This is a genomic window from Cognaticolwellia mytili (assembly GCF_002104475.1).
Taxonomy (GTDB): Bacteria; Pseudomonadota; Gammaproteobacteria; order Enterobacterales; family Alteromonadaceae; genus Cognaticolwellia; species Cognaticolwellia mytili.
On record NZ_NBOF01000003.1, the window covers coordinates 173,015 to 634,387 of the forward strand.

379 protein-coding genes, 20 tRNA genes, 1 other RNA gene, 2 pseudogenes and 4 riboswitches (1 of these 406 running past the window's edge) are annotated in these 461,373 nt (G+C 38.2%); of the genes and pseudogenes, 250 read left to right on the forward strand and 152 right to left on the reverse strand.

What is annotated here, in order from left to right; translation table 11 throughout:
- Positions 1-200 precede the first annotated feature (200 nt).
- Positions 201-5,807: an ABC transporter substrate-binding protein gene (locus B7C41_RS10385; protein WP_158089115.1), complete on the reverse strand. Its 5,607-nt coding sequence runs from the start codon at positions 5,805-5,807 to the stop codon at positions 201-203.
- A gap of 282 nt (positions 5,808-6,089) precedes the next feature.
- Between B7C41_RS10385 and cobC the strand changes: the two genes are divergently transcribed.
- The 6 genes from cobC to B7C41_RS10415 all read left to right on the forward strand — a co-directional run bounded on the left by cobC (position 6,090) and on the right by B7C41_RS10415 (position 13,388).
- Entirely contained in the window at positions 6,090-6,731 is a 642-nt protein-coding gene (gene cobC / locus B7C41_RS10390; protein ID WP_143764376.1) for an alpha-ribazole phosphatase family protein, read from the forward strand.
- Between the two features lie 175 nt (positions 6,732-6,906).
- A riboswitch (cobalamin riboswitch) is annotated at positions 6,907-7,111 on the forward strand.
- A 168-nt stretch (positions 7,112-7,279) separates the two neighbouring features.
- A complete protein-coding gene (gene cobT, locus B7C41_RS10395; protein WP_085298864.1) occupies positions 7,280-8,359 on the forward strand; it encodes a nicotinate-nucleotide--dimethylbenzimidazole phosphoribosyltransferase in 1,080 nt (359 codons plus the stop codon).
- Entirely contained in the window at positions 8,349-9,188 is an 840-nt protein-coding gene (locus B7C41_RS10400; protein ID WP_235839689.1) for an adenosylcobinamide-GDP ribazoletransferase, read from the forward strand. The genes cobT and B7C41_RS10400 overlap by 11 nt, the downstream gene beginning before the upstream one ends.
- Positions 9,185-9,808: a bifunctional adenosylcobinamide kinase/adenosylcobinamide-phosphate guanylyltransferase gene (cobU, locus tag B7C41_RS10405; RefSeq protein WP_235839690.1), complete on the forward strand. Its 624-nt coding sequence runs from the start codon at positions 9,185-9,187 to the stop codon at positions 9,806-9,808. The genes B7C41_RS10400 and cobU overlap by 4 nt, the downstream gene beginning before the upstream one ends.
- Positions 9,805-11,310 (forward strand): cobyric acid synthase, encoded by a 1,506-nt coding sequence (locus B7C41_RS10410; RefSeq protein ID WP_085298865.1) that lies wholly within the window; start codon positions 9,805-9,807, stop codon positions 11,308-11,310. Before cobU ends, B7C41_RS10410 begins: the two co-directional genes overlap by 4 nt.
- Positions 11,311-11,355: 45 nt before the next feature.
- Positions 11,356-11,508, forward strand: a riboswitch (cobalamin riboswitch).
- 47 nt (positions 11,509-11,555) lie between these two features.
- Complete coding sequence (locus tag B7C41_RS10415; protein WP_085298866.1) at positions 11,556-13,388, forward strand: TonB-dependent receptor domain-containing protein; 1,833 nt, start codon at positions 11,556-11,558, stop codon at positions 13,386-13,388.
- 167 nt (positions 13,389-13,555) lie between these two features.
- Here the strand turns inward: B7C41_RS10415 and cobD are convergent, their stop codons facing one another.
- Genes cobD through B7C41_RS10430 form a run of 3 tightly spaced genes read right to left on the reverse strand, consistent with a single transcriptional unit; the run spans position 13,556 to position 16,334 of the window.
- Entirely contained in the window at positions 13,556-14,590 is a 1,035-nt protein-coding gene (gene cobD / locus B7C41_RS10420; protein WP_085298867.1) for a threonine-phosphate decarboxylase CobD, read from the reverse strand.
- 57 nt (positions 14,591-14,647) lie between these two features.
- On the reverse strand, positions 14,648-15,676 hold the full coding sequence (locus B7C41_RS10425; RefSeq protein ID WP_235839691.1) for a cobalamin biosynthesis protein CobD/CbiB: 1,029 nt from the start codon (positions 15,674-15,676) through the stop codon (positions 14,648-14,650).
- A gap of 55 nt (positions 15,677-15,731) precedes the next feature.
- A complete protein-coding gene (locus B7C41_RS10430; RefSeq protein ID WP_085298868.1) occupies positions 15,732-16,334 on the reverse strand; it encodes a histidine phosphatase family protein in 603 nt (200 codons plus the stop codon).
- A 186-nt stretch (positions 16,335-16,520) separates the two neighbouring features.
- A riboswitch (cobalamin riboswitch) is annotated at positions 16,521-16,738 on the forward strand.
- Between the two features lie 223 nt (positions 16,739-16,961).
- Here B7C41_RS10430 and B7C41_RS10435 point away from each other — a divergent pair.
- The 12 genes from B7C41_RS10435 (at position 16,962) to B7C41_RS20520 (ending at position 30,095) form a co-directional block, all read left to right on the forward strand.
- Entirely contained in the window at positions 16,962-17,579 is a 618-nt protein-coding gene (locus B7C41_RS10435; RefSeq protein ID WP_085298869.1) for a hypothetical protein, read from the forward strand.
- An 89-nt stretch (positions 17,580-17,668) separates the two neighbouring features.
- Positions 17,669-19,087 carry a cobyrinate a,c-diamide synthase gene (locus B7C41_RS10440; RefSeq protein ID WP_235839692.1) on the forward strand — a complete coding sequence of 473 codons (1,419 nt, stop codon included), beginning with the start codon at positions 17,669-17,671 and terminating at the stop codon, positions 19,085-19,087.
- A 77-nt stretch (positions 19,088-19,164) separates the two neighbouring features.
- Positions 19,165-23,778: a cobaltochelatase subunit CobN gene (locus tag B7C41_RS10445; protein ID WP_158089116.1), complete on the forward strand. Its 4,614-nt coding sequence runs from the start codon at positions 19,165-19,167 to the stop codon at positions 23,776-23,778.
- A 1-nt stretch (position 23,779) separates the two neighbouring features.
- Positions 23,780-24,301 carry a MotA/TolQ/ExbB proton channel family protein gene (locus B7C41_RS10450; RefSeq protein WP_085298871.1) on the forward strand — a complete coding sequence of 174 codons (522 nt, stop codon included), beginning with the start codon at positions 23,780-23,782 and terminating at the stop codon, positions 24,299-24,301.
- 3 nt (positions 24,302-24,304) lie between these two features.
- Positions 24,305-24,634: a DUF2149 domain-containing protein gene (locus B7C41_RS10455; RefSeq protein WP_085298872.1), complete on the forward strand. Its 330-nt coding sequence runs from the start codon at positions 24,305-24,307 to the stop codon at positions 24,632-24,634.
- A 48-nt stretch (positions 24,635-24,682) separates the two neighbouring features.
- Positions 24,683-25,324 (forward strand): cob(I)yrinic acid a,c-diamide adenosyltransferase, encoded by a 642-nt coding sequence (cobO, locus tag B7C41_RS10460; RefSeq protein ID WP_085299449.1) that lies wholly within the window; start codon positions 24,683-24,685, stop codon positions 25,322-25,324.
- A gap of 155 nt (positions 25,325-25,479) precedes the next feature.
- The gene (locus B7C41_RS10465) at positions 25,480-26,277 is read left to right on the forward strand and encodes a type 2 periplasmic-binding domain-containing protein (protein ID WP_085298873.1); all 798 of its coding nucleotides are present in this window, start codon (positions 25,480-25,482) and stop codon (positions 26,275-26,277) included.
- A 193-nt stretch (positions 26,278-26,470) separates the two neighbouring features.
- On the forward strand, positions 26,471-27,445 hold the full coding sequence (locus B7C41_RS10470) for a transposase (protein ID WP_085298874.1): 975 nt from the start codon (positions 26,471-26,473) through the stop codon (positions 27,443-27,445).
- A gap of 500 nt (positions 27,446-27,945) precedes the next feature.
- Positions 27,946-28,359 (forward strand): hypothetical protein, encoded by a 414-nt coding sequence (locus B7C41_RS10475; protein ID WP_085298875.1) that lies wholly within the window; start codon positions 27,946-27,948, stop codon positions 28,357-28,359.
- Positions 28,360-29,161: 802 nt separating this feature from the next.
- Entirely contained in the window at positions 29,162-29,596 is a 435-nt protein-coding gene (locus tag B7C41_RS10480) for a hypothetical protein (protein WP_085298876.1), read from the forward strand.
- 26 nt (positions 29,597-29,622) lie between these two features.
- Complete coding sequence (locus B7C41_RS10485) at positions 29,623-29,943, forward strand: helix-turn-helix domain-containing protein (RefSeq protein WP_085298877.1); 321 nt, start codon at positions 29,623-29,625, stop codon at positions 29,941-29,943.
- A gap of 20 nt (positions 29,944-29,963) precedes the next feature.
- Positions 29,964-30,095: a hypothetical protein gene (locus B7C41_RS20520; RefSeq protein ID WP_268875400.1), complete on the forward strand. Its 132-nt coding sequence runs from the start codon at positions 29,964-29,966 to the stop codon at positions 30,093-30,095.
- A gap of 73 nt (positions 30,096-30,168) precedes the next feature.
- On the opposite strand, the gene B7C41_RS10490 is transcribed toward B7C41_RS20520, so the two are convergent.
- Together B7C41_RS10490 and ispB are read right to left on the reverse strand one after the other, a co-directional pair.
- Positions 30,169-31,257 (reverse strand): aldose epimerase family protein, encoded by a 1,089-nt coding sequence (locus B7C41_RS10490; protein WP_085298878.1) that lies wholly within the window; start codon positions 31,255-31,257, stop codon positions 30,169-30,171.
- Positions 31,258-31,400: 143 nt separating this feature from the next.
- Positions 31,401-32,372: an octaprenyl diphosphate synthase gene (ispB, locus tag B7C41_RS10495; protein ID WP_085299450.1), complete on the reverse strand. Its 972-nt coding sequence runs from the start codon at positions 32,370-32,372 to the stop codon at positions 31,401-31,403.
- A 233-nt stretch (positions 32,373-32,605) separates the two neighbouring features.
- Between ispB and rplU the strand changes: the two genes are divergently transcribed.
- From rplU to folA, 4 genes are all read left to right on the forward strand, one after another.
- On the forward strand, positions 32,606-32,917 hold the full coding sequence (gene rplU, locus B7C41_RS10500; RefSeq protein WP_085298879.1) for a 50S ribosomal protein L21: 312 nt from the start codon (positions 32,606-32,608) through the stop codon (positions 32,915-32,917).
- A gap of 16 nt (positions 32,918-32,933) precedes the next feature.
- On the forward strand, positions 32,934-33,191 hold the full coding sequence (rpmA, locus tag B7C41_RS10505; RefSeq protein WP_085298880.1) for a 50S ribosomal protein L27: 258 nt from the start codon (positions 32,934-32,936) through the stop codon (positions 33,189-33,191).
- A gap of 325 nt (positions 33,192-33,516) precedes the next feature.
- On the forward strand, positions 33,517-34,677 hold the full coding sequence (cgtA, locus tag B7C41_RS10510; protein WP_085298881.1) for an Obg family GTPase CgtA: 1,161 nt from the start codon (positions 33,517-33,519) through the stop codon (positions 34,675-34,677).
- A gap of 143 nt (positions 34,678-34,820) precedes the next feature.
- Positions 34,821-35,312, forward strand: a complete 492-nt coding sequence (gene folA, locus B7C41_RS10515) for a type 3 dihydrofolate reductase (protein WP_085298882.1) — start codon at positions 34,821-34,823, stop codon at positions 35,310-35,312.
- Positions 35,313-35,416: 104 nt separating this feature from the next.
- Here the strand turns inward: folA and B7C41_RS10520 are convergent, their stop codons facing one another.
- From B7C41_RS10520 to B7C41_RS10550, 7 genes are all read right to left on the reverse strand, one after another.
- Complete coding sequence (locus B7C41_RS10520; protein ID WP_085298883.1) at positions 35,417-37,435, reverse strand: methyl-accepting chemotaxis protein; 2,019 nt, start codon at positions 37,433-37,435, stop codon at positions 35,417-35,419.
- A 123-nt stretch (positions 37,436-37,558) separates the two neighbouring features.
- Complete coding sequence (locus B7C41_RS10525) at positions 37,559-38,377, reverse strand: symmetrical bis(5'-nucleosyl)-tetraphosphatase (RefSeq protein WP_085298884.1); 819 nt, start codon at positions 38,375-38,377, stop codon at positions 37,559-37,561.
- Positions 38,378-38,386: 9 nt separating this feature from the next.
- Entirely contained in the window at positions 38,387-38,779 is a 393-nt protein-coding gene (gene apaG / locus B7C41_RS10530) for a Co2+/Mg2+ efflux protein ApaG (RefSeq protein ID WP_085298885.1), read from the reverse strand.
- Entirely contained in the window at positions 38,772-39,593 is an 822-nt protein-coding gene (rsmA, locus tag B7C41_RS10535; RefSeq protein WP_085298886.1) for a 16S rRNA (adenine(1518)-N(6)/adenine(1519)-N(6))-dimethyltransferase RsmA, read from the reverse strand. Before rsmA ends, apaG begins: the two co-directional genes overlap by 8 nt.
- Before the next feature lie 24 nt (positions 39,594-39,617).
- Positions 39,618-40,604 (reverse strand): 4-hydroxythreonine-4-phosphate dehydrogenase PdxA, encoded by a 987-nt coding sequence (gene pdxA, locus B7C41_RS10540; RefSeq protein ID WP_158089134.1) that lies wholly within the window; start codon positions 40,602-40,604, stop codon positions 39,618-39,620.
- The gene (gene surA, locus B7C41_RS10545; RefSeq protein ID WP_328590803.1) at positions 40,601-41,923 is read right to left on the reverse strand and encodes a peptidylprolyl isomerase SurA; all 1,323 of its coding nucleotides are present in this window, start codon (positions 41,921-41,923) and stop codon (positions 40,601-40,603) included. The genes pdxA and surA overlap by 4 nt, the downstream gene beginning before the upstream one ends.
- Entirely contained in the window at positions 41,923-44,199 is a 2,277-nt protein-coding gene (locus B7C41_RS10550) for an LPS-assembly protein LptD (RefSeq protein WP_085298889.1), read from the reverse strand. The genes surA and B7C41_RS10550 overlap by 1 nt, the downstream gene beginning before the upstream one ends.
- Positions 44,200-44,344: 145 nt before the next feature.
- Here B7C41_RS10550 and B7C41_RS10555 point away from each other — a divergent pair, with 145 nt between their 5' ends.
- The 25 genes from B7C41_RS10555 to B7C41_RS10680 all read left to right on the forward strand — a co-directional run bounded on the left by B7C41_RS10555 (position 44,345) and on the right by B7C41_RS10680 (position 80,867).
- Complete coding sequence (locus B7C41_RS10555; RefSeq protein WP_158089117.1) at positions 44,345-45,358, forward strand: aminoglycoside phosphotransferase family protein; 1,014 nt, start codon at positions 44,345-44,347, stop codon at positions 45,356-45,358.
- Positions 45,355-46,056: an N-acetylmuramate alpha-1-phosphate uridylyltransferase MurU gene (gene murU, locus B7C41_RS10560; RefSeq protein WP_085298891.1), complete on the forward strand. Its 702-nt coding sequence runs from the start codon at positions 45,355-45,357 to the stop codon at positions 46,054-46,056. The genes B7C41_RS10555 and murU overlap by 4 nt, the downstream gene beginning before the upstream one ends.
- A gap of 35 nt (positions 46,057-46,091) precedes the next feature.
- The gene (gene djlA / locus B7C41_RS10565) at positions 46,092-46,895 is read left to right on the forward strand and encodes a co-chaperone DjlA (protein WP_085298892.1); all 804 of its coding nucleotides are present in this window, start codon (positions 46,092-46,094) and stop codon (positions 46,893-46,895) included.
- Positions 46,896-47,068: 173 nt separating this feature from the next.
- Positions 47,069-47,359 (forward strand): ABC-type zinc uptake system zinc chaperone, encoded by a 291-nt coding sequence (locus B7C41_RS10570; RefSeq protein WP_085298893.1) that lies wholly within the window; start codon positions 47,069-47,071, stop codon positions 47,357-47,359.
- A gap of 108 nt (positions 47,360-47,467) precedes the next feature.
- A complete protein-coding gene (locus B7C41_RS10575) occupies positions 47,468-48,703 on the forward strand; it encodes a hypothetical protein (protein ID WP_085299451.1) in 1,236 nt (411 codons plus the stop codon).
- Positions 48,687-49,610, forward strand: coding sequence for a metal ABC transporter solute-binding protein, Zn/Mn family (locus tag B7C41_RS10580; RefSeq protein ID WP_085298894.1), 924 nt, complete (start codon positions 48,687-48,689; stop codon positions 49,608-49,610). Before B7C41_RS10575 ends, B7C41_RS10580 begins: the two co-directional genes overlap by 17 nt.
- A gap of 13 nt (positions 49,611-49,623) precedes the next feature.
- Positions 49,624-50,415: a metal ABC transporter permease gene (locus B7C41_RS10585; RefSeq protein ID WP_085298895.1), complete on the forward strand. Its 792-nt coding sequence runs from the start codon at positions 49,624-49,626 to the stop codon at positions 50,413-50,415.
- A 325-nt stretch (positions 50,416-50,740) separates the two neighbouring features.
- Positions 50,741-53,362, forward strand: coding sequence for a TonB-dependent receptor plug domain-containing protein (locus B7C41_RS10590; protein ID WP_085298896.1), 2,622 nt, complete (start codon positions 50,741-50,743; stop codon positions 53,360-53,362).
- 1,049 nt (positions 53,363-54,411) lie between these two features.
- A complete protein-coding gene (locus tag B7C41_RS10595) occupies positions 54,412-54,873 on the forward strand; it encodes a hypothetical protein (RefSeq protein WP_085298897.1) in 462 nt (153 codons plus the stop codon).
- A gap of 3 nt (positions 54,874-54,876) precedes the next feature.
- On the forward strand, positions 54,877-57,021 hold the full coding sequence (locus B7C41_RS10600; protein ID WP_085298898.1) for a caspase family protein: 2,145 nt from the start codon (positions 54,877-54,879) through the stop codon (positions 57,019-57,021).
- Positions 57,022-57,282: 261 nt separating this feature from the next.
- Positions 57,283-58,062 (forward strand): hypothetical protein, encoded by a 780-nt coding sequence (locus tag B7C41_RS10605; protein WP_085298899.1) that lies wholly within the window; start codon positions 57,283-57,285, stop codon positions 58,060-58,062.
- Positions 58,063-58,152: 90 nt separating this feature from the next.
- On the forward strand, positions 58,153-58,422 hold the full coding sequence (locus B7C41_RS10610) for a helix-turn-helix transcriptional regulator (protein ID WP_085298900.1): 270 nt from the start codon (positions 58,153-58,155) through the stop codon (positions 58,420-58,422).
- An 11-nt stretch (positions 58,423-58,433) separates the two neighbouring features.
- Positions 58,434-59,606, forward strand: coding sequence for a replication initiation factor domain-containing protein (locus tag B7C41_RS10615; RefSeq protein ID WP_085298901.1), 1,173 nt, complete (start codon positions 58,434-58,436; stop codon positions 59,604-59,606).
- Position 59,607: 1 nt separating this feature from the next.
- Entirely contained in the window at positions 59,608-60,789 is a 1,182-nt protein-coding gene (locus tag B7C41_RS10620) for a tyrosine-type recombinase/integrase (RefSeq protein WP_085298902.1), read from the forward strand.
- A 407-nt stretch (positions 60,790-61,196) separates the two neighbouring features.
- Positions 61,197-61,502: a hypothetical protein gene (locus B7C41_RS10625; RefSeq protein WP_085298903.1), complete on the forward strand. Its 306-nt coding sequence runs from the start codon at positions 61,197-61,199 to the stop codon at positions 61,500-61,502.
- 323 nt (positions 61,503-61,825) lie between these two features.
- On the forward strand, positions 61,826-65,290 hold the full coding sequence (locus B7C41_RS10630; RefSeq protein ID WP_235839693.1) for a DEAD/DEAH box helicase family protein: 3,465 nt from the start codon (positions 61,826-61,828) through the stop codon (positions 65,288-65,290).
- 80 nt (positions 65,291-65,370) lie between these two features.
- Entirely contained in the window at positions 65,371-66,972 is a 1,602-nt protein-coding gene (locus B7C41_RS10635; protein WP_085298905.1) for a type I restriction-modification system subunit M, read from the forward strand.
- The gene (locus B7C41_RS10640; RefSeq protein WP_085298906.1) at positions 66,969-68,111 is read left to right on the forward strand and encodes a restriction endonuclease subunit S; all 1,143 of its coding nucleotides are present in this window, start codon (positions 66,969-66,971) and stop codon (positions 68,109-68,111) included. The genes B7C41_RS10635 and B7C41_RS10640 overlap by 4 nt, the downstream gene beginning before the upstream one ends.
- Positions 68,112-68,146: 35 nt before the next feature.
- Positions 68,147-71,200, forward strand: coding sequence for a DEAD/DEAH box helicase (locus B7C41_RS10645; RefSeq protein WP_085298907.1), 3,054 nt, complete (start codon positions 68,147-68,149; stop codon positions 71,198-71,200).
- A gap of 262 nt (positions 71,201-71,462) precedes the next feature.
- Entirely contained in the window at positions 71,463-73,688 is a 2,226-nt protein-coding gene (locus B7C41_RS10655) for a dynamin family protein (RefSeq protein WP_085298909.1), read from the forward strand.
- Position 73,689: 1 nt separating this feature from the next.
- The gene (locus B7C41_RS10660; RefSeq protein ID WP_085298910.1) at positions 73,690-74,523 is read left to right on the forward strand and encodes a hypothetical protein; all 834 of its coding nucleotides are present in this window, start codon (positions 73,690-73,692) and stop codon (positions 74,521-74,523) included.
- Positions 74,520-75,500, forward strand: coding sequence for a patatin-like phospholipase family protein (locus B7C41_RS10665; RefSeq protein WP_085298911.1), 981 nt, complete (start codon positions 74,520-74,522; stop codon positions 75,498-75,500). Before B7C41_RS10660 ends, B7C41_RS10665 begins: the two co-directional genes overlap by 4 nt.
- 146 nt (positions 75,501-75,646) lie before the next feature.
- On the forward strand, positions 75,647-77,050 hold the full coding sequence (locus B7C41_RS10670; RefSeq protein ID WP_085298912.1) for a zincin-like metallopeptidase domain-containing protein: 1,404 nt from the start codon (positions 75,647-75,649) through the stop codon (positions 77,048-77,050).
- A 14-nt stretch (positions 77,051-77,064) separates the two neighbouring features.
- Positions 77,065-80,046, forward strand: coding sequence for a UvrD-helicase domain-containing protein (locus tag B7C41_RS10675; protein WP_085298913.1), 2,982 nt, complete (start codon positions 77,065-77,067; stop codon positions 80,044-80,046).
- A 239-nt stretch (positions 80,047-80,285) separates the two neighbouring features.
- Positions 80,286-80,867 (forward strand): hypothetical protein, encoded by a 582-nt coding sequence (locus tag B7C41_RS10680; protein WP_085298914.1) that lies wholly within the window; start codon positions 80,286-80,288, stop codon positions 80,865-80,867.
- A gap of 225 nt (positions 80,868-81,092) precedes the next feature.
- Here the strand turns inward: B7C41_RS10680 and B7C41_RS10685 are convergent, their stop codons facing one another.
- The 3 genes from B7C41_RS10685 to B7C41_RS10695 form a co-directional block, all read right to left on the reverse strand.
- Entirely contained in the window at positions 81,093-82,313 is a 1,221-nt protein-coding gene (locus B7C41_RS10685; RefSeq protein ID WP_085298915.1) for an integrase domain-containing protein, read from the reverse strand.
- A 178-nt stretch (positions 82,314-82,491) separates the two neighbouring features.
- Positions 82,492-82,568: transfer RNA gene (locus tag B7C41_RS10690), tRNA-Ile, on the reverse strand.
- Between the two features lie 173 nt (positions 82,569-82,741).
- Complete coding sequence (locus B7C41_RS10695; RefSeq protein WP_085298916.1) at positions 82,742-85,498, reverse strand: choice-of-anchor B family protein; 2,757 nt, start codon at positions 85,496-85,498, stop codon at positions 82,742-82,744.
- 208 nt (positions 85,499-85,706) lie between these two features.
- On the opposite strand from B7C41_RS10695, the gene B7C41_RS10700 reads away from it, so the two are divergent.
- Positions 85,707-86,519: an MbnP family copper-binding protein gene (locus B7C41_RS10700; protein WP_158089118.1), complete on the forward strand. Its 813-nt coding sequence runs from the start codon at positions 85,707-85,709 to the stop codon at positions 86,517-86,519.
- Complete coding sequence (locus B7C41_RS10705) at positions 86,512-87,654, forward strand: MbnH family di-heme enzyme (RefSeq protein ID WP_085298918.1); 1,143 nt, start codon at positions 86,512-86,514, stop codon at positions 87,652-87,654. The genes B7C41_RS10700 and B7C41_RS10705 overlap by 8 nt, the downstream gene beginning before the upstream one ends.
- A 125-nt stretch (positions 87,655-87,779) precedes the next feature.
- Here B7C41_RS10705 and rpoD read toward each other — a convergent pair whose 3' ends face one another.
- The 4 genes from rpoD to rpsU all read right to left on the reverse strand — a co-directional run bounded on the left by rpoD (position 87,780) and on the right by rpsU (position 92,395).
- Positions 87,780-89,618, reverse strand: coding sequence for an RNA polymerase sigma factor RpoD (gene rpoD / locus B7C41_RS10710; protein ID WP_085298919.1), 1,839 nt, complete (start codon positions 89,616-89,618; stop codon positions 87,780-87,782).
- A gap of 131 nt (positions 89,619-89,749) precedes the next feature.
- The gene (gene dnaG, locus B7C41_RS10715; RefSeq protein ID WP_085298920.1) at positions 89,750-91,507 is read right to left on the reverse strand and encodes a DNA primase; all 1,758 of its coding nucleotides are present in this window, start codon (positions 91,505-91,507) and stop codon (positions 89,750-89,752) included.
- A 171-nt stretch (positions 91,508-91,678) separates the two neighbouring features.
- Positions 91,679-92,125 (reverse strand): GatB/YqeY domain-containing protein, encoded by a 447-nt coding sequence (locus tag B7C41_RS10720; RefSeq protein ID WP_085298921.1) that lies wholly within the window; start codon positions 92,123-92,125, stop codon positions 91,679-91,681.
- Between the two features lie 54 nt (positions 92,126-92,179).
- The gene (rpsU, locus tag B7C41_RS10725) at positions 92,180-92,395 is read right to left on the reverse strand and encodes a 30S ribosomal protein S21 (protein ID WP_011045067.1); all 216 of its coding nucleotides are present in this window, start codon (positions 92,393-92,395) and stop codon (positions 92,180-92,182) included.
- 387 nt (positions 92,396-92,782) lie between these two features.
- On the opposite strand from rpsU, the gene tsaD reads away from it, so the two are divergent.
- Positions 92,783-93,832 (forward strand): tRNA (adenosine(37)-N6)-threonylcarbamoyltransferase complex transferase subunit TsaD, encoded by a 1,050-nt coding sequence (tsaD, locus tag B7C41_RS10730; RefSeq protein WP_085298922.1) that lies wholly within the window; start codon positions 92,783-92,785, stop codon positions 93,830-93,832.
- A gap of 28 nt (positions 93,833-93,860) precedes the next feature.
- Here tsaD and plsY read toward each other — a convergent pair whose 3' ends face one another.
- Complete coding sequence (gene plsY, locus B7C41_RS10735) at positions 93,861-94,460, reverse strand: glycerol-3-phosphate 1-O-acyltransferase PlsY (protein ID WP_268875403.1); 600 nt, start codon at positions 94,458-94,460, stop codon at positions 93,861-93,863.
- Positions 94,461-94,710: 250 nt separating this feature from the next.
- On the opposite strand from plsY, the gene folB reads away from it, so the two are divergent.
- The 4 genes from folB (at position 94,711) to B7C41_RS10755 (ending at position 97,791) form a co-directional block, all read left to right on the forward strand.
- Positions 94,711-95,082, forward strand: coding sequence for a dihydroneopterin aldolase (gene folB / locus B7C41_RS10740; RefSeq protein ID WP_085298924.1), 372 nt, complete (start codon positions 94,711-94,713; stop codon positions 95,080-95,082).
- Positions 95,082-95,585, forward strand: a complete 504-nt coding sequence (folK, locus tag B7C41_RS10745; protein ID WP_085298925.1) for a 2-amino-4-hydroxy-6-hydroxymethyldihydropteridine diphosphokinase — start codon at positions 95,082-95,084, stop codon at positions 95,583-95,585. The genes folB and folK overlap by 1 nt, the downstream gene beginning before the upstream one ends.
- A gap of 5 nt (positions 95,586-95,590) precedes the next feature.
- A complete protein-coding gene (locus B7C41_RS10750; RefSeq protein ID WP_085298926.1) occupies positions 95,591-96,403 on the forward strand; it encodes an undecaprenyl-diphosphate phosphatase in 813 nt (270 codons plus the stop codon).
- 233 nt (positions 96,404-96,636) lie between these two features.
- Positions 96,637-97,791, forward strand: coding sequence for an acyl-CoA dehydrogenase family protein (locus tag B7C41_RS10755; protein WP_085298927.1), 1,155 nt, complete (start codon positions 96,637-96,639; stop codon positions 97,789-97,791).
- Positions 97,792-97,856: 65 nt separating this feature from the next.
- On the opposite strand, the gene B7C41_RS10760 is transcribed toward B7C41_RS10755, so the two are convergent.
- Positions 97,857-98,834, reverse strand: a complete 978-nt coding sequence (locus B7C41_RS10760) for an ABC transporter substrate-binding protein (protein WP_085298928.1) — start codon at positions 98,832-98,834, stop codon at positions 97,857-97,859.
- 404 nt (positions 98,835-99,238) lie between these two features.
- On the opposite strand from B7C41_RS10760, the gene B7C41_RS10765 reads away from it, so the two are divergent.
- Positions 99,239-100,084, forward strand: coding sequence for a tetratricopeptide repeat protein (locus B7C41_RS10765; RefSeq protein ID WP_085298929.1), 846 nt, complete (start codon positions 99,239-99,241; stop codon positions 100,082-100,084).
- A 124-nt stretch (positions 100,085-100,208) separates the two neighbouring features.
- On the opposite strand, the gene msrA is transcribed toward B7C41_RS10765, so the two are convergent.
- Positions 100,209-100,751: a peptide-methionine (S)-S-oxide reductase MsrA gene (msrA, locus tag B7C41_RS10770; protein ID WP_085298930.1), complete on the reverse strand. Its 543-nt coding sequence runs from the start codon at positions 100,749-100,751 to the stop codon at positions 100,209-100,211.
- Between the two features lie 273 nt (positions 100,752-101,024).
- Positions 101,025-102,140 carry a DUF3083 family protein gene (locus B7C41_RS10775; RefSeq protein WP_085298931.1) on the reverse strand — a complete coding sequence of 372 codons (1,116 nt, stop codon included), beginning with the start codon at positions 102,138-102,140 and terminating at the stop codon, positions 101,025-101,027.
- A 164-nt stretch (positions 102,141-102,304) separates the two neighbouring features.
- Between B7C41_RS10775 and B7C41_RS10780 the strand changes: the two genes are divergently transcribed.
- Together B7C41_RS10780 and rmf are read left to right on the forward strand one after the other, a co-directional pair.
- The gene (locus tag B7C41_RS10780) at positions 102,305-102,526 is read left to right on the forward strand and encodes a DUF3820 family protein (RefSeq protein WP_085299452.1); all 222 of its coding nucleotides are present in this window, start codon (positions 102,305-102,307) and stop codon (positions 102,524-102,526) included.
- 282 nt (positions 102,527-102,808) lie between these two features.
- A complete protein-coding gene (rmf, locus tag B7C41_RS10785; protein ID WP_085298932.1) occupies positions 102,809-102,982 on the forward strand; it encodes a ribosome modulation factor in 174 nt (57 codons plus the stop codon).
- 119 nt (positions 102,983-103,101) lie between these two features.
- Here the strand turns inward: rmf and B7C41_RS10790 are convergent, their stop codons facing one another.
- From B7C41_RS10790 to moaA, 7 genes are all read right to left on the reverse strand, one after another.
- Positions 103,102-103,851 (reverse strand): HesA/MoeB/ThiF family protein, encoded by a 750-nt coding sequence (locus tag B7C41_RS10790; RefSeq protein ID WP_085298933.1) that lies wholly within the window; start codon positions 103,849-103,851, stop codon positions 103,102-103,104.
- Positions 103,844-104,992 (reverse strand): molybdenum ABC transporter ATP-binding protein, encoded by a 1,149-nt coding sequence (gene modC / locus B7C41_RS10795; protein ID WP_085298934.1) that lies wholly within the window; start codon positions 104,990-104,992, stop codon positions 103,844-103,846. Before modC ends, B7C41_RS10790 begins: the two co-directional genes overlap by 8 nt.
- Positions 104,989-105,645 (reverse strand): molybdate ABC transporter permease subunit, encoded by a 657-nt coding sequence (modB, locus tag B7C41_RS10800; RefSeq protein WP_085299453.1) that lies wholly within the window; start codon positions 105,643-105,645, stop codon positions 104,989-104,991. Before modB ends, modC begins: the two co-directional genes overlap by 4 nt.
- Before the next feature lie 49 nt (positions 105,646-105,694).
- Positions 105,695-106,516: a molybdate ABC transporter substrate-binding protein gene (gene modA, locus B7C41_RS10805; protein ID WP_085298935.1), complete on the reverse strand. Its 822-nt coding sequence runs from the start codon at positions 106,514-106,516 to the stop codon at positions 105,695-105,697.
- Between the two features lie 23 nt (positions 106,517-106,539).
- The gene (gene moaB / locus B7C41_RS10810; protein ID WP_085298936.1) at positions 106,540-107,061 is read right to left on the reverse strand and encodes a molybdenum cofactor biosynthesis protein B; all 522 of its coding nucleotides are present in this window, start codon (positions 107,059-107,061) and stop codon (positions 106,540-106,542) included.
- Positions 107,054-107,686: a molybdenum cofactor guanylyltransferase gene (locus tag B7C41_RS10815; RefSeq protein ID WP_085298937.1), complete on the reverse strand. Its 633-nt coding sequence runs from the start codon at positions 107,684-107,686 to the stop codon at positions 107,054-107,056. The genes moaB and B7C41_RS10815 overlap by 8 nt, the downstream gene beginning before the upstream one ends.
- Positions 107,686-108,657: a GTP 3',8-cyclase MoaA gene (moaA, locus tag B7C41_RS10820; RefSeq protein ID WP_085298938.1), complete on the reverse strand. Its 972-nt coding sequence runs from the start codon at positions 108,655-108,657 to the stop codon at positions 107,686-107,688. The genes B7C41_RS10815 and moaA overlap by 1 nt, the downstream gene beginning before the upstream one ends.
- Positions 108,644-108,799: riboswitch (molybdenum cofactor riboswitch) on the reverse strand. Its footprint overlaps the gene before it by 14 nt.
- 158 nt (positions 108,800-108,957) lie before the next feature.
- On the opposite strand from moaA, the gene moeA reads away from it, so the two are divergent.
- The 3 genes from moeA (at position 108,958) to dbpA (ending at position 112,482) form a co-directional block, all read left to right on the forward strand.
- Positions 108,958-110,193 (forward strand): molybdopterin molybdotransferase MoeA, encoded by a 1,236-nt coding sequence (gene moeA / locus B7C41_RS10825; protein ID WP_085298939.1) that lies wholly within the window; start codon positions 108,958-108,960, stop codon positions 110,191-110,193.
- A 32-nt stretch (positions 110,194-110,225) separates the two neighbouring features.
- Positions 110,226-110,954: an alpha/beta fold hydrolase gene (locus B7C41_RS10830; RefSeq protein ID WP_085298940.1), complete on the forward strand. Its 729-nt coding sequence runs from the start codon at positions 110,226-110,228 to the stop codon at positions 110,952-110,954.
- A gap of 142 nt (positions 110,955-111,096) precedes the next feature.
- Complete coding sequence (gene dbpA / locus B7C41_RS10835; protein WP_085298941.1) at positions 111,097-112,482, forward strand: ATP-dependent RNA helicase DbpA; 1,386 nt, start codon at positions 111,097-111,099, stop codon at positions 112,480-112,482.
- 106 nt (positions 112,483-112,588) lie between these two features.
- On the opposite strand, the gene B7C41_RS10840 is transcribed toward dbpA, so the two are convergent.
- Positions 112,589-112,936 carry a DUF3718 domain-containing protein gene (locus B7C41_RS10840; RefSeq protein ID WP_085298942.1) on the reverse strand — a complete coding sequence of 116 codons (348 nt, stop codon included), beginning with the start codon at positions 112,934-112,936 and terminating at the stop codon, positions 112,589-112,591.
- Positions 112,937-113,392: 456 nt separating this feature from the next.
- Between B7C41_RS10840 and B7C41_RS10845 the strand changes: the two genes are divergently transcribed.
- From B7C41_RS10845 to B7C41_RS10895, 10 genes are all read left to right on the forward strand, one after another.
- The gene (locus tag B7C41_RS10845) at positions 113,393-113,788 is read left to right on the forward strand and encodes a YebG family protein (protein WP_085298943.1); all 396 of its coding nucleotides are present in this window, start codon (positions 113,393-113,395) and stop codon (positions 113,786-113,788) included.
- Between the two features lie 64 nt (positions 113,789-113,852).
- Entirely contained in the window at positions 113,853-114,569 is a 717-nt protein-coding gene (locus B7C41_RS10850) for a M48 family metallopeptidase (RefSeq protein WP_085298944.1), read from the forward strand.
- Positions 114,570-115,154: 585 nt separating this feature from the next.
- Positions 115,155-115,520 carry a response regulator gene (locus B7C41_RS10855; RefSeq protein WP_085298945.1) on the forward strand — a complete coding sequence of 122 codons (366 nt, stop codon included), beginning with the start codon at positions 115,155-115,157 and terminating at the stop codon, positions 115,518-115,520.
- Positions 115,517-116,125 carry a chemotaxis protein gene (locus tag B7C41_RS10860; protein ID WP_085298946.1) on the forward strand — a complete coding sequence of 203 codons (609 nt, stop codon included), beginning with the start codon at positions 115,517-115,519 and terminating at the stop codon, positions 116,123-116,125. The genes B7C41_RS10855 and B7C41_RS10860 overlap by 4 nt, the downstream gene beginning before the upstream one ends.
- A gap of 2 nt (positions 116,126-116,127) precedes the next feature.
- Entirely contained in the window at positions 116,128-117,072 is a 945-nt protein-coding gene (locus B7C41_RS10865; protein WP_085298947.1) for a GGDEF domain-containing protein, read from the forward strand.
- A 254-nt stretch (positions 117,073-117,326) separates the two neighbouring features.
- Positions 117,327-119,783 carry a bifunctional aspartate kinase/homoserine dehydrogenase I gene (thrA, locus tag B7C41_RS10870; protein WP_085298948.1) on the forward strand — a complete coding sequence of 819 codons (2,457 nt, stop codon included), beginning with the start codon at positions 117,327-117,329 and terminating at the stop codon, positions 119,781-119,783.
- Complete coding sequence (thrB, locus tag B7C41_RS10875; protein ID WP_085298949.1) at positions 119,783-120,757, forward strand: homoserine kinase; 975 nt, start codon at positions 119,783-119,785, stop codon at positions 120,755-120,757. The genes thrA and thrB overlap by 1 nt, the downstream gene beginning before the upstream one ends.
- Positions 120,758-120,841: 84 nt before the next feature.
- Positions 120,842-122,128 (forward strand): threonine synthase, encoded by a 1,287-nt coding sequence (thrC, locus tag B7C41_RS10880; protein WP_085298950.1) that lies wholly within the window; start codon positions 120,842-120,844, stop codon positions 122,126-122,128.
- 802 nt (positions 122,129-122,930) lie between these two features.
- On the forward strand, positions 122,931-123,623 hold the full coding sequence (gene ung / locus B7C41_RS10890; RefSeq protein WP_085298952.1) for a uracil-DNA glycosylase: 693 nt from the start codon (positions 122,931-122,933) through the stop codon (positions 123,621-123,623).
- Positions 123,624-123,826: 203 nt separating this feature from the next.
- A complete protein-coding gene (locus B7C41_RS10895; RefSeq protein ID WP_211279515.1) occupies positions 123,827-125,374 on the forward strand; it encodes an aminotransferase class V-fold PLP-dependent enzyme in 1,548 nt (515 codons plus the stop codon).
- 197 nt (positions 125,375-125,571) lie between these two features.
- On the opposite strand, the gene B7C41_RS10900 is transcribed toward B7C41_RS10895, so the two are convergent.
- Entirely contained in the window at positions 125,572-126,138 is a 567-nt protein-coding gene (locus B7C41_RS10900; RefSeq protein WP_085299454.1) for a GNAT family N-acetyltransferase, read from the reverse strand.
- Positions 126,139-126,260: 122 nt separating this feature from the next.
- Here B7C41_RS10900 and B7C41_RS10905 point away from each other — a divergent pair, with 122 nt between their 5' ends.
- Positions 126,261-127,598, forward strand: a complete 1,338-nt coding sequence (locus B7C41_RS10905) for an NAD(P)/FAD-dependent oxidoreductase (RefSeq protein WP_085298954.1) — start codon at positions 126,261-126,263, stop codon at positions 127,596-127,598.
- Between the two features lie 32 nt (positions 127,599-127,630).
- On the opposite strand, the gene B7C41_RS10910 is transcribed toward B7C41_RS10905, so the two are convergent.
- From B7C41_RS10910 to B7C41_RS10920, 3 genes are all read right to left on the reverse strand, one after another.
- Positions 127,631-128,584 (reverse strand): D-2-hydroxyacid dehydrogenase, encoded by a 954-nt coding sequence (locus B7C41_RS10910; RefSeq protein ID WP_085298955.1) that lies wholly within the window; start codon positions 128,582-128,584, stop codon positions 127,631-127,633.
- A 149-nt stretch (positions 128,585-128,733) separates the two neighbouring features.
- Positions 128,734-129,939: an NnrS family protein gene (locus tag B7C41_RS10915; RefSeq protein WP_085298956.1), complete on the reverse strand. Its 1,206-nt coding sequence runs from the start codon at positions 129,937-129,939 to the stop codon at positions 128,734-128,736.
- 114 nt (positions 129,940-130,053) lie between these two features.
- Entirely contained in the window at positions 130,054-130,299 is a 246-nt protein-coding gene (locus tag B7C41_RS10920) for a DUF2164 domain-containing protein (protein WP_085298957.1), read from the reverse strand.
- A gap of 249 nt (positions 130,300-130,548) precedes the next feature.
- On the opposite strand from B7C41_RS10920, the gene iscX reads away from it, so the two are divergent.
- Entirely contained in the window at positions 130,549-130,749 is a 201-nt protein-coding gene (gene iscX, locus B7C41_RS10925; protein ID WP_085298958.1) for a Fe-S cluster assembly protein IscX, read from the forward strand.
- Between the two features lie 141 nt (positions 130,750-130,890).
- Entirely contained in the window at positions 130,891-132,600 is a 1,710-nt protein-coding gene (locus B7C41_RS10930) for an NAD-dependent malic enzyme (protein WP_085298959.1), read from the forward strand.
- Positions 132,601-132,673: 73 nt separating this feature from the next.
- Here B7C41_RS10930 and B7C41_RS10935 read toward each other — a convergent pair whose 3' ends face one another.
- On the reverse strand, positions 132,674-133,657 hold the full coding sequence (locus tag B7C41_RS10935; RefSeq protein WP_085298960.1) for an ion channel: 984 nt from the start codon (positions 133,655-133,657) through the stop codon (positions 132,674-132,676).
- Between the two features lie 296 nt (positions 133,658-133,953).
- On the opposite strand from B7C41_RS10935, the gene ndk reads away from it, so the two are divergent.
- The 10 genes from ndk to B7C41_RS10985 all read left to right on the forward strand — a co-directional run bounded on the left by ndk (position 133,954) and on the right by B7C41_RS10985 (position 145,193).
- Complete coding sequence (gene ndk / locus B7C41_RS10940) at positions 133,954-134,385, forward strand: nucleoside-diphosphate kinase (RefSeq protein WP_085298961.1); 432 nt, start codon at positions 133,954-133,956, stop codon at positions 134,383-134,385.
- A 257-nt stretch (positions 134,386-134,642) separates the two neighbouring features.
- Entirely contained in the window at positions 134,643-135,788 is a 1,146-nt protein-coding gene (locus B7C41_RS10945; RefSeq protein ID WP_085298962.1) for a bifunctional tRNA (adenosine(37)-C2)-methyltransferase TrmG/ribosomal RNA large subunit methyltransferase RlmN, read from the forward strand.
- A 43-nt stretch (positions 135,789-135,831) separates the two neighbouring features.
- The gene (gene pilW / locus B7C41_RS10950; RefSeq protein ID WP_085298963.1) at positions 135,832-137,217 is read left to right on the forward strand and encodes a type IV pilus biogenesis/stability protein PilW; all 1,386 of its coding nucleotides are present in this window, start codon (positions 135,832-135,834) and stop codon (positions 137,215-137,217) included.
- 4 nt (positions 137,218-137,221) lie between these two features.
- Positions 137,222-138,244 carry a RodZ domain-containing protein gene (locus B7C41_RS10955; RefSeq protein ID WP_158089119.1) on the forward strand — a complete coding sequence of 341 codons (1,023 nt, stop codon included), beginning with the start codon at positions 137,222-137,224 and terminating at the stop codon, positions 138,242-138,244.
- A 57-nt stretch (positions 138,245-138,301) separates the two neighbouring features.
- Entirely contained in the window at positions 138,302-139,420 is a 1,119-nt protein-coding gene (ispG, locus tag B7C41_RS10960; protein WP_085298965.1) for a flavodoxin-dependent (E)-4-hydroxy-3-methylbut-2-enyl-diphosphate synthase, read from the forward strand.
- 148 nt (positions 139,421-139,568) lie between these two features.
- The gene (gene hisS, locus B7C41_RS10965; protein WP_085298966.1) at positions 139,569-140,843 is read left to right on the forward strand and encodes a histidine--tRNA ligase; all 1,275 of its coding nucleotides are present in this window, start codon (positions 139,569-139,571) and stop codon (positions 140,841-140,843) included.
- Positions 140,844-140,852: 9 nt separating this feature from the next.
- The gene (locus B7C41_RS10970) at positions 140,853-141,491 is read left to right on the forward strand and encodes a YfgM family protein (protein ID WP_085298967.1); all 639 of its coding nucleotides are present in this window, start codon (positions 140,853-140,855) and stop codon (positions 141,489-141,491) included.
- Positions 141,492-141,502: 11 nt separating this feature from the next.
- A complete protein-coding gene (gene bamB / locus B7C41_RS10975; protein WP_235839694.1) occupies positions 141,503-142,711 on the forward strand; it encodes an outer membrane protein assembly factor BamB in 1,209 nt (402 codons plus the stop codon).
- Positions 142,712-142,855: 144 nt separating this feature from the next.
- A complete protein-coding gene (gene der, locus B7C41_RS10980; RefSeq protein WP_085298969.1) occupies positions 142,856-144,325 on the forward strand; it encodes a ribosome biogenesis GTPase Der in 1,470 nt (489 codons plus the stop codon).
- Between the two features lie 184 nt (positions 144,326-144,509).
- Complete coding sequence (locus tag B7C41_RS10985; RefSeq protein ID WP_085298970.1) at positions 144,510-145,193, forward strand: PilZ domain-containing protein; 684 nt, start codon at positions 144,510-144,512, stop codon at positions 145,191-145,193.
- A 23-nt stretch (positions 145,194-145,216) separates the two neighbouring features.
- Here the strand turns inward: B7C41_RS10985 and xseA are convergent, their stop codons facing one another.
- Positions 145,217-146,554 (reverse strand): exodeoxyribonuclease VII large subunit, encoded by a 1,338-nt coding sequence (gene xseA / locus B7C41_RS10990; protein WP_085298971.1) that lies wholly within the window; start codon positions 146,552-146,554, stop codon positions 145,217-145,219.
- A gap of 188 nt (positions 146,555-146,742) precedes the next feature.
- On the opposite strand from xseA, the gene guaB reads away from it, so the two are divergent.
- Both guaB and guaA read left to right on the forward strand, forming a co-directional pair.
- On the forward strand, positions 146,743-148,215 hold the full coding sequence (gene guaB / locus B7C41_RS10995) for an IMP dehydrogenase (protein WP_085298972.1): 1,473 nt from the start codon (positions 146,743-146,745) through the stop codon (positions 148,213-148,215).
- 184 nt (positions 148,216-148,399) lie between these two features.
- Complete coding sequence (gene guaA / locus B7C41_RS11000) at positions 148,400-149,977, forward strand: glutamine-hydrolyzing GMP synthase (protein WP_085298973.1); 1,578 nt, start codon at positions 148,400-148,402, stop codon at positions 149,975-149,977.
- Between the two features lie 245 nt (positions 149,978-150,222).
- On the opposite strand, the gene B7C41_RS11005 is transcribed toward guaA, so the two are convergent.
- On the reverse strand, positions 150,223-150,468 hold the full coding sequence (locus tag B7C41_RS11005; RefSeq protein WP_085298974.1) for a hypothetical protein: 246 nt from the start codon (positions 150,466-150,468) through the stop codon (positions 150,223-150,225).
- 136 nt (positions 150,469-150,604) lie between these two features.
- On the opposite strand from B7C41_RS11005, the gene B7C41_RS11010 reads away from it, so the two are divergent.
- From B7C41_RS11010 to B7C41_RS11020, 3 genes are all read left to right on the forward strand, one after another.
- A complete protein-coding gene (locus B7C41_RS11010; RefSeq protein WP_085298975.1) occupies positions 150,605-150,955 on the forward strand; it encodes a RidA family protein in 351 nt (116 codons plus the stop codon).
- 63 nt (positions 150,956-151,018) lie between these two features.
- Complete coding sequence (locus tag B7C41_RS11015) at positions 151,019-152,521, forward strand: protein adenylyltransferase SelO (RefSeq protein ID WP_169712438.1); 1,503 nt, start codon at positions 151,019-151,021, stop codon at positions 152,519-152,521.
- 108 nt (positions 152,522-152,629) lie between these two features.
- Entirely contained in the window at positions 152,630-154,612 is a 1,983-nt protein-coding gene (locus B7C41_RS11020; RefSeq protein ID WP_085298977.1) for a RecQ family ATP-dependent DNA helicase, read from the forward strand.
- A 309-nt stretch (positions 154,613-154,921) separates the two neighbouring features.
- On the opposite strand, the gene B7C41_RS11025 is transcribed toward B7C41_RS11020, so the two are convergent.
- Positions 154,922-155,410, reverse strand: a complete 489-nt coding sequence (locus tag B7C41_RS11025; RefSeq protein ID WP_085298978.1) for an FKBP-type peptidyl-prolyl cis-trans isomerase — start codon at positions 155,408-155,410, stop codon at positions 154,922-154,924.
- Between the two features lie 8 nt (positions 155,411-155,418).
- Complete coding sequence (gene ygfZ, locus B7C41_RS11030) at positions 155,419-156,384, reverse strand: tRNA-modifying protein YgfZ (RefSeq protein WP_085298979.1); 966 nt, start codon at positions 156,382-156,384, stop codon at positions 155,419-155,421.
- A gap of 198 nt (positions 156,385-156,582) precedes the next feature.
- On the opposite strand from ygfZ, the gene B7C41_RS11035 reads away from it, so the two are divergent.
- Positions 156,583-156,834, forward strand: a complete 252-nt coding sequence (locus tag B7C41_RS11035) for an FAD assembly factor SdhE (RefSeq protein ID WP_085298980.1) — start codon at positions 156,583-156,585, stop codon at positions 156,832-156,834.
- A 477-nt stretch (positions 156,835-157,311) separates the two neighbouring features.
- Here the strand turns inward: B7C41_RS11035 and nadB are convergent, their stop codons facing one another.
- Positions 157,312-158,907 carry an L-aspartate oxidase gene (gene nadB / locus B7C41_RS11045; protein ID WP_085298982.1) on the reverse strand — a complete coding sequence of 532 codons (1,596 nt, stop codon included), beginning with the start codon at positions 158,905-158,907 and terminating at the stop codon, positions 157,312-157,314.
- A gap of 207 nt (positions 158,908-159,114) precedes the next feature.
- Between nadB and rpoE the strand changes: the two genes are divergently transcribed.
- From rpoE to B7C41_RS11105, 12 genes are all read left to right on the forward strand, one after another.
- On the forward strand, positions 159,115-159,696 hold the full coding sequence (rpoE, locus tag B7C41_RS11050) for an RNA polymerase sigma factor RpoE (protein ID WP_085298983.1): 582 nt from the start codon (positions 159,115-159,117) through the stop codon (positions 159,694-159,696).
- A gap of 80 nt (positions 159,697-159,776) precedes the next feature.
- Positions 159,777-160,370, forward strand: coding sequence for a sigma-E factor negative regulatory protein (locus tag B7C41_RS11055; protein ID WP_085298984.1), 594 nt, complete (start codon positions 159,777-159,779; stop codon positions 160,368-160,370).
- Positions 160,367-161,329 carry a MucB/RseB C-terminal domain-containing protein gene (locus B7C41_RS11060; protein ID WP_085298985.1) on the forward strand — a complete coding sequence of 321 codons (963 nt, stop codon included), beginning with the start codon at positions 160,367-160,369 and terminating at the stop codon, positions 161,327-161,329. Before B7C41_RS11055 ends, B7C41_RS11060 begins: the two co-directional genes overlap by 4 nt.
- Positions 161,326-161,802, forward strand: coding sequence for a SoxR reducing system RseC family protein (locus B7C41_RS11065; protein ID WP_085298986.1), 477 nt, complete (start codon positions 161,326-161,328; stop codon positions 161,800-161,802). The genes B7C41_RS11060 and B7C41_RS11065 overlap by 4 nt, the downstream gene beginning before the upstream one ends.
- Positions 161,803-161,890: 88 nt before the next feature.
- A complete protein-coding gene (gene lepA, locus B7C41_RS11070) occupies positions 161,891-163,681 on the forward strand; it encodes a translation elongation factor 4 (protein WP_085298987.1) in 1,791 nt (596 codons plus the stop codon).
- Positions 163,682-163,724: 43 nt separating this feature from the next.
- On the forward strand, positions 163,725-164,645 hold the full coding sequence (gene lepB / locus B7C41_RS11075) for a signal peptidase I (RefSeq protein ID WP_085298988.1): 921 nt from the start codon (positions 163,725-163,727) through the stop codon (positions 164,643-164,645).
- A gap of 23 nt (positions 164,646-164,668) precedes the next feature.
- Positions 164,669-165,337: a ribonuclease III gene (gene rnc / locus B7C41_RS11080; RefSeq protein ID WP_085299455.1), complete on the forward strand. Its 669-nt coding sequence runs from the start codon at positions 164,669-164,671 to the stop codon at positions 165,335-165,337.
- Between the two features lie 33 nt (positions 165,338-165,370).
- Complete coding sequence (era, locus tag B7C41_RS11085) at positions 165,371-166,282, forward strand: GTPase Era (protein ID WP_085298989.1); 912 nt, start codon at positions 165,371-165,373, stop codon at positions 166,280-166,282.
- Between the two features lie 53 nt (positions 166,283-166,335).
- Positions 166,336-167,022: a DNA repair protein RecO gene (recO, locus tag B7C41_RS11090; RefSeq protein ID WP_085298990.1), complete on the forward strand. Its 687-nt coding sequence runs from the start codon at positions 166,336-166,338 to the stop codon at positions 167,020-167,022.
- A 52-nt stretch (positions 167,023-167,074) separates the two neighbouring features.
- The gene (gene pdxJ / locus B7C41_RS11095; protein WP_085298991.1) at positions 167,075-167,812 is read left to right on the forward strand and encodes a pyridoxine 5'-phosphate synthase; all 738 of its coding nucleotides are present in this window, start codon (positions 167,075-167,077) and stop codon (positions 167,810-167,812) included.
- Positions 167,813-167,852: 40 nt separating this feature from the next.
- The gene (gene acpS, locus B7C41_RS11100) at positions 167,853-168,233 is read left to right on the forward strand and encodes a holo-ACP synthase (protein ID WP_085298992.1); all 381 of its coding nucleotides are present in this window, start codon (positions 167,853-167,855) and stop codon (positions 168,231-168,233) included.
- Between the two features lie 238 nt (positions 168,234-168,471).
- Positions 168,472-168,717, forward strand: a complete 246-nt coding sequence (locus B7C41_RS11105; protein ID WP_085299456.1) for a hypothetical protein — start codon at positions 168,472-168,474, stop codon at positions 168,715-168,717.
- A 71-nt stretch (positions 168,718-168,788) separates the two neighbouring features.
- Here B7C41_RS11105 and barA read toward each other — a convergent pair whose 3' ends face one another.
- Entirely contained in the window at positions 168,789-171,575 is a 2,787-nt protein-coding gene (gene barA, locus B7C41_RS11110; RefSeq protein WP_085298993.1) for a two-component sensor histidine kinase BarA, read from the reverse strand.
- Positions 171,576-171,716: 141 nt separating this feature from the next.
- Between barA and rlmD the strand changes: the two genes are divergently transcribed.
- The 4 genes from rlmD (at position 171,717) to B7C41_RS11130 (ending at position 177,005) form a co-directional block, all read left to right on the forward strand.
- Entirely contained in the window at positions 171,717-173,033 is a 1,317-nt protein-coding gene (rlmD, locus tag B7C41_RS11115; protein ID WP_085298994.1) for a 23S rRNA (uracil(1939)-C(5))-methyltransferase RlmD, read from the forward strand.
- 81 nt (positions 173,034-173,114) lie between these two features.
- Entirely contained in the window at positions 173,115-175,316 is a 2,202-nt protein-coding gene (gene relA / locus B7C41_RS11120; protein WP_085298995.1) for a GTP diphosphokinase, read from the forward strand.
- 33 nt (positions 175,317-175,349) lie between these two features.
- Positions 175,350-176,144, forward strand: coding sequence for a nucleoside triphosphate pyrophosphohydrolase (gene mazG / locus B7C41_RS11125; RefSeq protein WP_328590792.1), 795 nt, complete (start codon positions 175,350-175,352; stop codon positions 176,142-176,144).
- A 60-nt stretch (positions 176,145-176,204) separates the two neighbouring features.
- Positions 176,205-177,005 carry an enoyl-CoA hydratase-related protein gene (locus tag B7C41_RS11130; RefSeq protein ID WP_085298997.1) on the forward strand — a complete coding sequence of 267 codons (801 nt, stop codon included), beginning with the start codon at positions 176,205-176,207 and terminating at the stop codon, positions 177,003-177,005.
- Positions 177,006-177,420: 415 nt separating this feature from the next.
- On the opposite strand, the gene ltaE is transcribed toward B7C41_RS11130, so the two are convergent.
- Entirely contained in the window at positions 177,421-178,434 is a 1,014-nt protein-coding gene (ltaE, locus tag B7C41_RS11135) for a low-specificity L-threonine aldolase (protein WP_085298998.1), read from the reverse strand.
- A 114-nt stretch (positions 178,435-178,548) separates the two neighbouring features.
- Positions 178,549-179,274 (reverse strand): YebC/PmpR family DNA-binding transcriptional regulator, encoded by a 726-nt coding sequence (locus B7C41_RS11140; protein WP_085298999.1) that lies wholly within the window; start codon positions 179,272-179,274, stop codon positions 178,549-178,551.
- 175 nt (positions 179,275-179,449) lie between these two features.
- On the opposite strand from B7C41_RS11140, the gene B7C41_RS11145 reads away from it, so the two are divergent.
- The 5 genes from B7C41_RS11145 (at position 179,450) to B7C41_RS11165 (ending at position 186,723) form a co-directional block, all read left to right on the forward strand.
- A complete protein-coding gene (locus B7C41_RS11145) occupies positions 179,450-180,058 on the forward strand; it encodes a hypothetical protein (protein WP_085299000.1) in 609 nt (202 codons plus the stop codon).
- 93 nt (positions 180,059-180,151) lie between these two features.
- Positions 180,152-181,774 carry a M28 family metallopeptidase gene (locus B7C41_RS11150; protein ID WP_085299001.1) on the forward strand — a complete coding sequence of 541 codons (1,623 nt, stop codon included), beginning with the start codon at positions 180,152-180,154 and terminating at the stop codon, positions 181,772-181,774.
- 214 nt (positions 181,775-181,988) lie between these two features.
- A complete protein-coding gene (locus tag B7C41_RS11155; RefSeq protein ID WP_085299002.1) occupies positions 181,989-182,921 on the forward strand; it encodes a type 1 periplasmic-binding domain-containing protein in 933 nt (310 codons plus the stop codon).
- 5 nt (positions 182,922-182,926) lie between these two features.
- Entirely contained in the window at positions 182,927-184,480 is a 1,554-nt protein-coding gene (locus B7C41_RS11160; protein WP_085299003.1) for an ATP-binding protein, read from the forward strand.
- 116 nt (positions 184,481-184,596) lie between these two features.
- Positions 184,597-186,723, forward strand: coding sequence for a TonB-dependent receptor plug domain-containing protein (locus B7C41_RS11165; RefSeq protein WP_085299004.1), 2,127 nt, complete (start codon positions 184,597-184,599; stop codon positions 186,721-186,723).
- 142 nt (positions 186,724-186,865) lie between these two features.
- On the opposite strand, the gene B7C41_RS11170 is transcribed toward B7C41_RS11165, so the two are convergent.
- The 14 genes from B7C41_RS11170 to B7C41_RS11235 all read right to left on the reverse strand — a co-directional run bounded on the left by B7C41_RS11170 (position 186,866) and on the right by B7C41_RS11235 (position 202,282).
- Positions 186,866-187,660 carry a citrate/2-methylcitrate synthase gene (locus tag B7C41_RS11170; RefSeq protein ID WP_085299005.1) on the reverse strand — a complete coding sequence of 265 codons (795 nt, stop codon included), beginning with the start codon at positions 187,658-187,660 and terminating at the stop codon, positions 186,866-186,868.
- On the reverse strand, positions 187,657-188,505 hold the full coding sequence (locus B7C41_RS11175; protein ID WP_085299006.1) for a citrate synthase family protein: 849 nt from the start codon (positions 188,503-188,505) through the stop codon (positions 187,657-187,659). The genes B7C41_RS11170 and B7C41_RS11175 overlap by 4 nt, the downstream gene beginning before the upstream one ends.
- Before the next feature lie 2 nt (positions 188,506-188,507).
- Positions 188,508-190,304: a thiamine pyrophosphate-binding protein gene (locus B7C41_RS11180; RefSeq protein ID WP_211279516.1), complete on the reverse strand. Its 1,797-nt coding sequence runs from the start codon at positions 190,302-190,304 to the stop codon at positions 188,508-188,510.
- 80 nt (positions 190,305-190,384) lie between these two features.
- Positions 190,385-192,907 carry a GGDEF domain-containing response regulator gene (locus B7C41_RS11185; protein WP_085299007.1) on the reverse strand — a complete coding sequence of 841 codons (2,523 nt, stop codon included), beginning with the start codon at positions 192,905-192,907 and terminating at the stop codon, positions 190,385-190,387.
- 808 nt (positions 192,908-193,715) lie between these two features.
- Complete coding sequence (gene glsB / locus B7C41_RS11190; RefSeq protein ID WP_085299008.1) at positions 193,716-194,648, reverse strand: glutaminase B; 933 nt, start codon at positions 194,646-194,648, stop codon at positions 193,716-193,718.
- Between the two features lie 249 nt (positions 194,649-194,897).
- Positions 194,898-196,025, reverse strand: coding sequence for an HD domain-containing phosphohydrolase (locus tag B7C41_RS11195; protein ID WP_085299009.1), 1,128 nt, complete (start codon positions 196,023-196,025; stop codon positions 194,898-194,900).
- Positions 196,026-196,383: 358 nt separating this feature from the next.
- Complete coding sequence (locus B7C41_RS11200) at positions 196,384-197,202, reverse strand: hypothetical protein (protein ID WP_085299010.1); 819 nt, start codon at positions 197,200-197,202, stop codon at positions 196,384-196,386.
- A 478-nt stretch (positions 197,203-197,680) separates the two neighbouring features.
- Positions 197,681-197,756: transfer RNA gene (locus B7C41_RS11205), tRNA-Thr, on the reverse strand.
- 72 nt (positions 197,757-197,828) lie between these two features.
- A tRNA-Thr gene (locus B7C41_RS11210) sits at positions 197,829-197,904 on the reverse strand.
- Positions 197,905-197,991: 87 nt separating this feature from the next.
- Positions 197,992-198,067, reverse strand: a tRNA-Phe gene (locus B7C41_RS11215).
- Positions 198,068-198,419: 352 nt separating this feature from the next.
- Entirely contained in the window at positions 198,420-198,692 is a 273-nt protein-coding gene (locus B7C41_RS11220) for an oxidative damage protection protein (protein ID WP_085299011.1), read from the reverse strand.
- A 680-nt stretch (positions 198,693-199,372) separates the two neighbouring features.
- On the reverse strand, positions 199,373-199,543 hold the full coding sequence (locus B7C41_RS11225; RefSeq protein ID WP_085299458.1) for a family 1 glycosylhydrolase: 171 nt from the start codon (positions 199,541-199,543) through the stop codon (positions 199,373-199,375).
- A 7-nt stretch (positions 199,544-199,550) separates the two neighbouring features.
- Positions 199,551-200,822 (reverse strand): alanine racemase, encoded by a 1,272-nt coding sequence (locus B7C41_RS11230; RefSeq protein WP_085299012.1) that lies wholly within the window; start codon positions 200,820-200,822, stop codon positions 199,551-199,553.
- Positions 200,823-200,851: 29 nt separating this feature from the next.
- Positions 200,852-202,282 (reverse strand): D-arabinono-1,4-lactone oxidase, encoded by a 1,431-nt coding sequence (locus tag B7C41_RS11235; RefSeq protein WP_085299013.1) that lies wholly within the window; start codon positions 202,280-202,282, stop codon positions 200,852-200,854.
- 168 nt (positions 202,283-202,450) lie between these two features.
- Between B7C41_RS11235 and B7C41_RS11240 the strand changes: the two genes are divergently transcribed.
- On the forward strand, positions 202,451-203,083 hold the full coding sequence (locus B7C41_RS11240; RefSeq protein WP_085299014.1) for a TetR/AcrR family transcriptional regulator: 633 nt from the start codon (positions 202,451-202,453) through the stop codon (positions 203,081-203,083).
- A gap of 43 nt (positions 203,084-203,126) precedes the next feature.
- On the opposite strand, the gene mutY is transcribed toward B7C41_RS11240, so the two are convergent.
- Complete coding sequence (gene mutY, locus B7C41_RS11245) at positions 203,127-204,209, reverse strand: A/G-specific adenine glycosylase (RefSeq protein WP_085299015.1); 1,083 nt, start codon at positions 204,207-204,209, stop codon at positions 203,127-203,129.
- Between the two features lie 130 nt (positions 204,210-204,339).
- Between mutY and B7C41_RS11250 the strand changes: the two genes are divergently transcribed.
- Positions 204,340-204,678, forward strand: coding sequence for a YggL family protein (locus B7C41_RS11250; protein WP_085299016.1), 339 nt, complete (start codon positions 204,340-204,342; stop codon positions 204,676-204,678).
- A gap of 137 nt (positions 204,679-204,815) precedes the next feature.
- Complete coding sequence (trmB, locus tag B7C41_RS11255; protein ID WP_085299017.1) at positions 204,816-205,541, forward strand: tRNA (guanosine(46)-N7)-methyltransferase TrmB; 726 nt, start codon at positions 204,816-204,818, stop codon at positions 205,539-205,541.
- Positions 205,542-205,645: 104 nt separating this feature from the next.
- Here the strand turns inward: trmB and B7C41_RS11260 are convergent, their stop codons facing one another.
- Positions 205,646-205,996, reverse strand: coding sequence for a hypothetical protein (locus B7C41_RS11260; RefSeq protein ID WP_235839695.1), 351 nt, complete (start codon positions 205,994-205,996; stop codon positions 205,646-205,648).
- 145 nt (positions 205,997-206,141) lie between these two features.
- On the opposite strand from B7C41_RS11260, the gene B7C41_RS11265 reads away from it, so the two are divergent.
- Together B7C41_RS11265 and B7C41_RS11270 are read left to right on the forward strand one after the other, a co-directional pair.
- Entirely contained in the window at positions 206,142-207,185 is a 1,044-nt protein-coding gene (locus B7C41_RS11265; protein WP_085299018.1) for a S1C family serine protease, read from the forward strand.
- Between the two features lie 336 nt (positions 207,186-207,521).
- Positions 207,522-209,069, forward strand: coding sequence for a methyl-accepting chemotaxis protein (locus B7C41_RS11270; RefSeq protein ID WP_085299019.1), 1,548 nt, complete (start codon positions 207,522-207,524; stop codon positions 209,067-209,069).
- Between the two features lie 80 nt (positions 209,070-209,149).
- On the opposite strand, the gene B7C41_RS11275 is transcribed toward B7C41_RS11270, so the two are convergent.
- From B7C41_RS11275 to B7C41_RS11285, 3 genes are all read right to left on the reverse strand, one after another.
- On the reverse strand, positions 209,150-212,431 hold the full coding sequence (locus B7C41_RS11275) for a WD40/YVTN/BNR-like repeat-containing protein (RefSeq protein ID WP_085299020.1): 3,282 nt from the start codon (positions 212,429-212,431) through the stop codon (positions 209,150-209,152).
- 359 nt (positions 212,432-212,790) lie between these two features.
- Positions 212,791-213,270, reverse strand: coding sequence for a methylated-DNA--[protein]-cysteine S-methyltransferase (locus B7C41_RS11280; RefSeq protein WP_085299021.1), 480 nt, complete (start codon positions 213,268-213,270; stop codon positions 212,791-212,793).
- Between the two features lie 5 nt (positions 213,271-213,275).
- A complete protein-coding gene (locus tag B7C41_RS11285) occupies positions 213,276-214,742 on the reverse strand; it encodes a DNA-3-methyladenine glycosylase 2 family protein (protein WP_085299022.1) in 1,467 nt (488 codons plus the stop codon).
- Between the two features lie 485 nt (positions 214,743-215,227).
- On the opposite strand from B7C41_RS11285, the gene B7C41_RS11290 reads away from it, so the two are divergent.
- The 7 genes from B7C41_RS11290 to B7C41_RS11320 all read left to right on the forward strand — a co-directional run bounded on the left by B7C41_RS11290 (position 215,228) and on the right by B7C41_RS11320 (position 226,080).
- Positions 215,228-217,825 carry a TonB-dependent receptor gene (locus B7C41_RS11290; RefSeq protein WP_085299023.1) on the forward strand — a complete coding sequence of 866 codons (2,598 nt, stop codon included), beginning with the start codon at positions 215,228-215,230 and terminating at the stop codon, positions 217,823-217,825.
- A gap of 429 nt (positions 217,826-218,254) precedes the next feature.
- On the forward strand, positions 218,255-219,298 hold the full coding sequence (locus B7C41_RS11295; protein WP_085299024.1) for a helix-turn-helix domain-containing protein: 1,044 nt from the start codon (positions 218,255-218,257) through the stop codon (positions 219,296-219,298).
- Positions 219,299-219,584: 286 nt separating this feature from the next.
- On the forward strand, positions 219,585-220,172 hold the full coding sequence (locus tag B7C41_RS11300) for a c-type cytochrome (protein WP_158089120.1): 588 nt from the start codon (positions 219,585-219,587) through the stop codon (positions 220,170-220,172).
- Positions 220,165-221,472 carry a cytochrome-c peroxidase gene (locus B7C41_RS11305; protein ID WP_085299026.1) on the forward strand — a complete coding sequence of 436 codons (1,308 nt, stop codon included), beginning with the start codon at positions 220,165-220,167 and terminating at the stop codon, positions 221,470-221,472. The genes B7C41_RS11300 and B7C41_RS11305 overlap by 8 nt, the downstream gene beginning before the upstream one ends.
- Positions 221,473-221,592: 120 nt before the next feature.
- Positions 221,593-223,107: a parallel beta-helix domain-containing protein gene (locus B7C41_RS11310; RefSeq protein WP_085299027.1), complete on the forward strand. Its 1,515-nt coding sequence runs from the start codon at positions 221,593-221,595 to the stop codon at positions 223,105-223,107.
- Positions 223,108-223,283: 176 nt separating this feature from the next.
- Entirely contained in the window at positions 223,284-224,270 is a 987-nt protein-coding gene (gene lhpI / locus B7C41_RS11315) for a bifunctional Delta(1)-pyrroline-2-carboxylate/Delta(1)-piperideine-2-carboxylate reductase (protein WP_085299028.1), read from the forward strand.
- A 205-nt stretch (positions 224,271-224,475) separates the two neighbouring features.
- Positions 224,476-226,080, forward strand: coding sequence for an ATP-binding protein (locus tag B7C41_RS11320; protein ID WP_158089121.1), 1,605 nt, complete (start codon positions 224,476-224,478; stop codon positions 226,078-226,080).
- Between the two features lie 27 nt (positions 226,081-226,107).
- Here the strand turns inward: B7C41_RS11320 and B7C41_RS11325 are convergent, their stop codons facing one another.
- The 7 genes from B7C41_RS11325 to B7C41_RS11355 form a co-directional block, all read right to left on the reverse strand.
- Positions 226,108-226,509 carry a CBS domain-containing protein gene (locus B7C41_RS11325; protein ID WP_085299030.1) on the reverse strand — a complete coding sequence of 134 codons (402 nt, stop codon included), beginning with the start codon at positions 226,507-226,509 and terminating at the stop codon, positions 226,108-226,110.
- A complete protein-coding gene (locus B7C41_RS11330; protein ID WP_085299031.1) occupies positions 226,506-226,856 on the reverse strand; it encodes a P-II family nitrogen regulator in 351 nt (116 codons plus the stop codon). The genes B7C41_RS11325 and B7C41_RS11330 overlap by 4 nt, the downstream gene beginning before the upstream one ends.
- 15 nt (positions 226,857-226,871) lie before the next feature.
- Positions 226,872-227,636, reverse strand: a complete 765-nt coding sequence (locus B7C41_RS11335) for a DUF1538 domain-containing protein (protein ID WP_085299032.1) — start codon at positions 227,634-227,636, stop codon at positions 226,872-226,874.
- Positions 227,637-227,678: 42 nt separating this feature from the next.
- Positions 227,679-228,416 (reverse strand): DUF1538 domain-containing protein, encoded by a 738-nt coding sequence (locus B7C41_RS11340; RefSeq protein ID WP_085299033.1) that lies wholly within the window; start codon positions 228,414-228,416, stop codon positions 227,679-227,681.
- Between the two features lie 178 nt (positions 228,417-228,594).
- Positions 228,595-230,319, reverse strand: coding sequence for a Na+/H+ antiporter NhaC family protein (locus B7C41_RS11345; protein ID WP_085299034.1), 1,725 nt, complete (start codon positions 230,317-230,319; stop codon positions 228,595-228,597).
- Between the two features lie 241 nt (positions 230,320-230,560).
- On the reverse strand, positions 230,561-231,862 hold the full coding sequence (locus B7C41_RS11350) for an NAD(P)/FAD-dependent oxidoreductase (protein ID WP_085299035.1): 1,302 nt from the start codon (positions 231,860-231,862) through the stop codon (positions 230,561-230,563).
- A gap of 49 nt (positions 231,863-231,911) precedes the next feature.
- A complete protein-coding gene (locus B7C41_RS11355; protein WP_085299036.1) occupies positions 231,912-232,943 on the reverse strand; it encodes a proline racemase family protein in 1,032 nt (343 codons plus the stop codon).
- A gap of 369 nt (positions 232,944-233,312) precedes the next feature.
- Here B7C41_RS11355 and B7C41_RS11360 point away from each other — a divergent pair, with 369 nt between their 5' ends.
- The 8 genes from B7C41_RS11360 (at position 233,313) to B7C41_RS11395 (ending at position 242,981) form a co-directional block, all read left to right on the forward strand.
- Positions 233,313-234,326 carry a 4-hydroxyproline epimerase gene (locus B7C41_RS11360; RefSeq protein ID WP_085299037.1) on the forward strand — a complete coding sequence of 338 codons (1,014 nt, stop codon included), beginning with the start codon at positions 233,313-233,315 and terminating at the stop codon, positions 234,324-234,326.
- A 54-nt stretch (positions 234,327-234,380) separates the two neighbouring features.
- A complete protein-coding gene (locus tag B7C41_RS11365; RefSeq protein ID WP_085299038.1) occupies positions 234,381-235,907 on the forward strand; it encodes an aldehyde dehydrogenase (NADP(+)) in 1,527 nt (508 codons plus the stop codon).
- A 120-nt stretch (positions 235,908-236,027) separates the two neighbouring features.
- Positions 236,028-236,699 (forward strand): GntR family transcriptional regulator, encoded by a 672-nt coding sequence (locus B7C41_RS11370; RefSeq protein WP_085299039.1) that lies wholly within the window; start codon positions 236,028-236,030, stop codon positions 236,697-236,699.
- Positions 236,700-236,969: 270 nt separating this feature from the next.
- Positions 236,970-238,526, forward strand: a complete 1,557-nt coding sequence (locus B7C41_RS11375) for a SulP family inorganic anion transporter (protein ID WP_085299040.1) — start codon at positions 236,970-236,972, stop codon at positions 238,524-238,526.
- Between the two features lie 117 nt (positions 238,527-238,643).
- Positions 238,644-238,949, forward strand: a complete 306-nt coding sequence (locus B7C41_RS11380; protein ID WP_085299041.1) for a DUF1289 domain-containing protein — start codon at positions 238,644-238,646, stop codon at positions 238,947-238,949.
- A gap of 237 nt (positions 238,950-239,186) precedes the next feature.
- Complete coding sequence (locus B7C41_RS11385; RefSeq protein WP_085299042.1) at positions 239,187-240,569, forward strand: amidohydrolase; 1,383 nt, start codon at positions 239,187-239,189, stop codon at positions 240,567-240,569.
- Between the two features lie 10 nt (positions 240,570-240,579).
- Positions 240,580-241,839 (forward strand): amidohydrolase family protein, encoded by a 1,260-nt coding sequence (locus tag B7C41_RS11390; protein WP_085299043.1) that lies wholly within the window; start codon positions 240,580-240,582, stop codon positions 241,837-241,839.
- Between the two features lie 251 nt (positions 241,840-242,090).
- Positions 242,091-242,981 (forward strand): D-hexose-6-phosphate mutarotase, encoded by an 891-nt coding sequence (locus B7C41_RS11395; protein ID WP_085299044.1) that lies wholly within the window; start codon positions 242,091-242,093, stop codon positions 242,979-242,981.
- A gap of 65 nt (positions 242,982-243,046) precedes the next feature.
- Here B7C41_RS11395 and B7C41_RS11400 read toward each other — a convergent pair whose 3' ends face one another.
- Together B7C41_RS11400 and mutH are read right to left on the reverse strand one after the other, a co-directional pair.
- Complete coding sequence (locus tag B7C41_RS11400; RefSeq protein WP_158089122.1) at positions 243,047-244,288, reverse strand: sensor domain-containing diguanylate cyclase; 1,242 nt, start codon at positions 244,286-244,288, stop codon at positions 243,047-243,049.
- 311 nt (positions 244,289-244,599) lie between these two features.
- A complete protein-coding gene (gene mutH / locus B7C41_RS11405) occupies positions 244,600-245,277 on the reverse strand; it encodes a DNA mismatch repair endonuclease MutH (RefSeq protein ID WP_268875401.1) in 678 nt (225 codons plus the stop codon).
- A gap of 215 nt (positions 245,278-245,492) precedes the next feature.
- Here mutH and rppH point away from each other — a divergent pair, with 215 nt between their 5' ends.
- From rppH to B7C41_RS11425, 4 genes are all read left to right on the forward strand, one after another.
- Positions 245,493-245,999 carry an RNA pyrophosphohydrolase gene (gene rppH / locus B7C41_RS11410; protein WP_085299461.1) on the forward strand — a complete coding sequence of 169 codons (507 nt, stop codon included), beginning with the start codon at positions 245,493-245,495 and terminating at the stop codon, positions 245,997-245,999.
- Between the two features lie 229 nt (positions 246,000-246,228).
- Positions 246,229-248,505 carry a phosphoenolpyruvate--protein phosphotransferase gene (gene ptsP / locus B7C41_RS11415; protein WP_085299046.1) on the forward strand — a complete coding sequence of 759 codons (2,277 nt, stop codon included), beginning with the start codon at positions 246,229-246,231 and terminating at the stop codon, positions 248,503-248,505.
- A gap of 75 nt (positions 248,506-248,580) precedes the next feature.
- Positions 248,581-249,372 (forward strand): sulfite exporter TauE/SafE family protein, encoded by a 792-nt coding sequence (locus tag B7C41_RS11420; RefSeq protein WP_085299047.1) that lies wholly within the window; start codon positions 248,581-248,583, stop codon positions 249,370-249,372.
- Between the two features lie 209 nt (positions 249,373-249,581).
- Entirely contained in the window at positions 249,582-250,415 is an 834-nt protein-coding gene (locus tag B7C41_RS11425; protein ID WP_085299048.1) for a thymidylate synthase, read from the forward strand.
- 138 nt (positions 250,416-250,553) lie between these two features.
- On the opposite strand, the gene B7C41_RS11430 is transcribed toward B7C41_RS11425, so the two are convergent.
- Together B7C41_RS11430 and trhP are read right to left on the reverse strand one after the other, a co-directional pair.
- Complete coding sequence (locus tag B7C41_RS11430; protein WP_085299049.1) at positions 250,554-250,799, reverse strand: YfhL family 4Fe-4S dicluster ferredoxin; 246 nt, start codon at positions 250,797-250,799, stop codon at positions 250,554-250,556.
- Between the two features lie 3 nt (positions 250,800-250,802).
- Positions 250,803-252,164, reverse strand: coding sequence for a prephenate-dependent tRNA uridine(34) hydroxylase TrhP (gene trhP / locus B7C41_RS11435; protein WP_085299050.1), 1,362 nt, complete (start codon positions 252,162-252,164; stop codon positions 250,803-250,805).
- A 250-nt stretch (positions 252,165-252,414) separates the two neighbouring features.
- On the opposite strand from trhP, the gene B7C41_RS11440 reads away from it, so the two are divergent.
- Positions 252,415-253,257: an HDOD domain-containing protein gene (locus tag B7C41_RS11440; protein WP_085299051.1), complete on the forward strand. Its 843-nt coding sequence runs from the start codon at positions 252,415-252,417 to the stop codon at positions 253,255-253,257.
- A 61-nt stretch (positions 253,258-253,318) separates the two neighbouring features.
- Here B7C41_RS11440 and rdgC read toward each other — a convergent pair whose 3' ends face one another.
- The gene (gene rdgC / locus B7C41_RS11445) at positions 253,319-254,239 is read right to left on the reverse strand and encodes a recombination-associated protein RdgC (RefSeq protein ID WP_085299052.1); all 921 of its coding nucleotides are present in this window, start codon (positions 254,237-254,239) and stop codon (positions 253,319-253,321) included.
- A gap of 127 nt (positions 254,240-254,366) precedes the next feature.
- Positions 254,367-256,118 (reverse strand): sensor histidine kinase, encoded by a 1,752-nt coding sequence (locus B7C41_RS11450; protein ID WP_085299053.1) that lies wholly within the window; start codon positions 256,116-256,118, stop codon positions 254,367-254,369.
- A 352-nt stretch (positions 256,119-256,470) separates the two neighbouring features.
- On the opposite strand from B7C41_RS11450, the gene B7C41_RS11455 reads away from it, so the two are divergent.
- The 4 genes from B7C41_RS11455 to B7C41_RS11470 all read left to right on the forward strand — a co-directional run bounded on the left by B7C41_RS11455 (position 256,471) and on the right by B7C41_RS11470 (position 260,824).
- Positions 256,471-257,421 carry a porin gene (locus B7C41_RS11455; protein WP_085299054.1) on the forward strand — a complete coding sequence of 317 codons (951 nt, stop codon included), beginning with the start codon at positions 256,471-256,473 and terminating at the stop codon, positions 257,419-257,421.
- 203 nt (positions 257,422-257,624) lie between these two features.
- On the forward strand, positions 257,625-258,326 hold the full coding sequence (phoB, locus tag B7C41_RS11460; RefSeq protein WP_085299055.1) for a phosphate regulon transcriptional regulator PhoB: 702 nt from the start codon (positions 257,625-257,627) through the stop codon (positions 258,324-258,326).
- A gap of 10 nt (positions 258,327-258,336) precedes the next feature.
- A complete protein-coding gene (gene phoR, locus B7C41_RS11465; protein WP_085299056.1) occupies positions 258,337-259,638 on the forward strand; it encodes a phosphate regulon sensor histidine kinase PhoR in 1,302 nt (433 codons plus the stop codon).
- Positions 259,639-259,858: 220 nt separating this feature from the next.
- Entirely contained in the window at positions 259,859-260,824 is a 966-nt protein-coding gene (locus B7C41_RS11470) for a PstS family phosphate ABC transporter substrate-binding protein (protein ID WP_085299057.1), read from the forward strand.
- Positions 260,825-260,954: 130 nt separating this feature from the next.
- On the opposite strand, the gene B7C41_RS11475 is transcribed toward B7C41_RS11470, so the two are convergent.
- From B7C41_RS11475 to B7C41_RS11500, 6 genes are all read right to left on the reverse strand, one after another.
- On the reverse strand, positions 260,955-261,452 hold the full coding sequence (locus B7C41_RS11475; protein ID WP_085299058.1) for a glycine cleavage system protein R: 498 nt from the start codon (positions 261,450-261,452) through the stop codon (positions 260,955-260,957).
- Between the two features lie 57 nt (positions 261,453-261,509).
- Entirely contained in the window at positions 261,510-261,875 is a 366-nt protein-coding gene (locus tag B7C41_RS11480; protein ID WP_085299059.1) for a PilZ domain-containing protein, read from the reverse strand.
- 129 nt (positions 261,876-262,004) lie between these two features.
- Positions 262,005-263,678, reverse strand: a complete 1,674-nt coding sequence (ettA, locus tag B7C41_RS11485; RefSeq protein WP_085299060.1) for an energy-dependent translational throttle protein EttA — start codon at positions 263,676-263,678, stop codon at positions 262,005-262,007.
- A gap of 400 nt (positions 263,679-264,078) precedes the next feature.
- A complete protein-coding gene (locus B7C41_RS11490; RefSeq protein WP_085299061.1) occupies positions 264,079-264,918 on the reverse strand; it encodes a substrate-binding periplasmic protein in 840 nt (279 codons plus the stop codon).
- A 265-nt stretch (positions 264,919-265,183) separates the two neighbouring features.
- Positions 265,184-266,479 (reverse strand): sensor domain-containing diguanylate cyclase, encoded by a 1,296-nt coding sequence (locus B7C41_RS11495; protein ID WP_085299062.1) that lies wholly within the window; start codon positions 266,477-266,479, stop codon positions 265,184-265,186.
- A gap of 443 nt (positions 266,480-266,922) precedes the next feature.
- Positions 266,923-267,375, reverse strand: a complete 453-nt coding sequence (locus tag B7C41_RS11500; RefSeq protein WP_085299063.1) for a CBS domain-containing protein — start codon at positions 267,373-267,375, stop codon at positions 266,923-266,925.
- A gap of 297 nt (positions 267,376-267,672) precedes the next feature.
- Here B7C41_RS11500 and B7C41_RS11505 point away from each other — a divergent pair, with 297 nt between their 5' ends.
- The 7 genes from B7C41_RS11505 (at position 267,673) to B7C41_RS11535 (ending at position 275,578) form a co-directional block, all read left to right on the forward strand.
- Positions 267,673-269,799, forward strand: coding sequence for an ABC transporter permease subunit (locus B7C41_RS11505; RefSeq protein ID WP_085299462.1), 2,127 nt, complete (start codon positions 267,673-267,675; stop codon positions 269,797-269,799).
- A 14-nt stretch (positions 269,800-269,813) separates the two neighbouring features.
- Positions 269,814-271,451, forward strand: coding sequence for a phosphate ABC transporter permease PstA (gene pstA, locus B7C41_RS11510; protein ID WP_085299064.1), 1,638 nt, complete (start codon positions 269,814-269,816; stop codon positions 271,449-271,451).
- A gap of 137 nt (positions 271,452-271,588) precedes the next feature.
- A complete protein-coding gene (gene pstB / locus B7C41_RS11515; protein WP_085299065.1) occupies positions 271,589-272,413 on the forward strand; it encodes a phosphate ABC transporter ATP-binding protein PstB in 825 nt (274 codons plus the stop codon).
- 37 nt (positions 272,414-272,450) lie between these two features.
- Positions 272,451-273,158, forward strand: coding sequence for a phosphate signaling complex protein PhoU (phoU, locus tag B7C41_RS11520; RefSeq protein ID WP_085299066.1), 708 nt, complete (start codon positions 272,451-272,453; stop codon positions 273,156-273,158).
- Positions 273,159-273,357: 199 nt separating this feature from the next.
- On the forward strand, positions 273,358-274,038 hold the full coding sequence (locus B7C41_RS11525; protein WP_085299067.1) for a TIGR00153 family protein: 681 nt from the start codon (positions 273,358-273,360) through the stop codon (positions 274,036-274,038).
- A 9-nt stretch (positions 274,039-274,047) separates the two neighbouring features.
- Positions 274,048-275,313: an inorganic phosphate transporter gene (locus B7C41_RS11530; protein WP_085299068.1), complete on the forward strand. Its 1,266-nt coding sequence runs from the start codon at positions 274,048-274,050 to the stop codon at positions 275,311-275,313.
- A gap of 189 nt (positions 275,314-275,502) precedes the next feature.
- A tRNA-Phe gene (locus B7C41_RS11535) sits at positions 275,503-275,578 on the forward strand.
- Positions 275,579-275,601: 23 nt separating this feature from the next.
- Here B7C41_RS11535 and B7C41_RS20235 read toward each other — a convergent pair.
- From B7C41_RS20235 to B7C41_RS11550, 4 genes are all read right to left on the reverse strand, one after another.
- Positions 275,602-275,751 (reverse strand): hypothetical protein, encoded by a 150-nt coding sequence (locus tag B7C41_RS20235; RefSeq protein WP_169712439.1) that lies wholly within the window; start codon positions 275,749-275,751, stop codon positions 275,602-275,604.
- A 658-nt stretch (positions 275,752-276,409) separates the two neighbouring features.
- Positions 276,410-276,508, reverse strand: coding sequence for a PEP-CTERM sorting domain-containing protein (locus tag B7C41_RS20675; RefSeq protein ID WP_085299069.1), 99 nt, complete (start codon positions 276,506-276,508; stop codon positions 276,410-276,412).
- A 738-nt stretch (positions 276,509-277,246) separates the two neighbouring features.
- Complete coding sequence (locus B7C41_RS11545) at positions 277,247-277,846, reverse strand: Yip1 family protein (RefSeq protein WP_085299070.1); 600 nt, start codon at positions 277,844-277,846, stop codon at positions 277,247-277,249.
- Positions 277,847-278,059: 213 nt separating this feature from the next.
- A complete protein-coding gene (locus B7C41_RS11550; RefSeq protein WP_085299071.1) occupies positions 278,060-278,341 on the reverse strand; it encodes a hypothetical protein in 282 nt (93 codons plus the stop codon).
- A 117-nt stretch (positions 278,342-278,458) separates the two neighbouring features.
- On the opposite strand from B7C41_RS11550, the gene B7C41_RS11555 reads away from it, so the two are divergent.
- Both B7C41_RS11555 and B7C41_RS11560 read left to right on the forward strand, forming a co-directional pair.
- Complete coding sequence (locus tag B7C41_RS11555) at positions 278,459-279,214, forward strand: DUF1223 domain-containing protein (protein ID WP_085299072.1); 756 nt, start codon at positions 278,459-278,461, stop codon at positions 279,212-279,214.
- 271 nt (positions 279,215-279,485) lie between these two features.
- Positions 279,486-280,283 carry an alpha/beta fold hydrolase gene (locus tag B7C41_RS11560; protein ID WP_085299073.1) on the forward strand — a complete coding sequence of 266 codons (798 nt, stop codon included), beginning with the start codon at positions 279,486-279,488 and terminating at the stop codon, positions 280,281-280,283.
- A 193-nt stretch (positions 280,284-280,476) separates the two neighbouring features.
- Here B7C41_RS11560 and B7C41_RS11565 read toward each other — a convergent pair whose 3' ends face one another.
- The 4 genes from B7C41_RS11565 to B7C41_RS11580 all read right to left on the reverse strand — a co-directional run bounded on the left by B7C41_RS11565 (position 280,477) and on the right by B7C41_RS11580 (position 287,269).
- Positions 280,477-284,052: an ABC transporter permease/M1 family aminopeptidase gene (locus B7C41_RS11565; RefSeq protein ID WP_085299074.1), complete on the reverse strand. Its 3,576-nt coding sequence runs from the start codon at positions 284,050-284,052 to the stop codon at positions 280,477-280,479.
- Positions 284,053-284,062: 10 nt separating this feature from the next.
- A complete protein-coding gene (locus tag B7C41_RS11570; protein ID WP_085299075.1) occupies positions 284,063-284,938 on the reverse strand; it encodes an ABC transporter ATP-binding protein in 876 nt (291 codons plus the stop codon).
- An 805-nt stretch (positions 284,939-285,743) separates the two neighbouring features.
- A complete protein-coding gene (locus B7C41_RS11575) occupies positions 285,744-286,466 on the reverse strand; it encodes a LytR/AlgR family response regulator transcription factor (protein ID WP_211279517.1) in 723 nt (240 codons plus the stop codon).
- A 23-nt stretch (positions 286,467-286,489) separates the two neighbouring features.
- On the reverse strand, positions 286,490-287,269 hold the full coding sequence (locus B7C41_RS11580) for a sensor histidine kinase (RefSeq protein ID WP_085299076.1): 780 nt from the start codon (positions 287,267-287,269) through the stop codon (positions 286,490-286,492).
- A gap of 185 nt (positions 287,270-287,454) precedes the next feature.
- Here B7C41_RS11580 and B7C41_RS11585 point away from each other — a divergent pair, with 185 nt between their 5' ends.
- The 6 genes from B7C41_RS11585 to B7C41_RS11610 all read left to right on the forward strand — a co-directional run bounded on the left by B7C41_RS11585 (position 287,455) and on the right by B7C41_RS11610 (position 295,970).
- Positions 287,455-288,378 (forward strand): ABC transporter ATP-binding protein, encoded by a 924-nt coding sequence (locus B7C41_RS11585; protein WP_085299077.1) that lies wholly within the window; start codon positions 287,455-287,457, stop codon positions 288,376-288,378.
- Positions 288,371-291,940, forward strand: coding sequence for a M1 family aminopeptidase (locus tag B7C41_RS11590; RefSeq protein WP_085299078.1), 3,570 nt, complete (start codon positions 288,371-288,373; stop codon positions 291,938-291,940). The genes B7C41_RS11585 and B7C41_RS11590 overlap by 8 nt, the downstream gene beginning before the upstream one ends.
- A gap of 172 nt (positions 291,941-292,112) precedes the next feature.
- Positions 292,113-292,355, forward strand: coding sequence for a hypothetical protein (locus tag B7C41_RS11595; RefSeq protein ID WP_143764381.1), 243 nt, complete (start codon positions 292,113-292,115; stop codon positions 292,353-292,355).
- Positions 292,356-292,514: 159 nt separating this feature from the next.
- A complete protein-coding gene (locus B7C41_RS11600) occupies positions 292,515-292,787 on the forward strand; it encodes a hypothetical protein (protein WP_085299080.1) in 273 nt (90 codons plus the stop codon).
- Positions 292,788-293,143: 356 nt separating this feature from the next.
- A complete protein-coding gene (gene miaE, locus B7C41_RS11605) occupies positions 293,144-293,923 on the forward strand; it encodes a tRNA isopentenyl-2-thiomethyl-A-37 hydroxylase MiaE (protein WP_085299081.1) in 780 nt (259 codons plus the stop codon).
- 160 nt (positions 293,924-294,083) lie between these two features.
- A complete protein-coding gene (locus B7C41_RS11610) occupies positions 294,084-295,970 on the forward strand; it encodes a DUF885 domain-containing protein (protein WP_085299082.1) in 1,887 nt (628 codons plus the stop codon).
- Between the two features lie 333 nt (positions 295,971-296,303).
- Here B7C41_RS11610 and B7C41_RS11615 read toward each other — a convergent pair whose 3' ends face one another.
- Both B7C41_RS11615 and B7C41_RS11620 read right to left on the reverse strand, forming a co-directional pair.
- The gene (locus B7C41_RS11615; RefSeq protein WP_085299083.1) at positions 296,304-297,074 is read right to left on the reverse strand and encodes a UDP-2,3-diacylglucosamine diphosphatase; all 771 of its coding nucleotides are present in this window, start codon (positions 297,072-297,074) and stop codon (positions 296,304-296,306) included.
- Positions 297,075-297,098: 24 nt separating this feature from the next.
- On the reverse strand, positions 297,099-297,590 hold the full coding sequence (locus B7C41_RS11620) for a peptidylprolyl isomerase (protein ID WP_085299084.1): 492 nt from the start codon (positions 297,588-297,590) through the stop codon (positions 297,099-297,101).
- Between the two features lie 212 nt (positions 297,591-297,802).
- Between B7C41_RS11620 and cysS the strand changes: the two genes are divergently transcribed.
- Positions 297,803-299,185: a cysteine--tRNA ligase gene (gene cysS, locus B7C41_RS11625; protein ID WP_085299085.1), complete on the forward strand. Its 1,383-nt coding sequence runs from the start codon at positions 297,803-297,805 to the stop codon at positions 299,183-299,185.
- Between the two features lie 151 nt (positions 299,186-299,336).
- On the opposite strand, the gene B7C41_RS11630 is transcribed toward cysS, so the two are convergent.
- Positions 299,337-300,797, reverse strand: coding sequence for a sterol desaturase/SRPBCC family protein (locus tag B7C41_RS11630; RefSeq protein ID WP_235839696.1), 1,461 nt, complete (start codon positions 300,795-300,797; stop codon positions 299,337-299,339).
- A gap of 327 nt (positions 300,798-301,124) precedes the next feature.
- On the opposite strand from B7C41_RS11630, the gene B7C41_RS11635 reads away from it, so the two are divergent.
- Positions 301,125-302,111, forward strand: coding sequence for an AraC family transcriptional regulator (locus B7C41_RS11635; RefSeq protein WP_158089123.1), 987 nt, complete (start codon positions 301,125-301,127; stop codon positions 302,109-302,111).
- A 245-nt stretch (positions 302,112-302,356) separates the two neighbouring features.
- On the opposite strand, the gene folD is transcribed toward B7C41_RS11635, so the two are convergent.
- Positions 302,357-303,214, reverse strand: a complete 858-nt coding sequence (gene folD / locus B7C41_RS11640; protein WP_085299088.1) for a bifunctional methylenetetrahydrofolate dehydrogenase/methenyltetrahydrofolate cyclohydrolase FolD — start codon at positions 303,212-303,214, stop codon at positions 302,357-302,359.
- A 279-nt stretch (positions 303,215-303,493) separates the two neighbouring features.
- Here folD and B7C41_RS11645 point away from each other — a divergent pair.
- The 14 genes from B7C41_RS11645 to B7C41_RS11710 all read left to right on the forward strand — a co-directional run bounded on the left by B7C41_RS11645 (position 303,494) and on the right by B7C41_RS11710 (position 318,016).
- Positions 303,494-303,570 (forward strand) — tRNA-Pro (locus tag B7C41_RS11645).
- Positions 303,571-303,641: 71 nt separating this feature from the next.
- Positions 303,642-303,718 (forward strand) — tRNA-Arg (locus B7C41_RS11650).
- 7 nt (positions 303,719-303,725) lie between these two features.
- A tRNA-His gene (locus tag B7C41_RS11655) sits at positions 303,726-303,801 on the forward strand.
- Positions 303,802-303,832: 31 nt separating this feature from the next.
- Positions 303,833-303,909 (forward strand) — tRNA-Pro (locus tag B7C41_RS11660).
- Positions 303,910-304,209: 300 nt separating this feature from the next.
- Positions 304,210-305,517 (forward strand): trigger factor, encoded by a 1,308-nt coding sequence (gene tig / locus B7C41_RS11665; RefSeq protein ID WP_085299089.1) that lies wholly within the window; start codon positions 304,210-304,212, stop codon positions 305,515-305,517.
- Positions 305,518-305,644: 127 nt separating this feature from the next.
- Entirely contained in the window at positions 305,645-306,244 is a 600-nt protein-coding gene (gene clpP, locus B7C41_RS11670) for an ATP-dependent Clp endopeptidase proteolytic subunit ClpP (protein WP_268875404.1), read from the forward strand.
- 105 nt (positions 306,245-306,349) lie between these two features.
- On the forward strand, positions 306,350-307,627 hold the full coding sequence (gene clpX, locus B7C41_RS11675) for an ATP-dependent protease ATP-binding subunit ClpX (RefSeq protein ID WP_085299091.1): 1,278 nt from the start codon (positions 306,350-306,352) through the stop codon (positions 307,625-307,627).
- Between the two features lie 171 nt (positions 307,628-307,798).
- Positions 307,799-310,147, forward strand: coding sequence for an endopeptidase La (gene lon / locus B7C41_RS11680; protein ID WP_085299092.1), 2,349 nt, complete (start codon positions 307,799-307,801; stop codon positions 310,145-310,147).
- A 291-nt stretch (positions 310,148-310,438) separates the two neighbouring features.
- A complete protein-coding gene (gene hupB, locus B7C41_RS11685; protein WP_085299093.1) occupies positions 310,439-310,711 on the forward strand; it encodes a nucleoid-associated protein HU-beta in 273 nt (90 codons plus the stop codon).
- A 484-nt stretch (positions 310,712-311,195) separates the two neighbouring features.
- A complete protein-coding gene (gene ccmI, locus B7C41_RS11690) occupies positions 311,196-312,452 on the forward strand; it encodes a c-type cytochrome biogenesis protein CcmI (protein ID WP_085299094.1) in 1,257 nt (418 codons plus the stop codon).
- Positions 312,453-312,603: 151 nt separating this feature from the next.
- Positions 312,604-314,589 (forward strand): heme lyase CcmF/NrfE family subunit, encoded by a 1,986-nt coding sequence (locus B7C41_RS11695; RefSeq protein ID WP_085299095.1) that lies wholly within the window; start codon positions 312,604-312,606, stop codon positions 314,587-314,589.
- Positions 314,590-314,593: 4 nt separating this feature from the next.
- Positions 314,594-315,142: a DsbE family thiol:disulfide interchange protein gene (locus B7C41_RS11700; RefSeq protein ID WP_085299096.1), complete on the forward strand. Its 549-nt coding sequence runs from the start codon at positions 314,594-314,596 to the stop codon at positions 315,140-315,142.
- Between the two features lies 1 nt (position 315,143).
- Entirely contained in the window at positions 315,144-315,665 is a 522-nt protein-coding gene (locus B7C41_RS11705; protein WP_235839697.1) for a cytochrome c-type biogenesis protein, read from the forward strand.
- Between the two features lie 443 nt (positions 315,666-316,108).
- Entirely contained in the window at positions 316,109-318,016 is a 1,908-nt protein-coding gene (locus tag B7C41_RS11710) for a SurA N-terminal domain-containing protein (RefSeq protein WP_085299097.1), read from the forward strand.
- A 448-nt stretch (positions 318,017-318,464) separates the two neighbouring features.
- Here the strand turns inward: B7C41_RS11710 and B7C41_RS11715 are convergent, their stop codons facing one another.
- Genes B7C41_RS11715 through pspF form a run of 6 tightly spaced genes read right to left on the reverse strand, consistent with a single transcriptional unit; the run spans position 318,465 to position 324,875 of the window.
- Positions 318,465-319,250, reverse strand: coding sequence for an ATP-binding cassette domain-containing protein (locus B7C41_RS11715; RefSeq protein ID WP_085299098.1), 786 nt, complete (start codon positions 319,248-319,250; stop codon positions 318,465-318,467).
- Complete coding sequence (locus B7C41_RS11720; protein WP_085299099.1) at positions 319,247-320,239, reverse strand: peptide ABC transporter ATP-binding protein; 993 nt, start codon at positions 320,237-320,239, stop codon at positions 319,247-319,249. Before B7C41_RS11720 ends, B7C41_RS11715 begins: the two co-directional genes overlap by 4 nt.
- A complete protein-coding gene (locus B7C41_RS11725) occupies positions 320,239-321,132 on the reverse strand; it encodes an ABC transporter permease subunit (protein ID WP_085299100.1) in 894 nt (297 codons plus the stop codon). Before B7C41_RS11725 ends, B7C41_RS11720 begins: the two co-directional genes overlap by 1 nt.
- Positions 321,122-322,150 carry an ABC transporter permease gene (locus B7C41_RS11730; RefSeq protein WP_085299101.1) on the reverse strand — a complete coding sequence of 343 codons (1,029 nt, stop codon included), beginning with the start codon at positions 322,148-322,150 and terminating at the stop codon, positions 321,122-321,124. Before B7C41_RS11730 ends, B7C41_RS11725 begins: the two co-directional genes overlap by 11 nt.
- 1 nt (position 322,151) lies before the next feature.
- Entirely contained in the window at positions 322,152-323,765 is a 1,614-nt protein-coding gene (locus B7C41_RS11735; RefSeq protein WP_085299102.1) for an ABC transporter substrate-binding protein, read from the reverse strand.
- A gap of 6 nt (positions 323,766-323,771) precedes the next feature.
- The gene (pspF, locus tag B7C41_RS11740; RefSeq protein WP_085299103.1) at positions 323,772-324,875 is read right to left on the reverse strand and encodes a phage shock protein operon transcriptional activator; all 1,104 of its coding nucleotides are present in this window, start codon (positions 324,873-324,875) and stop codon (positions 323,772-323,774) included.
- A gap of 191 nt (positions 324,876-325,066) precedes the next feature.
- Between pspF and pspA the strand changes: the two genes are divergently transcribed.
- The 13 genes from pspA to B7C41_RS11805 all read left to right on the forward strand — a co-directional run bounded on the left by pspA (position 325,067) and on the right by B7C41_RS11805 (position 335,183).
- On the forward strand, positions 325,067-325,738 hold the full coding sequence (gene pspA, locus B7C41_RS11745) for a phage shock protein PspA (protein WP_085299104.1): 672 nt from the start codon (positions 325,067-325,069) through the stop codon (positions 325,736-325,738).
- 52 nt (positions 325,739-325,790) lie between these two features.
- Entirely contained in the window at positions 325,791-326,018 is a 228-nt protein-coding gene (gene pspB / locus B7C41_RS11750) for an envelope stress response membrane protein PspB (RefSeq protein ID WP_085299105.1), read from the forward strand.
- Positions 326,015-326,491, forward strand: a complete 477-nt coding sequence (gene pspC / locus B7C41_RS11755) for an envelope stress response membrane protein PspC (protein ID WP_085299106.1) — start codon at positions 326,015-326,017, stop codon at positions 326,489-326,491. Before pspB ends, pspC begins: the two co-directional genes overlap by 4 nt.
- Before the next feature lie 319 nt (positions 326,492-326,810).
- Positions 326,811-328,241, forward strand: a complete 1,431-nt coding sequence (locus tag B7C41_RS11760; RefSeq protein WP_085299107.1) for a YcjX family GTP-binding protein — start codon at positions 326,811-326,813, stop codon at positions 328,239-328,241.
- The gene (locus B7C41_RS11765) at positions 328,238-329,254 is read left to right on the forward strand and encodes a YcjF family protein (RefSeq protein ID WP_085299108.1); all 1,017 of its coding nucleotides are present in this window, start codon (positions 328,238-328,240) and stop codon (positions 329,252-329,254) included. The genes B7C41_RS11760 and B7C41_RS11765 overlap by 4 nt, the downstream gene beginning before the upstream one ends.
- A 203-nt stretch (positions 329,255-329,457) precedes the next feature.
- On the forward strand, positions 329,458-330,270 hold the full coding sequence (phhA, locus tag B7C41_RS11770; RefSeq protein WP_085299109.1) for a phenylalanine 4-monooxygenase: 813 nt from the start codon (positions 329,458-329,460) through the stop codon (positions 330,268-330,270).
- A gap of 9 nt (positions 330,271-330,279) precedes the next feature.
- Entirely contained in the window at positions 330,280-330,618 is a 339-nt protein-coding gene (locus tag B7C41_RS11775) for a 4a-hydroxytetrahydrobiopterin dehydratase (protein WP_085299110.1), read from the forward strand.
- A gap of 112 nt (positions 330,619-330,730) precedes the next feature.
- A complete protein-coding gene (tyrR, locus tag B7C41_RS11780; RefSeq protein WP_085299111.1) occupies positions 330,731-332,281 on the forward strand; it encodes a transcriptional regulator TyrR in 1,551 nt (516 codons plus the stop codon).
- Positions 332,282-332,328: 47 nt separating this feature from the next.
- Positions 332,329-332,970, forward strand: a complete 642-nt coding sequence (gene maiA / locus B7C41_RS11785) for a maleylacetoacetate isomerase (protein WP_085299112.1) — start codon at positions 332,329-332,331, stop codon at positions 332,968-332,970.
- 66 nt (positions 332,971-333,036) lie between these two features.
- Positions 333,037-333,894, forward strand: a complete 858-nt coding sequence (locus tag B7C41_RS11790) for a DUF3014 domain-containing protein (RefSeq protein ID WP_085299113.1) — start codon at positions 333,037-333,039, stop codon at positions 333,892-333,894.
- A gap of 15 nt (positions 333,895-333,909) precedes the next feature.
- Positions 333,910-334,494 carry a 1-acyl-sn-glycerol-3-phosphate acyltransferase gene (locus tag B7C41_RS11795; protein WP_235839698.1) on the forward strand — a complete coding sequence of 195 codons (585 nt, stop codon included), beginning with the start codon at positions 333,910-333,912 and terminating at the stop codon, positions 334,492-334,494.
- 89 nt (positions 334,495-334,583) lie between these two features.
- Positions 334,584-334,680: signal recognition particle sRNA small type (gene ffs, locus B7C41_RS11800), an RNA gene on the forward strand.
- Positions 334,681-334,763: 83 nt separating this feature from the next.
- A complete protein-coding gene (locus B7C41_RS11805; RefSeq protein ID WP_085299115.1) occupies positions 334,764-335,183 on the forward strand; it encodes an EAL domain-containing protein in 420 nt (139 codons plus the stop codon).
- A gap of 114 nt (positions 335,184-335,297) precedes the next feature.
- On the opposite strand, the gene B7C41_RS11810 is transcribed toward B7C41_RS11805, so the two are convergent.
- From B7C41_RS11810 to B7C41_RS11820, 3 genes are all read right to left on the reverse strand, one after another.
- Positions 335,298-335,558, reverse strand: coding sequence for a late competence development ComFB family protein (locus tag B7C41_RS11810; protein WP_085299116.1), 261 nt, complete (start codon positions 335,556-335,558; stop codon positions 335,298-335,300).
- A 121-nt stretch (positions 335,559-335,679) separates the two neighbouring features.
- The gene (gene priC, locus B7C41_RS11815; protein ID WP_158089125.1) at positions 335,680-336,255 is read right to left on the reverse strand and encodes a primosomal replication protein PriC; all 576 of its coding nucleotides are present in this window, start codon (positions 336,253-336,255) and stop codon (positions 335,680-335,682) included.
- Between the two features lie 38 nt (positions 336,256-336,293).
- Complete coding sequence (locus B7C41_RS11820; RefSeq protein ID WP_085299118.1) at positions 336,294-337,076, reverse strand: sulfite exporter TauE/SafE family protein; 783 nt, start codon at positions 337,074-337,076, stop codon at positions 336,294-336,296.
- A 700-nt stretch (positions 337,077-337,776) separates the two neighbouring features.
- Here B7C41_RS11820 and B7C41_RS11825 point away from each other — a divergent pair.
- Positions 337,777-340,671 carry a TonB-dependent receptor domain-containing protein gene (locus B7C41_RS11825; protein WP_085299119.1) on the forward strand — a complete coding sequence of 965 codons (2,895 nt, stop codon included), beginning with the start codon at positions 337,777-337,779 and terminating at the stop codon, positions 340,669-340,671.
- Between the two features lie 407 nt (positions 340,672-341,078).
- Here B7C41_RS11825 and B7C41_RS11830 read toward each other — a convergent pair whose 3' ends face one another.
- Positions 341,079-341,357 carry a hypothetical protein gene (locus B7C41_RS11830; RefSeq protein WP_085299120.1) on the reverse strand — a complete coding sequence of 93 codons (279 nt, stop codon included), beginning with the start codon at positions 341,355-341,357 and terminating at the stop codon, positions 341,079-341,081.
- Between the two features lie 1,124 nt (positions 341,358-342,481).
- Here B7C41_RS11830 and B7C41_RS11835 point away from each other — a divergent pair.
- From B7C41_RS11835 to B7C41_RS11890, 13 genes are all read left to right on the forward strand, one after another.
- Positions 342,482-343,261: a DUF3450 domain-containing protein gene (locus B7C41_RS11835; RefSeq protein ID WP_085299121.1), complete on the forward strand. Its 780-nt coding sequence runs from the start codon at positions 342,482-342,484 to the stop codon at positions 343,259-343,261.
- Positions 343,261-344,607 (forward strand): MotA/TolQ/ExbB proton channel family protein, encoded by a 1,347-nt coding sequence (locus B7C41_RS11840; protein WP_085299122.1) that lies wholly within the window; start codon positions 343,261-343,263, stop codon positions 344,605-344,607. Before B7C41_RS11835 ends, B7C41_RS11840 begins: the two co-directional genes overlap by 1 nt.
- Positions 344,607-345,131: a MotA/TolQ/ExbB proton channel family protein gene (locus B7C41_RS11845; RefSeq protein WP_085299123.1), complete on the forward strand. Its 525-nt coding sequence runs from the start codon at positions 344,607-344,609 to the stop codon at positions 345,129-345,131. Before B7C41_RS11840 ends, B7C41_RS11845 begins: the two co-directional genes overlap by 1 nt.
- A 12-nt stretch (positions 345,132-345,143) precedes the next feature.
- Entirely contained in the window at positions 345,144-345,545 is a 402-nt protein-coding gene (locus B7C41_RS11850; RefSeq protein ID WP_085299124.1) for an ExbD/TolR family protein, read from the forward strand.
- 3 nt (positions 345,546-345,548) lie between these two features.
- Entirely contained in the window at positions 345,549-346,166 is a 618-nt protein-coding gene (locus B7C41_RS11855) for an energy transducer TonB (RefSeq protein ID WP_085299125.1), read from the forward strand.
- Positions 346,167-346,168: 2 nt separating this feature from the next.
- Complete coding sequence (locus B7C41_RS11860; protein WP_085299126.1) at positions 346,169-347,428, forward strand: tetratricopeptide repeat protein; 1,260 nt, start codon at positions 346,169-346,171, stop codon at positions 347,426-347,428.
- Between the two features lie 738 nt (positions 347,429-348,166).
- Complete coding sequence (locus B7C41_RS20525; protein WP_268875402.1) at positions 348,167-348,289, forward strand: hypothetical protein; 123 nt, start codon at positions 348,167-348,169, stop codon at positions 348,287-348,289.
- 460 nt (positions 348,290-348,749) lie between these two features.
- Positions 348,750-349,295, forward strand: coding sequence for an adenine phosphoribosyltransferase (apt, locus tag B7C41_RS11865; RefSeq protein WP_085299127.1), 546 nt, complete (start codon positions 348,750-348,752; stop codon positions 349,293-349,295).
- Between the two features lie 9 nt (positions 349,296-349,304).
- Positions 349,305-351,527, forward strand: coding sequence for a DNA polymerase III subunit gamma/tau (gene dnaX / locus B7C41_RS11870; protein WP_085299128.1), 2,223 nt, complete (start codon positions 349,305-349,307; stop codon positions 351,525-351,527).
- 66 nt (positions 351,528-351,593) lie between these two features.
- Positions 351,594-351,920 carry a YbaB/EbfC family nucleoid-associated protein gene (locus B7C41_RS11875; protein ID WP_085299129.1) on the forward strand — a complete coding sequence of 109 codons (327 nt, stop codon included), beginning with the start codon at positions 351,594-351,596 and terminating at the stop codon, positions 351,918-351,920.
- Positions 351,921-352,057: 137 nt separating this feature from the next.
- Positions 352,058-352,666: a DsbA family protein gene (locus B7C41_RS11880; RefSeq protein WP_085299130.1), complete on the forward strand. Its 609-nt coding sequence runs from the start codon at positions 352,058-352,060 to the stop codon at positions 352,664-352,666.
- 429 nt (positions 352,667-353,095) lie between these two features.
- Positions 353,096-354,175, forward strand: coding sequence for a ketoacyl-ACP synthase III (locus B7C41_RS11885; protein WP_085299131.1), 1,080 nt, complete (start codon positions 353,096-353,098; stop codon positions 354,173-354,175).
- 80 nt (positions 354,176-354,255) lie between these two features.
- Entirely contained in the window at positions 354,256-354,645 is a 390-nt protein-coding gene (locus tag B7C41_RS11890) for an acyl-CoA thioesterase (RefSeq protein WP_085299132.1), read from the forward strand.
- Between the two features lie 101 nt (positions 354,646-354,746).
- On the opposite strand, the gene B7C41_RS11895 is transcribed toward B7C41_RS11890, so the two are convergent.
- The 4 genes from B7C41_RS11895 to B7C41_RS11910 form a co-directional block, all read right to left on the reverse strand.
- Positions 354,747-354,950 carry a hypothetical protein gene (locus B7C41_RS11895; RefSeq protein ID WP_085299133.1) on the reverse strand — a complete coding sequence of 68 codons (204 nt, stop codon included), beginning with the start codon at positions 354,948-354,950 and terminating at the stop codon, positions 354,747-354,749.
- A 39-nt stretch (positions 354,951-354,989) separates the two neighbouring features.
- The gene (locus B7C41_RS11900; RefSeq protein ID WP_085299134.1) at positions 354,990-355,232 is read right to left on the reverse strand and encodes a hypothetical protein; all 243 of its coding nucleotides are present in this window, start codon (positions 355,230-355,232) and stop codon (positions 354,990-354,992) included.
- Between the two features lie 93 nt (positions 355,233-355,325).
- Positions 355,326-356,303, reverse strand: a complete 978-nt coding sequence (locus B7C41_RS11905) for a methylenetetrahydrofolate reductase (protein ID WP_085299135.1) — start codon at positions 356,301-356,303, stop codon at positions 355,326-355,328.
- A gap of 161 nt (positions 356,304-356,464) precedes the next feature.
- A complete protein-coding gene (locus B7C41_RS11910) occupies positions 356,465-357,421 on the reverse strand; it encodes a tRNA-dihydrouridine synthase (RefSeq protein WP_085299136.1) in 957 nt (318 codons plus the stop codon).
- Positions 357,422-357,580: 159 nt separating this feature from the next.
- Between B7C41_RS11910 and B7C41_RS11915 the strand changes: the two genes are divergently transcribed.
- From B7C41_RS11915 to B7C41_RS11925, 3 genes are all read left to right on the forward strand, one after another.
- On the forward strand, positions 357,581-358,015 hold the full coding sequence (locus B7C41_RS11915) for an HvfA family oxazolone/thioamide-modified RiPP metallophore (RefSeq protein ID WP_085299137.1): 435 nt from the start codon (positions 357,581-357,583) through the stop codon (positions 358,013-358,015).
- Between the two features lie 109 nt (positions 358,016-358,124).
- Positions 358,125-358,790: an SDR family oxidoreductase gene (locus tag B7C41_RS11920; RefSeq protein WP_085299138.1), complete on the forward strand. Its 666-nt coding sequence runs from the start codon at positions 358,125-358,127 to the stop codon at positions 358,788-358,790.
- Positions 358,791-358,850: 60 nt separating this feature from the next.
- Positions 358,851-359,228 (forward strand): MGMT family protein, encoded by a 378-nt coding sequence (locus B7C41_RS11925; RefSeq protein WP_085299139.1) that lies wholly within the window; start codon positions 358,851-358,853, stop codon positions 359,226-359,228.
- Between the two features lie 185 nt (positions 359,229-359,413).
- Here B7C41_RS11925 and B7C41_RS11930 read toward each other — a convergent pair whose 3' ends face one another.
- Complete coding sequence (locus B7C41_RS11930; protein WP_085299140.1) at positions 359,414-360,202, reverse strand: SDR family oxidoreductase; 789 nt, start codon at positions 360,200-360,202, stop codon at positions 359,414-359,416.
- A gap of 574 nt (positions 360,203-360,776) precedes the next feature.
- On the opposite strand from B7C41_RS11930, the gene B7C41_RS11935 reads away from it, so the two are divergent.
- Complete coding sequence (locus B7C41_RS11935; RefSeq protein WP_085299141.1) at positions 360,777-362,114, forward strand: amidohydrolase; 1,338 nt, start codon at positions 360,777-360,779, stop codon at positions 362,112-362,114.
- Positions 362,115-362,179: 65 nt separating this feature from the next.
- Here the strand turns inward: B7C41_RS11935 and B7C41_RS11940 are convergent, their stop codons facing one another.
- The 3 genes from B7C41_RS11940 to tpx form a co-directional block, all read right to left on the reverse strand.
- A complete protein-coding gene (locus B7C41_RS11940) occupies positions 362,180-362,872 on the reverse strand; it encodes a substrate-binding periplasmic protein (RefSeq protein ID WP_158089126.1) in 693 nt (230 codons plus the stop codon).
- Positions 362,873-363,170: 298 nt separating this feature from the next.
- Positions 363,171-363,638 carry an Hsp20 family protein gene (locus tag B7C41_RS11945; protein WP_085299143.1) on the reverse strand — a complete coding sequence of 156 codons (468 nt, stop codon included), beginning with the start codon at positions 363,636-363,638 and terminating at the stop codon, positions 363,171-363,173.
- A 335-nt stretch (positions 363,639-363,973) separates the two neighbouring features.
- Positions 363,974-364,615, reverse strand: a complete 642-nt coding sequence (tpx, locus tag B7C41_RS11950; RefSeq protein WP_085299465.1) for a thiol peroxidase — start codon at positions 364,613-364,615, stop codon at positions 363,974-363,976.
- 206 nt (positions 364,616-364,821) lie between these two features.
- On the opposite strand from tpx, the gene B7C41_RS11955 reads away from it, so the two are divergent.
- On the forward strand, positions 364,822-365,925 hold the full coding sequence (locus B7C41_RS11955; protein ID WP_085299144.1) for a response regulator: 1,104 nt from the start codon (positions 364,822-364,824) through the stop codon (positions 365,923-365,925).
- 2 nt (positions 365,926-365,927) lie between these two features.
- A complete protein-coding gene (locus tag B7C41_RS11960; protein WP_085299145.1) occupies positions 365,928-366,887 on the forward strand; it encodes a GGDEF domain-containing protein in 960 nt (319 codons plus the stop codon).
- A gap of 129 nt (positions 366,888-367,016) precedes the next feature.
- Here the strand turns inward: B7C41_RS11960 and B7C41_RS11965 are convergent, their stop codons facing one another.
- From B7C41_RS11965 to B7C41_RS12025, 13 genes are all read right to left on the reverse strand, one after another.
- Complete coding sequence (locus B7C41_RS11965) at positions 367,017-367,379, reverse strand: VanZ family protein (RefSeq protein ID WP_085299146.1); 363 nt, start codon at positions 367,377-367,379, stop codon at positions 367,017-367,019.
- Complete coding sequence (locus B7C41_RS11970) at positions 367,380-369,044, reverse strand: amidohydrolase (protein WP_085299147.1); 1,665 nt, start codon at positions 369,042-369,044, stop codon at positions 367,380-367,382.
- A 145-nt stretch (positions 369,045-369,189) separates the two neighbouring features.
- Positions 369,190-370,404, reverse strand: a complete 1,215-nt coding sequence (locus B7C41_RS11975; protein ID WP_085299148.1) for an ABC transporter permease — start codon at positions 370,402-370,404, stop codon at positions 369,190-369,192.
- Between the two features lie 25 nt (positions 370,405-370,429).
- Complete coding sequence (locus B7C41_RS11980; protein ID WP_085299149.1) at positions 370,430-371,740, reverse strand: ABC transporter permease; 1,311 nt, start codon at positions 371,738-371,740, stop codon at positions 370,430-370,432.
- 21 nt (positions 371,741-371,761) lie between these two features.
- The gene (locus B7C41_RS11985; protein ID WP_085299150.1) at positions 371,762-372,463 is read right to left on the reverse strand and encodes an ABC transporter ATP-binding protein; all 702 of its coding nucleotides are present in this window, start codon (positions 372,461-372,463) and stop codon (positions 371,762-371,764) included.
- Positions 372,464-372,561: 98 nt separating this feature from the next.
- A complete protein-coding gene (locus B7C41_RS11990; protein ID WP_085299151.1) occupies positions 372,562-373,839 on the reverse strand; it encodes an efflux RND transporter periplasmic adaptor subunit in 1,278 nt (425 codons plus the stop codon).
- Between the two features lie 349 nt (positions 373,840-374,188).
- Complete coding sequence (gene lnt / locus B7C41_RS11995; RefSeq protein WP_085299152.1) at positions 374,189-375,742, reverse strand: apolipoprotein N-acyltransferase; 1,554 nt, start codon at positions 375,740-375,742, stop codon at positions 374,189-374,191.
- A 6-nt stretch (positions 375,743-375,748) separates the two neighbouring features.
- Positions 375,749-376,630, reverse strand: coding sequence for an HlyC/CorC family transporter (locus B7C41_RS12000; protein ID WP_085299153.1), 882 nt, complete (start codon positions 376,628-376,630; stop codon positions 375,749-375,751).
- A gap of 172 nt (positions 376,631-376,802) precedes the next feature.
- On the reverse strand, positions 376,803-377,288 hold the full coding sequence (gene ybeY, locus B7C41_RS12005) for an rRNA maturation RNase YbeY (RefSeq protein WP_085299466.1): 486 nt from the start codon (positions 377,286-377,288) through the stop codon (positions 376,803-376,805).
- Positions 377,278-378,378 carry a PhoH family protein gene (locus B7C41_RS12010; protein WP_085299154.1) on the reverse strand — a complete coding sequence of 367 codons (1,101 nt, stop codon included), beginning with the start codon at positions 378,376-378,378 and terminating at the stop codon, positions 377,278-377,280. Before B7C41_RS12010 ends, ybeY begins: the two co-directional genes overlap by 11 nt.
- A 72-nt stretch (positions 378,379-378,450) precedes the next feature.
- Positions 378,451-379,908, reverse strand: a complete 1,458-nt coding sequence (gene miaB / locus B7C41_RS12015) for a tRNA (N6-isopentenyl adenosine(37)-C2)-methylthiotransferase MiaB (RefSeq protein WP_085299155.1) — start codon at positions 379,906-379,908, stop codon at positions 378,451-378,453.
- Positions 379,909-380,041: 133 nt separating this feature from the next.
- Complete coding sequence (locus tag B7C41_RS12020; protein WP_158089127.1) at positions 380,042-382,852, reverse strand: ligand-binding sensor domain-containing protein; 2,811 nt, start codon at positions 382,850-382,852, stop codon at positions 380,042-380,044.
- Between the two features lie 16 nt (positions 382,853-382,868).
- Positions 382,869-383,318 carry a hypothetical protein gene (locus B7C41_RS12025; protein ID WP_085299157.1) on the reverse strand — a complete coding sequence of 150 codons (450 nt, stop codon included), beginning with the start codon at positions 383,316-383,318 and terminating at the stop codon, positions 382,869-382,871.
- 119 nt (positions 383,319-383,437) lie between these two features.
- Here B7C41_RS12025 and B7C41_RS12030 point away from each other — a divergent pair, with 119 nt between their 5' ends.
- Both B7C41_RS12030 and B7C41_RS12035 read left to right on the forward strand, forming a co-directional pair.
- A complete protein-coding gene (locus B7C41_RS12030; RefSeq protein ID WP_085299158.1) occupies positions 383,438-384,094 on the forward strand; it encodes a 2OG-Fe(II) oxygenase in 657 nt (218 codons plus the stop codon).
- A gap of 30 nt (positions 384,095-384,124) precedes the next feature.
- Complete coding sequence (locus B7C41_RS12035; RefSeq protein WP_085299159.1) at positions 384,125-385,291, forward strand: FAD-dependent oxidoreductase; 1,167 nt, start codon at positions 384,125-384,127, stop codon at positions 385,289-385,291.
- Positions 385,292-385,464: 173 nt separating this feature from the next.
- On the opposite strand, the gene B7C41_RS12040 is transcribed toward B7C41_RS12035, so the two are convergent.
- The 9 genes from B7C41_RS12040 to B7C41_RS12080 form a co-directional block, all read right to left on the reverse strand.
- Positions 385,465-385,549 (reverse strand) — tRNA-Leu (locus tag B7C41_RS12040).
- Positions 385,550-385,599: 50 nt separating this feature from the next.
- Positions 385,600-385,674 (reverse strand) — tRNA-Gln (locus B7C41_RS12045).
- 69 nt (positions 385,675-385,743) lie between these two features.
- Positions 385,744-385,818: transfer RNA gene (locus B7C41_RS12050), tRNA-Gln, on the reverse strand.
- A gap of 50 nt (positions 385,819-385,868) precedes the next feature.
- Positions 385,869-385,953 (reverse strand) — tRNA-Leu (locus B7C41_RS12055).
- A 25-nt stretch (positions 385,954-385,978) separates the two neighbouring features.
- A tRNA-Met gene (locus B7C41_RS12060) sits at positions 385,979-386,055 on the reverse strand.
- A 216-nt stretch (positions 386,056-386,271) separates the two neighbouring features.
- Entirely contained in the window at positions 386,272-386,625 is a 354-nt protein-coding gene (locus B7C41_RS12065; RefSeq protein WP_085299160.1) for a DUF3718 domain-containing protein, read from the reverse strand.
- A gap of 291 nt (positions 386,626-386,916) precedes the next feature.
- Positions 386,917-388,008 (reverse strand): redox-regulated ATPase YchF, encoded by a 1,092-nt coding sequence (gene ychF, locus B7C41_RS12070; RefSeq protein WP_085299161.1) that lies wholly within the window; start codon positions 388,006-388,008, stop codon positions 386,917-386,919.
- 32 nt (positions 388,009-388,040) lie between these two features.
- Entirely contained in the window at positions 388,041-388,625 is a 585-nt protein-coding gene (pth, locus tag B7C41_RS12075; RefSeq protein ID WP_085299162.1) for an aminoacyl-tRNA hydrolase, read from the reverse strand.
- A gap of 127 nt (positions 388,626-388,752) precedes the next feature.
- Positions 388,753-389,376, reverse strand: a complete 624-nt coding sequence (locus B7C41_RS12080) for a 50S ribosomal protein L25/general stress protein Ctc (protein WP_085299163.1) — start codon at positions 389,374-389,376, stop codon at positions 388,753-388,755.
- 431 nt (positions 389,377-389,807) lie between these two features.
- On the opposite strand from B7C41_RS12080, the gene B7C41_RS12085 reads away from it, so the two are divergent.
- The 5 genes from B7C41_RS12085 to B7C41_RS12105 all read left to right on the forward strand — a co-directional run bounded on the left by B7C41_RS12085 (position 389,808) and on the right by B7C41_RS12105 (position 399,316).
- Positions 389,808-391,277, forward strand: coding sequence for a NarK family nitrate/nitrite MFS transporter (locus B7C41_RS12085; RefSeq protein WP_085299164.1), 1,470 nt, complete (start codon positions 389,808-389,810; stop codon positions 391,275-391,277).
- 4 nt (positions 391,278-391,281) lie between these two features.
- Positions 391,282-393,165 (forward strand): bifunctional protein-serine/threonine kinase/phosphatase, encoded by a 1,884-nt coding sequence (locus B7C41_RS12090; protein ID WP_085299165.1) that lies wholly within the window; start codon positions 391,282-391,284, stop codon positions 393,163-393,165.
- A gap of 307 nt (positions 393,166-393,472) precedes the next feature.
- Entirely contained in the window at positions 393,473-396,091 is a 2,619-nt protein-coding gene (gene nirB, locus B7C41_RS12095; RefSeq protein ID WP_085299166.1) for a nitrite reductase large subunit NirB, read from the forward strand.
- A gap of 10 nt (positions 396,092-396,101) precedes the next feature.
- Entirely contained in the window at positions 396,102-396,473 is a 372-nt protein-coding gene (nirD, locus tag B7C41_RS12100) for a nitrite reductase small subunit NirD (RefSeq protein ID WP_085299167.1), read from the forward strand.
- A gap of 119 nt (positions 396,474-396,592) precedes the next feature.
- Positions 396,593-399,316 (forward strand): nitrate reductase, encoded by a 2,724-nt coding sequence (locus B7C41_RS12105; protein ID WP_169712440.1) that lies wholly within the window; start codon positions 396,593-396,595, stop codon positions 399,314-399,316.
- A gap of 85 nt (positions 399,317-399,401) precedes the next feature.
- Here the strand turns inward: B7C41_RS12105 and B7C41_RS12110 are convergent, their stop codons facing one another.
- The 3 genes from B7C41_RS12110 to lolB all read right to left on the reverse strand — a co-directional run bounded on the left by B7C41_RS12110 (position 399,402) and on the right by lolB (position 401,984).
- Positions 399,402-400,349: a ribose-phosphate pyrophosphokinase gene (locus B7C41_RS12110; RefSeq protein ID WP_085299168.1), complete on the reverse strand. Its 948-nt coding sequence runs from the start codon at positions 400,347-400,349 to the stop codon at positions 399,402-399,404.
- Between the two features lie 116 nt (positions 400,350-400,465).
- Entirely contained in the window at positions 400,466-401,359 is an 894-nt protein-coding gene (gene ispE / locus B7C41_RS12115) for a 4-(cytidine 5'-diphospho)-2-C-methyl-D-erythritol kinase (protein ID WP_235839699.1), read from the reverse strand.
- 10 nt (positions 401,360-401,369) lie between these two features.
- Positions 401,370-401,984, reverse strand: coding sequence for a lipoprotein insertase outer membrane protein LolB (gene lolB / locus B7C41_RS12120; protein ID WP_085299170.1), 615 nt, complete (start codon positions 401,982-401,984; stop codon positions 401,370-401,372).
- Positions 401,985-402,333: 349 nt separating this feature from the next.
- On the opposite strand from lolB, the gene hemA reads away from it, so the two are divergent.
- The 7 genes from hemA to kdsA all read left to right on the forward strand — a co-directional run bounded on the left by hemA (position 402,334) and on the right by kdsA (position 409,280).
- Positions 402,334-403,602 (forward strand): glutamyl-tRNA reductase, encoded by a 1,269-nt coding sequence (hemA, locus tag B7C41_RS12125; protein ID WP_085299171.1) that lies wholly within the window; start codon positions 402,334-402,336, stop codon positions 403,600-403,602.
- A 205-nt stretch (positions 403,603-403,807) separates the two neighbouring features.
- Positions 403,808-404,896 (forward strand): peptide chain release factor 1, encoded by a 1,089-nt coding sequence (gene prfA, locus B7C41_RS12130; protein ID WP_085299172.1) that lies wholly within the window; start codon positions 403,808-403,810, stop codon positions 404,894-404,896.
- Between the two features lie 50 nt (positions 404,897-404,946).
- Positions 404,947-405,789, forward strand: coding sequence for a peptide chain release factor N(5)-glutamine methyltransferase (gene prmC / locus B7C41_RS12135; protein WP_085299468.1), 843 nt, complete (start codon positions 404,947-404,949; stop codon positions 405,787-405,789).
- Positions 405,790-405,837: 48 nt separating this feature from the next.
- Complete coding sequence (locus B7C41_RS12140) at positions 405,838-406,212, forward strand: SirB2 family protein (RefSeq protein ID WP_235839700.1); 375 nt, start codon at positions 405,838-405,840, stop codon at positions 406,210-406,212.
- Positions 406,213-406,249: 37 nt separating this feature from the next.
- A complete protein-coding gene (locus B7C41_RS12145; RefSeq protein ID WP_085299174.1) occupies positions 406,250-407,050 on the forward strand; it encodes a tetratricopeptide repeat protein in 801 nt (266 codons plus the stop codon).
- 66 nt (positions 407,051-407,116) lie between these two features.
- Entirely contained in the window at positions 407,117-408,379 is a 1,263-nt protein-coding gene (locus tag B7C41_RS12150; RefSeq protein ID WP_085299175.1) for a DUF819 family protein, read from the forward strand.
- Positions 408,380-408,437: 58 nt separating this feature from the next.
- Positions 408,438-409,280, forward strand: coding sequence for a 3-deoxy-8-phosphooctulonate synthase (kdsA, locus tag B7C41_RS12155; protein WP_085299176.1), 843 nt, complete (start codon positions 408,438-408,440; stop codon positions 409,278-409,280).
- A gap of 105 nt (positions 409,281-409,385) precedes the next feature.
- On the opposite strand, the gene B7C41_RS12160 is transcribed toward kdsA, so the two are convergent.
- The gene (locus tag B7C41_RS12160) at positions 409,386-410,726 is read right to left on the reverse strand and encodes a dicarboxylate/amino acid:cation symporter (protein ID WP_085299177.1); all 1,341 of its coding nucleotides are present in this window, start codon (positions 410,724-410,726) and stop codon (positions 409,386-409,388) included.
- A 159-nt stretch (positions 410,727-410,885) separates the two neighbouring features.
- On the opposite strand from B7C41_RS12160, the gene B7C41_RS12165 reads away from it, so the two are divergent.
- Positions 410,886-413,111, forward strand: a complete 2,226-nt coding sequence (locus B7C41_RS12165) for an Ig-like domain-containing protein (protein ID WP_158089128.1) — start codon at positions 410,886-410,888, stop codon at positions 413,109-413,111.
- An 850-nt stretch (positions 413,112-413,961) separates the two neighbouring features.
- Here B7C41_RS12165 and B7C41_RS12170 read toward each other — a convergent pair.
- Complete coding sequence (locus B7C41_RS12170) at positions 413,962-417,459, reverse strand: hypothetical protein (protein ID WP_085299179.1); 3,498 nt, start codon at positions 417,457-417,459, stop codon at positions 413,962-413,964.
- A 456-nt stretch (positions 417,460-417,915) separates the two neighbouring features.
- Between B7C41_RS12170 and alaS the strand changes: the two genes are divergently transcribed.
- The 11 genes from alaS (at position 417,916) to B7C41_RS12230 (ending at position 427,506) form a co-directional block, all read left to right on the forward strand.
- Positions 417,916-420,540, forward strand: a complete 2,625-nt coding sequence (alaS, locus tag B7C41_RS12175) for an alanine--tRNA ligase (protein ID WP_085299180.1) — start codon at positions 417,916-417,918, stop codon at positions 420,538-420,540.
- 724 nt (positions 420,541-421,264) lie between these two features.
- Entirely contained in the window at positions 421,265-421,462 is a 198-nt protein-coding gene (gene csrA / locus B7C41_RS12185; RefSeq protein ID WP_085299182.1) for a carbon storage regulator CsrA, read from the forward strand.
- Positions 421,463-421,666: 204 nt separating this feature from the next.
- Positions 421,667-421,758, forward strand: a tRNA-Ser gene (locus B7C41_RS12190).
- A gap of 145 nt (positions 421,759-421,903) precedes the next feature.
- Positions 421,904-421,980, forward strand: a tRNA-Arg gene (locus B7C41_RS12195).
- A gap of 256 nt (positions 421,981-422,236) precedes the next feature.
- Positions 422,237-422,313: transfer RNA gene (locus B7C41_RS12200), tRNA-Arg, on the forward strand.
- 74 nt (positions 422,314-422,387) lie between these two features.
- A tRNA-Ser gene (locus B7C41_RS12205) sits at positions 422,388-422,479 on the forward strand.
- Positions 422,480-422,915: 436 nt separating this feature from the next.
- Positions 422,916-422,992: transfer RNA gene (locus tag B7C41_RS12210), tRNA-Arg, on the forward strand.
- 448 nt (positions 422,993-423,440) lie between these two features.
- Positions 423,441-423,517: transfer RNA gene (locus B7C41_RS12215), tRNA-Arg, on the forward strand.
- A gap of 789 nt (positions 423,518-424,306) precedes the next feature.
- Positions 424,307-424,579 carry an OadG family transporter subunit gene (locus B7C41_RS12220; protein WP_085299183.1) on the forward strand — a complete coding sequence of 91 codons (273 nt, stop codon included), beginning with the start codon at positions 424,307-424,309 and terminating at the stop codon, positions 424,577-424,579.
- 9 nt (positions 424,580-424,588) lie between these two features.
- A complete protein-coding gene (oadA, locus tag B7C41_RS12225) occupies positions 424,589-426,370 on the forward strand; it encodes a sodium-extruding oxaloacetate decarboxylase subunit alpha (protein ID WP_085299184.1) in 1,782 nt (593 codons plus the stop codon).
- Positions 426,371-426,378: 8 nt separating this feature from the next.
- Entirely contained in the window at positions 426,379-427,506 is a 1,128-nt protein-coding gene (locus B7C41_RS12230; RefSeq protein ID WP_085299185.1) for a sodium ion-translocating decarboxylase subunit beta, read from the forward strand.
- A gap of 93 nt (positions 427,507-427,599) precedes the next feature.
- Here the strand turns inward: B7C41_RS12230 and pdxH are convergent, their stop codons facing one another.
- On the reverse strand, positions 427,600-428,253 hold the full coding sequence (gene pdxH / locus B7C41_RS12235) for a pyridoxamine 5'-phosphate oxidase (protein WP_085299186.1): 654 nt from the start codon (positions 428,251-428,253) through the stop codon (positions 427,600-427,602).
- Between the two features lie 243 nt (positions 428,254-428,496).
- Here pdxH and B7C41_RS12240 point away from each other — a divergent pair, with 243 nt between their 5' ends.
- Positions 428,497-430,554 (forward strand): fused MFS/spermidine synthase, encoded by a 2,058-nt coding sequence (locus tag B7C41_RS12240; protein WP_085299187.1) that lies wholly within the window; start codon positions 428,497-428,499, stop codon positions 430,552-430,554.
- Positions 430,555-430,689: 135 nt separating this feature from the next.
- Here B7C41_RS12240 and B7C41_RS12245 read toward each other — a convergent pair whose 3' ends face one another.
- On the reverse strand, positions 430,690-430,869 hold the full coding sequence (locus B7C41_RS12245) for a PA3496 family putative envelope integrity protein (protein ID WP_085299188.1): 180 nt from the start codon (positions 430,867-430,869) through the stop codon (positions 430,690-430,692).
- Positions 430,870-431,190: 321 nt separating this feature from the next.
- Here B7C41_RS12245 and B7C41_RS12250 point away from each other — a divergent pair, with 321 nt between their 5' ends.
- The gene (locus tag B7C41_RS12250) at positions 431,191-433,452 is read left to right on the forward strand and encodes a GNAT family N-acetyltransferase (RefSeq protein ID WP_085299189.1); all 2,262 of its coding nucleotides are present in this window, start codon (positions 431,191-431,193) and stop codon (positions 433,450-433,452) included.
- Positions 433,453-433,476: 24 nt separating this feature from the next.
- On the opposite strand, the gene B7C41_RS12255 is transcribed toward B7C41_RS12250, so the two are convergent.
- Complete coding sequence (locus B7C41_RS12255) at positions 433,477-433,698, reverse strand: hypothetical protein (protein ID WP_085299190.1); 222 nt, start codon at positions 433,696-433,698, stop codon at positions 433,477-433,479.
- A gap of 4 nt (positions 433,699-433,702) precedes the next feature.
- Positions 433,703-433,882 carry a hypothetical protein gene (locus tag B7C41_RS12260; RefSeq protein WP_085299191.1) on the reverse strand — a complete coding sequence of 60 codons (180 nt, stop codon included), beginning with the start codon at positions 433,880-433,882 and terminating at the stop codon, positions 433,703-433,705.
- A 157-nt stretch (positions 433,883-434,039) separates the two neighbouring features.
- Between B7C41_RS12260 and B7C41_RS12265 the strand changes: the two genes are divergently transcribed.
- The 4 genes from B7C41_RS12265 to B7C41_RS12280 are packed head-to-tail and all read left to right on the forward strand — an operon-like array spanning position 434,040 to position 437,570.
- A complete protein-coding gene (locus B7C41_RS12265; protein ID WP_085299192.1) occupies positions 434,040-434,921 on the forward strand; it encodes an ABC transporter ATP-binding protein in 882 nt (293 codons plus the stop codon).
- Between the two features lie 4 nt (positions 434,922-434,925).
- Complete coding sequence (locus B7C41_RS12270; protein ID WP_085299193.1) at positions 434,926-435,930, forward strand: ABC transporter permease; 1,005 nt, start codon at positions 434,926-434,928, stop codon at positions 435,928-435,930.
- 45 nt (positions 435,931-435,975) lie between these two features.
- Complete coding sequence (locus B7C41_RS12275; RefSeq protein WP_085299194.1) at positions 435,976-437,070, forward strand: metallophosphoesterase; 1,095 nt, start codon at positions 435,976-435,978, stop codon at positions 437,068-437,070.
- 29 nt (positions 437,071-437,099) lie between these two features.
- Positions 437,100-437,570, forward strand: a complete 471-nt coding sequence (locus tag B7C41_RS12280; RefSeq protein ID WP_085299195.1) for a YbaN family protein — start codon at positions 437,100-437,102, stop codon at positions 437,568-437,570.
- A gap of 7 nt (positions 437,571-437,577) precedes the next feature.
- On the opposite strand, the gene B7C41_RS12285 is transcribed toward B7C41_RS12280, so the two are convergent.
- Positions 437,578-438,156 carry a DUF4202 domain-containing protein gene (locus B7C41_RS12285; RefSeq protein WP_085299196.1) on the reverse strand — a complete coding sequence of 193 codons (579 nt, stop codon included), beginning with the start codon at positions 438,154-438,156 and terminating at the stop codon, positions 437,578-437,580.
- A 247-nt stretch (positions 438,157-438,403) separates the two neighbouring features.
- On the opposite strand from B7C41_RS12285, the gene B7C41_RS12290 reads away from it, so the two are divergent.
- The 3 genes from B7C41_RS12290 to B7C41_RS12300 all read left to right on the forward strand — a co-directional run bounded on the left by B7C41_RS12290 (position 438,404) and on the right by B7C41_RS12300 (position 442,638).
- Positions 438,404-440,041, forward strand: a complete 1,638-nt coding sequence (locus B7C41_RS12290) for a CTP synthase (protein WP_085299197.1) — start codon at positions 438,404-438,406, stop codon at positions 440,039-440,041.
- 156 nt (positions 440,042-440,197) lie between these two features.
- Entirely contained in the window at positions 440,198-441,496 is a 1,299-nt protein-coding gene (gene eno, locus B7C41_RS12295; RefSeq protein WP_085299198.1) for a phosphopyruvate hydratase, read from the forward strand.
- A 308-nt stretch (positions 441,497-441,804) separates the two neighbouring features.
- A complete protein-coding gene (locus tag B7C41_RS12300) occupies positions 441,805-442,638 on the forward strand; it encodes an HDOD domain-containing protein (RefSeq protein ID WP_085299199.1) in 834 nt (277 codons plus the stop codon).
- A 394-nt stretch (positions 442,639-443,032) separates the two neighbouring features.
- On the opposite strand, the gene B7C41_RS12305 is transcribed toward B7C41_RS12300, so the two are convergent.
- From B7C41_RS12305 to B7C41_RS12320, 4 genes are all read right to left on the reverse strand, one after another.
- Positions 443,033-443,815 carry a PEP-CTERM sorting domain-containing protein gene (locus B7C41_RS12305; RefSeq protein ID WP_085299200.1) on the reverse strand — a complete coding sequence of 261 codons (783 nt, stop codon included), beginning with the start codon at positions 443,813-443,815 and terminating at the stop codon, positions 443,033-443,035.
- Positions 443,816-444,304: 489 nt separating this feature from the next.
- Positions 444,305-445,486, reverse strand: a complete 1,182-nt coding sequence (gene hmpA, locus B7C41_RS12310; RefSeq protein ID WP_085299201.1) for an NO-inducible flavohemoprotein — start codon at positions 445,484-445,486, stop codon at positions 444,305-444,307.
- Between the two features lie 101 nt (positions 445,487-445,587).
- The gene (locus B7C41_RS12315; RefSeq protein ID WP_085299202.1) at positions 445,588-446,859 is read right to left on the reverse strand and encodes an NnrS family protein; all 1,272 of its coding nucleotides are present in this window, start codon (positions 446,857-446,859) and stop codon (positions 445,588-445,590) included.
- A gap of 1 nt (position 446,860) precedes the next feature.
- Positions 446,861-447,133: a hypothetical protein gene (locus B7C41_RS12320; protein WP_085299203.1), complete on the reverse strand. Its 273-nt coding sequence runs from the start codon at positions 447,131-447,133 to the stop codon at positions 446,861-446,863.
- 216 nt (positions 447,134-447,349) lie between these two features.
- Between B7C41_RS12320 and norR the strand changes: the two genes are divergently transcribed.
- Positions 447,350-448,945 (forward strand): nitric oxide reductase transcriptional regulator NorR, encoded by a 1,596-nt coding sequence (norR, locus tag B7C41_RS12325; RefSeq protein ID WP_085299204.1) that lies wholly within the window; start codon positions 447,350-447,352, stop codon positions 448,943-448,945.
- A 124-nt stretch (positions 448,946-449,069) separates the two neighbouring features.
- Here norR and B7C41_RS12330 read toward each other — a convergent pair whose 3' ends face one another.
- Positions 449,070-450,311, reverse strand: coding sequence for a uracil-xanthine permease family protein (locus B7C41_RS12330; RefSeq protein WP_085299205.1), 1,242 nt, complete (start codon positions 450,309-450,311; stop codon positions 449,070-449,072).
- Between the two features lie 76 nt (positions 450,312-450,387).
- A complete protein-coding gene (gene upp / locus B7C41_RS12335; protein ID WP_085299206.1) occupies positions 450,388-451,014 on the reverse strand; it encodes a uracil phosphoribosyltransferase in 627 nt (208 codons plus the stop codon).
- A gap of 392 nt (positions 451,015-451,406) precedes the next feature.
- On the opposite strand from upp, the gene B7C41_RS12340 reads away from it, so the two are divergent.
- The 11 genes and pseudogenes from B7C41_RS12340 (at position 451,407) to rpoS (ending at position 458,821) form a co-directional block, all read left to right on the forward strand.
- Positions 451,407-452,057, forward strand: coding sequence for a hypothetical protein (locus tag B7C41_RS12340; protein WP_085299207.1), 651 nt, complete (start codon positions 451,407-451,409; stop codon positions 452,055-452,057).
- An 89-nt stretch (positions 452,058-452,146) separates the two neighbouring features.
- Entirely contained in the window at positions 452,147-452,446 is a 300-nt protein-coding gene (ftsB, locus tag B7C41_RS12345) for a cell division protein FtsB (protein WP_085299208.1), read from the forward strand.
- Entirely contained in the window at positions 452,446-453,168 is a 723-nt protein-coding gene (ispD, locus tag B7C41_RS12350; RefSeq protein ID WP_085299209.1) for a 2-C-methyl-D-erythritol 4-phosphate cytidylyltransferase, read from the forward strand. The genes ftsB and ispD overlap by 1 nt, the downstream gene beginning before the upstream one ends.
- Positions 453,165-453,638 (forward strand): annotated as a pseudogene (gene ispF / locus B7C41_RS20280) (2-C-methyl-D-erythritol 2,4-cyclodiphosphate synthase); the annotation flags it as partial. The gene ispD and the pseudogene ispF, both read left to right, overlap by 4 nt.
- Positions 453,639-453,854: 216 nt before the next feature.
- Positions 453,855-454,316, forward strand: a pseudogene (truD, locus tag B7C41_RS20680) (tRNA pseudouridine(13) synthase TruD); the annotation flags it as partial.
- Positions 454,317-454,397: 81 nt separating this feature from the next.
- Entirely contained in the window at positions 454,398-454,946 is a 549-nt protein-coding gene (gene truD, locus B7C41_RS20685) for a tRNA pseudouridine(13) synthase TruD (protein WP_407919560.1), read from the forward strand.
- Positions 454,943-455,695: a 5'/3'-nucleotidase SurE gene (gene surE, locus B7C41_RS12360; RefSeq protein WP_085299210.1), complete on the forward strand. Its 753-nt coding sequence runs from the start codon at positions 454,943-454,945 to the stop codon at positions 455,693-455,695. The genes truD (B7C41_RS20685) and surE overlap by 4 nt, the downstream gene beginning before the upstream one ends.
- The gene (locus tag B7C41_RS12365) at positions 455,692-456,369 is read left to right on the forward strand and encodes a protein-L-isoaspartate(D-aspartate) O-methyltransferase (protein ID WP_085299211.1); all 678 of its coding nucleotides are present in this window, start codon (positions 455,692-455,694) and stop codon (positions 456,367-456,369) included. The genes surE and B7C41_RS12365 overlap by 4 nt, the downstream gene beginning before the upstream one ends.
- 3 nt (positions 456,370-456,372) lie before the next feature.
- Positions 456,373-456,951, forward strand: coding sequence for a YqaA family protein (locus tag B7C41_RS12370; RefSeq protein WP_085299212.1), 579 nt, complete (start codon positions 456,373-456,375; stop codon positions 456,949-456,951).
- A gap of 17 nt (positions 456,952-456,968) precedes the next feature.
- A complete protein-coding gene (locus tag B7C41_RS12375; protein WP_328590799.1) occupies positions 456,969-457,817 on the forward strand; it encodes a peptidoglycan DD-metalloendopeptidase family protein in 849 nt (282 codons plus the stop codon).
- 86 nt (positions 457,818-457,903) lie between these two features.
- Entirely contained in the window at positions 457,904-458,821 is a 918-nt protein-coding gene (gene rpoS / locus B7C41_RS12380; RefSeq protein WP_085299214.1) for an RNA polymerase sigma factor RpoS, read from the forward strand.
- A 117-nt stretch (positions 458,822-458,938) separates the two neighbouring features.
- Here the strand turns inward: rpoS and mutS are convergent, their stop codons facing one another.
- Positions 458,939-461,373, reverse strand: the 3' portion of a protein-coding gene (mutS, locus tag B7C41_RS12385; protein ID WP_407919561.1) for a DNA mismatch repair protein MutS. 163 nt of this gene lie beyond the right edge of the window; the window shows 2,435 of its 2,598 coding nt (coding positions 164-2,598); the start codon falls outside the window, past its right edge — the gene reads right to left on this strand; it ends in the stop codon at positions 458,939-458,941.

The following is a 461,373-nucleotide window of genomic DNA, read 5'->3' on the forward strand; positions in this document are numbered from 1 at the left end:
TGGGTATTAGCCACTAAATTGGGCTAATTGCTCTTGAGACCAAGCACGTTTAAGTCTTAATTTTCGAACGATCATTTACTTTTCCTTGTTGCTGTTCGTTTTGAATTATTCACTGGGAGATAATTTTTTGCTACGACTTTTATCCGACATTCATATGACAGTTCTTTAATTTCAATGAGTTATGGCTTTTACGTTTCTTGTTAAATATTAATGTCTTTAAGTAATTCGGCTGCATCGTCAAACTCATAAACCTCAACTTTAGCCATAATGTCTTTAAGTTGCTGGTTGTAGGTTTGCTGCATCGTCATTGGCAATAATGCTTGAATGGTATCAACGGCGGCAACATCATAATTTTCTACATCGGTTTTTAATTGTGCAAGGAGTGTTTTGCACGCTGAAATATTAAAGCCCTCATTTGCTAGTGCTGGCGCTTGTAGTGATTTTAGCGCCACTTGTATGCGTGCCAATTCATCTTTGCTTTGCGATAGGGCTACTGAACTTATTTGTTGCTGATTTGCATTGTTCTCTATTGTTTGGCACAGGCTATAAAGCTGTTTTGCACCAATATTGCCTGCTACGCCTCTCAATGTATGCGCAAGGCGTTCAACCAATGCAAAGTTATTTTGGCTTTCAGCTTCAATCATTGGTGTAATTGCATCTGTGTAGTTGCGTTTAAATTTAAGCAATAAGCGCTGATAAAGCTGATGATTATTTTGTGCAATAGCTAAGCCCGCTTTGGTGTCTATACCATCGAGCGTTGGGAAGGTAGTCGACTCGTCTAATTTGATGTGTGACATAGCAACGCCTTTACCAATGCCACTAGGTTTCAGCCAATGTGCTAATTTAGTGAATAATTCATTGGTATTAATTGGTTTTCCTATGTGCTCATTCATACCCGATTGCAAAGCTTTTTCTCTGTCACCTGTCATAACATTGGCTGTCATAGCGATAATAGGTAATGTGGTAAACTTTGGATTTTGGCGTATTTCTCTGGTTGCCGTATAGCCATCTTTTACTGGCATTTGGCAATCCATAAGTACACCATCAAATGCTTGGCTATTTAAGCTGTCAATTGCTTCTTGGCCATTGTTCGCCACAATAACCTCAATGCCGTGGTGACTTAATAATTCTGTAGCAAGCTCTTGGTTAATTTCGTTATCTTCAACTAACAATATTTTTGCACCCTGCAAGGTGTCTATCGCAAGTTGTTCATCTTGCGGCAATAAATTAAATTTCATTCGTCGTAAGCTTTTATGCCCCAATGTGATTAATAAACTATCAAGTAAATTGGATGAAGTTATTGGCTTACAAGTAATATAATAGTTTTCATCGCCATCCAAAGCCTGCATCGTTACCTCACGTCTATGAGGTAAAATATGTAGTATTGGTAGTTTTTTGCAACTATCACGCAAGGTAGAAATATCTTGGTAACTTTGCTCATCGCTAACTTTAGATACGTCAAATATTAAGGCATCGAAAGAGCTTTCTTGTTGTGATAATTCAGGTAGCGCTTCTTCAACTGAAGAGTAAACTTCCAATACAAAACCAAAAGAATTAATGATTCTTTGCAAGATAGATTTATAAGTGTCGTTATCTTCTATCAGTGCCAACTTCAGGCCTTGAATGGATGATAAATAAGGCCTGTTTTCTTGAATTTGCTCTTGCGATTGGGTTTGGTAGCTCAAAGTGAAATGAAATTGGCTACCAACTTGCTCTTGGCTTTCTAACCATATTTCTCCGCTTAGCAACTCTACTAAGCGTTTACATATAGCTAAGCCTAAACCAGTACCGCCATATTTTCTTGTTGTTGATGCATCGGCTTGGCTAAATGATTGAAATAATTTTTTCTGCTGCTCTTTATTCATACCTATGCCGGTATCACAAATAGAAAACTTTAAGGTTATGGTGTCGTCATGCTTATTGACGCAAGATATATGAATTCTTATTTCCCCATGTTCGGTGAATTTAGCGGCATTAGTACCAAGGTTGGTCAGTATTTGTCCTAGGCGAAGAGGATCGCCAATTAAATCAATTGGAACATTTTGTTCAACATCGAAGATTAATTCAGTGTTTTTCTCACTAAGTTTATCTATTAGCAAATGACTAAGGTTATCGAGCGTATCGTCAAGGCAAAATGGAATTGACTCAATGTCGAGCTTATTGGCTTCAATTTTAGAAAAATCAAGAATATCATTTATTATGCCTAGTAGGGATTCAGCTGATTTGTTAACTTTAAAAATATAGTTTTCCTGCTTTACAGATAACTCGGTTTTGAGTGCTAACGCTGACATGCCAATAATAGCATTCATAGGTGTGCGAATTTCGTGGGACATATTAGCTAAAAAGTGTGACTTAGCTTTGACTGCATCTTCTGCTAAAGATTTGGCATGCGCGAGAGTTTTCTCTGCCATTTTCTGTTCACTAATGTCGACGAAAGTACCTAGTACACCGCCAACATTGCCGTCAGATTTTTCAAAGCCTTTGACCCAGTACATGGTGGAATGCTCTAAGCCGTCGGCATAAGATAAAGAAATTTCCTTTTTGATCATACCCTTTGAAGAAATTACTTCAATATCCTCCTGTTGGTAGCTTTGGCGATCGACTAGCGGCAGGTAATCTAGTTCAAGTACAGTTTTGCCAATGATGTCTTCTCTTTTTACATCAAAGGTTTGCTCATAAGCCGTATTGACATTAATAAACCTAGTATCAGGTCCCTTAACAAAAACAGGGTAGGGAATTGTATCTGCTAAAGCTTGCTGAAAGATAATTTGTTCCGCCAATGCTGCGTCATTTAACTTTCGGGCGGTTATGTCGCGAATAATGGCGACAATAAAACGGTCATTATGAATATCAACGGCACTTACCGTTACTTCAGCAGAGAACTCGCTGCCAGATTTTCGTCGACCGACTAACTCTAATAGCTGTTTCTCTTTACTTTTTTGATGAATTAATTTATCAAATAACTTTAGGCTTGATTCTCCCGGTAGTAACTGTTCTATTTTCTGCCCTATAAGCTCCGGCTTTTCGTAGCCGAACATAGTCAGAACTTGTGAGTTAACGATGCTTTGTTCTCGATACTTATCTATCATTAAAATGGCGTCTGGTGCTGACTCCATCAAGGCAAAAAATTGTGCTTTTGCCGCATTTCTTTGCGTAACATCAATTAATGTTAATCGTACTTCTGCCAAAGCATTATTTTCGTCGTAAACAGGTAGAGCAGACATCATAGTGTCTATTGTTTGGTTAATATTTATCTCTACTGGAATTTCACATTCTAAAAGCTGTGATTTAGATTGAAATATTTGATGGACGTAATGTTCGGTCGCAACAAAATCTTGCCAATTAAGTGAGGTAAATATCTCGCGAGGGCGCTTAAAAAGCTGTGCAAAGGCGCAGTTGTGTTTAATGAAATCACCTTTAGCGTTTAATGTTGCATAAGCAACGGGGGCATGTTCGTAAAGCTCCCATAGAGCTCGCTCTCGTAAATGTAGTTCAGCGGTACGTTGCTCTACGACTTTTTCTAATTCTTCTTTGGAGCGCCGCATATATTTAGTTGAACGTTGGCCAACTCTGACGGTGAATATATTAGAGGTTAAAGTTAGCAACAAGGTGACAAAAGATATTAGCATCAACTTATTACGGAGTGAGTTAACGCCAGACATTACTTCTTTTGTGTCTATTTCGGTGGCGATGCCAATACCGAAATCTTTAACCCATAGCCAAGCCCCAAATACTTTTACACCTCGGTAGTCGTTATAGCCCAAAACATTAGAACTGACCTTTTTATTACTGGTAATGGGAGAGTCCAGTGAGTGGGCGGTATTGAGTAACTCGTGCGCCATATGAGTAAAGGTAAGCTGATTAGAATTTATTTCGATATTAGGATTTTTACTTATATCAATTACAGGATCTTTAAGTAAGATAAGCTTGTTTTTTTCATTTTTATCACTGAAAAACTTCAGTGTTGATATCCTTTCATCAAAGCGGCTTTTTGATAACATTTCTCCTTGATTATTGATTAAGTAACTTTCACCGGAGGCGCCGATACGACCCTGTTGCATAATTTCGGAAATTTTCCCGCTTGTTCTAATTCTTAAGGTTAGTGCAGCGATCACCTGCTGATTTCTATCTCTGATTGGCGTGACGATAAACATACTGTATTGATCAATTGGATTTGAAGTTTTACCGAATGATAAATTAATACCCGACTTTATTGGGGAGACAAAGCGAGTTTCACCGTTTAAGACGGCATCTAATACTTCAGGTTGTTGCTGAGCAATTAAGCTAGTTTGACCTAAGTTTTCATTACGACTTGAGCCAATATTAATGTAATCGTGATTGATGATAAAAAAATCTTGTCCTTCAATGCTGCTTTGACGAAAGTATTGGCGAATTTCCTGTAACGGCTGAGAAGTTATCAGCTCATCTGATAGGGTTGATTGTTGTAATAACTTTTCAGTCAAATGGATCATTTTTTCGTCAGTGCTAATTTGCTTTAACAGGCTTTCTTGGTCTTTTATCCAATCATTGAGTCGAGTTCTTGTTGCTTCAACAACAAACTCAAGATTCTTTTTCATGTCAGCTTGCGTGCTTTTTTCATTCTCTTGTAAAGTGAGGTAAATAACACTGAAAATAATGGCAACATTTAGCACCGAAATTGAGTGAACAATGAATGGAAATTTCCGTGATGCCATAAAAATAGCTAAGCGCTTTGAGGTGATTAATTTAGGTAAAAATAGTGTGATGATTATCAATAGTAACGATATTGCGACCATGGTTATTATTAAGAATGCACTGTTGTTCGCGCTAGCATACTTAGGAGAGAAATTTTCTAATGCTTGAGCTAATAGCATGTTCTCTGGAAGGAAAGGTGAATCTATCATGTTAAGTTGATGATAGATTTCTGTTATTTTTTCCATTCGTGTTTGTGCAATTGAACCTATGGGAATGAATTTCGATAAAATAATTTTACTAACCTGATCAGCTTCATAGGCTAAATGTTCGTAGGAACGCCTTTGATTATCATATTTATCTATAATTAATTTTATGATTTCAGCTTGGTTATCTAATGCATATTGCCACCCTTTTAAGGTTGCTTGTCGGATGGCTTGTACTCGTTCAGGGTGATTTCTGACTTCATTTTCGGTAGTAAACAAATTATCACCATAAAAATCGATACCGTAATCTCTGGGATCAATACTGAAAATATCGGTGTTTGCTCTGGAGAATTGAAAAGGCTCATCAGTATTATATATTGGCATTGCATCGGTTTCTTTCGAAATTAAACTTTCTATTTCATGACCTTCTGCTTGCCAAGTAAAGGCAGATAGGTTCGACTCTGTTTGCAAAAGCATAGCGAGGATGGAGGCATAATTTATATTTGCAGGATCTAACATGATACGTTTACCGATTAAATCAAACGGTGTTGAAATATTAGATGAGCGAAGTGTGGCAAGTGTTGCCGGCGAATGCTGAAAAATTTGTGCAACAAGAACAACCGGAGCACCTTTATTTTTGGCAATAATTAATGCTGAATCACTGACGCCGTAATGAGCTTTATCTTTACCTACATGGCCTATCACATTGGAGTTATCGGTCAGTTCAAGTAACTCAACATCCAAGCCTAGTTCTTGGTAAAAGCCTTTTTCTTTAGCTGCATAGTAACCAGCAAAGGCAAATTGATGAAACCAGTTCAGTTGAATGGAAACTTTTTCAGCATTTTGCCCCCAACTTTGATGACTTGTTATCAAGCAAAGTAAAATGGGCAAGTAGACAATACTTTGTTTTAATTTAAAAAAAGATAACATAGTTTTTAACTGCTTAATGTTGATAGCTATACATCCCCATGCTACTTGAAGAAACATGAACATGCTATTTAAGGCAATGAGTTTTTCAGCGCTCGTTACTGTTTTTAAAGTGAACCGATCATGGTTGCTGCTGTGAATGTGTTTTTTCTTATTTCTAATAGAAGTACAATACTTAATTTTCGAGTTGTGATTTTTATATGTTTATCTGAGGTAAAACTACTAACTTTATCAGCTTATTTGATAGACTAAGGTGAAATTGTTTAGCAAAATTAGGTGGTTAGTTTGTCAGAGTTTAATGTTTATTTATTGCGCCACGGTGAGCTTATGCAAAAAGGTATTCTTTGCGGACGTACTGATATCGAGCTTTGCGATGTTGGCAAGCAGCAACTTACTAATGCTACGAATAAGTTAGCTAATATTTCACAATGCTTTAGTTCACCGCTTATTCGCTGTCGAGAATTTGCTGAGCAGTTCTGCCAAAAAAATGGACTCACGCTACAAGTATCCGAACAATTAAGAGAAATGAATTTTGGTGACTGGGATGGGAAAAGCTATCAAACATTGTGGAAAACGCAAATATCTCCAGATGAAAAAATACCAAGCTTAGGTGCCTTTTGGCAAAACCCTTGGCAATGTTCGCCACCCAATGGAGAGTCAATGGCAAGCTTTATTGGTCGTGTTGATGGCTTTTGGCTGCGTTTATTATCGCAACTTAGCCAAGCTCATATTGAAAAAAATGACGCACAAAATACTTTAGTGTTTAGTCACGGTGGTGTGATTAGATACCTATTGGCTAAAGTCTTAGAACTCCCTATTCCTGGTACTACTCATATGACTCATTTAGATGTTCCTTATGGGGGATTAATTCATATTCAAATTTTCATTGACGATGACGGTAAAGCTTGGCAAAAGTTAATGCTCTAATTTAGCGATAATAAACAGTGTTTATTTTAGTCCTTTAGTACGATATTTAATTGTTAGTTTATAGCAATATATTGATTCAAATAGTTTTTATGGTTTTACGTTATATGTGAGATAAAAATAAACCTTGCTATTTTGCCCAAGCTGTCGATAATCGCGCCAATAATTTAATAATGTACCTATCAATTTACTTATCTATGCTCTTCAAAATAGCAATGGATGGGTAAGGCTGGGAATGTGGTTAAAGTCCACAACTGTACCCGCAACTGTAAACAGAGCGATATGTTAACCACTAACCACTAATCATTGACAATAAAGTGGCTTGGGAGGGAACATATCTAGATGCTGTAAGTCAGGATACCAGGTGATTAGTGTACATTTATTGCTACGTCGAGCGGGTTACTCGAGCATTGATTACTGTTTTTAATGAGTGATTAAATCACTAATAAAGACCGTTTTACTTCCTCAGACCTCTTAATCCTATCGATGTTAATCATAATAGTTTGATCCGCTAATTTATTCATTTAGTGTGGTCTTGTTTAGGTGGTTTTATGTTTGATATTCAAGCGATTAGTTGCGAACATTCAGAAAATATTCAAGCCAAAATCGATGGTAAAACTAAACCATTGGGAGCATTGGGTGAGCTTGAATTACTGGCTAAACAAATTGCACAAATACAGCTAAAAAGCATTAGTGCTGACGCCCAAAATAACACTGAAAAAAACTCCGAATATCAATTAAAACTTACCTCACCTCATTTAACGGTATTTGCCGGCGATCACGGTGTTGCCAGTGAAGGTGTTTCTATCGCGCCAAGTGATGTTACTAGTCAAATGGTGGCTAATTTTGCTAATGGCGGCGCTGCTATTAATGTATTTTGCCGACAGTTCGGTTGGCAGCTCAGTGTTGTTGATACTGGTATATTGCATCCTTCAGCCGCTTCACCGTCTGTCATTAATCAGCGCTTAGGGTCAATTACCAATCCGATCAACCAGCAAGCAGCAATGACGCAAGCGCAAGTTGAACAAGGTTTCGAATTTGCTAAACAGCATATTGCTAACGTTAGCCGTACTGGTTGTAATATTGTTGCCTTTGGTGAAATGGGCATTGGTAATACTACGATTGCATCAGCCATTATGGCAGCAATTATGAAAGTGCCAGCTAGTGATGCTGTAGGGCGTGGTACTGGCGTTTCTGATGATGTCGTTAAGAAGAAGCAACACGTTATTGAACAAGCTTTAGCGCTGCATAGTGAAAATTTAATTGATGCGAAAGACATTTTACGTTGTTTAGGCGGCTTTGAACTGGTGCAGATTACTGCGGCTATGTTAGCGGCAGCAGAAAATAATATGATTATTATTGTTGACGGTTTTATTTGTACAGCAGCAGCGATGTTAGCGATAGAACTTAATGCCAATGTTAAAGGGTATATGGTATTTGCTCATTGCTCTGGCGAGCAAGGTCACCAGAAAATGTTGCAGTGGTTGAATGTTAAACCTTTATTAAACTTAGGTTTACGTTTAGGTGAGGGCACTGGCGCGGCCCTAGCACTGCCAATACTTCAAGCGGCGGTTGCGTTTTACAATGACATGGCAAGTTTTGCCGATGCTGAGGTAACTGATGTTACTTAAGCAAAGTATGTTGCGAGAGCAATGGCACTTAATGCTATTAGCAATAAGCTTTTTCACCCGTATACCGGTGAAACTAGAAGCTGATGTTACGACAAATATGCTCAATCAGGCCAGTCGATATTTCGCATTAGTTGGTGTGTTAATTGGCGGTTGCTCTGCTTTAGCTTTTTACCTTGCAGCAATAATATTACCTATTGAAATAGCATTGTTATTTGCCATGTTTTGCAGTGTTTTGTTAACCGGCGCTTTTCATGAAGATGGTTGGGCTGATGTCTGGGATGGTTTCGGCGGCGGTTGGACTGTCGAAAGTAAGCTTAACATTATGAAAGATAGTCGTTTGGGCACATACGGCGCTGCGGCATTATTTTTTATTTTGATGCTCAAGTATCAAGCATTGTTAGCGTTAGTAAATACTACAATAGTTGATGATGGCGTAATAAATGACACTTTACCACTTGAAGTGATGTCTATGTTGTCGATTCTATTGTTAGGGCATTGTTTAAGCCGTGTACTAGCGACAAGCCTTATTGCTGACATGCCTTATGTGAGTGAAGACGCCACATCGAAAGTTAAGCCTCTGGCACAAACGTTATCAAGTAACAGCTATTTAATTTTATTGGCAACAGGAGCCGTGATTATTGCGTTTACCTTGTCGTTTAGTATTGCTTGGAAACTAGTCGCGATTTTATTTATCACTCGTTGGTGTTTAAAGCGTTGGTTTACTCAACAGTTAGGTGGTTATACCGGCGATTGTTTAGGTGCAGCGCAGCAGTTGTCTGAAGTGATAATTTATCTCTCATTATTATCACTGACTGCGGCGGGCTTATGAGTCAGGAAATGTTAAATAAAGTTCAATTAATCATTGGTGGTGCCCGCTCTGGTAAAAGTGCTTTGGCTGAACGTTATGCGAAGCTATCCAATTTACCTGTTATTTATATTGCAACGGCACAAGCATTTGATAGTGAAATGCAGCAACGTATTGCTCAACATCAAGCTGATCGACCTGATCATTGGCTTTTAATAGAGTCGCCATTATTTCTCGCCAAAACGATAGCGTCAGCGATTGAAAATAATCAACAAGATATCTGCATATTGGTAGATTGCTTAACGCTGTGGCTAAGTAATAGCCTATGTAAGCCCAATGTTGAAGTGGGTCATACTTCGGAGTGTAATCTCGATTACTGGCAACAAGAAAAACAGCAATTTTTGATACAATTAGAGAGCATAAAACAACAAGCAGGTAACGGACAAAAACGAGTTGAAATTATCTTAGTCAGTAATGAGGTGGGTCATGGCATTGTACCTATGGGTGAACTTTCACGTCAGTTTGTTGATCAGGCCGGTTGGTTGCACCAAGCTATTGCTAGCATTGCCGACAATGTTGAGTTTGTTATGGCAGGTTTACCGTTAACATTAAAATCGCCTGAAGCTACTAAGGATAAATTGTGAAAACATTGATGGTGCAAGGTACCACTTCTGATGCAGGAAAAAGCACCTTAGTTGCTGGATTATGCCGAGTTTTGGTTAATGCTGGCGTTAACGTGGCACCATTTAAGCCACAAAATATGGCATTAAATAGCGCGGTAACGAAAGACGGCGGTGAAATTGGTCGTGCACAAGCATTACAAGCGATTGCCGCGAAAGTTGAAGCACGAGTCGACTTTAACCCAATATTGTTAAAGCCGAATAGCGACACTGGTGCACAAGTGATTGTTCACGGTAAAGCCTTATCGAATATGGAAGCTGGTAAATATCACGATTACAAGAAAGTAGCGATGCAGGCTGTGGTGGAATCTCACCAGCGCTTGGCTAATGATCATGATGTACTGATGGTAGAAGGAGCCGGAAGTCCTGCGGAAATTAATTTACGCGCTCATGATATTGCCAATATGGGTTATGCCGAGAAGGTTGATTGTCCAGTTTTGTTGGTGGCTGATATAGACCGAGGCGGTGTATTTGCTCACTTAGTAGGTACGTTAGCGTTATTGTCAGAGTCTGAGCAAGCAAGAGTCAAAGGTTTTATCATCAACCGTTTTCGCGGTGATATTAAGTTACTTGAATCAGGGTTAGATTGGCTTGAAGAGCGCACGGGAAAACCGGTATTAGGGGTGTTACCTTATTTACATGATTTAGCGTTAGATGCAGAAGATGCCGTTGCACTTGATAATAAAGTCACGCAAGCCAAAGTGAAAGTTTTTGTCCCTCTGCTACCACATATGAGCAACCACACTGATTTTGACCCATTACGCTTACAACCCAATATTGATTTGCAATACATTCGCATCGGGCAGTCGTTACAAGGGGCTGACTTAATTATTATTCCAGGCAGTAAGAATGTTACCTCTGATTTAACCTTTTTAAAGCAACAAGGTTGGCAGCAAGAAATTGAGCGGCATCTTCGTTATGGAGGTAAAGTCATGGGCATTTGTGGTGGCTATCAAATGTTAGGTAAGCAAATATTTGACCCTGAGCATATTGAATCTCATGTTGAGCAAGTAACTGGCTTAGGTTTATTGGATTTTACCACCACGTTAACGCGAGAAAAAACCTTAACGCAAGTTAACGCGGCCATGGATTTTAACGGTGAAACCTGTCAATTAACAGGTTATGAAATTCATTGTGGTGTTTCAACAGGTCCAGCATTGGTGCAGCCATTATTGCATATTAAAAGCGATGGTACGGGCACAAAGCAGAACACACCAGATGGTTGTATTTCTGAAGATAATCAAATTATCGCTACCTACTTACATGGCTTTTTTGATTGCCCAGAGCCAACACAGGCCGTGCTCAACTGGCTAGGCATAAAAGACATGGAACAACCCGTTATCGATATTAATCAGCACCGAGAGGTACAGCTAGAGCGCTTGGCAGATATCTGCGAGCAGCATTTAGATATGAAAAAAATTCAAAACATAATTGCTGAAGGTGTTGATACACCGAGCCGTAATTAGTTGTATAAATTCGTTATCTACACATGAAAGTAATCTAAATAAGCGACAGCCATTAACTCTTTTAGTGGTTGTTTTACATAGCAAGTTTGAGGGAAGAAGATGAAATTTCTTCACTGCCCCCGCAACGGTAATCATTATTATATTCGCTATAATAATGTTAGTCCGAGCACTTGGACTTGCTTAATTAATACTGTGTTTTTGTGCAGTAAAACATACGGTGCGGTGGGCATTGTTAATGAGGTCCTATGAATATTAAGCAAAATAACTTTTTCAAAAAATCATTATTATCACTCGCTGTAGCTGGTGCAATGTCGACATCTTTTATTGCTGCAGCAAGTAGTGAGAGTGGTGCGAAAGATATAGAAGTATTAACAGTAACGGCGACACGCTCAAGTTTGAATATTGATGATGCCCTGACTAGCCAAGTGGTAATTACTCGTGCAGATATTGACTTAGTCAATCCGATTTCTATTTTAGATTTATTATCATCAGTGCCAAGTATTGATATCGCATCAAATGGTGGTAGAGGTCAAAATTCTTCTATTTTTATGCGTGGTACAAACTCTGATCATACATTAGTACTTGTCGATGGTATTCGTGTTAGCTCTGCGACATCAGGTGGCACAAGCTTCAATACTATTTCACCAGAAATGATTGAACGTATTGAAATAGTTCAAGGTCCACGTGCGGCATTATGGGGTTCTGACGCAATTGGTGGTGTTATTCAGATATTTACTCGTCAATTATCTGATGGTGAAATATTTGCTGGTGCTAGTTTCGGTACTGACAATTATAAAAAATATAAAGCTGGCGTAGGCATTAGTCATGGTGACGGTCAAACCAGTATTTCAATTAGCAAAGAAGAAAGTGATGGCTTTGACGCGCGTGAAGGTAGTGAGACCGACGATGATGGTTATGACTTTACCTCAGTAGCGATACGCGGGCAGCAAAAAATCAGTGAAGAATTTTCAGTTGAATGGTTGTTATCAAGCGATAGTGGCGATAATGAATTTGATGGCTTTTATAATGGTTCAGATATTAAAAACCATGCTTGGTTAGTTCGTACTAATTACGAAACAGATACCAATGGTGTGAACAACAATACTGTTTTTTCTATCGGTCAAAATCGAGACAGTGCTGATAGCCTAAGAGATGGTGAGTCACAAGGTGTTTTTGAAACCCGTCGTAACCAATATTCGATTGTAAATAACAGCCAGTTTTCTGATAACCTACAACTCAATGTTGGTGTTGATTATTATCAAGATGATGTTACTAAAAGTACCAAAGTTTACGATGTAGAAAAAAGAGATACTATCGGTATTTTTGCTCATACACTTTATACTAATAAAGCATGGACATATGAAGCAACATTAAGACACGATGATGTTGAAGATGTTAATTCAGAAAACACCTATAATTTAGGTGTTGGCAATAAAATTGATGAAAATACTCGTGTTGTACTAAATTACGGTACAGGTTTTAAAGTGCCAACGTTTAATGATTTGTTTTATCCAGGTTTTGGTACACCAACATTGAATTCTGAATTATCTAAAACAGTTGAGCTATTTTTTGAAACTAAAATTATTGATATCAATACAAGTGTTAGTTTATATCGCTCGAACATTGATGATTTAATTGGACGCAGAAACGGTAAAGCAGATAATTTTGAGAAAGTAGAAATCAATGGCGCTGAACTATCACTCAATTATCAAGGGTTAGGTGGTACTCATGACTTTAATCTATCTTATACAGATGCTGAAGATAAGTCGACAAACAAGCAATTGATACGTCGAGCGAAAGAAAAATTTAATTACAAGTACACTACATCATTAAGTGGTGCAGATATCTATGCTGAGTACCAGTTTGTTGGCTCTAGAACTGATTCAGTTTTTGGTGTCCCAGGACCCGTAAATTTAGGTGCTTTCCAGCTAGTTAACCTTGGTGTGAACTACGACGTGTCTGATAATTTTAGTGTTTCATCACGTGTGACTAATTTATTGGATAAAGAATACCAAACAGTTAGCACTTACAATACACAGGAACGTGCATTTTATGTTGGCGTTACTTACACAAATTAAGATATAAAGCTTAGTTTGTAACTTTAAAAGGCACCTGACGAGGTGCCTTTTTTATGTACAGGATGTACAGTATGTTGCGATCACATGGATGTGAAAGAGCGTGTATGTGAAAGAGCGTGTATGTATTACTCGTCTTAAATCTTAAACAAGGTTTGCGCTAACTTATTTTAAGCTACTTCGCCACAAGCCTGAAGACAAGCATCCTCTAATCGCATAAGATTCTCTTCCACAGCAATGCCAAATCTTAACGTGTCTTGTTCATCTGAAAGTCGACAATAAACGCCTTGCTGGCACAGCAAATGATAAAGCTTTTTTGCATTACCCGTTTGATAAAAACTTAAGGTAAGAAATAAATCACAGCCTTGAATAGTGCTAACTAATTTATCCGTAAATACCTGCCACAATAAAGCTTCTTGTTGTACGCGTAGCGTATGTAATTTCTCGCATTGCTCATTGTGCCATGCATTATCGTTTAATGCTTTTTCTGCGATGATTTGCGCAGGACCATTGACTTGCCATGGGCCTAATAGTGCTTTAAATCTTTCACACCAATAGCCATTAGCCACTAAAAAACCAATACGAATACCTGCTAGGCCAAAAAATTTACCAAATGAACGTAGTACGATGACGTGATTATCTTCGACCTTGCCGCAATAGGATTGACCATCTGGCATAACATCAATAAAAGCTTCATCAAGTATGAGTAAGCCGTTTAATTGTTTTAATCTCTCATGGTATTGAACGATTACTTCTCGGTCGAAAAACTTTCCCGTTGGGTTATTCGGATTAATGATCACCACAACACAGTTTGTCGGTAGCTGGTTTATGTTAGGTAGCAACTCTTGATAAAAATGCAGTGTGTAGCCTGCTGATCTCCATGCCTTAGCATGTTCTTTATAACCGCGTTCAGGTAGATATACATCTTGGCTTGCCATGTTTTTTTGGCTATATAGCTCAGGTAAAGCCTTAATAATTGCCTGACTGCCATTAGTAACGAGAAGCTCTGAACATTGATAATACTGCTTGGCTACAGCAATAAGCGCTGGGCTTTGCTGTGGAAGTTGTTGCCAAGCCTTTAAGGGGATGTCAGGAATAGGGTAGCTAAGCGGTGCAATACCCGTGGATACGTCGAGCCAGTCAGATAAGGGTATTTTATATTGCTCAGCAACTTGTTGTAGCTGCCCACCATGAATTAACGCCATTTTGTTCCTGTTATCGAAATTAAATTATACATATTAACTCTTTAGAATTAATGAAAACTATTGCAAGTAAATGATTAACTGAAAAATAAATACTATTGCTAGTAACAACAAGCTGGCACGACTCACTAAAGTTAAACTTGCTGGAATATCTTCATTTGTAACTTCACTGCCAGACCCTAAAACTGGTGAATGAATAACTTTGCCATGATATTGAGCACTGCCGCCTAATTTTCTGGACATTACCGTTGCCCCCGCAGCCATTACCCAACCGCCGTTATGGCTCTTATATTGGTTGCCTTGGCTGTACGCGTTATGAATTGCTTGAGTGAACTTTCTTTGTTGTAAACCTTGTATGGCATAAAGTACTGTACAGCATTTTCCTGAAATGAAACCCAGTAAATCATCTAATCGCGCGCTAGCATAACCGAAATTAATAAAACGTGAATTCTTATAACCCCACATGGCATCTAAGGTATTGGCAAATCGGTGCACAATAACCAAAGGCGCTCCGCCAATAAGGTAATAAACTAATGATGCTATAACAGAGTCGTGACCATTTTCTAGCATAGATTCAACCGTGGCTCTTGACATTTCTTGTTCGGAAAGTGCTGTAGTTTCACGGCTAACAATATAACCGGTAAAGCGACGTGCCGTTATTAAATCACCAGATTTTAGTGGTCGATAAATTTGCAAGGCATGTTGATGCAAGCTATTTAGCCCTAGCGCTAAATACAGCACTGTGGCATCAGCGGCTATTTGCCAATACCAAGTTAAGTTTTCAATAAATAAAAAATAAAACACAGGCAATGGTATGACTAGAAAACACCACGCAATAGTGCCAAGCAGTTTAGTTTTTAGGGCTGATATTTTTGAGATGTTTTCTGAAGATAACGAGTTAAGCGTTACTGCTAGTTTATTTGCTAACCAACCAAAGCCAACCAAGTAATGAAAGCGCTTTGCTTCACCTAAGTTTTTATCTAACAAAAGTGCGATTAATAACGTTAATGCAGTGCTAAACTCAGAAAGTATCGCTACAACTTGTTGAAATATGTGGTGCTGAAAAATATGTTCAAACAATGTTGGCACTGCCTTAGCTTTCTTTGCTGATTGAAATGTCTTAATTTAAATGACTTAACGTAAGTTACTTTATTGTGTCAGCCATCTGATCAATTAATTGAAAACTGTGCTTTTGATGTTGATAAGTCAACGTTAATAAGCAACCATTATCGAATAGATCATAGGCGTTATCGGTAGAGCTTTCTCCAAGCTTTGCTAATAAGCAACGTAAAGCTTCGCCATGGAAAATAACCAGTATGTTTTTATTTTGATTATTTTCTGCCAGCGATTGCAGTGTTTGATAAATGCGTGTGCCGCATTGCACTGCGCTTTCACCATCAACAGGTTTAAGCTCGGTAAATTGATGTAATATTTCGTGATAGTTTTTATCGCTTTTAATGTCATCAACATGCTCTCCCTGCCAATGCCCTAAGTTTCGCTCAATCAAGTCATCTACATTGATAACCGGAACATTTAATTGCTGTTGGCATATTCTTGCGCTTGCAATTGCCCGGCCAAGCGATGATGAAACGATTAAATCAATGTTTTTATCGGCAAGCTGCTGAGCAATATTTTCTGATTGTTGTTTACCAACTGCCGTTAATTCACTGTCTAATTGACCTTGAAAACGTTGTACCTTATTCCACAGAGTTTGCCCATGACGCGCTAAATATAACTTTGTTTTCATTGCTTAACTCTATAGGTATTCAAGCATTAATTGGCTGTGGAGAATAACTAAATCGTTAACTCGATTCAATGCAAATATATTCTCATTTAGGAATTTCTTTATCTCGCAGATGAAACTAGTACTTTAGTTCTAAGTCGTGTTATTGGTTGAATAACCGTGGCGTATGGCGTAACATCAGCGCCGATTTAGGTGTCTTCAGTTGTAGCTTTAGCAGATAGAATTTTATCAGCAAAACACGGCTAATGAAGATGAAACGTGAAACTGGTGAAATACCAGTACTGCCCCCGCAACGGTAACTGTGAGCAGCAACAAAACCACTGTATTCGATACGACGTAGTTGAACGTTGATAAAAATATGGGAAGGTGTTGCAAGTGCGATGATCAGGAGTCCGGAGACCGGCCTATTCATATTTATTGATAGCGAACTATCGATAATATTACTCGACAACTGCGGTGGGCGGTGATTCAGAGAACGGTATACGGCCTGAGTTATAACTTAAACTATAACTAAAAAACCGCGTTGTTTTTTATCAGTGTATTTTTGCACCACAATGATTAACAGCACGGCGAGCAGCGTTTACCTACTTTGATTTCCTACACCGTTAATATTCTATAAACGGGATCGTTATGAAATCAGCCAGCCAAAAAACATCGATGAGTTTATTTGTTGCGGTATTAGCCGTATTAACTTTGCTTATGCTCGCCACACGCACGCACCATTTTTCCAGTTTGAATCATTTACCGAGCGCATCTATCGCTATTTTTTTCTTGGCGGGGATGTATTTACGTAATATCAAAGCATTTTGGTTTTTCTACATCATGACCTTAACCGTCGACCTTGCTTCTTCATATTTTCGTGGCCAATTTGGTGACTGTATCACTACCTCGTATCCGGCATTAGTGCTGAGCTACGCAGCAATGTTCACTGCTGGCTATTATACTCGCCCTAATTGGCAACAAAGCGCATGGCAAGTCAATATCATTAGAGTGGCCTTAGCGTTATTTATTGCCAGTTCAATTGCCTTCTTTATTTCAAATGGTAGCTACTACGCATTATCAGGAAAGTTTCCTGTATTGTCTTGGGCTGAATACGCCACGCGTGCTGATAAGTATTATTTCAAGTCTATTTCTAATCCTGTTTTCTATGTTATCTCAGCGATTATGATTGATTTTACTGTCAGTCATTTCTTCGCTGATAAAGCCATCAATACCGACACTGATAACAATGCTAATAATCAGCTTTAGTTCTTCGTTGATTCGAAATAGTTCAGTTAGCAACTCGTTCAGTTAACAAATATCCCAGTCAACATCGCTTAGTAAGAAAGGATAGTTCAATGGCTTCAGCAAAAAAGCAAACGCCTGCATTTCAAAATAAGCCAGTACACCAGCAAGGTACTGGTGTTATGTGTTCGGCATTAATTGTCGCTGCGCCGCATTCTGGCTCGGGGAAAACTACAGTAACGGCTGCTCTGGCACGTTATCATCGAAACCAAGGTCGCAAAGTCACAGTATTTAAAGTTGGACCTGATTTTATCGACCCGATGATCTTACGCCAAGCCAGTGGTGAATTAGTTTATCAATTAGATCTCTGGCTCGTTGGAGAGCAGGGCTGCCAAGAATTGCTTTATCGTGCAGCACAAGAGTCGGATCTTATTCTGATTGAAGGCGTAATGGGCTTGTTTGATGGTAACCCTAGTAGCGCGGATCTAGCTGAATATTTTAACATTCCAGTGCTTGGCGTTATTGATGCTAAAGCGATGGCACAAACCTTTGCCGCGGTTACGTTTGGCCTCGCAAAATTTAGAAAAAACTTACCTTTTTCTGGTGTGATTGCCAATCGTGTTAATAGCGCGCGTCATATCGAGTTGTTAAATGAAGGCTTTCCAGAAGAGTTTCGCTTTTATGGCCGTTTGCCAAAGGATGAAACCATTACCCTACCAGCACGTCATTTAGGGTTAGTGCTAGCGCAAGAGCTATCAAACATTGACGCCCAACTTGATCAAGCAGCAAGTCATATCGCTAATACAGGGTTAACCGACTTACCTGAAAAAGTAGAATTTTTTGCTAATAATATCGACAGTGACGAAGCTATGGTTGGGCAAGCATTGCTCGGTACGCGCATTATTATTGTGCGAGATAGTGCCTTTAGCTTTATTTATGCTGCCAATATCGCTTTTTTACAACAAGCTGGTGCCGAATTAGTATATTGCTCTGCACTGACTGATTCAAACCTTCCTGATGGCGATATTTTATATATTCCGGGCGGCTATCCTGAGCTGTATATTGAACAGTTAATGGCGAACGTTACTTTTCTTGATGATGTTAAAGGCTTTGCTGCTAGCAATAAACCCATTGTTGCTGAGTGTGGCGGTATGATGTATTTATTAGAGCAACTGACTGATATGTCAGGAAAAGAGTTTTCGATGATGGGCTTATTGCCTGGTAAAGCGGTCATGCAGAAAAAAGTCGCCGCTATTGGTTCACAGTGGGTTGAGTTAAAAGGTTTTGGCGATAACGCCAGTGGCTGCAATGGTACTTACGATACCGATAATATAATGCGAGGACATAGCTTTCATTATTCTTCTGCTGAAATTGACATAGCGCCTAGCGGGCAAACAACACATCATCCAAGTGAACGGGCAGGTGAATTTGTGTACCAACACAATAATATTCTTGCTTCTTATATGCATTGGTATTTACCAAGTAACCCTGATTTAACCTTACGTATTTTTAATAAGACTCGTTTTTTTTAAGCTGCCTGAATTATATTTTTCACTCTATTTTAATACGTCATTAGCACCATTTTATTAATGTTTTTATGAGAATATCCATGACAAGTTTTATTTGTAGCAAGTCTTCCATCAAGTTATCTAGAAGACAGATCATCAACAATGTTCACTGTGCTATGACGTTATTTTTAGTTACTTTCATTAGTAGTTTTACCTTAAGTGCAGCAGAGCTAAACATGTTAGCGTTGGTTTCTGACCGGTCCGCGGCAAGTATGGTTGCTGGCGCACATCAATTCTTAGCAACCCAGAATTCAGCAACGCAAAACTCAACAACAGCTTTGACAAGCCAAAGCAATATTACTATTCGCAGTGTTAGTCAATTGAATCAATTAAGTAATAATCAAATTCAGCAACTGATTAACCAACACCAAAGCTTGGTGATTGCTGGTGTTTTTGGTGAATCTGTTGAGCGATTATTGGCGCTAAAATATCAAGATCAACAAACGCGCTTGATACTCAATACTGACCGACGTTTAATGGTTTTACATCAAGACAGTCAAGGTGGCCGAATTGCTGACTTAGCTAAAAAGCAATTACAAACTTTGATGGCTTCATTTGATAAGAATAACTACTTATCTGCGTTAAATACCAAGCAGCAGCAATGGCCAAGGTTCGCTTATTGGTTGCAAGCTCGTGCTTATTGGCAAAACCGAGGAAAAGAAAACCTAGGACATTTATTTGATTGGTTAAAGCAAATTACCTTATCTAAACGTTCGAATGAAAACCGTACTTTATTGGCACAAGCGCCGAAAATTTTACCGCTTCAACCGATACGTTTTTATTGGCAAGAGCAGTTAATTAATACCGCTGATTTAGCGAGTCATATCGCTGACAGTGTAGATAAGCCTGTGGTGTTTATTGTTGATCATGATACAGGCGATCAACCGGGACAATGGCAGTTACATCAACAGCTATGTCAGAAACAGTGGCAATGTGTCTCTGTACTTGCCGGTTGGGGTAAAGCGAGTGAACAGAGCATTGAAATTATCCGTGCTCTAAAAGCTACACAGCCATTAGCCATTATAGCACTGCAAGACTTTGTTATTGGTGGTGGGGAAGGCCGCGAGGCGGTAACTGAAAAATTCACTGCACTAAATATTCCAGTATTTAAAGGTATTCGAGTCACTGAACTCAGTGCTTTAGCATATCAACTTTCGCCAACAGGTTTACCTAGTGATAGCGTGCATTACCGTGTTGCTATGCCTGAACTTCAAGGTGTTTCACAACCACATGTTCTCGCATTAGCTTCAAGTGCGAAGCTAGATTCATTAACCGGTGCAAGTTTATCTATCAGCCAAGTGTTAACAGCAGAAGTTGAGCGCTTACAAGCACGTGTAACTGCTTGGTTGGCGCTAAGAACAACAGCTAACGCAAAGAAGAAGGTTGCCATTGTTTATTATAATCACCCTCCAGGGCGACATAATATCGGTGCCGATAATTTGGATGTGCAGCAGTCGTTATGGCAAATACTACAACAATTGAAAGCGCAAGGTTATGACCTAGGACCTGAAGCTGACTTTCCTAACTCTGCCGATGAATTACTCGATATTTTACAACAAAAAGCGGTGAATTTACCGCAAGATGCTGGCGCACTTAATAAAATGTCGCCGTTGATAAATGCGATGTCAGCAAGTGAATATCAAGGTTATTTCGATACCTTGCCAGCAGTGGTTAAAGCTGAAATGATTGAAGGGCCACTTGGATATTTACATGCTCAAGTTAACGATTACCTTTTTGCCGAAGGGAAGGCTGAGCTAGAACAATTACCGGCAGTTGAACGTAGCGCAGTATTAAAAGCCTTACTTGAAAACGTGGAAAGTACCTCGATTGATTTACACCATGCACTTGATGGTATTCGACATAAAGGCCGTGTACGAGCTTTAGATTTGCTAGCACAGCTAACTGAAGAATATAGTGCGTTAATCACCTCTAGAGTTGCAAATAATGAGCTTGCCACTAAACAATGGCAAACGGCGGAAGCGCTTAAAAACGCACTCATTGCTATGCAAATTGAAGGTATTCGCGGTTGGGGTAAAGTGCCAGGGAAAACGATGGTATGGAAGAATAAAATTCTTTTACCGGGCGTGCAATTTGGCAATATATTTTTAGGTCCACAACCGCCACGAGGTTGGGAGCTCAACGAAGAGTTATTACACGCGAATATGACTTTTCCACCACCACACCAGTACTTGGCGTTTTACTATCATTTACGTGAAGTTTTCAAAGCTAATGCTATCGTGCATTTAGGTCGCCATTCAACTTACGAATTTTTGCCAAAACGTGCCGTTGGTTTATCAGCGAGTGATTATCCTTCGCTTATTATTGAAAGTATTCCCAGTATTTATCCATACATTGTTGATGGGGTAGGTGAGGGTATTCAAGCTAAGCGTCGTGGTATTGCTGTGATGTTAGACCATTTAACGCCGCCTTTAGCCACTACCGAACTATACGATGGTTTATTGCAATTGCGTCAGCTAATTGAAAGCGCTGAAGCGGCATCAAACCAAGACACTAAGAAAAAAGCCATCAAAGCGCTACGTCATAAAATTCAAGTGCTGAACTTAACCGATGAGCTTGTTGCCAGCATGGATGAAGAACTACAAGTTCGAGGCATTGGCTTTGGTGAAGTAGACGACGATTTTTTATTGCATGAAGTAGGGCATTATCTAACGAAGCTGCAAGAAGATTTTATGCCGTTAGGCTTGCATGTATATGGTAAAGATTGGCAAGAAGAGGCCATTGATACCATGATGACATCAATTGAGAAAGGCGAGTTAGACCTTAATCAGCAGCAACGTAAAACGATAAAACAGAACCTGATCAAATCACCAAAAAGTGAGATGACAGCCTTTTTGAATGCGCTAAATGGCGGTTATGTTGCTCCAGGTAAAGGTAACGACCCGATCAGAACACCGGACGCTTTACCAACCGGTCGTAACTTTTATGCCTTAGATAGCAGTTTGATCCCTTCGCAGTTAGGTTTTGCTACGGGTCAACAATTAGCGAATAAAGCCAGAGCCGAAAACCCTATGGTGGATAAAACTCACAAAGAAGCGGTTATTCTATGGGCTTCTGACGCGGTGCGTGATGAAGGCGCTATGATCGCCTTTGGTATGGATATGCTAGGGGTGAAACCCGTGTGGAATCGTCGGGGTATCTTAAAATCATTACAATTAATGCCGCTCGATGATAATCGCTTGAAACGACGCGATATTGTCTTTACCACCTCAGGACTATTTCGAGATTTATATGCTCAACAATTAGCCTGGCTTGACCGTTCGGTATTACTAGCACTTGCTGCTAGCAAGCAAGTGATTGAACGTGATCATCCGGCGTTAATAAGGGCGTTAAATGCTGCGTTGCAACCGGTAGAGCACATGTTAGCGCAACAAAAACATAGTTTTAATGAAAGCTTAGTTGACAATATGGTGGCCAGTAATTGGCTACTTGAAGCGCAGGCTTTATTGCGATCGAATGGCAAAATAAGCCCTGAACTTCTGGGCCGACAAGCCAGTTATCGTATTTTTGGTACCGCGCCTGGCGCATATGGCGCAGGTATTAACCGTTTAGCTGAGCGCTCGGGCGCATGGCAAGAACGAAAACAATTAGGTGAAGCGTATATTAAACGTATGAGCCATGCCTATGGCGTGCCTAATGAAAACGTTGCTATGGGCAGTAATGTACAAGCGCTTTTCCGTCAACAACTTGCGCACGTCAACAGCACGTATTTGGGGCGCGCTAGTAACTTGTATGGCTTAATTGATAATAACGATGCTTACGATTACCTTGGTGGTTTGAATTTAGCGATAGAAACCATTGCTGGTAAGCAACCTGATAGTTTTGTTATCTCTCATGCCAATAATAAGCAATTGTCGATTGACCCGCTACAAACCGCTTTGTTATCTGAGCTGCGAGGACGATTTTTAAATCGCCAGTGGATCCAACCATTAATGAAGCAAGGTTATGCTGGCGCAAGAACCATGGGGAGCGAGTTTATTGAAAACTTATGGGGATGGCAGGCCACTAGTCCTGAGATTATTCGTTCTTGGGTTTGGGAAGATTTAAAGGCTGTTTATATCGATGACAGCTTAGAGATTGGTTTAGATGAATTTTTACAAGAAAAGCACAATGTACAAGTGCAAAGTAATATCTTGGCCATTATGTTAGTGGCGATTGAAAAAGGCTTTTGGCAAGCATCGGAGCAAACCCAAACTGAGCTTGCAGAAAAATTTGCGAAAAACATTGTCGAAAATGGCATTCCTGGTAGCGGGCATACCCATGCAAATCATCCTATCTACGATTTTATTAAACCTATGTTATCTGCTGAACTTAACCGTCAATTGTCAGAGGTGTTAGCGGCAGCGAATCATACACCTGAGGGGGATGTTGGTAGTGGCGTGCAACATATTCAAGAAATTAGTACCGAAGTGAGTACTGAAAGTGAACGTCAGAACAACGAAGCGTCAGAACTGGCTACAAAGGAAGCATCAAGCGCAACAGATGCTGATTCAAAGACTGTCGATTCAAAAGAAAGTACGAATGAACAACTTGTCGAGCAAGAGTATTTATTGTTTGGCTTAGTTACCGTGATAATACTGCTAATTTTAGCGGGATACTTGCGTTCTCGTCGTCAACTACCAAAAGTGGAGCGTTAATATGTTATATGGTTTTTCTTTAGAGCTAATGCATTTGATCACCTCATGGCTATTACAACCTGTGGTATGGGGCTTATTGTTTTTTACGGCTTTAGCTATTTATGAATTTGGCTTGGCGATTGGCGAACGTTTTTCTGTTATCCCTGCATTAGTGGCCGCGAAGCAAAAACGTCAATTAATTGAGCAAGGTAAAAAACGTATTGAACGGGCAGATTTTATTACCCGCATTGCTCCTATGCTTGGCTTGATGGGAACATTAATCCCTTTGGGCCCTGGGTTATCAGCATTAGGTACTGGTGATATTAGTATTTTGACCACCGCGATGACAGTGGCATTTGATACCACTATTATTGGTTTGCTCGCCGGTGTTATGGGCTTTATTTTAGGACGTATGCGTAGGCGTTGGTATGATAATGCTATGCAACGTTTAGATGACGAAAGCATCAATGATCAAAGAAATGCGGATTTAGCTAAGGTAGCAACAATGACGAGTGATGAATCGACCTTAGCGAAAGGTGCTTAACCGATGAGTGATGCATGGCGCAGTAGCCAATTTGATGGCCAAGAACAAGAACCACTGGGACCACTAGCAAATTTGATTGATATTATGTTAGTTTTTGCTTGTGGTTTAATTGCTGCTTTAGTGGCATTAAGCCCTGAATTAGGGCAGCATTTCCAAATAAATAAATCAGCAACGTCTGCTCAAATGCAGCCGGTGAGCTCTGTAGGTAAAGAATTGACCTCAACACCAGAAACCTTAAAGAACAAGTTGCAAAGCCAAGCAGGTTATCAGTCGATGGGGCAAGTGTATCGTGACCCCGAAACTGGCAAGTTGATCCTTATCAGCAATGAGTGATCGGTAAAAAATAGTCAATACAAGAATCGTTAGAAAGTGAGAAATATGATGAGTAATATTGAAGAAGAAAGAGAAAAAGAAAAAGCGTTGGCAGCAGCGAAAGAGCAAAAACATATTGAACGACAAAAGAAAATTAAAGCCAATGTTGATGAACGCGTAGCGCAAGCGACTGAAGAACGCGGTGTATTAGTGGTTATTACCGGTAATGGTAAGGGTAAAAGCACCTCAGGTTTTGGCACGGTATTGCGCGCTATTGGTCATGGCCAAAAGGCCGGTATTGTGCAATTTATCAAAGGTTCAAAATGGGAATGTGGCGAAATGAATATTTTAAAGCAATTTCCTATTCAACATCATGTGATGGGCACAGGCTTTACGTGGGAAACCCAAAGTACTGAAACTGATATCGCGGCAGCGAAAGTGGCGTGGCAAAAAAGTAAAGAAATGTTGAGTGACGAATCCCTTGATATTGTTCTACTCGATGAAATGACTTACATGGTCAAATATGGCTATATTGAATTGGATGAAATCATCGAAGCGTTAAATAATCGTCCTAAAATGCAACATGTACTGATCACAGGGCGCGCATGTCATCGCCGATTGATTGAATTGGCTGATACGGTATCGGAAGTACAACCGATTAAGCATGCTTTTAAAGCCGGTATAAAAGCGCAAAAGGGACTTGATTGGTAAAGTTAAGCTCTAAGCAATTGTTAATTAATAAAATTGAGTTCAGCAGCTTAGAAAAGTTATAACCTAATTTTTGTAAACTAGTTCAGGCCAGAGAGAACGTAGTGATCGAATTAACTTTTTATCTACTGCTTGTTCAATAATGGGAAGGTGCATCTGTGATAACTAACGTGATTAAATACGCTATAGCAACCATTATTATTTGTTTATTGTCATCTTCTATGGCTGCTTCTCAGAGTTTAACTAAAGTAAAAATATCCACTGTTATAAAATCAAACGATAGAGTCAATACCAATAATATTACCACTAATGAAGGGAGGCCGGGATGGTTTATAGAGCTTTCCCGTCGTTCAGCACAGGAATGTAATGCTGAACTCCAATTTGAATTTATCCCTTGGGTAAGGGCTCTATTGTTACTTAAACAAGCTAAGCTAGATGCAGTTTTTAACAGTAGTTATATGGAAGAACGTGAAAATTATGGTGTTTATCCTCAAGTTGATGGCATATTAGATGAGCAACGTGCATCAATGAAATATAGCTATTACGCTTATGTTTTAAGAAATTCCAATGACGAGGAATTGCGGGAACAGGCTGCACTTAGTAATCGTAATATTGTCGTGGAACGAGCAGCATCAATAATCCCTGAACTTGAAAAACGCGGTGCGAAAATTAAAGAACATGTAAATTATAGCTCTATGTTAAAGATGGTTGCCCACCATCGTGCGGATGCAGCAATCGGAATAGACAAGTCCTTTGATACATTACTTGATAATACCCCAGCACTCGCAACCATCATTATGAAAGTTAAAACACCCGTTCGGCTAAAGTTCGGCTATGTAATGTTTTCAAAACTATTCTATGCCGACCATCCAGAATTGGTTGAATGCTTTTGGGATAAATCAGCAAAAAATCGTAAGACTGGCTGGTTCAAAAAACTGTACCAATCGTACCAATGAATACGTGTTCAATACCCTATATTAATTGGCTTACAGAAAATTAACAAAAATTAACAGGACACTCACTTTAAATTATTCTCTCTACATTGAGCAACTCTAGTCTTTAAAATTAACAAGACACTCACTCTAAATTGAACAATTCAAATCTGTGCTCTACGCTGAAGTAAGCAAGTTACTTTAGCAGGGATGAGTGATGGCAACGCCAAGGAAGCAACAAATCAGTTTAGCAGATACGCCTTATTATCATTGTGTGGCGCGTTGTGTCCGACGTGCTTTTTTATGTGGTGAAGATACGTTGTCAGGCCAAAGCTATGAGCATCGCAGGGGCTGGGTCGAAGATAAATTGCATTTTCTCACGCAAGTTTTCGCCATTGATGTTTGTGCCTATGCGGTGATGAGTAATCATTACCATGTGGTGCTATTTATCGATGAAACTAAAGCGAAACAATGGAGTACGCAAGAAGTACTTGAGCGTTGGCACCGTTTATACAAAGGCACCTTACTGACAAAGCAATATTGCAACGGTGACAAACTCGCAAAACCGTTACTTGATATCGTGAAAGCAACAGCGGAGGTTTATCGAAAACGTCTGATGAAAATCAGCTGGTTTATGGGCTATATCAATGAAAGTATTGCCAGAGCAGCTAATCAAGAAGATAACTGCACGGGTCGATTCTGGGAAGGGCGATTCAAATCCCAAGCGCTATTAGATGAAGCAGCACTTGCTGCTTGTATGGCGTATGTTGACTTAAACCCTATTAGAGCCAAGATAGCGAAAACACCAGAAGACTCAGCGCATACGAGTGTCAAACTTCGCTGCGAACAGGCAGAAAAAAGCCAACAGCCCAACACATTGCTACCCTTCATCGGCAACCCAAGAAAAAACATGCTTAAAGGCCTACCATTTGAACTTACCGACTACCTGCAATTAATTGAATTAACCGGTCGCTGTATCAGAGAAGATAAACGCGGCTACATTGAAGAAAACCAACCATCAATACTTAACCGCTTAAACATATCTGCTGAGAGCTGGTTAATCATCACGACTGAATTTAGAACACAATTTCACGGTGCCGTTGGTCATGAAGCAGCACTAAGTGATTACTGCGAACATCAGAAATTGAAACGACGACAAAACTTGAGTCATTGCAATAAACTTTTTGGTTGAAGTAACTATTTAACACCTTCAACAATTTATCAGGCGCTATCTGAGGATAGTTAGCGTCAACGTATTAGTATTATAGGGTTATACCGAGTAGAAAAAATTGCTTTAATGACTCTTAATATTATCAAAGACTAATATTGCTCGTGACAACTGATGGAGTATTTAACTGCCGGTGTTAGTAAATGGAATTGATTTAAAGTGAGTGTCATTTACAATTAATATCCGCTGATATTGAATAATAGAAATAAAATAAAATAAAAGTGAGGGCGACTCATTTTATATCCTGACGGACATAAATTGGGATTATATGTGGGTAACTTAGCTGATAGACTTGAATCTTTAAAAACAAACCCATAGGATAGTTTGCAGCTGCATTAAACGTAAAAATAACAAATGAATGTGGCGTCACAAAGTCCAGTTGGCTTGCGCTCCACGTAGTTTAGTCTAATTGTATTTTCCCGCTTAGTTTAGCGTTAACTATACTCCTACAATACGAGAGATTAATGAATATTGATAAATTCAATACTGAATGGTGTTTGCTTCAGAATCAGTTTGATAGTTATGAGAAACATTCGTTATATATAAAGTTAATAGGTATTCTAGTTTTTATTTCTACTGAAATATTAGATGTTGTAAATGTATCTGTAATATTTCTGTTGCTAGTTATCTGGTTTCAAGATGGGATTTGGAAGACTTTTCAATCGCGTATTGAATCGCGTCTACTGCATATTGAAAAATGCATTTCGATAGAAAAAAGTGAAGGTGCGTTTCAATTTAATACTCAGTATGCTGATATTCGCTTAACAGGTTTAGCCTTAATCAATGAGTATGTTAGGCAGGCAATTAGGCCTACCGTTGCTTTTCCGCATTTGGCTCTTATTTTGGTGTTTATTACTCAATATTTCTTCTATAGGTAATACATTAATATTGTGTAATGTGAATTTAACAAGTGACTATGGTATCAATGCCTAATTATTGATTTATTTTACAATTAGCAAGACACTCACTCTAAATTGAACAATACAAGCCTGTGCTTTACGCTAAAGTAAGTAAATTACTTTAACGTAAATGAGTTATTTCACCCCCAATGAAGCAGTAAGTCAGTTTAGCGGATACAATTTATTCTCATTGCGTAGCGCTGTATTCTATGAGCGTTTTTAAGTGGTGAAGATAAATTATCTGGCTAAAGCTATGAACATCGTCGAAGCTGGCTCGAGGATGAATTGCATTTTCTCACAAAATCTTTGCTATTGATGTTTGTACCTATGCCGTGATGAGTGATCATTACCATATGGTGTTACTTATTGATGAAGCTAAAATGCAATAACTATCTCAGCGTTGATATTGCTTCTATAAAGGCACACTACGAACTAAACAGTATTGTAACGGTGAAAAACTCGCAAAGCCATTACTTGATACCGCTAAAGAAATCAGTTTCTTGTTAGGTGTTTAAATACAAGAATAAGCGGTTATACCTAAGCTATTTTCAAGCGACTTGGGTATATATGGCCAATTTTATTACAAAAAAAAGGGAAACAGTTAATGTTCACTTTTTTGTGTTTTTTTGTAAATATCAACCTTAACAGTATGTTATGAGGTAGTGACACTAAGTGTCATATGACAATTAGGGGCACTGTCACTTATTTGGCGCAGTAATTTGATATTGAGCTTGTTTTAATAGCACCACTTTCAACAAGACAATAACAGATAGGAATATGTATGAATAACAATATAAAAAACGTACAAGAAGAGTCGGCGGAAAATGTTGATTTCAGTAATGGTTACATTTTTGATTTTAATGATAATGGTCGAATGATTAATGTTTATGGCTCAGCATGGACAGGTAAAGAAACGGTGTCATTTGAAGGTGAAGTCATTGTTAATAAACGTTCATTTTCTCGAAAATCAACACTCGAATTCAGTATTGCTAAAGATAAATATGAAGTTGAATTTAATATGGTTGATATGTTGCGTGGTGAGTTGCATTGCACATTAATAAAAAACGGCGTGCACTGTAAAACGTTAAAGAAAGCTTTGGCAAGTAAGTATCAAGTTACAAAGAAGTCTTCGTGGAAACTACTAATTCTATTTTTCTTGGGTGGCTTTTTCGGCTATACCGCAGTTGATTTAATTATTAAGTTCTTTGGCGAGTAGTCGCATGTTTTTAGGAGCTACACACCATGGAAATTAATGCCTTCAAAGTGAAAAATTTACGCTCAGAACAACACTGGACACAGCAGCACCTTGCCGATGCGTGCGGTATCAGTTTACGAACAGTACAGCGAGTCGAACGATACGGCAACGCTTCAAACGAAACATTGATGAGCTTAGCGTCTGTTTTTAATGTTGAGAAGAAAAGTTTAGTACTTGAAACCGAACCTGTTGAAGTTATTGAACAGGTAAGTGCTTTTAACCCAAAGCAGCAATTAATAGCGGCCACCGTTGCGGGAGCTGTTATCGGTGCATCACTAATGTATTTAATGATGTTGATTGAAATTTAAGCAACAAAAAAGGATTTAATATGACGTTTCAAAAATGGTGGAAAACATTAAATAGCCATGAAAAGTCAGCAATGATTGTTTTATTGTCATCAGCAGGTATAGCGAATCTAATTAGCATTGGGTATGTTCTTGGGCAATGGTTTTATAGTTAAATATTTGGCTCTGGTAAACTCTCTTAATATGAGTGTTAATTATTAAGGGAGTTTAGCTTAAAAATAACTTGGGTTATTTATTAGCAAAAATAAAACGAGTTTTACTATAGAAAGGTGACTCTGGGCTAAGGATTGTATTGCTCATGCTTGCTCCGGTGTTTTTATTTGCCATTCTTTGTGGTTCAAAACAAAATGCTGAATGCTTTTGATATTGGCACTGCTCCTTACCCACTTGACTGCCATCAATGTAATTCGCTGTATATAAAATTAAACAAGGCTGATCGGTATACATAGTTAAGCGTCTGCCTGAGCTAGGATCAAATGCCATAGCCGAATAGTTATCGCCATCAATAGCGTCTTGGTTATTTAACCAATAATTATCAAAGCCTTTAGCTATTTTAACTTGTTCATCGTCGCTACTAATGTTTTTTCCTAATAACTCCGGCTGAGTGAAGTCTTGTGCGCTGTTAGTTACCTTTCTAATTTCCCCTGTTGGGTAAATACGTTCATTCATCGGTAAAAAATAATCGGCATTAAGCTGCACTTTATGGTGATAAATGCAACCTGAGCTGTGTCCAGCCAAATTGAAGTAGCTATGTTGGGTAAGGTTGATAGGCGTGCTTTTATCTGTATTGGCAAAGTATTCAACGTTTAGTTCGTTTTGCTGATTCAGGCTATATATGACTTTAAACTCAACGTTACCAGGGAAGCCGTTGTCTCCATCAGGACTTGTATGGCGTAATATTAAACTAACCTTATTATTGCTACTTTTAGTTTCTGCTTGCCATAGTTGCTTGTTTAACGCTTTGAAGCCGCCATGTAGTTGGTTGTCATTGTTATTAACGCTGAGTTGATAAGTTTTATCTTCAATGGTTAATTCACCCTTGTCTATTCGTCCGGCAAAGCGGCCTATGACCGCTCCTAAATAATACGGGTCTTCTTCATAAGATCTTACATTATCGTAACCAAGAACAATATCGGCAGAAACTTGGTTTTTATCTAAAGTTTCTAATGCAACAATAATGCCGCCGTAATTGCTGATTTTAATGGAAAGTCCATTGGTGTTTGACAGTGTATAAAGTTGCGTAATTTCGCCAGAGCTTAGTGTGCCAAAATCGTTGTGAATAATGGATAGGTGCTTATTTGAAGTTTCGCTAGGCATGAACTTTTCATTTTAGTATTTTCAAGTAGAAAGACTATAACAAATGCATTTATAAAATTGCTAGTGTTTAAAAAGTGATTATCAGGGGAAGGAATGAGGCAAAACTAAGCAACAGTTAAGCAGCTAACTGTTGCTTAAATACGTTAATGGCTACGATTAGCTGCAATATGAGCAAGTGAGATAAGTGCTTCTTTATGCTCTGATTCTGGTAAGCTAGCCAAAGCATTAATCGCTTTGTCGGCTTCTTGTTCTGCTTTTTTCTGAGTATATACTAATGAGCCAGTTTGCTTCATTGCTGTGAGGATTTCTTCAAGGTGATCCATGCCATCACCATTTTTAATTGCGCTATGAATTAAAGCGCTTTGTTGCTCATTGCCATGCTTCATTGCGTAAAGTAGTGGTAATGTCGGTTTACCTTCAGCTAAATCATCACCAACATTTTTGCCCATTTCCTGCGAATCAGCAGTGTAGTCCATAATGTCGTCAACTAATTGAAACGCCGTACCTAAATGCTTACCATAATTCAGCATTGCCATTTCTGTTTCATTATCTTGATCAGCGATTACGGCAGCTAGGCGTGTTGCTGCTTCAAATAACTTAGCGGTTTTGCAGTAAATAACCTGCATGTAACTTTCTTCAGTGGTGTCGGGATCATTGCAGTTCATCAACTGCAATACTTCACCTTCGGCGATAATATTAGTCGCATCTGAAAGTATATTCATAATGTGCAAGTTATTAAGTTCGCTCATCATTTGAAATGAACGAGAATATAAAAAATCACCGACTAATACACTGGCACTATTGCCAAACATCGCATTTGCTGTTTCACGACCACGACGCATATTAGACTCATCTACGACATCATCATGCAGTAATGTTGAAGTATGAATAAACTCAATAATAGCAGCAAGTTGTAAATGCTCACTTCCTTCATAGCCCATAGCTCTTGATGCTAATACAGTTAAAAGAGGCCGCATACGTTTGCCACCGCCGTTAACAATATAGATGCCTAATTGGTTGATTAAGGCAACGTCTGAATGGAGCTTCGAAAAAATAAGGTCGTTGACCGCTGTCATATCTTGTTGAGTCAAAGATTGGATGTTTTTGATATTCATAAAGCGTAACGAGCTGCCTTTCATGTTATAGTGTAGAAAATATTTCTGAGCTAATTTTACACGAAATTCATAATGATAGAAGTTTTCTAAGTGATAAGTTTTCACTTAAGTAATTATTATAATAAATCATTACTTTTATGCTTGCCCTATTAGATATCTTCGCGTAGAATTCGCGCCCTATAATTTTAAATTTAAGCGTCATCTCATAGATAGTGACGCAGTACGGAGTAGCTATGTACGCGGTATTCCAAAGCGGTGGTAAACAGCATCGTGTAACTGAAGGCCAAACAGTTCGTTTAGAGAAAATTGAACTTGAAATTGGTGCAGCAGTAGAATTCGAAAACGTTTTAATGATCGCCGATGGCGAGAACATCAATGTAGGTGCACCTTACATTGCTGGTGGTAAAGTTGTGGCAGAGGTTGTAACTCAAGGTCGCGCTGATAAAGTTAAAATTGTTAAATTTAAACGTCGTAAGCATTCACGTAAATCAGCTGGCCATCGTCAATGGTTTACTGAAGTGAAAATTACTGGCATTAACGGCTAATTAGGAGCGATTTACAATGGCACATAAGAAAGCTGCAGGTAGTACACGTAACGGTCGCGATTCAGAAGCTAAACGCCTTGGTGTTAAGCGTTTTGGTGGCGAAGCTGTTTTAGCGGGTAACATTATTGTTCGTCAACGTGGTACTAAATTCCACGCTGGTAACAACATGGGTATCGGTAAAGACCACACTCTATTTGCTTTATCTGACGGTAAAGTACAATTTGAAGTTAAAGGTCCTAAAAACCGTAAGTTTGTAAGCATTATCGCTGAATAATAGCTTTTAAACTTAAAAAACCCTGCTGTTATGCAGGGTTTTTTTTTGCACTGAAATAATTTATACCAATCAGATTAACTAAGTGCTCTTTTTAAATGGCCTAAATCTCCAATAACATTGTTGCTTTCATTCCCAATAGCCAGCTATTGGTCGGTCTAGCGCCTTGTTTTTGAAAATTTATCCTCATTAAAATCTGACCCATTAATTAATCTGATTGGTATCAATTGTTAATTTTTGTATAAAAAATGACTTTGTTCAAACTTAATTAAGCAAAATCATTTATAATAGTTCGCAGAAATAAAGTTTTGGAGTGTTTTAAAACACCATGAAATTCGTAGATGAAGTAGAAATACGCGTAGAGGCCGGTGACGGCGGTAACGGTTGTGCTAGTTTTCGTAAAGAAAAATACATTGAGTTCGGTGGCCCAAACGGTGGCGACGGCGGTGATGGCGGTGACGTTTACTTAGTTGCTGATGAAAGTTGGAATACCCTAATTGACTATCGCTTCGAAAGATTTCATCGAGCAAAGCGTGGCGAAAACGGTAAAAGTCGCGACTGTACAGGTAAAGGCTCTGATGATTTATTGCTAAAAGTTCCAGTAGGAACTCGTGTAGCTGATGTTGATACCGGCGAACAACTAGGTGATTTAACTCAGCACGAGCAAAAATTACTTGTCGCTAAAGGCGGCTGGCATGGCTTAGGTAACTCACGCTTTAAAAGTAGTACTAACCGTGCCCCACGCCAAAAAACCGATGGTACACCAGGTGAAATTCGTAACTTAAAACTTGAGTTACTATTACTTGCTGACGTCGGTTTATTAGGTTTACCAAATGCAGGTAAATCGACACTTATACGTAGCGTTTCTGCGGCTAAACCTAAAGTGGCAGACTATCCGTTTACCACCTTAGTACCTAACTTAGGTGTAGTGCGTTTAGATTCTCAGCGTAGTTTTGTTATTGCTGATATACCTGGTTTGATTGAAGGTGCGGCTGACGGTGCTGGTTTAGGTACTCAGTTTCTTAAGCATTTAGAACGTTGTCGTATATTACTACACGTTGTTGATGTGATGCCTGCAGATGGCTCTGATCCACTTGAGAATGCTCAAACTATTATTAGTGAACTTGAAACTCATTCTGTCGAGCTAGCGGGTAAACCACGCTGGTTGGTATTTAATAAGTTAGATTTAATGCTGGAAGAAGAGGCTAAAGAAGTCACTGAACGCATTATTGAAGGCTTAGGTTGGGACGGTGAAGTGCGCAGCATTTCTGCTTTTAATCGAACTGGTACTGAAGATCTTTGTCAAGGTGTGATGAGTTTCATTGAAGCCTTGCCGCCAGAGGAAGAAGAAACTCCTATTGATGGTAAAACCGTTGAGTTTAAATGGGATACCTATCATGAAGATGCGATGGCTGATTTAACCGACGATCTTGATGATGAAGATTGGGATGAAGATGACTACGATGTTGAAGTAGAATATAAACGTTAGTAAGAGTTTTTTATTCACCGACTTTTAATAAAGTCTTCATTTTAAAAGGTGCATTTGTATAATTACATTTGCGCCTTTTTTGTTGCCTTTAATCACGTATAATATTTTTATATCGAGTTAATCTAAAAATAAAAAGAGTGATTATGACCATACTATCTATGATTGTGGCACATGCTGATAACAGAGTTATTGGCAAAGATAATGATATGCCGTGGCATTTACCAGCAGATCTCGCCTATTTTAAAAGAACGACATTAGGCAAACCGATTATTATGGGACGAAAAACCTATGAATCGATTGGTCGCCCGTTGCCTGGTCGCAAAAATATTGTTATTTCGCGTGATGAGGAGTATCGAGCAGAAGGTGTTGAAGTTGTTGGCTCTGTGGAAGCTGCATTAGCATTAGTAAGTGATGTTGAAGAGGCTATGGTGATTGGTGGAGGTGCAATATATAAACATTGCTTACCAGCTGCACAACGCCTTTATATTACCCATATTGATGCCAATATTGCTGGCGACACTTATTTTCCTGAGTATGATCTTAATGATTGGCTGTTAGCAGTAAGTGAAGTTAAGGCTGCAGATGAGAAAAATAATTATCAATTACGTTTTAACGTTTACGAACGAAATTTGTAGTCAGTTATTTAATCATTTTTCGACATAAAAAAGAGCGCTTATAGCGCTCTTTTTATTTTAGATAGAAATTAATATTCAAATGAGCAATTAAGCTCTTAGAATATTTACAGTTTGAACTCTTGTACAGATTGTTGTAACTCTTCTGCTAAGCGTGCAACTTCACTACTAGATTCAGCTGTTTGTTGTGAACCTGCTGTAGTTTGCTCTGCAATAGCGACAATTGATTCAAGGTTTTCACTAATTTCATGTGCAACTACACTTTGCTCTTCTGCAGATGTTGCTATCTGAGAACTACGGTCAAATGCTTCATGAACAGCATGCGTAATAGTATCAAGCGCTTTTTCTGCTTCAACGCTCTGATCAACACAGTTACTTGCCTGCTTTTTACCTGTATCCATTACGGTAACGGCTTTTTCAGCGCCGCCTTGCAATACTTCAATCATATTTTGAATCTCTTGTGTCGATTCTTGTGTTCGACTAGCAAGCGTTCTGACTTCATCTGCTACAACGGCAAAACCACGCCCTTGTTCTCCTGCACGAGCAGCTTCAATCGCGGCATTTAATGCAAGTAAATTGGTTTGCTCAGCTATCCCTCTAATTACATCAAGTATTCCGCCAATTGATGCACTATCTTGTTGAAGTTTATTGATGACTTGTGAGGCAGACTCTACTTCGCTGGCTAGTAACTCAATTGTTTCACGGTTGCGTCCAGAAATCACTTTAACACGCTCCGCTTCATCATCTGCCTGTTTTATCTCTCCTAGTGCATCGTTCGCACTCGATAATACGCTTTGCGCAGTACTGCTCATTTCTGTCGTTGCTGATGCGGCTTGTTCAACTTGAGTGCGTTGTTCCTCAATTGCTGTTGTACTTTGAGCAGTAACAGCAGATGTTTGCTCAGCGGCAGTAGCTAACTGAGTCGAACGACTAACAATGCTTTGAATCAAGTTACGTAAGCTATCAATTAGTAAATTACAATTGTGTGATAATTGAGCAAATTCATCATCACCACTTTCATCTAATTTGCGTGATAAGTCGCCTGAAGCAACGACATTAAGCATTTCATTAACACGACCTAATGGGCGAATGATACTAGTCAGTGTTACCCAAGCAATAACAATGGCTAAAACTATCGAAATTATTGTGATAAGTAGAGTATTTCGAGTTCCTTCTGAGACCGAGTCTTCAACTAGTATGCCAGTAGCTATTGTAGTCTTATTAGCAAGCGCAACTTGCGTTGCTAATATTGCATTTGCATTACTAATACCATTTTCTGCCGACTTTAAGCTAGCTGTAGCAATTGCGATAGCATTAAGTTGGTTATTTTTGTTGGTGAATATTTGTTCGCTTCCAGTGATGTAATTTTTAAACTCTTCAAAACTAGATGTAAGTTCGTCGGCAACATCTGGCAGGCCCTGTTGATTTAATTCATTAAGAACATCGCTAACAGACTTTTCAATATCGCTAAAAGAGTTAGTAATTTCACTCGCAACTAAGGTCGCCGACTGCTGATCTGTAACTTCACGGTATTCAAACGACGAGCTCACCATACTATTTAGTAAGGTTTCTAACTGCTCTGCTAGACTAACTGCATGTTGCAACTTTGTTTCGGCTAATTCATGATCGGCAAGATCTAATAGTACTGTTGCTGTGTCGTCGGCTTTTTCTTCAACAATATCAACTTTTTCAACTAAGATATCGTGTTGTTCGATTGCCAATCTTCTATTACTGATAACACGATCAATTTCACTCTCTAAGCTGTTATAAACTGAATCTACTTTACGCAAATTGGCAATTAAGCTAGCTTCGCCATCAACAACACTCTTTAAGCTTTTTAATTGCGCCTTAAAATCACTTTTATCACTATCAAATGCTGTACGATTTTTGGCAAGTTCTGATAAGTTTGTTTGATAATATGCACGTAACGTGAGATTGCCAATATTTGTTAGATCATTAGCGAGTTTATTACTGCCCTTTAATGTTGGTATCGCAAGCTCATTTTGCTGTTTTGTAGCATCACCAATAGTCGCCAAACTATTCCACGATATTACACTGGTTAAAATGAGTAAAAGTGAAATAATGGTGAAACCACCAATTATTTTCATTGCTACTGTTAATTTCATAGTTCCCACCAATATATAAATTTAATTATCTGTTGCTTAATTATTATTAGACTACAAAGGAATAAGTACAAGCCTTTGTACTAGTATAACAAGCTAAATGACTTTTGAAACAGACGAGACTCGCTATCTTTGTATTTTGTGTGCTCGTTCAGTAAATAAACGCTTATCACTCCACCTTAGTATTGTTAAATGATGCCCCCAAACACAGCCAGTATCGAGAGCATATATGTTGTTTGGCTGGCATTGGCCCATTAGTGCGGCCCAGTGGCCGAATAGCCATTGAGTATTATCATCGATGTGCTGAAAATCGAACCAAGGTGATAGTTGTTTAGGTGCATTAGTTAAATTTTCTTTACATTTAAAATCTAAACTACGGTCACTGTGGCAATAGCGCATACGTGTTAAAGCATTAATGGTAAAGCGAAACCGACTGACTTCATCAGTAGCATTTTTCCAGCTTGTTGGTTGTGCACCGTACATGTGCTTCAGCCAATACTTAAGCTCAGGCGAAATTAAGTTTTTATGAGCAATGTTTGCTTGCTCCAATGCTATTTTTGGAGTCCATTCTGGTGATAAGCCTGCGTGACTCATATAGGTTTCTTCACCGGGCAGCTTTTGGATAAGAGGTTGGCTAATCAGCCAACCTAGCAGCTCTTCGGCATCAGGGGCAGACAACAATGCAGATAATTTATCTTGTGCCTTTACTTTTTTTAACCCATGAAATACCGACAATAAATGTAAATCATGGTTGCCTAATACTATTTTTGCACTATTTTTAAGCGACTTTATAAGTCGTAAAGTCGCGAGGGAGTCAGGGCCTCGTGCTACGAGGTCTCCGGCAACATATAACTGATCATTATTTTCAGAAAAAGCAATCTTACCGAGCAAGGTCTCGAGTTCACTATAACAGCCTTGGATATCACCAACAAAATAAACCGTCATAGCTTCCTACTAATTTAAAATATTAGGTTTGGCCAAGCGAAACAATGGGATATTCACTTGTATTAATTCGCCATTAGTTCGCTGCATTTGATAATGGCCTTGCATATTACCCAATGGAGACTTTAGCAAACAGCCGCTAGTATAAGTAAAGCTTTGGCCAGCTTTAATATGAGGCTGTTGTCCAATAACACCTTCACCGGATACTGTATTGCTTTCGCCATTGGCATCGGTAATTAGCCAGTGACGATTAAGCAGTTGAACGGCTTCCTCACTTTGGTTGACAATCGTGATGGTATAGCTAAAAACAAACTGTTGTTCGGCTTCAATTGACTGCTGCGCTATGTAGTCACTTTGAACTTCAACACGAATAGCATGCGAAATTAAAAAGTTGCTGTTAGTCATTATCTGCAATTACAGGGTTGTCAGTGATAAAATTTGCTAGCTTTATGAAGTCATTTAACCCCAAATTCTCTGGACGCAAACCTGGATTAATATCTAGTGATTGTAATTGTTCGACTGAAATCAATTTTTTAAAACTGTTACGAATGGTTTTTCTACGTTGATTAAACGCGGCTAAACAAACTTGGTTAAGTGCTTTAATATCTTTAACTGGATTTTTTATGACTTTATGTGGCACAAGACGAACTATAGCAGAGTCAACTTTAGGTGCAGGTTTAAAAGCTTCAGGACCAATTTCCATTACAGGAATAACCTGACACTGATATTGTGTCATGATTGACAACCGACCAAATGATTTACAGTCAGGACCGGATGCCATACGTTGAACAACTTCTTTTTGCAGCATAAAATGCATGTCTTTCACTTTATCTTTAAACGTTAACAAGTGAAAAATAAGTGGTGTAGAAATGTTATACGGTAAATTACCAAAAATACGTAGAGGTCTATCTTCGCTTGCTAGTTTTGAGAAATCAAATTTTAGTGCGTCTTCTTCGTAAATGGTTAATTTAGGTGCTAAGAATGGGTGATGGCGTAGTCTGTGTGCTAAGTCACGATCTAATTCTACTACGCTGAGTTCGCCTGCACGTTCGACAACAGGCTCAGTTAACGCACCAAGGCCAGGACCAATTTCGACTAGATTTTCATTTGGCTCAGGGTTAATCGCATCAACAATGTCACTTATTACCGCGTCATTATGCAGAAAGTTCTGCCCGAAACGTTTTTTTGCTTGGTGGCCTAAATGGGAATTTTTACTCATAATTTTGTATTGCTCGAATTGAAGCTAAGTTTGGTTATTAGCCAAAGTGATTGCGGTGCGAATAGCTTCATTGAAGCTTCCTGCATCAGCGTGATTACTACCCGCTAAATCTAGTGCGGTACCGTGATCAACTGATGTTCTGATAAAAGGTAGACCTAAGGTAATATTCACTGATGAACCAAAACCTTTAAATTTCAGTACAGGTAAGCCTTGGTCATGAAACATGCTTAATATGGCATCGGCCTCAGCAAGATATTTCTCTTGAAAAATAGTGTCTGCGGGCAATGGTCCGATAAGGTTCATGCCTTCTTGTCGTAATTCATCTAAAGCGGGGATCATAACATCAATTTCTTCTCGTCCTAAATGTCCATCTTCGCCCGCGTGAGGGTTAATACCACAAACATAAATTTTAGGGCTTGGAATACCAAACTTAGTGATTAAATCTTGATGTAATATACGTGCTACTTTTTGTAAACGTTCGTGAGTAATCGCTTTGGCTACATAAGCCAGAGGAATGTGGGTTGTGACTAGTGCAACTCTTAAGCCTTCTGTTGCCAACATCATGACTACATCAGAGCAGTTCGCTTGATGGGCAAAGTATTCTGTATGACCACTAAAGGGGATACCCGCTTGGTTAATTAAGCCCTTATGAACAGGGCCTGTAACTACTGCGTCAAACTCTCCTGAAATATTTTTTTCACTAGCAATACGTAAAGTTTCGACAACATAGTGGCCGTTGTTTGCATTAAGCTTCCCTGGTACACAAACATCATCTAACTCAACAGAAAGTACTATTAAGGTACCAGCTTGATGAGCTGTTGGCTCATCATTAGCATTATACTCTTTAATAATCAGAGGTAACTGAAGTAACTTAGCACGATCGCGCAATAACTGTGCAGAGGCGACAACAATTATTTGTGTCGGCCACGCGTATTGGGCTATTTTTATTATTAAATCAGGCCCAACGCCTGCAGGTTCACCAGGTGTTATTGCTATGCGTTTTAACACTATTTTTTATCCGTTTCGATAATTTCGATGTAAGCTTCATCGCGTAACTCTTTTAACCAACGAGCACTTTCGATGCCTGCTTTTCGATTATAAAGTATTTGATGTGCACGGTTTGAGTTCATTTGATTAGTGGCATCTAATGTGCGACGACCTGTTAATTGTACAATGTGCCAACCAAAAGAAGAACGAAATGGTTTGTGTATTCCGTCTATGTCTAATCTAGCTAGTGCTTTAGAAAATGCAGGATCATATTTACCTGGATCAGACCAACCCAAGTCACCACCTCGTACTGCTGTCGGGCCATCTGAATGCTCTTTTGCTAATTCAGCAAAATCTGCTTCACCAGCATTTAATTGCTCAACAAAGCCTTGTAACATAGCTTCCGCTTTTGCCTCACTGAGGATAATTGATGGTTCAATTAGAATATGTCTTGATTTTACTTCTTCAATTTCGACTACTTGACGGCCTCGTATATCAACAAGTTTAACAATACTAAAACCTAAACCAGTACGAATTGGGCCAAAAACACTGCCTTTTTCTTTACCATCGACAATTTTTGAAAATAATGTTGGCATTTCATTGATACTTTTCCAACCTAAATCCCCACCTTCAAGTGCTTTACCACCGCCTGAAGATGTCATTGCTATGTTTGTAAAGTCGCTACCACTGTTTAATAATTCAATAACTTTTTCCGCACGGGCTTTGGCAGCGTTTACATCTTCTTGACTTGGGTCGCTTGGGAATTCTATTAATATATGGCCTAGACGATATTCGACATCGTTATTAGTTTGTTCTTGCATCACTGATAATAAATTAGTGATCTCTTGAGGAGAAATGTAAATTCTACGGTTAAGACTAGCGCGGCGAACTTCACCAGAAATGAGTTCTTTACGAACATTTTCTCTATATTTTTCGTAATTTTCACCTTCTGCTATGAGGGCTTTACGAAATGACTCTAGTGTTTGGTTATTATCTCTGGCCATGTTACTTAAGGTTTCGTCAAGTTGGGCATCACTAACTTTCATCCCCATACGTTCACCTAATTGAGAGATGATACTATCGTTAATTAGCTTATCTGTGATTTGCACACGTAGTGCTCTGCTTGATGGAAGTTTTTGGTTGTTTTTCTTGGCTTGTGTTGTAATGGAAGCTATTAAATCTTTAATTTCAGATTCCAATACTACACCATCATTAACGACAGCGGCTACTCGGTCAAGTTCAACTTCTTCGGCAAAACTCGTAGTTGTAAAGTTAAACGCTAGTACGGAGCCAAGGAGTAATAATTTTAATGAATTTTTCATGTAACGTAAATTTCTTCTAATTAATTATTAAGGAAGTAAGGGCGTTTATAGCCGAATATACTTGAATTTAACATATCACTAACGCTGTTAGATGATTGTTTGCTATTTATGCCATTATATACAAATTGAATATTAAAACTGCTATCAAATGCATCGCGAGTATCATTTATATTATTAGCATCTTCAATCTTTGAGTTAATATTTCGATGAAATGTAAACCGTATACCCCAACAGCAACTACTATACTCAAGACCTGCATAACTTTCGATACTACGTTTTCCTTGTAAATCTTGTGTAAAGCGACCAACAAATTGCCAGCGTTGTGAAACTTTAACGCTAGTCGCCAATGACATTTGTTCTAATGACTCTCCTGAGACATCACTTGCATAACGATGGTTCAATTGAATTGTTTGATTATCAGAAAATAAATAGTCAATCGAGGTTTGGCTCTTACTTGTACTACTAGAGTCGGTATTGTATTGAATGTCACTACTAAATTGCCAATTTTGATTTAGATGTATAAATATATCGGCTGCTAGTGCTGATTTATCGGCAACAACATCTTGCTGACTGTTATTAAAATTACTCTCATTAAAATAAACAATACGACCTAGACTAAAACGTAATAATTCACTGTTTTTTTTGTTTAATAGTCGACTGGTAAGCCCCCATGATACTTGATTGGCTTGAGCGATTCTGTCTATGCCACTAAAACGGCGATCTCTAAATAAACCACTGTAGTCATCTTGCAAATTGGTGGTGTCATAAATGCCAATATTACTTTGATCCTTGTCAGGGATATACAAATATTGTAATTGTGGCTCTAACGTTTGGTTATAATTTTTTCCAAACAGTGACAAGTTGCGATCAAAGTTCACACCGCCATGAATACGTATTTTTGGTAAAGTTCTGCTGATATTTTTTTCTAACCTACTCGCTTTATCAATGTTTTTTTGCTGGTAATTGGTTTGTAGTATTTTTATTTCCGAATTCAAAAACCAAGCAGGTGTTACTATAGGATAGAGTAAGCCAGCTTCTATGTGGTACCTTTCAGCGGTAGGTTTAGTGTTGTCAGGTGTGTCGAAAACAGAAAGCTCTGAGTAAATATCAACAATACCATCAAACCCCGCTAATGCTTGTTGGCTACTTATTTCTATTTGTGGCAACGTTTTATAACTTTGTTGATGATTACCCAACACTTCAAAATCTTGTAATTTGAAAGTCGACTGCCAAGTGTCGGCAAAGTAAGATAATTCACCTACTTGATATAAATATGAATCACTTGAATTGAATTGGCGACTACCTAGATCAACTAAATAATTATCATCACTAATAGTGGTGTAGTCTACATGAGCACGAAACCTATCAGAGTATGTGCCAATATGCTGCAAGCGAGCCAAGTAGCGTGAATCATCATTGATAAGCTTTTTATCTTTGTTAAGGTATTCAATATCGACTTGTCCAGATTGCAAACCTTGCAAATATCTAAACTCAGTTATTAACTGTGTGCCACGGTCAGACATATAACGTGGCGTAATGGTAGCGTCCATATTTTCAGCAATGTTGATATAATATGGTGTTTGAATTTCAATGCCCGAATTGTTTGAAGAGCTGATAGTTGGATATAAAAAACCAGATTGACGCTCATCACCAATTGGCATGGTTAAATAGGGGACATAGAGCACAGGAATATCAAAAAGACTAAAGCGTGCATTATATGCTTGTAATGACTTTTCATCTGCTGAAATAGTAATTTCACTAGCACGCATTTTCCAGTCAGGTACCGCACCGTAGCAAGTAGTAAAACTAGAATCTATAAAACTTAATGTTTTGCCATTGCCGTTAATATTAATTTCTTCTGCACTACCATGACCTGCTGTGCCATTTAATTGATAAGATGTATCAGTAAGCAATGTTGTTTGTCGCTGTTCATTGATATTCAAGGTATTTGCGAAAATATCTATGCCTTTGTTTTGAAAGTGAATGTCACCATTTGCAATAACTGTAGCATTTTCTCTATTGACCGATAATTCCTCTGCGACAATAGACTTATCCTTATTTAATAGAGTCACACCACCAGTGAACTGGGCATATTCACCTTTTTTTATGCTTGATGTTGATGATAAAATAGTAAAGCTATCATTAGCTACTTTACCTGTTTTATCGGCTATTTGAGCATAACTTGGAATAGGACATTGGCTAACATCAGCTTTATTCGTATTATTATTTTGTGCGTTGCTGCCATAAGAGCAAAAAAGTAGGCAGGCAAAAGAAACTTTGTTTAGGGGAAAACGCATTTATCGTCCGAATAATTAACTTATAAAAATAAAAAGCTTAGAATAACAACGGTATTTTACCGCTAAAAATTGTAATAATATAGCAATTTTCATTAGCCTGCTAATTAGTTATATTAGCGTCATCATTTTTGAGAGAATAATTCTATTGAACACCATAAGAACCCGAGATTTAATCCAGTGGTTAACTAAACAATTTCCTAATGAAAAAGTTACTTTAATACCATTAACGGGCGATGCTGGCTTTAGGCGCTATTTTCGCTTTCAACATAACAATCAATCATATATTGCCGTTGATGCTCCTCCTAAGTTATCGAATAACCAAGCCTTTATCCAAGTACAAGCATATTTGCAATTGGCGAATGTTAACGTTCCGAAAGTATTAGCAAAGGACCTCTCACAAGGCTTTTTATGCTTGAGCGATTTAGGTGATGCTTTGTTGGCTGAAAAATTATCGAAAGAAAATATGCAGCAGCATTATTCAAAAGCGATCATTGAGTTAGAAAAAATTAATTTTTGTCAGCAAGCTACAATGACCACTTTGCCTGAATATGATGAGCATTTTATTGCTATGGAGTTAATGATATTCCAAGAGTGGTTACTTGAAAAGCATCTAGACATCACATTATCAACTGAAGAAAAAACCAAGTTGGCCGCATGCTTTAACTACTTATCGACTGCGATTATTGAGCAGCCGAAAGTTTTTATGCACCGTGATTATCATAGTCGTAATATTATGCTGTTAGAAAATGAATCTTTGGGGATTATTGATTTCCAAGATGCAGTGCAAGGACCTGTTATTTATGACTTGGTCTCCTTATTGCGCGATTGTTATGTACGTTGGCCTGAAGAATTATTAGCACCACTCATTGAAGATTATCGCTTACGAGTAAAAAGCCACTTCCCTGATGAAGGTTTAACTAAAGAGAAATGGCAATATTGGTTCGATTTAACGGGTTTACAACGACACCTAAAAGCTAGCGGTATTTTTGCACGCTTACATCACAGAGATCAAAAATCTAATTATTTAACAGATATTCCACTTACTTTGACCTATATACGAGATATTAGTAAACGACATGATAAGCTCAGTTTTCTTTATGAACTTGTTTCTGAACGTATCATTCCAGCAATAAATGAATTAATGGAAAACAATAAATGAAAGCAATTATTTTGGCAGCAGGGCGTGGAGAGCGCATGCGGCCATTAACAGACAGTTGCCCTAAACCTTTACTGAAAGTAAAAGGTATTCCACTCATTGAATATCATATTAAAAATTTAGTGTCGGCGGGTATTAAACACATTGTCATCAATCACGCTTGGTTAGGGCAAAAGTTAGTTGATTATTTAGGCTGTGGTGAAAAGTATTCTGCCAAAATTAGTTATAGTGAAGAGCCTGTAGCGTTAGAAACTGCAGGTGGAGTTATCAAAGCTTTACCTTTGTTGGCCGAACAAGATGACGATGTGTTTGTTGTTATTAATGGTGATATATATTGTGATTATAACTTTCAAAAGTTGCCTAAGCTACTACCACACCATAATGCCCATTTAATGTTAGTTACTAACCCTGAACATAACCTACAAGGTGATTTCCAGCTTGAAGCTGGTATGTTGAGAAACCCTTACAATGCCAAGCAAGCGACCTATACTTTTAGTGGTATTGCGCTTTATCGTAAAAACTTTTTTAAACAATATATTAAAACCTTAAATGAAGAAAACTCCGAACAGCATAAGGTACAGCCATTGGCACCGATGTTAAGGGCAGGGGCAGATGCGAGAAAAATATCGGCTAGCGTGATTGTTTCAGCTTGGACTGATGTTGGTACACCTGAGCGTTTAGCTAAGTTAAACCGCGATTAAATTGTTTTTTAAATAAAGAATTATTGAGTTTTATTATGCGAATTTGGGGTAAGATTTTAGGTTTCTTGTTTGGCTTTATGCTGAGTAAGAATATATTTGGTGCTTTATTAGGTGCATGGCTAGGCCATCGATTTGATAAAGGAGTTGGGCTTGATTTTAATCATTTAGGAGGCTCAAAAAGCGATACTGATCGCCAAGCTGCATTTTTTTACAGCACATTTTCAGTCATGGGCTATATCGCTAAAGCGAATGGCCGTGTTTCTCAACATGAAATAGCCTTTGCTAAAGCCTACATGGACAAGCTGAGTCTTAAAGGTGAATTACGTCAGCAAGCTCAAGAAGCGTTTAGAGATGGAAAAACTACCGGTTTTCCGTTGACTGATCGTTTAGCTAAATTAAAATCGGCAGTAGGTAATCGTCAAGATTTATTGTTATTATTTTTAGAAATACAAATTCAAGTGGCATTTGCTGACGGACAACTAGATCCAGATGAACGTGAAGCTCTACATAAAATTGCCAGTGGTTTAGGTTATTCTCCGAAAGAACTCGATAAGCTGTTAGAAATGATTATTGCTGGAGCAAACTTTCATCAGCAAGGCTCAGGTAATAGTTTTGCAAACTCAGCTCAGCAGCTTGAAAATGCTTATAAAGTGCTAGGTGTTAGTGATAACAATTCTGCTAGTGAAGTTAAAAAAGCTTATCGTAAACTAATGTCACAGCATCACCCTGATAAATTAGTCGCTAAAGGCTTACCGCCGGAAATGATGGAGATAGCCAAACAAAAAGCGCAAGATATTCAAGCTGCTTATGAACTGATCTCTGCGCAAAACAAGTCATAACCTAACAAGTGCTATCTTTTGAATACGGTGCTGAACCTTGAAAGTATCAACTGTCTGGTTGCGTTAAAAGTGCATTTTAATGTGCCGAATGAGATTAGTGTAGCTTGCAAGGCCAGTTGTAAGTCGCGTACACTATTGGTGAACTTGATTCATTCACTCATTGGATAGCAGAAATGTACTTTTCAGTAACTAACAGGCGACTAATCGCAATATGGCTCAGTGCTATATTGTTAGTATTGTCTGTGGCTGCTTCTGCGCATAGTGTTGAACATATCGATGAAGGTGCGAAAACGCACTGTACGTTGTGCTTTCACCAGCATCAATTTGATCAAGTACTACCGCAGCAAGACGCCAATCTTGAATTTATAGGCCAGCATTACGAAGTAAAAAGTATTGCTCAACCGTTATTAGCACTTGTTCATAGTGTTACTTACCTTAGCCGCGCACCTCCCGTTATTCTCTAAAACTCATTAGTTAACAATTTGTATATCCACAATGTTCATTTACTCGAGTAGTAAATGGCCTGTGTTGTCGTATTTAATTTATTTTAGAGATTTAAAACAATGAAAAACATGAAATTTTCACCTACGCGCTTATCTGCAAAAGTAAGTGCTGCTTTGGCTATGTCTGCATTAATTCCGGTGCTTGCACAAGCGCAAACACCAACACTTTCTAACCCTACTGTTAGTGCAATTTTAGATGGCTATTATCAAAGCGAAAACCGCTTAATGGCTGAACGCACTGAAGGCTTTGGGCTAGGTGAAACCGAACTCGCCTTTAGTGCCAGTATTGATGATATGTTCTATGGCAAACTAACTACCGTGTTTGAATCGCATGACGGGACTAGTGAAGTTAATGTTGAAGAGGCGTTTATTCAAACTATGGCTTTACCTAACGGTTTTACCGTGCGCGCAGGGCGATTTTTATCAGATATTGGCTATTTAAATAATCAGCATCTTCATACCGATTCATTTACTAGCCGTCCTAGTGCCTATCGTGCTTTTTTAGGTGGACACTATTATGACGATGGTTTAAGACTTAGCTATATTGCACCAACTGATTTGTATTGGAGTATGGGAGTAGAAGCTTTTTCTGGTGATAGCCTGCGAGCGGCTGATGAACACGGTGAGCGTGAATTTGATAGCACGGGCGTTTATACCGCATTCACTAAATTTGGCGGTGATATTGGTATTGAAAGTTCTTGGCAGTTAGGTTTTAGTTATTTACGCAACGAAAATGGCCAATTAACGCCTGAAGAACATGACGAAGATGAACATGAAGAAGAGCATGTTGAAGATGAACATGCTCATAGTCACTCTGCAAGTTATACAGGTAAAAACACTTATGTTGCTGACTTCGTTTTCAAGTGGGCGCCCAATGGTAACTATAAATATCAACATTTAACGTTAAGTGCTGAATACTTTAGAGTGAGCGATTTTATGGTACCTGAACTTCATGATGAACATGAGGAAGAAGACCACCACGATGAAGAAGGGCATGCAGAAGGCAATAGCAAAGATTATCACCAAGCTTGGTATGTTAGTGGTGTTTATCAATTTTCACCAAACTGGTCTGCTGGATTACGTTACGGTGAATTAGACAGCCAGCTTCAGCATGAAGAACATTTTGATGCACAGGAATTAAAAGAAACTGAACTAAGCATTGCTTGGCATAACAGTCACTTTTCAACGGTACGATTAGAATTTAGTCACCAAAGTAATGTCGGTTTTGACAATGACTTAAGTGATAACGCCATTACTTTACAATATGTTATGGCTTTGGGGGCTCACGGTGCACATCAATTTTAAGCTATTAATTTCAGGTGTTTTATTATCATTGAGTCAGCAAGCTTTCGCACAAGTGAATATTTTTACCTGTGAGCCTGAATATGCTGCCCTAGCAGAAGAGCTTGCGCCTGATGCGAGAATATACTCTGCAACAACGGCAATGCAAGATCCCCATCTAGTACAAGCTCGCCCAAGTTTAATTGCTAAAATGCGCCAAGCTGATTTGGTGGTATGTGCGGGAGCTGAGCTAGAGATCGGTTGGTTACCTATGCTACAAATGAAGGCCGCCAATGCTCAAGTGCGTAGCACTGATAAAGGTTTGTTTTTTGCTGCAGAACATGTCGACACATTAGATAAAATGGCCAATGTTGATCGCAGTATGGGTGATGTGCATAGCTTAGGTAATCCGCACTTACATTTTTCACCTGAGCGCATGTTGCTAATTGCTAAAGCATTAACGAAAAAATTAGTGCAATTAGATGCTGAGCAAACTGAAGCATATCAACAACGCTTACAAAGCTTTAGTAAGCGTTGGCAAGCTGCAAGTTCAAAATGGCAGGAAGTGGCAAGTCAATTAAAAGGAATGAAAGTGATCGCCTATCATTCTAGTTTTCGCTATTTATTTGACTTTGTTAGTATTGAGCAAGTTGCTGATTTAGAACCTAAACCAGGCTTACCACCAACGAGTACTCATCTTGCCAGTCTGTTAAAGCGGGCTAAACAAGGTGATATTTCGGCTATCGTAGTGGCATCTTATCAGGACTTGCGCGGTGCGAATTGGTTAGCTGAAAAGTCTAGCTTGCCTGTTATTGTTCTACCTTTATCTGTTGGAGGTAATGAACAAAGCAGTGACCTATTTAGCCTGTACGACAATGTTCTTGATTTACTGATACAAGAATACAACGCACAAAAGTTGCTGGCATTGTGATAAGGCTCTAACGATGGATTATGAATTACTAACAATATTGTTACCCGCATTTGCCGCAGGTGTTTTGGTGCTTTCAACCCATGTTGTTTTGGGTAAACAAGTATTAAAACGTGGCATCATATTTATTGATTTGGCAATTGCACAAATTGCGGCGTTGGGCGCAATGGTTGTGCATATGGATCATGATATTGCTGAACTTGCTTATGCGCATGTTTGGATGCCTGCACTATTTGCTTTATCTGGGGCAGGCTTTATTGCCTGGTTAGCTAAACATATGGCGGAAGAGCTCGAGGCGATGATAGGTTGCTTTTACGTTCTATCGGCAGTTGCGGCTATGTTGTTACTATCGAATGATCCACATGGTGCGGAGTTACTCAAGCAGCTAATGTCAGGCCAAATTCTTTGGGTTAGCTGGCAACAGCTTTTGTTACCTGTAGCTGTTTATAGTGCTATTTTAGTGCTGATATATGTTAAGCCTAAAGTTTTAGATGGAGCTGCTTTTTATTTACTGTTTGCATTAATTATTACACTGTCAGTTGAGCTCGTTGGTGTCTACCTTGTTTTTAGTAGCTTAATTTTGCCTGCGTTAGCCATTAACAAGTTAAAAGGTAAGTATATTTTAGCTTGGGCTTATGGTGTTGGTTTCATTGGCTATGTTTTAGGCTTATTTTTATCAGCAAGCTTTGACTTACCAAGCGGTGCGGCAATTGTCGCAACATTAGCACTAACGGCTGTAATTTTTAGAATTATAAATAGTATGCTGATCAAGCGGAAAAATTTATTTTTAACAAGCACAGATGAGTAATGATTTAATTTAATTGATATTAATTAATGCTATTAACGAAAAGGAGCCCTGCGGCTCCTTTTTTATTACCTGTTTTCTGCCTAATTTTAAAGGGGGAAAGACTTGTTACTATGTTAAATAGAAGTGCGAATAAGTTCGTACTTTACTTTGTTTTAATTAACAAATGTTTACATTTTAGATGATTATATATTGAACTTATCTATCAAAGCTTAACTTTATTTGCTATAAAAACTTGCTGGCTTCTTTTAATTAAGTAGCCATTTAATGATGTAGATGGAATAAATATATAAAAAACATATAATTATAAAAGCAAAGGGAATAAAGTATGAAAGTATTAAACAGTCGTAAGCACGCTCTCGCCTTAAGTATTACTGCCGCACTATTTGTCACTCAAAGTCATTCTGTTGTCGCAGCTGAAGCGGACGATGTTGAGCGCATTGAAGTTACAGGTTCTCATATTAAGAGAACTGGCATGGAAGGACCATCTCCTTTAACCTCAATCAGTTCTGAGGATATCGCTAATAGTGGCGTTACCGATTTAATTGGTTTATTTACGAAACTACCAATGGCAGGACAAGGCACATTTTCTACTCAAGGTAATAGTAGCGATAATACCAGTAATGGTGGCTCTAGTGTTTCTTTACGTGGTCTAGGTGCAGATTCAACACTAATTTTAGTTAATGGCCGTAGGGTATCTGTATCACCATTTGCAAATAATATTGATACCGCATTTGTTGATATTAATAATATTCCATTAGCAGCAATTAAGCGTGTCGATATTTTGAAAGATGGCGCGTCGGCAACTTATGGCTCTGATGCTGTTGCTGGTGTAATCAATATTGTTTTACGTGATGATATTGAAGGTGCAGAAATATCTGCGAAATTTGGTGATACAGCTGATGGCGGTGGTGAAGAACAAAATATAAGTATTGTTTGGGGGAATTCTACTGAAAAAACTAGTCATACCTTTGCTTTAGACTACTTTGAGCGTGAAGAAATACTTTATGGTGATCGAGATTATTCAAAATCATCAAATCAAGCTGCGCTGAGACCTAATGACTCATTCGCTACAGATTTTAGAAGTTCTTCCGGTTTCCCCGGTACAATCGCATTGAAAAGTGATCCAACTAACCGCATGCCTGATACCTTTGGTAATGATGTTTGCGCGGCAGGAGATATTGTTGGAAGCCTTTGCCGATATGACTATGCGCCAGTAATGACTTCGGTTCCAGCAAGCGAACGCGCAAGTTTTATCTACATGGGGAAATATGAGATTAATGATAATTTACGTGGCTTTGCAGAGTTAAATGGTCAACATTCAAAAACCACTATTCGCGGGGCAGGTAGCCCAAGTTTTAATGAACTGTTTATGTCTGGGGATAATGTTAATCACCCATTTGCAAACTTGCCTGAACACGAATTTTATCAACAAGACTTAACTATGCGTCGACGTATGTTGGACATCGGTAATCGTGAAAAACGTGTCACCAAAGATTACTACCGTTCAATTCTTGGTTTACAAGGTGAAATTAAGGATTGGAGCTGGGAAGTTGCTTATAACTATATTAAAAGTACATCCACTGAGCGTGGTGTAAATGGTTTCCCTAATTCTCGCCGAGTACAAGAAGCGATAGATAGTGGTTTATGGAATCCTTTCGAGCCATCAAGTAACAGCCAAGAGTCATTAGACTTTATTGAAACGACTACCTCACGTATTGGTAAATCAACCAGTAAATCATTTGATGGTAAAATAAGTGGTTCAGTGATGGAAATGGAACACGGCGACCTCGGTTTAGCTGTGGGTTTTGAATACCGAGAAGAAAGTATTGCTGATAATCCAGATGACCAATTTTTACGCGGTGAAGTTTTTGGTACTGAAGCAACACAAGCTAATGGCTCTCGTGATAATACGTCCATCTTTGCTGAATTAGCTATTCCAGTACTTGATAATTTAGAAGTGCAAATAGCAGTACGCCACGAAGATTATAGTGATTTTGGTACAACAACAGATCCAAAAGTAGCCTTTATCTGGCAAGCATCAGATTCGCTTTCATTGCGTGGTTCTTATGGAACCGCTTTCAGAGCGCCATCATTACATCAAATAGGCTTAGGTAATACTGATGAGTCACCTAACTTGGTCGATTCTGTTAGGTGTGCCGCTGTAGGCAATATTAACAAAGCATGTGAACCTCAAGAATATACTGCCGTACTTTCAGGTAATGATGATTTAGGCCCGGAAGAGTCGAAAAGTTATAATTTAGGTATGATCTACCAGGCCACTGATAATTTGGACTTTTCAGTAGATTATTATGATTATGATATAGAAAACGTTATTACAAAAGATACTCAATTTAAGTTTAGTACTTTAGGTAATGATCCAAGCGTTGTTGAGCGTTTACCTTCTAATATTGCCGGCGATCCGGGCGAAGTTGTTCGTATTTTTGATCAATTCGAAAATATTGGCAACGTTACCACTTCGGGTTTAGATATCGAAGCTAATTATGGCTTAGAGACTGATATGGGTGACTTCAAGTTTTCATATGCCCTTAACTATGTATTATCGTATGAAGATGCACGCCCTAACGCAGATGGCAGTATGCGAATTGATACTCAAGAAGGTGATTTTGAGCAACCTGAAGTACGTTGGAGCTTTAATACTGCTTGGGTTAAAGGTGACTGGAATGCAAGTATGGCAATAAATTATATTGGCGAATTTAAGCAAGATGCTTCTGTTGCCGCTGATGGTATAAGTGATATTGATTCATGGACAACAGTAGATACTACAATTAACTACATTGGTTTTGAAAACACCACGCTGAGCTTAGGCGCTACAAACTTATTTAATGAAGAGCCTCCATTTAGCTATCATGACTTTATGGGCTACGTGAATAGTACACATAGTGCCCAAGGTCGTTTTATGTATGTTAAAGCAAGTTATAAGTTTTAAATAAAAATATACTAATTAAAAGGCTCTTACGTAAGTAAGAGCCTTTTTTTCAGCAAGTAGTTTTTAGCTATTCGTTAATATCTCTATGCCAATAGAGAATGAATTTTCAGAAACTATTATCTATAAATTTGTTCATCTATCTTAATCATAGTTGTGATAAGTAAAAATCAATATTTATTGAATAAATCATTAGTTCAATAATTTAAAAGTATCAGTTTATAATTTTTAGTAGAAAAAAAGATATGTATTAGTAGGTTACTACTAGAAAAGTTTGTAGAAATGGTGGCCCCTCCCTGAACTTAATTTAATCTTTAATTTATTGATATTTAACGTTAATTGTATTTTGTTTTTCTTCTAGTGTTACTTTGGGTGTTACTATAAAAAAGCGTAATAAATTGACTTGAACAGGGGACTAATTAGCTAAAAAATTAATATAAAATTATTTTTTAATTGCACGGTACTTTGTCTGATTACTCTCCATTTTTCAAAACTATCATTTATAGGTCTGCATTAATCATAGCTCGTAGTATGGAACAACGTTGATTATAAAGTAGTATAAATAGTGTTTAATTTAAAGATTAACTTTCTAAATGAGATAGCCATAAGTTCTTTTGAATGTGAAATTGAAGCTTATAGTTAATCGCAGATATTAGCTTCAAGCTTTGCTACATAAACTCAAAACTATTTCTAAGTTGTCATTTTAGGGCCTAGAGCAATAAAAAATGGTTATTTTATTGTGATAAAGAGTTTAGTTACCATAAAAACAATGTGGGACATATGACTATTTTGGTCGTCCTCATACCTAACTGATTCTAGGTTAAAGTAGTTTACCGACTATTAAGGGTAAAATAACGACAACTGTAACGCTTGAGTGGACTTAAAATGAACGTTGATGATCAAGCTAGTAGTATTTGATTGACTATTATTGATTATAACTGGGGGAGTTCAACAGTGATTTACAGGTAAATTAAAAGTTCGCGTGCCTGTATGGAAATTAGACAGTTAACTGGTATAGTAAATAAAAGGAACTAAGAATAAAAGGGTTATGGATGTCTCCTCTATTGAACAATTTACTCCTGTTTTCTCTAGTGCTATATATTATTTACGTTATATATGAATGGGGTAATAATAAGAAATGGAAAGTACTTATTATTAACTTAGTCGTTGTTTTTTTTGTATTTTTTATACTTTATACATTAACAGGCTTTCCATTTCCCAAGGTTTCTTTTGGTTCAGTTACCCCACTATCTACAATTTTAATGATGTACTTGGCCTTGGTGCTAGGTATCGCAGCAAACTATTTTTATTTTTCTACTTCATTCTCATTAGCCATATTTTTAAAACCAATTCTTGTTTCACCAATCATAATGGTTCCACTTGTTGGTTTAGTTCAAACTTCTAATTCCATTGACGACATGAAGCTGATTTCATTAATTTTCGTAGCGTTTCAGAACGGTTTTTTCTGGAAAAGTATTTTCGAGAAAATTAACAAGAAAGAATTAAAAGGCTAATCTATGAAAAAAAATTGCATAAGTATTTTAGTTTGGATTTTATTGCTGAACATTTCAAATTTAGCTAGCTCTACAGAGTTTTCTGCCGAGATCCCAAAAGAATATCAAAAATACTTTTCTAAATATGATAATTCTAAAAGTGTTTATAGTGAACAAATAGCTCCTAGGCTTGGGGGAGCGAAAGCTGGAAGAAGCTTTGCGTTAGTAGCAGGCGTATGGGAATATGAATTTGGTGACCTGCCGCCAGCAAAAAAAGACATAGAAGCTATTACTAAGTATTTAAAAGAAGAAGAGTTCTTTGATGAAGTAGTTGTATTAACGAACGATGATGTCAATTATGAAAACCTAAAATATTTTTTACAAACTTATTTTAAATCTAAAATTGAAAAATTCCCTCAATCAAGGTTTTTATTTGCTTATAGTGGACATGGTAACTTGGATGGAGAAGACGGCTACTTAGTTCAGTCGTCTGCAAGCAGTCTCAATGATTTGGAACACAGCATTGGTGTAGATATCCTTCGTCCTTTAATAAAAAGAGTTATGGATAAATCTCATCATACTCTTGTCTTACTTAATGCATGCCATGCAGGTTCTTTTTTGAGTTCTAGTTTTGGTAACAAAAAGTACCTGCCAAGAAAGCGTGGAGCACACGCGATTACAGCTGGAGGAACGCTCGAAGAAACATATTCTATACCTGAAGTCGGTGAAGGAAGCGTTTTTTTCGAATTTGTTTTAGATGGTATTAGAGGAGGTGCTGATTTAGTTCCAGAGGGAGGTGATGGAATTGTTACAACTGATGAGCTCTATAGCTATATAAATTATCAAACAATTAGTGTTACTTCAGTTCAAACACCGCGCAGAGGAGATCTTCGACCAAACAATGACTCTAGTGAGGGAAATTTCTTTTTTATTGATCAAGATCGGGCAGATAGTTTTGAAGAATCAACTTTCATAGATAAGGTTTTTCAGTCTGTAGGTAATGTATTATCTTTTGGAGGTAAAGTTTCAATTCCTGTTTTGAGATCAAAGGATGCCGCGCTTATCTCTGGAGAGGGAACAATTTTATATTGGGAATCTGTAAATGCAGAAAAATGTAGGTTTGTAGATCAAGCTGCTGGCTCTGAACTTAAAGGTGAGAGAGCTGTTAGCCCTGTGGCAACAACTGAATATGAAATAAATTGTAATAGTGGAGCTTCAACAGATTCGCGGAAAATAAAAATACTTGTATTACCAAGACCAATAATACAAAACTTTGAAGTGAAGGATAACCCAGTTAAATCTGGGGCATCCACAACTCTAAAGTGGGATTCCAAAAATGTGGATCAGTGTTTTATTGATAATGGCGTCGGTACAGTCCCATTGTCGGGAAGCACTATTGTCACTGTGAATGATGATACAATGTACTCATTATCATGCTCAATACAAAACAAAAAAGTTGTGGCGAAACAACTTGTTTTAGTAAAAAAAGAAGAGCCTAAAGTAGAAATCACTTCTTTTAAGATCCAAAGCAGAGAACAAAATAAATTAACTTTATCGTGGAGTTCTGTTCACTCTTCGCACTGCGAGATTAAAAGTAACGGTATATCGGAACAAAATGGCCTTCAATCTAGTGGAGTTTACAGTATAGAAATTGATAGAAGTTCAAATTTTACTCTTACTTGTGCGAGCAACAACTCTACATCAAACACAAACCTGTTTACTGATTTCATTGCGCCAATAGATCTTGACCCTTCTGGTGATATTCAAATAACAGGAATACAGCATAATGTTCCAGTAAACCATCCGCAGTTTAATGCAAGTTTTCCAGGCATGGCTATTTCTGTGTCTGGTAATATACTAAATGCCGAGGGAGAGAGTTTTATGTTGGGTGCGAAGTTTTTTAATTCTGTGCAGCCATTAATGGCTAACATAAATGAGAGGGTTTTCATTAGTAATATTACAGGTCAAGTGGTTACAGGTAGCCAAATAGAAATGGCAGATTCTATGGATCAAAACTTTACAAAAGTACTCTTTATTCCATATTCAGCATTAAATATGCGTAATACCGGCTTCAATTTTACATATAGTTTGCAAGTACAAGCGCATATTGTGATTGATTCAGATAGTATATCCGAATCTCAAAGAGCTAACTTTCAGTTTCGTTGGTAGAAAAATAGTTTTTAAAACATAACGTTAAGAAGGTGGGTGGAGCTAGCTAATGCATCGAATATTCTTTTATTCTATAAAATAGGCGTCACATTGTAAATTGTGGCATCGTATCAAGTCTTGGTTCTGAAGTCGTAACGTGTTTCATATTTTTTATTACGAAATTCTATTTTTGGGTTATTTTAGCTGCTTTATATAGCACTATTACGCTATTCCCTTTATTATCCTGTGCTTATCAGTTTCCTTATGGGATCTCCACGACATATGTCTCAGTTGACAAAAACACAGCGCTCGGAGAAGAGAAGAAAAGACCTTCAAGCATTAATTACATTTGGTACGCGGATTCATAAAACACTTAGCGAACCTTTAGATCCCAATTCACTTGCAGCCGTTGCTGAAAGCTCTATACGAAGTAAATTTGTTAATAAAGTTGAAGCCATGTCGAAAGAAAAAGGCTTAGTTACGGTGCAAGCATTGCTGTACGAACAGCTTTTAATGGGCGATATAAAATCAATTCAGGCTGATGAATCAGGTTTACAAAAAGATTCTGCCTTTTTTAATACGTTTGCTGAGGAGTTAAGGGGCGCCGGTTTATTTAACCGAGCGAATGCTGTTGATTTACTTCTGGCAAAAACAAAATTGGTTAGAAACATTAAAGATGTTTTTGTTTCTAAAATTGCTCAGTCAGCACGTAAGCCTAAAACTATAGGCGCAACTCAAGAAGAGCGTGACTTACTTAATGAATATAAATTTGAATTAAAAGAGTGGGCAAATAAGAAATATACCCAAGATTGTGCACTAAGAAAAGCATCTGGAAAAAGGATTCGTGCTAAAACAAAAGGTTCAGAAGCAGCAGACAAATGGTTATATCAAATGGCTTTTGAAGATTTAAAACTTAACGAAGAGTCTTTTTTAAGTTTAACTGATGATGAGCTTAATGCCTTACCTGATGATGGTACTTTACATAGCTCACCAGAAGCTCCAGACAATATTCTTGATTTTAAACTATCAGCACGCTTTTTTTATGAGCAAATAAAAAAATAAATTAATTTTCAAAATCGACGCAGCCACGGGTAGTGCGTCGATTTCCTTCTGCATAATTCGCCATGTTTTCAACTCCAATAAGGATCAAACATGACCGAAGTCTTCCAATTAAATTCACCATTAAAAATTCAGCGCCAACGTGAAGTTTTAGAGCAATACGGCTTTAAGAAATCAACACTTTATACTCGAATTAAGGAAGGCTTAGTTCCTCCACCTATTTCATTAGGTGGACTGCGAGCTGTTGGCTGGATTGAGCATGAAACCCAATTAGTTATTGCTGCAATGTGTGCAGGTAAATCACAAGATGAAATTAAACAACTTGTTGCTGAATTAGTTGCTCAACGCAGTCAACTTGGGTAAGGAGATGTTATATGAAATCAACTGAGTTAAATAAGCCGTTTATACCTACCCAGATAACAACAGGATCATATCTACAGACAGTTAATCACTATAACGTCAGTATTAATGAGGCATCAAGCTATGACTATATTGGGTATTTAGTCCAGACACATTGTCCGGAAAAATCACAGGAAAAAATGATTTCAAATATTGATTTAATTAAAGTGGTTTTTCATAAAAAATCAGCAGAAAAAATAAAGCAAATTAAAGCGTTACTCGTGGTGTACTTACGTCAAATAGGAATAGCCGTTTCAACAAAAAAGGCGACATTACGTCATCATCAAAATGGAAATAAACTGTTTTCACTTGATGAAGCTCATAGCGGTTGCGGTTCTATAAAGTGGGATATAGAAAAAGGTATTATTCAACTATGGCTATCGGGCAATGGTTGTCAGTATGTGAGTGCCTCACTGCAAAAGTGGCAACCAATCTATGCACTTTTAAAGCAATATGCAGGCAAAATTACAGAATTAGATATTGCTGTTGATGATTACAGCGGTAAGTTTAATTTGCGCTATCTACAAAAAGCTTATTCAGCTGGCGACTACAATCCAGTAAAAGGGGCAAGGCCTGTCAGGAACCCCAAAGAAAAGCACAAGGGCACTGAATATTTAGGGAGTAGTGATTCAGCTAAATCGTTATGTGCTTATGAAAAATGGCGAGAGTTGAAGCTTGCTAAAGCACACCCATTTTATGGCTTGTGGACACGTCATGAAGTCACATTGCGAAGAAAGAATAACCATGTCATTAGTGAAGATGTGCTGCTTAAACCTGATGATTACTTTGTTGGTGCTTACCCTAAAGTACATAAAAGAATAATCAAAACGGCAACACCCCGTTGCCCAAAGCGAGAAGTCGCTTTAGAGCGGACAAACTCATTTAGCCGCACGGTTGCCAGTGCGAGGCACCAATATGGCCCTACGTTTGGCAGCTGCTTAAAGCTCTTAGGAGATAATGAAGCAGCGAGTACGTTATTTTCTCGGGAGGGGAGTCCTAAAAGTCTTAAACTACCTAAGTTTCTTGATGAAGTAGCACTGAAAGAAAGCGTAAGTGAGTATTGTGGCACTACCTTTAACGAACACTTTGTCGAACTAGTTTTATCGCACGATAAGTCGAAATTCAGTTCAAGTGGAAGGAGGGCTTAGAATGACGACACAACGAATAGCTATCTCCAATCGTACCATTGCTTCAATGAAAAATAGCGTGACAGTCACGCAATTACGAGACCCTAAAAAATCGCTGTATTTTAGGTACAGCAAAGCGGATAGGGACAAAGGTGTGTTCTATGCCCGCATGTATGCAAAGGGTAAGGATAGTATGGTGCGTATTGGTAAATTTCCCGAAGTTAGTGCGCAACGTGCATTGCAGGCTATGAACAATATTCACCTCAAAGAAGCGCATTTTAATCAAAGTGAATTTACCTTGGTTGGAGATTTATGTGATTGGTATATCGTACGTACTAAAAGCAACAAACAAATTAGTGATAAAACAATTAAGCAAACCGTGTCGTTAATAACTAACCACATTAAGCCGTATTTGGTGAATATACCTATCAATACGATAACAGATGGCTTGCTTGATAAACTTTGGTTTACTCCTATTCAAAATCAGCTGGCGTTATCCACTATATCGCTTGCACTGGTTACGTTAAATGCAATGTTTACCTGGGCAACTAAGCTCAAGCATGTTCCACAAAACCCTGTGGAAAAACTATCGCTTGGCAGTTTTACACATCGGCGACCAGTCGTTAAAGCAGGGCGACTAAATGATAAATCACTAAAAATACTATTTAAAAATTTTGGTGGGCTTTCAATAGAAAATAGAATGTTGATTGTATTACTTGTACTTCACGGTACGCGTATCGGAGAAACAACCACGGCACGTTGGGATGATTTTGATTTTACGAATCTACTCTGGCGAATACCGGCAAGCAAAACCAAAACAAAAAAGGCCCATACATTACCGTTAACACCACTAGCGGTTAGTTGGTTAAAATCTTACCGGCGCTATCAATACACACATAGGCGCTCTCAATACTTATTTCCACAAAAGAGCAACCGACGAAAACCACAGAGTGCCAATGTCAGCTCTCGCATAGTTAGTCATATGGCAAAAGGAAACTGGACAGCACATGATATAAGAAAACATGCCCGTAGCTCTTGGTTAGAATTAGGTGTGGATTACATCATTGGTGAATTATTACTTAATCATAGTTTGAGTAAACTTGACCAAAGTTATATACAAACCACTGCTATGAACTTATGTCGTGATGCGTTACTTCAATGGGGTGATAAGTTACCAGATTTAGGGTTACATTATCCAGAATAACGTTCACAGTAATGCCATAAAAAGTGACCGACATATTGTCGGAATATCAAAACGCTTAATGTCATGTTAGGCCACAGCATATAAAGTCCAATGCAATATTGAATCATCCTCTAACTAAAAGTTCATCATAAACAGGTCAATACGGGACTAAATATAAATAACAGCGAACTTCGTATGCAGTTAGTTTAAGCCATAAATTGATTGATGCTGCGCAGTGATAGTGGCATTTTCATAAAATGAGAATGCCTTTGTAGCGCTTATCATATATGCTTTTGAAAGAACTGCGCAGTAAAAGCCACGGCGCATTCGCGAAAAAGCGCATATGCAACTTTTTGTCGAATTTATAACCGTGCTGACAATTAGAAAATGATGAACATGCTAGCAATAAAAAATAGGGAGAGAAAGCCATGGATAAACCCAAATTTACACAAGAGTGTCACCGACAGTTATTAGAGCACTTTGCCTTGGTGAAAATACAAAAAGTTGATGAAGCCATGAAACATCGCATTCAAGGTTTTATAAATGCCGGTGAGTTTCTAAACTTAGTTACCCGAGATGAGGCTATCAGTATTATTGATACTGCACATCATGAAATATTTGGTATAACCAAGGAACAACGTAAAGCGAGAAAAGAAGAAATAAAAAATAGCATCAAAGGTGATGATTTCAGTGTTTTTGATGAGCCAGCTATAGATAGGTTAGCAAATAGGTAACTGTATGTTACAAGTGTTATTTAAACTCAATTAACTAAATACAGAAGCCACATCTACGCCTCATAGTAATTCGTACAAATAAACAATAAATTTCAAGTGTTACTCTAACGCTTGGACAGCAAGTAAATACTAGTGATACTCTTGATATCCAAAAGAAAAAATATATTTTTTCTGCTTTGAAAGCCGCTGGTAACAATAAAACGAATGCTGAAAAAATGTTAAATTTAATAAATCATCAAGTTTTAACAAATTAGATCAAAGAACTCGGTTTATGAAGCATATAATATTTCCCGCTCTTCTATTAGGCATTATAGCTGCATTATATGGACACAAGGAATCAATCAGGAATGAAGCAATCAATGAATTTTGAACATATTCAAAAAAAGTGGCCACAGTTACATCAGCTTGCTGCATTTGCAGAAGAATATGCTATTGATGATCCCCAAAGCGCACTAGTTAAATTACGCTGTTTTGCTGAGCAAGTTGTTGGTTATCTCTATAAAGAGCTACGACTGCCTGTTTTTCCTAATTCTACTATCTACGATAAACTCACGTCTGACGATTTCACCAGTGTCGTGCCAAGTCTTATTACCGACAAACTGCATGCTATTCGTAAAAGCGGTAACCAAGCTGCTCACCAAGGTCAGGTTGATCAACAGCAAGCGATTTGGATATTAAAAGAAAGCTATTTCATTGCCAGTTATTTATTTATGGCATATGACAATGGTAAGCAAGCTGATTGCCCAATATTCAAAGCGTCAGAGCAAAAACAGCCACAAAACCAAGACAATGCAGAGTTTGTTAAAAAGAATAAACAACTTTCTCAAATGTTAGCGGATAACGAAGCTCGTCTAAAGTTAGCACTAGAAGAGTTAGAAGCTTCAGAAAAAGCGCAAAAACAAGCACAACTTGAAGCTGCCAAACTTAAACAAACTATCAACCAAGCGAAAGTGGCTGAAGTTAAAGGTCTTAATAAACAAATCACCTCAAGCTTTAACTTTAGCGAAAATGAAACCCGCGCTCGTATTATTGATATGGACTTACGTGCCGCTGGGTGGGATGTATCGCTTGATGAATCGAGCACTGATGAAGTTGGTAAAGAAGTTGATGTAACTAACCAGCCAACACCTACAGGTAATGGCCGAGTTGACTATGTGCTTTGGGATGACGATGGAAAGCCATTGGCAGTTATAGAAGCGAAAGCTGCTAAACACTCTGCTGAAAAAGGTCGTGAGCAAGCCAAAATTTATGCTGATGCTTTAGAAACTCAATATGGCCAACGCCCGGTAATCTTCTATTCTAATGGCTATGATATCCGTATTTTAGACGATGCTCAGGGTTACAATAGCCGTAAGCTGTATGGCTACTATTCAAAAGATTCTCTGCAATATTTAATAAAACAACGCAGTCTTAAAAAAGATTTAAACCAAACGCCAATTGATATTGATGTTGCAGGTTACGATTATCAAATTGAAACTATTACTCGTGTTAGCGAGCGCTTTACTGACAACCATCGTAAATCACTTGTTGTTATGGCAACAGGAACAGGCAAAACCCGTGTTTCTATAGCATTAGCTAAACGATTATTAGATGCAGGTTGGGCTAAGCGAGTATTGTTTTTATGTGACCGAAAAGAACTACGAAAACAAGCGGGCAATGCCTTTAATGAACATACCAATGAACCTTTGTATGTTGTTGGTAAAAGTAAAAAAGGATTGGCAGACAGTGCTCGTGTATTTGTTGCTACATACCCAGGCATGATGAGTATATTTCAAAAATATGATGTTGGGTATTTTGATCTCATAGTGGCGGATGAATCACATCGTTCTATTTATAATATCTATGGTGATATCTTTAAATACTTTGATGCGCTAGAGATCGGTTTAACCGCAACACCTGTCGAAATGGTATCGCGTTCAACTTGTCAGTTATTTGGATGTGACTTCAAACTGCCAACAGCTAACTATCCGTTAGAACAAGCGATTGAAGAAGAAAACTTAGTTCCTTATAAAATAGTCAGTTTTACCACTAAATTTCTACGTGAAGGCATTAAAAAAGATAACCTAACAGACGAACAAATTGCTCAGCTTGAAGAACAGGGTATCGATCCTAACGAGCTAAACTTTGACGCCAAGCAAGTTGATGAAGCTGTTAAAAATAAAGATACCAATCGTGTTATTTTACGTAACTTAATGGAAAAAGGTTTACGTGATGTTGATGGACAACTGCCAGGGAAAACCATTGTTTTTGCTCGTAACATACTTCACGCTGAACTATTGGTTGAATTATTTGGTGAAATGTATCCGCAACTTGGTAGTAATTTTTGTCGTTTCATTCACTCAAAATTCGAACGAGCAGAAGAACTCACTGATGACTTTAAATCAAGTGAAGAAAATAGCGTTCGTATTGCTGTGTCAGTCGATATGCTTGATACAGGCATCGATGTACCTGAATGTGTAAACCTTGTTTTTGCTAAACCAATCAAGTCAAAAGTTAAATTCTGGCAAATGATTGGCCGTGGCACACGTTTATGTAAAGACCTCTATGGCAAAGGCAAAGATAAATCACACTTCTTGATATTTGATCACTGGGAAAACTTCGATTACTTCGATATGGACCCAGAAGAAGAAGACGTGAAGCAAAGCAAATCGCTTACTCAAAAGCTATTTGAATCACGTTTAACTTTGGCTGAAACCACGCTTAAAAAAGCCGATGTGGCAACTTTTGATGAAGTGATTAAATTAATTCATCAAGATGTATGTTCTCTTGATATGAATACCATAGCTGTTCGAGATAACTGGCAGGTCGTTGAAGCATGTAAAGATGAAAAAGCACTCAACCAATTCGCCCCGCAAATGAAAACAAATTTGTTTGAGCATGTAGCATCACTGATGCAATGGCGCAATATCATGGGGCAAAGTGAAGCCTATAAATTCGATAATGAAATGGCAATTATTCAAACCTTGGTATATATCGATCCAAGTCAAATTGATTTGGCCAAGCAAAGTGTAATGAGCAAGATTGAAACGCTGCAAATGCACCTTAATGAAGTGCGAGCTAAAGCAAGTGATATTGCCAAAATACAAACTGAAGCCTATTGGCAAGATTTAACCTTTGCAGCATTAGAAGAAAGCCGCATAGCACTGCGTAGCATTATCCATTTGCGTGACAAAGGTACTTATGTACCTGAGCCAGAACTCATCTTAGATATTAAAGAAGATGCAGCAGATTATATAGTGACTGAAAGGCCAACCAAAATTGTGTCTATTGATTATCAAATATTCCGTCAAGAGGTAGAAAAAACACTGTCACCATTATTCGAAACTGATGTTGTTTTGCAAAAAATACGGGCGGGTATTGCGGTGAGTAAAGATGATTTAGCACAACTAAACTCATTAGTGCATACCCAAAACCCGAAAGTTGATTTAAATACTCTTAAAGAATTTTTCCCTGAATCATCAGCAAGCCTAGACAAAATCCTTCGAACCATAGTCGGTATGGATAAAGCTGCTATTGAGCAAAGTTTTATGGAGTTTGTACAAGAAATACATACTCATGTTAACGCTAAACAACTGCGCTTTATAAGCATGTTAAAGAACCACTTAATTCGTTATGGTTCTATTCAAATAGAACAACTGTATGATGCGCCATTTACTCAAATTCACGATATGGGGTTAGATGGTGTTTTTAACGAAAAACAAGCCGATGTTATTGAACAATTTATAAAACAATTTGATGTTGAACTGGGCGATAAGTCAGCAAGCATCGAAAAAGAAATCCGAATCTAAATTTAATACTAATTTTAAAATCAATATTAGGCTAACGAACACATTTATAGTCACAGCTTAATAAAAAAGAAGAGAACTACATGATCACTGGTCCACTAAAAAGCAAAATAGATAAACTTTGGGAAGAATTCTGGACGGGCGGTATAACCAATCCGTTAACGGTAATCGAGCAAATTACCTTTTTAATGTATGCCCGAATGTTAGATATGAACGAGCAAGCCGATGAGAAGCGTTCAGCCCGTACCAAAAAAGAGTTTAATCACCGCTTTAATGACCAGCAACAACATTTACGCTGGCAAAATATTCGTCATTTAGGTGCTGAAGAGCTTTATAAAGTGGTAAAAGATGAGTTATTTCCATTCTTCGCGTCAAGTTCATCAGCAGACAATGAAGGCTCACTCTTTGCTGAGTTTATGAAAGATGCGCAATTGATGATCCAAAAGCAAAGCCTGTTAGTAAAAGCGGTAGAAATGGTCAATGACTTACCATTAGATAATGCTGATACCAAAGGTGATTTATATGAATACCTGCTTAGCAAGTTAACTACCGCAGGTATTAACGGTCAGTTTAGAACACCACGCCATATTATTCGTGCCATGGTTGAAATCATGGACCCTGATAAAACCAGCCGTATCTGTGATCCATCCACTGGTACAGGTGGCTTCTTGTCTGTTTCTTATGAATACTTACTGGAAAAATACAGCTCTGCCGAAGGCATTGAGCGAGAACCACTATTTATCACTGAGGAAGACGGCTCTTCTGAAGATATTGGCAAACCGATGTTAGATATCCATGGCAAGCAAGTTGAAAATGTACTTTATTCTGGCGACTTAATTGAGCCAGAAGACAGAAAGCACATTGATACCGATATGTTCCATGGCTTTGACTTTGACGCAACCATGTTACGTGTTGCAGCAATGAACTTAGTAATGCATGGCATTAAACAACCAGACATTCATTATCAAGATACTTTAAGCCAACACTTTAGTGAAAACTTTCCTAATGAAGCGAAAGGCGGCATGCAAATAATTCTCGCTAATCCACCGTTCAAAGGCTCTCTAGACGAAGAAGACGTATGTCCAGAGTTATTACGTAAAGTAAAAACTAAGAAAACCGAGTTGCTTTTTGTTGCGCTAATTGAGCGGATGTTACAAGTCGGTGGCCGCTCAGCGACTATCGTGCCTGATGGCGTATTGTTTGGCTCATCCAACGCACACGTACAACTGCGCCAATTACTCGTTGATAACAACCAACTTGAAGCCGTTATTTCACTACCAAGTGGTGTATTCAAACCGTATGCGGGTGTTTCAACAGCGATACTTATTTTCACCAAAGGCGGCAGTACTGATCATGTTTGGTTTTATGATGTACAAGCGGATGGCTTTTCATTAGACGATAAACGTACACCAATCAAAGAGAACGACTTGCCAAGCTTAGTGGCAGAGTTTAAAGCGCGTGATAAAACCATCGCGACCAGTGATAAAAACGATAAAACCCAAAAAGCGTTCTGGGTAAGCAAAGACGATATTACATCGAATAAATATGACCTTTCTATCAATCGTTATAAAGAAGTAATTTATGAAGAAGAAGTCTTTGATGCACCTAAAGTGATCTTAAGTAAGTTAGTGAGTTTGGAAAATGAAATTTTAGCTGATTTAAAAGTGTTGGAGAAAATGCTGTGAATTTCTTCACAAACAATTCATCGTGGTCTTTAGTTGCATTGAAAGATATAGCGACCTTGAAAAGGGGGTATGATCTTCCAATCAACTCTAGGATTAAAGGAGATATACCTATTTATGCCGCAAATGGTCGAAATGGAACTCATAATGAAGCGAAACTAGCTGGACCAGGAGTTATTACTGGGCGATCAGGAACTATTGGAAAAGTTCACTTTACTGAAAGTGCTTATTGGCCTTTAAATACAGCATTGTATGTAACTAATTTTCATGGGAATGACCCTAAATGGGTTTTCTATATGCTCAAGGCATTTAAATTAGATAGGTTTGTTCAGGGGGCAGGCGTTCCCACACTTAATAGAAACCTAGTGCATGATGAATTAATCCCACTACCACCATTGGACGAGCAAAAGCGCATTTCCGCGATTTTAGATAAAGCCGATGCCATTCGCCGTAAACGCCAACAAGCCATCAACCTCGCCGACGACTTCCTCCGCAGCGCCTTCCTAGATATGTTTGGTGATCCTATTGCAAATAACAAAAAATGGGATGTGACTAATTTGGGGGAATTGGCACCCAATAAAGGTGATATGGTTGATGGACCTTTCGGTTCCAGTGTAAATACCAAAACTGATTACATCGAATATGGTGAAATACCTGTAATACGAACAAAAAATGTTTCGCTGGCAGGAGAGTTTATCTCAAAAGACTTGAAATTTATGACTAGAGATAAATACCTCACTATTTATAGAAGTCATGTAGTTCCTGGCGATATTGTTTTAACCAAAGTCGGAACAATTGGTAACGTTTGTATATTTCCTGAGCAATATAAAGAAGCTGTTTTATCAACCACAGGTAGTTGTCGTATTAGAGTTGATGAATCAAAGATCAATAAAACATACTTGTTTTATTTCTTAAAGTACTACCGCCCTAAAATGCATGAAATAGCATCAGCAGGGGTACAACCGTTTTTAAATATGAAGCATATTAAAGGCTTTCAAGTTCCAATGCCCGAAAGAGAACTGCAAAATAAATTTGATACTTTAGTTCAAAAAGTTGCCACTTCTCAAAAGCTATTTAATAAGGCATCTAAAGAAAAATTATTTGATTCTCTTAGCCAAAAAGCCTTCGCTGGCGATTTATAACCTTTTGGATATATAAAATAACAAGGAAGTAAGTTTTGAAAGTTAGTCGTTTTACTATAAATGATGTTTTATGGAATGGGTTAAGAGCCTGCCAGCAAGGCAGTGTTGAAACTGCACTGAGTTACCTTATTAAGCCGTTTAGTGAAGAGACTAAGTCTTGTTTAATTAGTCTCCCTACAGGGGCTGGTAAATCGGGCGTAATTACGGTTATTTGCCATAAAGCTACCCAGAGGAAAGTATTAGTTTTATGTCATAGAAGAGCGGTTTGCGACCAACTTTTTGATGACATAAATGGTAAGTTTTTTACTGAACGTGCTGAAGGTGAAGATATTCCATTAAAACGCGCATTTGACGATGTTGATGACACCTCGGCAAATGGCATTTATGTATCAACCTTTCAGAAACTACAGAGTTTCAATCAAGCACAATTAGATGAATTAAAACAAAATATTGACCTGGTGATAATTGATGAAGGTCATGCAGAGCCATCCCCTGTTTGGCGAAATTTGGTGCGCGGAATGGGCGCACATAAAATAGTTATTACCGCAACGCCATATCGCAATGACCTATTTCAATTTGATATTGATGCGGATGCAAGTTACATCTACACCTTTGAAAAAGCATTAGCAGACGGAGTACTTAAAGAGCCTGACTTTGAAACCATCGAAACTGAAAATTTAAGTACTTCTATTCGCCAATTTTTGGATGATAACCCTAATACTAAGTGCATCATAAAATGTAAAGAGTTTAGTGATATTGAGCACTATTATGATGAATTAAACGGAGCCTTTAATGTCTTGGCAATTCATGAGCAGTTTACAGGCGATGCACGAATCAATGTAAAGGCAACTGTACCCAAGAAGCTTAAAGATACAAACTATGAGGTTATTATTCATCAGCGTAAGTTAGATGAGGGGGTAGATATTCCTCAAGCTAAATTGTTGGTGTTAACCTATGCAGTAAATAGTGGCAGAGAACTTGTTCAAACAATTGGCCGTGTTGTTCGTTTATTTGGTGATGTAGAGCCTAAAGTTCTAGAGCTTGAACAAAATGCCAATGAACAAATGTGGTTAAACTATAGAACATTCGATACTTCACTTAATAGCCCGTCAGCGGTAACTAAATTTATTGCATCATTAGATATTAACAAGTTGATAGAGCTTTATTTAGAAGCTTTTCCTGATGCTAGTTATTATGGTAATCGATTTCTAAGTAAATTTGATCTTAATGCCTTTAACCCTGAACGATCTCTAAACATCCCCACTGCATCAATTTGTTTTTTAAATCAATCGTCAGGTTTTAATGCTCAGCTTATGTCTGATACTTTTTATTGGCGATGTAATAATGCTGGGGAGTTGGCAAAGCAGTTTGATACGCAATGGGGTATCAAAGTAATTGTTTCTATAGCTTTTAACAAATCTAAATTCTTAGTTGATCAGTTTTTCTTTGAACCATCATTAGAAGTTACGCTCTTTAAAGAATTAACACCCAACATTGTAGCTATTTACGATAGTAGAGGTCGCAGGTTTGGCAATGATAAAGATTTAAAAATAGGTAGTGCGGTTTCTCAAGATAAGCTGTTAAATGTAATGGCGTTAGGAGAGACAGCAACAACTAAAGAAGCAAGTAGTAAATCAGTTAGCACTGCGAGAAAGCGTCCTGAGAGTATTGCCGTGAAAGGGGCTGATTTAGAGCAAATAGCCGATTTACAAGGGAATGCTGCATATCGCTTATCTACTATGCGGTGTGACACATATGATCAAAATGAGCAAAAGTCTGGTAGTTACTATGTTGGTGTAGATTCCGGCAGAATATCAGATCAAAAAGAGAGTTCATTTAGCCTAGTTGAGTTAAATGATTGGCTAGACGAAATGGAAGCTACAATTTCATCCGACTCTGACATATCTAGTGCGCTTGTTCATTCATTTGCTAAGCCTGTAGCGGTAGACACTAATCTACAAATCAAAAGCTTAATTTTTGACTTGAGCGAATTTGAAAGCCCAATAGACATTGTTATAGGTGATGAAGAGTTCACGCTAGACAATGCTTTTATATATAGAGAATATGATGGTGGTTTTTTATTAAATCCTGACGTAGCTAGTAGTGGCGTGACAGTTCAATTACAAGCTGATGAGCCTTTCTTAGTCTTATCTTCAGCTTCACCAGTGTATTACTCCTCTCAAGCTGGAGATGAACCTGATAGCGATATTATTGACCTTTTGACTGAGCGCTTACATAAAGCATTATTAGAAAATGGTGTCGGTTATGCGAAAAACAAATTTTATGAACTTAAACTACCAGTAGAAAATCAATTTAATATTGCCAGTTCTCAATTAGCAAACGTGGTTATAGGGCTAGACTCACTAACAGGGGCAAACCTTGATGAAAAAGGTTATGACCATAGAGTTTATCAAGTCGTTAACCAGGGTTTCAGTACCAACTCAATTTTTTATCTTTTAGATCAAATTAAAGCCAATTCGTTGCCTAACCCAACCCGAAGTGATTTAGGACCGTTCAATCAATATATACCTGCGGCAGATCTTGTACTTAATACAGATATGGGAACTGAACCTGCCGATTTTATTCTTTCATCTCCCGATAAGTTAGTTTATGTACATATTAAATGTGGATCATCACAGAACCCACAATCATCAGCCGGAGCATTGGCTGAAGTTGGCTCTCAAGCAATAAAAAATATTGAAATGTTGATTAGCGGAAATAACAACCTAAGGGCTGGTAATTGGAATCGCTTGCTTGGCCCATGGCCGCAACGTGGAGCAGCCCAGTTAATGAATGAAAGAATTAGAATGTTTGAAGGGCAAGCTTTTACAGCCGCAGATGAAAACGAAAGGCGATCAAAAACTGAAGAAGTATGGGATGTTATTGCTCAACGGAGGCGATCTAACACTGTTAGTAAAGAAGTATGGATTGTTGCAGCTAATAGTTTTTCAGCTAGCCATTTTGAAACACAATTACGTAGTGGTCATAATGCCCGAAGTGAATCATTGCAAGCTTATCAGCTAATACAAAGCTGGATGTCTACAGCACATAGTAGTGATGTTGATTTGAAAATATTTGTTTCTCAATAGAAAAATAAAATTAAATTGTTGGAGTATTAGTGGTGGCAAAAGATAATTCTAAATACCTATTCAATAGTGAAAGGTATGGTAAAGGACGTTTGGTGCTTGCGGTAGTAAGTGCATATATTAATAAACATCAGCCAACAATAAAAGAATTGAGGGAAACATTCAGCAGGGATCTGCAAGGGAGCATACCTATTTGCAACCGAGAGAAGCTAACAAGTGGGATAGCCTCTAATATATCAACTATAACAAAAATAAAGGAACTCAAATGAGTGTTTTTAATAAAAATAAAATTGTAATTGCTTCGAGACAAGCAACGTTAAAGTTGCTTAGACAAACAAAGGAAATTGCTAAAGAAGTCAATTTATCGCCTGACATGAAAAAGTCATTCAATCTTGATATGGGCAATCTTAAACAAAGTACAGAAAAATTAGAGCTTGTACTCTCTGTTGTTGGCATTATGAAAGCAGGGAAGTCGACCTTAATTAATAGCATTGTTGGTAAAGAGCTCTTACCAAGTCGTAACACAGCGATGACTGTTATCCCAACTTATATCAAACATGATAAAAGTACTACAGGGGTTAACTACCAATTTAAACACGCAGAAAAGTTTAGTAATCTTTTAAAACAGTTAAAAAAAAATGGCTTTAATACTAGCAATGAAAACTCTTTCATTGCAAAACGAATAACCAATAATAACTTCACTTTTAATCAGACATTAAGCAATCTTGGGCAGGTACACGAAGAGCTTGAGGTGATTAATGATATATGCCGCTATTGCTTTGAACAAACAAAATATCGAGAAAAACTTAATAAGATGTTTCGAGATTCAGACGATTTTCCAACCTTATTCACAGAATTTAAGGTGCTGGAAAGTGTAGAGACCGGTTGTGATGTCAGTAATTTTGTGGTGGTGGATACCCCTGGTGCCAATGAAGCTAGATTACCTATTCTCAAAAATATTGTTGATCAACAAATAGCACGCTCATCAGCCTTGCTGTTAGTACTCAATTATACAGATTTAGCCTCTGAAGCAGATGAAGCTATGCGTCAACGGATAAAAGAAGAAGCTGGCGCTTATAAAGACAGGCTTATTGTGGCTGTTAATCGCTTTGATGCGAAAGATCACAGGTCAATGAAGCGGTCAGAAACAGTTCGCTTTGTAAAAGAAGAGTTACTTGACGATATACAACTAGATGATGACTATATTTTTCCTGTCTCCGCGCGCAATGCATTACTAAGTAGCCAAGCATTAGAGTTTCTAGCGAGCCATGAAAAGTTTGAGCTAGCAGGATTGCAAGGGTGGCAAAGTGATTTTCTTAATAACACCACCAGTGGCGAATGGGATGAAGAGGATGAGGATGACCTAGCAACAATTGAAGACTCAAAGGAGACACTTCGTTTAGCTAAAAAGATGTTTAAAAGCTCTCAAATAGGTGCGTTTATTGATACCGCTATTACCAGAGCGTATCAAAATGCAGGGCCTGATACTTTAATTGCATCTTTATCAAAGTTAAGAAAACTCATAGATACACGTTTAGTTACTTGTTTAGAGGCTGATATAGATTCTTCAAGAAGAACGATAGAAGAGTTAAAGCTAAGAGTCAGCCAAGTAGAAGAAGGTTTAAATTCTTTAAAGGAGTTAATGTCATCTACTGAAAAAAAGTTAATGAGTTGGCAGGATAATCAAACTACGGATACAGATGATATTATAAAAAAGTGTTTAGATTCGATTGATACATATACTCTTGAATTTAAAAAGAAGATACCAGGAAAACAACCCATTTGGTTTCAGGATGTGATGTCTCTTTTTAAAAGTAATTCAGTTAGTGTATCAACTGATAAAGATTGCGAGGAGTATTTTAAAGAAAAATTAATTAAATTTGTGTCCGTGATACAAGAGGCTATAGATAAAAAACTACAGGAAAGTTCTGCCCTATTAGCCGAAGACTTGCAAAGTGATGTGAGTAATTTTACTAGTTTCATGGAGAAGACGGTTTTAGATAGTATTAATTTAACACCTCGCTCATTAGATATAAACATACAGTTTGATCATGACGCTATAGAAAAGAACGATTACATTGAAGAAGAAACTAAAACTAAAAGACGTGCACGCAAAATATTTGGTTTTAGCCTTGCTTGGTTTCCTTTTGACTCAATAGCCTATGAAACATATAAGGAGACAACGACAAAATTTAACAAAGAGTCATATATTAAGGCGTTAACAGAGCAACTGAAGGCTATTCATAAAGATAATTTATCTCTTATAAAAGAGAAGTTACAAGGTGTTGCTGATGAATATCAATATGAAATTAGTCAGCTATGCGAAATTATTCAATATAGTTCAAACTCAGCAATTGAAGAGAAAAATAGAGTTACTGAAGAAGAAACATATCGGGAGCAGTACTTTCGTTCGCAAATATGTGGCCTTGATAATATATCGATCAATAGCGAAGAAATTGTTTGTGGCTTAGAAAAAGAGAAGGAAGCTTAAAATGAGTGAACATGAAAAGTCTGTAGATAAACTTGTCGGCCAATATAGTTTTTTAGCAGATGCAGCATTTATTGAACTTCAAAACTCTATTAACGTGTCAAAAGATCAAAATGATACGATGAAAAATAATAATGCATTTGTTACTCGTGCAGTTAATTTGGTTTTTGGTACACAAGATAAAAAGCAGCACCAAGTTAACGAAGAGTTCACCAATGCCATAGAAAAACTATCTGAGTTAGATGAAAGAAGAGTAAAACAGCTAATTCAAACGCAGCAAGGCTTAAAAAAAACCATTAGCGCCATACTTGAGTTGAAAAAAGACGTAAGAGTGTGGAAAGAGCGCTTTGAGTTAGCGCTAAGTTCGTTAGATGAACGCGTGAATGTATTAGAACAGAAAGTAGCTATCCGCGACCGAGTAAGAACGGTTATTAATAAATGGCAATGTCAAGATGACCAAATATCAGCCTATTTCAGTTTAGTGATGTTACTAACCCAGCTTAAGTGGGAATGTATTAGTAATGATGAAATTGAAGATAGTGTTTTTCTAGAATGGGTTAAAAGTGAAGTATTAGCAGCCTTTAAAAGTAAGTTTGGCTGTTCACCAGAACAACTTGTTCCTATATATCATGAAATTGAGTTGGCTAAATTGGATAAAGATAAATCACCAATAATGCTCGATGCAATTAAGCTAGCACTGGGAAGTATAGAAAATTCGATGTACCAATTTACTTCAAAAGTGCTTTTAGAAGGTATACAAGAAAACGAATTTGACGTTATGCCAGTGATGTCTGTGTCACGTTTAACTAGTTCACTTTTAGAGGGAAGACTTCGATGAAAATTGGTTTAGTTTTATCAGGTGGTGCTGCGAAAGGGGCTTACCATGTAGGTATATTGAAAGCACTCTATGTAAATAACATTGACGTTGATATCTATTCAGGCGCAAGTATAGGGGCACTAAACGCAGTAATTGCGGCCTCAGCGCCTAGTATGGCTGAGGCATATGAACGTTTAGAGTCAGTTTGGCAGGATCTAGCTGTTAATAATCCAGTTAAGGTAAATGAAAAGGCTGTTTTTATCAGTTTAGCTAAGGCACTTGCCACTTTAGCTGCTTCATACCCAAATCCACTAGCAAGAAAAGCCGGCACAGCTGCGGGAGTAGTCATTAAGCAATTTTCTAATGACGAAGGGCTGTTAGATGATCAACCTATTTTGGATAAGTTTAACCAGTATGTAGATTTGAATAACAAGTCGGCATGGTCAGATATTTGGGTTTCTACCTTTGAAGGTACAGGATATGAAGCTGTTACCGAGTTTATAAAAAGCGAGCTAGGTATTGACGGCAAAAGTGCCCATTATCATGAACTGAAAACCTTGAGTGATGATAAGCTTTTCGAAATAGTTATGGCTTCTGCGGCATTACCTCTACTTTATCAAACGAGAACTATTGATGGTAAAACACATTATGATGGCGGTATAAGAGATAATACACCAGTAAAAGAGTTAATAGGAAAGTGTGATATCTGCTTTGTAAGTCATCTTTCAAATGGCGCAAACTTCAATCGCCATGATTACGATTTATCTCACACGAAAATAGTTGAAATTCGTCCTAATGATAAATTTGTTACAGAAGAAGGTACATTGTCTGCTGTCCAATCAATGATGAACTTTTCAAAAGATAAAATTAATTACCTTACTGATATGGGCTATGAAAACGCCTCTAGTGTATTAAAAGAATTAAAACGGAAAGGTAATTTAGAACTAAAAGTTGAAAATGAGCTTAATGAAATAGATATGCTGTTGGCAAAACTCTAGTTCATAGGCTTACAAATTATATTATTAAAATAGTTTGTGGTAATTCGTTTTCAATACCTTTAACTAAGTAAACTTCTTAGTGGTAATTTTGATAATTCTATGATTTTTAAAGAGTAAGTTGATATGTTGTTAGATGGAGTTAATTGATGAGTAATCTTGCAGAATTCAGAAAAAATTATTTTCTACGACAGGAGTATGCTTTAGCAACAGGGCGGACTGTCGATAATCTATTAAACCGTAGTAAAGCTTTACATGGCAATACTCAGTTTATGTCATTTTTACAGCAAACTGAATCAAGCTCAAGCCCTATAAATTGGTTGGATGAAGGCCAGTGTTTAAATGCCAGTATTCATGGCTTGAAACAAACAGCAAAAGAAATTACTGAGCTAGAGGATTGGTTGGGTTTTTCTTATCCTGATATTTTATTTCACTTAGCACATAAACACAGCACAACTACCCTAGAAAAAATATTTGACTGTGAACCAAATGAAGACTGGGGAGATGTGACAAAAGGAGACATAAAACCGCTATTAGGAGAATTTCATTGGTGGTGTAGCTTCATTAATGAATTGGATTTACATGAACATGATTTTGAAGCGGCACAAGATCTTTTAGTCTTCCTTGAGCAGCCTTTATTTAAGCAGTTAAAACGTTTAGTTGATGTTGTTGAACTCGCAAATTGGGAATTAGATGTTGGTGTCTTTGAAAATATCATCACAGGTTTAAACAATAGCAATAAAAACTTTATTACAGAATGGCTTTCATCATTAAAAGCTTTTAGTCATTACAATGCAAAAAGTCACCGTGAGTACAAATCATTACATTCATGGCTTTTTCTCTCATTAATAGCTCAAACATATGGCTACAAAAGTAACTTATGGGCAACAAAGCAACAATGGCAAAAATTAGGTTGTGAGCTTAAAGAAGATGCAAAGCCTGCACCCGTGTTTCATTATTTTAAAATTGAACACGAAAATGAATTTGTATATGAAGAAGAGCAAAAATTAGAAAGTAGTTTTGGGCGTAAAATATCAATTGTATATAACGCTGATCAAGTCATTGGCTTTGAAGGTAAAAGCTTTGCTGAGACTAAAGTGAGTGAATTACCTATATTAGAACGACGCATTGCCGAACTTAACATACACATAGAACATTCTAATGATGGAGCTGCTTATTGTCTAAGTGATGATTATATTACTATGCCACATAAGGAGTTGTTCAAAGCAAAAGATAGTACTAAGGCTTACTATGCAACATTATTACATGAAATGGTGCATTGGACCGGGCATGAATCACGATGTAAACGCACTTTTGGTAAAAGTTTTGAGGACCCTGCTTACGCCTTTGAAGAGCTAGTCGCTGAAATTGGTTCATCTTTTTTATGCGCTCGTTTTGGTTTAACTAAAGAGGTTAGAGCTAATTCAATTGAATATATCGCAGGTTGGCTTGATGGATTTGATGATAACCAGTGGATTAAAACCTTAGAAAAGTCAGCAACTTTAGCTAACCGTGCAAGTAACGTGATTTATGTACCTAAAAGAGATGATTAATTCTTTTGGCTAAGATGATACTAACCCCTGCATCAGTAGTTCAAGTATGGTATAAAATACGCGGCGTACAACTAAGTGTTGACCTAGACAGCACTACTATTACCATTAACCGCAATGGTGAAGTTGCCAAAATTTCATTAAACGATATTAACCAGTTAAATGTTAATAAAGGCTGGTTTTTTGACTCCTTAACAATAGGGATAGAAGACAAACAACCAATAGCTCTTAAAGGTTATAACAGCGCTGTGTTAAATGCTTTTAGACAAAAAGTGATTGCGACTTTGTTAAGCCTTATTGCGTCAAGCGATAAATGGCAGCATTTTCAACAGTCATTAGCGCAATTTCAATCTCGTGAGTTATACCTTTCAAGTACCGAATGGCAGCCTATTGCTCAGTTACATCAGTTAGTTACAAAGTTTACTCATTTGGGTATCGATTTCTCACAGTTAACTAACCCTGTACATAGAGAAATTTTTGCTAAAGCCAAAAAACTTTCAAAAGACGATGTGAGTGAATTAGGTCGCGAATTACATAATCAATCGGTTGTGCCTATTTTGTTGACAAAATACGCTGATTTTTTTGATTCCGTAGAAAAGCTTCCACTAACCGAAAAGCAACGCATAGCCTGTGTAACAAACGATGATCATAACTTAGTTATTGCAGGGGCAGGCACGGGTAAAACAGCGACCTTAATTGGTAAAGCCGGTTTCTTGCTTGAAGCTGATATTGCTAAAGCAAAAAATGTGCTAATGCTGGCGTTTGGTAATAAAGCCGCAACCGAAATGAATGAACGCATTAAAGACCGCATTCCATCGGTTGCTCAAGATATTAAAGCCAGCACTTTTCATGCCCTTGGCAATGAGATTATTGCAAACTTTGGTGGTTATAAAAAAGCAGTAACCTCTTTTGCTGAACAACCTCTGCAATTTACTCAGTTTATTCATAGCACTATTGACACCTTAGCGGAGGCTGAAGATAGCTATAAAGCGTTATTAGTTAATTATTTTTCAAGTTTAAGTACACCAGCCAAAGCAGAGCTAGATTTTGAAACAATTGATGACTATCACGAGTTCTTATCAAGTTGTAGGTTAATTACCCTTAAAGGGGAGTGGGTTAAAAGTGTTGGTGAATTGCGTATTGCCAATTATTTAACACTTAACGGTATTCCTTATCAGTATGAAGAAAATTATAAATTTGATACTAAAAGTGTTGCACGACGCCAATACCAGCCTGATTTTTATTTACCCGATGCCGATCTTTATATTGAGTATTTAGGCTTAAATGAAAAATTCGAGACAGCACCTTTTGTTGACCAAGATAGTTACCTTGAAGACCTTGAGTGGAAACGTGAACTGCACAATTCAAAACAGACAAAAATGGCAGAGTTATATTCTTACCAGTTAACACAGGGCAAGTTATCACAATGTTTAAAGCAGGTATTAACAGACAATTTGCTGACCGTTACGCCTATTCCATTAACGGACATATTTGCCCAATTAAAAGCTGAAAATGAAACGCAATGGTTAGGTTTTATTGAATTAATTCAGCGTTTTTTAGGGCTATTTAAAGAAGGCGGTCATTCAATAGAAGAAATACTTGCAAACATTACCGCTGAACAATGTGACATTGAAAGAACCCGTGCATTTTTAGCTTTGTTTGAACCCATACTTATTAGCTATCAAGAACATTTGAGTGAAACAGATACCGTAGATTTTAGTGACATGATTGCACTTGCCGTAGATATAGTAGAGAACGGAAAGTTTTTTCACAGTTACAACCATATTTTGGTTGATGAGTTTCAAGATGTCTCGGGCGGCAGGGCAAAGCTATTAAAAGCACTGTTAGGATCTAAAGCAAATATGCGGTTATTTGCTGTTGGCGATGACTGGCAGTCAATATATCGTTTTAATGGTGCAGATATAACACTATTTACAGAGTTTAATCGAAGCTTCTCACCATCTACTGCTGTGCCTTTAGACAAAACATTTCGTTTTAATAATAAAATTCATAATGTTAGTAGTCAGTTTGTTATGGCAAACCCAGGTCAGATCATAAAAAGCATTACCACACATACTGAGATTGATGTGCCAGCATTACGGCTAGTTGATATAAAACAGGATCTCAAACCAAGTGTTTTGTCGATTAAAGAGCAGAAGCAACAAGCATACCAACAGGCACTTCAGCGAAGTTTAAATACCTTTAATAAAAGTGCACAACAAAAAGAGGAACGCTTATCTGTTTTGATTATTGGTAGGTTTCGCAAAGAAAATATGCAAATGCTATCAGGGTTTGATATTGATAAATTACGTTATGCTTTTTTGGATGTTAATTATGTGACAGCACACGCAAGTAAAGGGTTAGAAGCTGATTATGTAGTAGTGTTAGGAGTAGAGTCTGGGAGTTTTCCCTCATCACGTGAAAATGATGAGTTGATTGATCTCGTTCTACCTAAAAAAGAAAGTTATTTATATGCTGAAGAGCGGCGTTTGTTTTACGTTGCCTTAACTCGTGCTAAACACTTTATTTATGTGTTATTTGATTCAGACCAAGGGAGTCCGTTTTTAGCCGAAATTAATAGGTATGGTAATAAACTAGTTGATAATAAATTGGCCAAATCATTTACTAAATGGCACTGCCCAAGTTGTAAGTCAGGCACATTAAAATCTCTACAAACGCGTTATAACAAAACATTTTATAAATGTACCTTGGCTCCTGCTTGTGACACCACTATGAGTGCATGTAAACATTGCAATTCACCCATGCAAATCAATGCTAAAGGTTTTAGGTTTTGTCTTGGTTGTGCAGAGGTTGAGCTAGGCTGTTTACGCTGTGGTATGGGTACTATGGTTGCTCGATTAGAAAACGATCCTAATAGGGAAACCTTCTATGGTTGTAATCGTTTTCGTCGTGGCGCTGATGATTCATGTGGTGAGAATATTCGAGTTGAAGCTTTTGATAAACGTTATAGCGAAGCTAAAGTCGTTGTCAAGGCGTGAAGAGTTGATTTCATCGAGCCTTTGTATAATCAAAAACGACGATATTATAAATTAGAAAACATTTCACCAGTAGAGCATGTAATGAAATTAAGAAAAAATACCTAAAGAGGTCTCCAAGCTTATTTGACCATTACATAAATGCTTCTGTTAAAATAATCGACTATTGATTAATGTATAACGAAGCAGCATGTTATAATTTGACGCTTAATATATCAACAACAAGTGAGCCAAAGAATTATATGGATATCCCAGGGTTTTCTAGTTATAGCTATGAAAATAGCGTGGTAACTAAGACGCATACAGTAAAAAAAACTAATGAAATAACACGTAAGGAAATTACTAAACAAAAAGGAGATGTTTTCAAGCTTAAAGGAGATGACGGTAAATGGAGACGTGTGACGCTGTCCAATATACAGGTCCTATGTGGTGAAAAGTTAAAGCTTCCTAAGTATGCTAAAAAAATCCCATTTACTGACCATTACTATGCTGATATTGATGGCAATATTTATTCGTATAGCCAAAAGAACCCAGCTGGACTGATGCTGTCTCCAACAGTTAACACGAGTGGCTACCCTAGCGTTACAATTAACTATAAAGGCCAAACGAGACCTGTAGAGGTTCATCAGTTAATGGCTGTAACTTTCTTTTGTGAAAACTATGTTGAGTTAGGCTTTGATTGTATGCACAGAAATAATAATAAAATGGACCGCCGTTTAATGAACCTTAAACTTGGCACACGAGGATGCAATAATAAGCATGCATATGAGACAGGTGTAAATAAAGGCAACATAAGTGGCATAAATGGACATAGCAAAAAGTAATGAAACTGTTTTGCTCATAGGGGAACTTGCTAGCATAGTAAGTATGATGCTGCATGCATTAGCAAATTGGACCCTGTAACTTTTTATTAAATATAAAAAATCGGTATTTAGATGTTTACTTTACAATAACACCAACTCTGTTCAGCAAACATGGCTATTAAATGTTAGTAAACCCAATGATGAGTTTATCTACCATATAGGTGTTGAGTTGATTTACCATATCAGCTAGCCAACGATGCTCATATTTCCTGTTGAAGCTTTTTCAATATGCCCAGACCACCATTCCATTAAATTACGTCGTCGCTCTAAATATTCAGCACGATTATAGGCACGACGTACTTCATTTTTATCTACATGGGCAAGCGCAGCTTCAATAACATCGGAATCAAAAGTACCTTGTTCATTCAAAGTTGTACTAGCTAGCGCACGTAGGCCATGAGATACCAATTGACCATTAAAGCCCATACGTTTTAATGCCATATTGACACTTTGGCTATTAGCATGACTTTTCGGGTCTCTATGGCTAGGGAATATATATTCTCTGTGGCCAGATATAGGTTTGATTAACTCAAGTAACGATAATGCTTGATGGGATAATGGAATAGTATGAGGCTTTTTCATTTTCATACGGTCAGCTGGTATTACCCAAACCTTATCGATTACGCTTATATCTTCCCATTTAGCAGTCGCTGCTTCGATTGGACGCGTCATGGTGTGCAGCTGCCACTCAACTAGACAACGAGTTACTTTCATAATACTTGCTGACGATAGGGCCTTCATCAACTCAGGAAGACGCTCAGGAGATATGGTGGGCATGTTAGTTTTTTTAGGTGGCGCAAATAGTTTAGTAATATCTGCAAGATAATTAACCTCTATAAGGCCAGAAGCAACAGCCAATCGCATTACTTCGTTAATGTTACGGCATAGTCGCTTAACTGTTTCTAAGCTGCCTTTACTAGCAACAGGAGTCAGTATGTCGATAACAAGCTTAGGTTTAACCAAATGTATGGGGACAGAGCCTAATAAAGGTAATACGTGCAAATTCATGGTTTGCCAAGCTTTGTCGGCTGTTTCGGCTTTTACTTGTTGTTTTTTTAATGTGTACCATTTTTCAGCCAATTTCCCAAAGGTGTTTTCGATTGCTTCTTTCTGTTCTTGAGTTTGTTGTATTTTATCAGCTTGCGGATCGACATCTTTAGCTAATAAGTTTCTTGCTTGCTCTCTAAACTTTCTTGCATCAGCTAGCGTTACTTCTGGGTATTTTCCTAACCCCATATTTGCCCGTTTTTTAGTAAAAGGGCGGTAATAGTTAAATAACCAGAGTTTTGAGCCGTTAGGTTTTATCCTAAGCATTAGGCCAGCACCATCGGTAAGGTTGTATTCCTTATCTTTAGCTTTTGCCTGCTTTATTTGCGTATCAGATAGCGGTTTGGTCACTCTGGCCATGGTTTTTCCCTGTTTTAGTAACACTGAAATAGTAACATTATGCTGGTGTTACTAAGAGTGTTACTAAAAAGGCTGGATATTGCAAATTGTTAACGGATCGTTTTGGACACTAAATTTGACTTAAGTGTTGTTTTTATTGCTCTTGAAGGATGATTTCGGACTTGCTTGGAAGATGAGATGGTGGCCCCTCCCTGACTTGAACAGGGGACCTGCCGATTATGAGTCGGATGCTCTAACCAACTGAGCTAAGGGGCCATTTTTTTACTTTTGCTCGATAACCTGAGAAAGGTTAATCAAAGCGGCGAGAAGTATAAGCATTTTTTATTTTGTTGTCACCACTATAACGTTAAAAAACCTGATAAATGAGTCTAATAGTTTAATAGTTGAGCGATTTAGAGTTTTACTTAATCGCTCAACCTTAAAGTTGACTATTTAATACGCTTTCTTATCAGTATTGACGTTAAGAAAAGTAATAGGTATCCAAATGAACCACCGCCAGATGAAGATGAGCTAGTGCTTGTTGGCGCTGGTGTTGTTACTGGCGCTGCTACAATGGTAAATGTTACTTTGTTTGTACCTGATAGGCCTTTAGAATCTGTGGCGGTAAATGATAACTCTACCGTGCCTGCTGTTGTTGGCGCAACAAAGTTCGCTGACAATGCATCAGCATTGTTTAGCGCTATCGTTAAGCCTGCCGTTTGCTGCCATAAGTAAGTTAACGGATCATTTTCGTTGTCAGTTGCGGTTGCTGTAACAGTAACAGTAGCTCCGGTGTTAACTTCTCTATTTTCAGATAGAGTAACAGCAGGGGCGGTATTGCTATCATCATCTGAAATAGTGACTGTGTATTGGGTAATCGAACCTAAATTACTACCTGATACTGATGATAATTCAACGGTGAAGCTTTCATTTCCTTCGTCATCGGTGTCGTTAATAATATTAATACTTATAGTTTTTTCGCTGGCATCACCATCTGCCCACTCGACAGTACCTGAAGCAGACTCAACGTCATCACCAACAGTTGCTGTATCTGAACTTAATAAATACGAGGCTGATACCGCACCTACTGAACTTCCTTGGCGAGCAAGTGTTATATCTATACTACCTTGGTTTTCAGCTACTGTTGTTTCAGCACTAGTAAATGCCAGTGTGCCGGTGTTAACACGTCCAGCAACATCAATAGTTAAGTAACTATTGCTGCCCAAAGTAGCTGTATTGCTTGGTTGACTTAGGCGAACAAAAAACTTTTCTTTAAATTCTTCACCTGCTGCGTCAGCTGCTATATCAATTTCAATGGTTTTATCTGCAGTATCATTTGCTGGCCAATTTAGGGTGCCAGAAACAGGAGTATAGTCAGTGTTTTCTTTTGCACTACCGGGTAATAGTTGATAATTAACACTTACGGCTTCAGTTGGGTTACTGGCGCTGTCACGCTGTACGTTAATAGTTAACGTTTCGCCTTGATTAGCGTTTATAGCACGGTTACTAAAACCTAATTTCCCTTGGCTTGACTCATGAGTACGATCTTTTAGGATGTATAAACCACTACCAATGTCGCTGACTAAAATATTGCCAGAAGGTAGGTAAGGATAAGTACCCCACGCACCATTGAAGCCTGCATTGTTTGATGGTGTGTAAGTGTCGAAGAAGCCAACATCTAAAGGGTTTGCAGGATCAGTAATATCTAATACAGTTAAGCCGCGTTCATAATTTGACATGTAATAGCGATTACCACGAACAAAGCCATTGTGATCTATTGCGCGTGTAGGGCCTGTCCATTGTCCTACTTGAGTTGGGTTTGTAAGGTCTGCAATTGAAAATATGCGAACAGTTGAATTTAAACCGGCATCTTTCTCATCAAACTCATCATGTAAGAATATATGTTGTTTGTCTTCAGTGCCCCAGCCTGAGTGCACGTACTGGTTGCTTTTAGCAACGTCGTCATACTCTCCAGTGCCTAGTAACTTTGTGTCTGAAGTGTCGGTGATGTTCCAAAGCTTCATTTCTTTTTCATTGAAATCAATGAAAACAGTACAACTGTCGCCACTAGTATTACATTGACTGTCTTTACGGCTATCAGTGATATTCATTGATGCGCCATCGTGGGTATAACCGGAGCCAAAATAGTTGTTTGATATTGCGGTTAATGTTTCTGGTGATTTTAATGAGTAGCTATGGAATGCACCACTGAACCTATTACTACCAATAAGTTGTAAGCTTGGCGTTAAACCAGGTAGAGCAATATTTAAAGTGTGATCAATATTGGTGATGTAAACATTATGTGCTTTGGTTACTACTCTATTTTTTTCAACTAAGCTAACAGAGTTTGGCAGTTGGTTGAGGTTGATGATTGTTACGTAATCCGTTGAACTATCAATAGTGGCATAGGCATATGCCTGCCATGCGCCGATACCAGAATCAAAGTATTGATATACTTTGATATCACGCCAACTTGAGCTAAGGCCTGAAATTGTACCCACTTCGCTAGGGTTTTCAGGATCAGTAACATTAACTACAGCAACACCATTTCGTAAGCCAATAAGGGCATATTCATCACCAGTATTTAAGTCAACATGACCCCAAATATCATTTGCTGCACTAGGACGGCTAGAGAACTCGTTTAGGGGCATGTGCGCAAGTAGGTCAATGTTATTACAAGAAAAACTTCCAGCAGAGCCGTTAACACAATCAAGACCAGTTTGCTTTTCGCTTAGCATATGATAACTAGCAAGCTTATTTTTAAGAGCTTTACTTTCAGGACTATTCTCTGCAAATAGTGATTTGCCATCAGCCATAATAACAAAACCTTGCTTACGCAATGGCTCTGCCATATCAAGAGGAATATTTTTTAATTCAGTCGCGTTGGTATCAGGACTTTGGCTTTGAAAATGATCGAAGCGATTGTAACCACCATAAATTGGCACTAATGCGCTTTTTAAATAGAATAACTCTTCACTTGAGCTGATTGTATATTCACCAGAAGAAACTAGTATTCTATCGCCTTTATTGGCTTGTTGAACGGCATATGCAATAGTTTTACAAGGTCTTAAAACTTGAGCACATTTACCTGAATCTTTACCGCTTTCAGCAACAAAACGTGCTTTATCGTGTTCTGAGTGAGCAAATGCTAGCTGACTAGTTAAGATTGTCGACGTAATAAAAAATATACACGCTATACGTAACATCGGATAGTCCCCATGTTAATAAAATGTTATATATATCACTTTACAGTATTTAAAATGCTATTTATATCATTGCTTTTAAATATGCTTGTTTGTCTTCTAATCAAATATCTTTATATATTTGAACCTTAAATTTTATGTGAAACTTATGCTAGCCAAAAATATTGCTGTTGTTATATTTATTTTGATAACTTTTTATTTAACTTATAGCATGCTCTCAGCCAAAAAAACGGAGCAAGAAATCTCAGTACAGCTTTTATGGCATGACAAAGAGTTGGATTGCGAATCAACCTTTATGTCAGAAGATATAGAAAAAGTTTGGTTTATTGAACAATTCATGTTTTTTTTAAGCAATGTAGAAATTACAACAGATAACTTAAATTGGCAGCGTTTGAAGTTAATGAAAACCCAATATCAAAATGCAGACACTGTTCTGCTTGGCATAAATTGTCAAGAGCGCAAACAACAACTTAATGCTACAGCGCTGGGTAATTGGTTGATTGGTTTTGACAATGATATTAACTTATCAAAATTAACCGCAGTTAGATTTACTTTGGGTGTGCCATTTGCGAGCAATCATCTCAACCCAATTAGCCAAGATAGCCCGTTAAATTTACCGTCAATGTTTTGGGTTTGGCAAACAGGGCATAAGTTTATGCGAGCAGAGTTTAGTTCGCTAAATGAACAATGGCTATTTCACCTTGGCTCTACGGGGTGTAAGTCTTCAAGTGTTATGCGAGGACCTAAATCACCGTGCTTGTATCCTAATAGCGTAAATTTTGAATTGCCAGTAGTTGAAGGTGAAGGTAAACAGTTGGTATTGAATGTAAACTTAGCTCAGTTATTAAAAAAAGTAGTATTAACACAAGCATCTAGCTGTCAATCAGAGCAAGATTCAGCGAGCTGCCAGCAGTTATTTAGTAACTTATTTGTTGACGAGGAAAGCACTGAAAAGTTAGCGATAGATAGCGTTTTTAACGCCGTAAAAGTTAAAAACTTAAGTAAAGGAGCTGAAGTTGAATAAGTTTATAAAGAGTGCTTTTTTACTTGTTTTAAGTTGCTTTGTTTTAGCGTGCGACTCCGATAAAAAAGCAGAAAGTAGATATCAATGGTCCATAATAGATGGCTTTCCAAAGCCACAAGTACCTGAAAATAATCCAATGAGTTATGAAAAGGTAGCTTTAGGGAGGGTACTTTTTTTTGATAAAAACTTATCAGCTAATCAACAACAATCTTGCGAGTCCTGTCATTTACAAGCTTTCGCCTTTGCAGAGAAACGTGAAATATCTGTTGGTTCAACAGGGCAAGAACATAGACGAAATGCTCCTGCGCTGGTTAATATTGCCTACAATAAAACCTTGACTTGGGCACATGATGGTATCACGACTTTAGAACGACAAATTCTTCTTCCTATGTTTGGTGAGAATCCTGTTGAGCTAGGTATTACTGGTCATGAAACTGAAGTACTAGCTCGTTTTAAAACCCTAGAATACCAGCAGCTTTTTAACCAGGCTTTCCCCGAAAAAACGATTAGCTTCGAACTTATAGTAAATGCATTAGCAAGCTATGTTCGTAGTTTAGTTTCATTAAATTCGCCCTTTGACCAATACGCCTATTTTGGTGATGATGATGCGATTTCTGAATCGGCTATTCGTGGCATGAACATGTTTTTTTCTGAGCGTTTAGAGTGTCATCATTGTCATGGTGGTTTTAATTTTACTCAGTCAACAGGGCATGAACAGCAACTTATTGACCGCAGACCTTTTCACAATACAGGCTTATATAATGTTGAACTTGGAGGTGATAAATATGACAGTGGCTACCCTAAAAAAGACAATGGTTTGGCTGAAATATCAACCTTAGCAAAAGATAATGGCCGCTTTAGAGCACCAACGCTACGTAATATTGAATATAGTGCTCCGTATATGCATGACGGCAGTGTGGCTACACTCTCTGAGGTTATTGATATCTACGCAGCAGGAGGGCGCAATATTGAGTATGGAGAGTACAAAGGTGATGGTCGAACTAACCCATTAAAAAGCCCATTTGTTAAAGGCTTTGAAATTACTGTAGCAGAAAAAGAAGACTTACTTGCTTTTTTGCATACTCTTACCGATAAAGATTTTTTAAATTTACCTCTGCGTACACCTAATCATTAGCTATGAAATATTATTAGTTATACCGTTAATCATTGAAAATAATTAACTTTTAGGCAATAAAAAACCAGCTAAATAAAGCTGGTTTTTTATTCATATAACAATAGCTTGTGTTATATCTGAATTACTTATTCGCCATCTAAGAAACTTTTCAATTGCTCTGAGCGAGAAGGGTGGCGCAATTTACGTAATGCTTTTGCTTCAATTTGACGAATACGTTCACGTGTTACATCAAACTGTTTTCCCACTTCTTCCAAAGTATGGTCAGTATTCATATCGATACCAAAACGCATTCTTAAAACCTTTGCTTCACGAGCGGTTAGGCCTGCTAATACTTCGTGAGTGGCATCTTTAAGGTTTTCAGATGTCGCTGAGTCTACCGGTAATTCGCCGCTGCCATCTTCAATAAAGTCACCTAAGTGTGAATCTTCGTCATCACCAATAGGTGTTTCCATTGAGATTGGCTCTTTAGCAATTTTCAACACTTTGCGAATTTTGTCTTCAGGCATAATCATGCGTTCAGCTAACTCTTCGGGTGTTGGCTCACGACCCATTTCTTGCAGCATTTGACGCGAAATACGATTAAGTTTATTAATTGTTTCAATCATATGCACTGGGATACGAATGGTGCGCGCTTGGTCGGCAATAGAACGAGTAATTGCTTGACGGATCCACCACGTAGCATAAGTTGAGAACTTATAACCACGACGGTATTCAAACTTATCAACCGCTTTCATTAAACCAATGTTACCTTCTTGAATTAGGTCTAAAAATTGTAAACCACGGTTGGTATATTTTTTCGCAATTGAGATAACTAGACGTAAGTTAGCTTCAACCATTTCTTTCTTAGCACGGCGAGCCTTCGCCTCACCAATTGACATGCGACGGTTGATGTCTTTAATACCATGAACATTTAGGTAAGTTTCTTCTTCCAACATGTTCAATTTGTAAATACAACGTTCAACATCTAGTTCAACATCGACAAGTTTTTTAGAATAGGTCTCACCAGCAGATTTTTGCGCTTCGAACCAATCCTTGGATGTTTCGTTACCGGGGAATATCTTAATGAACGTTGCTTTTGGCATACCAGCGCCAACCACACAGTGTTTCATGATTAAACGTTCTTGAACACGTAAGCGATCCATCACGCTACGCATGTTCTTCACTAAACGGTCAAATACTTTCGGTACTATGCGGAATTCTTTAAATACTTCAGCTAATGCATCGATTGCTGTTTGAGCATCCGCATGCCCACGGCCTTTAGCGTCAATAATGGTGTTAGCATGTTCATATGCAGCGCGTAACGCGTTAAATTTTTCACGTGCTTCTTCAGGACAAGGACCTGTATCTTCTTCTTCCTCATCTTCGTCATCATCTGACTTGTCTTCGTCTTCTAAATCTTCTTTAGAAAGCTCAGATCCAATATGCGTTGCAGCTGCTGGAATTTCTTCATCTTCCGCATCAGGGTCTAAGAATCCAACGATGATATCGCTTAAGCGAACTTCTTCAGCTTCAAAGTTATCCCATTGCTCAAGCAAGTAGTTAATTGCTGGAGGGTATTCAGAAACACTGCGTTGTACTTCTTTGATACCTTCTTCGATACGCTTAGCGATAACAATCTCGCCCTTACGTGTCAGAAGCTCTACCGTACCCATTTCACGCATATACATACGTACAGGATCAGTAGTTCGACCAATTTCGCTTTCAACAGTAGCAAGTGCTTGGGCAGCTGCTTCAGCAGCATCCTCATCAGTATTACCTTCTGTCATCATTAACGTATCGTTATCTGGCGCAGTTTCGAATACTTGAATACCCATGTCGTTGATCATTCTAACAATGTCTTCAACTTGGTCTGAATCGATTATATCTTGCGGAAGATGATCGTTAACTTGTGCAAAAGTTAAATAACCTTGCTCTTTACCTTTGGTTATTAACTCTTTAAGTCTAGATTGAGGGGCTTGATCCATTGACGAGTGTCCACCTATTTATGGCTATCAAAAATACAACAGTAAGCCGGAAATTATAGCGAAAACTTTACTATATTACCAGCGATAAACTGCGCTTCTATTTGTTTAAATATAGTACAACTATATTGGTTTTATGCGCTTAGCAAACCGTGCAATTCTTGCTTTTCGGTTTTATTTAAGCCACCGTTACGTTCTTTTTCCAGTAACTGCTCAGTTCTTCGTTCAATAAAAACATTTAAAAAGTTTTCAATTAAATCAAGAAACACACTTTCCGCATTTTCTGGCTCAACATGATGCTCTAAACACATCAGTTTGGTTAATTGCTTTCCGGCGTCCTCGCCCCTAAAGTGTTCAATCAATTGCGCACTGTTCACTTTTGAATTTTGCTTACACAGCGCTAATAGCTGGTTCAATAGTGGAATTCCTGGCATATTCAGCTGTTGTAATATAGCAGGATCTGGTAATACTTCTACTATATGGGGATGCTCTAGCAATAATGCAATAGCAAGTCTCACTGGTGTAGTTTTTGTTCGCTTAGCTACTGGCTTATTATCTGTTGATTGAGTGAAATTTTGCTGCAATTTCTTTAATTGCATTTCATTGTTTGCGCCAAACTTATTCGCTAACTGCGTTACAATAGCGTCTTTCAAGTTACTTTCAGGCAGTTTGGCTAAATAGGGTTTGAAAGCATCTACCGCAGCACCTTTGCCTTCAGCCGAAGACATATTCAGTTGAGATAATAGGTGATCAAAAAGAAATTGAGACAATGGTGTTGCGTTATCTAATATGCTTTCAAATGCCGCTTGGCCTTGTTCTCTGATTAATGAGTCGGGGTCTTCACCGTCAGGTAAGAATACAAACTTCAAGCTGTAGCCGTCTTGTATCATAGGTAAAGCATTATCCATCGCACGCCACGCCGCATCACGGCCAGCTCTATCACCATCGTAACAACAAATAACTTCTTTTACTGTGCGAAATAATGTCTGTAATTGCTCTGGCGTTGTTGCTGTGCCAAGTGAAGCTACGGCATAATCAACGCCATGTTGGGCAAGGGCAACAACATCCATGTAACCTTCAACAACAACTAAACGAGTTAATTGCTTAGTGGCTTGTTTTGCTTCATATAAACCATAAAGTTCTTGGCCTTTATGATAAATGCGCGTTTCAGGCGAGTTGAGGTATTTTGGTGTACCATCGCCAAGAACGCGTCCACCAAAACCTATTACTCGACCACGTTTATCGCGAATTGGAAACTGTATTCGGCCTCTGAATCTGTCGTATGGTTTGTTTTTATCACCTTGAATCGCCATACCTAAATCAACTAGTTGTTGGTTGATTTGGCTATTACGACCAAACACTTTCATCATGCCATCCCAGGCATCACTGATATAACCAATACCAAAACGTTTAACAATTTCACCACTTAAACCACGACCTTTTAAATAGTCGATGGCAGTATCTTTATCGCTAGCAACTTTTAACTGTTGCTGGAAGAAACGGCTAATTTGTGCCATTAATTCATAATCGTCTTGTTTTTGTATATAAGCTTTTTGGTCTTGCTTTTGCTGAGCAGGCGAACGGTTTGATTGTTCGCGTGGCACTTCCATACTGTAATGTGATGCGAGTTCCTCGACAGCATCGGGAAATTCTAAGCGATCAAACTCCATTAAAAATGAAATTGCGTTGCCATGTTCGCCACAACCAAAGCAATGATAGAACTGTTTATCTTGGCTGACACTAAATGAGGGGGATTTTTCGGTATGAAAAGGGCAACAAGCTTGGTAATTTTTCCCTGCTTTTTTTAGTGGCACACGAGAATCTATTAACTCAACGATATCGGCTCGAGCCAATAAATCATCAATAAATTGTCGGGGGATCATGCCAGCCATAAAAACCTATACTTCGAGAGGAAAAGACCATTTTACACAAATAAGGGGTGGAAAATAGCAAGTTTTTGTACGTAAATTAAATTTTTGTACGCTAGTTAAAATAAAACCGCGAGGCCAAGGCGATCGCGGTTTAGATTCAAGATGAACAAATCTGTTCAATATGATATTTAACTAACTGTTTAAGGTTGCTCTAACTTGGCCACTTACCATACCTAAGTCTGCTTTACCTTGCATTAACGGTTTTAACACCGCCATTACTTTGCCCATGTCCGCCATTGAAGCGGCACCGGTATCAGTAATTGCTGTTGCAATCAGTAGTTCAATTTCATCTGCTGATAATGGTTGTGGCAGAAAATGCTCTAAGGCGACAACTTCTGCAGCTTCATGAGCTGCTAATTCATCGCGACCACCTTCTGTAAACATTTTGATAGACTCTTTACGTTGCTTAACCATTTTGGTTAGCACCGCAACAATATTGTCATCAGTTGCTTCAGTGTTGTGATCTATTTCTGCCTGCTTTATCGCAGATAATGCCATACGAATTACGCCAAGACGAATTTTGTCTTTGGCACGCATAGCATTTTTCATTTCATCTTTAAGCTGGCTAAGTAGACTCATGATTTGATTCTCTCTTAAGTTAACTCAGTTGACTTATAATTTACTAAGGGCTTCTTAGTACATGCGAACGCGACGAGCGTTCTCACGAGAAACTTTTTTAGCTGCACGTTTTACTGCTGCTGCTTTTTTACGCTTACGTTCCCAAGTTGGCTTTTCGTAAGACTCGCGACGGCGAACTTCAGAAAGGATACCTGCTTTTTCACATGAACGTTTGAAACGACGTAGTGCAACGTCAAATGGTTCGTTTTCTCTTACTTTAATTACTGGCATGTACTGTATTACCTTAGTTATGAATCTATATAAATCGACGGTCGACTTCAGCTAAATAGCCTCATCTTCGCCCACTCTATTAAAAATTGGTGACGTATTCTAATGCGAACAATATAGTAATGTAAAGGAGTAATGGCTTTTTCATATTAATATTTCTCTGTCTTAATGTTTTCCCATAGAATTTCTGAATTACTAGCCTAAAAGATAGTCAAAACTTGGCACCGATAGTATTTAATCACAAAACTATTTAACCAACTTTTACGCTATAAATTGAATGTTTGTCAGTCACTAGGTAAAATCATCGGCCAAATAACTACTGTTGGCGAAATTTCTCTGCGGTAAGTTAATATTCTATTTTGATGAAACACTCCTAGGTAAAGAAAAACTATGCGTATTTTAGGTATTGAAACCTCTTGTGATGAAACCGGTATTGCGATTTATGATGATGGCCAAGGTGATTTACCTGAAGGGATAGTCGCGCATAGATTATATAGCCAAATAGCCGTTCATGCTGATTACGGTGGGGTAGTGCCAGAGTTGGCGTCGCGTGATCATGTTCGTAAAACCATTCCATTAATAAAGGAAGTGTTGGCGGAAGCTAATTTAACACCTGCCGACTTAGATGGTGTTGCTTACACTGCTGGGCCGGGTTTAGTTGGCGCATTATTAGTTGGCTGCTCAATTGGTCGTAGTTTGGCTTACGGTTGGGATCTTCCTGCTGTACCAGTACATCATATGGAAGGGCATTTACTGGCACCTATGCTAGAAGATAACGTGCCTGATTTTCCGTTTGTTGCACTTTTAGTTTCTGGTGGTCACACCATGTTAGTGCGTGTTGATGGTATTGGAAAATATGAACTTTTAGGCGAGTCTGTTGATGATGCTGCAGGTGAAGCCTTTGATAAAACAGCAAAGCTATTAGGTTTAGATTATCCCGGAGGCCCGGTATTGGCTAAAATGGCAGAGTCAGGGCGTAAAGGGCGTTATAAATTTCCTCGTCCAATGACTGATAGACCAGGTTTAGATTTTAGCTTTAGTGGCTTAAAAACCTCGGCGGCTAATACTATTCGCAAAGAAGAAAATGCCGATTTAAACCCAGAAAGTAAAGCACAGATGCAGGCAGATATTGCCTATGCCTTTCAAGAAGCCGTTGTTGATACCTTAGCTATAAAATGTAAACGGGCACTAAAGCAATGTGAATTAAACCGTTTAGTGATTGCAGGTGGTGTTAGTGCTAATACCGCACTTCGCGCTAAATTGGCAGAAATAACGAAAAAACTAGGTGGGGAAGTATTTTATCCAAGACCGGAGTTTTGTACTGATAATGGTGCGATGATCGCTTATGCTGGTTTGCAACGTTTAAAAGCAGGTGTTTATGCTGATTTAACTTTTAAAGCTACACCACGTTGGCCTTTAGACACACTACCACCGGTATAAACTAAAAAATAAATGGCTTTGATTTATATTATTTTTTCTTAAAAGAAATTTTATTTTCAGAGCCTTTAATGAGCCTGACAATGTTTTCTCTGTGGCGAAAGATGATTAAACCTGACAGCATCAACACAGGATAAACATAAATGGGTTTTAATAACCAGGTGTAAAGTGGCGCCAGTGAAACAGTCACAATTGCCGCTAGGCTAGAGTAACGAGTGGTTTTTGCGACTAACAACCAAGTTATAATCAATAAGCCTCCTAAATCTAAACCAATAGGTAACAACACGCCAAATGCTGTTGCGACAGCCTTACCACCTTTAAACTCGAAAAAAATAGGGTACATATGCCCTAAACAAGCGGCAACAGCAATCACGCCTAAATATAATGGTTCTAAACCTAAGAAGTAGCCGCCCCAAACAGGTAGTGTGCCTTTTAAAATATCAAAAAATAGCACAAGTGCGGCAATATATTTATTACTGATACGTAAAACATTGGTTGCGCCGGGATTATTTGAGCCAGCAGTGCGGGGATCAGGTAAGCGAAAGAGTTTACAAAGTAAAATGGCACTGGAAATTGAACCTACTAAGTAAGCCGCAATCACCATAAGCAATGTAATAAGTAAACTGCTGATAATAAATCCTTTTTATATTCAAGCAGGTGTTTTTGTTAATACCTTGCTTGGAAATATATCTGAGTTCTTGTAAATCTGCGTTTTATAATTAATCACAGATTTTCATCATTGTAGCGTGTTGCTTACTAGTTTTTCTAGACCTACACAGGTAAACTCGCCATTTATTTTGTAAAGCGAGTCATACGGGGTGTTTGCTCGGTAAAGTTACCGTAATTACCTCATCGATTCTTGATCATGTAAAGGGTTTAGCGTGGATAAAGTTTATATTGAAGGTTTAACCTTTCAAACTACCATTGGTTTCTATCAATGGGAAAAAGAAATCAAACAAACTCTGGTGGTTGACCTTGCAATGGGTTGGAATACTGCTTTAGCTGCTGAGAATGATGAACTTGCCAAAACTTTAGATTATGCTGAAATATCTGAAGCCATTGTTAAGTTTGCCAATAACAATCCAGTCGACTTAATTGAAACGCTTGCCGAGCGCATCGCAACGTATTTAATGACGCAATATGATATTCCATGGTTACGCTTGAAATTAATGAAACCAACCGCAGTGCATAATGCGACAACGGTAGGTGTTGAAATTGAACGTGGACAGCAGTTAAATGGTAAATCCAGCTAATGGCTGAAATTTATATTTCGCTTGGTAGTAACATTAATCGTCAGCACAATATTGAAAAAGGCCTCGATGCGCTAGCACAGTTATTTGGCTCGCTAACTTTGTCTTCATTGTTTGAAAGTGAAGCTGTTGGTTTTGCTGGTAAGCCTTTTTATAATATGGTTATTGGCGCGACTACTGAATTATCATTGGACGATTTAGCACAGTCATTAAGAACTATTGAATATGCGAATGGTCGTAACCAAGATGCGAAAAAGTTTAGCCCAAGAACCTTGGACTTAGACTTACTATTATATGATGACGTTATTGCCCAACAACCCGCACAAATACCACGTGATGAAATAACAAAAAATGCTTTTGTACTTTGGCCTTTAGCTGAAGTTGCTAGCGCATTAGTTCATCCTGTTGTTGGAAAAAACTACCAAACATTATGGCAAGAGTACGATAAGAGCCAACAAAAATTAAGTGTTGTGCCATTAATTTGGTCTGCAAAAATAGGGAAATAAACCATATGAGTACAATAGACGTTTTTATTTTAGCGTTAATTCAGGGCTTAACAGAATTTTTACCGATATCTAGTTCGGCACATTTGATTTTGCCGTCAGCAGTTTTGGGCTGGGAAGATCAAGGACAGGCATTAGACGTTGCATTACATGTAGGTACATTGCTTGCTGTTGTGCTTTATTTTCGTAAAGAAGTTGGCAGCATGGCGGTTGCATGGTTTGGCACCGTTGGCATTGGCCCTGAAAAAAATAACAACAGCTTTGATGGTAAGCTTGCATGGTGGATTTTACTGGCATCAATTCCATTGGGAATTGTAGGTTTATTGGGTAAAGATTTTATTGAAGAAAACCTACGCTCTGCTGCTGTTATTGCCATTACGACTTTAGTATTTGGTGTGTTATTGGGTTTTGCTGATATTAAAGCCAAAGAAAATATAAGCGTTGAAAAGTTGGGTTTTAAAGGTGCAATGATTATTGGTTTAGCACAAGCGCTTGCACTGATACCGGGCACATCGCGCTCAGGCATTACCATGACATTAGGGCTTATGTTGGGGCTAAGCAAAGAAAATGCTGCCCGTTTTTCATTTCTATTATCAATTCCAGCCATTATTATGACTGGCGGTTATTTAACATATAAATTAATAACGTCGGCTGAGCCTGTTGATTGGAACACTTTGGGTTTAGGTAGTGTACTGGCGTTTTTTAGTGCCTATGCTTGTATTCATTATTTCCTTATCTTGGTTGGCAGGCTAGGTATGATGCCATTTGTTATATATCGAATGATACTTGGCGCTGGTCTGCTTTGGTTTGTATTAAGTTAATTGCTACAATACTGCAAATTTTGAAACGCGCTCAGGCGCGTTTTTGTTATAAACATACCCGGGTGACTTGGGTATAAAACTATATTTATATTAAGCGTTACTTATTACGTTTGATATCACCTTATCTGCATAGATAGTACTAAGGGACTATTGGGCTATAGAAAAAGTCTAAGTAAACTTTAGTTCTGGACTGACTACGGTAGATATTCACCTGATTAAAAGTGAGAGTTTTGATGGATTTGTCCTTAACTGAAGAACAAATGATGATTCAAGATATGGCAAAAAAGTTTGCTGAAAGTGAACTAGCGCCAGTGGCAGCGCAGCTTGATGAAACAATGGATCAAACGCTATTTTTAAAAAATTTAGCACAATTGACCGAGCTTGGCTTTATGGGCTTAAACATTAAAGCACAATATGGCGGCGTAGAAGCGGGTAGCGTAGCTTTTAGTTTAGCAATTACTGAATTGGCTCGTGCTTGTGCCTCAACTGCGGTCACTACCTCGGTAACGAATATGGTGGCTGAGGTTATTCAAGCGGTTGGCAATGAAGAGCAAAAACAAAAGCATTTACCAAAAATTTGTAGCGGTGAATACCGTGCAGGCGGCTTTTGTTTAACAGAAGCGACAGCAGGTTCAGATCCTGCTGGCATGAAAACTCAAGCCGTAAAAGATGGTGATGATTATATTATTAGCGGTAGTAAACTTTATATTACCAGTGGCTCTTTTGCTGATGTATTTGTTGTTTGGGCAGTTACGGATCCTGACGCTAAAAAAGGCAAAGGCATTTCTTGTTTTATCGTTGAAGCTTCCACGCCAGGTATGACAATTAGTAAAGCAGAAGAAAAAATGGGCCAAAAGGCATCACCAACCAATGAGGTTCACTTTGATAACTGTCGAGTGCCTGCTTCAGCGTTGATGGGTAATGAAAACAAAGGTTTTGGTGTTGCTGTTGGTGAATTGGCGGGTGGACGTATTGGTATTGGTTCATTGGCATTAGGTGTTGGTCTCGCTGCACTTGATTACGCTAAAGCTTACATTGTTGAACGTAAACAGTTTGGCCAATCACTATCGAACTTCCAAGGTTTACAGTGGAAATTAGCTGAACGTTATACTGAAATGGAAGCGGCACGCTTGTTACTAATGCAGGCAGCATATACTAAAGAGCAAGATCAACCTTTTGGTGCGGCAGCGTCAATGGCAAAACTTTTTGCTACCGAAAATGCCAACAAGGCTTGCTACGATGCTCTGCAGTTAATGGGTGGGGCTGGCTACATAAAAGAATACCCGCTAGAGCGTATGGCACGTGATGTTAGAGTTACTTCAATTTATGAAGGTACCAGTGAAATTCAAAAAGTGATTATTTCGAGAGATTTATTACAAAATATTTAGACATCATATGTGAGCTCTTTGAAAACGGATAAAAGCAGGGCTATTATCCGTTTATTATCTTTTAATCAGCTTGTATGAGAATGTTGGCAGGTATTCATGAGCCAATAATTAACTTGGTTTTCGTATTTCTCTAACCATAGTTGTACAGCTTGTTCTTCAGTATGGTCGTCTGATACAACTAAGGCTGACGCTTCAGCTATCATTTCAGTGGTTAAGTCGATATTTTTAATAAGTTGATTTACACAGGGCCATTGTTGCTCAAAGCCTGACCATGTGGTTTTTCTAATCCAGGCATGATCTGGATTGGCACAATCTTTAGCAAGCTTTTTGTTTAGCCCCCAACTTGTATTATGCTCGCACTCTTCAGTATAAGCAGGAAATTTAACAAATTTCCCCTTAACGCGCGCATCTATCCAATTAGGAGTCCAATTTAATATCATTATGGGTTGCTTAGCTGTTATGGCACTATTAAGTTCACGCCATAACGATGTACTATTTGGGTGACGATTAATAACAAAGTTTAAATTGAGTGCTCTTATTATATCTGCGTCACCATAATCCCAGGGGCCTGCGTGATAAACTCCTTTCCCAGAAGATGTTGATGTTGAGAATATTTTTGCACATTGATTCATTGCTCGCCAATCAGGCAAGCCAGGGCAAAAGCCTTCAACAAAATCAGGATACCACCAGTCCTCTTTTCCCGTGGCTGAATGAGCACCCATATCAACAATATAACCACTTTCTACCATGCGATAAAATTCTTTTTCCATTGATGCTTGCCAGACTTCAAGTTGAATATGTATAAGGCCTTTGCGTAATGCTCCCCATTGATCTGTTGAATTAATATCCTTATATTCGACTCTTTCACCAAAAGAGGAAATCATTTTGCCAAGCGCTTTTGTGATCACTCGCTGACTAGTCCAATTATTAAGCGGTAGCGTGATTACGGGTTTTTTTTTATCAGATATTTGTGCGTATAAAGGTTGAGAAAAAAATAGTAAACAACTACATATAGCGGTAAGAATGAAGTTCGATTTTGTCATTTATTGATTCTTTATTAACTGAAAGAAAAAGTTGCAGTGTTGCTAATAGATCATATAAAAATTGTATTACACATCAACGAGTATAGCTTATTACACCGACAATGATGGTTATGATGATTGACGATACAGGATAAATAACAATATTGCTGCTTTAAATTCGAGATCGTATTTATCTTAGTTATAATATATAAGTATTGCTTAAAGCTTAAAAACATGGGAAAAATTCGCCGGACTTCAAGATGTTTAGCTAGGCTGTGGCTTGCTAATCTGATTATTAGGCGATTTAATAAAGAGTTTTAGTGCGAGTCATTGATACTAGAATAAAAAACTATTTTATAGCTTGTATATCTCGCAAACTGGCCCCAAATATATAGTATGAAAAAATTCAACTTGGGCATGCATTGATGACAAATTCAGTTGCTATTACGCTAGAAAACTTTCAACAAATTATTATCGAAGAATCAAAAAATAAACTTATTTTGGTAGACTTTTGGGCTCAGCAAGTTCCCGAAAGTGTGGAGTTACGTGACAAGTTGGCCACAGCGCTTGCGCAACAAAGTGATACTATAATTTTCGCGACTGTTGATTGCGAAGTTCAAGGGCAAATTGCTCAGCAGTTTGGTATTCAAGGGCTACCTACCGCAATTCTTGTTAAAGATGGCCAGCCACTAGATGGTTTGAGTGGCCCACAAACTGATGATTCTATCGCTGAATTTTTAGTTAAGTATTTACCCAAAGAAGAAGATAACCTTCTGGTGCAAGCAAGAGCGTTATTAGCTGAAAATAACGTAAGTGATGCATTTAAGCCCATAGCTCAAGCATACAAGCTTGATGACCAACGTGCAGATATTAAACTTGTTTTAGCTGATGTTTATATTCAGACAGGTAAGATTTCTGAAGCAGAAGCTCTGTTACAAAGTATTATGATGGTCGACCAAGATAGTGACTACAAGTCAATAATGGCAAAGTTAGACTTAGCAACTCAAGCTGCTGATTCTCCAGAAATCAAAGCACTTGAACAACAGCTAGTCCAGCAACCAGATAATATAGAGTTAAAGCATCAGCTAGCAGCGCAATATAGTCAGATGAACCGTCATGAAGATGCCTTAATAATGCTCTTTCGCTTAGTGCAAAAGGATAGCTCGGACATAATTAGTAAAGATCTATTGTTGGATGTATTGAAGTCTCTGCCAGATGGTGATCTATTAGCAAATAAATTTAGACGTAAACTTTATACTTTGATGTATTGATTGATAGTTTGAACAAGCTTGTTTTGATAAAAAACGCTCGGTAAGTCGGGCGTTTTTTGTACTTGTAAATCACTTTATGTCAATACTCTAAGTCTAAAATTTTGACTAAAGTTCTTAGCAGAAATTAAGCAGAAACTTCTAATAGATGTGAAAATTCGGTTAGAAACTTTTGAATCTTCTTTGCTACCACTAATTGGCAGTATCGATTATTGGGATTATTCTCAAAATAATCTTGGTGGTAGCTTTCTGCACTGTAAAAGTTATTCACTTTTTTTATTGAAGTTACTATTGGGTTTTTAAAGGTGTTATCAGAAGCTAATTGGGCTAGTTTTCTTATTGCCGTAATATTTTGTTCTTCATTATGAACTAATATCGTTGAGCGATATTGACTGCCAATATCATCACCTTGGCGATTTAGTGTCGTCGGATCGTGAATGGCAAAAAATACCGTTAGAACTTGTTCGATTGACAATTGTTCTCTGTCGAAAGTTAATTGTATCACTTCAGCGTAATTGGTAAGCCCAGTAGAGACCTGCTCGTAGGTCGGATTCGTAAGATCGCCATCAGCATAACCACTAACAACAGCTTGTACTCCTTTAATGCGAGAAAATATATTCTCAACACACCAAAAACAGCCAGCGCCTAATGTTATTGTTTCTATGTTCATGCTACCTATTCCTCACGCTCAAGTGCTTTAACTGTCTTTTACTTAATAAATTTACATAAAGACGTTTGGACGTCTAAGTGTTTACATGGTGAATTTATCACCTAGCCATTTAGATGTCTATATGTTTTTTTGGAAAATAATGTAATTTATATATATAACGTATGTTGAAGAGTGATAAGTAGAGGAGAATACCTCTATTGGTTGAGTTGAAAACAGCACTCAGGAGACTATTTATTAGCTGTCCTGAGTGCTGTTGTCATCTATTTTTCTATATTAATGATTTGCAGGGAAGTTATAAGCAATATGCTGGTGGAAGCGTAAGGTTAATTCATCTTTATCGGTCGGGATTTCTAATTCAGCTGCTAGTAAACGCATTGCTTGTTCAATTTGATTAACAAATTTAGCATAGCTTTGCTCTTCGCCATTTTGATTGTTGGCTACAAATATTAACTGAACATTATCAACAAGTTCATCAGCTTTCCACTTGCTAATAATACCGCATGGACTTTGTTTCGGGTTATAGCCTAGCATTTGTAACTCTCCGATTTTAGATACTATCTCATGCAAACTATGTCGAACAATTGGTACTAAACCATTCGCGATTAAAGCGCCATTATTTAAATTAAATTGCTTAGCGATTAGGGAAAAAGCATCAGTTAAATAAGTATATAGTGGGTTAAAAGGATCGCTTGAGCTGGCATCAATGTCGACTAGTTGTGAAATACGATGATTTACGGTTAAATTTATCACCGCATAGGTAATTGAAGATAAATCAGTGGGCAATGCAACATCCTGGGTTGCATAACGCTGAATTATTGGCCTGAATTTATGAGCTTGACTACTATTGCAACCTTTATTCTTAGCGAAAATATCGTAAGTAAGATGTTGATGATCACGTATCCGAATATTATCTAGCGGTAACTTTATTTGTTGTGCAAAGTCTTTTAACAGACTCTTTATTCGTTGATGGAAATTCGCCGCGCCAGATCGAATATCAGTACCGGAAGCTAAAAATACTAAGGTTATTTTTTTCGCTCTAATACTGCCATCAAAAAATGAATTTTGAAGGACATGTTGCAACGGATCATAGTAAAAAATAATTTGCTGGTTCGTTTGCCATTGATGCATTTCTTGGCTGAATCGAACACGAACGAGCTTGTCATTGGCAACGAGTAAGCTATTAGTAATTGTATAGTCATTACTGAGCGTAAAAAGTAAATTTGCTAAACTTTGGTAGAAGTTATAGTAACTGTCGTGACTTACCTGTGAAGATACTTGTGAAAGTAGTTGATCTGATAGGGTAAATTCAGCCAAAATATATTGATTGTCGCGAGCGTTTACTGGGACATAAGCTTTTTGACCGGCGTTACGTTTTCTAACTATCGACATAAAAATTCCCTGAATAAAGTATGGGTATCACCCTGATACCGGCTAAGTTGTGGGGAATTATAAGCACCGCTTGTGACAATTTTATGTCAATAGTTGTATTGGTCAACCTGCTAATAGATCCAAACTTAATATGGTGGAATTTTAATGAACCTGATGAAAAATCTATGTCGATAGCAAGTAATGCAGATTTACTTGCTGCAGTGAATCAAGTGATGCCTTTTGGCAAGTACAATGGCAGAAAGTTATTGCAACTACCAGAGCCTTACTTAGTTTGGTTTCATTCCAAAGGATTTCCAGAAGGAAAGTTAGGGCAACAATTAGCACTCATTTATGAAGTGAAATTGAATGGTTTGGAAGAAATGTTGCAACCGCTATTAAGAAATTAATATCATGTTTTTTCAAATTAAATTGTTATTGCAGTTAAATTTTTAAGATCTGTTTGTTCTATCTTTTTTTGATAACGATTTGTTTTGTAATGGTTAGTTTTTAGAGCGTATTATTCAATAATTAATTTGCTATAAAGAACTCATATTTTTTGTATATTATGCCCTTTCGTTTGCTTGCTTTCAGGAAAATACTGTCCTTAAATTAATTGTCGACTGAAGTTAAGTGTTGGCCGCAAGATAGAATGTTATTAATAATTATCAAGTGATTAAGAGGTCAAGTTCATGAGAAGGCAGAAAAGAGATAAACTAGGAAGAGCATTTTCAAACGGTTACCAAGCAGGGCTTTCAGGTAGAGCAAAGGATCATTGTCCATATCAAAACACCAATGCAAAATCTGAGTGGTTAGGAGGCTGGCGCGAAGCAGCAACTGATCGAAGTATGGGCTTATTTAAATAACATTGAAATAGAATCATAAACAGCTAATTAATCCATGAAAAGGCCCGCAAAATTGAGGGCCTTTTTTATCGTTAAATAACCGAGAATAATTATAACCGAAACATTAACTTATTCGTTTGTTAATCATTACCGCAGGCTGGGCAATGTTGTTGTTTCTTTATCGATAATTGTTGCCATGAATTGTTAAAACCATCAAAAATACTTAATTGATTTGTTGCGACTTTATTACCTGTTAAAAACTTCATTGCCTGCAAAGCCTGTAAACCGCCAACAATTGCCAGAACAGGACCTAATATGCCTAATGTTTGACAATTGTTTTCTGGCGCGTTTTTATTAATCGGAAATAAACATTGATAACAGGCGCTATCTGCAATGTTTGGCTCGACAAACATATATTGGCCATCAAAGCCTGTGGCAGCGCCAATAACCAGCGGCTTTTTATGTTCTAAGCATTTCTGGTTGATTAAATAGCGAGTGGTGATATTGTCTGTGCAATCAAGCACTACATCGACTAGTGGAAAATAATAGTCAGCAAGTTCTTCATCTAGCATTTCATCAAGTACTTCAATATTAGTTTCGCTATTTTGCTGATTAAGTATCTCTGCGGCGATATCGGCTTTGCCTTGAGAAACTTGCGCATCATTAAACAGCACTTGTCGAGGTAAGTTGCTGACGTCAATCGTATCGCCGTCAACTAAATAAAGTGTCCCAATTCCAGCAGCGTTGAGATATAAGCTTGCTGGGTTTCCTAAGCCTCCAAGGCCAACGATAATCACTTTGGCGTTCTTTAAAGCTTGCTGCCCATCTTCGCCAATGCTTTTTAACATGGTTTGACGACTAAAACGTAATTGTTCTTGTGGGCTAAGCATGATTGGTTGGCTCCGTTAAATGAAAGCTATGCACAGCATTGGCTTTAAATTGAATATAAACTGGCAGATCTATGGCTAATTCCATACGGGTTGCTGACCATAAACTAATTTGGGCATAAAATTTTTGTTGTGAACATTGCACAATAATAATTGCACTAGTTGCTCCTTGGTTTATTTCACTAATGTTGCCAGCAAGCTGATTAACGATTGAACTATGCTCTGGTTTAGTGGTGCTAATACTGATATCGCGGGCATAAATAATACAAGGTAATAGCTGGCCTATATCTGATTGCTTAGAATCGTGCTCTAGTAAAGGCAAATAAACACTATTACTGGTATCGGCAAAGGATAATCGCGTTAAGCCAAAATCAGCTAAATGTTCAGCAATACTTAACGATAAACTGGTTTTCACGGCAATATCATCGATATTATTTAAGCGATGAATTGCTTGATGAGTTGGTGCAATATAGTCAATTTTTCCTGATGACATGATAATCAATTGCTTAGCAATAAATTGCAGCTCACTGATGCTGTGGCTGATATACAGCATCGGAATATTAAGTTGTTGCTGAATTTTTTTTACAATCTGTAGCATATGCGCTTTTGTTTTTTTATCTAAAGCGCTAAACGGCTCGTCGAGCAGTAAAAGTCTCGGCTCAGCTAATAACGCTCTAGCCAGTGATACCCGTTGTTTTTCACCGCCTGATAAGGATGTTACATCTTGGTATTTAAGCTCTGCTAGTTGAGTAAGCTCTAGCACTTGCTCTATCGAAAGCTTACCTTGTGGTGTGCGTTTTACTGCATAGGCCAAATTTTCATAAACATTAAGGTGCGGAAAGAGTCGGTTGTCTTGAAATATTAAGCCAATTTCTCTGTTCTCGGGTTTGATAAAAGTATTACTAACGTTATCTTGCAGCACTCTATTTTCAATTGATACTTTCCCGTTAGCGCATTTTTCTAGTCCGGCAATGATGCGCAAAAGCGTCGATTTTCCTGAGCCAGATTGACCAAATATACCGACAATACCAGAAAGCTCAATGCTATGATTAATCGCCAAATTGAAATGCTCAAATGCGATGTCAATCGACACACCTAATATTGGAGTTTTAACTGCGGCTGTCGAAACTAAATTTTCCGTCATGATTTAAGTACTTTTTTTGCGACTGATCTACGGTTGAACTTGCCACCGAGTAAGTAAACGGAAGATAATAAAATCAATGAAGAAACTAACAATCCCGCAGATAAAACATGGGCATTACTATAGTTGAATGCTTCAACATGGTCGAACAGAGCGATGGACAATACACGAGTTTCCCCTGGGATATTGCCGCCTATCATCAGCACTACACCAAACTCGCCAACAGTATGGGCGAAGCCTAAGGCTGCTGCGGTAATGAAGCTTGCTTTGGTTAGCGGAAAAACAATGCTAAAGAATCGGTCTAGCGGCCCAGCGCCCAACATGGCGGCAGCTTCAAGATATTGCTCTCCCAATTGTTCAAACGCTTTTTGCAAAGGTTGTACAACAAAAGGCAGAGAATAAAATACAGAGCCGATAACTATTGCACTAAAGCTAAAAGCAAGCTGGCTGCCCGTCGCGGTTTGCCATAATTGTCCCGGTAATGATTGTGGTGAAAAAGCTAATAATAAATAGAAACCTAATACGGTTGGCGGTAATACTAACGGTAGGGCAACTATTGCTTCAAAAACTACTTTGAAGCGGCTTTTCATATTGGCTAAACACCAGGCTAGTGGGGTGCCAATAACGAGTAAGATTACCGTGGTTATTGCAGCCATTTTTAATGTCGTGGTGAGGGCTAAAATATCAGCAGCAGTGTTTGTCACCTTACAGAGCGCCTTGACTATTGATATTTTTGCCAGGCAAATAGCCTAACTTTTTTAGCTTTGCTTGTGTTATTTCTTGCAATAAAAAATCACTTATTTGCTGAGCGTGTTTTAGCTGTTTACTATTTTTAAGTATTACCAATTGCTGGGCAATAGGCTGATAGTAGTGTGCAGGAATAGTAATGCCTTTTAATTGATTTATTTTGAGTTGGCTCAATGCCACTATACCAATAGGTACAGCCTGACTGCGCACTTGTTGAAAGGTTTGATTAATATTAATGCCGGTGACGACACGATTCTCTAACTTTGACCAAAGTGATAAACTTTGTAACGCCTGCTGAGCGGCTTTGCCATAAGGTGCTGTACTAGGGTTTGCAATGGCTAAGTAGCCGGAAAAATTATTGAGTTTATTCAGGTTGTTAATTTTTTCAGTTGCTGACCACAGAGCTAATTGACCGAAAGCGTAGGTTTGACGGCTATTAGGAAGGATCAATTGTTCTTGTTCTAACTTTGTCGGTCGAAGGTTGTCAGCTGCAAGAAATAGGTCAAATGGTGCTCCATGCTTTATTTGTTGATAAAGTGTGCCTGTTGCCGCGCTAATGATTTGATAATTAATTTTGCTGTTATTTGGCAAGTCTTTTAGCAAATGTTCTAATGCTGGCGCAAAATTTGCCGCTACGGCGATACGTAACGGTTTAAGTTGAGGTTCAAAATCATTGGCTTGAGCTTGTTTGGCAATGGTGTGGTGCGAATAAAAAGCCAACCACACCGTTGCCAGTAGTAATAAAGCTAGCGACAATCGCTTTTTCAACAATGTTGTCATAGTGTCGAGTGGAGCCGGCTTTGTTATTTAAAATTTAAATGCGGTACAAAATTACATGGGCGGTGACTGGCATCAAGCTGCTCAACAATCAGTTTGTCCCATGCTGTTTTACAGGCATTGGTTGAACCCGGAACTGATAAGACTACAGTACGGTTTGCCATGCCACCAAACGCACGCGATTGTATTGTTGACGTGCCAATTTCTGCTAAAGAAATGGTTCTAAATACTTCACCAAAGCCTTCAATGTCTTTGTCAAATAAAGGTAATAATGCTTCTGGCGTGTTATCTCTGGCGGTAAAGCCTGTGCCGCCTGTGGTTAATACGATTTGTACATTTTCGTCAGCAATCCATTTAGATACAATCGCACGTAATTGATAAACGTCATCTTTTGAAATTTCTTTTGCCGCTAACTTATGGCCGGCAGCTTGTAGACGTTCAACGAGTGCTTGTCCTGAGGTGTCGTTATGTTCTTCGCGCGTATCTGATACAGTTAATACGGCAATATTTAATGGTACGAATTCGTCGCCACAATGAATACTAGACATGAGTTTTCCTTTGCAAAGAGAGTAAATGTTGCGCCTGTTGCCACTGCTCAGGCGTATTGGTATTAAATAAGCTATTGCTATTTTTAGCTTGAATAACTTTATGAGGTATTTGGTTAATAAGGCTTCTCACCGAAGGACCGCTTAAACCACGTTTACTCGATGATTTATTATCAGGTTTATGCGCAATATTGTGCTGTACGAGCGACTGTTGGAAAAACTGCTCAACAAAAGCATTAACAGGCAAATAGAGTGGTAAATAATTATCGGTAAAAAAACATGCGCTTTGGCTTAACTCACCAATTTTCTTGAGTTTGGTAAGCTCATCGGCGGGCATTAAAGGGAGATCAACGGGTAAAATCAACAGTGCTTTTGGCTTAAATTGATTAATAATACTTTGAATACCGCCAAGTGGACCCATATTACTGACGATATCAGCTATGCCGTGTACATCACCACTAACAACAACTTGTGAGCTGCCAGCATCTTTTAATAGAGTTTTACTGTAACTCAGCATATCTTGTTGGTTACGTTGTAAGTGCGCTTTGTATTGTCCCATACGAGAAGATTTTCCTCCCGCTAAAACGACACCTAAACAAGATTGAAAAAGTAAATTTTCGTTACTCATTAGCCGCCCAACATGGCAAGGTTTTTAGTTGCACCGGTTAATTTTTCATGTAAAAAATGAGTCTGCTTTTTATCTGTCATCATATTGGCGATAGCATCTTTTAACGGTTGCGTGTTGTCATCTTGCAAATAATCTTTTAATGACAAACCTTGCTCAGTAAAAAGACATAAATGTAATTTGCCTAAAGAGCTAACGCGTAAGCGGTTACAACTATTACAAAAATCTTTTGAATACGGCATGATTAAGCCAATTTTTCCGGCATAGTCAGGATGATAAAATTCTTGTGCTGGTCCTGATGCTTTATCGTTAATGACTGGCAGCCAACCGTCGAGGATCAAATTTTGTTTAATACGAGAGCCTTGTACGTGCTGAGCATCAAAAAACTTTTGGTTATCGCCTGTTTGCATTAGTTCGATAAAGCGCAATGTGACGGGTGTATCTTTTAACCAAGCTAAATAACTTGCGATGTCATAACCATTATATTCACGCATTAGCACAGTATTAACTTTGATACTAGTACTGCCTTCAGCTAATGCCATATCGATACCTTTAAGGATATGCTTAAGTTTATCGTGGCCGGTAATGGCATGAAATTGTCTTGGATCTAAACTATCAATGCTGATGTTAATGGCATCAATGCCTGCATCTAGCCAACTTGGCAGGTGCTCAGGCAGTTTATAGCCATTACTGGTAATGGCAACTTTTTTGATGCCAGGCGTTTGCTTACATTGGGCAATAATATCGGGTAAGTCTTTTCGCAGCGACGGTTCGCCACCGGTGATACGAATTTTTTCCGTGCCCATATCGGCAAATGCTGAAGATAATCGCGTAATTTCCGGTAACGTTAGGAATTTTCTATCATGATCACACTGATAACCGTCAGGTAAGCAATAGTTACAACGAAAGTTACATACGTCAGTGATTGATAGACGTAAGTAATAAAACTTGCGTCCGAAGTTGTCTGTTAACATGTCACCTTTCCAATGTCGGGAGGTAAACAAGTTTCCTTGTTAACCCTGGCAAACTCAAAATAAAAATTGGTTTACGGCTATATCCGCGTGCTTGAACAAAATTGTCAAGGTTAGCGAAAATAGCTCGGCGAATTTCAATGATTTATTAATTTATATCATATAATCACAAGCATAGTATGATTATGATCAATATAACATATAAAGACCTGAATTATGTTTACTTTACTTCAAAGTAAAATAATTCATTGTAAAATTATTTTCATTACACGAAATAGAAAACTTAAATTGGAAGAATTCATTATGGTTGATTGTTGTTCTGCCCCAGGCTTAATGCCATTTGCTCAAGCGCTTGAAACAATGCTAGGTGCAATTACCCCGATTACTGATGTTGAAACAATAGCCTTAAAAGAGAGCTTAGGCAGGGTTTTGGCGGTTGATATTGCCAGCCCGATGAATGTTCCCCCGCATAATAATTCTGCAATGGATGGTTATGCTTTTGCTCAGACAAGTTTAGCAACTCAAGAGTATTTAACTCTAGCGGGTCGTTCAATGGCAGGTCAGCCCTTTGAGGGGATATGCAAAAAAGGCGAATGTATTCGCATTATGACCGGCGCAAAATTGCCGGAGGGTTGCGATACGGTTGAAATGCAAGAGAATTGTCAGGCAAATGGCGAAAGCATACGTTTCTTAGAAAAGCGTAAACAGAGCGACCATGTACGTTATGCCGGTGAAGATATTGCTAAAGGTCGTATTGTTTTTGCTAAGGGTCGTCGTTTATCGGCTATTGATATTGGCGTTTTGGCATCACTTGGTATTAATGACTTACAAGTTTTTCGTAAACTCACCGTCGCATTAATCGCAACGGGCGATGAGTTGAAAGCACTAGGCGAGCCTTTAGGAAATGGTGATATTTATGAAAGTAATAGTTATGCGCTAACGGGTATGCTGCAAAACCTCAATGTTGATATTATTGACTTTGGCGTTATTGAAGATGATGAAGAGGCGATAAGACAAGCGTTTATTGAAGCTGACAAACAAGCTGACGCGGTAATTTCCTCAGGCGGTGTTTCAGTGGGGGATGCTGATTATACTAAAATGGTACTTGAGCAATTAGGGGAAATTTCTTTTTGGAAAATTGCCATGAAACCGGGCAAGCCATTTGCTTTTGGCAAGCTACCAAATAGTTACTTTTTTGGTCTACCAGGTAATCCTGTTTCTGCCATGGTTACTGCCGATTTATTGGCTATGCCAGCGTTAATTAAACTTCAAAGTTGTCACGCAAAGCCTACAACTATGCTTAAAGCGAAAAGCTTGTCAGATTTAAGGAAATCGCCGGGACGTATGGACTTTCAACGTGGCGTACTATCACAGAACTCGGCAGGAGAACTCATTGTTGATACGACAGGAAGCCAAGGCTCTGGTATTTTAACCAGTATTGCTTTTGCAAACTGTTATATTGTTTTACCGTCTGAGCAAGGTCGAGTGAATGCTGGTGAAACGGTTGATGTTCGCTTATTTGACCGTTTCTTTTCCTAGTGTTTTTATAGGCTAATTAAGGACAATATTACTTGTCTAGAACTATTTATTTTATTCCGGGCACTATGTGTGATAAACGCCTGTGGCAGCCAACTTGGCAGTTATTAGGCGAACAGTTTTTACATCGTTGCCAGTTAACGCATTTGCCAATTCCAACCACTGGTAATATGGAAGATGTTGTTGAAGAGATGGCCCGAAAAATAGTGGCGAAAGATGCCGTGCTGGTTGGCTTTTCACTAGGCGGTTATATTGCTAGTGCTATTGCACTGAAAATTCCTGAATTGATATCGCATTTAGTGGTGGTATCTAATTTGCCAAAAAACTTGCCTGATGCGGAAGTAAAACAGCGAAAACGTACAATTACTTGGATAGCCAATAGAGGCTATTCAGGTATTCCAAATAAGCGTATTGAAGACTTGCTACACCCCAATATTAAGCAGTTTAACGCTGAGAGTTTTATCAATATTAAAGATGTGATTGTAAATATGGACAGGGATCTCGGGGTCAATGTTTTATTGCACCAACTCGAAGTCTCTATGTCTCGACCATCATTACTTGGTCGTTTGTCACATTTCAACTTACCGGTGAAATTTTTGGTTGGTGATGTCGATACTTTAGTTGATATATCGATATTGAAAGATGAGGTTAGTGGTGCGGATAATATTTCTATTACTAAAGTTGAAAATACGGGTCACATGTTACCATTAGAATCGCCAAAAACCTTAGCTTTGGAGTTAACCAAAGTCTTACTTTCACAATAAATATCCTTATATGCCCCTTAACATTTCACATATATGATAAGACTATCGCAAAAGTAAACCATTAAAATCGTTTAAAGCTGTGCGAGTGTGTTGGAAAAAGTGTAAAATACCGACAATTAAACTTTATGCTAGGATTTTAGCTTTGAGCGACAGCAAATTTTCATCACTACCTCTACAAACAGCCCTTTTAGATAACTTAGCGACGCTTGAATACCATGCAATGACTGATATTCAAGCACAAAGTTTACCAGCGATATTAGCGGGTAAGGATATTATCGCGCAGGGGAAAACTGGCTCAGGGAAAACCGCTGCTTTTGGCCTAGGTTTATTGAATAAGTTACAGGTCAAAAAATTTAGAATACAAACCTTGGTGCTTTGTCCAACCCGAGAACTAGCAGACCAAGTTGCCAAAGAAATCAGAAAGCTTGCTCGAGCCATTCATAACATTAAAGTACTCACGCTATGTGGTGGTATGCCATTTGGACCACAAGTTGGTTCACTTGAGCATGGCGCGCACATTATTGTTGGTACACCTGGACGTATTGAAGATCATTTGGGTCGCGGCACGCTATCACTCGAACATGTAGATACCTTAGTGTTAGACGAAGCAGATCGCATGTTAGAAATGGGCTTTCAAGCAGCACTAGATAGAATTATCGGAGATATCTCTGAGGAAAGGCAAACGCTATTGTTTAGTGCCACGTTCCCACAACAAATTCAAAAAATTGCCAATAAGTACCTGCAAGCACCAGAAGTGGTGAAAGTAGAATCTACTCATGCCAGCAATACTATTTCTCAACATTTTTATCATGTTGAAAATAGCGAACAAAAGTTAACGGCCATTCGCTTATTACTACTAAAACATCGACCGGTATCGAGCGTCATTTTCTGTAATACAAAAATAGAAACTCAAAAGGTAGCCGACAAATTAGCGGGCTATGGCTTTGGTGTTGTTGCCTTACATGGCGATTTAGAGCAAAGAGACAGAGATCAAACCTTAGTGCGCTTTGCCAATAAAAGTGCCTCAATTTTAGTGGCAACGGATGTTGCTGCGCGTGGCTTAGATATTGAAGCGCTTGATGCGGTATTTAATTATGATATTGCCCATGACAGTGAAGTACACATTCATCGTGTCGGACGTACAGGGCGTGCTGGTAGTACGGGTTATGCATTTTCTTTGTTTAGTGACAAAGAGCGCTACAAGGTAGGGTTACTGGAAGATTATTTAGAGCGCTCTATTGAAGGGGAAATATTACCTGATAGCGAGGTGCTGCAAAGCAAACCTTTCTTACCGAAAATGACCACGATACAAATTGATGGCGGTAAAAAGCAAAAAGTACGCCCAGGTGATATTGTTGGTGCGTTAACTGGCGAAAATGGCATTGTCTTTGAACAGTTAGGAAAAATTCAAATGGGTCCTAACTGGGCATATATTGCTGTTGATAAATCGGTAGTAAAAAAAGCATTGGCTAAGTTAGTTAATGGTAAAATTAAAGGTCGTAACTTTAGAGTGAGACAATTAACTTAGTTCGATTTGCTAATAAATAATGCAACCAACCAGGTACACGTTTTATTCATAGGAGTACCTGAGTGGTTGATTAGTCATTTTATTGGTCTTATCCTTCACCGCTTATTTATAATGTAAAATCCACATTAATTTTTTCAATCTTTGCAACATCAATAATATTGACATGTCCGCTAATGCTACGTTCTATGCGGGCCGCAGTTTTATAAGCACCATGCTTTTGCGCAAAATCAATAATATCACTCCCATTACACATTACTTTTAATGCAACAGTTTTATTTTGCAAGTTATAAGATTTGGTCGTTTTTTGGTATTTGGCAACTTTATTGGAAAGAGCTGACTTACACACATCAATAAGCGCCGACTCGATGTGTTTTTCCGTAGCGTGACTACTAAAGCTCATTGATGATAATAGTGTAAATGCTGTTGCGACTGCTAATGATGTCAATTTATTCATAATATTCTCCGCATATCTAAAGATAATTTATTTGTTGTTCATAATAATAGTTACCTAATTTTGGTGAAAAGTTGTAAAAGGGGTGTTAGTGAATGTAATAATTAACTGAAATATTATTAAATGATTTAGTTTTAATTTACTATTTTTAAAAGCTATTATTGCTTTTAAAAGAATATGACATGACATCAACTTTTACATCTAGTGACATTCCGAGATATTTTTATTACTTTTTTTGTAATATATCGCACGATGAAATGCATAAATATTGAACATTTTTTAGTTGAAAGTTATTATTTTCTGGCAATTTAAAAAGAATAGAGTATGATGCTGTATATGTATACAGTTTTTGGTTTTTCTAGCTAGTGTATATTGCTAATCGCTATAATTGTGCTTACCAATTTAAATAAGATATGATGAATAGCAGAGTTTGAGTCTTGAGAAAATAAGGGATACCCAATGGCAGTTGAAAGTCGATTTGTCGTGATAAGACAAGGTGTGGAGGTAGAAACATTTATGGATAAGAAAGCCGCAGATGACTACGATAAAATGCTTGATATGGCAGATAATTTGTCTGAAATGTTTGAGCAAGCGCCAGTTGAACTTTCAGAGGAAATACGTGAAGAGCTAAGTGTTTATTTAGCTCAAAATCGTGAGTGTGTTCTGGTTGCTTTACAAGCAAAAAAAGCAAAAGTTCAGAGCAGCAAAGCAGTTTCCGCTAAGCCAATCGCTAAAACTTTATCTGATGATAGTGAAGCAGAAAATCCAACCCCAAAAGAGTCAAAAACAAAAGTTGCTAGTGCTAAGTTACCTACTAAAAAAACAGTAGCTAAAAGCAAAACAGAAGCAGCTTAATGTTACATGCTCAAGTGCTTGTTAAATAAATAACGAAATTTGAGCTTTTGTACGGTGAGGTAAATTGGATTACCAATTAATTCGTAGTAATAGACGAAAAACAATTGCTTTACAGGTAAAGAATGCTCAAGTTATTGTCCGCGCACCTGATTTTGTTAAAGTTGAATACATAGAGAATCTAATTCAGTTAAAATCAATATGGCTAGCCAAAAAAATTGCACTGCAGCAGCTTTCCAATAACACATTATCTTCATGTTCAAAAAATAATTTTAGTCTTGATAACCCTGTTTATATTGATGGGCTCCCACATAGGATCATAATCTGCTTTGGCCGACAAAAGGTGCAACATGATTTTGTTGAAAAATCACTACGGGTTTTTATTGCGTTAAGATATCAGCAATATGAAATAAACTCAGTAGCCATCGCTCAAAAAGTAAAGTCATTAATTGAGCAGTGGTTTAAAGCCTCAATTGATGAGTACCTAAGCCATCAATTACCATTATTTTCAGAAAAAACTTTATTGCATGCTGAGGCATTTAAGGTGAGAAAATATAAGGCACGTTGGGGGAGCTGTAGTAGTCGTGGTGAGCTAAGTTTTAACTACTTATTAAAAATGCTGCCACCTTGGGTGGTTGACTATGTCATCGTACACGAACTTTGTCACCTTAAGTATATGAATCATTCGACAAAATTCTGGCAGTTAGTTGAAAGGCATTGTCCTGAGTTCTATTTGGCAAAACAATGGTTGAAAAAAAACCAAGCGTATTTGAGTTGGAATTAATCATAAAAGATATGCTATATAAAGCTATTGCTCAGGCTCATATTTTATCTCTCCCTAATTATATATTTATTCTATTGTTTTTATAACTAATTGGCACAAGATATGCTTATTATAATTTACCTGTGATTTATTCTTTATTCGATTTTAAATCATAGATTTAACTATGAATAATAATGACTACTCCATTTATGGAGCATAATATTGGGAGATCAACATGAAATTAGGTAAATATAGCTGGAAAGCTATGAGCATTTATTTTTTGTCTGCACTAATGTCTATCGCCTTTATTGACTTATTGGTAAGTTTCTAGCTCAAACTATTAATGATCATAAACCTAGCCAGGATAAATTTATTGTTATGCTAACTTGCATTCCTTGCATTCTTTGCATGTAGCGCTTTAACTCAGTTTTACCGAAACATATGCTATTGGTTAATTGTAAAATAAATAAAATGTGATAATTATGCTTGTTTTTAACGGCATAAGTAGTAAAAAAGCTCATTTTTATCACTATTAGCAATTAACAGTAGCGTAAAATTGAGGTAGATTAGAGGTTAATAATAAAAATAATAAAGGATTAGTGTCGAATGAGCACGAATGTTCTTATTTGTGATGACTCTAACTTAGCCCGTAAGCAAGTTTTAAGAAGCCTCCCTGAAAGTTTGTCAAGCGACGCGCAACTCGCCACTAATGGTGAAGAAGCGTTAGCGATCCTAAGAAACCAAAATATTGATGTACTTTTTCTTGATTTAACCATGCCGGTTATTGATGGTTTAGGGGTATTACAAGCCATGCAAGATGAAAGTATTGAGCTGCCAGTATTTGTTATCTCCGCTGATATTCAGCCGGAGATGCAAAGTAGAGTACTTAATTTAGGGGCGAAAGCTTTTTTACGTAAACCCGTACAACTAGAAACCTTAAATGAAAATTTGAAATTGCATGGGATATTATGAGTGCTTTTGATTTGAGCGAAGATCAGCAAGATTGCTTGCAAGAACTTATCAATGTTGCCATGGGGCAAGCCAGTGATCAACTTGCGCGCTATTTAAATACTTTTGTTTATTTGAAGGTGCCAAGTATCGAACAAGTAAAGTCCGATCAACTTTTTGATTCAGGGCATCAGAACTTGGAAGCTATTGCCGTCGTTAGCCAAGGTTTTTTCGGCTATGAAGGTATACGTGGTGAAGCATTACTAATGTATCAACCGCAAGATTCACATCGCTTAGCTGATTTACTTGGTTATGAAGACGATGAGATGAGTTTTGATGAACAAATCATAGATTTGAGCTCAATTTTAACAACAACATTTTTGAATGTTTTTGCTAGTCAAATAGATAACCAAATGTCGTATAGTGCGCCAAGGTTAATTTCCGCTAATCAAGGAATGGTTTCTGAACATTTGACTCAGCAAGCTTTTAATTGGGACTTAGCGTTAAAAGTCCGTATTAGTTATCAGGTGACTGATTACTCCTTTAATTGTGATATGGTGCTATTAATTCCTGAAGAAGCGATTATTAATATTAAAACCGTTATTGATCGGATTTTGGAAGATTTTTAGTTATGCTGGATGAGTTTTGTTTGGATATCTCAAACCGATTAAATACAGGAATTCTATTTCTAGATTGTGATTATAACATTATTATGTGGAATCGTTTTTTAGAAGTTCACGCGAATAAGAATGATAATGACGTGATCGGTAAAAGTGTTTTTAGCATTTTTCCTGAATTACCTAGAAAGTGGTTTGAGCGTAAATTATCCAGTGTTATTCAGCTCAAAACTCAATCTTTTTGTGGTTGGGAGCAGCGTCATCATTTGTTTGAACTCTTTCATTCTCGCCCCATCACGACAGATAGTCACTTTATGGCACAAAACTGTACCTTTTTACCTGTTGAGATTTCAGGTGAACTTGAAGGTATTTGTATTTTAATTGAAGATGTTACTGATGTTTGTCATTACCAAAATCAACTGAATAAAGCCCTAGAAGAATTGGCTTTATCAAACCGTATTGATGGCTTAACTCAAACGTTTAACCGCAAGCATTGGGAAGAATGTTTAGCAAAAGAGTTTTCACGTGCACGCCGTCATCAACATGATTTAGCATTGGTGATGCTAGATTTAGATCACTTTAAACTACTCAATGATACTTTTGGCCATCAAGGCGGTGATCTAGTGTTAGTTGAAACAGCAAAAGCTGTCACTAAATTACTACGTATGGGAGATTTATTTGGTCGTTATGGTGGTGAAGAGTTTGCCGTGATATTGCCAAATACCAATCTAGCAGGCGCGGAAGAGGTTGCTGAACGTATTCGTCAGTCTATTGCTAAAAACACCATTCGATATCAAGATCGAACCATAAGTGTTACTGCAAGTATTGGGGTAGCGACTATTGACAGTATCGATACGCGTTATGAAGATTTGATTAGCAATGCCGATATCGCATTATATGAAGCTAAAGCTAAGGGTAGAAACCGTGTTTGTTTAGCGAAAGAAACATTGTTAGCCTGAATATAAATTATAAATATTCATAATAAATAACTTTTATACATATATTAGTTTGTTTTATTCAAAAATATCAGTTGACAGAAAATTGCACTTCAGGCATTTTATACTGATGATTATTTCACTTCGCCGTACCATTATTATTACCACTACCACCCTCATTGGGATGGTGGTCATCGGCTGACGTGTAAAACTTAATAATTTTATCAAGCCCGTGACCATAAAGGTTACGGGCTTTTTTTGTTTTATAAGGAGTAAAAATGCGTGTATTAAAGTTTGGTGGTTCATCGTTAGCAACGGCACAGCGTTTTATTGACGTTGCAAATATCATCAAGAATGAAAGCAAGTCATCTAAATTGGCTGTTGTTGTATCTGCACCTCAAGGTGTTACCAATCATTTGGTAGCGATGGCAGAAAATATTTCAGATGAAAATAAGCTGAAAAGCGATTTACAGCACTTTAAGCATGCTATTGAAAATATAATTAGCGATTTGTCTGCAACATTACCTGAATTTTGTCATCAACATAGTGAGCAAGCTCTTGCCAATTGGGAACAGCAGTTAAGTCGTTATTTACATGGCGCTACGTTACTTTCATTTTGCCCTGAGCACGTACGAGCACGTATTATTAGTATTGGTGAGCGATTAAGTGTCGCATTGTTGAGTTCAGTGTTAGCGGTTGATGATATCCAAGTCAGTACCATTGAACCTGAAAAATTCCTACACACAAATGATGTCTCGCTAAATGCGGTAGCTGATTTAGTGCTATGTAAAGATAAATACCAACAAGCCTATAGTGACTTAAACGACGTTGCACTAATGCCAGGCTTTATTGGTGTTGATAGTAAAGGTGACGTGACAACGTTAGGACGTAATGGATCTGACTATTCAGCGGCCGTGTTAGCTGTTTGTAGTGAAGCGAAATATTGTGAAATATGGACTGATGTTGATGGCGTTTACAATGCTGATCCTCGTTTGATAAAAGAAGCGCAGTTGTTAGATTATTTATCTTATCAAGAAGCAATGGAGCTTTCATATTTTGGCGCTAGCGTCTTACATCCGAAAACTATTGGCCCGATAGCGCAATATCATATCCCATGTTTGATTAAAAATACCGGTAACCCTCAAGCACCAGGCACACTAATTGCCAACGAAAATGATCAAAAGAAACAAGTTAAAGCAATTTCAAATCTTGATGATTTAACTATGGTTAATGTTTCAGGCCCAGGCATGAAAGGTATGGTGGGTATGGCGAGTCGAGTTTTTGCCACCATGAGTCGTGAGAACATCTCTTTAATTTTAATCAGCCAATCTTCAAGTGAATACTGTATTAGTTTTTGTATTTATTCAGCCGATGCGATTAGGGCGAAACAAAGTCTTCAAGAAGAATTTGAACTAGAGTTACTCAACGGGTTACTAGAACCACTCACGTTGACTGATAAATTATCTATCGTGTCTTTAGTTGGTGATGGTATGCATCATCAACAAGGTGTTGCTGCCAAATTTTTTGCTTCATTGGCACAAGCAAGAGTCAATGTTGTGGCTATCGCACAAGATTCGTCAGAGCGCAGTATCTCTGTGGTTATCGAAAGTAGAAAATGCACTGATGCCATGAAAGTCAGCCATCAAAACTTTTTCTCTCACAAGCAAACTATAGACGTATTTCTTGTTGGTTGTGGTGTTGTCGGTAGCGAATTGTTGGCACAGATTGCTCGACAACAGCCGAAATTGAAAACTGATAATATTGCTTTAAAAGTTTATGGTTTGGCCAATAGTAAAGGTATGGTGTTTAATCAAGAGGGCATTGATGTAAGTAATTGGCAGCCAAGTTTTGAGCAACAAGCGGTCAATGTAAATGTTGATAATATTAAAGCTTTTGTTCGTGATAACCATTTAATTAACCCCGTATTAGTTGATTGTACTTCTAACGAAGCATTAGCTTTAGACTATGTTAAATATTTAGAAGCTGGTTTTAATGTTGTTACGCCAAATAAGAAAGCAAATACAGATTCATGGCAGTACTATCAAGCGCTTAGGGTGGCAGCACAAAAAACTAATCGTCGCTTTCTATATGAAACAACGGTAGGTGCGGGTTTACCAGTTATTGATACCTTACAAAATTTATTAAAAGCGGGCGATGAACTACATCGTTTTGAAGGTGTATTATCGGGCTCATTGTCTTATATCTTCGGTAAATTAGATGAAGGAATGACATTATCTCAAGCAACGGCACTTGCAAAAGAGCAAGGTTTTACTGAACCAGACCCAAGAGATGATTTAAGCGGTATGGATGTCGCACGAAAATTATTAATCATGGCGCGTGAAGCGGGATTACCACTGGAGTTGAGCGATATTAAAGTGGAATCAGTATTAACTGAATCGTTTGATGCAAGTGGTGATGTTGAAAGCTTTATGAGCAACTTGGAAGAGTTAGACGAAAGTTTCGGCGCACGTATTAATGCGGCTAAAGTTGAAGGGAAAGTATTAAGATATATCGGTAATATTATTGATGGACAGTGCCAGGTTTGCATTGAAGCTGTTGGCCCAGAACACCCATTATTTAGTATTAAAGATGGTGAAAATGCCTTAGCAGTGCACAGCCGTTATTACCAACCTTTGCCATTTGTTTTACGTGGTTATGGTGCAGGTGCAGCGGTTACCGCCGCTGGTGTATTTGGTGATTTATTAAGAACTTTAGCGTGGGAGCAACAACATTAATGAGCGTTTCAGTATTTGCACCAGCGTCAATCGGCAATGTTAATGTCGGTTTTGATGTTTTAGGACTTGCCGTTAAACCGATTGATGGCACGCTTTTAGGAGACGTGGTCACGGTTACTCATAGTAACGATGGTGATCACATTGAAGTTACCGGCGACTTTGCAAAAAAGCTACCCGGAGATGTTAAAGACAATATTGTCTGGCATTGCTTATTATTATTTAATCAACAGCTTGAGGCACACCAAAAAGATGTAGCCAAGGTAAAGTTAAGTTTAGAAAAGCGTATGCCTGTGGGCAGTGGCTTAGGCTCAAGCGCATGCTCTGTTGTCGCAGCATTAGCAGGGTTAAATGCTTTTTATGAAAAGTACCATCAATTTAGTTTTGACGATAAAGCGTTATTGAAAATGATGGGACAGATGGAAGCACAAATTAGTGGCAGCTTGCACTACGATAATGTCGCTCCTTGCTTTTTAGGTGGTATGCAGTTGATGGTGCCAGATCAAGAAGTGATTTCCCGAACATTGCCAGCATTTGAAGATTGTTACTATGTTATGGCTTATCCAGGTATTGAGGTTTCGACAAAAGCGGCTCGTGATATTTTACCACGTGATTATTCACGCGCTGATTTAATTACCTTTGGACAAAATTTAGCGACCTTTGTTGACGCTTGCCACCGCAAGGATAAAGTACAGGCATATTCGGTATTAACCGATGTTGTTGCTGAACCTTATCGTCAGTCAATTTTACCGGGTTATGGTGACGCGGTAAGTCATTTAAAACAGCAAGATTGCTTAGCTGTTGGTATTTCTGGCTCAGGGCCAACACTTTTTTGTGTTACCGATGATAAAAATAAAGCAGAAGAGTTTGCCAATTGGCTAGAACAGAATTATTTGCAAACACTCGCTAACGATGTCAGTGAAGGCTTTGTTCATATTTGTCAAACGGATAGCCAAGGCGCTGTTAGCTTAACCTAGCTGCATTGTTATCGTAAATATAGCCAAATAAAAGCAGAAAAAGGTTAAACCCCTTAAGAGAAAACCTTATATAGGAATTTAAGCGTGAAATTTTATAATTTAAAAGAAAATGATGAACAAGTAAGTTTTGCTGGTGCAGTAAAGCAGGGGCTAGGCCGCAATCAAGGGTTGTTTTTCCCTGAGCATATTCCAAGTTTTGAAAATATTGAAGAGTTGCTAGCACTACCACTGGTTGAGCGCAGCGTTAAAGTACTTTACCCATTTGTTAGTGATGACCTTTCACAACAACAACTGACTGAAATTGTAACGGATGCTTTTAATTTTCCTGCACAAATACAGCCAATTAGTGAAAAAAGAGCCATTCTAGAATTGTTTCATGGCCCGACATTAGCCTTTAAAGATTTTGGTGCCCGCTTTATGGCAAAGTGTTTACAGGCATTTAGCCAAGGGAAAAAAATTACCATTTTAACGGCAACCTCTGGTGATACTGGTGCCGCTGTTGCTCATGCTTTTCATGATATAGACAATATCGATGTTGTTATTTTATATCCCAAAGGCAAAATTAGCTTGTTACAAGAAAAAATGTTCACCACGCTTGGTGGCAATATCAAAACCGTTGCCATTGAAGGCACTTTTGATGATTGCCAGGCACTGGTTAAACAGTCGTTTGATGACCAAGAGCTAAAAGAAACTATCGGTTTAAATTCAGCAAACTCAATTAATATTAGCCGTTTACTAGCGCAAATTTGTTACTACTTTGAAGCGGTTGCTCAGCTGTATCGTCAAAAAGGAGCTGATGCGCTTGATGAGTTAGTATTTTCAATTCCAAGCGGCAATTTTGGTAATTTAACGGCAGGACTTTTTGCTAAAGCATTAGGTTTGCCAATTAAACGCTTTATTGCCGCTACCAATGCCAACGATACTGTACCGCGTTATTTGCAAACGGGTGAGTGGTCTCCAAATGATACTGTTGCCACAATTTCAAATGCCATGGACGTAAGTAATCCTAACAATTGGCCTCGTGTTGAACATATGCTTAAAGCAGGCATTGTAGAAGCTGATTGTGTTAGCTCAGTATCGATTGATGAAGAGCAAACACAAATGACTATGATTCAATTGGCAAAGTTAGGTTATATCAGTGAGCCTCATGCGGCTGTGGCCTATCGAGCGTTACAATATAACGCCCTTGATTCAGAGTTTGGCGTATTTTTAGGTACTGCCCATCCGGCTAAGTTTAAAGAAATTGTTGAAAGTACCTTAGGTCAGCCGATAGGCTTACCGAAAGAGCTTGCAGATTGTGCCAGTGAAACTATTCTGTCAACAACCGCATCAACTGAATTTGCAGAGTTAAGAACATATTTACTCAGTTAGCTATTTAGTTTGAGTAATCGATATAAATATAGAAAGGCAGTTTTACTGCCTTTTTATGTTCAGGATGAACGGTATAACGCGGGTGCGCGGCCGTTCCAAGGCATCCTTGCCTTCACGGCATTAATACATCCATGTATGTCGATGGCAAAACATGATGATGTTCAGGCCTTTCTCAGACATCTTGTCATTCAAGGCATTAGTACATCTCGGTAATTGCTCCATGTATTCCCCCTCATAACTTACATCCATATAAGTACATGCACGTCGATGAACGGTATAACGTGGTTGCGTGGCCGTTCCAAGGCATCCTTGCCTTCACGGCATTAATACATCCATGTATGTCGATGGCAAAGCATGGTGATGTTCAGGCCTTTCTCAGACATCTTGTCATTCAAGGTATTAGTACATCTCGGTAATTGCTCCATGCATTCCCCTAATAACTTACATCCATATACCCAAGCCACTTGGAGATGCAGGATTCAGCAAGCCGAGAAAGGGTTAGCACCAAGGCATTGATTGAAGAGAATAGTTATTCTATTGTCGAAATCAATAACGCCGGGGATGACCCTTTACCGCCTTGCCCTGTGGGAGCTAAGCTAGAAAGCCAGTTCAGCGTTGCGGTACTTGGTAAGGGAGTAACCATTACCTGCGTGCTGTGCCTTGCTCTGATTTCCTAGCTTAACTCTGAAACAGCATCTTCGAGTGGCTTGGGTATATAAGTACATGCACATCGATGAACGGTATATAATGGCTGGTAAAGAATAATCTTCCAATATCTGTTCGCGACTCAAAGAGTAATGAAATGACAAAGTTAAAACCACAGTGGCAAGAAATTGTATCCCAAGAGCAGCAACAAGCTTATTTCCAAAAGCTTTCTGAAAATGTTGCTCAACAAAGAGCAGACGGCGAGATGATCTTCCCCGTAGAAAGTGACGTTTTTAGCGCTTTTTCTACAGTAGATTTGGCGGATGTTAAAGTGGTAATACTCGGGCAAGACCCTTATCACGGTGTTGGCGCTAATGGTGAGTCACAAGCTCATGGTTTGGCATTTTCAGTGCGAAAAGGAATTAAAGTACCACCATCGTTAGTAAATATTTATAAAGAACTCACACAAGATATTGCCGAATTTACCACGCCAAAACATGGCCATTTAGTCGATTGGGCAAAGCAAGGCGTGTTATTGCTGAATACGGTTTTAACGGTGAAACAAGGGCAAGCACATTCTCATGCCAAACTGGGTTGGGAAACTTTTACTGATAATATTATTGCACAGCTCAATGAGCATAATGCTGGCTGTGTATTTATGTTGTGGGGCAGCCATGCTCAAAAGAAAGGTAAAAATATCAATCAGCAAAAACACTTGGTTTTAAATGGTCCACATCCTTCACCACTATCTGCTTATCGAGGCTTCTTTGGTTGCCAGCACTTTTCTAAGGCAAACCATTGGCTTAGTAAACAAAAAAAGTCTCCAATTGATTGGCGAGTTAGCGATTAAATAGTTGTCTATTTAGAAGAATATTCCCTTATTGATATATTCAGCAAATTAATTTTCACTTTAGCAATGAAATAATTTCTATTTGAGATGTTTATTTTTATAAATCACTCTGTGTGAGTTTTATATTGCTTATTAAGTTGTTTTTGTGGTTTTTAATTACTATAAATTTCTCAAATGCTAGTATGTTTTTATTACAGAGCTAAGTGAGTGCATATAGTATGTCTTTGGAAAACTATTTTTTACCGTTTCGAAAAAACGTTGTTGGACAAAATTTAACACATAAAATAAATGGTAAAACATTAGATATTATTTATGCCGACTGGACTGCGAGCGGGCGCTTGTATCAACCGATTGAAGATTACCTTACCAATGAATTAGGTCCTTATGTTGCGAATACACATACTGAAACCAATTTAACCGGTAGTGCTATGACTAACGCTTATCATGACGCGCAGTATATTATTAAACGCCATGTTAACGCTTGTGAAAATGATGTTTTGATCACTGCTGGTGCAGGTATGACGGCGGTGGTAAATAAATTTCAACGTATCTTAGGTTTGCGTATTCCTGAGCGTATGCAAGAGCAAGTAACATTTGCTGAAAGTGATCGCCCAGTGGTATTTATTACTCATATGGAACATCATTCAAACCAAACCTCGTGGTATGAATGCGATGTAACACTAGAGATTGTTGAGCCTGATAGCAACGGCTTACCGTCATTAGAACATCTAGAGTTACTGTTAGAAAAATACCAAGACCGTAAAGTTAAAATAGGCTCATTCTCTGCTTGTTCAAATGTGACCGGTATTAAAACCCCATACTATCAGTTAGCTGAAATAATGCATAAGCATGGTGGCTTGTGTTTTGTCGACTTTGCGGCATCTGCACCTTATGTTGATATTGATATGCACCCTAGCGATCCGAAGCAAGCATTAGATGCTATTTACTTTTCTCCGCATAAATTTCTTGGTGGTCCGGGAAGTTCAGGTGTACTGGTTTTTAATAAAGTGCTCTATAAAAATAAGGTACCAGATCATCCTGGTGGCGGCACAGTGACATGGACAAACCCTTGGGGGAAACATAGCTTTTTTAATAATATTGAGATGCGTGAAGATGGCGGCACCCCTGGCTTCTTACAAACCATTAAAACTGCATTAGCGATAAAGTTAAAAGATGCTATGGGTGTTGAAAATATTCACCAGCGTGAAACTGAAATTACCCATTATGTTATGGATACCTTGGCTAAAAACGAGCAAGTTGTCATGTTAGAGCCAAATATCCGAGATCGATTAGCTATAGTGTCGTTTTATGTTCGAGGTGCTCACCATAATTTAATTGTGCGCCTACTTAACGATAAGTTTGGCGTGCAAACCCGCGGCGGTTGTTCTTGTGCTGGCACTTATGGGCATATTTTATTAAATGTTGATCAGGACACTTCGTCAAAAATAACTGAACAAATTGATTCGGGCGATTTTGCTGAAAAACCAGGTTGGATCAGAGCCTCATTTCACCCAACCACATCAGATAAAGAAGTGGCTTTTGTGGTGAATGCGATTAACCAAGTCACGGAAAATTTAGCGGCTTGGAGTAAAGAATATCGATTTAATCCAGCTTCTGGTGATTACGAGCATTGTAATATCGACGTCGAATTTCCAAGTTTAACTGGCTTTAATCCTTTACCTGATGGTGCAAAAACTGCCACTGTGAAACCAGCAGAAAGTTCGTCAATGTTGCGCAAAATTTTTGGTTAGATGGGCAGTGTAGATTAGCCAGCGTTTACAAACTTATCGGCTATCAGAGCCGCCATAGTCGATAAGTTTATGCTATTGCCCTGTGTATACCCTTTCTCGACTTACTGAATCCTGCATCTTCAGATGGTTTGGGTATATCTTACAGTTATATTTTATTACTGCTTACTTTGATTGAAATGTGCTTGAATAAATATAGTTTAATCAAAAACAACCATCATTTCTGCCGCTTCACAGTGACAGTCATTATGACAAACCGGACATTCGTATCCTGCTAAGCTAAGTTCTCGCCAGCGGTCTGGATGTTCTTTTATCAAAATTCCACCACATTTAGTAAAGTATTTTACCGCACTGTTCCCTGGGCTTTGCTTCCATAAATGACTAACACCAGCAGTGGCTCCTTGCAATTTAGCTGCGGCAATTGAGCGCCTTAATAATTCACCACCGATACCATGCCCACGATAATTTTCATCAACGGTATTGCATTTAAAATAGCAAACTTTCTCAGCCGCAACGGGCCACAACTCAGGAGAGCACCACTCGTCAATTTGCCATTGTTCAATGGCGTAAGTGATCCTAAAACCGACTAATTTGTCATCGTGATAAACCACAAAACCACTGTTAATGTTATTTTTGAAGCCTTTGTCATACCACGCTTTCATACTGGCTTGATCTAGGTAGCCTTCGCCATGCACTTCTGTTGCTAAGTGTATTACTGCGTTGAAGTCTTCAGGTGTTAAAGCTTGATAGTTTAGCGTTATGTTCATAGCGTTGATTTTTCCAAGGGCTATTACAGCATTGAATTGTTTTTTCTGAGATACTTTAGCAGATAAATATATGCTATTAATCAACAAGAGCATAACCTTTTTACCAAATTTTGGAAGTGAAAATGTACGATCCTTTACACGATGTTTCTCCCGGCTGTGGCCAACCCTATCCTGACAGCTATTGGGCTGATATTTCAGGAACGCCGCCCGGGCACGATGGTGCAGTATCACAAGATATTGATGTCGATGTTGCTATTATTGGTGCTGGTTATACAGGTTTATCGTGTGCACTACATTTAGCTAGAAATCACGGTATAAAAGCGCATGTTATTGAAGCTAACCAAACTGCATGGGGCTGTAGCGGCAGAAATGCTGGCTTCATTTTAAAATCTTCCGGTCGCAAGTCTTACAGCCAAATGGCCAAGCAGTGGGGCGAGGAAGTGATGCGAGGCATTTATGATGAAATGGCTGCGGGCGTAGAAACTGTAAATGGTCTAATTAGTGAGGGTATCGATTGCGACCAACAAAGTGCGGGTTATATAAAAGTTGCGCATAAAGCTAATAAATTGAAAGAACTGGTTGAGCTGGCAAAATTACAGCAGAACATGTTTGGTTATGATGTTGAAATATTATCGCAAAATGATCTTCGTCAACAGTATATGGATGATCGCAATGCTTATGGCGCTATTCGTTATCAAGATGGCTTTGGTTTAAATCCGCTTAAGTTAGCTTGGGGCTACCAAAAACTGGCTCGTGCAGCTGGCGCTAAAGTTCATTGTGCTTCGCCTGTTAGTCATTGGAAAACTTCAGGCAATAAACAAGTGCTACAAACACTAAATGGCACGGTAAGGGCACAGAAAGTGGTTATTGCGACTAACGGTTATACACCAAAAGGCTTTCATGAATTAACCACTAACAGAACTTTACCTGTGCTTTCACAAATTATTGTTACCGAGCCTTTAAGTGAAGAGCAACTTGCTGCGTGCAACTTTTTAACCTCTAACGTAGTTATGGATACGCGCGCACTAAAATATTACTACCGAAAACTGCCGGATAATAGAATTCTATTTGGTGGTCGCGGGGCAATTACCGGTAAAAGTGCTGATGATCCTTATTATGCACAGCGCCTTCTTTCAGTATTGAAAACAAGTTTTCCAGCATTAGCCAATATTAAATACAGCTATGCATGGTCAGGTTGGATTTGTATGGCACTTGATGACCTACCGCATATTTATCAAAACGATGAACAATCGGTGTTTTACAGCATGGGTTATTGCGGCAGTGGCGTGTCATTTTCAGTGCAAGCGGGTAAACGTTTAGCTGAGAAGGTGGCTGAGCAACAAGTGCCTAATTTACCTCTTTACAATAAAGCGTTACCAAAATTTCCTTTTGCACCATTACGAAGAGTAGGGCAATGGGGCTACTTTCATTACGGTAAAGTTAAAGATTCGTGGTTTTAATGCCATTAAAGTTATCAGCTTAACATAAGCCACTAATCAACTCTATTGACACGCTCGCCTTGTTTAAATGCTGTGATATTATCAGCAACTAAATTTAACAAGGCTTGCTGTGCTTGCAAGCTTGCCCATGCTATATGGGCGGTAATTTTTAATTTTGATGATTGTGCGGCCAAAAGAATGTGATCTTTTGATGGCGGCTCTTGCTCTAATACATCTAAAATAACGCAACCTAATTGCTTGTTATTGAGTGCATTGAGTAAGTCATGATTGTTAATTAGCGCGCCTCTTGCGGTGTTTATCAATACCGCACTTGCTTTCATATGGCTCAATATATCAGCATTAAACAAACCTTCTGTTTCATTGGTTTGTGGGCAATGTAAACTGATGATATCGGCTTGCTCAATGGCTTGTAAGAATGGAACTCTATCGGGGCGTATCTGCGTTGTATTTGGCCTTTCAGCGATTAACACCTGCATATCAAAGGCATTTGCAATTTCAGCAACCTTTTGACCAAGCGCGCCATAGCCGATAATGGCAATAGCTTTTCCTGCTAATTCCATACTGCCATTACCGTGGTGGCAAAAGGTTGCACTTTCCTGCCATAAACCTTGTTTACTATTGCTATTGTGATGTTCAATTTGACTGTAATAAGTCAATAGTTGCGCAAAAACATATTGAGCAACTGAGTTCTTTGCATAACCACTGACATTAGTTACGGCTATGTTGAGCTCTCGTGCGGCTTCAATATCAACATTGTTGATGCCTGTAGCGGTAATACAAATTAATTTTAAATTAGGCAGTAAAGCTAATGTTTCGCGTTTAAATACGACCTTATTGGTTAAAATTATTTCTGCATTGAGGCAACGTGCAATAATTTGTTCAGGTGCTGTAGTTGCATATAGGGTCAGTTCATCAACGGCTTGATGAAGTGCTGAAAAATCAATATCAGTGCTGAATGTTTGATAATCTAAAAATACACTTTGCATGGCAGGCACTCATCATAAAAATTGCGATAAGCTTATCTTAAACAAGTCTATTGGTCGATTACATCCGAGGTGATTTTGGTAAATAGTAAAACGCCTTAATGAAATGTTCATTAAGGCGTTGGCATGATTAAGTTACTTATGTGGGAATATTAACCTGGACGGCCATCTTCACGTGGTTTTAGTAACATAGGGCCATAAAAGGCAACGAATAGTCCAAATGCTAGTATCCAAAAGAAACCACTGATATCGACAAACATTAAGGTTTTTTCTGGAAAGCCCCAAGGACCGAAACTACGTACTAAACTTGCAACCACCATTGAGGCAAAAGCCAATGACATCAACTTAGGAGGTTGTAACATTCTGCCAGTATGACCTAAAGATACGCGTGAAATCATTGCAAGAATAACACCGCCAATACCACCAACCGTTACTAAGTGCCAAACATGGTTATTAGGAATTTCTGGAATTAAATAGCTTAAACCTAATAAGGTTAAACCAAATGCCATCGCTTTAATTGAAAAATGTAGCGACCACAATAATGGCACACCTAATGTGATCCATGGGCGCCATCTTAACCAGCGAATCGCTTGAAATATTCCTGCGAATATTAATATTATGCCAATGTAAAAATTGTTCATACCAATCAATGGGTGTAATAATAGCAATAAAGTAACAACGGCAAGTGAACCATTGGTTAATTTATCTAGCCAAGGCAATGGTACCGCTTTTGTTGTTTGTGTGCCGTTTGCGGTAAACATAGGTACTACGCGTCCAGCCATCACTGAAATTAGTAAAGTAACTAACATGACGCCAGCATAGCCTGCATACTGTAATGTTATTGTTTCAGGGAAGTAAATGCTGGCATGCATTTCAGCATTGGCAACGGTAAAAAGTGTTAATAAAGGCACAAAGAACAAATTACGATATTGTTTAATGGCTAATATTGGTTTTGCGAGAATAAAGGCAACACAAGGTAAGAAAGCTAGATCTAAAAAGGTACTTAGCGTAGGCCCAAATAAATTTGGTAATAATAAACTTACTCGACCTAACAACCACAGTAAAAACAATGCCGCTAAAAGTTTACCTTTAATGCCAGGTAATCCGGTCCAGTTTTGCACGGCGGTTAATAAAAATCCGGCAATAATTGCGCAACCAAAGCCAAAAATCATTTCGTGAATATGCCACCAATACCCACCACCTAATGGAATAAAGTTGACCGTACCACGATACATCAATAGCCATAATGCGATAGCGATGACACTAAATAATGCGCCAGCAAGAAAAAATGGGCGAAAACCCAGTCTAAAAAGTGGTGTTATTTGCTGTTCTTTTTTTAAATCGGTAATTTGCATCATCTGCACAACCTTTAATCTTTATGTTGAGTTGATCATAAATGATTTTAAAGTAATTACTTTGGTGTATATCAAGTAACGACTCATTGTTTTAATAAATTAATCAAACAAGTAAAATCAAGAAACAGCCATTTCTAATTCAACAATTTGTTCAGCGATTAATTCAATTTTAGCTGACATTAAGGCTTGAGCATCGTATAAACCACGATTGTAATAAACAGCGCCTAACTCTTTAGTGAAAAAATCTAATAGAAAATCAGCATCAAATTGGCCAAGCTCTTGGTCTAATTCACGCTCAAAGTAGCGCTGTAATTTATCGATTAATAGTGTTTTTTCGGTATTAGTAAATTTTATTTCCGACATTAATGAGTATTCCTTTAGTGAACTGTCTACAGTTTAACGCGTTTGCATTATACTGAAAATAAGACTCAAGATAAGAAAGGCTAGGTTAAGTGAATAAATCATCGTTCAAACAATGGTGGCATACCGACTGTCAATTTTGTCGTAAGTCGCGAATGATCATTCTCTGGCTTATCTTAATGTTAATCGCTGATGGAATGTGGTTTGGTTTAATTATTCATTAGTAAAACTTTTAAATATTAAGGAGATATTATGGGCTATCGTTGGACAGACTCATTAGAATTAGCACTAGATTTAATTGAAGCACACCCTGACGTTGACCCAATGAAACTGCACTTTCCAGAATTAATGCAGTGGGTGATAGCATTAGAAAACTTTGATGATGATCCCAAGCATTGTGGTGAACGTGTATTAGAAGCTATTCAATTAGCATGGATATCTGAGGCTGATTGATTTGAAAAAAAGTTGATGTATTTCGTTAATATTTAGCTAATTGGCTGTTTCGTAAGCTTGTATTGACTTATACTGTTTTGCAATATCACCATTATGAATTTTCATTATTCAGTAACCATATAGTTAATATAAAACATTATTATGATAAGAAATAAAAAACGTCCGTTATATATCCCTTATGCAGGTCCAAGCTTATTGGAGACTCCATTGTTAAATAAAGGTAGTGCTTTTGATGAAGAAGAGCGCACCAACTTTAACCTAATGGGACTATTGCCTCCTCGTTATGAAACTATCGATGAGCAAGTTGAACGTGCTTACATGCAATATAGTAAGTTCCAAACTGACTTAAATAAGCATATTTATTTACGTGCTATTCATGATAATAATGAGACATTATTCTTTAAATTGGTACAAGCACATTTACCTGAGATGATGCCGATCATCTACACGCCAACTGTTGGTGATGCTTGTGAACAGTTTTCAGATATCTATCGTAGCTCTCGTGGGCTGTTTATCTCATATGAAGATAGACACAATATGGATGATATTCTACGTAATGCCACCAAAGACAAAATAAAAGTGATTGTAGTTACTGATGGCGAACGCATTTTGGGTCTAGGTGACCAAGGTATCGGTGGCATGGGTATTCCTATTGGTAAATTGTCACTTTACACCGCTTGTGGTGGCATTAGCCCAGCGTACACTCTGCCAGTAATGTTAGATGTTGGTACTAACAACGAAAAGTTATTGAACGACCCTATGTATATGGGACGTCGCCATAAACGTATTAATCAAGAAGAATACAATGAATTTGTCGACATGTTTATTCAAGCCGTTAAGCGTCGATGGCCGCATGTGTTATTACAATTTGAAGATTTTGCCCAGCCGAATGCAACACCATTGCTTACTAAGTATCGTGATGAAATTTGTTGTTTCAATGATGATATTCAAGGAACCGCTTCAGTAACTGTTGGTACCTTACTCGCCGCATGTCGTATCAAAGGCAGTCGGTTAGACCAAGAAACCACGCTTTCACAGCAAAAGGTTGTTTTTGTTGGTAGTGGCTCAGCGGGTTGTGGTATTGCTGAACAAATTATTGCACAAATGATCAGTGAAGGTATTTCTGCAGAACAAGCACGTAGTCAAATTTTTATGGTCGACCGTTTTGGTTTGTTAACTGACGGTATGGCTGATTTACGTGATTTCCAACAAAAACTAGTGCAATTACCCACTGCTGTTGCAAACTGGGACATCTCAGGTGAATACGCAACATTACTCGATGTGATGAATAATGCGCAACCTGATATTCTTATTGGCGTTTCAGGTGTGCCGGGCTTATTTACTGAACAAGTGATTAAAGCGATGAAGTCACATTGTCCAATGCCGATTGTTTTCCCATTAAGTAACCCGATTAAACAAGTGGAAGCAACACCCGAGCAAGTGGTGAATTGGACTGAAGGTGAAGTGATTATTGCCACAGGTAGTCCATTTAAACCTGTTGAATATCAAGGTAAAACTTTTCCAATTGTACAATGTAATAATAGCTATATTTTCCCAGGTTTGGGCTTAGGTATTGTTGCGGCGAATATTAATCGCGTGACCGATGAAATGTTAATGGCTGCCAGTGAAACGCTTGCACAAGCTTCACCACTAGCAAATACCGGACAAGGTGAGTTATTACCACCACTGACAGAAATTGCTAACTTAAGCCGAAAAATAGCCTTTGCTGTCGCGCAAATCGCTTTTGAACAAAATCACGCAATGCGACTTGATGATGAAAGTTTATTAGCGAAAATAGAGCGAAACTTTTGGCAACCAGAATATCGCAAATACCGTCGTAGTAGCGTTTAAACCTTAAAGTTAGGCGAGTATCTAGCCCTAGCTACTCGCGTAACATTCCATTAACTCACGACATATGTGGTATTTAGCGTGTCATTTTTTTCACAAAAACAACAACGAAAAGTGCAATAGTAAAGCTACCGGTGAATGCTTCGATAGCGGCAATAGCGCGTGATACTCCTACAGGAGTAAAATCGCCATAACCTAGAGTTGTAAATGTGACGACAGAGTAATATAGGCTAGAAAGGAAAAAATTAAAATTATCCATTGGTGTTTTAATAGGGTCATATGCTAGATGCTCTCCCTGATAATTTAAGCCTGTAAAGGTATATAGTATTGCGCAAAACAATATCAATAATATAGATATTCCTACAATACGAAGTGGATCCTCTCCATAGCCGCAAAATAGGTCAACCAATTTTGAGGTTATGCGTTTCATACTATATTTAGGCATTTGCATACGGCGCATTGTCAGTTCTTTTTGTATGAACTTCCCTGCTAGGATAAATATTCCTTCTTGCTCAGAGTGCTTTCTTAAATCACGATAAATTTCTTCTGCTTGTTCAAAGTAATCAATTGCTTGTTCTAGTTTGTTTTTTTTGAGCAAGTTTTTTGCTTTGTATTCCTGACTAAGTTTCCTTCCTATTTGAATATTTTCTATTTTACATCCTTTCCACTTTGCACCTAGTAAATTGGTTCCCTTCAGGTTTGCACAGTTGAGCTTTGCATTTTTTAAATCAGCCTTCATTAAGCTGGCTTTATTGAGCTTTATATTAAACAAGTGAGCACCAAATAAATTTGCTCTGTAAAAGTCTGCATAGGAAAAGTCATAGCCTATTTTGTTGTTATGATTAACAAGATCAATATAACTTAAATCGGCATGTTTCAAAGAAATCCCACGAGTTAGACCTCCTGCTTTTACATAGTCAACTAGTGCTTGTTTTACTTCGTCTCCTATTTTATCAATAGTGGAGTCATGCCAGTAACAATAACCACTGCAGTTACTTTCTTCTTGACAAATATATCCCTGAGGATCGTTGTATTGGCAGAGAGTATTAATTTTTTTCATAATTTGAGTATAGTTAGAGGATCTAATTCCTCAAATTACACTGTCATTATTTATTAAGCAGCGATGTAGATTGCCAATAGCCAAAAATAAAAGTATCTAACAGAAGCTCCTTTCTTGCGTTTATCCAGCTTCCATGTGAATACATCATAATTTGAATAGACTGTAAGTTGCCTTGAGGATCAACTGCCTTTAAGGCCGAAGTAAAATGATAGCCCTAGGAATTTGGCTTTAATTCATCTATAATCGCGCCAAAATTTATACACCAATTTTATTTAAAATTTATATAAGGGCTTATCATGGCTATCGAACGTACTTTTTCTATCGTAAAACCAGACGCAGTTGCTAAAAACTTCATTGGTCAAATCTACAACCGTTTTGAAACTGCTGGTTTAAAAATTGTTGCATCAAAAATGATTCACTTAAGCCAAGAAAAAGCTGAAGGTTTCTATGCTGAACACAGCGAACGTCCTTTCTTTGGCGCTTTAGTTGAGTTCATGACTTCTGGTCCTGTTATGGTTCAAGTTTTAGAAGGCGAAAACGCTGTTCTTAAAAACCGTGAAATCATGGGGGCTACTAACCCTGCTGAAGCACTTGCTGGTACTATCCGTGCTGATCTTGCTGATAGCATTGACGAAAATGCTGCTCACGGCTCTGATGCTTTAGAATCTGCTGCACGTGAAATAGCATACTTCTTCGCAGACGAAGAAATTTGTCCACGTACTCGTTAATTTTAAACTTTACATAATAGCGCAGTAAAATATTTACTCGCTTGATGTAGTTTAAAAATTAATTTGAAGGATTTTACTGGTTAAACGGTAAAATCCTTTTGTCTATTTTAAGGCAATATAAAAGTGAATGTTTTAACTCATTGGCATGCTGTTGAGAATATTGACTTTTGTATGATTTATACCCACTAAATTGTTTGCTTTATGTAAAAAGCGTACAATTCATTCTGTAATTTTGTAGTGTTGAGAAACTTTTTATCATGAGTGACGTAATCGAAGTAGTAACCCCAGTAAAGAAGAAAGTTAATTTACTGAACCTTGATCATCAAGGTATGCGTGAATATTTTGCATCAATTGGTGAGAAGCCATTTCGCGCTGATCAAATCATGAAGTGGATGTATCACTTTGGCTATGATGACTTTGAGTTGATGACCAACTTAAATAAAAAACTACGTGAAAAATTACAACGTGATACTGAAATTAAAGCACCTGAAATTGCTGAAAAGCAAGTTTCAGAAGACGGTACTATCAAGTATGCCTTACGTCTAGAAGGTGGCCAGGAAGTTGAAACTGTGTGGATCCCAGAAAATGGTCGTGCCACTTTGTGTGTTTCTTCGCAGGTAGGTTGTGCTCTCGAGTGTACATTTTGTGCAACCGCTCAGCAGGGCTTTAACCGAAACTTATCAATGAGTGAAATTATTGGCCAAGTTTGGCGTGTAGCTAATGATATCGGTGCAACTCGTATTGCTGGTACTCGACCCATAACGAATATTGTCATGATGGGTATGGGCGAGCCTTTATTAAATATGAAAAATTTAATTCCAGCATTAGATACCATGCTAAATGACTTAGGATACGGCTTATCTAAACGTCGTGTAACGGTTAGTACTTCCGGCGTTGTTCCTGCATTGGATATGCTAAAAGAAAAAGTTGATTGTGCTTTAGCTATTTCTATCCATGCACCGAATAATGCGTTGCGTGATGAACTGGTACCGATTAATAAAAAATATCCATTGGAAGACTTTTTAGCTGCAGCAGCTCGTTACATTGATGGTTCAAAAGCAAATAAGCAAGCAACGATTGAATATGTCATGCTTGATCATGTTAACGATAGCACTGAGCAAGCACATGAGCTGGCACATGCTTTAAAGGATTTGCCGAGCAAAGTTAACCTGATCCCATTTAATCCTTATCCAGGCTCACCATACAAGCGTTCGAGTAATTCTCGTATTGACCGTTTTGATAAAGTGCTACAAACATACGGTCTGACTGTGATCACACGCCGTACTCGTGGTGATGATATCGATGCCGCATGTGGACAATTAGCGGGTGATGTTTTAGATAGAACCAAACGTGCAGGAAAAAAAGAGCTAAAAGCAGAATCAATTTCGGTGAAAATAGTTTAGATTCGATAACAAATCATTATAACTAAGTGACTTCTCTTTTATTATGAACTTATTATCACCGATATTTATTGTGTTACTGACGATGCTTTTGCTGTCGGCTTGTGTAACGCAAAATTACGGTAACGATAAAAATACGCCAATAATCGAAAATGAAGCTAGTAATGATGAAATAGCCATGACCAGAATAACTCTGGGTCTAGGCTATTTAAAAATGGGCAATACTCAGCAAGCTAAATTGAATTTAGAAAAAGCGAAACATTTCTCGCCTAATTTAGTGCAAGTATATAGTGCCTTTGCCCATTATTACGAAACTGTTGAAGAACCCGGTTTAGCTATTAAAGCTTATGAGAAAGCCTTAGGACTTGATGGCGAAGACGCGGATACGCTGAATAATTATGGTGTATTCTTGTGTCGACAAGGACAATATGTAGCGTCAGAGCAGAAAATACTAAAGGCTATCGCTATTCCAAGCTATCTTCTGGTCGCTCAAAGTTATGAAAATTTGGCGTTATGCCAATTAAAAGCTGAACAATATGGTAAAGCAAAGTATTATCTTGAAAAGGCAATAGCTCATAGCCCTAATAGAGCGAGCTCGTTATTACAAATGATGCAGTTGCTGTACGCTAAAAATGACTATGAATTAGCACAAACCTACCTATATCGTTATGAAAAAGTGACTCGAAGAATAACAGCTAATGCTTTAGCATTAGCTTTTAAAATTTTTCAGAAGCAAGATAATAAAAATGCGGCAAAGAGTTATGGCGACATGTTAGTGAAAATGTTCCCACACTCTTCTGAGGCTAAGCAGTACATTTTAAATGAACTTTATTATATTGAGGCAGACAAATTAGCGGAGGCTTACCAAGCGTCACTGAATGCTGGCGACAGTAACAAACAGGAGAAGCGTGTTGTGATTTTGTCACCTAAAAAGTCGATAGCCACAAATAGCGCGAATTTAACTGTTAATGGTTTAATACCTATTTTGTCGAATTCAGTAAGACTAACGACTGAGCAAAAGAGTAAACTGGATAAATTTGCATTTGAGAGAGAGCAATTAACACATTCGAAAAATTTGCTAGGCAAACGCTTAAATAAATCACAGGTAGAAAATGAGCCATCAGTAGTTACTAGACTAAAAAATACAGTTAATAGAATTAGTGATAATGCTATTGCTCATGAAGTAAAAGATATTAGAGTTGAAAAGAGTAAGTCAATACTTGCGACTTCATTACCTATTCATATCGTTAAAAAAGGCGATAACTTATTTTCAATTTCTAAACAATACAATATATTAATGAAAAGTATTGTACGTTGGAATAAACTACGCAGTCCGTATGTTTTAATTATTGGTGATGTACTATATCTTGCTGAGCCAAAGTCAGTATCAGTACATTCAGAAGAGCAAAAATTAGATGAAGCAAGAGAGTAACATCTTGAAAATTGAAAACGATATATCAACAGAAATCCCTGATGATATTGAAGTAGTAGGTCCTGGTCGCATGCTTATTGAAGCACGTGAAACTATGGGACTTAGCCAACAGCAAGTCGCAGATAAATTAAATTTCCGTATTACTTTAGTGCAAGGTATTGAAACTGAAAAGTTTGATCTGACTTTACCCGCAGCATTCAATCGCGGCTATCTAAAAAATTATGCCAAGTTAGTTAATGTTTCACAAGATGACATCTTGAATAGTTATGATCAATTAGGCGTTGCACAACGACAATGTGACGAAATGCAAAGTTTTTCAAAAGGAACGGAAAAGCAAGCTGAGCATAATATGCTAATGTGGATCACCTACTTGATTTTAATCGCCTTAATTACCGCAACAGTTGTATGGTGGTATCAAGTGCCTTCTACTCAACCAATGGCTGTGTCAGTAAATGGTATTAGTGACGCAGATAATACGAGCAAGGTGATTAACGTCAATGATGTTAGTGCGAACAATAGCGAAACACAAGAAAGAGAAATTAGTGCTGATGATATCGCAATTAACCAAATAACGAATAAGTTGCCGCCAGTAGCTGATGAGAAAGTTGCTGAATTAGATACAAAAGCTTTAATAACAACATTGGATACCTCTATTAGCGGTGAAGTAACGGCGGATGAAAATAATGATGAAGGCATTAATAGTAATATTACTGTGCTTACATCATTAGTAAACAGCTCGAATACTCAAGAAAATATTGGTGAATCAGACGTGACGGCTGTACTTGCAAAGCTTATTTTTACTTTTTCAGGTGATTGCTGGGTGAATATTTATGATGCAACTGGCGAGCGAGTTGCTTGGGGTGTCAAAAAGTCAGGTTATGTTATGCGATTTTCAGGGCTAGCACCTTTTAATGTTACCCTCGGTAGGCCTGAATTAGTACAAATTGAATACAATGATGTCGCGGTTGATATGGCTGGCTTTAATGTTGGCAATATAGCGAAGTTTTCACTGCCGCTAAAACCGTAGTACTTCACATAGAGCCTTATTAATATCATTTTATAACTGTAAGATTATTGAAATATTATGTTTAAAGAATCTCCAATTATTCGTCGAAAATCTCGCCAAATCATGGTCGGTAATGTTCCTGTTGGTGGTGATGCCCCGATTACAGTGCAATCAATGACCAACACACTAACGACTGATGTGGTAGCAACCGTGGCGCAAATTAAAGCGCTTGAAGCTGTTGGTGCCGATATTGTTCGTGTTAGTGTGCCGACAATGGATGCCGCTGAGGCGTTTCGTGAAATAAAACGCCAAACAAATATTCCCTTGGTTGCTGATATTCACTTTGATTATCGTATTGCGCTAAAAGTAGCGGAATATGGCGTCGACTGTTTACGCATCAATCCTGGTAATATCGGCCGTGAGGACCGTGTTCGCTCAGTGGTGGAGTGCGCTCGTGACAATAATATTCCGATTCGTATTGGTGTTAACGGCGGTTCATTAGAAAAAGATATTCAAGAAAAGTACACTGAGCCGACACCTGAAGCGTTACTAGAATCAGCGATGCGTCATGTTGATATTCTTGATCGCCTTAACTTTCATGAATTTAAGGTCAGTGTTAAAGCCTCTGATGTGTTTTTAGCTGTTGGCGCATATCGATTACTCGCCAAGCAAATAGATAATCCATTGCACTTAGGTATTACTGAAGCGGGTGGTTTACGCTCGGGCTCAGTAAAATCTTCTGTTGGACTTGGTTTATTATTATCTGAAGGTATTGGCGATACTTTACGTGTATCACTAGCCGCAGACCCTGTTGAAGAAATTAAAGTTGGTTTTGATATTTTAAAATCATTGAAACTACGTAGCCGCGGTATTAATTTAATTGCCTGTCCAAGCTGTTCACGCCAAGAGTTTGATGTGATCTCTACTATCAATGCATTAGAAGAGCGCATAGAAGATATTTTAACACCAATGGATGTTTCTATTATCGGCTGTATTGTTAACGGCCCAGGTGAAGCAATAGTGTCCGACTTAGGCTTAACAGGTAGCAGTAAAAAAAGTGGTTATTATCTGGATGGCATTCGTCAAAAAGAGCGTTTTGATAACAACAATCTTGTTGATCAACTTGAGCAACGCATTCGTGCAAAAGCCAAATTATTAGATGCCAGTAATAAGATAGATGTAAAAGAAGTCGAATAATAGTCGATAAAAATTTCACCGTTGCACTGTTATTTACGTTTGATAGCAAACTGCCTATAATGCGCGCGATGATAATAAAAATAAGTAAATTATTCTTTGCACGAGCAAATGAATAAATAATTGAACTGATAACGCGGGAAAAAAATACGTGAGTAAAGCAATTCAAGCAATTAGAGGTATGAACGACTGTTTGCCTTCTGACACCGGTATTTGGCAAATGGTAGAAACTGTACTGCGCCGAGTAGCTAGTAATTATGGTTTTGCTGAAATACGTATGCCGATTGTAGAGTCTACAGCCTTATTTAAGCGTTCCATTGGTGAAGTAACTGATATCGTTGAAAAGGAAATGTACACCTTTGATGACCGAAATGGTGATAGTTTAACCTTACGTCCAGAAGGGACGGCAAGTTGTGTTCGTGCGGGTAATCAACATGGTTTACTATATAACCAAGAGCAACGCTTGTGGTATATGGGACCGATGTTTCGTCATGAGCGTCCACAAAAAGGACGCTATCGTCAGTTCCACCAATTTGGCTTAGAAGCCTTTGGTATTGCAACGCCAGACATCGACGCAGAAATAATTTTGCTAACTTCTCGACTTTGGCGGGAACTTGGCATCAATGAGTTTGTCACACTAGAACTGAATTCGTTAGGTTCTAACGAAGAGCGTGCACAATATCGCGATGCTTTAGTCGCATTTTTAACTGAGAAAGAAGAATTCTTAGACGAAGATAGTAAACGTCGTATGCTAACTAACCCTTTAAGAGTGTTAGATAGCAAAAATCCTGACGTGCAAGCCGCGTTAATGGGAGCTCCTAAATTAGCAGATTACTTTGGTGAAGAGTCGAGTGCTCACTTTGCTTCAGTATGCAAACGCTTGGATGCGGCTGGTGTTAGCTACATCATTAATGATCGTTTAGTACGTGGTTTAGATTATTATAATCGCACCGTCTTTGAATGGGTAACGAAAAGCTTAGGCGCACAGGGCACTATTTGTGCAGGTGGGCGTTATGATGGCTTAGTTGAACAATTAGGTGGTAAATCAACACCGGGTTTTGGCTTTGCCTTAGGTATTGAACGTTTAGTATTAATGCTAACAAGTTTAGAAAAAGTGAATAATGTTAGAGCACAGGTTGATGCTTACGTTATTATGCTTGGTGATGATGTTGAAATTACCGCGAACGGTTTAGCCGAACAGTGGCGCGATAAAGTCACCGATATTCGACTCCAGTGCCATTGTGGTGGTGGAAATATGAAAAAACAAATGAAGCGCGCAGATAAATCAGGAGCCCAAATAGCATTGATTCTCGGGGAAGATGAAATTGCTCAAAATACGGTAACTGTTAAATATTTACGTGGACAACAAGAACAACAAAGTTTGCCACTTGATCAAGTGCCAGACCTTCTAACAAATTTACTTTAAGGGTTAGTTTTGGATATACATCAAACAGAAGAACAACAAGTAGAAGCTATCAAAGGTTTTTGGAAAGACAATGGTAATGCTATAATTGCTGGTTTAGCGATAGGCTTTGCTGGCTTTATTGGTCTTAATTATTACAACGACCATAAGCTGCAATTAGAAGTTAATACCTCTGAAGCATACCAAGTTATGCTTGATGCTGCGGCTAAAGATAACGCATCACTTGAGGCTTCGGGTAAAGCCTTTATTACTGAAAATAATGATTCTAGCTACACTATGCTAACCGCAATTGCGTTAGCAAAAGAAGCGGCAGAAAAGCAAAATTGGGCACAAGCAGAAACATATTTAGCGATGGCTATTGATAAATCGGTTGATGACAGCATTAAAGCTATCGCAACAGTACGTTTGGCACGAGTGCAATTACAGCTAGAAAAATATGATGAAGCGCTAGCAACATTATCGGTAACATTACCAACAGCATTTTCTGCTGGTGTAGAAGAAGTTAAAGGCGACATCTATTTCAAACAAGGTAAAACTGAATTGGCGAGAAATGCATATCAAGTAGCAATTGATGGTGCAGGCGAAGGTACAAACCCAGCATTACAAATGAAGTTTGATGACTTAGCGCAAGTAGTTAACCTTAGCAAATAGAGAGTATGAGTATGTTTAATCGTATACGCTTTAATAAAAAACTAATTGCTATCTGTGCATTATCAGTCGGTATTTCTGCCTGTTCATCAACAGATGATGAAAATGAAGAGCTTAAAATTGCTGAACTTGTTGAAATTACGGAACGCTTTGAGCCTGTTGTTAAATGGGATGTTAGTGTTGGTGATGGTGTTGGCAGTTACTTTTCTCGTATTAAACCAATAGTAGCTTACGGCAAAGTTTTTAGTGCAAGCCGTGAGGGTGATGCTTATGCTTTTGATGAAAGTTCGGGCGATCGTATTTGGAATGCTGATTTAAGTGACCTTGAGAGCGAACGCGGCTTTTTTGATGATAAGCGCTCAGCACTGCTTAGTGGTGGTCCAGTAGCCGGTATTAATAAAGTTTTCTTCGGTAGTGAAAATGGCGAAGTTATCGCACTTGAGGCTGAAAATGGCGCACTGTCGTGGCAAGGAAATGTCAAAGGTGAAGTGATTGCTGCACCAGCACTCGACTCTGGCAAGTTAGTTGTCAATACCGCTTCAGGTGTTATGAAAGCATTTAATGCTTCAAATGGTGAAGATGAATGGCAAATTGAACAAGATGTACCTGCATTAACTTTGCGCGGTATTAGTACGCCAGTTATTTCAGCTGGTGGTGTTATCGTTGGTGAAGCGGATGGTTCGTTATCGGTTTACTTGCTTGAACAAGGCCGCCAGGGCTGGACCGTTGATATTGGTGAGGCAACAGGCTCAACAGAATTAGAACGCGTTATTGATGTTGATTCAACGCCGTTAGTTTACGGTGATAATATTTACACTGTATCTTCTCGTGGTAATTTAAGTGCGGTTGAACTTCGTTCAGGTCGTCTGCTGTGGCAACGTCAATATTCATCTTTTCGCGAAATAGCGATTAATGGTAATAGTATATTTTTAACCGATGTTAAAGGTCATGTTTATGCTGTTGATCGTAATAATGGTTTAGAGCTATGGAGTCAATTGTCGCTGACCAACCGTGGCGTTACGGGTCCAGCTGTGCTTGGTGATTATGTTGTCGTTGGTGATTTTGAAGGTTATCTACATTGGTTAGATCAAGATACTGGCGAAATGGTTGCTCGTCATCATGTTGATGGTAGTGGTATTTATGCTACGCCAACAGTAGAGAGTGATGTGCTGTATAGCCAATCACGTAATGGTGATTTAGAAGCGATTACTATTCCAGAATAGAATTCGAGTTATCTCTGAGTTAATTGTATAACTTAAGGGATCGACTAAAATTATAAACGGCTCCAATGCAAATGGCATTGGAGCCGTTGTTTATTAATAAAACCAAGAATATAACGTCTTGGTTGATATGAAAATGAGGTGAACATGCTTCCTGTAGTAGCACTTGTCGGTCGTCCTAATGTCGGCAAATCAACACTGTTTAATCGATTAACGCGTAGTAGGGATGCGCTGGTAGCTGATTACCCAGGTTTAACCCGAGACCGTCAATATGGTAAAGCAGAAGTTGAAGAGCACCCGTTTATTGTTATTGATACTGGTGGTATTGAAGGTGATGAAAAAGGTATCGATGCATTAATGGCAGAGCAATCGTTAATTGCTATTGATGAGTCGGATGCTGTGCTATTTATGGTTGATGCTCGCGCTGGTTTGACTTCCGCGGATCAAGGCATTGCGGCTCATTTGCGAAAACAAGATAAAAAAGTATTTTTGGTTGCTAACAAAGTTGACGGAATTGATGCTGATTCAGCTGTTGCTGACTTTTATTCGCTTGGGTTAGGCGATGCTGTACATCAAATAGCAGCTGCGCATGGCCGTGGTGTTACACAACTATTAACCTTAGCACTTACCCCTCATATTGAAGAGCTTGGTAAGCCTAAAACAGAAGAAAATGAAGAGTTTGACGGTGACTATGAAGTTGATAGGGACTTGTCAGATGAGGAGAGTATTGCTCAAGCACCTGAAGAAACCGATACTATTAAACTTGCCATTATTGGTAAGCCTAATGTTGGTAAATCAACCTTAACTAATCGCATATTAGGTGAAGACCGTGTCGTGGTTTACGATATGCCTGGCACGACACGTGATAGTGTTTACATTCCAATGGAACACAACGGTAGACCCTATACGCTTATTGATACTGCCGGTATTCGCCGTCGTAAAAATGTCACTGATATAGTTGAAAAGTATTCAGTTATCAAAACATTACGAGCAATTGAAGATGCTAACGTATGTTTATTGATTATTGATGCGCAAGAAGGTATTAGCGACCAAGATTTAAGTCTACTAGGTTTTATTTTAGAAGCGGGTCGCTCTTTAGTACTTGCGGTGAATAAATGGGATGGTTTAGATGATCATATTAAAGATCGTATTAAATCTGAACTTGATCGCCGCTTAGGTTTTATTGACTTTGCACGTGTTCATTTCATTTCAGCATTACACGGCACTGGTGTTGGTCATTTATATGAGTCAGTTGAGGAAGCTTTTGTTTCTGCGACTAAGCGTATTTCAACGTCTATGGTAACTAAGATACTTGATATGGCAGTGTTCGATCATCAGCCTCCAATGCATCAGGGTCGTCGTATTAAGCTAAAGTATGCGCATGCGGGTGGCTATAACCCACCAATTATCGTTATTCATGGTAATTTGGCGAAAAACTTACCAATATCTTATAAACGTTATTTGATGAACTACTATCGTAAATCATTAAAAATCATGGGCACACCAATTAGAATTGAATTTAGAGAAACTTCTAACCCATTTGCCGGCAAGAAGAAGCTAAACTATACCGAGCAAAAGAAATTAGCTCGAGCTACACAAGGTTATAAGAAGGATTAGTAAATTACTTGTGCTTATTAAGAAAAGTCGATATATCTATCGACTTTTTTATGCTCATAATATGCTGGTAGTCATTCATTTGATAGCATCAAGCATATTGCATTTACCTTCTGTTTTCGCTACTGTAAAACGCAAGTTAAATGAGTAGTGAAGTCATTTTTTATTAAGAGTTTCCAAAGATTCTATGCCAGAAAAAGCAATTAAAATGGATATGGTAGGGCGACTAAGTCGCAATTTAGCTTTACTACACCCTGGAGCTACTGTGACATTAGACATGTCGACTCCTGCCGGGCAAAGGGGAAAGTTTCGCTCTACCTTTATTGGCTACTCGCCAAAAAACTACGTTTTAGTACAATACCCTGATAGCACTAAATTAGGTAATTTTTCTCAGTATATTACGCAAGGTATGAGCGTAACCGTTCGTGGGCTAATTGAAGGACATGAAGGCGCTGTCGTTGCCTTTGTTTCCGATGTTAAACAAACTATTCAAATACCTTCACGCATTATTGTTTTAGACTTTCCACGAAACGTTAGTTTACAAAATTTGCGGTCATCAATACGTATTGAAACCTACATTACTGCCAAAGCTAAAGTAAGAGATGAATATTGGTCTTCTGTTATTTCAGATATTTCAGTGACAGGTTGTCAGCTTATGATTAACAACGGTGAAGAACTATCATTGGCAGAAGGTAAATCGTTGGAAATTATTATTGAAGGTTTTCAAGGCTTAAGGAATATTAAGCTTGATGCTGAAGTCTGTAATAATAAACTACATGCTGATGGTGTATCGTTGGGGGTTAAGTTTAGCGACTCAAGTAAAATTGAAGTCACCAAATTACTGCAACAAGCGGTTATTTCAATGAACTAACGCGAACCATTAATATCAAATATTTACTTATTTTTAGTTGAGCTGACTTCTGCGTATATAAAACCATCACTGACTTCAATACTTATATTCTCTTGAGGCTTCACACTGGTAATGCTTTTAATTATCCGACCTTTTTTTCCTCTTACTGCACTGTAACCGCGAGCAATTGTGGCTAATGGGCTGATTAAGTTCAGTTGCTCACACTGTGAAGCAAAGTCTTCAGCTTTGTTTTTTATTATACGTTGCTGCGCATTGATTAGCCGCTGCGTTAGTTGCTCAGCCTGCTTTTTCTCATGGCATACTCTGTTTGCTGGTGACAGACTAAATAATACTTGTTGCAAAAATTGTGGCTTTTGCTTTAAACGGATAAATTCTCGCCCGATAATATTTTGTAAACGAAAACTAAGCTCATCCGATCTTTGCTGCTTTTTTTGTAGTTGTTGCTCAGGATGAACTTGTTTTAAACGATGATTAACTGCCAGTAAACGTTGAGTGGATGATTCAGTTGTTTGCTTAAGCGCGATGTGTGCTCGTGTGCGCAATGTTTGGTTTTTTTCGTGCAGCTCTTGAACATCTGTTGATACTAGCTCTGCTGCTGCTGATGGCGTTGGCGCTCTTAAATCCGCGACATAATCAGAAAGTGAAGTGTCAACTTCATGGCCAACCGCACTGATGGTGGGAATGTTTGATTGAAAAATAGCTCGAGCAACAATTTCTTCGTTAAAAGTCCATAAATCTTCTAATGAACCGCCGCCACGGCCAATCAATAATACATCAACCTCATCGCGGTCATTGGCTATTCGTATTGCCTGAGCAATATCAAATTTGGCTTGCTCTCCTTGAACCAGTGCAGGGTAAATTATTACCTTTAGTAAGGGGTTACGACGTTTCAGCACTGTCAAAATATCTTTAACAGCTGCGCCAGTAGGCGAGGTGATAACACCAATAGTTTTAACCGCTTTTGGTATGGCTTGTTTGTAGCGTGCATCGAATAAGCCTTCAAGGTTTAGCTTATTTTTTAATTGTTGATATTGCTGTCTTAGCATACCTTCGCCAGCAAGCTCCATTTGTTCAATAATGAGTTGGAAGTCACCTCGGGGTTCATACAAGGACACTTTTGCACGCACTAATACTTGTTGACCATTTCCTGGCTTGATCCTAACCCGGCGATTATTGCCTTTGAACATAGCGCAACGAACTTGCGATTTCTGGTCTTTTAGTGATAAATACCAGTGTCCGGAGCTAGCAGCAATAAAATTCGATATTTCGCCACATAACCAGACAGTATTTAACTCACTTTCTAGAATAAAACGTACTTTTTTTGTCAGTTCACTTACTTGTAGGATATGCTGTTGAGCCATAAATATTTTACTTTTTACTTGTTCAGGCGTGATAACTGTGTAATTGCTAAGTATTATATATTTGTTTTGACAATCTTCGCAGATTATTTTTGTTTTATTGCAATTTTAAGTTTACCTTAGCAATGAAAACGGTTAAAATTCTGCCGCAATATTTCCTCCCTAACCACTCATTTTAGAGAGATGTTGCGATGCTAAGAATTGCCCAAGAAGCGTTAACGTTTGATGATGTTCTACTGGTACCTGCCCATTCTAAGGTACTTCCTCATACTGCCGACTTAAAAACCAAATTAACTCGAAAGATTAATTTAAACGTACCTATGATTTCTGCGTCAATGGACACAGTAACTGAAGCACGTTTAGCTATTACTTTAGCTCAAGAAGGTGGTCTCGGTTTTATTCACAAAAATATGACTATTGCTGAACAAGCGAAAAATGTTTCGCAAGTGAAGAAATATGAAAGCGGAATTGTTTCAGATCCAGTTACTGTCAACCCAGACGCAACGATTGAAAACACTATGCGCTTAGCTGATGATGTTGGCTTTTCAGGTTTTCCGGTTGTAGACGAAAAAAATAAACTTGTTGGTATTATTACTGGTCGTGATTTGCGCTTCGAAACAGATTTAACGAAACCAGTTTCAGCTTTAATGACTAAGAAAGACAAGTTAGTTACTGTTAAAGAAGGTGCTTCGCGCGAAGAAATTTTAAGGCTAATGCATGAGCATCGCATTGAAAAAATCCTGATGATAGACGATGCATTTACGTTGAAAGGTTTGATTACCGTAAAGGATTATCAAAAAGCAGAAAGTAAACCAAATGCTTGTAAAGATGAGCTTGGACGTTTACGTGTTGGTGCTGCCGTTGGCGTAGGTGCTGGTACAGACGAGCGAATTGATGCTTTAGTTGCTGCTGGCGTTGATGTGCTATTGATTGATACATCACATGGCCATTCACAAGGAGTTATTGACCGCGTTGCTGAAACTCGTAATAAATATCCTGAATTACAAATTATTGCTGGTAACGTAGCCACAGGAGCTGGCGCTAAAGCACTTGCTGATGTTGGTGTTGATGCGGTTAAAGTTGGAATCGGCCCAGGTTCAATTTGTACTACTCGTATTGTTACCGGTGTTGGTGTGCCGCAGTTAACTGCAATTTCTAATGCTGTTGAAGCATTAAAAGGCACAGGTATTCCAGTTATTGCTGATGGTGGTATTCGTTTTTCTGGTGATATCGCTAAAGCACTAGTTGCTGGTGCACATTGTGTCATGGTTGGCAGCATGTTTGCTGGTACTGAAGAAGCACCGGGTGAAGTAGAACTTTACCAAGGCCGTTACTACAAATCATACCGTGGCATGGGGTCGTTAGGTGCTATGAGCCAGAAAGAAGGTTCAAGTGACCGTTACTTCCAAAAATCAGATGGCGAAGCTGACAAATTAGTACCAGAAGGTATTGAAGGTCGCGTTGCTTATAAAGGCCCTGTTGCCGCTATTATTCATCAACAAATGGGTGGCTTGCGTTCATCAATGGGCTTAACTGGCTCAGAAACGATTGAAGTTATGCGTACTAAACCTGAGTTTATGAAAATCACTTCTGCAGGTATGGGGGAGTCACATGTACATGATGTGACTATCACGAAAGAAGCGCCTAATTATCGCACAGGATAATTAGAATTGATTACTTCATTGCTACTTCTCATCATAGCAGCATTAGAGATTCTTTAATGTGAACTAGCGTTGAATTAATGCAATTCATTGTTTAAAAAATTAGAGTTTTTATCAGGCTGAGCTATAAATATAGTGGCTCGGCCTGTTCATTTTATAGATTTATAAATAAAGTAGGAAAACAACCATGAGCAAAGATATTCATGATCACCGCATACTGATTTTAGATTTTGGTTCTCAATACACTCAACTTATCGCCCGTCGCGTTCGCGAAATAGGCGTTTACTGTGAGCTTTGGGCTTGGGACGTTACTCAAGAGCAAATCGAAGGTTTTAATCCTACTGGTATTATTTTAGCGGGCGGCCCTGAGTCAGTTACTGAGCATGATTCACCAAGAGCGCCAGAGTTTGTTTTTAATGCTGGCGTTCCTGTATTAGGTATCTGTTACGGCATGCAAACCATGGCGGAACAATTAGGTGGCAGTGTTGAAAGCTCAGAGCATAAAGAATTTGGTTATGCCGCTGTTGAAGTTGTAGCAAAATCTGCCTTATTTAATGCCATTGAAGATAGCGTTAGTGAAAACGGTAACGCATTATTGGACGTGTGGATGAGCCATGGTGATAAAGTTGCTTCGGTTCCTGAAGGCTTTACGACCGTAGCGCAAACGCCAAGCTGTAAATATGCAGCAATGGCTAATGAAGACAAACAGTTTTACGGTGTTCAATTTCACCCAGAAGTTACACACACCAAACAAGGTCTACGTATTTTAGAGCACTTTGTTGTTGATATTTGTCAGTGTGAAAAGTTATGGACTTCAGCGTCAATTATTGAAGATGCTGTGGCAAAAATGAAGGCACAAGTCGGTGATGACGAAGTAATTCTAGGCCTTTCAGGTGGTGTTGATTCATCCGTTGTCGCGATGTTATTACAGCGCGCTATTGGTGATAAATTAACTTGTGTATTTGTTGATAACGGTTTACTTCGTTTAAACGAAGCGCAGCAAGTGATGGACATGTTTGGTGACCACTTTGGTTTAAATATCGTTCATGTTAATGCTGAAGATCGTTTCTTAAACCGTTTAGCTGATGAAAGTGAACCAGAAGCTAAGCGTAAGATCATTGGTAATGTTTTTGTTGAAGTATTTGATGAAGAGTCAAAGAAACTTAAAAATGCCAAATGGTTAGCTCAAGGTACCATTTATCCTGATGTTATCGAGTCAGCAGCATCAGCCACAGGTAAAGCACATGTTATCAAGTCTCATCACAATGTTGGTGGCTTACCTGATGATATGGAAATGGGCTTAGTTGAGCCATTACGTGAATTATTTAAAGATGAAGTACGTAAAATTGGCTTAGAGCTAGGTTTACCATACGATATGCTTTACCGTCACCCGTTCCCTGGTCCAGGGCTAGGTGTGCGTATTCTAGGTGAAGTGAAAAAAGAATATGCTGACTTATTACGTCGCGCAGATGCTATTTTCATTGAAGAATTACACAACCATGACTTATACAAAAAAGTCAGCCAAGCGTTTACCGTTTTCTTACCAGTACGCTCAGTAGGCGTTATGGGCGATGCGCGTAAATATGATTGGGTTGTATCGTTACGTTGTGTTGAAACCATTGACTTTATGACCGCACGTTGGTCACATTTACCATATGATTTCTTAGGGTTAGTGTCTAATCGTATTATTAACGAAATTGATGGTATTTCACGTGTTGTTTACGATATCAGTGGTAAGCCGCCAGCAACAATAGAGTGGGAATAAAGCGACTTTCTTTTTTGTTATTTCGCATTATTTCGGCGTCGAAAGTACTCACTGACTAGCGTCAGCTCCGTGCTTTGACGTACAGGATGTACTAATGCAGTGACAGCATGGATGCTGAAGAACGGTCAACTTGAACTAAGGCAAACTAACTTCAAATAAAGCACTTTACTGCGAATTAATTAAAACCCCAGAACTGAAAAGCTTTGGGGTTTTATTTTATCAACAATCTTAACAGGGGGCGCAAATTAGTTGAGTGTTTTAACGAAGCCGTAGCGTTTTTTATTTTTTAGCCTATGACTATACCCAAGCCACTTGAAAATGCTCGATTCAGCAAGTCGAGAAAGGGTTAACCCCAAGGCATTGATTGAATAGAATGGTTGTTCCATTTTCGAAATCAATAACGCCGGAGGTGACCCTTTATCGCCTTGCCCTACGGGAGCTAAGCTAGAAAAACAGTTCAGCGTTGCAGTACTTGATAAGGGAGTAACCATTACCGACGTGCTGCACCTTGTGCTGATTTCCTAGCTTAACTCTGAAACTGCATTTTCAAGTAACTTGGGTATATACGTAATGAAATAAAAAAGAATACAATGAAGATAATAACTCCAATAAGAAGTGCTAATTTAAATGACTATTGAAAGATTAGAAACAAAGCAGAGAATGAGCCGTATTGTTAAGCATAACGGGACTATTTACTTATGTGGTCAAGTGGCTGCTGATGCCACTAAAGATATTACTGAGCAAACGCAAACCATGCTTGCTAAAGTTGATACATTACTAGAACACGCAGGTAGCGATAGAAAGCACATCTTATCGGCAACTATTTATGTGAAAGATATGAGCTACTTTGCTGAGATGAATACTGTTTGGGATGCTTGGGTGCCCGAAGGTTTTGCACCTGCACGTGCTTGTGTTGCCGCTAAAATGGCTAGAGAAGCCTTGTTAGTTGAAATATCAGTCATCGCAGCTGAAATATAATCATATTAGCTAATTGTTGCTGTTGGCATTGATAGCACGAATTTTATTAACGGAGTGAGTCTTTTGAAGCTTTCTAATCAGTATCATGAATTAGGTAAAAATTTTTACCACGAAACGTTTCCTTTACCTGTTTCAGAGCCAGAATTATTACTGTGGAATGGTCCTTTAGCGCGTACATTAGATCTTAGTTTTTCTGTAGAAGAGGATAATGAATTACTTGGGCAGTACTTTTCTGGCAATCAATTGATTAAGGGCAGTAAACCTATCGCTCAAGCCTATTCTGGCCATCAATTTGGCCACTTTAACCCACAACTAGGAGATGGTCGTGCGCATTTATTAGGTGATGTAACAGATGAACAAGGCAATACTTGGGATGTGCAGCTCAAGGGCTCAGGTACGAGTCATTTTTCACGTAGTGGTGATGGCCGATGTGCATTAGGCCCCGCATTACGTGAATTTGTCATGAGCGAAGCGATGTCTGCCTTAGGTGTGCCAACCACAAGATGTTTAGCTGTAGTGGCGACAGGCGACGCTGTGTATCGAGAAAGGCCATATCCAGGTGCAGTGGTTACACGTATTGCAGCCAGTCACATTCGTGTGGGTACTTTTCAATACTTTGCTGTGCGTAAAGATATTGAGTCACTCAAAAAACTGACTCGCTTTGCCATTGAACGTCACTTTCCTGAAATAAAAATAACACCACGAGCAGATGAACGCTCGACTGAAGCGCTGCTCAGTAGTCAGAATGCCCTTGACTTTTTCGCTGCTGTACTCGACAAGCAAGTTGCGCTAGTGGTTTCATGGCTGCGTGTTGGTTTTATTCATGGTGTGATGAATACCGATAATACCGCTATTTCAGGTGAAACCATTGATTACGGTCCATGTGCCATGATGAATCATTATCATCACGATACTGTCTTTAGTTCAATTGATAGAGATGCACGCTATGCCTTTGGTAATCAAAGTCAAATAATACAGTGGAATATGGCACGACTTGCTGATTGTTTATTACCGTTGGTCGACGAAGGTGAAGATATCGCGTTAGCCAAAATTACGCCATTGTTACAGCAATTTGCCAATGATTTACAGTATGGTTATTTTGAAATGATGGGGAATAAATTAGGCATCGCTGAATTGGTTGAAGGTGATATTGAACTGGTCAATGACTTACTGGCTATCATGCAGAAGCAACAGTTAGATTACACCCAGTATTTTGTCGCCTTAGCTGAAAGTTTAACTCAGGAAGAGGTAGATAATTTCATTGAACATGCTGCAGAAGCTGAGCCGTCAGAGCAGGAACTATGGCTAACACGCTGGTATAGCAGAATTTCTGATGATGTAGTTGCCGCTAAAGCATTAATGGAAAAAACTAACCCGCTAGTTATTCCAAGAAACCATCATGTTGAACGGGTGTTAGCAATAAGCGAAGAAACTGGAGATTTATCCGCTTTACATGAGTTTTTAGCCGTATTGCAGCAGCCTTATGACAATTCAGCGAACACAAAATTATATCAAGACGCGCCGAGTGATGGTGATGAGAATTATCATACCTTTTGTGGTACTTAATTTTGTTAAACTATCGCTTATACTTTTTATTTAGAAGCGCTAAATGCTTTTGTGTTCACAAGGTATGATAGCGATATTAATTAATGCCCATTTTAATGTGAAATACTTATGACTACCTTTACGCCTGCTACGCAACCTTCTCAATTGCACTCGTCACTTAAACAAACTTTTGGTTTTGATGAATTTAGAACAGGGCAAGAGCAAACGATATCCCAGCTACTTAGCGGAGACTCATCTTTAGCAATATTTCCCACTGGTGCAGGTAAGTCGCTTTGTTATCAATTGGCGGCGATTAATTTACCTCACTTAACCTTAGTGGTATCGCCACTATTAGCATTAATGAAAGATCAGTTAGCGTTTTTACACGCTAAAGGCATACCAGCGGCGAGTATTGATTCGACTTTATCATTTGAGCAAAGTCAGCAAGTTACTCGTGATGTTCGTTCTGGCAAAATTAAAATATTAATGGTCTCAGTAGAGCGTTTTAAGAATGAACGTTTTCGCCAGTTTATCGAGTCGATTGCTATTTCGATGTTAGTGGTTGATGAAGCCCATTGTATTTCTGAGTGGGGCCATAACTTTCGTCCTGACTACTTGAAACTTCCGCGTTATCGTCAGGAGCTTAATGTTCCGTTGGTGTTGTTGTTGACCGCAACAGCAACGAAAAAAGTTAAACAGGATATGGCGCGTAAATTTGCCATTGCGTCAGAGCATATAGTGCAAACAGGGTTTTATCGAAATAACCTTGATTTGTCAGTTTTACCTGTTGCTGAAAAACAAAAACATCAAACACTGCTTGATGTTATAAATCATCATCAAGGCAGTGGTATTGTTTACGTGACTTTGCAGCATAGTGCGGAAAAAGTTGCTGAATTTTTACAGCAACAAGGGTTACAAGCGCAGGCATATCATGCGGGCTTTAAAGATGACGTAAGGCAAAAAATCCAGCAAGACTTTATGCAGGGAAAAACGAGCATTGTTGTCGCGACTATTGCGTTTGGCATGGGCATAGACAAGTCAGATATTCGTTTTGTTATACATTACGACTTGCCTAAATCTATCGAAAATTATAGCCAAGAAATTGGCCGAGCAGGACGAGACAAGCAAAACTCTGCATGTTTTACTTTAGCAAACCTTGATGGCATTCATACGGTTGAAAACTTTGTTTACGCTGATACGCCAGAGCGCGCTAGCATTGATTATGTATTACAAAATATTCGTAATGAAGTGCAAGGTGGTCAATGGGAGCTGCAAGTACTAGCTTTGTCTAACGCCAGTAACATTAAGCAATTACCTTTAAAAACGTTATTAGTACAGTTAGAGCTGATGGGAATTATTACCGCTAAATTTAGTTATTTTGCTGACTTTAAATTTAAGTTTGTCACGCCAAAAGAACAAATAGTTAGTGGCTTTAATGCCGATAGAAGTGAGTTTTTAGCGCAAGTGTTTAGCTGTGCGAAAATGAAAAAAATCTGGGGAGAGCCTGATTTTGAACTGATGCATTCTCGTTATCAAGCGCCAAGAAAAAGAATTGTCTCAGCGTTGGAATACTTAGCTGATCAACAACATATCGTACTGGAAACGAAAAAGGCGACTGAAGTTTTTAGTGTCAATATGGCGGCGTTAGATAATGCTGATTTAGTTGAACAGCTTTATCAGTATTTTGCTGAAAAAGAGCATGCTGAAATAGAACGTATTAGCAAACTCGTGCAGTTTTTTCAAAGTGACCGTTGTTTAACGAAGCAATTATCGCATTATTTTGACGACCAATTTGCTCCTGAAAACTGTGGACATTGTTCGGTTTGCCGTGGGCAAGTGGCAGTATTACCGTATTCAAATAATCAACTGGCGATTAGTTCAGAAACAATAGCACTGGCAATTGCGCAAATACAACAGCATTTTTCGAGCTTAAAAGCTACTGCTACAGTATTACCTAAAGGCTTATCTATCGACACTATTTGCCGGTTTTTATCAGGTATGAGTGTACCGCTATTTACGCGTACTAAAGTGCGTCAATTGAGTTACTTCGCGGTGTGTCAGCATATGCGTTACGCTGATATTAAAGCACAGGTGGTAAGTACTTTAAGGTAAGATCAAAAAAGGCACTATATCAGTGCCTTTATGTTCACGATGAACGGTATAACGCAGGTGCATGGCCGCTCTTAGGCATCCTGCCTTCACGGCATTAATACATCCTTGTATGTCGATAGCACAGGAGCGTATATGCTCAGGCCTTTCTCAGACAGCATGTCTTTTAAGACATTAGTGCATCCCGGTAATTGCTCCATGCATTACTCTAGTAACTTACATCCATGTAAGAACATGCACGTCGATGAACGGTATCACGCAGGTGCGTGGCTGTTTCTAGACATCCTGTCTTTCGTTAATAGTTAATGCGTCTTAGTGGCTATGGCCACAACCGCCTTCGCCGTGCACATGACCGTGTTCTAATTCTTCTTCAGTGGCATCACGCACTTCTAAAATTTCAACATCAAATTTTAAGTCAATACCGGCTAATGGATGGTTACCATCTACTGTGATTTCATCATCTTGCACATCAATAACGATAACAGTTTGTTCGCCTTCGTCTGTTGTTGCACGTAGTTGACTACCGACATCTAAATCTTCAATGCCGGCAAACATTGCTTTTGGCACGGTTTGCACAAAACCGTCTTCTCTTTCGCCGTAAGCATTTTCTGCAGTAACGGCTACTTCGAACTTGTCACCAGCTTCATGGCCAACTAATTCTTCTTCTAAACCTGGGATAAGGTAATGAGAGCCTTGAATCACAGCCAATGGGCTATGGTCATAAGAACTATCAATTAAGGTGTCTTCACTGTCAGATACAGCGTAATGTAATACAACAACTTTGTTGTCAGAAATTTTCATAATATGTCCTATTCGGCGTCAGCGCTTATATTGTAAGGGAGTGTGGAAATAATTAATCCCATATGGTGTTCTTTTATACGTAATTCGGTTGATGCATCAACATCATTGGCCAAAATAGCTTGAATATATGTTTGCTTATCATCTGCTTGATATGCCGCAAGTACATCACCGGCTTTACGCCAATTTTCACCAAGCTTTTTCTCAATAACATCACCCGTATTGGCATTCACTGCGTTGCCGGTAAGGGCAAAGAGTGCGCGTTTGTTTTTACCTAGGTATTGCATTCTAGCAACAGTTTCTTGTCCTAAATAACAACCTTTAGTAAAGCTAATACCGTTAATAGCTTGTAAGTTAAGCATTTGCGGCACGTACTCAGCAATATATTGCTTAGAAAGTATCGGGAAACCTTCAGAAATTTCTAATAATTGCCAAACGTTGTCGTTAAAAGTTGGAAAGTCAAACTTGGCTGAAACTTTTGCTAAGTTATCTGCATTATCAATAATTAAGTAACGACTCATTTCACCAGCAATGTAAACTAGAGTTGTGTCTTGCTCTTGAATAACAGGCGTTAAGGTATCAGGCACTTGCGTAAATAATTCAGCCATTTTTTCTGCCGCTTTACTGCCTGCTATTGCTAGGTAATCAATGTCTTTTGCTTGAGATATTTCAACTTTGGCGAAGACACCAAATTTTTTCAATTCAGCTAAAGATTGTTCGATAGAGCTTGCTGGCTGTAATAGTAAATATGCACTATTGCGTTCTATTAAGCGAAAAGCGGAGAAAACTTTACCTTTAGCATTACAGTGCGCACCAGTTAGCAATTTCTCTTGCGCTAAACTATTAACGTCACAAGTAACTTGCCCTTGTAAATATTTCGCTTGTTCTTCTCCCGTTAAAGATATTGCTTTAAAACTATTGAGAGCAATCGCAAATACATCGGGTAATTCGTTATAGCTAGGTAAGTTACTATTCATGGTGTTGGTATCCGGCAATAATGCAGAAAAAGACTAATACAACAATAAATGAGGACATTTATTCTAATTACAACCATATATCATTTTTTTCTGCTATTTTAATTGTTATCGAAATTATCTTATTTGATGATCAATTCGTGGCTATTTTTAACTTGAGTTTGTTAGAATAAGAGCAGATTTAACTAAATAGGGTGATGTATGTCATTAACAGATAATAAACCTCGACTTCGCTGGGCATGTCGACGTGGAATGCTTGAACTAGATGTGCTTTTTATGCCATTTGTTGAAGAGGCGTACGATGATCTTTCTGAAGAAGATAAGGCAACCTTTGAGCGTTTATTAGAGTGCCAAGATCCTGAGTTATTTGCTTGGTTTATGGGACATGAAACTTGTGAAGACAAAGAACTTAACGCCATGGTGCAATTTATACTACAGCGCATTAAGGTTTAATATTGAGGTATCGCCTTCTGAAGTTAAGGCGATATTGAAATTTCTAATTGCCTTTGGCTGTTGCTATATCACATTGTTGTTCATGCTTGGTTTTAAACTCTGGTATACCCTAATAATACTGTTATTTACTTTCTTACTTATTAGCCACCGAAACTTAATTCTTTTATTTTTACAACGAAAATCATCAACGTTCTTTGCGACATTTTTTCTTCAGCAGACTGATTTTTTCTTGTTGACGGATACTGGAGAGTGTCAGTTTAACAACCGAAAAGCATTGCAGTTATCTGCCCAATCTCAAGTCAATTTATGGGGCTATTGGTTAATATTCACGGACAGCAGTGTCAGTAAGAAATACATATTCAAAGATAGTTTAACTGCTAAAGACCAAGCTAGAATGGCTCGAACAATTATGCGGTTAAGACAATTTCCATGCGAGACTGCTTAGCCTCGCTTATAGCCTATTTTTTATAGCTTAACTTAAGGTTTTAAAATAGTAATTGTTGCTTCATCAAGCATGTTAGGGAAGTCGAGCGTGTAGTGTAAACCGCGGCTTTCTTTTCTGTTTAATGCTGATTTTATAATGAGCTCAGCTACTTGTACTAAATTACGTAGTTCAAGTAAATTATTGCTAACTCTAAAATGGCGGTAATATTCTTCAATTTCGCTTTGTAGCATTTCTACTCGGTGCAATGCACGTTCTAAGCGTTTTGTCGTGCGAACAATACCAACATAATCCCACATAAACAGGCGCAATTCGTGCCAATTATGTTGAATAACCACTTCTTCATCAGAGTCGGTAACACGACTATCATCCCATGCGGGCAATTTTATATAAGCTTGCTTGTGACTCAGCTTTTCTTCGATATCTGAAGCGGCAGCTCGGGCAAACACTAGGCATTCTAATAAAGAGTTACTCGCTAAGCGATTCGCCCCATGCAAGCCAGTGTATGATACTTCGCCTATTGCATATAAGTTTTCAGTATCTGTTTTACCTTGCTTATTAATCATGACACCACCACAGGTATAATGAGCGGCAGGGACAACTGGCATAGGCTGTTTGGTAATATCTATACCTAGTGAACGAGTTTTCTCATAAATAGTTGGGAAGTGCTGTTTAATAAAATCAGCAGATTTATGGCTGATATCTAAATACATACAATCAGCGCCAAGGCGTTTCATTTCAAAATCAATGGCACGAGCAACGATGTCACGTGGGGCAAGTTCTGCTCGTTCATCAAAGCTTGGCATAAAACGGCTGCCATCAGGGCGACGTAGAATAGCGCCTTCACCACGCAATGCTTCAGTGAGTAAAAAAGTACCAGCTTCTGGATGGAACAAACAAGTAGGATGGAATTGGTTAAACTCCATATTGGCTACACGACAACCTGCGCGCCAGGCCATGGCAACGCCATCACCACTGGCAACATCAGGGTTTGAAGTATATTGATAAACCTTACTTGCACCGCCGGTGGCTAAAATAGTTTTTTTAGCAAAAATGCTTTCAACTTTTTCGCTATTACGGTTCCATACGTAAGCGCCATTACATTGATTCTCACCCGTAGAGGCGTTTTCTTGGCAAACTAAGTCAATGGCGTTGTAACGTTCAAAAATTCGAATTCGACTATGATTTTTTACTTGCGAAACTAGTGTGGTTTGAATTGCTTGCCCTGTAGCATCGGCAGCGTGAAGAATTCTGCGGTGACTATGACCACCTTCGCGGGTTAAGTGATAATTAATATCGCCGTTATCTGTTGGTACATCACGGTCAAAACTAACACCTTTATCAATCAGCCACTCTAAACACATTTTGGCGTTTTCTGCGGTATATTGCACCGCGGCTTCATCGCATAAGCCAGCCCCTGCTATTATTGTGTCGTTAACGTGGGCATCAATGCTGTCACTCTTATCGAATACTGCGGCAACGCCGCCTTGCGCGTAAAATGTTGAGCCATCATTAACTTGGCCTTTACTGAGGATAACCACGTCGGCATTTTTAGCTAAATGCAGTGCTAAAGATAATCCTGCTGCGCCACTACCGATAATTAAAACGTCGCAATTGTGTTGCTGATTCATATATTCTTGGAATTAAGGTACAATAATTGATAGCTCAATATTAACTTTTATTGCAGTGACAAAACAGCCCAAAACAATTTTTATAAATAAAATTTAATTTTTTTCAATATTTATCGAACTTTTTAGCGCAAGGCCAGTCCTACTTTATGCGTTTGCCATGAGCCAGATGTATATAAAGTTAAATGGTTAGTAGGAGATAAGGCTCAAATGAGCGAACAGAACGTGGACCAAAAGTTGGTTGAGCGGGTACAACGTGGCGATAAAAACGCATTTAACCTGCTGGTAACGAAGTACCAACATAAAGTAGCAAATTTGGTGTCACGCTATGTAAAGAACCATAGTGATGTACCAGATATAGTGCAAGAAGCATTTATTAAAGCTTATAGAGCTTTACCTAATTTTAGAGGTGATAGTGCTTTTTATACATGGTTATACCGCATTGCGGTTAATTGTGCGAAAAATCATCTTGTAGCGGGAGGGCGCAAGCCTCCGGGTTCAGACATCGATGTAGAAGATGCTGAAATGTATGATTCAGGTGAGGCATTGAGAGAAAACGCATCACCAGAGAAGTTATTACTGACCAATGAAATTAAAGAAGTCGTATTTAAAACTATTGAGCAATTACCGGAAGATTTGCGAACAGCAATCAACCTAAGAGAGCTAGAAGGATTAAGTTACGAAGAAATTGCAACGGTAATGGATTGTCCTGTTGGGACGGTACGTTCAAGAATATTTAGAGCACGAGATGCTGTAGATAAGAAAATACGACCATTATTACAGCAGCAATAAATGCAACAATCGTAAATAGTGTATTATTTAGTGACGATTCACTAAATAATTAATGAAGAGTTAGTTTTTAAGGTGTCATTATGAGTGAAAATAAGTTTGAGACAGTATCATCAGTAGTTGATAGTTATCAGCCCAACGATGAAATCATTGTGGATTTACTCAATGACGCTCACTTGTCTGCAACTTGGGATCGTTACCATTTAATGGGCGATGTAATGCGTGGTGAAACATCTGATGTGATCAATTTAGATTTATCTTCAGAAATTGCCGCTGCAATAGCAGATGAACCAACAGTACTAGCTCCTCGAACGTCTGATAACTTGGCAGCGAAATTCAAAGCTAAAGTTGTACATCTTGCTAAACCGTTTGGTCAAATGGCAATTGCTGCCTCAGCAGCAGGTTTGATGGTAATGGGCGTACAACAAAATTCAGCTGACAATAATGTAATTTTGCCAGAAAGCCAGGTGGTTAAAACGATGCCATTTGGTGGTATTGCTGAACCCGTTAGTTTGAACTTTCAACAAACTAGTCGCACCAATGAAAAACAGGCATTTGTTGAACAACAACGTCGTTTTCAAGCTTTATTATCCGATCATCAACAACAAATTAAGTTAAGCTCTGTTGATGTTAGCGAACAAGCTAAACAAGAGAAGGTTAAAGATCCGGTTAAATGAAATTAATTCGTAGTCTGCTGTTATTGGTAACCATAAGCACATCTGTAACAGCCAATGAAACTGAACAAGCCGAACCTTGGCTTGAACGCCTTGCACAATCTTTGCAATCCCTCAATTTTAGTACTTCCTTTGTTGTAGTAAAAAATAATCAAGCTGAACCCTACCACTGGTTTCATGGTGTAAACGCTGATGGTGATGAATTAGAAATCCTCTCATTACTCAATGGCCCTCGACGCGATATTTTACGTAAGAAAAATGTTGTCAGTTATATTGAGCCAGAATTACCTCCATATTCAGTTGTTTCTCAACAGATTTCTGGTCCCATTCCTGCTATTTTAAGGATGGATGCGACAACACTTTCACAAACATATGACTTTATTTCTGTTGGACGTAGCCGCGTATTGGGTCGTCCAGCGCAATTAATACGTATTGTTTCTAAAGATCCTCACCGTTATGGTCATTGGCTATGGTTAGATCAAAAAACAGGTATGCTGCTCAAGTTAGCGATAGCTTCACGCACAGGGCAATTATTAGAGCAAATTCAATTTACTCATTTAGACATTACTCCTGAGCTTGGTGAAAGTTTGCAAAAATTACAGCAAAGCAAGTTACCTAAGGTGATTGAAATACCTGAGGGTTATCAAATGCAAACATTGCAATGGCAGGTCAAATGGTTGCCAGAAGGTTTTAAACAAATCAATGCTAATCGTCATCGTATTTCAACGACGAAGAAGCCTGTAGAATTTATGTTATTCAATGATGGCTTAGTTGATGTCTCTGTTTATGTTAATAGTAGTGAATATACGCAACGTGCTACTGACTATGTGATGGATGGTGCAACAACTGTATTAAATCAAGTGGTGAATGGTTTTGAGGTCAGTGTTGTAGGTAAAATCCCGGCTAAAACGGCTAAAGCCATTGCAGACTCGGTGCAACTTATTCCGAAAGTTGCACCATGATTGAAGAGAGTGCAACGGTTGTTGCGATTGAAAATGACAATATTACCGTTACTAGTGAGTTAAAATCCACTTGTAGCGGTTGTAAACAAATTGATAATTGTGGCAGTGGACAAGTGGCGAAGGCTTTTCCTCAAAAGCAGCTTTCTTTAACGGTAAAATCAACTATACCATTGCAGTTAGGCGACAAAGTGATAATCGGCTTGAGCGAGTCTGCATTGTTATCATCTGCGTGGCAGGTATATTTACTACCGCTGTTTGGCTTGCTTGCAGCAGCATGGCTTGGGCAATGGTTAGTAAACAATAATATACTTGGCCATGAATTCTTCGCTATTATATTTGCTGTAGTTGGTGGTTATGCCGGTTTTTTATTGGCTAAACAGCAACAAAGTAAGCTTGAAAATTGTGCGGAATTAGCGCCAAAAATTATTCGTCGTCAAAATCAAAACATCGCTATTACAGAAATCACTGATTGAATCGCAACAAAAGATAGCCCCAGCGCGCTAAATTAGCTAAAATCTCGCCATTATTGAATTAACTACAAGCTTATTTGACTTCCCATTTATGAAACATATTCGAAATTTTTCTATTATTGCCCATATTGATCACGGTAAATCAACGCTTTCAGATCGCCTAATACAACATTGTGGTGGCCTTCAAGAACGTGAAATGGAAGCCCAAGTGCTTGATTCAATGGATATTGAGCGCGAGCGTGGTATTACCATTAAGGCGCAAAGTGTAACGCTTGACTATAAAGCAAAAGATGGTGAAGTATATCAACTCAACTTTATCGATACACCAGGCCATGTTGATTTCTCTTATGAAGTTTCGCGCTCATTGGCATCATGTGAAGGTGCTTTACTTGTTGTTGATGCAGGGCAAGGTGTTGAAGCTCAAACGGTTGCCAATTGTTATACCGCTATTGAAATGGATTTAGAAGTTCGCGCGATATTAAATAAAATTGATTTACCGCAAGCAGATCCTGAGCGTGTTAGTGAAGAGATTGAAGATATTATCGGTATTGATGCGACTGATGCAGTGCAATGTTCTGCTAAAACAGGTATTGGCATTGAAGATGTATTAGAAGATATTGTTGAACATATTCCAGCACCTGAAGGCGAGGTTGATGCCCCGTTACAAGCATTGATTATCGACTCATGGTTTGATAATTACCAAGGTGTTGTATCACTGGTTAGAATAATAAATGGCCAAGTGAAAAAAGGCGATAAAATGGTTGTTATGTCTACCGGGCAAGCACATATTATTGATAAAGTCGGTATCTTCACTCCTAAACAAACAGATACTGGCATATTGAAAACAGGTGAAGTTGGTTTCATTATTGCTGGTATCAAAGAAATTCATGGTGCACCTGTAGGTGACACTATTACTATCTTTAAGAAAGAAGCTGAAAGCGCACTACCAGGCTTTAAAAAGGTTCAACCACAAGTTTATGCCGGTATTTTCCCGATCAGCTCTGATGATTATGAAAACTTCCGTGATGCGTTAAATAAACTTAGTTTAAACGACGCTTCCTTATTCTTTGAACCAGAGAATTCATCAGCACTTGGTTTTGGTTTCCGTATTGGCTTCTTAGGTATGTTGCACATGGAAATTATTCAAGAGCGTCTTGCTCGTGAATATGACCTTGATTTGATCACAACAGCGCCAACGGTAAATTATGAAATTGCTTGTACCAATGGTGATATTTTATCTATTGATAACCCTAGCGACTTACCGGCAATTAACAATATTGAAGAAATTCGCGAACCAATTGTACAAGCAAATATTTTGGTGCCTCAAGAGCATTTAGGTAATGTAATTACCTTATGTATTGAAAAGCGCGGCGTACAAAAAGACATTATTTATCACGGCAACCAAGTAGCCGTAACCTATGAGTTACCAATGGCTGAAGTGGTAATGGACTTTTTTGATAAATTAAAATCAACTAGTCGTGGTTACGCTTCACTTGATTATAATTTTGTGCGTTTTGAAGCCGCTGACATGGTTCGTGTTGATGTCATGATTAACGGTGATCGTGTTGATGCACTGGCGATGATCACTCACAGAGCAAACTCTGTTGCACGTGGTCGTATGTTAGTTGAAAAACTTAAAGAATTAATTCATCGCCAAATGTTTGATATCGCAATTCAAGCGGCAATTGGTAACAACGTAATTGCTCGTACTACCGTGAAGCAATTACGTAAAAACGTAACGGCAAAATGTTACGGTGGTGATATCTCTCGTAAGAAAAAATTATTACAAAAGCAAAAAGATGGTAAAAAACGTATGAAACAAGTCGGTAATGTTGAAGTACCGCAAGAAGCGTTTTTAGCTGTACTTAAATTAGATAATTAATTAGAACTATACGAAATATAGCTAATTACACATTAGGAATAATATGGCAGTTTACTTTTCAATATTTTTAGTCATTGTTACCGTTATTACGGGCATTGTGTGGCTAGCTGATAAATTTTATTTAGCGCCACAGCGCCAGCTCAAACTGGTGAATGCTCAGGAACAGTGTGAAAGCGAATTAGATGAAAAAATAGTAGAGAAAATTCTCGAGGCACCTTTTTTTATTGATACCCCAGTACAAATTTTTCCAGTTATTGCTTTTGTATTGATATTGCGCTCATTTATCTATGAACCGTTTCAAATTCCATCTGGCTCTATGATGCCAACGTTACTTGATGGTGATTTTATATTAGTGAATAAGTTTAATTATGGATTACGTGATCCTGTAGTGCGTAACAAATTTATTGAAGTAGGTTTGCCTGAACGCGGTGATGTGGTGGTATTTAAATACCCAATAAATCCCCAAATTGACTACATTAAGCGTGTTGTTGGCTTGCCTGGGGACAGAATTATTTATAGAAATAAAATAATTTATATAAAACCTGCTTGTAAAGAGTCAGATGATAAGTGTCCTGACTTTGAACAAGTAAAGCAAACATTTAAAAATAAGACGGATTATAGTGATGATGGTATGCCATTAACTCGCTATACATCAACCATGGGAGATAAAACTCATGACTTATTGGTTAATGAGAAAATTTTGCCACGCACGCAGCATTACTTTAAACAAGGTGGTACTCAAGCAAATGAATTTTTAGTTCCTAAAAATCAATATTTTGTTATGGGTGATAACCGTGATAATAGCTTAGATGGTCGATTTTGGGGTTTTGTACCAGAGGAGAATCTAGTTGGTGAAGCTGTTGCTGTATGGATGAGTTTTGACTTTGAACGCACTTCTGAAAGCTTTTTGCCACGTTGGGTTCCTACGGGTGTACGCTTGTCTCGTATTGGTGGAATTGAATAATTGTGCTAAATACTCCAGTAGCAATCGCGCGGTTGTCGAAAAAAATAGGCTATAGTTTTAAAGAGCCAAAGTTATTGTTACAAGCATTAACGCACCGTAGTGCAAAAGGTGCCCATAACGAACGCTTAGAATTTTTAGGTGATTCCATATTGGGATTTGTTATTGCTGAAGCTTTATTTAAACAATTCCCAGAACATGCTGAAGGTGATTTAACTCGAATGCGCTCAAGCTTAGTTAAAGGTGTTACTTTAGCTGAAGTAGGGCGTGATTTTGGTTTAGGTCAGCACCTTATTTTAGGACCTGGTGAGTTAAAGAGTGGCGGTCATCGTCGTGATTCTATACTTGAGGATGCTGTTGAAGCTATTATTGGGGCAGTATATTTAGATTCTGACTTACCAACATGTAAGATTTTAATTCTTACTTGGTTTGAGCAACGTTTAGCTAATATTAAGCCCGGTAATGAACAGAAAGATCCAAAAACACGCTTGCAAGAATATTTGCAAGGACGAAAAATTCCTTTACCTCAGTACGAAGTAATTAACACAACAGGGCAATCACATAACCAGCAGTTTACTGTTCGATGTATAACAAGCGTACTGGATAACGAAGTGATTACTAAAGGCAGCAGCCGTCGTAAGGCTGAGCAATCAGCTGCTTTGCAAGTTTTAACCTTAATCGAAAAGGCTAAGTAAGCTTTTTTGACACCTTAAGTTGATAACAAACTCATGACTACAGAAAAAAAATATTGCGGTCTTATTGCCATCGTCGGCCGTCCAAATGTTGGTAAGTCAACCTTACTTAATACTTTGTTAGGTCAAAAAGTCAGTATTACTTCACGTAAACCACAAACAACTCGCCATCGTATTTTAGGTATTCTATCTGAAAAAGACCACCAGGCTGTTTTGGTTGATACGCCGGGTCTACACTCTGAAGAAAAACGTGCCATTAATCGTTTAATGAATCGTGCGGCGAGTAGCACGTTAGCAGAAGTAGAGACCATTGTATTTTTAGTTGAAGGCACCCATTGGACAAATGATGATGAGATGGTGCTAACAAAAATTAAAAATAGCGGTGCTCCTTGTGTTTTAGTGGTGAACAAAATTGATAATATTCAAGATAGAGATAGTTTATTACCACACTTGCAAGAACTAGGCGCTAAGCACAGTTTTGCGGACATTGTGCCGATTTCAGCCAGTAAAGGTGATAATGTTGATGCGATTAAGGATATTTGTTTAAAAGCATTACCTGAAGGGGATTTTTGGTTTCCTGAAGACTATATTACTGATCGTTCTAGCCGATTTATGGCTTCTGAAATTGTTCGTGAAAAATTGATCCGCTTTACTGGCGATGAATTACCATACTCCACTACTGTTGATATAGAGCAGTTTAAAGTAGATGAAAAAGGCATCTTGCATATTAACGCGTTAATTTTAGTTGAGCGGAGTAGTCAAAAGCGTATGGTGATTGGCAATAAAGGTGAAAAACTAAAAGTCATCGGCCAAGAAGCAAGGCGCGATATGCAAACTTTATTTGACCGTAAAGTATTCTTAGAAACTTGGGTGAAGGTGAAGTCTGGCTGGGCTGATGATGAAAGAGCACTGAGAAGTTTAGGCTACGGTGATGATTATTCTGGCTAATCTCGATTAGAGAATTTCAAAGAATAGCTTAGCTTAATGGTGTAGAGAGTTTAATGAAAGAAACTACTCAGTTAGCGTTTGTTTTACATAGTAGACCTTATCGAGAGAGCCAAGTTCTTGTTGACCTGTTAACTGAGAAAGAAGGTAAAGTGGCGGCACTGAGTTATGTTGGTCACTCAGTAAAATCAAGCCGTAAAGCTTTGTTACAACCTTTTCTTCCTGTTAATGTCACTCTGAAAGGGCAATACAGTTTAAGAAATTTAGCACGGATAGAGCCTGCTGGAAAATCCATACCTTTAAAGAAAAGCGCACTATTTAGTGCCTTTTACATCAATGAATTACTCGTTAAGTTATTAACGGAAAATATCCCTTGTTGGGCGCTTTTTGAACAGTATCAAGCTAGCCTGCAGTCTTTGCTCGATGAGACGTCGCTGGAAATAACTCTACGTAAATTCGAATTGGTATTGCTCGATGAGCTTGGTGTTTCTTTTGACTTTTCTTTGATTTTTGAACACACTGCTTCTGGGTTTTATTATTTGCCTGGAGATGGCTTTATTCCGGCTTATACAGTACTTAAACAAGCTTGTTATGACCAATTGCATTTGCAAGCTATCGCAGAGCAAGACTTTTCCAATCCCGCGACATTAACAACATTTAAAATTTTAATGAGACAAGTAATTAACCACTTACTCGGCGGCGTACCATTAAATAGCCGTAAGTTATTTAATAAAAAAGTATAGCTGTCATTATGACTTCAATAGTAACTTTAGTAGTTAAAATAAGAGATTGAGTATGAAAGATATTTTATTAGGCGTAAACGTAGACCATATTGCCACATTACGACAAGCGCGTGGTACAAACTATCCAGATCCTGTTTACGCTGCGTCTGTTGCTGAACATGCTGGTGCTGATGGTATTACGGTACATTTACGTGAAGATCGTCGCCATATCCAAGACCGAGATATTCATGTATTAAAGCAAACATTACATACGCGCATGAACTTAGAAATGGCAGTTACTGATGAAATGCTTGATATTGCTTGTGATGTTAAGCCAGTTTTTTGTTGTTTAGTACCTGAAAAGCGTGCTGAATTAACCACTGAAGGTGGATTAGATGTTGCGGGTCAACAAGAAAAAATTAATGCTGCTGTTTCTCGGCTAGCTGATGCAGGTATTCAAACCAGTTTATTTATTGATGCTGATAAAAACCAAATTGATGCAGCGCTAGAAAGTAAAGCGACTTATATTGAAATTCACACTGGTCAATATGCTGATGCCGGCAATGAAGACGAACAACAGGTTGAACTTGAACGTTTAATTGCTGGCATTGAATATGCTCACTCATTGGGCTTAAAAGTAAATGCAGGGCATGGTTTAAATTATTTCAATGTTAAGCCTATTGCGGCTATTCCTGAAATAATTGAGCTTAATATTGGCCACGCTATTATTGCTCGTGCTGTTATTGATGGTTTAGATAAAGCAATACGCGATATGAAACGTTTAATGCTCGAAGCACGCGGTTTAGTATAAGTAGTAAGTATTATATTGCTGTAAGCTAAAGGAGTAAGTTTTGTCGGTTATAGGTATCGGAACAGATATAGTTGATATTCGCCGTATTGCTAAGATGGCTGAGAATGCGCAGTTACGATTAGCTAAACGTGTGTTGACCGAAAATGAACTTCAACGGTATTTGTCTATAAAACAGCCTGAACGTTTTCTCGCAAAGCGTTGGGCTGGCAAAGAAGCGGCAGCAAAATCTCTCGGTACGGGTATTGCTTCTGGCGTTTCATTTCAACATTTTGAGATAGTCTCATTAGACTCAGGTCAACCGACTCTGGTATTAAGTTCTAAAGCGTTAACTTTAGCCGAAAAGCTAGGTGCTAAAACTTGGCATATATCACTTTCTGATGAAGTTAAATATGCCACCGCATTTGTGGTTTTATCTCAATAGTTTTTATACTCTTTCCACTTCAGGGAGTAATCATTATCTACATATCACGTCTTGATTAAGTTTCCGCGAACAACCTTCTCTGTAATCAATGCTTTATCTCTGAGGCTTTAAACTCTCGCTATGCGCTCACTTTCTTATACAGATTGGTATAATAATCAGCTAGAAATTATTTATGTTCTATACTTGAATTGTGTTTAGTGGCAACTATCAATCAGCCGCTGCTAATTTAGGAGTTGCTATGCAATTACAAAAACAGCCTATTGTAGATAGAAGGCAGGAACCCCACGAACAATCAGTTTGGTGGGCTAAGTTATCGCTTGCGCAAAAGTTTTCTGCGAGTAGTTTAGGGAAATTTGCTTATGAACTACGTTTTGTACGTAATGAACAAGGACATAGTTTAGCGGTATTAACCTGTAATACAGGTGTTGCTGTGATCACTGAAGATGGTGATATTAATACCTCGCCTGATATAAAAATGCGCTAACGACTGAGTTTCTATGTGTCATTTCATGCTATAGGCAGTGTTAACTTAGTTATCAGCCTAGTTAATGTTTCTTAAAGCTTCTTTATGAACTTCGTGGCATCTTCTAATACTAAATCTATTTGTTCAAAAAATTCAAAAAATTCCGGTTCTAAATCATCTAAAGCTATGCCTCGCTTTAGCTCAGTTTCTAGTTCATGTGTAACAGTACTTAAACTTGGTACACCAGAATAGCAGCAAGCACCATTTAGTTTATGAATTAATACTTTTAGTTGTTCAACATCTTGTGAAATCAATGCTTCAGAAATACTTACTTTACTTTCTGGTAGGCTGTTTACTAAACCTATAAACATGTCTTTAGCTAACGTTTCTTTTCGACCTGCGCGTTTTAAGGCTAACGGCCAATCAATAATAGTCGGCCTAGCACTTTTAATAACTTTCGCTGTTGGTGCGGCAATGGCTTGATCGTTGCCATTGGCTAATAGGTTTGAATCACAATACTCATAAATTGAATGATGGAGCATCGCTTCATCTATAGGCTTGGTTATAAATGCATTAAACCCTTTACTTAATAGCTTATCTTTTTCTTCGCCAAAGACGTGAGCTGTTACTGCTATGATTGGTGTGTGTTCATTTAATGTTTGTTGACGAATAATTGACAACGCCGATATACCATCTAGCACAGGCATTTGAATGTCCATAAATATTAAGGCAAACTTTTCATGTCGGCACAGCTCTACTGCCTGTGCACCATCAGTAGCGGTTGTAACTTCATGCACTTGCTCGAGTAATAATTCTTTTATCAGTTTTAAGTTTGCTTCATTATCATCAACCGCTAATACCTTAATCGGCACTTTCTTTTCTGGGAGATCAAATAGTCTTGCTTGCTCGGGAGGCGTAGCAGGTAATAACGTTTTACTCAGCCGTTGTGCGGTAATGGGTTTACTGATACAGCTTTTAGCACCGCTTGATATAAGTGCTTCATGCAGACTTGGTGAGTTACTATTTATTGCTAAATGCACTGCAGGAATTAAATCTTGCAGTGTAAAAACAAGTGCTTTAAGTTCATTAAGCGCAGCTGGTGTAACGTTATGACCAATTAAGGCAAAATCGAAGGCTGATATTTGCTCTTTATTCGACATCAACTGTTCAACTTCGTTGCGTTGGGTTAAGCAAGTAATTTGCATTTTCCAACTTGATAATATTTCAGTGGTTGCTAAACGGCTTGGCGTATGAGGTTCGTAGTAGAGTATTGTTTTATTGACTAATTGCTCTGGTATTGATATGGGTAACGTTGGTATTGGATTAAGCTCGCACTGAATGGTAAACCAAAATGTAGAGCCTTCATTTTCGATGCTGTCACAACCAATTCCGCCACGCATTTCGGCGACTAAACGTTTGGAAATAACTAAGCCTAAACCTGTACCACCATAAATACGTGTGACACTTTTATCGCCTTGGCCAAAGGCTTCAAAAATTGAACTTTTTTGCTGTTTTGATATACCTATGCCAGTGTCTTCAACAGTAACTCTTACTTTATATAAATCTTTCGCTATAACATTGCCATCAATATTGATATCAACAGCACCTTTATCGGTAAACTTAATAGCATTACTAGCAAGGTTCACCAACACTTGCTTGATACGCATGGCATCACCAATCAATGAATCAGGTAGCTGAGGGCTCACCCGCAACGATAACTCAATATTCTTCATATGTGCGCTGGGTGCAAGTAATGTTAGTGTCTCTTCTACTGATTCTCGAATAGAAAATGGAATATTTTCAATAACCATTTTGCCAGCATCAAGTTTAGAGAAATCCAAAATGTCATTTATTATTGATAATAAATTACCCGCAGAACGCTCAATGGTTTGTAAATGATCTCGTTGTGTATCACTCAAGCGAGTTTTTAATACTTGTCGAGTAAAGCCAATAACGCCATTTAGCGGTGTTCTTAATTCATGGCTCATATTGGCTAAAAATTCTGATTTAACCTTATTGGCGTCTTGAGCTTTGCGCTTAGCAATATCTAATTCAACATTTTGAATTTCAAATTGTTCTAAGCTTTCTCTTAAATCTATGGTGGCTTGATCAATGCTACGTTGCATCTCATCTTGATAGTCACCTAAAGATTGTGCCATCGCGTTCACGCCATTTTTCAAAAAGTTTAGCTCGCCAATTAGTTGCCCGCTAATGCGACTTTCAATTTTTCCTTCACGAATTCGATCAATAGCGAGCACCATTGAAGCAATAGGTCGTGTTACGTTATTAATTAACTTAAATGAAAAAATAGCACTAATAATAATACTAATAAGTAAAATAAGACTGGTGGTGACTAATAAATCTTGCTGTGCGTACTTAACACTGCTCTTATCTATTTGAATGGCGATATAGCCAATGATGTCAGCACTATTACTTAATGTTGAAGTGCTATCCCGCTGAGTGAACTCATCTATGATTGGGGCTCGATAAACCAAGTAATCGCCATAGTCATCATACTGAGTGCGAGTTGGTAAATTTTGCCCCGCTTTTACTCGCATTGTATGCGTGTCGCCATGGTAGGAGCTAGTGACGAATACTTGATTATCTTTGGTAAAAATAGCAATGCTTTTTATAATGTCCGATTGACTACGATGACTAAAGCCAATAAGTGTTCTTAAACTATCTCTTTTTTTTTCCAATAATGGTGCAGCGCTACTAATTGCTAGCGGATCTATGATGCTACTGGCTCTTTGGTAAATAAATTGATCGAGTTCATGATAACGGCTATAAGATAAATAACCCGCTACAATGATACTGATGATGGCTGTTGGAACGATCGTAAGTAAAATTACCCAATCTTTCAGGCTTATTTTATGCATTTTTTGCCGAGCTTTAGTGTAAAATCATTGGGTTAATAATCGTATAATGGCACAGTTCAAGCCAATACCAAATAGAAAATAATATACTCAGACAGCAAATATATAAATTTTGCTGTTTGTTGATGGTAAAGATAAATCACTATGGCAAATTTTTTCAAAGCAAGTCCTAAAAAATCACAAGCTCAACAGCCAGTCACGGTCACTGTTACTCGCCTCGACCAGCAAGGTTGTGGTGTCGCTTCTATGGGTAAAAAACCAGTTTTTATTGACGGAGTTTTACCTGGTGAAATAGCAGAAGTGAAAGTGTCTCAGCAAAATAGCAAGTTTGCTAAAGCAAAACTGATTAACCTTGTTAAAAGCAGTGCCGAGCGAAAAGAAGCTAAGTGTGGCCATTATTACCAATGTGGTGGCTGTAATTTGCAGCATATGGAATATACAGCGCAAATTGATTTTAAGCAGAACAAAGTAGCGCAGTTATTTTCACGTCAATCGATTGATGGCAATTTACCTTGGCAGGCTGCGATGACCAGTGACGCTTGGCACTATCGTCGAAAAGCTAGAATTGGTGTGCAATATAATAAACGCGGCGAGCCAATTGTTGGCTTTCGACAGCGAGAAAGTAATAACCTGACCGAAATAAAGTCTTGCCCAGTTTTAGTTCCTGAGTTTTCTGATATATTTCTTCAGTTAAGGGGTATATTGCCAAAGCTTTCTGGTAAGAATGCTATTGGACATATCGAAATAATTGCAGCGAATAACAATGCTGTTGTAGTTCGCCAGTTAAGTAAAATGTCAAAAACAGACAATCAGCTATGGTTGCAGTTTGCTGATGAAAATCAATACTCGGTGTACATCGATGATGGTAAGCAAGTAGCGCCATTATCTGGCGATAGCGTATTATTTTATGCGTTAACTGATACTTTAGATATTAAATTTTCGGCGACTAGTTTTATCCAAGTTAATCATAATGTGAATCAAAATATGGTTAAACAGGCACTTGCTTGGTTAAGCCTTGAAAAAGATGATGTTGTATTAGATTTATTTTGTGGCTTAGGGAATTTTAGTTTACCTATTGCTCAATGTGTTCAATCAGTAATTGGTATTGAAGGGGTACAGGATATGGTGCTACGTGCTGGTGATAACGCTAAAGCAAATGGTTTAAGTAACTGTCACTTTTATCAAGCTGATTTAAACAGTGAATGGGAAGACCAATCTTGGGCATTATCAACTTATACTAAAGCATTACTTGATCCTGCCAGAGCTGGTGCCTATGAAGCTTTAATCCAATTAATTAAATTTGATATTAAAAAAATCCTATATGTTAGTTGCGATCCAATGTCTCTTGCTCGTGATACTAAGCTGCTTGTAGAGCATGGCTATAAAATCGAAAAAATAGCGATAATGGATATGTTTTCACAAACAAAGCATGTTGAAACTATGGTAATGTTTAGTCTATAAGTCTCAGACAATTAGGCTATTTTACATCTAGTTATTTACTAGAAGTTTATTGATTAACTTAAGTCAAAGGTAGGGTATCTCATGGTTTCAGTGCGTAAATCACATCAAATGTCAGAAGCAAGCTTTGAACAATGGCTGGACACCTTGGATTTAAACGCAGCGAAAAAAAAATCGTTAGAAGAGTTATGGCAAAAAGTACATCATTTTTTTGACGCCAATACCTCTTGCCAAACTAAATCGCTAGAAATGGTCGAAATACTATCAGGTTTGAACCTTGATACTGAATCGTTATGTGCTGCCTTTATTTGTCCTCTTTTTGAAGATGGCTGTATTTCACTGGAGTTCATTGAAGAGCATTTTTCGTCACAGATTTTTTTACTATGTAAAGGCGTAAGCCAAATGGAAGCTATCAAAGCTTTGCAACAATCTCAATCGAGCAAAGTTAGTGCAAATCAAATAGATAATATTCGACGCATGTTACTCGCTATGGTGGATGATGTGCGCGCGGTAGTGATTAAGCTTGCTGAGCGATTATGCCATTTGCGATTGGTTAAAAATAGCGATGAAGAGAGCCGAGTTTTAGCTGCCAAAGAAACCACTAATATATATGCACCTTTGGCTAACCGCTTAGGTATTGGTCAATTAAAGTGGGAGTTGGAAGATATAGCTTTTCGATACCTCCACCCTGGTGTTTATAAAAAAATTGCTAAACAGCTAGATGAGAAACGTCTTGATAGAGAGCGTTACATGGTTGATTTCGTTGATAACGTTTCAAATCAACTTAAAGAATCCGATATTAAAGGTGTGGTTTACGGACGCCCTAAACATATTTATAGCATTTGGAAAAAAATGCAGCAAAAGTCGTTAGACTTTGAGCAATTATTTGATGTTCGTGCTGTTCGCATTGTTGTTGATGAAGTGCAAGGTTGTTATGGCGCATTGGGTATTGTGCATACCGGTTGGCAACACTTACCTAAAGAGTTTGATGATTATGTTGCCACACCTAAAAGTAATGGCTACCAATCAATTCATACTGTTGTTATTGGTCCTGAAGGCAAAGCTATTGAAGTTCAGATCAGAACGCAACAAATGGACGATGATGCTGAACTAGGTGTAGCAGCACATTGGCGTTACAAAGAGGGTAGTGCAAGCGGTAAAACATCTGGCTTTGATGAAAAAGTGAGTTGGTTAAGGAAAATATTACAATGGCAGGAAGATGTTTCTGAAAGTGGCGAACTAATTGACGAACTGCGCAGCCAGGTTTTTGAAGACCGTATTTATGTTTTTACGCCAAGTGGCGATGTTATTGATTTACCAAGCGGCGCAACACCGTTAGATTTTGCTTACTACATTCATTCTAATGTTGGTCATAGTTGTATTGGTGCTAAGGTTTTTGGCCGTATTGTGCCATTTACACATAAGTTGCAAACCGGTGACCAAGTTGAAGTGTTGCGCAGCAAAACACCTAACCCGAGTCGAGATTGGTTAAACCCAAGCCTAAACTATATTCATACACCAAGAGCAAGAGCCAAGGTTCAACACTTTTTTCGTTTACTTGACCGCGATAAAAATATTATTACCGGAAAAGAGTTACTAGAAAATGCCTTAGCAAAGGTCCAACTTTCCTTAGCAAAAGTTGATTTGTCAGAGGCGACAGAGCGCTTTAACTTAACTCATAATGATGACCTTATTGCCGGTGTTGGCGCTGGTAGTATTCGCTTATTACAAGTGGTTAACTTTTTACAGCAACTTGATTCAAAAACTAAGCCGGTAGAAGAAATTGATCCGCAAAGTTTAGTTCGTCAACCGCAACAGGCGGGAACACAAGCCGCTGATAGTAATGGCATTACAGTTTCAGGGGTTGGTAATTTATTAACGCATATGGCGAAATGTTGTCAACCGGTGCCTGGAGATGAAATATCAGGCTTTATTACTCAAGGGCGAGGAATATCGGTGCATCGCCTTGATTGTGAACAACTTGCTAATGCACTAAATCAGCAACCGGAACGGGAAGTTGATGTGCAATGGGGTATCGAAAATAACCAAAGCTACCAAGTTAGTATTAATATTATTGGTAGTGATCGCCAAGGTTTATTACGCGATATTTCAACCATTATTTCTAATGAACGAGTTAGCATTATTGGCCTTGAAAGTAATACCGACCACGCAAAACAAAGTATGAGCATGGGCATAAAAATAGAAATTAGCAATAACGAAGCATTAACGCGTTTAATGACCAAGTTAAATCAACTTGATGATGTTATTGACGTTAAAAGATTATAAGTAGTGGGTAGGTAGAGTGAGTAAATTATGTTAATGGCAAAACCCTCAATGGAAAAGCTGCGTTGGATTATGCAGGCATTGCGCGACCCTGTAACTGGCTGCCCGTGGGATATAAAACAAACCTTTGCTTCTATTATTCCTCACACTATCGAAGAAGCTTACGAAGTCGCTGATGCGATAGAGCAAGAAGACTTTACTGAGCTTGAAAAAGAGCTTGGCGATTTGCTATTTCAGGTGGTCTTTTATAGCCAACTTGGTAGCGAAGAAAAGCGTTTTGATTTTGATAGTGTTGTTGCTGCGATTTGTGAGAAGCTAATTCGTCGCCATCCCCATGTATTTGCCAGTAGTGATTTTGCATCAGACGCAGCGATTAAAGCTAATTGGGAAAACGAAAAAGTAAAGGAACGTCAGCACAAGAATAACGACCAAGCGTTAAGTATATTGGCTGACATTCCTCGTAATTTACCTGCATTGTCTCAAGCGGCTAAAATTCAGAAACGCTGTGCCCATGTTGGTTTTGACTGGGACAACATTGATGATGTATTTGCCAAGGTTGCAGAAGAAGTTCAAGAAGTAAAAGAAGAGCTGCACACTAATGACACTGCTTTAGCAGAAGAGTTAGGTGATTTGATGTTTGCGGTGGTTAATTTATGCCGTCATGCTAAACAAGACCCTGAAGTTATATTGCGTCAAGCCAATCAAAAGTTTACTAAGCGTTTTCATGGTGTTGAACAGCGAGTAACAAACTCAGAAAAAAACTTTGAACAACACTCTTTAGATGAATTAGAGGCTTATTGGCAACAGGTAAAGATTGTTGAAAAATCATAATTAGCTGTTCACTAAACTACTGATAAATCTTCTTATAAAAACAAACTAACCGAGGTTGAAATGTCTTCATTACCTGCACTAATTGATTGTATTTTATCGTTAAATAATAATATTGCTACTTTAACTTTCAACCGTCATGATGTGCGTAATGCCCTGACGAGTACTGCAATCGCAGATGATATTGTCAATACCGTTGAATGGATAAATAAAACCCCAGAAATTGCCGTATTGATTATTACTGGTGCAGGCTCTGCTTTTTCTTCCGGTGGTAACATTAAAGATATGGCTGAGCGGGCAGGTGATTTCGCTGGCGATGTTCAAGAGCTTGAAAGACGTTATCGCGAAGGAATTCAACGTATTCCATTAGCATTACATAAATTAGAAGTGCCAGTTATTGCCGCGGTTAACGGCCCCGCAATAGGTGCCGGTTTTGATATTGCCAATATGTGTGACATTCGAATAGCGTCAACAAAAGCAAAATTCGGTGAGACCTTTGTTAATTTAGGCATTATTCCTGGTGATGGTGGAGCATGGTTTATGCAAAGGTTAATCGGCTATCAAAAGGCTGCCGAGCTGACTTTTACTGGGCGCGTAATCGATGCTGTTGAAGCTAAAGCAATAGGCGTGGTGTTAGATGTTACAGAGCCAGAAAGCTTACTAGCTAAGGTGAATGAGCTTGCCGGTGAAATAGCATCGAAACCAGTTGCTTCACTTCGTTTAACTAAACGTTTGATGAAGTTAGCCCAGCGTACTGAATTACCAGACTTCCTCGATATATGTGCAGTATTTCAAGGTATGTGCCATAACAATCCAGAGCATTTATCAGCAGTAAATACTATGATTGAAAAGTTGGCAAAATAGCTTGTTTTCGAGCTCAGTTATCGAGCTCAGTTGTCCACACTCGAATGACCTGAACACTAGCGTATTGTTTAAATACGCTAGTCCAAATAGTAATATACCCAAACCACTTGAAAATGCAGGATTCAACAAGTCGAAAAAGGGTTAGCACCAAGACATTGATTGAAAGGAATGGTTGTTCTCGGCTCTGGCATCCTGCTTCGCTCTACCTTCTGCATCCTTGCAGTCGCATTGTAAAAATCAATAACGCCGGAGATGACCCTTTATCGCCTTACCCTGCGGGAGCTAAGCTAGAAAACCAGTGCAGCGTTGCAGCACTTGATAAGGGAATAACCATTACCTGCGTGCTGTGCCTTGCTCTGATTTCCTAGCTTAACTCTGAAACTGCATTTTCAAGTGGCTTGAGTATAATAGGGTTTTAATTACTTAATAAAGTACTTAATTGCTCAATGACGTTATCGATATCTGCTTTATTAATATTTAAGTGCGTTACTAGGCGCATGGGATTTCCTGCTGTTAGCAGAATGTTTTTGGCCTTTAGCTGCTCAACAATATTATTAATATCAATTGTGTTTGAAAATTTTGCAAATACCATATTGGTTTCTACGTGATCTTCATTTACTTCAATATTAGGTAGTAGGTTCAACTGCCGGGCTAAGTATTTAGCATTGTCATGATCTTGCTGTAATACCTTAGGGTTTTCTTCAAGTGCTATTTTTGCTGCCGCGGCTATAATACCAGCTTGTCTCATCCCGCCGCCAACAACTTTACGCCAGCGTTTGGCATCACTAATTAAGCTTTCAGAGCCTAATAGTATTGAACCAATTGGCGCGCCAAGCCCTTTTGAAAGGCAAATAGACATTGAATCTACATGCTGGCAGATTTCGGTAATATCAACGTTTAAAGCAGTTGCCGCGTTATAGACTCTGGCACCATCTAAATGTAATTTTAGGTTATGCTGATTGGTAAATTCACGGGCGTTAGCCATATATTCCAAGGATAAAACTTTGCCATTAATAGTATTTTCTATACTTAATAATGTCGTACGAGCGAAATGGCTATCGTCAGGTTTTATTGCCGCGGTTAGTTTTTCAAAGCACAAGCTACCATCTTTTTCATTCTCAATAGGTTGTGGCTGAATTGAGCCTATGATTGCCGCGCCGCCGCCTTCAAATTTATAGTTATGAGCCTGTTGACCACAAAGGTATTCATCGCCACGTTGGCAGTGTGCCATTAATGCCAATAAATTAGCTTGTGTTCCCGAGCTACAAAACATTGCATTGGCGAAACCATGACGCTTTGCTGCCCACAGCTCTAATTCGTTTACTGTTGGGTCGTCACCATAAACGTCATCACCTACTTCAGCATTTGCCATTGCGTCACGCATCGTTTGGCAAGGGCGGGTAACGGTATCAGAGCGAAAATCAATCATGGTGTACCTCTTTTTTATTATGTTATGGACTCATGTTTTTGGGCAATGACTTTAGTTTGGAGAATCAAAAAAGGCATCAATGATGATGCCTTTTTTAATCTGTATTGCGTAAGTTTACTCAGCAATATCAGCATTGTGGTAAACGTTTTGAACGTCGTCACAATCTTCTAACATATCAATGAATTTTGCAAAGTTAGCTAAATCATCTTCACCAGAAATTTCAGTATAAGTTTGTGGTACCCAAGTGATCTCTTCAACTTCTAAAGAATACTCCGGCATAGAGTTAGCAAACTCGGTTTTAATTTTAAAGAATTCAGTATGCGGTGCATGTACGGTAATAATGCCGTCTTCTAAATCAACGTCGGTAACGTCAATATCAGCCATCATTAATGTCTCTAATACAGTTTCTTCATCTTCACCTTTAAATGCAAAAACGGCTTGATGATCAAACATGTGTGAAACGGTGCCAGATGAGCCGATTTTAGAGTATGTTTTAGTAAAACATTGGCGAACATCTTTAATGGTACGGTTACCGTTATCTGTTAAGCAATCAATAATAACCATACAGTTACCGGGACCAAAGCCTTCGTAGCGCGCTTCTGCGTAATCTTCACCACCAGCGCCTTTTGCTTTTTCAATCGCTTTGTCGATAACGTGTGTAGGTACTTGGTCTTTTTTTGCTTTTTCAATTAAACGACGTAATGACAAGTTAGTATCAGGGTCTGGACTACCATTTTTCGCAATAACGTAAATTTCTTTACCATATTTTGAATAAACTTTAGTTTTTTGACCAGCCGTTTTGGCCATAGATAATTTACGGTTTTGGTATGCTCTGCCCATCTGAATGTTTCTCGTAGTTCATTATTAAAATTTCTATACTTAGATTCTAACGGGTCGAGTCAGCTATTTCTAGTGCTGGGTCTAAATGTCCTTTCAATATTTTAAAAAGCATGTGAAAATTTATTTATCGTAGTTTAGTTAAATATTCACCAAATTGACTTTGTAGGACTCATTATTGAATATAATTTTTGTTGCGGATGTTTTTGGCTTAACAGATGAATTTGAAAGTTTGTGCCAAGAGGTTACATCACGTATTAGTGGTGCGTTTGATATTAAATGTTATACGGTTGGCCCATATCAAAATCAACCCATTTTATTTACGTCTGAACAAGATGCTTATCAATACTTTATGGCTAATGTTGCTTTAGATGGTTACGTTAACAAAATTTCGTATCAGTTACAGAAAATACCTGGCCCCAAATTATTGATTGGCTTTAGTGTTGGGGGGAGTGCTATATGGCAGTTACTGTCACAACAAATAACTCCCCACACTTTACATGCTATTTGTTTTTATAGTAGCCAAATTCGACATTTAACTAAGCTAACCCCAAGCATTCCGATACAGTTGATTTTGCCTGCCTTTGAGTCACATTTCTCTATTGCTGACTTGCAATCAGCGTTAAGGAATAAGAGTCAAGTGACTTTGGAGAAAAGTGAATTTTTGCATGGCTTTATGAACAAGTATTCGGTTAATTATGATCAAAATGGCTACATATCTTATGTAAATAAACTCGTTGATTTATTATCACGTCAGCTTGCTAAAGCAGGCGTCAAGCCTAGCTAGATTTACGATTAAATATTGTCATAAGAAACCTGTATTTATCTTTTTGAATGTGTATATTGTCACTTATACGAATAATGATTAAAGAAATAACTAATGAAAATCAATTTATTATATCCTGTCATGCTTTTAGTTATATTAAGCTTGAGTTCTTGCCTAAAAAGTAGCCCCAGCGTAAATAGTAACACCTTGGCTGATGTCACTGTAGATTTAGCCAAAGTTCATCAAGATATTAAAGTTCTAGCGTCTGATAAATTTGCGGGCCGAGGGCCATTAACACACGGAGAGAAACTAACCATTAGCTATCTAGCTACACAGTATCAATCTATTGGGCTAATGCCAGGCAATCAGAAAAGTTTTTATCAACCAGTCCCCATGGCGAGAGTAACACCAGATCAAAGTATGCAACTCATTATTGGCGACAATACCTTCAATGCCGGCAGTGATTTTACAGCTCGCACACAGCAAGTAGGTGGTAGCGTAAGCTTAGAAAATTCTGAGTTAGTATTTGTTGGTTATGGTATTAATGCCCCTGAATATCAATGGGATGACTATGCTAATGTTGATGTGAAAGGCAAAACTGTTGTTGTTCTGGTTAATGATCCTGGTTTTGCGACACAAAATGATATGCTTTTTACGGGTAATGCTATGACCTATTACGGCCGCTGGAGCTATAAGTATGAAGAAGCTGCTAGGCAAGGTGCTAAAGCGGTGTTTATTATTCACCAAACGGCGCCAGCTGCGTATCCGTGGAGCGTGGTTGAGAGCTCTAACTCGGGAAGTAGATATACTCTTGTAGATAGTGATAAAAATATCAATAAACTGCCTATTATGGGTTGGATTCAGCATGATGTTGCGAAAAAAATATTTGCTGCGGCCGGCATGTCAGTAAATGAAATGCAAAAGTATGCATTGAGCGAAGATTTTAAAGCGGTTAGTTTAGGTGAAAGCGCTAATTTAACGGTGAAAAGTAACATTAAAAATGCCGAATCTAACAATGTTGTTGCAAAGATTACTGGTTCAGTCAGACCTAATGAATATATTGTTATTAGCGCCCATTGGGATCATTTTGGTACTAAGCAGACTGAAAATGGCCCTAAAATATATAACGGTGCTATTGATAATGCTACAGGTACTGCTGCAACAATAGAAATAGCACGAATTTTGATGGCTAGGCATAAAACAAAACCATTTGAACGATCAATTTTATTTGTTAATTTTACCGCTGAAGAAACAGGTATGATTGGCTCTGAACTATTTGCACTCGGTACTATTGTACCTACGAAAAGTATGGTTGCTATGCTAAATATTGACGGTATGAACGCGCTAGACGCTGTTGACTATATTTTACAATACGGTAATGGTATGTCAGAAATGGAAAATTACTTGGCCGCTTCTGCAGCTAAACAACAGCGTAAAGTGAAAATGGATCCTCGACCTCAAAATGGCTTGTTTTTTCGTTCTGACCATTTCTCCTTGGCAAAACAAGGTGTTCCAAGCTTACTATTTATGAGTTTAGGCGATACTGACCCCGAATATATAAGTCATCGTTATCATAAAGAAGAAGATGACTATTCTGCCGCCTGGTCACTCGGTGGTGTAGAGCAAGATATTAACTTAATTGTCGATATTGCTAGTAAGCTAGCTAATAGTAGCGATTGGCCAAGATGGCTTGCAGATTCGGACTTTAAAACCAGACGAAAGCAAGATATAAAATAGTTTAAAGGTATAAATTTGTTGTAAACAAGGAATGTTATAAAATTGGCCCGTTTTGCTATTTATTTATTGTCAAAGATGGAATTGAGTGAGAAAATCGGTAAGTTAGCAGTCATTGTGCGTCATTTTTATTCCTGTAATTGATTTACCTAGGTTTTTTTTGACGAAAAATATGATTTCTTCGGGCTTTTATTCATCAATATACAGGGAGTTATTGTTGCGTCGTCCTAGATTTTTTACTATTTTGATAACCTATCTTTTTTCGTGCTGGTTAGCGTTCCCAGCGCAATCTAATGATATTGCTATTTTTTATCCAAATGTTTCCGAACCCTATAAGTCTATTTATCAAGAAATAGTCTCTGGTGTTGAGAGTGGCAGGGTTAATGACGGCAAAAAGATACCGCTTGATGTTTTTTCACTTGCAAAAAACTTTGACAGTCAGCGTATAACTCAACAGCTGAATGATAAAGGTATAAAAAAGATTTTGGTGCTAGGCCGTTCAGGATTAAAACTTGCGAGAGCACTAAAAGATGATTTTACTGTTATCTCTGGTGCTTTGCCTATTACACCAAATACTATTGCCGGCATTAGCTTAATTACTGATCCTAAATACTTATTTAAGTATTTAGCTCAAGTAGCGCCGAAAGTTAACACCATACATGTTGCCTATAGTAATGCTAATGGTTGGTTAATGAGTCTAGCTGAATCAGCAGCGATATCACAAGGCTATAGACTTGATATTAAGAGAGTTGACTCGACTAAACAAGCGCTTGAATTTTATCAGCAGTTATTTACTAATGGCTTATCTGAAAAGGATGCTATTTGGCTGCCGATTGATCGTATTTCCTCACAAGACAAAGTAACATTGCCGTTTATTTTAGAAAAAGCATGGAATGATGATATTGTCGTTTTTTCAAGTAAACCATCGCATGCAAAAAGAGGTGCACTTTTTTCTACGTACCCTGATAACTATCGACTTGGTCAGCAACTATATAAAATGATCAATGAGTATAGTATTGGCTCTGAATCAAGGCCTTTCTCGGCACTAATATCGACATTGTTAGCGGTAAACTTACGAACTGCAGCTCATTTAGGTTTCAAATATGATCAAGAGCAGCAAAAAAGCTTTCAGCTAACTTTTCCAGAGTAATTTGTATGCCAATAAGTAACTCTTTATTTAATTCTAAAATGAGCTTTAAACAACAGCTATTGTTATTATTTTTTGCGAGCTTTACTTGCTTGGCAATAACCACTTCAATAATTACAGCATGGCAGACCAGTATTGAATTAAAAAAGTCTACCGTAGAGACTGGTTTACAAATTTCAAATAATTTGGCCGACCGTCTCATTTTAGCATTACTCACTGGTAGTAAAGAAAATGCGAGAGATGCTATTGATAATGCATTAGGCTTTCAATCTGTTGATAGTATTTCTGTTTATAAAGAAGATGCCACAATCCTTGTTTATAACTCCAAAAATGAAAGTGATACTGCAAGTTCAACGCTAAATAGACAATTATCCTCCTTACAGCTCTATCAAGAAACAGAGTTAACATGGACGTTCTTTGCACCAGTAAAATATCTTGAAGAGCATGATAATATTGAGCTAATCGAGCCTGATGAGCCCGCTCAAAAAGAGCAAGTTATAGGCTATATACTGTTAGAGTATAATAAGCAAGCACTTCATGCAGTACAATATTCTATTGTGATTAATAATATTGTTATTGCCGCGATATTATCCTTATTACTTTCGCTGTTGGTGTTGTGGGTTTTAAACCGTTTGACTACACCTTTATTACGATTGTCTCACACTATGGCGCAAGCAAGAGATTCCGGTCACTATACTAATGCCGAGGTTTTCGGGCCATTAGAAGTCCAACAAATGGCTAGTATTTATAATCAAATGATGACCACGCTCGGTAACCAAAATTTAGCCTTAGAAAAAAATCGAGATACCTTAGAGTCTGAAGTTGCTTATCGAACAAAAGAGCTTGTTGTTGCACGTGATGCAGCATTGGCAGCGAGCCGATTGAAATCAGAGTTTCTAGCCAATATTAGTCATGAATTACGTACGCCATTGCAAGCTATTATTGGCTATACCGATTTAGTTCGCGAAGATCTTGAATTGGAATGCATGACCGTTCAAGCGGAAGATCTAAATAAGAGCATTCGTAGTGCTCATGTTTTGCTAGCGTTAATTAACAACATATTGGATTTGGCAAAAATAGAAGCGGGTAAGATGGATTTGAATAGCAAACCTGTTGATATAAAAGACTTGATAAATGAAACGGTTGAGACAGTTAAACCTATGGCTGATGCTAATGGAAATAACCTATCGATAGCAATCACTGTTGAGCAACATACTCTAAATTTAGATCGACAAAAAGTTATGCAAATTTTGCTAAACTTATTGAGTAATGCTTGTAAATTTACTGCTAACGGAGATATTACCTTTGCTATCTCTTCTGATGATAAATTTCTCAACATAATTATTGCTGACACGGGTGTTGGTATTGCTCAAGATAAGCTTGAATTTATTTTTGACAAGTTTACTCAAATAGATGGTAGTCAAACTCGAAAATTTGAAGGCACAGGCTTAGGTATGGCAATTACGCAAAAATTTTGTGCGCTTATGCGGGCAGAGTTAACTATTAAGAGTGAATTAACTGTTGGCACAACGGTCAAGGTTATCATTCCGATTGATGAGTAATTATTTATTTAAAACAAATAATTATGTTGAAAAGTATTGGTGATTCATTACACTGAGCGGCAATTTAGCTAAACTTTACGTATTGTTACTAATTGGAAAAAATAAAGGTGGTTTACATGGTATTTGCCCGAAAAGTTCTCAGCTCTTTAATTGTGCTAGCTTTATCGAGCCATACGGTTAATGCTTTTACCTATGCAGATGATTTTGTTGATTTTGAAGAATCGCTAGCTGATTTCTATGGTGATGATGAATTTATTTCTTTAGCTACTGGCAGTAAAAAACTGATAAAAAAGGCGCCTTCTGTTGCTTCTGTGATCACTGCTGAAGATATTCGTAATATGGGTGCTAGAAATCTATCAGAAGTATTAGATACTGTACCTGGTTTGCATGTTTCGAAAAGTGGTCAAAATATGGCACCAGAATTTTGGTTTCGTGGAATTTCAACTACTTTTACACCGCAAACACTTTTCATGGTTAACGGTACTTCAACTAAAAGCGTTGTTCGAGGTGATAATCATACTGTATGGGGGGAATACCCCATTCACGCTATTGAACGGATAGAAGTTATTCGAGGCCCTGGCTCTGCACTTTATGGGGCAGATGCTTTTTCTGGTGTTATCAATATTATCACCAAAAAGGCTGATAAAAACCGTGCCAATGAAGTTGGTGCTAAAGTTGGTAGTTTTAACACCGTGAATACTTGGTTTAATACCCAACTTGAACTCGGTAACTGGCAATTTTCTGCAAATTTTGAATACCTAAGTAGCGATGGATACGACGGCATGATCGATGCTGACGCACAAAGTGCATTAGACGCAGCCAGTGCTCCTAATAGTATTCAGCCAGTATCATTAGCACCTGGTCACGTAAATGTTGGTTTTGACGCCATTGATATCTGGCTTTCGGCAGAAAATGAATTATTTAATGTTGATCTTGGGTTTCAAGAAAGAAGTGATGTTGAAACGGGACAAGGAGCTTTAGAAGCTATAGATGACCAGGGCAACTCTAGTGGCAATAAACATATTGTAAATATCGCTTTAAAAGAAATAGAATTTTTGCCTGAGTACTTTGCAACGGTTAAAGCAAGTTATTATGGCTCAAGTCAAAGTATTGATGAAGATCTCCGGTTATTACCTCCAGGCACGTTTTCAGGGGCTTTTCCTGACGGCTTGATAGGGAACCCAGGTTGGGAAGAAGAAACAACCCACATTGAGCTTAATACTAAATATAGAGGCTTTGATAGTACCGAGATCAGTTTTGGTACTGGTTATGAACGACAAAATCTTTATAAAGTAACTGAAAGTAAAAATTTCTTTGCTGACTTTAGTCCTCGACCAAATGGTGTTGAAGATGTTTCTGATACCGCAGAAACTTTTCTACCAGAAGCAGATAGAGAAAGTTATTTTATGTATATTCAGGGGGTCATGCAGTTGGCTGCTGACTGGGAGCTGACAGCTGGTGGACGGTATGATAACTATACTGATATTGGTTCAGCAATTAACCCGAGACTCGCGCTTGTTTGGTCAACAAGTTTAAATTTAACGACAAAATTTTTATACGGCCGAGCATTTAGAGCACCTTCTTTTGCTGAATTACTGACTTTAAATAATCCTGTCGCTTTAGGTAATATTGAGCTAACGCCTGAGAATATTGATACCATAGAGCTTGCGTTTACGTACCGCTATTCACCAGAGCTTTCGATGGACTTTAATTTTTACAAATATAAAATTGATGATTTGATTACTTTTGTGCAAAACGGGAATACGGGTACCGCGACAGCACAAAATCAGGGAGAAAGAACTGGTAGTGGTTTTGAAGCACATTTAATTTATCATTATCAAGATAATATCGTTTTACGTAGCAATATAGCCTATGTAAAAGCCGAAGATACTATCGTTAATGGTAATGTTGGAGAACACCCTAGTTTACAGATGTATGCTAGAGTCGAATGGCAAATTAACGAACGTTTGAAACTCAATAGTCAAATAAGTCATATTGCAAATCGCGCCAGAGTACCAGGCGATGTACGTGCAGAATTAAATGACTATACCTTAGTTAATGTTACGGCTAATTATCAGTTTCCTAGCAGCGATGTTGCGCTTGAATTTAGTGTAGTTAATTTATTTGATGATGATATTCGAGAGCCTAGTTCGGCTAATGTTACGGCAGGAAAAATTAATATTCCCAATGATTTACCGCAAGCTGAACGCAGCGTTTATTTGGCAATTAGTAAAACTTTTTAATAGAGGGTTTTACTTAATAAGTATCGGGCTAAATAAAAAAGCTATAGCGTCAACCAATTTTCTGTGAGTTTAGGTTGAGATATAGCTTCTTATCTGTTTTTAATGCTACTTTTTAGTTATAAATAAATCTCTATCGCCATAGTTAATCCCAAGCTCTTTTATCGACACCAGTATAGGATACTCGATCGCAACGAACAGGTAAGAAACTCCCTTCAGGATTCTCTTTTGCTTCAATGTAGCATGGTGGCATGCCAGCAATTACCAAAGGTGTTGTAAATAGGTGGAATTCTTCAGCTGAAAAACCTAAATCAGCACCTAAAGCACAGGTTATAGCTGCACCGTTTATACGTAAGCCCTTTGAGTTTTTCATATACTGAGCAATATCTAACGCCATATTTAAATGTTCGCCATCACCGAGCCCTAATTGGCGGGCAAAATTTATCACATGCGGAACTCGCTCATCAATGCTGGCTAATGGTCGCCCATACCCAAAAATAACCTTATGTTTATCTATCTCACTTTCAATAATGGTCTCAATTTTTACTCCCATTTTATTCTCTTTAACCGCCCGTATAAAGAAATCGATACCCACTTTCATGGGTTTCCCACCATAAATTGATGCTTCAAAAACAGTCATACCAATACTGAGGGCCAATGATGCGGTACTTCTTGATGAAGCTGCAAGTGCGGTGATATGATTTGGCCAAATAGCTTTATCAGGGTAGCTAGTACTCACCCAGATAAAATTAAGTAGTTTTAGTTCGTTTTTGGTAAATTCTCGACCAGTAATTCCAAAGGAAAATAGTTCAAGCCACTGATAATCCTTAAGTTGGTGGTGTAAGTCTTTACCACGATAAACAACACGCTCACCGAGAAAACCTTTACCCATTCGGGTAATGATAACATCCTCATGTTTTAACTTGATATCATGGCTCATAAATCGAATCCTTCTACTGTTGGTGTGCCCATTGCTCCAGGGTCATCAGTTAATAGGGTATTTTGACCAAAGAAAGGAAACTTCTTCCAGCCTAATTGCTCTTGCTCTAGCGCATGTATTGCAGCACCAGGTAAACGCAATATTAAGAACAACATTTCAGCTTGCTTAGCGCTTAACCCTAAATCAAACATAGCGCTGGCAATAACACCTGTCATGCTAAGAGGGTATGTGACCGACTGTTCAAGTTGACTTCTATTTTGCTGAAGCCAGGCGATAGCACCTTGTGGAAATATTACCGCTAAATGGTTTAGAGATTGTAGAATGGGTGTTGGACACGTATCGCCATGGGGCTCGAATCCGGGAGCATGCTCGTATTTAGACCAAATATCAATACGGCTATAATCTTGGTTTGGCGCCTTTAAATAGTTTTGCCAAGCTGTTAAGTTGCAACCTAAGTTGTGCCATTGTTCAACAAGCGTGAAGACTTCTCTTGCGCCACCATACTGCCCAGCACCAACGCCAATTGCGGCGATAAGTGATGCTGCAGCTGTGGAGCCGCCAACCCCTGCATTCATTGCGGCACGAATGCTTTCGTCACGCATGCCTGGATTGGCAATGATGATGGCTATTTTCTCGAGTAGACTCTCTTGCAGGGGGGTTGGGCGTTCCCCTGTAAATAGTAAGTACCAATAAGTACTCAAGCTAGATTTTGGCAAAATATCTTGATAGACATTGTAGCCGTAGCAATAACTGCTTTTGGCAGCAAATGGGTTGTTTTGCTCAGGCTCTTCAAGCCATATCTCTGATTGATAGTTTGGCTTATTTACTTGATTTGAATTAGACATGTTTATCCTCCTGGAGTTGCTGATTGAGTTGCTAAACCTTTTACACGCTGTGCCATAGGAGGGGTCTCATTAGGGTCAATGTATAAGTCAATCATGGTGGGTGCTTGCTTGCATCCAAGGCGATGCCAATCAATGGTTATTAATTCATTGATAGTTTTCACCTGAATGCCTTCAACTCCCATTGCTTCAGCCATTTTTGCAAAATTAACCGTTGGCAAGTCAAAGCCAATTTCTTCAGCACCGCCTAGTTTTTGGCCATGTTTTACCATGCCAAGTCCGCTGTCATTAAAAACAACATAGATAACGGGTAATTGATGTTGTAGTGCTACTGTTATTTCTTGTCCTGCCATTAAGTAACTACCGTCGCCAGTAATACAGACGCTAGGTTTTCCGCTACCAATACAGTTACCCACTGCGGCACCAATTGCCCAGCCCATTGAACCAAAACCCATGGCAATATGATAATGGCCTAGTAAGTTTCTACTATGATGATAATGTGTGAACCAAGCCCAGATATTACCGGCATCTAAATGCAAGCGATATTCTTCAGGAATATATTTAGCAAACTCAGTTACAACACGTTGCGGTTTTAATGGGACTTCATTCGAATAACAACTTTCGGGTAAGTTGAGTTGAACTTGTGGGCCGCAAATGGCGCCCTGTTCGAGCAGGTGTGGTTTAGATATCAATGGATAGCTCCATGGTCCTAGCCCACTGGTTTTTTGTTTTATAATACGATTAATTTTTTTTAAAGTTGAGCCCAGATTACCACAGACATGGAGCTTCGCCATTGGTGTTCGTGAAAAGTGTTCACTATCTTCATCTATATGGATAAGCTTTTCACTTAATAGTTTACTGTTCCAGCCATTAGTTCCTAATTCTGAAATTTGTGTCCCTATGGCTATGATGATATCTACCTCTTTGCTAAGTAATGCATTGTTGGCACTTTCATGACCAGCAAAACCGAAAACACCATAATATTGTGGGTGAAAACTATCTACCCAACGTTTTGCCGCAGGGCCAGCAGTAATAGCCGCATTGGTTAATTCAGCAAATTCAATAATTAAATTGATAGCGTCGCCACAATCGCGGCCTAGAAACAAAGCAATATGTTTGGAGGTGCATAAAATGTCTATTAACTTTAGTATTGCATTGTCATCTGTAAGAGTGGTTTTATTAAGGAGAATATTTGAAGTTAAAAGGGGAGGCGTATCTACTTTATTTCGCAGAATATCAGCCGGAATACTAATATGAGATGGGCCTGCTGGAATGCGAAAGGCAGCTAGTATTGCGGCGACTAGTTTGCTATTCATTTGTTCACTATGAGAAATCAGCGTATTGTAATTAGTGCAATAACGAAAAATTCCAACAGTATCTATCGCGGTACAGGATGATTCCTGTAGGGCATTTTTACCAAACTTTGGTAAGGGGGTTTGTGCTGTAATAACTAACATTGGAATATTATCAGCGTATGCTGAGGCAACACCGGTTAATAAATTTGTTGTGCCTGGCCCTGTCGTTGCGCAACAAACACCAAGCTTGCCTGTTTCTCTAGTGTAACCATAGGCCATGAATGCAGCGCCTGATTCATGGCGAGAAACAATGATTTTTGGGCCGCCACTTGATTGGTTTCTTGATATGGCGTCATAAAATGGTTCTATAGCGCCGCCAGGAACACCAAAGATATAATCTACTTTTAGTATCCTTAAATAGGTAATGATTAAATCGGCATTGTCCCATTTTACATGATTGATATCATTTTCAGGTATATTGCTTTGAATTGATAATGACGAAGTCATAATTTCCCTCTCTTTTAGCGAAGTTGGCGAATGCCAACCTAGGCTAAAGTTTAGGAACAAAGTCAGTAAGAATATATAATTTAAATTAACTCTTTGAGTTGCTTGGGAATATTGCTAGGGATAAAACACTCTTCAATAGGTTTAGGTTTACCTAAATGATAGCCTTGTGCGTAGGTAACGCCAAGCCTCTCAAGTATTATTAAAGTTTCTTCATTTTCGACAAATTCAGCAACGGTTTTTTTGCCAAGCGCTGAGGCTACTTCATAAATGGCTTTAACTAAGGCAAAGTCAACGCTGTTTGATGCTAAATCAACGACAAAAGATCCATCTATCTTGACTGAATCTGCTGGAATTTGCTTTAAATAATCAAAAGTACTAAAACCGGTACCGAAATCGTCAATAGAAAACTTGCAGCCTAGCTTACCAATGCGAGAAATAATTTTTTTAGTTTCTTCAATATTACTTAAACTTGCACTTTCAGTTAGTTCAAAAATAATTCGTTCGGCTGCGACGTTATTATCTGCTATGGCTTCTTGGATGATAGGAACTAACCGCTCATCACTAAAACCTTGCGCTGATAAGTTAATTGCTATTGTATGTAGTTCAGAATGCTCTGCTAGGTATTTTATCGCTTTAGCAATCACTTGTCTGTCTAATAGCCTCATCCTGCCTTCTCGCTCTAGTGCAGGAATGAAATCGCCGGGTGGGATGATTTTACCGTCTAGTTCAAGCCTAACAAGGGCTTCATAATAAGCTATTTCTCTAGTTGCTATGGTAACAACAGGTTGAAAATAGAGAATTAAATTATCGTCAGCGATTGCTTGATGTAACTTTCTTACCCACTCAAGACTTGCTTGTAATTCTTTACTGTGAATATCTTCTTGATCGTAAATATGTGCCATATTGCGACCCTGCTTTTTTGCCGCGTAAAGTGCAATATCAGCTTGTTTCATATATTCTTCAGCACTTTTCTCAATGCCATTAACTTCTGATATGCCGATGGAACAATTAACTTTAAATAGTTGCTCATCTATTTTACAGTGATACTCATCGAGCAGTGTGCAAATGTTATCAGCAAGTTTTAAGGCTATAGTTTGGTTAGTGTTGGGTAACAGTAAGGCAAATTCATCACCGCCAATACGAGCAAAAAAATCCACTCTGCGCAACCTGTTACTAATCAATGCTGAAATATCTCTTAATACGCGGTCACCATGGTGATGTCCTGCTGTATCGTTAATTACTTTAAAGTGATCTAAGTCTAAATAAAGCAAAGCATGTGGGCCGCTACCTCTCGTCGCTGTAGCTGAATATTGACTTAATTCAATTTCGAAATAATGACGATTAAATAAACCTGTTAGGCCATCATGCATGGCTAAGTATTCTAAATCATTTTGGGCTTTTTTACGTGATGTTATGTCATCAATGGTGCCAGAGATGCTGTAGCTTTTATCATCATTACACAAGGTTAGCTCTAAGCGAGCCTCCACCCAAAGATCGGTATTTAACTGGTTTTTTAATTTAAACTCCAAATGCAGTGAGTTTACTTGTCCGGTTAGAATCGGTTGTAATTGTTCACCAGAGTTAAAGCTTGAAAACTCTGTTGGCTCAATAAAATCAGCAAAAGCTAATCGCATGGAGTGATCTATTTTAAAACCAGTAAGCTTTTCCCAGGCTTTGTTTAGAAAAATAATCTGGCCAGAAGTATCGAGCTCAATAACAACGCTTCCTAATTGATCTAACAGTAATTGGTGTGCATCAAGTATTTGTTTATATTCAGTTTGGCTTTGCTGCAATGATTCAACTTTATTTGCAAACTGTTCGTTACTGATCATAAAGTCTTCACGGCGAGCAGCTGTTTCACAAACACGCCTTAACTGTTCTGCTCGAAAGGGTTTGGTGACAAAATCTGCAGCACCTTTTAGCATTAGTTCCTCAGCTAACTCCATAGTATGGTTTGCGGTCATAATAACTACTGATTGTGCTGAATTTTCGTGTATTATTTGATCGAGGACTTGATTGCCTGATAGTCCTGGTAACATGACATCGAGCAGCACCAAAGCATAATTATTTTCACGCCATAGTTTCAAGCCTAATTCACCGTCAGCTGCGGTATCAACAGTGAAACGATTGGATAGTATTCTTTCGACTAAGTGGCGAGTGTCGGGGTTGTCTTCGATTACTAAAACAGAAGTGTTGACCATATCCTCAAGAGGGGTTAGCTGGTTTTTATTAACAACGTCAAGTAACTTTTCGTGCTCTTGATATGGCACTAATCGGTTGATACCAAACTCTCTTGCTGTTGCACTTGCTATATGCTCACACCAGGTGTTTGCAACTATGACAAATGGCGTTTCTGCCGAACATTTAAGTACACCTGAACGGATCATTCTTGCAAGGCGCCAGCCGTCAAAATTATCAAGATGGATACTGCTAATAACAAAATCAATTTGTTGTCTTTTTAATATTTGTATCGCTTCTTTAATTTTTGAGGCAACGATGACTTTATACGAAGTACCATTATTTAATAACTGCTCTAACACGGTTAAATGTTCTAAATCAGTATTTAACAATAGAAGTTGCTTCGACTTAGTTGAAAACGTCATAAACCCTCGTCCATGAATGGTAATAATAGGCAATTAAAAAAGCGTTACTATATATTATTATAGCAGTGGATTGAAGTTAGTAAATGTCACTGATTGTAATCGTTTTAGATTGACTGTTAACTTCATTTTTACATTTTTTTAACAAGTTGGAGGGGGAAGTCGCTAGGTAGAGAATATCGAATATTCTCTGTTAGCTTTATAGACTTGAGCTTAGTGTCCATTTTAACAATGGCTTAATTAACTTGAAAATTAGATATTTAGAAAGAAACTCTCTGAACGTTATCAATATATTTATACTCTAAGTGCCAAGAGACGATATATAGCGCTGTTTGCTAGGTGTGAATATTACTTTTACATTAAATTGTACCTTTGTATTAAAGTTATTAATTTTAAGCTATGGCTAGACATTCAATAATTGACTTTTTTGGCAGTACTATGAACGATGTTAGAAACCAAAAAACTATTTTGGATGAATAACTAACCCGCTTATGGACCGAGTTGGCGAATGAAAAAATTTAATGGGCCTTTGAGCTTAACTAAGAAGGAAGGTGATTTACTTTTTTTAACGAAAAATATTAGCGCCTTTTGGAATTGGCATGTCGACGCTAATGAAGTGCACAGCTTAGAAAGTGAAAAACTATGGCTAATTATAAAAAGCACGAACTCAAAAATAACTTAGAAATATGGAGGTACTAGTTAATCCAACCAATACAGAAAGTGCTTTAAAAATGTCATCCCAGTATTAATCCGTATTTCTGCTTAATACTTGGATGATAAAATGATATTTTTTATATAAGCAATTATCAAACTAATGATAGATTGATAAACCTAGCTTTTCTGCTAGGCTCGCAACTAAGTTCGTACCAACGACAGAGTTACCAAATTTATTTAAAAGGGGGCTCCAAGTACAAATAACGCCATAGTTTGGTACTATGGCTACAATACCACCGCCAACCCCACTTTTTGCAGGTAAACCAATCGAGAAAGCAAACTCACCAGATTGATCATACATGCCACTAGTCGATAATATCGCATTAACACGGTGGGCATCTTTTGGGGAACAGATTACATTTTTAGTTCTGGGATCAATGCCTTTATTTGCCAAAAACAATAAACTTTTTGCCAATTGCTCACAACTCATTGCTATAGAACACTGAGTAAAATACTGGCTTAGTACATCAGGTATTTCTGCTTCAATATTACCGAAGCTTTTCATTAAATATGCCATGGCAGCGTTGCGATTACCGTGCGATAGCTCTGATTGGTATACATTATTGTCAATATATACACTTTCGTCACCTGAGAGTTTACGCATAAAACTTAAAAAAGCGAGCTTACTTGCAGAGAAGTGGCTAGCTAATACGTCGGCGATTAATAATGCTCCAGCATTTATAACAGGGTTTCGAGGAATACCTTTTTCCCATTCTAGTTGAATAATTGAATTGAAAGGTTGCCCTGAAGGTTCCATATTGACCCGTTGCCATAAATCTTCGCCAATGCGATTCATAGCCATCACTAAGCCAAATACCTTTGAAATGCTTTGAATTGAGAATGCTACCTGATGATCACCAGCACCAGCAATCTTACCATCAATTGTCGCGACACAAACCCCTATGTGGTTAGCAGAAACCTTCGCTAACGCAGGGATATAGTCGGCTATTTTCCCTTGATTATCTAAGGTTTGCTGTGTTTGAAGTAAAGCTTGTAACTTTACTTGTAAATTAGAGATGTCTTTTATCATACAGAGGCTTGTTTATGAAATTTTATTGAGGAATGTCATTATGCACAGAAAATATTAGTTTCCTAGCGCTTTGTTTATGTTGTGTATTAGATGATACTATTCGAATGTTATGCTTAATTTACTCATTGATAAATCAATTTTGTTAGATTATTTTATTTTTATAATTCTTACTTTCTCCCATTTTTGAAGCGTATAACAACTCAATCATCGCATAAAAGTGCTATATTGCGGGGAAAGCATTACATCAGGTTAACTATATATATCGTCCTGAAAGCAACTTTGAATTAATTCGATCTCAGTCATATTATCTATTAGTGCATTTACACAATCTTCATCAAGTGTTTTTCCTGCCAACTCTCTCAGTGTTTTGCATGCCTTTTCATTACTCCATGCTTCTTTATAGGGCCTAACACTAGTTAAAGCATCAAATACGTCTGCTACAGTGACTATTCGTGCTTCAATTGGGATATTCTTACCTCTTATTTTGTTGGGGTAACCTTCACCATTTATGGCTTCATGATGTGACTCGATAATATTACGAAGCATATCAATATATTCGATATTTTCTAGATCGAAGCTTTTTAGCAAGTCATCAATAATCTCACAGCCTATATTAGGATGCTTTTGCATAATATCTCTTTCAATTTGGGTCAGTTTTCCCGGTTTTAGTAGCACACTATCAGGTATGCCTATTTTGCCTATATCATGTAATGGAGAGAACATAAAAATATGCTCAATGAAGTTGTCACTGAAATCGTATTTATCAGCTAGTTTCATTGCAATTAAGCGGCTGTAGCGTGACATGCGATCTAAGTGGCTTCCTGTTTCAGGATCGCGAATGTGGGTGATTTCACCGGTCATTTTAATCGCAGCACCTAGCGTGTTAATCAGGTTACTTTCATTGAGGATCATTAGGGATATCAAATGTGCATAAATATCAATTTGACCTAAAATTTTTTCAGTAAATACACCTTTTTTGTTCGAGTTAAAAAAAATCAAGCCAAAAAAATCACCATTTTTAAAAATTGGCAAAGTATAGCTAGCGGCATAACCTTCTCTGCCAATTCGTTTTTCGTGTTCACTACCTGTTTGTTCAAAAGTTAAAAAATTATTGATTACACGTGGCAAACCTCTTTCGACAATGCGCTTTAGTGAAGGAACATCATCTAAATAGGCCTGATAGTTAGCTAAGGGGTTTTTATCAGAGCTACTGTGAATAAATGTTTTGATTAGCCCTGTTTTTGGGTCGTAAATAGCAACAGCAATACGAGCAATAAATGGAAAGACTTCGTTCATTGATCTATGTGTCGCGATTAACTTTTCATGCAATGATATTTTCTTATTAAGATAATCAAGTTTATTTAAGTGCTCAGCCATATACTGTTTAAATTTGGTGTTAAGGTATTATTCATAATAGTCGGCCAATCTTAAAAGGACTACTAAATTTAGTTTGATTAGATATTATACTGAGCTATATCAATTTAACCTTGTTATGAAGCTTATAAATTATGTGTGGTGCTTTATATTTATTAATGTGTTTTGCTGAGTGTTAAGCTAACATCGTCTGCGAAAGTATCTAATAAGCCTGTAACACCAAATAAAAATCAAAGTGATGCAGTGGTGGTGGGTTGATATCCTTATAACCTGTTTTTCAATGTGCAGCTTTATAATTAAGTAAAAATTTACTCATGAATTATGTGAATCATGTTATGATTTTCTCAGCTTTTTACGTGCTCTAACTGCCAGGGCTGAGGTTATTTAAATCTGAAGCTAGGATTTTATATTTTTTATCAATGATACCTTCTTTAATTAACTGCCTGTAACTAGATAACACTTTAGCACAAATTTTTTCCCCTCCTTTAAAGGTTTTTGGTGTGACAATTGGATAACCCAATAGTGTAAACAAAGGATAGTTCTTTAATTGTTGGTTACCATTGGAAAAAAAGCGCTGTTGAGCATTTATCATAAAGTTATCAAATACGATAAAATAATCTCCACGACCTATTTTTAAACCATTTATCGCAGATTCGATCGTCATAGGGCGCATAAAACTGATGCTTTTATTTGACTTTATACTTTCATAATCGCCAAGTGGTAAACCATGCAAAATAATTAAATTCTTATCGGAAAACTCCTCTATCGTGGTAACTTTTTCTAAATCATCTTTGATATAGTAAACTCTTAAAGTAATTTTGGTGGGAGGAACACAAATATGAAAAACATCTTTAGCTTCAACTCCTTTCACTTCTCCATAGTTTATAAAAGCAGTCTCTCCTTGAGATATCTGAAATTGCATTCTTTGATAAGGGACATTGACAAATTTGACATTTAATTTTGCGTGCTGATATAGCTTTTTTGCTAGCCGGTAATGTAAGCCTGTAAATTTATTATCAGCCAACTTTTCCCAGTAGGGAGGGAAAATTAAGAAGTACTGTTCAAGTAAATTGCTTAATTCTGATGAGTAAGTTCTTTCGTTATCATTTGCAATTTCTGCTCTTGCTGAGCTAATTGTTAGATAAAAAAATAAAGTTGTTAGTAAAGCATAAATGCGCACTCTCTTTTCCTACATTGATAAGTTAAATAGCAAAAGTACTTAAAGCCATTATAGAGTCCGGTCAGATTGTTTACAAATTTAACCTTGAGAGGTCCATCATGTGTTAACGCATCGACAAGAAGGTAGAACGCCACAAACAATTGAACATGGAATTATTTACTATGCGGTATAGTTGAATATACGGAACGACTAAAACACCAAACAGTTGTAATCTGATTTCCAAAGATTAAGTCACAAGCTAACTTATACGATCATTAAGTTGTGATGAAGGGATTCGCTTATTAGCGGAGTTAGTGCGAGACAGCACCAAGTATTATAAGAAACTAAGCCATTGCTGATAAAACTGAATGTAACAGCGTCAAGATAAGCGGGATTTTGTGATATTACTGCCTGATATCGGTTCGAGTGAAATTTAGGAAAGAAATTAACCGAGTAACAAATACAAAAAAGCCCTAACCGAAGTTAGGGCTTGAATGAATGGTGCCGACTGCCGGAGTCGAACTGGCGACCTACTGATTACAAGTCAGTTGCTCTACCAACTGAGCTAAGTCGGCACACGAAAGCGTTTTTTCTTTTTAAGAAGAAATAAAAAAGCTTCAACATTAATGCTGAAGCTTCGTTATGAATGGTGCCGACTGCCGGAGTCGAACTGGCGACCTACTGATTACAAGTCAGTTGCTCTACCAACTGAGCTAAGTCGGCACACAAAGCTTTGTGTGCGATAAATCTTTATTTAAAATAAAGTTTATCTTGGCACCGAATCAACTACGGAAGTTGTTGATTCTAAAATGGTGCCTCGACCCGGAATCGAACCAGGGACACGAGGATTTTCAATCCTCTGCTCTACCGACTGAGCTATCGAGGCACAATAACAATCTAAATGATTGTCCTGTACGTTGTCTTCTTGGCTGTGCCTTGAAGACGGGGCGTATTAAACTGTTTTTCGTTTATCCCGTCAACACTTTTTTTTAAATAAATGTCTGTTTGTCGTTTTTTTCTACTTATTGCTCTTTTATGGAGCAATTTAGCCTGATTCTTTTACTTTTTAATGATTATTTATTGTGATTAATTATTTATAAAAGAGGAATGTCAGAGGGAAAAAATTTACTGCTGCCAATAAAAATGACTTATTAACAGCGTAATCCGACTTTTAGTGGACAACTTAAATGTCATGATAAAAAATATCAGGCACTAAAAAGTATATTGAAAAAGTAGCGTTACTTTTTTTCTGGTGTGTAACCTTCAATTTCCGGTTCTTTATTCTCAAATAAGTAAGCAATCATAGCTGTTTCTAAAATCACACGATCATCGGGGTTCATCATGTTCATTTTATTTTCGTTAATCAGCATTGTTTGCTTTTTCTGCCAATCGGTCCAAGCTTCTTGGCAAATGTTATCAAAAATACGCTTGCCTACTTCACCGGGATAGAGCTGAAACCTTAATCCTTCCGCTTCTTTTTGTAATTTTTGACAAAATACGATTTTACTCATGATTTTTCCTGTGTGATATTCGCTAATTGCGGTAACGAACATAAATGATAAGGAGGAAATTCTATTATAAAAGCGATGATAATCATATTATTTTAGCTCATTGTTAACCGTGAGCATTGGCCTTATCTTTTTTTCGGTAAATATTGTGTTGGTCAATATCAATGCACAAATTAGTCTCCCAAAAAGCATTGTTGGCCATTCTGTGATAATCACAGGTAATTGTTAGAATAATACCTCTAATGGCTGGTGCCTATGTTGTCAAAAAAGTTATGGCGTTAGAACGCTTTACCATGTTGTGTAGTACCATTCACATTCATAAGTAGCGCACGGACATTCACGCTAGCAACTGAAATAAATAAGCCACTCATAATCGTGAGAATTAAGTAATGACTTTGTTCGATAAGCGCTATGTTGAGTAGAACGTATTCGGGGGCATGCTAAAAAAGATCACGGCAGACCAAGGCATAGCGACATATTTGACGTATTTTTGCAGTAGCCAAGCACCAGATATTCACTTGGTTTTTGGTAACTCATGTGTTTTTTATTCCTACCTCTTTCCGGCTCAATAGCAATTAACCTGTAAAGCATGATTAACGAAAGCCTAGGCTGCAAGAATAAAAGCCAATCACCTCCGTAGTCTAAAAGTGCATAGTTGGTTAATAGTGAACTGGAAACGTGCCTCAGCCCCGCGTAATATCACCATTCTCATTATGATTGTTTTTGCCTTTTGTCTGGCTAAAAATGTCCAAAATTGATGGCCCTCTGCCATCTTTGGTTGCACCTCCTTCAATTTGATACGCGGCAGTAGCACTACCAAAAATAAAGTTTTTTGGAAAAATTAGTTTTGACATACTCATCTTATACTTGCTTTAAAATGGACCAAGATTGCTGAATTATTTGATTTCTTACGATGAGTAAATCACCAAACTGTAAAAATACTGATTCACTTTGGCTCGGCCTGAGAAATACATGGTCATCAACACCGATATCAATTTTATTTGAGCCATTGACCATGTCTTGATTAGTACTGGGGCCAAACAGGCCATTATTTTGTAATCCTGACGGGGCTTCGTATTTTGCTAACCACTTACCGCCATAAATAAAGAATGTTTGCTGCATGTTCGCATCCCACAACGGCAATATGTTTTTAGCCATTTCAATGGCGGGGATTTGTGTGCCGGCCATTTTTTTCAATACCGGTGTCGAAATATAAGCAGCAGCGGTGAAACTCTCTAAACTGGGTAAATCAAAATCGGTGGGTTTAACTAAACATGAACCCGCTGAAAGTTCATTAGCAACAGTATTGCTGTTGTGCATAGCAATGGTCGGGCTACCTGCGCCGTTAAAGCAAAGTTTTTGATTTTTATAGTTATTATTTATTGCGTATAAACGCTCGATAAAGCTTTGATAGATTGTTTGTGATTCTTGATAGGCTTCGTCTGCTGATTTAATAATGCTAGGCAGTTTTACTACATGCGGGTCGTAGCCCATAAAACCTGAAAAACGCAGGTAAGATGGGTTCTGTTCAATTAGCGTTATTAGGGCATCAAGCTCTTGTGCTCTTTGTAAACCGCCTCGGTGTAAGCCAACATCAATTTCAATATTTACTTGCAGCTTTATTTGTTGCGATTTTGCTAATGCCAGGTACTGCTGTAGGCGCGGCTCGCTGTCGATAAGCCATTGTAATTGTTTTTCTGGCTTGAAAGCATGCTCAGCCGTATGTTGCTGGTAAAAGCTTTCGGCGGCTTTTGCCGGCATCGGCTTACCAAATAATAAATCACTGTCAGGGTAGGTTTGTGCAATATGAGTAAGGAAGGGCAGATGAAAAACCATTAATTTATTCGTTGCTGCTTTGTCCATAATATAGCCCAGTAATTCAGGGCTAGGGAGGGACTTTGCTACGAGACGTAAATCAGTTTTTGGGTTTAATAATGCTTGTAATGCCTGAATGTTTAGGTCGAGCTTATCTAAGTCAATCAGCATGTTCGGCAAAGAATTACCGTTAGATTTTAGATCATTATTTAGCGCCGAAAAATAAGGGCTATATGGTCCACCATTATCGTCTGGCTTCAATAAAGCTATAGCGACAGCTGCAGCAACGCTAGCGATAATAAATTTTCTTCTATTCATATTTATAATTCCATTACTATCATTAAAATTTAGCTAATACCCAAGACACGATCAATGTGGTTGTTGGTGAATATATTGTTGGGGTCCATTATTTCTCGTACCCGTAAAAACTCATCGAATTTTGGGTATCTCGCCCGTTGCTCTTTGGCGGCTAAGGTGTGAATTTTCCCCCAATGTGGTCGGCCATCATATTTCAAAAAAATAGGCTCAATTGCGGCAAAGTATTTTTTATAATCTTTGTCATGAAAGTTATGACAACTGATTGCACAGCTATCACGTTGGTAGAAGGGACTTAGCCAAACGTCATCTGCTTTTATATACCTAAATTCCATGGGGAAAATAACATTGATGTTTTGCTTTTTAATGGTGGCCAATATTTCCCGTAAGCAGGCAACGCCGTGTTCAGCTGGTACTGAATATTCCATTTCATTGAAACGGATATCACGTAGGTTGCCAAAAATTTCATAATTTCGACCACTACGCTGCTCTTCACCAACCGTGCTAGCGGCGGTATTGATGATAAAGCGTCGTAAAAAAGGCACGATATCAATCAGCTTTGACATACTTTTAAAGGTCTCATAAGCATCACTTGTTGGTGCCTTAGTTGCTTGCAATTCGCTTTCAGCGACTTTATCTAGGCTAATAGCAAGAATATAGTCAGCATAGGGTAAGGCATAAAACTCGAAGTGTCGGTGGCTGTCACGTAAACTTTCTGCTTGTTCAAGCCCTGCTTCAAGGTCCATCATCCAGCTAGTTTCTTTGAGGTGATATTTGTCTTGCGCTTGTAACGTTAAATTGGTTACTGCGCCTAAGGTGCCGATATTATTGCGAGCAGCATTAAATAAATCTGCATCGCTATCCTTGTTGCAAACAAGCTCTTCACCTAAACCGTTAACAAGGGTCATTGATTGTACGGTGCTCGACATAGAGCCATAGTTCATGCCCGTACCATGTGTTGATGTCGCGATAGCACCGGCAAATGTTTGGGTGTTAATATCAGGCATGTTTTCTAAACTAAGATCATTTTTCCAAAGCTCTTCACCAACACTCGCTAGAAAAGTATTACCGGCAACACTGAATTGTTTTTTCTCTTTATTTATATCTGTAATACCACTGAAATATGCCAAAGACATTTGCGTTTCGTTGGTTGGTACTAATGGTGAAAAACTATGACCGGCCCCCACTAAGCGAATTTTTTGCTTAGTGGTTTTGATCATGGTTGCAAGCTCTTGGCTGTTTTTCGGTATCAAACGCTCGTTAGGGGTTGAATATTGATTGCCTGACCAGTTTGTCCAAGGTGCGATAATATTGCCGTCTTTTCCTGCGACGCCTTGCAATGTTGGTGCTGCTATTTCAACGGGTTTACTGCAAGCACTTAACCCTAAGGCGCTTGTTGCGCCTAGCACTGCACTAGCTTTTAGCAGCCTTCGGCGGTCTAAGACTATTTTATCAATATTCATTTATGACTCCGTATGTATCTATAATGTAACTTGTTTTTTATTCAAGTAATCTACTGTACTATCGTACAGTTAGTCAAATAGTGAAAAAATACTTTTGTTATAAATGAGGCGAGGTATAATTTATTTATGTCTTCTTTTGATTTACTCTGTGGATAATAACAACCAATTATGGATGCTAAACAACGGATATTTGATGCAACATTAAATATCATTAAAACATCGGGAATGCGGGGAGTGCGTCACCGTGCTGTTGCTGCTGAAGCTGGTGTTTCACTTGGTTCAACAACCTACCACTTCAAGAGTATTGAAGACTTAATTAGCTCAACGTTCCTTTACTGGCATGATCAAATTGATATTAATAAGAACAACCATTTTATTTCTCTAGAGCAAGACGTCAGTGATTTTTCGCAGCAAGAAGTTTGTCCAGAGCTATTAGCTGAAAAACTCTACCAAGATGGTATTGAATATTTAAGTGATCAAATATTTACGAAATCGGACGATCGAAGAGTCGAGTTGGCATTCCACAATGAGGCATTAAGAAGTGTACAATTAAGTCAATTACTACTGGCTTCTTGGCAGCAAGAAACAAAAATATTAGCTGATTTATATCAGTTACTTGGTAATGAGTTCCCGGAAGAAGATGCTGAAGTAACCTTTGCCTTAGTGCTGCAATTAGAAAAAAGGGCGATGTTAATTCGGGGTAAACAAGCATTAGCTGCTGAATTTGAAAAAATGAAATTAATTCTTAAAAGGCATATATATTTGGTGACTGGTGCAAGTTTCACTAAAAGTGATGGTTGAATTGCCAAGCTACTTGCATCATCAAGCAGCTTGGCTATATATCTTAAATATGAAGCTGTTTAATGCTTTGAATTAACTGCTTGGTAGATGCTGCAAAGCCAACTGAAGCATTGGTGGTTAAGTTATACCACTGGTGACTGCTATCATCATTTACTGCATTGTTACTACCATATTCACATTCAACTAAAACAGGTTCTATATCTAAATGAAAGTGGCTAAAAGTATGACGAAAGCTTGGTAGCTGTTTTTTTGTTATTGCACGTAATTGATGTTTCGCTAAAGTATCTTCAATTTTACTGTGATCATCAACCTCTAAAAAGCACCATAAACCGCCCCAAATACCTGTTGGAGGACGTTTTTCCATTAATACTTGTTGGTTAACGCGAGGAATAACCATAATAGTATGTTTTTCAGGAATAACTTTTTTAGGTTTCTTTTGTGGATAGTTTGCTTGCTCAGCGCCGGCAAAGGCTAAGCAACCTGTTTGTATCGGGCAAATTTCACATTTAGGTTTAGATCGGGTACAAACCATTGCGCCTAAATCCATCATCGCCTGATTGAAATTAGCAACGCCTTTTTCTGGTGTTAATGCCTCAGTAATTGGCCATAAAGTTTTTTCATAAATCGCTTGTCCGGTATGTCCTTGCACCATGTAACAGCGGGCAAGTACACGTTTAACATTACCATCTAATATTGCGTGATGCTTATGTAGCGATAAACTTAATATTGCGCCCGCAGTAGAGCGACCAATACCAGGTAAAGCAATAACTTGCTCTAACTCATCTGGAAATTCACCTAAATATTGGTCACGAATAATTTTAGCTGACTTATGCAGGTTTCTAGCGCGGGCGTAATAACCTAACCCCGTCCAATGATGCAACACAGTATCTTCATCAGCATTGGCTAAGTCGGTTACGGTGGGAAAGCTTGCCATAAATCGTTGATAATAAGGAATCACCGTAGCAACTTGGGTTTGTTGCAACATTATTTCTGAAATCCAGACACGGTAAGGCGTTTTGTCTTGCTGCCAAGGCAAGTGTTTTCTACCCTGTAATTCAAACCAGTTTAACACTTGGCTTGAAAACAACTGAGCAGATTTGGCTGAAATTGTAGTTTTATTTGTCATAGCGGCGACAGTGTAGCGAATAAAGCTAATATTTTCATTGCAAAAATTTATATTGTCACTATGCTCTCGACCAGAGTAAATATTCGTTATAATAAAGTGCTAAATTTGACTTAGCCTTAAGGGAAAAAACATGAAAGTAACTGCAAAAAATCGTAGTAATCGTTTACGTAAAAAATTACGCGTTGATGAATACCAAGAATTAGGTTTTGATCTTGCTTGGAAACTAGATGATGGCACTGATAGCGAAGCAATCGACACATTTCTATCTAAATTTTTCGATGAAGTAATTGAGCCAAACGGCTTAGGCTTTGGCGGCGAAGGTGATACTTTGTGGCATGGCTTAGTTTGCACACAAAAAATTGGCAAATGTACTGAAGAGCATCGCCAACTTGTTGAAAAATGGTTAACTGATAATGGCGCAAGCGCTGTAACAGTTAGCGATTTGTATGACGTTTGGTGGGCAGCGTAAGCAATCGCTTAGCGCTCTTGTATATTAAAGCGCATAATTAAAAGTGTTGGCAGTAATGCTGTGATTGAAATTCAATCATTAAACACGGATAATATGCGCCCGAATTTTGATGACACATTTAAGTAATTGATAGCATTATGACTGAAAGAACCCATAAAACCGTTGAGCAAGCAGAGCAAGAAGGCAAGTACATTCGAAAAGTACGTAGTTTTGTTAAGCGTGAAGGTCGCCTTACTAATGGTCAGGCAAAAGCATTAGAGCAATTTTGGGCAACTATGGGCTTGAATCATGCTGACGGTATGATTAATCCTAGCGAATTATTTGGTAACGATAACCCTATCGTACTTGAAATTGGTTTTGGTATGGGTAAATCTTTAGTTGAAATGGCTAAAAACGCACCTGAATTAAACTTTATTGGTGTTGAAGTACATCGTCCTGGTGTTGGTGCTTGTATTGGACTTGCACAAGAAGAGGGTGTTAATAACTTAAAAGTGTATGAACATGACGCGATTGAAGTTTTAGCTGACTGCATTCCTCCAGAGTCACTATCAACCGTGCAATTATTCTTTCCTGATCCGTGGCATAAAAAGAAACATCATAAGCGTCGTATTGTACAAGCGAGTTTTGTTGAAGCTATTCGCCAAAAACTTAAGGTTGGTGGTGTGTTTCATATGGCGACCGATTGGGAAAATTACGCTGAATGTATGTTAGAAGATATGACCTCTTCTCCGGGTTATAAAAACTTGTCAGAAAACAATAACTACGTACCTCGTCCTGATTCACGTCCGTTAACGAAATTCGAAAATCGTGGTCAAAACTTAGGTCATGGTGTTTGGGATTTACAGTTTGAAAAACTGGCTTAAGAGTTAAGTTTTTTTAAATATAAAAAAGAGAGCTTAAACTCTCTTTTTTGTCTCTATGATTTGTACAATGTTACTAACTGACGGCTACGTTATTCGATAATTGGTTATCTATGTAATGAGTCACGCTCAATATGAAATAGGTGTTGGCTGTTGCGTAAATTACCGGTTTCTTTTAACCACTGTTCTGTGATTATTTCTCGCATTAACGCAGCTTGTAATATTCTTCCGGTTGAAGCCGTCCAGTAAGTAATGGTTGCTTCTTGGTGAGCTGAATTATTTGGTAGTTGCTCTGAACGCGTTTCTGTCATTTCTTCAACAATACTAGCAATAACTTTAGGTTTTAATTCCTGCGCTATTTGACGCCTAAACTTAGTAAAATGTTTAGCGCGCATAAGCTGCCAAACTAACCAAACTAAAAATATCACTGCGATAACTACAATAAATTCCAAAACCACATTTAAACCACTTCAATAAATAACCGCGCCATCATAGCAGTATTTATAATTCGGCCAAATTATTTTTCATATCAATTCTTTTCACAGCCGTTACACTGAGGTTGAGTCGTTTTTAATGTGATTGATTGTTTAAGGATTAACTTTTATGCGTTGTCGTTTACTTATTGTCTGTATTTCTTTTTGTACGAGCTTATTTTCATTGTCTTCAAGCGCCGATAACTCGGTGCAAAAACTATTTAAAGAGGTTGATAATAGTGTCGTAGAGCTGCATGTGGAATCTATTGCCCAGCCAAACCCTAACCAAGTGCGTTATGAAGCGAGTACCGAGAACTCTTTAGGCTCAGGCGCCGTTATTAGTGAAAATGGTCGAATTTTAACCGCGGCACACGTGGTTGATCGGGCAACTAGCATTGAAGTGATATTTGCTGATGGTACAACTACAACAGGTCATTTAGTTTGGATTAACTCGATGTTGGATCTCGCGATGATCCAAGCCGCTAAGTTGCCAGATAATATTAAGGCGCTGCCTTTAGCTAAATCAGGCAGTTATGAAGTGGGTGAACAAGTGATGGCCATTGGCGCGCCGTATGGCGTTAGTCATAGTTTATCTGTTGGCTATTTAAGTGGTATTCGCGACCAAGACGTTATTCCTGGAACTGATATTGTTCCGCGCTTTATCCAAACTGATGCTGCTATTAATCAAGGTAACTCAGGTGGTCCTTTGTTTAATCGTTCAGGTGAAATTATTGGCATAGTTAGTCATATTCTATCTGCAACAGGCGATAGTAATGGCCTTGGCTTTGCCATTTCAGTGGACTCTATTCATGATATTATTGCGAGTAAACCTGCAGTATTCGCAGGTTTTATTCCACACATCCTAACTGAAATGGAAGCGCATGCACTGAATAACCCCTATGGTTACGGCATGCTTATTCAGCAGGTTATTCCAGGGACCTTAGCCGCGAAGTTGGGTTTTCGAGGTGGTAATTTAAATATTATGCTAGGTGAAAAGCCACTACTTCTTGGTGGAGATATTTTGTTAGAAATATCCGGTCGACGTTTAACCGACCTTGAGTCGATGATCAAATTGCAACAGCGCTTTTCACGCTATGACAAAGGCGAAAAGCTTGTGTTTACCTTCTTGCGTAATGGTGAAAAGAAGCAAGTACAGTGGGTTGTTGATAGGTAAGTTAGTTTGTTAACAAAAGAAGAGACCATATGACCTCTTCTTTATCTCTAACATTTTTTATTATAGAGAATATTATGAAAAATAAGCTTTTATACATGCTTTTTGCTTAGCATTTTAAAAAGTAATTTGGTTGGGGTTACTTTAGACTTTTAACTCTAGTTGATTTAAGTGCTAAATAATTAAAATTTATGTAGATAAATGTTTTGTTACATTCTACTCTGATATTGAAGGTATTTACTTGTAAATGGATTTTCTCGAAGCCTGTACGGCTGAAATTTATTAATGAAGTAAACCGTGACTTAATTGGTTTGCTTAGTTTAAAAGAGGTAAATCATTTTGAGTAAAGAAGTAAAATTTGGGCCGTCGGAAATTCTTCTTTCGACCACAGACCTAGATAGTCATGTTAAATACGTCAACAAAAATTTTTGCAAAATTGCCGGTTATTCACTGGAAGAAATGGTCGGAAAACCTCATAACCTTGTTCGTCACCCTGATATGCCAAAAGCGGCATTTAAAGATCTCTGGTCGTTTATTCAATCTGGTAACTCTTGGATGGGGCCGGTTAAAAATCGCTGTGAAAACGGTGATTATTACTGGGTTAATGCCTTTGTTACGCCAATAAAGGATGAAAGTGGCAAAGTACATGAATACCAATCCGTGAGAACTTGTCCTGAACCTGAGGTGATTAAACGAGCGGAAAAGTTATATCCTAAAATGAATGCTGGCCGCCCAATTCGACAGGCGAAAAAACAGAAAGATGCTACTTTATGGTTACAGTTAATGCTTGTCCTAATGACACTGTTGTCTTTAGCTTCTCTATTTATCAACGAAAGTAATTTAATACTTGACCTAGTAAGCACAGGTATTTCAATTGCAGCGGTTTCTGTGATGTTACTTTGGCGGAAAAAATACCGAACTGTGGTTAATGAAGCCAAACAGGTTTTTGATAATCCGCTAATGAGTTACCTTTATTCAGGTAATAATGATGATGTAGGTTCAATAACGTTAGCATTAAAAATGCGTAAAGCAGAGTTAAATGCGGTTGTTGGCAGGGTAAGTGATGACTCAGTATCGATAACCAATAGCGCACAAGAATCCTCAGAGCGAGGCAATGGCGTGGCAAGAATTTTAGGTGAACAAAAAAATGAAACCGAACAAGTCGCGGTTGCAATCAACCAAATGTTGTCGACGGTACAGGAAATATCTCAAGCGGTAACCAGTGCTTCTGACAGTGCACAGCAAGGCTTAGATATCAGCACAGATGGGCAAGTGATTGTGAAAGAAACGATTAGCGCAATCAATGAGCTTTCCTCACAACTTACTGAAGTTGAAAGTGCTATTAGCCGCTTGATTAATGGCAGTAGAGCGATTACCGCTGTGTTAGGTGAAATTAGCAGCATTGCAGATCAAACTAATTTACTTGCATTAAATGCAGCAATTGAAGCTGCACGGGCAGGTGAACAAGGCCGCGGTTTTGCTGTTGTTGCAGAAGAGGTTCGTGCATTAGCGATGCGCTCACAGCAATCAACCGAAGAAATTAGCAAGCTACTTGAACAGCTAGAAAAGGAGTCAGAACTTGCTACGCAAGCCATGACTAAAGGCAGTCAACTATCAAACAATTGTGTTGAACAGGTAAATAAAACGGGTGATTCATTAACAAGAATAGGATCTGATATTTCTGATCTAGCCAATATGAGTATGCAAATTTCTGCTGCAGTAGAAGAGCAGTCAGTGACTGTTGAACAAATTAGTCAGAATATCGTTTCAATTCGTGATATGTCTTCAGACAGTGAGGCACATGGCCAAGAGGCGGTTCAACTAAGTGATAAATTACTACGCAGACTTAATCAGCAGACGAATTTAGTCGCTCAGTTTCAAAGTTAAATAATAGTAGTGTTTAGCTGCCTATATTATTAAAAAAGGAAGCAATTAAGCTTCCTTTTTTAATGCTCTAAAACTCGTTGCTAATTTAAAGTAATTGGCGTTGTACTGTTAAGTAATCCTAAACCTGATTGACTGTATTGTGCTTTAAATTCAGCAATATCTTTTGCTAAAAAGTTATTAACTTCATCTACTGCTTTTTTCAACGCAATTTTACCTTGTGCTAAGTACAATTCAGCCGTCGGTGATGGCTTACCGTAGCGGCTGCCAGCATAACCCCAAGCAGTAAATATTTTAGAGCTAACTTTGTAGCTTTCATCAACAATACCGTTAGTTTTAGGAATAGAACGTAGGCCTTTATCTAGCGTTGCTATTTTCTTAAGTAGAGCGTCAGCTGAGTTACTTAAGGTTTTTTCTGGACTAGATTTTTCCTTATCAGCGCTAGTCACTTTCCCTAATGCTTTATCAGCCATGGCTTTAATTAGCTCGACATCTTTTTTACTATCAACTAAGGCATGAACCGCTTTGGTTAAGGTTGAATACATATTAACTGCTTGATGTTGTAGGTTATAGCTGGCTGTTAAGTCTTGTTCTGAAACATTAAAACGAGGGTCTTTTAATACTGTTGCCTTAGTTTCAAATTCATGGTCGTTTAACTTAACGGTAATACTGTAAATACCAGGAACCACTTCAGGGCCAGCGGATAAAATGTCTTTATCTTCTTTAGGTTCGTCGCCAGGCATATTTAACGCGCCATCCGACTCTAATCCCCATGCAATACGGTTAATACCTTGCTTAACTTTGCTAACAAATGTTCGAACCACTTCACCTTGGCTATTTTTAACCGTAATGCGCGCCTTGTCTGAAAGCTCTGGCTTATCTTTTTTGGCTTCATCATTATTTTTAGGTTTTTCAGCTTTCTTTTTAGCTGCTTTATCCTTAGCTGCTTTCGCAATGAGACGAGCTTTTTCTTTGTCTTCATCAGGATGCGCTAAATGCTCTCCTGCGGCCATAAATGTCAAGGTAACACCATAAACTTCATTTTCACCAACATATGCAGCGTCACCCCAGAAACGAGAAGACGGCGCGCGGTTAGTGACATATTGCTGACCATCAGAAACATTAAGTAATTTTAAAGGCGTTTTGAATGACTTTTCAGATAAACCGCGTAGCGCGCTGTAATCGTCGATAACAATAATCGAACGACCATGGGTACCTAGCACTAAATCATTTTCACGTTGTTGAATCGCCATATCCATTACCGAAACGGTCGGCACGTTATCATATTTAAACCAAGAATCACCGGCATCAGTAGAAGCATATAAGCCAAGTTCAGTACCTAAAAATAATAGGTTTTCATCAACGTGGTCTTGCTGAACGGAAAGGGCATAACCTTTGATATTTTTCGCAGTTAAGTTCTTAAACTTACTACCGTATTTAGAGGCTTTAAAAATATAAGGCTTCATATCGCCTCGGCGATGATCATCAAAGACAATAAAAGCTTCATCGGCATTATAAAGAGACGGTGTTATATGTGGAACAAAGGCATTTTTTGGTGCTTTACGGGCTTTTTTCTCAACACTTTTCCAAGTTTTTCCGCCATCTTGTGTCACATGAATGCGGCCGTCATCAGTACCAACCCAAATAACGCCTTGTTTAATTGGGCTAGGAGCAATGGCAATAATCGCAGTATTGTTTTCTGCGGCTGTAACGTCAGGCGTTAAACCACCTGAATCTTTATAGCGTTGAAATTCTGGATTATTGGTAGAAAGGTCTTTTGAAATAACTTGCCAAGTGTCGCCTCGGTCAGTCGATTTATGCATAAACTGGCTACCGTAATAAATGGTGTCTTTATCATACGGGTCTTGCGCTAGGCCTGCATTCCAATTGAAACGCAATTCTGTCTCAGGGTTTGGTGGCGGTGGCATAATAAGGCTTTGCTCACCGGTATTAATATCCCAGCGGTTCAAATAACCGCCTTGTGATTGGCTATAGCCTTTTGTTACGTCATCAGGAAATGGCATTGCATCAAAGCCGTCACCAAAACCTATTTCTTGCCAATGAACGTTGCGAATGCCACCACTATGCCAAACTTCTGCTGGGCCTCGCCATGAGCCGTTATCCTGTAAACCGCCATAAATATTGTACGGTTGGGCATCGTCAACACGAATATGATAAAACTGAGAAATAGCTAAGTTTTGCACGAAACGCCAGCTATCGCCTTTGTCTTGGGTGATTGAAACACCACCATCATTACCTAAAATTAGGTGTTTTGAATCATTTGGGTTGATCCATAATGAGTGGTTATCAATATGAATGGTATTGCCAACAGCACAACAATCAACTTTTTCTACTTTACTAAAGGTTTTCCCGCCGTCAATTGAACGGCGTATAAAAGTTGCTATGTTATAAATTACATCAGGATTATTTGGGTCTACTTCAATTTCTGAATAGTAGAATGGTCGGTCAGCAACACCAACTTCATTATTAACGGTTCGCCAGCTGTTGCCGCCATCGTCCGAGCGCATCAAGGCACTTTTTTCAGCTTCTATTAAGGCATAAACAGTATTGGGTTGGCTTTGGGCAACATCAAGGGTTATACGGCCTAAATCACCTTCCGGTAAACCATCCGCGGCAGTTTTCTCCTGCCATGTTTCACCGCCATCAAGGGAAATATACAAACCAGAACCAGGGCCGCCTGATTCAAAACGGTCAGGCCAACGTCTAAACTGCCACATTGAAGCGTAAAGTTTATTTGGATTAGTTGGATCCATTTTTATATCCGTTGCGCCTGTGGTGTTATCAACGAATAAAATTTTCTGCCACGTTTTACCACCATCAACAGTTTTATAAATGCCACGGTCTTTATTTTCTGACCATAAGGTACCAAGTGCGGCAACATAGGCTATATCAGGGTTTGTTGGGTGTAAGGCAATACGGTTAATGTGCTCGGTATTTGCTAAACCCATTTTTTTCCAATTTTTACCAGCATCAATTGATTTATAAATGCCGCCACCAATCGATACCGAATTTCGAACATTACCTTCCCCCGTACCTAGCCAAACAATATCAGGAATTGCTTGGTTGATAGCAATCGCGCCTGTTGAAGCATATTCTTCGTGCTCAAAGATCGGGGTCCACTTCAAGCCTGCATTTTCTGACTTCCAAACACCACCTGACGCGGCAGAGGCATAAACAATGCTAGGGTTTGAAATCACTGCTTCTATATCAGATATTCGGCCACTTGTAGCTGCAGGACCAATATTTCTAACTTTGATGCCTGATAGTAGATCAGTGTCTATGGCGGCTGATGCACTAGTGGCAATAGCCGCAGTAAGCATCAAGGAGGTAAGAGACTTTTTCATCGATTTTTCCCTGTTATTATTGTCGATAATGTTTGGATTACTTTCGTATTATTCGATAATAGTTCAATAGATGGTTTTGATGAATAAATAATCTAGCGAAACTATTTTAAGGTACGCTTATAAAGATAATATTACTTTACTTCAACTAGCTTTATTTGATGATGTTGCTTAAGGCGAGCTGAGGTTACTTATCAATGTTGTATCACTTTATTGTTATAGATGCTGCACTGATAAGCTAAATTGTTTGTTTTTTGAGGTATATGGCGAAATTATTTTGGCGAATTTAATTATTAATAAAAATAACTACCAAATTATATGTAATTGTTTAGTAGCTATTTTTACGATTTTATATTCATTGTTTAAGGTTTGAATTGCGCGCCTTCATGCATTAATAGTTTTGCTTTTAGTGCTAAACCGCCAGCATAACCCGTTAACTTACCATTACTGCCAATAACTCTATGGCAAGGTACTATTAAGGCAATAGGGTTGGCACCATTTGCTGTCCCGACAGCACGTACTGCTTTTTCATTGTTAATGCTTTTAGCAATCCAGCCATAGCTTTTAGTTTCGCCACAAGGAATTTTGCTTAGTGCTTGCCAAACTTGTTTTTGAAATGCGGTGCCTTTTGGGGCTAACGGCAAGTCAAATTGAGTTCGTTCTTCATTAAAGTATTCAGTTAACTGCTGAATGACTTCGGCAAATTTACTAGTATCTTCGGTTAAGCCCATGGTTAAATCGATTGGTGACTTACCCGCTTGAAAGGCTAGTGCGCTTAAGCCCTCATCATTAGCCGTTAAGGCGATTTCACCTAAAGGTGATTGATAAATACAATAATACATAACGCTTATTCCTTTATATCAGTTTTGATATTGTTTTCAGTTGTGAGTTGCAGTGACTGCCATAAATAAATAGCAGCGTAGGCACGCCAAGGACGCCAAGTTTCTGCTAACGCTAAAATATCTTTATTTTTCGGTTTTATGTCATCGATTGTTAGCGCTTTAATAATGCCTAAGTCGGCGCTAGGAAATGCATCAGGGTCGCTCAAACCGCGCATGCCTATATAGTTTACCGTCCAGGGGCCAATACCTTTGAGTTTTGTTAATGCAGCTTCTAACTCTTCAATGGTTAAGCCTTTGGCAAATATACTTTCGTTTTCTTTAAAAAAGCTCACCCAAGTTTGCAATGTTGCGATACGTGACCGTGTTAAGCCGATATCTTGATAATCTACAGCCATTAGGGCATCAATTTTTGGAAAATACTTTGAGGTTTTAATATTCGCTGGTTGCTCTAATTCAGCAATATTTTCGCCATATTTTTCGGCAATACGTTGTGCCAGTGTTGTTGCGCCTTTTACCGATATTTGTTGACCTAATATCGCACGAATAGAAAATTCGAAAATATCCCAGCAACCCGGTAAACGTAGGCCCGGAAAGTTTTCTATCACTGATGCTAATTTAGAATGCTTCATCAAGTGTTGATGAACTATTTGCATATCGGCATCTAAGTCGAACATACGACGAACACGCACAATGATTTGGTGTAAATAACTATAATCAGTAAGCTTTACGGTTAGATTCAACGCGTTTTTCTTTTTATGGTGAGTTACTTTTATCCAGCCACGGCAATCATCAAGTTCAATGGTGCGAAAGTAATGCTCAGTACTTATATCTTCTATGTTGCTCATTTTTCTTGAACGGAAAAAACTCAGCATTAGTGGCCAATCGAATGGTGCTTTGTAAGGCAGCAAAATAGTGACTTGGCTGTCAGATGAGGTGACTTTATTACCCCTGATATCACTCGGTGTAGTTTGATAGGCTTGTAAAATCACTTCATTAAAGCGTCGAATACTATTAAAACCTGCGGCAAATGCAACGTTTGTAATACTTAACGGCGTTGAAATGAGTAGTTTATGGGCAAGTAATAAACGTTGTTGATGAAAAAACTCACTTGGCGGTAAGCCATAATATTGAATGAATAGGCGGCGAATTTGCCTTTCGCTAATATCTAGTTGTTGTGAACAGCTTTGTAAACTGTAGTTATTCTCATAATATGCTTGGGTAATTTGTTTTATTTTACGCGGCAAAGGCAGGTTCGGCGCTAATTGAGGAAAACAACGTTTACAAGGACGAAAGCCTGACTGTTGAGCTAATTCTGCACTTTCATAGTATTTTACGTTTTCTGGTTTTGGTGGCCGTGCAGGACAAACTGGGCGGCAGAATATTCCAGTGGTGAGTACCGCGGTGAAAAACTTACCATCAAAACGCGCATCTCGACTTAACCTAGCGTTTTCGCAAACCTCAACACTTAACATATTTTCTTCTCATGATGATTAACTGGTCTAGCATGACTATTAGTTTGATCATACGTTAGGGAATCTAAATGACTAGCGATAATCGGACAATACCTAAAATATAACTTGATAACTTAAATTCAGAGTAATTAGTTCCCTTATTGAGCACTTAGTTTTGTAAGTTATTTTTATAAAATAGTTGATGATTGAGGCTATTGGTAAACGAAAAAATTGCGCTTTTTAATGTTATTTTATAAGTGCTTTTTTATGGTTTCAAATAACTGATAGGTAATTAGTTTATGATTTATCACGCTTTTTAAATAAAAACTTAATGATTTTTAATATTTCGTCAGTGATTTTTAACATTACGCAAGCTTTTTATTTTTTTGGTTTATATAGTGATTATTGAAAATATAAAAATAATCAGGTGATATGACCGAAAATATTTATGCTTCGGCAATATAACAAAAATAAATAGCCATTTTAGATCACTAGGGGAAACAATCATGAAGTATCTTTTAGAAAGTAACTGTCGACGATTCCATGTTAAAAAGCATCGAGTTGCAAAAGCTGTAATATCAGCATTATTGTTTGCACCCTTATCAATTTTTGCTGAAGAGCAACAAGATAAAGAGATAGAAATTGTTACGGTTACGGCACAAAAGCGGGTCCAAAATATTCTCAAAGTTCCGGTGACTGTTGGTACGGTTAGTGCTGATACAATTGAGGAAAGTGGCTCGGTGCTATTGAGTGATATCGATAAATTTATCCCCGGTTTTGACTTTTCTGATAGTAGCATGACGCAAGCTGGTGTCACCATGCGAGGCATTTCTAGTCCAAATATTAGTGTTGGTGGCGATCCTTCTTCTGCAACATTCTTTGATGATGTTTACATGCCTCGTGCGGCGCAAAATGTTGTTTTCTCTGATATGGCGCGAGTAGAGATTTTAAAAGGGCCACAAGGGACGTTATTTGGTCGTAATGCTGCGATGGGGGTGGTTAGCATGGTGCCAAATGCACCTCATGCTGACTTTGAAGGCTTTATTAAAGCAACTTTAGGTACAGATGATCTGCAGCGCTATGAAGGGATGATTAATGTACCGCTTGCGGATAATTTTTATATGCGAGCTAATTTTCTGACTAATACTCAAGACGGCTTTATTGATAATGTTGCACAGCCAAGTTGGAATAATAATTTTAAAGTTTGGGATTTAGGCGCGCGTGATCATAGTGCCGCGCGAGTTTCATTTTTATGGGATATATCACCAGCAACGAATTTACAATTTTCTTACGACTGGGATGATTTGGAGCAAGCACCGCCAATGGCGATAGCCATTAGTGAGTATGGCTACAACCAGGGGCAATCATTTTTTGCCAATAAAGCTGAGAATGATGTCCGCAATGGTGTTGAAGCACGTGACATGTATGGTGTTACGACGAAGCTAAACCATGAGTTTAATGAAGAATGGTCGATGAAGTATGTGTTAAGTTACCGTGATTGGGACACGGTAAACCGTCAAGATGAAGATGGTACGGCGAATATTACCCGCTACTTTGATACGTCGAACAATGAAGATTCCGATATTCTTTATACCGAATTACAGTTCAATTATGTCAGTGAAAAAATTAATGCTGTTGCTGGCTTTTCTTATTCAAAAGAAAAAGTTTCACAAACAACAGAGCTAAATTTAACCGCAGATACTGCCGCCCGATTAATTACTGGTGAGCTAAATAGCTTTATTAAGAATGGTGTTTCTGAGCAAGTAGGCGCGATGATCGGTGGAACATCTGATGCCCATGCGGCTGGAGCGTTTGGACCAGGAGTAACATTTGCTGGTGCTGTAGATAGCTTTTATGCATTATCAGGATTCCCTATGGATCATATGTGGAATGCAAATGAATGGTCAAATGCTTTAAATGCTTTGGGGTTTGCGGATGCTATTATGGCTGGTATTGGTATGCCTGGTATGCCGCTGACGGCTGATGTTGTCAATGCCACAGGCGATACTACATACGATATTGTGGCTGCCCAACTGGGCATTGCTGAAGTTTTTGGCCCTAGCTATTCTGGTCAGTGGTGGGGGGAAACAGTAAATAATACTGGTGATTTTACCAATTGGGGAATATTTGCTGATATTGATTATGCCGTAACTAATCAGTGGAATGTTATCGCAGGTTTACGTTACTCCAAAGATAAAAAAGATTTTACTTGGTTAATTCCAAAAACGACATTTGCTCAGCAAGTGCCAGGCGTGAGCAATTTAATCTTTCCTGAGGTTGATTTAAAAGCATCGGATGATTGGAGCAAAGTTACTGGGCGATTAGTAACAAGCTATCAACTAAATGATGATCATATGATTTTTGCATCTTATTCCACAGGTTATAAATCTGGTGGTTTTGATTCATTGGCGCCAAGTATGCAATCATTTGCGCCAGAAGATACTACGAACTATGAAATTGGCTACAAAGCTATTTTATGGGGCGAAGTTGTTGCCAATGTTAGTGCTTACTACCTTGAACTTGATAATTTACAAAAGCGGATTGATTCGAAAGTACCGGGTTCACTTCAAGCAACTCCCACTATTATTAATGAAGATAGAGAAATAACTGGTATTGAATTTGACTTGTCATGGACGGCAACAGACAGTTTAACGTTAGGTATAGTATCTGAAATACGTAGCTCTGATGTTTTCACTCCAGACTTCTATAATGGTGAAGGTGAACTAATTTCAGCACAAAAATCGTCAAAAGATGCTAGTGCCAACTACACCCTGACTTTAGATTGGATGCCTGATTTAGGTTTAGGTAATACCAACCTTCATCTTGATTATGTCTTTGTTGAGAATATTAATGATGAAGAAGTCGGTATCGAAGATTATAAACTAGCGGTTCCTGAGTACTTTAAAGATACTAAAAGTTTTAATGCACGCATGTCTTGGACAAGTGAAGATGACACAATAGAACTTGGTTTATGGGGTAAAAATTTGTTTGATGAGCGCCATATGTTGTCAATCGGTGGCTTAACAGCCAATGTTATTGGTACGCCATATGGACGTATTAATAGAGGGATAGAAGCGGGTGTTGATGTAAAATATTCTTTTTAATGCAATTAGGCAGCTAGTCGCAGTGTATTTTGGCCCGATGAATCATCGGGCTTTTTATACTTAGGCCTTTCTCAGATATCCTGTCTTTCAAGACATTAGTGCACCTCGGTAATTGCTCCTGCACTACCCTAATATCTTACATCCCTGTAAGAACATGCACGTTGATGAATAGTCGCCTTTTTTGTTCTAGACAAAAGCTCCGTATTTACATCTATGTAGACAATGTTTTGATCACATGGCCGTTCCTTGTCATCTTTCACTTTATGACATTAAGACGTCTTATATGTAGATATATTAATGTCTTGCTTACTCTCTAATTTATCAATTAAAAAACTTTTTAAGTTTCCCTTTATCTAAATACCTGTTTATTATTGGTAAAACTATACCAACTGGTATTACCTTTTATAAAAATAATAAACTAAGTTATATATGACTGAAATTATTTCTTTTTTCGCGACTTTTTCTTTTGCTCAAGCTGTACTTTGTGCATTGTTATTATTACCAAAGCAACAACAAAACCCCTCGATTCGCTTGTTTGTCGGTCTTATGATTTGCGTTAGTTGTTATTTATTACGTGATATATTCCCTGCTTTAGTTCCATATTCTTCTTTTTGGTGGCTGGAAAAGATTGGAGGTAATGCCTTGCCGGGCGTATTTTGGTTAGTCAGTTTAAGTGTGTTTGCTGACCATGTTATTTTAAAACGCTGGCAATACCTTTTAGCGTCGTTAACTTTATTTATTCCATTATCGATGATTTTTGGCTCTTTGTTGTTCGGTGTTAACATCAATCAGTTTTCTATGTTGGGATTGATAACAAAGTATAGTGCAATGGCGCTAGAGCTTGCTTTGGTTTTTCATGCCCTAATTATAGCTATTCAGCATTGGCGTGATGATTTAATACAACAACGTCGTTATATTCGCGGAGGTGTGCTCAGTTTGTCAGCGGTTTATATTTTCATGGTGATTTTTGCTAATGAATTTCTCGATATTCAGTGGGTAATGTTGGGTGGTGCAATTAGTATCGTTATGGCAATACTAATTACAGGTGTCAATTTCTTCTTGTTTAACCTCAGAGATAGTAGCTTATTTATTACGACAGAACCTCCTACTTTGGAAGATAATAATGTTGTCGTGAGTACAGAGCTGATTAAAATTACACAAGCAATGGAGCAAGAGAAACTTTATCGGCAAGAAGGGATCACCATTGCAAGTTTTTCACAACACCTAGCCATTCATGAATATAAACTACGTCAGTTGATAAATGGCGAACTAAACTATCGTAATTTTAATGATTTTTTAAATTTTTATCGCATTCAGGAAGTCAGTGAAAATTTGACCCGGACTGAAAGCAAAAATATGCCTGTATTAACGTTAGCATTGGAAAGTGGCTTTAGAAGTTTGAGCTCTTTCAATAAAGCTTTTAAAGCGACTTATGGCCTAACGCCAACAGAATACCGTAAAAAACATCAGTAATTGAAACATTTACTCAGCACTATTTATTAATTCGTCAGAGTTTTCTAGTTATTCGACAGCTTTTTATGATTTAGCATTTTATAGTCAGTTCATCCCGTCTTATTAAAAGAACTGATATATGTCGCAGCGACTCTTAGGTATTAATTTGAGTGATAAAGCTTCTTGCCTTACTAGAGATAAAATCTCATTTCGAAGTGTTCTCCTAATATTTTTTCTAAGCTTTTTCTCCTATTCTCAGGTTGTTTATGCAGCCAAACATAATGAGTTATCACAAAAAGCTAATCAAATGTTAACCGTATGCAAGGATTGTCATGGCAAAAATTTGTCGGGACAAGAAATGCTTAATGCTCCTGCCATTGCTGGACAATCTTTACTTTATTTGACTAGGCAAATAGCCAAGTTTAGGAACGGTTCAAGAGGAAAACATAAAGATGACAGCACAGGGCAACAAATGGCAAGTATAGCCATAACGCTAAATGATCCTGAAAGCCTTTTAGAAGTTAATCAATATATTAGCAGGCTGACATTCATTGAAGAGGTAACTAATCTAAATACAACTAAAGCGACCGCATCAATATCGCAATTAAGGCTGGGCAGTAATTATTATCAAGCTAAGTGTGGTGCTTGTCATGGCGGTAATGCACAAGGAAATGACAAAATGTTAGCTCCTAGGTTAAATCATTTGTCTCCCACTTATCTTTTAAAGCAAATGGCAAATTTTTCAAATGCTACCCGCGGTGGTGGCAGTGATGATAAATATGGCCGGCAAATGGCGATGATGGCTAAAATAAGTGCTGGGCAAGAACTCGATAATATCATTATGTTTATCAATAGCCTTACCAATAAAATCATTGTTAGTGATGATAATGAATAATAGCTATTTAACTTCCCATATATCACAGGTGAAAAATAAACTATCTTTCCTTGCTTGTAGTTTATTTTTACTCTTTATTTTAGGACTGTATTCACATGTTTTTGCTGCTGAAAATTGGCAGGGTAGTGTTATACAAGTAAGTTCTGAGCAAGCAAAACACTTAACAGTTGAAGATACTTATAAATTAAGTTCTACGTGTCCAGCTAGCTTTGAATTAACTGCCGCTGGTGTTTGCCGCTTGCTCACTCAGTATCAGTTTTATGACTCAGTACAGAATAGGGGATTAGGCGGAACAAAAACGGCATTGCCGCCACACCGTGATGGTTTTACGCCAGAACAAATTGATTTAGGACGCTATTTATTTTTTGACCCTTTATTATCAAAAGATGGCTCGATATCTTGTGCAAGTTGCCACCAACCAAACAAAGGCTTTAGTGATGATTTAGATAGAAGCGTTGGCATTACCGGTGAAAAGGTTGCACGCAGTGCGCCTTCATTATGGAATGTTGCCTTTTTAGATAAATTTTTCTGGGATGCAAGGGTAAAAACTTTAGAAGAGCAAGCGCAAGGGCCGCTGTTTGATGCGATGGAAATGGGTAATTCACCTGAACAGCTGCTAAGTTCTTTACAACAGAATTTTGGGTATAAAATGTTATTTTCTCAGGCATTTCCTAAAGATAATGAGTTGGCCTTATCGCAGGTTTACACTGCGTTGACTGCGTTTCAGACCTCTTTGATCTCACTTAATAGTCGTTATGATCGTTATGCTCATGGTTATCATCAAGCATTAACCGACAATGAAGTGGCGGGACTTAATGTTTTTCGATCGTTTGTTGCCCGATGTGCAGAGTGCCATCAACCACCGTTATTTACTAATAATCAAATTGCAGTCATTGGCACACCTGAGCCAAAAGGACGAGAACGTGATATCGGTGCGGGTAAAACATATAACGCTGAAAAATTACGTGGCGCTTTTAAAGTGCCGACTTTGCGCAATATTACAAAATCAGCGCCTTATATGCACTCAGGCCGTTATCAAACCTTACGAGAATCAATAAAATTTTATAATGATGGTCGCGGTAATGCGATTCCCGAAGGAGAACGTATGTATCTTCATTGGCATATATCTGAGCCAAATTTAACTGATGCAGAAGTCGGCCTTGTTGTTGAGTTTTTGGCCACACTAACAGATGAAAGTTTATCGCCAACAATACCAATCTCATTACCTTCAGGTCTTGCGCCGGTAGATGAAAATTTTCAGGCCAAATTACATATGCAACGACGAAATTTAAATAAGTAAAGAAAGATAAAACAAAATAATCGCACTCGCAGCATTCAAGTAAAATTAACACAGCGATTAGAGTAGGAACTAACAGGCAAACTAACAATAAAAACATAATAAAGCAGGGTGGGGAATAATATGAAGTTGAGTAAACTTATTGCCGCGATATTGATTGTGGGTGCTTTCGCGGTAGGCTTGTACTTAGGCACTAAACAGAATAACGTACCAGTGATCACTAACAGTGCAGAAGGCGCAAGTTATGGTGGTGGTTATGATCAAAGTGTTGATACCAGCGCTAAGGTCAAAAGCACAGTGACTAAGCGCACTAAGGCTGGAGAAACGCATATTGTTGAAGATGGCCAAACTATCATGGCAGCAGTGAAATTAGCTAAACCTGGTGACACTATCCAAGTTATGCCTGGTACCTATCATGAAACCGTTTATATAGATAAAGATGATATTCGCATTATAGGCGTAGTCAAAGAGGGCAAGCGTGCCACCCTTGATGGTGAGAAAAAACTTAATGATGCCATTTTGTATTCAGGTAATAATTTTATTGTCGAGAATATGCAAATTTCCAATTACAAAGGTAATGCCATTATGGGCCAAGCTGGTAATAACTTTGAAATTCGTAATAATATTATTATTGATACTGGGGTTTATGGTATTTTCCCACAACTCGGTAAAAATGGCATTGTTGAATACAATGTGATTTCCGGCATTGAAGATGCCGCTATTTATGTCGGTATGAGTGATAATATACATGTTGCTTATAACAATGTTTTCGATAGTGTTGCAGGTATTGAAATTGAAAACTCTCGTCATGCAATAGTTGAAGACAATTATGTGCATGGTAATACGGGCGGGATTTTAGCTTTTATTACCCCAGGCCTACCAATAAAAACTACCTTTGATGTCATTATTCGCAACAATTTCATTTCTAATAATAATCATAAAAACTTCGGTGCGCCGGGATCTACTGTTGGTGGCATACCAGCAGGTACTGGCATCTTAGTGATGGCAGCAGATGATGTTATCATTGAAGGTAATATTATTTCTGGCAATAAAACGGCCGGTATACTAATCACTGACCACCATAATGCCCCGAATACCACCATAGACCCTGAATCTGATCCAAGCCCAGACCGTGTGATGATTTTAGATAATTTAATGCATAATAACGGCTATGACACCATTGATGAAGTTAAGGCTTTGATGCTAACAGAACTAAAACAAGGAGAGCCAGATATTATTCGCGTTGGTACAAGCAATGACAGTTGTATTATTAATCGGCATCGTTATGTTTCTGTTGGGGTGAATAGTTGGAAAGAGTGTGAGTTTACTAATACTGCGTCGATTGATAGCTATTTATTAGATGAACCTGTTGCACCGCGTGTTATTGACCCTTCTGAGCGTGGTAAAGTGGTCTATGAAGGTATCTGTGCTGGTTGTCATACCTATACTGGGCGTATGATTGGGCCGCCAGTTCAAATTATTCAGGCACTGTATATGGAAAATCCACAGGGTATCGCTGACTATATTAACAAGCCGGTTAAAAAACGTGATGATTATCCTGAGATGCCACCACAAAATTATTTAGATGCTGAAACTCGCATGGCTGCGGCAAAATATATGCTAAGTCGAAAGAAATAATTACGCGTTTTATCTAGTGCGTATCGAAACAGTGGCCTTGTTAAATTTTAGCAAGGCCATTTTTGTAATGTTTCAGCGAAAATAGCCAGCAGAGCGATTATTGATATGTTAAATGTGTATACAGTATGCAATAATTACTGGTAATTATTGCTTTGTTTATATTTTAAGAGGTCTCCATGCTGACGATCAATGCTGAAATCGTTAACCACGCGTTATCATTTCCAAAACTTGTCAATGAGCTAGAGCAAGCTTTCGCGAGCGATGTAACTGTGCCGCCACGTTTGCACTTCGATATGGCTAACCCGAACGCTGCGCGTGAAACAACGTTACTAATAATGCCGGCATGGCAAGCAGGAGAGGTCGCCGGTGTTAAAATTGTGACGGTTGCGCCAGAAAATGGTGATAAAGGCTTGCCGTCTATACAAGGCTCGTACCTATTGATGGACGTTGATACGGGCGCTATGATTGCCATGATGGATGCGCCGGCATTAACAGCAAGAAGAACGGCTGCCGCTTCAGCGTTAGCATCTCGTTTTTTATCACGCCAAGACAGTGAAACCTTACTTATGATTGGTACCGGAACCTTGTCAAGTAAGCTTATTGAAGCGCATGCTAGCGTCCGTTCACTTAAAACAATATATGTTTGGGGCCGAAATAAAGCCAAAGCGGAAGCTATCTGTCAGCAAGTAGCCCATTTAAATATTGATTGTCATGCTGTTGATGATATTAAAGGTTATATTAGTAAGGCTGATATCATTTCCTGTGCCACGTTAAGTAAAGAGCCACTAGTTTTGGGTAAGTGGTTAGTGCCTGGACAGCATGTAGATATGGTTGGTTCGTACCGACCTGATATGCGAGAAATGGATGATGAATGCTTAACTAAATCACGATTATTTGTAGATAACTTTGAAAGTGCATTACGTGAAACTGGTGATATGACTATCCCCCTACAGCAAGGTGTTATCAGCCAAGAACAGATAGAAGCAGATTTATTTTCCTTATGTAAGAAAGAGTTTGTCGTTCGCAGAAATGAGCAAGATATTACTATTTTTAAATCAGTTGGTCATGCATTAGAAGATTTAACTGCGGCTAAGCTTGTTGCTGACTTTGCTAACGCGAAATCAGCAGCAGAGCCCATAACAATCGAGCCGATGATATTTTAATAGTTCCGAGTATTCTTTACTACCATTTATAAATGATTTCATTGCTCTTCCAAGTAAGCTAGCGCATACAAGCATTAAATTTGTTGGTTTGGTATTTGACTTTATAACTCACTACTATATAAATGGTGCTACGATGTGAGGAAAAGGTAATACTAAACTCGCTTTAGTATTATATAAATGGCAACTGAGATTCATGGATAAGATAATGTCGAGTAAGGGCACATTTAATAATAAATTAAGCCGACGTGTATTTGTTTATATTTTCTTATGTAGTGCATTTTTATCAGTTTGCTCCACCATTATTCAGTTATATGTTGATTTTGAAGATGGTGTTTCTGCCTTAGATGAGCGTTTTAATAACGTTGAGTTAAGCTTTAACCAATCAATATCCACTAGCCTTTGGGATTTTAACGAACCCTTAGTTGAGCAACAAATTGGCGGTATTCAACGCCTTCCTGACATTCGACATGTAAAAATCACTACGAGTTTTGGCAAAATATATGAAGTAGGTAATGTTATTTCGAATCCTGAAAAAGTTGAGCATTACTCAATAAAATTCGAGGGCAACACTATTGGTACTATGGTAATTTCTGCCGACTACCAAGATATTTATCAAGATATAAAGCAAAAAGCAGGCTTTATTATTACCTCTGAATTTATCAAAATTTTCATGGTGGCATTTTGTACGTTTTACATTGTGCATTGGCTGATTACCAAACATCTATATCGAATTACTCTATATTCAAAAGAATTAAGCGGGCAAAATCTAGACGTGCCATTGACATTAGAGAACCGTAAGCAAGAAACTGATGAACTTGATGAACTAGTTGATGCGATTAATGGTATGCGTTTAAGTTTAAAAACTGACATTTTTAAATTAGAGGATGCAGAAAATGCCTTGATAAATCTTAATGCTGACTTGGAAATCAAAGTCTATGAACGTACGGCGAAATTAGCGGAAAGTAATCAACAATTACAACAATCTTTAAATGAATTAACACTAGCTAAAGACCAACTTGTACAGTCTGAAAAAATGGCCTCTCTCGGACAATTAGTTGCTGGGGTTGCCCATGAAGTAAATACCCCTTTGGGGATTTGTGTAACTTCAGTTAGTGCTTTGAAAGAAAAAATCTCTGAACTAAATGATGCCTTAATAGAAGAAAAATTAACGAAAAAACAGCTGACGTCAATATTGAGTCTTTTTGTCGAATATGAACAAATCATAGAACGTAGTCTAAATAAAGCCGTCGATTTAATTCGAGGCTTCAAATCTGTTGCAGTCGAACAACATACCGACCCTAAAATAAATATTAATTTAGCTCAGCATGTTAGTGATGTGGTAAATACTGTAAAAACCCTATTCAAACAAAAGAACTACGCCATTAAAATTAGTGTTGATCCTGGACTTAATTTAGTGACTTTTCCTAGTGCTTGGAATCAAATACTGACTAATTTTTTGACTAACTCGCACCTCCATGGTTTTGAAGACCGCACTGATGGTGTAATTAGTATTGATTTTCAAGTTGATGATGAAAATTTAGTACTGGTATACCAAGATGATGGCAAAGGTATTAATACCGATGTTAAAGATAAAATATTTGACCCATTTGTTACTACTAAGCGTGGATTAGGTGGCTCGGGCCTTGGAATGAATATTGTTTATAATTTAGTGAACACTAAACTCGGTGGTACGATTAAAGTACTTGAAATCGAGCATGGCTGCTGCTTTGTTGTTAAAGTTCCTTTGATACTCGAACAGGAAGTACAGGCAAAAAAAAAAGGTATACCTAATTTAAAAGTTATACCTTAGTTTTATTGAATGTATGCTAACGGTGACTTACTCATCACCTAATAACGTCAGTACCATATTCGTGTAATTTACTAGCCCTAGCACTTCTTGATTTTCGATAACGGGTGCAGTGTTGACGCCAAAATTTTCGAACAATCTTGCACAGTAGCGCACGTCCATTTCCGGGGAAACAGATAACAATGGCTTTGCCATAATTTCATATAAATTGACTCGATCAGGTGAGCGATCTTTGGCAATAACCTGCTTAGCGATATCTGATAATAATACTAAACCGAACTCGTCATTGTCGTGGCGTTTATTTATGATTAAGGCATTCACATTATGCTCTTTAGCAAGCTTTATGCCCTCTGCAACCGTTACCATGCCATCAGTAAATTGATAACTGTCTGTAGTCATCGCATCTTTAACTTGCACTAATTTATGACTCATATTTCTTCCTCAATTTTACCTTTCAAACGTTCAACTTGATGAGCGACACCGACAGCGTCTTGTATATCTATTTGTATTGCTATACCTCTGCCAGGCTCTTTATCAAAGCCAGCTATAAAAGCAATACGCTCAAGAATTTTTCGACATAAATGCTCTTCGACAACAAATAATAATACATCACGTTGCGTTTCTAGCTGCATGCCAAAAAATGTTCTTTGTCGTTTAATGCCTTCGCCACGCGCATTGTTAATAATGGTAGCGCCTGTAGCGCCAGCCATGCGAGCCTCTTTCATCACCTTTTCAGTAACCGCATCTTCTACAAATGCAATGATCAATTTAAAGTGCATTGTGTGTTCTCACTTTTAGTTAGTTTTTGTTTTAATTTGGGTAATTTGTGCATAGGCCATAACCGCAATTATTGGAAATAAACTAGCAAATGCGATCAATCCAAAGCCATCGATTAATGGGCTTCTTCCTGGAATTGTACTCGCTAAGCCCAAGCCTAATGCTGCAACTAATGGCACAGTAACTGTTGAAGTTGTTACACCGCCTGAGTCATAAGCTAAAGGTACGATCATCTTTGGACAGAAGAAGGTTTGTATAACGACCAGAATATAACCACAAATTATATAATAATGGATTGGATGGCCAACAACGATTCGGTAGCTGCCCAATGCGATGCCAATAGCAACGCCAATAGCGACAGCAATACGTAAGCTATTTGCTTTAATACCGCCACCAGAAACTTCTTCTGCTTTTAATGCTACAGCGATTAATGATGGTTCAGCTATGGTGGTACTAAAACCTATTGCAGCAGCGAAGACATATACCCAAGTATAGTGTGTCCAATTAATCGCTTCTTCAGCCAAGGCGCTTGGGTTAATAAATGCTGGTGCTGTTAATTGTTCAGCCATCATTTTTCCTAGCGGGAATAAAGCCTTTTCTAAACCTAATAAAAATAATGCTAGGCCAATTAAAACGTAAAGAAAGCCAAATCCCACTTGCTTAATATGGGGAATAGGTCGACGAATTACTAATAATTGAAAAACAAGAATTATTGATAATATCGGCAGCACATCAACAACTGTTGACTTTAACGTTTCAAAAAATTCTATCAATAATTCCAAGTTAAAAAGCTCCGTTGAATGTAAAACAAAACGTTCGAATCATTAGCTCAGTACCATGCCGTAGGCCATCACAAAAATCATTGGGGTAAGTGATGCGAACGCAATTAAACCGAATCCATCGATCATTGGATTCCTGCCTTTGATCGATGATGCTAAACCAACGCCAAGTGCTGTTACTAAAGGCACTGTTATTGTTGATGTGGTAACCCCACCTGAGTCATAAGCGATGCCTATTATCCAACTTGGTGCAAAAGCCGTCATAATAACCACTAAGGCATAGCCACCTAAAATAAGATATTGAATTGGCCAACCACGGATAATACGTAATACCCCGATAACAATAGCTAAGCCAACGGCAAAAGCTACAGTGTAGCGTAAGCCATTTGCATATTCATTTTGTGCAACTTCTGTTGCTGCAATGATACCTCCACTAGCGGCAACAGTAGCAGCTTCTCGGGCTACTGCGATTAGTGACGGCTCAGCTACCGTAGTACCGAAGCCTAAACAAAATGCAAATGTTAATAGCCAAGAGATACTACCCTTACGAGCAAAGGCTTTCGCCATGGATTCACCAATGGGGAATAATCCCATTTCCAAGCCGTAGATAAAAAAGGTTAAGCCGAGTACAACTAATAGCAAGCCAATAAAAATATCGCCAACATTTGGCATTGGTTGCTGTAATACTACAAACTGAAAAAAAGCGATTACGATGACGATGGGAAGCAAGTCTTTACAACTACCCAAAAGAGCTTTGAAGAAAATGATAAACTGTTGGTTCATATCGCTAAAAGTCACCAGAATAAAAATTTATTATACGAACCATATTGCTGAAAAATATTGATCCAAAACAAGTTCGACGTTAGTTGCTAATAAATAGTAGCACAGCGATTCTATTCGGCACGCGTAATTGTTAATTATTGTTATTAAAGAATAATTTTAATTTATATCAAAGTGTTTATTAAACAAAGAAGTAAGCAGTGGCTGTCCACAAGGCACCAGCTAAAGATGCGGCTAATGTTGCCGGGACGAGTTGCGACTTTACATGGTCCATTAAGTCACAACCTGTGGTCATCGCACTGAGAATAGTGGTGTCAGAAATTGGCGAGCATTGGTCACCAAAAACACTACCATTGAGCACAGTTGCAAAACATAACATCATAAATAACTCTGGATTAGCTAATTCTTGGCTTTGACATATTGCCCAAGCTAAAGGCATCGCTAACGGAAAAGCTATGGCATATGTGCCCCAACTTGTGCCGGTTGAAAATGCGATTATCATAGTGATAAGTTGTAAAATAACTGGTAAACACCAAAATGGTAGCTGCTCTCCTAATAGCGATACTAGAAATAAGCCACCGCCGGTCTCTTTACTAATACTGCCAATAATGACCGCAAGCATCAGAATTACCGAAGCGAAAACTACGCCTTTTAAGCCATTGGTAAAACCGTCAATAACATGATTTAACGACATACCCTTAACGATGGCGATAACGGCTGACAAGAGCAGTGCAGACGCAAATGCCCAGTTTATTTTCGGTGAGCCTAAAGCAATAAAGCTGCCGATTGCGATGGCTGTTAATGTAACTAACGGCAAAACAAACTCTAAAACATGAGGTAAATATCCCTCAGGTACGTCTGAACTTTGTAATTCTTTAGCACTGAGCGGTTTTGCCGTTGGCGCGTCAAGAAGGCTTTGAGTTTCAGCTCTATATTTTGCTGCTCTAATACGTTTACCTGCGAAGGTCGTGATATTGAGACTTAACAGAAATGTGCCGGTAACTGCAAAAATACTGTAAAAGCTAAAAGGAATACTTTGAAAGAAGAAAGCGATTCGGTCGGCTTCCGTTGCTAAAAAAGATACTCCGGGAATAAAGATCAATGCCTGCACGTAAGCAGGCCATGCATTGAACGCAAGAATTGAAGCAATGGGTGAGGCGGTTGAGTCGACAATGTAGCTCATTTCTTCATGGCTAACTTTTGCTTTGTCGGCTAGCGGTCGCACTGTTGTACCAACGAGTACAGTACTCATAGTGCCACCTTGAAAAAACAGTATGCCTAATAACCATGAAACTAGTTTTGCCGATCTTCTCCCTTTAACAAAATGCTTAGTCATGTAATTGGCAAACGCTTGTGCAGCGCCTGTTTTCGACCAAACGCCAAGTAAGCCGCCAAGGAGCCATAAATAAAGTAGTAATAATGCTGCAGTGCCTTCTTTGGCAAGGTTAGGAATAATGACTTTATCTGTTAGATCATAACGGCCTAGCATTATTGCGCCCACAACTATACCGCCAAGTAACGCTGTTAATGGCTCGCGCGTTAGAAGGCACAAGGTGATAGTAATAAATGCCGGTAGTAACGACCAAACACCAAAATGAAATGCAGGCTTTAGAAGTTTCAGCTGTTGCTGTTCATCGCTAACCCATTGTTGGCTGAGCGCTGGCGCGCCAGTGATGTTATCTAGCTTTTGTTGATTTAGTGATGAACTTTTATAATCGACAATACTTTCAATGATGACCTTTTGCTCTTTGTATATATAGCTTGATGTTCCATGTTCATCGGTACTGACATCGTAAACATAACTTTGCTCAATCCACTGGGGAGCAATAAATTGTTTGATATATATTGCTGAAAATACGGCGAAAATAAAAGCTAGAAAAGCAATGCTATTGTGTTTTTTGGGCATAGGTGCACTCTTATTATTTTTACTAAACGTGATTCAACAATATAAAAAACTTAGAAAATTGTTATGCAGTTGAGTGTATTACGTACTGTTGTAGCTTACGATAACAGAATTATTAATAGTTAGAAAAAATATAAAAGTTGAATTAAAAGGTTATTGTTGGTCAGCAAGGTAATAGAATTAAAGAAAGTTGCTGCAGCCAACGACGGGGATGAGCCGAAGGCCGCAGCGGTAAAAGCGCAGGTTAGTTAAAACGACTGATTGAAAAAGGGCTAATATCAATATCTGTTTTTTGCCCTGACATGACTTGGCCGATAAGTTTTCCTGTTATTGCTCCTAAAGTTAACCCCAAATGTTGATGGCCAAGGGCAAGAAAAACATTACTGTGATTTGGCGCTTGGCCAATAACGGGTAAGGAGTCAGGTAATGAAGGTCTACAACCCATCCAACGCTGCTCTGGCTCTACATTTTGTGGTGAAAATGTTGGTAATTCACTTAGTAACTCTTGGGAGTTTTTATAAAGCATATTGGCACGCTTCATATTTGCTGCTTTAGTTAAACCTGCAAACTCAGCAGTGCCTGCTAACCTAAGCCCGTGTACCATTGGCGTAATAATACACTTTCGTTCGGCTGATGCGACAGGGCGTGTTAAATGTGCTTCCACTGAATGTGGCAAATCTAGGCTGTAACCTCGTTCGGCTTCAATCGGGAGCTTATAGCCTAATTGCGCAAGCAAAGGTTTTGACCAGGCGCCAGTCGCTATGACTACTTGATCAAACTCTTGAACGTCATTGATGAGCTCACCTTGTGATAAGCATTCGATCTTAATACCACTGTCAGAGCTGCTGATAGCTGAAACTTCTGCCTGTATGAATTTGGTATCTAATTTCATGGTTTGGCTGGCAAGTACTTTACTGATCGCAAAAGGGTCTGCAGTGTGGGCTACATCAGTAAAATATAGCGAGTGGTGAATATTAAGACTCAAATTTGGTTCAAGTAATAACGTTTGTGCTCTGTCGAGCAACTTGACTGCAATTCCTGCTTTTTTATAACGATTAAACACTTTTTCAACATCTTTACGTTTTTGACTTTCAAAAACTAGTAAGCTGCCTTTCGATGTTATTAAATGCTCTGCTTTTGCTGCTCGTAATAAGGGCTTGTAATAGTCGATAGCATGTTTGTTGAGCGCTTTAAGTGCCGCGGTGTTTTTAGTTTTTTTACTGGTGAGCATGTTAGCAACAAACTTTAAAAACCATGGCAAAGCTTTTGGAAAATAACTTGGTGAAAGTGCCATTGGCCCAAGTGGGTCGAATAGCATTTTAGGCAACTGCCAAAGTAAACTAGCTTCAGCTAAAGGAAATACTTGCTCGGTGGCAAAATGTCCGGCATTGCGTTTCGAGCAACCTTCGCCAATACCTGCTTTGTCAATTAAGCTGACTTGAAATCCTAAGGATTGTAATTCCAAGGCACAATTTATACCTATAATGCCAGCACCTAAAACGGCAACTTTCTTGCCTTTGTTAGTATTTACTTGTTCGTTATTCATGCTCGTTTACTACCTAACGTTGTTTATTTTCTAGCGATACACTATTTGTTTATCGTAAAATGAAGCCTTGAGGAAAAATATCATCTGGGCTTAACATAAAATCATGACAGCCAGTGATAAATGCACGCCCCGTCACCCTAGGAATTACTGCCGATTTATCAAAGTACTGACATTTTTGTTGAACACGTACGGTCATTTTTCCGCCGACAATACTTTCAATCACAACATCTTGCTGCGTGGGGAGGTTTTCTTTCGCATGTAATAACGCTACTCGAGCACTAACGCCAGTGCCTGTAGGAGAGCGGTCGACTTCACCATCTGCAAATACACAAACGTGTCGAGAATGAGAACGAGTAGAGTCAGTTTTACTCGAATAGAAAATAGTGCCGTAAAGGAAACTTAAGTCATCTTCAACGGGATGATTAATGCTGTAGCTTGCCATGACAGCACGTTTAATAACGCGGCCAACGTTGATCAACTGTTGGTTATTCTCTGGTGTACAAGCAATATTTAATTTGTCGGCATCAACAAAAGCATAATAGGCACCGCCGAAGGCGATATCATAATTAACAGGTCCAAATTCTGGAATGTTGACCTGTTGATTTAACGCTTCAACAAAAGAGGGGACATTATCAAAACTAATTGCGAGTTTATTTTCTGCATCTTTTTCAGCATAAGCCTTAATAAAGCCTGCTGGAGCATCAATACCGATAACCTGATTTTTCTCAGGCATAGCAAGCGCTTTACTTTCAATAGCAGCAGATACCGCGGCAATAATGCCGTGACCACACATACTGCTATAACCTTCATTGTGCATAAACAAAATGCCAAATGTTGCTTCACTGGTACAAGGTTTGGTAATTAAGGCACCATACATATCCGCATGGCCCCTCGGTTCAAACATCAGTAATTGTCGAAAATGGTCTAAGTTATCGGTTACGTATTGGCGCTTTTCTAGAATAGTATTACCTTTAATTTCAGGGTAACCATCAGTGATTATCCGTAAAGGTTCACCTTCAGTATGCGCATCTATGGTGCTAATTTTGTGATAATTTAAAAAATTATTCTTATTAAACTGCATGTTATCCAACCTGAGAAATAAATTTTACTACTGGTACTTGTATGACTCCATATATTGTATACAATATGCTATATTATTTCTAGCAATAGTTTTAAATAGCTAAATAGATTTAACGGAACCAAAAGACTAATGAAGAATATTAACTGGCGAGGCGTTTACCCAGCGGTAACAACATAATACCTAGATGACATGCCTATCAATATCGACGCAATTCGCATTGATTTAAGTAAATTTAACTTAGATTAATTCAGACTACTGTGGATTTAGTTTTACGAACTTAGGTTACTAAACTTTCACATTCTTAGTCTCTTATTTGTAAAACACTTTCCTGTTTAGGAATATTAGAAAATGACGGAAGCATAATATTAAATGATTAAAGGAACTTTTATTTGTATTGACGCACATACGTGCGGTAACCCTGTGCGCTTAGTAACAAGTGGTCACCCAAACCTACGTGGCAATACCATGAGTGAAAAACGACAAGACTTTCTTGAAAATCATGATTGGATACGTCAAGGCTTGATGTTTGAGCCAAGAGGTCATGACATGATGTCTGGTGCTTTTTTATATCCTCCTTGCTCTCAAAATTCAGACGGCTCGATACTTTTCATAGAAACATCAGGCTGTTTGCCTATGTGTGGTCATGGAACGATTGGTACGGTAACTGCTGCGTTAGAAAACGGTTTACTAAGCCCGAGAAATGAGGGAAAGCTTGTTCTTGATGTGCCTGCTGGGCAAATCAATATTGATTACCAAATGCAAGGGGAGAAAGTTACTGCTGTTCGTTTAACGAATGTTGCTTCTTATTTAGCGCATGAAAATGTTGTGTTGGATATTCCTGGCTTAGGAACACTAAAAGTAGATGTTTCATACGGTGGCAACTTTTACGTTATTGTTGAGCCACAAGAAAATTTCCCAGGTATTGATCAATGGAGCGCTGGTGATATTTTACATTGGAGTCCTATTGTTCGAGAAGTTGCAGGCAAAGCATTACGCTGTGTTCATCCTGAAGATGAAACAGTTTCTGGCGTAACTCATGTACTGTGGACTGGAAAAACACAAACTGAAGGCTCAGATGCTGCTAATGCGGTATTTTATGGTGAGAAGGCCATTGACCGTTCGCCATGTGGTACTGGCACAAGTGCTCGAATGGCACAGCTTTTTGCCAAAGGTAAACTAAACCTTGGTGATAATTTTGTACATGAAAGCTATATCGGTAGTCAGTTTGTCGGCAAAGTAGAAGAAATTGTTGAGTTGCAGTCATCCTCTGGCCCCATTAAAGCAATTAAACCAAGCATTCAAGGTTGGGCGCATGTCTTTGGAGAAAATAAAATCACTATTGACGATAACGATCCATATGCAATGGGCTTTAGTGTTACATAAATTGAATACTGACTATTCAGATTAACTAACTTAGATAAAATACAAGAGAATAATATGACAATTACAGGTAAGAACTTAATTGCTGGGCAATGGTCTGGTGAAACACAAAATGGCTTTGTTGCCTTTAATGCAATTGAAAATACGCCGATGACGACACAATTTGCAGATGCTACTAAGGCTGAAGTTGATAATGCCATTCTTGCGGCCCAAAGCGCATTTTCTATTTATAGTCAGCTACCCGCAGTTCGACGAGCGACCTTTTTACGTACTATCGGTGAACAAATCCTTGAATTAGGTGATGAGCTAGTTGAAACGGCTTGTGCAGAAACGGGCTTGCCAGCGATGCGTATTCAAGGTGAGCGTGGGCGTACAATTGGGCAACTTAATTTATTTGCCGATTTACTCGAAAAAGGTGAATACGAGGCGGTAATTGATTTAGCGGATCCTGAGCGTGCCCCGCTACCTAAGCCTGAAACACGTCTGGGCTATTTACCTTTAGGTGTTGTTGGTGTTTTTGCGGCTAGCAATTTTCCTTTGGCTTTCTCTACCGCTGGCGGTGATACTGCATCAGCATTGGCTGCAGGTTGCCCAGTAGTGATGAAAGCACATGCAGCACATCCTGCAACTGCTGAATTGATCGCCCAAGCTATTTTAAAAGCGATGAACTTAGCAGATATTGATACGGGTGTATTCTCACTAGTGCAAGGTAAGAGCTATGATATTTCTAGCCAAATAGTAACTCATCCATTGATTAAAGCTGTTGGTTTTACTGGCTCAGAACGAGTAGGTATGATCCTTCAACAGCAAATAAACCAACGCGATGAGCCAATACCTTTTTATGGTGAGCTAGGCAGCGTTAATCCGCAATTTATTCTCGCTAATAAATTAAAAAATGATACCAAAGAAATTGCCTCTGGTTTAGTTGCATCGCTTATGATGGGCCAAGGTCAGTTTTGTACTAGTCCTGGTGTATGGTTTGTGGTCGATGCTGAGCAATATAGCGAGTTTGCTGAAACTGCCGCAGCTGATATCGCTCAAACACAGGCTGGTGTGATGCTAACGCCAGGCATAGCAAACTCATACAAAAATGCCATTAATCAGTGGCAAAATATTGAAGGCGTAGAGTTATTAGCTCAAGGGCAAGCGGGGCTAGCACATTTTTGCCAAGCAGCATTGTTTAGTGCTAATTTAGCGACATTTGCCAACAATGCTTTACTACAAGAAGAGGTGTTTGGCGCTTCCGCATTAATAGTAAAATGTGCTGACTTTAATGAAATGATGCAAGGTATTGCTTTATTGAAAGGTAATCTCACTGCAAGTATTCATGCGCTGGAATCTGATATTGAAGATGCTAAAACGGTTGCCAATATCGCTGCCCATAAAGTAGGACGTTTAATTTATAATCAAATGCCAACAGGTGTTGAAGTTTGTGCATCGATGAATCATGGTGGTCCTTTCCCTGCATCAACAAACATTCGTACAACCTCAGTTGGCAGTGAAGCGATAAAACGTTTTCAACGTCCTATTTGTTATCAAAACATGCCAAGTGAATTATTACCTGAGTTACTAAAAAGTAAATAATATCGTGTTTTTTTAATGATTATAATGAATAAATCAAAAGAGTTATTAGCAATAACTCTTTTTTTTTGTGTTTAGCGCGTGGATCTCTATAATAGCGGTAACATCCTTAGGAAGTCTTGTATGAGCATAGTATATAAAACCAGAACTCAATTAGTTGTTGAAACACTTAGAGAAAAGATTTTAAGTGGTGAGGTTAAAGCTGGTCAGCCGTTGCGACAAGCAGCCTTAGCGGAAGAGTTAAACGTCAGTCGTATTCCTATCAGAGAAGCGCTATTGCAATTAGAAGGTGAGGGCTTAGTGGCATTTGAACCACATAAAGGTGCTACCGCAACTGAATTAAATGCTGATCAAGTTGATGAGTTATTTGAGTTACGTGCAATGTTAGAAGCTGACTTACTTGCGAACTCATTACCTAATCTTAGTAATGAGAAGCTTGAAGAAGCGGCGCAATTATTGAAAAAACTCGATAAAGCTTTAGGTAAAGAGAATGCCGCAAACACTTGGAGTGAGCTAAACTCTGATTATCATAATTGTTTATATTCAGGTGCTAATCGTCCACAAACTCAAGATTTGGTTAATACTTTAAATAAGAATGCCGATCGTTACATTCGCATGCACTTACTTTGGGCGGGTGGTATTTCTAAAGCTGAGTCAGAGCACAATGAAATATTGGCATTATGTAAAGCCCGTGATATTGAAAAGGCTATTGCTTTATTACAACAGCACATTTTGGGGTCTCGTGATGAGATTAAAGCTTTTCTTAATGAGCGTGAATCAATCATTAGTGGTTAATTTAAGTAAATAATCCGTCGTATTTCTCCGACATTAAAAAACTTGATACTTGCTTGAAAATCTTGGTGTATTTTTGAACGTATATTGACTTTTTATTGAATTATCTATAGTATTCCCGCGCCCTCAAGCCCCGAAAAATAACGATTTTTGTTTAGGTTGCCTATCATTAGGTTAATCACGGGGCTAAATCTAAAGCCAAAGTATTTAAACATCAGCCAATGAGATATTTCGGCTGGTGTTTTTGATGTTTTAATCAACGTAGAGAAAATAATGTTTGAATTACACGCCAGTAAAGCGGCAAATTTGAAAAATGATATGCTGTCGGGTTTAACTGTAGCCTTAGCATTAGTACCTGAAGCTGTTGCATTTGCATTTGTTGCAGGTGTGGAACCTTTAGTCGGACTATATGCTGCTTTTATGGTAGGCCTTATCACCTCAATATTTGGTGGTCGACCAGGTATGATTTCTGGAGCAACTGGTGCCATGGCTGTTGTTATGGTGAGTTTAGTTGCCATTCATGGTGTTGAATATCTATTTGCGACAGTGGTTCTCACCGGGGTATTGCAAATACTGGCGGGGCTATTTAAGCTCGGTAAATTTATTCGTTTAGTACCGCACCCGGTCATGCTAGGTTTTGTTAACGGCTTAGCGATTGTAATTTTTCTTGCGCAACTAGGTCAATTTAAAGTTACAAATGACGCCGGCGTATTAGAATGGATGCAGGGTAGTCAGCTATTTACCATGGCAGGGCTTATCGTGTTGACGATGGCGATTATTCATTTTCTTCCTAAATTAACTAAGGCTGTGCCATCTTCTTTAGTAGCTATTGTTGTAGTAACCTTGCTAGTACAAAGCCTTGATTTGGATGCTCGAACGGTTGTTGATTTTGTTCGTGATATGACTAACGATCCTGCTGCTTCAATTGCTGGAGGTTTACCACAATTTAGTATTCCTAATGTACCGTTTAGCTTTGAAACCTTTCAGGTTATCTTACCTTTTGCTCTTGTTTTAGCGGCTATTGGTTTAATTGAGTCATTGTTAACATTAACTTTGATTGATGAACTAACTGGAACGCGTGGTCGCGGTAATAAAGAATGTATCGCTCAAGGCGCAGCAAATACTGTTACAGGTTTCTTCGGCGGTATGGGGGGCTGTGCGATGATTGGTCAATCAATGATCAATGTAAACTCTGGTGGTCGTGGCCGTATGTCAGGCATCACTGCTGCACTTGCGCTGCTTGGTTTCATTTTGTTCGCCTCTGGATTAATTGAACAAATACCATTAGCTGCACTGGTTGGTGTGATGTTTATCGTCGTAATTGGTACATTTGAATGGTCAAGTTTTCGTATTGTAGGCAAAGTGCCAAAGGCTGATGCCTTTGTTATTATTTTAGTTTCTGGTGTTACGGTTGCCACTGATTTAGCGATTGCGGTTATTGTTGGTGTTATTGTTTCAGCATTGGTATTTGCTTGGGAGCATGCAAAACACGTTATCGTTCATCGCTCAATTGATGACAATGGCTCTACGGTTTACGACGTAACGGGACCATTATTTTTTGGCTCAGTATCGAACTTTCTTGAGCAGTTCGATATTGAAGCGGATAGTGATGATGTTATCGTTGAATTTAAAAATACCCGTGTTGCTGATCACTCAGCAATTGAAGCGATTGATACCTTAGCCGAGCGGTATATCAGTAGCGGTAAGAAAATGCATTTGAAACATTTAAGCAAAGAATGTACGCAACTATTGACTAAAGCAGGTAGTCTGGTAGAAATTAATGTTATTGAAGACCCGGATTACCATATAGCGACAGATAAGCTAGGCTAAATTAGCTTTAAGTTTGTGCCCGATATGGCTGAGCTATACTTAAAGTAAAGTAGCTTGAGTATTTAGTACGGTTCATATCGGGAAGTGACTATGCAGAAAATGGTTGATAATAATTAGATGCAATTAGAATTTTTTGAGGTTCCTAGTCCATGTATTGGTATTTGTCAGTCAGATGACAAAGGTCAATGCTCGGGCTGTTTTCGAACCCGTGAAGAACGATTAAATTGGGTCTCGTTTAATTCTGATGAACGTCAAAAAGTTATTAAACGCTGTCAACAACGCAAGAAACGAAAGTCAGCCCCTGCAAAAGTAAAAGTTGCAGAAGTTGAAGTCGTAGAAAAACAACCATCATTACTTGATCCACCAGCTAAAGCTAAAATCAGCAACAGCGATGATTTTGATTTTGGTGATTTCGAACTTTAGCCTTTAATTCCCCCTCCATTTACCGCAGATAATTGTCTATTCAACGCAATTCAACGCCCGTAGTTAATAGCAGACTTGTTGTTGTTAACATTTCATCATATTGTATGATGCTAATATTGTGTTAATGCGATTAGCCTTAATACAATGACGCACACTGATAATAATAAGCTCATTACCACTTTGTCTGAATAACGAGATGTTTTTCTGCAAGGTATGCAGCAAAACAGGAATATTCTTATGCAAAAGTTTCTCCCATCATTAGTGATGGCAGCTCTTTCTGTGTCTTTAACTGGCTGTTTGCAAAGCGAACAACAAGACGCAAAAGTACTGATTAATAAAAACCCTTACCCAAGTACCTACCAAGCATTACCTAAACAAAATATCTTAATTAAAAATGCCACGGTATTAACCGGAACAGGCGAGCGTATTGATAATGCTGATGTATTAATGGTTGATGGTAAAATTAGCCAAATTGGAAGCGCGTTAACGGCGGCTGATGCTGTTGAAATTGATGCACAAGGTAAGTGGATAACGCCGGGAATTATCGATGTGCATTCGCATTTAGGTGTCTACCCAAGTCCATCGGTTGAATCTCATTCTGACGGCAATGAAATGTCTTCTCCAAATACCTCTGAAGTGTGGGCAGAACATAGTGTTTGGCCACAAGATCCTGGTTTTGAAGCGGCGCGAGCTGGTGGTATTACGACTTTACAAATACTCCCTGGTTCGGCAAACCTCTTTGGTGGTCGTGGTGTAACACTGCGTAATGTGCCAAGCCAAACCATGCAGGGTATGAAGTTTCCTGCAGCTCCTTATGGTTTAAAAATGGCTTGTGGTGAAAATCCAAAGCGTGTTTATGGAGGTCGTAAAGTTTTACCATCAACTCGTATGGGCAATATGGCTGGCTATCGTATGGCATGGGCAGAAGCGACAGAATATAAACGTGCTTGGGAAAAGTATGATGCAGATTATGCGGCCGGTAAAAACCCTGAAGCCCCAGTTCGTGATATTGAACTTGATACTTTAAAAGGTGTGCTTGACGGTGAAATATTGATCCACAATCATTGTTACAAAGCCGAAGAAATGGCGATGATGATTGATTTAGGTAAAGAGTTTAATTACCACTCAGGTACCTTTCATCACGGTATAGAAGCTTACAAAATTGCTGATACCTTGGCTGAAAACGGTAACTGTGCTGCTATGTGGCCAGATTGGTGGGGTTTTAAAATGGAAGCTTATGACATGGTGCATGAGAATGTTGCCATTGTTGATGCGGTGAAAAACTCTTGTGCGATTGTGCATTCCGATTCTGCTAATACGATTCAGCGCTTGAATCAAGAAGCCGGTAAAGTGATGTACCGTGCTAATGAAAATGGTTTTGAAATCAAACCTGAATTAGCAATTACTTGGATCACACAAAATGCTGCAAAATCATTAGGTTTAGCTGAAAAAACCGGTAGTTTACAAAAGGGTAAAAACGCTGACGTGGTTATTTGGAACCAAAATCCATTTAGTGTTTATGCACAAGCAGAGCAAGTATTTGTTGATGGCGCAAAAGTATATGATCGCCATGATGAAAAATACCAAGCGAAAAGCGATTTCCTGTTAGGTCAGAGATAAGGTGAAGAAAATGAAGCATTTAAAATTATTTAAATCATCGCTAATTGCTTTGGCGCTAACAAGTTCATCAGTCAGTTTTGCACAGAGCATCGCGATTACTAACGCGACGGTACATACCGTGACTGAACAAGGTATTTTGAACAATGCCACGGTAGTTATTGAAGATGGTAAAGTAACCGCGATAAATCCTGAATCAGTGACAGCGGATACTGTTATTGATGCGGAAGGAAAAATATTAACACCTGGCTTTATTGGTTCAATGAATCAGCTAGGTTTAGTAGAAGTGGGCGCTGTATCTAGAAGCCGCGATGCTAGCGATAAAAAGGCTGATATTACTTTTGATGCCAGTTTAGCATTTAACCCTCGTTCAAGCGTTATTCCTTATAGCCGTAAAGGTGGAATTACCAGTAACGTAGTCGTGCCACGTGGTGGTGAAAGTATGTTTAAAGGACAAACTTTTGTTGCTGATTTATCAGGTGAATTTGATAGTGTTCGTGTTAGTAATAATGCAGTTATTATTGATTTGGGCGCAAAAAGCAAAGGTTCTCGCGCCTTAGACTTACAAAAACTACAAGTTAAGTTTGAAGATGCGACAAAGAAGTTAGCTAAAGCGAAAAAGAAAGCTAAAGACGCAAAAGATAAAAAAGAAGCTAAAGAGCCAAGTCGTGAAGATAAGGTCATTAATGCTTTGTTAGCGGGCGATAAAGCACTCGTTGCTTATGCTGACCGTGCAACTGACCTTTTAGCATTATTAAAACTTAAAGAAATCTTTTCATTAGACTTAGTATTTGTAGGTGCCGCTGATTCAGTATTAATTGCTGATAAAATTGCACAAGCGAAAGTACCTGTTGTGATGGCTGCATTAGATAATTTACCGGGTAGTTTTGATTCGTTACATGCCTCATTAGAAAATGCTGCTAAATTAACTGCAGCGGGTGTTAATGTGGCATTGACGGTTGATGGTGATACTCATAACCTTTACCAACTGCGCTTTCATGCTGGTAATGCCGTAGCGAATGGTTTGTCTCGTGATGCTGCACTTGCCGCAGTAACAGCTAATGTTGCCGATGCCTTTAACGTTGATAGCGGTAGAATTGCCGTAGGTAAAACAGCTGATTTAGTATTGTGGAGTGCAGATCCATTTGAACTAAGCTCTCACGTCGCCAAAATCTGGATTGACGGTAAAGAAGTTTCAACGCAAAGCCGTCAAGATAAATTACGTGATCGTTATATGCAGCAAAGCAATATGCCTAAGTCTTATTTGAAGTAAATCTTATTTGAAGTAAAACTTAGTGCCTAATAGCTAGCAATTTAGTTTGTTGGCATAACATAATTTAAAAACCACGCTTGTCGTGGTTTTTTTATTTATTACTATAACTTATAAGCTGACTTTATCGATCTGCGAGGCGAAAATATACCCTTTACTATGAAAGTGCTTAAGTAAGCTTTTGTACTTTCATCCGTAAACGCTATATTTTAAACTTGCTTTTAACGTTTTACTTACCTCTTTGAAGGCAAAACATGTCGTCTGAAATCATTCTGAAAAATAAGTTTGGTACTGCTGAGTTATATACTATCGGCGATGATACCAAAGCAGTACGTTTTGTACATGGCAGCTGTGAAGGCTCAGTAAGCTTATTTGGCGGCCAAGTGTTAACTTGGCAACCTAGAGGCCAAAAACCTGTTTTCTGGCTCAGTAAAGATAGCCAATATTCAGCTAGCGCTGCTATTCGTGGCGGTATCCCAATATGCTGGCCGTGGTTTGGTGGTGACATTAAGCTAGCTACAGGTAATATTGAACAGGTCAGTAATCATGGTTTTGTTCGACAAAGCTATTGGCAGCTTGATGATATTGAAATATCAGCTTCACAAGTGAGTATTACTTTATCATTAAATGGCGAACATTTTTCGAAACACTGGCCTGCGGCATTTAAATTGTCACAAAGGCTAGTATTCTCAGAAAAATTTCAACAGATATTAACCATGACGAACCTATCAGAGCAACTGGTAGAATATACTGGCGCGCTGCACAGCTATTTTATGGTAAGTTCACCTGATAAAAGCAATATCCCGAGACTTGAAAGTGCGAGGTTCTCTGACAAGCTATCTGGTGAAAAAAATATCTTAGGAAAACTGATGAATTGTAATGGTCCCATTGATCGTATTTATCATGATAACCGACGCCAGACGATTATTGATTATGGCTGGCAAAGAGAAATTAATGTCAGTAGTGACAATTGCCAACAATGGGTTATTTGGAACCCAGGGCAAGCAGCACAATCAATGCCCGATATGCATCAAGGTAGTGAACAAGAGTTTGTTTGTTTGGAAGCGGCTAACACTGATTGGCAAACGATTGCTAGTCAAGCGAGTGTTAGTATCAGCCAAAAAGTTACAATCAAAAATCTTTAACGCTTAAGGTTACTTGCTGATTTAGTATTGCTAAGTATTGTGGTACTCACCATTAATAAATGGCACTAATTAAATATTACGCTCTGATTTCTGCCATTATTCTTTGCTTTGTAAAGTGCTTTATCTGCACCTGAAATATAATCTTTTATGGTTCTTTCTTGTAACGGTAATTCACAAATCCCAAAGCTTACAGTGGTATTAAATGAGCCACTGGTCGTTGATATAGGAAATGATATATCTGCTATTTTTTTTCTAATGCGTTCAACAATAACCTGAGCTTGGCTTGCTGATGTATCTGGCAATAGTATAATAAATTCTTCACCACCCCAACGACCGACAGTATCGATTTGGCGCAATGTTTGTGATAACTGGTCAGAGATCATCCTTAACACATCATCACCAACTAAATGTCCATAGGAATCATTAATTTGTTTAAAATTATCTATATCAGCCAAAACAACACATAAGGTGTTATTTTTCTGAGAAATCTCGTTAAAGCGTCCATGAATATGACTACGATTAGGTAGTTGTGTTAGAAAGTCAGTTTCTGAATCCTTAACCAGTCTAGACTTTAAGTATTTGATAATATTTAATAAAATTATATAAAAAATGAAAACTATAACGAAAAATATGATAAATCGTTCAACGAAAATTTTCCAATATTCATTTTGATCAGAAGCAGGAGGAGAAACAATAAATAAGCGCCAACTCAGTTCTTGTATTGGCATTTGAGTTATTAATACACCATCTTCAGTGGTGTACATTACTGAAGATGATAAATTATTATCTATGGTGCCATCTTTTACCAGCGCTTGGTGCCAAGGTAAATCACTCAGCTTGGTTGTGGCATCTTTTCGATGATGACTTTCAGTTTTCATTATATTGTCTGATGATAATGTCACTAGATTATTTTCATCAACAAAATAGAGTTCAAAACCAAAACGCTCGTTATATTCTCGAAATTTATTAGCAAAGTAATTTAAATCAATGCCAACACCTGTAAAACCCAAGAACTGATTATTCTGATCGAGTATTCTGTTATCAAAGTATAAATGTGGATCTTCAGCATTCCCTATATCGGTAAACTGATCTCCAGGAAGGTCTTTAAGACGGTGAAACCATTCGGCATCTTTGCTACTTAGCATGGTTTCTTTAGCATTAGAATCAAGCATTAAGTCGTGATTTTTTAAAGCAATAAAAGCCAGCATATTATAGGAACTTGATATTTTCTGAAGGTAAGAAATTATATATGCTTTTTTGATGTCATCGCCTTGTGCATAATCAATGACAAAGCGATTGTTAGCCATGAAATATGCTATATTCAAGGGTCGAATAATCTCACTGGTAACCAATGAAAATAGTGGTGTTATCGCCGAATGTTGCTGTTTATTGTGACTATTAATAATTTCTTTAAAAGTTAAGTATGAGGTCAAAATAATAGTAATAATGGTTACAAAAAAGGTAACAGCAATGTAGCGATCGAATTTATTTCCAAACTTCATTAAATATTAACAATGCCTAGTTTTAGTGCTTATAGCTTATTTATAGCGTGATTACTTGGCATTAGCCATAATTTTATTATTATTATATTATTTTGACGATAGCCTTAAATTTAGGTTTAGTTTACACGCAGATACTTATTCAATAACGCTTGAGTAAAGTTAGTTTTTAAATAGAAGCCCCGCGGTAAAGTTAAAAAAGGCTGCCCGTGGCGATTAAATGCTTGTGTTTTTACTTGGCTATTGGCCGCTTTAGGGCGTAATTGAAGCACTTGGCCATGTTTACCGTGAATATTCTCTACATTACCTAGCACAATCATATCGGTTAACTCTTGCCAATCTAGCGCTAGAAGTTGTTCTTCTTCAGGTGAAGGTGACCAAATGAATGGTGTACCAACTATGCGTTCGGCTATAGGAATTTCACGTTCTGATATAACTGGCACCCATAAAACTCGTGCCATTTTATTGCGAATATGACTAGTCTGCCATTGTGCGCCAACTAAACCCGTTAATGGTGCAACACAAACAAAAGTGGTTTCTAATGGCTTACCTTGATAATTTATTGGCAGCGATTTTAGCTCTACTCCCAAATGTGGAAAGTCAGGCTCTGGGCGTGAGCCCGCGCTGGCACCAAGCATTTGTTCAAGTAATAGTCCTACCCAACCCTTTTCTCGCTTTAAATCTTTTGGCACTCTGATATTAAGTGATGCCGCTATTTCGCCTAAGGTCATGCCGGCTAAATTTTGTGCGCGTTCAAGTAATTCAGCTTCGTTTGTAGGAATGTTAATACTATTCAATATGGTCTCACCCAAAAAAATATTAGTGCTATTATCGTGTAATTTTGTTGCTGTGGGCAAGAGCATTTTTATGGTTAAAGCTCGTCTATTGAATACAAACTCAGCGAATGACAATGCGCTATAAAATAAAAACAATTATTTCTTCCAATATTTAATTGCTCCAAGATGCAGAGTATGGAAGAATCAAAACATTATTAATGCTATCTGGAGTTCCTTTGATAGATGCCGAAGGCTATCGAGCCAACGTAGGCATAGTAATAATCAATGACAGGGGACAAGTATTTTGGGCAAGACGTTTCGGTCAGCATTCTTGGCAATATCCACAAGGTGGTGTTGACGAGGGTGAAACTGCAGAGCAAACCATGTATCGGGAATTAAATGAGGAAGTCGGTTTAAAGCCTGAGCATGTTAAAATTGTAGCAACGACTAAGCACTGGTTAAGATATAAATTACCAAAAAGGTTAATTAGGCACGAGAGTTTACCCGTTTGTATTGGTCAAAAGCAGAAATGGTTTTTACTGAAGTTAACGGCACCAGAGTCGGCGGTTGATTTATTGCACTCAGATCATCCTGAGTTTGATGATTGGCGCTGGGTTTCCTACTGGTATCCTGTAAGACAAGTAGTTTCGTTTAAGCGCGAGGTGTATCGTAAAGTGATGAAGGAATTTGCCATAGCGGCAATGCCTAGTTATCGTGCAGAACGTCGTCGACGCCGAGCTTAAACCATGTTCACCTTAGATTATTATTATGTAATGTAAATAGCTCACTTCGGTGAGCTATTTAGTTTTAAGGCTTTAAAATTATTCGCTCTGTAATGAACATGGATGGCATAACAGATAGCGTTAGCTTTTTACTCAGTAATTTTTATTTAACGTTAAACTGCTATAAATCTATTTTGCGTTGAATTTACACATAGCTTAATTACAAAAAAGTTTAATTATAGGGATTATAATGCTTACTACTCTACGTCGAATTGTGCTCGAATTTAGCCAAGCAGCAGAGCTTGATCCCGCTCTGTTACGTTTAGTGGTGCAAGTTAAAAAGGCCTTGTCTTCTCAGTGCTGCTCAGTTTATTTTGCTGATCATAACAAACAACACTTTCTGCTGATGGCATCAGACGGCTTAGCTGAAGATGCTTTTGGTCGCACAAGTATTGGCTTTACTGAAGGTCTAGTCGGCTTAGTCGGTCAACGTGAAGAACCAATAAATATTGCTAATGCCCAACAGCATCCTGACTTTATCCATGCACCAGAAGTCGAAGAAGACAAATATAAAGCTTTTCTAGGCACACCAATTATTCATCAACGTAAAGTTCTCGGCGTATTAACCGTGCAACAAGAGCAAGCGCGTTCTTTTACTGAAAACGAAGAAGCATTTCTCGTTACTTTATCAGTTCAGTTAGCTGCGGCCATGGCGAGTCTTGAAGCGCAAGGTTTAATGCGGTTATACGGTAGTAGTCAAAGTGCCATTAAAACTCATAAAGGCATTGGTGGTGCGCCAGGTGTTGCGATTGGTGAAATGGTAGTTGTTCATCCAATGGCAGACTTAGCGACTATTGCGGTGGCTAAAGAGCAAAATACTCATCAACAGTTGAGTCGATTTAATGAAGCAGTGCAAAGTACCCTTGTTGATTTTACTGTGATGGGTGGGAAGTTAAAATCAATTACCTCAGATAGTAGCTTAGACATCTTTGAGGTCTATAAACAACTGCTTGAAAGTGACAGTTTTAAAACAGAAGTTTTGCATAAAATTCAACAGGGCTGGAATGCTGAAAGTGCATTGAAATTGATAGTTGACGGCTATGTCATTCAATTTGAAGCGCTAGACGATGATTATATCCGAGAACGTGCAAGTGACATTAAGGATTTAGGTAATCGTTTATTAGAGAACCTTCAAAATTTAAAAGTACAGGAGCAGAAATTACCTGAAAAATTTGTACTAGTTGCCGAAGAGGTAACTGCGTCAATGATTGCTGATTACCAGCATCAAGGTTTATTAGGTATTGTTTCATTGAATGGTTCTAATAATTCTCATACGGCAATTTTAGCTAAGGCTTTGAATATACCCGCTATTATGGGGGTTGAATATGTTTTCATACGGCGATTTCATCGTAAAGAAGTTATATTAGACGGGTACTCGTGCCAGCTACATGTTGCGCCAAGTGAAGCATTAGTTAATGAATATCAACATATTTTACTAGCGGAAACTGAGTTACAAGCCCAAGTAAATAAAGTAGCCCATTTACCGACATTAACGCTTGATGGTCACAATGTGAAGCTACTTGTAAATAGTGGCTTATCATCAGGTTTTGAATTTTCGCATAATGTTGGCGCCGAAGGGGTGGGCCTTTATCGAACTGAGATTCCTTTTATGAACCGCAGTTGTTTCCCTTCCGAATTAGAGCAAACCGCATTGTATCGACAAGTGCTTGAGTCATTTCCAAATCAACCAGTCACTATGCGGACATTGGATGTTGGTGGTGACAAGTCATTGCCTTATTTTCCCATTACCGAAGCAAACCCATTTTTAGGCTGGCGTGGAATTCGGATCACACTTGATCACCCTGAAATATTTTTAGTACAAATACGAGCGATGATAAAGGCAAACATTGGTCTTGATAATTTAGCAATTATGCTGCCAATGATCTCTAGTATTAGTGAGGTTGATGACGCAATAAGGCTGATTAACCAAGCCTACTTTGAATTAAGCACAGAACTATCAATTACTGAAACCAACAAATTAGTAAAGCCGAAGGTTGGCGTTATGGTGGAAGTGCCTAGTATCATTTTTCAATTAGAAGATTTAGCCGATAAAGTGGATTTTTTCTCGGTTGGCAGTAATGATCTCACCCAATACCTATTAGCTGTTGATCGTAATAATACCCGCGTTGCCAATTTATATGATTTTTATCATCCATCCGTTTTACGGGCGTTAAATTATATTGCTCAAAAAAGCACAACACGCAATATGCCATTAAGTATTTGTGGTGAGTTGGCGAATGAACCTACAGGGGCTTTGCTACTGATGGCCATGGGTTACAAAAACTTGAGTATGAGTGCACACAGCTTAGCTAAGGTGAAATGGGTAATACGCCATGTTGAGTTTAGTGTGATAGAAGATATATTGACCAAGGTACTAACCCTGACGAATGCCAGTAAAGTGCACAGATATATGCATCAGCAGTTGGTTCAACTAGGCTTAGAAGACTTTGTTCATGTTAGGCATTAAGTGTTAGGCGTTAATGTCTGTGATATGCTGAATATTCTAATTTTGATTTTTTTCGTGGTAGATTAAAACGTGTCGATGCTGGTAAGTGTATTTTTAGCTTGTGCTCTATTAGGTGCTATTGTTGGTTTCTTTGCTGGTTTATTAGGTATTGGCGGTGGGCTAATTATTGTTCCAGTACTAGTCTACTTACTACCTTTTTTTGGTGTCAGTGCTGAGTTGGCCTTCCCTATGGCGTTAGCAACATCACTTGCTTCTATCATTTTCACTTCCTCTTCTGCCGCCTTTGCTCATCATAAAAACGGTAATATTCCTTGGGATATCGCCAGACGTATCGGTATTACCGTTGCTATTGGCGCAATGGTAGGAGCAATAATTGCAGGCATGCTAACACTTGATGCCTTAACATTATTCTTTGCTTGTGCCGTATTTGCGTTAGCAGTTTATATGTTCTTATCGATAAAAATTGAGCGAAGTATTGCGCTGCCTGCGAACTGGATATTACAACTTATTGGCTTGTTCACTGGCATTATTGCCAGCCTAATGGGCATTGCCGGTGGGGCAATATTAGTGCCTATTTTAATGTACTGTTCGTTGTCTATGCGTCAAGCGATTGGAGTTGCTACTGCAAGCGGTATTGTTGTCGCGTTATTTGGTGCGCTAGGTTATGTGATTATTGCGCCAGAGCAAGCCGTATTACCGGCTTGGAGCCTCGGTTATATTTATCTGCCGGCATTATTAGGTATTGTTTTAACATCATCTTTATTTGCACCGATAGGCGTTAAAGTCGCCGAATCATTATCCATTCCATATTTAAAAAAAGGCTTCGCAATATTTTTGATGTTAGTGGCTATTAAAATGATGTTTTAAATTCATTAAAAACTGCACAGGCTTTAAGCGCTTTACATTAAATGGTTTCAAATAAGTTAAATTCTGCAAGAAATTTTGCCTAGTTGGTAATAATTAGGCATAATTTTGCTGTTATAATAAAGTCGAAAATTCATTGCTAAGGAACGCTACGATAGTAATGATTTCGGTATTAATTCCCCACTGTTTTATTGATTTTAAAGGAAAGCCTAGTGAAAGCATATCTTGACTTAATGCGCCATGTAAGAGACGAAGGGGTTGAAAAATCTGATCGTACCGGCACGGGCACTAAAAGTATTTTTGGTCATCAAATGCGCTTTGATCTCGCAAAAGGGTTTCCCTTAGTGACGACAAAGAAATGTCACCTTAAATCTATTATTCATGAGCTATTATGGTTTATTAAAGGCGAGTCCAATATTGGCTATTTAAAAGATAATGGTGTAAAAATTTGGGATGCTTGGGCAACTGATGATGGCGAGCTAGGTCCAGTTTATGGTGTGCAGTGGCGCAGCTGGCCTGCTGAAAATGGTGAAACTATTGATCAGCTAGCACAATTAATTAATGATTTAAAAAATAACCCTGATTCACGTCGCCATATAATTACAGCGTGGAATCCTGCGTTATTACCTGATACCTCTATTAGTCCTGATGCGAATGCAGCATTAGGTAAACAAGCGCTACCACCTTGTCATACCCTATTTCAATTTTATGTGCTAAATGGCAAATTAAGCTGCCAATTATATCAGCGCAGTGCCGATATATTTTTGGGCGTGCCATTTAATATTGCAAGCTATGCTTTATTTACCATGATGATTGCGCAAGTTTGTGATTTGGAACTTGGTGACTTTGTCCATACCTTTGGTGATGCGCATTTATACTTGAATCACCTTGAACAAGTAGAAGAACAATTATCTCGTGAGCCATTAGCGTTACCGACTATGTGGATGAACCCAGAGGTTAAGAGTATTTTTGATTTTACTTTCGAAGATTTTGAATTACAGAACTATCAATCTCACCCACATATTAAAGCGCCGATTTCAGTTTAGGCGTACTGAGCAATAAAGTGAAATTATAAATAATAAAAAGCCCTGCAATATTAATGCTATTACCGGGCTTTTTAGTATTAAGTAGCGTTAAATTACCTCGTAACTGAGCTACTGACATTTACTCGTTAAATAATTTTTCTAGCCATGCATACGAAGAAACTTTGCTAGTAGAGTGTCCTCATCTTCGACTTTGTCAGGATCCGGCTTTATACAATCAATAGGACATACTGAAACACAGGTTGGCTTATCATAATGACCAATACACTCAGTACATTTATCAGTGTCAATCTCATAAATGTTTTCGCCCATTGTAATGGCTTCATTAGGACATTCTGGGTCGCACATGTCGCAGTTAATACAGCTGTTTTCAATGAGTAGTGCCATTAACTATTTGTCCTGATTCTGTGCAAAAGGGTGACGCGTTGTGCCTCCTTCAGTCAGGTACCGCATAATAATACCAAATGATAAATCTACATCTGTATCTAATTCGATAGCTACTTTATGACCAGAGCCTTTGGCGTCATCTACAGGTTCGCCTTTTAAGTTTTGCATTTTTGTTAACGTAAAACTAATGTTACCAGTTGGGGTCATTAGCTCTAGTTGGTCACCGGTGAGGAACTTATTTTTTACATCAATTTCAATTAAGCCGGTTTCTTCATTACGGCCCATGACTTCACCAACAAATTGTTGGGTATCACTTTTTGAATAACCATAGTCATAGTTCTGCGTATCACCATGGCGATGGCGTTGTAAGAAACCTTCAGTGTAACCACGATGTGCTAAATGCTCTAAATCAGTGTTTAAACGCTGATTAAACGGCTTGTCGCTAATGGCATCGAGCATTGCCTGATTATATATTTGTGCGGTACGTGCACAATAATAGAAAGATTTAGTGCGTCCTTCAATTTTTAAGGAATGCACGCCCATTTTAACTAAGCGTTCTACATGCTCAACAGCACGTAGATCTTTTGAATTCATGATATAAGTGCCGTGCTCATCTTCGAAAGCAGGCATATATTCCCCTGGGCGACCTTGTTCTTGAAGTAAAACGACATCTTCAAAGGGCTTTTGTTCTGGTATATAAATTTCGGCAGGTTTTGTGGCAATAATATCGCCTGTTTCAGTTTCTTTCGCTGGATGGCTATCGTATTTCCAACGACAAGAGTTAGTGCAAGTACCTTGGTTAGGATCGCGTTTATTAATGTAGCCCGATAATAAGCAACGGCCAGAGTATGCCATGCATAAAGCACCATGCACAAAAACCTCTAGTTCCATTTCTGGGCAATGAAATCGAATCTCTTCAATTTCATCGAGCGATAATTCACGTGAAAGAATAACGCGCTCAACCCCTTGTTGATACCAAAATTTTACTGTTGACCAATTAACCGCATTTGCTTGCACTGAAAGGTGAATTGACATCTCTGGAAAGTTTTCACGTACCATCATTATTAAACCTGGATCTGACATGATCAAGGCATCAGGACGCATTTCAATAATTGGCTTTATGTCACGAAGAAAAGTTTTTAACTTACTGTTATGTGGAGCAATATTATTAACGAGATAGAATTTTTTATCCAAAGCATGTGCTTCATCGATCCCTATTTTTATATTTTCTAAACTAAATTCATTGTTACGCACCCTAAGTGAATACCTTGGCTGGCCTGCGTATACGGCGTCTGCACCATAAGCAAAGGCATAACGCATATTTTTTAAACTTCCCGCAGGAGACAATAATTCAGGTTTCAACATAACAAAAATTCAACTTAGTAAAATCGGCCGCGTATTGTAATTTAGTTTCACCTGTTTGATTGTTTTTTGTCAGTTTAACTTGATCTTGATCAAGCGAATATGTGGTAAAAATATCACCGTAATTATAATGTTTGTAGTTATAAAATATAAGAGTCGGTGGTTAGAGGAAAAAAACTTTATGTATTGGCAGTAATTTCAATATATTGTGCTAAATTTACTTATGTAATAACACTAATAATAAGGATGATCTATGGGCGCTGAAAATGCACTTTATACAATACTGGTTGAAAAGATTAAACAAGACACTTTAGTATTACCTACTTTGCCAGAAATAGCGCTAAAGGTGAGAAAAGCGGCTGATGATCCAGAAGTGAACCTCGGAAATATGAGCGATATTATTGCTCAAGATCCTGCGTTGTCTTTAGGTATGTTAAAAGTGGCCAATAGTGCTGTTTTTGGTAGAGCAGTGAGGGTGGAAACTGTTACACAATCGGTTACTCGTATCGGTCTGAGGCAAATTAAAAGTATTGCAACAGCTATGGCTGTTGAGCAAATGTTTGTTTCAAAAAATGCGGCTATATCTGAGTATATGCAAAAATCGTGGAATAAAACTGTTGATGTTGCAGCCGTTGCTATTGCATTAATGACTTTGTATTTACAAAAAAATAAACACGCAGCATTCAGCCTTGATACTATTACATTAGCAGCATTAATTCATAATATTGGTGTCCTTCCCATTTTGCTAGAAGCAGAGAATCATCCAGAAGTATTTGCTAATCCAGTGTTCATTCAGCAAGCCATTATTAAGTTTTCTAATGAAATTGGTGCTGAAGTTACTAAGTCTTGGGAGTTCCCAGCAGAGTTTACCGAATTAGTATCGGTATGGAATGATTTATCGGTGTTACCAAAAGAAGTGCATTATATTGATTTTATTCGTGCTGGTGCGGTTTACCACGAAATATTTAAAAGCGACTCAACTCGAGATATTCTCCTGAAAAGTTATGTCACTAAAGGCATACTCCCCGATGCTGATTATATGGCATCGGAAGAGTTTGAAAGCTTATTAACAGAAGCTAGAGCTATGTTTAACTAATGTTATAACTAAACTTAAATAAAAGGCGCTTAAGCGCCTTTTATTTACTCTTAAAGATAAACTATTCTTCTAGATAATCACTAGCTTTAAGTGAAAACTCAGCGAGTAAATGATCGATAAAGCGGTTAAGTTCACCTGCCATCAAGGCAAAGTCGGCATCAAGTTTAGCGATAACATCATCACTATCAATATCGTCATTTTGCTCTTGAATAACATCGTAAAATTTCAAGCGTTTCACAGCCAAGTCATCACATAAAATAAATGATAATGACTCATCCCATTCAAGTGCAACTTTTACTGCGTATTTATCGGCATCAAGATGGGCTTTAATTTCTTCACTGGTAAGATCTTGGTTCTTAACGCGAACAACTGCGCCATCGTCACCTAAAGCGTTAAACTCAGCTTCCATACCAAGCTGAAAATTAGCGCCTAAGTTACGCTCAACTAACCAATCTGTCATCACTTCATCTGGTGCTTTTTCAGGTGAGGGAGTCGTCACAGGTAAAGTACCTAACGATTTACGTAATAAAGCTAAAAAGTCTTCGGCCTTGCCACGACTGCTAGTATTAATAACAATAATGTTATGGCTAGCATTAATATAGGCTTGTGTGTCGCTATAACGAGAAAATGCTCGTGGCAACAATTCAAAAATTATATCTTCTTTAAATTGTTCTTTCTCTTTTTTAGTTGCACCGCGTGATTGTTCAATTTCCAATTGAGCAATCTTTTGCTCAAGCATATCTTTAATTACGGGCGCAGGGAGAATTTTCTCTTCTTTACGTGCAGATAGTAAAAGGTTACCGTTAACGCCATGAACTATAGTTTGACCATGCTTACCTAATGCGTTAACCCAACCAAAGTGTGACTGCTCAGTAGAAGCACAAGGGGTAAATAGGTGCTCAGACAATTGTTTTTCTAAATCAGCTTCTGAAACTTCAAATGGGCGAGTAAAGGCAAAAAAGTAAAGGTTTTTAAACCACATTAAGATAATCCTAGGTCCCAACATTGTGGGCTAATAATTGAAAAACGAGCGTCATATTACCGTAAATACTCTTTGCACGCACGCCAATATTTCTTCTACTCTATAGTGCTAATTTAGTAAACTATTATTACATGCTAGCGAATTCTATCTCGTACCGTAAACCTTGTCCTAGTGTTGAGCTAGCTGTCACTCGGCCATTTAGTGTATCTTGTACCAAGTCATGTATGATATGAGTGCCTAAGCCTGAGCCTCCTTGACTTGCGGCGGTAGTATAAAAAGCATCAAATAAATGACTAAGCTCTTCTTCAGATAATCCATGACCATTATCTTGGTAAGTAATATGTGCTTGATCATCCCCTGTTAGCCTAACATTTATGGTAATAATTCCGCGATTAATATCCTTAAAACCATGAATAATAGAATTAATAATTAGATTGGTAAATATTTGAGACAGGGCTCCAGCATGGCAATAAATATTTGAATTTTCAGGACAATCGACTTTTATGCTATGGTTGGTTTTCTTTAATTTAGGGTGTAATGAATGAATAATTTCATCGAGATACTTACCAATATTAACCCAACGAATCTTATCGCTTATTTGATCAACTGCGACTTGTTTATAGCTACTAACAAGCTCTGATGCTCGGTTGAGATTATTAAGTACTAGGTTAATTCCTTGCTCAGAATTTTGTGTGTAGTCATTAAGTACGCGTTTACTTAACTTGTTGTTATCAATATCAGCTTTAAGTGCAATAAGTAAATCTGCTAAATAACTGGTTGAAGTAATGCTGACTCCGATCGGGGTATTAATCTCATGAGTCACTTCTGCTGACATATTACCAAGTATTGCCATTTTCTCTGCGTCAAGTAATCGCTCTTGAGCCTTATTTAATTCTAAAATAGAACTTTTCAAGTCATGGTTTGTTGCTATCAAGGTTTCTTCAGTGATACTTCTGCGCTTATTTTCTGCCTGTAGCTTACTTTGCTGTTCTAATAATTCACGTTGCTGCATTTCCATTTTTAACATTGTGGTGCTGAGTGATGAGGTTTTTTTCGCCACTTCTTGTTCTAGCATTAAATTTTGTTCATCGAGTTGGCTGTTTGCAGAAATAATTTTATTTTGTGCCAGTGAAAGCTGCTCTTTATACACCACCAGTTCATCGATCAGGTTATTGTAAGCATCTTGTAATATATTCAGTTCATTCTTTTCGTAATTAATAACATGTAATTTTGATGCTTCGGGGTCATCGAGATCAAATTGATTAATTTGTTCAGTAAGCTCATTGAGAGGATTGGTAAGTAAACGCGAAAAGGCAATTGAAAATAACAGTACCAAAGCGGCTGTTTTCACCATAGCGTTACCAATTAAAAAGTAAATACCAACTTGTATCCGATTAAAAATAACCTCGTTACTTGAAAGTAAAGTTACTGAGCCTACTTTTGTGGTACGACCGGAAAACTCAAAAATTAAAGGGAATGAATGACCAAATAAACCATCAGAGGTAGAAGATACATTAAAATATTCATTATTAGCAGAGTCATCACCTAACGATTCAATATTTAATGTATCTTCATCAGCGATTAAGCCTAGTTGTGTGATTACTTGGTTGTTTTCATCAGTAATAGTAATACCTTTTATCATGGGTATAGCGACTAAACCGTCAGCAATATCAATGGCTTGTTGAGTGTTTAACTCCCAGACTGCACGAGTTAAGCTGCCACTAAATGTTTTTTCAAGTGTTAAAAGTTCGCTGGTAATGTGACTCTTGGTATTAATATACTCAGCGCCTATCTGTACACAAGTCACCAAAAAGGTGAGCACAAAATAAAATGATAATACTCGTGTGAGTAATTTTCGTGACAGGCTAGTAGTTTTCATTAAATATTTCTTTTATTTAGTATTTCTTAATTTTAGCTTTTGATAGCAGGTTAACAGTCTTTTTTAATATTATACACCAAGCCACCTGAGATAGTATTTTTAAGTGCTTTGGGTCTAAATACTTATCTTAAGTAAAAGTTAGTTATTGCGCTATTATTTAACTGCTCCGTTACAGTATTGTTGAGTTATGTAATAAATTCATAATCTAATCGACATAAAAACATCAATTAAGCTTCGTAATTTTGTCATAATTATTTAAAATAATGCAATTCATGTCACAAAAGTGTCATAAAAACTTGGCAAAATAGTCTTAATTACTTTCTAGGCCTATTTAATTTTTAAAGGTATAAAAATGAAACATACGTACAGCAAAATAGCAGTCGCTTTATTGTCTTCTTTATCAATGTCAGTATTTGCAGCTGATGTTGACATTTATGGTAAGGCTAATCTCTCAATACAGTCTTCAGATTTTGGCGAAGGCTCATTCACTGAAGTGACAAGTAATGCTTCACGCATTGGCTTTAAAGGGACTCATGAGCTTACTGATGGTCTAACGGTAATTTATAAAGCAGAGTTTGAAGTTGATTTAGACGGTGATGGCCATAAAGGTTATGGGTCTAAAGAGAAGGATGTGGACACTTTTGAAGCACGCAATCAGTATGTTGGTTTAGCGGGCAGTTTTGGCGAAGTTTTATTAGGTAAAAATGATACTATGTTAAAACAGTCACAGGGCAAAGTTGATTTGTTCAGTGATTTAAATGGCGATATTAAAAACCTTTGGAAAGGTGAAAATCGCATGGCCGATACGGTCTCTTATAAAACGCCAAAATTTAATGACTTTCGCGTAGGCGTTACTTATATCGCGGAAGACTCAGTAGGTGCTGACAATGGCGTTTCCGTAGCGGTGTTTTACGGTGATGTTAAATTGAAAAAGTCAAAAGTTTTTGCCTCAATTGCTGTTGACTCTGAAGTCAAAGGTTACGACATTACACGCGCAACTGTACAAGGTAAAATAGGTGGTGTTGTGTTAGGGGCGATGGTTCAAACACAAGAGAAAGTTGATGGTAGCGCTGAAATGGATGGCTACATGGTTTCTGCTAAATATAAAATGGATAAAGTGACTTTTAAAGGTCAATATCAAGCGGCTAACTTTGATGGCAGCGATGATAAATCCGGTGTTACGATCGGTGCCGATTATTCATTAGCTAAAAGTACCAAGCTTTATACCTTTTACACTAGTTTTGATATGGATAGTGGCGCAGATCAAGACTACTTAGCAGCAGGTATTGAATACAAATTTTAATTTTACGGATATCGATTAATTAAATTCAATAGGTGAATGTATAACTTCTTATTATAGAAAAGTCGCTTGGAGCGGCTTTTTTCTACCTATTTTAAACGGCTTAGCCGGTCATGATATTAATTTTATTACTGTCATGAAACTGTCACAAAAAGTTATCACAATGTTTGGTAGACGATTTTTTATTTAGGCATCAGGAAAGATACATGAATAGACAGATTTTAGTTGTTGAAGATGAAGCGCCGATTAGAGAGATGATCACCTTTGTATTAGAGCAAAATGGCTTTAATGCCATTGAAGCCGAAACTATCGAGCAAGCCCAAGCAAAAATTAAGGAGCCTTATCCGGATTTAATTTTGCTTGATTGGATGTTACCTGGTGGTACTGGGGTTAAGCTTGCTAAATCACTTAAACAAAATGAATATACCCGCTCTATTCCAATTATTATGTTAACGGCAAGAGCAGATGAAGACGATAAAGTGAAAGGCTTTGACGCCGGTATTGATGATTATGTTACTAAGCCATTTTCACCGAAGGAACTTATTGCCCGCATTAAAGCCGTAATACGCCGTGTTGCGCCAACTGCGCTTGAAGAAGCGATTGAATTTCATGGTATTAAGCTAGATCCTGTTGCGCACCGTGTCTCAATCAATGATGAAAACCTAGATTTAGGGCCGACAGAGTTTAGATTACTTCACTTCTTTTTAACCCATACTGAGCGAGTATATAGCCGTGAGCAATTACTCGATAATGTTTGGGGCACTAATGTTTACGTAGAGGATAGAACTGTTGATGTGCATATTCGACGTTTACGTAAAGCCATTTCTGGTCAGGGTCATGAAGACTTTATCCAAACCGTGCGAGGCTCTGGTTATCGCTTTTCTGGTAAAATTAAAGATCGAGTATAATTAATAAACTATGCCTTTTCGTTTATCTCCCCGCACTATCGTAACTCGACTTATTGTCGCACTGATTATTAGTGGCATTATTGGTTATGTATTAGGCACGACCTTTTTAGCGTTGAGCATAGCTTCAATTGGTTTGTTGGTCTGGAATTATAATCATCTATTTAAATTGATGAATTGGTTGTGGCAAGGGAAATCTATTGCGCCGCCGCAAGCGCGAGGTATTTGGGGACGTATTTATGATGGGCTTTATCGTCGCATCAGAAAACAACGTCAAAAGCAAAAGCAGCTAAATGAACGGTTACGTAAATTTCGTGATGGCGCAGAGGCATTGCCGGATGCAGCGCTGGTACTGTCAACCGAGTTAACCATTTTATGGGGCAATAAAAAGGCCTCACAGCTCATTGGTATTCGTTGGCCTGGTGATGTTGGCCAACGTATTGACAATTTGATACGTTTCCCAGAGTTTGCTAAATATTTGGACGATGGTAACTATGAAAGCCCTTGTGTGATTACTTCGCCAGTGAATAGTGAATTACAACTTGAACTGAGAATGATGGCTTATGGCAGCGATCAAATTTTGCTGCTAGCCCGTGATATTAGTAAAATTCAGCGTTTAGAAGAAATGCGTCGTGACTTTGTTGCTAATGTTTCTCATGAGCTGAAAACACCTTTAACGGTAGTTCGTGGCTATGTTGAAATGGTTCAGGCAAGTGAGACGGCTTTAGCGCCCCATTGGCAAAAAGCGTTCACCACCATAGAAACGCAAGTATCGCGTATGGATCGCTTAGTTGAACAATTGCTAGTGCTTTCACGTGTCGAAAATAATATTGAAGATGATAACTTGCAACAAGTCGACTTATCTCGCTTAATCTTAACGATCGTTGAAGATGTACAATGGCTAAATCAAGATAAAAATCATGTGATTAGTGATGATATTGCCGCAGATATTAAAGTTAATGGCAATGAGCACGAGTTAAAAAGTGCTTGTATGAATTTATTGTCAAACGCTATTGCTTATACACCAGCAAACGGCGTTATTGAGGTTAGTTTAACTAGTGATGGTAATAAAGTGCGTTTTAGTGTTAAAGATAATGGTCCAGGCATTAAGCCTGAACATGTTAATCGCTTAACTGAACGTTTTTTCCGGGTTGATAAATCGCGCTCTCGAAATACTGGCGGCTCAGGCTTAGGCCTAGCTATTGTTAAGCATGTGCTAAATCATCATAACGCAGAGCTTGCGATTGAAAGCGAGTGGCATGAAGGCAGTGAATTTATAATTTACTTCACGATAAGAAACAGCTCTAAAGCATAACACCAAGTACTTTATTAGTAAGTGCTTGGTAAACTCCTCCTTCAAATATATATTAGTTTCCAACTAATTACTGACTGATAAAGTAGCAATATTACGCTAATAAAAAATAATGACAAAATTATGAACACTGTCATCTAAGTGTCACAAACTTTACTTATTATTGTCATATTCGAGCCATATAGTGTTCACAAATTAATTTACATTCTCATCGGAGAGTAACATGAGTTTAAAACGTGTTTTAGGTGTTATCGGCTTAACCAGTGCATTAAGTTTTAGTGCCTTAGCAGTAGATAGTAATTTACCTAGCTATAAAAAAGTCAGTGGTGTTTCAGGTAATGTATCTTCAGTTGGCTCAGACACACTAGCTAACATGATGACATTTTGGGCGGAAGAATTTAAACGCACTTACCCAAATGTTAATGTGCAAATTCAAGCGGCAGGCTCTTCAACCGCGCCACCGGCATTGACTGAAGCAACTTCGAACTTAGGTCCAATGAGTCGTAAAATGAAGTCTCGTGAAATTGAAGCCTTCGAAAAACGCTACGGTTACAAACCAACTGCAGTACGTGTTGCTATTGATGCTTTAGCGGTTTTTGTGCATAAAGATAATCCTCTTAAAGGTTTACGTATTGATCAAGTTGATGCCATTTTTTCTAACAACCGTAAATGTGGCGCTGCAAAAGATGTCGATCGCTGGGGCGACTTAGGGCTTACCGGCGAGTGGACAGGTAAAGATGTGCAACTTTATGGTCGTAACTCAGTGTCAGGTACTTATGGTTACTTTAAAAAGAAAGCCTTATGTAAAGGTGATTTCAAAAATAATGTTAATGAACAGCCGGGCTCTGCATCAGTCGTACAGTCGGTATCTGCTTCATTAAATGGTATTGGTTATTCTGGTATTGGTTATAAAACTTCAGGTGTTCGCGCCTTACCATTATCGAAGAAAGGTGATAACTATATAGAAGCAAATATGGCTAATGCGATTTCTAAAAAGTATCCGTTATCTCGTTTCTTATACGTTTATGTTAATAAACACCCAAATAAGCCGTTAGCACCAATGGAAGCTGAATTTTTGAAAATGGTGTTATCGAAATCAGGCCAAAAAATTGTTGAAAAAGATGGATATATCCCATTGCCAGCAAGTGTGGTCACTAAAGAATTTAATAAATTAGGTTTATCGTTATAAATTAACTTTACTGGTAGAACTAAGCCCATATTCAGCAATGAGTACGGGCTTTTTCAATTTAAGTCGGGGAATATGCTTGGTTAAATAAAACAACAATAAAGTTATGGTTTTAGATAAATATCAGTTCAATTTAACGAGAAATATCGACCATCAAGTCATCAGCTAAGTTTTCTAATGCACTGATCATATTGTCAACATCTGCGTCATTAGCAGCAATCGTCACTTTTGCTTTAAATAATTCATGGCCGAAATGTGGAGCGCTTTCTTGGGTGCTGACTAACTTGAGTAAATTGCCACCATTACTGTGAATAGTAGATGAAATTTCCTGCACTATACCAGCTCTGTCATTTGCAGTTAACTCTAAGATTAATTGAGATTCAGTGACCGAAGCTACTGAGGTTGCTTGCTCAATTTGTATTTTAAAATTTTCTAAATCAGCAAGCTCTTTCGATAAAGCAGAGGTAGAACTGTTAGGGCAAACAATTTCAACAACACCTGCAAAAATCCCTGACATTTGATGCAAGCTCGACTTTTGCCAATTGCCTTGATGTTTACCAATTATATTAGATAAACTATCAACTATGCCTGGGCGGTCAGCGGTAATAAAAGAAATAATAAGGTGATTCATTGCATGTCCTTTGAAAAATTATGAAAGATTATTCTTACTTAGTTAAAATCTTACTCGTTAGTACTCACTACGACTTAGCTGCGATAACTCTTTATGCAACTGCTCATCATCACCTAAGTTAAGTTCAATTAATCGTCGTAATAGACTGACACTATCGATATCAATTCCATTGCATTGTACACCTATCTCACTACCTTCTTGATGAACGATAGCAACATTCATGACGATACTAGTATCGGTATCATCAAGTTGAAATGACAGTAAGCCGAGTTGACGAGTGAGCGTTAAATTTTTACTGTCGAGGTAAAGCAGAGCTCCATTTAATGAAATGTCGTGAATTTTGGCTTCAAATTGATGTTCATCCACCGTAAGTGTTGCCTGCATTGAAAAGAGAACTCGTGTAAATTGACGTCGATTTTGCATGAATTTTAAGCTTGGCCAAGTGATACCTTCAGCATAGCTTGCTTTTAAAAAAAAGGCACCTTAATTAACATATTAAGGTGCCTTTATCTTGTTAATTACTAATCAGTTAACTGATTAGTAATTAACTAATTAGCCAATCTTTTTGTATTTTATTCTATGAGGTTCAAGTGCCGCAGGGCCCAAGGTTTTTCTTAACCATTCATCATAATCAGTAAAGTTACCTTCAAAGAAGTTTACTTGGCCTTCGTCGCGGTAATCAATAATATGTGTTGCAATGCGATCTAAGAACCAACGGTCATGTGAAATAACCATGGCGCAACCTGGAAATTCTAGAATGGCTTCTTCTAATGCACGTAAGGTTTCAATATCTAAATCGTTGGTTGGCTCATCGAGTAAAAGCACATTACCGCCAGTTTTCACTAATTTGGCCAAATGCACACGATTACGTTCACCACCAGATAATTGACCTATGATTTTTTGCTGATCAGTACCTTTAAAGTTAAAACGACTAACATACGCACGTGCTGGTATTTCATAGGTGCCTATTTGAATGATTTCACTACCTTCTGATATTTCTTGGTAAACAGTTTTTGAATCGTCCATATCATCACGGAACTGGTCAACACTGGCTAGTTGTACTGTATCACCAACACTAACGGAACCTGAATCTGGTGATTCAGCGCCTGAAAGCATTTTAAATAACGTTGATTTACCTGCGCCGTTAGCACCAATTATCCCGACAATAGCACCTTTAGGAATGCTAAAACTTAAGTCATCGATTAATACTCTGTCGCCATAAGATTTGGTTAAATTGTCAACATCAATGACTTTATCACCAAGGCGTGGCCCAGGTGGGATATATAATTCGTTAGTTTCATTACGTTTTTGATTTTCATTACTTGATAATTCTTCAAAGCGCGCCATACGGGCTTTACTTTTTGCTTGGCGACCTTTTGGATTCGAGCGTACCCAATCAAGCTCATGCTTAATGGTTTTTGCCAAGGCATTTTCGGTGCGCTTCTCTTGCTCAAGTCTGGCATCTTTTTGTTCAAGCCAATTAGTATAATTACCTTCGTAAGGGATGCCGTGGCCACGGTCGAGCTCTAATATCCAGCCCGCTACGTTATCAAGGAAGTATCTATCATGGGTAATGGCAACAACTGTACCTGAATAGTCATGTAAGAAACGCTCTAACCAAGCCACTGATTCAGCATCTAAATGGTTAGTTGGTTCATCAAGTAGCAGCATGTCAGGTTTTTCAAGCAACAAACGACAAAGTGCGACACGACGACGTTCACCACCACTTAATACGGCAATTTTTTGATCCCACTCAGGTAAGCGTAATGCGTCAGCAGCACGTTCCAAAACGTTATCAATATTATGACCGTCTTGTGCGTTGATAATATCTTCAAGTTCACCTTGCTCTTTTGCTAGCGCGTCAAAGTCAGCACCTTCTTCAGCATATTCGTTATACACTTGGTCAAGGCGCGCCATGGCATTTTTAACTTCCGATACTGCTTCTTCTACTGCTTCGCGTACGGTTTGGTTTTCATCAAGCTGAGGCTCTTGTGGTAAATAACCAATTTTAGTACCGGTTAACGCGTTAGCATCACCTTCAAATTCTTTATCAACACCTGCCATTATGCGCAGTAACGTTGATTTACCTGAGCCGTTTAGGCCCAAAACACCAATTTTTGCACCAGGGAAGAAGGAAAGAGAAATGTCTTTTAAAATAGTACGCTTTGGTGGAACCACTTTACTAACGCGGTTCATCGAGAAAATAAACTTATCTGGCAATGCCATCTAGAAACCCTTTGTTGTAAGGAAAATTATATTGACGATATTTTAGGTTAATAACGGCATGATTAGCAAATGGCTTTTAGCATAAGAGCTATCTATCTTTGTCCGTTGCATTTAATGTTTGTCTAGGTGTGTATTAGAGGATATTGAGATTTGTATGTGTTTTCAGCAAAAGGCTGGTTTTAATGTTAGTAAAGTACAATGAACGAGGTTTGCTTGCTCCAAATAAGTGAAGCTCTAATGCTGCTAGCATTAAAAACAACCATAAAGCTAAAGTCATCTTACTTTGTGTTGAAAATAGTTGGTGTAGACGACTAAACTACATCACTTTCGCCTTAATTAAGTCGATTTTATCTCTGTGCTGAATTATTAAACAAAGGTCAACAGCCCTTAGTGTGAATTCTTAATTATATCGGCTAATGATTTCTTCTAAAATGCCGTTCTTTTTAATGCTTGCTAAACCCTTGTTAAATGCTTGGTATTTTTGTTGATAATTTGTGGCAGCTTTTGAAATAGCGAGATAATAATTTTCATTTTTCAATGTGCCAGCAGAATCGAATAAGTATTGTTGTTTTGGATGATTTTTTCTTAAAATAAATTGTGCCATTCGTTTGTCTATTAAGGCAATATCGATTCGCCCTAAAATAAGCTTACGAATGTTTTTTTCATCGTTGAGTACTTGATCTTTTTTTATTTTAAGATGATGAGAAAAGCTTTTTGGGTAGGCATATTTCTGAACAGTTCCAATTGTAAAAGGAGTTAAATCATTTAATGATTGATAAGTAACCTGCAATGATTTTGCTTTTAGAAAGACTAATTCAGAATGAGTAAATGGCTTTGAAAATTTAAACCATTGAGTTCTATTATCTGAATGCCATAAAGTGATTCCATCAGCGATACCTTGCTTAGCATATTGAAGTGCTCGACCAAATGGTAATATTTCGACATTAAGTTTGTAACCTACACTGGAAAGTGCAGCGGTAATTATTTCAATATTTAGGCCCTTTATCTCCTCATTTTCATTTTTATAATTATATGGTGGGTATAGAGCAACAACTAGCTTAAAAAACTTATCATTGTTTTTATCGGACTCGATTTGAGTGGCAATTGAATTTTTTGTAAAACATAAGCAAATTAAACACAAAATCTGACATATGTTTTTTAGGCGAGATGAGTATGAAAGCATTCTCTTATTATTAGAAGCTATCTTTTTTAATGATGAGTAATTGAATAGTAATGCCATAAGAATATTTTAGTTGCATCTGTTTTTTAAGCTGTAATCATTGCTGATTAAATTGTTAAAAGTATTTAATTTTAATAATGTCAATTTTCTCTCATTACATCCTTTGTTTTATTGTTTACAATCAATTGGTTAGGTTGAAAGCTAAATGTTGATAATAAAATATCGATGATGTATATGCCTTATTTATTTTGTAACATCACATAAATTATCAGTTTTGATAGAATATAAGGCGTTATCGTATAAATGAAGCTACTTAGCCTGTCTATTAATCAATTATTACAACTTGGTTTCTGCCGAGCGATTTCGCTTTATAAAGTGCAACATCTGAACGTGCGTACATATCTTCAAAACAAGTATCTGTGGTTTTAATTACTGCAACGCCTAGGCTGATTTTTATTGCTAATTGAATATTATTTGTGATCGAAATGGGGGTTGTATCAATCAGCTTTCGCAATCTTTCAGCAAATTTTTGACACTGTTCTTTTGGTGTATGAGGAAGTAAAATTAGAAACTCTTCTCCACCAATACGTGCAAGAATATCTTCAGTTCTAATTGTAGGAATAATTAGATCTGTAATTTTTAAAAGAGCTTTGTCCCCCATTGGGTGACCGTATTGATCGTTAATATCTTTAAAGTGATCAATATCAATGGATATCACACCAAGTGCTTGTAAATTTCTTTTAGCACGATTAAATTCGTGTTTTGCATTATCAAAGAAGTAACGACGATTATATAAACCAGTTAATTCATCGGTATTTGCCAGTTTCTTGAATTTTTCTTTTAAGTGATACAATTCTGTCACATCGGTAGAAAAACCAATTAAAGTTTTATTATTTTCTTCAAAGTCACAAGGAACTTTAATGCTAAGATAATGATGAATTTTATTGTCAGCACCTAATGACGTTTCATTAATGACAATTTTTTCACCTTGTTCGAATACTAGTTTATCTGTTTGCCAAAAATGATCTGCAAACTCTTGCGGGATAACATCAATATCACGCTTACCAATAATATCCTTTGCAGGTAAACCAAAAAGCTCTGCAACTCTACTATTGACATACTTAAAGGTTCTATTGGAGTCTTTCATATAGATGTAGGCATCGACATTATTTAAAATAACATCAAGCAGATTCTTTTGATTTTTGTTTTCAGTTTCTAAAGTTTTTTGTGTTGTAATATCTGTTGATATTCCTATCAATCCAATTACTTGATTTTTATCGTTAAATAGAGGTTTTTTAATTGTTTTGTAGGTGTGGATTTTACCCGTTGATTTGACCGAGTTATTTTCTTCAGATTCGATAGCTACTTTATGCTTAATAACCTTTAAATCGTTCAGACGTAGCTCATCAGAGATTCCAAGATCAAAAAAGTGGCTATCATCTTTGCCAATAATATCATCTACAGGCATTTGAAATAAATTGGCCACGTCAGAATTGATATATATATATTTGCCGTCCAAATCTTTGGCGAAAACATAAGCACCTATGTTATCTAATATTTCAGCCATTGATTTCACCTGTAGTAATAACTTTTCGGCATCTTTGTTTTTTTTATCTAACATATGTGTTTCCAATCATTACTATTCATCTATTCCTTTTGCTATTAATTTGAGCTTATTTATAGATATGTGCGCCTAAACTAGAGCTTTAACTTGTTTGGAGGTGCAACATCACTCATCGTCTAATATTTATTAATTTTAAAGTATGGCAAAGAATATCAATAATATACACTCTGAAAGCCTACTTGTAGCGCAATAATGTATTATTTTGTTAAGTATGATATTTACATTGTATGATGCTGTTAGGTGCTTAAATAACGTTCGACTCTATAGTGGTGAATTTCGGTAAATGGAAATAATACAGAAAGTGACTTTAGTAAACATCATTTTACTTACGTGATGATTTGACCTAGTAAGCTATTAAATAGGTGAAATTAAGTCATTTCCAACGATTGATAAAAAAATGTGTAGGTTATAAGTTGCTGGTGTTAGAAGTAACTGTTAGCCTATTTAGAAGGAGCTAGCTTTTCTTTAGTGACTTGAGCCTTTCTGCGATATTGTACTGCAATGATTTTAATAATATCACGCCAAGTAACTATGCCTATTGGTTTTTCTTCTTTGCTAATAACAGGGATACAGGAAATTTTATGATCGTAAAACATCAAAACGGCTTCGTTTAAAGTAATTTCATCACTAGCGGAAATTACGTCTCTACACATAATCAAATGAATTTTTTTATTAAGAATAAAGCTGTCTTGTGGGCTCTCCTTACGAGTACCAATTGTTGGGCTAAGGTGTTGCAATAAATCCCTATCATTGATGACACCTGTTAGCTTACCATTATCTGTGATTAAGATATGATGCATATCGTGAAGTTCGAATAAACTTTTAGCATCACTGAGTGTACTATCCATGTCTAGAGTCACTAAATCCCGACGCATTATTTGGCTAATTGCCATATCTATTCCTTACCGCAAACAACTGCAAACGAAGATGAAATAATATAATAGTGATGACTTCTCGGCAATAGTTAGGCATAAATGACTTAATAGTATGGATTAATTCTTCTTGTCACAAAAGTGTCACACAACTGTCTTATAATTGCTGCAGTTATAAAAAATCATCATAGTTGAAGGTATTTTTAAGTGGCCATTGCTTCCAAGTCAGGAAATTATCGTAAGGTTAAAAACTCATTAGCGAAATGGGTGATTACACTGGGCGGTATTAGTGTTCTATTTACTTTGGTTTTGATTTTCATGTACTTACTGTATGTGATTAAACCTATATTTGAGTCTGCAAAAGTTGAAGCTCACGCTCAGTTTGCTATTACTGAACCACAAAAGGTTTTATCAACCGGTGTTGATGAGCTACAAGAGGTTGCGTATAGTATTACGCAGCAAGGAACTATTAACTTTTATCAATTAGTTGATAGTTCACGCTATAAAGCAGGAGCTAAAATTCACTCACAGCAGCTTGTCGCTGATGGCGAAAAACTAGTTCAGCTGGTGAATGTTGGCCAAGAGCAAAAGTTACTGCTTGATAGTGCAGGTAATGTGCAACTAATTGCGCCGAATTTCACCTCAAATTTCGACAGTGGTGAAAGGGTCATTATTCCAAGTGTTCGTTATCCACTGGGTGAAGCATTTCTGCCTGTTGAAGAAAATAATGTCGCATTGAAAAAACTATCTTTTGCCATGGACGACGAAAAGGCTATTTTTGTTGGTTTTACGCAAGATAATCGACTGATTAAAACTAGCTTTATCGCCGAAGATGACTTTAGTTACGACACTGAATTTGAAGCCGAATATGAAGAAATTGATTATTCAGCCAAGTACGTTGATGATATTTTAGTGACGCCAGATTTAGCCATGGTATTTATTCGCGAAGCTGATCAAGTTGCTGTGTACTCACTCGATGAAGAAAGTGAATTAAAAGCGACTATCATTCCGCAATTAGCACAAAACAAATCATCGCCTAATCATATTACCTCAATGGCATTACTTTCGGGTGGTAGCTCAATTCTACTAGGTGATGATAATGGTCAAGTGAGCCAATGGTTTGAAGTTGCTAGCAAAGAAGGGCGTGAATTTAAAAATATTCGTCAATTTAAGGTAAGCGACAAAGAGCCAATAACGGCAATTTATACCGAACAATTTCGTAAAAGCTTTTATACTGAAACACCTTCTGGTGAAATGGGCATGTTCTATACCACCAGTGAAGCTGATTTATGGCGTGGTCAATTGCATCAGGGCAATGCACGAGCGTTTGCGATTGCCCCTCGCGCTGATGGCTTAGTGATATTTTCAGAACAAGAATTATCAATTTTCAGCGTGGAAAATGAGCACCCTGAAGTGACATGGCAAGCGCTGTGGCAAGAAGTTTGGTATGAAGGTTACCCTGAGCCTGAGTTTATTTGGCAGTCAACGTCAGGCTCAGATGATTTTGAAGCAAAATTTTCTTTAGTGCCTATTTCGTTTGGTACGATAAAAGCGGCAATGTACGCCATGATGTTTGCTGTACCTATTGCACTAACGGCGGCAATTTATACCGCTTACTTTATGACCCCAGGTTTACGCAGAAAAGTAAAACCGACCATTGAATTAATGGAAGCGCTGCCTACGGTTATTCTTGGTTTCTTGGCGGGGCTTTGGTTAGCGCCAATTATTGAAATATATTTGCCAGCGATTTTCTTGCTACTTATTTTTATACCGACATCGGTATTTATCACCGCGTTTGCTTGGCACAAACTTCCTAGAGCTTATAAAACTTTAATACCTGAAACTTGGGCGCCTATTATTTTAATCCCCGCAATACTACTAGCCGGAATTTCTGCTTTTGCACTATCACCTGTACTTGAATTGTATGCTTTTGGCGGTGATATAAGACAATTTATCACCAATGATTTAGATATCAGCTTTGACCAACGTAATGCTTTAGTTGTTGGTATTGCGATGGGCTTTGCTGTTATACCAACCATTTTCTCAATGGCTGAAGATGCTATTTTCAGTGTGCCGAAACATTTAACTAGTGGCTCACTCGCCTTAGGTGCTACGCAGTGGCAAACCTTAGTTAAAGTTGTATTACTTACCGCAAGTCCTGGCATATTCTCTGCCGTGATGATGGGGCTAGGGCGTGCAGTAGGAGAAACCATGATTGTATTAATGGCGACAGGTAACACGCCTATTCTTGACTGGAGTATTTTCCAAGGTATGAGAACACTCGCAGCCAATATTGCCGTTGAAATGCCAGAGTCGGAAGTGGGAAGTTCTCATTACCGTATTTTATTCCTAGCGGCATTCGTTTTGTTTGTATTCACTTTTGTATTTAACACGCTTGCTGAGTTTATTCGTCAGCGCTTGCGTGAAAAATACAGCTCGTTGTAAGAAGGGACAGTAACATGAATAATTGGTTTAAATCTGGCTCTCCTTGGGTTTGGTTGTCAGCAGGCGGTGTAAGCATTAGTTTGATTTCGGTCATTGGCTTACTGTGGTTAATTGCATCTCGTGGCTTAAGTTATTTTTGGCCTGCCGATATTTATCAGTTTGAAATGACTGATGAGCAGGGGATAAACACTACAGTCATCGGTGAAATTTATGATCGTGAAAATATTCCAACGTCACAGCTAGTGCATTTAAATCTTGATTTAGATACCTCAGTTGAATCCATTGAACGTCTGCTAATTAAAACCGGTAACCGTGAATTAGTGAGTTTAGACTTTCGCTGGATACTGGTACCACAAATTAGCCAGCAATCATTACCTGAAGACTTAGTGTTGATAGAACGCCGTACCAATGGCAATTTCTATGGTTATATAGAAAACATTATTCTTGATGGCAGAACTGTTGGATTAGAGAAAATGCCAGAACTGGTTGAGCGTGTTAGTGAATTCCAAGCAGAAATGGAAGAGCTACAAAAAGTTGATATAGGGGCAATTAACTATCAAATTGAGCGCACACGTTTAAAAGAGCGCAAACATAAGCTTGATGAAACCTTGACTCCTGAACTGCAGCTTGAGTTTAAAAATACCGTGGCAAGTTTACGTGCTGACTATGAAGTGCTTGAGCACGCGCTAATGGGCTTGCGAGAAAAAATTTCTCGTGACCAAATAGTGATGCGTGCGATGGACGGCCAGAAAGTTACTATTAATTTTGAAAACATACTTAAAATCAACTTTAACAATCAGTTGACTTTGTTTGGCAAGATTAAACTTTTCTTTAGTCAAATAGGCTCATTTATTAGTGATGATCCTCGCGAAGCCAATACTGAAGGTGGTGTTTTTCCAGCAATTTTTGGTACCGTGTTGATGGTATTGTTAATGACAGTAATTGTTTCGCCATTAGGCGTAGTTGCAGCAATTTACTTACATGAATATGCTGGAAATAATGCCTTAACTAAATTGTTACGTATTGCGGTAATTAACCTTGCTGGCGTACCTTCTATTGTTTATGGCGTATTTGGCTTAGGCTTCTTTGTTTACATGGTAGGTGGCAGTTTAGACCAATTGTTTTATGCCGAAACACTACCAAGCCCAACCTTTGGCACGCCAGGGGTAATGTGGTCGGCTATTACACTAGCTATTTTGACTTTACCTGTAGTTATCGTTTCAACCGAAGAAGGTTTGTCACGTATTCCTTCAGCGATGAGACACGGTAGCTTGGCGCTAGGTGCGACGAAAGCTGAAACCTTATGGCGTATTATATTACCTATCGCAAGTCCTGCGATTATGACCGGTATTATTTTAGCAATAGCGCGTGCTGCCGGTGAAGTAGCGCCACTAATGTTAGTCGGTGTTGTGAAGATGGCGCCAAACTTACCACTTGATGGCAACTTTCCGTTCTTACATTTAGATCGTAAGTTTATGCATTTAGGCTTTCATATTTATGATGTTGGCTTTCAAAGCCCGAATGTTGAAGCGGCAAGACCACTTGTTTACGCTACGGCATTATTGCTAGTGAGCATTATAGTCGCGTTGAATATGACGGCAGTGTCGATTCGTAACCGCTTACGTGAAAAGTATCGCATGCTAGAGCACTAGTTGTATTTGCCCAACTAGCATAACGCTTAAGAAAACTCGTAAAGTGCTTAATTTATTTTTAGCAAATGATTAAGTGCAATGAACAAGATTAACGGCATTATAAGCCCAATGACAAAGTTAGATTTAAAGAGAACACTATGATTTCTGTTACGCCAAAAAATTTATCAGAGCACAATGTTAAACTCGATCTTAACAACCTTTCGCCAGAGCAAGTGGCGCTCGAGATTAGGAACCTAGATTTATATTATGGTAACAAGCAGGCCTTGCAAAACATTTCAATGTCGATCCCAAAAGGGCAAGTAACGGCGTTTATTGGCCCAAGTGGTTGCGGTAAATCAACATTGCTGCGTTGTATTAACCGGATGAACGATTTGGTTGATACTTGTAAAATTGAGGGTCAAATTAACCTTCATGGCGAAAATATTTACGACCGTCACACTGATGTTGCGGCATTACGTCGTAAGGTTGGTATGGTGTTTCAGCGTCCGAACCCATTTCCTAAATCAATATATGAAAATGTGGTTTATGGCTTACGTATTACTGGCGAAAACAATCGCCGCGTACTTGATGAAGCGGTAGAAAACGCTTTACGTAGTGCCGCACTTTGGAATGAAGTAAAAGATAGATTACATGAAAGTGCTTTAGGTTTATCTGGTGGTCAGCAGCAGCGTTTGGTTATTGCCCGTGCGATAGCCATAAAGCCGGAAGTATTGCTACTTGATGAACCAACATCAGCGCTTGATCCGATTTCAACATTGACTATTGAAGAGTTGATTAACGATTTAAAGAAACAATTTACCGTAGTGATTGTTACGCATAACATGCAGCAGGCTGCTCGTGTTTCTGATCAAACAGCATTTATGTATATGGGTGACTTAATTGAATATAGTGACACTAACACTTTATTTACTACACCGTTAAAAAAGAAAACTGAAGATTATATTACCGGCCGTTATGGTTAATTGACCATAACACTGAAGATAGACAGAGGATTTTACCGTGGATAATTTAAATATTGGTCGTCATATTTCTGGCCAATTTAATGAAGACTTAGAGCGTATTATTAATCATGTTATGCACATGGGGGGATTGGTGGAGAAACAGTTAGCAGATGCATTAACATCAGTTTGCGATGCTGATGAAGAGCTCGCTAAAAAAGTGCTAGAAAATGATTATCAAATTAACAATGCAGAAGTCAGCATAGATGATGAATGCACACGTATTATTGCTAAACGACAACCTGCAGCTGGTGATTTACGTTTAGTGATGGCCATTGTTAAAACTATTACAGACTTAGAGCGTATTGGCGATGAAGCAGGGAAAATAGCGAATGTTACGTTAGAAAGCTTGTCGGGTAAGCATAAAGATTTATTGTCAAATTTAGATAATTTAGGTCGCCATGTCTTAACGTTTTTACAATCGACATTAGATGCTTTTACTCGCATGGATTATGATGCTGCAGTAAAAGTACACAAAAGTGATGATAAAATAGACCGCGAATATGAGGCATTAATGCGCCAGCTAATGACCTATATGATGGAAGATCCGCGCTCAATTCCGCAAGTGATGAGTGTGATTTGGTCGGCACGAGCGTTAGAGCGTATTGGTGACCGTTGTCAAAATATCTGTGAGTATATTATTTACTTTGTTAAAGGTAGAGATGTGCGTCATACCACAGCTGAAGATTTTCAGTCACTCTCTAAATAGCAAAGAGACACAATAATTTCAATAATGAAATATGAGTTCCTGAATTATAAATAGTGGTTATACTTTAAAGCGAACTCTTAATAGCTAATCATTCTATAAACAGCCTGTATCTTGATATAAACCATTTGAATTAACTTTCAAATGGTTTAATATCCGCGGCGAATAACAATAAAGAGCTTATAGCTCCTGGAAACTAATTATGGCCAGAAATTCAATACTCGGTGTATTTGCAAAATCACCAATAAAGCCAATAGAAAAACATATTCGATTGGTAACAAAGTGTTGTAATCAACTAGTCCCTTTCTTCGCAGCAATAACTGAGGAAGACTGGAGTACCGCAGGAAAAATTCGTACGAAAATATCTAAATTAGAACGTGATGCTGATGATTTAAAGCGTCAAATTCGTTTAGAGCTACCGGGCGGTTTATTTATGCCGGTCGATCGTGCTGATTTATTGGAGTTACTAACGCAACAAGACAAAATTGCTAACCGTGCAAAAGATATTGCCGGGCGTATTTTTGGCCGAAAGTTGACGTTACCAAAGCCGTTACAAGAGCAATTTATCGCTTATGTTGCGCGTAGTGTTGATGCTGCTGAAAAGGCTGCCGATGCTATTAATGAATTGGATGACTTATTAGAAACAGGATTTCGTGGTCGTGAAGTTGAATTGGTTAATAAAATGATCAGTCAATTAGATCAAATCGAAGATGATACTGACGGCATGCAAATAGCATTACGTAAAGACTTGCTAACAATTGAGAAAGAATTAAATTGTGTCGACGTAATGTTTTTATATCAGATCATTGACTGGGTTGGTGACTTAGCCGACCTTGCCGAGCGTGTTGGTGCACGTTTAGAAATACTTTTGGCTAGAAAATAAGGCTCGTTCATGGATATTATACTCGCAAATGGCTCAACGTTAGTCATGATTGCTGCTGCCGTAGGCTTTTTTATGGCATGGGGCATTGGCGCTAACGATGTTGCTAATGCAATGGGAACATCGGTTGGCTCGAAAGCGTTAACAATTAAACAAGCGATTATTATCGCTATGGTGTTTGAATTTGCCGGTGCATATTTAGCCGGTGGTGAAGTAACGTCAACTATACGTAAAGGTATCATTGACCCTGCGCTTTTCGTCGACATTCCAGAACTATTGGTTTACGGCATGATCTCAGCATTATTAGCCGCAGCTACATGGTTATTAGTTGCATCCGTTCTTGGTTGGCCTGTATCGACTACCCACTCGATAGTTGGTGCTATTATCGGCTTTGCTGCTATTGGTGTTAGCCCTGATACTGTTGCTTGGGGTAAAGTCGGCGGTATTGTTGGCAGTTGGATTATTACGCCACTTATTTCAGGTGTTATAGCTTTCTTAATCTTTAATAGTGCACAAAAGCTTATTTTTGATACAGATAAACCATTAGTTCAAGCACGCCGTTGGGTACCACTTTATATGTTTTTTGCTGGTTTTGTATTGTCACTAGTGACCATCAAAAAAGGCTTGAAGCATTTAGGCTTAGATATTGATTCAACAGACGGCTTTATTTATGCTGCTATTGTTGCCGCTATTGTCGCAATGATAGGTAAATACTTTATCAGTCGTTTGAAGTTTGATGAGTCAGCGGAAAAAACGACGCATTACGCGAATGTTGAAAAAGTATTTGCTATTTTGATGATAGTAACTGCATGTTGTATGGCATTTGCTCACGGTTCAAATGATGTTGCCAATGCGATTGGTCCTTTAGCAGCAGTGGTAAGTATCGTTGATAACGGCGGTGAAATAGCGAAAAAATCAGCGCTAGTTTGGTGGATCCTTCCTTTAGGTGGTTTCGGTATTGTTGCGGGTCTTGCATTATTTGGCCATAAAGTTATTGCGACTATTGGTCAAGGCATAACACACTTAACGCCGAGTCGTGGTTTTGCTGCGGAATTGGCTGCTGCTTGTACTGTGGTTATCGCTTCTGGTGCTGGCTTACCTATATCAACAACACAAACCTTAGTCGGTGCAGTGTTAGGCGTAGGTATGGCTCGAGGTATTGCTGCTATTAACTTAGGTGTGGTACGTAATATTGTTGTATCTTGGGTAATTACATTACCTGTGGGGGCCGGCCTTTCAATTGTCTTCTTCTGGATAATGAAAGCGACATTTAGTTAGCGAACTGATTATAAAATCATCGAGTTAAAGCCAGCCAAGTTGCTGGCTTTTTTATGGCTTATAGCTGATTAAAATATTAATTAAAAAAACTCGTAAAATGGCTTGCGGGCTTAGTTAAATCACTATATTATGTCGCCTCTTTCGAGACAAAAGCTTAACTATCTAAGCTGTTTGTTAATTAAGATTAGTGCCTTGATAGCTCAGTCGGTAGAGCAGAGGATTGAAAATCCTCGTGTCCCTGGTTCGATTCCGGGTCAAGGCACCATATTTTTAAGAAGTCATCTAAAGCTATCTAAAGCCATCTAAGCCATCTAAGCCATCTAAGCCATCTAAGCTATCTAAGCCATCTAAGCCATCTAAGCCATCTAAGCTATCTAAGCCATCTAAGCCATCTAAGCCATCTAAGCCATCTAAGCCATCTAAGCCATCTAAAGTCATCTAAGCTATCTAAAGTCATCTAAGCTATCTAAAGTCATCTAAGCTATCTAAAGTCATCTAAGCTATCTAAAGACCAGATTATTAATATAAAAGACTAATGTAACGAGCAACAATAGTTTATTAAAATAGTATTTTTAGTAACTCTGAGAAAATCAAATTGTTTTTTAAGTTGAGGCGATGCTAACTCACAACAGAAAGTGCTCATAATAGGGTTTAATCTGTGTATTTATGAACTTAGTGACAATAACAACATTATCACTATTAGCTAATAATAGGTGAGCATAAAGCTGACTACCTTCATTAAAAGGCAAGTAAAGTCGAGAGTTTTGGTATTAGTTAGATACCTGAGAATACTTTCTTGATAACTGTTTTTGCAATAATAAAAGAAATACATATGAGTTAGCAAAGGTCACAATTTGAAATATTTCTTACCTAACCTGAGCGTGGAATAATAAGTAGGCTTTAATGGCACTAATGTAGACTGTACCTTTGTAATACACTGAAGTTGCAGTGTTTTTATTGTTGCTGTTTCAATCTTAGGTTGCTTAGCTAAAGATCGAGAGCGAAGTACAAACTAAAATAAATAGCAAGTAATAAAAAAGCACCGATAAATGGTGCTTTTTTATTACTCGAATGTAAGAGGATTAATCAGATTAGCTTATTGTCTTTTGGTCTTACGTGATGCTAGTCCTATAATAGCCAATGCGAATATAGCAAGTGTTGATGGCTCAGGTACTTCGTTTGTTTTTATATACATAATGTTTTTTAAATTTGGGGTTCTGTTAGTCGTCTGTACTCCATCAGTTTAAACGCTTTCAGATGTATCACCTGAATTAGAGTTACCAACACCCCAGCTTGTATTATTTACCGGATTTCCTCCGTCACCATTTACAATAAGACCAGCGTCCCAGATACCGTCACCTTGACTAAATGAAGTCCCTGATGTTGTCCAATCAAAATTATTTTGATTACTGCTATCACTCCACCACCAAGTTCCATTAATTGTAGATTCAACACCATTATGATTAATTAACCATTTAACTGCAGAGCCAGTTGTAGCAGACTCTGTGAATCTGTCCTTAATAAACTCTTATTTTTCATGTGTTATAAAACTTCGCTAGTGCTTAAATTTAATGGTGTAAAGTAATCCGACATTCAAGCTTTTGTTTTTTAGATGGTTTATTGTTTGTTGAAAGTAACATTATATTGAGAAAGATTGGTAGTTAAGCCTGCTCATCGTATTAGAAAAAATTACAAAATATAAGCTTATTGTGATGTGTTGCGTCAGGCTTATAGCATGATGACAAGAAAGAAGCCCCCATAGATAAATACATGGCTGACTAATAAGAGGTAAAAATATACGAAGTCATTATTTATTGGTTAGTTATCCTCCTTTATCTATAGTTCAAGCTAGCTATTTATCAGTAAGTATAAAAATCCCGCTTAAAAGCGGGATTTCTTATTTGCTGTGGGCAATGATAATATAAATCTTTATTTAGCTAACGTATTCAACCGCTAAACCTGAACTAAAGACAACAGCACTTACTGCCATTAAAGCAACAATCAGTACTAAGCCGCAGGTTACTACAGAGCTTGAATAAATAAAGCCCTTTTCTTCTGGGATATTCATCATTATCGGCACGCCAGAATATAACAAATAAACTGAATAACTCAGCGCTGCTAAACCAGCAAGTGCGACAAACCAAAGCACTGGAAATAATGTGGTTAGTCCAACCATTAGCAATGGAGTTGCAGCATATGCAGCTAACTCTAATGACTGTGTGAAGTCAGGTTTTGAGTCAAATGTTTTCGCCATCCACTGAATTAGTGCAGCTAAAGCAAGTACTCCACAAATTAATCCTGCATACATTGCTATAGACATAAATATAGCGTTAGATTCTGTGAGTTTTATTGGATCACCAGCACCAATAGTCCAACCGATATGCGCTGCTGCGTAGTAGCCACAAATGGCAGGGATTAGTGAAATTGTTAGGATATGAACCATTGAATACATCAAACTTTCATGACGTTTCTCGATAGTTTGCCACTCTTTTTTAGGTGCAGTATAAAGCCCCCAAATATGATTTAAAATCATGATATATACCTCTTTCTGTCCCCAAAAATAATGCAGATTTATTTAAAGATCTGCTACTTTTTATACAATCAACATTTTCTATTTTTTATTGTTGATATTATATTTATGTAAGATGGTGAGAGATTCGTCAAGGTCTGTTTGATAATTAAGCTAAATTAGTTTTTTTTAGCCATCTATCAGTCTGATATAGCAATTATTTCTCAGAAAATGTGATCAGCATACTTTAATACGAACTATTTTCATAATTTCAATTTCAAAACCTGCTACGACTTCATTGGCTGGATAATAGGTCAAATTGACCTGTTGGTTTTTTAATGATTTGTAGAGTTTCTTACGGCGATATTTAAACGGTACATCGAGACCTTTTATCATGATGGTATTAAGAAACCATTCATCAACTTCACGTTGAACATGAGAAACAACCGTTTTTTGTTCACTATGGACAAGTGCTTGGTGTCTCTCTGTTAATGCTCTAGCGTCAGTTTTTTTACTCATAATACTTACTCTTATTGCCCTAAAAGTATCTATTGGGTTTATTATATTAGCAAATGATGAAATTTTATTTCAGCTAAATGTTTCTTTTTATTTATATCTTTTAAAGAGAAGTTATAAATGAGTTACAAGTTTTTCAGTATTATTTTATTTGTTTATTTATATTCTGCGTTAGCCAATGCGAAGACTATTATTAGCCCTGAGCATCAAGTTAATTTAGTTGAGGTGTATAGCTCACAGGGATGTAGCAGCTGTCCACCGGCAGAGCGCTGGTTAGGGCAGTTTATTAATGCACCCAAGTTATTTACTTCATTCATTCCAATTAACTTTCATGTTGACTATTGGGATTACTTGGGTTGGAAAGATCCATATGCCAATGCTAAATTTACCAAGCGCCAACGCCGTTATAATATCCTAGGTCATGCAAGAACGATCGCAACACCAGGGTTTATTGTTAATGGTAAAGGCTGGGAGGGCTGGTTTAGAGGGCAAAATTTACCAATAAATAATGATAAGAAAGTAGGTCGGTTAACGATAAATCTTGAAGAAGACACTGTCAAAGATATCAGCGTTGCCGATATTAAATTTGCTGCAATAGCTAATGCACCAAATAACGGGCGTGTGCATTTGGCTGTTCTAGCTTTTAATCAAAAGACCTCGGTTATACGCGGTGAAAACAGAGGTAAACAACTACCACATGACTTTGTTGTTATTGGTTATGAAACCGAAAAAGCACAGCGAAAAAATAATTATTTTACGGCTAAACTAACTTTACCTAATGTAGAGAAATTTCAATCAGTAAAAAAAGCATTAGTGGTTTGGATTTCAAGTGACGAAGACCCAAGCCCGATACAAGCAGCAGGAGATTGGCTTTAAATGAATTTAATGTTGGTATATGTAACTGCTCGTGGTGCAAATGTGTTTGTAATTGGTTTTTCATAGCAGACACTATTTATAAACGAGTGGCTACCTAAATGTTTTACTTGAACGATAAGCTAATTGCAGCACACCCAATGGCGCAATGTTTTATTTAGTGAAAAAAATTGCGCAGATCCGAAAACTAGAACTTATTCAGAGATTTTTTTTTAACCTCGCTATACTAGCAGGCCGTTGAGAGTGATAACTAAGTGTCAGGTAGCTTGTAACAATGAGCAAATCAATTCTTTTTCATACTATTTTCCCGCATAAAACCAGCAGGGTGTGGGTCGTTTTTGTTCATGGTGCTGGTGGTAGTTCAGCGATATGGTTCCGTCAGCTCAGAGCTTATCAAAAAGAATATAATGTTCTTTTGCTCGATCTTCGTGGCCATGGGAAGTCGGGGCATCTCGTTAAAACGTTTGTTGATGGTAATTACTCATTCAACAAAGTATCTGAAGATATTATTGATGTTTTAGATCACAACAACATTGCTAGCGCGCATTTTGTTGGTATCTCTTTGGGTACTATTATCATTCGTAATATTGCTGAAATTGCCCCTGAATACGTTTCAAGTATGGTTTTAGGCGGCGCTATTACGCGTTTTAACACCCGCAGTAATACCTTAGTGTACCTCGGGAATTTCTTTAAGCATTGTTTACCATACATGTGGTTATATCGTTTATTTGCTTTTATTATGATGCCGAGAAAACGCCATAAAGAATCTCGACTTTTATTTGTTCGTGAAGCAAAACGTTTGTGTCAGAAAGAGTTTCTTCGTTGGTTTAAGTTGGCTATGGACGTTAACCCTTTAATGCATCATTTTAAAGAGAAAGAAATTGATATTCCTATTCTTTATATTATGGGTAAAGAAGATCACATGTTTCTTGGGCCAGTAAAAGAAATGGTTCAAAAGCATAAAAACAGTTTATTACATACAATTAGCAAGTGTGGTCACGTATGTAATGTTGAAAACCCAGATGTTTTTAATCAACACTCATTAGCTTTTATCGCTCGGCAGGGTAACTAACGTTTTACTTACAGAAAGTAGAATGATTGATATTAACAAGCAGTGCTTAATTTGTTAGCTTGACTTGTTAATACCATACAGTGTTTTGAAACGTTTGATTGGTATAAAAATAGAATTATATAACTAAGAAAGTAGTAAAACAGACAAAAGTCACTAGCATATGTGTGACTTTTATCTAGCTAATAGAAAAGTGTTATAGACGATAAATATTGTCAGCACTGTCTCTATCAATGAGTTTTACAAAAGGGTCAATCCCAACATATTTAGGTATTTCCTTAACCACCAAATTAATAATGTTCTTACCAGTTTTAATTGGGTGTTTATCTAAATAAATAACAATGTTTTCAGCAGATAAATCTTCGGGATCTGCGTTGAATAACCCGATATCAATCATGTCAGAAAATTCTTCTTCGGTTTCTAGGCCTTGCCCGTCAGCTCGTTTTAGTGAAGCGTCAACCGTGATTGTGATATCAAATTGTCCATCTTCCCTTTTAGTTGCTTCAACGTTAGAGGTTTTAAGATCATAAAGCGTTATATGTTCAAATAAGCTACTTACAAAGGCTTTTTCGCTATCGTTATTCTCTTGATTAATAAATGCCATTAAGTCTATTGTGGTTGGATATGGTGTGCTTTGATATTTAAATTTAGCAAGAAAATCAGCTAATGCTTTATTTAAACGTTGTTCACCCATTCTATCTTTTAGCGACATCATGACCACTGAACCTTTGCGATAGTGAATATATTGTTGATTTTCACTGCGCATTAATGGCATTTCTTCAATAACCTCGACACTACGCCCGCGAAGGTAACGATCTAACTCGTATTTTAAAAATTTACGAATTTTCTCTGGGCCGTATTTTTTCTCCATCACCATTAAAGCAGAATATTGCGATAAACTTTCCGAAATAATAGCACTACCTTGTACATTGGCAGCGCCTACTTGATGGCCCCACCACTGATGAGCAACCTCGTGCGCCGTTACATAATAAACAGGATCAATGTTTTCAGGATCTCGTAAATCAGTAATGAAGCCTATATTTTCAGAATATGGCACGGTATTAGCAAAGCTTTGTGCAAACGAGCGATAACCAGGAAACTCAATAATACGCATTTGCTTATGCTGATAAGGGCCAAATTGTTTAGTGAAGTAATCAATAGAGTCTCGAACTGATTCAATCATACGGTCGACATTCATGTGATGATCTTGGTGATAATAGACTTCAATGTCTATACCTTTATATTGCTCGCTCTTCTTTTTTAAACGTGCAGACATGAATGAATAGAAGTTAACCATTGGTGCATTCATTTTATAATGAAATATACGGCGACCATTTTCTACCTTTTCACTTTGAATATAACCTGGCGCAATCGCGAATTGGTCTTCACTGGTTGAAACAGTGGCTTCAAAATCAATAAACGTGACACCTTTGCCAAAGAAGCTTTCATTGTAAAATTTCGATTCTTCTAGCTTATTGGCTCGTTGAATCGGTGCTAAATCACGCTTTCTACGTTCATGTCTGTCGGTTATTTGCCAGTCTGAGCGATAGCCAAATGTAGGGAAAAGTTCATAGTTATCTATGAAAGTACCATTCTCGACTAAAGTAAGGTCGTTACCGCCATCAGTAAAGCCTTGATGCTTTCTATGAACCTTTAATTGTCCTGTTCTTGATTCACCTGGTTGTAAAGGCCTATTAAATTCGAACCATGCGGTGTTGTATTTATCATTAAACTCTTTAACTTCACCACCATCAATGATGACTTTCCAGTCTTTAGAAAATCGTGGTTGGGAAACTAAAAATCGAGTGATTTCCTTGTCACTCTTATTAATAACGGTTATATCTGCCGTTGCATTAATACGACGCTCGCTTGGGTATATATCCACTTTTGCATGGGTTTTAATAATGGTTGGAATTTCATCATTTCTGTATTGAACATAAGCTTTTTCGTAATCGGAACGAAGATCTTCCAAATCGTCTTGAATAACGAATTCGTTTAATACACGTGTGTTGTAATGAATATAACTACCTGCACCAACAAATAGAGCTATACCTACCAACAGAGCAACTTTTCCAGAATTACCAATATAATAAGCGATATTTTTGATGCGTGCTTTTAAAGACTGAGCAGGGCCCCTATGCCATAATGCGTAAGTCAACACCGATAAAATTATCGACATTCCCAACCAATACAACATATACCATGAGTGCGTGCCAAGAAAGGTACCATATTTATTAATATCAGAATAGAGTACTTGCGGCGCACCAGAAAACTGGAACATATTGTGATTAAAGCCGAAGTTACTTAATACAATGGTTGAAATGATGTAAAGAACAAACAGCATCATGCCAACGTACTTATTTGGGCTAACGACCTGCAAAAAGAAGGCAAGTACTGCTGTCATCATCAGTGGGATTAAATTAACGTAGCCGAGTCGGATAATATATTGAGATAATTCTAAATTATCATAGCCACGAACTAGTTGGTTTAAAATAGTAACTGAAATACCAAAAACATAGAGTAATGCAAGTACTAAACTAATCGCAATAATTTTTGATAACCAAAATGTAATGTTGTTTACTGGGGCAGAATCAACAATATCACCCATACCAGAATCACGCTCACGCCATACAACTTCTGCACTGTAATAGGCTAACACTATCATCATTAACAAGCCCGTTGAGCCAGAAATTAACTGAACCATGGTTTGTGTAATAGGCCAATTTGGTGTGCCAAATAGTTCTCTTGGGTCAATTAACGGCGCAACCAATGCAAAAACAGTAAACGCACCTAAAACAAGAAATGGCGCGCTAAAAATAACTTGTTTAATTTCAAATTTAATTCTTAAAAGTAAGTGGGCTGCGGTTTTAACTCCCTGGCTTTTAAAATTTACTTTGTTATTTAGTATGTGGTCAGCGTAATCTTCAACCGCTTGCTTTTCTTTTTTCTTGGCTTTGTCTTTGGTCAGCTTTACCTTACGAGTAAAGCCGCCAAATGCGGCCATAATTATCATACTTGCTACTAACCATACTATGCGATTTTGCAACAATAATCCGCTAAGCTCAACGGTAGTATTGTTCTTATCAAACATTGTCCAATACCGAGTGACTTCGCTAAAAGTGTTGATGGCGAATGGGTCAGCTAATGCAACAATAGTGCGATATTCAGGGTCTGAAAATAACTGCCCGGCAACGGTATATAAAATAAAAAAACCAACAGCGACAAGGTAGACCGCCATCATGCTTCTAAAACGAATCGCGACAGCATAGAACATACAAGACAATACGAATAGTGTCGGCAGTGCTAGATAAAAGTAGGCGGTTAAGTAGTAAGTTAAATTTGTGTCACCTAAACGCTCGGTGTCAACCCAACCTGCTAAACTGCCTAATGTGGTACCAATGAATATGCCTAGAGGTACAAAAGAAAAAATTGTTGCTACCATCGCAAACGAACCCAAAAAGCGACCAAGCTGGTAGCTGATAGGATTTATAGGTTTACTGTAGAGGAGCTCAGACATTTTTGTCGTATCATTTCTAGTTGCGGTACTTGCAACAAAATTGACCACCAAAAACATTGAAAAAAGTCCCATAATGACGAGGGTTTGTGCGATTGAAAAAGGACCGTTATAAAGTACATTACCACCGCCACCAATTTGTACGTTGTCACTTACTGTGGCAAAAAATGTCAGCAAGAAAAAAATCAAGCTGGTGACATAAAAAGATGGCTGACGAATAAAGTAACGCCATTCAAACATAAACATTTTAGCTAACATAGCAAGCTCCTTATGTTGCGTTACGATGAGAGTGAAGCGTAGAAAAATAGACATCTTCTAAATTTGCTGGAGTCGTTTCAAAGCCAGAGGGTGTTTGCTCAGCCATCACGTGAATAATAGTTTGCCCTGCAAATAAACGTTTTGAAATAACCGGCATTGACTTTTCAACCTCAATAGCCTCTTGCTGACTCATGGTTTTACGCCAAATTTGTCCGTTAAGTTTCTCTGTTAGTTCAATTGGATTGCCTTCAAGTAATATTTGGCCTGATGCTAATACTGCCATGTTAGGACATAACTCAGAAACATCATCAACAATGTGCGTAGAGAGAATAATGACTTTTTCTTCACCTAAACTGACCAATAAATTATGAAATCTATTCCGCTCTTCAGGGTCTAAACCTGCGGTGGGCTCATCAACCACGAGTAGGTCAGGATCGCCTAGTAGGGCCTGGGCAATACCAAAGCGTTGTCTCATTCCTCCTGAAAAGCCACTAACTGCTTTCTTTTTATGCTGATATAAGTTTGTATGTGCTAACAAACCATCAACAGCCTCTTTACGCTCGGCTTTATTGCTAACTCCCTTTAATATCGCCATATGATCAAGCAAGTCATAGGCACTAATACGTGGATAGACACCAAAGTCTTGTGGCAAGTAGCCTAGGCGCTGACGCAAACTCTGTGGGTCATCGAGTACATCAATACCATCAAATGTGATTGAACCGCTATCTGCACTTTGCAGCGTTGAAATAGTTCGCATCAATGAAGATTTACCTGCTCCATTAGGACCTAACAGCCCATACATTCCTTTAGGGATATCTAAAGATACGTTGTTAAGTGCATGAACACCGTTATCATATGTTTTCGACAACTCTTTAATTTTTAACATTGTTACTCCTTGATTATATTTATTTTTATTATATTAACTAATCATTTCTTATTGGGTGGATTATTACAAGCGAGATAGGGTTTATTTTGTTACTTCCTGTGTTTTCAGTTATGTGAATAGCAAAACCACTTGAAAATACAGCTTTAGGTGGCTGAGTGTTGCTATTTTGCTTTCGTTGCTCTGTACTTACGGCTCGCATTAGGCGTTTGTAATATTATCAAGGTATGAAAAATTATGCTTTAATGATGAGTACTATGCTTGAACAGAAATAGTCGCAAGAAGATTAAAATTAGTTGAAATTTTGAGATTGTTTTACAGCCATTTGCCTTTATTTATATAAAGGCAGAGTTTTGTTATGTGGTTGTTCCACAGGAAAAGGTGATAAGACGGTAAAAATTTTCAACAAACACTGCTAAAAAAGTTTCACTATTTATTGCCTATATAGAGATGGATATTTAGCGTGTGCAGGATGCAGGAGCTGTAAGATACATTTGATCAGAATGACTAGCCTCAATTAAAACGCTTTTGTATTGAACGGAATTTGACCACAAAGGTTCAACAGACCTGAGGAAATTTAGTTTTATTGTAAATAATCAAAGGTCTCTAAATATGATTATGATAAAATTTAACTAATCCGAAATGTTATCGTGAAGAGGTTAATTGAATGTCGAGCCAAAAATTGTTAGCACCAATTTTTTCATTTCTAAAGTGTTAAACCTAGCGGAAGGAATAGATGGAGCCTGGAAACCTAAGTATTGTACTTATTGACCACCTTATTTTTGAGCTAAATGTAAATATGTGCAAGTTAAGTTATTGACAACAAGTTATTCTCTATTAAATGTCGTATATTGCCTTTATATACTCTGCCTATAGGCAGTGAAGTATCATCGAGTTTTATTTCATTAGCACTGATTAATGTCATTGCTTGATGAGCAACAATGTAAGATCTGTGTATACGGCTAAAATCTTCCTTAGGTAACAGTTTCTCAAAATCTGAAATTTTCATCTGGCTTAATATATGTCGATTTTTTAGATTAACCGACGTGTAGTTACCTTCAGCTTTAATGTAGTCAATGTCACTCAAGGCTACTTTATGATTTTTCTTCTCATCTTTAATAAAAATACTTTTATCAATAGGTAAATCTGTTGAGGATGTGGGCTCTGGAATTGTTGATATGTTGCCCATGACTTTTTGAATTGACTTAAAAAAGCGTTCAAAGTTGAAGGGTTTAAGTAAGTAGTCGGCAATAGTATATTCGTAGCTTTCTAAAGCATGTTCTTTATGGGCCGAAATAATGATAATTTGTGGCGGATTGGCTAATGTTTTTAAAAACTCAAAACCATTCAATTTCGGCATATTAATATCTAAAAAGATTAAATCGACCTGTTGAGTTTTAAGTAAGGGCAGAGCTGACATGGCATTATGGCAATTACCTATTAGTTTCATGTAATCGAGTTCATCGGCAAACTTTTCAATTAAAGTGTGGGCTATAGGTTCATCATCAATAATTAAGTAGTTTATTTGCATAATGTTTATTTAGTTGTGGACAATTAGGTTAAATCAATCATAACTTTGGCTATATAGCGATTATCTTCTATAAGGCGAGTATATTGATGTTTCTTTGGAAAAAGTAATGTTAAGCGGCGCGATAAATTTTCAGTCCCTAAGCCACCAAAGGCACGCTTAGCTTTATTTTTATCATGTACCGATTTATCGAAATTATTCTCTATCGTAAAAGTAATTTTTGTTTTACTTGTTTGTAGTGAAAAAAGAATATACTGGTGTTCTAATTGACTATCAACACCATGTTTAAAAGCATTTTCTAATAAGTTTATAAATAGTAATGGCGGAATACGTTGTTGGCTATCTTCTATATTTTTCTCAAAATTTATATCGAGTTTGTTTTTATAGCGAATAACATTGAGCTCAATAAAATTTTCTAGATATTCAACTTCATCGGTTATTGTTACCGTATTTTTTCGTCCTTCATAAATGGTAAAGCGCATCATTTGTGAAAGCTTGTAGATCACCTCTTGGGTATGTTCAGATTTTTCAGCCGCTAAGCCGTATAAATTGTTCAAAGTATTAAAGAAAAAGTGTGGGTTTATTTGGCTCTTTAACAGATTAAGTTCAGACTTTAGTGTTTCTTCATGTAAGTGCGCAATATGTTGCTGTTGCTTGTAACGGTCATTCAATAAATAAACCAGCGGTATCATTAATGAAAAGGTTAGAAACATGAGCAATATGTCACGGTTAGCCATTTGATAAATCGCGTAAAGTACCAGTGAATATACTGAAATAAAAAGAATAGTTTTTAATGAAGACTTCAAATGTTCACCTATGTTAAACCGTAGCAGTAATTATAATTATTGCTTTTAATGACATTTAAACGGTACGTTCAACTGTAATTGTTGTCGTTCGTCCACCTTTAAACGTCGTTAGACATTACGTCATTTACTTCATTTTTATCAATTGTACACTACGACTATATTAAATCGATACCCAAAGGCAAATGATGTTAACCATAAGAAATTTATCTAAAACATATGATAATGGCGTTCAAGCAATCAAGTCAGTTTCTCTAGATATAGAGCCAGGTTTATTCGGTTTGCTCGGTCCAAACGGTGCGGGTAAATCTTCATTAATGAGAACGATTGCTACTTTGCAACAACCTTCACACGGTCAAATAAGCTTCGATAATAAAGACATCATAGAAAACCCTAATATTATTCGGAACTGTTTAGGTTATCTACCACAAGAATTTGGCGTATACCCGAAAGCTTCCTGTTACGACTTACTAAATCATTTAGCGCTTTTAAAAGGAATAACCGATAAAAATGAGCGTAACAACCAAATTGAGCAGTTGCTTCATCAAACTAATTTATATGATGCGAGAAACAAAGATGTTAGTTCTTATTCCGGTGGCATGCGCCAACGATTTGGTATTGCGCAGGCATTGTTAGGTTCGCCTCGCTTGATTATTGTTGATGAACCAACTGCAGGTCTTGACCCACAAGAGCGTAACCGATTCCATAACTTGTTGTGTGAAATAAGTGAGAACATTGTTGTTATCTTATCTACACATATTGTTGAAGATGTTAGTCAGCTTTGCCCGAATATGGCTATCTTGGTGTCTGGTGAGGTACCGCTACAAGGTAAACCTGCAGATCTTATTAGTAATATTGAAGGTACCATCTGGAGCAAGATGATCAACAAAGATCAATTAGCGCATTATAAATCTCACTTTAATGTGATTTCTGAGCGTTTGATCACTGGAAAGACACAAATTAATGTGCAGAGTAACTTTCAACCAGAAATTGGCTTTGAGCCGGTACAAGCGAACTTAGAAGATGTTTACTTCTCTGTATTACATCAATTAGCTCGTGAAAAGAACAATGCCAAAGCGACTCCAACTACGTTAGGAGGCCAACATGCTTAAAGAGCTAACACAATTTGAACTCAAGTATCACCTTAAACAAGGTAGCTTTTGGGCTGTAACCCTATGTTTTGTTTGGATGGCAGTGCTAATTACCTCTCAGCGTGGCTCTGCTTTGCTTTTCGCTAATTCAGCTTACGCTATTACGCAAACCATCTTATTTGTCTCTCCAAATATTATATTTGCGCTGTGTGTACTTGCTTCAGCAACACTGATACGAGACAGTCAATATAAAATGGAGCCAATAATTTTCACTACGCCGATAGATAAGTTTCAATATCTAGCGAGTCGTTATTTAGGCGTTGTAACGGCCGCAATGATACTTTTTTTAATTGTCTTTATTGCCATGATGATAAGTTTACTGTTTTTAGATGAGCAATTAATTGGCCCCTTTCATCTAGGTAACTATGTTTTAGTTTACTGCACCTTCATTCTGCCGAGTATTTTACTATGCTCTTCGGTGGTATTTGCTACCGCAATGTTGTCTAAAAATACGATTACCGTTTATGTGGCGGGCATTGCTATTTATGTACTTTACATTTTAGTCTCTATTTTAGGTAATTCTCCAATGATGGCATCATCTAATACGCTGTTGAGTGATAGCTCTGGTTTTGCTGCATTATTAGAGCCTTACGGTTTAATCGCTTTTATGGAACAGTCTGCTTTTTGGACGAGTGAACAACGCAACGTTCTTACACCAGAGTTCTCTGGCAATCTACTTTTAAATCGTTTGCTATGGTTAGCGGCAAGTGCGGCTTTATTCGCATTCACCTATCATAAATTTACGTTTAGAGTGGTTAAAAAAGCAGAGAAAAAGTCTTCTGCATCAATTGGTAAAAAGATAAGCCAGACAAAAGTAACTCAGGTAAGGGCATATCAAGCAGTGGTTCCTCAGCAAGACTTTGAAAAGTTTAATATCGAAATTTGGTTTTCAAAATTCAAGTTGGAATACTTTACCGCGACCAAAAGTAAAACATTCATTATTTTATTACTGGTTACTATGGTTTTTACTTTAGGTAACTTAATGGGCAATATTTTTGATGGCCCTATCAATAATGGTCAAGGTTTTTACCCTTTAACATCGATGATACTCGAGCTTTTAATGCAGCCTCTAACTGATATTGGCATGTTAGTCGCCATTTTTTATTCTGTGGAGTTATATTGGAATGAACGCACTGTAAATATCCATTCGCTCATTGATGTTACTCCAACGAGAAACTTAACATTTTATTTAGCAAAGTTAAGCACCGTTATTATGATTTGCTTAACGTTAGTCACGAGTAGCGTGATCACTGCAATCGGTTTTCAGCTTTCTCAAGGCATATTCGATATTCAGCCTTGGTTGTATTTAATGTTGTATTATTACGTTGGAATACCCTTGCTTTTAGCCGCTTTCTTGGCACTTAGTTTACAACGATTAGCTAAAAATAAAGCCTTAGGATTACTCTTTGCTATCGGTATTTTCATCTTGAGTGTTTTTGTGAAAAGCCTTGATTTGGATCACCCCTTAACGATATTGGCATACCGCCCTGACTTTTTATTTTCTGATATGGCCGACACTATTTATCATGACGATGCTGTTCATTGGTATAACCTGTATTGGTTGTCTTTTGGCATTATCATTTCATTCTTAACCGTTAAGTTTTGGCAACGTGGTTCGTCAAATGTATCTCAAAAACTCTCACTGTTTGGTAAAGGGGTATTAAGCAGTACTTTCGCTTTATTTTTACTCAGTGGCAGTTATGTCTTTTATCAAACTAATATCTTTAACGAATATTCATCGAAAGAGCAGACATTACAGATGATGGCGGATTACGAAACTCAATACGCTAAGTTAGCTGAACAGCCTCAACCGACCGTAATTGATATTAATGTTGATGTAGATATTTATCCTGATGCACGTCGCTATCAAGCACAAGGGCGTTATATTATCCAGAACCAAACCGATAGTATTATTAGTGATGTTATGGTGTCTATATTTAAGCAAAGCCATATAGAGCAGACTATTAGTTTCAATGAGGCAGAGCTTGCACGTTATGATGAAAAATATCAAAGCTACTTTTTTCGATTAAACAAACCGATGAAAGCAGGTGAGAAAAGGACACTTAATTTTAACTTTTCGGTTAGCCATAATGCCTTTGCTGAGCTTGATGGTGAGCACTACGTGACTAAAGGCGGGGCATATATTGAACTGGAAGATATTATGCCGCAATTCGGATATGACATGCGTTATGTTATTGATGATGAAGAAGAAAGAGTGAAAAGAGGTTTGCCTCTCGTCAAACTTACTATGCCTACATTTGATATCAAAAAGGTCAGTGAAGATTGGGTTAATTTTGAAACAACAGTGTCTACCAATAAAATTCAACGAGTGGTTACCGTTGGTCGCTTACAAAGCATGTGGTCGAAAGGCGATAGAAATTTCTTCCACTATAAAAGCGATAATAAAGTACAGCGTCAATTAGCGTACACCTCTGCAGAGTTTGAGCGGGTTAGTGAATCATACAATGGTATTGAAATTAATTTATTTCATAGCCCTGAGCATGATCAAGATAACCATTTTACACTAGAAGCGCTTAAACAAACGATGGACTACTTTAGCGAGAACTTTGGCGCTTATCGCGCAAACCAATTTACTATTGTAGAGTTACCTTATTTTTCTAGTGCTCAATCATTCGGTAGTGCACAGCCAGATATGTACCTTGGTGTAGAAAATCGCTTTTTCAATCTCGACAATCGGAATGTCGATATTTCTGAGTTTAACCCTTTGTTACGGGGTGTTTCTCATGAGTTCTCTCATCAATATTGGGGAGGGTATATCGATCCAAATTATGTTGGAGGTTATGCCTTATTAACAGAAACGTTAAGTAAGTATAGTGAGCTAGTGCTCGCCAGAAAGGTTTATGGTGAGTATTCAACTAACCTTGAAGTTCATCTGTCACTTGACCGTTATTTACGTACTAGACCATATAGCAACAATATAGAAAAACCCCTATTTTCAACAGGAATGGAACCGCATATCTATTATGCGAAAGGAAAACAAACAATGCATGCTTTACTGGATTTATTGGGTGAAGAGAAAATAAATAAAGCATTGCGAGGGTTATTAAAGAATCATGGTTACCCGAGTAAACCAACATCACTCGATTTATTGAATGAGTTTTATTTAGTGTCAGACGATAACCAAAAAGTGATGATTGATGATTTATTCAAACGCGTGGTTTTTCATGATTTTGCATTACACAGTGCTAAAAGTGTTCAACTAGCTAATGGTTTGTATGAAATTGAAATTGATATCAGTACCCTAAAATTGGTGTTAGATCCGCAATCTAATACAGAGCAAAAAGAAGCGATTAACGACAGCTTAGATATTGCTTTGTACGAAGGCTTTCCGGAAGTGGACAATGCCAATATGTTACAGAATCAAAAAGTAACATTTAATAAAGATCGCACTTCGATTACCTTACAGACTAAAGCGAAACCCAGTCATGTCAGTATTGATCCTAATCGGTTCCGTATCGATAGAAACCTTGTCGATAATGTTTTAACCGTCGAGTATCAATAAGCTAAATTTCAAAATGTAACTTATTGATTTAAAAGCATCCCTATAGTGATTTTGAAGCCTCTGTAAAGACCTAAACCTTTACAGAGACTCCTGTTACTTGTTCCATTCTCTATAATAGGAATTAATATAAAGTATATTAAACGATTGTGTTTTTTTATGGTTGACAGTGATTGTGTTTAACGTCAACGCGCAAACACTCGAAGATGCGAAAAAAGCATATTTTCATCGTGATTATCAGCGAGCAAAAGCAATTATCATTGATCTGAACGCAAATCAGGCTGACAATAAACTAATAATGTCTGAGTTAGCAATGTTAACAATAGCAGCTGATATACGTAGTAACGCTGATGGAGCCGATGATGATTTGGAGGCTTTGCTTGCAAGCCAGCCTAATAATGAAAATTTTCATTATTAGGCTGGAATATTGTGGTATCACTATGCAAAAAATTCGTCAATATTCAGTAAAATGTCAATTTATAAAAAACATGTCATTGCTAACATTAAAATGACGAAACTAGCGCATTAAAATTAACGTTATCAATATGTTGCGGCAAACGCTTATGATCAACCTTCAATGATAGGCGGTGATAGTGATAAGCAAAAGCCAATTGTTGATAAACTCATGGTAAACAACTCCGTATTCGCACAAATGGCGATGATGGATTATCTACAAAATACGCGAGATAAAATAAATGGTTTTTCTTTGATCAAGCAAGTTTCAATAACATTTAAAGATAATATTGAAGTACTCGAAAGGGCAGCTCAATTACTGTGGGCATTTGACGAAAAAGAACAGGCAGGGGCATTATTTAGTGCTGCTTGTTTGCTACCTCCAGGAGAATTTTAAGCTTATGAAAAGTGGGGTGATACTTGTATATTAAGTGCATATTTTGCCGTTGATGGTGTCATCCAAAAAGAAACAGGATTTATCTCTATTCAGCGGGTCATTAACTTTACTGATGTTAATGATAAAGAATCAAAATATGCTTTGTCGCTTAGAAAAAAATTATTGCCATAGCCGTTTTTTAGGATAATCTGTTTTTACTGAGATGCAATTTCATTGGGAAATATTTTTTAGACCATTTTATTGAACATTAAAATGAGTAACCACTTACTTTTCGTGTAAAAATTACAATACTCTTTTATTACGTATGGTAAAGTTGAGAGCAATTTGAAACAAATTTTAGTGATTTACTCTTTATCATGACGACTGAAAAATTATTAGCGCCCATACAATCATTCCTAAAATGCGAAACACCACAAGCGTGGATTGATGAAGCTGTTAAGAAGAAAAACTTACCAATCATATTAATTGATCACTTAATATGCGAACTAAAAGCAGCGCAATCAGCAATGTTTTTAATTCGTAAATATGTTGTTGATAAAGCAAGCGGTGATGTGCTTCTTGCATGGCTACAGCCATTTGAAACGCTTATTTATAAGCGTGAAGGTGATTGGCGTACGCTTGCTGCAAAAAATAAATTAACTAAATCAGTCATTCCAAAAGCTGATTCGTCTTATGGCCAAAGCCTAATTGATAAAATGGTCTTGCTGATCAAGGAAGAGTTACATCACTTTTATCAGGTATTAGAGATAATGGATGAATACGGTATTGAGTATCGCAGTATTACACCATGCCGTTATGCAAAAGGGCTATTGAGACAGGTGAAAACATTTGAGCCTGATGCACTTATCGATAAATTAATTGTTGGCGCTTATATCGAAGCGAGATCTTGCGAACGCTTTGCTAAACTTGCGCCACATGTTGATAAACGCTTAGGTGATTTTTATATTTCGTTATTGCGCTCAGAAGCACGTCATTATCAAGATTACTTAACGTTAGCAAAAGAAATTGCCGGTCCAGAGCAAGCTGAAAAAGTCGATAACCGAATTGCTCATTTTGCAGAAGTTGAAGCAAAATTAATGACTAGCCCTGATAACGATTTTAAATTTCATAGTGGTGTACCGACGAACATAAGTTAAGAATACAGCAATCTGTCCAACTAACGTTTTAGGTAACAAATTATGAATATTGGTGCTTACAATTTTTAATTACAACTATAAATCGCTACTATGCGAACAGGCGTTATTAATACGCGTTCTATTCACATAAGAATTACTATAATAATAAGGAAAATATAGCATGCGTTCTATGATTGCACTGGTTGGAGCTGTGGCCTGTTTATCTGCCTGCCAACCGAATAGCTCAACACCTACTTCAACCACACAACCTTCTGTAGCTGAAGCGTCAGTAACTCAAACGGCTCAGAAAAATAAACTAAGTGAATCACAACGCTTAAATGAATGGTTTGCAATTAAATATGAAGAGCAATTGCAAAGTAGCCCTATCATGTTGACGTTTTTAGGGCGTAAAGAAAAATACGACCAAATGAACGATATGTCAGAAGCATTTGAAAAAAAGCATTTAGCATGGCAAGCAAAAACAGTTGAAGAGTTAAAGTCTAGCTTTGATTACAACAAGCTAACCGCTGAAGCGAAAATTTCATACGATATTTGGGTTTATCAAAATGAAAAGGACCAAGCCGGTCAAGCGTTTAACAAAAACGGCTATATTTTTACGCAGTTTAATGGTATTCAAGCGTTTGCCGCGCAATTTTTAATTAACTTTCACCGTGTTGATGAGTTAAGTGATATGCAAGCGTACATTAAGCGTATTGGCGGTGTAAGTACTGCAATTGACCAATTATTAGTACGCGCAAAAGAAAATGCTGAAGCGGGTACTCGTCCACCTAAATTTGCTTATGAAGGTGTAATTGAACAGTCTAATAACTTGATTTCCGGCCTGCCATTTTCAACAGCTGAAGATGCAACAGACTCACCGCTTTGGATGGACGTACAAAGAAAAATCAAAGGTTTAGTTGATGCTGAAAAAATTACTGCAGAGCAAGCTAAAACGTTAAAAGCAGAGGCAAAAGCACAACTACTTAAGGCATTTTTGCCTAGTTACCAAGCACTAATTGCTTGGTTTGAAAGTGATATTGTAAATACTGTTAGCAACCCTACAGGTGTTTCTACGCAAAACAATGGTAAAGCTTTCTATGACCATATGATCGGTGTTTCAACAACGACTGATTTGTCAGCCGTTGAAATTCATGAAATTGGCTTACAAGAAGTTGCTCGTATCACCAATGAAATGATCGCGATTAAAGAGCGCGTTGGTTTTGAAGGTGATTTACAAGCATTCTTCAATTTTATTAAAACCGATGAGCAATTCTTTTATCCAAATACTGATGAAGGCCGTGAAGGTTATATTACTGACACTGACGCATACCTAAGTGTTATCAATAAACTACTACCAGAATATTTTGGTATTTTACCAAAAGCTGATTTAGTGGTTAAACGTGTTGAAGCATTCAGAGAGCAAGACGGTGCGGCGCAACACTACAACCCTGGTACGCCAGATGGTAGTCGTCCAGGTGTTTATTATGCACATTTATCTGATATGTCATCAATGCCAAAAAATGAAATGGAAGGTGTTGCTTACCATGAAGGTAACCCTGGGCATCATATGCAAATATCAATTGCGCAAGAGCTAACCTCAGTACCGCAATTTAGAACGCAAGCAAGTTTTACGGCTTATAGTGAAGGTTGGGGCTTATATGCAGAACTATTGGCAAAAGAAATGGGCGCATATGAAAATGACTTTTCTGACTTTGGCCGTTTAGTGAATGAAATGTGGCGTGCTGTACGTTTGGTTGTTGATACTGGCTTACACACAAAAGGTTGGACTGAAGAGCAAGCTATTGCTTATTTTAAAGAAAAAACCCCGATTGCAGAAGAAGCTATTATTTCTGAAGTACGTCGTTACTTAGTATTACCTGGTCAAGCAACTTCATACAAAATTGGTATGTTAAAAATTATTGAGCTGCGCGAAAATGCTAAAAAAGCACTTGGTGACCGTTTCGATATTAGAGGCTTCCACGATACTATTTTAGGTGGTGGTGCAATGCCATTAGCCATTCTAGAACGTCGCGTTAACGACTGGGTTAATAGCGAAATGGCTAAATAACTTATTTATTTGGTAAAGCGATCAATAAAACGCCTAAGCAAATGCTTAGGCGTTTTTGTATTCAGGAAGAATAGTATATGGCGCTCACATGGACGTGAAAAAATGAAGATATTCAGAGCAGTAAATAACCTGAACTCGGGATAAGCCATTCCACACAGCAACGCTATTTTAGCGGCTCTCCGCGTTATTTCCACGACCAATAGCACGCTATTGGATACGTGAAAATGCCTTGATAACCACTAAACTATCATTACTGTGCACAGAGATTAACTTATCGAAATGATTTCAATTAGTTATGAAATTCATTATCCCGAGTTCAGGTTAAATAGACTTTTATTGCTTGTTTAATTCAAATGGACTATTCATTAATTCGATCGAATCGGGCGTCGCTTTTAACCACGCTCCTTGTTCGTACCAATCACCCAGTACAATACGCTGGGCGGCTTGATTACTGACAACAATGTCATGGATGTCAGGGCGATGAGTATGGCCATGAATCATTAACTGACTTTGATACTGGCTCAAGCAGTCTACTACTTCACTTTCAGTAACATCCATAATATCTTGTGATTTCATTGCTGTTGCTGACGCACTTTGGTCGCGATAATTACTGGCGATTTTTCGTCGAACACTTAGCGGTAAACTTTTAATGATGGCTTGCCACCACCAACTTCGAGATTTTTTACGAAATTTTTGATAACCAACATCACGCGTACATAGTGTATCGCCATGCATGATAACCACAGGTTTGCCGTATAAGTCGATTAAGGTGATTTCGGGTAGTAATTCCATACCTGATTGCTTTGCAAATCGTTTACCGAGCAAAAAGTCACGATTACCATGAATAAAGTAAATTTTACAACCAAGGTTTGAAAGGTTTTTTATTGCTTGGGATATTTCTAATATAAATGAACTGTCGTCGTCATCACCGACCCAATATTCAAACAAATCACCAAGAATATATAAAACTTCGGCTTTGGGTGCATCATTTTGTAAAAAAGATAAAAAACAGGCCGTAATATCGGGCCTGTTTTGGGCTAGGTGTAAATCAGCAATAAAGTAAGTTAATGCTGATTTATTGACCTTATGAGAAGATTCGCTCATAGAGTTTTCGTCGTTAATCTAAAACTACGCTACGATTGTTTCTTCGATCAAAATTTCTTCTTTTGGTACATCGTCATGAAAACCCATACGACCGGTATCAACTAACGTCATTTTGTCGACAACATCCATACCTTCAACAACTTTACCAAATACACAGTAACCCCAGCCTTGCACGTCTTCACTTTTAAAGTTAAGGAAATCGTTATCAGCTAAGTTAATGAAAAACTGTGCTGATGCTGAATGTGGGTCTTGAGTACGTGCCATGGCTAAAGTACCACGAGCGTTGGTTAAGCCATTATTTGCTTCGTTTTCAATGCTTGCACGCGTGTCTTTTTCGCCCATACCTGAAGCAAAACCGCCGCCTTGTGCCATAAAACCTTTAATTACACGGTGAAAAATAGTGCCGTTGAAGAAACCATCTTCAGCGTATTGTTGAAAGTTTTTAGCAGTAACAGGTGCGTTGTCAAAATCTAGTTCGATTTGAATATCGCCTAAAGTTGTTTTAAATGTGATCATTTGAGCTCTCGTAAATAAGAAAGAAATTTAATTGCGCGAATTGTAACTTAATCAATTGAATATTTCTCGGCAAAATTTCATTGGCTATTTCTCGGCAAATTTAACCAAGCTAATGATTCACAGCAATACATGGGGTACAATTGCGCTAATTCTCGCTGTGAGAATGTTAGAACTCAATTAAGTATTCATATTACATAGGAAAAAGTGCCGTTATGTTACAAATTTATAATACCTTAAGTAGGAAAAAAGAAGTTTTTAAGCCAATCACTTCCAATAAGGTAGGTTTGTATGTTTGTGGTATTACCATTTATGACCGTTGCCATATTGGTCACGCGAGAACCTATGTAGCATTCGATATTATCGCGCGATACTTTAAATATTTAGGTTACGATTTAACGCATGTTAGAAACATTACTGATGTTGATGACAAGATTATTAAGCGCGCTAATGAAAATGGTGAAAGTTGTGAGTCGTTAACGTTACGTATGACTGAACAAATGTATCAAGATTTTGATGATCTTAATATTATGCGCCCAGACATTGCGCCGACAGTTACTGGCCATATGGACGAAATCATCACCTTAGTTGCCCGTCTTATTGAACGTAAACACGCTTACGTTGCCAGTAATGGTGATGTGTTATTCGATGTTAGTAGTTTTAAAGATTACGGTAAACTAAGCTTACAGAATTTAGATATGCTGCAAGCGGGCGCTCGTGTTGACGTTGATGAAGCTAAAAATAGCCCATTAGATTTTGTTTTATGGAAAATGGCTAAACCAGATGAGCCTAGCTGGGAATCTCCATGGGGCAAAGGTCGTCCAGGTTGGCATATTGAATGTTCAGCGATGAACAGTAAGCACTTAGGTGAGCATTTTGATATTCACGGCGGTGGCTCAGATTTACAGTTTCCACATCATGAAAATGAAATAGCACAATCATGCTGTGCTTATGATACGCCATACGTAAATTACTGGATGCATGGCGGTATGGTACAAATTAATAAAGAAAAAATGTCAAAGTCATTAAACAACTTTTTCACTTTACGTAGCGTACTGGATGAATATGACGCGGAATCTGTGCGTTTCTTTTTAACTTCTAGCCATTACCGTAGCCAGTTGAATTATTCACAAGATAATTTAACGCAAGCACGTGCAAGCTTAGAGCGAATTTACACCGCTTTACGTGATGTTACGCCAATCAAGGTTGAGCTAAAAGGCAACGAATACGTTGAACGTTTTGAAAAAGCCATGAATGATGATTTCAATTGTCCTGAAGCAATGCCAGTATTATTTGAATTAGCAAAAGAAATAAATCGTGTTAAAGCTGACGATGCTACAGCAGCCGGTAAACTTGCCTTTATTCTTGTTTCATTAGGTGAAGTTTTAGGTGTTGCGCAAAATTCACCTGAAGACTTTTTACAAGGTGGAAGCGGTGATACCGATGAAGTAGCAGAAATTGAAGCGTTAATTGTGCAGCGTAATGAAGCTCGTGCTAATAAAGACTGGGCAATGGCTGATGATGCTCGTGATAAGTTAGCAGCATTAAACGTTATATTAGAAGACAGTGCAGGTAAAACGACTTGGCGTAAAGGCTAAAAGCACTGATATAATTGCGGTAATGTGTCACTTAGCATTACCGCAAATTGTACAATTAATAGAATTGACTATTCTTTATGTATGCATATTATCTAAACTAATATTTATTTTTTATTGCTGCACGAGTGAACTTAGCTGAAAATATTTTATTTCACGGTAACTTTTGCTCAATTGCTATTCGTAGACGCTCTAATGCTTTCTCTGACTTTATTTCTACCTGTGATTTAAAATACAACGCATTTATCGCGACTAATGCGGCGTTAGGTAAAGTGTAATCCAAAGTTCTTTCAAACTCAGTATTTCCTCCCAATGCCCGCACACGATATTGCAGCTTAATACTGGCACCATTAGTTTGATTCTCAGCGTGAGCAATCCAACGTTCATCACTACTTTCCACTACCTGCCAAATTAAATTGTTTTGGCCCAAAGCTGTTTGAATATCCTCTTCAAATGTATCTCCTTGTTTAAGTGGCTGCATCGAATCGACATATACCGTTGAAGATTTCGAATGCCAATCTGACCATAACGCCGGTGAACTAGCATAGGCCAATACTTGTGCGGGAGATTTGTTCATCACAATGGTGTCGACAATATGACTGGTAGAAGTGCTAAACCATAACGTACTCGCCAACCAAAACATGATAGGTAAACGGGCTATTTCCAAGATAGCAAAGCGCGTTTTTCCCTCTAAAAAATCGTTAATGACCACAAGTCCATAAACCATTGTCATAGTGCCTAATGTCAAAGTTATCGCTGGTAGTGTTGGTGCCAAAAATATAAACATCATGGCAACTAGGACGATACATAACAGGGAGAAGCCACTATAAATTTTTGTCATGGTGCCGACTTGTGGATCATATTTTTTACGTACGGCACAGCCGGTCTTTTGTAGCGGTTTTTTCACATAACTTTGCTTTCTGCAATCTTCTGGGCGCCAGCCTGTCGATTTAAACCACAGGCCTATTTTATTGCGCCATGAGCGGGTATGTAGGCTATCTTTTGCTAACATTGTCCAATGCTGAAAATTTGCCTTAATTGGATTTAAGGTGTTTAACGGTAGCGTGGTACCGTAATGACAAGGCTCACTGGTTAGTTCAGCTTGCCAGGTTGAAAACATTCGGTCCCATATCACCAACGTACCGCCATAGTTGCGGTCAACATAAATTGGGTTTTTAGCGTGATGAACGCGATGACTAGACGGTGTGGAAAATATACCTTCCAGCACAGGAACTCGCTGTACTGCTTGAGTGTGCAACCAAAATTGATAAATTTTTAATAAAACAAACAACACTAAAAATACCGCTGGTGGACAGCCTAAAATGGCTAATGGTAAATAAAACACCCAAGAAAACCCATATTGAAATGCACTTTGTCTTAATGCCGTAGTTAAATTATATTCTTCACTTTGGTGATGGCCAACATGAGCTCCCCACAGAATGTTAATTTCATGCGCCATGCGGTGAAAAGCGTAATAGCACAAGTCCACGGCAAAAAAGAACAACAACCAAGTAACGGGATCTTGGCTAGTAAAATCAAATATTCTGTAATTTTCTGACAAATAAATGAATACGGCGAAGGTGTAAGCTTTCAGCAATGCATCTGAAATCAACAAACATAATCCCATAGTCAAACTGGTTACTGTGTCATTATAACGATGCAGGTTTCTGCCTTTTAATCTTAAAAATAGATACTCAATGGCCATGAATATTATAAACAGCGGTATTGCTAACCCGTTTATATTGTAGTCACTCATGTTTCATTCTCAGTTATTATTAATTTTCATAATACGTAGTATCACTTTATTTATGCTATAGCGCATTGACAAAAATAACGTAAAATAGACATAATACGACATAGGTGACTATGGAATTAATTCGTAACTTGTAAGTTTGGTTTTATGAAATACCATTATATAGAAGGTGAGTGGATCAACGCCCTCATGAGTATCTTTACCAACTTAGGCCTAGATACTGAGCAAATTACTAACAACATAGAAGGTTTCGATGCCGGACGGCTACTGACAGGTTATCGCTTAGAAGTTAGTACCGCTAGAAAGGTGTGGCATCGAGCTGACGAGTTGGCAAAAGATCCTCTGCTAGGGCTTAAAATCGGTTCAGTGCAAAATTATCGCGCTATTGGCGTACTAGCTCCCGTTATTTGGCACAGCCCCAATGTGCGTTCAGCATTACAAAATTTAGTAAAATTTCAAAGCTTAATTAGTGAAAGTGGTAGCTTCCACTTTGATGAGAATCCAGAGGGTAGCGAAAAAGCAATATATTGTGAGTATATCGCCGAGCCGAGTAGTATACCGGTTAATACTCACCAAGTATTAGCTGTTGTTGTTGGCACTATAGGAATAATCAGAGCCATTTCAAATAATATGGTGGATATCAAACGACTTTATGTGCCGTCAAGTTTAAGCGCGCGTTTGTTAGCTAAGAATCTGGGTTGTGACGTTGTCAATCGAACTGGAAATTTTGCCATATGTTTTTCCACGCAACAATTTGACCAGCCACTTTTAGGTTGCGACATTAGCCTTTACCGAATAAATATCGCCTATGCAGAAGAATTACTAAGCGCTAAAAGGTCAGGTGTTGCGCTAATAGATTCAATAAAAGAGCTAATTGAGAGTGGTGGATTTTCTCATACAAGTATTGAATTTGTAGAATTGTCGTTAGGTTTACATAAGCGTACCCTACAACGAAATTTGTTTGAACACGGCACAAGTTTTCGTCAACTTAAAGAAGAGGTATTAAAAGTCCAAGCAGTAAACTTACTGCTCAGTGAGAAATTTGAGATTGAAGCCTTGGCAACACACTTGGGCTATTCAGAACCTAGTGCTTTTCATCGCGCCTTTAAATCTTGGTTTGACGTTACCCCAAGAAAATTTTGTCGAATGAATCACTACCATACTCACACAACTTGAAGTTGCATCTAAGAGTTAAACTAGGAAAGGCCAAAAGGTACCAGTTAATTATGAACAACAACATTGAGATTATTAGTCGATAAAGTCTTTGTTGCATACCGCTATTTAATGTTGTGAATATCTCAGGGATAGAGAAATTATAAATTAAAAGAGTGCTATTAGAATGCTAGTATTTGGTTGGGATTGAAATTCTAACCCGCAGAGCCGTATTTCGGCTGCTGCGAGTTAATAAATAGTGAAAGGTACTAGTTACTATGAAATTCATTACAGGCGATAAAAGTATTTTCAATTAAACTTGCTACTGTCATAGGGCCAACACCGCCAGGTACTGGTGTAATATGACTAGCACTCTCTTTGGCTTTTGCAAAGCCTACGTCACCAACAAGTTTGCCATTATCTAAGCGATTAATACCAACATCGATCACGATAGCACCTTTTTTTATCCATTCTCCGGGAATAAACTCCGGTTTACCGACCGCAACAACTAATAAATCAGCATTACGAACTTTATTTTCCAGATCTTTAGTGAAGCGGTGAGTTGTTGTTACAGTACAGCCAGCAAGTAAAAGTTCTAGTGTCATTGGGCGGCCAACAATATTTGAAGCACCAACAACTACAGCCTCTAAACCATGAGGCTCCGCGCCAGTAGATTTTATTAATTCGATAATGCCTTTAGGTGTGCAAGGTCGAAGTCCTGGCTGTCTTAAAGCTAGCTTTCCCACATTATTGGGATGAAAGCCATCAACATCTTTCTTTGGATTAATATGCTCAATAATTAAGTTTGCATCTAATCCTTCTGGTAATGGAAGCTGCACGAGAATGCCGTCGATAGCACTATCATTATTTAATTCATCAATTAAGTTAAATAATTCGTCTTGTGAAGTCGTCGCGGCTAAGTCATATGAACGTGAAACAAAACCTACTTCTTCGCAAGCTTTACGTTTACTACCAACATAAACTTGTGATGCAGGATCTGAACCGACTAAAATTACCGCCAATCCCGGCGCACGTAGTCCGTTCTCAACACGTTTAGTTACTTTATCTTTAATCGAATGGCGTAATTGTTGCGCGATTAGTTTACCGTCAATAAGAGTTGCAGTCATAATTCTTCACAATGGGCTAAAAAACGTTGTTATTTTCGCACAATAGAAAAGTTATTTGTAGAAAATAAGACTATTGATTATCTAAAACTTATTTCCTAGCTGTAAGTGGTGATATAATAATCATTCTTTGTGTTTTCTTGTCAATAATAGTGTTATTTTAATCAAGATGCTGTAAAAGTGAGCGAACGAACATTTATTTAAAAAAAGTGTTTGACGCGCAACGGGCAACTAGGTAATATCCGCCCCCGTTGAGAGAGCAAGCTTTCTTAACGAATATGTCGGTGATTAGCGCAGCTTGGTAGCGCACTTGGTTTGGGTCCAAGGGGTCGCAAGTTCGAATCTTGCATCACCGACCACTTTTTTTTATTTTTTATGGAAGAAAGTGTAAACTTTAATGTAAAGTTTATTTAGCATCTGTAGGCAATGTGCGCCCTTAGCTCAGCTGGATAGAGCAACGCCCTTCTAAGGCGTGGGTCGTAGGTTCAAATCCTACAGGGCGCGCCATACAATGGTGGCTATAGCTCAGTTGGTAGAGCCCCGGATTGTGATTCCGGTTGTCGAGGGTTCAAGTCCCTTTAGCCACCCCATTTTTTTGTATGTGTTTAGTAAAAAGTATATCGGTGATTAGCGCAGCTTGGTAGCGCACTTGGTTTGGGTCCAAGGGGTCGCAAGTTCGAATCTTGCATCACCGACCACTTTCTTTTCAAAATTCTTTAACGAAACTCTTAAAAATTCATTCAAAATAACTTTATTAAGCTTTAATTAGTTTCATTTTTAATAAAATTCAATTTTTTTTCGTTCATTACTCGACTCTTGTTTCAAGCACCGCTATAATTTCGCGTCATTATTTTAATCTGAACATCTTTATTCGGATTTTCCGAGCTTTGCTAGTAAATACTGGCAAGCTGAAAATATTACTTTAAATAAAAGTAATATTGAATATATTAGATGCGTTAATAAGAAGCGTACTTACGCTAAGTTTTTGAGGTAATTAAATGCAAGTTTCAGTTGAGACTACAGAAGGTTTGGGACGTCGTATTTCGATTTCAGTTCCTGCCGAAACAGTAGATGTTGAAGTTAAAAATCGTCTTCGTCATATAAGCAAGACCCAGCGTATTAATGGTTTCCGTCCTGGTAAAGTACCAGCATCAGTTATTCAAAAGCGTTACGGTCAATCAGTTCGTCAAGAAGTTGCAGGTGAATTAATGCAACGTAACTTTGTTGACGCGATTGTTGCTGAGAAACTAAACCCAGCAGGTCGCCCTGAATTTGTTGCTAAAAGCAATGAAGATGGTAAAGCGCTTGAATTTGAAGCAACGTTTGAAGTTTACCCTGAAGTAGCTTTAAAAGATTTAGACAAAATTGCTGTTGAACGTCCAGCTGTTGAAGTGACTGATGAAGATTTAGACGAAATGTTTGAAACTTTACAAAACCAGCACAAAACATGGAAAGAAAACAAACGCAAAACTAAAAAAGGCGACAAGCTAACTATTGATTTCAATGGCCGTGTTGATGGCGAAGAATTCGAAGGTGGCAAAGCTGAAGGTTTTGACCTTGAACTAGGTTCTGGTCGTATGATCCCTGGTTTCGAAAAAGAAATTACGGGCATGAAAGCTGGCGATGAGAAAACAATCACAGTAACTTTCCCTGATGACTACCATGCTGAACAGCTTAAAGGTAAAGACGCAGAGTTTGATATTGTTGTTCACAAAACTGAAGGTCCAATTCTACCTGAAATTGACGAAGAGTTTGCGAAATTGTTCGGTGTAGAAGAAGGTGGTGTTACAGCACTTCGTGAAGAAGTTGGCAAAAACATGGCCCGCGAACTTAACCAAGCTGTTAAAGCTAAGGTTAAAGAGCAAGTTATTGAAGGTCTACTTGAAGTAAGTGAATTAGACGTTCCTGCTGCTTTAGTTGAGCAAGAGATTGAAGTACTACGTAAGCAAGCAATGCAACGTTTTGCTGGCCAAATGGATCCGAATAACTTACCAGAATTACCAGCTGAGATGTTCGAAGAACAAGCTAAGCGTCGTGTAAAAACTGGTTTGCTTTTAGGTGAAGTAATCAAAGTTAACGAATTAAAAGTTGACGAAGCTAAAGTAAGTGAACTTATTGAGTCAGCGGCTTCTGCTTATGAAGACCCATCTGAAGTTATCGAGTACTACAAAACTAACAAAGAACTTGCTCAACAAATGCAAAATGTTGCATTAGAAGAGCAAGCGGTAGAATTGTTACTTGAAAGTGCTAAAGTGTCAGACAAAAAAGCAAGTTTCAAAGATATCATGAATCCTGAAGGTAAATAGACCTTTTAGATTGACATTCTGTTGAGCAATCGCTTAAATGGCTTATATGGGGACATATGAGCCATTTTTTTATCAAAAGGAAAGTTAGTTGTTTACTTCTCACAATAATTCTCACGATTTAACCAGTATTACCGAAAGTGCTTTAGTACCTATGGTTGTTGAGCAAACCGCAAAAGGTGAGCGCTCTTACGATATTTATTCAAGACTACTAAAAGAACGTGTTATCTTCCTTTGTGGTCAAGTTGAAGACCATATGGCGAACTTAATTGTTGCGCAAATGCTGTTTTTAGAATCAGAAAGCCCAGATAAAGATATTTACCTATACATTAACTCGCCAGGTGGCTCAGTTACTGCGGGTATGGCTATTTATGATACCATGAAATTCATTAAGCCAAACGTTAGTACTGTATGTATTGGCCAAGCGGCTAGCATGGGCGCATTCCTTCTATCAGGCGGTGAAAAAGGCAAGCGTTACTGTTTGCCAAATGCTCGAGTTATGATTCACCAACCACTAGGTGGCTTCCAAGGTCAAGCGTCCGATTTTGAAATTCATGCTAAAGAAATTTTGTACATTAAAGAAAAACTTAATCGCCTAATGGCTGAGCACACTGAGCAACCATTAGATAAAGTATCTGAAGATACTGACCGTGATAACTTCTTAAGTGCAGAAAGTGCAGTTGAATATGGCCTAGTTGATGCCATATTAGAACAAAGAATCGATAAATAGCGATCTTCTTCGTTACTCGCGTTGTTATTTACGCGATTTGTGAAATACTAATGACTATTAGTGTTAAAAACAGTTTGTAAAAAATTTAAATATTAGAGGTACCGTATGACCGATATGAAAACAGGTGACGGTGATGACGGTAAGTTACTGTATTGCTCATTTTGTGGTAAAAGTCAGCATGAAGTACGCAAGTTAATTGCTGGTCCTTCAGTCTTTGTTTGTGATGAATGTGTCGAGCTTTGCAACGATATTATTCGAGAAGAAATTAAAGAAATTGCGCCTAAGCAAGATAAAGAAAGCTTACCAACGCCAATTGAAATTCGTGAAAGCTTAGATGACTATGTTATCGGGCAAGAGCACGCCAAAAAAGTTCTCGCGGTAGCGGTGTATAATCATTACAAACGCTTGCGTAACGGCGACTCTCATAATGGGGTTGAATTAAGTAAAAGTAATATTTTACTTATTGGCCCAACAGGTAGTGGTAAAACACTATTAGCGCAAACATTAGCACGCTTACTTGATGTGCCATTTACCATGGCAGATGCAACAACATTAACTGAAGCAGGTTATGTTGGTGAAGATGTTGAAAACATTATTCAGAAGTTATTACAAAAATGTGACTACGACGTTGAGAAAGCTCAGCGTGGTATTGTTTACATTGATGAAATTGATAAAATTTCACGTAAGTCTGATAACCCATCAATCACACGTGACGTGTCTGGTGAAGGTGTTCAACAAGCATTATTGAAATTGATTGAAGGTACGATTGCTTCTGTACCACCTCAGGGGGGTCGTAAGCATCCACAGCAAGAGTTCTTGCAAGTTGATACCTCTAAAATTTTATTTATTTGTGGCGGCGCATTCTCCGGTCTTGATAAGGTTGTTGAACAACGTTCTCATACCGGTACAGGGATTGGTTTTGGTGCGACGGTTCGTGGTAAAGATGATGAAAAGACCTTAACTCAGCGTTTTCAGGATGTAGAACCTGAAGATCTAGTTAAGTATGGTTTGATCCCTGAGTTTATTGGTCGCTTACCCGTTGTTGCAACATTAACAGAATTAGACGAAGCGGCACTTATTCAGATTCTGCAAGAACCAAAAAATGCCTTAACTAAGCAATTTACCGCTCTTTTTGATATGGAAAAAGTGGAACTTGAGTTTAGAGATGATGCGTTAAAAGCGATTGCTCATAAAGCTATGGTTCGCAAAACGGGAGCTCGTGGTTTACGCTCTATTGTTGAGAGTGTATTACTTGAAACAATGTATGAACTGCCTTCAATGGAAAATGCTGCAAAGGTTGTTGTAGATGAAACCGTTATTAAAGGTGAGTCAAAACCGATTATTATTTATGAAACGCAACAAGATAAAGCGTCTTCCGAGTAACGATTAGAGCATAAACCTACTCGGTTTAGTGATAAAGTAATATAAAGTGGCGTTAGTCTTGATGATTAACGCCACTTTTTTTTGTTCATCAGTTGAAAGTAATATCAAACGCCCCATATACAAATACATATCCTTGTAATCACATCATACTATTCACCGAGAGAGTAACCAATGACTAAAGAGTTATCTGGCGTAGTTGAAATTCCCGTATTAGCTTTGCGTGATGTTGTTGTCTATCCGCAAATGGTGATCCCATTATTTGTTGGTCGCGAAAAATCGATTCGCTGTTTAGATATTGCCAATGAAAACGATAAGCAAATTTTTCTTGTTGCTCAAAAAGATGCTGCAGTTGACGACCCGACACAAGATGACCTGTATCAAACAGGTACCATTGCTACTATTTTACAAATGCTTAAATTGCCTGATGGTACTGTTAAGGTGCTAGTTGAGGGAGCACGACGCGCAAGTATTAGTGAGTTTGTTGAAACTGAAGAATACTTTACAGCTAATGCAACCTATCTAAGTGTAGAAGGCGAACCTGACGATAGTACTGAAGTGTTAATTCGTTCAGCTATATCTCAGTTTGAAGGCTATGTAAAACTGAACAAAAAAATTCCACCAGAAGTATTAACCTCTGTTTCAGGTATTGATGATGCTGAACAGTTGGCTGATACCATGGCTGCACATATGCCATTAAAGCTAGTTGATAAGCAGAAAGTGCTTGAAATCATTAATGTGTCAGAACGTCTTGAATTTTTAATGGCGTTAATGGAAGGTGAAATCGACTTATTGCAAGTTGAGAAAAAAATTCGTACTCGCGTTAAAAAGCAAATGGAAAAGAGTCAACGCGAGTACTATTTGAATGAGCAAATGAAAGCGATTCAAAAAGAATTAGGTGATGATGAAGAGGGCACTAACGAAGTTGAGCAAATTGAAAAGCAAATTGAAGCAGCTCAAATGCCAAAAGAAGCCAAAGAAAAGACCTTAACGGAATTGAAAAAGCTGAAAATGATGTCACCAATGTCAGCAGAAGCAACGGTAGTTCGCAGTTATATTGATTGGATGATCAGCGTACCTTGGAAAAAGCGCAGTAAGTTGAAGCGTAACCTTAAGCTTGCACAAGAAGTTTTAGACAAAGATCATTACGGTCTTGATAAAGTTAAAGAGCGCATTTTAGAGTATTTGGCCGTTCAGCAACGTGTTAGTCAATTAAAAGGGCCAATTTTATGTTTAGTTGGACCTCCTGGCGTTGGTAAGACCTCTCTAGGGCAGTCTATTGCGCATTCAACGGGTCGTAAATACGTTCGTATGGCATTGGGCGGTGTACGTGATGAGGCTGAAATTCGTGGTCATAGAAGAACTTATATTGGCTCATTACCGGGCAAGTTAATTCAAAAAATTGCCAAAGTAGGGGTTAAAAACCCACTATTCTTACTTGATGAAATCGATAAAATGGCCTCCGATATGCGAGGTGATCCTGCCTCCGCTTTATTAGAGGTGCTAGATCCAGAGCAAAACAGCAGTTTCAATGACCATTACCTCGAAGTTGATTATGATTTATCTGATGTGATGTTTGTTGCTACATCTAATAGTATGGATATTCCTGGGCCATTGCTTGACCGTATGGAAGTGATTCGTCTATCTGGTTATACCGAAGACGAAAAGCTAAATATTGCCAAAAGCCATTTAGTTAATAAACAAATTGAACGTAATGGCTTAAAGAGTAAAGAAATTACCATTGAAGATAGCGCCATTATCGGCATTATTCGATATTACACTCGTGAAGCGGGTGTTCGTGCGCTAGAACGTGAAATTTCTAAATTATGTCGCAAAGCTGTCAAAGCCATTTTACTAGAAAAAGATATAAAGCAGGTTATGATTAATCAAGATAACCTATCTGACTATCTTGGTGTCCAGCGTTTCGATTACGGTAAAGCAGATGACGAAAATCGAGTTGGTTTAGTTACAGGCCTAGCGTGGACGCAAGTTGGTGGTGAATTATTAACTATAGAAACAGCTTCAGTACCTGGTAAAGGGAAGCTTAGCTACACAGGTTCTCTTGGTGATGTTATGCAAGAATCTATTCAAGCGGCGATGACTGTTGTTCGAAGTCGCACTGAAAAACTACGCATTAATGAAGATTTCCATGAAAAACGTGATATTCATGTTCATGTTCCTGAAGGGGCTACGCCTAAAGACGGACCAAGTGCTGGTGTTGGTATGTGTACCGCTTTGGTATCAAGTTTAACTGGTAACCCTGTAAAAGCTGATGTTGCTATGACGGGGGAGATCACTTTACGTGGTGAGGTACTTGCTATTGGTGGTTTGAAAGAAAAGCTATTAGCGGCTCATCGTGGCGGCATTAAAACGGTTGTTATTCCTAAAGATAATGAACGTGATCTGAAAGAAATTCCAGACAATGTTAAAGCTGACTTAGCCATTCATCCTGTTAAATGGGTTGATGAGGTACTTGCATTAGCTTTAGAGCATCCTGTTGATAAATGGCAATTAGGTAGCTAGATGAGTGGAAAAGCGACATTTTCTGCCGAAAAATTGAAAAAAATAGTAAAAAGTTTGAAAAAAACGCAATTAACGCTTTTCAAACGCTGAAACTATGGTAAGTTAATGACGCTGATAACGCTAGAGCCCATATACATAAGGGGCTTTAGTAAAGATAAAAATAATTTTCAATATTTTTAGTTTTCTTTAACTCAGTGCTTGATGTTCAAAAAGAAGCTTGGTATAAAAGTTTCCGCAGGACGCTAAAACATGAGATAGCGCTGAATAATAACAATTGAAGGGGAATACACTGTGAATAAATCTCAATTAATCGAGAAGATTGCTGCTGGTGCTGACATTTCTAAAGCTGCGGCTGGCCGCGCGTTAGATTCATTTATCGAAGCAGTTACAGAAGAGTTAAAAGGCGGCGAGCAAGTTGCATTAGTTGGTTTTGGTACTTTCTCAGTACGTGACCGTGCTGCACGCACTGGTCGCAACCCACAAACTGGTGCGACTATTGAAATCGCAGCAGCTAAAATTCCATCTTTTAAAGCTGGTAAAGCACTTAAAGATGCATGTAACTAATCTTAGCCTTTGCTGAAGATTATAAATTAAGCCGCTTTATAGCGGCTTAATTGTTTTTATAACGTGAATACATATATCATCAACACCTTCCGCATTAGACATCGACATAAATATTTCACTACTTCCCCATTTTCTTCTTAATAGTATTCCTGTGACTTAAATCATATTTACTAATTTTGACCTCGGTCAACCTTTACGTTGAAGCTAGACAAGAGACGTTAGCACGATAGCATTTTAGTGTTATATTACGCTCACTTTAGAGTTAACATTGCAAAAACGAAGCAATAAGAACTTTGATGGTTGAAAGTAATAATACTTCTTAGTTATAGATAAGCATTATTACAATGTATAACTAGGAAAAATGTCACAGAGTTGTTAACCTTGCATCGCGTAAACTAGCAATGCGTGTTGAGCAGTGTTATTCCGTTTCGCCAAGCATTTTAGAAGCGTTTTATTTGATAATCATAGGTATAAATTAATTATTATGACTACATTCTGGCTGGCAATGCTATTTTTTATAGTGATTGCATTACTCATTGTATGGCGAATTTTTGCGGCTCCTAAAAATACTATTGGTGCAGAAAACACCAACATCCGTCAAGAAACTAATGTCACTCTTTATCATGAACATTTGGCTAATTTAGAAAATGACTTGGCTGAAGGTAGTATTGAACAAGAAAGCTATACTCAGCTAAAAGCTGAGTTAGATAAAACGCTTGTACAAGATGTTGATCCTAATCAAGCACAAGCAGAAATGAATCAAAGACGATCAATGCTGTGGCCACTTGCTATTGGACTCGCGATTATCAGCTTGAGTTTATCCACCTATATGACTTTTGGCGCTTATCCACAACTTAGTTCACCAATGGCGTTGAACGAAGATCCACATGGCCAATTACCACCTGAGCAAATGCTCGCGGTGCGTTTACAACAACTGGAAGCTGATGTAGAGAAAAACCCGAAAAATACCCAAGCATGGTTTAGTCTAGGTCAAGCATATATATCTGCTGGTGAGTTTGACAGTGCTATCAAAGCGTTTGACACCGTTATGGAAGAAGTTGGAGAATATGCTGAATTGCTAGGGCCAAAAGCTCAAGCTATGTACTACAAAAATGATCAGCGTATCAATAGTGAAATACAGATTGTTATTGATAAAGCCCTTGCACTTGATGCCTTAGATGCATCGACAAATATTTTATTGGGCATGGATAGCTTTAGTAACAGCGACTTTGCTAATGCGGTAAAATATTGGGAAACTGTATTAAATAGCGGTCGTCCAGGTATTAGTGTCCAAGCCCTAACAGGAGCGGTTGAAGAAGCTAAAAACCAAATGCGTATTAGTGGCGAAATGGCAGCTTCTGGAGTAGAAAGTGTTGTTGATGATTCATTACCGCGAATAGTTGTTAACGTTGCTTTAGCGCCAAATGTGCAAGAAGTGTTGATGAATAGTGAAGATAAGACAGTCTTTATTTATGCGGTTGCGGCCAATGGACCACGTATGCCGTTAGCGGCAGTGAAAATCAAAGCCAGCGATTTACCGACTAGTATCACCTTAGATGACTCGCAAGCAATGACGCAACAAATGAAATTAAGTAGTGTTGACAGAGTAAGTGTTTATGCGGTTGTTTCTATGAAAGGTAGCGTAGGTATTAAGCCTGGCGATTTTAAAGCAGAATTACTTGATATTGCGACAATACAAAAAGACGCATTAACAATGGAAATATCGACTCAAGTGCAGTAGTCGTTTTGAAGAATAAATGCCGAAAACTGATTTAAATAATATTTTCGACATGACTTAGTTACATAATATTTGACTTGAAACTAGTGATCACTAAGTAAAGTTAGTTAGACTTAGCGCTATAATGTTTTGACATTAATTGACAGGAATTATCATGATCCCAGAGCTCGGCCATTTCGCCCTCATTATCGGATTAGCGTTTGCTTTATGTTTGAGCATCGTACCGCTAATTGGCGTAGCGCAGAATAATCAACAACTGATAAACAGTGCCAAACCTTTGAGTTTTGGTTTGTTTCTATTTTTAACTATTAGTATTTGCTTATTAGCCTATAGTTTCACGGTTGATGATTTCTCAGTTAAATATATCGCCAATCACTCGAATAGTTTATTGCCTTATTACTTTAAAATTAGTGCTGTTTGGGGCGGACACGAAGGTTCAATGCTGTTTTGGGTATTTGCTTTAACTGCATGGACGTTTGCTGTAGGTGTTTTTAGTAAACAATTAGAGCGGGAATTTGTTGCGCGCGTGTTAGCCGTTATGGGCATGATTGCTGTTGGTTTTATTTTATTTACCATATTGACTTCAAATCCTTTTGAACGTTTATTACCTAACTTTCCAATGGAAGGGCGAGATTTAAATCCATTGCTACAAGATATTGGTTTAATTATTCATCCGCCAATGTTGTATATGGGCTATGTTGGTTTTTCTGTCGCTTTTGCTTTTGCAATTGCTGCTTTGATGTCGGGTAAAATGGATGCAGCGTGGGCGCGTTGGTCGCGCCCTTGGACTGTTGCTGCATGGTCATTCTTATCTATTGGTATCGCACTAGGCAGCTGGTGGGCTTACTATGAACTTGGCTGGGGTGGCTGGTGGTTTTGGGATCCGGTAGAAAATGTTTCATTTATGCCTTGGCTTGCTGGTACTGCGTTAATTCATGCGCTAGCTGTGACAGAGCAACGTAATACTTTTAAGCACTGGACATTATTACTGGCGATATTTACTTTCTCGTTGAACTTATTAGGCGCTTTTTTGGTTCGTTCAGGAGTCATCACCTCGGTACATTCATTTGCTGTTGATCCAGGACGAGGTTTTTACTTACTGATTTTACTTGCTTTAGCTGTTGGTGGTTCATTAACTCTTTACGCACTTCGGGCAACTAATGTTAGTAGTCCAAGTCGTTTTACTGCGTATTCGCGTGAAAACACAATTTTAATCGCGATGTCGATATTAGTGACAGCCACGGTAACTATTTTAATCGGCACTTTATACCCGCTTATTATTGATGCTCTGGGTATGGGAAAAATATCTGTTGGTGCGCCATATTTTAATGCGGTATTTATTCCTATGATGATAGCGTTATTTGTTTTTATGGGCATTGGACCTCTTATTCGATGGAAAAAGGCACGTAAGGGCGAGTTATCTAAGCATTTAAATCTAATTTCTATCTTCAGTGTTTTGTTTGGTGCTGCTTGGCCGTTTATGTTCGGTGGTGAATTTAACTTTATGGTCTTTGTTGGTATGACATTAGGCTGTTGGATCACATTGGCGGTTTTAAAAGATCTCTTCAATAATGCTAAACAAGCAGATGGACGTTGGAAATTTTCGGCAGTACCATTAAACCATATAGGTATGGCTGTTGCGCATGCGGGAATTGCTGTAACCGTTATTGGTGTGACTATGGTGTCAAGTTACGAACATGAAGTAAATGTTAGAATGTCACCGGGAGAGTCTGTTGATTTATCTGGTTATAGCATTGAGTTTGCGGGTACAAAAAATGTTGTCGGTCCAAATTATACAGCAATACAAGGGCAAATTAATGTTTCCTTAGATGGCGAATTTGTGACTTTGCTAAATCCTGAACAACGTACTTATAAAGTGCAAACAATGGGGATGACAGAGGCTGGCATTCATACAACGTTATGGCGTGATATTTATGTTGCCTTAGGTGACCCATTAGGGCAAAACTCTTGGTCAATGCGTTTATATTATAAACCATTTATTGTGTGGATATGGTTAGGTGGCTTCTTTATGGCATTAGGTGGCTTGTTGGCTATTTTAAGTAAGCGTTACCGTAAGCGTGTTCTCGCAGCTGAGCATAAACAAAATCAAATTAACCCTTCAGTTTTACAAGAGGCTTAAATTAGTGAAAAGTATTATCCGTTTTATACCATTAATTTTATTTGTTCTATTGGGTGTGTTGTTATACAGAGGATTGTTTTTAAATCCACAAGCTATGCCATCAGCAATGATAGGTAAGCCTTTGCCAGATTTTACAATGCCGATGTTAAAAGCAACACAAAAGCAAGTAGGCAGAGATGACCTTAAAGGCAATATCGTTCTGCTTAATGTTTGGGCAACATGGTGTATTCAATGTAAATATGAACACCCTTATTTGCTTAATATATCTCGTAATCCACGAGTTAAATTGTACGGTCTCAACTTTACTGATGAGCATAGTTCGGCGATACAGTGGTTAAAAGAATATAAGGACCCATATGTGTTTTCAATTTTTGATGAGCAAGGTGCGTTAGGTTTAGATATTGGCGTATTTGGTGCTCCTGAAACTTTTGTTATTGATCACACTGGTATTATTCGCAAGCGATTCGCGGGCCCGATCAATGATATGATTTGGAAGAAAGAATTTCTGCCTTTGATTGAAGTAATTGAAGCAGAAATGGCGCAGGGAGCGTAATATGCAATTAACCATGCAAGCTAATATCAATAACACAGCTTTAAGCTTATTGCGTTTTTTACGCTTAGTGTTGAGTGTTTTGTTGTTAAGTGTCTTATGGAGTGCGAATGCAGCCGCCGGTCCTGTCGAAACATTTAAGTTTAAGGATGAAGCAACAAAATTACGCTTTCAAGTGCTATCAAAAGAATTACGTTGCCCGAAATGTCAAAACCAGAACCTTGCGGATTCAAATGCAAAAATAGCGGTCGATTTGCGTAAAAACCTATACAACTTATTGCAAGAAGGTCAGACGGATCAGGAAATTATTGATTTTATGGTGTATCGCTATGGCGACTTTGTTTTATATCGTCCTCAATTGAAAAAGCAAACTTATATACTTTGGTTTGGCCCATTGGCAATATTATTAAGCTTTGCGGTAGGCGTAGTTTTTGTACTAAGAAGACGTACTAAAATTAAAGATAATGAGCTAGACCTTTCTTCTAAAGAACAAGCTAATTTAGACGATATATTAAATAAGAAGTAGTTTTATTAACAATGTTTGCTTCTAAATGAATTATTCAATTGTGCAATTAGGGTCTATAAACGCTTTAGCGTAATGCCACTAAGAATTAACTATCAAGAGTAAGCCATATTTTATGACTTACTCTTTTTTATATTAAATATAAAGTGGGAGTATTAAAGCATATAAATAGAGAAGTAAGGGGAGATTTTGCTGCATATTTAACCGTTATTTCATCGTGATAGTAAAAGAGTTTCATTTTGATAACTATTGGGCTAACATGCCCGTTCAAATTGCGACTTTTAAGCCTATAACATAGTAAAGTAGCCTAGTTAAACTCGATGTTAATTTGTACAATTATCGCGTTGTAACAAAGCAAAATGCTATTTTCTGGTAAAATAGCGGTATATAAATATTGCAACTAAAGTCGCCCGGAAAGTACAACTCCCTCGTGTAAAGAGATAAAGATGTTAGAAGATATTCGAGAAAGCTCTCAAGGATTAACCGCTAAGATTATTCTTGGTTTTATTATTTTAACTTTCGCCGTAGCCGGTATTGGTAGCTATAGTAACTCAGTTGATACGTCAGTAGCTGATGTAAATGGCGAAAAAATATCACAAGATGAGTTCAATAAAGCTTATCAAGCGCAGCGTAATCGCATGGCGCAGCAGTTTGGTGATATGTTTGAAACGCTTTCAGCAGATGCAAGTTACATGAGTAATTTTCGTCAGGGCGTATTAGATAACTTAATTAACCAAAAACTTGTTGATCAAAATTCAGATGCTTTAGCTATTCGCGTAGCCGATGAGCGAATTAAAGATACTATTCGTAACATGGCTGAATTCCAAGTAGATGGAACCTTTGACAACAATCGTTATTTGGCGATGATCAATCAAGCTGGTTTTTATCAATCATCAGATTTCCGTGATTATTTACGTGTTGAAATGATACGTCGCCAATTAACACAAGCTTTGGTGTCAAGTGAGTTCAGCCTACCTTACCAAGAAGGTATGTTTACTACGTTGCAAAATCAGCATCGTGATATTCGATTTGCCACTATTACTTCCGAACAATTTAAAGCTGATATTGAATTGAGTGAAGAAGAAATTAATCAATATTATTTAGCTAATAAATCGCGCTTTGAAAATCAAGAAAAAGTAAAGGTTAACTATATTTCGCTAGATGTAAATGATATTGCAGCGACAGTTTCATTAACCGATGCTGATGTTGAAGCTTATTATAATGACAACATTAGTCGTTACCGTGATGATGAGCAGCGTCGTGTTGCTCATATTTTGGTTGAATTTGGTGATGATGAAGCACAAGCTAAAGCATCTGCAGAAGCATTACTTGCTAAAGTTAATGCTGGTGAAGATTTCGCAACACTTGCGACAGAAAACTCTGCAGACACTTTCAGTGGCGAGAATGGTGGTGATTTAGACTGGATTGAAGCAGGTGTTATGGATGAAGCGTTTGATAATGCTGCATTTGCATTGTCAGGAGTTGGTAGTGTTAGTGAAGTGGTTAAAACTGAATTTGGTTTTCACATCATTAAACTAACTGACTATAAAGCAGAGAAAGTACAAAGTTTAGCTGACGTGCGAGAAGCGTTAATTGTTGAAGCTAAAAGCGAAAAAGCACAAGATAAGTTTTTTGAGCTTCAACAAGAAGTTGCTCGTTTAAGCTTTGAATTTCCTGATAGCTTAGAAGACGCCGCTAGTGTGATTAACGCTACTGTTAAAACTTCTGATTGGTTAACACGCGGTTCAAATGTAGAACCATTTAACGGTAGTACAGCAATTGAAGCTGCATTTTCAGATATCGTACTTAGTGAACAATTAAACTCTGATATTATTGAAGTAAATGATAGTTTAGCGATAGTTTTGCGCTTAAATGAATACCAAGAAGCGAACGTAAAGCCGCTTGCAGAAGTGACGATGCAAATTAAAAACATATTGATTGCGCAAAAAGCCTCTGAAAAAGCACAAACAGTTGCTGATGAGTTATTAATTGCGTTTAAGTCAGGTAATGATATCACTGAGCAATTATCAGCGATTGGCGCAACGATGGAAGCTAAAACTGCTGTTACTCGAGTTGGTAGTGGCTTAGATGCAAGCTTAGCGCGTGAAGCGTTTAAATTACCTCGACCAAGTGAAAGTGGAGTATCTGCTGCAACCGTGAATTTAAGTAATGGTGATTTAGCCGTATTAGAAGTACAAGCGGTAAATGTTGGTGAAGCTAAAAGCTCTCCAAATTTAACGCAGCAATTAACACAACAGTTAGCTCAAGCTGCTTACTTAAGTTATGTAGAATCATTGAAAACTGATGCTGAAATCATTCGTCGCGAAGTGGCAGCACCTACATCACAATATTAGTTAGCACACTTTTTTAAAGTGAGTTGATCAAAGTTATAGACAGCTAATGTCGCATTTTAAAACCAGCCAATAGGCTGGTTTTTTGTTTTCTAAGTCATTGAAGAGGCTCTCTGATGGTATTTGTTATCGTAATAGCATTCGAGCTTTATTTTAATGAAAATAACAATAATTGCAGATGTTAATACCTAGAATGCTACATCGCTTACTTTAGCTAACATACATGCATTGATAGCTTAGCTATAGTGCTGAGGTTGTGGGTAGGTTCTGAGGGTGCCAGGGGCCATAGCACGCAATTGAGTATAGTGACGATAACCAACGTTCAAACATTATCGATTCTTCATGCTAGAGGTAGCATTGATTACATTAGATATATCTCACGTCTTCGGTGCAACGTTTTTGAACGCTATCTAGCTCTTAGCTAGCTGCTTTAGAAATTTAGCCGCCAAATTTATCGGTGCAATAATTGAAAGTGTTGACTCATTATTAGTTTTTTAGTGTATTTATGTTTAGGCTGCTGCAATATTTCGTTGGTTTTTCCTACTTCTAACACCTCACCCTTACACAGCACAATCATTTCATCACTAAAGTGTCTAACAATCCCTAGGTTGTGCGAAATTAAAATAAAAGCAAGGCCCATTTGTTGTTGTAAATCTAGCAGTAGATTGATCATTTGAGAACGTAAAGAGGGGTCAAGTGATGCAAGTGCTTCATCAAGAATAATTACTTGAGGTTTTAATATAATGGCACGAGCTAGTGATATACGCTGTTTCTGGCCACCAGAAAACATATGCGGGTAAAAACTCATGTGATCTGCTAACAAACCAACCTTTTGTAATGTCCCTCTTATCAGCTGATGGCGGGCCGCTTCATCCAAGTCAGTGTTGAGCTGCAAGGGTTCATCAAGTAATTGCTCGATAGTCAAACTAGGGTTCAAGGTTGTACCAGAGTCTTGAAATATCATTCGCACATGCTGACAACGTTGTTTAAAATTTCCAGGCTCTAATGTTTGCCCATTCAGACGAATATGGCCTGTTGTCGGTAACTCAGCACCAACAAGAAGCTTTGCAAGTGTAGACTTACCTGAGCCTGTTTCGCCAACAATAGCTAAAGTTTTATGGGCCATAATATCAAATGATATTGGTGCTAATGCGGCAACACTTTTACGATTTAACCAATAATTTTTATCTTTGTAACTTTTACTGAGATTGATAACTTGTAATAGCACTTTACTCATGAATAATTATCCTTCAAAGGAAAGTGACAACTGACTTGCTGACTATGAAAGTTTTTAATTTTAGGCGCCCGTACACATTTTTGTTGTGCTCGAGGGCAACGCGGTCCCAATCGACAGCCTATGGGTAAATGCTGTAAAACTGGAATGCTGCCAGGTAATGTCATCAAGCGTGACTTACTTGGAATTTGCATGTTGGCTTTTGGGCTACTATCGACTAGTGCGCGAGTATACGGATGATACGGTTGACTAAATATTTGCTCTGTTGTACCCGCTTCAACAAACTGCCCACTGTACATTACCGTAATTGAATTAGTCCAATGAGTGACATTTTCTAAGTCGTGGCTGATTAATAATATTGACATATTTTTAAGCTGATTAAGGCTGGCCAACAATCGAAATATTTGCCCTTGATTGGTACTTTCCATCGCCGCTGTCGGCTCATCTGCAATGAGCAAAATAGGGCGACGTGCTAACGCCATTGCTATCATTACACGTTGACATAGCGCATCAGTAAGTTGGTGGGGAAAGCTTTTTACACACACTTCATGCTTTTTGATACCAACTTTATGCAACAACGTAATCGCGGCTTGTTTTCGTTGTTGCCTTTTTTGCCAAAAAAATCCGGTAAGTTGCTCAGTATCAACCGCCTCTTCTAATTGTTCGCCGATAGTCGTTGTTGGATCTAAGCAAGCCATAGGTTCTTGAAATATCATCGCAACATCTTTGGAAATGATGACCTTTCGTTCTTCGGGCGATAAACGCATGAGATCTTGGCCACGCCAATGAAAGCGGTCAGCATCCACTTTCCATTTATCATCTAATACCCCAACAATTGCTTGTGCCAAAAGTGACTTTCCAGAGCCTGACTCACCCACTAGCCCACGCACTTCACCTTCTTTCATGGTTAGGTTAACGCGGTCAACGGCTAATATTGGTTTAGTAGCTGTTTGAAGTTCGATTGAAAGATTACGAATATCAATTAAATTCATTAGTTTTCCTTGCGCACTTTCAGGGCATGGCGCATGCCTTCACCAACTAAGTTCGTTGCGATAACCGAAAATAAAATAGCTAAACCTGGCAGGTAAACCGTCCAAGGGGCGATATAAAATAAGTCGATGCCGTTGGCTAACATTGCCCCCCATTCTGGCATTGGAATTGGGGCACCCAGCCCTAAAAAACCTAAAGCGGCAATATCAAGAATGGCTGCGGATTGAGCTAATGTTGCTTGACTGATAAGTTTTTCGATGATGTTGGGAAATACAGAATAGCGTAGAATTCGAAAAGAGTTCGCGCCGTCTAATCGTGAGGCTAAAACGTAATCTTTTGTGAACTCTTCTTTGACTGCATTACGAGTAATATGGACAAATTGCGGGATTAAAACCATGATGATAGCCCATAAGGTATTCTCTAAACCGGGGCCAAGTATAGCGACAATAACAATTGCTAATAACAAGGACGGGATTGATAAAATAACGTCAAGAAAATGATTAAGAAAGCTCGATTTAACCCCCTTAGTTAAGGCCGATAGCGAGCCAATAATCACTCCGATAATTAACGATGCCATAACAACGATTATACTTAAGCCAAAAGTTAACGATGTACCATGAATTAAACGAGAGAGCATATCTCGACCAAGATTATCAGTGCCTAATAGAAAGCTCACATTACCGTCATTGCTCCATGCAGGGGGAAGCAATAAATCATTTAAATGGTTTTCGACTGGTGAGTAGGGAGTAATTAAACTGGATAATATTGCCAGAACAATTAAAAACAGAAAACAACCAAAACCAATGACAACAACTGGTGGTTGCTTAAAGTTATGCCACAATTGCATTAGCGGTGTTGGAAACTCCTCTTCTTGGTATATTTTATCACGCGCCATGACGGGGCTCCCGAGCTAATGGGTTAAGGGCAGCATAAACAAAGTCGATAATAATATGAACAATAAAGATAAAAGTTGATAGAACAATTAAGCCGCCTTGAATAGCTGTGTAATCTCGTTGATAAATACTTTCAATTAACCAGCGCCCGATGCCCGGCCAACTAAATATCACTTCAGTTACCATTGCAATTGTTACTAGATTGGCAAATTGTAAACCAACGTCACGAATAACCTTTATAAAAGCATTACGCATCGCGTGTCGATATATGATCTGCCAAAAGGTTAATCCTTTTGCTTTTGCCGCTTTAATATAGTGAGTTTCCAATACTTCAAGCATTGCCGTACGTGCCAAGCGCATAAATATAGTAGCTGGAGCAAGTGCGACAACTATCACCGGTAAAATAAGATGACGAGTTGCATCAATAAAAGCCTGCCATTTGTATGGACTATCACTTAGCAAAATATCAATAAGTTGCAAGCCTGTGACATGTTCAATTTCAAATAAAAGACTAATTTGCCCTGCAGAGGGTAGCCAACCTAACTGTATAGAAAAGACTAATATCGCCAGTATTCCTAGCCAAAAAACTGGCACAGAATAACCAATCATGGCAACGCCCAAAATAATATTATCAGGTGTTTTACGATGATAAATAGCGGCAAAAAATCCAATAGGAATTCCGACAAACATTGCGACTAATAGTGCAACACTAGTAAGTTCAATGGTCGCAGGTAAGCGGTTAAAAATTTCAGTGGCAACGGGCAGGTGGCTTGCCATTGAATAGCCCATATCACCGTGAAATAAATGACTAACATAGTTAAAGTACTGGGTAATAAAGCCAGCTTGATGCTGATATTCATTTGCTAAAACAGCCAACTGTTCTGGTGTTGCATTAATTTGACCTGTTAAATTGACTAGTTGCTCACCAGGGAATAAAAAACTTAAGCTAAAAGACAAAATAGTTAATAGCAACATAGTGAAAAAGAATAAATTAAAGCGACGTAACGTAAAAATAAACATATTAGTTTTTTGTTACTCCATTGAAGTCTATACCGCCAATAGAGCGTAAAAGCTTGCCATTCACTGAGTTTGCTCTTGCTTGGTATCTTTTTGAATGCGCAATGGGTATCAGTGGCACTTCTTCATTAATTAGCTTAAGTGCTTTTGAGTAGAGCGCTTTACGACTATTAATGTTATCTGTTTGTAAGGCACTTTGAATAAGTTGGTCAAAGTCTTGGTTACACCAAAAGGTTCTATTACTGCCTGTTACTGACGACACGCAACTGAGTAATGTAGAGAAAAAGTTATCAGGATCTGGATGGTCAGCTGACCAACCGAGCAAAACACTTTGATGCTCACCTTCAGATATTTTTCGCAAAAACGTTGACCATTCGTAATCAGAAACAATATCTACTTTAATGCTAATTTTTTGCAAATCGGCTTGAATAAGTTTAGCCATGGTGACCGCATCTGGGTTGTAAGCGCGTTGCACTGGCATTGCCCACAAGTCCATTACAAAACCATCTGGATAACCCGCTTGAGCCAGTAAACTTTGTGCTTTTGAAATTGAGTATTCTTGGCTTTCAATAGTGTCGTCATAAGCCCATGATGAATTTGGGATCAAGCCATTGGCAATATCTGCCTGGCCAGTATATACCGTTTCAAGAATTGCTTGCTTATTTATCGCGTAAGATATTGCTTTTCTAACCAATGGGTTATCAAATGGCGGCTTAGTGGTGTTAAAGCCAAAGTAGCCGACATTAAATGAGGTGACTGACTCTAAAGCCAAGCCAGGATGCTGCTTAATTTTTTCATGGGCAATAGGGTAAGCAATAACATCGCACTCACCGGCTAAAAGTTTTGTTAAACGCCCAGTATCTCTTGGCGTAATGTCATAAACTAACTGTTTGAGCTGTGATTGTTCTTGCCAATATTTTGAATGTGGTTCAAAGCGAATAAAAGCCCCTGAACTGTATTGCTTGAATTTAAAAGGGCCGGTGCCAATGGGAAACATATCAATTTCTTGCATAGCATTTAGTTCGATTAAATGTTCTGAATATTCTTTTGATAAAATAACCGCTGAGTTGCCACCAATATTCGCGAGAAAAGAACTATCAGGTTGTGACAATTTAAAACGAACGGTGTGGTCGTTTATTTTCTCAACACTCTCAATTAAATCATCTAATTGGGCATTTTGAAAAAATGGATATTTACCACCAGACACTTCATGATATTCATTCACAGGGTCAAGCATACGATTGAAACTGAACAATACATCATCAGCATTTAGTGCTCTGGTTGGAATAAAATAAGCTGTTTGGTGAAAGTTGACGTCCTTGCGTAAATAAAAAGTCACCATTTTACCATCGCGTGTTACGTGCCATGATTTAGCTATTGCAGGAATAATGGAGTTGTCATTCGGATCAAATTCAATCAAACGATTGTACAATTGGTTTGATGTTGCATCGATAGTGGTGCCAGACGTTACCAATTGAGGATTGAAACTTTCTGGCGCGCCTTCACTACAATAAATAATGCTTTTTTCGCTCAATAACAGCGTTTCATTTGTGTCACAGCCAAATAGTGTTGAAAATGCTATTAATGACAAAAAGTATGAAAATTTTGAATAGGACATAGCTATTTATTCTTCTTCAGCACCACTAGAATCAAGCAGGTTATATTTTTTTAAGTAACCTCTTAATTGATGATAGGTCAATTCAAGTGCGTCTGCGGTTTTCTTTTGATTATATTGGCAATTAGCTAAGGCAGACTTGATCAAATCGACCTCATAGTTCTGTGATAAATTCTTTAATGATAATGGAAACTCAAAAGTGCTGGCTAATGGCTGTATTATTTGCTCAACTTTAGTTGGAGCTTCGGCAGTTGTATTATCTACATTAGCTACTGGTACAGCTGGACCTGTAACGATGCGATCTTGAGTTTTTATACGTTTCGACGGTCGATATGGTGATTCAAATGGGTCAATCACTAGTTCATGTACAGGTAAGTGCGGGTTGTTACAGCGATAAACACTGCGTTCAACCACGTTTTTAAGTTCACGAATATTTCCTGGCCAGTGATATTCTAATAATGCGCGTTTGGCTTTTTCGGTGAAACCACTGAAAAGTTCAAACTCTAATTCTCGCGCCATGTTAATAGCAAAGTGCTCAGCAAGCACTAATATATCGTCTAAGCGTTCACGTAATGGCGGCAAGGTGATAACATCGAATGCTAATCTATCGAGTAAATCTGCGCGAAACTCACCCGCTTCAGCCATTGAGGGTAAATCTTCATTAGTGGCGGCAATTAATCGAGCATTAGTTTTAATGGTTCTAGAACCACCTACGCGTTCAAACTCACCATATTCGACCACTCTGAGGAGTTTTTCTTGTATTAAGCCTGTGGTATTCGCAATTTCATCAAGAAACAAGGTGCCGTTATCAGCACGTTCAAATCGTCCTTCATGACGTTTGCTGGCGCCCGTAAAAGCGCCACTGTCATAACCAAATAACTCACTTTCCAGTAAGTTTTCATTTAACGCGGCACAATTAAGCTTTAAATAATTTTGATCCCAACGTTTTGATAAGTAGTGCAAACGGGCGGCGACTAGCTCTTTACCTGTGCCTCGTTCACCTATAATAAGTACAGGTTTGCTTAAAGGAGCAATTTGTGAAATCTGCTCAAGTACTTCTAAAAAACTGTTGGATTGACCAATGAGATTATCTTGTTGCTTAAAACGTGTCATTTACTGACCCAATAATTGGTTTATTTCACTAACAAATAGTGTATTTTATTAATAGCTTAGATAGAAGTGTTTTTTTAATTAATAATATTCCTTTAATTTACAATGTTTTATGTGTTTTTGAAAACATGGCTTAGAACGTGAATAGTAAATAACAAGACAATTTAAGCAAACTATTGAACGAGGAAGTAATTATGGGTGTTTTTTCAAGGTTCACAGATATCATTAATTCTAATATCAACAACTTATTAGATAAAGCAGAAGATCCTGCAAAAATGGTGCGCTTGATCATACAAGAAATGGAAGACACGTTAGTTGAAGTTCGTTCTTCATCAGCGAAAACGTTAGCAGATAAGAAAGATTTAGCACGTCAAGCAAGTCGCTTTGAAGCCGATGCAACTCAATGGCAAGAAAAAGCTGAACTTGCGTTAAGTAAAGGTCGTGATGATTTGGCTCGTGCAGCATTAATGGAAAAGAAAAAGTGTGTTGAGAGTGCTGACGCTTTGCGTGATGAATTAGGGCATGTTGAAGAGCATATATCTAAACTGCAAGATGAAATATCTCAATTGCAAGAAAAGCTTGCTGATGCAAAATCTCGTCAAAAAGCTATTATCATGAGAGAGAAAACGGCAAGTTCACGCTTAAAAGTGAAAAAGAATATTGATAGCGACCGTGTAAATGATGCGCTAAGTCGGTTTGACCGCTACGAGCGTAAAATTGATGATATTGAAGCACAAGTTGAATCGTATGATATGGGCAGTAAATCATTAGCAGACGAAATTGCTGATTTAGCATCAGATGAAAAGGTTGATGATGAGTTAGCCCAATTGAAAGCTAAAATGAAGTCTAATAAAGAAAATAAATAAGCATACGTTAACAGCATATACCTGAATTAGGTGCAAATTAAGGGGAAGTATTATGGAAGAGATTATCGTCGCTCCAGTCATTATATTTATGATAGTAGTAGCACCTATTTGGTTGATATTACATTACCGAAGCAAACGTCAAATTAGCCAAGGTTTCAGTGAAGAAGAGTATGTTCAACTGTCCGAACTGTCTGAGTTAGCAGATAAAATGGCCGATAGAATTAAAACCTTAGAAGCTATTTTAGATGCGGAAACTCCCGAATGGAGAAATAAAGTATGACCAACAAATGCCGAGGTGAGTTATATAGAAATACGAGCCAAGGAAAGCTAGCTGGAGTTTGTGCAGGTATTGCAGACTATTTTGGCTGGGAAACTTGGTTAGTACGTATTTTAGTAGTTTCAGGTGTGTTGCTAGGTATGGGTTGGTTTATTGTAATCTACATCGCTGCTTGGTTTATTTTAGATAAAAAAGCCGGTAGTGCAGCAAATGCCAAACGCAATGCACAACGAAATCAAACAGGCCATCATGCGCCAACTCAAGAACATGAACCGCAGCAACAAAGTGGTGGTGAGCAATTTGAGAATGAGTCGATTAAAGTGAAGTCGCGTATTTGGCAAGCAGGAGAACCGCCTAAACAAGCGTTTCATGATATTAGGCGTAAGTTTAAAACCCTAGAGCGTGAATTAAGAGTGATGGAGCACTATGTAACATCGCCAGAGTTTACGGTTTCTAGAGAAATTAATAAACTTTAAGAAAAAGCGGCTTAGCCGCTTTTTTTCTGTTCGTATACTTTATCATAATACCGTGTTTGTGAATAACATTCGCCAAAGAAATCGGCTAGAAATATCAGTTGTAACTATGTTTATTAATGCATTTTTCCCTAAAACCTTCTGTCGTTAATTAGAAAAGATAAAGTGTAAGTTGTTAAAATATTGCTTGATAAAGTGCTGTAACCTAATTAGAAAAACCGCTAACATCAAATCACGTAGTATTCCGTTTGAACAATTTCATTCAGCGCATTTTAAGTATTTATCGCGCAAGAAAATCAACGAACCAATATAGCAGTTATACATGGCACTCATTAATAAAAAACAATTAGAAAAACTAAAGCAAAAAGCGGGCGACTTGCTTAATCGCTCAATTGACCAACATGTTACTTTAGCGGTAACGGGGCTTAGTCGTAGTGGCAAAACCGCCTTTATAACCTCAATGGTCAATCAATTACTTAATGAAGGCAGCAACTCACAGTTAAGTTTTTTTAACGTTGTTCATCAAGGCCGTTATATCGCGGCGAAGCGCGTACCACAAAAACATTTGCATATACCTCGTTTTGAATACGATGGCGCAATGAATGCGTTATGTCAGTCACCAGCTAAATGGCCAGAGCCGACTAACGGTATAAGTGAGTTGCGCATTGCTATTCGCTATCAGCCGAAAGAATCTTTACTTAAATATGCCACGGAAGCAGCAACGTTATATATAGATATTACCGATTATCCGGGGGAATGGTTACTCGACCTACCCATGTTATCGCAAACCTATGAAGAATGGTCGCAGCAAATGGCGGCTTTATTAAAGCAATCACCTAGAGCTGAAAAAGCTCAGAGTTTTATTGAAAAGCTTAAAACTTTTGACCCATTTGCTCCTGTTGATGAGAATGTACTTGCACAGCTGTCGCAAGAATATACTCAACTGTTGTTGCATTACCGTCATAATTTAGGGCTTTCAGTTATTCAGCCAGGGCGGTTTATTCTGCCGGGTGAATTAGAAGATGCTCCGATATTGCAATTCTTCCCGTTTGTTGACTTTGATAATATCGATGGCAATGATTACCAAAATGCGAATGACGACTGTTATATTGGTATGCTACGTGCCCGTTATATTGAATATAAAGAGCGGGTGATCCGCCGCTTCTATAAAGAACATTTTGTTAATTTTGATCGACAAATTGTTTTAGCTGATTGTTTAACGCCGCTAAATAATGGTTCTGAAAGTTTTGATGATTTACAAAATGCCATGGCGATGATTATGAAAAGTTTTCAATATGGTCAATCGAGCTTACTGTCTCGACTGTTTTCGCCCAAAATTGATCGCTTATTATTTGCCGCCACAAAGGCTGATCACGTGACACCTGAACAGCACCATAATTTGGTGTCATTATTGAATAAGCTTGTTTATCAAACTAAGCAAGTACTGAATTTTGATACCATCAAGATGAAAACATTGGCATTAGCCTCTGTTAAAGCAACTAAAGTTGGCAAAAGCCATTATCAGGGGAAAGATATTCCTGTAATACAGGGACGACAATTGAGTAATGATAAAAAAATAACCTTATTTCCGGGTACTGTGCCAGCTGCAATACCTAACGCTGAATATTGGCAACAGCAAGCATTCAATTACATCACCTTTGCACCTGCAGAGTCAGCAAATATAGATGAGTGTTTGAGTCATCTACGTATGGATCAAGTTTTACAATTTTTGCTTGGAGATAAATTAAAATGAACGAGTTAGATGAAAAATATCAACAGCAAATATTATTTGATGAAGTTGAAATTACCGATAATGCAATAAAAGCTAATACTCCACAAATAATCGTCGACGAACGTGATTGGCTTGCGGATGAACAGCCTGAAGTGAGTATTGAAAACATGCTTGTAGAGGCTAAAAAACCTCGATGGCTTTGGCGAGGAATAGCCGCGGTATTCGCCACTTTAGTCGGTATTGAAACGGTTCAATTTTTTATCACTGGCTTTAGTCAATCGCCAATTGTCGCCGGCTTATATGGTGCATTATTGCTTGGGCTGTCTGTTGTTTGTGGCCGAGCTGTTTGGCGTGAGCTTTCTGGCTTAAGGCAATTTAAGCATCAGCAAACATTGCAACAACAAGCTCATGATATTATCAATGACGATGGCAACATTTCCGCGGCAATATTTTGTGAAAAACTAACTAAACGTTTACCGATTGATTTAGCTGAGCATGACCAAGGTAAGTGGCAGGAGCTTAATGTTGAAGAATTCAATGAAGCTGAAATAATGCAGCTTTATTCTCGTCATGTACTCTCAAAAGTTGACCAAAAAGCAATGGCAGAAATAGCTAAGTTTTCAACTGAATCGGTTGTGCTCGTGGCATTAAGCCCAATTGCTATCATCGATATGCTAATCATGCTATGGCGAAACTTACGCTTGGTGAATAAAATAGCGGCGTTATACGGACTTAAGTTAGGTTACTGGAGTCGAGTAAAATTAATCAAGCAAGTTATTTTTAATATGGCTTATGCTGGTGCAAGTGAATTAGTTGCTGATTTAGGGGCAGACTTACTGGGGGCAGAATTGTTAGGAAAGTTATCTGCGCGCATGGCACAAGGGCTTGGCGCCGGAATGTTAACGGCCAGGTTAGGCCTAAAGGCTATGCATATGTGTCGACCTATTCCTTTTGATGGTGATGCGCCTAAGCTTGGTCAAGTTCGACAAAAAATTGTTAATCAGGTGCAAACGTTAATCATTTCAAAAAAATAATGGCCTGATATTGTTAGTAAAAAATATCTTTTGTACATTTTAATGTAACACAAATTTTACACTCTCAAGGTCTGCTTAAAAAACAGTCGATTTGAAAGTCGTGCTTTTTCTACCCTTGTTGCCTTAGTATGAGGCAACAAAATTAGCTCAACAATATCAAAATAAAATTAACAATAAATTGATATTAATATAAGGTTAAGAAAATGGGAAAAGCGACTAAATACGTTTCCAAAGTTGCAGATGAACAGGGTGTTATTGCTTGGTCTGCAGAAGAAAATAAGATTTGGCAAGAATTGCTAACACGTCAGTTATCAACAGTTAAAAACACTGCGTGTGATGAATTTGTAGCAGGTTTAGAAAAGCTAAACCTTCCAATAGATAGAATTCCACAGCTTGAAGAAGTCAGTGAAGTTTTAAGGGCTGAAACGGGCTGGAATTGTGAACCTGTGCCAGCACTTATCGGTTTTGGTGAGTTTTTCCGGTTATTGTCTGAAAAAAAATTCCCTGTAGCGACGTTTATTCGCTCTCGTGAAGAGTTCGATTACCTGCAAGAGCCTGATATCTTTCATGAAATATATGGTCACTGTCCATTATTAACCAACGCTTCATTTGCTGATTACACGCAAGCTTACGGAAAAATGGGCTTAAACGCTTCAAAAGAAGATAGAGTATTTTTAGCAAGATTATATTGGTTTACCGTTGAATTTGGCTTGCTCGATACGCCAGACGGTTTGCGCGTATATGGTGGTGGTATTTTATCTTCACCAACTGAAACAGAATACGCGCTAAATGACAAACACGTTGAGAGAAAGACGCTTGATGTATTAGACGTACTTAGAACTCAATATCGAATTGATATTCTACAACCTGTTTACTTCATGCTTTCAAAGGTTAGTGACCTTGATAATATTCGCAAATTAGAAGTAGAAGACATTATGGCGTTGGTAGAACAAGCCAGAGAAATTGGTCTACATCCACCAAAATTTGAATTAAAATCAACATCAAAAGCAAGTTAAGGAAGTTTTATGAGTGCCGAATTATCAAATCAACAATGTGAAGCATGTCAGGTTGATGCCCCAAAGGTAAGTGATGACGAATTAGCAGACTTATTAGGTCAAATACCTGATTGGGTACCTGAAGTGAATAATGGCGTTATGATGTTAGAACGAGTTTATAAATTTAAAAACTATAAATTAGCTTGGGCATTTGCGAATAAAGTATCAGAACTAGCAGAAGAAGAATTTCATCACCCAGCCATTTTATTAGAGTGGGGTAAAGTGAAAGTAACATGGTGGACCCACGCTATCAAAGGGCTTCATAAGAATGACTTTATTTGTGCAGCGAAAACAGACCAGCTTCTGTAATGTTTGCTTACAACAATAAATACTAGCCTCCTATTAAAGGGGGCTTTTTTTTGTTGTAAAAATTAGTTTACAATAGCGCTATTGAAATTAGTTGCTTGCCTGAGGTTATGAAATGCGTTTAGAGATAGGTTGCCAAGACCGAGTTGGTATCGCACAAAGTGTATTGGCAATATTTGTAGAGCGCGGTATTGATTTACGCGGTATTGAATTGAAACAACCTGGGAAAATTTTTATTAATATTCCTGATCTTGAGTTTTCTGAACTGCAAGATTTTATGCCGCAGTTACGCCTAATTGATGGTATTATTGACGTAAAAACTACGCCTTATATGCCATCTGAGCGTGAACGAAACGAATTTGAAACCCTAGTCAAAACCTTTCCTGACCCATTTATTTCTGTTGATACTAAAGGCCAAATTCGTATGGTCAATAATACGGCGGCGCAAATTATGTGCGACAGGCTTGAAAATATTGCCAGCGAGCATGTTAGCAATTGGTTAAAAGGTTTTAATATTAGTCGTTGGTTAGATGGTGATGAAGTACTTGCACAAACCCGCCGCGTTAAATTTCAAGACGATGACTTTGTTGCCGATATTATTCCGATTCATGTTGCTGAAAGCGATGAAGAGCAAGTGCTTGCCGGTGCAGTACTGATCCTTAAATCAGAAGCAAGATTAGGTCAGCAAATTAGTGCTTTTAAAAAAGCTAGCGATAACAATTTTGCTGGTATTCAAGCAAACAGTAGTTCGATGCGTAAGTTATTACGCGAATCAAAACGTATGGCTTTGCTTGATTCTTCGATGTTAATTATCGGTGAAACAGGTACAGGTAAAGAGTTATTAGCGCGCGCTTGTCATAGTGCTAGTGACAGAGCTGATAAACCATTTATGACTTTAAGTTGTGCCGCACTTCCAGATGATGCCGCTGAGACTGAATTATTTGGCTCAGGAGCTGCTGGTGAGGTAAATAGTAAAAAAGGTATTTTTGAATCGGCTGACGGCGGTACAATATTTTTTGATGAAGTGGGGGAAATGTCACCTAAATTGCAAACTAAAGTGTTGCGAGTTATTCAACATGGTACCTTTAGACGTATTGATGATGAAAAAGAAATCAAAGTGAATGTTCGTATCATCAGTTCAACGAATCGAGATTTACTTAACATGGTCTCGTTAGGTGAGTTTCGTGAAGATTTGTATTATCGCCTAAACGTATTGGGCTTGAATATTCCGTCATTGAGAGAGCGACGTTCAGATATTGTGCCGCTTGCGGAACTTTTTGTCGCTAAGTTTGGTCAACGTATTGGTAAAACACACATTTCTTTTGATAAGGAATGTCTTGAATTTATTGAGCATTACCCGTGGCCAGGCAATGTAAGGCAATTAGAGAACGTGCTTATTCGTGCGGTATCATTAATTGAGGGCAATATTATTATGACCTCTCATTTACAGTTACCAGCTTACACCCGAGAACATGGCTATTTAGAACAAGATTTTGAAGGCACACTTGATGCCGCAGTGAAGAATTTTGAAGCTGATTTATTACGTAAGCTTTATCCTGCGTATCCAAGTACTCGGCAGCTTGCAAAAAAATTAGGCTTGAGCCACACCGCAATAGCGAACAAATTGCGTGATTACGATATTAATAAAAAAACGGTTAAAATTTAAAGGCCGTTTGTTTTTCCGTTAAGTTAGTATTATTTTGAGATTTTATTATGAAGTTATATGGTTATTGGCGTTCTTCAGCAGCCTATCGCGTTAGAATTGTTATGCATTTAAAGTCGTTGTCATTTGAATCCATTGCTGTGCATTTGGTGAAAGATGGTGGTGAGCAGCATAAGGAAGCATATACAGGGCTTAACCCAACACATTTAGTGCCTACTTATGTTGATGACGACGTAACATTAAACCAATCATTAGCCATTATTGACTACTTAGATGAAAAGTATCCCGCTGTGGCGATTTACCCGACAAATATTGCAGAAAAAGCTAAAGTTAAAGCGTTGGCGCTTGATGTTGCTTGTGAAATTCACCCCGTGAATAATTTACGAGTACAACAATACTTGGTTAACACTTTGTCAGTAGCTGAGCTAGATAAGCTTGCTTGGAGCTACCATTGGATGAATATTGGTTTTGCCGCGATAGAAAAGCAACTGAAAAGTAGCGCCGGCAAGTTTTGTTTCGGTGATAAGGTCACCATAGCGGATATTTGCTTGGTGCCACAAGTTTACAATGCCAACCGTTTTAAGCTTGATATGAGCGCTTTTCCTCATATTTCCCGTGTTGTTGATAACTGTAATCAATTACCGGCATTTATCGCGGCACTGCCTGAAAACCAAACAGATGCGAAATTATAGCGTTCGAATTAAATAGCAGATAATGATTGTTTAGATTGTCCGGGCTCACTGAATATAAAGGTTATTATGTCAATACAAAATACAGAGAAAAAACAAACTCCTTGGGGAATTATCGCTGTTATTATAGCTGCGATAATTGCATGTGTTGTTTATTATTATGTGATTGCCGCTGATGAAGAAAATATTACAACAGCGCCAGTTGTTGCTATTGAGAAACCTACACTATTACCTGAGGTTGCCCCTGAGCCTAGTGAACCTGAATTTATTGAACCGATAATTGAACCAATTATTGAAGATATAGTAGAAGCTGAGCCAGAAATTATTCTACCAACGCTTGATGAAAGTGACTCCTGGTTTACTGATAAATTAGCTAATTTAACCTGGCGTAAAGAGTTACTAAAATTAATGGTGACGGAAGATATGATCCGTCGTTTTGTAGTTTTTACGGATAATTTTAGCCAAGGAACGTTGGCTTACGAACATGCACCATTAGCCTTACCAAATATTAAATTTTCAGCAATAGAAGAAAAATCCTCAGAAGGTTCTAAATGGCAATGGGACGAAAGTAATACGCGCCGTTTTAGCCTTTATGTCGATTTACTCCGCTCAATGGACAGTGAAATGCTGGTGCAGTGGTATGTTGAATTAAAACCATTGATTGATCAGGCGTACCAGGAATTAGGCTACCCCGATGATGAGTTTGGTGACGTATTACAAGATGCGATTACTAAAGTGTTAGATATGGAAATACCTAAGACGTTACCTGAATTGAATCGTCCAAGTGTTATGTACAAATATAATGATGAATCATTAGAGTCTTTAGATGACGCAGAAAAACTGTTGTTGCGTTTAGGTAAAGAAAACTTACTGGTGATTAAATCAGTAATGCTAGAAATCAATGAAAAATTCACACGTATTCGTTAATAGTGAACCACTGATATGAACTTACCTCACGTTCCTGATTGTATTCCAACACGAAAATATGGCGTGTTGCATAGTATGGCGAAGAAAATATTAACATGGTGTGGTTGGACTATTAAAGGAGAATTGCCAGCACAGTCTAAGATGATTGTTGCGGTAGCCCCTCATACCTCTAATTGGGACTTTTTTATTGGTATTGCTGCAATGTTTAGCTTGCAACTGAAAGTATCATTTTTAGGTAAAGCGAGCATATTTCGCTGGCCAGTTAAGTCGATACTGGCAGCTATTGGTGGCATTGCTGTTGACAGAAATAATCGCCATGGTGTTGTAGGGCAAATTGTTCAGGAAGTAGCTCGTAATGATAAGTTTATATTAGGACTTGCACCTGAAGGAACTCGTAGTAAAACTATAGAGTGGAAAACTGGTTTTTTGCATATTGCTAAGCAAGCTAATATTCCAGTCGTGCCTGTTAGTTTTGATTTTGTGAAAAAAGAAATTTTTTTTCATCCTGCGGTTTATATTTCAGGAGATATAAAGCAAGAGTTAGTTGAATTTAAGCAAGTATTCACTGATGTTTGTGCAAAAAATCCCCAAGCGGTTTAATTTTTTAAACTAGCGCTTGCAACTGCCCATGCTATTAGCGATAATTCGCGCGCTTTAAGGAATTACCTTAATCGCATCTATGGTGACCCTTTCGGTCCCTTCGCAATGATACTCTGTGAACTCGGCCAGGTCCGGAAGGAAGCAACCGCAGCAGACGACTCATGTGCCGGAGTGTGGCTGATTGGGTTGCCACCCAAATTTTATTATCTAATATTAAACAGTGACTTTCGCCTAACAAAGCTAAGCTAATAAGCGAGTGATACAGTGCCATTAAAAAATATGACATTTGTTCGGAGCATTTGCTGGTAGAGTTAGCAGAAAATTTACTCGTTGAAGATATAAAACATTCAATTGAACTAATCCGGCATTTAAAAGCACAAAAAATAGAGTGCGCTATTGATGACTTCGGTACCGGCTATCCATCATTAACTTATCTGAAAAATATTCTTGCTAGCGTTTTAAAAATAGATCGTTCATTTGTGACGAATATAGATAAAAGTAAAGGTAGCATAGCAATCGCTAGTACAATAATTAGCTTGGCAAAAGCACTTAATATGAAGGTGCTCGCTGAAGGAGTTGAAACAAAAGAAGAGCTCGATTGTTTGAAGATGTTAGGCTGTTATGACTATCAAGGCTTTTATCTTAGTAGGCCAATGCCCTTTGAGGATTTTATAACGTTACTTGCATAATGATTAAGGCAATATGAGCAATGCTTTCATTGTTATATAACAAATTCAGATCTACTTTTTTTAATGTAAAGGTAAAGCCTAGTATACGAAGCACTAGGCTAACTCTAGAACCAATTAGCTATTTTCTTTCATAAACTCTAATGCTTTAGCTACAGCCACCTTAACATTATTCTCCATTTCAAAGCGCTCAGAGGCGGGCAAGTAAAATGCCATATCAACCTCATGTCGGATATAACGTGGAGGAAGTTGATTTAATACGACGCAAATTAAATCGGCAATAAATTCAGTATCATATTTTTCCTCTAATTTTAGGCTAGCAAAATGTTGAGATACTAATTTTTCATAATAATTATGAATATCATCAGAAATTTTCATAGGTATGACTCTTAAGTTATAGAAAACATTATTAAGCGTAAAGCTAGAGTACTGAAAACTGCAATTTTTTTCATCTGTTATATTGATATATTATAAATAAACTATATTCATGATAAATTTTTTAGAAGTTTTTAGTTTGTTCTATTTCACGCTCTAACTTGGAAATAGCTTGCCGACAGCGTCCCAAGCGTTGGTGTAAAACTAAAACTTCATTTGAAAGACGTTCACTTTGCTTAATTGTTGCTTGTTGTCGCTGCAGCTCTCTGTCAGTAATCATTGCTAACAGTCTGCGTTCAAACTCTATTGTTTCATTTAGTTTTTTGTGTAAATTATGACTTGATTGCATTACCGCTTGAGCTGCTTTTTTATATCGACGTGCTTTTATAGCAATAAGGCGCTGTTCAGCCTCCTTGTGCACAACATTGTTTGAGTTTAATGCTGTACGCAGCGCTGAAATTTGCTGTTCAATTATTAATAAGCGGCTATGTGCTAAATTGTTTTTTTTGGCCCTTAAAAGCCGCGCTAATTCATTGGTTTTATTTTTTATTTCTGAAACGTAAGGGGTGAAAAGATCACTGTGTGTTGAAAATAGCGCCTCAGCAAAAATGTCATTTTCCTGAATAATCTTATGTGATTTCGAATATTTATTTGACTCATCAATAGCTTCAGCTTGCTGTGTCAACTGTTCCAGAATCATCTGAATTCTTTTTATCGCAGGTTGCATGTTAGGCCTATTTAATTGAGCCAAGCTTGATAACCAAGATTGGCAGACATTGCTATAACAACAGTAATAAAAACAGGGCGAATAAATTTACTACCAAACTTAATTGCCCAGTGCGCGCCAACCCAGGCACCAAGCATTATGAAAATCCCCATAGAAATACCGAGTGCAAAATTGACATGACCAAGATAAATAAAAGTAAGTAAACTGCAGAAATTACTGATGAAATTAGTAAAGCGTGCTAAACCACAACTTAACAAAATATCAATTTTATAGAGAATGTTCGATGAACTAACCCAAAAAGCACCTGTCCCCGGACCGGCGATACCATCGTAAAATCCTAAAGTAAGCCCTTGTATCACTTGTTTTACTTTAACTCTAAATGTTTTTACTGGTAGGTCATGGTCATCATATGCGGGAGATTTAGCTACTAAGGTGTAAATCGCCGTTAAAATAATTAATACAGGGATATATCTGTCTAAAAACTCGACGGAGAGAAAGTTGACCATAGTGGTGCCGATAACAGCACCTGTTGCTGTTGCTATGATGGCCCATAACCAATACTTGGGGGACAGCAATTTCTTACGATAAAAGGCAAATGATGCAGTGCATGAGCCAAAAGATGCCGCCAGTTTATTTGTACCTAATGCGACGTGCGGAGGTAGACCTGATGTGAGTAAGGTTGGGATGGTAAGCATGCCGCCGCCGCCCGCAATAGCATCAATAAGGCCAGCAATAAAGCCAACACTACATAATGTCACCCACAAACTTAAGTCTAGGACTGGATCAATAAGCATAAAAAGAGTGTACTGAGAGATAAAATCGAATTGTACCACAGTGATGTTGTGATTTTAGGAGCATTTATTAGACATTTTTTTTCATTACAAAACAATTAGGCATAATTCACATCTTTAATTGTGGTTTTTGTAAAATAGCGTTTTTAAAAGTAACTGGATTAACCTTTTCATTATATTTGAATTTGAGCTATTAGCTGATTATTGAAAATAATCTCAGCTATTTTCTTGTAAACGTTCGGATAAGTTTACAAGTTTATTTACTATTTGAAGTTAATCTTGAATATAAGCGTCATAGCGTTTCTGTTAACTACTTTGTTTTATTCATCGTTACAACTTATGCATATTTTTATATACCAAAAAGTGTGTCTTTAACTGATTGTTTTTTATGTTTTTATTTCGTGCCTTGTGTTTTGAAGACTGTTCATCAAATAAATGATATTTTAGTTTCCAAATTCCGTATAATTACATATAAATATATAACTCATTGATCTTTTAGTTTTATTAACGTTATTTGAAACATACTCATATCGATAATGTAACCTGTTATATCAAAACGTAACTATTTGTGTTGACCCGTTAACAATTTTAAGTTTAATATCTAGAGCGATAGATTAAGGTCTAAGACCAAATTATAAAACAACAGGGCAACATAGCCTTGAACTTAAACACTAGAATCACGAAAGTGGTCCAGGGAGTATATATGTATAGCAATAGCAAAGTAGCTAAAGCTGTTCGCGTCGCCATGATGTTTGGCGCAGGCGCAGCTGCAGCAATTTCCGCTCCTGCATTTTCTGCTGAAGAAGAATCAGCTGGAGATGTAGAGCGAATTGAAGTAACAGGTTCTCGTATTAAACGTGCTGACATGGAAGGTGCTAACCCTGTCCAAGTTATTTCACGTCAAGATCTTGTTGCATCCGGTATCACCAACATGGGTGATATCCTTCAAGAAATCCCATCAGTTGCTGGTGCGGGAACTAACACTGCAATCAATAACGGTGGTTCTGGTGCTATTCGTGTTTCATTACGTGGTTTAGGGGCTTCTAGAACTTTAGTACTTTTAAACGGTCGTCGAATGGTTGCTTCTGGAACAGGCGCTAACTCTTCTGTTGATTTAAGTACAATACCAACTGCAATTGTTAAACGTGTTGAAGTGCTTAAAGATGGCGCTTCTGCTATTTATGGTTCAGATGCAATTGGTGGTGTTGTAAACATCATCACACGTGACGACTTTGAAGGTTTCGAATTTAACGCAGGTTATGACATCGGAACTGAAGAAAGCGATGGCGAAACGAAATCAATGGATTTCACCATTGGTTTCTCTGGTGATAAAGGGAATGCTGTTGTAAATGCTTATTATGTTCAGCAAGGAACTCAATCGTCTGCTGATCGTGATTGGTCTAAGTTTGAACTTGACTTAAACCACGAAACGAATGAGTTAGATCAAGGTGGTTCTTCAGCTCCACCATGGGGACGTTATAACGGTATTGATGGCGCTAACGGTTGTGGTTCATTTACACATGGTGCTGGAAGTGGTCCTGGTCAATCTGATCCATCTGACTTCTCTAATCCAACAGGCTACGACTGTTGGGATTGGGACAAAGATACATATAACTATGCGCCAGCGAACTTTCATTTAACAGCGCAAGAGCGTTACGGAATTTTTGCATCTGGCTCATATGAAATTAATGATAATATCCGAGTATTCACCGAGTTAACCTTTAACCGTAATACTTCTGATACTAAGCTTGCGCCATTACCATTAGCACCACTTGCGTTCTTTGGCTTTAGCGCACCATACTCTGCAGATAACTACTATAACCAAACTGTAGGCCCAAAAGATGTTAACGGTAACTCTGTAGATATCGCAGATTGGCGTCGTCGTTTGGTAGAAACAGGTGGCCGTGATACACGCTTCCGTGTTGAAACAGTGCGTGCAATGATTGGTATGGATGGTGAGTTTGATAATGGTTGGGGCTATGAAGTAAGTTATATCTTCGGTTCTAATGATTCAACATCACAACGTGCTGGTGGTGCAAACTTTGAAAAAGTAGCGCTAGCAGTTGGACCATCATTTATGAATGATGCTGGTGATGTTGTTTGTGGTACTGTTGATGCCCCTATTGCTGGTTGTGTATCTTTAAATGTTTTTGGTATTCCAGGAACAGACACTCAAGTATCTCAAGAGATGTTAGATTACATTTCATTTGAAGCGCATGATTTTGGTTCGAACGAACAACAAATTATGTCTGCAAGTGTTTTTGGTGATGCATTTGAGCTTCCTGCTGGTACTGTTGGTATGGCATTTGGTATTGAGCATCGTGAAGAGAAAGGTGCTGATTACCCAGATGCATTGATCGCTCTTGGTATCACTTCAGGTTCTCCTCGTACCTCTACTGAGGGTGGTTATGAAGTAGATGAAGTATTCTTCGAAGCTAGCGTTCCATTGTTATCAGGAGTTGCATTCGCTGAGTCTTTAGAATTAGATTTAGCTGTTCGCTACTCTGACTACGACACATTTGGTGATACTACTAACCATAAAGTTGGTATTAAATGGAGACCTTCAGATACAGTTCTTGTTCGTGGTACTTCATCTAGTGCATTCCGTGCACCGTCAACAAGTGACTTGTTTGCTGGTCGTTCATCGAATAGCCCTTCAGTAGTTGATTCATGTGCAACTAACCCATCTGCGTTCTGTATTGCAGATGGTGTTCCTGCCGCTGGTTTCGTGCCAATCGGTGACCAACTATCTTCTACTTTAGGTGGTAGCGTAGACGTTCAACCTGAAGAAGCAGATATTTTTACAGCTGGTGTTGTTTACAGCCCTGAATTTGTTGATGGTTTATCATTAACTCTTGATTACTGGGATATTGAAATCACTAATGCGATCACTACCGTTGGTGAACAGTTGATTCTAGACAAATGTGCTCAAGAAGGTACATTTTGTGATTTAATTACTCGTCATGGCCCAGAGCAAGGTGCCTTATACGGTAACTCAAGTGATATTGATAACCGTACTACAAACGTAGGTGGTGTTGATTCATCTGGTTATGACTTTAATATCCGTTACACAACAGATCTTGATCTGGGTACTTTTACAGTAAATCTTGATACTACGTATTATGATACTTATGAAATTACTCAAGCAGATGGTTCTATCGTTGTTAATGATGGTAGATTCGAACGTAATAGTGGTGACGGTAACTTCCCTGAATGGAAATCTAACATCGATTTTCGTTTAACTAGTGATGATTGGTCTGCTGGTTGGGCAATTCGTTATATTGGTGCAGTTGATGAAACTTTTGCCAATGTTGAAATAGCAGATGTTGGTGATGTTCATCCAACCTTCACTACTACAGAAGTTTTAGTTAATGGTGTACTTGATTCGTACGATGTTGACAGAGAGATTGAAGAGCAAATTATTCATGATGTAAGATTTTCTTACTTCTTGGACAATATGACTGTTACTGTTGGCTTGGATAATGTATTTGATGAAGATCCTCCGTACGCAGCTACAGGCTTCAACGATAATACTGACCCTCGTACTTATAATACAACTGGTCGTCATGTGTATGTAAACTTAGGATTATCTTTCTAAGATAATAAAGTAGCATACCTATTGAAAGCCATTGAGTTCTGCTCAATGGCTTTTTTGTATATAACGTACAACGAAAATATTAGCAGCATATTTGGGGCTGTATATGACAGATATACTTACGGTAGCTGTTATCCAATAAAAGGATAATAGCTATTAATAGGTTATGTATGCATACCCAGATATTTGGAGTTTATTTCGTAAAATAGGAAACTGTTAAGTTCTGTACTAGGGGCAGGGATAAATAAGTTTAGTGCTTACGTCAAAGAGTATACTTTAACTTATTCGCTTTTTTAAGGTTACGATACGCTTTAAGTTTTATTTTTGCGATTGCTTGATGTGTTATATAGAATCTAGTAAAAGCCTTAGAACCTCTAAGGCTTTTACTGTTAAACTTGGTAGGTTGACTTTTATTGACTATGAGCTTGTGTTCGAGCACCTTTTTCTGTTGTTCTAAGGGCCTCTTGATTTCTTTTTCTTACTTCGTCTGATAGCGCTTTAGTCATGCAAGTACGTTTTTTTCTATGGCTTCCAACCTGCGCTATAAACTCACAGACCATACTTTTGTCTTTCGACATTTTTGCATACTTTTGATCATTTTCTGCTGATTTTTCTGCGTAGCCTGCCTCTGACGAACTACATGCGCTTAATAATGCAATAACTGAGACGATGGTAATGTTCTTTAACATTTCTAACTCCTTAATGATTTTTGGCAGTCTAATTGCCGTAAATGTGAGTAACTCCTTAACAGAATATCTTCAACTTATTAGCTAAAAATGCCTGATATGTAAATAGATTAACATCGTATTTGCAAATGTCTATCCCTATTATTCTCTGCTTTAATTTTGTAGAGGAAATTATAATTACTTGGGGTATGTTGATTTTTGCTTGTATTTCAGTAATAGACTGATTCTAATACTAGTGAAAGCAGAATGAAGGAGGCTTGGATGTTCCAAATATGTGAAATTCTAATACGGTTAGCGTTAGAGGTAGCCACTGTGTAAAAAAGCTGAGACGAAATTGTTAAACAAAAATAAAATCCTCCAAATTGCTTTGCTATAGCTTCTGTCTATGTGTAGGGGGGAACTAGATAGCTAAAATATTAGGTTTAACATCAGAGAACTCATTAGGCTGTTTGATGTACCTCTATAATTAACTTTGATTTTTTACGCACTTTACAGCGCTACTTTCTTATATTTAGATTTGCTAGGTTTCACGAGGTAGTTTAATTATATGTGAAGTCAGGCGGTAAGCTACGTTTCAATTGCTTCTAGAACAGAGTTCTAACTTATTTATAATCATTGTGTCTTCTAACCATGAAATAAGTAATTTTGAAAGCTAGCCTTTAAAGGCGTGAAACTAAGAATATGTGTTTCACTCTTTGGCATTAATAAATTGTAATAATATATTTTTCAGATTCTGAGTAAGTAAGGATTTGTATGTTTTGTCGGCGGTCAAGGATGTTTTTCGCTCTATTTTGTAATTATTATTGACTTAGTACGAAAGAATTAGTAAAACATACTCAGCATATATTTTTACAATTAAGAGGAATGTTTGTAATAATGATGATTATCGCCAATATTCTTTAATTAATTCCTGAATATTGTGTTCAATTCTCGTTACAAAAAAGTTTATTTACCTCATTATGGGAGTAATAAGCTGTCTTTTTAATGTACTTGGTTGACAGTAAGGCTGTCGTCTGGGAATATTGCATGGTTTTATTCTAGAGAAATAATAACTTAAAATGGCAGATTATTAAATTTGCGTTAACAAAAGCTTGTTATCAAAATTCAATAGCAATTGGTTGGGAACTATGTCCAAATTAAGCAAGAAAAGCCTTATCGCTTCGACGATTATTGGCGCATTAACATTTTCAGTAAGCAACTTCGCTGCTGCAGATGCATTAACAGATCTACAAAAAGCAGAAGCTCAAATATTTAAAGCTTCAAGCAAATCTCAAAGCAAAATCGATAATATTTACGAACAAACTCAAGAGCTTTTAGCTGAGTATCGTAATACTGTTGATGAAGCTGATGTTCTTAAAGGCTATAACGATCATGTTCAACTTATGGTTGATGATCAAAGAGCTAATATCAAATCATTAGAAGATCAAATTGGTGGTATCGATAAAACCAAGCAAGGCGTAGTGCCATTGATGTACAAAATGATTGATACCTTAGAGAAGTTTGTTGAGCTTGACGTTCCTATGAACATTGAAGCACGTAAAGAACGTATCGCTGGTTTACGCAATGTCATGACAGACTCAGATGTTTCTGTTTCTGAACAATATCGTTTGGTACTTGAAGCATACGAAATCGAAGCTACTTACGGTACTATTTTTGCGGCTTACCAAGCTGAGTTAGATCTAGGTGACCGTATGGTTACTGCTGACTTCCTTCATATGGGACGAGTTTCATTTGTTGCACAATCTCTTGATATGAAAAACGCTTGGGTTTGGAATAATGAAAAGCGTTCATGGGAAGCTTTAGGGGACGAATATTTGAAACCTATCACTGACGCAATTCGCATGGCGAGAAATCAATTACCTAAAGATTTAACTAAGTTACCAGTATTTGCAGCAGGAGCAAAATAATGAAAAAATTAATTAATTTTGTTTTACTTGCAACGTCAATGACATTGGCAACTTCAGCATCAGCTAATCAGTTAGACGATTTGTTAAAGCAAGTTAAAAATGACCGAATCTCTGAAGCTAAACTTGATAAAAAACGTGAAGCTGAATTTATGTCGGCTCGCTCTGACAAGCAATCATTGTTGAATAAAGCGAAGAAGTCATTAGCAGACCAACGAGCTCGTAACAAGCGTTTAACGAAAGAGTATGCTGCTAATGAAATCACGCTAGCGCAAAAAGCTGTTGAGTTAGACAATGCTAAAGGCACATTAGGTGAAATGTTCGGTGTTAGTCGTGCAGCAGCAGCTAATGCTTATGGTGCAATTGCAACATCAATAGTTTCAGCTGAATACCCTGGTCGTGGAGAGGCATTAAGCACTATTCTTAGTTCGAAAAAAGCAGTGCCAGAATTAGAACAACTTGAAGAATTATGGTTTGCATTGCAAACAGAAATGACGCAATCAGGTGAAATTTCTAAATTCTCTACAGAAGTAACTAACTTAGATGGTTCTAAATCTACTGAGACTGTTACACGTATTGGTACTTTTAACTTAGTATCTGAAAACGGCTTCCTAACTTATAACGACGAAGTAGGCCAAGTGCAACCATTAGCCAAGCAACCAGCGGGTTACATTTCTAATACTGCATCTGCTTTCTTTGGTGAAACTGCAGGCTACTCTCCAGTTTATGTTGATCCATCACGTGGTGCTATATTAACGCTTGAAACACGTAAGAAAACGCTTATGCAGTTTTACCATGAAGGTGCAGAAGTTGGTTATGCTATTACAGTATTGCTAATTATTGGTTGTTTGATTGCGTTAGAGCGTATGTTAGTTCTTGGTAGCATGAGTTCTAAAATTAAAGCTCAAGAGAAGAACCTTGATCAGCCTAATGAAAACAACCCGCTTGGTCGCTTGTTAAAAGTTTACTTTGACAACAAAGCAGTTGATGCTGAAACATTAGAACTTAAACTTGATGAAGCTATTTTACGTGAAACACCAAAAGTTGACCGTGGTATTAACTTAATCAAAATGTTTGCGGCTATAGCGCCTCTAATGGGTCTATTAGGTACGGTTATTGGTATGATTATGACCTTCCAAACAATTATGTTATTTGGTACTGGTGACCCGAAAATTATGGCGGGTAACATCTCTCTAGCACTTGTAACAACAGCTTTAGGTTTGATTTGTGCATTACCACTTATCTTAATCCACAGTATTGTTGCTGGTAAGAGTAAATCAGTTTTACAAAAATTAGACGAGCAAAGCGCTGGCTTAATCGCAGCGATTGCCGAGAAGGAGTCTAAATAATGTTATTCCTGATAGAGCTTTGGGAATCTGTCAGGAGTTTTATTGCGACAGGTGGCGATGTTTTATATTTCGTAGCCTTCGCTCTCTTATTGATGTGGATATTAATGATAGAACGCTATTGGTTCTTATCAAAAGTGTACCCAGTAATGAAAGACGATATCGTCGGACGTTGGGATGCTAGAGAAGATACAACTTCTTGGTATGCACATCGAATTAGAGATACTTGGATCTCCGAAGCGACAGAACGACTAGAGCAAAATATGCTCACAATTAGAACCTTAGTGGCAATGTGTCCACTGATTGGACTACTTGGTACCGTAACCGGCATGATCGGTGTGTTTGAAGTTATGGCACAACAAGGTACAGGTAATCCGCGTCTGATGGCGTCTGGTATATCAATGGCAACAATCCCGACAATGGCGGGCATGGTTGCAGCATTATCAGGTGTGTTTTTCAGTTCAAGGTTAGACGCTAAAGTTAAACTAGCAAAGGCTAAACTGGTTGACAGTTTACCTCATCACTAGAGAGATATTCGAATGGCACGTAAACGTATTCGTGAAGACGAAGAAGCAGCAATTGATATGACACCGATGCTTGACATCGTATTTATCATGTTGATTTTCTTTATCGTTACTACTTCTTTTGTAAAAGAAGCCGGTATCGAGGTTAATAAACCTAAAGCGGCAAATCAGTCAAAACAAAAATCAGCTAACATCTTTATCGCTGTTAAAGATAATGGTGAAATCTGGTTAGACAAACGTCGTGTTGATGTTGAACGCGTAGCGGCTAACATTGAGAAAATATTAGCTGAACAACCAACTGATGTTGTAATCATTCAAGCTGACAAAGACGCAAAACATGGCGTAGTTGTTAAAGTAATGGATGCAATTAAAGAAGCGGGCATAGATAGAATTTCTATTGCTGCAGCTAAGGGGTAGTCTATGGTTCGCTTTTTAGTATCTATACTACTAGGCGCCGCAGTAACTTTTGCACTATTTTCTTTTATGGCCTTCCTTGTTGCTAGCGGTGATAGCAATAAGGAAGAGCAGCTAGAGAGTATTATTGTTGAAGTTAATACGACGCCACCTAAGTCAGCAGCTGAGAGACGCCAACGTGTGCCTCCACCGCCGCCGCCGCCGCCTAAAACGCCGCCTAAGCCTCAAGCTCCAGAGCCTGATACAAGCAACAATACGGGTGGCTTAACTTTTAATATGCCAAGCGTACAGTTAGCTGGTGCTAATGCAGGTATTTCAGCTCCTGGTGCAGGTTTTGGTCGAGACGGTGATGCAACGCCAATTGTGCGTATTGAACCTAAATATCCAATACAAGCTGCCCGTGATGGTAAAGAAGGTTGGGTTAAACTTTCATTCACCATTAACGAAATTGGTGGTGTTGAGGACGTTAAGGTTATTGAAGCTCAACCTAAACGTATTTTTGACAAAGAAGCTAGGCGTGCGCTACGTAAGTGGAAGTACAAACCAAAAGTTGTTGATGGCAAAGCTATGAAGCAGCCAGGTTTGTCCGTACAACTTGACTTTAAAATGGACGGAGGAAATTAATTATGAATAAGATTTTTTCATCTTTACTGTTAATTATTTCAGTTGTTCTAATTCAGTTACCGATAGCTGCAGACGCTTTTGCTGCTGGTGCTGAAAAGTCTGAAAAACCGAAGCGTAAAACGCAACTTGTCGGTCCAAGTGTCGGTAAAAAAGTTGGTAAAGCTTTTGAAGCCTACTCCGCTGAAGACATTCCTGGTGCATTGGTTATTCTTTTGGATATTGATGCGAAGAAGGAATATGATAAAGCTTATGTTGCTCGTTTTATTGCTGTTATGTATGCCACTTTGGGAAATGAAGAAGCGAAAGCCATTCAATACCTAAAATTGGCAGTTGGTCCAGATATCCTAAATGAAGGAGATCATGGTGATGCTATAAAACTGTTAGCTGATTTACAAATGCAGACCAAGGACTACGAAGGTGCATTAGTTAATTATAAAGCTTGGATGAATTTTACGGGTAAATCTGATGGTGATACCTGGTCTAAAATTGCTCAGGCACATTATGCATTAAAACAATTAGATAAAATGATTGTTCCAGCAGACAATGCCATTGCAGCTTACGGTGACAAGCAAAACAAAAACCCTTATATTTTAAAAATTACTTCATATTTTGAACGTAAAAAAAATAAGGAAGCTGTTAAAACGCTTGAAACTGTACTTCAGATATTTCCTGAAGATAAAACTTGGTGGACACAACTTGGCATGTTTTATTTGCTAGTTGAAGACTATGATAAGGGTCTTGAAACATTAGATCTTGCTTATAAACAAGGTTTTCTTGAAAAAGAATCTGAAATTAAAACGTTAGCGAGTTTATACTCACAAAACGAAGTGCCGCATAAAGCAGCTTTGCTATTGGAAAAGCATATTGATTCAGGCTTAGTAACGCGTGATGATAAAAACTTAGCCTCTCTAGCTAACGCATGGCATGCGGCGCAGCACATTGGTAAAGCGGCAAGTTATTATGGTGAGTTAGCTAAAATGACAAACCTTGCAAAGCACTATAGCAAGCAAGGTATGTTATTAAAGCAAGACGAACAATTTAAGGCTGCAATTGTTGCACTGAACAAAGCATTAGAGCTTGGTGTTAAAAATAAAGGTAAGCTGCATATGAGTATTGCGGAATCTCACTTTTATTTAGAACAATATAAGCAAGCTTATAAAGCGATTAATTTGGCAATGAAAGATCCAAAAACGCGTAAAACTGCTAAGAGCTGGAAGGGCTTTATTCAAGATACAGCGCAACGTAAAAAGGTTTCTATCTAATTTAGTCGACCTTGAAATAAAAAAACCAGCCTTAAAGCTGGTTTTTTTGTTTTGAAAGCATTACCTACCCGCCTTATAATCAAAATGTCTTAAGCTATTGTGCATACTTAAGACATTTTGAACTAGACATAAATATCACTACCGTAGATTGACACGCGGTAATATCTTGAAGTAATTATTTTTTCACTATTATTATTTCGAGGACAGATTAAATGATCTGAACTTTGGATAAGCAGCACTTGCGAAACATGCTCTTTTATCCCATTTTCTGCATTAATGTTTTGATATGTAACTCGTTATTCATACACATCTCGCCTTGGTAAAAATAAAATGTTGATGATGGATGTCGTTACTTTTATCTTTTAGAAAATTTTATGTTAATAAGTAACCTGAACTCGGGATCAGCAAAATGCTATTGCAACGCTATTAAAGTCTATTTCTACGTTGTTCAAGTTGCCGATAACTCGTTATTGGACATACTTAAACGCCCTGAACTAGCATAAATATCACTATTGTAGATTGATGTTTCGTAATACTTCGAAATTGTTGCGTTTTTAATTAACATTATCCCGAGTTCAGGTTAAATAGGTTGTTGATTTAAATTTAAAGACGTAACCATTATCTAAGGGGCCGGTTCAGCACTCGGTGATTTTGTTTGATCTAGATCAAATAAAGCTATCCTGATTAGAGTTTTTAGTCTACAATCCTTGCCGTTAATTTATTGTGGGAACATTACTTATGTCAGAAGATAATTTTAAAGATAGCTCGTCGAAGCGCCATTTAATTGCTGCAGTGCTTGCTATGTTTGCAGTACCATTATTACCAATGCTTGCTGGCTGGTTTACCGTATTGGCAAATTAGGCTGAAAGTACTCTATTCTGAAAATGACGGTCCTTGTTGTTGTTAATAATGAAGCGGTATTAGATAGCCTTAATGGAATGTTAACGGCATATGGCTATTATGCAGATACCGCTTGTAATGGACTTGAGACATCAGAAAAGTACAAATTGAGGGCTATGATTTACTGATCATTGACCATTTAATGCTGATTATGAATGGTATTCAATTGATCAAGAGTTTGCGTCAGGTCGGCTGTTACTCATTAACGTCCATCATTTTTATGACTACATAAGGTCAAAGTGCTGTGTAGTTGGAATACCAGAGTGGCTTATTTAATCGCTTAGTTGATAACCCATCAGCGGAAGAAAACTTGCTTAGTTTGATTGTAAGCTATCAAAAACCAAATACTCGTCGTCAGTCACTATAAATATTGTTTAAATTGCTTTATTCTGTAGCTAAAATTTATCTTAACTTTTAGAACATGACTGAAATTCAAATTAATACACTTAAAACAGCAATTCACACTATTCCAGATTATCCAAAGGCCGGCATACTCTTTAGAGATGTAACAGGTATATTGGATGATGCTGAAGCTTTCAAATTAACAATTGAAATTTTAGCTAATAAATTTAAAGACGGCGGTTTTACTAAGATCGTTGGCACTGAAGCACGAGGTTTTTTATTTGGTGCACCACTTGCATTAGCTATGGGTCTTGGCTTTGTTCCCGTGCGCAAGCCTGGTAAGTTGCCAAGAGCGACTTATGCGCAAGATTATCTACTTGAATATGGACAAGATACCTTGGAGATTCATCAAGATGCCCTAACGGCAGATGATAATGTTCTAATTATTGACGATCTATTGGCGACTGGTGGCACTATTGAAGCCACAACTAAGCTTATACGACGCTTAGGAGCTAAGGTAACTGATGCAGCATTTGTAATCTCGCTACCTGATTTAGGAGGAGAAAGCAAACTCGCGAATATGGATTTGTCTGTATTCTCATTACTGCAATATGCTGGTGATTAAGGCTGTAAAATGAGCTATCAGGTTTTAGCAAGAAAATGGCGCCCAAAATCCTTTAATGAATTGATGGGACAAGAGCATGTGGTTACGGTGTTGGTTAATGCTTTAACTCAACAAAGGCTGCATCATGCTTATTTGTTTACCGGTACTCGCGGTGTTGGTAAAACCACAATTGCCAGAATTTTTGCTAAAAGCCTGAACTGTGAACAAGGCGTTAGCGCAACGCCTTGTGGCACATGTGATGCCTGTGTTGATATTGATCAAGGTAAATTTGTCGATTTACTAGAAATAGATGCAGCATCTAGAACAAAGGTCGATGATACTCGTGAAATATTGGATAATGTTCAATATGCACCAACTCGTGGCCGCTATAAAGTTTATTTAATAGATGAAGTGCATATGCTGTCGCGCAGCAGCTTTAATGCATTGCTTAAAACATTAGAAGAACCTCCCGAACACGTTAAATTTATCTTAGCAACTACTGATCCACAAAAACTGCCTGTTACCGTGCTATCTCGTTGTTTACAGTTTCACCTTAAGGCGTTAACGGTAAAACAAATCAGTGATAAAATTTGTGAAATTCTAACCAATGAAACGGTAAGCTTTGATGATGACGCTATCGCCTTATTAGCGAAAGCCGCACGTGGCAGTATGCGCGATTGTTTAAGCTTAACCGATCAAAGTATTGCCCAAGGTAATGGCGCGATTAGCCGTAACGATGTTCAACAAATGTTGGGTGGCGTAGACCGCGACTGGGTCTATAAGATTGTTATAGCGTTATTAAAACAGGACGCTGCTGCTTTGATGCAACTATCATTAGAAATTGCCTCATACGCGCCTAGTTACAGTCGGTTGTCTGCTGAACTGCTGCAGCTGTTGCACCAAGTAGCTATGGCACAAGTTGTTGAAACAAACTTTAGTTTGTCGGCTGAATATCAAAATATGCTTACTAGATTTTGTCAGTTAATGTCAGCAGAAGATGTACAACTTTATTACCAAATCGTTTTAAATGCTCGTAAAGACTTACCTTATGCTGATGATGAGCAAGCAGCGTTTGATATGATGCTACTGCGTTTGTTTGCATTTAAACCCGTAATTAATAGCCAACAACTACCAGAGAGTGACGGCAGCTTTTCACAACAGAAAAATGAAATAGCTGAGCAACTGGAAGATATTAACTTTCAAACACAAGATATTTCTAATGAGCAGCAACCTAATCAAGACAACGCAACTGAAGCAACGGTTGAACAGACAGGCCTGTCGGAAAATACGTTATTGACAGAGAACGGTAGCCTATCAGTTCCCGCACAAGTAGTTAATCATGATTCTGTTTCTGAACAGATAGTTACACAAATTACGCAGCTAAATACTGAAAATAATAACAATGTGCAAATAGGCAACGAATTATCAGTAACAGATATTGACAATGGTGCTCTAAGCGATGAAATGTTGGCAATTGAGCAGCAAGCTAGTGCGCTTAATGATGCCGATGTGGCGTCGCCGACAATAGATCCGCCTTTAGCATTAGATAGCAATACGTCCAACGCCACTGCGCCGAAGGAAATACAGCAAGCTTCATTTGAGTCTCCTGTCGCAGCTGCGATTGCAACGCGTAATATGCTCAGAAGTCGCAAGAAGTCGTTGGAGGATGGCGAAAAAAAGTCTAATGACGCAACTATGCGTCAATCATTAGGCATTGTTGATGAGGACATTGTTGATAATAATACTAGTGCGCAGACATCAACGTCAGAAGATATCATAAATAATAAGGTAAATGTTCCTGATATAGCCACATTACCCGAACAACCTTATAGTGAAGAGATTATCGATCCCGCAACTATTAAAAGAGCAAATCAAGTCGATAGGTGGGCACATATGATCGATAGCATGTCGTTAATTGCACGATTACGGCAATTAGCGATACATGCAACAATTGATGAAGCATCTACTGATGACTTATTGATCTTGCAGTTAGATCAGTCAATAAAACATTTAAATAGTGATGCGGCTCATAAACAGTTGGGTGAACGCATTTCTGAGTATTTACAGCGAAAAGTGACGGTTGAACTTAATATTGTTGAAAGAACGGTTGCTGATCCTTATCAAATTCAATCAGATATTAATAGCAAGCGCTATGAATATGCAAAGCAAGTGCTAGCAAAAGATGAGATAGTGATAGCATTACAAGAACAGTTTCAAGCTGAGCTTGATCAAGAAACTATTGTAGCGCGTTAATCGTTACTTGAATTTTTAGCCGTTAACTACTATCTTTGGCGGCATATTACTTTTGGAGTGGAAATTATGATGAAAGGTGGCATGGGCAACTTAATGAAACAAGCCCAACAAATGCAAGCAAAAATGGCTAAAGCACAAGAAGAGCTAGCTACAATGGAAGTGACTGGTGAGTCAGGAGCAGGTATGGTTAAAGTTACCATGACAGGTAACCATAATGTTCGTCGTGTTGCTATTGATGATAGCCTTATGGAAGACGACAAAGACATGTTGGAAGACTTAATTGCTGCGGCTATGAATGATGCAGTTCGCCGTGTTGAAGAGCAAAATAAAGATAAAATGGGGGCGCTAACTGGCGGTATGCAGATGCCTCCTGGGATGAAAATGCCGTTTTAAGCTTTAATTAAGACAATAAAATGTATGAGCCCAGTTTTACTGGGCTTTTTATTACCTAATATTTATCGAAGCTGTTTTTTAAAAGGTGTTAACGCTTAAAAGTCTTACAGGCCTTAGATCAACCTAGGAAACATTATATGAAAGCAAAGTTATATTACGTTTATGACCCTATGTGTAGTTGGTGTTGGGGATATAACGCTACTTGGGATAAATTACAAAGTGAATTGACTGGGTTCGTAGATATTCATTATTGCTTAGGAGGGTTAGCTGAAGACTCTGAGAAACCAATGCCAGCAGAGTTAAAAATATTTTTACAACGAACTTGGCATAAAATATCGCAACAGCTAGGTACTGAATTTAATTTCGATTTCTGGGAAAAATGTCAGCCCAAGCGCTCAACGTATCCTGCTTGTCGAGCAATACTAATTGCCAGAGCGCAAAATAAAGAACGTGAAATGCTAATAGCAATACAACAGGGTTATTATTTGCAGGCGAGAAATCCGTCTGAGCAGGAAACTTTGCAGGAATTGGCTGAGGAAGCTGGTGTAAACATTAGTGACTTCTTTGAGAAAATGACTAGTGAGCTGCTTCAAGAGCAGTTAATGAGTGAAATTTATAAGGTGAGGACGATGCCTATTAATGGCTTTCCATCGTTAATACTTTATGTAAACAATGAATATCTGGCCATTCCTATTGATTATAAAAATTGGCGAACAAGTTTTGATGCAATAATTAAGAATATTTAAGGGCTGTTGAGCGTTGTTTTTGTTTTCAGCAATAGGCTGATTTTAATGTTAGTAAAGCACAATGAATGAGGTTTGATTGTTCCAAATAAGTGACGTTCTAATGCGGTTGGTGTTAAAAGCAGCCATTACCTGTGGACTGAGGCTAAGGTCGTCTTACTTAAGAGTTTATTTAGGTGACTCAATTTCACCATTTTCGCCTTAATTAAGTTGACTTTACCTCTCTGCCGAATAATTAAACAAAGTTCAACTGCCTCGAGTTTAAGAGAAGTGTTTGTAAAATGACAATTAGCTGACTTTTGCCGCAAAGATGGCAAAAAGTGATGTTTTTTGGCGGTTTAAGCATACTTTTTATAGTATGATGCAAATATTAAATAAATATTATTTTGGTTACTTTATCGGCCAAGGTAGTAGCGATAAAAAGGTTTTAATATGACATATGCAGCAATTACCGGCTGGGGAAAATGTTTACCGCCAGCGACATTAAGTAATGATGATTTAGCCACATTTCTTGAAACAGATGATGAGTGGATAACCAGTCGAACAGGCATGAAGGAAAGACGAATCTCTCATGTTACGGTTAGCGAGCTGGCATATGTTGCTTGTGCTAGAGCACTTGCTGCAGCTGGGAAAACTGCTAAGGATGTTGATTTAATTGTTTTCGGAAGCACCACATTTGATGAACTTTGTCCTAATGCTGCTTCTAATGTTCAACGTTTGTTAGGTGCTGAAAACGCTGCTTGTATGGACGTGAGTACCGCTTGTACTGGTGGAATGTATAGTTTGAGTGTTGCCACCTCTATGATTAAAAGTGGCGTTGTTAAGACAGCATTAGTGATTGGTGCTGAAACAATTTCTCCTATTATGGATTGGGAGAATAGAGACGTAGCCGTGCTGTTTGGTGATGGTTCAGCAGCGCTTTATCTTGAGCAAAGTGATAACGAGTCAGGTGTAATTACTGAAGCTTTAGGGTGTTATGGTGAATCTCGAGATATATTATCTGTTGAAGGCTGGGGTATGAAGTATGCAAATAAAGGGCGGGTGCTTGGCCAATCTAATTGGGCTTTTTTAGGTCAAGAAATATTTAAAAAGGCTGTTGCTGGCATGGCACAAGCTTGTGATAAGGCATTAGTAAAAGCTGAGTTAAGTGCTGAGCAAATTAACAGTGTTGTGCCGCATCAAGCCAATTTACGAATTATTGATACCTTAGTTAAACGTTTAAAAGTGGATAAAGAAAAAGTTTTTGTTAACATTCACAAATATGGCAATATGTCAGCAGCAACGACTTTAGTTGCTTTTGTTGAAGCTATCGAAGAAAACTTTATTGCTAAAGACTCATATGTGCTACTACCCGCATTTGGTGGTGGTTTAACATGGAGTGCTCATGTTGTTAAATGGGGCAATAGAACTCATGCGCTGGCAACAACTGACGTTGAACTACCTAAAAGTGAAAAATCAGGCTTAGCGCTAGTCACTGATATAATCAATGCGAAGAAAAGCTATAAGAGCTAAATCAAATCACAGATATAACATAAAGTCATGGGCTAGTTTATTCATTACTGGTTCGTGTTTTTCGTAACTCAAGGACACTTATGCGATTTCTTTCTCGTCGGTTAATTTTACCTAATGATTTAAACTATGCAAACTCTCTATTTGGCGGCCGGGCATTGGCATGGATTGATGAAGAAGCGGCGATTTACGCTATCTGTCAACTTGAAACAAACTGCTTAGTGACAAAGCACATAGGCGCAATTAACTTTGAATCACCAGCGCAACAAGGTGATGTTGTTGAATTTGGTTTATCTACTAAAGCTGTTGGGCGTAGTTCAATTACTATTACTTGTGTAATGCGTAATAAAGCGACTAAAAAAACTATTTGTTTAGCAGACGATATTGTTTTCGTACAAGTTGATCCTAAAACAAAGCAGCCGATTCCGCACGGGAAAACCCTAGCGTCTTTAACTGATCCATTTGACGATTAGTCATTGTTAAGTATTGTAATTATGTTTGAAGAAGATAATGTCCACATTAAGTAAAATACCCAAGGAATCGATAGCTATTTGTTATAAGTCAAGTTGATAGGCTAGCAAAGATCATCAGTAAAGTACTCTTGATAGCCATGAGCACCAAAATAGCGGGTAGACTTTTTTAAGGTGATTTTTTTAGCGATAAGCTCACCATCTCGAAATATTTTTATAACTTGCTTTTCACCATTTACATCACTTTCATAGCTATGCAGAGGGTTTTTTCGCAAGTTATCAAACTCACTTCTCATAATCAGCTTCATAGTAAACCTCAGTGACCTCTTGTGAGGTTATTAATAATGCTAAAGTTTATTAATTTCTTTTTGTACGTTGTAGCCTTCATCAGTAACAATTTTTTCTAACACTTGTACTCGTTCTTCAAGCGCTTTAACTTGCTTTCTTGTACTAATAGCTTGCTCGTCACTTTGGCTGCTATGACTAAGCGTACGCTCTTTAAATTCTAAGTGTTTTTTATACATGTCATACATAACGCCAAAGCCAACAGATATAAAAACAATTGCTACAACCATTGCAGTACCCGACATATATTTTCCTTTTGAAACATTACACTAACTATGACTTTTAACGACTTATTACCTTAAAACATAGTTGCTATTTAAGGCAAGTTAAATGATTTATTAAACCACGTTAAGAGCACTTAGCTCTTTTTTCGCCAAATAATTGTCCATAGTTGAGCGTAATAGTTTATAAAGTAATATCGAACCATCAATTTCTTCTTTACGGTTAGTTAAGCTTTCAATATTCAAACCCAATGGTAAATCGTATGGCAATACCGCATCGAGTATCTGCACTAAGGTATTACTACAAATTCGAATCGACTCATACAAGGGGTTTTTAGCATTTAAAATACGTAAACTAGTTGCTTCAGGCACACTGACTCCAAGCCATTCGATAAACTCTAGAGTTTTTTCGCTGCCACAAGGTGAGAAGGTCAAAATAATACGTTGTGGTTTTAAGCCTTGTTGTTGGCACTCAATGGCGTATCGAGTTAGCATGTCGATAGTAGCTTGAGCATTATAAATTGCTTGAGAGATAAAAAAGTCGCAACCTTGCTGGTGTTTTTCAAATAGCTTGGTGTGCTCGTTACCCTTCGTTGCATGGCGCTCAGCAATCGTAATTCCACCAATAAAAAAGTCATTTTCATTAGCAACTAAAGTTTTATAAGCTTCACCTAAAGGAAGGCTGACGTTGTTGCGTTGCGATGGGCTGCCAACCAGAACAATGTCGCGTACCCCGTATTCATGCCAAGCCTCATTGGCCCACGTATTAAAATCTAAATTACTAGACTGTGCAACGCTCTTATAAGTAATAACTGGTCGAGTTGACTTTTGTTTTAATAGTGAAGCGTAATGTCTAGGATCGTGAGTCGATTTAAATGGAAAAGGTCGTGGTATTGATGTTCGAGAGTTCTCATCTTGAATGTCATAAACAATTAAGCCATCAAAGTCGATGTCACTCACACGCTCAAGCAGTTTGTCAGCGATTGCCGAAACTTTTTCAATAGGGGTGTCACTTTTAGGTGGTGTTGTACCTATAAAATATACGCCACGATTTACATCATTATATCGTGCTCTTAACTCTGAACCGTTATTCACTATTGTCGCTTCTTATCTAAGTTAAAATTAATTACTCTGTTAACAATTATCTTACCTTGTTGTTTAGTAAAAATCTTCGCTTGCCTAATAATAATTTTCTCTACATTATGCCTCTATCGATAAAAAGAAAGATGGTAGTAAATGGATTTAAAATCATTGGCTTACTGGGTACTTGCTACTATATCAATTTGTTGGAGTATCTCTTCTTTATTTTTTAATATCTTAATGGCATTAAAAAGTGTATTTGCTTGCGGGTATTGCAGTTTTAAATAACGCAACCATTGCTTTAAACGACTTGAAAAATAGTAACTTTTATCGCCTTGTAACTCTAAATCGCTATAGCGTTTTAACAACGAACTGAGCTCGAGCCAAGGCATAGGAGTTTCATTTGATCTAATTACATTAGCTAAGTTCGGCATTGCTAGTGCGCCTCGACCTATCATCAAATTATGTGTTTTACTTTGTGCAATACAATTATGTGCATCTTCTCTATTCCATATTTCACCATTGGCAAATATTTCAATATCGTATTTGTCTTTTATTTCTGCGATAAAGTGCCAATAAGCAGGGGGTCGGTAGCCATCTTGTTTTGTGCGCGCATGAATGGTTAGTTGATTTGCATTCGCAGACGTCACTGCACTTACTATTTCATCTAACTTTGATGCATCGGTAAAGCCTAGCCTAATTTTGGCAGACAAGGTATCGTCACTATCAATGGCTGATCGAATGCTACTAATTATTTGGTAAATTTTTTCAGGCTCATTGAGTAAAACAGCACCGCCCTTACTTTTATTAACGGCTTTAGCTGGGCAGCCAAAATTGATATCAATACCGTGAGAACCCATTTCTATTGCTCTGACGGCATTTTCAGCCATCCATACTGGCTCTTGACCAAGTAGCTGCATACGTAAAGGTGTTCCGCTTTTTGTTCTGCAACCATTATTTAGTTCAGGACATACTCTTTGAAAAACATGTTTAGGTAGCAGTGCGTCAACGATACGAACAAATTCGGTAATGCAAAAGTCATAATCATTTAATGAAGTTAATAATTGACGCATAAGCTCATCTGCGACGCCTTCCATCGGTGCTAATATGATTTTTTTTACTTGAGGTTTCATGAAGATAAAGCTAGGCTCTTTTAGTTGTAAAGTTGTTTTCTACTAGTTTATTCAACAAATTTTACAACGTTTGAAATTTAATTACACCGTCTATGGTCTTTGTAAGTAGCTATACTTATTAGATGTAGTGTCAAATTGAAATATTAAAAGGAAAACATAATGAAATTAATCAAAAAATCTTCTATTGCTGCTTTATTAGGCTTATTTGCATTAACTGTTGCGGTAACTACGCCTGCAAAAGCTGAAGTTAACCCTTTTGCTACACAAGAAGTTATGACTATTGTCGCTGCTGATGATCACAAGAAAGGCAAATGTGGCGAAGGCAAATGTGGCGAGAGCAAAATGAAAGCTAAAGCCAAAGGTAAGTGCGGCGAAGGCAAATGTGGTGAGTCAAAAGCTAAAGCCAAAGGTAAGTGCGGCGAAGGAAAATGTGGCGAAAGCAAAATGAAAGCTAAAGCCAAAGGTAAGTGCGGCGAAGGTAAATGTGGTGAGTCAAAAGCTAAAGCCAAAGGTAAGTGTGGCGAAGGCAAATGCGGCGAAGGTAAGAAAAAAGCTAAAAAAGGCAAATGTGGCGAAGGTAAATGTGGTGAATAAGGTTTTAGCCTTGTAAACTCTTTTATTAGTCTTGTTAAAAAAACCACTTCATTGAAGTGGTTTTTTAGTTTTAACTGCAGGCAATAAAACTAATTTTGGAGATATTTATATGAACAACAATATTGTCATTACGGGGGCCAACCGTGGTATTGGTTTAGCTATGGTGAAAAGTTTTAAAGCCCAGGGCGATAATGTTTTTGCACTTTGCCGTCAAACTTCAGATGAACTGAATGCTTTACGGGTAAACGTGATCGAACAGGTTGATGTCGCAACTGAATTAGGCGTTAAGAATATGGCGAAAGCCTTAGTAAACGTTAGCGTTGATGTTTTAGTTTGTAATGCAGGCATTTTACGAGATGAGAACCTAAATAATTTAAACCTTGATACTATACGTGAGCAATTTGAAGTGAATGCTCTTGCGCCATTAAATATTGTGGCTAACTTACAAAAGCAATTACAACAAGGTGCAAAAATTGCGCTTATAACCTCTCGAATGGGCTCTATTACCGATAATAGCTCAGGCGGGCGATATGGCTATAGAATGTCAAAAGCAGCTCTTAATGCAGCAGCAATGTCTTTGACGCATGATCTTGCTAACAAAGAAGTTGCTGTAGGTATATATCATCCAGGCTATGTCCAGACCGATATGGTTAATTACGCTGGTGATATTAGTGCTAGTGAGTCAGCACTAAGACTGGTTAAATTGATAAATCAACTTAACCTTAACGAAAGTGGCGTATTTAGACACTCTAATGGTGAAGTATTACCTTGGTAGGTTAACGTGCGGTACTTTCTCTGGCTAACTAAATAAAACAATACTCACACTGAGTTCAAGATGACAGTGACAAAAACTAAATCTCCAGTAAACCCAAAGCATTCAAAAATATGGCAAACTGTGCAGGCCATTCCTGTTGGGAAAATAGCGAGCTATGGACAAATTGCCGACCTTGCTGGTTTGCCGGGTAGAGCAAGACTTGTAGGTAAAGCTCTAGGAACTGCACCCAAAGAAGGCTGGCGTGGGCAAAGTGTACCTTGGTATCGAGTGTTAAACTCGCAAGGGAAAATTTCATTTCCATTAGGGAGTGAGAATTTTGAACGACAGAAAAATTTACTACAGGATGAGCAAGTCGTCGTTATTGGTGTGCGGGTGAAACTAAAGGAATTTCAATGGCAGCCTGATTTAGCCGAGCTATTGTTTGTGTTAGAGCACTAGCCCAATAATTACATAACTTAGATATGCAGATTTAAATTAAGCACCAAACTTAACCAGTAAAAGGTGCTTAATTACAATTCACTATATGGGTTTAAACGTTAAAAAAGCACCTTTTCTATTACAGACCGTAATTCAATGTCGTCTTTAGCTCTGATAATTTTTTTAACGACATCAATATAATCTCTTTATAAACAGCTTGTACGACCGCCATCAACAGGTAAATTAATACCGGTAATATAGCCTGCTGCCGGTGACGCTAAAAACGCAGTAGCAGCAGCAAACTCTTCTGGCGCTGCAAAACGGCGCATTGGAATTTGAGCTTTTTCATTGATTGTTGCCTGTTCGATTGATATATCTTGCTTTTTGGCTTTGCCTGCAATGATGGCATCCAACCTGGCAGTTGCTGTTGCACCGGGTAATACATTGTTAACAGTGATGCCATGCGGGCCCAACTCGTTCGCTAAGGTCTTTGCCCAGCTTGCCACTGCACCACGTATCGTATTTGATACACCTAAACCAGGAATTGGCTGTTTAACTGACGTGGAAATAACATTAATGATCCTACCGAATTGATTTTTTTTCATTGCGGGTAAAAGTGCTTGTACTAAATGGTGATTAGTCACAAGGTGCAAATTAAAAGCATCGATGAAAGCCTTTACATTACTTGTACTAGCGAGGCCTGGAGTGGGACCTCCGGTGTTATTGATTAAAATATCATAACCACCATTTTTAGCAATATCAGCAATAATTACTTGGTTAACTTGCTCGGGGTTTGAGAAATCAGCAATGAGAGTTTGATGATTTTGTTCTTGAGCGGTGCAAAGTTCTTGTTGAACTGCTGTAAGTTTTTCTTGATTGCGTGAAAATAAAGTAACGCTAGCGCCTAAGTTGGCAAGTTCCAACGCGCATGCTCGACCAATACCTTGGCTACTTCCGCAGACCAAAGCGCGTTTAGAGGCTAAATTAATATCCATGATTGACCTTTTTTATTATCATTATTTGGTGCTTAAATTATTATCTAATTAACATTAAAACCGTGAGTTACTCGATAGCTTTGTTTTCACTTAATCAATGAATTTAAATTTTCTTTTTTGTTAGACTTTTTTAGCACATTAAAAACTTTAATGTCAGTAAAAGTTTGACAAAAATCGTATAAGTCTATTGATCCTGCCTCATGTTAAATTGCCGATGATAAATTAGTCTTAATATGTTGATAAAAAAATCTTACACCCGAGTTTCATAAATCAATAAATAAACAGGTAATATTTGATTTTGTATGTGTGCCGTACAGATAGGTGGTTCTGCACTCATTTTGATGGTTATTTAAGCGCCTGCTTAATGGTTTTTTATTCGACACTTATCCACTAAAAACCAAACAACTACTGATAGATAGATTACCAAGAGATGTCTTTAAAATTATACACTATATCGAAAATAGCAAGACATTAAAGAATAGCCTAGGTACAGTAACTTAGTAAAATAATAACTAATTAAGCCCTTATGTTTTGATTGTTCATCGTTTAGTTTGGGTCAAATGGAGTCATAAAAATGAATCGAAAACCTCTTTCAGCCTTGATCGCAACAACATTGGCCCTAGGCTTGTTATCTATGCCCAACGTTTTTGCTTTTGAAAATAAAACAGCAAGCTATATTGCTAAAGATTACCAACAGCATTTAGCACCGTTGTGGGATCATTTTCATCGAAATCCTGAACTTTCGTTAATGGAGATTAACACTGCAAAGCGTTTGGCAAAAGAACTGCGCATAGTTGGCTTTGAAGTAACAGAAAAGGTTGGCGGTACAGGCATTGTGGCGTTAATGAAAAATGGTGAAGGTCCCATGGTAATGGTGCGTGCCGATATGGATGGTTTGCCTGTTGTAGAGCAGTCAGGTTTAGCAAATGCTTCAAAAGTAAAAATGGAAGACTGGAATGGTAATACAGTCGGTGTGATGCATGCTTGTGGTCATGATGTTCATATTACGAGCTTAGTCGGAACCGCTCGTTATATGGCTGCCAATAAGGATAAATGGTCGGGTACTTTGATGTTAATAGGCCAGCCTGCAGAAGAGAAGGGCCCTGGAGCATCAGCAATGATGGCTGATAATTTATGGCAACGCTTTGGTAAGCCGGATTACGCTTTTGCTTTTCATGTTAGTGCAAACGCGGAAGCGGGGAGAGTTATTGTTGATGAAGGTTCGCCATATGCAGGTGCTGATACGGTTGATATAACCGTTCATGGCATTGGTGCTCATGGTGCATCGCCGCATCAAGGGAAGGATCCTATCGTGATCGGCGCGCAAATTGTCAATAATTTGCAAACAATTATTAGCCGTGAATTAGCGCCACGCGATGCTGGTGTTATCACGGTTGGTGCTTTTCATGCTGGCACTAAGCACAATATTATTTCTGAGGAAGCTAAGCTACAACTTACTGTACGCAGCTTAACACCTGAAGTACGCGACCAGCTTTTATCAGCTATTAAGCGCATTGCTATAGGTACAGCGCGTACTGCAGGAATGCCGGAAGACAAGCTACCAGAAGTGGTTGTTAGTGAGTTTTCTTTTCCGCCAACCTTTAACGATCAAAAGCTCGCTAAGCGCTTAAAAGGAGTGTTGAGTGAGGCAATGGGCAGTGATGCCCTGTTAGAGCCTTCAGAAACCGGCATGGGCGCGGAAGATTTTGGTTTCTTCACCAGTAAACCTTATATTCCAAGTGTTTATTTTAAGGTGGGGGGTACGCCAAAAGCTGACTTTGAACGTGCGGCTGCAGGCGGTGCACAAGTACCAAGTCATCACAGTCCACAATTTAAAATTACGCCTGAGCCAGCAATTAAGTCTGGTGTTGAAGCAACTGTTCACGCTTTATTGGATGTGATGAAAAAATAAATGGTTTTTATTTTAACGAGCACGAGAATTAACTTTTCGTGCTGTTTTATTCATTTGTTAAAATACTAATTCAGCTCAATTAAGCTAACCATTTGCCGTTGCCACTTTTTCCTGATGGCTGAATTGACGCCTTGACGCTCCATTTTATCCATTGCTTTTTTCAACGAATTCACAATGGTTTTATCGGTATTTAAACTGCAGGCAAAGCGAAAGTCTAGTGTGAGCTCTTCTAGCATAAATACAGCTTTATATTTTTGGGTTTCTGCTGAATTTTGTACCCTGTTTTTCAGAAGATCATCATTGAGAACAATTAAATCAATTTGACGGTTAGGTATTTCAAGTAATTTGAGTAAAGAGTCGTAATTGTTCATTACGTAGAGGTTTTTATTCTCGACAAAGCCTTTCGACATTAAAAAATGGTGTGTCACATCGTCTTTTATCACAGCAATTCTGTAATTTTTAGCTTGCTCTATATTTTTAATCGCAATAGCATTTTTACTTAACGCATAAAGTGAGATGCTACTGGTAGTGATATGTCCTACCCATTGAAATTTTTCTTTGCGTTCAGGAATATAGGCTAAAGAATATATACAAGTGTTTGCCACGTGTAATGCTCTATTGTATGAGTGTGACCAAGGATGTGCTTCTAGACTGTAATTGATTTGAGACTCATGCAATGCAGCGGTAATAATTTCAGTTGATAAACCATTGATAGATTCTTCAGTGACAATTTGAAAAGGGGCCAGATGCTCTGTCACAATGTTTATTTCCACAGCAAAAACTTTGCTATTAAATAACAATATTATAATTATGAGTTCGAATATAGCCTTGTATGCGAAATTCATTAGTTAGTGGTAAGTCCTTTTATTTTATTTTCATACATTAGCTCAGATGTATTAATACTATAATCGCAATTTTAATATTAGTGAATAGATAATATTTGGGAGGAAGGGAAACTGTTTTATAGAATATTGAAAAATTTTACATAAGACTCAAAAAAGCCCAATCAAAGGACTGGGCAAAAAACATAAGGGAGAAACTAGTTAGAAATAGAGGTTAACTTCCTACCTCTGAGTTGCTTTGTTGTAATAAACTTTTGCCGTTAATTGCAATTTTTCTTGGCTTTAACGCCTCTGGTATTTCTCTCTCTAAATCTATATGTAATAGACCGTGTTCCATAAAGGCGCCGATAACTTTTACGTGATCGCCTAGTTGAAATTTACGCTCAAAGTTACGCTCTGCTATACCTTGGTGTAAAAATTTACGTTCTGTTTTATCGACGTTACCGGCTTTAGTACCCGTAACTATTAAGGTATTTTGCTTTGATTCAATGTCTAATTCTTCTTCCGCAAAACCGGCTATTGCCATGGTTACTCGGTATCTATCTTCCGCCAATAATTCAACGTTGTACGGAGGGTAAGATGATTGTTTGTCTGCTCTTGAGGCTTTATCAATTAAACCAGCTAAGTGATCAAATCCGATAAATGAGCGGTAAAGTGGGCTAAAATCTGTAGATGTACGCATAATTCATATCCTAATTTAAGTTAAGCAATATGTTGTCTCATCAAATATATTTCTGATGCTAATACCAGCTTATGCTGCGAATTATTCATCTGAAATCTAATATTTTCAGAGTTTAATTGTGCCTTTCAATATTGAACAGGCTGTTGTTGTAGACCCTATCGGCGACTACAATTATAAAGATGGGATTGATGGCCTTATTTTCAAGAGTAAATTTAAATTAATTATATTTAAATTTTTATTTTTTAATCAATTAATTGATATTGCTAGCTTTTGTCTAAAAGAATAAAACTAACGTATCGGCCAGTTTTATTCTTTCAACTTTCAAATGCGCTATTTTAGAGAGAGGATTGTGCTTTGTTTACTGGTTTATTTACCTGGGCTAATGATTTTAGCTTAATTAATGCTGCATCATAATCAGGGTGTTGAGACAGCTTGGCGACTAACTCTTTATAAGAAACTTTTCCGTCGGCACTAATAATAAATATAGCGCGGGTCAATAAGCCCATATCTTTAATTAGCAAACCATATTTTTGGCCGAAATCTCGCCAAACGGCATCAGATAAAACTTTGATACTGTCGACCTTCTCTGTTTTACAAAAACGTTTTTGAGCGAACGGTAGATCATTGCTAATCGTTAGCATGACAACATCGTCTGGTAAATTAGCAACCTCTTCATTAAAACGCTTAGTTTGAATTGAGCAAACTCCGGTGTCTAAACTGGGTACCACCGAAATTAACACATGCTTATTTTTAAACTCGTCGAGCGTAATAGGTGAAAAAGATTCGTTAACCACTTTAAAATTTGGCGCGTCTTCGCCTAAATTAACCTGATTTCCAAGTAAGGTGACGTATTTCTTACCTGCCATCACTAAGTTAGTTGTTTCTGTTAGGCCCGTTGGTGCTATTTCTGCGGTAGCTGAAAATACTACGAATACACTAAGAGTGAAAATTAAAGGAAGTTTAAAAAATTTTATCATTTGATTATTTAACTTGTTTAACGAGGGTAAAATATTGATCAAGCTTACCTTTGTGTAATAAAAAATGCGAATAAAACATGTTTTATTTTCAAATGTTATCTATTGTTTATTATAATGTAATAAGTATTTTATTGAGCATATATTATTTTGCTAAATAGCTTCATTTAATTAATTTTTTAATATAGCAACCTAGGATTTTTTCCTCTATGTCTACACCTTTACTAATTTGTGATGATTCTAATATGGCGCGCAAGCAAGTCGCCCGTTCGCTTCCCGATGGATGGGATGTTGATATAACCTTTGCTAAAAATGGGGTTGAAGGAATAGCCGCGATAAAAGAAGGTAAAGGTGATGTGCTACTTCTCGACTTGAATATGCCTGAAATGGATGGCTATCAAGTATTAGAAACCATTCTAGAGCAGGACTTGCCAACATTGGTAATTGTTATTTCAGGTGATATTCAACCTGAAGCACATTCAAGGGTTAAAGGCCTTGGCGCTTTAGACTTCATTAAAAAACCAGTTGATAAGAAAAAACTAACAGAGATTTTGCAAGCTTATGGGGTGTTCACTAAAGAGCAGTTAAATGGTGGAGAACCTCCAGTTAAAGCTGAGTCTGCTGATGATATTATCACAACAATTGAACTTCCTCCTATTATTGAGAGCAAGCTATCGCAAGCGGATAGCTTTGAAAAACCGCCGGAGTCTACTATCGTACTTGATAGTGATATGCGTGATTGCTATCAAGAAATTGCTAATGTTGCGATGGGGCAGGCGGGGGATCTACTGGCACGTTTGCTTGATGTTTTTGTTCAGCTACCTATTCCTAATGTTAATTTAATAGAAGTTAGTGAATTAACTATGGCACTTTCTGATGTTGAGGAGAAAGAAAAAACTTCAGGTATATGTCAAGGGTTTATTGGCGCTGGTATTTCAGGTGAAGCTTTACTTATTTTAAATGATTCGAGTTTTAAGGATGTCGCGTCATTGATGCACTATCATCATGAGGCGGATAAAAATGTTGAGCTTGAGTTATTAATGGATATGGCTAATTTGCTCATTGGCGCTTGTTTAAGCGGCATTTCAAACCAACTTGATATGTCATTTAGTCAAGGACATCCAGTGGTTTTAGGGCAGCATAGAAAGATTTCAGAATTAATAGCAACAAATACGAATAAGTGGAAGAAAACACTAGCAATAGAAATTAGTTATAGTATCGAAAATTACCCGATAAAATGCGATTTACTGTTGCTCTTCACTGAAGAGTCGGTGACTACTCTTAATAATAAAATTGCTTACTTGTTGGATTAATTATGTCAGGACAAACAGAACAGTTAAATGAATTACATTGGTTGATGGAAATGCTTCATACCATTGATGTGGGCTTAGTGGTGCTTGACCGGGATTATCGTATTCAAATTTGGAATGGCTTTATGGAAAATCATAGTGGCTTACTGCCACGTGAAGCTAAAGGAAGGATCTTGTTTGATCTTTTTGATGAAATACCAGAAGACTGGTTTCGTCGTAAAGCTGAATCAGTATTTCTATTAAAGAATAAAGCTTTTACCATTTGGGAGCAGAGACCTTATGTGTTTAAGTTCAACAACTACCGGCCAATTACCGGAACAGCCGATTTTATGTACCAAAACACCACTTTTATTCCACTAAAATCAACGACGGGCGATATCTCACATTTGTGTTTGCTGGTATATGATGTCACTGACAATGCAACTCATAAACAGGAATTAGAAAGAGTAAATGCACATTTAGCTATTTTGAGTCAAACAGATGGGCTGACTCAGTTGTTGAATAGAAATTACTGGCAACAGTGCATTGAAGCAGAATTTAAACGCTATATACGTAGCAACCACTCAAGCAGTTTGGTTATGGTTGATATTGATCGCTTTAAGGTTGTTAATGATAGTTATGGCCACTTGGTGGGGGATGACGTTATACGGCATCTATCAAAGTTGATTCGTGAGCAGGTGCGAGAAACCGATATTTCAGGACGTTATGGCGGTGAAGAGTTCGTTATATTACTAGCAGATACGCATGTTGATGATGCGGTAGTGTTTGCTGAACGTTTGCGTAAAACTGTTGAAGAGTCGGTGGTTATTTATAATGATATAGAAATTAAATACACCATTAGTTTAGGTATTGCGGAGGTCGAACCATCATTTACTTCCGTATCACAATGGCTTGAATATGTTGATGGTGCTTTATATAAGTCAAAAGAGAGTGGTCGAAATAAAGTGACTATTCATCAACAGTAATATTAATTGATTGGATGTAAAAAAAGCCCATAAGGGCTTTTTTTTGGTTAAATAAAAAGTAGTTTTATTATTAATTTTGAACTGACATATAACTCAACAACTAACCTTTTGATTGAATAGTTTTAACTATTACGCCTTTTGCAGTGCAATATACCAATGAACAGCTTGTGCAATAACTATAGCTAAAATAACGCCTCCCATGTTGGCGAGCATATCTAGCCACTCGCCATAACGGTTTACGTAAGGCTGAATTAGTTCGATTAAACCACTCCAAACTATGAAGAAAATCGCCAATGCGAACCAATATTTAGGTTTCCTAATAGCCGCAGGGAACATTAACGCACAATAAGAAATAAAATGATGCGTTTTATCTGTACCTGGTACTTCGGGTAAATGTTCAGCCGGAAACAGTGAAGCTACCGTTATAAGCGTTAAAACTATTAAGGTAATGCTCTGCCAAAATCGGCTAATTAAGTTGATTAAAGTTGTCATTTAATTTTTTTGATAAACCAATTTGCCATTCACCCACGTTTTTTCGACCGCCATTTGCCAAATATCCTGCTCTGGCATTTCAAATAGGTTTTGCTCAAGTAAAACAAAATCTGCTTTTTTCCCTGTTGCTAGGCTGCCAATGATTTTTTCTTGATGGCCTGAATAAGCGGCATCAACAGTAAAGCTTCTAAATGCTTCAAGTGGAGTCATTTTTTCTTCAGCAAACCAGCCACCTTGCGGGCTATTGTTATGATCTTGTCGTGTTATTGAAGCATGTAGGCCGTAAAAAGGGTTTGGCGACTCAACAGGAAAATCTGAGCCAGCAGCAATTACAGCATTAGCATTAAGTAATTTTCTCCAAGCATAAGCGCCAAGTATTCTTTCTTTGCCTAACCTATCTTGCGCCATGTTTTTATCACTGGTTGCATGAGTTGCTTGCATGGACGCGATAATATCTAATTCTGCAAAGCGTGGAATGTCTGCTAAACGTAACACTTGTGCATGTTCAACACGGTGACGCAGTCGTTGGCTTTTACTCGCTTTAATTTGTTTCTCATAAGTATCTAGCACTAATTTATTGGCATTGTCGCCAATAGCGTGACTATTGACCTGAAAACCTTGCTGCATTGCTGTTTTGACTAAGTATTCAAATTCTTTAGGGGTATTCAGTAATAAGCCTTTATGGCCAGGGTGGTCAGAGTAATCTTCAATTAACGCCGCGCCTCTGCTACCTAAGGCGCCGTCAGCCTGTATTTTTACACTATTAAAAGTAAACATATCATCATTACTTTGGTATTGTCCTGCGGTCAACGTTTGTTGCCAATTATTCGAAGGCAAGTACAGCATGGCATTGATACGAATGCTCATTTCTCCTTCTTGGCTAAGTTCTTTAAAAGCAGTAATATTATTACTGTCGATTCCGGCATCATGAACGCTGGTTAGCCCGTAGCTTGCAAGTGAGTCCATTGCCTTTACTAATACTTGCTTTTGCTGCTTCATGGTTAGTGGTGCAATACCGTTATCGATAAGCGCCATAGCATTATCAATAAAAATACCGGTTGGTTCGCCATTTTCATCTTTAATAATATCACCACCTTCCGGTGATACTGTTGTTTTGGTGATACCCGCTAGTGCCATCGCTTTTGAGTTTGCCCAACCCGCATGACCGTCAACACGCTTAAGCCAAACGGGTTGATCAGGGAATACTTTATCTAGGCTTTTTGCACTTGGAAAGGCATTGCTTGGCCATTGTGTTTGATTCCAGCCACGGCCTTGTATCCATGTTAGCCCTGCATTTGCTTTGGCGTATGTTAAGGTTTTGTTGATCGCGTCTTGCTCTGATGAACTATTGACTAAGTCAGCACGTAATAAGCTTAATCCGTAACTTAATATGTGACCATGAGCGTCTATTAAACCTGGAATTAAGGTCTTTCCTTGGCCGTCGATGATTGTTAATTCTTTTGCGCTTGGCAGTGGTTCGGTTGCCAAATACAGTTTATCAATTTTATCATCAGTGAATTGAATTGCAGTAAATTGCGCTAACTTATCGCCTGCAATGGTATAACCTTGAACGTTTTTAATTAAGGTGGTTTTTGCAAACACTAGTGCTGGACTTAATGTTGCTAAAAGCAGTGCGGTTTTGACTGATAATACTAGGCTAGCCATTAGAATTCCTTTTAGTATTTCTTTTTATTATTGACAAATACTAGCATGAAAAATAATGAGTTTTTTATCTTTTTCATAAGTAAAAATGAAAGTTAAAAGGAAAAAAAGGGTCCGAAGACCCTAGTTAAAATGATGGGGGAAATTGTTAAATAGTTCTTGTTGCGGTTGCTGGTGCAATCATTGCTGCTTTTCTAGCAGGATAAAGTACGGCAAGCTGACCAACAATAAACAATGCAACAACACCAAAAGCAATTAATTCAAAGCTTATCGGTGATAAGTTAAAGGTACTGACTAACCACATATTAAGCCCGACAGCGCCAATGCAGCCGATAACATTTCCAATGGCTGAAATAATAAAATTCTCCATCATAAAGTAACTCATAATTTGCCTTTTAGTCGCACCAAGTGCACGTCGAGTACCTATTTGCTTAGTACGTCGATTGATACTAAATATAGCAAGACCGACAATACCAAAGCCAGTGATCAAGGTTAATGTGATAACGACGGTGGTCAAAATTTTATTGGTAGCGTTGTGTTGACGGTAGCTGCGTTTGCGCGTGTCTTCAACGGTGGTTACACGGCGAATAATCCGCTCTTTATCGCTTTCTGCTAAAGCTTTTTCAATAATCGGCATTAGTGCATCACGACGGCCTTCTTCTGTACGAATAAAGTAGTAGCTACCTTTAGATTCCCTGTGAAATGGCACTAACATGCTGCGTTCAACCCCATTCCAGCCATTCCATGGCGCTTGTAGGGCTTTGACGATACCAATAATTTGCATGGGTTGGGTTTGTGAAATATAAACCGTTTTACCTACTGCTGACTGCCAGTCATCAGGGTATAAGTTTTCTGCAAATGCTTTAGTGATAATAGTTTTTGCAGGCCAAGTTGACTGACCATCTTTACGTAACTCAATATCTTCTTGAGTAAAATTAATACCTGCAATAAGTTCTAGTCCCATACTGTTTATTGCGTGCTCATCAACCATATATATCGCCGAGCCAACCGCGTCTTTATCTTCACCTGGTTCATGCTGAAGCGCCATTGACCAACCACTACTACTCAGCGGAACAGCATTAATTTGTATTGCATCAATTACACCTGGTGTGTTGCGAATCATGTGTAAATCAGTTTGTAGGTGAGCTTGAATATTATAGTCTTGACCAAATACGGTATTGGTTAAATAAAAAGTATTGGCTTCGTCAAGGCCGCTATCTCGCTGCATTTGATGCTGACGATCTTGGATCATAAAAATGGCGTTGACCATAATGGTCATAGTCAATGCAATTTGTAGTGCAATAAGTAAGGCACCAATTTTATTACGCGCTAAAGCGCGGAGAATAAGTCCTGTTTCTAACATAATTATTTCCTACTTTAGTTGAACTTTATTGGCTTTTTAATTGCTGTGCAGGCTGAATATTACAAGCGCGCCACGTTGGGTATAAACCGGCTAAAATGGTTGATATTAGCGCAAGTCCAACGGCTAATACTGCCATGTTAGTATCTAAACTCGCTAAGCCCTGCATATAGTCACCATAAAGGCCTTCAACGCCTTTTAAACCTAAATAAGCCAGTAACAAGCCAAGTATTCCACCGAGAATGCCAATGCAGGCTGATTCAATAATATATTGACTAAACAAGGTTGCTTTACTTGCACCTAAAGCTTGTCGTAAACCAATTTCAGGCGCTTTACCAAGAAATTTTGCCAGTAATAGACCAACGGTATTTAGCAAACAAACAATTAAGAACATAAATGACATCGCCATCATCATTTGTGCGTCGTCAGCAACTACTTCTTGCACTTCCAACCATTCCATTACATTACTTAATCGGTTATCCACTGGACGTTGAAAACGACCAAACTGTTTTTGTTCTTCAACATAGGCATTGAGAAACTGTAAATAGTCTTCTTTTTCTTGTTCTGTTTTAAGTTCGACCCAAAATTGTGTCCAAATACACTCTGAAGCAAGGAAAGCTTTAAAGCCATCGCCGGTCGGTTTCCAACAATTGGTATTACCCGAACGTGATATTTTTTCATCTGCAATTAAATGAAAAGGTACAAAGATATCTTCTGATTCGTTAAAGGCGCCGGTTGTGATGTCGTAAAAGCGTGGTTTAGGCTGCCAAGTATCAACTACACCAACAACGCGAAACATATTGCCTTCAAGCTTAATGGATTTACCGACAGAGTCTTCACCACCAAAAAGTTTATCGTTAGTTTCTTTGCTTAGCACCACGACAAACTCTTTGCTTTCGTCACTTTGATTAGACCAACCACTACCGTATATAAACGGCACATTAAACATGGTGAAGAAATCTGCAGAATTTGCTCTACCGTTAACAATAAGCGGCAGCATTTCAGGATCTTCAGGTTCTATAACACCGAACGCTTGGGCTTGTACATTTTGGCGAAAAGCTTTTTGCGCGCGCATTAAGTTACTTGAGTCGGTAAACGTTAATTGGTCAGGTGGATTCAAGCCATCGTCGAATGGGTCATTAACATCCCAACTATCAAGTTGCACATAATATAATTGTTCACTTTTTTCAGGAATAGGGTTAGCAGACATTAGGTAGTTAACGGTAACTGTGGTCATTGCCGCGCCAATACCTAAACCAATAGCGCAAACCATTAGTAAACTTAAGCCCCAATGCCGTACTATGCTGATCCAAGCAAGTCGTAAATAATAGCTAAACATAAATGTATCCTTTTTCTGTTTTTAAGCAATCGCTTGGTTCATTTGCGGGCTGACAATTTCTAGTTCGCTTACGCGGCCATCTTTGACTTGAATAGTGCGCTTGGCACGTTGTGCTAATTCTGCGTCATGCGTGACCATAATAATGGTGGTACCTTGCTGGTTAATTTCTTCTAGTAAAGTTAAAACTCCTTTTGCCATTTCTGAGTCGAGATTCCCCGTTGGCTCATCGGCCAATAAAAACCTAGGGTCGGTAGCTAGTGCTCGTGCAATGGCAACACGTTGCTGCTGACCACCCGATAATTGACTTGGCAAGTGTTTCATTCTTGAAGCTAAACCAACGCGCTCAAGGTTCTCTTCAATACGGCGTTTTCTTTCTTTGGCATTAAAACCGCGGTAACGCAGTGGTACGTCAACATTATCGTAGAGGTTTAAGTCAGGAATTAAATTAAAGCCTTGAAAGATAAAACCAATTTTTTGATTACGCATCCGTGAACGACCGTTGTCATTAAGCGTGCCAACATCTTCACCATCAAGTAAAAACTCACCATCGGTATAAGTTTCAAGTAAGCCAGCAATATTTAAAAAGGTGGTTTTTCCTGAGCCTGACGGGCCGGTGACACTAACAAAGTCACCTTCATTTACTTGTAAGCAAAAATCGCGTAACGCGTGGGTTTGAATGTCAGCGGTTTGAAATATTTTATTGATGTTTTTCATTACTAGCATGTGAATTCCCTTGTATCTTATGAACAGTTAACTGTTTTATCGTTATGGCTTCAATGTGTGCATGAAGCGGCGTTAATTTGTGATTTATAAATGGCTGACTAATTGCTGAGTAATACTTGTTCAGCGGCATTGAAGGTATCGGTACCAGAGATAATAATTTGGTCGCCAGCGCTTAAGCCTTGTAATATTTCAACGTGACTTAAGCTGCGTGCACCTGTTGTGATGGCCGTTTTTTCAGCCAAGCCGTTGTTGACTTTGTAAGCAAACCGGCCTCCGCTGCTATCTAAGAATTGACCACGTTGAACTTGTAATACGTTTTCTTTGTACTCAAGAATGATTTGGGTGTTTAAGCGTTGGTTCTGGCGTAGTTTTTTGGGAATTTCTTTAGTGAAACGCACTCGCCCAGTAACCTGATTATTCAGTATTTCGGGGGAAATTGTTACTAGGCGAGCACGAAAGGGCTGTTGTTCAAATTGAATATTTACTTCCATACCTATGGCCAAGTCATCGGCGTAACTTTCAGGTATTTCAATTTCAACTTCAAACTGCGATAGGTCAACTATGGTTAAAATAGCTTGGTTTTTACTTAAAAACGTTTTGTTATCGGTACTTAGGTTGCCAACAATACCATTGACAGGAGATGCGATATTTAGCCCATCTACTTGGCGTTGTAACTCTTTTACTAATAAATTCTGGCGTCTAATGTCTAGTTGTAATGATTGGCTGTCAAAATCTAAACTTTCGATATTGAGCGCCGCGTCTTGTACTGCATGCTTATGTTGCAAGTTTGCTTGCTCTAATTCGTCTTGTGCTTTTTCAAAATCAATTTGGCTAATAGCGCTTTTTTTGAAGCCTAAATCAGCGCGGCGTTTTTCTCTTTTCGCGGTAACAAGTTTTACATTGGCTAAATCAACGGCTTTTTGATCGATCAATCTTTGCTTTTTCGCTTGAATTTTTTGACGGTCAAAAGTTGACTGTAAACCTTCCAAAGAAGCTTGTTGCTGAAAAAGTCGGCTGTTTAATTCTGGACTTTCAAGCTTTGCGATAACTTGCCCTTGCTCAACTTCATGACCGGCTTCAATCATTAACGTAATAGTGCCATCAGCAGGACTATAAACGGTTGGACTTACCGCCGCGACTACGCGTCCAAGTACTGAAATATCACGCGTGAAATCGCCTTGAGTAATTGTGGCAAGCCTGACACGTTCAAGTGAAACCGACTGTTGAGCTTTGCTCCAACGTGAAGCGGCAGGCGCAACTTGCCAAACAATACTGGCAACAACAATGGCGGATACGGTAATAATTGCCCAACGTTTTTTAGGTGATTTGTTTTTTACTATTTGGCTATCTTGTTCACTGGTATCTTTAATCGACATGACTTCCCCCGAATGTCAACGTCAGTGCGTTATCTTTAGCAAGACCATTTGCTAATAGGGCACCAACATAAACTTAAGTCGTGGCTAAAGTGAAAAAGGTTTAAAAATAATGCGATTAATTCTTATTACTTTATCGGTGATGAATACAGTGAAAAAGAATTCATCAGACTTTTAGGGCCTTACAGAGTATTTTTAGTGAAAAATAAAAGGTAAAAAAGTTTTAATGAATAACAAGTTAAAAGAATAGATAGATTGTCTAATGTGATAAAGCGCTGTCAATTAGCGCTTTATCTTCATTGATAGAAGTCATTAGGAGTAATTTGAAATGGTTAGGTGTATTTTGGAGTAGCTACGATTTAAACTTCCATCGACGCACGCCTGCCAACAATAACAAGAATAGTGGTATGGCGAAGTCGATCAGTCTGGTATTGCTCGCATATGGAGTAATACCTTTAACAAGTGATACTTCAGTACTAAGTACTGCTTCTTCAAACTGAGGGATTTGCTTTATTATTTCACCCTGATGATTAACAACGGCAGTGATGCCGTTATTCGTTGCGCGAAGAAATGGTCGACCAAACTCAAGCGCTCGCATGCGCACTATTTCTAAATGCTGATGCGGGCCATGAGAGTCGCCAAACCAAGCGTCGTTGCTGACGGTGAGTAAAAGGTCAGTTTGGTCAGAAAAGTTTGCGCTAAGCTGTTCTGCAAAGGCAACTTCAAAACAAATTAAGGGTAAAAGCTGGTAGCCATTGGCTATCAAATTATTCTGCACATAGTTGCCACGGCTAAATGCAGACATTGGCAAGTTAAAAAATGGCGCTATTGGCCTTAACCATTCGGCAAAAGGGACAAACTCTCCTATGGGTAAAAGATGATTTTTTGTATAGCGATTACTGTTGTTATATTGATAGCCACCAAACTGATCATCTTGGTGGTATTTGCCAATAACTACTAAATTATTGTAGTAATGTCTGTTATTTATATCGTAATCAATAATGCCAGAAATAATCGCACTATTATTGAGTAACGCTGAGCTTTGTGCAATTGCTAGAAAGTCTTGTGCTTGCGTACTGGGTTCAACGGCGGTAATGGCGGATTCAGGCCAAATAATAATATCAGCAGGATAATTTTTTCGTGTTAAATCTAAATATTTCAGCATGGTTGGCCAAGTTTGCTCTGGCGACCACTTTAGATCTTGTTCAATATTACCTTGAACAATGGCCGTTGTTACTGTTTTTCCTGTTGGCGTAACCCACGTTGCTTTATTCAAAACTAATGCTGATATCGCGATAGTGAAAATTAAGGCGCCATGTAAATAGCGATGCTTATTTTTGATGATATATACCAGTGAGATGCTTAGTAAAATAACTAGCGCACTAAGACCTTTTTCACCAATAATTGGGGCAAAAGCAGCTAACGGACCATCAATTTGGCTGTAACCTAAAGTTAGCCAAGGAAAACCAGTTAAAAATACTCCGCGTAAAAATTCAGCAAACAACCAAATGGGTAATAACATCCATAAATCGAGCTGCTTATTAGCTGAAAAACGAGCACTAAGATAACAAGCTAACGCTAAAAATAAGGCTAAATATAAGCAAAGCAGTACCATTAATAAAATTGAAATAGCCAGTGGCAAACCACCAAACTGATCAATACTGACATGCACCCAGCTAATACCGGCTGCAAACCAACCAAAGGCAAAAACAAAGCCTTGTTTTGCTGCAGATTTTGGTGATTTACCTTGCAGTGTATACAGCCATGTCGGTAATATAATAGCGATTAAAGCATAGTAAGAAAAGGGGGCATAGCAAAACACCAAACCTAGCCCTAGTAGTAAACTAAGGCCATTTTCTTTGCTGGTTAAGTTTTGTTTAATGCGTGAGGCAAATTTTTTTAACATGGAAGTTTAGTCAACGATTTTACCTGTAATTATATGTTCTTTCGGAATGGTGACTTGTAAGGTTTGAATGCGACGATTATCTGCAGACGTTACCTTAAATGCTAATTTGTTGATGGTAATTTGTTCCGTCTTCTTCGGCATGTGACCAAAATGTTGCAAGGCTATACCGCCAATAGTGTCGGCATCGTCTTCATTAAATTTAACGTTAAAATAACAGTTAAAGTCTGCTATCTCAGTTAACGCCTTAACTTGGTAGACTTGCCCTGCCAAATGTTTAATATCTTCTTCTATCGCATCATCAGTTTCATCTTCAATTTCACCCACAATAAGCTCTAGAATATCTTCAATGGTAACAACACCTGAAACACCGCCATATTCATCAACGACAATAGCCATATGATAACGCTGTTGACGGAATTCTTTTAGTAGTGGGTCAACTTTTTTGCTTTCAGGCACTATTATCGCTGGGCGGATAATTTTTCCTAAAGTAAATTCTTCTTCCGTTTGCTGAAAGCCATAAGCAAGTAAATCTTTTGCCAATAATATCCCTTCAATATGATCTATATCATCATTGATGACAGGGAATCGAGAGTGCCCCGACTCAATAATAATGGGTAGTGATTTATCAAAAAAATCGTCATTAATATCTAATGTCACCATCTGTGAGCGGGGGATCATAATGTCACGTACTCGCATATCTGATACTTCGAGTACGCCTTCTATCATTTGTTTGATTTCAGGGTTTATTAATTCGCGGTCTTCAGCATCGTTTAGTACGTCTACGAGCTCTTCTTTATTTCTCGGTTCTCCAGTAAATACTTGTACAATTTTGTCCAAGATAGATTTGCTTGAAGAACCGTTGCTAGAATGGGGTTGGTCGTCGCTCATAGAGCCTTGTTAAATCCTTGTGGTTTGCATTTATAATGCTAAAACAGTTGGTTAGTTTGTAACCGATTTTTAATTATTTCAAGTAATATATTGATATTTTATTACTCAGTTACAATTTAACTGAACTAACTCAATATTACAGCCTGTTAATAATCGCTATTCTACTTTCTTGTCATTCATTTAATTCATACGGTGCAGGGAGGCCCAATGTCGTAATAATTTTCGTTTCTAACGCTTCCATCTCATCAGCTTCATCATCGTCAATATGATCATAGCCTAATAAGTGTAGACAGCCATGAACAACCATATGAGCCCAATGAGCGCTCAGTGCTTTATTTTGCTCTATAGCTTCTTGCTCAACGACTGGCACACAAATAATTAAATCACCAAGTAAATCAAGTTCAATACCTTCAGGAACCTCGAATGGAAAAGACAGCACATTGGTTGGCTTATCCTTACCGCGATACTGAGCATTCAATTGCTGGCTTTCTTCACTGCTAACTAATCTAACAGTGAGCTCAAATGGCTTTTCGTACGGTGTTAATGCCGCTTCTACCCAGCGTTGAAAATCCTCCTGGCTTGGCAGATTTTGACTGTCCTTAGCTTTGTCATAAGCAATTTGTAAATCTAAGCAAATACTAGGACCGTTATTTTTCATTTGAACTTTCATCAGAGTTGCCACTCGAATTCTCACTAAAGCTATTCGCGGCGTTTGCCATTTCATTAGCTTTGCGTTGTTGTTTCTCTGCTTTCAAACGATTTTCTTTTTGTTCAAAGGCGTCGTAGGCATCAACAATACGAGCAACAACCGGGTGGCGTACAACATCTTTTGACTGGAAAAAGTTAAAACTAACGCCTGGAATATCGTCTAATACATCAATCGCATGGCGTAAGCCTGACTTTTGTCCGCGTGGTAAATCAACCTGAGTGATATCACCTGTTATAACCGCTCTGGAATTAAAACCAATACGAGTTAAAAACATTTTCATTTGTTCAACGGTGGTATTTTGGCTCTCATCAAGAATAATAAACGCATCATTCAAAGTTCTACCGCGCATGTATGCCAATGGGGCAACTTCAATAACATTACGTTCAATGAGCTTCTCAACTTTTTCAAAGCCTAACATTTCAAACAAGGCATCATAAAGAGGGCGTAGGTATGGGTCGACTTTTTGCGATAAATCACCGGGTAAGAAGCCAAGCTTTTCACCTGCTTCTACGGCTGGGCGAGTCAGTAAGATACGTCGAATTTCTTGACGTTCTAACGCTTCAACGGCGCAAGCGACGGCTAGGTATGTTTTACCTGTGCCTGCAACGCCAACACCAAAACTAATGTCGTTAGTTATGACGTTTTTTACATAATCTTGCTGATTTTCGTTGCGAGGTTTAATTACGCCGCGTTTAGTTTTTATGGTAAGTATGTCATCGAATTTAGCATCAAGTTTGTTAATATCAACCTCTAACGTGCCGGCATCAAGAATTGCTAAATGGACCATTTTGTCGCTAATGTCTTTTGATTTACCTTTAACAATTTCGGTTTCTAGGTATAGGTTTATTAAAAGCTTTTTAACTGCTTCACAGTTAATCACTTTCCCCATTACTTTAAATTCATGACTTCTATAGCTTATTTCAACACCCATTCGACGTTCAATAGTCTTTAGGTTGTCGTCCATAGCACCGCATAAATTAGCCAATCGATTATTATCAGTCGGAGAAAGCTCAAAATTAATACTGGTATTTTTACTCAAAAGTTATTCCTGATGCGTGTAACATTGATTGAAAACGGTAAACAAACTATATGTTTACCGTTGCTATCATCGTTAAGGGATATAGGTTGCAACACCTAATTCATCGGCAGGTCTTTCGCCCACAGAAACTTCACCTGGTTGGTGATGGCTGTTCGCTAATATATCAGCTGGAGAGTGTGCTATTCTTAAGCCCATCTCACTTTCCTGACGTACTAACTCTCCACGTAGTGAGTTGGCATAAACATCAGTGATTTTTACGTCAACAAATTGGCCAATTACCGTGTGTGGCGCAACAAAGTTTACGATACGATTGTTTTCTGTACGGCCTCGAAGCTCCATCGGATTCTTCTTCGATGGTCCTTCAACTAAAATACGTTGCTCGGTATTAAGCATTTGGCGCGCAATATGTAGTGCTTGTTGGCTAATACGGTCTTGCAATATTTGTAAACGCTGCTTTTTCACATCATCACTAATATCGTCAATCATATCGGCTGCTGGTGTACCTGGACGAGCGCTATAAATAAAGCTAAAGCTTAAATCAAAATCAACAGCTTTGATCAAGTTCATTGTCGCTTCAAAATCAGCATCAGTTTCACCTGGGAAACCAATAATAAAGTCAGACGACATACAAATATCAGGACGTGCTTTTTTCAGTTTGCGAATTTGCGATTTGTATTCTATCGCGGTATGGCCACGCTTCATTTGCGTTAAAATGCGATCAGAGCCACTTTGTACTGGCAAATGTAAATGACTTACTAGCTCAGGAACATCGGCATAAACATCAATGATGTCATCAGTAAATTCAATTGGGTGAGACGTGGTGTAACGAATACGGTCAATACCATCAATCGTGGCAATTAAACGCAATAATTCTGAGAAACGACAAATAGTACCGTCATGCGAGTCACCGCGGTAACCATTAACGTTTTGCCCTAATAGATTTACCTCGCGAACACCTTGTTCTGCTAATTGGGCAATTTCATATAATACATCATCAAGCGGGCGACTAACTTCTTCACCACGAGTGTATGGCACTACGCAGAAGGTACAATATTTACTACACCCTTCCATAATCGATACAAAGGCGGTTGCACCATCGGCTTTTGGCTCAGGTAAACTGTCAAATTTTTCAATTTCAGGAAAGCTAACATCAACGATGGAGTCTTTATTACCGGTGACTTGTTTGATCATTGCGGGTAAACGGTGCAATGTTTGTGGACCAAATACCATATCAACATAAGGTGCGCGTTTACGAATTGCATCACCTTCTTGTGAAGCAACACAGCCACCAACACCGATAATAAGATCAGGGTTGTCGTTTTTTAAATTTTTCCAACGACCTAATTGATGAAAGACCTTTTCTTGGGCTTTTTCACGAATCGAACAAGTATTTAGCAAGATCACATCTGCGTCTTCAGCCTCTTCAGCCAACTCAAACCCGTGGGTCGAGTCTAAAAGTTCAGCCATTTTCTGCGAGTCGTACTCGTTCATCTGACAGCCCCAAGTTTTGATGTATAACTTTTTGCTCATTTATTCGCGCCTAATCTTTGCTATGAAATTGATTCTAGTTTTTGCTAGAGAATTTAAGGGGGCATATTTTACTCTTTCTTCGCCTTTGATGCTAGCTTAGAAAAACACTGGTGAGAAAATACTTTTTATAGTGCTATGACATATTCATTAATGGAATCGATATGATTATTTCACTACCATGTTCTTGATTATCGTAAGTATGAAAAGTGGCATTGAATTTATTGGCAATTTGGCGAATATAGTACATCGTCATATTAAAGTTAATTTTACTACTAAATTGAGCAAAACTTTGCTCGTTGTCAGTAATTTTTAGCCAAACTTTATTATTTGACTCATTGATATGGACGGTGAAAACACCACCATTGCCATTGTTAATTGCTGCTAGAATTGCTTCATAAGTAATGCGATAAATCGCTATTTGAATAGCATAGTCAATTTTTTCACAAGTGATGTCGAGTTTTAGTGAAACAAGGACATGATATTGTTGGTGAAAGTAATCAGCTAAATAAGGCAAGGCTACCACTAATGAGCTACCAGATAGACTACTGGGCTCTGCGTGGCTATTTTGTGTTTTAAGCTCTGTTAAGCATTCACTTATAAGGTGCTGAACTTCTTCGCACTTGAGAGTTGACTGCTTCTGGCTTAGGCCCTCACTATGTTGTATTTTAGCTGTAGGGTTGATTAAGTTTTGCACTCTTTCCAATTTACGACGAATAATTGAAGTGGATTGACCATGTGTTTTAATCTCCTCGTTTAATAGCTGATGAATATGACTGATTGACCGGCTACGCAGATATAAAAGCCAAAGGACTAATAGTACAGTAGCTATGATTAATACCGCGTAGACTATTCTAGTGCTAGGGTGCCAATACCAGGGGTATGCAACAGTTATATCAGCATAAGCTTTAAAGTCACTCCATTGTCCTAAGCTGTTGGTGCCCATAATTTCAAGGTGATAATTACCTGATGATAGTCCTGTAAGTGTTAACTGGCTGCTATTTACTTTGTGCCAGTTACCATTATTGATCTTATATTTGAATTGTTTTCTTTTGCCGGGACGAAAATCTAAGCTTGCTAATTCTAATGTAACTACATCATTAGATGAGTCAATTTCAATATTATGACTTAAAAGTTGAGTTTTACCAGAGGCGATGGTTTTACTAATGTATATTTTTGATTGTATATTTTTAAATGGTGTTAATGACACTTTTAGTATTCCACCATAATGGCCAGCGTAGACCATATTATCGTATAGTATAGGCCTTTTGGTAAAAGTTATCTCTTCAGTATTAGGTACCATTTTTACCTGATAAGTATCAGGGTTAATAATGTGTAGCCCAGGGTGGCCGGGTGCCCATATCTCTCCATTTAATAAAGCCATGTAACCAAAGCTTTGACTTTTTGCTAAGTGTGCAAGTAATTCTCCTTTAAGATTGTAGACAAATATACCATCACCTTTTGTTGCTACAAAAACCTTGCTTTTATATTCTAGTAATGAAATGACTTTACTTTGACCAAGGCCTATCAGTGTTTTACTCGAATTACTTTTTGTACTATATATATCAACACCAGAAGACGTGGCTATCCACACTTCTTCATTGTCTAGTGGTAATGCATTGATGGCTTCACTAGAAGACAACTCTTTGCCTTCTATATGTTTGAATAATTGTTTTTTATTGGTGTCGTAAATTAAAACACCATTTGTATTCGTTGATAAATAAAGCAAATCGTTTTTGTAGCTTATATCTAATAATAGCTTATTGTTCTCAGGAAAATTAACTCTTGATAGTTGCTTTTCTATCGCATTGTATTGCCATAAACCATCAAACGTAGAAATATAAATTATTTCGTCTAGGGGATACAAATCGGTAATTATTTTAGCTCTTTTACTGAAACTATCATTGATTTTTTTAGGTAATAATAGAGGGGTGGAGTTGAGTTCATTTAGGCCCGAACCATAGCTACCAATGACTATACTGTTGCGATGAGACGTAAGCATTATTCTATTACTAAACACGTCAAAAATAAGAGGAATGTTTTGGCTTACTGATGGTATTAACTGCTCAACTCCATGGTTTGTTATTACCCATAATACTCCGGAGTTATCATGGTATAATTTTTTTATGTAGGTTTGATTAATATTGGGATATGTATGAGAAACAGTCGTAAGTTTCTTGAGGTCATACATTTTAATCTTACCTAGTTGGTTAACGCTGAAAAAACTGTTTAGCGTGTTTGATTTTGCCAGAGCTAAAATTTTATCTTCAATATTAATGCTATGCTGAATACCACTATCGTACAGAATGGTAAGTTTATCATCGTGGGAATAAATGACTTTATCAGCAACCGTTTCCATTGCTGATATGTTTCCAGAAACTAATAATTGTAGTTTTTTTCCGTTAAACCGGTATAAACCTTTACTAGAAGAGATGTAAACGAAGTCATTAGTATGCTTTAAAGCTTTAATACTGATGTTTTTTGCCAGTACTGTAGTTGCTAAGTTCGTTGAATCTATTTGGTATAACTTGTCGGGAACATCTAAGTAATAATAACCTTTATGCGCAATAACCTTGTAAATGCTTTTTCTATGAATATCAATGTTTAACTGTTTCGCTTCGCCTGTGGAAGTATCAAAAAGCCATAATTGATGAGTTTCTGTCGCTAGTAATAAATTTTTTTCATCAATAAAATGAATGTCATTGATCCAATTAAATGGTAGCGGCCAGTTATCATTGTTGCTATTAAAGGTAATGCTATCGTCGCCACTATGCCTCACTAAACCCGTTGCTGAAGCTAGCCAGATAAAGCCTTTTTGATCTTGGGCAATGCTGTCACCATCTGGGAAATGAACTTCTGGCTTTTGCGCAAAGGAAAAACTTGAAAAAGACAGCATTATTAAAAAAAATGGCGAATAAAATCGCCATGTTAAGTTATTAATTTTCAATGGAAGTGTTAGATTTTTATGTAATGCTTTCAGGTGCTTCTTTAGGTGGATGTACACCTTCACCGCATGCAGCATAAACATTTGGTACTTTATCATCAAGCATTGGCTTTTGTACCAATAGGTAAGTTGGTTTTCGTGGTGCACTATCATGTTGTTTCTTTGCCCATGCTGCACGCACTTTATCTGCATGCTCTTTTCCATATTTCACTTCAAATGCTGTGGCGATCATCTCGACACCAAAATCATCCATCACCATGATGGCATTGTCATGGTAGCCACTTGTGGTATCAAAATCTATATCAACTGTTAAAATTTTGTCACTTGGCAAGACTAAATCAGCTCTTAACTTAGCAACAACGGCTCGATCTTCATAAGCTTTAAGTTGACTTAAGTTAGGTTTCTCAGATAAGTCGTAAACTAAGTTTATATCTTTAGCAATACGTTGTTCTTTTTTTAATGCAGACATAATTATTCCCTTTTAATTTTAATATTCTTCAGAGTGGTGCGTTAACAACTTTTGATTATAACGGACAATAATGTTAAAGATAGTGCCAATAGAATAATTTTATTTAGGTATTTTATTTAATGCAATGGTTTGAAAAATTAGAAAAAAAAGGCTTTGTACAAATTAGTGATTTTTTACCTCACAGCGAAGCCTTGCAGTTAAAGAATAAAATAATTAAAAATAATCACTTTAAAAAATGGAACTTGTTGACTACTCCCTATCGACCGTTAACAAATATAAAAGATAGAATTTCTAGTAATGTTATCAATAAGCAAAGGCATACGCAGGCACTGAAATCTCTCGACCGTAAACAATTTTCATTTTCTTTTTATCGCTCAAGCAATAAACACGCAAAGCAACATGGGCAAGCAGCATTACATCGAGATATTGGTGATAAGATAAAGGCTTTGTTGGAAAAACATTCATTGATTGATGATGGGCAGTTGCGGGACACATTTTTTGCCATGTTTAAAAAAGAACAATTCATTAGCTACCATACAGATGGCAGTGCAGGAAAATATGCTTTTGTTTACCAGCTATCTCAAGGCTGGAAAAAAAAATATGGTGGCCAGTTAGAACTATATCCCAAAAAAATTAAATTCTTTAGAAAGCAAATAGAACCAAAATTTAATAGTTTAGTGCTTTTAAAGTTGTCGCACCCGATGCCGCATAGTGTTAAGAAATTAAACAATCCTGCACATAAACATCGAATTACCATCTCAGGTTGGGTAGAATAAAGCTATATTTGTCAGGGTATTAATCTTGTTATGAAGCAATTTGATTGTGTTGTTGTTGGTGGTGGAATGGTGGGGGCGGCAAGCGCATTATCTTTGGCTGAATTAGGCCTTAAAGTGGCTGTCATTGAACGTAACAAACCAGTAGCGTATAGCTCTGAACAGGCTTTTGATTTAAGAGTTTCTGCTATTTCATTAGCATCAGAGCAATTATTGAAACAATTGGGAGCTTGGCAGCGATTGCAACAATGTCGAACTTGCCCTTATAAGCGACTAGCCGTATGGGAGCATGAACAAGCTTATACAGAATTTAATGCCGCAGATATTGACCAAAGCCATCTTGGCCATATTATCGAAAACCGATTAATTCAACTTGCTCTTTGGCAGCAAATAGAAAACCACAATAGTATTGAGATGTTTTGTCCCGAATCACTACTTAATCTTGAGCAATTTACAGCTCATGTTAAGCTGACTTTATCTTCACAGGCTATAACAGCTAAGTTGGTTATTGCGGCCGATGGCGCTAATTCACAAGTGAGGAAGTTAGTCGATATTGGCACTACCGGTTGGGATTATGCACAATCAGCTATGTTGATAAATGTCAAAACTGAGTTATCGCAGCAAGATATAACTTGGCAACAGTACTTTTCGACGGGCCCTGTCGCAATGTTACCTATGCCGGAAAATACGGCTTCACTGGTCTGGTATCATGAAAAAGAAGAGATCACTCGATTAGCCTCATTGTCTAATTCGAAATTAGAACAAGCAATAAAGCAACATTTTCCGGAAAGGCTTGGAAAAGTTAAAGTTGTTGCTAGAGCGCCTTTTCCGTTAACAAGACGCCACGCAAATCAATATAGTAAAGGTCGTGTTGTTCTAGTTGGTGACGCCGCCCACACAATTAACCCCATGGCAGGCCAGGGCGTTAATTTAGGCTTTAAAGATGTTAAAGCCTTACAAAGTGTATTGGCAGAAGCAATAAGCAATGGGGAGTCATGGCATGACGTAAGGGTTCTTGCTCGATATGAGCAAAAACGTAGAAAGGAAAATTTAATTATGATGACAGCAATGGATGCACTATATTTATCATTTGGTCATGTATCTCCTTTAGTTAAATTTGCACGTAATACCGCATTGTCATTGGTAAACAAAATTCCTCTCATTAAGAATAAAGCATTGGCATATGCTTGCGGAATTTAAACACAGAAATAAAAGAGTGAGCTTCATAAGCTCTTTTTTGTGTTTTAATTGATTGTTAGGTGCTGTGATAGCTATGCTCGATAGGTAAGAAAATGCTTTAGAGTGAGTCTAGGAATAAAAAAGTATAAATTAACTTTGGAGAATTTATTTTGAATTTAAGATAAACAATGAAATGGTGCGGGAGGAGAGACTTGAACTCTCACATCTTGCGATACTGGAACCTAAATCCAGCGCGTCTACCAATTCCGCCACTCCCGCATTTCTAGGTAGTCTTCTCATATCTTATGAGAATTATTTTAATCAAAAAGTGGCTGGGGTATGAGGATTTGAACCTCAGAATGACGGGATCAAAACCCGCTGCCTTACCGCTTGGCTATACCCCAACAGGATACTTTTATGATGAAGTTAGTAACATTGGTTAACTTTCGAATAGTACAGAGTATAAAAGAAAGTGGCTGGGGTATGAGGATTTGAACCTCAGAATGACGGGATCAAAACCCGCTGCCTTACCGCTTGGCTATACCCCAGCAATGTACTTACTTTCGTAGCTATTATTTTCATACTAGCTACATTGAAATGGTGCGGGTCAAGAGACTTGAACTCTCACATCTTGCGATACTGGAACCTAAATCCAGCGCGTCTACCAATTCCGCCAAACCCGCATTTCAATTCTTACTTAGATAGAAGTGGTGGCTACACCGGGATTTGAACCTGGGACCCCATCATTATGAGTGATGTGCTCTAACCAGCTGAGCTATGTAGCCTTTTCTTCTTTCCTTCTTGCCTCTCAGCAAGTGGCGCGTATTATGCAAATCTCATTGCAATACGTCAACCGTTTTTTGGTAAAAAAATGATACTTTTTTACTGTTTGGCTAATCGCTGTGCAATTTGTCGTATATCTGCACAAAAAAATAGAAATATACAGATGCATCCATTGTGTTATCGGTAAAATGGATACATTTGTATAAGTGGCTGTAAATCTATTCTATACGTTTGTTAGCGACTTTAGCTAAATGAGCTGAGTGTTCTGTTACCGCAGCTAGGTTTTCTGTTACTGTTTTTACTGGTAATTTCCCTATAACATACTCGCCCACATCTAAAGCATTAGAAGAGGCCGCAAAAACAAGTACATTTTTACCATTACATCGAACACTATCGAATATAGTACGCACTTTTAGTTTGCTTGATTTTAAGTATTTTCGTAAACGTTTTTTATCATTAATAGAGACATACTCACAAATGCGTAAAGACATACTATCTTCGAATGCAAATGTTTGTGGTGTATATGATAAGGCTGTAGCAAGTACGAGAGAGGTTATTAGAGTAGTTTTCATAAATTTCCTAAGTGTAGTTTTATTGTTGTTATAACAAGTTTAATCTGAATATCTAAGTTTGCCAGTATTGGTGACAGATTTAAGGCTAGTTTGAATAATAAAATATTCTTTGATGGTATTTTACGTATACATGTATTTACTTGGCTCAAAGCAAAGTGCTTGAGCGTCAGTTTAACTGAGTATTCTTATTTAAGAAGTACTAACGTAATGACGATATTGAACTAATGCCCTCTATCTTTGGATAAAAAAAGAGAGCCTGAGCTCTCTTTCGTTATTATTAATGATAAAACATTAAACATTAAATCTAAAGTGCACCACATCACCATCTTTTACGCGGTATTCTTTACCCTCTAAACGCCATTTTCCTGCTTCTTTAGCGCCAGATTCACCATTAAACTCGATAAAGTCTTCATAAGCGACGACTTCAGCGCGAATAAAGCCTTTTTCGAAGTCAGTATGAATTACCCCTGCTGCTTGTGGCGCAGTAGCATTTTGTTTTACTGTCCATGCACGAACTTCTTTAACACCGGCAGTAAAATAGGTTTGTAAGTGAAGTAAAGAGTAACCAGCATTGATAACACGGTTTAGACCTGGTTCTTCAAGGCCAAGGTCTGCCATAAACTCAACACGGTCTTCGTCATCCATTTCAGACAGCTCACTTTCAATTTCAGCACAAACGGCAACAACAATAGCACCTTCAGCATCAGCTATTTTTTGTACTGCATCAAGGTAAGGGTTATTCTCAAAGCCATCATCGTTAACGTTAGCGATGTACATTGTTGGTTTGATCGTTAAAAAGTTTAAGTAGGCAACTGCTGCTTTTTCCTCTTTAGTTAATTCTAAAGAGCGGACCATGTGGCCGTCTTCAACATGCTTTAGTATTTTTTCTAATACTGGCATTTCAAATTTAGCGTCTTTATCTCCACCTTTAGCTTTTTTCGCTAAACGGAAAATAGCGCGCTCAGCAGTATCCATATCAGATAGTGCTAATTCAGTATTGATAACATCGATATCATCAGCAGGGCTTACTTGATTAGAAACATGAATAATATTTTCATTGTCGAAACAACGAACTACATGGCCAATGGCATCAGTTTCACGAATGTTAGCTAGAAACTTATTACCTAAGCCTTCACCTTTAGACGCACCAGCGACTAAACCAGCAATATCAACAAATTCCATTGTAGTTGCTAGAACGCGTTCAGGGTTAACAATTTTCTCTAATGCATCTAAGCGAGGATCTGGTACCGGTACTACACCAGTATTAGGTTCAATTGTACAAAATGGAAAGTTAGCAGCTTCAATGCCCGCTTTAGTAAGTGCGTTGAAAAGTGTTGATTTCCCGACGTTGGGCAAGCCAACAATACCACATTTAAATCCCATGATGTTTACCTATAATGTTGTCGCAATATTTATTATTGCGCTTTAAAAGAATGTAGACGATTTTGAGCTTTTTTAATATCGTCTTTTTGCCAAATTTCAAAACAGCGCGCAGCTTCGTCTATTGCTTGGTCAATTAAGTTTTGTTCGTTGGCAGGTGCTTTTCCAAGTACATGCCCAGTAACGCGGTCGCGGTGACCTGGATGATCAATACCTATGCGTAACCGATAAAATTCTTTGTTATTTGCCATACACGAAATAATGTCGCGTAAGCCATTGTGGCCACCATGTCCGCCACCTTGTTTGATCTTACAAACGCCAGGTAACATATCTAGTTCATCGTGAGCGACTAAAATGTTTTCAACGGGGATACGAAAAAAATTTGCTAATGGTGCTACAGCTTTGCCACTACAATTCATAAAAGTGGTTGGTATAAGAAGGTGAACTAATTGTCCTGCAATTAATCCTTTACCGTAGAGGCCGGAGTATTTTTTTTCTGGCTTTAAAGAAATGTTGTAACGTGACGCAAGTTCTTGAACAAACCAATCACCAGCATTATGACGTGTTTTACTGTATTCAGAACCTGGATTGCCTAAGCCGACTACTAATTGAATCGTCATCTAATAGTTTACTCTTGTTATTCAAACTTAAGGTCTATAAATTCAAGTATATCTGAAACTAAAAAGCTTAAAGGGCATGCCGTAAAACATATTCCTTTAAGCTTTATCATCAGGAGTAAATTAAATATTACTCAGCAGAAGCTTCTTCAGTTGCTTCTTCTGCACTATCATCACTTGCGCCTTTAGGAGCATTTAATGAAGCAACAGCTTGGTCATGGCTTTCGCCTTTTGCTAACTCATCAGATGTAACGCCTTTTGGTAAAGCAACGTCTGATAAATGCAATGTTTGACCAACTTCTAGGCTAGCAACATCAATTTCGATGAACTCAGGAATGTTTGCAGGTAAACAGCTAACTGCAATTTCATTCACGTGGTGAGCCATTTTGCCACCTTTTTTCTCAGCAGCTTCTTCGTTGATGAAGTGAACTGGAACATTAACGTGAACAGCGTGAGTTGCGTCAATGCGCAAGAAATCTAAGTGCATTACTACTTGCTTGAACGGATGACGTTGCATATCTTTTAAAAGACACTCAACTGGCTTACCGTCGATGTTGATAGTTAATACGTGAGAGTAAAACGCTTCTTCTTGTTGTGCACGGTAAACATTTTTGTGCTCAAGTGTTAAAGAAACCGGCTCTTGGCCTTCACCGTATAAAATTGCTGGAACTTTGTTCGCGTGACGTAGGCGGCGGCTCGCACCTTTCCCTAAATCTGTACGTACTTCAGCTTCCAGTGTAAATAAATCAGTCATGGTTAATATCCATTATAAGTAATAATTAAAAGTCGTTGTTTTTTGCGACCAAAAACAACCTGTTTCTTGATTAACTCAGTAATACAGGAGTAAATAAACCTATATTAAGTTAAAAAAGGCGCGGCATAATAACACCCAAGTAAGCGGAGATCCAATATTTATCGGTAAATTTGTGGTAAAGCGCCTGTTTTCTTTGTTGATTGCACAGGGGGGCTCATTTTATCAATAAGACATTTGATCTTTTAATGCTGCACCTCAAGTGTGCAATAGCACCGTTAAGGTGATTTTGCACTAAAAATTAGAGCTTGTATTTTTTAGGTTTTATTCTCTAATGTTTTGATTTTTAAGTTTTTGTTTGGAGAGTTGTTACAGTGGTATTAAGCTTGCTGAGTAGTGTGCTGAACTATTAAATTTTCTTAAGGACAAATTGTATGGCAGAGCAAGCTGGGATTAAAATTTTTTCATTTGTCGGTAAAATGAAAATATTACATTTAAGTTGGATGGCGTTCTTTATTACCTTTGCCGTATGGTTTAACCATGCACCTTTACTCTCCGTTATTGCCGACAGTCTTGGCTTATCAAGTTCGGAAATAAAAACATTATTATTATTAAATGTTGCCCTCACCATACCTGCACGGGTAATTATTGGTATGTTAACTGATAGGTACGGCCCACGTTTGGTTTATGCCTTGTTGTTAGCCATATGTAGTATTCCTTGTTGTATGTTTGCTGTTGCTTCAAGTTTTGAACAAGCAGCATTGTCTCGATTTTTACTAGGCTTTATTGGTGCTGGCTTTGTTATTGGCATTCGTATGGTGAGTGAATGGTTCCCCGCAAATGAATTAGGAACGGCTGAGGGCATATATGGCGGCTGGGGCAATTTCGGTTCAGCTGCTGCCGCCATGTTGCTACCTAGTTTAGCTTTGTTTTTTGGTGGTGAAGATGGCTGGCGGTATGCGGTGGCGATAACGGGAATACTGAGTTTAATTTTTAGTTTTATTTGGTATTTTAATGTCACCGATACGCCACAAGGTTCAACCTACTTCAAACCTCGTAGTAGTGGTGCCATGCTAGTGACCAGCCGTAATGACTTCTTTTTATTGATTTTAATGAAATTGCCTATGTATGGCGCGTTAGCTTTATTAACATGGAAGTTATCGCCAAATGGCGTCAGCTTACTTTCAGAGCAAAATGCAGTTTTAGTTTATTTAGGGTTATGTTTGTTGTTTATTGCTGAGTTAATACAAACCTATAAAGTAAATATTAAAGTTTTTCAAACTACCATTCCGGCAGCACAACAATATAAATTTAAGCAAGTGGCGGTATTGAACGTATTATATTTTGCTACCTTTGGCTCTGAGCTTGCGGTGATTTCTATGTTGCCACTTTTCTTCGCAGAAACCTTTGCCTTAGATATGGTGTTCGCGGCAATGTTGGCATCAACTTACGCCTTTATGAATTTAATGTCGCGTCCGGGTGGTGGTTGGTTAAGTGATAAATTTGGCCGTAAGAAAACATTATTAATTTTAACCGCCGGTTTAGCATTTGGTTATTTCGCCATGTCATTAATTTCCGTCTCTTGGCCATTGGCATTAGCTGTTGTTACAGCAATGCTATGTTCTTTTTTTGTGCAAGCTGGTGAAGGAGCTGTTTTTGCTGCGGTACCGTTAATTAAACGTAGCCTAACGGGGCAAATTGCTGGCATGACAGGCGCTTACGGAAACGTTGGCGCGGTTGTATATTTAACTGTATTAACCTTTGTTCCTTATAGCCAATTTTTTCTAGTTATTGCCGTAACAGCAGTAATAGGATTTGTCGCCTTATTATTTATGGAAGAGCCTAAAGGTAGTATCGCCGAAGTTCATGAAGATGGCACCGTAGAGCTAATAAGCGTCAGTTAAGATTATGGTTGCAAATAAAGTAAATCACCAAGGTGATATAGTAAAAAGCGCAGCGAAAATCAGTGCTGCGCAACCTCAAGGTAAAGCTATTTTAGAAGTTGTCATTGGCGGCGCATCTAAAGCAGGTAAAAAAGCTGAAAACCAAGATGCTTTTGCGGCATTGCAACCTAGTGCGGCTGAGCGAGAGTCAAAAGGTATCGCTATTGCTATTGCAGATGGCGTTTCAAGTGCTAGCCATGCAGCTCAAGCATCGCAAATGTCAGTAACACAATTTATCCAATCTTATTACGCGACTGCAGAATCATGGTCAACAGATAAATCTGCCGCTAAAGTACTAAAAAGTTTAAACCAGTGGCTATTTTCTCAGGGTGAAAGAGCTAGTGATTTTGAACTGCAGGGTGAAAGTAACAGTCAAAACTCTCGGCAAAATCAAGCTAATGTTCATCAACATAGTGTTCAATGGCTGACCACATTTACTGCGTTAATTATTAAATCATGTCGTGGATATATTTTTCATGTTGGTGACACGCGTATTGGCAAATATCGCCATGATGATATAAGCGCTGGCATGTTCGAAAGTATCACCAGAGATCACAATCAAAAACATGGCCTTAGCTCAAGTGTACTGACGCGAGCTTTAGGCGCTGACAGTCATTTAAAGGTTGACCAATATCAGCTGCCTGTCGACGTTGGTGATGTTTTTGTCCTTACTAGTGATGGTGTGCATGAATATTTATCTAATCAGCAACTAGCTAGCTTATTATCTACTATTCCTAAGCAGCCAAATAAAGCCATGCTTGAACAAGCAAGCTCAGAAATTATCGCACAAGCAATAGCTGCAGGTAGCCAAGACAATCTCAGCTGTGTATTAGTTTATATCCAATCAACGCCGAAGCGCGACTTAGCTGAAATTCAGCAAGACTTATTAACACAAGTAATACCGCCGGCCTTACAGGTAGGACAGAAGCTTGATGGTTACCAAGTGAAAAAGATATTACACGCTAGTGTACGCTCGCATTTGTATTTAGTTGAACATGCTGACCATGAAGCTCCTCTGGTGCTAAAAGTACCCTCAGTAAATTTTATTGATGATGCTATTTATATTCAGGGCTTTCTTCGGGAGGGTTGGGTAGGTGAACGGATAAAACATCGTAATGTGATGCGGGTCATTGCTAAGCAACAGCGCAGTAAGTCTTTATATCATGTTTGTCAATTTATTGATGGCCAGCCGTTAAGTGAATGGATGCATGATAATCCAAGCCTAAGTATTGCGCAGGTGCGAGATATTGTTGGTCAAATAATCAGTGCGCTACGTGCATTCCAACGTCTTGATTTAGTGCACCGAGATTTAAAGCCTGACAATATTATGATTAACACTGCAGGGGAAATAACCTTAATTGATTACGGGACAGTGTTGATTGCGGCTCAAGATGAGGCGACTAATACTTTGCCCGAAACTGTGCCACAGGGCACGTTAAATTATATTGCACCAGAAACGCTATTGACTATGCATGCTGATCACCAAAGCGATTTATTTTCATTAGGCGTGGTTTGCTATGAAATGTTATCAGGGGCTTTGCCATATAAACCGATGGCGTCTAGTCATGAAAAAGCGAAAGATTATCCATTTTGGCGATATCATAGTATTAAAGGCTATCGTCCTGACTTACCATTATGGCTAGATTTAGCGTTGCAAAAATCTGTGCAAGCTGATCCAAAAGCACGTTACCAAGCTTTTTCTGAGTTTCTAGCTGACTTGAATAAACCAAATGTTGATGTACTACAAGAATATCAAAACCTACCTTTAATAAAGCGTTACCCGGTGCAGTTTTGGCAAACGGTAGCGTTTGCCTTGTTTATTACACTATTAACCTCGCTTGCTTTTTAGCAGCCATATTTTCTCTTAACTTTTTAGAGCCCTATAAACTTCACTTTAATCGTTAATGTTAACTGCACAGCACTGGTGCGCCTGCATCATCATGCTAGTGCATAATTTTATTCTTTAGTTTTTGAATTATCCTTACGCATTGTTTTTATTAGTGAAATTTAACTGGCATTGGCTTTGCTATTACTATGGCTAAGTAAAGTTAAGTGAATCTAAACTCAATAACCTAGCACCAAATTTTAGTGCTAGATTGTTTAGTCTGCCGCTTTTCTTCGGTTCGGCATAAGCAATGATAAGTAGGTATATGAAGATGGATAGTCAGGTAGATAATCAGGTAGTCGAAAAAACAAAAGTTGTTGTGGTTGGCAATGGCATGGTTGGTCATCACTTTGTTGAACAACTTGTTGAGTTAAGTGCAAAAGAGCAAGCAATTGAAATAACCGTACTTTCGGCTGAATCTCGACTTGCTTACGACCGTGTGCACCTCTCTGAGTATTTCGCAGGTAAGTCTGCTGCCGATTTAGCCATGACAGATGAAGAAACCTATCAAAATTGGCAAGTTAATTTTACCCTTGATGCCAAAGTTAGCTATATCGATAAAGACGAAAAATTTGTAGAAACAGAGCAAGGACAGCGCTATGACTACGACAAGCTAGTATTGGCAACGGGCTCTTACCCGTTTGTTCCCCCCATTCCTGGTAAAGATCAAGAACATTGCTTGGTATACCGCACTATTGATGATTTAGAAGCCATTAATGCCAGTGCAAAAGTTAGCAAAGTTGGTGTTGTTATTGGCGGTGGATTACTGGGTTTAGAAGCCGCTAATGCATTAAAGCAATTAGGTCTGAAAACGCATGTAGTTGAATTTGCTCCACAACTCATGGGCGTACAAGTAGATGCAGGTGGTGGGCGATTATTAAAAGATAAAATTAATGAACTTGGTGTTGAAGTTCATACCTCAAAAGCCACCAGCGAAATTACTGCCGGCGAGCAATGTCGTTATAAGTTGTGCTTTAGTGACGGTAGTGAATTAGAAACTGATTTGATCTTATTTTCAGCTGGTATTCGCCCATTTGATCATTTAGCACGCAGTTTTGATTTGGCTATTGGTGAACGTGGTGGAATTGTCATTGATAACCAATGCCAAACTTCAAATGAGAATATTTATGCGATTGGCGAATGTGCATTATGGAATAATTTTATTTTTGGTTTAGTGGCACCTGGCTATGCCATGGCAAAAGTCGCCGCAGAACATATTCTAGGACAAAGTGCAGAATTCACTGGTGCTGATATGAGTACCAAGTTGAAATTGATGGGCGTTGAGGTTGGCTCAATTGGTGACGCTCATGCAAAAACTGCAGGCTCTCTTTGTTACACCTATGAAAACCAGCCAAATGGCGTTTATAAGAAAATAGTGGTTAATGGCGATAAAACTCAACTATTAGGCGCGGTACTTATTGGCGATACCAGTGAGTACGACACCCTTTTACAATATATGCTTAATGGTATTGAGTTACCTGAATCTCCAGAAGCGCTTATTCTCCCAATGGCGGCTGATAAACCTGCGTTAGGTGTTGATGCCTTACCTGATAGTGCGACTATTTGTTCTTGTCACAATGTTACCAAAGGCGACATTGTTAGCGCTATAGATGGTGGTGCTTGTACTGTGGGTGATGTTAAAAGCTGCACCAAAGCTAGCTCTGGTTGTGGTGGTTGTACAGCGCTGGTTAAAAATGTTACCGATAGCATATTAGAACAACGGGGCGTGGAGGTTAAAAAAGATATTTGTGAGCACTTTACTTATTCACGCCGAGAACTATTTGATATTGTGAAAGTGGAAAAAATTACCACCTTTGAACAATTGCTCTCTTCACATGGTCAAGGTTTAGGGTGTGAAGTTTGCAAGCCGCTAACGGCTTCTATCCTCGCTTCAGTATGGAATGATTACATTTTAGAAAAATCCCATGTTGGCCTACAAGATACTAACGATACTTTCCTTGCTAATATGCAAAAAGACGGCACTTATTCCGTTGTACCTCGTATTGCTGCTGGCGAAATTACCCCAGACAAACTGATAGTGTTGGGTGAGGTTGCGAAAAGATACAGCTTATATACCAAAATAACTGGTGGCCAGCGAGTTGACTTATTTGGCGCTCGTGTTGAGCAATTACCCTTAATTTGGCAAGAGCTGGTAGCGGCAGGTTTTGAAACAGGGCATGCCTACGGTAAGTCATTAAGAACGGTAAAATCTTGTGTTGGTTCAAGTTGGTGTCGATATGGCGTACAAGACAGCATAGGCATGGCAATACTGTTAGAGAATCGTTACAAGGGCTTGCGTGCGCCGCACAAAATCAAGTTTGCGGTATCTGGTTGTACACGCGAGTGTGCTGAAGCGCAAAGTAAGGATATTGGTATTATCGCCACAGATAAAGGCTGGAACCTTTATGTTTGTGGTAATGGCGGCATGAAACCACGCCATGGTGATTTATTTGCCACTGATTTAGACGATGAAACACTGGTTAAGTATATTGATAGAGTACTGATGTTCTATGTTAATACCGGTGATAGATTACAGCGTACGTCAGTGTGGATGGATAGCTTAGAAGGCGGCTTAAGTTATTTACAAAGCGTTGTTATAGAAGATAGTTTACAAATATCGGCTGAACTTGAAAAGCAAATGCAAAGTATTGTCGGTACTTATCAATGTGAATGGAAAACAACCCTAGCGGACCCTGAAGCATTGAAGCGCTTTAAGCCATTTGTCAACTCAGACAAGGCTGATTCAAATATAGTGTTTGTCGAAGAGCGCCAACAAATTCGTCCAGCATACCCACATGAGCGTATTCCAGTTCAAGTTAGCGATAATGAACCAGAAACTTCGCTTGAAAAATCATCAGCGCAAAGCGTTAAAATTGTTGAACCTACCTAAGGAGCAAGCCATGTCGTTAAATTCAGAAAATAGCCAACAATGGCAAACGATTTGTCATCTAGACGATTTAGTATCGAATGCTGGCGTGTGTGCCTTACTGGAGCAAGGTAGCAGCTCCTTAAATGACAGTGAGCAAGTCGCCATTTTCCACTTGCCCAATACCAAGCAGCAAGTTTATGCCATTGGCAACTATGATCCTATTGGCCAAGCTAATGTGCTATATCGCGGTATTGTCGGCAGTATTGGGGAAGAATTGGTGGTTGCCTCTCCGTTATACAAACAGCACTTTTCATTACAAACAGGGCTGTGCTTACAAGAGAGCGTTAGCGTTAAAAACTACCCAGCACGTATTGTTGATCAGCAAGTGCAATTACTGGTTTAGCATTAGATAGGATGCTTCCATTGAGCTTGTTATTTAGGTCGTTCATCAACCTAATTCGCAAGACTGAATTCATAAAATAGGCCATTTTGCATATATGCAATGGGCCAAAGGGGAATGTTGTGCAACCTGAGCAAATTGTCGAAAGTACCTGTGCTTATTGTGGTGTTGGTTGTGGAATCGATATTACTAAGCAAGGAGGCAAGGCTACTAAGCTAACAGCGAGTGCTGGTCATCCGGCAAATTTTGGTCGTCTTTGTGTGAAAGGCAGTAACTTAATCAATACGCTTGATGTAAGCGGGCGCTTACTTGTACCAAAAGTTAACGGTGAAAGTGTGTCATGGCCGGATGCTATCGAGCAAGTGGCTAGTGGCTTTGCTGACACCATTAAAAAATACGGTAAAAACTCGGTGGCGTTTTATGTTTCAGGACAATTGCTAACAGAAGATTATTACCTCGCGAATAAACTCATGAAGGGCTATATCGGCTCAGGTAATATTGATACAAATTCAAGGCTTTGCATGTCTTCGGCCGTAGCTGCTTATAAGCGTAGCTTTGGCGAAGATGTGGTGCCGTGCAATTATCGCGATCTAGAAACAACGCAGTTGTTATTGATCACAGGTTCAAATGCGGCATGGACGCATCCGGTTTTATTTCAACGTATAGAAAGAGCCAGACAAGTTAATCCTAATATGAAGGTGGTGGCTATTGACCCTAGAGCAACGGCAACCACTGAATCTGTTGATTATCATCTTGCCATAAAGCCTGGAACAGATGCGGCATTTTTTAATGGCTTACTAAGCTATCTTTCGTTATACGGCGGGCTCGACGATAACTATATAGCACAGCACACCGAAGGCATTGATGACGCATTAGACGTGGCTAAGCTATGGCCGATTGAACGTGTAGCGGCGTACTGTGATATTAAACTCAGCCAACTGGTGCAAGTGTATAGACTGTTTTCTCAAAGCAGTTCAGCTATCACCATGTATTCAATGGGAATTAATCAGTCGAGCTCAGGCGTTGATAAGTGCCAAAGTATTATTAATTGCCATTTAGCAAGTGGCAAAATAGCCAAGCAGGGCAGTGGCCCGTTCTCAATTACCGGACAACCTAATGCCATGGGCGGGCGAGAGGTTGGTGGTTTAGCGAATCAATTAACCGCTCACCTTGATATAGAAAATGCTGAGCACCGTGATTATGTGCAAACCTATTGGCAATCACCCGTCATGGCTAATGCTGCGGGCAAAAGTGCTGTCGCTATGTTTGATGCGATAGAACGCGGTGAAATTAAAGCCGTGTGGATCATGGCCACGAATCCATTGGTGAGCTTGCCTGAACGCAATAAAATAGAGCGAGCGTTAACTAACTGCCCACTTGTTGTTGTATCTGACTGTGTAGCGAATAACGACACGCTTGCCTTTGCGAATATTAAGTTACCGGCAACACCTTGGTTGGAAAAAAATGGCACTGTGACTAACTCTGAACGTTGTATTTCTCGTCAACGTTCGGTGCAGCCTGCGTGTGGCGAAGCGCGTCATGATTGGCAAATCATTGCTGATGTTGCCAGTGCTATGGGTTTTAGTGGTTTTGAGTATCAGCATGTTAGTGACGTGTTTACGGAGTTTGCTGGCTTAACTGGCGCTAAACAACCGTCTGATCGGTTATTCGATATTTCAGGCTTAGCTGATTTATCTATTAAAGAATATGACAACCTAAGTCCAATGCAATGGCCTATTAACCAAAAGCACCCCAATGGTTGCTCGCGTGTATTTGAAAAAGGTGTGTTTTCGACTAAAAGCAAAAAAGCGCAGTTTTTTGCTGTTGAACCACAACTGGCAAAACTAGCGCCAACAAAAGTATTTCCTTTTAGCTTAAATAGCGGAAGGTTACGCGACCATTGGCACAGTATGACACGAACAAGTTTGGCAGCTGAATTAACTCAGCACACCACTAAGCCATATCTGTATATTAATGCAGTTGAATTGGCTGCCCTTGATATGCTAGAAAATGATATTGTTGCGATTACCTCAGCGTGTTCTGGTTCCGAGCCCGTTTTAGTGCAAGCAAAGCTTGATAATGGACTTCGCAAGCAGCAGTGCTTTATGCCGATTCATTGGAATCAGCAGTTTGCCTCTGCGGCCAATGTTAGTCGTTTGTATCCAAGTATTGTTGATGAGGCCTCAGGACAGCCGGAATGTAAGCAAGTGCCAGTGGCTATTCAGAAAACACAATTTACTCAGTTCATTGAATGTCATATCAGTGAGGTGTTGTTAAATAATATCAAGCTTGATTCGTCTTTGAAAAGTATTGGCTTTTGGCTGAAAAATAACAATGAATATGGCTTACAGCTAAGTATGGCAAACGAAGTTGCAATTGCGGATGTTTTACTTTGGTGCCAACAACTTGTTGAAAGTAACCAAGCTATTGAACAATCAAGCAATATTGAGTGGTTGAGTTTTGGTGATGATTCAACATGCTCCATCGTTTTGATGACCAATAAAAAGTTGCTACTTTCCTGCAGTGTTGGCGGTAAATGGCTTGAAATAGAAAGTACCTGGACACAACATTTATTTGCTAAAGAAGCATTGGCGTTTAGTGATATTCAGGCGCTATTACTGGGTCAATCGAGTAGTGAATTTAGCCTTGGGAAGCAAGTTTGTTCATGTTTTAATGTTGCTGAAAATAGCATTGTTGACGAAATTAAAATCGGTACTAATACTATTGAAGGGTTGGGAAAGAAGTTAAAGTGCGGCACTAATTGTGGCTCATGTAAGCCCGAGTTGACGCAACTGATAAAACAGCATAATAAAAATATGGTCGTTGAAATAACAGAAGTGGTATAAGGCTTATTACTTTCAACCGATTTTTGATATTAAAAAAGCACCCTAAGGTGCTTTTTTGCGCTGTTCACGAGTTTACTACATTTGATTAAGCATCAAACATCGCAGAGATAGACTCTTCGTTACAAACACGGCGAATTGCTTCTGACAACATACCACTTAAGGTAAGTTGACGAACATTGCCTAGCGCTTTAATTTCTTTTGATAATGGAATTGAATCAGTAACAACAACTTCATCAATAACAGAATTTTTTAAGTTTTCAGCTGCATTGCCTGAAAGTACCGGGTGAGTTGCATAAGCAAATACGCGTTTAGCACCGTGTTCTTTAAGCGCTTCAGCTGCTTTTGCTAATGTGCCACCAGTATCAATCATGTCATCAACGATGAAACAATCACGGCCTTTAACATCACCAATAATATGCATAACTTGTGCAACGTTAGCTTTTGGACGACGTTTATCGATAATGGCTAAATCAGCATCATCTAATAATTTTGCTACTGCACGAGCACGTACAACACCACCAATATCAGGCGATACAACAACAGGGTTCTCAATATTTCTGTCTAACATATCTTCTAATAAGATAGGTGTTCCGAAAACATTGTCGACAGGAACGTCGAAGAAACCTTGAATTTGTTCTGCATGTAAATCAACCGTTAATACGCGGTCAACTCCAACACTTGATAGGAAGTCAGCAACAACTTTTGCTGTAATTGGTACACGAGCACTGCGAACGCGGCGATCTTGACGAGCGTAACCAAAGTAAGGCATAACGGCAGTAATACGGCCAGCTGATGCACGACGTAGCGCATCAATCATCACGATTAGTTCCATTAAGTTATCATTGGTTGGCGCACAAGTAGATTGAATGATAAAAACATCCGCTCCACGCACGTTTTCAGTGATTTCTACACTAATTTCACCATCACTAAAACTACCAATCTTAGCCTCGCCTAAAGTAATATATAGACGGTTAGCAATTTGTTTGGCCAGTTCAGGGGTGGCGTTACCCGCAAAAATTTTCATGTCAGGCACGGTCAGTTCCTCAGAAACTTTTGACATTTACATTACAATACTGAAATTGAACGGTGTGTTAAATATCAGCAAATTATTTTGGTTTTGCCCGTTTTACTTGGCAATTAGATGAAAACTCATCCTCGCTTAATTTTTTCAATCGCCGCAATCGCGCTATGCACGGGCGACTGATTTAAGCCTTTAGCAACGAACGATTCAATACCGTGTGGTAATTGAGACTGTACGTCGATCGCCTCTTTTTCTGAATCAAATCGCGAGAAAATACATGCTCCCGTTCCTGTCATCTGAGACGGCGCGTATTCTATCAACCAACCCAGTAGTTTGGCAACCTCAGGGTAATGTTTTATTACCCAAGTTTGGCAATCATTATGGTAATTTTCGATGTCGATATCGCTGTATCGTATAGTGGCTGTATCTCTGGTTAGATCTTCAGCAGTAAAAACACTTTGGGTAGAAATACTGCAATCTGGCTTTGAAACTAAATACCAATATATTTTTGGTGAGGCCGGTGTTAATTGCTCACCAATACCTTGTGCGAAAGCTGCATATCCGTGAACAAATATAGGCACGTCTGCGCCAAGCTTAACGCCAAGATTGGCAAGCTCTTCAATTGATAGTTGTGTATTCCATAAAGCATTTAGCGCTAGTAGCACTGTCGCTGCATTCGAAGAACCTCCACCTAAGCCACCGCCCATAGGCAATATTTTCTCAAGTTTTATTTCGGCGCCTTGCTGACATTGAGTATGCTCTTGTAATAGCAATGCTGCTTTAACAATAAGGTTATCGCTATTATTAACATTAGGAATAGGTGTTAATAATGTGATGGCGGTTTTATGCTGATTGATATTGTCATTAGTGCTGGTTGCTCTAATGTGCAAAGTATCGCTGTGGTCTAAAAACTGAAAAACGGTTTCTAACTGGTGATAACCGTTATCTAACTGACCAACAATATGTAAAAATAAATTTAGTTTTGCTGGCGCAGGGAATGAATGGAATACTTGATTGTTCACGACTACCTCGTTAAATTTTCCAAGCATGAATAACAATTTTTATCCGTAAATCGTCTTGGAGAATGGTTAATTGTTTTGCCAGTTGAAAAGGGCCTATATGATGATATTTACTGTAACTAATTTGCCATGCTTTATTATTGTAATGACTGGTTAATGATTCAGGTAATTGTGTTTTTTCATGATATTTAACTTTATCTGAAGACAAGTAAGCTAAACCCTTTAACCAGCTGTTCATGGCACGAGTTGGTAAATTTAAACCGGTTAAATTATAAATCAAATTATCTAAATCTTGGGTCTGGTAGGTTTGACCATCAACTTCTAAAGTAAAGTTACTTTTCTCACGTTTAAGCTCTAATACCTTAATACCAAATAGGGTGGAAAGATTTAATGCTTCACTTTCTGCTGTTTGATCTTTTTGCCAATGCAATGTGGCACTTTGGCGCTCCTTACTGTTAATAAAGGCTATTTTTCCTGTAATAGTCCAACTATTAAGTTGCGCTACTTGCTTATTTCGAGTGTCAATATCTTGGTTTAATTGATTATTTGCCACGGGAACATCACTAATGCTACTACAAGCTGTAAGTATGCTTATAAAAAATAGAATGAAAAGTTGCTTACTATACATGTTATTCCTTTGCTGATTCGTGTTACACACGGCAATTTTGCTTAGTTTTATTAAGTTAGCGTTTACTTAACGTTAGCTTTAAATTGTCTCAAAACGTTCATAATATGCTCTTGAAATAATAATAAATAACGAAAGCTTATCAGTAATCGTTATTTGCGAGCTTTCAATTTAATGTGATCTTTCGTAAAATTATCGCGATTTTTTGTCGCAGATCATAGGTTTTTTTCATTATCTGGCCGATAATAGAGTCGATTAGTCATTGCTGGCTTATAATTAGCTTTAATATGATTTGTCATTCGCAGCAGAATTTGCCTGCCATTAAAATTTTTTTTGGACCCAATATATTCATATGTCGATAGTTGCAGTAGGTATCAATCACAAAACCGCGCCAGTTGCCGTTAGGGAAAAAATATCATTTAACCCTGATAATCTGAGCATAGCTTTACAAGAACTGGTTAACTCAGTTGATTGTAAAGAGGCGGCTATTTTGTCTACCTGCAATCGAACTGAATTATATTTGGTACAAGATGGTGAATATACTTTAACGCAAGAACGTATCGTTCGTTGGTTAGAGCAGCACCATAATGTTCCCGCTTCAACCATAACTCCAAGTTTATATTGGCACCAAGACCAACATGCTGTTAATCATATGATGCGTGTGGCCTGTGGTTTAGATTCTTTAGTATTAGGCGAGCCGCAAATTTTAGGGCAAATGAAACAGGCCTATAACCAAGCTAAAGCTGCGGGTTCTATGGAACTGGTCATGGATCGACTTTTTCAGCGAACCTTTGGTGTTGCTAAACAAGTTCGTACTGACACTGAAATTGGCGCAAGTGCAGTTTCTGTTGCTTTTGCTGCGGTAAATCTAGCCAAACATATTTTTGCTAGTTTAGGTAAAGCGCGTGTATTACTTGTTGGTGCAGGCGAAACAATTGAGTTAGTGGCTAAACACCTTTACGAAAATAATGTTGGTCATATGACTGTGGCAAACCGTACGTTAAGCCGTGCGGAAAATATGGCTAAGCAATTTGGTGCTGATGTTATTACGTTAGCGCAAATTCCTGAAATGATGGCGAGCGCCGATATTGTTATTAGCTCGACAGGCAGTACCTTACCTATTATCGGCAAAGGTATGGTGGAAAAAGCATTAACGAAAAGAAAGCATCGCCCAATGTTTATGGTTGATTTAGCTGTCCCTCGAGATATTGAAGAACAAGTTTCAGATTTAGAAGATGTATTTCTTTATACTGTTGATGACTTGCAAAGTATTATTGCTAAGAATTTAGAAAACCGCCGTAAAGAAGCTGTTTTAGCTGAAGAAATTGTTTCTGACCAATCATCGAGCTTTATGTCATGGTTACGTGGTTTGAATACTCAAGATACGGTAATTTCTTATCGTAAACAGTGTTTAAATAACCGCGACCAGTTGATAGAAAAAGCCATGCAACAATTAGCGGCTAATAAAAAGCCTGAAGCCGTTATAGCTGAGCTTGCCACTAAATTAACCAATAAGTTTATGCATGCGCCAACTAGTGCTATTCAATCTGCTGCTCAAGGCGGCGAATTAGATAGGCTTGTTTACCTGCGTGATATTTTTAATATTGATCAGCAAGAATAGCCATTAACTTATTATTAGTGCTGTTAAGTGTTGAAAGCCCTTAATGATTCCTGTTGTTCCCCTTTCACAAGCATTGAAACTCAACGCTAAGCTCTTTATACTGCCCGCATGCTTTTCTAGCTTGAATAAACTACTGCTATTTACCTGCTGAGTTGAATATAATGCGTGGGTAATTCATCAATTATTGACTATATAAGATCATTTAATGAATAAATCTGTTTATCAAAAACTTGAGATACTTGTCGAGCGCTTTGAAGAAGTTCAAGCCTTGTTGTCTGATCCGGAAACTATTTCGAATCAAGAAAAATTTCAGGCCTTATCGAAAGAATTCTCCCAATTAGAAGTGGTTACTTCTGCTTTTCATGCTTATCAAGAAGCTGAGGATGACTTTGCCACTGCTGAAGAAATGCTCAAGGATGATGATCCTGATATGCGCGAAATGGCGCAAGAAGAGTTTAAAGCGGCTAAAAAAGCGGTAGAACAAATGACCGACGAGCTGCAAATATTACTTTTGCCACGCGATCCAAAAGACGATAACAATTGTTTTCTTGAGATTCGTGCTGGCGCTGGTGGTGATGAAGCAGCGATTTTTGTTGGTGATTTATTTCGTATGTACAGCCGTTATGCTGAAAAGCAAGGTTGGAAAATTGAGTTAATGAATTCTAACGAAAGTGAGCAAGGCGGCTTTAAAGAAGTTGTGGTTAAAGTTAATGGTGAAGGTGTTTATGGGCAGATGAAATATGAGTCTGGCGGGCATCGTGTACAACGTGTGCCTGAAACCGAATCACAAGGCCGTGTTCATACTTCTGCATGTACCGTTGTGGTAATGCCTGAAATTCCAGCTTCAGAAGCTATTGAAATTAACAAGGCTGATTTGAAAGTTGATACTTTCCGAGCATCAGGCGCGGGTGGACAGCACGTTAACAAAACTGATTCAGCAATTCGCATTACGCATATTCCATCAGGTGTTGTGGTTGAATGTCAGGACCAGCGTTCTCAGCATAAAAACAGAGCACAAGCGATGTCAGTATTGCAAGCTCGTCTGCAGCAAGCTGAAGATGAGAAACGCCGCAGTGCTGAAGAGTCATCTCGTCGTAACTTAGTTGCTAGTGGTGATCGCTCTGAACGTATTCGTACCTATAATTTCCCACAAGGGCGTATGAGTGATCATCGTATTAACCTGACACTTTACCGCTTAAATGAAATTATGGAAGGTAGCTTGCAATTGGTATTAGAGCCAATAATGCAAGAAAGCCAAGCGGACTTATTAGCAGAGCTTGCTGAGCAAAACTAGTGTCTGAGTTAGCTACACCGCAATTGTTATCGGTTGAACAATTATCATCGATGGCAATTGCGAAATTAATTGCCTACGGACAACAACATTTATTAGCTACTTCTGATAGTGCTAAATTAGATGTTGAGCTACTCATTTGCTTTGTTATTGATAAGCCAAGAACCTATTTGTTGACTTGGCCTGAGCAAATACTGTCATTAACGCAAACAGCACATTTTGCTGAGTTGTTATTGCGCCGTATTCAAGGTGAACCGATTGCTTATATCGTTGAAATGCGAGAGTTTTGGTCACTGCCGTTACAAGTCTCTCCTGCCACGTTAATTCCTCGACCAGATACTGAAGTTTTAGTTGAACTGGTACTAAATAATCATTCAGCTGAGGGGGTGAGTTGCTTAGATTTAGGAACAGGAACAGGTGCAATTGCATTGGCATTAGCTTCAGAGCAGGGCTCTTGGCAAATAGATGCGGTAGACTTTAGCAATGATGCTGTTGCGCTAGCAAAAACCAATGCCAGTAATTTGAATTTAACTCAGGTTAAGATTTTTCAAAGTAATTGGTTTAGCGCCGTTGCCGAAAATAAGCATTACGATGTAATTGTGAGCAACCCTCCTTATATCGATGAACAAGACTGCCACTTAGCGCAGGGCGATGTAAGGTTTGAGCCTAAAACTGCCTTAGTTGCTGCTGATAGCGGTTTAGCGGATATAAAAATTATTGTCAGCCAAGCGCGAAATTATTTTAACCAGCTAGGTTATTTATATATTGAGCACGGATTTGAACAAAGCATTGCGGTGCAAGATATTTTAGCTGATCACGGCTATGAAAAAATTCAAACCTTTAAAGATTACAACGATAACGACAGGATCACCTGTGGTTGTTTTATCATTGATTAAGAATTAAAAGCTAACACACAATAAATATAACAATAAATGGAGAATTCTGTGCTTAAACACTTACATATGACAGTTGCTGCAATCAGCATATTACTTTTTACTTTTCGTTTTGCCTTAACCTTGGTTAACTCTGAAAAATTAACCTTGAAATGGTTGAAAATTGCTCCACATATAATCGACACATTATTGTTGGGTTTAGGTATAGCTTTATCAATAAAGCTAGCAATTAATCCCGCGGAGCAGTTGTGGTTAGCTGAAAAGCTATTTGCCGTTGTTGCCTACATTTTTACTGGTTATTACACATTAAAGCTAGCCCGTAACCGTACCATGCAAATCATTGGGTTTTTAGGTGCGTTAGGCTGGGTTATGTTGATTGTGCGCATTGCAATGAGCAAAGAAACCGTATTTTTAGCTGGCTTGTAAGCGACTAAAATAAAATTTTACTATTGAAAGAGAATTCATGAACGATTTGTTGTTGTCAGAAATTAAATCTGAACAAAATGAACCACTACAAACTTTCTTGTTATTAGAAGAGTATATTTTTGGCGCAAGTGATTCTGGTATTAGTGAGCTAGATGACTTAGTCAAATTGTGCCAAGAAGAAACAGATAAAGTAAAAGAGCCGATCGAAAAAGCAGAAGTGCTGATTAACACCCTATTTGTTGATCAGCTTTTTATCGATAAGCACTTACCTGTTTGGCCTACTATCGCACATCAATTATCACCTGCGCTTAGCCATAAGTTAATTTCGCCAACATTGAAGGCAATATTGATTGCTCATATCGCCAATGCTTGTGACTGTAAAACAGACATTGTTTTTGTGCCTGAAAAAGCGATGATCAGAATTGTGTGTGATGACCACTATGCGATTATATTTGACCCGATAACTGGTGAGTCGCTAAATTGGCATGAGTTGGATGCTCGTATGAGTGAGATTTCAGGCGACCCATTTGAAATACAAATGGATGTAATGAAGTCAGAAAGCCTAGTGCTTGAGCATATTACTAGCTTAAAAGCGGCTTTTATTCGTGAGCACGCCTACGATAATGCGTTGAAGTGTGTTGATATGCTACTTGCACTGAATCCTGATGACCCGTTTGAGCGCCGTGACCGTGGTTTTTTATTGCATCAACTTGATTGTTTTAAAGTTGCTTATGATGACTATCAATATTTTGTTGAGCAATGCCCGAAAGATCCCGCAGCTCAACTATTAAAACTACAGCTAGATAAAATTTCAATTTCAGATACGATATTGCACTAGTAGAAACTGAGTATTTAAAAAAATAATAAGCAATATCACAAATTGTAAAAATTAAAAGGATAAGTAATGCAAGATACAGTTGTGGCGAATGCGCCATTGATTACTAACGACGCTACCGTTCTTGGTGTTCTCGCACTCATTTTAGGTTTCGTTTTTTATACCTCTAATAGCAATAATGCGGCTTGTCGCTCATTTTATAAATATGTACCTGCATTGTTAATGTGTTACTTGCTACCTTCTTTGCTTAATACTTTTGGTATTGTTAGTGCTGATGTTAGCCAAGTTGATGAAGTGGCAAAATACTATTTACTACCGGCATGTTTAGTTTTATTAACTTTAAGTATTGATATTAAAGCGATTGCTGGTTTAGGCAGTAAAGCGGTCATCATGTTTTTAACCGGTACTGTCGGCGTGATTATTGGTGGTCCTCTGGCTTTATTAATTGTTTCAGCTATTTGGCCTGAATTAATTGGTGTTTCTGGGCCTGATGCAGTTTGGCGTGGTATGGCTGCACTAGCGGGTAGTTGGATTGGTGGTGGTGCAAACATGCTTGCTATGAAAGAGATCTACGGCGCAGACGGCAAAATATTTACCATTATGGTAACAGTTGATATTGTTGTTGCTAACATTTGGATGGCGGGTTTGCTTTATATGGCAGCTAATCATAAGCGCATAGACGCTAAAAATGGTGCCGACACGTCAAGTATTGACCGTTTAGTTGAAAAGGTTGAAGCTCATACAAAAGCAAACTCTAAAACGCCAGAATTAAAAGATTACATGCTTATTTTAGCTGTTGGCTTAGGCGCAGCAGGCATGGCGCACTTAGCCGCTGATTACCTAGTACCGTTCTTCCAAACAAATTACCCTGAACTGAAGAAATTTAGCTTGCACAGCAAATTATTCTGGATCATCGTTTTAGTGACTAGCATTGGTTTGGCATTATCTTTCACCAAAGTAAGAAACTTGGAATCAGTAGGGGCCTCAAAAGTTGGCAGTAGCTTCCTTTATGTTTTAGTGGCAACGATTGGTTTGCATATGGATATTTCGCAAATTGTTGAAGCGCCTAAATATATGGTGATTGGCTTAATTTGGATGGCAGTACACGTAGTATTATTATTTGCAGTCGGTAAGTTTATTAAAGCACCAGTCTTTTATTTAGCTGTTGGTAGTAAAGCGAATATTGGTGGCGCGGCATCGGCACCTGTTATCGCCTCAGCATTTCATCCATCACTTGCACCAGTAGGTGTTTTGTTAGCTGTATTAGGTTATGCATTAGGTACTTATATGGCATGGCTATGTGGGCAATTACTACGAATTGTTGGTAGCTAAAGCAATAATTAATAGTGGGCTAACTGTTTAGCCCTAAAATAAATATTTGGAAAATATTATGTCAAAGCAATTAATTACACTTGGCGATATTGATATCGCAAATGATAAGCCGTTTGTATTATTTGGCGGTATGAATGTACTTGAGTCTCGTGACTTAGCAATGACTATTGCTGAACATTATGTTGAAGTGACACAAAAATTAAACATTCCTTATGTATTTAAAGCCTCTTTCGATAAAGCTAACCGTTCATCGGTTAGCTCATACCGTGGCCCTGGTTTAGATGAAGGTTTAAAGATCTTTGAAGAAATCAAGTCAACCTTTAATGTTCCTGTGATCACTGATGTTCATGAAACTTACCAAGCCGCTCCGGTTGCTGAAGTTGCTGACATTATTCAGTTACCTGCATTTCTTGCTCGTCAGACAGACCTAGTGGTAGCAATGGCCAAAACGGGTGCCATTATTAATGTAAAGAAGCCACAGTTTCTTGCTGCCCATGAAATGCGACATATTATCAATAAGTTTGGTGAAGCGGGTAACGAAGATATTATTCTTTGTGAACGTGGCAGCTGCTTTGGCTATAACAACTTAATTGTTGATATGTTAGCGATGGATGAAATGAAAAACTACGCACCTGTGATGTTTGATGCTACCCATGCACTGCAACAACCTGGTGGTCGTGCAGACTCTGCTGATGGCCGACGTGCTCAAGCAGCACAATTAGCGCGAAGTGGTATGGCAATTGGTATTGCTGGCTTGTTTATTGAGTCTCACCCTGATCCGTTAACAGCGAAGTGTGATGGCCCATGTGCATTGCCGTTAGATAAACTTGAGCCATACTTGGCGCAAATGAAATCATTAGATGATTTAGTTAAAAGTTTTGAACCGCTAATTACAGGGTAGTTTCATTAAATTACTTGTATAAAAAAGAGCGCTAATAAGCGCTCTTTTTGTATAAAATTTCTACCTAGTACTTTCAGAAATCGACATTAACATTGAAATAATTACTTAGCTTTTATCTAAATGATGAAAGTCAATATTTTCAATGTTTTTTCCAGCATTTGCATCATTAAATACCGCTTCATCGAATTGGTTTTCAGATTTACCAACTACAACTGTTACCATGCTATCGCCGGTAACGTTTACTGCAGTTCGGGTCATATCTAGTAAACGGTCAACACCAATAATTAAAGCGATGCCTTCTACTGGTAATCCTACTTGTTCTAACACCATTGCTAGCATAATTAAACCAACACCAGGTACGCCTGCTGTGCCGATAGATGCTAATGTCGCTGTTAGTATCACCATTAAGTAATCAGTTAGCGTTAGATCTTGAGCAAATACCTGCGCGATAAATACTGTAGCAACACCTTGCATGATTGCAGTACCGTCCATATTGATAGTAGCGCCAAGTGGTACGGTAAATGAAGCAATGGAGTTTTTAACGCCCATTTTCTTGGTTGTTGTTTCTAGGGTAATTGGTAATGTTGCATTACTGCTTGATGTTGAGAAAGCAAATATAGCGGTATCGCGCATTTTCTTTAAAAATATTAATGGGTTCAAACCGGTTAATAATTTTAATAGAACAGGGTAGGTAACAAAGGCATGTAGTAATAAGGCAAATACCACAACAAAGAAATATTTCAATAAGTTACCAAAAGTACTTAATGACACATCAGTAAATAGCCCAGCTAATAAACAGAATACACCATAAGGTGCTATGTTCATCAAAATAGTAACAAGACGCATGATAACTACGCTCATATCTTCAAATAATGAAGCTATGCGCTCACCCGCTTTGCCTGAAAGAGCAATGGCGATACCAAATAATAAGGCGAAGATAATCACTTGTAGCATATTACCTTGAGCAAATGCAGCGAAAGGGTTACTTGGAAACATTTGAATAATGACTTGTGCAAGCGACGGCGCTTCACGGCTAGCAAAGGTGGTACCTGCTGTCATGTTTACCCCTTCACCTGGGCTGACAAGTAAGGCTAGAGTCATGGCAAAACTAATCGCGATAGCGGTTGTTAGTAAATATAAGCCTATCGCTTTACCACCAATGCGACCAAGCTTAGTGGTATCTTTCAATGAACAAGTACCACAAATTAGAGAGACAAATACCAGTGGCACCACTAACATTTGTAAACTAGAAATAAATATTTGTCCACCAACTTCAAACACGCCATCAACTAAAAAACCACGTAATGAAAGATCAAATAAATATAAAGGGATAACAGCATCAGAGCCATCAGGCATTAGCCATTGTAGAATTGCACCCACTAATATCCCGGCAACCATGCCTGTAACGATTCTCGTGGTCAAACTTGCTTGCTTTTTTTCAGTCATATTATTCTTGTTTTATTAAGCGATAGCGTATTATGTTGTTGCTGCGAGTAGAAATCAAATAATGAGATATTGTTTTTTAAGCTAATCCCTGACCTTTTAAGATAATTTCGGTTAATATAGAAAGAGTTGATGATATATATTACCCAAAGGAAGATTTTTATGGCGCTCGTACAACGCTTTAGTTTTATTTTACTCTTCGCAGCTTTATTTAGTTTAGCTGGCTGTGGTGGTAGCAGTGGCGGATTTGATGATACTCCGGATGGTGGTACTACGCCAGAGCCTATAACTATCACGTTGGCTATTTCTGATAAGAATGTTTCTCGAATTACACCTCAAACGTTAACAGCAACAGTAATGCAGGGCACAACACCGTTGCTAGGAAAACTAGTTACCTTTTCAATAGACAATACAGATTTGGCAAGTTTTAATAATGATGTTGGTACTAGTAGTACTGAAGCTGATGGTCGTGCTTTAATTGTGTTGTTGGCAGGTTCGAGCAGTGGCTCTGGTATAGTTACTGCTTCCGTCGATGGTATTGACTCCACACCTGTAGTATTTGATAGCGCAGGTGATGGTGGAGACATAGGTGTTCCAATTGCCAGCGATATTAGTTTGTTTGCTAGCAGTCAACAAATAGCGTCAAGTGGTAACGAAGAAGTAACTTTGACCACTATAGCAAAAGATGAAAATAATAACCTTGTCGAAGGAGTTGCTATTTCCTTTATGACAACCTCTGGACAGATTCAAGTTATAACTCCTGTAACGGGACCGGATGGTAAAGCCACTGCAATATTAAAAACAAGTAATGAGCCAACTAATCGTGATATCACTATTACCTCAGAAAGTGGAGGGATCAGTGATGCAGTTAATGTGGAGGTGACAGGTACAACGATTAATTTAACCGGTTCATCTTCTCTAGCTATTAATGATGAAAATAGTTTTTTTATTCAAGTATTGAACTCTGAAGGAGTTGGAATTCCTAATATTGTTGTGGACTTTTCTCTTTCTGGAGTTGGATCTGAACCTGTAGCAGATATTGCTATTGTTGACTCTGTAACTACGGATATTACTGGCCAAGCAAGCTTTTCTGTTATGGGAACTTCTGGAGGAAGTAATACAATTACAGCAAGGGCTGTTGGATATAGTGTGTCGCACATTGTTTCTGTTCAATCAGACTCTTTTTTATTTAGCCGTTTTGATAATGGCGAACAAACGGTAAGCCCTGAAGTTACAGCTTTACCGGATGTTCTATTATCGAAAGATGCATTGATTGAACTGACTTGGACGCAGTCTAATACGCCGATAGCTGATGGTACTATTGTTAGTTTTACCTCTACACGAGGAGTCGTGACTCCTAGTTCTGTGGCAATTGTTAATGGAAAGGCGATAACGAATATTCGTTCTACTAACGCAGGTAAATCACTAGTAACTGCGTCAGGAACTAGTGGAAGTGTAACCTTAAGTAATCAATTAGAGTTTGAATTTATCGCTGAAACCGCTAGTACGATCGTAGCACAAGCATCACCTAACTCAATTGCGCCCAATGGCGAAACCTCAACGATTTCAGTTGTCATTAAGGATATAAATGGTAATTTAGTAAAAGGGAAAACTATTGACTTTTCATTGTCTGGTACGAGTAGTGGTAGCATATTACCTGCAAGCGCTGTAACTGATAGTAATGGTACGGCAAGCACGGTGTACACTTCTAACTCTGTTTCTGCCCAAGATGGTATTTCCGTTATTGCTACTGTAAAAAGCGAACCTTCTATTTCAGATGCAGTGACTTTAACGGTAGCTGATCGAGAATTATTTATTGCATTAGGAACGGGTAACGATTTGATTGAATCAGATTCTACTTCTTATAATAAGCAATATTCTGTATTTGTAACTGATGTCGATTCGACCCCACAAGAAGGAATTGTATTGAAAGTCTCTGCGGTACCAAGCGATTATTACAAAGGGCAATGGGCTAAGTCATTAGATGAAGAGGGAGGGTTTGCTTCTTGGCAGGCCAGTTATTCGACCACTCCACCATGTCCAAATGAAGATCTTAATATTGATGGTATATTGGATGTTGGGGAGGACACCAATGGTAATGGTATGTTAACACCTGGCAATGTGGTTTCAGTATTAGGCGAAGTAACTACGGATGAATTTGGTCAGGCAATTATCGATATTCGTTATGCCCAGAGTTTTGCTACTTGGGTAAATATCAATCTAATTGTTAGCGCAAAAGTTAGCGGCACAGAGAGTTTGGCGCAAACTCGTTTTACATTACCTGTATTAGCGTCAGATGTACTTGATGAAAATGTTACCCCACCTAACACTGGCATCGGCCTTATTGGGCCTTTTGGGCAAGTAGGGAGCTGCACTAACGCTGATTAGTGGTTAGTTCTACCTAAAAAAAGCCGTTCGTGAAACTAATGCCATTTAGTTAAGTATGTTTTTTTGAATGGTGTAACTGACTTTAGAAACTCTAACGGCCCTATATTTGGGCTGTTTTCTTTTTAGATAGCAACAACCTTTGCACTTTCGCTCACATAGCTTTGAGCTTATTCAAGGTTGTGCCTGTTTTTGCGTGGCTACGCAACACCATTGACTTTTCAAGCCGTTGATATTCTATTTTTCCATAACCATTCTTGCTTTCCCACCATTATCGATAGTTGTGAAGTAAGTCACTATTTGGACATTATCTGGTATTAGTCAATGAAAAGTCTACTCCACAAAATAATTGATTGAACGGCTCTATACAATCTTATACTGACACTTCACCACCCCTGAGGTACCGCACGTCACTTTTGGCGCCCAATATTTACTTTGCTTGCTATCTTAAGTGCCGTATTAAAATACTTGAGAGGTAAAGTTTCTGAAAGCGTTTACGTTTTCTGACTAAATAAAGGTTTGAATATTATTCGTAAGTAATCTGAACTCTGAATAATGAGTGACTGATATTTAAGTAGGTCAATGGCTTAGATGTTGAAGTAAATGCTGTAGCAAGATAAACGTAACTATAGATATCATTAATGCTTTCTTTTATGCCATTTCCAAGGAAAAATAGATTAATAGGGAGTATTGAGCAAGTGCTGCTTATCCAGAATTCAGGCTAAGTGATAAAAAATAGCCTCATCAAAAGATGAGGCTATTTTTGTATAATTGTTTATCTATAAACCTATCTGTTTTTTAACCGTTCAATATTGGTATGAGTGCTTTTTTAATATTAAAGTTAAACGCTCAATCATTGGTGTGAACGTAGTTCTAAGGTTGATGTACTTGCATCATAAATTAATACTCTTTGATAAGCCGGCATTAAATAACTTTCAGTTGTCAGACCTAAGATTACTTCTGACCAAAGTTCGACTTGAGCATTATTATATTTACTATAAGTAATACCTGTTGTCGATATTGCCGGATCAAAGCGAAACCAGTAGCTATTGTCACTGGTATCTATCGTTGTATTAAACGTTTGAACGTTGGCGTTATTCTGCAGTAAGCCATTATCAGTATAAACAGTGCCGTCGAAGCTTGCCCATTCGCTGGTATTGTTGGCACTATATACGGTGTTACTATCCTTGCTTAAGGCAAAGCGCGATAAGTTTGTAAATGCGTTATTGATATATGATGGTGCGCTCATCGCGGTTATCATTTCATTGGCATAAGCATTATAGCTTAGGGTTAAACGCTCAAGGGAAGTTGTCGTTTGTCTGTACGCCATGATTACATCAGCACTGTTGGCTTGGGTAATCGATGAGACAAAAAATGCATTTTCTTGATCCCAATACTGACGTACTAAATTCATGTCGGCATATTCAAGAGTTTGTGTAATAACCACTGGAGCGCCGGCTATCATTTTAATCATGATAGGACGAAACTCAATTGTGATATTTTCGCTATTGATTTGACTAAATTGATAATTATTTAAATCAAATTGATAGTGATTAACACGAGTTTGTTCAACGTCATCTTCATCTAAATAGGTTTCAGTATTAGAAGCTAATAGCATTGATCCGTCAGGATGCACCACAAGGTTAGTTAAGTCTTCAGCTGCTAGTAATGATGTGCTGCTATTGATTAACGCGCCAGTGATAACATGATAGGTATTTAATTGATCACCATCAGCAATATAAACATATGGGCGCATAGGATCAAGCGCAATACCAGAAGCGTTGAAATTGATATCGCTAATATCAATATCTACACCATCAGTTGTGCTTTTATTTAGTGTAATATTTATTGCCCCTGATAATGCAGTGCCTGCAGTTGTTGGCAATAAGGTAATTACTGCGTTGTGAATACCATCAGTAGCAATATTGGCTGGTATCGCTGTAATTGTTAGAGTGTTGTTAATATTATCTGCTGATAGAGATAACCAGTTGACATCCGTTGTTGCTTGCCACGCAATCTCCATTTCACTGTTTGAAAGTACATCGATGGTGTGAACTAAAGTTTCTTGCGTCGCTAGACTGTTAAATGCCAAAGCAGGGTAGTTACTGGCTAACCTTATAGCGTCAACGGCAAGTTCAACAGTAATCGTTTTTGTTGTGCCACTTTCAGGGTCATAGATAGCGATACTTGCTGTCATTAAGCCCCAACCAGTTATTAAACTTCGATCAATATCGATTAATAGACTGTTGCCACTATCATTATTTTGTTGTGTCAGTATTAACCAAGGGGCGTTAGCTGTTGCTTGCCAATCTGCACCAACACTCGACAAGATAAGTTCTTGCTGCGAAATAGCACTATCACCTAAATTTGTTGTAAATGAAAGTGTATCACTTGAACTGCCAAATTGGCTTACATTAACCACATCAACGGCGTTGGTAGATAACAGTAATGCGCGACTATCATCATTAGTAATTTGTATCGTTCTTGGTGGATTTAAACCTAATTCAATAGTGTTGGCAATAGTTTGTTGTTCGTTGTAAACATCAATTTTAAAGCCGGTGTTAGTTTCAAATCGAACGTAATGAGCGCGATCATTTGAACTATGTGTTAAAGCTAAATTAGTTATAGCATCATCAGTATTAATTAAGCCATTATCGGTAAATGCTGTTCCATCAAAGCTTATCCATTCACTCGTTGGGCTAATAGCATAAATATTTTTTTCATCTGCTGTGATATAAAAGTCTGTAATTTGGTCATTTACGCCTAACAACTCAGGGCGATAACTGTGAGTAACTTCTGTAGTCACTGGATTACGGCCAAAGTCATTTACTTTTGCGTTCAGTCGTTTGATTGTATTTAATTCTGTTGCGGTGCTGGCATCTAATGCAAATAAGCTTTGATTCTGCTCTGCAACATTAAAAGCGCGGGCAAGAAAAGCATTAGCTTCATTAAAACCAACGCGGATTAAGTTTTCGTCAGCAAATTCTAAAATTGAGGTTGCAACAAAGTAGCGACCGTCAAGTCGGACAAATTTAGCTGGTTCGTTGATAATATCAAAATCAGTTATTTCAACAACGCTCATATCACTTAAGTTGATTTTGTACCTATGTGTGGTAGTTTCACTGGTATTTTCATCAATAACGGTTACTTCATCAGCTTTAGCAAGCATCATGCTAGCATTCGGGTGGATGACTAATTGTTCTAGTAGTGTGCCATCAGGTGAGATAACGGTAGTTGATAATAATTCATTGGTATATAAATGATAACTACGTAGCTCGTTGTCTGTTGCAATATAATATTGTGGTAGCAATGGGTTTGCTACTAGGCCATTACTATTAGCGATAATATCTAAGTTAAAATTTTCCGTTATTGCATCACTTTTATACAAGCTAACTTGAACTATTTCTGCTATCGCAGTGGTTTGTTCGTTACCCGTAATCGTTATTGTTGCAGTCGTGGTGGTGTTATTCGTTAATGTTGTTGCATCAGCCGCAATCATTAGTTGATTTGTATCTGAATTCGCAGTTAGCGTTAACCAAGTTGCATCAGTCGACGCTTGCCATCCCCAAGGTAAAACACTATTCGAATTTATATTCAATGCTGCTTTGTTGTTACTAATATTAGCGGTTTCAACCAGAGCAAGGGTAGCTCTGTCTGCAAATAGATGAATGTTATCTAGACTCAATTCTACCGGGTATTTTGTCGTGCCAAGCGGGCTGGTAATATCAATGGTTGTTGAATATAGGCCTGCTGCAGTAAGAGAGCTGGCATCAGGTGTGGCGGTAATCGTAGTAACACCATCGGTAAAAGACTTTTCAACACTAAGCCAAGGCTCCGAGGTTACTAAAGTTAAGTTATCTGTACTCGAACTTATATCTATTGTTTTTGCTGCTATGCTTGCGGCACCATAAGTGTCATCAAAAGTTAGTGCTTGCCATATGAGTAATGATACATTGATATCCTGATGGGCAAAATTTCTTGTGGCTGGATCGCCGCTAGATAATCTTAATGTAGTGCTGTATAAGTCAGCATTAATTTGGTTAGCGTTAGTCACATCAATATGAACTGTGGCGGAAGTTGCTGTTAAGTTTTCAATGCGATAATTCAACCAAGCAACAGGAGTTGCAGTAGGGGCAAAGCCAAGTAGCAAACCATCACCATCAAAGTTAACCTTTACTGCAATAGTATGTGTTTCTTCTTGTAAAAATTCATTGGTAAATGTCACAGAGGATATATCGCTGTTAATAGCAAAGATTGGAGCTTTATCGCTTGAACCGCCACATGCCTGTAAAAATAATGTGCTAAATAAAATCACTAATGCTAAACGCATGTTTTTAATTTGTCCCTTCATAAAGTTCCCTGTTTTTATTAGTTGCTAGAACTTAGCTTTATTGTGCCAGTATACTGAGTTTATTTTGCGTGATTATTAACATAATGTAAAACTTATCATCATTAATCGTATTTTTTACATATCTTTGCTGCTTTCGCTCTAATTAAGAAAATTATACTGACTATGTGCGTTGCACCTAATGTTGAAAAACAGGTGACTGTCGAAATCTTAAAATGAATTGACTTGAAAGGATGTAGTGGGGAAATTGTGCAAATATTGCCAATAAAAGGTGAAATTGATTGGTATCTTCAAGCAGAGCTTGCGTATAATAAGCGCATTGGTGCGTCCCTAATAATATATTAAAACGATAAAGCAAAACGAATATGCTTTATGCAACCACATGATTTCCAATAAGTGAAGCCATGACATTATTAAACGCGTAAACAGACTTAATTTTTAGAAAAGTTGGAAACATACATGATTGAAACCAGCGCGCAATTGCGTCAGGCATTTTTAGATTTTTTTGCTTCTAAGCAGCACCAAATTGTTGCTAGCAGTTCTTTAGTACCAGGTAACGATGCAACCTTGCTATTTACTAATGCGGGTATGGTGCCATTTAAAGACGTATTTCTTGGAGGGGATACGCGCAGCTACACTCGTGCAACTTCTTCACAGCGTTGTGTTCGTGCTGGTGGTAAACACAATGATTTAGAAAATGTTGGTTATACCGCTCGCCATCATACATTCTTTGAAATGCTAGGTAACTTTAGTTTTGGCGATTACTTTAAAAAAGAAGCTATCCATTATGCATGGGAGTTTTTAACCTCAGAATTAGCATTGCCAAAAGAAAAGCTTTTAGTCACTGTTTATGAAAGCGATGAAGAAGCGTATAACTTTTGGTTAAATGATATTGGCGTTCCCGCGGAAAAAATTATTCGTATTGGTGATAAGTCACCTGATAAAAAATACGAGTCAGATAACTTTTGGTCTATGGGTGATACAGGACCATGCGGTCCTTGTTCTGAAGTCTTTTACGATCATGGTGAAGAAATTTTTGGTGGACCTCCAGGCTCTCCAGATGAAGACGGTGATCGCTTCATCGAAATTTGGAATCTAGTATTCATGCAATACAACCGCCATGCTGACGGAACAATGGAAGCTCTACCTAAGCCTTCTGTTGATACTGGCATGGGGTTAGAGCGAATTGCCGCCATTATGCAAGGCGTGCATAGCAATTACGAAATTGATATTTTCCAAGGTTTGATTCGTGATACTGCATCATTATTAGAATGTAATGACTTGGAGCATAAATCATTACGTGTAATTGCTGATCATATTCGTTCATGTAGTTTTTTAATTACCGATGGTGTTATGCCATCGAATGAAGGCCGTGGCTATGTGCTACGTCGTATTATTCGCCGTGCTATTCGCCACGGTCATAAATTAGAAGCTAAGTCATTTTTCTTCCATAAGTTAGTTGCTTCGTTAGCAAAACAAATGGGTGACGCTTATCCTGAGTTAGTGCAACAGCAAGCAATTATTGAAAAAATATTGCGCATTGAAGAAGAGCAATTTGGTCGTACACTTGATCGCGGTATGGCGCTACTTGAAGATATTTTATCAGAACTTAAAGGCGATACTATTGCCGGGGGTGACGTATTTAAACTTTACGACACTTACGGTTTTCCAGCTGATTTAACTGCTGACATTGCCCGTGAACGTGAACTAAGTATTGATCACGATGGTTTTGATGCTGCAATGACGCAGCAACGCGTACGAGCTCAAAAAGCCAGTCAATTTGGTACTGATTATAATGAAACCATTAAATCAGATCACAGAACAGAATTTAAAGGCTATACCCGTAGCGAGATGTCATCAACCGTTATTGAACTTTTTAATAGTGAATCATCAGTTGCTGAACTAAATGCTGGTGAAACAGGTATTGTAGTATTAGATAAAACACCATTTTATGCGGAATCTGGTGGTCAAGTAGGTGATGCCGGTTTGCTACATATAGATGATGGTGTTTTTGAGGTTACTGATACCTTTAAACTTGGCCATGCTTTTGCTCATAAAGGCATCGCTCGTCACAATATTGGTTTGAATCGCCGTGTTAAAGCTGAAATCAATACTGAACGCAGAGCGGCTATCATCAAAAACCATACTGCAACGCACATTTTGCATGCCAGCCTTCGTAAAGTTTTAGGTGAGCATGTTACGCAAAAAGGCTCTTTATGTGATGCGGATAAACTACGCTTTGACTTTTCTCATTTTGAAGGGCTTACGCGAGAAGAGCTAAATACAGTGGAACGTATGGTTAATCAACAAATTCGTGATAACTTGTTACGTGAAACTAACTTGATGCAGATCGATGAAGCGAAAGCTAAAGGTGCTATGGCATTGTTTGGTGAGAAGTACGATGACGAAGTACGTGTTGTAACTTTAGGCGGCTTCTCAACTGAACTTTGTGGTGGCGTACACGTCGAGCGTACTGGTGATATTGGTTTATTTAAAATAGTTTCTGAATCAGGTATTGCTGCTGGTGTTCGTCGAATTGAAGCCGTTACCGGTGAAAGTGCTTTAAATTACTTTGAAGCGCAAGAACAAACGTTAAACACTATTGCTTCTTTAGTAAAAGCTGATACTGCCAATGTTTCAAGTAAAGTTGAGCAAGTTTTACAACGCAATAAACAACTCGAAAAAGAACTTGAGCAATACAAACAACAGTTAGCTAGTCAGGCTGGATCTGACTTAATCAGCCAAGCAGTAGACTTTAATGGCATTAAAGCATTAATTGCTAACTTAGACGGCGTAGAAGCAAAATCTTTACGTGGCATGGTTGATGATCTTAAAAACAAAATGGGCTCAGGCATTATCTTATTAGCAACAGCTAGCGATAATAAAGTTAGCTTAATTGCTGGTGTAACTAAAGATCTTATCGGACAAGTAAAGTCTGGTGAGTTAGTTAATGTTGCCGCGCAAGAAGTTGGTGGTAAAGGTGGCGGTCGTCCTGATATGGCACAAGCAGGCGGTAGCCAACCCGAAAACATTGATGCAGCTTTAACAGCAGCACGAAACTGGTTAACAGATAAGTTGAGTTAATCACTCTATATACCCAAACTATTTGAGAATGCAGGATTCAGCGAGTCGAGAAAGGGTCAGCATCAAGGCATTGATTGAAGAGAATGGTTGTTCCATTGTAGAAATCAATAACGATGGAGATGACCCTTTATCGCCTTGCCCAAAGGGAGCTAAGCTAGAAAACCAGTTCAGCGTTGCAGCACTTGATAAGGGAATAACCATTACCTTTGTGCGGCGCCTTGAACTAATTCCCTAGCTTAACTCTGAAACTGCATCTTCATGTAGCTTGGGTATAATAAGTAAATAAATTGAATAAGGGGCTTTTTAGTCCCTTTTTTTATGCATTCTTCTAAGAAGAACAATAATTAATTAACTATTAAAGTGAATTTTTTTGTTATCTTCTGGGTCTTATTGTTAACAACGTGTAAAACATAAGGCTATTATTAATACTTCATGATGAAAAGTTGACTTAAATTACAAAAAACTATCGTTTTGGTGTGTATTGTTTCATCAAGGTTGTTAAAATAAGCATTAATATATGCAAATGCAGTCTACACTGGTTTTTAGTTGTTTTCTGCTTAACACTGGAAATTCGACATTGTCTTAGGAATATTCAATGTTTAATAAGTATTTTAGATACTTATTATGAACTTTAGTGCACTTTTGCAAAAATTAGACTAAATTTAATTTGTTACTAGCTTATAAATATTTAGTGGATCCCGTTTTAAACATAAAGGAAATTAGGATGTTAATATTAACTCGTCGAGTTGGTGAAACGTTGATGATCGGAGACGACGTCACTGTGACAGTATTAGGAGTCAAAGGTAACCAAGTGCGCATTGGTGTAAATGCTCCGAAGGAAGTGTCAGTTCATCGTGAAGAAATTTATATGAGAATACAATCTGAAAAAGCAGAGGGCGAATCCTCAGGGAATAAATTCTAACTGCTTTCTCATAATTAAAGCCGACACTAGTCGGCTTTTTTGATCTTGTAGCAAAATATATCAGGATATTTTAATGGCTGTTTAGTAGATAACGTTTGAAAATCGAGCGTGTTGCTTGAATTCTCAGCAAACAGTCAAAAAATAGAAATAAAAACATAAAAAAGTTTGACTTATTTTTATAATCCCTTATTATTCGCACCCATTGGAGAGGTGGCCGAGTGGCCGAAGGCGCTCCCCTGCTAAGGGAGTAACTGGTTTATCCCGGTTCGAGGGTTCGAATCCCTCCCTCTCCGCCATTCTTCTTAGATTGGCATCGTTTGAACAACGATGATGAAATAGTTCATTGTGAATGTAGGTAGTATTTACTAGGTTGTTTACCTAAGTAGATAATATTTAGTTCTCTATCTCTTAAACTAGAGATATTAATAAACGGTTTAAAATGGACGCGTAGCTCAGCTGGATAGAGTACCTGGCTACGAACCAGGCGGTCGCAGGTTCGACTCCTGCCGCGTCCGCCACTTTTCTTTAAGTGGTTAAATAAAAAAGAGTAGCTAATATTAACGCTAGTTAAAAAATAAATATATGTAAGTACATTGTCTAATTAATTTGGTTAATTAATGTTGATGACAATGATAAGGGCTTATTATCTTAAGCATAGATATAAAACAGTTTATTATGAGCACGTAGTTTAGTTGGATAGGTTATCTAATGTTAATGGCTATGAACCATGTTCGTTATCTCTTAAGCTTGAGATATAAAAAAACAGTTTATTGCGGACGCGTAGCTCAGCTGGATAGAGTACCTGGCTACGAACCAGGCGGTCGCAGGTTCGACTCCTGCCGCGTCCGCCACATTAAGAGAAACCAGTCTAACGACTGGTTTTTTTTGCTTTTATATTTTGATTATAAAAATCAAAATATAAATTGGAGAGGTGGCCGAGTGGCCGAAGGCGCTCCCCTGCTAAGGGAGTAACTGGTTTATCCCGGTTCGAGGGTTCGAATCCCTCCCTCTCCGCCATTCTTCTTAGATTGGCATCGTTTGAGCAGCGATGATGTAATTGTTCGTTGTGAATGTAGGTAGTATTTACTAGGTTGTTTACCTAAGTAGGTAATATTTAGTTCTCTATCTCTTAAACTAGAGATATTAATAAACAGTTTGTTATGGATGTGTAACTTAGTTGGATAGATTATTCAATGCTATTGGCTACGAAGCATGTTCGTTATCTCCTAAGCTCGAGATATAAAAAAATAGTTTGTTATGGATGTGTAACTTAGTTGGATAGATCATCTAACGTTATTGGCTACGAAGCATGTTCGTTATCTCCTAAGCTCGAGATGTAAAAAAATAGTTTGTTATGGATGTGTAACTTAGTTGGATAGATTATCTAACGTTATTGGCTACGAAGCATGTTCGTTATCTCCTAAGCTCGAGATATAAAAAAATAGTTTATTGCGGACGCGTAGCTCAGCTGGATAGAGTACCTGGCTACGAACCAGGCGGTCGCAGGTTCGACTCCTGCCGCGTCCGCCACTTTTCTTTAAGTGGTTAAATATGAAAGAGTAGCTAATATTAATGCTAGTTAAAAAATAAATATATGTAAGTACATTGCTTAGTTGGTTTGTTAATTGATGCTGATAACAATGATAAAGGCTTATTATCTTAAGCATAGATATAAAACAGTTTATTGCGGACACGTAGTTTAGTTGGATAGATTATCTAACGTTATTGGCTACGAATTATGTTCGTTATCTCCTAAGCATGAGATATAAAAAAACAGTTTATTGCGGACGCGTAGTTTAGTTGGATAGATTATCTAACATTATTGGCTACGAATTATGTTCGTTATCTCCTAAGCATGAGATATAAAAAAACAGTTTATTGCGGACGCGTAGTTTAGTTGGATAGATTATCTAACATTATTGGCTACGAATTATGTTCGTTATCTCCTAAGCATGAGATATAAAAAACAGTTTATTGCGGACGCGTAGCTCAGCTGGATAGAGTACCTGGCTACGAACCAGGCGGTCGCAGGTTCGACTCCTGCCGCGTCCGCCACACTAAGAAAACCAGCCTTATGGCTGGTTTTTTTTCACCTATAAAATATCAACAGTTTTCTTCACTATTCTTCGAATATCAAAAGCCATGCTTATCGCTATTTTCTTTGCTTGGTATTAAAATTTTAAATTAAAAAATATCTACTCTAATACCGAACATCCTTAATTTTTGATAAGTAATTTTAGATCAATAGCTTATTATCTAATTTTCTCCCGCTGTAGGTGCTAAAGTGCTGATAATTAGTCCACTTTTATAGAGGGATATCTCGCTGAAGGAATGAAAAGTAGTGCTAACCGAGCGTAAAATATCATTACCTAGTTGTTGCTTTTGCGCAACTACCTTCGTTATTGGCCGTATTTCAACACTAGGTATTCACAACTTGTGGGAGAGGGGGTTAGTAGAGAATTTTACTGTTTTGTAATATAACTGTAATTATGCACTTTTTAACGTCCATATATACGTGTTTAAGTGTGATCTTTTCTCTTCTTTTGTTGGCTTTTTAAACAGGTTAAACTGACTGTTTGGTTAAGTTATTTAACATTGGATATTGTATACTTTTTGTGTTTTTCGTGTTGTGATACCCGCTATTCATGGTTTTAATATTGTATACAATAACGTTTGTATATCATTATTGTATATAATAAACATGAAAAAACATTAAAAACAGCCTGTTTTGTGTACGATTTGGTCTTGACATTATTTTTTTTAGCAAAAATATTAAAATTTGTTTGCTTTTTACATATTGGAGTGATTATTCTAATTATATAAAAATTACTTGAGAGTAAAATAATGGAAAATCTTCAAGCGTTGTTTATTGAAGCGGGTACGTTAATGTTTGCCGGAATGGTTTTTGTTTTTGCCTTTTTAGGCTTGTTAATTATATTCATCAATACTGTTCTAGTGCGATTAGCAAAAAAATATCCCGATGCCATTGTTGAAAATAAAACTCAACGTAAAAAGAATAATAAAAAGCAAGACGATAAAGGTGTTTCGCCTGCTGTCGTTGCAGCAATTTCATCTGCGGTTACGCAATATCGTCAACAACAATCTGTACAGAAATAGGAAATGACCATGACCAAGCCTTTAGGAATAACTGAAGTCGTGCTACGCGACGGCCATCAATCATTGCTTGCCACACGTTTACGTTTGGAAGATATGCTACCCATTGCAGCTAAAATGGATGATATAGGCTATTGGTCAATTGAGTCTTGGGGTGGCGCTACGTTTGATTCTTGTATTCGCTACTTAGGTGAAGATCCTTGGGAACGTATTAGAGCACTGAAGAAAGCAATGCCAAAAACCAAGCAACAAATGTTGTTTCGTGGTCAAAATATTTTAGGTTACCGTCATTATGCAGATGATGTGGTAGAAAAATTTGTCGAGCGTGCTCACGTTAATGGTATTGATGTATTTAGAATTTTTGACGCAATGAACGATGTACGCAACTTAGAAACAGCAATTAAATCAGCTGTAAAAGTTGGAGCTCATGCTCAAGGAACATTAAGTTATACCGAAAGCCCAGTACATACACTTGAAGGCTGGTTGACAATGGCCAAACAGCTTGAAGACATGGGCGCGCATTCTTTATGTATTAAAGATATGGCAGGTTTATTAAAGCCTTATGATGCTGCTGAGCTTATTGGTCGTTTGAAGGAAACTGTAGCCTTGCCTATTGCCTTACATTGTCATGCAACAACCGGCTTGAGTGTTGCAACGCACATGAAAGCCATTGATGCTGACATCGATGTTATTGATACTGCTATTTCTTCAATGAGTATGACTTATGGTCATTCACCAACAGAGACTATTGTTTCTATCGTTGAAGGCACGCAACGTGATACTGGCTTAGATATGGTTAAGTTAGCGGAAGTTGCGACTTACTTTCGTGATGTTCGTGAAAAGTATGCACAATTTGAAGGTAGCTTACGTGGCATTGACGCCCGTATATTGTTAGCTCAAGTGCCAGGTGGCATGTTAACTAATATGGAAAGCCAGCTTAAAGAACAAGGCGCAGCTGATAAACTTGATGAAGTTTTAACTGAAATTCCAAAAGTGCGTAAAGATCTTGGATATATTCCTTTAGTCACGCCAACATCACAAATTGTTGGTACACAAGCGGTACTTAACGTACTAACTGGCGAACGTTATAAAACCATTACTAAAGAAACTGCAGGTGTTCTCAAAGGCGAATACGGTACAACAGCAGCCGAGGTTAATGCTGAGCTACAAGAAAGAGTGCTTGACGGTAAAGAAGCGATTACATGTCGTCCAGCTGATTTACTTGACCCTGAAATGGATAAACTTTCAGTTGAGTTACAAGAAATTGCTACAGAGAAAAGCATTTCTTTGGCTGACGATACTATTGATGACGTATTAACCTATGCTTTGTTTCCACAGATTGGTTTGAAATTCTTAGAAAATCGCAATAATCCAGATGCTTTTGAGCCTGCACCCGTTAAACCTTCTGCCAAAAAGTCAGTCGCTAGTTCAGCTCCAATTGCAAGCTCGGCTAATACAGCACCTGAAAGCTACGCTGTTAGTGTTGATGGCAAAATTTATGACGTTGTTGTCGCACCAGGTGGTTCAATTGAGAACATTCAAGCATCTACTAATGCACCAGTTGCTGCAAGCTCAGCAGGTGGCGAGCCTTTAAATGCGCCACTGGCTGGTAATATTTTTAAAGTGCTAGTGAATGAAGGTGATGAAGTTGAAGAAGGCGATGTTGTTATCATCATGGAAGCGATGAAAATGGAAACTGAGATCCGTGCAACCAAAGCAGGTGAAATATCGACGGTAAACATCAGAGAAGGTGATTCAGTTGCCGTTGGTGATACCTTGTTAAGCTTGGTATAGGATAACTCATGGAATCATTAAAAGTATTATGGATGTCTACAGGCTTAGCAAACTTTGAGTTAGGCCAAGTCATCATGATGTTAGTTGGCAGTGGTTTACTTTACCTTGCTATCGCACGTAATTTTGAACCATTATTACTTGTGCCTATGGGTTTTGGTGCTATTTTAACCAACATCCCAGTCGCTGGCTTTTCAGAAGTTGGCGGTTTACTGCATTACATTTACTATGCAGGTATTGATACTGGCATATTCCCATTATTAATATTTATGGGTGTTGGCGCGATGACTGATTTTGGCGCTTTGATCGCCAACCCTAAAACCTTATTATTAGGCGCCGCCGCACAGTTCGGTATTTTTGCTACCTTATTTGGTGCTATAGCGTTGAATTATGTCGGTTTAGACTTCTCAATGAAAGATGCTTCAGCAATAGCCATCATTGGTGGAGCTGATGGTCCTACTGCAATATTTTTAGCATCTAAACTAGCGCCTGATTTACTTGGTGCCATAGCCGTTGCTGCATATTCATATATGGCTTTGGTTCCGATTATTCAGCCGCCAATTATGCGTGCACTGACCACTGAAGATGAACGTAAAATTGAAATGGCACAACTACGCCATGTAACACGTGTTGAAAAAATCATCTTCCCACTTGCTGTGTTATTGATGACAATATTCTTTTTACCGGCAGCAACTCCTTTGGTTGGCATGTTTTGCTTAGGTAATTTGATGCGTGAATGTGGTGTTGTAGACCGCTTAAGCTCTACCGCACAGAACGAGTTGATTAACATTGTTACTATATTTTTAGGCTTAGGGGTTGGCTCTAAACTCAGTGCCGAGCAGTTTTTGAATGCAAAAACATTAGGTATACTAGCACTTGGAGCGGTAGCATTTTCTATTGGTACAGCTACTGGCGTACTCATGGCGAAGCTAATGAATAAATTATCAAAAGATAAAGTTAACCCACTCATTGGTGCCGCCGGTGTTTCTGCAGTACCTATGGCTGCTCGTGTTGCTAATAAGGTTGGCTTAGAGGCTAACCCGCATAATTTCTTACTGATGCACGCAATGGGACCAAATGTTGCAGGTGTATTAGGCTCTGCGGTTGCAGCAGGTATATTGTTAGCTTTAGTTGGCTGATAATACTAGCGAGAACAAACTGAGTTAGAAAGATATAAGTATAAAAAAGGGAAGCAGTTGCTTCCCTTTTTTGAATCACAGGTTTAGTCGAACTTACGGCTGTAACTTAAAGTTTTCCCAAGTAGCAGCTGATTTTTCAAAGCAAACACGATCATGTAATCGACTCGCTCTTCCTTGCCAAAATTCAATGTAGTTTGGCTTAACACGCCATCCGCCCCAAAACTCAGGTAACGGTACGTCTTTATTAGCGAATTTTTTCGTGTAGTAATCAACACTTTCAGCTAATTCATTCTCTGTTTGAATTTTACTACTTTGCTTCGATGCCCATGCGCCAATTTGACTGCCTCGGTCACGACTGTGAAAGTATTTTGCCGATTGTTCAGCACTGACTCTTTCAACACAGCCTTCTATGCGAATTTGACGTTGTAAAACATTCCAATGAAATAACAACGCTACTTTATCATTTGCGTTTAGTTCATTACTCTTTCGGCTAGCGTAATTGGTATAAAACACAAAACCATCAGTATCGAATTCTTTTAATAGCACCATGCGCGAGCTAGGCTGACCGCTCTCACTTACACTACTAACCGATACCGCTTCAGGTAGCAAAATACCGGATTTATTGGCATCGTCGAACCAAAGCTCGAATAGTGAAAAAGGATCTGCATTTTGATCAATGGCTGGCAAAGGTAGGGCAACACCTTGCCCAAAGGTAAACAAGCAACGCAGTTTTTCAAATAAGGTCATAGAAGGGCTGTTAGGCTAATGGCTAGTTGAGCTTATGATATCAGTTTTGAAATATAAACAAATATTTACAAGCAAATTTTTTGTTAAAAATGTTAAGTGATTTTGTGTTTAATCTATTTACACCTGAGTTGTCATTTTACGCTGAAAACGTGCAATAATCTGTATTATTAATAAGTTAGTAGCCTTTGATTTGAATATAGTTAAAGGAATGTTAAGTATTTAAACAAGAGTGTCAGTTAATTAATGAAGTTTTTAGTCACCATTTTTATTAGTGCTTTTTTACTGTTTCAGATTCAACCTATTTTAGCCAAAATGGCATTACCCTATTTTGGTGGTGGTGCAGCGATATGGACAGCTTGTATGTTGTTCTTTCAGCTGTTTTTACTTTTGGGATATTTGTATTCTCACTGCCTAACTAAATTATCAAATTTGAATCATCAAGTAGTAATTCACAGTACTCTTATTGGAGCTAGTTTGTACTTTTTGCCTATAGTGCCATTTTCGAGTGATGTTTCGCTCGGTTGGGAAGTGCCGCAGTTTGCAATTATTTCCTCATTACTTATTGGTGTTGGATTTCCATACTTTATCCTGGCATCTTCAGCGCCATTAATACAAAAGTGGTATAGTTGCATATCTAAAAATAATGAACCTTACCGTTTGTATTCATTATCGAATTTAGGCTCTTTGTTAGCACTTTTATCTTATCCATTTCTGATTGAACCAAATATCTCAACTGATCTTCAAGTTTATACTTGGTCGATAGGTTACGGCATATTTGCTGTATTAATATTACTCATCGGTTACCAGCTATATGGCCAAGTTTTTGAAGAACCGAAATTTATTTCAGTTAATGACCAGCGAGAATCAGCATCAAACTCAGTGAATGCTTTGCTTTGGTTTTTGTTTTCCGCTGCGAGTGTAATATTAATGATTTCAACTACTAGCGCCATGACTCAGAACATACCGCCCACTCCTTTTCTATGGATATTGCCACTTTGCATCTATCTGCTTACTTATATTATCTGTTTTAATAGCGATAAATGGTATGTTCGAAACTATTGTTTCATATTGTTTTCTGGTTGTTCAATTGCGGCTATATTAATGTTTTTTATTGGTACTCAATTTAGCATTTTTATACAAGTGGCCATTTATTCTTCAATTTTATTTTTCGCCTGTATGTTATGTCATGGAGAACTCGCTCGATTAAAGCCTAATAATAATAAGTTAACATCGTTTTATCTGGTGATGGCTTTTGGCGGGGTTATGGGCAGCATATTTACTTCGGTAGTTGCAGAGCAACTCTTTACTCAATATTACGAATTTCCGGTAGGTATAGCGATAGTTTATATACTCTTTTCTTGTTCGTTATGGAGAGAAAGCAGAAATAATAAACTGAGTCGAAGAATGAAGAAACAAAACATGTACTTTGCCGCGGTAAGTATTGCTGGAGTTTTTGCATTTAGTCTGTACTTTCTTAAACTCAATAATGTGTATTTCAAAGACGATGTTTACAATAGTCGAAACTTTTATGGCACTTTATCAGTAAAGGACTTCGATGAGATTGAGCGTCCAACTAGAATGTTATTTGATGGTTCGACATCACACGGAACACAATCGTTATCCGAACTGGAACGTGATATTCCGACGAGTTACTATCGACTTGATACTGGCGTTTCATTAGTGTTGCAGGAGTTTGCTTTTAATCACCCTAAAAAAGTCGGTGTTATTGGTTTAGGGACAGGAACGCTCGCAGCATATGGTAACATAGGTGATGACTATGTGTTTTATGAATTGAATCCTGATGTAGAGTTTGCTGCTAAAAATTACTTTAGTTATCTTTCAACGTCAAAAGCTGATGTCTCTGTTCGTATAGGCGATGCCAGAGTTACCTTACAAAATGAGTTTGCAGAGAATGGTAGCCAAGAGTATCAAGTATTGATTGTTGATGCATTTTCTAGCGATTCTATCCCTGTCCATTTGTTAACATTAGAAGCTTTTCGCTTGTATTGGGAACACCTAAAAGAGGATGGCTTATTGGTGTTACATATTTCTAATAATCATCTCGATTTATTACCGCTGGTTGCGACATTATCTGAAAAATTAGGAATGAAAATGCAACACTTTTATTCTGCTTCAGATAATAGTCATGCGCATACCGCGGAATGGGTTGTAGTGACTAATAATAAAGATTTCTACACTAATGAAGAAATAGCGAGCAGGTCTACTTATTTTAAGTTAAATAATGAGCAAAAGGTTCTATGGACAGATGCATATTCTAATTTACTATCTGTAATTAAATAGTACTTACTCTAAAGTTTACTGGGGCGTGGCACCTAATGAATATAAGTTAGCTCTCAAATAGTTAAACTACATGTTTTAAATTGTTTGTTTAGATTGTAATTTCGCTCGAGAATTTCGACGTTAGTAGCCTTAAAACTAAATATCCCAATCATCGGAGTCATCTAAAAGTTCTTTCAGACGCTTTCGCTCTAAAAGATCATCAATACGTTTTCTAACTTCAGTGTTATGTGCTGCTTGTTCTCCTTTGGGCAAGTCTTTGTCGTAACTTTTTTGTTCGACGGGTGGTGTCATATTATCTGTAAAATTGTTGTTCATTGATTATACCTAGAGTTTTTTATAGCATTTGCTGCCATTACAATAAAAACATTGCCACAATCGATTTACATATTATTTAGTCGACTTTAAATAATAAAATTTATCTTAAATTGAACATAGGCAACAAGCAGAAAATATTCAAATAATAATTTTTCATATTTAATTCAAATATAATTTAATTCGCTGCAGAATATTTAGTTAGGCTAATAATTTGGCTTACAATGAAAACAAATAATTATGCGAAATAGTATTATGCTCTGATAGACTTATGCCTTAGCAGCTTAGGTATAAGCTTGAAAGTTTTTAAGGTTAAATTGATTGATGTCGAAAGAAAAATTTGCTCATTGGTATTGCCAGTTACAACAATTATCGCAGCATAATCGTTGGCGTAATCTTGTGGTTTTGGAAGGTGATTTTGATTGGGTACAGCAAACTGTTGAGTCAATACTTTTTCGAATAGCTACAGCTTCACATAACGCTAATGGCAATGATTCTCTGGGGCTAGTTTACCAACCAGCAACTAGTGAAAATGATTACTCATATTCAAAATACCAGCAAAATATTACGGCTGTTAATCGTAAAAATTATGCTCAGCAGTTAGGTACAGAGCAACAAGTCGTTATTTTTCCGTTTGCCGACTTTGATAATAAGATTGAAACTAGTGAATATAGCTTTGATGTTGATGCCTTTGCTGCACTTTCTGGTACATTGGTGGCAGGTGGCACGTTTATACTCACTATTAATAATAGCGAGTATAACAGTGTTGACGACTTAGGATTACCCGCAACAGACTATTTCTTACAGCGCTTTTATCAAAGGTTAAAGGCGAGCAATAGTCAAATCATTAGACAAAATGATTATCAATCAGCAATATTTCCTAAATTAATTAAGCAAGATGCCCTCTTTATTGCTGAGCAAGCTGAGCAAGCTTTAGCACTGCCATATGCTTGTGTAACACAAGAGCAAGTAACGGCTGTTGATGGTATGTTAAAAGTGATGTTTGGCCATCGAGATCGACCTTTTGTATTAACCGCCGATCGCGGACGTGGGAAATCCTCAGCAATGGCGCTAGCTGCTTGTCAATTATTAACCAATGCCAAACAACGCATCAATATCATCATTACTACAGCAAGTCGGCAGTCACTGAAGGTTTTTTTTCAGCAAATTGAACAGCACTTACCTAATGCAATAATGAAAACCAATAGTGTCGAACATGCTAATGGTGAAGTAACCTTTCTACCGATTGATCAACTTTTAAAAGAGCAACCACAAGCCGGTTTAGTAATGGTTGATGAAGCGGCGGCATTGCCGGTTTATTTATTACAACAGTTATTGGTTAATTATCATCGTTTGATTTTTGCTAGCACAGTGCATGGCTATGAAGGAGCAGGGCGTGGCTTTAGTATTAAGTTTCGCATGATCCTTAATAAGTTAAAGCCGCAGTGGCGTAAAATGCACATTAATGAGCCTATTCGTTGGGCTAAAAATGATCCGCTTGAGGCTTTCGTTTTTTCCAGCTGTTTACTCAATGCTAGCTTGCCTAAGTACCCTGAAAGTAAACTGATAACAGCTCAAGAGCAGCCAACAAGTTATTCCGGTTATCTTGTTGAGAAAATTAGCGCTTTACAGTTATTAGAAAACGAAGCGTTATTACAGCAAGTGTTTGCGGTTTTAGTAACTGCGCATTACCAAACCTCACCAAGTGATTTAAAGTTTTTGCTAAACAGTGCCACCGTTTCATTATTTATTGTTAAGCACCATGGCAATATTTTAGGTGTCGCGATGTTAATGCAGGAAGGGCAATTGGCCAGTGATTTGGTTGAGTTGGTAAAAGATAATCAACGTCGAATGCGCGATCAGTTTCTACCGCAATCACTATTAACTCATTGTGGTATTAACGACAGTTTTGAATACAGTTATCAACGGGTGATGCGTATTGCTATACACCCACAATTTCAAGGACAAGGGCTTGGAAAGCACTTTCTTGGTGAAATTGAACAGCAAGTGCAAGCACAAGGCATTGACTTTATAGGGTCGAGTTTTGCTGGCAATGCTAATTTACTTAGCTTCTGGCAAGAAAGCGGTTTTGAATTAGCGCGTATAGGATTTAATAAAGATAAAGCCAGTGGTGAACATTCTTGTTTAGTCATTAAGCTATTAAAGGTTAAGGTGACTAAAAAGCAGCAAGAAATATCTCAGCGTTTTTATCAGCAGTTTGATTACTGGCTAACCGATGAGTTTAGCCAGTTGCCGGAGAAAATGGTTTGGCAAGTGCTGCATCACAACTCCCCTCTGAAGAATAAGGCTAGCATCAATGGGCTTGATGCTATACATCATCAAGCGGTGGCCGATTTTATAAGCGGTCAGCGACAATTTAGCAGCTGCGTACTTGGCTTGCACCACTGGCTACTGCTGCATTGTTGTGAACATTTTGATAGTGAAATTCTACCGCTAATCGCCCGGATACTGCAAAAGCAAAGTATTGAAGATGTTTGCACTAACTATAACTTCACCGGTAAGAAAGCCTTAAATCAACATCTGATTAGTTACATCAATAAGCATTATCTAGCAGTTATTACATAGCCTGATACTTAGCGAATATCAGCATTAGGCAATTTGATAGCGCCACAGCCAATAATTCTTCATTTTGTAGTAGCTACAGTGGCGATCGGCAAGTTGGTCAAAATCGTCGTGTTGCATAATCGCATTGACGCCAAGGCATATTTTAGCGAGTAATTGTTTATTTGATGATTGACTATAGCTGCTAATAAAGCTTTCGAGCCAAGCTTCTAAATAACTAATTTCAGCAACGGGTAATTCAGTGGTCATGGTATTATTCCCCAATACTTAAGTTAAGCAGTGATTGCCAAAGCGTCTTTCTTGCATTGTTGTCTAGGCATTTACATTCATTGCCAGCAAGTGCGCCAGAGCTGATTAATTCGGCTAATAATACTGTTGATATTTCAACACGGGCTGTGTTGTTGCAGCCTTCGCTTACTTGTCTAATGCCCATGGTTATCTCCTATCGTCACTAAGTTTTCTTAAACAATAGTAGAATTTCCAAGTTAATGCAAATGATAATCGTTATCATTTGTAAAGTATTATCTTTGTTGTATTAATATTTTTAAGTAGCCGTTAAAATGCGAGAAAGCGAATTATTAAGGTGTGTTATGCAAGAAGTTATTCGAGTGGAAAATCTCACCAAAAGCTATAAAGATGTTGTTGCGGTTGACCATATTAATTTTTCGATTAAAAAAGGTGTGTGCTTTGGTTTACTTGGGCCAAATGGAGCTGGGAAAACCACGACCATCGAAATAATGGAAGGCATTATTAAGGCGACGAAAGGTCAAGTTTTTTATCACGATAAACCTGTTGATGAGTCGATGTCGCAGCAAATAGGTATTCAATTTCAACATACCGCATTACAAGACTTTTTAACGGTTAAAGAAACCTTAAATCTATTTACTTCTTTTTATAAACACACCGTAGCGCACGAAGAATTAATTGAGTTGTGTGATTTAAGTGAGTTTTTAGACCGCGATAACCGCTTACTGTCTGGCGGGCAGCGCCAACGACTTTTATTGGCGTTAGCATTAATTAATGATCCTGAAATTGTTTTTCTTGATGAGCCCACTACGGGTTTAGACCCGCAAGCTAGACGTAATTTTTGGCAGCTTATTAAAAATATTAAAGCGCGCAATAAAACGGTTGTGTTAACCACACATTACATGGATGAAGCGCAACAACTTTGTGACGATGTTTTGATCATGGATCACGGTAAAGTCATTGAGCGTGGCACGCCACGAGAATTACTGAACAAGCACTTTGAAGAAGTGTTTATTTACTTACCTGCTGAGCAGGTGCCTACTGAACTTAGCCAGCAGCTAAACTGGCAAGTACAAAACCAACAAGTTGAAATTACCACAACGGATGTTGAAGCAACTATTGCATTATTGCTCGCCAAAAATGTTTCACTTTCAGGGCTACACGTAAAATCTCCGAATTTAGATGATTTATTTTTAAAGCTTACCGGTCATACCATAAGGGATTAATAAGATGAATTTTTCACGTTTTTTTGCCGTGGTTAAAGCTCGAAATATTGAATTTTTTCGTGATCGCTCATCCCTTGGTTGGAATTTGTTTTTTCCTATTTTAATGCTGGTTGGTCTGTCGTTTGTGTTTTCTGGTGACGGCCGAGCAGTATATAAAGTTGGTGTGATGAATTTGGCGCAAAGCCAATCAAGCTTTTTAGATACTAAGCATGTTGGCTTTATTGACTATCAAGAAACCGCTTTGGCTAAAGTAAAGCTTGAGCAGCATAGTATTGATTTACTAATTAATTTTAATACGCAGCAATACTGGGTAAATCAAGGTGCGCCAAATAGTTACCTAGTAGAAAAGATATTTTTAAGTGACCATAAAAATTTTCAACGGATAGAAACTCAAGGTAAAAAAATACGCTACGTCGATTGGGTGCTACCAGGTATTCTTGGTATGAATATGATGTTTAGCTGCTTATTTGGCGTTGGTTACGTTATTGTGCGTTATCGAAAAAATGCAGTGTTAAAACGCCTAAAAGCGACGCCATTGTCAGCGTTAGAGTTTGTTTCAGCACAACTAGTTTCACGGCTATTTATTGTGATTTTCATGTCATCAGTCGTTTATCTTTGCTGTAATGTGTTTTTTGATTTCTACATGTTAGGTAGCTATTTTGATTTGCTCGTCATTGCCATATTAGGTGCCTTTAGTTTGATAACGTTAGGTTTATTAGTGGCAAGTCGTAGTAAAAGTGAAGAGTTAATTGGTGGCTTATTAAATTTAAGCTCATGGCCAATGATGTTGTTATCAGGTGTTTGGTTTAGCTTAGAAGGCGCACCTAATGCAGTGAAAGTTTTTGCTGATTTTTTACCGTTAACACATTTAGTCGCTGGTGCTCGTAAAATTATTACCGAAGGGGCAACCTTAGCGGATATTAGTTATCACGTGTCAATTTTGATGGGTATGAGTGTGCTATTTTTAGCATTAGGTGCCTATTTTTTCAGCTGGAATACTGAACGTTAACAATTTAACAATTTAACTATTTTTAGAAAAGGAAGTTACTCAACAATGTTGTTTTCCATATTTCGTTGGCCTTTGATCACAATATTCTTTCTATTCTCGCTTAATGGGCAAGTTAGCGCGTTTGAGGGTAACAAATTTGACTATAGTGATGGGCCATATGTTACATGGGAAAACAGTCAATTGCGTTTTGACTGGATTTGCAAAAATGAACATAAAAGTCGCTTTTTCTCAGCTGAAACCTTACCAATTAACTTTGACGAATGTGGGTTAAATGTAGCGCTTGATCGAACAAGTTTTCGAGCAAAAGATCTTGTTTTTACTACGGATGAAAATATTGCCGCGATCAGCGATTTTCATGGCCAACTTGAGCTTATGAGCAAAATATTTATCAATAATGGCATTGTTGATAAAGAAAAAAATTGGTCTTATGGCAAAGGGCACTTAGTGATCACCGGTGATGTTTTCGACCGAGGAGATAAGGTTACTGAAATTCTTTGGTGGTTATTTTCTCTAGAGAAACAAGCAGAGCAAGCTGGCGGTAAAGTGCACCTTCTTTTGGGAAATCATGAAGTGATGGTGCTCAATGGTGATTTACGTTATATCCATGAAAAATACCAATATACGGCTAGTGAGTTTAACCAATCCTTTGAGCAGCTGTATGGAAAAAATACTTTGCTAGGGCAATGGTTGAGAAGCAAATCTGTATTGGTGAAAATTAATGATATGTTATTTGCACATGGTGGTTTTCATCCTGAACTTGCAACTGAGAAACGTACGTTAACCGAAATTAATCAAGTATTTAAAGCTAACTTAGTTAAAGCTGAATTAGATGAAGCACGCAGTGGTTGGGGAAAGTACTTACATAAGCGAAACGGACCTATTTGGTATCGAGGCTATTTTAATGTACTTGGGGCTAGCGAACAAGAAATCGATTTATTATTAAAACACTTTGATATTAGCTATTTAGTGGTTGGACATACCTCACAGGAAAAATTGGAAACCCGCTATAACGGCAGAGTGATCGCTATAGATTCTAGTATTAAAAATGGTCAGTACGGAGAAGTACTGTTAATCGAACATGGCAAACAATACCGTGGCTTACCTGTTGGCAATAAACAACCGTTTTTAGTTGTAGAGTAAGCACTTAATTTAGGAATATATCGTAGAAAATGTTATTAAAAATAGCTGGATTGTTTTTTGTTGCGTTGGCTTTTATTGGAGCATTTTTACCTTTGCTACCAACCACGCCATTTTTATTAGTTGCCGCCGCATGTTTTGCAAAATCGTCACCACGCATGCACAAAATGTTATTAGCAAATAAAGTATTTGGACCAATGATTTATCACTGGGAACAGTCTCGCAGTATTCCTAAACGAGCAAAAATAGTTTCGTTAAGCTCTATTGTGATAGCAACACTTTGGTCGTGCTACATTCTGCCTTCATTAGCACTTAAGTTGTTAGTGGTTGGCTTGGTTGCTTGGCCGTTTGTATTTTTATGGCGCTTACCACTCTCTGATGGCAATAAAGAAATGATAACGGGTAAAGCGCCTGAACAAAGCAATCCTAACCAAGGTCAATCCGACCTTGGTAAATCCGGCCAAGATAAGCCTGCAGAAAGCCAGTCTGTCGAAGAAAAATAAGTTAGGGCTAAGCCAATGCTTTGCCAACTAACTGAGCTAAATGAGGCGGCAAAGTTAATGATAAGGCTATTTCTTGGCCTTGCGTTGACATTTTTCGCCAAGTAAGTTGCACAATACGAATAATCTTATCTTCTTTATGTTTAGCGGCAAATTCATCAAAGTAATATTGTAAAAATACTAAGCAAGCGACATCTTCTAAGGTTTGACTATCGTTATTTGATTTTAGCTTTTCTTTACGAATAATAGCGGCTGTTGTTTCGGCTGCTTCTTCATTGTAGCCATGCTCAAGCATTAACGTTTTGGCCGTTGCTGCATGAAAAATACCTAACTCTTTACGCCAAGTTAAGTAACCTTGTTTGCCAATAGCGAAATCAGCGCGCTTTAAATGCCAACGTTTTACATGTTGTGCGCGTACGGCAATTTGCAAATATTCGTTTGCCTCGGGCCAATATTGCTCAAGACATGTTGTCATATACTGACCGTATAATAACTCTTTTGGATGGCTGACACCGTCAACAACGGTGGTATTGATATCGTTTTTATTAATCTCGTCGATGGCGTCTAAAACGCTTTGCAATTGAGTCATAGTATTTTATTTTTGTTCGTGAAGGAAAAGTAAAACGCCAGTTTACCCCGTTTTTAAATCGTTACACTATCGCTTTCTGACAAATCGTCGAAATATAATTAAATTTTGTGCAACTAGATGGCCTGATCATATTGTCGTGAACGTGGCTTTTAAGTATAATGTTTTCCCGTCCTACTAAATTCATTTGTTTGCCAAAAACTAAGTCAATTTAGTGCAAAATTCTGTTTTTCCTGACTCTGGGTATCGCATGACAACTAGATATATTTTTGTTACTGGCGGCGTTGTATCGTCTCTTGGTAAAGGTATTGCTGCAGCTTCACTTGCCGCAATTCTCGAAGCGCGTGGTTTAAAAGTTACCATGTTAAAACTTGACCCTTATATTAATGTTGACCCGGGCACGATGAGCCCAATTCAGCATGGTGAAGTTTTTGTTACTGAAGATGGTGCAGAGACAGATCTAGATTTAGGTCACTACGAACGTTTTATTCGTACCAAAATGACCAAACGTAACAACTTTACAACTGGCCGGATCTATCAAGATATTCTAGCTCGTGAACGTAAGGGTGAATTTTTAGGTGCCACTATTCAAGTTATTCCTCATATTACTAATGATATTAAACGTCGAGTAATTGAAGGGGCTGAAGGCTACGATATCGCTATGGTTGAAATTGGTGGTACGGTAGGTGATATTGAATCACAACCATTTTTAGAAGCTATTCGTCAATTAGGCGTAGAGTTAGGCCGTGAACGCGCTATGTTCATGCACTTAACACTTGTACCTTACATTGCTGCTGCCGGCGAAATTAAAACTAAACCAACTCAGCATTCTGTTAAAGAATTACGCTCAATTGGTATTTTCCCAGATATTTTAGTTTGTCGTAGTGAACGCGCTATTCCTGCCAACGAACGCGCAAAAATTTCATTGTTTACTAACGTTGAAGCAAAAGCTGTTGTTTCAATGCGAGATGTTGACTCAATTTATAAAGTGCCAGCTTTACTTAAAGCCCAAGGCACTGATGAATTAGTGGTTAAACGTTTTGGTTTAGACGTACCTGAAGCAGATTTATCTGATTGGGAACAAGTACTTTATAAAGAAGCTAACCCATCAGGCGAAGTCGTTATTGGTATGGTAGGTAAGTACACTGAATTACCAGACGCTTATAAATCAGTAAACGAAGCATTAAAACATGCCGGCATTAAAAACCAAGTTAAAGTTAAAATTCAATATGTTGATTCACAAGACGTTGAAGCAAAAGGTGTTGAAGTATTAAAAGACTTAGACGCGATATTAGTGCCTGGTGGCTTTGGTGAACGTGGCGTTGAAGGTAAAATATTAACTGCACAATATGCTCGTGAAAACAAAGTACCTTACTTGGGTATTTGTTTAGGTATGCAAGTGGCATTAATTGACTACGCACGTAACGTAGCAGGTTTAACTGATGCACACAGTACTGAATTTAATCCTGAAACGCAGCATCCAGTAATTGGTTTAATTAACGAATGGTTGGACGAAGAAGGTAAGGTTGAGTACCGAAATGCTGATTCTGACTTAGGCGGCACTATGCGTTTAGGCTCACAATTGTGTCACATTGTGAAAGGTACCAAGACGTATGACGTATATGGTAGTGAAACAATTTACGAAAGACACCGTCACCGTTTTGAGGTAAATAATAACTACCGTGAACAATTAAGCAAAGCTGGTTTAGTGTTCTCGGGATTATCTACGGATAAAACCTTAGTTGAGGTGATTGAAAATCCAAATCATCCATGGTTTATTGCTGGGCAGTTCCATCCTGAGTTTAATTCAACTCCTCGTGATGGCCATCCACTTTTTGAAGGCTTTATTGCTGCTGCATTTGAGCATCAAAAACAACAAGCAAATTAAATCGAACTAATTAAAACCGTAGCTTATTGCTGCGGTTTTGCTTTTAGCTGATAACGTTTTGTTAAAGCTAAAATTTACATGAATTCATAGAAATTTAATCATTTAATTTATCGTTTATAACCTGCCATGCGCAGTTAGTAAGGAATAGGGAACATAATGTCGAATATCAGTAAAATTATCGCTCGCGAAATCATGGATTCTCGTGGTAACCCAACGGTTGAAGCAGACGTATATTTAGAATCTGGTGCTTGGGGTCGAGCTGCGGCTCCTTCTGGCGCATCAACCGGTTCTCGTGAAGCACTAGAACTACGTGACGGCGACAAAACACGTTACTTAGGTAAGGGCGTATTAAAAGCCGTTGCTGCTGTAAATAATGACATTGCCAATGCACTTAAAGGCAAAAGCGCTTTAGAGCAAGCAAACATTGACCAAATCATGATTGATTTAGATGGCACTGAAAACAAAGAAACTTTCGGAGCTAACGCTATTCTAGCAGTATCTTTAGCGAACGCTAAAGCGGCTGCAATGGAAAAGAAAGTTCAATTATTTGAACACATTGCTGATCTTAACGGCACGCCAGGCCAATATTCTTTACCATTACCAATGATGAACATCATCAATGGTGGCGAACATGCTGACAACAACGTTGATATTCAAGAGTTTATGGTACAGCCGGTTGGCGCAAAAAGCTTCAAAGAAGCATTACGTATGGGCGCTGAAATTTTCCATGCTTTGAAGAAAGTACTTTCTTCAAAGGGTATGAGCACAGCGGTTGGTGATGAAGGTGGTTTTGCGCCAAACCTAGAGTCAAATGCTGATGCGTTAGCAGTAATTAAAGAAGCAACAGCGGCAGCTGGTTACGAATTAGGTAAAGACGTAACATTAGCACTTGATTGTGCGGCATCTGAATTCTACAACAGCGAAAAAGGTATTTACGACCTTACTGGTGAAGGCAAGCAATTTACAGCCAATGAGTTCTCTGACTTCTTAGCAACACTTTGTGAAGAATACCCAATTGTTTCAATTGAAGATGGCTTAGACGAGTCAGATTGGGATGGTTTCAAATACCAAACTGATTTGCTTGGCGATAAAGTGCAAATCGTTGGTGATGATTTATTCGTTACAAACACTAAGATTTTAACACGTGGTATTGAGCAAGGTATTGGTAACTCTATCTTAATAAAATTCAACCAAATTGGCTCATTAACGGAAACATTAGCAGCAATTAAAATGGCGAAAGACGCTGGCTTTACTGCTGTTATTTCACATCGTTCAGGTGAAACTGAAGATGCAACCATTGCTGACTTAGCTGTTGGTACTGCTGCAGGCCAAATTAAAACTGGTTCACTATGTCGTTCAGACCGTGTTTCTAAGTACAACCAATTGTTACGTATTGAAGAGTTCTTGGGTGATAAAGCAGTATTTAACGGTTTGTCTGAAGTAAAAGGTCAATAATAGCAACTTCAAGTGGCTTAGATATAAGTTCTGCGTACCTTACAATATGCTTATTGCTTCAATTGCATAATGGTGCTGGTGCTTTAATTATTATTTAGAATATTAAAAGCCACTCGAAAGAGTGGCTTTTTTATTTTGTGATTTTCACGTATTATTTATTTCAATTGGTATAAATATTTACATGCATTACCTTTATAGATTGTGAAAATTTTAAGTGGTGTATTTAAATAGTTTTACTTATAAGTTTTCTATTGTATGGCGTATTAATATGATGAGTTCAGATCACATTTTGCTAAGGATGCTATTCAGTGATTGAAATAGATAATAAAAAGCTGGCATCTGTTGTTTCTAGTTTTCAAGTGCCTGCTAAGCCGCAAATACTTACTGAAATTCAGTCGTTAATGGCTGATGATGAGCCTAGTATAGATAAAATTGCTGAGTTGATCTCTAGTGATGTAGGGCTTTCTTCAGCTATTTTAAAGATTATTAATTCACCTCTATACGGCGTAAACCGTAAAATATCGAAAATTAGACACGCGGTGATGGCATTAGGGCTAAAGGCTGTTGGTGGTTTAGTTGTCGCTTTAGTTTTAAAGTCTACAATGCGAGGTGAGAGTAGTATTTCATTGGAATCTTTTTGGAAGGACTCGTCTGATCTCGCCAACGCCATGTCGTTTATTGGCAGCCGTATTGATGTGAAAGTTCCTCAAGAAACATTATATAGTATTGGACTATTTCAAAACTGCGGAATTCCAATTTTGGCAATGAAATATAGCGATTATGATGAGGTACTTCTTGAAGCTGGTCGTGCAGGCACAAATTCTATTGAACTCGAAGAGATAAAATATAAGACTAATCACGCTGTGTTAGGCTATTTTGTTGCAACTTCTTGGCATTTACCTAATGAAATATGCCGAATCATTTTGCAGCATCATGATGTAGAGTATTTATTTGAAATAACAGGTAGCACTGAACAATTGGCTTTTGCGATACTAAAAGCAGCTGAAAATTTAGTTGAACGGGTAAAAAGGAATGATGTTGCTCCCGATTGGAAATATGTTGAAGCACGTGTTTTTGATGTTTTAGGGATCTCAGCGATGGATTACATTGAACTAGAAGATGAGTATACCTCTCGGCATTAAGTTTTCTTAATGCCGTAGTGCAGCATTGGTAGTTGCTTAATTATTTTGTGAAAAATCTTTATTTAATTCCTAATTCCTAATTTCTAATTTCTAATTGCGTTTGCTATTTCCTGTGTGCTTCTCGGCGCATAGACCATTGGTACTCTTACAGGCGCTGATTTTAATCAACAATATGTAATACATGGTAATTTTAGGTATCTAGATCTTGGTGGTATTAGTTTTTTCATTGATTTTACCTTGCTAGATGTAAATGTTCTTATGGAATATTTAAGTAGAAAGAAGCTGGCTGAAAACTTTATCCGTTAATTGTGTAAATAAACTTATTGCTGAGTGGCAGTTAATATAAAGCGCTAGTTGATAGCTGGCGCTTTAATACGGAAGATTTAACTAATGTTTATGTTATTTTTCTTCTTGCTGAAAAACCAAATAAAGCTAAGCTAAGTAATAGCCAAGTTGATGGCTCAGGCACTGAAGCCGTAGGGAGAGGGTTTGCTAAGCGCTGAGCAGAAAGTAAGTTATTTGTATCTGAGAAACTCATGCCTAATGTATTCCAAGCATCTGAAATACCGCCATCCTCTGCTTTTACGGTTAGTTGAGTTACGACATAAAAGTACTGATTTTTATTAAGAGAAAAATTAAGTGTACTTTGCTTATTTACATCTTGCTCTTCGGTAATATACAAACTTGTATAATCTATTCCAAAACCTTCAGATGGCTCAAGGAACACTGTGGCAAAGTCATAACCAAAATAATAATCATCATAGCCGTTTAGAGGAGAAAATCCCGCATCAATAATACCAACATCAGCTCTTATACCGTTTCCATAGCCTGTGCCACTTGAGCTACCGTGAAGGTTGATTGATAAATCCAAATCAAATGATGATTGACCGGTATATTGAAACGCTTGAATTGAAACTAAGCGACCATAGCCGTTAGTTGAAATAGCTTTTAATGTGGGTAAGTAATTATTTGTTTGTAATTGACCTAAAAGGTTAACTGAGTCACTTGAAAAAGTAGCAGATGAACTTCCTGCTCCACCATTATAGCTGCCATTACTATAAGCGGTCACACCGTATTTGTTACTTAAATCTGCAATATCTGTTTCCATTAATCCAGCTTGTGCGTTGAAAGTCATTGTGGCAAGTGTTATAGCGGCAATCGCAATCTTTTTAATCATTAAATCAATCCCTTATGTGAAATTCTAAAATTAGAAATCGCAGGTGAGCATGATTCATGCCTATAGTTTTTATTTGTTTTATATCATGTGCTTATGTTGATTTTGAAAGTTATGTAGTTACAAGGTGTAAATTTACCTGACAAACTTTATTTTTTTCATGTGGTTATAGTAGTACTGATAGTGGAAGGAGTGTAAATTTAGTTATTCATTACTTTCTTTGGTGAGGGGTTTGCCTTTATTTTTTATAATCGCTGAAAGCTCGATTTTATGAGCTTAAATAAGATACACCATTCGTGAAAATACGATTTATAATGTGAGTGTATTAAAGATGATTATGGTACTGCGACAGACCATAAAAAAGAAGATAAAGTATTCGAGAAAAATAATGTTTTTCATATCTTATTAAGCATTATTTGTGGCTAAATATGGCAATTAAAAGCCAAACATCAAGTTTGACTTTTTAATGTAGTTACTGTCGTTCATTTCGTTTTAAAGTGTGGCGTGTGGACCAAACACTTCATAATGAATATTACTTTCACCGACGCCTAGTTTTAGCAATTGCTGTTTCGCAAATTGCATAAAACCGATAGGACCACATAAGTAAAAATTACCTTTTTCAGTCGGTAGGTCAACTGAGGCGAAGTCCATCATGCCATTACTAATATGAGCTTGCTCAGCTTCTTCATTTCTATACCAGATATTTTGTTGCCAGTTGTTATTATTAATTAACTCGCTAGTACGTTGTGAAAATGAATGTTGTTCGCTACCTTCACAGGCATGTAAAAAATGCACGGGCTGATTATGATTATTATCAGCTAATGTTTCTAACATACCTTGCATTGGCGTTATACCAACACCAGCGGATATGAGTACGGTAGGTGTTTGACGATCAACGAAGAAAAAATCACCTGCTGGTGCGTATAACTGTACTTCGTCGCCAACGTTAACCTCATCATGTAAGTAATTAGAAACTTTACCTGGAACGCCTAGCTGCTCTCGTTTTACTGAAATTCGGTAACTTTTTCCATTAGCTTTGTCTGATAATGAATATTGACGAATTTCTTTATAGTCGTTACCAGTAGGGTGAACTTCAAGCCCTAAATATTGCCCGGGTGTAAAGCCAATAACTGCTTGCTGGTCGACTGGAGCAAAGATAAAACTTTTAACCAGCTCTGACTCGATAACTTTATCAATAACTTTAAATGCTCTAGCGCCTTTCCAACCGCCAATCTCTGCTGCTCGTTGTTGATATAAATCTGATTCACGGTTAATAAAAATAGTGGCTAAAAATTGGTATGCTTGAGTCCAAGCTTCTTCAACTTCTGTGGTGAACGCTTCAGTGGCAAGTTCTCGAAGTGTTTCAATTAAATGATGGCCAACAATAGCGTAATGATCAGCCTGAATGTTAAAGCTGGTATGCTTTTGCGCGATGCGTTCTACGGCAGTGGTTAGTACGCTCAAATTTTCAATGTTTTTAGCGTAGGCAGCTATTGCTTCAAATAATGCTACCTGCTGGCGGCCTGTATGTTGATTCGACATATTGAAAATGTCTTGCAGTTCAGGGTTATGCGCGAATAACCGCTGGTAAAAGTGTGCCGTCATTGCTGAACCAGCGTTCTCTAATAGTGGAATAGTGCTTTTAATTATGTCGATGTGCTTATCAGTTAGCATTGTTGCTCCTAAATTAACTGAATGAGTAAAGTCTATGATGTTGATTATTTAATGTTCATAGGTTGTATGGAAATAGGTTAAGTTTTCTGTTGATATTGTTACTAAATACGGTTGCGTTTGGGTTTGGTTAATACCGGCATATAAATGATTAAAAACAAGCTAGCTGCGACTAACCAAGTCGATAGGCTAATATTCCATCCAAGTAGTGAGTGCTGAAACATTGGCATTAATACACGAGTGATTGCACTGATAAAAATTAATAAGAATATCCAGCTTACAAATTTATGTGGCAATAAGGCTCTTCCTGTATGACCTAGTGATACTCGCGCCATCATGGCAAATATCATTAAGCCCATCGCCGCAATAGTGATGACATGAATTGCATCCGAGAAGCTTATATAAAATGGACTTTCAATAACGAATAAGTAACTTGAACCAAGTAATATCAGCCCTAGGCCAAGTGAAAAATAAGATAAATGCAAAGACCAAAGTAATGAAATTTTTAACGTTGATGTTGTGCGCCAATAGCTGAGGCGGATCAAATGCGCTAAACCTGCAATGATCATTAAAATAGCAGGTGTAAAGGGTAGTTGAATAAAGTAACCACTGAAGAATGCTAATATGCCCAATAACGATAACGTGGTTATTAGTGGGGTAAGCCAGTTAGGTTGCTGTATCGCTGAAGTTTTCGCACCTGAAACGGTGAAAAATGGAATTACACGGCCACCAAGCACGCCCATGAGTAAGCAAAATAGCAGAACAGCGGTTCTTGCAATGTGCAGACTAAGCGCTTTATCGCCATTAACATCTAAGATTAATAAGCTGATATTCGTTAGCATTAAGGCAATGAATAAAGGGACGAAAATGTAGTTACGTTTGTTTTTACTGCTAAGCACTAATTTAGCAAACACTAAAATTGAACCAAGCCACCAAGTTAACTGTAAGGCAATTGCAGTATATAAAAATAATGATTGGTTAACTTCTGTCTCAGCAATTAAGCTTGCTACTAAACACACTCTCACTATTAACCAAAGCGTGATAAAGCCTAATACTGCTAAGCCTTTAATGCTAGCTTTACCCGTCCATGTTTGCGCTGCTGTTAAAATAAAACCTACTGCAACCGTTGCGGCAAAACCAAATAGCATTTCATGAATGTGCCAAGTGGTTGGGGAAAGCTGGCTTAAACTTATATTGATGTAGCCATTGAGAAAAGCACCCCAAATGGTCAGAGCGAAAATAGAACATAAAACTGCTGAGAGAAAATAGCTTCTAAAAGGTAAGTCTAGCACCGCATGGTGATGAACTTTATTTAGTGGGCTTTGGTGTTGCTGATGATTGAGTTGTATAAGTTCAGTGTCTTGAATAGTAAACATCTTAAAAGTCTCTCTTGCCAAAAGCATGTAAAGCCACGCAGCGTATGACGTAGCCAAGTTTTAATGCGCCAGCAGAAATGATAGTCGCAATATGACCAGAAATTTGTATTGCCATGCCAAAGTGGCCATCGAATACAAAAGTAATTGCAATGCTTAGTGAAATGATGACGAGTGATATCAGCATCATGTAGTTACCTACAATCAGACACTTTTGAAAATTAAGCGCGTTATCAATCTCTGGTAGCTGATTGGCAATAGAAAACTGCGAGTACATCACTAACTCCTGAATTAACGTATCAACGTTGTCATTAATATTGTTATGTACTCATATAGCAATACTGATGCCATTAATTAATTGTGTTTTTAATCAATTGTTTAGGTTGTTTTGTGCCATTTAGGTAGTCATATGGACTCTTTATTTTTGTGGTCAATATGACTCGTACGTGTTATTTTGTTGTTAATTAGGTTTTTATGTGCGGTAAAAATTAAAATGAGCCAAATATCATCAACAGCCATTATTGAGTTGGCGTTAGACTTAGCCAGTAGTCTTAACAGTAAAGATAGGTTTGATCGCTTGCTTGATACGGTGCGAAAAGCGATAAGTTGTGATGCTGTAGCATTGCTGTCGTTTCATGGTGATATTTTAACGCCAATTGCACTGCAAGGCTTAAGTCGAGATACCTTAGGTCGACGCTTCTATGTTGCAGAACACCCACGCTTTGCCGCGCTATGCCAATCAAGCCAACCAATCCGCTTTGCTGCTGATTCAACATTGCCTGATCCGTATGATGGCTTACTAATCGACCGTGAAGGTGATTTACCTGTGCATTCATGTATGGGCTTACCGTTATATTATGATGATAAATTACTCGGCTTATTGACCATAGATAGCTTAACGCCACATGAGTTTGAAGATATCCCAGAACGCACACTGGTAGTGATTTCAGCTATGGCGGCTGCAACTCTGAATACTGCCTTTTTAATTGAACAACTAGAGTCGCGTGCCGATCACTCACAAAAAGTTGTCGAAGAGTTAACTGAAGAAGCTTGGAAGCGTGATGGCGGTGAATTAATTGGTGAAAGTCCGATTATGTATCAGCTTAAAGAAGAATTAAATATTGTCGCAAATTCAGATTTTAATATCTTAATTTATGGTGAAACTGGGGTCGGTAAAGAGTTAGTTGCTCGTACATTGCACCATAAATCGTTACGCCAACATGGCCCAATGGTTTATGTTAACTGTGCTGCTTTGCCAGAAAACTTAATTGAAAGTGAGTTATTTGGTCACGTTAAGGGCGCGTTTACTGGCGCTGATAAAGACCGAGCAGGTAAGTTTTCATTAGCAAACGGCGGTACCTTATTTCTCGATGAAATTGGTGAACTTCCACTGGCCGCACAAAGTAAAATTTTACGTGCTATTCAAAGTAATGAGATTCAACCGGTAGGGCAGGACGAGGTTGAGCAGGTTGATGTACGTATTGTTGCAGCAACGAATAGGGACTTAAAAGAAGAAGCAGAAGATGGCCGTTTTCGGGCTGATTTATATCATAGATTAAGCGTGTATCCAATTCGAGTACCTAGATTGCAAGAGCGCGTTGGTGATGTGCAAGTATTAAGTGGCTATTTTGTTGAGCAAACACGACGGAAGCTGGGGTTAGGGCAATTGAAAATAACGGCTGAGGCAGTCTCTCATCTTGAACAATATAACTGGCCTGGCAATGTACGCGAGTTAGAGCATGTTATTAGCCGAGCAGCTTTAAAAGCACGAGCTCGACAAAAAGATAAAGCCATTATTGCGATAGAAAAACAAGATTGTGGTTCGTTAGTAAATTTACAACTTAATGAATTGAGTAATCAGCATACAATGGAGGTAAGTTCGAATAAAAACACTGAAAAAATTTCTGAAGCAGCACTTTTGAACCTACGCGATGAAACCGAGAAATTTCAACGACAACTGATCAGAAATGTTTTAACCGAAGAGCATGGAAATTGGGCTGCAACCGCAAGAAGGTTATCTACAGATAGAGCAAACTTAAATCGTATTGCGAAAAGGTTAGATATTAAAGTCGTTAAAAGTATTATTTAGTCATCAAAAAACCTAGTTAGTAAAATTAATATCTATATAGCGAGTAAAAGCTATAGCTAACAAAAATGCCTAATTACAACAGTCGTTAGGCATTTTGTTTTTACTTTAGGCTTACTTAAAGTACTTAGGCTTTTGCTTCTTCTTTCGGTAAAACTAAATTTAAACCAATGGCAACCAATGCGCATAAGCTAATACCTTGAATGCTGTAGCCGCCTAAATTTAGCGCCATACCGCCGATACCGAAAACTAGAACAATAGCAAAAATAATAAAGTTTCTCGGCTGGTCAAAATCAACTTTAGCTTTTACCATACTGCCTAGGCCAACGCTGGCGATCAAACCAAAAAGTAACATCATAATTCCGCCCATTACAGCGCCAGGTATGGTTTGCAATAATGCGCCTAACTTACCAACAAAGGCCATAATAATTGCGGCACAAGCAGCCCAAGTCATAATTCTTGGGTTAAAGGCTTTCGTTAACATTACTGCGCCAGTTACTTCTGAATAAGTGGTGTTTGGCGGCCCGCCTAACATTGATGCTGCGGTTGTTGCTATGCCGTCACCTAACAATGTGCGGTGTAATCCCGGCTTTTTAATGAAGTCTTTACCCGTTGCTGAACTAATCGCTAAAACATCACCGATGTGCTCAATCGCTGGGGCAATGGCGATAGGTAACATATAAATAATGGCTTGCCAGTTAAATTCAGGGGCTGTGAATTTTGGTATCGCAAACCAAGCTGCGTTTTGTACTGGTGTAAAATCAACAATACCGTGATAAAGCGATAATAGATAACCGACAACTATACCTGACAATATCGGCATTAAGCGCATAAAACCTTTACTGAATGCTGAAACCAGTAGGGTTGTTAGCAGGGCGGGTAATGAAATACTTAAAGCAAGAGACTGATCAATAAGTTGTGCTGAACCATCACCTGTTTGACCCAAAGCCATATGTACGGCAACAGGGGCAAGTGATAAACCAATAACCATAATTATTGGGCCAGTCACGATAGGTGGTAAATACTTACTGATAAAACCAACGCCGCGCATTTTAATAATACCGCTAAAACACGCATAAACTACACCAACAACAGCAAGGGCGCCCATCGTTGCAGGAATGCCCCAAGTTTGAGTGCCGTACATGATAGGGGCAATGAATACGAAAGATGAAGCTAAAAATACGGGTACTTGGCCTTTGGTAACTAATTGAAATAGTAAAGTACCAATGCCGGCAGTACACAAAGCTACGTTAGGATCTAAGCCAGTGAGCAATGGCATCAATACCAAAGCGCCAAAAGCAACAAACAGCATTTGAGTGCCAGTTAATACTTCTTTAAAGAGTGATTGGGGCTTATTTTCAGAATTCATATTTTACTCAATAAAACTGCCAGCAAGCTGGCAGTAAAGTGATTGTTAATGTTCGCTATAAATTAAGATGTTATCGTTATTTTGTACCGAAAATCTTATCGCCAGCATCACCTAAACCTGGCAAGATGTAACCCGCTTCATTTAAACAGTCATCGATTGAAGCTGTATAAAGTTCGACGTCAGGGTGTGCTTTTTCTAAAGCCGCTATACCTTCTGGTGCAGCAACTAATACCAATGCTTTAATATTGCTACAACCACGCTCTTTTAAAAGATTAATGGTTTCCACCATTGAGCCACCTGTAGCAAGCATAGGATCAATGACTAATGCTAAGCGCTCATCAATTTGGCCGGCTAATTTTTCAAAATAAAATACTGGTTCTAAGGTTTCTTCGTTACGGTACATGCCTACAACTGAAATGCGAGCGCTTGGAATAAGCTCTAAAACGCCATCCATCATGCCTAATCCAGCTCGTAAAATAGGTACAACTGTTACCTTTTTCCCTTTAATTTGCTCTACTTGAATTTCGCCATTCCAACTATTAATGGTTTTGGTTTCAAGTTCGAAATCTTTTGAAGCTTCATAGGTTAATAAGCTACCAACTTCTGCAGCTAGCTCACGGAAACGCTTTGTGCTGATATCACCTTCGCGCATAAGGCCAAGTTTATGTTTAATTAGGGGATGATTTACTTCAATTATGCTCATCGTGTGCTCCAAAGCTTGTGAAAAATATTTTTTATATTATATGCCATTCATCAACTTATGTACTTAAAAGTGATATGAAAATTACAATTTTATACACTTAAAGATGCCGATGATTTATATATGATGCAACTATTTCAATTCTATTATTTATTGCTCTTGTTGGTTTTGTCGATGATCAACAAATTACACAAGTATTGAAATTAATTTATCTGTTCAGTTGGCAGTATAGAGGTTGGGAGTTTGAAGACATGTTCGTAATTTAATTTTATATTAAATTGTTAATTTCCATTTTGCTATCGTTTGTCGATAAAGTACGCTTTGACGATTTTATCTTTAGACAGCAATCGAGTATGCTTAAATTATCATCAGTGAACTATAGCAGCAGTTAATTTATGGTTACTCAATCGTTATTATGGCAATCAGAGCAGCAGTCGTCCGACTTCGCTGAGCTATGTAATGCTTTATATGAACGAGAGTTATCTATTTTAGCAATGAATGAGTTTGTATCGGTTGCAGCGTTGCAAGGACGAGTAAAAAGTCTACCTCATTATGTCAAAAGCGCAGCGCACGCATTGTTAAACGCCGATACACCATTAGATTTAGATATTCAAAATGCCAGTTGGTCAGCAAAACAAACGCAGGTGATGCCATCAACACGTCAGTTGCTCGATTACCAAGCTAATGTACTGACGTGGTATAAAGCTCAAAAGCTTGCTCATGGCCTAGTGGTTCCTATTGCGACAGAAAACTGCATTGTGCTTGATTGCATTGATAGAGTCGATACCGAAAAACAAAGGTTTCGTACTAATGTTTATGGTTGGTTCAGCTTAACTGAATCAAAAAATTTAGCGGAGCTAAAAATTCAAGGAAATACTGGTTATTTACTTAAGCCGAGTAAAAAAGTAATGACAGCTGCCTGTGTTGGACACTGCTGGAAAAATAGTCGTAAAGTTCAACCTATTATTCCTTCATTACGTGAGCTTTTATTGTCTTGCGCTATTAACTGGCGTAACTTTAAACAACCTATTGTCACAAACAATTAATATTAAATTCGCTTTGGTGTTTACAGCAGGCGGTACGCACTTATAATAGCTATTCAATATGTCTTTTTGATATCAAATATAGATAGTTTATGCGGCTTATCACGGCAATTTTAGTTATTTTTTTAGTGCTACTACAATATCGACTCTGGTTCGGTAAGAATAGTGTGCCTGATTATTTTGCATTAGAAGATGAAATTACCCGTCAACAAAGTAATAATAATAAATTAAAACAACGTAATAAGTTGCTTTATGCTGATACAGATGACTTAAAGTCAGGCACTGAAGCTATTGAAGAGCGTGCTCGCCATGAGCTTGGCATGATTAAGGAAGGGGAAACCTTTTTTCGTGTCATCCCAAGCGATACTAAAAAAAGGGAACGATCGCGATAATGAGCAATTCTTTGGGACCGTATACTGTGGTAATGCCCGCTGCAGGTGTTGGAAAACGTATGCGCGCATCTTGCCCTAAGCAGTATTTGACCATAAAAGATAAAACCATTCTAGAACATACCGTGCAACGTTTATTAAGTCATGAGGCTATTTGTCATGTTGTTATTGCACTAGGTGAATTTGATGAATATTTCCCAACAACGTCATTGGTGAGCAATAACCGCGTTACTTGTGTTATTGGCGGCAAAGAACGTGTTGACTCGGTGCTGGCAGGTTTACAAAGTTTACATGCCGAGCAAGAACAATGGGTGTTAGTCCATGATGCGGCGAGACCCTGTGTACAGCACAAAGATTTAACGAAGCTAATGACTTATTGCATTAACAATAATCATGGTGGAATTTTAGCTGCGCCTGTGCGTGATACTATGAAGCAAGCGACATTAAGAGGTATTGTCGATAAAACGCTAGATCGCAGTCAAATGTGGCATGCATTGACGCCACAAATGTATAAAACTGCAGAATTAACTGCTGCCATTGTTGATGCTCTAGCAAAAGGTATCACCATTACTGATGAGTCCTCAGCGATGGAAGCATCTGGTTATGCCAGTGGTTTAGTTAGCGGTAGCAGCGATAATATAAAAGTTACTCAGCCAGAAGATTTACGTTTGGCTGAATTTATCTTGCAGCAGCAAGAAAGAGAATTTCATTTAGAGGCATTATGAGAATAGGTCACGGTTTTGATGTACATAAGTTTGGTGGCGAAGGGCCACTCGTTTTAGCCGGTGTTGCTATTCCTTATGAATTTGGTTTTGTTGCTCATTCTGATGGTGATGTGGCAATTCACGCGTTATGTGACGCGATATTAGGTGCACTATGTTTAGCTGATATTGGTAATCACTTTCCAGATACTGACGGACAATATGAGAATATTTCTAGTCGAATATTATTGCGTCATGTGGTTGGGTTAATGCAGGAAAAAGGTTATTGCTTAGGTAATGCTGATATTACGATTTGCGCTCAAGCGCCGAAAGTTGCTCCTCATTTGATGCCAATGCGAACTTGTCTAGCTGAAGACTTACAAGCCGATATAGAGCAAGTTAATGTCAAAGCGACAACGACTGAAAAGCTTGGCTATGTCGGTCGTAAAGAAGGAGTTTCGGTACATGCCGTGGTCTTGTTGATGAAAGCTGAGAAATCAGGCGAGTCACTACCTAGTAAAGAATCAAATATAGAATCGAGCAAAGAACCTAAAGTAGAAACTGAGAAAGAAGTTACTTTAAAAGAAAAGAAAGACGCGCAAAGCGCGATTACAGAAGAGCCTGAAAAAACTGTAGCAAAGGCGCTTGAACAGATCGTTGAAAATAAATCAGAGCAAGTTATCAGCGCATTGCCTACATTTGCCTATTTATATGGCAAACCTGCTTCTAGTGGCTTATTACGCAGCCAAAAAACTGACTTTAAAGTATTTGAGCGAATTCCTTTCGTTCCTTGTGGTGAAGGTGAGCACCTTTTTATTCATATACGTAAAACGGGCGCTAACACTGCATTTGTTGCTAAAAAATTAGCGCAGTATTTTTCTGTTAAAGAGTCATTAATTTCTTATGCTGGTTTAAAAGACCGATTTGCCGTGACTGAACAATGGTTCGGCGTGCATGTCCCTGGTAAGCAAGTATATGATCTAAGTGATCTAAACATCGAAGGTGTTGAAGTGTTGTCTTCGAAACGCCATAACAAAAAACTGCGTATTGGTAGTTTAGAAGGCAATTGTTTTGAAATTACTCTACGTAATGTTTCACAAATTGATGAACTCGTCAGACGCTGGCATGTGGTGAGTAATTTTGGTGTGCCAAATTATTTTGGTGAACAGCGTTTTGGCATTAATGGCGGCAATATAGAAAAAGCCCAGTACTTATTTTCTGGTGGTAAAGTTAATGATAAGAAAAAGCGCGGTATGTACTTATCAGCAGCACGTTCATTAATCTTCAATAATGTCATCAGCCAACGTATTGAAAAAGAAAGCTTTGATACCTTAATGAATGGTGATGTACTCATGCTAGCAAATACTCAGTCAGTATTTTTAGCAAAAACCATTGAAAAAAGTTTAGAAGAAAGGCATTTAAGTCATGATGTTGATATAACTGCGCCTATGTGGGGCGCAGGGGAGCTGATGACAACAACTGAGGCTTCGGCATTTGAACAAAGTGTTGCAGAGCAACAGCCAATATTTTGTGAAGGCCTACCACGTTTTGGTTTAAAACAAGAACGTCGTCGAATTCGCTTAGTAATGAAAGAGCCGAAAATTGAGGTTAATAATGATACGGTAACCTTATCGTTTTTCTTACCTGCTGGCGCATATGCCACCACAATTATGCGTGAGTTAATTAATTACACCGATATGACTGAACGAGTTAATGTCTCTCCAAGTAAAAAAATCAGCATTACATCAGCCGAAAATATTAGCGTTGACAATAATGTGTCTGAAAATAAAGGTCAGTCATGAGAATATTATTAAGCAATGACGATGGTGTTCACGCTAGTGGCATAAAAGTACTTTATGATGAACTAGTTAAAATCTATGATGTCACAGTCATTGCGCCTGATCGAAACTGCAGCGGCGCCAGTCATTCATTAACCTTGATTAACCCATTAAGAGCGCAAGTGATGGAGAATGGTTTTACTGCTGTTAATGGTACGCCTACTGACTCAGTACATTTAGGAGCAACACAGTTAATGCATCCAACTCCTGATTTAGTTGTTGCCGGTATTAATCATGGCGCTAATTTAGGTGATGATACTATCTACTCTGGTACCGTTGCTGCAGCAACTGAAGGTCGACATTTAGGCATGCCTGCTATTGCCGTGTCATTAGTAGCTAAATACCCTGAAAACTTTCAAACTGCAGCAGTAGTAACTGCTAAGTTTATCGAACGTTTGAAGTTACATCCGTTACCAAGCGATCAAATAATCAATATTAATGTTCCTGATTTGCCATTGCGTGAATTAAAAGGTATTAAAGTGACTCGCTTGGGACATCGCCATAAAGCGGAAACGATGAAAAAAATGCAAGATCCTTGGCAACGAGATATTTATTGGTATGGATCGTTAGGGAAAGAACTTGATGCTGGTGAGGGCACTGATTTCCATGCCGTAGCCAATGGTTATGCTTCTATAACACCGTTAACTATCGATATGACAGCATATAAAAGTATGACACAAATGACAGAATGGATTAATGAACTTTCAATATGAATCAACGTAATATCAATGCCAGACTAGGCAACAGTATCGGTGGAAAATCGAGTCGAAGTGGAGAACTGCTGGCGCAAAAGTTACTGGTTGAAGGTATTCAAAATCAACAAGTACTCCAAGCTATTGCACGTTCACCTCGTCATACTTTTGTGCCGGAGATATTAGCGCATAAAGCTTATGACAATACTGCATTGCCTATAGGGCAGGGACAGACTATATCTCAGCCCTATATTGTCGCAAAAATGTCAGAGTTATTATTAGCTGATGGCGTGCCAGAAAGTATTTTAGAAATAGGTACAGGCTCGGGGTATCAAACGTCTATTCTCGCACAGCTAGTTCCTAAAGTGTTTTCTGTTGAGCGAATTAAATCGCTGCAATGGCAAGCAAAAAGACGATTGCGATCAATGGATTTACACAATGTTTCGATGAAACATGGTGATGGTTGGCAAGGCTGGCATAGCAAAGCGCCATTTCAGGCCATTATAGTGACCGCAGCACCTACTGAAGTACCTGCCGCTTTATTAGAACAGTTAGCTGATGGTGGCCGTTTAATTATACCTGTTGGTGGGCAAAGTCAAATATTAAAATTAATTACACGCCATGGTGGAGAATATCAAGAGCAACAAGTTGAAGCTGTTCGTTTTGTTCCTTTAGTACCTGGCGCACTAGGATAGTTTGTGAAAATATTTTCTGCATTATACGAATGGACATTAAAATGGGCCGAGCATAAGTTCGCGCCAAGAATTCTTGCTTTATTGACTTTTGCCGAGTCAGTATTTTTTCCTATACCTCCAGACGTGCTACTTGCACCTATGGTATTAGCGCAAAGAGAAAAAGCTTGGCGCTTTGCCACCTTAACTACCGTAGCCTCTGTTATCGGTGGTGTTGTTGGTTATGGCTTAGGTTATATGATGTTTGAACCTTGGATACAGCCATTAATTACAGAATGGGGTTACCAAGCTCGGTTTGACAAAGCGATGACGTGGTTTAGTGAGTGGGGTGTCTGGGTGGTATTTATTGCTGGTTTCTCTCCGATTCCTTATAAGCTATTTACCGTTAGTGCTGGCTTTCTGCAGATGGCATTTTTACCTTTTTTACTTGCGTCAGCGATTGGTCGAGGAATGCGATTCTTCTTAGTTGCTGGCGTTATTCGTTGGGGCGGAGCGCCAATGGAGCAAAAAATTAGGCAGTGGGTTGATGTACTCGGTTGGCTTGTTGTGGCAGCAATTGTTGTTGCTTATTTAGCCACTCGTTAAAGGTTGTACTCATTACTATGGCGAAAAGAATGATATTCGATTTATTTAACATTAATAATCTGCTGGTGTTGATTATGGTGTTGGCAATAAATGGTTGTTCTAGTCGCTCAAAACCTGCACCCGTTGTTGATGTTCAAGGCTCACTACCGTTGAGTCAACGTATCAAGCAGAGCGTCAAAGGAAATGAATATATAGTTAAAAAAGGTGAAACTTTATACTCAATTGCCTGGCGTGCTGATGTCGATGTCCGCACGCTCGCTAATATAAATAATATTAGCGCTCCTTATAATATCTATCCATCTCAAAAATTATTTTTAAGCAAAAAATCTAGCCAGCCAAGTAAAACTAGAGTTAAGAGTAAAAGCTTTAGAACAACAGAACCAAAAGTTATAAAAAAACCTATTGCGCAGAAGAAAAAGCAGGAGTATGGTGGAAATGTAACTGAGCGAAAAGTAAGCAAAAAGGCTCAGCAACCAAAAACTGCATTTTCACAAAAAATTAGAAAATGGCGGTGGCCTGCGAAGGGAAAAGTGATACAACAATTTTCTACCGCAAAACAAGGGAATAAAGGAATCGACATTGCGGGGCGACGCGGTGATTCGGTAAAAGCAACTGCAGACGGCAAAGTAGTTTATGCTGGTGATGCGTTACAAGGATATGGCCAGTTAGTCATAGTTAAACATAACGATGATTATCTTAGTGCTTATGCCCACAATGATCGCATTCTGGTGAAAGAGCAACAAGTTGTAAAGTCGGGTCAAGTAATTGCCAAAATGGGTGATACTGACGCTGAAAGGGTTATGCTTCATTTTGAAGTACGCTTTCGCGGAAAATCAGTTAATCCTATGAAGTATTTGTCGAAATAATAATAAAAATTTATAAAAAATAAATTGGAGTCAACGTGAATATTTAGTCAGTTAATTTAGCTATTCCTAAGAGCGGGAGATATAACATGGGCATTAAAAAAACAATAGAGTGTTCTGATGTTGCAGAGAAAGAAAAGCCTGAAAATGTTAAGGCTGAAGACAGTCCTTCTAACTTAGACGCAACACAAATATATTTAAGTGAAATCGGTTTTTCTCCGTTGTTAACAGCTGAAGAAGAAGTTTATTATTCTCGGCTTTCTCTCAAAGGCGATGAAGGCTCTCGTAAACGAATGATAGAGAGTAATCTACGTTTAGTGGTGAAAATAGCTCGCCGTTATAATAACCGTGGTTTACCTTTGTTGGATCTGATTGAAGAAGGAAATTTGGGCTTAATTCGAGCCGTTGAAAAGTTTGATCCAGAGCGTGGTTTTCGTTTTTCTACTTATGCGACTTGGTGGATTCGACAAACTATAGAACGTGCTATTATGAATCAAACTCGTACCATTCGATTACCTATTCATGTGGTTAAAGAGCTTAACATTTACCTGCGTACAGCCCGTGAATTAGTTCAAAAGCTAGACCATGAACCTACCGCTGAAGATATTGCAATTGAACTTGATGTTCCTGTAGAGAGTGTCAGTAAAATGCTGCGCTTGAATGAACGCATTGCCTCAGTTGACTCACCATTTGGTGGTGAAGGTGAAAAAGTGCTGCTTGATGTTATCCCTGATGAGAAGTCAGGTGGTCCAGAAACGAAACTACAAACTAATGACATTAAACACAGTATTGTTGATTGGCTTAATGAGCTAAATTCTAAACAGCGTGAAGTACTTGCTAGACGTTTTGGCTTATTAGGTTATGAAGCCGCAACACTTGAAGATGTTGGTGTTGAAATTGGCTTAACACGTGAACGTGTTCGTCAAATTCAAGTTGAAGCTCTGAAACGCTTACGAGACATTTTAAGTCAGCAAGACTTATCGATTGAAGCTTTATTTCAAGTATAGGCACTACCGTTATATTCTTTAAGTTTTTAAATACAATCGGTAGCTAACTAAAAAATCAGCTGATGCTGGTTTTTTAGTCTCCCGTATTTATACTCTATAGAAATTATCTTATAGTAATCAAACTAGTTCTTTCAATTTATATAATAAATCCAGAGCCATTTTAGGACTCAAGTCATTTATATCTGTAGCGCTTAATGTATCAACGACAGGGTGACTAGTATCCATTAACGATAATTGCTCAAACGCTTGTGGAACATCATTCATAATTGAAGGTGCTTCCATTTTTTCAAGCTCTGACAAACGTTGTTTTGCCCGTTGAATAACAGGCTTTGGCACACCTGCAAGTTGTGCAACTTGTAAACCAAAACTTTTGCTTGCTGCACCTTCTTGTACTGCATGCATAAAGACAATGCTATCGCCATGTTCAACCGCATCAAGGTGAACATTTGCTAAACTATCGATTTGTTCAGCCAAGAGTGTTAATTCAAAATAGTGGCTGGCGAATAAGGTAAAAGCTTTAGTTTTTATGGCTAGCATTTCTGCACATGCCCAAGCGAGTGATAAACCGTCGTAGGTGCTAGTGCCACGACCAATTTCATCAAGTAACACTAAGCTTTTGTTGGTGGCATTGTGTAAAATATTGGCAGTTTCGGTCATTTCTACCATAAAGGTTGAGCGACCACTAGCTAAATCATCCGAAGCGCCGATACGGGTAAATATTCTATCAACCATTCCTATATCTGCAGCACCTGCAGGCACGTAGCAACCGATATGAGCAAGTAAAACGATTAATGCTGTTTGGCGCATGTAAGTTGATTTACCGCCCATGTTTGGACCAGTAATGATTAGCATTTTACGGTTGTCAGTCAGCACAACAGGATTGGCGATAAAAGGATCGACAGTCATTTGCTCAACAACGGCGTGACGACCCGCTTCAATATTAATACCGCTCTCTTCTTGCAGCTTTGGCTTGACATAATTTAATGTTTCAGCCCGTTCAGCAAAGGTGTTTAATACGTCAATTTCTGATAATGACTGCGCAAGCAATTGTAGATTTTCTAACTCAGGTAATACTTTATCAAATAGCTCTTCGTATAAGCGCTTTTCAAGAGCGAGGAACTTACTTTGCGCTGATAATACCTTTTCTTCATGCTGCTTTAGCTCATTGGTAATAAAGCGCTCATTGTTTTTTAATGTTTGGCGGCGAATATAATCATCCGGTACATCCATTGCTGATGTACGGCTCATTTCAATGTAGAAACCGTGCACTTTGTTGTAGCCAACTTTGAGCGATTGAATGCCAGTACGGGCTTTTTCTCGTTCTTCAAGTTGTGCTAAAAACTCAGTGGCACCGTCACTTAAATCTCTCAGTACATCTAATTCAGCATGATAACCAGGGGCAATTACACCACCATCACGAATAAGCACGGGTGGATTATCAACAATGGCACTCTCTAATAATGTTTGAACTTCAGGCAAAGGCTGACACTGAGAAACGAGCGAGTTCAAATGAACTTGTGAACTGCTCTGCATTAATATTTGTAGCTCAGGTAACAAAACAAGTGCATTACGTAAACGGGCAAAGTCTCTAGGGCGAGCTGATCGCAAAGCAACACGAGAAACAATACGCTCGATATCGCCAAACTGCTTTAAGTTGCCATTAAGTTCAAAAGTAAGATCTTGCTGTAGCAATTCTTCAATAGCATTTTGTCGGTTATTAAGGATAGTTAGATCGCGTAATGGAAAATGTAACCAACGCTTAAGTAACCTAGAGCCCATTGGCGTAGCGGCTTTATCAAGAATGGCAGCTAAAGTATTTTCATTGCCACCTTGGAGGTTTTGAGTAAGCTCTAAATTGCGTCTAGTTGCGGCATCAAGAATAACAGCACTGGCAGCACTTTCTGCGATAATAGCTCTGATATGTGGTAAAGCGGTACGTTGACTGTCTTTGACGTACTGGAATAAACAACCCGCTGCCGCAATACCCAATGGTTTATTATCAACATCAAAACCTGATAATGACTTGGTGCCAAATTGCTTATTGAGTAGCGTTTTGCTGGTTTCTAAATCAAACTCCCAATCAGGGCGTCGGCGCAAACCTTTACGTCCAGCAATAATGCTGGTAGCTGCTAATGATTCTGGATATAACAATTCGGCTGGCGCTAAACGCTGTAGCTCCGCTTGTACTTGCTCTTCGGTATTAGGCTCAATTAAAACAAAGCGGCCACTGGTCATATCCAAATAGGCAAGACCAAAGCCCTGTGGTGTTTGATGCACAGCAACAATTAAATTATCTTGTCGGTCAGTCAATAATGCTTCATCACTAACAGTGCCTGGGGTTACCACACGAACAACTTTTCGCTCTACTGGGCCTTTGCTGGTAGCAGGGTCACCAATTTGTTCACAGATAGCAACAGACTCTCCAAGCTTTACAAGTTTAGCTAAGTAGCCTTCAACAGCATGATAAGGAACTCCGGCCATTGGGATCGCGTTACCACCGGTTTTACCACGTGCAGTTAATGAAATATCTAATAAATCAGATGCTTTTTTCG

Coding starts and splice junctions, on each gene's coding strand:
- B7C41_RS11930 (WP_085299140.1), bottom strand. CDS start 360,202: ATGGATATTAATTTAGCCTCTAAACGCGCTTTGGTCTGCGGAAGTAGC.
- B7C41_RS11550 (WP_085299071.1), bottom strand. CDS start 278,341: ATGAGTAAAAAAACTGACGCTAGAGCATTAACAGAGAGACACCAAGCA.
- B7C41_RS11735 (WP_085299102.1), bottom strand. CDS start 323,765: ATGTCCTATTCAAAATTTTCATACTTTTTGTCATTAATAGCATTTTCA.
- B7C41_RS11350 (WP_085299035.1), bottom strand. CDS start 231,862: ATGAATAACGAACAAGTAAATACTAACAAAGGCAAGAAAGTTGCCGTT.
- B7C41_RS12170 (WP_085299179.1), bottom strand. CDS start 417,459: ATGAAGGGACAAATTAAAAACATGCGTTTAGCATTAGTGATTTTATTT.
- B7C41_RS10700 (WP_158089118.1), top strand. CDS start 85,707: ATGCTCTCAGCCAAAAAAACGGAGCAAGAAATCTCAGTACAGCTTTTA.
- B7C41_RS11390 (WP_085299043.1), top strand. CDS start 240,580: ATGAAGCATTTAAAATTATTTAAATCATCGCTAATTGCTTTGGCGCTA.
- B7C41_RS20235 (WP_169712439.1), bottom strand. CDS start 275,751: ATGACTTTAGATGGCTTAGATGGCTTAGATGGCTTAGATGGCTTAGAT.
- B7C41_RS11430 (WP_085299049.1), bottom strand. CDS start 250,799: ATGGCACTACTCATTGAAAACAGCTGTATTAACTGCGACATGTGCGAC.
- B7C41_RS10415 (WP_085298866.1), top strand. CDS start 11,556: ATGAATATTAAGCAAAATAACTTTTTCAAAAAATCATTATTATCACTC.
- B7C41_RS10440 (WP_235839692.1), top strand. CDS start 17,669: ATGGCTTCAGCAAAAAAGCAAACGCCTGCATTTCAAAATAAGCCAGTA.
- pilW (WP_085298963.1), top strand. CDS start 135,832: ATGAACTTATTATCACCGATATTTATTGTGTTACTGACGATGCTTTTG.
- B7C41_RS12230 (WP_085299185.1), top strand. CDS start 426,379: ATGGAATCATTAAAAGTATTATGGATGTCTACAGGCTTAGCAAACTTT.
- B7C41_RS10750 (WP_085298926.1), top strand. CDS start 95,591: ATGAGTACAATAGACGTTTTTATTTTAGCGTTAATTCAGGGCTTAACA.
- lnt (WP_085299152.1), bottom strand. CDS start 375,742: ATGTTAAAAAAATTTGCCTCACGCATTAAACAAAACTTAACCAGCAAA.
- prmC (WP_085299468.1), top strand. CDS start 404,947: ATGGCAATTGCGAAATTAATTGCCTACGGACAACAACATTTATTAGCT.
- modB (WP_085299453.1), bottom strand. CDS start 105,645: ATGGCTGCAATAACCACGGTAATCTTACTCGTTATTGGCACCCCACTA.
- B7C41_RS11585 (WP_085299077.1), top strand. CDS start 287,455: ATGTTAACCATAAGAAATTTATCTAAAACATATGATAATGGCGTTCAA.
- B7C41_RS10590 (WP_085298896.1), top strand. CDS start 50,741: ATGAAAGTATTAAACAGTCGTAAGCACGCTCTCGCCTTAAGTATTACT.
- B7C41_RS11880 (WP_085299130.1), top strand. CDS start 352,058: ATGAAAGCAAAGTTATATTACGTTTATGACCCTATGTGTAGTTGGTGT.
- B7C41_RS10720 (WP_085298921.1), bottom strand. CDS start 92,125: ATGAGTCTACTTAGCCAGCTTAAAGATGAAATGAAAAATGCTATGCGT.
- B7C41_RS11185 (WP_085299007.1), bottom strand. CDS start 192,907: ATGACGTTTTCAACTAAGTCGAAGCAACTTCTATTGTTAAATACTGAT.
- B7C41_RS11635 (WP_158089123.1), top strand. CDS start 301,125: ATGAGTATCTTTACCAACTTAGGCCTAGATACTGAGCAAATTACTAAC.
- B7C41_RS10660 (WP_085298910.1), top strand. CDS start 73,690: ATGAGTGAACATGAAAAGTCTGTAGATAAACTTGTCGGCCAATATAGT.
- B7C41_RS11705 (WP_235839697.1), top strand. CDS start 315,144: ATGCAATTAACCATGCAAGCTAATATCAATAACACAGCTTTAAGCTTA.
- B7C41_RS11305 (WP_085299026.1), top strand. CDS start 220,165: ATGAATAATAGCTATTTAACTTCCCATATATCACAGGTGAAAAATAAA.
- B7C41_RS11480 (WP_085299059.1), bottom strand. CDS start 261,875: ATGCAAAATCGACGTCAATTTACACGAGTTCTCTTTTCAATGCAGGCA.
- B7C41_RS12080 (WP_085299163.1), bottom strand. CDS start 389,376: ATGACTGATTTATTTACACTGGAAGCTGAAGTACGTACAGATTTAGGG.
- ygfZ (WP_085298979.1), bottom strand. CDS start 156,384: ATGAATAGTAACTTACCTAGCTATAACGAATTACCCGATGTATTTGCG.
- B7C41_RS10570 (WP_085298893.1), top strand. CDS start 47,069: ATGTACTTTTCAGTAACTAACAGGCGACTAATCGCAATATGGCTCAGT.
- B7C41_RS11765 (WP_085299108.1), top strand. CDS start 328,238: ATGAACGAGTTAGATGAAAAATATCAACAGCAAATATTATTTGATGAA.
- B7C41_RS11720 (WP_085299099.1), bottom strand. CDS start 320,239: ATGAATTTAATTGATATTCGTAATCTTTCAATCGAACTTCAAACAGCT.
- B7C41_RS11290 (WP_085299023.1), top strand. CDS start 215,228: ATGAAGTATCTTTTAGAAAGTAACTGTCGACGATTCCATGTTAAAAAG.
- B7C41_RS10985 (WP_085298970.1), top strand. CDS start 144,510: ATGCCAGAAAAAGCAATTAAAATGGATATGGTAGGGCGACTAAGTCGC.
- B7C41_RS10435 (WP_085298869.1), top strand. CDS start 16,962: ATGAAATCAGCCAGCCAAAAAACATCGATGAGTTTATTTGTTGCGGTA.
- miaB (WP_085299155.1), bottom strand. CDS start 379,908: ATGAGCAAAAAGTTATACATCAAAACTTGGGGCTGTCAGATGAACGAG.
- B7C41_RS11910 (WP_085299136.1), bottom strand. CDS start 357,421: ATGAAACCTCAAGTAAAAAAAATCATATTAGCACCGATGGAAGGCGTC.
- murU (WP_085298891.1), top strand. CDS start 45,355: ATGAAAGCAATTATTTTGGCAGCAGGGCGTGGAGAGCGCATGCGGCCA.
- B7C41_RS10620 (WP_085298902.1), top strand. CDS start 59,608: ATGACGACACAACGAATAGCTATCTCCAATCGTACCATTGCTTCAATG.
- B7C41_RS11265 (WP_085299018.1), top strand. CDS start 206,142: ATGCGTTGTCGTTTACTTATTGTCTGTATTTCTTTTTGTACGAGCTTA.
- mazG (WP_328590792.1), top strand. CDS start 175,350: ATGGCAAAACCCTCAATGGAAAAGCTGCGTTGGATTATGCAGGCATTG.
- B7C41_RS11985 (WP_085299150.1), bottom strand. CDS start 372,463: ATGCTAGTAATGAAAAACATCAATAAAATATTTCAAACCGCTGACATT.
- pth (WP_085299162.1), bottom strand. CDS start 388,625: ATGACGATTCAATTAGTAGTCGGCTTAGGCAATCCAGGTTCTGAATAC.
- B7C41_RS11065 (WP_085298986.1), top strand. CDS start 161,326: ATGATTGAAGAGAGTGCAACGGTTGTTGCGATTGAAAATGACAATATT.
- B7C41_RS12150 (WP_085299175.1), top strand. CDS start 407,117: ATGCAAGATACAGTTGTGGCGAATGCGCCATTGATTACTAACGACGCT.
- B7C41_RS11160 (WP_085299003.1), top strand. CDS start 182,927: ATGCCAATAAGTAACTCTTTATTTAATTCTAAAATGAGCTTTAAACAA.
- B7C41_RS10630 (WP_235839693.1), top strand. CDS start 61,826: ATGGACACAAGGAATCAATCAGGAATGAAGCAATCAATGAATTTTGAA.
- B7C41_RS11220 (WP_085299011.1), bottom strand. CDS start 198,692: ATGAGTAAAATCGTATTTTGTCAAAAATTACAAAAAGAAGCGGAAGGA.
- folK (WP_085298925.1), top strand. CDS start 95,082: ATGGCTGAAATTTATATTTCGCTTGGTAGTAACATTAATCGTCAGCAC.
- B7C41_RS12065 (WP_085299160.1), bottom strand. CDS start 386,625: ATGAAAACTACTCTAATAACCTCTCTCGTACTTGCTACAGCCTTATCA.
- B7C41_RS11790 (WP_085299113.1), top strand. CDS start 333,037: ATGTCAATACAAAATACAGAGAAAAAACAAACTCCTTGGGGAATTATC.
- B7C41_RS20525 (WP_268875402.1), top strand. CDS start 348,167: ATGTCAGAAGATAATTTTAAAGATAGCTCGTCGAAGCGCCATTTAATT.
- B7C41_RS12285 (WP_085299196.1), bottom strand. CDS start 438,156: ATGACTCAATTGCAAAGCGTTTTAGACGCCATCGACGAGATTAATAAA.
- norR (WP_085299204.1), top strand. CDS start 447,350: ATGAGCCAAATATCATCAACAGCCATTATTGAGTTGGCGTTAGACTTA.
- ndk (WP_085298961.1), top strand. CDS start 133,954: ATGGCTATCGAACGTACTTTTTCTATCGTAAAACCAGACGCAGTTGCT.
- cobT (WP_085298864.1), top strand. CDS start 7,280: ATGTTTGATATTCAAGCGATTAGTTGCGAACATTCAGAAAATATTCAA.
- pdxJ (WP_085298991.1), top strand. CDS start 167,075: ATGAAAGATATTTTATTAGGCGTAAACGTAGACCATATTGCCACATTA.
- trmB (WP_085299017.1), top strand. CDS start 204,816: ATGACTGAAAGAACCCATAAAACCGTTGAGCAAGCAGAGCAAGAAGGC.
- pspF (WP_085299103.1), bottom strand. CDS start 324,875: ATGACACGTTTTAAGCAACAAGATAATCTCATTGGTCAATCCAACAGT.
- B7C41_RS11915 (WP_085299137.1), top strand. CDS start 357,581: ATGAAATTAATCAAAAAATCTTCTATTGCTGCTTTATTAGGCTTATTT.
- maiA (WP_085299112.1), top strand. CDS start 332,329: ATGAAGTTATATGGTTATTGGCGTTCTTCAGCAGCCTATCGCGTTAGA.
- rpsU (WP_011045067.1), bottom strand. CDS start 92,395: ATGCCAGTAATTAAAGTAAGAGAAAACGAACCATTTGACGTTGCACTA.
- alaS (WP_085299180.1), top strand. CDS start 417,916: ATGATTGAAACCAGCGCGCAATTGCGTCAGGCATTTTTAGATTTTTTT.
- B7C41_RS10450 (WP_085298871.1), top strand. CDS start 23,780: ATGTTATATGGTTTTTCTTTAGAGCTAATGCATTTGATCACCTCATGG.
- priC (WP_158089125.1), bottom strand. CDS start 336,255: ATGATTCTGGAACAGTTGACACAGCAAGCTGAAGCTATTGATGAGTCA.
- B7C41_RS11980 (WP_085299149.1), bottom strand. CDS start 371,740: ATGTTTAGCTATTATTTACGACTTGCTTGGATCAGCATAGTACGGCAT.
- B7C41_RS11560 (WP_085299073.1), top strand. CDS start 279,486: ATGAGCAAATCAATTCTTTTTCATACTATTTTCCCGCATAAAACCAGC.
- B7C41_RS10815 (WP_085298937.1), bottom strand. CDS start 107,686: ATGAGTAACGAAAATTTACTTTTTCAATCTTGTTTAGGTGTCGTTTTA.
- kdsA (WP_085299176.1), top strand. CDS start 408,438: ATGTCAAAGCAATTAATTACACTTGGCGATATTGATATCGCAAATGAT.
- rpoE (WP_085298983.1), top strand. CDS start 159,115: ATGAGCGAACAGAACGTGGACCAAAAGTTGGTTGAGCGGGTACAACGT.
- phhA (WP_085299109.1), top strand. CDS start 329,458: ATGGGAAAAGCGACTAAATACGTTTCCAAAGTTGCAGATGAACAGGGT.
- thrB (WP_085298949.1), top strand. CDS start 119,783: ATGAGCGTTTCAGTATTTGCACCAGCGTCAATCGGCAATGTTAATGTC.
- B7C41_RS11130 (WP_085298997.1), top strand. CDS start 176,205: ATGTCTTCATTACCTGCACTAATTGATTGTATTTTATCGTTAAATAAT.
- B7C41_RS11230 (WP_085299012.1), bottom strand. CDS start 200,822: ATGAATAGAAGAAAATTTATTATCGCTAGCGTTGCTGCAGCTGTCGCT.
- B7C41_RS10855 (WP_085298945.1), top strand. CDS start 115,155: ATGAGCACGAATGTTCTTATTTGTGATGACTCTAACTTAGCCCGTAAG.
- upp (WP_085299206.1), bottom strand. CDS start 451,014: ATGAGCATAATTGAAGTAAATCATCCCCTAATTAAACATAAACTTGGC.
- B7C41_RS11250 (WP_085299016.1), top strand. CDS start 204,340: ATGAAAGTAACTGCAAAAAATCGTAGTAATCGTTTACGTAAAAAATTA.
- B7C41_RS10490 (WP_085298878.1), bottom strand. CDS start 31,257: ATGCCTAGCGAAACTTCAAATAAGCACCTATCCATTATTCACAACGAT.
- truD (WP_407919560.1), top strand. CDS start 454,398: ATGTACTTATCAGCAGCACGTTCATTAATCTTCAATAATGTCATCAGC.
- thrA (WP_085298948.1), top strand. CDS start 117,327: ATGCGTGTATTAAAGTTTGGTGGTTCATCGTTAGCAACGGCACAGCGT.
- B7C41_RS11020 (WP_085298977.1), top strand. CDS start 152,630: ATGACTACCTTTACGCCTGCTACGCAACCTTCTCAATTGCACTCGTCA.
- B7C41_RS12035 (WP_085299159.1), top strand. CDS start 384,125: ATGAAGCAATTTGATTGTGTTGTTGTTGGTGGTGGAATGGTGGGGGCG.
- B7C41_RS12375 (WP_328590799.1), top strand. CDS start 456,969: ATGGCGAAAAGAATGATATTCGATTTATTTAACATTAATAATCTGCTG.
- B7C41_RS11355 (WP_085299036.1), bottom strand. CDS start 232,943: ATGCAGTTTAATAAGAATAATTTTTTAAATTATCACAAAATTAGCACC.
- B7C41_RS11575 (WP_211279517.1), bottom strand. CDS start 286,466: ATGCAAATAAACTACTTAATTATTGATGATGAACCTATAGCCCACACT.
- B7C41_RS12290 (WP_085299197.1), top strand. CDS start 438,404: ATGACAACTAGATATATTTTTGTTACTGGCGGCGTTGTATCGTCTCTT.
- B7C41_RS11545 (WP_085299070.1), bottom strand. CDS start 277,846: ATGATTTTAAATCATATTTGGGGGCTTTATACTGCACCTAAAAAAGAG.
- B7C41_RS10655 (WP_085298909.1), top strand. CDS start 71,463: ATGAGTGTTTTTAATAAAAATAAAATTGTAATTGCTTCGAGACAAGCA.
- recO (WP_085298990.1), top strand. CDS start 166,336: ATGAAAGAAACTACTCAGTTAGCGTTTGTTTTACATAGTAGACCTTAT.
- B7C41_RS11170 (WP_085299005.1), bottom strand. CDS start 187,660: ATGAGCCATGATATCAAGTTAAAACATGAGGATGTTATCATTACCCGA.
- B7C41_RS20675 (WP_085299069.1), bottom strand. CDS start 276,508: ATGTATATAAAAACAAACGAAGTACCTGAGCCATCAACACTTGCTATA.
- rplU (WP_085298879.1), top strand. CDS start 32,606: ATGTACGCGGTATTCCAAAGCGGTGGTAAACAGCATCGTGTAACTGAA.
- nirB (WP_085299166.1), top strand. CDS start 393,473: ATGGATAGTCAGGTAGATAATCAGGTAGTCGAAAAAACAAAAGTTGTT.
- moaB (WP_085298936.1), bottom strand. CDS start 107,061: ATGTCTAGTATTCATTGTGGCGACGAATTCGTACCATTAAATATTGCC.
- iscX (WP_085298958.1), top strand. CDS start 130,549: ATGGGCTATCGTTGGACAGACTCATTAGAATTAGCACTAGATTTAATT.
- B7C41_RS11795 (WP_235839698.1), top strand. CDS start 333,910: ATGAACTTACCTCACGTTCCTGATTGTATTCCAACACGAAAATATGGC.
- B7C41_RS10945 (WP_085298962.1), top strand. CDS start 134,643: ATGAGTGACGTAATCGAAGTAGTAACCCCAGTAAAGAAGAAAGTTAAT.
- B7C41_RS11175 (WP_085299006.1), bottom strand. CDS start 188,505: ATGTCTAATTCAAATCAAGTAAATAAGCCAAACTATCAATCAGAGATA.
- rmf (WP_085298932.1), top strand. CDS start 102,809: ATGAGAAGGCAGAAAAGAGATAAACTAGGAAGAGCATTTTCAAACGGT.
- B7C41_RS11380 (WP_085299041.1), top strand. CDS start 238,644: ATGCAATTAGAATTTTTTGAGGTTCCTAGTCCATGTATTGGTATTTGT.
- B7C41_RS11385 (WP_085299042.1), top strand. CDS start 239,187: ATGCAAAAGTTTCTCCCATCATTAGTGATGGCAGCTCTTTCTGTGTCT.
- B7C41_RS11345 (WP_085299034.1), bottom strand. CDS start 230,319: ATGCCCAAAAAACACAATAGCATTGCTTTTCTAGCTTTTATTTTCGCC.
- B7C41_RS12090 (WP_085299165.1), top strand. CDS start 391,282: ATGGTTGCAAATAAAGTAAATCACCAAGGTGATATAGTAAAAAGCGCA.
- B7C41_RS11310 (WP_085299027.1), top strand. CDS start 221,593: ATGAAGTTGAGTAAACTTATTGCCGCGATATTGATTGTGGGTGCTTTC.
- B7C41_RS11925 (WP_085299139.1), top strand. CDS start 358,851: ATGACAGTGACAAAAACTAAATCTCCAGTAAACCCAAAGCATTCAAAA.
- B7C41_RS10595 (WP_085298897.1), top strand. CDS start 54,412: ATGTCTCCTCTATTGAACAATTTACTCCTGTTTTCTCTAGTGCTATAT.
- surE (WP_085299210.1), top strand. CDS start 454,943: ATGAGAATATTATTAAGCAATGACGATGGTGTTCACGCTAGTGGCATA.
- tpx (WP_085299465.1), bottom strand. CDS start 364,615: ATGATAAAATTTTTTAAACTTCCTTTAATTTTCACTCTTAGTGTATTC.
- B7C41_RS10860 (WP_085298946.1), top strand. CDS start 115,517: ATGAGTGCTTTTGATTTGAGCGAAGATCAGCAAGATTGCTTGCAAGAA.
- moeA (WP_085298939.1), top strand. CDS start 108,958: ATGGTTGATTGTTGTTCTGCCCCAGGCTTAATGCCATTTGCTCAAGCG.
- B7C41_RS12315 (WP_085299202.1), bottom strand. CDS start 446,859: ATGTTTACTATTCAAGACACTGAACTTATACAACTCAATCATCAGCAA.
- B7C41_RS11710 (WP_085299097.1), top strand. CDS start 316,109: ATGTTAGAAGATATTCGAGAAAGCTCTCAAGGATTAACCGCTAAGATT.
- B7C41_RS11360 (WP_085299037.1), top strand. CDS start 233,313: ATGATTAAAGGAACTTTTATTTGTATTGACGCACATACGTGCGGTAAC.
- B7C41_RS11875 (WP_085299129.1), top strand. CDS start 351,594: ATGATGAAAGGTGGCATGGGCAACTTAATGAAACAAGCCCAACAAATG.
- bamB (WP_235839694.1), top strand. CDS start 141,503: ATGTTTAATCGTATACGCTTTAATAAAAAACTAATTGCTATCTGTGCA.
- B7C41_RS11835 (WP_085299121.1), top strand. CDS start 342,482: ATGTCCAAATTAAGCAAGAAAAGCCTTATCGCTTCGACGATTATTGGC.
- B7C41_RS10665 (WP_085298911.1), top strand. CDS start 74,520: ATGAAAATTGGTTTAGTTTTATCAGGTGGTGCTGCGAAAGGGGCTTAC.
- B7C41_RS11845 (WP_085299123.1), top strand. CDS start 344,607: ATGTTATTCCTGATAGAGCTTTGGGAATCTGTCAGGAGTTTTATTGCG.
- trhP (WP_085299050.1), bottom strand. CDS start 252,164: ATGTTGAAACCTGAATTATTGTCTCCTGCGGGAAGTTTAAAAAATATG.
- B7C41_RS12240 (WP_085299187.1), top strand. CDS start 428,497: ATGAAGTTTTTAGTCACCATTTTTATTAGTGCTTTTTTACTGTTTCAG.
- ispG (WP_085298965.1), top strand. CDS start 138,302: ATGTTTAAAGAATCTCCAATTATTCGTCGAAAATCTCGCCAAATCATG.
- B7C41_RS11620 (WP_085299084.1), bottom strand. CDS start 297,590: ATGATCACATTTAAAACAACTTTAGGCGATATTCAAATCGAACTAGAT.
- B7C41_RS10610 (WP_085298900.1), top strand. CDS start 58,153: ATGACCGAAGTCTTCCAATTAAATTCACCATTAAAAATTCAGCGCCAA.
- B7C41_RS10845 (WP_085298943.1), top strand. CDS start 113,393: ATGGCAGTTGAAAGTCGATTTGTCGTGATAAGACAAGGTGTGGAGGTA.
- B7C41_RS11945 (WP_085299143.1), bottom strand. CDS start 363,638: ATGCGTACATCTACAGATTTTAGCCCACTTTACCGCTCATTTATCGGA.
- B7C41_RS11920 (WP_085299138.1), top strand. CDS start 358,125: ATGAACAACAATATTGTCATTACGGGGGCCAACCGTGGTATTGGTTTA.
- B7C41_RS11885 (WP_085299131.1), top strand. CDS start 353,096: ATGACATATGCAGCAATTACCGGCTGGGGAAAATGTTTACCGCCAGCG.
- B7C41_RS12280 (WP_085299195.1), top strand. CDS start 437,100: ATGTTATTAAAAATAGCTGGATTGTTTTTTGTTGCGTTGGCTTTTATT.
- cgtA (WP_085298881.1), top strand. CDS start 33,517: ATGAAATTCGTAGATGAAGTAGAAATACGCGTAGAGGCCGGTGACGGC.
- B7C41_RS11470 (WP_085299057.1), top strand. CDS start 259,859: ATGAGTTTAAAACGTGTTTTAGGTGTTATCGGCTTAACCAGTGCATTA.
- B7C41_RS10910 (WP_085298955.1), bottom strand. CDS start 128,584: ATGCAAAGTGTATTTTTAGATTATCAAACATTCAGCACTGATATTGAT.
- pdxH (WP_085299186.1), bottom strand. CDS start 428,253: ATGACCTTATTTGAAAAACTGCGTTGCTTGTTTACCTTTGGGCAAGGT.
- guaB (WP_085298972.1), top strand. CDS start 146,743: ATGCTAAGAATTGCCCAAGAAGCGTTAACGTTTGATGATGTTCTACTG.
- hmpA (WP_085299201.1), bottom strand. CDS start 445,486: ATGCTAACTGATAAGCACATCGACATAATTAAAAGCACTATTCCACTA.
- ung (WP_085298952.1), top strand. CDS start 122,931: ATGACAAAGTTAAAACCACAGTGGCAAGAAATTGTATCCCAAGAGCAG.
- B7C41_RS10385 (WP_158089115.1), bottom strand. CDS start 5,807: ATGTTATCTTTTTTTAAATTAAAACAAAGTATTGTCTACTTGCCCATT.
- B7C41_RS10780 (WP_085299452.1), top strand. CDS start 102,305: ATGTCGATAGCAAGTAATGCAGATTTACTTGCTGCAGTGAATCAAGTG.
- lepB (WP_085298988.1), top strand. CDS start 163,725: ATGGCAGTTTACTTTTCAATATTTTTAGTCATTGTTACCGTTATTACG.
- B7C41_RS10905 (WP_085298954.1), top strand. CDS start 126,261: ATGTACGATCCTTTACACGATGTTTCTCCCGGCTGTGGCCAACCCTAT.
- djlA (WP_085298892.1), top strand. CDS start 46,092: ATGCGAATTTGGGGTAAGATTTTAGGTTTCTTGTTTGGCTTTATGCTG.
- B7C41_RS11005 (WP_085298974.1), bottom strand. CDS start 150,468: ATGGTTACTCCCTTATCAAGTACTGCAACGCTGAACTGTTTTTCTAGC.
- B7C41_RS10935 (WP_085298960.1), bottom strand. CDS start 133,657: ATGAAAAAAATTAATACTCTCTGCCAATACAACGATCCTCAGGGATAT.
- B7C41_RS10470 (WP_085298874.1), top strand. CDS start 26,471: ATGGCAACGCCAAGGAAGCAACAAATCAGTTTAGCAGATACGCCTTAT.
- B7C41_RS20520 (WP_268875400.1), top strand. CDS start 29,964: ATGACGTTTCAAAAATGGTGGAAAACATTAAATAGCCATGAAAAGTCA.
- B7C41_RS11900 (WP_085299134.1), bottom strand. CDS start 355,232: ATGTCGGGTACTGCAATGGTTGTAGCAATTGTTTTTATATCTGTTGGC.
- B7C41_RS11150 (WP_085299001.1), top strand. CDS start 180,152: ATGAAAATCAATTTATTATATCCTGTCATGCTTTTAGTTATATTAAGC.
- B7C41_RS11420 (WP_085299047.1), top strand. CDS start 248,581: ATGCTGGTAAGTGTATTTTTAGCTTGTGCTCTATTAGGTGCTATTGTT.
- B7C41_RS11730 (WP_085299101.1), bottom strand. CDS start 322,150: ATGTTTATTTTTACGTTACGTCGCTTTAATTTATTCTTTTTCACTATG.
- B7C41_RS11450 (WP_085299053.1), bottom strand. CDS start 256,118: ATGAAAACTACTAGCCTGTCACGAAAATTACTCACACGAGTATTATCA.
- ftsB (WP_085299208.1), top strand. CDS start 452,147: ATGCGGCTTATCACGGCAATTTTAGTTATTTTTTTAGTGCTACTACAA.
- B7C41_RS10635 (WP_085298905.1), top strand. CDS start 65,371: ATGATCACTGGTCCACTAAAAAGCAAAATAGATAAACTTTGGGAAGAA.
- B7C41_RS11615 (WP_085299083.1), bottom strand. CDS start 297,074: ATGAGCGAATCTTCTCATAAGGTCAATAAATCAGCATTAACTTACTTT.
- der (WP_085298969.1), top strand. CDS start 142,856: ATGCTTCCTGTAGTAGCACTTGTCGGTCGTCCTAATGTCGGCAAATCA.
- B7C41_RS12000 (WP_085299153.1), bottom strand. CDS start 376,630: ATGAGCGACGACCAACCCCATTCTAGCAACGGTTCTTCAAGCAAATCT.
- B7C41_RS12220 (WP_085299183.1), top strand. CDS start 424,307: ATGGAAAATCTTCAAGCGTTGTTTATTGAAGCGGGTACGTTAATGTTT.
- B7C41_RS12250 (WP_085299189.1), top strand. CDS start 431,191: ATGTCGAAAGAAAAATTTGCTCATTGGTATTGCCAGTTACAACAATTA.
- B7C41_RS11715 (WP_085299098.1), bottom strand. CDS start 319,250: ATGAGTAAAGTGCTATTACAAGTTATCAATCTCAGTAAAAGTTACAAA.
- cysS (WP_085299085.1), top strand. CDS start 297,803: ATGTTACAAATTTATAATACCTTAAGTAGGAAAAAAGAAGTTTTTAAG.
- B7C41_RS11325 (WP_085299030.1), bottom strand. CDS start 226,509: ATGAGTCATAAATTAGTGCAAGTTAAAGATGCGATGACTACAGACAGT.
- B7C41_RS12265 (WP_085299192.1), top strand. CDS start 434,040: ATGCAAGAAGTTATTCGAGTGGAAAATCTCACCAAAAGCTATAAAGAT.
- B7C41_RS12085 (WP_085299164.1), top strand. CDS start 389,808: ATGGCAGAGCAAGCTGGGATTAAAATTTTTTCATTTGTCGGTAAAATG.
- eno (WP_085299198.1), top strand. CDS start 440,198: ATGTCGAATATCAGTAAAATTATCGCTCGCGAAATCATGGATTCTCGT.
- pspC (WP_085299106.1), top strand. CDS start 326,015: ATGACCAACAAATGCCGAGGTGAGTTATATAGAAATACGAGCCAAGGA.
- B7C41_RS11495 (WP_085299062.1), bottom strand. CDS start 266,479: ATGTTAGATAAAAAAAACAAAGATGCCGAAAAGTTATTACTACAGGTG.
- B7C41_RS11970 (WP_085299147.1), bottom strand. CDS start 369,044: ATGGCTAGCCTAGTATTATCAGTCAAAACCGCACTGCTTTTAGCAACA.
- B7C41_RS11300 (WP_158089120.1), top strand. CDS start 219,585: ATGTTAACCGTATGCAAGGATTGTCATGGCAAAAATTTGTCGGGACAA.
- B7C41_RS10695 (WP_085298916.1), bottom strand. CDS start 85,498: ATGTTACGTATAGCGTGTATATTTTTTATTACGTCGACAATCTTAACT.
- B7C41_RS10605 (WP_085298899.1), top strand. CDS start 57,283: ATGTCTCAGTTGACAAAAACACAGCGCTCGGAGAAGAGAAGAAAAGAC.
- B7C41_RS11860 (WP_085299126.1), top strand. CDS start 346,169: ATGAATAAGATTTTTTCATCTTTACTGTTAATTATTTCAGTTGTTCTA.
- B7C41_RS11225 (WP_085299458.1), bottom strand. CDS start 199,543: ATGTCAAAACTAATTTTTCCAAAAAACTTTATTTTTGGTAGTGCTACT.
- ettA (WP_085299060.1), bottom strand. CDS start 263,678: ATGGCATTGCCAGATAAGTTTATTTTCTCGATGAACCGCGTTAGTAAA.
- rpoD (WP_085298919.1), bottom strand. CDS start 89,618: ATGGATCAAGCCCCTCAATCTAGACTTAAAGAGTTAATAACCAAAGGT.
- B7C41_RS12330 (WP_085299205.1), bottom strand. CDS start 450,311: ATGAATTCTGAAAATAAGCCCCAATCACTCTTTAAAGAAGTATTAACT.
- oadA (WP_085299184.1), top strand. CDS start 424,589: ATGACCAAGCCTTTAGGAATAACTGAAGTCGTGCTACGCGACGGCCAT.
- B7C41_RS10525 (WP_085298884.1), bottom strand. CDS start 38,377: ATGACGGTTTATTTTGTTGGTGATATCCAAGGCTGTTATAGTGAACTC.
- B7C41_RS11695 (WP_085299095.1), top strand. CDS start 312,604: ATGATCCCAGAGCTCGGCCATTTCGCCCTCATTATCGGATTAGCGTTT.
- B7C41_RS11455 (WP_085299054.1), top strand. CDS start 256,471: ATGAAACATACGTACAGCAAAATAGCAGTCGCTTTATTGTCTTCTTTA.
- B7C41_RS12160 (WP_085299177.1), bottom strand. CDS start 410,726: ATGACTGAAAAAAAGCAAGCAAGTTTGACCACGAGAATCGTTACAGGC.
- B7C41_RS11395 (WP_085299044.1), top strand. CDS start 242,091: ATGTCGTCTGAAATCATTCTGAAAAATAAGTTTGGTACTGCTGAGTTA.
- B7C41_RS10685 (WP_085298915.1), bottom strand. CDS start 82,313: ATGGCCAGAGTGACCAAACCGCTATCTGATACGCAAATAAAGCAGGCA.
- B7C41_RS10615 (WP_085298901.1), top strand. CDS start 58,434: ATGAAATCAACTGAGTTAAATAAGCCGTTTATACCTACCCAGATAACA.
- B7C41_RS11035 (WP_085298980.1), top strand. CDS start 156,583: ATGTCATTAACAGATAATAAACCTCGACTTCGCTGGGCATGTCGACGT.
- modC (WP_085298934.1), bottom strand. CDS start 104,992: ATGACGGAAAATTTAGTTTCGACAGCCGCAGTTAAAACTCCAATATTA.
- B7C41_RS11955 (WP_085299144.1), top strand. CDS start 364,822: ATGTCTACACCTTTACTAATTTGTGATGATTCTAATATGGCGCGCAAG.
- B7C41_RS10445 (WP_158089116.1), top strand. CDS start 19,165: ATGACAAGTTTTATTTGTAGCAAGTCTTCCATCAAGTTATCTAGAAGA.
- B7C41_RS11500 (WP_085299063.1), bottom strand. CDS start 267,375: ATGGCAATTAGCCAAATAATGCGTCGGGATTTAGTGACTCTAGACATG.
- B7C41_RS10790 (WP_085298933.1), bottom strand. CDS start 103,851: ATGCTTAGCCCACAAGAACAATTACGTTTTAGTCGTCAAACCATGTTA.
- B7C41_RS11855 (WP_085299125.1), top strand. CDS start 345,549: ATGGTTCGCTTTTTAGTATCTATACTACTAGGCGCCGCAGTAACTTTT.
- B7C41_RS11330 (WP_085299031.1), bottom strand. CDS start 226,856: ATGCACTTTAAATTGATCATTGCATTTGTAGAAGATGCGGTTACTGAA.
- B7C41_RS11280 (WP_085299021.1), bottom strand. CDS start 213,270: ATGTATTATTGTATTTATCAATCACCTTTAGGTGAAATCGCCTTAACG.
- rpoS (WP_085299214.1), top strand. CDS start 457,904: ATGGGCATTAAAAAAACAATAGAGTGTTCTGATGTTGCAGAGAAAGAA.
- B7C41_RS12320 (WP_085299203.1), bottom strand. CDS start 447,133: ATGTACTCGCAGTTTTCTATTGCCAATCAGCTACCAGAGATTGATAAC.
- B7C41_RS11275 (WP_085299020.1), bottom strand. CDS start 212,431: ATGAAAAAGTCTCTTACCTCCTTGATGCTTACTGCGGCTATTGCCACT.
- B7C41_RS11240 (WP_085299014.1), top strand. CDS start 202,451: ATGGATGCTAAACAACGGATATTTGATGCAACATTAAATATCATTAAA.
- B7C41_RS12305 (WP_085299200.1), bottom strand. CDS start 443,815: ATGATTAAAAAGATTGCGATTGCCGCTATAACACTTGCCACAATGACT.
- B7C41_RS12260 (WP_085299191.1), bottom strand. CDS start 433,882: ATGGGCATTAGACAAGTAAGCGAAGGCTGCAACAACACAGCCCGTGTT.
- ccmI (WP_085299094.1), top strand. CDS start 311,196: ATGACTACATTCTGGCTGGCAATGCTATTTTTTATAGTGATTGCATTA.
- B7C41_RS11365 (WP_085299038.1), top strand. CDS start 234,381: ATGACAATTACAGGTAAGAACTTAATTGCTGGGCAATGGTCTGGTGAA.
- B7C41_RS11140 (WP_085298999.1), bottom strand. CDS start 179,274: ATGGGCAGAGCATACCAAAACCGTAAATTATCTATGGCCAAAACGGCT.
- B7C41_RS10625 (WP_085298903.1), top strand. CDS start 61,197: ATGGATAAACCCAAATTTACACAAGAGTGTCACCGACAGTTATTAGAG.
- ispD (WP_085299209.1), top strand. CDS start 452,446: ATGAGCAATTCTTTGGGACCGTATACTGTGGTAATGCCCGCTGCAGGT.
- B7C41_RS12255 (WP_085299190.1), bottom strand. CDS start 433,698: ATGACCACTGAATTACCCGTTGCTGAAATTAGTTATTTAGAAGCTTGG.
- B7C41_RS11895 (WP_085299133.1), bottom strand. CDS start 354,950: ATGAAGCTGATTATGAGAAGTGAGTTTGATAACTTGCGAAAAAACCCT.
- B7C41_RS11530 (WP_085299068.1), top strand. CDS start 274,048: ATGGATATTATACTCGCAAATGGCTCAACGTTAGTCATGATTGCTGCT.
- B7C41_RS11935 (WP_085299141.1), top strand. CDS start 360,777: ATGAATCGAAAACCTCTTTCAGCCTTGATCGCAACAACATTGGCCCTA.
- B7C41_RS10670 (WP_085298912.1), top strand. CDS start 75,647: ATGAGTAATCTTGCAGAATTCAGAAAAAATTATTTTCTACGACAGGAG.
- pstA (WP_085299064.1), top strand. CDS start 269,814: ATGAATAATTGGTTTAAATCTGGCTCTCCTTGGGTTTGGTTGTCAGCA.
- B7C41_RS10930 (WP_085298959.1), top strand. CDS start 130,891: ATGATAAGAAATAAAAAACGTCCGTTATATATCCCTTATGCAGGTCCA.
- B7C41_RS12275 (WP_085299194.1), top strand. CDS start 435,976: ATGTTGTTTTCCATATTTCGTTGGCCTTTGATCACAATATTCTTTCTA.
- B7C41_RS12165 (WP_158089128.1), top strand. CDS start 410,886: ATGGCGCTCGTACAACGCTTTAGTTTTATTTTACTCTTCGCAGCTTTA.
- B7C41_RS10760 (WP_085298928.1), bottom strand. CDS start 98,834: ATGACAAAATCGAACTTCATTCTTACCGCTATATGTAGTTGTTTACTA.
- ybeY (WP_085299466.1), bottom strand. CDS start 377,288: ATGAAAAATAACGGTCCTAGTATTTGCTTAGATTTACAAATTGCTTAT.
- B7C41_RS11555 (WP_085299072.1), top strand. CDS start 278,459: ATGAGTTACAAGTTTTTCAGTATTATTTTATTTGTTTATTTATATTCT.
- B7C41_RS10480 (WP_085298876.1), top strand. CDS start 29,162: ATGAATAACAATATAAAAAACGTACAAGAAGAGTCGGCGGAAAATGTT.
- B7C41_RS11965 (WP_085299146.1), bottom strand. CDS start 367,379: ATGACAACTTTAATCAACTTAATTAGCCGATTTTGGCAGAGCATTACC.
- glsB (WP_085299008.1), bottom strand. CDS start 194,648: ATGATAAAAGACATCTCTAATTTACAAGTAAAGTTACAAGCTTTACTT.
- B7C41_RS11825 (WP_085299119.1), top strand. CDS start 337,777: ATGTATAGCAATAGCAAAGTAGCTAAAGCTGTTCGCGTCGCCATGATG.
- tig (WP_085299089.1), top strand. CDS start 304,210: ATGCAAGTTTCAGTTGAGACTACAGAAGGTTTGGGACGTCGTATTTCG.
- B7C41_RS10585 (WP_085298895.1), top strand. CDS start 49,624: ATGGATTATGAATTACTAACAATATTGTTACCCGCATTTGCCGCAGGT.
- B7C41_RS11025 (WP_085298978.1), bottom strand. CDS start 155,410: ATGAAAATTTCTGACAACAAAGTTGTTGTATTACATTACGCTGTATCT.
- B7C41_RS11195 (WP_085299009.1), bottom strand. CDS start 196,025: ATGGCTGAGCACTTAAATAAACTTGATTATCTTAATAAGAAAATATCA.
- guaA (WP_085298973.1), top strand. CDS start 148,400: ATGAGCAAAGATATTCATGATCACCGCATACTGATTTTAGATTTTGGT.
- nadB (WP_085298982.1), bottom strand. CDS start 158,907: ATGAATCAGCAACACAATTGCGACGTTTTAATTATCGGTAGTGGCGCA.
- B7C41_RS11505 (WP_085299462.1), top strand. CDS start 267,673: ATGTACTTACTGTATGTGATTAAACCTATATTTGAGTCTGCAAAAGTT.
- ychF (WP_085299161.1), bottom strand. CDS start 388,008: ATGGGATTTAAATGTGGTATTGTTGGCTTGCCCAACGTCGGGAAATCA.
- B7C41_RS10550 (WP_085298889.1), bottom strand. CDS start 44,199: ATGCGTTTTCCCCTAAACAAAGTTTCTTTTGCCTGCCTACTTTTTTGC.
- B7C41_RS10575 (WP_085299451.1), top strand. CDS start 47,468: ATGAAATTTTCACCTACGCGCTTATCTGCAAAAGTAAGTGCTGCTTTG.
- csrA (WP_085299182.1), top strand. CDS start 421,265: ATGTTAATATTAACTCGTCGAGTTGGTGAAACGTTGATGATCGGAGAC.
- B7C41_RS11440 (WP_085299051.1), top strand. CDS start 252,415: ATGGGCGCTGAAAATGCACTTTATACAATACTGGTTGAAAAGATTAAA.
- B7C41_RS12340 (WP_085299207.1), top strand. CDS start 451,407: ATGGTTACTCAATCGTTATTATGGCAATCAGAGCAGCAGTCGTCCGAC.
- moaA (WP_085298938.1), bottom strand. CDS start 108,657: ATGTTAACAGACAACTTCGGACGCAAGTTTTATTACTTACGTCTATCA.
- B7C41_RS10600 (WP_085298898.1), top strand. CDS start 54,877: ATGAAAAAAAATTGCATAAGTATTTTAGTTTGGATTTTATTGCTGAAC.
- B7C41_RS11165 (WP_085299004.1), top strand. CDS start 184,597: ATGGTATTTGCCCGAAAAGTTCTCAGCTCTTTAATTGTGCTAGCTTTA.
- B7C41_RS12145 (WP_085299174.1), top strand. CDS start 406,250: ATGAACGATTTGTTGTTGTCAGAAATTAAATCTGAACAAAATGAACCA.
- B7C41_RS11285 (WP_085299022.1), bottom strand. CDS start 214,742: ATGTTAAGTGTTGAGGTTTGCGAAAACGCTAGGTTAAGTCGAGATGCG.
- ptsP (WP_085299046.1), top strand. CDS start 246,229: ATGCTTACTACTCTACGTCGAATTGTGCTCGAATTTAGCCAAGCAGCA.
- B7C41_RS11180 (WP_211279516.1), bottom strand. CDS start 190,304: ATGACTTCGTCATTATCAATTCAAAGCAATATACCTGAAAATGATATC.
- B7C41_RS10475 (WP_085298875.1), top strand. CDS start 27,946: ATGAATATTGATAAATTCAATACTGAATGGTGTTTGCTTCAGAATCAG.
- B7C41_RS11810 (WP_085299116.1), bottom strand. CDS start 335,558: ATGAAAATTTCTGATGATATTCATAATTATTATGAAAAATTAGTATCT.
- B7C41_RS11610 (WP_085299082.1), top strand. CDS start 294,084: ATGCGTTCTATGATTGCACTGGTTGGAGCTGTGGCCTGTTTATCTGCC.
- B7C41_RS10400 (WP_235839689.1), top strand. CDS start 8,349: ATGTTACTTAAGCAAAGTATGTTGCGAGAGCAATGGCACTTAATGCTA.
- era (WP_085298989.1), top strand. CDS start 165,371: ATGACTACAGAAAAAAAATATTGCGGTCTTATTGCCATCGTCGGCCGT.
- cobO (WP_085299449.1), top strand. CDS start 24,683: ATGAGTAATATTGAAGAAGAAAGAGAAAAAGAAAAAGCGTTGGCAGCA.
- apt (WP_085299127.1), top strand. CDS start 348,750: ATGACTGAAATTCAAATTAATACACTTAAAACAGCAATTCACACTATT.
- B7C41_RS11370 (WP_085299039.1), top strand. CDS start 236,028: ATGAGCATAGTATATAAAACCAGAACTCAATTAGTTGTTGAAACACTT.
- B7C41_RS10900 (WP_085299454.1), bottom strand. CDS start 126,138: ATGAACATAACGCTAAACTATCAAGCTTTAACACCTGAAGACTTCAAC.
- folD (WP_085299088.1), bottom strand. CDS start 303,214: ATGACTGCAACTCTTATTGACGGTAAACTAATCGCGCAACAATTACGC.
- B7C41_RS11960 (WP_085299145.1), top strand. CDS start 365,928: ATGTCAGGACAAACAGAACAGTTAAATGAATTACATTGGTTGATGGAA.
- modA (WP_085298935.1), bottom strand. CDS start 106,516: ATGACAACATTGTTGAAAAAGCGATTGTCGCTAGCTTTATTACTACTG.
- tsaD (WP_085298922.1), top strand. CDS start 92,783: ATGCGTATTTTAGGTATTGAAACCTCTTGTGATGAAACCGGTATTGCG.
- B7C41_RS11890 (WP_085299132.1), top strand. CDS start 354,256: ATGCGATTTCTTTCTCGTCGGTTAATTTTACCTAATGATTTAAACTAT.
- B7C41_RS11010 (WP_085298975.1), top strand. CDS start 150,605: ATGACTATTGAAAGATTAGAAACAAAGCAGAGAATGAGCCGTATTGTT.
- pstB (WP_085299065.1), top strand. CDS start 271,589: ATGATTTCTGTTACGCCAAAAAATTTATCAGAGCACAATGTTAAACTC.
- B7C41_RS11565 (WP_085299074.1), bottom strand. CDS start 284,052: ATGTTAGCTAAAATGTTTATGTTTGAATGGCGTTACTTTATTCGTCAG.
- B7C41_RS11820 (WP_085299118.1), bottom strand. CDS start 337,076: ATGCTTATTGATCCAGTCCTAGACTTAAGTTTGTGGGTGACATTATGT.
- msrA (WP_085298930.1), bottom strand. CDS start 100,751: ATGAACATAGAAACAATAACATTAGGCGCTGGCTGTTTTTGGTGTGTT.
- B7C41_RS11840 (WP_085299122.1), top strand. CDS start 343,261: ATGAAAAAATTAATTAATTTTGTTTTACTTGCAACGTCAATGACATTG.
- clpX (WP_085299091.1), top strand. CDS start 306,350: ATGACCGATATGAAAACAGGTGACGGTGATGACGGTAAGTTACTGTAT.
- nirD (WP_085299167.1), top strand. CDS start 396,102: ATGTCGTTAAATTCAGAAAATAGCCAACAATGGCAAACGATTTGTCAT.
- B7C41_RS10430 (WP_085298868.1), bottom strand. CDS start 16,334: ATGAAAACAAAGTTATATTTAGCGCGTCATGGGCAAACTCTGTGGAAT.
- B7C41_RS12030 (WP_085299158.1), top strand. CDS start 383,438: ATGCAATGGTTTGAAAAATTAGAAAAAAAAGGCTTTGTACAAATTAGT.
- B7C41_RS10520 (WP_085298883.1), bottom strand. CDS start 37,435: ATGAAATTAACAGTAGCAATGAAAATAATTGGTGGTTTCACCATTATT.
- lhpI (WP_085299028.1), top strand. CDS start 223,284: ATGCTGACGATCAATGCTGAAATCGTTAACCACGCGTTATCATTTCCA.
- phoB (WP_085299055.1), top strand. CDS start 257,625: ATGAATAGACAGATTTTAGTTGTTGAAGATGAAGCGCCGATTAGAGAG.
- ispB (WP_085299450.1), bottom strand. CDS start 32,372: ATGAATATCAAAAACATCCAATCTTTGACTCAACAAGATATGACAGCG.
- B7C41_RS11340 (WP_085299033.1), bottom strand. CDS start 228,416: ATGAACCAACAGTTTATCATTTTCTTCAAAGCTCTTTTGGGTAGTTGT.
- B7C41_RS11525 (WP_085299067.1), top strand. CDS start 273,358: ATGGCCAGAAATTCAATACTCGGTGTATTTGCAAAATCACCAATAAAG.
- B7C41_RS11590 (WP_085299078.1), top strand. CDS start 288,371: ATGCTTAAAGAGCTAACACAATTTGAACTCAAGTATCACCTTAAACAA.
- B7C41_RS11295 (WP_085299024.1), top strand. CDS start 218,255: ATGACTGAAATTATTTCTTTTTTCGCGACTTTTTCTTTTGCTCAAGCT.
- B7C41_RS11055 (WP_085298984.1), top strand. CDS start 159,777: ATGAGTGAAAATAAGTTTGAGACAGTATCATCAGTAGTTGATAGTTAT.
- dnaX (WP_085299128.1), top strand. CDS start 349,305: ATGAGCTATCAGGTTTTAGCAAGAAAATGGCGCCCAAAATCCTTTAAT.
- B7C41_RS10455 (WP_085298872.1), top strand. CDS start 24,305: ATGAGTGATGCATGGCGCAGTAGCCAATTTGATGGCCAAGAACAAGAA.
- cobD (WP_085298867.1), bottom strand. CDS start 14,590: ATGGCGTTAATTCATGGTGGGCAGCTACAACAAGTTGCTGAGCAATAT.
- B7C41_RS11060 (WP_085298985.1), top strand. CDS start 160,367: ATGAAATTAATTCGTAGTCTGCTGTTATTGGTAACCATAAGCACATCT.
- B7C41_RS12365 (WP_085299211.1), top strand. CDS start 455,692: ATGAATCAACGTAATATCAATGCCAGACTAGGCAACAGTATCGGTGGA.
- lon (WP_085299092.1), top strand. CDS start 307,799: ATGACTAAAGAGTTATCTGGCGTAGTTGAAATTCCCGTATTAGCTTTG.
- barA (WP_085298993.1), bottom strand. CDS start 171,575: ATGCATAAAATAAGCCTGAAAGATTGGGTAATTTTACTTACGATCGTT.
- B7C41_RS10920 (WP_085298957.1), bottom strand. CDS start 130,299: ATGTCGGAAATAAAATTTACTAATACCGAAAAAACACTATTAATCGAT.
- pspA (WP_085299104.1), top strand. CDS start 325,067: ATGGGTGTTTTTTCAAGGTTCACAGATATCATTAATTCTAATATCAAC.
- B7C41_RS11490 (WP_085299061.1), bottom strand. CDS start 264,918: ATGGCATTACTATTCAATTACTCATCATTAAAAAAGATAGCTTCTAAT.
- pspB (WP_085299105.1), top strand. CDS start 325,791: ATGGAAGAGATTATCGTCGCTCCAGTCATTATATTTATGATAGTAGTA.
- lepA (WP_085298987.1), top strand. CDS start 161,891: ATGAAACATATTCGAAATTTTTCTATTATTGCCCATATTGATCACGGT.
- B7C41_RS11375 (WP_085299040.1), top strand. CDS start 236,970: ATGTTTGAATTACACGCCAGTAAAGCGGCAAATTTGAAAAATGATATG.
- B7C41_RS10865 (WP_085298947.1), top strand. CDS start 116,128: ATGCTGGATGAGTTTTGTTTGGATATCTCAAACCGATTAAATACAGGA.
- B7C41_RS11725 (WP_085299100.1), bottom strand. CDS start 321,132: ATGGCGCGTGATAAAATATACCAAGAAGAGGAGTTTCCAACACCGCTA.
- prfA (WP_085299172.1), top strand. CDS start 403,808: ATGAATAAATCTGTTTATCAAAAACTTGAGATACTTGTCGAGCGCTTT.
- B7C41_RS11775 (WP_085299110.1), top strand. CDS start 330,280: ATGAGTGCCGAATTATCAAATCAACAATGTGAAGCATGTCAGGTTGAT.
- B7C41_RS11235 (WP_085299013.1), bottom strand. CDS start 202,282: ATGAATATTGATAAAATAGTCTTAGACCGCCGAAGGCTGCTAAAAGCT.
- hemA (WP_085299171.1), top strand. CDS start 402,334: ATGTCGATAGTTGCAGTAGGTATCAATCACAAAACCGCGCCAGTTGCC.
- tyrR (WP_085299111.1), top strand. CDS start 330,731: ATGCGTTTAGAGATAGGTTGCCAAGACCGAGTTGGTATCGCACAAAGT.
- B7C41_RS11475 (WP_085299058.1), bottom strand. CDS start 261,452: ATGAATCACCTTATTATTTCTTTTATTACCGCTGACCGCCCAGGCATA.
- relA (WP_085298995.1), top strand. CDS start 173,115: ATGGTTTCAGTGCGTAAATCACATCAAATGTCAGAAGCAAGCTTTGAA.
- apaG (WP_085298885.1), bottom strand. CDS start 38,779: ATGACTAACAGCAACTTTTTAATTTCGCATGCTATTCGTGTTGAAGTT.
- xseA (WP_085298971.1), bottom strand. CDS start 146,554: ATGGCTCAACAGCATATCCTACAAGTAAGTGAACTGACAAAAAAAGTA.
- cobU (WP_235839690.1), top strand. CDS start 9,185: ATGAGTCAGGAAATGTTAAATAAAGTTCAATTAATCATTGGTGGTGCC.
- B7C41_RS12245 (WP_085299188.1), bottom strand. CDS start 430,869: ATGAACAACAATTTTACAGATAATATGACACCACCCGTCGAACAAAAA.
- mutY (WP_085299015.1), bottom strand. CDS start 204,209: ATGACAAATAAAACTACAATTTCAGCCAAATCTGCTCAGTTGTTTTCA.
- B7C41_RS10675 (WP_085298913.1), top strand. CDS start 77,065: ATGATACTAACCCCTGCATCAGTAGTTCAAGTATGGTATAAAATACGC.
- B7C41_RS11830 (WP_085299120.1), bottom strand. CDS start 341,357: ATGTTAAAGAACATTACCATCGTCTCAGTTATTGCATTATTAAGCGCA.
- B7C41_RS11400 (WP_158089122.1), bottom strand. CDS start 244,288: ATGGCTAACAATCGCTTTGTCATTGATTATGCACAAGGCGATGACATC.
- B7C41_RS10755 (WP_085298927.1), top strand. CDS start 96,637: ATGGATTTGTCCTTAACTGAAGAACAAATGATGATTCAAGATATGGCA.
- rpmA (WP_085298880.1), top strand. CDS start 32,934: ATGGCACATAAGAAAGCTGCAGGTAGTACACGTAACGGTCGCGATTCA.
- B7C41_RS10840 (WP_085298942.1), bottom strand. CDS start 112,936: ATGAATAAATTGACATCATTAGCAGTCGCAACAGCATTTACACTATTA.
- ltaE (WP_085298998.1), bottom strand. CDS start 178,434: ATGATTGATTTTCGCTCTGATACCGTTACCCGCCCTTGCCAAACGATG.
- B7C41_RS11600 (WP_085299080.1), top strand. CDS start 292,515: ATGATAGGCGGTGATAGTGATAAGCAAAAGCCAATTGTTGATAAACTC.
- rdgC (WP_085299052.1), bottom strand. CDS start 254,239: ATGTGGTTTAAAAACCTTTACTTTTTTGCCTTTACTCGCCCATTTGAA.
- B7C41_RS11320 (WP_158089121.1), top strand. CDS start 224,476: ATGTCGAGTAAGGGCACATTTAATAATAAATTAAGCCGACGTGTATTT.
- B7C41_RS11975 (WP_085299148.1), bottom strand. CDS start 370,404: ATGTTAGAAACAGGACTTATTCTCCGCGCTTTAGCGCGTAATAAAATT.
- folA (WP_085298882.1), top strand. CDS start 34,821: ATGACCATACTATCTATGATTGTGGCACATGCTGATAACAGAGTTATT.
- dnaG (WP_085298920.1), bottom strand. CDS start 91,507: ATGGCTGGCATGATCCCCCGACAATTTATTGATGATTTATTGGCTCGA.
- B7C41_RS12270 (WP_085299193.1), top strand. CDS start 434,926: ATGAATTTTTCACGTTTTTTTGCCGTGGTTAAAGCTCGAAATATTGAA.
- phoR (WP_085299056.1), top strand. CDS start 258,337: ATGCCTTTTCGTTTATCTCCCCGCACTATCGTAACTCGACTTATTGTC.
- B7C41_RS11850 (WP_085299124.1), top strand. CDS start 345,144: ATGGCACGTAAACGTATTCGTGAAGACGAAGAAGCAGCAATTGATATG.
- B7C41_RS11105 (WP_085299456.1), top strand. CDS start 168,472: ATGCAATTACAAAAACAGCCTATTGTAGATAGAAGGCAGGAACCCCAC.
- B7C41_RS10680 (WP_085298914.1), top strand. CDS start 80,286: ATGGATATCCCAGGGTTTTCTAGTTATAGCTATGAAAATAGCGTGGTA.
- B7C41_RS11760 (WP_085299107.1), top strand. CDS start 326,811: ATGGCACTCATTAATAAAAAACAATTAGAAAAACTAAAGCAAAAAGCG.
- B7C41_RS11990 (WP_085299151.1), bottom strand. CDS start 373,839: ATGTCGATTAAAGATACCAGTGAACAAGATAGCCAAATAGTAAAAAAC.
- B7C41_RS12025 (WP_085299157.1), bottom strand. CDS start 383,318: ATGTCTGCATTAAAAAAAGAACAACGTATTGCTAAAGATATAAACTTA.
- miaE (WP_085299081.1), top strand. CDS start 293,144: ATGACGACTGAAAAATTATTAGCGCCCATACAATCATTCCTAAAATGC.
- B7C41_RS10765 (WP_085298929.1), top strand. CDS start 99,239: ATGACAAATTCAGTTGCTATTACGCTAGAAAACTTTCAACAAATTATT.
- B7C41_RS10485 (WP_085298877.1), top strand. CDS start 29,623: ATGGAAATTAATGCCTTCAAAGTGAAAAATTTACGCTCAGAACAACAC.
- lolB (WP_085299170.1), bottom strand. CDS start 401,984: ATGTATAGTAAGCAACTTTTCATTCTATTTTTTATAAGCATACTTACA.
- B7C41_RS10775 (WP_085298931.1), bottom strand. CDS start 102,140: ATGTCGATAGTTAGAAAACGTAACGCCGGTCAAAAAGCTTATGTCCCA.
- rsmA (WP_085298886.1), bottom strand. CDS start 39,593: ATGAGTAAAAATTCCCATTTAGGCCACCAAGCAAAAAAACGTTTCGGG.
- rlmD (WP_085298994.1), top strand. CDS start 171,717: ATGGCAAATTTTTTCAAAGCAAGTCCTAAAAAATCACAAGCTCAACAG.
- B7C41_RS11570 (WP_085299075.1), bottom strand. CDS start 284,938: ATGTTAAAAATTAAAGAGTTGTCGAAAACATATGATAACGGTGTTCAT.
- B7C41_RS10915 (WP_085298956.1), bottom strand. CDS start 129,939: ATGATGCAAATTACCGATTTAAAAAAAGAACAGCAAATAACACCACTT.